The organism is Paenibacillus sp. FSL H3-0457 (assembly GCF_037981725.1).
Classification (GTDB): Bacteria; Bacillota; Bacilli; order Paenibacillales; family Paenibacillaceae; genus Paenibacillus; species Paenibacillus amylolyticus.
Genome location: NZ_CP150283.1, coordinates 4,152,350 through 4,613,722 on the forward strand (window position 1 = coordinate 4,152,350; position 461,373 = coordinate 4,613,722).

Annotated in this window: 427 protein-coding genes, 1 pseudogene, 1 riboswitch and 2 other annotated features (1 of these 431 running past the window's edge); of the genes and pseudogenes, 78 read left to right on the top strand and 350 right to left on the bottom strand. The window is 45.9% G+C overall.

Annotation, left to right across the window (positions count from 1 at the left end):
- Positions 1 to 77: 77 nt before the first annotated feature.
- The 7 genes from MHH25_RS18295 to MHH25_RS18325 all read right to left on the bottom strand — a co-directional run bounded on the left by MHH25_RS18295 (position 78) and on the right by MHH25_RS18325 (position 8,216).
- Positions 78 to 2,093 (bottom strand): chemotaxis protein CheA, encoded by a 2,016-nt coding sequence (locus tag MHH25_RS18295; RefSeq protein WP_340017739.1) that lies wholly within the window; start codon positions 2,091 to 2,093, stop codon positions 78 to 80.
- Between the two features lie 14 nt (positions 2,094 to 2,107).
- Entirely contained in the window at positions 2,108 to 2,533 is a 426-nt protein-coding gene (locus MHH25_RS18300) for a chemotaxis protein CheW (RefSeq protein WP_017687852.1), read from the bottom strand.
- A 24-nt stretch (positions 2,534 to 2,557) separates the two neighbouring features.
- Positions 2,558 to 4,147 carry a methyl-accepting chemotaxis protein gene (locus MHH25_RS18305; protein ID WP_076250086.1) on the bottom strand — a complete coding sequence of 530 codons (1,590 nt, stop codon included), beginning with the start codon at positions 4,145 to 4,147 and terminating at the stop codon, positions 2,558 to 2,560.
- A 548-nt stretch (positions 4,148 to 4,695) separates the two neighbouring features.
- The gene (locus MHH25_RS18310) at positions 4,696 to 5,376 is read right to left on the bottom strand and encodes a hypothetical protein (protein WP_340017740.1); all 681 of its coding nucleotides are present in this window, start codon (positions 5,374 to 5,376) and stop codon (positions 4,696 to 4,698) included.
- A gap of 206 nt (positions 5,377 to 5,582) precedes the next feature.
- The gene (locus tag MHH25_RS18315) at positions 5,583 to 6,179 is read right to left on the bottom strand and encodes a cupin domain-containing protein (RefSeq protein ID WP_036613444.1); all 597 of its coding nucleotides are present in this window, start codon (positions 6,177 to 6,179) and stop codon (positions 5,583 to 5,585) included.
- A gap of 138 nt (positions 6,180 to 6,317) precedes the next feature.
- Positions 6,318 to 7,274, bottom strand: coding sequence for an aldo/keto reductase (locus MHH25_RS18320; RefSeq protein ID WP_340017741.1), 957 nt, complete (start codon positions 7,272 to 7,274; stop codon positions 6,318 to 6,320).
- A gap of 135 nt (positions 7,275 to 7,409) precedes the next feature.
- Entirely contained in the window at positions 7,410 to 8,216 is an 807-nt protein-coding gene (locus MHH25_RS18325; RefSeq protein ID WP_340017742.1) for a helix-turn-helix transcriptional regulator, read from the bottom strand.
- A gap of 162 nt (positions 8,217 to 8,378) precedes the next feature.
- On the opposite strand from MHH25_RS18325, the gene MHH25_RS18330 reads away from it, so the two are divergent.
- Positions 8,379 to 9,917, top strand: a complete 1,539-nt coding sequence (locus MHH25_RS18330; RefSeq protein WP_100527314.1) for a hypothetical protein — start codon at positions 8,379 to 8,381, stop codon at positions 9,915 to 9,917.
- A 120-nt stretch (positions 9,918 to 10,037) separates the two neighbouring features.
- On the opposite strand, the gene MHH25_RS18335 is transcribed toward MHH25_RS18330, so the two are convergent.
- Positions 10,038 to 11,600 (bottom strand): FAD-dependent monooxygenase, encoded by a 1,563-nt coding sequence (locus MHH25_RS18335; protein ID WP_340017743.1) that lies wholly within the window; start codon positions 11,598 to 11,600, stop codon positions 10,038 to 10,040.
- A 126-nt stretch (positions 11,601 to 11,726) separates the two neighbouring features.
- On the opposite strand from MHH25_RS18335, the gene MHH25_RS18340 reads away from it, so the two are divergent.
- A complete protein-coding gene (locus MHH25_RS18340) occupies positions 11,727 to 12,365 on the top strand; it encodes a TetR/AcrR family transcriptional regulator (protein WP_340017744.1) in 639 nt (212 codons plus the stop codon).
- 184 nt (positions 12,366 to 12,549) lie between these two features.
- On the opposite strand, the gene MHH25_RS18345 is transcribed toward MHH25_RS18340, so the two are convergent.
- The 11 genes from MHH25_RS18345 to MHH25_RS18395 all read right to left on the bottom strand — a co-directional run bounded on the left by MHH25_RS18345 (position 12,550) and on the right by MHH25_RS18395 (position 21,526).
- A complete protein-coding gene (locus MHH25_RS18345) occupies positions 12,550 to 13,902 on the bottom strand; it encodes a glucoamylase family protein (protein WP_340017745.1) in 1,353 nt (450 codons plus the stop codon).
- Between the two features lie 291 nt (positions 13,903 to 14,193).
- Positions 14,194 to 14,685 (bottom strand): hypothetical protein, encoded by a 492-nt coding sequence (locus MHH25_RS18350; RefSeq protein ID WP_340017746.1) that lies wholly within the window; start codon positions 14,683 to 14,685, stop codon positions 14,194 to 14,196.
- 20 nt (positions 14,686 to 14,705) lie between these two features.
- A complete protein-coding gene (locus MHH25_RS18355; protein ID WP_074095557.1) occupies positions 14,706 to 15,077 on the bottom strand; it encodes a DUF3784 domain-containing protein in 372 nt (123 codons plus the stop codon).
- An 87-nt stretch (positions 15,078 to 15,164) separates the two neighbouring features.
- Entirely contained in the window at positions 15,165 to 15,545 is a 381-nt protein-coding gene (locus MHH25_RS18360; protein WP_340017747.1) for a hypothetical protein, read from the bottom strand.
- Positions 15,546 to 15,563: 18 nt separating this feature from the next.
- A complete protein-coding gene (locus MHH25_RS18365; RefSeq protein ID WP_340017748.1) occupies positions 15,564 to 16,307 on the bottom strand; it encodes a hypothetical protein in 744 nt (247 codons plus the stop codon).
- Positions 16,307 to 17,614, bottom strand: coding sequence for an SPFH domain-containing protein (locus MHH25_RS18370; protein WP_340017749.1), 1,308 nt, complete (start codon positions 17,612 to 17,614; stop codon positions 16,307 to 16,309). The genes MHH25_RS18365 and MHH25_RS18370 overlap by 1 nt, the downstream gene beginning before the upstream one ends.
- 274 nt (positions 17,615 to 17,888) lie before the next feature.
- Positions 17,889 to 18,161: a hypothetical protein gene (locus MHH25_RS18375; RefSeq protein WP_340017750.1), complete on the bottom strand. Its 273-nt coding sequence runs from the start codon at positions 18,159 to 18,161 to the stop codon at positions 17,889 to 17,891.
- 70 nt (positions 18,162 to 18,231) lie between these two features.
- Positions 18,232 to 19,311, bottom strand: coding sequence for an RES family NAD+ phosphorylase (locus MHH25_RS18380; RefSeq protein WP_340017751.1), 1,080 nt, complete (start codon positions 19,309 to 19,311; stop codon positions 18,232 to 18,234).
- A complete protein-coding gene (locus MHH25_RS18385; protein ID WP_340017752.1) occupies positions 19,308 to 20,249 on the bottom strand; it encodes a sce7725 family protein in 942 nt (313 codons plus the stop codon). Before MHH25_RS18385 ends, MHH25_RS18380 begins: the two co-directional genes overlap by 4 nt.
- A gap of 5 nt (positions 20,250 to 20,254) precedes the next feature.
- Entirely contained in the window at positions 20,255 to 21,097 is an 843-nt protein-coding gene (locus MHH25_RS18390) for a sce7726 family protein (RefSeq protein ID WP_340017753.1), read from the bottom strand.
- Between the two features lie 159 nt (positions 21,098 to 21,256).
- Positions 21,257 to 21,526 (bottom strand): DUF6809 family protein, encoded by a 270-nt coding sequence (locus MHH25_RS18395; protein ID WP_340017754.1) that lies wholly within the window; start codon positions 21,524 to 21,526, stop codon positions 21,257 to 21,259.
- 129 nt (positions 21,527 to 21,655) lie between these two features.
- Here MHH25_RS18395 and MHH25_RS18400 point away from each other — a divergent pair, with 129 nt between their 5' ends.
- Positions 21,656 to 21,865: a helix-turn-helix transcriptional regulator gene (locus MHH25_RS18400; RefSeq protein WP_105599306.1), complete on the top strand. Its 210-nt coding sequence runs from the start codon at positions 21,656 to 21,658 to the stop codon at positions 21,863 to 21,865.
- A gap of 81 nt (positions 21,866 to 21,946) precedes the next feature.
- Positions 21,947 to 22,927 (top strand): serine hydrolase, encoded by a 981-nt coding sequence (locus MHH25_RS18405; RefSeq protein WP_340017755.1) that lies wholly within the window; start codon positions 21,947 to 21,949, stop codon positions 22,925 to 22,927.
- Between the two features lie 83 nt (positions 22,928 to 23,010).
- Here the strand turns inward: MHH25_RS18405 and MHH25_RS18410 are convergent, their stop codons facing one another.
- From MHH25_RS18410 to MHH25_RS18420, 3 genes are all read right to left on the bottom strand, one after another.
- A complete protein-coding gene (locus tag MHH25_RS18410; RefSeq protein ID WP_340017756.1) occupies positions 23,011 to 24,033 on the bottom strand; it encodes a serine hydrolase in 1,023 nt (340 codons plus the stop codon).
- A gap of 239 nt (positions 24,034 to 24,272) precedes the next feature.
- On the bottom strand, positions 24,273 to 25,001 hold the full coding sequence (locus tag MHH25_RS18415) for a DUF1361 domain-containing protein (protein WP_340017757.1): 729 nt from the start codon (positions 24,999 to 25,001) through the stop codon (positions 24,273 to 24,275).
- Between the two features lie 29 nt (positions 25,002 to 25,030).
- A complete protein-coding gene (locus MHH25_RS18420) occupies positions 25,031 to 25,567 on the bottom strand; it encodes a hypothetical protein (RefSeq protein WP_340017758.1) in 537 nt (178 codons plus the stop codon).
- A gap of 420 nt (positions 25,568 to 25,987) precedes the next feature.
- On the opposite strand from MHH25_RS18420, the gene MHH25_RS18425 reads away from it, so the two are divergent.
- Positions 25,988 to 26,590 (top strand): spore coat protein, encoded by a 603-nt coding sequence (locus MHH25_RS18425; RefSeq protein ID WP_340020523.1) that lies wholly within the window; start codon positions 25,988 to 25,990, stop codon positions 26,588 to 26,590.
- A gap of 240 nt (positions 26,591 to 26,830) precedes the next feature.
- Positions 26,831 to 27,784 carry a hypothetical protein gene (locus tag MHH25_RS18430; protein ID WP_340017759.1) on the top strand — a complete coding sequence of 318 codons (954 nt, stop codon included), beginning with the start codon at positions 26,831 to 26,833 and terminating at the stop codon, positions 27,782 to 27,784.
- A 108-nt stretch (positions 27,785 to 27,892) separates the two neighbouring features.
- Here MHH25_RS18430 and MHH25_RS18435 read toward each other — a convergent pair whose 3' ends face one another.
- Together MHH25_RS18435 and MHH25_RS18440 are read right to left on the bottom strand one after the other, a co-directional pair.
- Positions 27,893 to 28,819: a sigma-70 family RNA polymerase sigma factor gene (locus tag MHH25_RS18435; RefSeq protein ID WP_339186829.1), complete on the bottom strand. Its 927-nt coding sequence runs from the start codon at positions 28,817 to 28,819 to the stop codon at positions 27,893 to 27,895.
- Positions 28,820 to 28,852: 33 nt separating this feature from the next.
- Entirely contained in the window at positions 28,853 to 29,299 is a 447-nt protein-coding gene (locus MHH25_RS18440) for a carboxymuconolactone decarboxylase family protein (protein WP_036672879.1), read from the bottom strand.
- 407 nt (positions 29,300 to 29,706) lie between these two features.
- Between MHH25_RS18440 and MHH25_RS18445 the strand changes: the two genes are divergently transcribed.
- On the top strand, positions 29,707 to 30,753 hold the full coding sequence (locus MHH25_RS18445) for an aromatic ring-hydroxylating dioxygenase subunit alpha (RefSeq protein WP_340017760.1): 1,047 nt from the start codon (positions 29,707 to 29,709) through the stop codon (positions 30,751 to 30,753).
- Positions 30,754 to 31,219: 466 nt separating this feature from the next.
- Here the strand turns inward: MHH25_RS18445 and MHH25_RS18450 are convergent, their stop codons facing one another.
- Both MHH25_RS18450 and MHH25_RS18455 read right to left on the bottom strand, forming a co-directional pair.
- Complete coding sequence (locus MHH25_RS18450) at positions 31,220 to 32,053, bottom strand: cupin domain-containing protein (protein ID WP_340017761.1); 834 nt, start codon at positions 32,051 to 32,053, stop codon at positions 31,220 to 31,222.
- A gap of 151 nt (positions 32,054 to 32,204) precedes the next feature.
- Positions 32,205 to 33,257: a leucine-rich repeat domain-containing protein gene (locus MHH25_RS18455; RefSeq protein WP_340017762.1), complete on the bottom strand. Its 1,053-nt coding sequence runs from the start codon at positions 33,255 to 33,257 to the stop codon at positions 32,205 to 32,207.
- 108 nt (positions 33,258 to 33,365) lie between these two features.
- On the opposite strand from MHH25_RS18455, the gene MHH25_RS18460 reads away from it, so the two are divergent.
- Positions 33,366 to 33,689, top strand: coding sequence for a hypothetical protein (locus tag MHH25_RS18460; protein WP_253501211.1), 324 nt, complete (start codon positions 33,366 to 33,368; stop codon positions 33,687 to 33,689).
- 91 nt (positions 33,690 to 33,780) lie between these two features.
- Here the strand turns inward: MHH25_RS18460 and MHH25_RS18465 are convergent, their stop codons facing one another.
- From MHH25_RS18465 to MHH25_RS18495, 7 genes are read right to left on the bottom strand one after another with little or no spacing between them, the layout of a single operon-like run.
- Positions 33,781 to 34,386 carry an SMI1/KNR4 family protein gene (locus tag MHH25_RS18465; protein ID WP_340017763.1) on the bottom strand — a complete coding sequence of 202 codons (606 nt, stop codon included), beginning with the start codon at positions 34,384 to 34,386 and terminating at the stop codon, positions 33,781 to 33,783.
- Positions 34,387 to 34,407: 21 nt separating this feature from the next.
- Positions 34,408 to 34,830, bottom strand: coding sequence for a hypothetical protein (locus tag MHH25_RS18470; protein ID WP_036672886.1), 423 nt, complete (start codon positions 34,828 to 34,830; stop codon positions 34,408 to 34,410).
- 32 nt (positions 34,831 to 34,862) lie between these two features.
- Positions 34,863 to 36,164, bottom strand: coding sequence for a hypothetical protein (locus tag MHH25_RS18475; protein ID WP_340017764.1), 1,302 nt, complete (start codon positions 36,162 to 36,164; stop codon positions 34,863 to 34,865).
- Positions 36,165 to 36,185: 21 nt separating this feature from the next.
- On the bottom strand, positions 36,186 to 36,920 hold the full coding sequence (locus MHH25_RS18480) for an SMI1/KNR4 family protein (protein WP_036672888.1): 735 nt from the start codon (positions 36,918 to 36,920) through the stop codon (positions 36,186 to 36,188).
- Positions 36,921 to 36,965: 45 nt separating this feature from the next.
- Positions 36,966 to 37,526 carry a hypothetical protein gene (locus tag MHH25_RS18485; RefSeq protein WP_340017765.1) on the bottom strand — a complete coding sequence of 187 codons (561 nt, stop codon included), beginning with the start codon at positions 37,524 to 37,526 and terminating at the stop codon, positions 36,966 to 36,968.
- Complete coding sequence (locus MHH25_RS18490; protein WP_036672890.1) at positions 37,523 to 38,173, bottom strand: hypothetical protein; 651 nt, start codon at positions 38,171 to 38,173, stop codon at positions 37,523 to 37,525. The genes MHH25_RS18485 and MHH25_RS18490 overlap by 4 nt, the downstream gene beginning before the upstream one ends.
- A gap of 39 nt (positions 38,174 to 38,212) precedes the next feature.
- On the bottom strand, positions 38,213 to 38,821 hold the full coding sequence (locus MHH25_RS18495; RefSeq protein WP_340017766.1) for a hypothetical protein: 609 nt from the start codon (positions 38,819 to 38,821) through the stop codon (positions 38,213 to 38,215).
- Positions 38,822 to 39,100: 279 nt separating this feature from the next.
- Here MHH25_RS18495 and MHH25_RS18500 point away from each other — a divergent pair, with 279 nt between their 5' ends.
- Complete coding sequence (locus tag MHH25_RS18500; protein WP_340017767.1) at positions 39,101 to 40,099, top strand: multicopper oxidase domain-containing protein; 999 nt, start codon at positions 39,101 to 39,103, stop codon at positions 40,097 to 40,099.
- Positions 40,100 to 40,155: 56 nt separating this feature from the next.
- A complete protein-coding gene (locus MHH25_RS18505; protein ID WP_340017768.1) occupies positions 40,156 to 40,857 on the top strand; it encodes a Crp/Fnr family transcriptional regulator in 702 nt (233 codons plus the stop codon).
- A 129-nt stretch (positions 40,858 to 40,986) separates the two neighbouring features.
- Here MHH25_RS18505 and MHH25_RS18510 read toward each other — a convergent pair whose 3' ends face one another.
- The gene (locus tag MHH25_RS18510) at positions 40,987 to 41,709 is read right to left on the bottom strand and encodes a ZIP family metal transporter (RefSeq protein ID WP_340017769.1); all 723 of its coding nucleotides are present in this window, start codon (positions 41,707 to 41,709) and stop codon (positions 40,987 to 40,989) included.
- A gap of 177 nt (positions 41,710 to 41,886) precedes the next feature.
- Here MHH25_RS18510 and MHH25_RS18515 point away from each other — a divergent pair, with 177 nt between their 5' ends.
- From MHH25_RS18515 to MHH25_RS18540, 6 genes are all read left to right on the top strand, one after another.
- Positions 41,887 to 42,588, top strand: a complete 702-nt coding sequence (locus MHH25_RS18515; protein WP_340017770.1) for a Crp/Fnr family transcriptional regulator — start codon at positions 41,887 to 41,889, stop codon at positions 42,586 to 42,588.
- A 301-nt stretch (positions 42,589 to 42,889) separates the two neighbouring features.
- Entirely contained in the window at positions 42,890 to 43,123 is a 234-nt protein-coding gene (locus MHH25_RS18520; RefSeq protein WP_036613358.1) for a DUF2249 domain-containing protein, read from the top strand.
- A 17-nt stretch (positions 43,124 to 43,140) separates the two neighbouring features.
- Complete coding sequence (locus MHH25_RS18525; RefSeq protein ID WP_051447303.1) at positions 43,141 to 43,515, top strand: hypothetical protein; 375 nt, start codon at positions 43,141 to 43,143, stop codon at positions 43,513 to 43,515.
- Positions 43,502 to 44,107, top strand: coding sequence for a DUF2249 domain-containing protein (locus MHH25_RS18530; RefSeq protein WP_036613355.1), 606 nt, complete (start codon positions 43,502 to 43,504; stop codon positions 44,105 to 44,107). The genes MHH25_RS18525 and MHH25_RS18530 overlap by 14 nt, the downstream gene beginning before the upstream one ends.
- Before the next feature lie 13 nt (positions 44,108 to 44,120).
- Entirely contained in the window at positions 44,121 to 45,353 is a 1,233-nt protein-coding gene (locus MHH25_RS18535) for a hypothetical protein (RefSeq protein WP_340017771.1), read from the top strand.
- Between the two features lie 28 nt (positions 45,354 to 45,381).
- Positions 45,382 to 45,684 carry a metal-sulfur cluster assembly factor gene (locus MHH25_RS18540; RefSeq protein WP_197997654.1) on the top strand — a complete coding sequence of 101 codons (303 nt, stop codon included), beginning with the start codon at positions 45,382 to 45,384 and terminating at the stop codon, positions 45,682 to 45,684.
- A 236-nt stretch (positions 45,685 to 45,920) separates the two neighbouring features.
- Here the strand turns inward: MHH25_RS18540 and MHH25_RS18545 are convergent, their stop codons facing one another.
- The 9 genes from MHH25_RS18545 to MHH25_RS18585 form a co-directional block, all read right to left on the bottom strand.
- A complete protein-coding gene (locus tag MHH25_RS18545) occupies positions 45,921 to 46,265 on the bottom strand; it encodes a cupin domain-containing protein (RefSeq protein WP_340017772.1) in 345 nt (114 codons plus the stop codon).
- Positions 46,266 to 46,406: 141 nt separating this feature from the next.
- On the bottom strand, positions 46,407 to 48,365 hold the full coding sequence (locus tag MHH25_RS18550; RefSeq protein WP_340017773.1) for an ABC transporter permease: 1,959 nt from the start codon (positions 48,363 to 48,365) through the stop codon (positions 46,407 to 46,409).
- Positions 48,340 to 49,110: an ABC transporter ATP-binding protein gene (locus MHH25_RS18555; protein WP_017687815.1), complete on the bottom strand. Its 771-nt coding sequence runs from the start codon at positions 49,108 to 49,110 to the stop codon at positions 48,340 to 48,342. The genes MHH25_RS18550 and MHH25_RS18555 overlap by 26 nt, the downstream gene beginning before the upstream one ends.
- 189 nt (positions 49,111 to 49,299) lie before the next feature.
- Complete coding sequence (locus tag MHH25_RS18560) at positions 49,300 to 50,298, bottom strand: sensor histidine kinase (RefSeq protein WP_340017774.1); 999 nt, start codon at positions 50,296 to 50,298, stop codon at positions 49,300 to 49,302.
- Positions 50,295 to 51,008 (bottom strand): response regulator transcription factor, encoded by a 714-nt coding sequence (locus MHH25_RS18565; RefSeq protein ID WP_340017775.1) that lies wholly within the window; start codon positions 51,006 to 51,008, stop codon positions 50,295 to 50,297. Before MHH25_RS18565 ends, MHH25_RS18560 begins: the two co-directional genes overlap by 4 nt.
- A gap of 83 nt (positions 51,009 to 51,091) precedes the next feature.
- Positions 51,092 to 52,066, bottom strand: a complete 975-nt coding sequence (locus MHH25_RS18570; protein ID WP_315371914.1) for a sugar kinase — start codon at positions 52,064 to 52,066, stop codon at positions 51,092 to 51,094.
- Between the two features lie 71 nt (positions 52,067 to 52,137).
- A complete protein-coding gene (locus MHH25_RS18575) occupies positions 52,138 to 53,181 on the bottom strand; it encodes an SPFH domain-containing protein (RefSeq protein ID WP_100527281.1) in 1,044 nt (347 codons plus the stop codon).
- A gap of 269 nt (positions 53,182 to 53,450) precedes the next feature.
- Positions 53,451 to 57,809 carry a glycosyl hydrolase 53 family protein gene (locus MHH25_RS18580; protein WP_340017776.1) on the bottom strand — a complete coding sequence of 1,453 codons (4,359 nt, stop codon included), beginning with the start codon at positions 57,807 to 57,809 and terminating at the stop codon, positions 53,451 to 53,453.
- 254 nt (positions 57,810 to 58,063) lie between these two features.
- Positions 58,064 to 58,780: a YceI family protein gene (locus MHH25_RS18585; RefSeq protein WP_076250049.1), complete on the bottom strand. Its 717-nt coding sequence runs from the start codon at positions 58,778 to 58,780 to the stop codon at positions 58,064 to 58,066.
- A 192-nt stretch (positions 58,781 to 58,972) separates the two neighbouring features.
- Between MHH25_RS18585 and MHH25_RS18590 the strand changes: the two genes are divergently transcribed.
- Together MHH25_RS18590 and MHH25_RS18595 are read left to right on the top strand one after the other, a co-directional pair.
- Complete coding sequence (locus tag MHH25_RS18590) at positions 58,973 to 59,659, top strand: response regulator transcription factor (RefSeq protein ID WP_036672909.1); 687 nt, start codon at positions 58,973 to 58,975, stop codon at positions 59,657 to 59,659.
- Positions 59,644 to 61,110, top strand: coding sequence for a HAMP domain-containing sensor histidine kinase (locus MHH25_RS18595; protein ID WP_340017777.1), 1,467 nt, complete (start codon positions 59,644 to 59,646; stop codon positions 61,108 to 61,110). The genes MHH25_RS18590 and MHH25_RS18595 overlap by 16 nt, the downstream gene beginning before the upstream one ends.
- A 95-nt stretch (positions 61,111 to 61,205) precedes the next feature.
- Here the strand turns inward: MHH25_RS18595 and MHH25_RS18600 are convergent, their stop codons facing one another.
- Positions 61,206 to 62,018, bottom strand: a complete 813-nt coding sequence (locus tag MHH25_RS18600; RefSeq protein ID WP_340017778.1) for an ATP-binding protein — start codon at positions 62,016 to 62,018, stop codon at positions 61,206 to 61,208.
- Between the two features lie 345 nt (positions 62,019 to 62,363).
- Between MHH25_RS18600 and MHH25_RS18605 the strand changes: the two genes are divergently transcribed.
- Together MHH25_RS18605 and MHH25_RS18610 are read left to right on the top strand one after the other, a co-directional pair.
- Positions 62,364 to 62,516 (top strand): DUF1540 domain-containing protein, encoded by a 153-nt coding sequence (locus MHH25_RS18605; protein WP_074095586.1) that lies wholly within the window; start codon positions 62,364 to 62,366, stop codon positions 62,514 to 62,516.
- A 202-nt stretch (positions 62,517 to 62,718) separates the two neighbouring features.
- Positions 62,719 to 64,176 carry a 4-hydroxyphenylacetate 3-hydroxylase N-terminal domain-containing protein gene (locus MHH25_RS18610; protein ID WP_340017779.1) on the top strand — a complete coding sequence of 486 codons (1,458 nt, stop codon included), beginning with the start codon at positions 62,719 to 62,721 and terminating at the stop codon, positions 64,174 to 64,176.
- 21 nt (positions 64,177 to 64,197) lie between these two features.
- On the opposite strand, the gene MHH25_RS18615 is transcribed toward MHH25_RS18610, so the two are convergent.
- Genes MHH25_RS18615 through MHH25_RS18625 form a run of 3 tightly spaced genes read right to left on the bottom strand, consistent with a single transcriptional unit; the run spans position 64,198 to position 66,081 of the window.
- Positions 64,198 to 64,764 (bottom strand): nitroreductase family protein, encoded by a 567-nt coding sequence (locus MHH25_RS18615; RefSeq protein WP_076317523.1) that lies wholly within the window; start codon positions 64,762 to 64,764, stop codon positions 64,198 to 64,200.
- Positions 64,765 to 64,816: 52 nt separating this feature from the next.
- Positions 64,817 to 65,623, bottom strand: a complete 807-nt coding sequence (locus MHH25_RS18620; protein WP_340017780.1) for a hypothetical protein — start codon at positions 65,621 to 65,623, stop codon at positions 64,817 to 64,819.
- 5 nt (positions 65,624 to 65,628) lie between these two features.
- Entirely contained in the window at positions 65,629 to 66,081 is a 453-nt protein-coding gene (locus tag MHH25_RS18625) for a flavodoxin (RefSeq protein WP_017687802.1), read from the bottom strand.
- Positions 66,082 to 66,308: 227 nt separating this feature from the next.
- On the opposite strand from MHH25_RS18625, the gene MHH25_RS18630 reads away from it, so the two are divergent.
- The 3 genes from MHH25_RS18630 to MHH25_RS18640 all read left to right on the top strand — a co-directional run bounded on the left by MHH25_RS18630 (position 66,309) and on the right by MHH25_RS18640 (position 68,443).
- Positions 66,309 to 67,172, top strand: a complete 864-nt coding sequence (locus tag MHH25_RS18630; protein WP_017687801.1) for a class I SAM-dependent methyltransferase — start codon at positions 66,309 to 66,311, stop codon at positions 67,170 to 67,172.
- Positions 67,173 to 67,174: 2 nt separating this feature from the next.
- On the top strand, positions 67,175 to 67,906 hold the full coding sequence (locus MHH25_RS18635) for an RNA pseudouridine synthase (protein WP_340017781.1): 732 nt from the start codon (positions 67,175 to 67,177) through the stop codon (positions 67,904 to 67,906).
- Between the two features lie 192 nt (positions 67,907 to 68,098).
- On the top strand, positions 68,099 to 68,443 hold the full coding sequence (locus tag MHH25_RS18640; RefSeq protein WP_036613313.1) for an MGMT family protein: 345 nt from the start codon (positions 68,099 to 68,101) through the stop codon (positions 68,441 to 68,443).
- 106 nt (positions 68,444 to 68,549) lie between these two features.
- Here MHH25_RS18640 and MHH25_RS18645 read toward each other — a convergent pair whose 3' ends face one another.
- From MHH25_RS18645 to MHH25_RS18760, 24 genes are all read right to left on the bottom strand, one after another.
- Positions 68,550 to 70,061, bottom strand: a complete 1,512-nt coding sequence (locus MHH25_RS18645) for a DHA2 family efflux MFS transporter permease subunit (protein WP_340017782.1) — start codon at positions 70,059 to 70,061, stop codon at positions 68,550 to 68,552.
- Positions 70,058 to 70,504 (bottom strand): MarR family transcriptional regulator, encoded by a 447-nt coding sequence (locus MHH25_RS18650; protein ID WP_036613308.1) that lies wholly within the window; start codon positions 70,502 to 70,504, stop codon positions 70,058 to 70,060. The genes MHH25_RS18645 and MHH25_RS18650 overlap by 4 nt, the downstream gene beginning before the upstream one ends.
- Before the next feature lie 275 nt (positions 70,505 to 70,779).
- Positions 70,780 to 71,220 carry a MarR family transcriptional regulator gene (locus MHH25_RS18655; protein ID WP_315371381.1) on the bottom strand — a complete coding sequence of 147 codons (441 nt, stop codon included), beginning with the start codon at positions 71,218 to 71,220 and terminating at the stop codon, positions 70,780 to 70,782.
- A 228-nt stretch (positions 71,221 to 71,448) separates the two neighbouring features.
- The gene (gene gyrA, locus MHH25_RS18660) at positions 71,449 to 73,911 is read right to left on the bottom strand and encodes a DNA gyrase subunit A (protein ID WP_047843513.1); all 2,463 of its coding nucleotides are present in this window, start codon (positions 73,909 to 73,911) and stop codon (positions 71,449 to 71,451) included.
- A 12-nt stretch (positions 73,912 to 73,923) separates the two neighbouring features.
- Positions 73,924 to 75,903, bottom strand: a complete 1,980-nt coding sequence (gene parE / locus MHH25_RS18665; RefSeq protein WP_036613300.1) for a DNA topoisomerase IV subunit B — start codon at positions 75,901 to 75,903, stop codon at positions 73,924 to 73,926.
- 76 nt (positions 75,904 to 75,979) lie between these two features.
- Positions 75,980 to 76,969 carry an ABC transporter permease gene (locus MHH25_RS18670; RefSeq protein WP_036613298.1) on the bottom strand — a complete coding sequence of 330 codons (990 nt, stop codon included), beginning with the start codon at positions 76,967 to 76,969 and terminating at the stop codon, positions 75,980 to 75,982.
- Positions 76,962 to 77,927, bottom strand: coding sequence for an ABC transporter ATP-binding protein (locus tag MHH25_RS18675; RefSeq protein ID WP_036672918.1), 966 nt, complete (start codon positions 77,925 to 77,927; stop codon positions 76,962 to 76,964). The genes MHH25_RS18670 and MHH25_RS18675 overlap by 8 nt, the downstream gene beginning before the upstream one ends.
- A complete protein-coding gene (locus MHH25_RS18680) occupies positions 77,928 to 78,800 on the bottom strand; it encodes a GDSL-type esterase/lipase family protein (RefSeq protein WP_305955651.1) in 873 nt (290 codons plus the stop codon). It lies immediately after the preceding gene.
- Positions 78,801 to 79,092: 292 nt separating this feature from the next.
- Positions 79,093 to 79,887, bottom strand: a complete 795-nt coding sequence (locus MHH25_RS18685; protein WP_340017783.1) for a CAP domain-containing protein — start codon at positions 79,885 to 79,887, stop codon at positions 79,093 to 79,095.
- Positions 79,888 to 80,203: 316 nt separating this feature from the next.
- Positions 80,204 to 80,662, bottom strand: a complete 459-nt coding sequence (locus MHH25_RS18690) for a GNAT family N-acetyltransferase (protein ID WP_036613284.1) — start codon at positions 80,660 to 80,662, stop codon at positions 80,204 to 80,206.
- The gene (gene purT, locus MHH25_RS18695; protein ID WP_036672920.1) at positions 80,652 to 81,839 is read right to left on the bottom strand and encodes a formate-dependent phosphoribosylglycinamide formyltransferase; all 1,188 of its coding nucleotides are present in this window, start codon (positions 81,837 to 81,839) and stop codon (positions 80,652 to 80,654) included. The genes MHH25_RS18690 and purT overlap by 11 nt, the downstream gene beginning before the upstream one ends.
- Positions 81,840 to 82,091: 252 nt before the next feature.
- The gene (locus MHH25_RS18700; RefSeq protein ID WP_340017784.1) at positions 82,092 to 83,114 is read right to left on the bottom strand and encodes an NAD(P)/FAD-dependent oxidoreductase; all 1,023 of its coding nucleotides are present in this window, start codon (positions 83,112 to 83,114) and stop codon (positions 82,092 to 82,094) included.
- A gap of 62 nt (positions 83,115 to 83,176) precedes the next feature.
- Positions 83,177 to 84,166 carry an ABC transporter substrate-binding protein gene (locus MHH25_RS18705; protein ID WP_340017785.1) on the bottom strand — a complete coding sequence of 330 codons (990 nt, stop codon included), beginning with the start codon at positions 84,164 to 84,166 and terminating at the stop codon, positions 83,177 to 83,179.
- 131 nt (positions 84,167 to 84,297) lie between these two features.
- Positions 84,298 to 85,938 (bottom strand): AraC family transcriptional regulator, encoded by a 1,641-nt coding sequence (locus tag MHH25_RS18710; RefSeq protein WP_340017786.1) that lies wholly within the window; start codon positions 85,936 to 85,938, stop codon positions 84,298 to 84,300.
- Between the two features lie 210 nt (positions 85,939 to 86,148).
- Entirely contained in the window at positions 86,149 to 87,999 is a 1,851-nt protein-coding gene (locus MHH25_RS18715) for an ABC transporter ATP-binding protein (protein ID WP_340017787.1), read from the bottom strand.
- On the bottom strand, positions 87,996 to 89,768 hold the full coding sequence (locus MHH25_RS18720; RefSeq protein WP_036613268.1) for an ABC transporter ATP-binding protein: 1,773 nt from the start codon (positions 89,766 to 89,768) through the stop codon (positions 87,996 to 87,998). The genes MHH25_RS18715 and MHH25_RS18720 overlap by 4 nt, the downstream gene beginning before the upstream one ends.
- 324 nt (positions 89,769 to 90,092) lie before the next feature.
- Positions 90,093 to 92,087 carry a dynamin family protein gene (locus MHH25_RS18725; RefSeq protein WP_340017788.1) on the bottom strand — a complete coding sequence of 665 codons (1,995 nt, stop codon included), beginning with the start codon at positions 92,085 to 92,087 and terminating at the stop codon, positions 90,093 to 90,095.
- Between the two features lie 51 nt (positions 92,088 to 92,138).
- On the bottom strand, positions 92,139 to 93,779 hold the full coding sequence (locus MHH25_RS18730; RefSeq protein WP_340017789.1) for a dynamin family protein: 1,641 nt from the start codon (positions 93,777 to 93,779) through the stop codon (positions 92,139 to 92,141).
- A 308-nt stretch (positions 93,780 to 94,087) separates the two neighbouring features.
- Positions 94,088 to 94,360, bottom strand: coding sequence for a hypothetical protein (locus tag MHH25_RS18735; RefSeq protein WP_017687779.1), 273 nt, complete (start codon positions 94,358 to 94,360; stop codon positions 94,088 to 94,090).
- 23 nt (positions 94,361 to 94,383) lie between these two features.
- Positions 94,384 to 95,079 (bottom strand): endonuclease III, encoded by a 696-nt coding sequence (gene nth / locus MHH25_RS18740; protein WP_340017790.1) that lies wholly within the window; start codon positions 95,077 to 95,079, stop codon positions 94,384 to 94,386.
- Positions 95,080 to 95,242: 163 nt separating this feature from the next.
- Positions 95,243 to 97,981 (bottom strand): S-layer homology domain-containing protein, encoded by a 2,739-nt coding sequence (locus tag MHH25_RS18745; RefSeq protein WP_340017791.1) that lies wholly within the window; start codon positions 97,979 to 97,981, stop codon positions 95,243 to 95,245.
- A gap of 72 nt (positions 97,982 to 98,053) precedes the next feature.
- Positions 98,054 to 98,731, bottom strand: a complete 678-nt coding sequence (locus MHH25_RS18750) for a GerMN domain-containing protein (protein WP_074095599.1) — start codon at positions 98,729 to 98,731, stop codon at positions 98,054 to 98,056.
- 35 nt (positions 98,732 to 98,766) lie between these two features.
- On the bottom strand, positions 98,767 to 100,176 hold the full coding sequence (locus tag MHH25_RS18755) for an N-acetylmuramoyl-L-alanine amidase family protein (RefSeq protein ID WP_076250034.1): 1,410 nt from the start codon (positions 100,174 to 100,176) through the stop codon (positions 98,767 to 98,769).
- 258 nt (positions 100,177 to 100,434) lie between these two features.
- Positions 100,435 to 101,841 carry an N-acetylmuramoyl-L-alanine amidase family protein gene (locus MHH25_RS18760; protein ID WP_340017792.1) on the bottom strand — a complete coding sequence of 469 codons (1,407 nt, stop codon included), beginning with the start codon at positions 101,839 to 101,841 and terminating at the stop codon, positions 100,435 to 100,437.
- 276 nt (positions 101,842 to 102,117) lie between these two features.
- Here MHH25_RS18760 and MHH25_RS18765 point away from each other — a divergent pair, with 276 nt between their 5' ends.
- Genes MHH25_RS18765 through MHH25_RS18775 form a run of 3 tightly spaced genes read left to right on the top strand, consistent with a single transcriptional unit; the run spans position 102,118 to position 105,398 of the window.
- Positions 102,118 to 102,792, top strand: coding sequence for a response regulator transcription factor (locus tag MHH25_RS18765; protein ID WP_036607568.1), 675 nt, complete (start codon positions 102,118 to 102,120; stop codon positions 102,790 to 102,792).
- A complete protein-coding gene (locus MHH25_RS18770) occupies positions 102,777 to 103,874 on the top strand; it encodes a HAMP domain-containing sensor histidine kinase (RefSeq protein ID WP_340017794.1) in 1,098 nt (365 codons plus the stop codon). Before MHH25_RS18765 ends, MHH25_RS18770 begins: the two co-directional genes overlap by 16 nt.
- Before the next feature lie 51 nt (positions 103,875 to 103,925).
- Positions 103,926 to 105,398 carry a serine hydrolase domain-containing protein gene (locus tag MHH25_RS18775; RefSeq protein ID WP_340017795.1) on the top strand — a complete coding sequence of 491 codons (1,473 nt, stop codon included), beginning with the start codon at positions 103,926 to 103,928 and terminating at the stop codon, positions 105,396 to 105,398.
- A 197-nt stretch (positions 105,399 to 105,595) separates the two neighbouring features.
- Here MHH25_RS18775 and leuD read toward each other — a convergent pair whose 3' ends face one another.
- The 5 genes from leuD to MHH25_RS18800 all read right to left on the bottom strand — a co-directional run bounded on the left by leuD (position 105,596) and on the right by MHH25_RS18800 (position 112,297).
- The gene (gene leuD / locus MHH25_RS18780) at positions 105,596 to 106,198 is read right to left on the bottom strand and encodes a 3-isopropylmalate dehydratase small subunit (RefSeq protein ID WP_036607574.1); all 603 of its coding nucleotides are present in this window, start codon (positions 106,196 to 106,198) and stop codon (positions 105,596 to 105,598) included.
- Between the two features lie 31 nt (positions 106,199 to 106,229).
- Complete coding sequence (gene leuC / locus MHH25_RS18785) at positions 106,230 to 107,651, bottom strand: 3-isopropylmalate dehydratase large subunit (RefSeq protein WP_074095602.1); 1,422 nt, start codon at positions 107,649 to 107,651, stop codon at positions 106,230 to 106,232.
- 369 nt (positions 107,652 to 108,020) lie between these two features.
- Positions 108,021 to 109,478 (bottom strand): glycoside hydrolase family 1 protein, encoded by a 1,458-nt coding sequence (locus MHH25_RS18790; protein WP_340017796.1) that lies wholly within the window; start codon positions 109,476 to 109,478, stop codon positions 108,021 to 108,023.
- Between the two features lie 45 nt (positions 109,479 to 109,523).
- Positions 109,524 to 110,363 (bottom strand): PRD domain-containing protein, encoded by an 840-nt coding sequence (locus MHH25_RS18795; protein WP_340017797.1) that lies wholly within the window; start codon positions 110,361 to 110,363, stop codon positions 109,524 to 109,526.
- 35 nt (positions 110,364 to 110,398) lie between these two features.
- Positions 110,399 to 112,297: a beta-glucoside-specific PTS transporter subunit IIABC gene (locus MHH25_RS18800; RefSeq protein ID WP_340017798.1), complete on the bottom strand. Its 1,899-nt coding sequence runs from the start codon at positions 112,295 to 112,297 to the stop codon at positions 110,399 to 110,401.
- 361 nt (positions 112,298 to 112,658) lie between these two features.
- Between MHH25_RS18800 and MHH25_RS18805 the strand changes: the two genes are divergently transcribed.
- The gene (locus MHH25_RS18805; RefSeq protein WP_036607891.1) at positions 112,659 to 113,579 is read left to right on the top strand and encodes a LysR family transcriptional regulator; all 921 of its coding nucleotides are present in this window, start codon (positions 112,659 to 112,661) and stop codon (positions 113,577 to 113,579) included.
- 274 nt (positions 113,580 to 113,853) lie between these two features.
- On the opposite strand, the gene MHH25_RS18810 is transcribed toward MHH25_RS18805, so the two are convergent.
- The 4 genes from MHH25_RS18810 to MHH25_RS18825 form a co-directional block, all read right to left on the bottom strand.
- Positions 113,854 to 114,039 (bottom strand): hypothetical protein, encoded by a 186-nt coding sequence (locus tag MHH25_RS18810; RefSeq protein WP_340017799.1) that lies wholly within the window; start codon positions 114,037 to 114,039, stop codon positions 113,854 to 113,856.
- A gap of 91 nt (positions 114,040 to 114,130) precedes the next feature.
- A complete protein-coding gene (locus MHH25_RS18815) occupies positions 114,131 to 114,952 on the bottom strand; it encodes a carbon-nitrogen family hydrolase (RefSeq protein ID WP_340017800.1) in 822 nt (273 codons plus the stop codon).
- A gap of 73 nt (positions 114,953 to 115,025) precedes the next feature.
- Entirely contained in the window at positions 115,026 to 116,648 is a 1,623-nt protein-coding gene (locus MHH25_RS18820; protein WP_340017801.1) for an AraC family transcriptional regulator, read from the bottom strand.
- Positions 116,649 to 116,849: 201 nt separating this feature from the next.
- Positions 116,850 to 117,845 carry an ABC transporter substrate-binding protein gene (locus tag MHH25_RS18825; RefSeq protein ID WP_340017802.1) on the bottom strand — a complete coding sequence of 332 codons (996 nt, stop codon included), beginning with the start codon at positions 117,843 to 117,845 and terminating at the stop codon, positions 116,850 to 116,852.
- Positions 117,846 to 118,105: 260 nt separating this feature from the next.
- On the opposite strand from MHH25_RS18825, the gene MHH25_RS18830 reads away from it, so the two are divergent.
- The 7 genes from MHH25_RS18830 to MHH25_RS18860 all read left to right on the top strand — a co-directional run bounded on the left by MHH25_RS18830 (position 118,106) and on the right by MHH25_RS18860 (position 125,534).
- Positions 118,106 to 119,314: a pyridoxal phosphate-dependent aminotransferase gene (locus MHH25_RS18830; protein ID WP_340017803.1), complete on the top strand. Its 1,209-nt coding sequence runs from the start codon at positions 118,106 to 118,108 to the stop codon at positions 119,312 to 119,314.
- 64 nt (positions 119,315 to 119,378) lie between these two features.
- Positions 119,379 to 119,593 (top strand) — a binding site (T-box leader).
- A gap of 82 nt (positions 119,594 to 119,675) precedes the next feature.
- On the top strand, positions 119,676 to 120,779 hold the full coding sequence (gene proB / locus MHH25_RS18835) for a glutamate 5-kinase (protein WP_076317457.1): 1,104 nt from the start codon (positions 119,676 to 119,678) through the stop codon (positions 120,777 to 120,779).
- A gap of 59 nt (positions 120,780 to 120,838) precedes the next feature.
- Complete coding sequence (locus MHH25_RS18840; RefSeq protein ID WP_036671975.1) at positions 120,839 to 122,086, top strand: glutamate-5-semialdehyde dehydrogenase; 1,248 nt, start codon at positions 120,839 to 120,841, stop codon at positions 122,084 to 122,086.
- 36 nt (positions 122,087 to 122,122) lie between these two features.
- Entirely contained in the window at positions 122,123 to 122,983 is an 861-nt protein-coding gene (proC, locus tag MHH25_RS18845) for a pyrroline-5-carboxylate reductase (RefSeq protein WP_036671976.1), read from the top strand.
- Positions 122,980 to 124,203, top strand: a complete 1,224-nt coding sequence (locus tag MHH25_RS18850; protein ID WP_340017804.1) for a 2,3-diketo-5-methylthiopentyl-1-phosphate enolase — start codon at positions 122,980 to 122,982, stop codon at positions 124,201 to 124,203. Before proC ends, MHH25_RS18850 begins: the two co-directional genes overlap by 4 nt.
- Positions 124,200 to 124,877 (top strand): 2-hydroxy-3-keto-5-methylthiopentenyl-1-phosphate phosphatase, encoded by a 678-nt coding sequence (locus MHH25_RS18855; RefSeq protein ID WP_340017805.1) that lies wholly within the window; start codon positions 124,200 to 124,202, stop codon positions 124,875 to 124,877. Before MHH25_RS18850 ends, MHH25_RS18855 begins: the two co-directional genes overlap by 4 nt.
- Positions 124,878 to 124,880: 3 nt before the next feature.
- Positions 124,881 to 125,534 carry a methylthioribulose 1-phosphate dehydratase gene (locus tag MHH25_RS18860; protein WP_036607600.1) on the top strand — a complete coding sequence of 218 codons (654 nt, stop codon included), beginning with the start codon at positions 124,881 to 124,883 and terminating at the stop codon, positions 125,532 to 125,534.
- Positions 125,535 to 125,697: 163 nt separating this feature from the next.
- Here the strand turns inward: MHH25_RS18860 and MHH25_RS18865 are convergent, their stop codons facing one another.
- The 25 genes from MHH25_RS18865 to MHH25_RS18985 all read right to left on the bottom strand — a co-directional run bounded on the left by MHH25_RS18865 (position 125,698) and on the right by MHH25_RS18985 (position 150,365).
- Positions 125,698 to 126,990: a multi-tm2 domain protein gene (locus MHH25_RS18865; RefSeq protein ID WP_340017806.1), complete on the bottom strand. Its 1,293-nt coding sequence runs from the start codon at positions 126,988 to 126,990 to the stop codon at positions 125,698 to 125,700.
- 37 nt (positions 126,991 to 127,027) lie between these two features.
- The gene (locus MHH25_RS18870; RefSeq protein WP_340017807.1) at positions 127,028 to 127,480 is read right to left on the bottom strand and encodes a hypothetical protein; all 453 of its coding nucleotides are present in this window, start codon (positions 127,478 to 127,480) and stop codon (positions 127,028 to 127,030) included.
- On the bottom strand, positions 127,473 to 127,973 hold the full coding sequence (locus MHH25_RS18875; RefSeq protein ID WP_235193861.1) for an RNA polymerase sigma factor: 501 nt from the start codon (positions 127,971 to 127,973) through the stop codon (positions 127,473 to 127,475). Before MHH25_RS18875 ends, MHH25_RS18870 begins: the two co-directional genes overlap by 8 nt.
- Before the next feature lie 246 nt (positions 127,974 to 128,219).
- Positions 128,220 to 128,924 carry a DnaD domain-containing protein gene (locus MHH25_RS18880; protein ID WP_127549601.1) on the bottom strand — a complete coding sequence of 235 codons (705 nt, stop codon included), beginning with the start codon at positions 128,922 to 128,924 and terminating at the stop codon, positions 128,220 to 128,222.
- A gap of 20 nt (positions 128,925 to 128,944) precedes the next feature.
- Positions 128,945 to 130,240: an asparagine--tRNA ligase gene (gene asnS / locus MHH25_RS18885; RefSeq protein ID WP_017687752.1), complete on the bottom strand. Its 1,296-nt coding sequence runs from the start codon at positions 130,238 to 130,240 to the stop codon at positions 128,945 to 128,947.
- Between the two features lie 101 nt (positions 130,241 to 130,341).
- Positions 130,342 to 131,547, bottom strand: a complete 1,206-nt coding sequence (locus MHH25_RS18890) for an acetate kinase (protein ID WP_036671987.1) — start codon at positions 131,545 to 131,547, stop codon at positions 130,342 to 130,344.
- Positions 131,544 to 132,416 (bottom strand): 3-hydroxyacyl-CoA dehydrogenase NAD-binding domain-containing protein, encoded by an 873-nt coding sequence (locus MHH25_RS18895; protein WP_017687750.1) that lies wholly within the window; start codon positions 132,414 to 132,416, stop codon positions 131,544 to 131,546. The genes MHH25_RS18890 and MHH25_RS18895 overlap by 4 nt, the downstream gene beginning before the upstream one ends.
- A gap of 133 nt (positions 132,417 to 132,549) precedes the next feature.
- Positions 132,550 to 134,052 (bottom strand): AAA family ATPase, encoded by a 1,503-nt coding sequence (locus MHH25_RS18900; protein WP_047843540.1) that lies wholly within the window; start codon positions 134,050 to 134,052, stop codon positions 132,550 to 132,552.
- Positions 134,045 to 134,572 (bottom strand): hypothetical protein, encoded by a 528-nt coding sequence (locus MHH25_RS18905; RefSeq protein WP_076209942.1) that lies wholly within the window; start codon positions 134,570 to 134,572, stop codon positions 134,045 to 134,047. Before MHH25_RS18905 ends, MHH25_RS18900 begins: the two co-directional genes overlap by 8 nt.
- Before the next feature lie 301 nt (positions 134,573 to 134,873).
- Positions 134,874 to 135,404: a DUF5590 domain-containing protein gene (locus tag MHH25_RS18910; protein WP_047843541.1), complete on the bottom strand. Its 531-nt coding sequence runs from the start codon at positions 135,402 to 135,404 to the stop codon at positions 134,874 to 134,876.
- 37 nt (positions 135,405 to 135,441) lie between these two features.
- Positions 135,442 to 136,749, bottom strand: a complete 1,308-nt coding sequence (locus MHH25_RS18915) for an amidohydrolase (RefSeq protein WP_036671995.1) — start codon at positions 136,747 to 136,749, stop codon at positions 135,442 to 135,444.
- On the bottom strand, positions 136,736 to 137,389 hold the full coding sequence (locus MHH25_RS18920; RefSeq protein WP_076317448.1) for a redox-sensing transcriptional repressor Rex: 654 nt from the start codon (positions 137,387 to 137,389) through the stop codon (positions 136,736 to 136,738). Before MHH25_RS18920 ends, MHH25_RS18915 begins: the two co-directional genes overlap by 14 nt.
- A gap of 219 nt (positions 137,390 to 137,608) precedes the next feature.
- On the bottom strand, positions 137,609 to 140,470 hold the full coding sequence (gene dinG, locus MHH25_RS18925) for an ATP-dependent DNA helicase DinG (RefSeq protein ID WP_339283234.1): 2,862 nt from the start codon (positions 140,468 to 140,470) through the stop codon (positions 137,609 to 137,611).
- 142 nt (positions 140,471 to 140,612) lie between these two features.
- Positions 140,613 to 141,260 carry a tetratricopeptide repeat protein gene (locus tag MHH25_RS18930; RefSeq protein WP_340017808.1) on the bottom strand — a complete coding sequence of 216 codons (648 nt, stop codon included), beginning with the start codon at positions 141,258 to 141,260 and terminating at the stop codon, positions 140,613 to 140,615.
- Between the two features lie 93 nt (positions 141,261 to 141,353).
- A complete protein-coding gene (panD, locus tag MHH25_RS18935) occupies positions 141,354 to 141,737 on the bottom strand; it encodes an aspartate 1-decarboxylase (protein WP_017687742.1) in 384 nt (127 codons plus the stop codon).
- Entirely contained in the window at positions 141,730 to 142,626 is an 897-nt protein-coding gene (gene panC, locus MHH25_RS18940) for a pantoate--beta-alanine ligase (protein ID WP_340017809.1), read from the bottom strand. Before panC ends, panD begins: the two co-directional genes overlap by 8 nt.
- Positions 142,623 to 143,501 carry a 3-methyl-2-oxobutanoate hydroxymethyltransferase gene (panB, locus tag MHH25_RS18945; protein ID WP_036672039.1) on the bottom strand — a complete coding sequence of 293 codons (879 nt, stop codon included), beginning with the start codon at positions 143,499 to 143,501 and terminating at the stop codon, positions 142,623 to 142,625. The genes panC and panB overlap by 4 nt, the downstream gene beginning before the upstream one ends.
- A 343-nt stretch (positions 143,502 to 143,844) precedes the next feature.
- Positions 143,845 to 144,822, bottom strand: a complete 978-nt coding sequence (locus MHH25_RS18950) for a biotin--[acetyl-CoA-carboxylase] ligase (RefSeq protein WP_340017810.1) — start codon at positions 144,820 to 144,822, stop codon at positions 143,845 to 143,847.
- Positions 144,809 to 146,107, bottom strand: a complete 1,299-nt coding sequence (locus MHH25_RS18955) for a CCA tRNA nucleotidyltransferase (protein ID WP_036672006.1) — start codon at positions 146,105 to 146,107, stop codon at positions 144,809 to 144,811. The genes MHH25_RS18950 and MHH25_RS18955 overlap by 14 nt, the downstream gene beginning before the upstream one ends.
- A gap of 62 nt (positions 146,108 to 146,169) precedes the next feature.
- Positions 146,170 to 147,330: an N-acetyl-alpha-D-glucosaminyl L-malate synthase BshA gene (bshA, locus tag MHH25_RS18960; RefSeq protein ID WP_036672009.1), complete on the bottom strand. Its 1,161-nt coding sequence runs from the start codon at positions 147,328 to 147,330 to the stop codon at positions 146,170 to 146,172.
- Positions 147,331 to 147,429: 99 nt separating this feature from the next.
- Positions 147,430 to 148,128 carry a bacillithiol biosynthesis deacetylase BshB1 gene (bshB1, locus tag MHH25_RS18965; RefSeq protein ID WP_036672011.1) on the bottom strand — a complete coding sequence of 233 codons (699 nt, stop codon included), beginning with the start codon at positions 148,126 to 148,128 and terminating at the stop codon, positions 147,430 to 147,432.
- Positions 148,125 to 148,565 carry a methylglyoxal synthase gene (mgsA, locus tag MHH25_RS18970; RefSeq protein WP_017687735.1) on the bottom strand — a complete coding sequence of 147 codons (441 nt, stop codon included), beginning with the start codon at positions 148,563 to 148,565 and terminating at the stop codon, positions 148,125 to 148,127. Before mgsA ends, bshB1 begins: the two co-directional genes overlap by 4 nt.
- Before the next feature lie 11 nt (positions 148,566 to 148,576).
- Positions 148,577 to 149,380: a 4-hydroxy-tetrahydrodipicolinate reductase gene (gene dapB / locus MHH25_RS18975; protein WP_036607633.1), complete on the bottom strand. Its 804-nt coding sequence runs from the start codon at positions 149,378 to 149,380 to the stop codon at positions 148,577 to 148,579.
- Between the two features lie 80 nt (positions 149,381 to 149,460).
- Positions 149,461 to 149,985, bottom strand: coding sequence for a tetratricopeptide repeat protein (locus tag MHH25_RS18980; RefSeq protein ID WP_340017811.1), 525 nt, complete (start codon positions 149,983 to 149,985; stop codon positions 149,461 to 149,463).
- Between the two features lie 50 nt (positions 149,986 to 150,035).
- Positions 150,036 to 150,365, bottom strand: coding sequence for a nucleotide pyrophosphohydrolase (locus MHH25_RS18985; RefSeq protein ID WP_017687732.1), 330 nt, complete (start codon positions 150,363 to 150,365; stop codon positions 150,036 to 150,038).
- Positions 150,366 to 150,536: 171 nt separating this feature from the next.
- On the opposite strand from MHH25_RS18985, the gene MHH25_RS18990 reads away from it, so the two are divergent.
- Positions 150,537 to 151,406 (top strand): YitT family protein, encoded by an 870-nt coding sequence (locus tag MHH25_RS18990; RefSeq protein ID WP_340017812.1) that lies wholly within the window; start codon positions 150,537 to 150,539, stop codon positions 151,404 to 151,406.
- 120 nt (positions 151,407 to 151,526) lie between these two features.
- Here the strand turns inward: MHH25_RS18990 and MHH25_RS18995 are convergent, their stop codons facing one another.
- The 55 genes from MHH25_RS18995 to MHH25_RS19265 all read right to left on the bottom strand — a co-directional run bounded on the left by MHH25_RS18995 (position 151,527) and on the right by MHH25_RS19265 (position 199,491).
- Positions 151,527 to 152,396, bottom strand: coding sequence for a sporulation protein YpjB (locus MHH25_RS18995; RefSeq protein WP_282320923.1), 870 nt, complete (start codon positions 152,394 to 152,396; stop codon positions 151,527 to 151,529).
- A gap of 66 nt (positions 152,397 to 152,462) precedes the next feature.
- On the bottom strand, positions 152,463 to 153,089 hold the full coding sequence (locus tag MHH25_RS19000) for a DUF1405 domain-containing protein (protein WP_091018277.1): 627 nt from the start codon (positions 153,087 to 153,089) through the stop codon (positions 152,463 to 152,465).
- 112 nt (positions 153,090 to 153,201) lie between these two features.
- Positions 153,202 to 154,086 carry a c-type cytochrome gene (locus MHH25_RS19005; RefSeq protein WP_340017813.1) on the bottom strand — a complete coding sequence of 295 codons (885 nt, stop codon included), beginning with the start codon at positions 154,084 to 154,086 and terminating at the stop codon, positions 153,202 to 153,204.
- Between the two features lie 21 nt (positions 154,087 to 154,107).
- Positions 154,108 to 154,779, bottom strand: a complete 672-nt coding sequence (locus tag MHH25_RS19010; RefSeq protein WP_017687726.1) for a cytochrome b6 — start codon at positions 154,777 to 154,779, stop codon at positions 154,108 to 154,110.
- Between the two features lie 15 nt (positions 154,780 to 154,794).
- Positions 154,795 to 155,334: a ubiquinol-cytochrome c reductase iron-sulfur subunit gene (locus tag MHH25_RS19015; protein WP_036607648.1), complete on the bottom strand. Its 540-nt coding sequence runs from the start codon at positions 155,332 to 155,334 to the stop codon at positions 154,795 to 154,797.
- Between the two features lie 192 nt (positions 155,335 to 155,526).
- The gene (locus MHH25_RS19020; protein ID WP_340017814.1) at positions 155,527 to 155,949 is read right to left on the bottom strand and encodes a DUF2487 family protein; all 423 of its coding nucleotides are present in this window, start codon (positions 155,947 to 155,949) and stop codon (positions 155,527 to 155,529) included.
- Positions 155,950 to 156,102: 153 nt separating this feature from the next.
- Positions 156,103 to 156,282, bottom strand: coding sequence for an IDEAL domain-containing protein (locus MHH25_RS19025; RefSeq protein ID WP_017687723.1), 180 nt, complete (start codon positions 156,280 to 156,282; stop codon positions 156,103 to 156,105).
- A 23-nt stretch (positions 156,283 to 156,305) separates the two neighbouring features.
- Positions 156,306 to 156,812: a gamma carbonic anhydrase family protein gene (locus tag MHH25_RS19030; protein WP_340017816.1), complete on the bottom strand. Its 507-nt coding sequence runs from the start codon at positions 156,810 to 156,812 to the stop codon at positions 156,306 to 156,308.
- A gap of 44 nt (positions 156,813 to 156,856) precedes the next feature.
- On the bottom strand, positions 156,857 to 157,975 hold the full coding sequence (locus MHH25_RS19035; RefSeq protein WP_340017817.1) for a hypothetical protein: 1,119 nt from the start codon (positions 157,973 to 157,975) through the stop codon (positions 156,857 to 156,859).
- A 234-nt stretch (positions 157,976 to 158,209) separates the two neighbouring features.
- Positions 158,210 to 158,809, bottom strand: a complete 600-nt coding sequence (locus tag MHH25_RS19040) for a histidine phosphatase family protein (protein WP_076328398.1) — start codon at positions 158,807 to 158,809, stop codon at positions 158,210 to 158,212.
- Between the two features lie 43 nt (positions 158,810 to 158,852).
- Positions 158,853 to 159,488, bottom strand: coding sequence for a zf-HC2 domain-containing protein (locus MHH25_RS19045; RefSeq protein ID WP_036607660.1), 636 nt, complete (start codon positions 159,486 to 159,488; stop codon positions 158,853 to 158,855).
- The gene (locus MHH25_RS19050) at positions 159,485 to 160,078 is read right to left on the bottom strand and encodes a sigma-70 family RNA polymerase sigma factor (protein ID WP_076317436.1); all 594 of its coding nucleotides are present in this window, start codon (positions 160,076 to 160,078) and stop codon (positions 159,485 to 159,487) included. The genes MHH25_RS19045 and MHH25_RS19050 overlap by 4 nt, the downstream gene beginning before the upstream one ends.
- 726 nt (positions 160,079 to 160,804) lie before the next feature.
- Entirely contained in the window at positions 160,805 to 161,899 is a 1,095-nt protein-coding gene (locus MHH25_RS19055; RefSeq protein ID WP_076250006.1) for a prephenate dehydrogenase, read from the bottom strand.
- A 26-nt stretch (positions 161,900 to 161,925) separates the two neighbouring features.
- On the bottom strand, positions 161,926 to 163,026 hold the full coding sequence (hisC, locus tag MHH25_RS19060; RefSeq protein WP_237174708.1) for a histidinol-phosphate transaminase: 1,101 nt from the start codon (positions 163,024 to 163,026) through the stop codon (positions 161,926 to 161,928).
- An 86-nt stretch (positions 163,027 to 163,112) separates the two neighbouring features.
- Complete coding sequence (gene trpA / locus MHH25_RS19065; RefSeq protein WP_076250004.1) at positions 163,113 to 163,919, bottom strand: tryptophan synthase subunit alpha; 807 nt, start codon at positions 163,917 to 163,919, stop codon at positions 163,113 to 163,115.
- Positions 163,916 to 165,115: a tryptophan synthase subunit beta gene (gene trpB, locus MHH25_RS19070; RefSeq protein WP_047843556.1), complete on the bottom strand. Its 1,200-nt coding sequence runs from the start codon at positions 165,113 to 165,115 to the stop codon at positions 163,916 to 163,918. Before trpB ends, trpA begins: the two co-directional genes overlap by 4 nt.
- Positions 165,112 to 165,813 carry a phosphoribosylanthranilate isomerase gene (locus MHH25_RS19075; protein ID WP_340020524.1) on the bottom strand — a complete coding sequence of 234 codons (702 nt, stop codon included), beginning with the start codon at positions 165,811 to 165,813 and terminating at the stop codon, positions 165,112 to 165,114. The genes trpB and MHH25_RS19075 overlap by 4 nt, the downstream gene beginning before the upstream one ends.
- 35 nt (positions 165,814 to 165,848) lie before the next feature.
- A complete protein-coding gene (trpC, locus tag MHH25_RS19080; RefSeq protein WP_340017819.1) occupies positions 165,849 to 166,637 on the bottom strand; it encodes an indole-3-glycerol phosphate synthase TrpC in 789 nt (262 codons plus the stop codon).
- Entirely contained in the window at positions 166,627 to 167,667 is a 1,041-nt protein-coding gene (gene trpD, locus MHH25_RS19085) for an anthranilate phosphoribosyltransferase (RefSeq protein ID WP_091034830.1), read from the bottom strand. The genes trpC and trpD overlap by 11 nt, the downstream gene beginning before the upstream one ends.
- 68 nt (positions 167,668 to 167,735) lie before the next feature.
- On the bottom strand, positions 167,736 to 169,304 hold the full coding sequence (gene trpE, locus MHH25_RS19090) for an anthranilate synthase component I (protein WP_036607674.1): 1,569 nt from the start codon (positions 169,302 to 169,304) through the stop codon (positions 167,736 to 167,738).
- Positions 169,305 to 170,034: 730 nt separating this feature from the next.
- Entirely contained in the window at positions 170,035 to 170,412 is a 378-nt protein-coding gene (aroH, locus tag MHH25_RS19095) for a chorismate mutase (protein ID WP_340017820.1), read from the bottom strand.
- A 5-nt stretch (positions 170,413 to 170,417) separates the two neighbouring features.
- On the bottom strand, positions 170,418 to 171,512 hold the full coding sequence (gene aroB, locus MHH25_RS19100; protein WP_036607679.1) for a 3-dehydroquinate synthase: 1,095 nt from the start codon (positions 171,510 to 171,512) through the stop codon (positions 170,418 to 170,420).
- A gap of 1 nt (position 171,513) precedes the next feature.
- On the bottom strand, positions 171,514 to 172,683 hold the full coding sequence (gene aroC / locus MHH25_RS19105) for a chorismate synthase (protein ID WP_017687707.1): 1,170 nt from the start codon (positions 172,681 to 172,683) through the stop codon (positions 171,514 to 171,516).
- 178 nt (positions 172,684 to 172,861) lie between these two features.
- Positions 172,862 to 173,656, bottom strand: coding sequence for a protein-glutamate O-methyltransferase CheR (locus tag MHH25_RS19110; RefSeq protein ID WP_047843560.1), 795 nt, complete (start codon positions 173,654 to 173,656; stop codon positions 172,862 to 172,864).
- A 25-nt stretch (positions 173,657 to 173,681) separates the two neighbouring features.
- Positions 173,682 to 174,125 carry a nucleoside-diphosphate kinase gene (ndk, locus tag MHH25_RS19115; protein ID WP_017687704.1) on the bottom strand — a complete coding sequence of 148 codons (444 nt, stop codon included), beginning with the start codon at positions 174,123 to 174,125 and terminating at the stop codon, positions 173,682 to 173,684.
- Positions 174,126 to 174,279: 154 nt separating this feature from the next.
- On the bottom strand, positions 174,280 to 175,254 hold the full coding sequence (locus MHH25_RS19120; protein WP_017687703.1) for a polyprenyl synthetase family protein: 975 nt from the start codon (positions 175,252 to 175,254) through the stop codon (positions 174,280 to 174,282).
- Positions 175,255 to 175,597: 343 nt separating this feature from the next.
- Complete coding sequence (locus MHH25_RS19125) at positions 175,598 to 176,218, bottom strand: flavin prenyltransferase UbiX (RefSeq protein WP_076328306.1); 621 nt, start codon at positions 176,216 to 176,218, stop codon at positions 175,598 to 175,600.
- A complete protein-coding gene (locus MHH25_RS19130; protein ID WP_100527226.1) occupies positions 176,219 to 177,085 on the bottom strand; it encodes a UbiA-like polyprenyltransferase in 867 nt (288 codons plus the stop codon).
- Complete coding sequence (locus MHH25_RS19135; protein ID WP_340017821.1) at positions 177,078 to 177,806, bottom strand: demethylmenaquinone methyltransferase; 729 nt, start codon at positions 177,804 to 177,806, stop codon at positions 177,078 to 177,080. The genes MHH25_RS19130 and MHH25_RS19135 overlap by 8 nt, the downstream gene beginning before the upstream one ends.
- Before the next feature lie 15 nt (positions 177,807 to 177,821).
- Positions 177,822 to 178,685 carry a heptaprenyl diphosphate synthase component 1 gene (locus MHH25_RS19140; protein WP_339194345.1) on the bottom strand — a complete coding sequence of 288 codons (864 nt, stop codon included), beginning with the start codon at positions 178,683 to 178,685 and terminating at the stop codon, positions 177,822 to 177,824.
- Between the two features lie 101 nt (positions 178,686 to 178,786).
- Complete coding sequence (locus MHH25_RS19145) at positions 178,787 to 179,338, bottom strand: hypothetical protein (protein ID WP_017687698.1); 552 nt, start codon at positions 179,336 to 179,338, stop codon at positions 178,787 to 178,789.
- 121 nt (positions 179,339 to 179,459) lie between these two features.
- Entirely contained in the window at positions 179,460 to 179,681 is a 222-nt protein-coding gene (gene mtrB, locus MHH25_RS19150) for a trp RNA-binding attenuation protein MtrB (protein ID WP_017687697.1), read from the bottom strand.
- A 169-nt stretch (positions 179,682 to 179,850) separates the two neighbouring features.
- Positions 179,851 to 180,123 carry an HU family DNA-binding protein gene (locus MHH25_RS19155; protein ID WP_024630670.1) on the bottom strand — a complete coding sequence of 91 codons (273 nt, stop codon included), beginning with the start codon at positions 180,121 to 180,123 and terminating at the stop codon, positions 179,851 to 179,853.
- A 217-nt stretch (positions 180,124 to 180,340) separates the two neighbouring features.
- Positions 180,341 to 181,327, bottom strand: coding sequence for an ABC transporter permease (locus MHH25_RS19160; protein ID WP_017687695.1), 987 nt, complete (start codon positions 181,325 to 181,327; stop codon positions 180,341 to 180,343).
- Positions 181,324 to 182,841: a sugar ABC transporter ATP-binding protein gene (locus MHH25_RS19165; protein WP_340017822.1), complete on the bottom strand. Its 1,518-nt coding sequence runs from the start codon at positions 182,839 to 182,841 to the stop codon at positions 181,324 to 181,326. The genes MHH25_RS19160 and MHH25_RS19165 overlap by 4 nt, the downstream gene beginning before the upstream one ends.
- Before the next feature lie 112 nt (positions 182,842 to 182,953).
- Positions 182,954 to 184,051 carry a sugar ABC transporter substrate-binding protein gene (locus tag MHH25_RS19170; RefSeq protein WP_340017823.1) on the bottom strand — a complete coding sequence of 366 codons (1,098 nt, stop codon included), beginning with the start codon at positions 184,049 to 184,051 and terminating at the stop codon, positions 182,954 to 182,956.
- A 217-nt stretch (positions 184,052 to 184,268) separates the two neighbouring features.
- A complete protein-coding gene (spoIVA, locus tag MHH25_RS19175) occupies positions 184,269 to 185,747 on the bottom strand; it encodes a stage IV sporulation protein A (protein ID WP_017687692.1) in 1,479 nt (492 codons plus the stop codon).
- 454 nt (positions 185,748 to 186,201) lie between these two features.
- A complete protein-coding gene (locus tag MHH25_RS19180; protein WP_076317430.1) occupies positions 186,202 to 186,981 on the bottom strand; it encodes a hypothetical protein in 780 nt (259 codons plus the stop codon).
- Between the two features lie 46 nt (positions 186,982 to 187,027).
- Positions 187,028 to 187,378, bottom strand: coding sequence for a 2Fe-2S iron-sulfur cluster-binding protein (locus MHH25_RS19185; protein WP_036607701.1), 351 nt, complete (start codon positions 187,376 to 187,378; stop codon positions 187,028 to 187,030).
- A gap of 17 nt (positions 187,379 to 187,395) precedes the next feature.
- Positions 187,396 to 188,013 (bottom strand): hypothetical protein, encoded by a 618-nt coding sequence (locus tag MHH25_RS19190; RefSeq protein WP_076249997.1) that lies wholly within the window; start codon positions 188,011 to 188,013, stop codon positions 187,396 to 187,398.
- An 83-nt stretch (positions 188,014 to 188,096) separates the two neighbouring features.
- Positions 188,097 to 188,276: a DUF2768 family protein gene (locus MHH25_RS19195; protein ID WP_017687688.1), complete on the bottom strand. Its 180-nt coding sequence runs from the start codon at positions 188,274 to 188,276 to the stop codon at positions 188,097 to 188,099.
- A gap of 173 nt (positions 188,277 to 188,449) precedes the next feature.
- A complete protein-coding gene (locus tag MHH25_RS19200) occupies positions 188,450 to 188,725 on the bottom strand; it encodes a stage VI sporulation protein F (RefSeq protein WP_076317428.1) in 276 nt (91 codons plus the stop codon).
- Positions 188,726 to 188,828: 103 nt separating this feature from the next.
- The gene (locus MHH25_RS19205) at positions 188,829 to 189,869 is read right to left on the bottom strand and encodes an NAD(P)H-dependent glycerol-3-phosphate dehydrogenase (protein WP_036607707.1); all 1,041 of its coding nucleotides are present in this window, start codon (positions 189,867 to 189,869) and stop codon (positions 188,829 to 188,831) included.
- Positions 189,862 to 190,485 (bottom strand): glycerol-3-phosphate 1-O-acyltransferase PlsY, encoded by a 624-nt coding sequence (gene plsY / locus MHH25_RS19210; protein ID WP_074095653.1) that lies wholly within the window; start codon positions 190,483 to 190,485, stop codon positions 189,862 to 189,864. Before plsY ends, MHH25_RS19205 begins: the two co-directional genes overlap by 8 nt.
- An 11-nt stretch (positions 190,486 to 190,496) precedes the next feature.
- A complete protein-coding gene (gene der, locus MHH25_RS19215) occupies positions 190,497 to 191,819 on the bottom strand; it encodes a ribosome biogenesis GTPase Der (protein WP_017687684.1) in 1,323 nt (440 codons plus the stop codon).
- A gap of 185 nt (positions 191,820 to 192,004) precedes the next feature.
- Entirely contained in the window at positions 192,005 to 193,219 is a 1,215-nt protein-coding gene (rpsA, locus tag MHH25_RS19220) for a 30S ribosomal protein S1 (RefSeq protein ID WP_036607712.1), read from the bottom strand.
- A 142-nt stretch (positions 193,220 to 193,361) separates the two neighbouring features.
- Positions 193,362 to 193,949, bottom strand: a complete 588-nt coding sequence (locus MHH25_RS19225; protein ID WP_340017824.1) for a lysophospholipid acyltransferase family protein — start codon at positions 193,947 to 193,949, stop codon at positions 193,362 to 193,364.
- Positions 193,946 to 194,650, bottom strand: a complete 705-nt coding sequence (cmk, locus tag MHH25_RS19230) for a (d)CMP kinase (protein WP_036607714.1) — start codon at positions 194,648 to 194,650, stop codon at positions 193,946 to 193,948. Before cmk ends, MHH25_RS19225 begins: the two co-directional genes overlap by 4 nt.
- Positions 194,651 to 194,753: 103 nt before the next feature.
- Complete coding sequence (locus MHH25_RS19235) at positions 194,754 to 194,978, bottom strand: hypothetical protein (RefSeq protein ID WP_253501408.1); 225 nt, start codon at positions 194,976 to 194,978, stop codon at positions 194,754 to 194,756.
- A 63-nt stretch (positions 194,979 to 195,041) separates the two neighbouring features.
- A complete protein-coding gene (locus tag MHH25_RS19240; protein ID WP_315372454.1) occupies positions 195,042 to 195,695 on the bottom strand; it encodes a flagellar brake domain-containing protein in 654 nt (217 codons plus the stop codon).
- Between the two features lie 148 nt (positions 195,696 to 195,843).
- Positions 195,844 to 197,190 carry a germination protein YpeB gene (ypeB, locus tag MHH25_RS19245; protein ID WP_036607717.1) on the bottom strand — a complete coding sequence of 449 codons (1,347 nt, stop codon included), beginning with the start codon at positions 197,188 to 197,190 and terminating at the stop codon, positions 195,844 to 195,846.
- A 121-nt stretch (positions 197,191 to 197,311) separates the two neighbouring features.
- Complete coding sequence (locus tag MHH25_RS19250; RefSeq protein ID WP_164783335.1) at positions 197,312 to 197,482, bottom strand: hypothetical protein; 171 nt, start codon at positions 197,480 to 197,482, stop codon at positions 197,312 to 197,314.
- 114 nt (positions 197,483 to 197,596) lie between these two features.
- Positions 197,597 to 198,292: a glutamic-type intramembrane protease PrsW gene (prsW, locus tag MHH25_RS19255; RefSeq protein WP_017687676.1), complete on the bottom strand. Its 696-nt coding sequence runs from the start codon at positions 198,290 to 198,292 to the stop codon at positions 197,597 to 197,599.
- A gap of 43 nt (positions 198,293 to 198,335) precedes the next feature.
- Positions 198,336 to 198,950 (bottom strand): genetic competence negative regulator, encoded by a 615-nt coding sequence (locus MHH25_RS19260; RefSeq protein ID WP_017687675.1) that lies wholly within the window; start codon positions 198,948 to 198,950, stop codon positions 198,336 to 198,338.
- A 187-nt stretch (positions 198,951 to 199,137) separates the two neighbouring features.
- On the bottom strand, positions 199,138 to 199,491 hold the full coding sequence (locus tag MHH25_RS19265; protein ID WP_047843572.1) for a hypothetical protein: 354 nt from the start codon (positions 199,489 to 199,491) through the stop codon (positions 199,138 to 199,140).
- Positions 199,492 to 199,585: 94 nt separating this feature from the next.
- On the opposite strand from MHH25_RS19265, the gene MHH25_RS19270 reads away from it, so the two are divergent.
- Positions 199,586 to 200,482 carry a polysaccharide deacetylase family protein gene (locus MHH25_RS19270; RefSeq protein ID WP_340017825.1) on the top strand — a complete coding sequence of 299 codons (897 nt, stop codon included), beginning with the start codon at positions 199,586 to 199,588 and terminating at the stop codon, positions 200,480 to 200,482.
- 45 nt (positions 200,483 to 200,527) lie between these two features.
- On the opposite strand, the gene MHH25_RS19275 is transcribed toward MHH25_RS19270, so the two are convergent.
- From MHH25_RS19275 to MHH25_RS19285, 3 genes are read right to left on the bottom strand one after another with little or no spacing between them, the layout of a single operon-like run.
- Positions 200,528 to 201,325 carry a metallophosphoesterase gene (locus tag MHH25_RS19275; RefSeq protein WP_076317423.1) on the bottom strand — a complete coding sequence of 266 codons (798 nt, stop codon included), beginning with the start codon at positions 201,323 to 201,325 and terminating at the stop codon, positions 200,528 to 200,530.
- 29 nt (positions 201,326 to 201,354) lie between these two features.
- Positions 201,355 to 201,807, bottom strand: a complete 453-nt coding sequence (locus MHH25_RS19280) for a hypothetical protein (protein ID WP_017687671.1) — start codon at positions 201,805 to 201,807, stop codon at positions 201,355 to 201,357.
- A complete protein-coding gene (locus MHH25_RS19285) occupies positions 201,804 to 202,397 on the bottom strand; it encodes a type II CAAX endopeptidase family protein (RefSeq protein ID WP_036607728.1) in 594 nt (197 codons plus the stop codon). The genes MHH25_RS19280 and MHH25_RS19285 overlap by 4 nt, the downstream gene beginning before the upstream one ends.
- A gap of 334 nt (positions 202,398 to 202,731) precedes the next feature.
- Positions 202,732 to 202,962 (top strand) — a binding site (T-box leader).
- Between the two features lie 199 nt (positions 202,963 to 203,161).
- Between MHH25_RS19285 and serA the strand changes: the two genes are divergently transcribed.
- The gene (gene serA / locus MHH25_RS19290; protein ID WP_017687669.1) at positions 203,162 to 204,757 is read left to right on the top strand and encodes a phosphoglycerate dehydrogenase; all 1,596 of its coding nucleotides are present in this window, start codon (positions 203,162 to 203,164) and stop codon (positions 204,755 to 204,757) included.
- Between the two features lie 199 nt (positions 204,758 to 204,956).
- On the opposite strand, the gene MHH25_RS19295 is transcribed toward serA, so the two are convergent.
- The 36 genes from MHH25_RS19295 to MHH25_RS19470 all read right to left on the bottom strand — a co-directional run bounded on the left by MHH25_RS19295 (position 204,957) and on the right by MHH25_RS19470 (position 242,695).
- Positions 204,957 to 209,231, bottom strand: a complete 4,275-nt coding sequence (locus MHH25_RS19295; protein WP_340017826.1) for a collagen-like repeat preface domain-containing protein — start codon at positions 209,229 to 209,231, stop codon at positions 204,957 to 204,959.
- A gap of 194 nt (positions 209,232 to 209,425) precedes the next feature.
- Positions 209,426 to 210,910, bottom strand: coding sequence for an ATP-binding protein (locus MHH25_RS19300; RefSeq protein WP_280523078.1), 1,485 nt, complete (start codon positions 210,908 to 210,910; stop codon positions 209,426 to 209,428).
- Entirely contained in the window at positions 210,879 to 211,595 is a 717-nt protein-coding gene (locus tag MHH25_RS19305; RefSeq protein WP_036607918.1) for a response regulator transcription factor, read from the bottom strand. The genes MHH25_RS19300 and MHH25_RS19305 overlap by 32 nt, the downstream gene beginning before the upstream one ends.
- A 139-nt stretch (positions 211,596 to 211,734) precedes the next feature.
- Positions 211,735 to 212,997 (bottom strand): cytochrome c biogenesis protein CcsA, encoded by a 1,263-nt coding sequence (gene ccsA / locus MHH25_RS19310; RefSeq protein WP_017687663.1) that lies wholly within the window; start codon positions 212,995 to 212,997, stop codon positions 211,735 to 211,737.
- Positions 212,994 to 214,667, bottom strand: coding sequence for a cytochrome c biogenesis protein ResB (locus MHH25_RS19315; protein ID WP_340017827.1), 1,674 nt, complete (start codon positions 214,665 to 214,667; stop codon positions 212,994 to 212,996). Before MHH25_RS19315 ends, ccsA begins: the two co-directional genes overlap by 4 nt.
- 14 nt (positions 214,668 to 214,681) lie before the next feature.
- Entirely contained in the window at positions 214,682 to 215,209 is a 528-nt protein-coding gene (locus MHH25_RS19320) for a redoxin domain-containing protein (RefSeq protein ID WP_340017828.1), read from the bottom strand.
- A 134-nt stretch (positions 215,210 to 215,343) separates the two neighbouring features.
- Positions 215,344 to 216,093 (bottom strand): pseudouridine synthase, encoded by a 750-nt coding sequence (locus MHH25_RS19325; RefSeq protein ID WP_036607741.1) that lies wholly within the window; start codon positions 216,091 to 216,093, stop codon positions 215,344 to 215,346.
- A gap of 198 nt (positions 216,094 to 216,291) precedes the next feature.
- Complete coding sequence (locus tag MHH25_RS19330) at positions 216,292 to 217,110, bottom strand: serine protease (protein ID WP_340017829.1); 819 nt, start codon at positions 217,108 to 217,110, stop codon at positions 216,292 to 216,294.
- A gap of 63 nt (positions 217,111 to 217,173) precedes the next feature.
- Positions 217,174 to 217,707 (bottom strand): spore maturation protein, encoded by a 534-nt coding sequence (locus MHH25_RS19335; protein ID WP_017687658.1) that lies wholly within the window; start codon positions 217,705 to 217,707, stop codon positions 217,174 to 217,176.
- A 6-nt stretch (positions 217,708 to 217,713) separates the two neighbouring features.
- Positions 217,714 to 218,340, bottom strand: coding sequence for a nucleoside recognition domain-containing protein (locus MHH25_RS19340; RefSeq protein WP_036607746.1), 627 nt, complete (start codon positions 218,338 to 218,340; stop codon positions 217,714 to 217,716).
- Positions 218,341 to 218,371: 31 nt separating this feature from the next.
- Positions 218,372 to 219,559, bottom strand: coding sequence for a D-alanyl-D-alanine carboxypeptidase family protein (locus tag MHH25_RS19345; protein WP_315371739.1), 1,188 nt, complete (start codon positions 219,557 to 219,559; stop codon positions 218,372 to 218,374).
- A gap of 130 nt (positions 219,560 to 219,689) precedes the next feature.
- Positions 219,690 to 220,172: a GerW family sporulation protein gene (ytfJ, locus tag MHH25_RS19350; RefSeq protein ID WP_036607830.1), complete on the bottom strand. Its 483-nt coding sequence runs from the start codon at positions 220,170 to 220,172 to the stop codon at positions 219,690 to 219,692.
- A gap of 147 nt (positions 220,173 to 220,319) precedes the next feature.
- The gene (locus MHH25_RS19355) at positions 220,320 to 221,051 is read right to left on the bottom strand and encodes a DUF2953 domain-containing protein (protein WP_036672305.1); all 732 of its coding nucleotides are present in this window, start codon (positions 221,049 to 221,051) and stop codon (positions 220,320 to 220,322) included.
- A gap of 189 nt (positions 221,052 to 221,240) precedes the next feature.
- On the bottom strand, positions 221,241 to 221,897 hold the full coding sequence (scpB, locus tag MHH25_RS19360) for an SMC-Scp complex subunit ScpB (protein ID WP_340017830.1): 657 nt from the start codon (positions 221,895 to 221,897) through the stop codon (positions 221,241 to 221,243).
- Entirely contained in the window at positions 221,866 to 222,666 is an 801-nt protein-coding gene (locus tag MHH25_RS19365; protein ID WP_340017831.1) for a segregation/condensation protein A, read from the bottom strand. Before MHH25_RS19365 ends, scpB begins: the two co-directional genes overlap by 32 nt.
- A gap of 104 nt (positions 222,667 to 222,770) precedes the next feature.
- Positions 222,771 to 223,238, bottom strand: a complete 468-nt coding sequence (gene ribE, locus MHH25_RS19370; protein WP_017687651.1) for a 6,7-dimethyl-8-ribityllumazine synthase — start codon at positions 223,236 to 223,238, stop codon at positions 222,771 to 222,773.
- A gap of 101 nt (positions 223,239 to 223,339) precedes the next feature.
- On the bottom strand, positions 223,340 to 224,572 hold the full coding sequence (locus MHH25_RS19375; protein WP_076318983.1) for a bifunctional 3,4-dihydroxy-2-butanone-4-phosphate synthase/GTP cyclohydrolase II: 1,233 nt from the start codon (positions 224,570 to 224,572) through the stop codon (positions 223,340 to 223,342).
- 32 nt (positions 224,573 to 224,604) lie between these two features.
- Positions 224,605 to 225,273 carry a riboflavin synthase gene (ribE, locus tag MHH25_RS19380; RefSeq protein ID WP_340017832.1) on the bottom strand — a complete coding sequence of 223 codons (669 nt, stop codon included), beginning with the start codon at positions 225,271 to 225,273 and terminating at the stop codon, positions 224,605 to 224,607.
- Positions 225,274 to 225,334: 61 nt separating this feature from the next.
- Positions 225,335 to 226,438, bottom strand: coding sequence for a bifunctional diaminohydroxyphosphoribosylaminopyrimidine deaminase/5-amino-6-(5-phosphoribosylamino)uracil reductase RibD (gene ribD / locus MHH25_RS19385; protein ID WP_036672313.1), 1,104 nt, complete (start codon positions 226,436 to 226,438; stop codon positions 225,335 to 225,337).
- Between the two features lie 323 nt (positions 226,439 to 226,761).
- A riboswitch (FMN riboswitch) is annotated at positions 226,762 to 226,930 on the bottom strand.
- Positions 226,931 to 227,097: 167 nt separating this feature from the next.
- On the bottom strand, positions 227,098 to 228,405 hold the full coding sequence (locus MHH25_RS19390; RefSeq protein WP_340020525.1) for a hypothetical protein: 1,308 nt from the start codon (positions 228,403 to 228,405) through the stop codon (positions 227,098 to 227,100).
- Positions 228,406 to 228,517: 112 nt separating this feature from the next.
- Positions 228,518 to 228,949: a peptidylprolyl isomerase gene (locus MHH25_RS19395; RefSeq protein ID WP_017687646.1), complete on the bottom strand. Its 432-nt coding sequence runs from the start codon at positions 228,947 to 228,949 to the stop codon at positions 228,518 to 228,520.
- Between the two features lie 206 nt (positions 228,950 to 229,155).
- Positions 229,156 to 230,487: a diaminopimelate decarboxylase gene (lysA, locus tag MHH25_RS19400; RefSeq protein ID WP_340017833.1), complete on the bottom strand. Its 1,332-nt coding sequence runs from the start codon at positions 230,485 to 230,487 to the stop codon at positions 229,156 to 229,158.
- 103 nt (positions 230,488 to 230,590) lie between these two features.
- A complete protein-coding gene (locus MHH25_RS19405) occupies positions 230,591 to 232,258 on the bottom strand; it encodes a spore germination protein (RefSeq protein ID WP_340017834.1) in 1,668 nt (555 codons plus the stop codon).
- Between the two features lie 24 nt (positions 232,259 to 232,282).
- Entirely contained in the window at positions 232,283 to 232,711 is a 429-nt protein-coding gene (locus MHH25_RS19410; protein WP_026080996.1) for a stage V sporulation protein AB, read from the bottom strand.
- A complete protein-coding gene (locus tag MHH25_RS19415; RefSeq protein WP_017687642.1) occupies positions 232,692 to 233,348 on the bottom strand; it encodes a stage V sporulation protein AA in 657 nt (218 codons plus the stop codon). Before MHH25_RS19415 ends, MHH25_RS19410 begins: the two co-directional genes overlap by 20 nt.
- Before the next feature lie 698 nt (positions 233,349 to 234,046).
- Positions 234,047 to 234,802, bottom strand: a complete 756-nt coding sequence (gene sigF, locus MHH25_RS19420; protein ID WP_036607856.1) for an RNA polymerase sporulation sigma factor SigF — start codon at positions 234,800 to 234,802, stop codon at positions 234,047 to 234,049.
- A gap of 14 nt (positions 234,803 to 234,816) precedes the next feature.
- The gene (gene spoIIAB, locus MHH25_RS19425) at positions 234,817 to 235,272 is read right to left on the bottom strand and encodes an anti-sigma F factor (protein WP_036672324.1); all 456 of its coding nucleotides are present in this window, start codon (positions 235,270 to 235,272) and stop codon (positions 234,817 to 234,819) included.
- Complete coding sequence (gene spoIIAA, locus MHH25_RS19430) at positions 235,269 to 235,622, bottom strand: anti-sigma F factor antagonist (RefSeq protein WP_017687636.1); 354 nt, start codon at positions 235,620 to 235,622, stop codon at positions 235,269 to 235,271. Before spoIIAA ends, spoIIAB begins: the two co-directional genes overlap by 4 nt.
- A 144-nt stretch (positions 235,623 to 235,766) precedes the next feature.
- Positions 235,767 to 236,888 carry a D-alanyl-D-alanine carboxypeptidase family protein gene (locus tag MHH25_RS19435; RefSeq protein ID WP_339200027.1) on the bottom strand — a complete coding sequence of 374 codons (1,122 nt, stop codon included), beginning with the start codon at positions 236,886 to 236,888 and terminating at the stop codon, positions 235,767 to 235,769.
- A 303-nt stretch (positions 236,889 to 237,191) separates the two neighbouring features.
- Complete coding sequence (locus tag MHH25_RS19440; protein ID WP_036607861.1) at positions 237,192 to 238,016, bottom strand: purine-nucleoside phosphorylase; 825 nt, start codon at positions 238,014 to 238,016, stop codon at positions 237,192 to 237,194.
- A 129-nt stretch (positions 238,017 to 238,145) separates the two neighbouring features.
- On the bottom strand, positions 238,146 to 239,036 hold the full coding sequence (locus MHH25_RS19445) for a tyrosine recombinase (RefSeq protein ID WP_105599514.1): 891 nt from the start codon (positions 239,034 to 239,036) through the stop codon (positions 238,146 to 238,148).
- 75 nt (positions 239,037 to 239,111) lie between these two features.
- Positions 239,112 to 239,354: a DUF4227 family protein gene (locus tag MHH25_RS19450; protein ID WP_017687632.1), complete on the bottom strand. Its 243-nt coding sequence runs from the start codon at positions 239,352 to 239,354 to the stop codon at positions 239,112 to 239,114.
- 159 nt (positions 239,355 to 239,513) lie between these two features.
- On the bottom strand, positions 239,514 to 239,981 hold the full coding sequence (locus tag MHH25_RS19455; RefSeq protein ID WP_036607866.1) for a Fur family transcriptional regulator: 468 nt from the start codon (positions 239,979 to 239,981) through the stop codon (positions 239,514 to 239,516).
- Positions 239,982 to 240,088: 107 nt separating this feature from the next.
- A complete protein-coding gene (gene spoIIM, locus MHH25_RS19460) occupies positions 240,089 to 240,718 on the bottom strand; it encodes a stage II sporulation protein M (protein ID WP_017687629.1) in 630 nt (209 codons plus the stop codon).
- Between the two features lie 160 nt (positions 240,719 to 240,878).
- On the bottom strand, positions 240,879 to 242,099 hold the full coding sequence (locus tag MHH25_RS19465) for an endonuclease Q family protein (RefSeq protein WP_340017835.1): 1,221 nt from the start codon (positions 242,097 to 242,099) through the stop codon (positions 240,879 to 240,881).
- Between the two features lie 2 nt (positions 242,100 to 242,101).
- Positions 242,102 to 242,695 (bottom strand): NUDIX hydrolase, encoded by a 594-nt coding sequence (locus MHH25_RS19470; protein WP_340017836.1) that lies wholly within the window; start codon positions 242,693 to 242,695, stop codon positions 242,102 to 242,104.
- A gap of 349 nt (positions 242,696 to 243,044) precedes the next feature.
- Between MHH25_RS19470 and MHH25_RS19475 the strand changes: the two genes are divergently transcribed.
- The gene (locus MHH25_RS19475) at positions 243,045 to 243,179 is read left to right on the top strand and encodes a Z-ring formation inhibitor MciZ (RefSeq protein ID WP_100527202.1); all 135 of its coding nucleotides are present in this window, start codon (positions 243,045 to 243,047) and stop codon (positions 243,177 to 243,179) included.
- A 112-nt stretch (positions 243,180 to 243,291) separates the two neighbouring features.
- Here MHH25_RS19475 and MHH25_RS19480 read toward each other — a convergent pair whose 3' ends face one another.
- On the bottom strand, positions 243,292 to 244,425 hold the full coding sequence (locus MHH25_RS19480) for a M20/M25/M40 family metallo-hydrolase (protein WP_340017837.1): 1,134 nt from the start codon (positions 244,423 to 244,425) through the stop codon (positions 243,292 to 243,294).
- Between the two features lie 266 nt (positions 244,426 to 244,691).
- Here MHH25_RS19480 and prli42 point away from each other — a divergent pair, with 266 nt between their 5' ends.
- The gene (gene prli42, locus MHH25_RS19485) at positions 244,692 to 244,793 is read left to right on the top strand and encodes a stressosome-associated protein Prli42 (RefSeq protein WP_017687624.1); all 102 of its coding nucleotides are present in this window, start codon (positions 244,692 to 244,694) and stop codon (positions 244,791 to 244,793) included.
- 26 nt (positions 244,794 to 244,819) lie between these two features.
- On the opposite strand, the gene lipB is transcribed toward prli42, so the two are convergent.
- The 5 genes from lipB to lpdA all read right to left on the bottom strand — a co-directional run bounded on the left by lipB (position 244,820) and on the right by lpdA (position 250,713).
- Positions 244,820 to 245,527 (bottom strand): lipoyl(octanoyl) transferase LipB, encoded by a 708-nt coding sequence (gene lipB, locus MHH25_RS19490; RefSeq protein WP_339782945.1) that lies wholly within the window; start codon positions 245,525 to 245,527, stop codon positions 244,820 to 244,822.
- 111 nt (positions 245,528 to 245,638) lie between these two features.
- Positions 245,639 to 247,084: a dihydrolipoamide acetyltransferase family protein gene (locus tag MHH25_RS19495; protein ID WP_340017839.1), complete on the bottom strand. Its 1,446-nt coding sequence runs from the start codon at positions 247,082 to 247,084 to the stop codon at positions 245,639 to 245,641.
- A 47-nt stretch (positions 247,085 to 247,131) separates the two neighbouring features.
- Positions 247,132 to 248,118, bottom strand: a complete 987-nt coding sequence (locus MHH25_RS19500) for an alpha-ketoacid dehydrogenase subunit beta (RefSeq protein WP_017687621.1) — start codon at positions 248,116 to 248,118, stop codon at positions 247,132 to 247,134.
- 2 nt (positions 248,119 to 248,120) lie between these two features.
- The gene (locus MHH25_RS19505; RefSeq protein ID WP_036607878.1) at positions 248,121 to 249,149 is read right to left on the bottom strand and encodes a thiamine pyrophosphate-dependent dehydrogenase E1 component subunit alpha; all 1,029 of its coding nucleotides are present in this window, start codon (positions 249,147 to 249,149) and stop codon (positions 248,121 to 248,123) included.
- 139 nt (positions 249,150 to 249,288) lie between these two features.
- A complete protein-coding gene (gene lpdA / locus MHH25_RS19510) occupies positions 249,289 to 250,713 on the bottom strand; it encodes a dihydrolipoyl dehydrogenase (RefSeq protein ID WP_340017840.1) in 1,425 nt (474 codons plus the stop codon).
- 230 nt (positions 250,714 to 250,943) lie between these two features.
- Here lpdA and MHH25_RS19515 point away from each other — a divergent pair, with 230 nt between their 5' ends.
- Together MHH25_RS19515 and MHH25_RS19520 are read left to right on the top strand one after the other, a co-directional pair.
- Positions 250,944 to 251,255 carry a DUF2627 domain-containing protein gene (locus MHH25_RS19515; protein WP_036607881.1) on the top strand — a complete coding sequence of 104 codons (312 nt, stop codon included), beginning with the start codon at positions 250,944 to 250,946 and terminating at the stop codon, positions 251,253 to 251,255.
- Positions 251,256 to 251,318: 63 nt separating this feature from the next.
- The gene (locus MHH25_RS19520; RefSeq protein WP_192133999.1) at positions 251,319 to 251,666 is read left to right on the top strand and encodes a potassium channel family protein; all 348 of its coding nucleotides are present in this window, start codon (positions 251,319 to 251,321) and stop codon (positions 251,664 to 251,666) included.
- An 8-nt stretch (positions 251,667 to 251,674) separates the two neighbouring features.
- On the opposite strand, the gene MHH25_RS19525 is transcribed toward MHH25_RS19520, so the two are convergent.
- Positions 251,675 to 251,887, bottom strand: a complete 213-nt coding sequence (locus MHH25_RS19525; protein ID WP_340017841.1) for a hypothetical protein — start codon at positions 251,885 to 251,887, stop codon at positions 251,675 to 251,677.
- Between the two features lie 176 nt (positions 251,888 to 252,063).
- Here MHH25_RS19525 and MHH25_RS19530 point away from each other — a divergent pair, with 176 nt between their 5' ends.
- Entirely contained in the window at positions 252,064 to 252,663 is a 600-nt protein-coding gene (locus tag MHH25_RS19530; RefSeq protein WP_017687615.1) for a thymidine kinase, read from the top strand.
- 121 nt (positions 252,664 to 252,784) lie between these two features.
- On the opposite strand, the gene MHH25_RS19535 is transcribed toward MHH25_RS19530, so the two are convergent.
- The 5 genes from MHH25_RS19535 to MHH25_RS19555 all read right to left on the bottom strand — a co-directional run bounded on the left by MHH25_RS19535 (position 252,785) and on the right by MHH25_RS19555 (position 259,883).
- Positions 252,785 to 253,261 (bottom strand): hypothetical protein, encoded by a 477-nt coding sequence (locus tag MHH25_RS19535; RefSeq protein WP_017687614.1) that lies wholly within the window; start codon positions 253,259 to 253,261, stop codon positions 252,785 to 252,787.
- A 534-nt stretch (positions 253,262 to 253,795) separates the two neighbouring features.
- Positions 253,796 to 254,446 (bottom strand): hypothetical protein, encoded by a 651-nt coding sequence (locus MHH25_RS19540; protein ID WP_340017842.1) that lies wholly within the window; start codon positions 254,444 to 254,446, stop codon positions 253,796 to 253,798.
- 204 nt (positions 254,447 to 254,650) lie between these two features.
- On the bottom strand, positions 254,651 to 255,688 hold the full coding sequence (locus MHH25_RS19545) for an NAD(P)/FAD-dependent oxidoreductase (RefSeq protein WP_017687612.1): 1,038 nt from the start codon (positions 255,686 to 255,688) through the stop codon (positions 254,651 to 254,653).
- A 159-nt stretch (positions 255,689 to 255,847) separates the two neighbouring features.
- A complete protein-coding gene (locus MHH25_RS19550) occupies positions 255,848 to 257,821 on the bottom strand; it encodes an AraC family transcriptional regulator (RefSeq protein ID WP_340017843.1) in 1,974 nt (657 codons plus the stop codon).
- Positions 257,822 to 257,996: 175 nt separating this feature from the next.
- Positions 257,997 to 259,883: an AraC family transcriptional regulator gene (locus MHH25_RS19555; RefSeq protein ID WP_340017844.1), complete on the bottom strand. Its 1,887-nt coding sequence runs from the start codon at positions 259,881 to 259,883 to the stop codon at positions 257,997 to 257,999.
- 293 nt (positions 259,884 to 260,176) lie between these two features.
- Here MHH25_RS19555 and MHH25_RS19560 point away from each other — a divergent pair, with 293 nt between their 5' ends.
- Positions 260,177 to 260,980 carry a hypothetical protein gene (locus MHH25_RS19560; RefSeq protein WP_340017845.1) on the top strand — a complete coding sequence of 268 codons (804 nt, stop codon included), beginning with the start codon at positions 260,177 to 260,179 and terminating at the stop codon, positions 260,978 to 260,980.
- 265 nt (positions 260,981 to 261,245) lie between these two features.
- Here MHH25_RS19560 and MHH25_RS19565 read toward each other — a convergent pair whose 3' ends face one another.
- From MHH25_RS19565 to spoIIIAA, 26 genes are all read right to left on the bottom strand, one after another.
- The gene (locus tag MHH25_RS19565; RefSeq protein ID WP_340017846.1) at positions 261,246 to 262,202 is read right to left on the bottom strand and encodes a GGDEF domain-containing protein; all 957 of its coding nucleotides are present in this window, start codon (positions 262,200 to 262,202) and stop codon (positions 261,246 to 261,248) included.
- Positions 262,203 to 262,627: 425 nt separating this feature from the next.
- Entirely contained in the window at positions 262,628 to 263,437 is an 810-nt protein-coding gene (gene spo0A, locus MHH25_RS19570; protein WP_036614349.1) for a sporulation transcription factor Spo0A, read from the bottom strand.
- A 195-nt stretch (positions 263,438 to 263,632) separates the two neighbouring features.
- Positions 263,633 to 264,961: a SpoIVB peptidase gene (spoIVB, locus tag MHH25_RS19575; RefSeq protein ID WP_340017847.1), complete on the bottom strand. Its 1,329-nt coding sequence runs from the start codon at positions 264,959 to 264,961 to the stop codon at positions 263,633 to 263,635.
- Between the two features lie 120 nt (positions 264,962 to 265,081).
- A complete protein-coding gene (recN, locus tag MHH25_RS19580; RefSeq protein ID WP_340017848.1) occupies positions 265,082 to 266,800 on the bottom strand; it encodes a DNA repair protein RecN in 1,719 nt (572 codons plus the stop codon).
- A gap of 277 nt (positions 266,801 to 267,077) precedes the next feature.
- Positions 267,078 to 267,527 carry a transcriptional regulator ArgR gene (gene argR / locus MHH25_RS19585; protein ID WP_017687604.1) on the bottom strand — a complete coding sequence of 150 codons (450 nt, stop codon included), beginning with the start codon at positions 267,525 to 267,527 and terminating at the stop codon, positions 267,078 to 267,080.
- A gap of 84 nt (positions 267,528 to 267,611) precedes the next feature.
- On the bottom strand, positions 267,612 to 268,097 hold the full coding sequence (locus tag MHH25_RS19590) for a hypothetical protein (protein WP_100527188.1): 486 nt from the start codon (positions 268,095 to 268,097) through the stop codon (positions 267,612 to 267,614).
- Positions 268,098 to 268,181: 84 nt separating this feature from the next.
- A complete protein-coding gene (locus tag MHH25_RS19595; protein ID WP_076251028.1) occupies positions 268,182 to 269,027 on the bottom strand; it encodes a TlyA family RNA methyltransferase in 846 nt (281 codons plus the stop codon).
- Between the two features lie 22 nt (positions 269,028 to 269,049).
- Positions 269,050 to 270,957, bottom strand: a complete 1,908-nt coding sequence (gene dxs, locus MHH25_RS19600; protein ID WP_036614362.1) for a 1-deoxy-D-xylulose-5-phosphate synthase — start codon at positions 270,955 to 270,957, stop codon at positions 269,050 to 269,052.
- A gap of 283 nt (positions 270,958 to 271,240) precedes the next feature.
- On the bottom strand, positions 271,241 to 272,164 hold the full coding sequence (locus MHH25_RS19605) for a polyprenyl synthetase family protein (protein WP_340017849.1): 924 nt from the start codon (positions 272,162 to 272,164) through the stop codon (positions 271,241 to 271,243).
- On the bottom strand, positions 272,139 to 272,396 hold the full coding sequence (gene xseB / locus MHH25_RS19610) for an exodeoxyribonuclease VII small subunit (protein ID WP_017687599.1): 258 nt from the start codon (positions 272,394 to 272,396) through the stop codon (positions 272,139 to 272,141). Before xseB ends, MHH25_RS19605 begins: the two co-directional genes overlap by 26 nt.
- Complete coding sequence (gene xseA, locus MHH25_RS19615; RefSeq protein ID WP_340017850.1) at positions 272,386 to 273,750, bottom strand: exodeoxyribonuclease VII large subunit; 1,365 nt, start codon at positions 273,748 to 273,750, stop codon at positions 272,386 to 272,388. The genes xseB and xseA overlap by 11 nt, the downstream gene beginning before the upstream one ends.
- A 10-nt stretch (positions 273,751 to 273,760) precedes the next feature.
- On the bottom strand, positions 273,761 to 274,618 hold the full coding sequence (folD, locus tag MHH25_RS19620; RefSeq protein ID WP_076215789.1) for a bifunctional methylenetetrahydrofolate dehydrogenase/methenyltetrahydrofolate cyclohydrolase FolD: 858 nt from the start codon (positions 274,616 to 274,618) through the stop codon (positions 273,761 to 273,763).
- A gap of 117 nt (positions 274,619 to 274,735) precedes the next feature.
- Positions 274,736 to 275,188: a transcription antitermination factor NusB gene (gene nusB / locus MHH25_RS19625; protein ID WP_340017851.1), complete on the bottom strand. Its 453-nt coding sequence runs from the start codon at positions 275,186 to 275,188 to the stop codon at positions 274,736 to 274,738.
- 222 nt (positions 275,189 to 275,410) lie between these two features.
- Positions 275,411 to 275,644, bottom strand: coding sequence for a DUF2273 domain-containing protein (locus MHH25_RS19630; RefSeq protein WP_017687595.1), 234 nt, complete (start codon positions 275,642 to 275,644; stop codon positions 275,411 to 275,413).
- A 14-nt stretch (positions 275,645 to 275,658) separates the two neighbouring features.
- Positions 275,659 to 276,198: an alkaline shock response membrane anchor protein AmaP gene (gene amaP / locus MHH25_RS19635; protein ID WP_017687594.1), complete on the bottom strand. Its 540-nt coding sequence runs from the start codon at positions 276,196 to 276,198 to the stop codon at positions 275,659 to 275,661.
- A gap of 146 nt (positions 276,199 to 276,344) precedes the next feature.
- Positions 276,345 to 276,755, bottom strand: a complete 411-nt coding sequence (locus tag MHH25_RS19640) for an Asp23/Gls24 family envelope stress response protein (protein WP_017687593.1) — start codon at positions 276,753 to 276,755, stop codon at positions 276,345 to 276,347.
- Between the two features lie 217 nt (positions 276,756 to 276,972).
- Positions 276,973 to 278,316 (bottom strand): acetyl-CoA carboxylase biotin carboxylase subunit, encoded by a 1,344-nt coding sequence (gene accC / locus MHH25_RS19645; RefSeq protein WP_036614375.1) that lies wholly within the window; start codon positions 278,314 to 278,316, stop codon positions 276,973 to 276,975.
- 55 nt (positions 278,317 to 278,371) lie between these two features.
- Positions 278,372 to 278,836, bottom strand: coding sequence for an acetyl-CoA carboxylase biotin carboxyl carrier protein (gene accB, locus MHH25_RS19650; protein WP_036614903.1), 465 nt, complete (start codon positions 278,834 to 278,836; stop codon positions 278,372 to 278,374).
- A gap of 139 nt (positions 278,837 to 278,975) precedes the next feature.
- Entirely contained in the window at positions 278,976 to 279,806 is an 831-nt protein-coding gene (locus MHH25_RS19655; protein WP_036674997.1) for a SpoIIIAH-like family protein, read from the bottom strand.
- A gap of 66 nt (positions 279,807 to 279,872) precedes the next feature.
- Positions 279,873 to 280,511 carry a stage III sporulation protein AG gene (gene spoIIIAG, locus MHH25_RS19660; RefSeq protein WP_036614381.1) on the bottom strand — a complete coding sequence of 213 codons (639 nt, stop codon included), beginning with the start codon at positions 280,509 to 280,511 and terminating at the stop codon, positions 279,873 to 279,875.
- 15 nt (positions 280,512 to 280,526) lie between these two features.
- Complete coding sequence (gene spoIIIAF / locus MHH25_RS19665; protein ID WP_340017853.1) at positions 280,527 to 281,357, bottom strand: stage III sporulation protein AF; 831 nt, start codon at positions 281,355 to 281,357, stop codon at positions 280,527 to 280,529.
- A gap of 31 nt (positions 281,358 to 281,388) precedes the next feature.
- Positions 281,389 to 282,579 carry a stage III sporulation protein AE gene (gene spoIIIAE, locus MHH25_RS19670; protein WP_101313620.1) on the bottom strand — a complete coding sequence of 397 codons (1,191 nt, stop codon included), beginning with the start codon at positions 282,577 to 282,579 and terminating at the stop codon, positions 281,389 to 281,391.
- A 20-nt stretch (positions 282,580 to 282,599) separates the two neighbouring features.
- A complete protein-coding gene (gene spoIIIAD / locus MHH25_RS19675; protein ID WP_017687586.1) occupies positions 282,600 to 282,989 on the bottom strand; it encodes a stage III sporulation protein AD in 390 nt (129 codons plus the stop codon).
- Between the two features lie 32 nt (positions 282,990 to 283,021).
- Complete coding sequence (spoIIIAC, locus tag MHH25_RS19680) at positions 283,022 to 283,225, bottom strand: stage III sporulation protein AC (RefSeq protein ID WP_017687585.1); 204 nt, start codon at positions 283,223 to 283,225, stop codon at positions 283,022 to 283,024.
- A 29-nt stretch (positions 283,226 to 283,254) separates the two neighbouring features.
- Positions 283,255 to 283,773, bottom strand: coding sequence for a stage III sporulation protein SpoIIIAB (spoIIIAB, locus tag MHH25_RS19685; RefSeq protein WP_036614389.1), 519 nt, complete (start codon positions 283,771 to 283,773; stop codon positions 283,255 to 283,257).
- Entirely contained in the window at positions 283,766 to 284,770 is a 1,005-nt protein-coding gene (gene spoIIIAA / locus MHH25_RS19690; RefSeq protein WP_036614390.1) for a stage III sporulation protein AA, read from the bottom strand. Before spoIIIAA ends, spoIIIAB begins: the two co-directional genes overlap by 8 nt.
- A 263-nt stretch (positions 284,771 to 285,033) precedes the next feature.
- On the opposite strand from spoIIIAA, the gene MHH25_RS19695 reads away from it, so the two are divergent.
- The gene (locus MHH25_RS19695; protein ID WP_051447358.1) at positions 285,034 to 285,783 is read left to right on the top strand and encodes a 2-phosphosulfolactate phosphatase; all 750 of its coding nucleotides are present in this window, start codon (positions 285,034 to 285,036) and stop codon (positions 285,781 to 285,783) included.
- An 86-nt stretch (positions 285,784 to 285,869) separates the two neighbouring features.
- Here MHH25_RS19695 and MHH25_RS19700 read toward each other — a convergent pair whose 3' ends face one another.
- The 5 genes from MHH25_RS19700 to MHH25_RS19720 form a co-directional block, all read right to left on the bottom strand.
- Positions 285,870 to 287,123: an aspartate kinase gene (locus MHH25_RS19700; protein ID WP_036614392.1), complete on the bottom strand. Its 1,254-nt coding sequence runs from the start codon at positions 287,121 to 287,123 to the stop codon at positions 285,870 to 285,872.
- Positions 287,124 to 287,313: 190 nt separating this feature from the next.
- On the bottom strand, positions 287,314 to 287,871 hold the full coding sequence (efp, locus tag MHH25_RS19705; RefSeq protein WP_017687580.1) for an elongation factor P: 558 nt from the start codon (positions 287,869 to 287,871) through the stop codon (positions 287,314 to 287,316).
- Positions 287,872 to 288,161: 290 nt separating this feature from the next.
- On the bottom strand, positions 288,162 to 289,235 hold the full coding sequence (locus MHH25_RS19710; protein ID WP_340017854.1) for a Xaa-Pro peptidase family protein: 1,074 nt from the start codon (positions 289,233 to 289,235) through the stop codon (positions 288,162 to 288,164).
- Positions 289,236 to 289,274: 39 nt separating this feature from the next.
- Positions 289,275 to 289,718, bottom strand: coding sequence for a type II 3-dehydroquinate dehydratase (gene aroQ, locus MHH25_RS19715; protein WP_036614400.1), 444 nt, complete (start codon positions 289,716 to 289,718; stop codon positions 289,275 to 289,277).
- A gap of 76 nt (positions 289,719 to 289,794) precedes the next feature.
- On the bottom strand, positions 289,795 to 290,373 hold the full coding sequence (locus tag MHH25_RS19720) for a YqhR family membrane protein (protein WP_340017855.1): 579 nt from the start codon (positions 290,371 to 290,373) through the stop codon (positions 289,795 to 289,797).
- 213 nt (positions 290,374 to 290,586) lie between these two features.
- Here MHH25_RS19720 and MHH25_RS19725 point away from each other — a divergent pair, with 213 nt between their 5' ends.
- Together MHH25_RS19725 and MHH25_RS19730 are read left to right on the top strand one after the other, a co-directional pair.
- Positions 290,587 to 291,579, top strand: coding sequence for a DUF1385 domain-containing protein (locus MHH25_RS19725; protein ID WP_047843628.1), 993 nt, complete (start codon positions 290,587 to 290,589; stop codon positions 291,577 to 291,579).
- Between the two features lie 5 nt (positions 291,580 to 291,584).
- The gene (locus MHH25_RS19730) at positions 291,585 to 291,917 is read left to right on the top strand and encodes a hypothetical protein (RefSeq protein WP_036614407.1); all 333 of its coding nucleotides are present in this window, start codon (positions 291,585 to 291,587) and stop codon (positions 291,915 to 291,917) included.
- Between the two features lie 61 nt (positions 291,918 to 291,978).
- Here MHH25_RS19730 and MHH25_RS19735 read toward each other — a convergent pair whose 3' ends face one another.
- From MHH25_RS19735 to mntR, 3 genes are all read right to left on the bottom strand, one after another.
- Complete coding sequence (locus MHH25_RS19735) at positions 291,979 to 292,980, bottom strand: patatin-like phospholipase family protein (protein WP_340017856.1); 1,002 nt, start codon at positions 292,978 to 292,980, stop codon at positions 291,979 to 291,981.
- Positions 292,981 to 293,071: 91 nt separating this feature from the next.
- The gene (locus tag MHH25_RS19740; RefSeq protein WP_315371684.1) at positions 293,072 to 294,682 is read right to left on the bottom strand and encodes a family 10 glycosylhydrolase; all 1,611 of its coding nucleotides are present in this window, start codon (positions 294,680 to 294,682) and stop codon (positions 293,072 to 293,074) included.
- A 210-nt stretch (positions 294,683 to 294,892) separates the two neighbouring features.
- Positions 294,893 to 295,321, bottom strand: coding sequence for a transcriptional regulator MntR (mntR, locus tag MHH25_RS19745; protein WP_036614415.1), 429 nt, complete (start codon positions 295,319 to 295,321; stop codon positions 294,893 to 294,895).
- A 192-nt stretch (positions 295,322 to 295,513) separates the two neighbouring features.
- On the opposite strand from mntR, the gene splB reads away from it, so the two are divergent.
- Complete coding sequence (splB, locus tag MHH25_RS19750) at positions 295,514 to 296,584, top strand: spore photoproduct lyase (RefSeq protein ID WP_076327968.1); 1,071 nt, start codon at positions 295,514 to 295,516, stop codon at positions 296,582 to 296,584.
- Positions 296,585 to 296,730: 146 nt separating this feature from the next.
- On the opposite strand, the gene MHH25_RS19755 is transcribed toward splB, so the two are convergent.
- The 17 genes from MHH25_RS19755 to adhE all read right to left on the bottom strand — a co-directional run bounded on the left by MHH25_RS19755 (position 296,731) and on the right by adhE (position 321,752).
- Positions 296,731 to 297,444, bottom strand: a complete 714-nt coding sequence (locus MHH25_RS19755) for a cytochrome c biogenesis protein CcdA (RefSeq protein WP_036614418.1) — start codon at positions 297,442 to 297,444, stop codon at positions 296,731 to 296,733.
- Positions 297,445 to 297,493: 49 nt separating this feature from the next.
- Positions 297,494 to 298,297 (bottom strand): metal ABC transporter permease, encoded by an 804-nt coding sequence (locus tag MHH25_RS19760; protein ID WP_017687569.1) that lies wholly within the window; start codon positions 298,295 to 298,297, stop codon positions 297,494 to 297,496.
- Between the two features lie 52 nt (positions 298,298 to 298,349).
- Positions 298,350 to 299,108, bottom strand: coding sequence for a metal ABC transporter ATP-binding protein (locus MHH25_RS19765; RefSeq protein WP_091018152.1), 759 nt, complete (start codon positions 299,106 to 299,108; stop codon positions 298,350 to 298,352).
- A gap of 99 nt (positions 299,109 to 299,207) precedes the next feature.
- A complete protein-coding gene (locus tag MHH25_RS19770; protein WP_340020526.1) occupies positions 299,208 to 300,197 on the bottom strand; it encodes a zinc ABC transporter substrate-binding protein in 990 nt (329 codons plus the stop codon).
- 313 nt (positions 300,198 to 300,510) lie between these two features.
- Positions 300,511 to 302,571, bottom strand: coding sequence for a methionine--tRNA ligase (gene metG / locus MHH25_RS19775; protein ID WP_340017857.1), 2,061 nt, complete (start codon positions 302,569 to 302,571; stop codon positions 300,511 to 300,513).
- 466 nt (positions 302,572 to 303,037) lie between these two features.
- Entirely contained in the window at positions 303,038 to 303,289 is a 252-nt protein-coding gene (yidD, locus tag MHH25_RS19780; protein WP_017687565.1) for a membrane protein insertion efficiency factor YidD, read from the bottom strand.
- A 2-nt stretch (positions 303,290 to 303,291) separates the two neighbouring features.
- Positions 303,292 to 303,756, bottom strand: a complete 465-nt coding sequence (locus MHH25_RS19785; protein ID WP_339297357.1) for a Fur family transcriptional regulator — start codon at positions 303,754 to 303,756, stop codon at positions 303,292 to 303,294.
- A gap of 338 nt (positions 303,757 to 304,094) precedes the next feature.
- Entirely contained in the window at positions 304,095 to 306,347 is a 2,253-nt protein-coding gene (locus tag MHH25_RS19790) for a stalk domain-containing protein (RefSeq protein WP_340017859.1), read from the bottom strand.
- A gap of 275 nt (positions 306,348 to 306,622) precedes the next feature.
- Positions 306,623 to 308,251 (bottom strand): beta-N-acetylhexosaminidase, encoded by a 1,629-nt coding sequence (nagZ, locus tag MHH25_RS19795; protein WP_340017860.1) that lies wholly within the window; start codon positions 308,249 to 308,251, stop codon positions 306,623 to 306,625.
- 28 nt (positions 308,252 to 308,279) lie between these two features.
- Positions 308,280 to 309,911, bottom strand: coding sequence for a response regulator (locus tag MHH25_RS19800; protein WP_340017861.1), 1,632 nt, complete (start codon positions 309,909 to 309,911; stop codon positions 308,280 to 308,282).
- Positions 309,908 to 311,743, bottom strand: a complete 1,836-nt coding sequence (locus tag MHH25_RS19805) for a sensor histidine kinase (RefSeq protein ID WP_340017862.1) — start codon at positions 311,741 to 311,743, stop codon at positions 309,908 to 309,910. The genes MHH25_RS19800 and MHH25_RS19805 overlap by 4 nt, the downstream gene beginning before the upstream one ends.
- Positions 311,744 to 311,775: 32 nt before the next feature.
- The gene (locus MHH25_RS19810; protein WP_036674968.1) at positions 311,776 to 312,606 is read right to left on the bottom strand and encodes a carbohydrate ABC transporter permease; all 831 of its coding nucleotides are present in this window, start codon (positions 312,604 to 312,606) and stop codon (positions 311,776 to 311,778) included.
- Complete coding sequence (locus MHH25_RS19815) at positions 312,606 to 313,490, bottom strand: sugar ABC transporter permease (RefSeq protein ID WP_340017863.1); 885 nt, start codon at positions 313,488 to 313,490, stop codon at positions 312,606 to 312,608. The genes MHH25_RS19810 and MHH25_RS19815 overlap by 1 nt, the downstream gene beginning before the upstream one ends.
- 51 nt (positions 313,491 to 313,541) lie before the next feature.
- The gene (locus tag MHH25_RS19820) at positions 313,542 to 314,909 is read right to left on the bottom strand and encodes an extracellular solute-binding protein (RefSeq protein WP_036674965.1); all 1,368 of its coding nucleotides are present in this window, start codon (positions 314,907 to 314,909) and stop codon (positions 313,542 to 313,544) included.
- A gap of 189 nt (positions 314,910 to 315,098) precedes the next feature.
- Entirely contained in the window at positions 315,099 to 315,851 is a 753-nt protein-coding gene (pflA, locus tag MHH25_RS19825; protein ID WP_036614436.1) for a pyruvate formate-lyase-activating protein, read from the bottom strand.
- Positions 315,852 to 315,940: 89 nt separating this feature from the next.
- The gene (pflB, locus tag MHH25_RS19830; RefSeq protein ID WP_076327975.1) at positions 315,941 to 318,199 is read right to left on the bottom strand and encodes a formate C-acetyltransferase; all 2,259 of its coding nucleotides are present in this window, start codon (positions 318,197 to 318,199) and stop codon (positions 315,941 to 315,943) included.
- 940 nt (positions 318,200 to 319,139) lie between these two features.
- Complete coding sequence (adhE, locus tag MHH25_RS19835; RefSeq protein ID WP_339782901.1) at positions 319,140 to 321,752, bottom strand: bifunctional acetaldehyde-CoA/alcohol dehydrogenase; 2,613 nt, start codon at positions 321,750 to 321,752, stop codon at positions 319,140 to 319,142.
- Between the two features lie 430 nt (positions 321,753 to 322,182).
- Here adhE and MHH25_RS19840 point away from each other — a divergent pair, with 430 nt between their 5' ends.
- Positions 322,183 to 322,899 (top strand): Crp/Fnr family transcriptional regulator, encoded by a 717-nt coding sequence (locus MHH25_RS19840; protein WP_036614443.1) that lies wholly within the window; start codon positions 322,183 to 322,185, stop codon positions 322,897 to 322,899.
- An 89-nt stretch (positions 322,900 to 322,988) separates the two neighbouring features.
- Here MHH25_RS19840 and MHH25_RS19845 read toward each other — a convergent pair whose 3' ends face one another.
- The 6 genes from MHH25_RS19845 to MHH25_RS19870 form a co-directional block, all read right to left on the bottom strand.
- Complete coding sequence (locus MHH25_RS19845; protein WP_017687552.1) at positions 322,989 to 323,702, bottom strand: hypothetical protein; 714 nt, start codon at positions 323,700 to 323,702, stop codon at positions 322,989 to 322,991.
- A gap of 197 nt (positions 323,703 to 323,899) precedes the next feature.
- Entirely contained in the window at positions 323,900 to 324,631 is a 732-nt protein-coding gene (locus tag MHH25_RS19850; protein ID WP_340017864.1) for a hypothetical protein, read from the bottom strand.
- 194 nt (positions 324,632 to 324,825) lie between these two features.
- Positions 324,826 to 325,122, bottom strand: a complete 297-nt coding sequence (locus MHH25_RS19855; protein ID WP_074096966.1) for a helix-turn-helix domain-containing protein — start codon at positions 325,120 to 325,122, stop codon at positions 324,826 to 324,828.
- 331 nt (positions 325,123 to 325,453) lie between these two features.
- Positions 325,454 to 326,182 carry a trehalose utilization protein ThuA gene (locus tag MHH25_RS19860; RefSeq protein WP_017687549.1) on the bottom strand — a complete coding sequence of 243 codons (729 nt, stop codon included), beginning with the start codon at positions 326,180 to 326,182 and terminating at the stop codon, positions 325,454 to 325,456.
- 24 nt (positions 326,183 to 326,206) lie between these two features.
- On the bottom strand, positions 326,207 to 327,175 hold the full coding sequence (locus MHH25_RS19865; RefSeq protein ID WP_036674961.1) for a sugar phosphate isomerase/epimerase: 969 nt from the start codon (positions 327,173 to 327,175) through the stop codon (positions 326,207 to 326,209).
- A 201-nt stretch (positions 327,176 to 327,376) separates the two neighbouring features.
- A complete protein-coding gene (locus MHH25_RS19870) occupies positions 327,377 to 328,489 on the bottom strand; it encodes a Gfo/Idh/MocA family oxidoreductase (protein WP_036614448.1) in 1,113 nt (370 codons plus the stop codon).
- Between the two features lie 190 nt (positions 328,490 to 328,679).
- Between MHH25_RS19870 and MHH25_RS19875 the strand changes: the two genes are divergently transcribed.
- The gene (locus MHH25_RS19875) at positions 328,680 to 329,498 is read left to right on the top strand and encodes an AraC family transcriptional regulator (RefSeq protein ID WP_017687546.1); all 819 of its coding nucleotides are present in this window, start codon (positions 328,680 to 328,682) and stop codon (positions 329,496 to 329,498) included.
- A gap of 25 nt (positions 329,499 to 329,523) precedes the next feature.
- Here the strand turns inward: MHH25_RS19875 and MHH25_RS19880 are convergent, their stop codons facing one another.
- Both MHH25_RS19880 and MHH25_RS19885 read right to left on the bottom strand, forming a co-directional pair.
- The gene (locus tag MHH25_RS19880) at positions 329,524 to 329,838 is read right to left on the bottom strand and encodes a hypothetical protein (protein WP_036614451.1); all 315 of its coding nucleotides are present in this window, start codon (positions 329,836 to 329,838) and stop codon (positions 329,524 to 329,526) included.
- A gap of 32 nt (positions 329,839 to 329,870) precedes the next feature.
- The gene (locus tag MHH25_RS19885) at positions 329,871 to 330,809 is read right to left on the bottom strand and encodes a Gfo/Idh/MocA family oxidoreductase (protein ID WP_340017866.1); all 939 of its coding nucleotides are present in this window, start codon (positions 330,807 to 330,809) and stop codon (positions 329,871 to 329,873) included.
- 199 nt (positions 330,810 to 331,008) lie between these two features.
- Between MHH25_RS19885 and MHH25_RS19890 the strand changes: the two genes are divergently transcribed.
- Positions 331,009 to 331,620 (top strand): VTT domain-containing protein, encoded by a 612-nt coding sequence (locus tag MHH25_RS19890; RefSeq protein ID WP_036614914.1) that lies wholly within the window; start codon positions 331,009 to 331,011, stop codon positions 331,618 to 331,620.
- 181 nt (positions 331,621 to 331,801) lie between these two features.
- The gene (msrA, locus tag MHH25_RS19895) at positions 331,802 to 332,764 is read left to right on the top strand and encodes a peptide-methionine (S)-S-oxide reductase MsrA (RefSeq protein WP_076327979.1); all 963 of its coding nucleotides are present in this window, start codon (positions 331,802 to 331,804) and stop codon (positions 332,762 to 332,764) included.
- Positions 332,765 to 332,867: 103 nt separating this feature from the next.
- On the opposite strand, the gene MHH25_RS19900 is transcribed toward msrA, so the two are convergent.
- From MHH25_RS19900 to MHH25_RS19910, 3 genes are all read right to left on the bottom strand, one after another.
- Positions 332,868 to 334,103, bottom strand: coding sequence for an MFS transporter (locus MHH25_RS19900; protein WP_340017867.1), 1,236 nt, complete (start codon positions 334,101 to 334,103; stop codon positions 332,868 to 332,870).
- An 81-nt stretch (positions 334,104 to 334,184) separates the two neighbouring features.
- Complete coding sequence (locus MHH25_RS19905) at positions 334,185 to 334,793, bottom strand: TetR family transcriptional regulator C-terminal domain-containing protein (protein WP_340017868.1); 609 nt, start codon at positions 334,791 to 334,793, stop codon at positions 334,185 to 334,187.
- 137 nt (positions 334,794 to 334,930) lie between these two features.
- The gene (locus MHH25_RS19910; RefSeq protein WP_340017869.1) at positions 334,931 to 335,731 is read right to left on the bottom strand and encodes a lipid II flippase Amj family protein; all 801 of its coding nucleotides are present in this window, start codon (positions 335,729 to 335,731) and stop codon (positions 334,931 to 334,933) included.
- Between the two features lie 391 nt (positions 335,732 to 336,122).
- Here MHH25_RS19910 and MHH25_RS19915 point away from each other — a divergent pair, with 391 nt between their 5' ends.
- On the top strand, positions 336,123 to 336,593 hold the full coding sequence (locus tag MHH25_RS19915) for a DUF2188 domain-containing protein (protein ID WP_340017870.1): 471 nt from the start codon (positions 336,123 to 336,125) through the stop codon (positions 336,591 to 336,593).
- Positions 336,594 to 336,715: 122 nt separating this feature from the next.
- Here MHH25_RS19915 and MHH25_RS19920 read toward each other — a convergent pair whose 3' ends face one another.
- Positions 336,716 to 337,450 (bottom strand): YitT family protein, encoded by a 735-nt coding sequence (locus MHH25_RS19920; RefSeq protein ID WP_036614465.1) that lies wholly within the window; start codon positions 337,448 to 337,450, stop codon positions 336,716 to 336,718.
- Between the two features lie 950 nt (positions 337,451 to 338,400).
- Between MHH25_RS19920 and MHH25_RS19925 the strand changes: the two genes are divergently transcribed.
- The 5 genes from MHH25_RS19925 (at position 338,401) to MHH25_RS19945 (ending at position 342,988) form a co-directional block, all read left to right on the top strand.
- Positions 338,401 to 339,438 carry a nucleotide-binding protein gene (locus MHH25_RS19925; RefSeq protein ID WP_051447360.1) on the top strand — a complete coding sequence of 346 codons (1,038 nt, stop codon included), beginning with the start codon at positions 338,401 to 338,403 and terminating at the stop codon, positions 339,436 to 339,438.
- Positions 339,435 to 339,668: a hypothetical protein gene (locus MHH25_RS19930; protein WP_091018200.1), complete on the top strand. Its 234-nt coding sequence runs from the start codon at positions 339,435 to 339,437 to the stop codon at positions 339,666 to 339,668. The genes MHH25_RS19925 and MHH25_RS19930 overlap by 4 nt, the downstream gene beginning before the upstream one ends.
- A 479-nt stretch (positions 339,669 to 340,147) precedes the next feature.
- A complete protein-coding gene (locus MHH25_RS19935; RefSeq protein ID WP_340017871.1) occupies positions 340,148 to 340,531 on the top strand; it encodes a hypothetical protein in 384 nt (127 codons plus the stop codon).
- A 162-nt stretch (positions 340,532 to 340,693) separates the two neighbouring features.
- A complete protein-coding gene (gene cysK, locus MHH25_RS19940) occupies positions 340,694 to 341,650 on the top strand; it encodes a cysteine synthase A (protein ID WP_340017872.1) in 957 nt (318 codons plus the stop codon).
- A 219-nt stretch (positions 341,651 to 341,869) separates the two neighbouring features.
- On the top strand, positions 341,870 to 342,988 hold the full coding sequence (locus tag MHH25_RS19945) for an IS110 family transposase (protein ID WP_339187772.1): 1,119 nt from the start codon (positions 341,870 to 341,872) through the stop codon (positions 342,986 to 342,988).
- 688 nt (positions 342,989 to 343,676) lie between these two features.
- On the opposite strand, the gene MHH25_RS19950 is transcribed toward MHH25_RS19945, so the two are convergent.
- A complete protein-coding gene (locus tag MHH25_RS19950; protein ID WP_340017873.1) occupies positions 343,677 to 345,641 on the bottom strand; it encodes an ATP-dependent DNA helicase in 1,965 nt (654 codons plus the stop codon).
- 206 nt (positions 345,642 to 345,847) lie between these two features.
- Here MHH25_RS19950 and MHH25_RS19955 point away from each other — a divergent pair.
- Positions 345,848 to 347,338, top strand: a pseudogene (locus MHH25_RS19955) (catalase); the annotation flags it as partial.
- 655 nt (positions 347,339 to 347,993) lie between these two features.
- Positions 347,994 to 349,370 (top strand): right-handed parallel beta-helix repeat-containing protein, encoded by a 1,377-nt coding sequence (locus tag MHH25_RS19960; RefSeq protein ID WP_340017875.1) that lies wholly within the window; start codon positions 347,994 to 347,996, stop codon positions 349,368 to 349,370.
- Positions 349,371 to 349,507: 137 nt separating this feature from the next.
- Here MHH25_RS19960 and MHH25_RS19965 read toward each other — a convergent pair whose 3' ends face one another.
- The 4 genes from MHH25_RS19965 to MHH25_RS19980 all read right to left on the bottom strand — a co-directional run bounded on the left by MHH25_RS19965 (position 349,508) and on the right by MHH25_RS19980 (position 351,751).
- Entirely contained in the window at positions 349,508 to 349,789 is a 282-nt protein-coding gene (locus tag MHH25_RS19965; protein WP_340017876.1) for a DUF6809 family protein, read from the bottom strand.
- A gap of 1,096 nt (positions 349,790 to 350,885) precedes the next feature.
- A complete protein-coding gene (locus MHH25_RS19970; protein WP_340017877.1) occupies positions 350,886 to 351,080 on the bottom strand; it encodes a hypothetical protein in 195 nt (64 codons plus the stop codon).
- A 16-nt stretch (positions 351,081 to 351,096) separates the two neighbouring features.
- Positions 351,097 to 351,465, bottom strand: coding sequence for a hypothetical protein (locus tag MHH25_RS19975; RefSeq protein ID WP_340017878.1), 369 nt, complete (start codon positions 351,463 to 351,465; stop codon positions 351,097 to 351,099).
- 163 nt (positions 351,466 to 351,628) lie between these two features.
- On the bottom strand, positions 351,629 to 351,751 hold the full coding sequence (locus tag MHH25_RS19980) for a hypothetical protein (RefSeq protein ID WP_340017880.1): 123 nt from the start codon (positions 351,749 to 351,751) through the stop codon (positions 351,629 to 351,631).
- Between the two features lie 99 nt (positions 351,752 to 351,850).
- Between MHH25_RS19980 and MHH25_RS19985 the strand changes: the two genes are divergently transcribed.
- Positions 351,851 to 352,441, top strand: coding sequence for a hypothetical protein (locus MHH25_RS19985; protein ID WP_340017882.1), 591 nt, complete (start codon positions 351,851 to 351,853; stop codon positions 352,439 to 352,441).
- On the opposite strand, the gene MHH25_RS19990 is transcribed toward MHH25_RS19985, so the two are convergent.
- The 7 genes from MHH25_RS19990 to MHH25_RS20020 form a co-directional block, all read right to left on the bottom strand.
- A complete protein-coding gene (locus MHH25_RS19990; protein WP_340017884.1) occupies positions 352,436 to 352,648 on the bottom strand; it encodes a hypothetical protein in 213 nt (70 codons plus the stop codon). The two genes, MHH25_RS19985 and MHH25_RS19990, sit on opposite strands and share 6 nt — an antisense overlap.
- Before the next feature lie 132 nt (positions 352,649 to 352,780).
- Positions 352,781 to 353,386 carry a protein Mom gene (locus tag MHH25_RS19995; RefSeq protein ID WP_340017885.1) on the bottom strand — a complete coding sequence of 202 codons (606 nt, stop codon included), beginning with the start codon at positions 353,384 to 353,386 and terminating at the stop codon, positions 352,781 to 352,783.
- Positions 353,379 to 353,894: a ParB N-terminal domain-containing protein gene (locus MHH25_RS20000; RefSeq protein ID WP_340017886.1), complete on the bottom strand. Its 516-nt coding sequence runs from the start codon at positions 353,892 to 353,894 to the stop codon at positions 353,379 to 353,381. Before MHH25_RS20000 ends, MHH25_RS19995 begins: the two co-directional genes overlap by 8 nt.
- Positions 353,895 to 354,487: 593 nt before the next feature.
- Positions 354,488 to 354,700 carry a hypothetical protein gene (locus tag MHH25_RS20005; protein ID WP_340017887.1) on the bottom strand — a complete coding sequence of 71 codons (213 nt, stop codon included), beginning with the start codon at positions 354,698 to 354,700 and terminating at the stop codon, positions 354,488 to 354,490.
- Between the two features lie 178 nt (positions 354,701 to 354,878).
- On the bottom strand, positions 354,879 to 355,166 hold the full coding sequence (locus MHH25_RS20010) for a hypothetical protein (RefSeq protein WP_340017888.1): 288 nt from the start codon (positions 355,164 to 355,166) through the stop codon (positions 354,879 to 354,881).
- 359 nt (positions 355,167 to 355,525) lie between these two features.
- On the bottom strand, positions 355,526 to 356,317 hold the full coding sequence (locus MHH25_RS20015; protein ID WP_340017889.1) for a hypothetical protein: 792 nt from the start codon (positions 356,315 to 356,317) through the stop codon (positions 355,526 to 355,528).
- A gap of 247 nt (positions 356,318 to 356,564) precedes the next feature.
- Positions 356,565 to 357,554, bottom strand: a complete 990-nt coding sequence (locus tag MHH25_RS20020; RefSeq protein WP_340017890.1) for an ATP-binding protein — start codon at positions 357,552 to 357,554, stop codon at positions 356,565 to 356,567.
- A gap of 1,043 nt (positions 357,555 to 358,597) precedes the next feature.
- Between MHH25_RS20020 and MHH25_RS20025 the strand changes: the two genes are divergently transcribed.
- Both MHH25_RS20025 and MHH25_RS20030 read left to right on the top strand, forming a co-directional pair.
- Entirely contained in the window at positions 358,598 to 359,116 is a 519-nt protein-coding gene (locus MHH25_RS20025) for a GNAT family protein (protein ID WP_340017891.1), read from the top strand.
- A gap of 521 nt (positions 359,117 to 359,637) precedes the next feature.
- Positions 359,638 to 360,201 (top strand): DUF4879 domain-containing protein, encoded by a 564-nt coding sequence (locus tag MHH25_RS20030; protein WP_338706519.1) that lies wholly within the window; start codon positions 359,638 to 359,640, stop codon positions 360,199 to 360,201.
- A gap of 206 nt (positions 360,202 to 360,407) precedes the next feature.
- On the opposite strand, the gene yaaA is transcribed toward MHH25_RS20030, so the two are convergent.
- The 3 genes from yaaA to MHH25_RS20045 form a co-directional block, all read right to left on the bottom strand.
- Positions 360,408 to 361,160, bottom strand: coding sequence for a peroxide stress protein YaaA (gene yaaA / locus MHH25_RS20035; RefSeq protein WP_340017893.1), 753 nt, complete (start codon positions 361,158 to 361,160; stop codon positions 360,408 to 360,410).
- A 214-nt stretch (positions 361,161 to 361,374) separates the two neighbouring features.
- Positions 361,375 to 362,253 (bottom strand): prohibitin family protein, encoded by an 879-nt coding sequence (locus MHH25_RS20040; protein ID WP_081746030.1) that lies wholly within the window; start codon positions 362,251 to 362,253, stop codon positions 361,375 to 361,377.
- A gap of 714 nt (positions 362,254 to 362,967) precedes the next feature.
- Entirely contained in the window at positions 362,968 to 363,330 is a 363-nt protein-coding gene (locus MHH25_RS20045; protein ID WP_340017894.1) for a hypothetical protein, read from the bottom strand.
- A 94-nt stretch (positions 363,331 to 363,424) separates the two neighbouring features.
- On the opposite strand from MHH25_RS20045, the gene MHH25_RS20050 reads away from it, so the two are divergent.
- The gene (locus tag MHH25_RS20050; protein ID WP_340017895.1) at positions 363,425 to 364,147 is read left to right on the top strand and encodes a hypothetical protein; all 723 of its coding nucleotides are present in this window, start codon (positions 363,425 to 363,427) and stop codon (positions 364,145 to 364,147) included.
- 275 nt (positions 364,148 to 364,422) lie between these two features.
- On the opposite strand, the gene MHH25_RS20055 is transcribed toward MHH25_RS20050, so the two are convergent.
- The 6 genes from MHH25_RS20055 to MHH25_RS20080 all read right to left on the bottom strand — a co-directional run bounded on the left by MHH25_RS20055 (position 364,423) and on the right by MHH25_RS20080 (position 371,371).
- A complete protein-coding gene (locus MHH25_RS20055; protein ID WP_340017896.1) occupies positions 364,423 to 365,310 on the bottom strand; it encodes a cell wall hydrolase in 888 nt (295 codons plus the stop codon).
- Between the two features lie 277 nt (positions 365,311 to 365,587).
- Positions 365,588 to 366,805 (bottom strand): MFS transporter, encoded by a 1,218-nt coding sequence (locus MHH25_RS20060; RefSeq protein WP_036614537.1) that lies wholly within the window; start codon positions 366,803 to 366,805, stop codon positions 365,588 to 365,590.
- Positions 366,806 to 366,918: 113 nt separating this feature from the next.
- On the bottom strand, positions 366,919 to 367,734 hold the full coding sequence (locus tag MHH25_RS20065; protein ID WP_036674932.1) for a carbohydrate ABC transporter permease: 816 nt from the start codon (positions 367,732 to 367,734) through the stop codon (positions 366,919 to 366,921).
- A 49-nt stretch (positions 367,735 to 367,783) separates the two neighbouring features.
- Entirely contained in the window at positions 367,784 to 368,656 is an 873-nt protein-coding gene (locus MHH25_RS20070; protein WP_017687487.1) for a sugar ABC transporter permease, read from the bottom strand.
- A gap of 3 nt (positions 368,657 to 368,659) precedes the next feature.
- Positions 368,660 to 369,934 carry an extracellular solute-binding protein gene (locus MHH25_RS20075; protein WP_340017897.1) on the bottom strand — a complete coding sequence of 425 codons (1,275 nt, stop codon included), beginning with the start codon at positions 369,932 to 369,934 and terminating at the stop codon, positions 368,660 to 368,662.
- Positions 369,935 to 370,186: 252 nt separating this feature from the next.
- The gene (locus MHH25_RS20080; RefSeq protein WP_340020527.1) at positions 370,187 to 371,371 is read right to left on the bottom strand and encodes an LLM class flavin-dependent oxidoreductase; all 1,185 of its coding nucleotides are present in this window, start codon (positions 371,369 to 371,371) and stop codon (positions 370,187 to 370,189) included.
- Positions 371,372 to 372,103: 732 nt separating this feature from the next.
- Between MHH25_RS20080 and MHH25_RS20085 the strand changes: the two genes are divergently transcribed.
- Both MHH25_RS20085 and MHH25_RS20090 read left to right on the top strand, forming a co-directional pair.
- On the top strand, positions 372,104 to 372,976 hold the full coding sequence (locus tag MHH25_RS20085) for an AraC family transcriptional regulator (RefSeq protein WP_340017898.1): 873 nt from the start codon (positions 372,104 to 372,106) through the stop codon (positions 372,974 to 372,976).
- 318 nt (positions 372,977 to 373,294) lie between these two features.
- Positions 373,295 to 373,696 carry a hypothetical protein gene (locus MHH25_RS20090; protein ID WP_340017900.1) on the top strand — a complete coding sequence of 134 codons (402 nt, stop codon included), beginning with the start codon at positions 373,295 to 373,297 and terminating at the stop codon, positions 373,694 to 373,696.
- Here the strand turns inward: MHH25_RS20090 and MHH25_RS20095 are convergent.
- The 7 genes from MHH25_RS20095 to MHH25_RS20125 form a co-directional block, all read right to left on the bottom strand.
- Complete coding sequence (locus MHH25_RS20095) at positions 373,679 to 374,773, bottom strand: hypothetical protein (protein WP_340017901.1); 1,095 nt, start codon at positions 374,771 to 374,773, stop codon at positions 373,679 to 373,681. The genes MHH25_RS20090 and MHH25_RS20095 overlap by 18 nt on opposite strands.
- 1,026 nt (positions 374,774 to 375,799) lie before the next feature.
- The gene (locus MHH25_RS20100) at positions 375,800 to 376,699 is read right to left on the bottom strand and encodes a hypothetical protein (protein ID WP_340017902.1); all 900 of its coding nucleotides are present in this window, start codon (positions 376,697 to 376,699) and stop codon (positions 375,800 to 375,802) included.
- A gap of 29 nt (positions 376,700 to 376,728) precedes the next feature.
- Complete coding sequence (locus MHH25_RS20105; RefSeq protein ID WP_036674926.1) at positions 376,729 to 378,096, bottom strand: nucleotide sugar dehydrogenase; 1,368 nt, start codon at positions 378,094 to 378,096, stop codon at positions 376,729 to 376,731.
- A gap of 154 nt (positions 378,097 to 378,250) precedes the next feature.
- Complete coding sequence (locus tag MHH25_RS20110; protein WP_340017903.1) at positions 378,251 to 379,054, bottom strand: response regulator; 804 nt, start codon at positions 379,052 to 379,054, stop codon at positions 378,251 to 378,253.
- Positions 379,055 to 379,291: 237 nt separating this feature from the next.
- Positions 379,292 to 380,692 (bottom strand): glycosyltransferase, encoded by a 1,401-nt coding sequence (locus tag MHH25_RS20115; protein ID WP_340017904.1) that lies wholly within the window; start codon positions 380,690 to 380,692, stop codon positions 379,292 to 379,294.
- Between the two features lie 22 nt (positions 380,693 to 380,714).
- On the bottom strand, positions 380,715 to 381,923 hold the full coding sequence (locus MHH25_RS20120) for a HEAT repeat domain-containing protein (RefSeq protein WP_091018251.1): 1,209 nt from the start codon (positions 381,921 to 381,923) through the stop codon (positions 380,715 to 380,717).
- 26 nt (positions 381,924 to 381,949) lie between these two features.
- Positions 381,950 to 384,175, bottom strand: a complete 2,226-nt coding sequence (locus MHH25_RS20125) for a hypothetical protein (protein WP_340017905.1) — start codon at positions 384,173 to 384,175, stop codon at positions 381,950 to 381,952.
- Positions 384,176 to 385,032: 857 nt separating this feature from the next.
- On the opposite strand from MHH25_RS20125, the gene MHH25_RS20130 reads away from it, so the two are divergent.
- Together MHH25_RS20130 and MHH25_RS20135 are read left to right on the top strand one after the other, a co-directional pair.
- Positions 385,033 to 386,277 (top strand): DNA polymerase IV, encoded by a 1,245-nt coding sequence (locus MHH25_RS20130; RefSeq protein ID WP_340017906.1) that lies wholly within the window; start codon positions 385,033 to 385,035, stop codon positions 386,275 to 386,277.
- A complete protein-coding gene (locus tag MHH25_RS20135; RefSeq protein WP_076318922.1) occupies positions 386,274 to 386,615 on the top strand; it encodes a YolD-like family protein in 342 nt (113 codons plus the stop codon). Before MHH25_RS20130 ends, MHH25_RS20135 begins: the two co-directional genes overlap by 4 nt.
- Positions 386,616 to 386,831: 216 nt before the next feature.
- Here MHH25_RS20135 and glsA read toward each other — a convergent pair whose 3' ends face one another.
- From glsA to MHH25_RS20180, 9 genes are all read right to left on the bottom strand, one after another.
- Positions 386,832 to 387,773, bottom strand: coding sequence for a glutaminase A (gene glsA / locus MHH25_RS20140; RefSeq protein ID WP_076318921.1), 942 nt, complete (start codon positions 387,771 to 387,773; stop codon positions 386,832 to 386,834).
- A gap of 143 nt (positions 387,774 to 387,916) precedes the next feature.
- Positions 387,917 to 388,399, bottom strand: coding sequence for a GNAT family N-acetyltransferase (locus MHH25_RS20145; protein WP_340017907.1), 483 nt, complete (start codon positions 388,397 to 388,399; stop codon positions 387,917 to 387,919).
- A gap of 250 nt (positions 388,400 to 388,649) precedes the next feature.
- Complete coding sequence (locus MHH25_RS20150; protein WP_076319010.1) at positions 388,650 to 389,885, bottom strand: OFA family MFS transporter; 1,236 nt, start codon at positions 389,883 to 389,885, stop codon at positions 388,650 to 388,652.
- A 180-nt stretch (positions 389,886 to 390,065) separates the two neighbouring features.
- Positions 390,066 to 390,866 (bottom strand): LytTR family DNA-binding domain-containing protein, encoded by an 801-nt coding sequence (locus MHH25_RS20155; protein ID WP_036674916.1) that lies wholly within the window; start codon positions 390,864 to 390,866, stop codon positions 390,066 to 390,068.
- 10 nt (positions 390,867 to 390,876) lie between these two features.
- Entirely contained in the window at positions 390,877 to 392,538 is a 1,662-nt protein-coding gene (locus MHH25_RS20160) for a sensor histidine kinase (RefSeq protein WP_235193990.1), read from the bottom strand.
- Between the two features lie 536 nt (positions 392,539 to 393,074).
- Positions 393,075 to 394,628, bottom strand: a complete 1,554-nt coding sequence (locus MHH25_RS20165; RefSeq protein ID WP_340017908.1) for a sugar hydrolase — start codon at positions 394,626 to 394,628, stop codon at positions 393,075 to 393,077.
- A 13-nt stretch (positions 394,629 to 394,641) separates the two neighbouring features.
- The gene (locus tag MHH25_RS20170; RefSeq protein WP_076328020.1) at positions 394,642 to 395,478 is read right to left on the bottom strand and encodes a carbohydrate ABC transporter permease; all 837 of its coding nucleotides are present in this window, start codon (positions 395,476 to 395,478) and stop codon (positions 394,642 to 394,644) included.
- Positions 395,475 to 396,353 carry a sugar ABC transporter permease gene (locus MHH25_RS20175; RefSeq protein ID WP_036614579.1) on the bottom strand — a complete coding sequence of 293 codons (879 nt, stop codon included), beginning with the start codon at positions 396,351 to 396,353 and terminating at the stop codon, positions 395,475 to 395,477. Before MHH25_RS20175 ends, MHH25_RS20170 begins: the two co-directional genes overlap by 4 nt.
- Before the next feature lie 84 nt (positions 396,354 to 396,437).
- Positions 396,438 to 397,769 carry an extracellular solute-binding protein gene (locus tag MHH25_RS20180; protein ID WP_036614581.1) on the bottom strand — a complete coding sequence of 444 codons (1,332 nt, stop codon included), beginning with the start codon at positions 397,767 to 397,769 and terminating at the stop codon, positions 396,438 to 396,440.
- A gap of 131 nt (positions 397,770 to 397,900) precedes the next feature.
- Here MHH25_RS20180 and MHH25_RS20185 point away from each other — a divergent pair, with 131 nt between their 5' ends.
- Both MHH25_RS20185 and MHH25_RS20190 read left to right on the top strand, forming a co-directional pair.
- Positions 397,901 to 399,709 (top strand): sensor histidine kinase, encoded by a 1,809-nt coding sequence (locus MHH25_RS20185; RefSeq protein ID WP_076318916.1) that lies wholly within the window; start codon positions 397,901 to 397,903, stop codon positions 399,707 to 399,709.
- Positions 399,710 to 399,716: 7 nt separating this feature from the next.
- Entirely contained in the window at positions 399,717 to 401,297 is a 1,581-nt protein-coding gene (locus MHH25_RS20190) for a response regulator (protein ID WP_340017909.1), read from the top strand.
- Positions 401,298 to 401,330: 33 nt separating this feature from the next.
- Here the strand turns inward: MHH25_RS20190 and MHH25_RS20195 are convergent, their stop codons facing one another.
- The 5 genes from MHH25_RS20195 to MHH25_RS20215 form a co-directional block, all read right to left on the bottom strand.
- Entirely contained in the window at positions 401,331 to 405,788 is a 4,458-nt protein-coding gene (locus tag MHH25_RS20195) for a glycoside hydrolase family 3 C-terminal domain-containing protein (protein ID WP_340017910.1), read from the bottom strand.
- A 615-nt stretch (positions 405,789 to 406,403) separates the two neighbouring features.
- Positions 406,404 to 406,691, bottom strand: coding sequence for a stage VI sporulation protein F (locus MHH25_RS20200; protein WP_036614589.1), 288 nt, complete (start codon positions 406,689 to 406,691; stop codon positions 406,404 to 406,406).
- A 115-nt stretch (positions 406,692 to 406,806) separates the two neighbouring features.
- The gene (gene recG / locus MHH25_RS20205; protein ID WP_340017911.1) at positions 406,807 to 408,852 is read right to left on the bottom strand and encodes an ATP-dependent DNA helicase RecG; all 2,046 of its coding nucleotides are present in this window, start codon (positions 408,850 to 408,852) and stop codon (positions 406,807 to 406,809) included.
- 10 nt (positions 408,853 to 408,862) lie between these two features.
- Complete coding sequence (locus tag MHH25_RS20210; protein ID WP_340017912.1) at positions 408,863 to 409,726, bottom strand: DegV family protein; 864 nt, start codon at positions 409,724 to 409,726, stop codon at positions 408,863 to 408,865.
- 28 nt (positions 409,727 to 409,754) lie between these two features.
- A complete protein-coding gene (locus MHH25_RS20215; RefSeq protein ID WP_340017913.1) occupies positions 409,755 to 411,563 on the bottom strand; it encodes a DAK2 domain-containing protein in 1,809 nt (602 codons plus the stop codon).
- A 637-nt stretch (positions 411,564 to 412,200) separates the two neighbouring features.
- Between MHH25_RS20215 and rpmB the strand changes: the two genes are divergently transcribed.
- Entirely contained in the window at positions 412,201 to 412,389 is a 189-nt protein-coding gene (gene rpmB, locus MHH25_RS20220; protein ID WP_017687459.1) for a 50S ribosomal protein L28, read from the top strand.
- Between the two features lie 193 nt (positions 412,390 to 412,582).
- Here the strand turns inward: rpmB and spoVM are convergent, their stop codons facing one another.
- From spoVM to MHH25_RS20315, 19 genes are all read right to left on the bottom strand, one after another.
- Entirely contained in the window at positions 412,583 to 412,663 is an 81-nt protein-coding gene (gene spoVM, locus MHH25_RS20225; RefSeq protein ID WP_019424875.1) for a stage V sporulation protein SpoVM, read from the bottom strand.
- A 167-nt stretch (positions 412,664 to 412,830) separates the two neighbouring features.
- A complete protein-coding gene (locus tag MHH25_RS20230) occupies positions 412,831 to 413,082 on the bottom strand; it encodes a hypothetical protein (protein WP_091014322.1) in 252 nt (83 codons plus the stop codon).
- Positions 413,083 to 413,085: 3 nt separating this feature from the next.
- Positions 413,086 to 413,745, bottom strand: a complete 660-nt coding sequence (gene rpe, locus MHH25_RS20235; protein ID WP_338587857.1) for a ribulose-phosphate 3-epimerase — start codon at positions 413,743 to 413,745, stop codon at positions 413,086 to 413,088.
- 1 nt (position 413,746) lies between these two features.
- Positions 413,747 to 414,655, bottom strand: coding sequence for a ribosome small subunit-dependent GTPase A (gene rsgA, locus MHH25_RS20240; protein WP_076328024.1), 909 nt, complete (start codon positions 414,653 to 414,655; stop codon positions 413,747 to 413,749).
- Positions 414,656 to 414,716: 61 nt separating this feature from the next.
- Positions 414,717 to 416,927 carry a Stk1 family PASTA domain-containing Ser/Thr kinase gene (gene pknB / locus MHH25_RS20245; RefSeq protein WP_340017914.1) on the bottom strand — a complete coding sequence of 737 codons (2,211 nt, stop codon included), beginning with the start codon at positions 416,925 to 416,927 and terminating at the stop codon, positions 414,717 to 414,719.
- Entirely contained in the window at positions 416,924 to 417,700 is a 777-nt protein-coding gene (locus tag MHH25_RS20250) for a Stp1/IreP family PP2C-type Ser/Thr phosphatase (RefSeq protein WP_036614606.1), read from the bottom strand. Before MHH25_RS20250 ends, pknB begins: the two co-directional genes overlap by 4 nt.
- Positions 417,701 to 417,707: 7 nt before the next feature.
- The gene (gene rlmN, locus MHH25_RS20255) at positions 417,708 to 418,748 is read right to left on the bottom strand and encodes a 23S rRNA (adenine(2503)-C(2))-methyltransferase RlmN (RefSeq protein WP_017687452.1); all 1,041 of its coding nucleotides are present in this window, start codon (positions 418,746 to 418,748) and stop codon (positions 417,708 to 417,710) included.
- A gap of 252 nt (positions 418,749 to 419,000) precedes the next feature.
- On the bottom strand, positions 419,001 to 420,479 hold the full coding sequence (gene rsmB / locus MHH25_RS20260) for a 16S rRNA (cytosine(967)-C(5))-methyltransferase RsmB (RefSeq protein WP_340017916.1): 1,479 nt from the start codon (positions 420,477 to 420,479) through the stop codon (positions 419,001 to 419,003).
- Positions 420,476 to 421,429, bottom strand: coding sequence for a methionyl-tRNA formyltransferase (gene fmt, locus MHH25_RS20265; RefSeq protein WP_340017917.1), 954 nt, complete (start codon positions 421,427 to 421,429; stop codon positions 420,476 to 420,478). Before fmt ends, rsmB begins: the two co-directional genes overlap by 4 nt.
- A gap of 12 nt (positions 421,430 to 421,441) precedes the next feature.
- Complete coding sequence (gene def / locus MHH25_RS20270; RefSeq protein WP_017687449.1) at positions 421,442 to 421,930, bottom strand: peptide deformylase; 489 nt, start codon at positions 421,928 to 421,930, stop codon at positions 421,442 to 421,444.
- Positions 421,931 to 422,046: 116 nt separating this feature from the next.
- Positions 422,047 to 424,596, bottom strand: coding sequence for a primosomal protein N' (priA, locus tag MHH25_RS20275; protein ID WP_340017918.1), 2,550 nt, complete (start codon positions 424,594 to 424,596; stop codon positions 422,047 to 422,049).
- A gap of 3 nt (positions 424,597 to 424,599) precedes the next feature.
- Positions 424,600 to 425,835, bottom strand: coding sequence for a bifunctional phosphopantothenoylcysteine decarboxylase/phosphopantothenate--cysteine ligase CoaBC (gene coaBC, locus MHH25_RS20280; protein ID WP_340017919.1), 1,236 nt, complete (start codon positions 425,833 to 425,835; stop codon positions 424,600 to 424,602).
- A gap of 260 nt (positions 425,836 to 426,095) precedes the next feature.
- Complete coding sequence (gene rpoZ, locus MHH25_RS20285) at positions 426,096 to 426,308, bottom strand: DNA-directed RNA polymerase subunit omega (protein ID WP_036614619.1); 213 nt, start codon at positions 426,306 to 426,308, stop codon at positions 426,096 to 426,098.
- A 157-nt stretch (positions 426,309 to 426,465) separates the two neighbouring features.
- Positions 426,466 to 427,038: a guanylate kinase gene (gene gmk, locus MHH25_RS20290; protein ID WP_017687445.1), complete on the bottom strand. Its 573-nt coding sequence runs from the start codon at positions 427,036 to 427,038 to the stop codon at positions 426,466 to 426,468.
- A gap of 13 nt (positions 427,039 to 427,051) precedes the next feature.
- A complete protein-coding gene (locus MHH25_RS20295) occupies positions 427,052 to 427,312 on the bottom strand; it encodes a DUF370 domain-containing protein (protein WP_006209218.1) in 261 nt (86 codons plus the stop codon).
- A gap of 51 nt (positions 427,313 to 427,363) precedes the next feature.
- Positions 427,364 to 428,263, bottom strand: coding sequence for a YicC/YloC family endoribonuclease (locus MHH25_RS20300; protein WP_076250875.1), 900 nt, complete (start codon positions 428,261 to 428,263; stop codon positions 427,364 to 427,366).
- A 19-nt stretch (positions 428,264 to 428,282) separates the two neighbouring features.
- Positions 428,283 to 430,172, bottom strand: coding sequence for a bifunctional homocysteine S-methyltransferase/methylenetetrahydrofolate reductase (locus MHH25_RS20305; protein ID WP_340017920.1), 1,890 nt, complete (start codon positions 430,170 to 430,172; stop codon positions 428,283 to 428,285).
- Positions 430,173 to 430,386: 214 nt separating this feature from the next.
- A complete protein-coding gene (gene dapF / locus MHH25_RS20310) occupies positions 430,387 to 431,220 on the bottom strand; it encodes a diaminopimelate epimerase (protein WP_340017921.1) in 834 nt (277 codons plus the stop codon).
- Between the two features lie 182 nt (positions 431,221 to 431,402).
- The gene (locus tag MHH25_RS20315; RefSeq protein ID WP_076250871.1) at positions 431,403 to 434,261 is read right to left on the bottom strand and encodes a calcium-translocating P-type ATPase, SERCA-type; all 2,859 of its coding nucleotides are present in this window, start codon (positions 434,259 to 434,261) and stop codon (positions 431,403 to 431,405) included.
- Positions 434,262 to 434,617: 356 nt separating this feature from the next.
- Here MHH25_RS20315 and MHH25_RS20320 point away from each other — a divergent pair, with 356 nt between their 5' ends.
- Together MHH25_RS20320 and MHH25_RS20325 are read left to right on the top strand one after the other, a co-directional pair.
- Positions 434,618 to 436,390, top strand: coding sequence for an NFACT RNA binding domain-containing protein (locus tag MHH25_RS20320; protein WP_340017923.1), 1,773 nt, complete (start codon positions 434,618 to 434,620; stop codon positions 436,388 to 436,390).
- Between the two features lie 206 nt (positions 436,391 to 436,596).
- Positions 436,597 to 437,043: a GNAT family N-acetyltransferase gene (locus tag MHH25_RS20325; RefSeq protein ID WP_340017924.1), complete on the top strand. Its 447-nt coding sequence runs from the start codon at positions 436,597 to 436,599 to the stop codon at positions 437,041 to 437,043.
- 143 nt (positions 437,044 to 437,186) lie between these two features.
- Here the strand turns inward: MHH25_RS20325 and MHH25_RS20330 are convergent, their stop codons facing one another.
- The 8 genes from MHH25_RS20330 to MHH25_RS20365 all read right to left on the bottom strand — a co-directional run bounded on the left by MHH25_RS20330 (position 437,187) and on the right by MHH25_RS20365 (position 445,477).
- Entirely contained in the window at positions 437,187 to 438,056 is an 870-nt protein-coding gene (locus MHH25_RS20330; protein WP_036614639.1) for a PHP domain-containing protein, read from the bottom strand.
- Between the two features lie 67 nt (positions 438,057 to 438,123).
- Positions 438,124 to 439,047 carry a selenium metabolism-associated LysR family transcriptional regulator gene (locus MHH25_RS20335; RefSeq protein ID WP_340017925.1) on the bottom strand — a complete coding sequence of 308 codons (924 nt, stop codon included), beginning with the start codon at positions 439,045 to 439,047 and terminating at the stop codon, positions 438,124 to 438,126.
- A gap of 132 nt (positions 439,048 to 439,179) precedes the next feature.
- Positions 439,180 to 439,617, bottom strand: a complete 438-nt coding sequence (locus tag MHH25_RS20340) for a hypothetical protein (RefSeq protein ID WP_017687436.1) — start codon at positions 439,615 to 439,617, stop codon at positions 439,180 to 439,182.
- 165 nt (positions 439,618 to 439,782) lie between these two features.
- The gene (locus MHH25_RS20345; protein ID WP_026080981.1) at positions 439,783 to 440,046 is read right to left on the bottom strand and encodes a YlbG family protein; all 264 of its coding nucleotides are present in this window, start codon (positions 440,044 to 440,046) and stop codon (positions 439,783 to 439,785) included.
- A 30-nt stretch (positions 440,047 to 440,076) separates the two neighbouring features.
- Positions 440,077 to 440,514 (bottom strand): YlbF family regulator, encoded by a 438-nt coding sequence (locus MHH25_RS20350; RefSeq protein WP_340017926.1) that lies wholly within the window; start codon positions 440,512 to 440,514, stop codon positions 440,077 to 440,079.
- Positions 440,515 to 440,666: 152 nt separating this feature from the next.
- Positions 440,667 to 442,385: a helicase-associated domain-containing protein gene (locus tag MHH25_RS20355; RefSeq protein WP_340017927.1), complete on the bottom strand. Its 1,719-nt coding sequence runs from the start codon at positions 442,383 to 442,385 to the stop codon at positions 440,667 to 440,669.
- Positions 442,386 to 442,421: 36 nt separating this feature from the next.
- Positions 442,422 to 444,116, bottom strand: a complete 1,695-nt coding sequence (locus MHH25_RS20360) for a DNA repair helicase XPB (RefSeq protein WP_340017929.1) — start codon at positions 444,114 to 444,116, stop codon at positions 442,422 to 442,424.
- Positions 444,117 to 444,307: 191 nt separating this feature from the next.
- On the bottom strand, positions 444,308 to 445,477 hold the full coding sequence (locus tag MHH25_RS20365; protein WP_036614645.1) for a M20 family metallopeptidase: 1,170 nt from the start codon (positions 445,475 to 445,477) through the stop codon (positions 444,308 to 444,310).
- 210 nt (positions 445,478 to 445,687) lie between these two features.
- Between MHH25_RS20365 and MHH25_RS20370 the strand changes: the two genes are divergently transcribed.
- Together MHH25_RS20370 and ftsW are read left to right on the top strand one after the other, a co-directional pair.
- Positions 445,688 to 446,035 (top strand): YugN family protein, encoded by a 348-nt coding sequence (locus MHH25_RS20370; RefSeq protein ID WP_036614650.1) that lies wholly within the window; start codon positions 445,688 to 445,690, stop codon positions 446,033 to 446,035.
- A 13-nt stretch (positions 446,036 to 446,048) separates the two neighbouring features.
- On the top strand, positions 446,049 to 447,341 hold the full coding sequence (gene ftsW, locus MHH25_RS20375) for a putative lipid II flippase FtsW (RefSeq protein WP_211084814.1): 1,293 nt from the start codon (positions 446,049 to 446,051) through the stop codon (positions 447,339 to 447,341).
- A 129-nt stretch (positions 447,342 to 447,470) separates the two neighbouring features.
- On the opposite strand, the gene MHH25_RS20380 is transcribed toward ftsW, so the two are convergent.
- Entirely contained in the window at positions 447,471 to 447,833 is a 363-nt protein-coding gene (locus tag MHH25_RS20380; RefSeq protein WP_017687428.1) for an Asp23/Gls24 family envelope stress response protein, read from the bottom strand.
- Between the two features lie 184 nt (positions 447,834 to 448,017).
- Here MHH25_RS20380 and cax point away from each other — a divergent pair, with 184 nt between their 5' ends.
- Positions 448,018 to 449,088, top strand: coding sequence for a calcium/proton exchanger (gene cax, locus MHH25_RS20385; RefSeq protein WP_036674882.1), 1,071 nt, complete (start codon positions 448,018 to 448,020; stop codon positions 449,086 to 449,088).
- Positions 449,089 to 449,274: 186 nt separating this feature from the next.
- On the opposite strand, the gene MHH25_RS20390 is transcribed toward cax, so the two are convergent.
- From MHH25_RS20390 to MHH25_RS20410, 5 genes are all read right to left on the bottom strand, one after another.
- Positions 449,275 to 449,568: a YlaN family protein gene (locus tag MHH25_RS20390; protein ID WP_036614657.1), complete on the bottom strand. Its 294-nt coding sequence runs from the start codon at positions 449,566 to 449,568 to the stop codon at positions 449,275 to 449,277.
- A gap of 225 nt (positions 449,569 to 449,793) precedes the next feature.
- Positions 449,794 to 450,039 (bottom strand): HPr family phosphocarrier protein, encoded by a 246-nt coding sequence (locus tag MHH25_RS20395; protein WP_036614658.1) that lies wholly within the window; start codon positions 450,037 to 450,039, stop codon positions 449,794 to 449,796.
- A gap of 96 nt (positions 450,040 to 450,135) precedes the next feature.
- Positions 450,136 to 451,251: an aminopeptidase gene (locus MHH25_RS20400; protein ID WP_076328038.1), complete on the bottom strand. Its 1,116-nt coding sequence runs from the start codon at positions 451,249 to 451,251 to the stop codon at positions 450,136 to 450,138.
- Between the two features lie 111 nt (positions 451,252 to 451,362).
- Positions 451,363 to 452,253 (bottom strand): hypothetical protein, encoded by an 891-nt coding sequence (locus MHH25_RS20405; RefSeq protein WP_076250858.1) that lies wholly within the window; start codon positions 452,251 to 452,253, stop codon positions 451,363 to 451,365.
- Between the two features lie 101 nt (positions 452,254 to 452,354).
- Positions 452,355 to 454,346, bottom strand: a complete 1,992-nt coding sequence (locus MHH25_RS20410) for a sensor domain-containing diguanylate cyclase (protein ID WP_340017933.1) — start codon at positions 454,344 to 454,346, stop codon at positions 452,355 to 452,357.
- 465 nt (positions 454,347 to 454,811) lie between these two features.
- On the opposite strand from MHH25_RS20410, the gene rpsD reads away from it, so the two are divergent.
- The 3 genes from rpsD to MHH25_RS20425 all read left to right on the top strand — a co-directional run bounded on the left by rpsD (position 454,812) and on the right by MHH25_RS20425 (position 461,030).
- Entirely contained in the window at positions 454,812 to 455,411 is a 600-nt protein-coding gene (gene rpsD, locus MHH25_RS20415; RefSeq protein WP_017687421.1) for a 30S ribosomal protein S4, read from the top strand.
- Between the two features lie 188 nt (positions 455,412 to 455,599).
- Positions 455,600 to 457,705 carry a methyl-accepting chemotaxis protein gene (locus MHH25_RS20420; protein ID WP_340017934.1) on the top strand — a complete coding sequence of 702 codons (2,106 nt, stop codon included), beginning with the start codon at positions 455,600 to 455,602 and terminating at the stop codon, positions 457,703 to 457,705.
- Positions 457,706 to 457,934: 229 nt separating this feature from the next.
- Positions 457,935 to 461,030: a transglycosylase domain-containing protein gene (locus MHH25_RS20425; protein ID WP_340017935.1), complete on the top strand. Its 3,096-nt coding sequence runs from the start codon at positions 457,935 to 457,937 to the stop codon at positions 461,028 to 461,030.
- A gap of 238 nt (positions 461,031 to 461,268) precedes the next feature.
- Here the strand turns inward: MHH25_RS20425 and acsA are convergent, their stop codons facing one another.
- A protein-coding gene (gene acsA, locus MHH25_RS20430; RefSeq protein WP_340017936.1) for an acetate--CoA ligase crosses the window boundary here: on the bottom strand, positions 461,269 to 461,373 show its 3' portion. Its footprint extends 1,620 nt past the window's final position; only the last 105 of its 1,725 coding nucleotides appear in the window; its start codon lies off the right edge, out of view; the stop codon is at positions 461,269 to 461,271.

The window sequence follows — 461,373 nt, forward strand, 5'->3', positions numbered from 1 at the left end:
TCAACAAATAGCCCCACCGTCCAGTTATGGATGATGAGGCTTTTTGGCCTGCATAAAAATTTGTGTTTATCTAACGATTAAACACTCACCAGATAGGACGCGTCCAATATAAGGGCAACCTTACCATTACCGAGGATCGTTGCTCCAGATAGATGGTTCATCGCTCCCAGATACGTACCGAGTGTCTTAATAACGACTTCCTGATTTCCTATAATCTCGTCTACTGCGTAAGCTGCAATTTTATCAACGGAACGCACGATCACCAGTGGAATGGTCTTGGATTTGCGGTCTGTTCGTAGATAGTTGAGCCTGTCGCACAGTCGGTGAAAAGGTACAATTCGTCCATGATTCAGGATCGCTTGTTGCCCCTGGATCATCTGAATATCTTCAGGTGAAATTCGAACAATCTCAGCAACATTATACATCGGCAAGATCAGCACACGACCCGATACTTTGACTAACAGACCTTTAATAATCGCCAGTGTGAGCGGTAGACGAATCGTAAACGTGGTACCCACACCAACCTCCGTATCAATATCAATGATGCCGTTGAGTCGCCCGATCTGACTACGCACGATGTCCATTCCAACACCGCGTCCTGATACTTCACTGACAGAAGAAGCCGTCGAGAAGCCAGGTTCAAATATGAGGTGGACAGCTTCCTGTGTTGTTAGGCGTGTAGCCTGTTCCTCACTAATGATGCCCTTGCCCAAGGCGGAAGCTTTAATCTTCTCACCATCGATACCTTTGCCATCATCCGAATAACGAATGACAACATGATTTTCTTCATGAAACGAAGTTAATGTAATACGTCCTTTGGACGGCTTACCGTTCTCCGCCCGAATCTCTGCACTTTCAATGCCATGATCTGCACTGTTGCGGATGAGATGGATCAGCGGGTCACTCAGTTCTTCAATAATCATCCGGTCAAGCTCAGTCTCTCCACCTTGAATAACCAGTTCCAGATCCTTACCCAGCTTCTGTGATAGGTCACGAACCAATCTCGGGAAGCGACTGAATAGTTGATCAATGGGTAACATCCGTGTCTTCATTACACCTTCTTGGAGTTCCTTGATTACCCTGCCCATATGATCGGATACACCACTAATACTCCGGATGAGTGTTGAAGACTCCTTTCGCGCACCCGATCCACTCAGATCTGCAAGGGATGTCTGATCAATTAACAGTTCACCGACCAAATTCATCAAATGGTCCAGACGTTCAACACTCACACGAACTGTAGGTTGAGCAGCTTTCACTTTCTCATCCGGCCCAGTTGTATTCACGGTAGGAAAGCTTTGTTTCGTTTGCTCTGTTTCAGAGATTAATTCAAGTGGTGCAGACGTCGCTGCAACCTCATTGGATTCCAGCAGATATGGATCAATCTCCAGCATATGAATATCCGAGTCTGAAGACAGCTCTGCCTTAAGCTGCTGTTGGTCATTCGACGTTGCTACGATGATGATGAACTGACCATAATGATCATCTTCATTCTGCGCGCCCGGTTGACTCTCCATGAGCGAAGTAGCGACAACCGTACCACAGATGTCCTCAATGCGTTGTCGTAAAATATGATATCTGGCCGCTTTCATCATGCACTTCTGCTCCAGCACAACATGAATGGACAATAACTGCTTCCCTGACACAATAGCTACCTGTGCCATAATCGATTCTGCTGGTTGCAATTGAGGTATTATAAGTTTTCCGACTACTGCCGGAGTCTGAATTAAATCCTTTATTTCTCTTACTACTGCTCGAAAATCTGCATAGGCTTCCCCACGAATGTACTGATCCCGAAGTACCTTCATGGCGTCCAAAGAGCGGAACAACGTATCAATTAGCTCCGAAGTCATCTCCGGTTTTTTCTCCCGGACCCATTCAAGAGCATACTCCACTTCATGCGTGAGGTCGCTTAATTCACGGAAATCCATTGTGGATGCCGATCCCTTGATAGTATGGGCTGCCCGAAACAGCGTCTGAACCAGTTCTACAGATGGCGAAAGCTCCAATGCCAATAAAGACTGATCCATACGTTCCAGTTGATCATTCAGTTCTTCGATAAAGATGTCACGGTAGGCAGACAAATCCATCATTCGTATATACCTCCCTAACCGCCCAATATTTCGTCCAGTTTCAAAATGCCCACAAGCTTGTCTTCCTGTTGACCCACACCATGGAATAAACCTTCACGGTTACGACCATATCCGCCGGTTGGCGGATGAATTTCGGAATATGTGGTTACCTTGTTCACCCGATCCACGATCAAGCCAATATATTCTTCCTGATGTCGAACTACGATAATACGCGTTGCTCTGGTGTCCGGTTCATCCGGCATACCCAGCAGGTTCCGCAGACTCATCACACATACAACCTTGCCACGCAGATTAACTACCCCTTTGATCTCTGGGCGGCTAAATGGAATATCTGTAATGCTAAGCATTTTAATAATTTCGTGAATTTCTTCGATTCGAATGGCGCAAGTCTCTGCACCTACAGACAGTTCAATATATTGTTCCTTCTGAAGTGAAGACATCGATTCACCCTCAATTCAATTTTATTAATTTGTTTTGAAGGCAGCTGCAGAATTCGCCAGTTCTTCCGCCAGACGTGCCAGAGATTGGCATGTTGCCGCTGTCTCTTCAGACGCTGCAGCGGATTCCTCACTGGAAGCCGAGATGGATTCAACAGAGCTCATCACCTCTGCGGCTTGGGCTGCTTCTTCTTCACATGCAGCAGCAATTTCGTTTACTTTCTGTGAAGAGTTATTGACCATATCAATGATCTGATCAAACGCCTGTCCAGTCATGGAAGACTGCTCAACACTGGCTACTACAGCCTGTACACTTTGTCTCGTATTTTCCTGCATTGCTTTGATGATGGCTGTAATTTCTTTGGTCGCCTCGCCACTTCGTTCGGCAAGCTTCCGGACTTCATCTGCTACTACGGCGAATCCTCGTCCTTGTTCTCCGGCACGTGCCGCTTCAATTGCAGCATTCAGCGCTAGCAGATTGGTCTGCTCAGCAATATCGTCAATCACTTCAATGATGTCACCGATTTTACGAGAATCATCTTCAAGCTTGGTCATTTTTGTATTAACAGCTTGCATACCTTCCAATGAAGTCTGTACAACAAGTCCACCTTCACGAGCAGTCTTCACCGTATCGTTGGACAGTTCAGCCGCTTCTTCCGCACTTGCAGCGACGGAGTTAATGGCAAGTGAAAGCTCCTTGAACAATTCGGAGATATTTCCCGCCTCACTGGATTGGCTTGTGCTGGTGCTCGCAATTTCCTGTGTGCTGGCTGAGATCTGTTCCGAAGAAGCAGCAACACTTTGGGAGTTCATCACGATATTGTTAATTAACTCTTTCAGATTATCGACCATCCGATTCAGTGCCGCGGCTAGTTGACCCACTTCATCTTTGCTGGATATGTCTGACTTAAGGGTGAGATTTCCGTTGGCAACTTCCGTAGCTAGACCCAGCATAGCCATGAGCGGCTTCGAAATGGAGCGAGAGATGATATATCCAATGAGAATACTGAAGAGTACGGACAGAACCACAAGAATTATCGTTACTTTAAATGCTTGTGAATAGGCAGCCTGAGATTGTATATTCGCCTGTTCAGCCATACTTTCATTAAGGTCGATCAAATTGGTAAGGAGTTCTACAATCCTGTCTCCTTGTGGTTTAAGCTCAGATTTAAGGAAGGTATTAAAGGCACTTTGATCATCTGCGACAGCCAGATTAGTTGCTCGTTCAAACATTGTTAAATATCCTGGATATTCCGCATCAAAATTACGGAGTAACTCTATTTCTTCAGGGGTTGTTGCAAGCGGACGATAGATGGTCAGGCGATCATTCACACTCTGACGGATCGAAGCGATGTTCTCCGTGATCCGAGTTTTTTCGGTTTCAACGGTTTCGAAGCTCAAATCACGCACGTTCACACGCATTCTTTGATAATCAATCTGAGCAGATGATAATTCTTTGACAGAGATTAGATTGTTGTTATACATCTCTTGCATTCGTTCATTCGTACTTCTCAATGTTACTACAGAGTAGACGCCAAGCGCCGCAAGGATTATCGACACAACTAAAAACGCTGAGATAATCTTTGTTGCTGTTTTCAAATTTCCAAACCACTTCATGTAATCTCCTCCTAGGCATCGTAGTGTCCAGTTATGTATATAACGCTTGGTAAACCCTTCTCTAGGTCGCGCTCCAGACAACTTACGATCTATTTCGACATAAATATATTAAAACTGAATAGGAGATTTTTATTTCTATAAATTTGCACTATTATGAATTTTTATTTCAGATATAAAGACTCTTCTTTTTAATATAATTTATACTTTTTACCTATTAAATTGTTATTTTTTCTTACATATATACGTATATTCAGCATTCTGCATTGACTTTCACATACATCTCTATACAAAATTTCATGTGACATGATCTTCTTTTATTTATACAAGAATTTATATAGTTCTTACGCCTAACAAATATCATTGTCCACACAAAAAATTATGTATTTTTGCTGTACACACTCAACATTTCAAGACCTTAGTCTAATAAATGATTACTTATACTGAGTCCATTTTCCCATAAAAAAAACCAAACCCGAATCAACAAAGTTTGGTTTTGAAGCGAAAAAATACACTTTAAATTAACATTAAACCCGTTTAAAACTAATTACTTATGTGTTATATAGCTGCTCCAGTTCCATTAAGCGGTCCTTAATCCTGTGCGGAATAATTCCAAACAGATTATCCCACGTCATGAACATCTCCGGTTTTAGTAAATATTCTTCGAACTCCATGGTAGGTACAAACGCTTTGGTCTGTAGATAACGCTCCACCTGAGCATCGATCTGTTCATTTGTTTCAAAATAATCTTGAAACAACTCATTCACAAGTAGCCCATCACATCCAGCTTCGGCACCTGCTGCACTATACAGATTTGGCAATAACTCAAATACAACCGGAAGTGGTGAGAAAGCATGTTTGCCAGGCTGTGAGTACAGACATACATGATGTCCAACCACATTGACCCGTTCCTTCAATAATCCGCGCAGCACCTTCCCATGAAAACTGGCTTCACAGTCTACTACGTCTCCGTCATGACCCACATAAACCCATACATGCTCCATTTCATACAGATGTCCAATCTCATAATCCCACCAGATTGCATATTCAATTACATATTGTACTACCTCGGTCGGAAACTTAATGTCCCTTCTGAACGATGGTGAAGGCCCAGATTGATGCAACACAGAAATGCCAACAAAATCAGGATAAAAGGGTTCGGCTCTGTCAAACATCAAAATAGGTGCATAACTCATTGCAGTTTCAAGCGTTTTCATTTCTGACATGTTCATTCGTGAGTCCTCCGTTTTGGTTGGATGTTCATACTATACTAACAGAGAACGTAACCCACTGACTCAGGCATTTTGAATTTTTTCTAATAGAATACCAGCCCCTCTATGGACTTCATACGATTATTACATCGACACATCAAAAAGCCTGCAACTGATATTCTCCAGTTACAGGCTGTGTACTTTGATCATGAATACGGAATATTGAATTAAGATTTCAGCTTATTGGATGGTGACACGGACGTCTTGGAAGGTGAGGTCGATTGATCAGAAACCTGTGTATCACACCCTATTGGAGGGCCCAGAATCGCATCATTTTTAATGGAAGCAACAGCTCTCGCATATGCCTCTTCATCCAAACAGTACGCGCGGTGAGCCACCTCCGGCGGTGTAGCTGCCAAGAAATCCGCTCCAAATACAATATCGGGCGTTGGTTGATCAAAGATTGTTAAGACATATACATCATCTGTCTCAGCGACAAACCAGTGAAACCAGCCTTTCGGAAATACCACAACCTGACCTGGTTTCAGACGATATGTCAATCGTTCACGCGTAAACGGATTGAAGACTGACGCTGTAATTTCACCGGTGATGACCACAACCATCTCCGTGACATTGGTGTGCCAGTGCGGCTGCACAATGATTCCTTTGCTTAAGTATACGTTGAAGAACCCATTCGCAATGGTCGGCAGCTGTTCTCCAAACAACTGGGTTACATAGTTGCGTGAATCCCTCTGATAATTGACAACCGCATTGGAATCGGCTGCCAGCGGAACATTCGGGGCTTGTAAAATCGGATTCATCATACGATCATTTCTCCTCCTTGGGCATACATCTCATTGTTGTACTGTATGCCGGAGAATAGAAAGATAATACCGTTGACACATGTTATATATTGTTTTTAATCCTGAACTTTAGGTTTCTTAGAATCTTGTATAAACAAACTAGACTTGACCAGGGAATCTGCCTCCGGCTGCAATGCCTTGGGGTGATATGTGATCTATCTGGTTCATCTCATCATCCGTAAGCGACACCTGCAGCGCTCCTAAGTTCTCGTGAACTCTTTCCAGATTGCGAGTCCCCGGGATCGGAACGATATGTTCTCCCTTTCCAAGCAACCAAGCCAGAGCAAGTTGAGAGACCGTACATTCTTTTTGCTTAGCCATCTCTTGGATCAATCCAACAACCTCCAGATTTTTCTGAAAGTTCTCACCTTGGAAACGCGGATAGTGACGACGATAATCATCTTCCGGCAGATCGTCTATAGAACGGATCTGACCTGTCAGGAAGCCCCGCCCCAAAGGGCTGTATGGAACCAAGCCAATGTTCAATTCATGCAGGACAGGCATAATCTCATCCTCAAGCTCTCGACTCCATAATGAATATTCGGTCTGCAACGCTGTAATCAGATGAACAGCATGTGCACGCCGAATGATCTCTACTGGCGCTTCGGACAAACCAATATATCGAATCTTCCCCTGTTGAACCAGATCGGCAAGTGTGCCTACCGTCTCTTCAATGGGTGTATTCGGATCAGGACGATGTTGATAATACAGATCGATATAGTCCATTCCCAGGTTGTAGAGACTCGCATCTACTGATTTTTTGATGTAGGCTGGATCTCCCTTTGGGCCCTGCGTGTGTGTTATACCAAATTTGGTGGCAACGATTGCCTTGGATCTTCGACCTTGAAGCGCGCGTCCAAGCAATTTTTCATTCCCTCCAAATCGCTGTTTTTCATACTCTCCGTACAGATCCGCCGTATCAAACATGGTAACTCCTGCATCCAGCGCACCCTGAATGGTATGTACCGATTCGTCATTATCCGGCATCATCATCACACCCAGGCCGAGCGCAGATATTCGTAATTTATCATTTCCCAGTGTTCTTGTTTTGAGCATGAGGCTCCCTCTTTTCATCTTGAAATAGAAACGTTAACTAGATACGTATGAACTTGAGTTCATTCTATTTCACTTCCGAGACCCCAACCACACTCTGTTTATGCTAGTAAAGAAATTACCAGTTTGATTAACTTTCTATATGGCAGCAGGAACGTAAATACAACAATGAATGCCTGATTGGCTGTTCAGATTATTCATGGAAAAGATATCATATGCATGCACAACGCCATCTTCCCGATCCGTCGTTTCAAGCAGGACACGATTGACTTGTTTTAATTCAACCTGGTGCAGGTTCCAAATCGTTCGGAAATCTACACTTTCTTCACTCAATTGTTTCACGATTCTGCTAAATTCGGGGTCACTCGGATACTTGTCATAATACGTACGGAATACGGCTACCGAGTGCCGCGCGAATTCCTCCCAGTTGTGCATACGCTCCCTGAGCGCTGTATCCAGAAATAAAATCCGCATCATTAAACGATCATTCACATTCATCGACGAGAAGTTGAAAAGATTCGTATCTGCAGCTTCATTCCAGGCAAGTACCTCAGAGCGTTCATTGGTAATAAAGGAAGGATGAGTCAGCTGGCCAATAATGCTCTGCCACCCTGGCTCCAGTTGCGAATACGAAGCAAGGAATTCATGTTCCGTATTAGGGTCCCATAAGTCAAACAGATGACTCTTCTCTTCAAGGTTTAAACGGAGCGCATTCGCTATACTCTGCATCACTTCTCGTGAAGCCGCCAACTCTCTACCCTGTTCGAGCCACGTGTAATACGTTGCACTGACACCAGCCAATACCGCCACTTCTTCCCGCCGTAGACCGGGTGTTCTTCGCTGTCCATAAGATCCTGCCAATCCAACTTGTTCCGGTTGAATGCGGCTTCTCCGTGATTTCAAAAACTCACCCAGTTTTTTGTTACGGCTCATACTTGTATCCATAGACATCGTTCCTTTTTATAAAAGTATTCAAGCCTATTCGACCCTATCCCAAAATGGTAGTCTCTGAATGACTTTGATATAATTCATCTATTATTAGTTCTGCAGAATACGTGGTTTACAAGTAGCTTAGCATCGATTGGTGCAGAACGAAAGGAGCATAACATGATCCCCAATGTTGGAGATGTATACTGCGTGTATGTCGAAAAATTACAACAATATACAGCCTGTCAGGTAACTGGACTGAAAGAAACGGAGGGTAAAACTTCTGACACGATTGCCTCTGTCCTTCAGTTGGATTGGACTGGTGATCAACTGCCTAATGAAATGCATCTTCATCAGATGAAACCGCTGATCTGTAATTTCTATTTCTGGAATGACCGACTTGCCCATAGTTTCGTGAGTGCTAATGTTCCTTCACAGTATGTGCTTGCAGGCAACATCCCTCCTCTCTACACCGAGGAAACAAATACGTATGGCGGAGGCTGGCCGATCGGAGAAAGTCTCTATCTCCAGCGTGAATGGGAAGGTATCGATTCGATCCGAAGAGCGCAGTTCAAACAAGCTGCGGATGATGACGAAGAAGTGATGATTGGCGATCGTGTAATGCGGCGCAGTACGAGTACACTCCGCGATTTCAGCCCTACATCTTCTGAAGATGTAGCCGAACTCGCAAAGCTACCTTGTCTGACACATATTGAAATGGATGGATATACGGAATCAATCTTTCCATTTATAGAGGACAACCCGTTCATTAATGAACTTCATATCATACATCATGGTCAAACGATGCTCAATATCAGCAAGAGCCACCTGACCAGACTTATTGTGGATGTCAGTGGGTTGAAGGAGTTGATTTTGAACACAAAGATGAAAAGTCTGAATTTCACAGGAGAGTTGTCTCCTGATCTGCGTATCGCGGCTTATGAAGACGGTAAATGCATCACTCTCAATGTTCCATCGGGCATGCCACAGGTTACGGGTATCTCACGACTTGAAGGTCTGTATATCAGAGATATCACGGAACTCCATCTGGAGCCACTTGTGCAGTATTATCCTGAGCTTTCAGAGTTACGATTGTGGGGTAAACCCGGCAATGTATCCCATATAGAATCGATTCAGCATTTGGCAAATTTGCAGACCTTCACTACATATGACCTGTTCGGCTTCAATGGTGAAGAATTCCCTGATCCAGAGCAACTTCCAAAATTGGCTACGCTGTGGCTAACCAGCCTGCCTGCCGATGCAGCCAGATCGATCAAAACAAGATATAAAAAATCCGTTGCTGCCGGACTTGATATGGAAATCACCAAAGCACGCAAACCGGAATGGCTTGAAGAGAACCTGAACAATCCATTTCGGGATTGGGATGGACGGGACCACATCAAGGCAGCACACGCCAAAAAAGCAGCTCAATTGTACAAGCAGTGCTTGAAGGAAATCCGGCAATTAAGTCAAGATTTGAACAATCAGGAAGCTATACACAAACAGCTCGTCTCCATGGTTGAGAACTACACACAGGCCTTCAACAAGATGGATGCCAAGACCGGCTTTATTGAAACTGTTGAGCGGGAAGAGATTTATGTTGTTCTAACGGAGTTGCTGGAGCAATTACAGCAGCATTTGGAACTGCGTCAAGATGATTTGGTTAAGGTCAATCACGAGGATTTATATGAGGTATTTGATCGTTTGAGGGATTTTTAGTTTACTCAAAAAGGGTCCTGTTATGAAAATGGCAGGACCCTCTTTTGCATGAATAGAATTTCTTGCACTCTATTTTCAATAAGACGACGTGACTTGGGTAGAGCCTTGGGTCGCTCGATCCTATGATAAGCCACACAAATTCAAGTAATTCAGGATCGATGCGGTATCATCAATGGAGGTGCGCAAGGCGATGTAACCGTCAGGACGAATCAATACAAGTTCTTTACTTGCGACATCGTAAACTCGATAGGCATTCCCTGCAGTGTCTATTATGCCTTCCGCCCCCTCCACCTTCGATGGCAGAATATAATGCAAATGGAGTGCATCGTTCGTGAAGTTCTTCAGAGAAGGATCAATGTAGTTTGCAAAAGCCAAAAGCGTCCAGTGTGAGCCGCGCAAGAGGTCAAAGACACTTCCCGCAAACCTGGCGCCTTGTAGTCCCGTAGCATTAGGAGCACGATCCCCAGGAAGTAAAAGGGTAGCATTTGTTCGAGCAGACGGACGGGTAAGCGAACTTGAACGATAGGAAATGAGAAGCCCGCTCGTCAGATCGTCGGATATGGTGCTCAAGGATTGGGACAACCCTCCGCCTTCTGTCGCCGTTCCTATGACGCCTCCCATCTTCTTTGTGCTGTCTTTGAGCACGGCTTGAGCCACTGGGCGGCGCTCTTCATCGTACGTGTCAAGTAAGGCGGTGTCCGCTCCGCGTATGACAGCCGCCAGCTTCCAGCCAAGGTTGTATGCGTCCTGTATTCCCGTATTCATGCCTTGACCACCGGCCGGCGAATGAACATGAGCCGCATCACCGGCAAGGAAAACCCGGTTGTTTCGGTAACATTCAACCATACGAACGTTGACCCGGTAGATGGACAACCAAGAAGCATCCGTAAGCCGAACACGTCCGGACCCGGCACGACGGTCAAACATGGCTTGATACACCTCTAGCGACGGCTGCTCTGGTTCATCGATGGCTGCCGGAATTGTAGCCTGCAGTTGCCAAATATCGGATTTTGGCAGCGGCGTCACCCCGATCATCCCCTCCGAAGAAGTCCAGATATGGATATGGTCACGATCTAACCCTTCCAATCGTACATCGCCAAGATACCATCGCTCATGATCATGTGTTTCCCCAACCAACGGTAAGTGTATAAATTTGCGTATATTGCTTTTGCCCCCGTCAGCGCCGACTACATAACGAGCACGAATTTGCTCTTCTCCTTGTGGTGTATTCACCGTTACCGATACACCATCCACATCCTGAACAAGCCCTACAGCTTCCATGCCCAACTCAACTTGACCGCCAAATACTGCATATCGGTCGCGCAACGCTTTTTCCACATCAAATTGAGCAATCCAGACCGGATCACGATAGGGTGTCTCAAGTTCGTCGCTCGCTGCAACGGTAATAGTCGGCTTGTCCACACTTCTGCCATCTGCGGTATAATAACGAACAGGCAAGTCCACAACACCTGTATCAACAATGTAGTGAACGGCTTCCAAATCATCGATGACTTCAAGCGAGCGAGGCTGGATTCCTTTGGCGCGAGATGCAACGTTATACACGGTGCTTCGTTCAATAATACGATGGTTGACGTTTCGACGGGCAAGGTCGCAGGCAAGTGTAAGCCCTGTGGGTCCGGCCCCGACGATGAGAACATCAACAACAGACGGTATGGTATTCATGGACAAAAACCTCCTTGAGCATTGATTTGATACGCTACATTTGTTACACTACACCGTACAGTGTAGTTTGTAAAGCAGGACTCTAATCAATTTCTTAAATATACATATAAGGGGGAAAACGTAAGAATGGATCATACAGAAAACAGGAAAATCCGCAAAGGCTCTTCAGACAAACGAGCTAAAATTATTGCAGCGGCACGAGAGCTGTTTCTTTCAGACGGGTTTGATCGTTCCAGCGTCGATGCGGTCGCAACTAAAGCCGGAGTTTCCAAACGGACAGTTTATGATTATTATGGCGACAAACAGAACCTACTACTTGCCGTTGTGGAAGAATCCAGTTCGGCGGTTCTGGTCATGATTGAGCAAGGGATTTCAGACCACCTCTTGAAATTCGAAGATCTTGAGCAGGCGCTCATTTTATTTTGTGAGCAAATCGTAGCTTCTGCAAACGGTTCGGCAGATTACAAGGCTTTGATCCGTCTGGTTATGGTGGAAGCTGCCAACCTGCCAGACTCGTTTTTTGAAAGGCTGGATAACGCAACTGAAGAGGGGATTATCAGGAGGTTTACAGAGTTTGGACAAAACGGACTGCTCCATGTGATTGATCCTAAAATGGCTGCAAAGCACTTCGCTGCATTAACGTTTTTATTGGTATTCAATCAACCGGGAAAAATCGGGACATTAGATGAGGAACAAACTAAACATATCATCACTGAAGGCGTACGCGTCTTTCTTTGCGCTTATGCCCCACAACGCAAGTCTTAAAATCGCCATTGTAAATGCCTTTTCTTTTTCCGGATAAATTCCATAATCTAATCGATCTGCGACTTCATTATCAATATTAAACGCAAAAACGGAACGAAGCATGCTGATACCCTGCTTCGTTCCGCCCATCTTTTTATCTTCGTCCCGTTTTGTTAGTGATCTTGCTCTAATCTAAAGCAGCCCTTCATTGAATGGAAAACACTTCTTTTTTCAATAATTCTTCTGGCGTCTGCCCTATCACATCACTGTGAAAATAATCGCGGATAACGCCATCTTGAAGATAGTTGGCGATCGACACCATAATCATCCCTTGATCCAGTGCCAGATAAGCTTTTGCAAGTTCTCCCGTTTCAACATTGACTGAGTCATAGAACCCATATTTGCCAAACATTTTGAAGTTCTTTAAAGCTTTAATGTTCTTTCGAACTGCTTCAGGGGCATAATCCAGAGCAAGGAATGTTGCGTGTGCTGTTACCGTTGCTCCATCTTTGTAACCTGAGGTACCTAACGGCGTTGCTGCAAACTCAGTGTAACCTGTCGGAGTGGCAGAAGGTGAGAAGCCCCATGCGGCATACCCTTTTTCTTTGGCATATTCGATTTGCAATTCGACATGACGCTGGTTGTTCAATCCCAAAGCTTGAGTACCCAGGTCTTTTTCCTTTATGACTATACCGGGCATAAGAGCTTCAAACATACTGCCTCCCCAGCTTGGCACGAACTTTTTATCCTTGTATACATAACTTCCTTCAAACACATCCACTCCATCGTACTTAACGGATTTGCCTTGAGGAATCTGAGCTTGCCAATCCCATTCTTGAGGTAATGTGCGATACATCTTCCACCAATGATCTTGAGGAACGTCACCTTTCCCAATAGCAATATAGCTGCCTACACGTGGTTCCGTATAAAACATCCCATAATGGTGGTCCGTCAGCGCGCCTTTAGCCACATCATAACCGCCGCGGAATTGGCCGACTTCAGGATCATATAGCGGAGTATAATTCATATTTGTAACCAACTTGCTTGTTTCCCCATGAAGTTCTTCATAGGCTTGCCCAACAACAATTAAACCAGCGGATAACCAGCCATTATCGACTTGGGAAATAAATTGGCCCCAATCTTTCTTCACCGAACCGTCATCCGTGTTATACCAGTTATAAAATAGGCCGTTCCACTTTTCTAACTTTTCGAGGGAATTTATAGTTGTTTGCAGGCGATGTACAGCTTCTTTCTTTGAAATAATGCCCAATTGTTGCGCTGAAACGGTACTCATCATATACATTGCGATGTTTGTGGGCGAGGTACGTTTAGCTTCTTCTATCCCGTTTTCAGTGTGCCGTACTTCATCGTAAGTCAAGCCAGTATTCTGATCCGTATAGTCCTCAAAAAACGTATAGGTTTTATATGCAATCGCTTTCAATTCTGTTCGAAATCCAATTAAATTGCTTGAGTCACCTGCTGAAGCCATAGGAGTTAAAGCTAGATTAGCTAACAGACAAAAAGTTAAAATGAAGCTGAATTGTTTTACTTTTTTCATGATTTTCTCCCTTCAAATGGATTCGAAACGTTTCGTGTATATGTTATCATAATTTTCCCATTTTCGTAAACAAGAAAATAGAACGCTTACAAATACTGAATATAATGTGGCTTAATTATAAATGTGAAATTCGAAACGTTTCATTAAAGGGACTACATTAAGGCAACTCACGTGGAATTATATGACGACTTGATCGTTTGAGGGTCTTTTAGAGATTCTAAATTGAGGAGATTAAAAGCCTGACTCCATAGGAATCAGGCTTAACCCTTCACGTATCCATTCTGAACCGTTCTAATTTGCTACAACTGTTGTTCCGCAATACTCGCAGTCCGTTGATTGCTTAGGAAGTACTTTTGCCTTCGCCCCACATCCCGGGCAACTCACTGAAACAGGCCTTTGTGGCTCTTCAACTTTTTCTTCGGCTTTCTCTTCAGCGTTTTCCTTGTCTGAAAAATTGATCTCTGTATAGTTAATAGTATTATGACTACTGTAACTCACGGTGTTGCTATTGTAGCTTGAATAAGTACGTGGATTCGCATTTTCGCGATCAAGATGACCTCCATAGTCTCCTCCATAAAACTTTCGTTCCGGGACACGTTTTTTCTTAACACGTTTTTTCCTAAGCAATTTAATACCAAAAAACAAAAATAAAAATTCAACGATAATAATTTCAACTACAAGAACTATATTCAATTGATCTACGATATTCTCTTCCATAAGTAATCGTATGGGTATAGCAATGGCATAAAACATGAAAAAGAGTCCAAATAACTTCCTTAACAACACGATTCCTCCTATGCAGTTTACGAGATCCTCATCGTTGTCCCGCAATACTCACAATCCGCAGACAAAGTAGGATATACCTTTACCTTGGCTCCACACCCTGAACAATTCACGGCTACAGATTCTTGAGGTGTCTCGTCATATTTCTCATGATGCTGATCTTCCTGATCTTGCTTATCATTAGAATCATAATGCTGGTATGGATTAGTGTTAGAATGAGATTTAGGTCTACCACACATTTTAATGCCTGTAACAAGTACGATAACCCCAGGGATAAAAAGAATAATTGTACTGATAATGGCCGTTTCTGTTCCTTCGGATATTAATATTAAAGATAACAGGATCGTCACAGACGAAAGGATAATGAATAAAATGCCAAAAAATTTCTTCACCGCGTTTCCTCCTTAAAACATCACACTCTACCTAGCAGTGTATATTACAAGTATCCGTAAAAGAAGTCATTTAGTCCGCTACACGGTTTACGAAATCCTCATTGTCGTTCCGCAATACTCACAATCCGCAGACGAAGTAGGATATACCTTTACTCTAGCTCCACACCCTGAACATATTAAGGATAAAGGTTCTTGAGATTCCTCGACTTCTTCATACTCCTCGTGATAGTTACCTCCGTCATATTGCACATTACTACTAGAATCGTCATCATAATGTTGATCGGCTTTAAGTTGAAATTTAGGTCGACCACACATTTTAATTCCTATAACAAGCAGAACAATTCCACTTACAAAAAGTACAAATGCATTGATAATTGCCACATCAGTTCCCTCGGATAGTTCGAATAAAGAGAACAGAGTTGTTATACATGAAATTATAATGAATATAATCCCAATTTTCTTTTTCAAAGTTTCTCCTCCTGCAATTTATGATTTGCTTGTCATGATCTGTTGATTGCGCTCTTTCAAACGGAACTTTAACTGGGATAGTTGCGAAGCAAAACGTTCACTATTTACCAATTCCCCTGCTTCGTACTGATTTGCAAGCTCACTGTTCATCAATTCAATGTCCAGCAAGATCTGGCGGTCATTTTTCTCAAGTGAATCCGGAGTGATTGGGTCACTATACTTTACAAGTTCAATTAATGACTGAACGGTTTTACGCTCCTCTTCCACAGTTAGGACGGGTTGTTGCACCATGGTATGAAGCAATTGCTGTAAAGCTTTTTCGATTAATTGTAAGTTTACGATTTTTGTATGTTCATCTGCTTCATGACGGCGCGCACTCTGAATATAGATCATAATGATTCCGCACAAAATAATTGCGATCGCAATCGTTACCGTGTGTAACAATACGAACCAACGAAGCGCATGATCTGCTGAACCTGTTAACAACGTGTAGATCATCACACAAATCAGATAAATAACCAATACTACTCCTAACGCTGTGTAACCTGGAACAAACCGTTTAAACCGATCCATATTTTGCATGATGAACCGTGCGTAGATCCAAATAGCCGTAATCGCTACATAAGAAGCAACGAGATTCATCCAAAAAGAAAACGATAGAAGCGCATGATTAAACAGCGTAAAAGAAACGATTGATGATACTAACATGCATATTAAATAGACGACATCCAAAATCAAGAGATTGCTCCGTTTTACCATCACTATGCCTGTCCTCCTTCTTGCAGATTGTTTCCGCAATCGAGACAGAACTTCTGGCCGGGTTTTACTTCATGTTGGCACCGACTACATTTCAAGCTTAAACTTGTGCCACAGTTGCCACAGAATTTTGTATGACCGGAATTCATATGGTTACAATTTGGGCATGGGCTAGGCATCGGTTGATGACATTGGATACATTCCAATGCGTTCTCCGCATTATCCGCCCCACATGAAGGACATGCATGGTATTTGTCACCACAGTTAGGACAGAATTTGGTTCCCTTTGGCATGGCATGTCCACAATTGTTGCAATCTGTTGTTGCTACCGATTTTTCGGCTAATGAATTGCCACATTTGCTGCAAAAAGAGCTGTTCTCCTGATTCGGATGATGGCACTGCTTACATATACTTACTGCAGGCGTTTCCTTCGTAGACATCACTTTAGACATCTGGGACATCTCGCCACTGAAAGAACCACCCAGACCAACCCCCATGCCCATACCAAGCCCTGCGCCCATGATGTCTGACTGCATGCTTCCTTCATTCTTCGCTGCACCTTCAAGCGTATCAAACGAACGTTCTTGCTGATATGTGTAGCCAATGATATCCATCTCAGCTTTGCGTGCCAACGCTTCTCTTAATCGAATGACGGAAGGGTCTTCTTCGGGCAGATTGACATTGTGAATATACAGGTTGATTAACTCAATACCAAATTCTTCAAAAGTAGAAGCTACCGTATCTGCAAAATGTCGTGATATCTCGGCGATATATGCATTGATCTCCAAAACACTTACTTTTCTATGTATTAGATATGATGACAACATGGAGTTAATATTCATGATAATCAACCCACGGAAGTAATTAATCATATTAGCTTGGTTAAACTCAGGCAGTGTTCCCACAAGCTTGACCAAAAATTTTCGTGAATCCGAAATTTTAATTCCCATTTGTCCAAATGTTCTTACGGGAACAATAATATTATACTTGGGATCCTGGATCTGAATCGGATTCGCCGTTCCCCACTTAACATCCAATGCGCTTACTTGATTGACATACCATACTTCTGCTGCAAAAGGTGACTTCCCTCCGAAGGGAAGGTTAACGAGACGGTTCAAGATTGGGATATTTGCAGTACTCAGCGTATGCCTTCCGGGTCCAAACATATCAAGTGCTCTTCCATCCTTGAAAAGAATTGCTTGTTGAGATTGATTCACAATTAACTGAGTCCATGTTCCCAGTTCAGTCTCGGGATGTTTCCAAGCAAATACATCAGGTGAGCCATCATACTTAATTACGTCAATAATCGCCATGTTTAATTCCTCAATTCAGTATTAGATTACTATAATTTACTATAAAGTTTTTTTGCTAAAACACTCATTCTACACTATTTCCTATATTTAATTATCTTTCATCTACTTGTTCATGTTTAGGCATTGATATTTTACCATTTCTAACCTTAATACGCACTAACATAGTTCATTTTTCATATGATATTTTTCCTATATTGGCATGTTCATAATGGTAAAAACCTCTTCCATATGTTAAATAGGAAAGAGGTTAATAAAAAGTTTGTATACAATCCATCTATTTCAAAAAATGCTCTACAGCTGAAACAGGATCTGCCAAGAACTCTTCAAATACTGCCTTCAGGATAGACGGATTATTTTTGGCATTCAGATTAACTCCATGCTCCACCAACAACTTAACCACTTCTGGTTGATTGCAGATTAAGGCAAGATCGAGTGGCGTCAATGCTATGTATTTACTGAGCGTAATCTCTTCTTCCAGATCCATTTCTTTTACTGCACCGGCTATCTCCCTCATATATTGCCCTAGAATAATCAGGAAACGTTTCAAACTATCCTTCATTTCCGATATTGAACAAGACAGTTCCCCCTACATGCAAAATAACAATATGATTTTATTATTATCTTACTTGAGGCACATGACTGTAATTTACTTCTTTAATTTTGACTACTGAAACCTCTGTGCATTCTAACAATTCTTGATTAAATATTGCCATATTTCTCCCTCCTTCGTGCAACGTACTTGTATATTCAATCCCTTGAAAACCTCTGCTTTTAATAAAATCACTTATATACTGTGTAGGAAGATAATCCAATGCACTATCCTGTCTTCTAAGAGGTTTAGCTATTTCTCTACCTATCTTTTCTAAATGCTTTCTGTTAACCGCATGCTGAGAAAAATCAATAATATCAATTGTTTTAAAGGGACTTATTTGATGTAAATTCATCAAATCAACTATAGTAATATCCTCCAATAACTTAAACTTTCCTATAGTAACGTAATCATGTGCTCCCGCCCTGATTTCTCGTATAGTTGTTTCTCTATCATCAGATACGTATAAACAACTAATACCTGATGCATTGACCCTCCCGTCTGAAGCAAGATGCATAGGAGGAGCGCCCATTTTATCTAAAGTTAATCCATCTGAGTTAGAAATTCTTGCTCTGAAAAAAGTTTCATTTTTCGAATATGATTTTTGAGAAAATTTTAGAAAAAGTTCAAAAACATCCAGATTAAAGTAGTCAGTGTGAAATCTATTATGATGTTTTATTCCTTTCACAAAATCCTCCCACGTATTATTTTTTAATATTGAGTTTTTTATGTAGTCGTCCTTGTGCAGTGAAATAATTCCAACAGGTTCATCAAAGAGATCTGGATCTTCTAGATATTTCTGAAAACATATATTTTTCATTAATGGGCCTATCTTTTCTTTATCAATATTGAAAATATTCCATCTTTCATACAAATCATTGCGCAGAAAATCACGCTCTTCTTTAGGAAAACCTTCTGGAAGCAGGCTCGTAGACCTATAAACTTCAAGAAGCCCTTCAAATAATTGAATTAAATCCTTATTGGGCTCTGTAGTGTCATAGACAAAAGTGTTTCTTTTATCACAAACTTCGCAATCACCTGTATTATGCAATGACTTAATGACATCTTTTATCTCAGGGTCTTTGAAACAAAATGAACAACAAATCATTGTTTCACCTCATCCAAATAACGACTAATTAATTCAAAATGATGCATTACAGAAAGTTTTTTCACTGTTCCTAATCCCGGATAAGTCCCGTTATCATAATGATATCGAAATTGGTTAAGTCCGTAAGTATTAATGGAGGAAAGTTCATTACACTCTACTAATTTTTTTAGCGCTTCTCCAAATTTTCCAGCTGGGTCTCTGGTATCTTTGTTAGAGTCTGATACAAAATGCTTGATTCTTAAATTCTTGTTGACGTCAAAATAAACAATATGAATTGCTACAGCATAAGGAGCAAATCCAGCTTCGCTATACTCTGCTCCAATAATTGAATAATCAGCAAATCCCTCATAACCTTCATCCATAAAGTACAAATGATCATCTGAATAAAATTCGTCTTCTATTTTAGTATAATCCGTGTTTCTTGATTGCTTGATAAACTTATCTCTAAACAGTATCCTATTTTTTTTAACCGTTCTTCTATAAATACTTTCATCAGGGACAAGATTATACTTAGGATGAACTACTGAAAAATCTAAGGAATAGTCATTTAAATATTCTCTTGAATCATGAATAAGAATAATTTCATCGTTATTAAGATTTTCTAATGATAACTGCTGATTTAATTCTGATTTGAAATTTTCGTTTGTTACATAACAATTAACAAGATATGGACTACGCATAATTTCTTTGTATGCTTCAGAAAATCTATTCTCATTTCCCTCATCGAAATTATCCAAAAAATTTCCAACTTTTGGATTTTGTACAATCCCTAGTAGTCGATTTTCTCTAGTGTAATGCTCCATCGTTTTTATCAATGTTGGAGAGAGTTTCAAAGGTTCTATAATAGGAAAGATATTCTCTCCAATTAATTTGTTCTCCAACAACTCTCTTAATGCTATTAATTCAAATTGCTTGGCTCTTAGGTATGGAAAATACATATTTTTTACCCCCTATATTCACTATCTAAAAATGCACTAAGTTCAACATAATCTTTCTTTTTGTAATCTGAGAAATAAACTAGACTTTTAAGAGGTAATGGGACACTCTTAAACCACTCCACCTCCTTAACATTCCGTAACTTTAGCTCTTCTAATACGAATTTATAAGCAAGATGGATATCAATGCTCATAAATAGATTATAGCAGTTTTTGTAATGATCAAATTGGTTAGATTGGGGAATTCCACCAAATACTTTTTTTATAATTCTTTCATATTCGCTTTTCCTTAATAACTTAAAAATAGCCTGATGACTAAGCATTGTGTTGTTTTCAATAGGTTTTTTTCGAATACTAAGAGTATCTTTTTTTGTTAAAACATAAATTCCTACGGGAGTATCATTCAATAAATTATTTAGTTTATTATAGTTTGATTCACACGTTACAACACATACATGATTAAATGCACTATAGTAATCATTAATCTGACTTTTCAATCTATCAAAAGAATCCAGTTCTGTTTTTATTTCATAAACTACTGCTTTACCATTTATCAGAATAAAATCCGCTTTAGATTTCTCAATAGGAATTTCGCTTAATGCTACAGTAGTTTTCAAACTATGTTTACCAAGTAATAACTTATTAAGAAGTGTGTTTTTATAATAATATTCATTACGATATCTCGTTTTCAAAAAATTATAAAGCTCTTCAACAACAAAAATGTTATTAATACTTCCAATATTATTTAAGTACTTATTCATACAAGCAGAGTAGTTCTCATTTTCTCTTCCATTTAACAAATCCTTAAAAGTCCTCTGTGTAAAAACTTTACCTAAAATTGTGTTATTCAATTAAATTCACCTTACCTTTGAAATCAATATAACTCATTACAAAATCAATTCGTATAACCTTTTGTTTCTCAAGCATAATGCATAGAATTTATCGTTTCCACTACTTAGCTAAAAAATATCTCAATACTTACACAAATTATCTATTTTTTGTTGAACGTATCAACTTGTGAAACGACTCTCGATCATAATCAACGTCCCAATTTTGAAACCACTCGCAAAAGCCTCTTTTGAATGCATAGAGTGAACTTGATCCGTCATATCTAATAGTTCCTCCAACTGTTTAAAGTCATCCTCCGAAAGCTTTTTCTGAAATTTCTCGATATTAGTTGTAATCTCCTTATTAATAGATCGATACTCCGAATCTTTAGGAACAATATTCTCCTCTGGTCTCAGATTACCATAATAGATTTCTTCTAATATGCTTTTCATTTCAATCCCTCCCTAATAATCTTTTCACAGTAAAAACTCATTAATTAGCTCGGTTTAATTTTATGCGAAAATTGCATAAAAATCAATATGCAGTTTCCGCATAGAGTAAGCTGATCAAGGGTGATATTTATGTATATAAGAATTCGTGATCTAAGAGAAGATAAAGATCTGACTCAACAACAAATGGCTAAGATGCTGAAAATTTCTCAAACAACATATTCTCGTTATGAAACTGGCGCTTTAGATATTCCAAGCTTTGTACTTATCAAGCTGTCAGAATTCCATAATGTGAGTGTAGACTATATACTGGGACAAACTAACAATCCCAAACGATGTTAAGTCTACATCCTTCAAATGCTTTAGAGCGATAACGGGCTATCACAAAATCCTATAACAAATCAACCGCACAGAAAGGACACTATGAATCCTTCATCATTGTCATCCAAATTACAACAGATCGTTCCACAACTGGATCTGCGAAGCTGCCTCGTCAGCGTACGCGGTGAGATTATGTACGAACACTACCGCAACCAAGAGGCTGCGACTGATATTGCAAAAATCAATTCATGTACCAAGAGTGTGCTATCCGCCCTCATCTGTATAGCGATGGATAAAGGCTTCTTGCCTGAGGCATCAGCCCCAATCTCCACCTTTTTTCCACAGTTGACATCCGATCCTGACCCGCGCAAACCAGCGATCACACTGGAACAACTGCTTACCATGACAGCCGGATTCAACTGGGACGAGTTCGGCGGGCAGAATTCATTTCCTCGCATGACCCGCACCGATCATTGGGTGGATTTTGCGTTGGAACAACGCTTAAGTCATGAACCGGGTACATACATGGAATACAATTCAGGAGTATCACAGATCCTATCCGCCATCCTGATGCAAAATGCAGGTATGGACGTAGCCGAGTTCGCAGAACGTTATCTTTTTGGCCCGCTGGGAATTAAGGATTATGAATGGGAAAGCGACCCTCAAGGTGTACATACTGGCGGATTCGGTCTTAAAATGTTACCCGTAGATCTGCTGAAATTTGGTCAGCTGTTTCTACAGCAAGGGATGTGGGAGGGTAAGTCTCTCATTTCAAGTGATCTCGTTTCCCGTTCGACACAGCCTTTCATTACAGTCACTCCACCCAATCACGGCAGTTATGCTTGGCATTGGTGGGTGGATGTCTATCCGAACGGAAGGTCTGACTCCGAAAATATTGCTGCTGAAGACGACCAACCCAATCTCCATTATTATTACGCGCGAGGATTTGGTGGTCAGTATGTATATATTGTCCCAGAGCTCGAACTTGTTACGGTGTTAACCAATGACAAACGAAAGAAAGAGAAACCTCCGCTGGATGTTTTCCCTCGATTAATTGCCCCTGAGCTACGGAAAATGTTATAAACGCAGGCAGTCCTTCTTTCCTGTTCGATCAATTAACCCCCAACCTTGTGGCCATAACCTGACCATAGGTTGAGGGTTATTCGTCATGCCAAAGCTTCTTCGATAGCAATTGTTATTGGATACGGACCAGACTCTTGATTAGAGAGCACAACCAGTTGTAGGTCATAGTCCGGATACACGGAAGACATGAAAGACACCCCTGGATCAAACCCCATGACATGAAATTTGAAAATCGCTTCTCCCTTGCGGTCAATCCAGATACCCTGCCCATAATACTCTTCATCCTCTTGATGAGCATGTGGAGTTAATAACTGCTGTGTCGACTCTTCATTCAACAATTGGTGACCCAGCAAAGCATCCCAAAACCGAATCATATCCGGTGCCGTAACATAGGCTCCACCATCTGATCCACCTTTGACAGGAATAGAGAACATATTGGTGTTCCAAGAGCCATCTTCATGATCGATATACCCTAAAGCTGTGTTACGCGGGAGCTGATCTGTTACGTAATAACCGGAGTCCTTCATGCCACACCTTTTGAAAATGTGCTCTTCCACATAATCTGTAAACGCCAGTCCTGAATGTTGTTCCACGACAAGCCCCAGCACAATAAAACCCGCATTATTATAATGAAAACGTTCACCCGAAGCAGACTTCATTGGCAGATGCTGAAACATGGGCAGAAAGTCACTTAAACGCCGCATCGCGTAGACGGGTCTGTCTTTCCACAATTCTGAAAAGTCATCCATCACTTCTTCATCGAAATAATCCGGAATGCCTGACATGTGTGTTAACAACTGCTGGATGGTGATCCCTTTGTCCCACAGTGGAAACTCCACATCCAACACATCCGTAAGCTTGGAATCCGCAGACAACTTGCCTGCTTCAACCAGTTGGCATACACTCACTGCCGTGAAGATCTTACATCCTGATGCAATTCCAAAGCGTGTGTCCACCTGATTGGCAAGCTCTTCACTGCGATTCGCATAACCACGTTTCATATTCAAAAGGGTTTTCCCGGCTTGCTGGAGTAATACAACACCCGAAAAATTCACGCGTTCCATGACTTCTTCTACTTTTGTTGTCAGCTCTACTGGATTCAACATTTTGTTGTTCACCTACTTGTCTATGTATTCATTACATTCTCATTCTTAATTCTTCCTCATATCCTGCATACCTGCCAAATTTTCATAAAAAGAAGGATTACTCCCTTATAAAAGGAAATAACCCTTCTTCAGACAACGTAAGATTAAGTTTGACAAAGCATGCACAAATGCTGTTCAATCACTTGTTCCACTCGTTTTACCGTAAGTCTATCTGGCTCCATGCCTCAAAACAACATAGGTTAGCGTAACGCTTGCAGGTCCGATTCGGGACTTCCTGCACTCTTCTTCTTTTCACGGGGAGCCCTCGTATTGATCAGATAATACAATGTGGCATAGATTGTAGTGATAAACGTGCCAAAAAACAGGCAAAACGCCAGAGACGGACGGCTTACACTTTCGTGCATCAGCTCAATCAGCGTCTCGCGATTCGTCAGTGCATCCCAGCTATTCAGTCGATATACACGTCCAAGCAATACTCCGTAACTTCCCAAAGCACAACCTACCAGTACAAAGATCCAGGATGCCCAGCGTCCAATTCGGTGATAGATCACTTCCTGAAGCTGATACATCGACAGGAATCCAAGCAGGAGTCCAGTCCAGACAAACATTAATACAACACTTAAGTCGTACCAATACGTGTAGTCCACCCCGTTCCCACCATAATACCGGGAACTTCTCGCTGTCAGATGAACCAGATCCGTAACAATGTAAGAAGAGTTCGGGAAAAATAACAACCACAGCAGACCACTTGCGACTGCAAGCCATGCGGCACCTTTCCATTTCACATCACTTAGAAGATAGGCTGCATAAGAGAACACAAAAGGAATCCAGCCCAAGAACAGATTCCAGATCAGGAAGCGGAAATAACGCTGATCCAGCCAATCTGCGGCTACATAGTACAACCCAAGTGTTACTATTGTGACCACACTAAGGAAAATAAATATGCGAATATAATTCAGTTTTCTCAATGATTCTGACCTCACTTGATAAAATTCAATTAGTTTCGAAAATATCGGATGATTTCTTCTTTATTCTTTTCCACACGCAAATTCAATCCTCGTTTATCCTTTAATCCATACTGCTGTAATTCATGGCCTAGATCAAGCACCAACGGTTTAGTCGCCACGTCAACCAGCAAATCCATCGTCAGTTGATAGGTCTCTCGTAACTTGTCCATTGGCAGAGAGGATTCATACCGTTTGATCAGCTCAATCAGACGTTCAGCATACACGAGACGAACCATACTGTCCGCACTCTTCAATTGTCTTGAAGCAAATGCTGTAATGGCCTTAATTATACTTGGTTCTGTCCGATGTTTGGCAATCAACGCAAGTTCATCCACCGCATCCCAATTCATGATAGACAGCTCGGAACTTAATTGTTGAATTCGCTCTCCTATCCATTGTTCCTCTAACTCTTGGGGTACGTCCCATCGCTTATAGTCGGCATACACGCCTTCTCGATGCATCTGTATAGCGCTCCCGTAATGTTTGACGAACAAATCCTTTGCTACACCCCAATCGGTCTCTTCCATCTTAACCACCACCATGCCTATTCCTATTTGTGCGTATACTGCTAACATTACATAAATTTACTACTCTCCAAGCATACTATAGAAGTTGAACTATACATTTGCACGAGAACGCAGAGGACAGAAACAAACTACAGAAGCTAAGCGTTCGCTAAAAGCTTTTCTACAAGAAAGCTACTTCGGAAGCATAAGCTTATCACCGGATTTTCACCTTTGTAAAATCGAATTAAAAATCTGGGGATAACAGCGATCGGAAGGTTGTTCTGTCATCGGAGTGACAAGTGTATATATTCTTTCGTTCAACTTATATAGAATCATACCATTTACCAAAGGAGAATCAAATTTACAATGAATCCAAATTCGATGCACCCTCAAAATTTAGTACAACCCACATTGAATGCTAATCCAAATGTCACCCCTAACATGAATCATGGCGGCCATGAGATGAATCATGGCGGCCATGAGATGTTTGATGTGCATGAGATTCTGTCCTCCACCATTAACGTCCTGGATCAATACATGATCTTTCGTACATTTGTGCAGAGCCAGGAACTGATTGGCATTCTCGACCGGCAGTACAACTTCATATTATCCCAGTACAATCTGACAGCAGAGTGTTTTGCATCCGGACAGAAGCCTCATCAGGAGACAGCAACCTACATGATCCCCAACATCGTACCACCGGTATATGGCCTTAAGCCATCAGCACCAAAAAAACCAAACCAGAGCTTGGCCGATATAAAGGATGCCGGGATTAGCGGTCATATGCTGGGACTGATCAAGTCACATGCGAGTCTGCTCGGTATGTCCTGTAGCGAGATCACAAATGGAACGGTTCGCCGAGTCATCGCTTCTCAGATCCAGCATTTTATCGAGATGGCCTATGAAATTTTCATGTTCCAGAATAAAAACGCCTATTACCAAGTACCTCAACTCACCCCAAGTGATACACAACAGATGCTTCAGGCATACATTCCAGCAACCGGAGCACCTCAGATGCCTATTAACAATAAACCACTTCATTAATTAGAAAATAAAGTCCGATTCCCCAGAACAGTCTCTTCAACCCATGCGGGTTTTAGGGGCTGTTCTTTGGTTATTTATAATCATATCCTGCTTAAGACTCTTGATTTGGTTACCAGAAACTGGTTTAATCAAAGACAAACCCGTACATATTCAACTTACGGATCATACATATAAAATAGGGTGAAATGCCGTTATACGAGAATTCAAATGGCTTTTTCTTCATTATGGGGAGGTATACAAATGAGATGGAAGCAACCTGCTAAACTTGGTTTACTGGCTATGGCTCTCGGCTGTACTGCCATTGGCACAACACTCACACCTTCAACAACACTAGCTGCACCTTTCCCCGCTTCCAAAGCGGTGTATCATCAGTTCCAAACCTATCGAACAGAAGCAGTGAAGTCCACAGAAAGTCTGGTTAAAGCGCGTAAATACCTGATGAATCATATCGATAAAGTCGACCCTTGGCAGGCCACACTAATGACGCTGCAACTGGAGAACATGCAGAACGTGAAATTGGCTAATATGGACTACCAAATGTATACGGAACAATTTCAACAGGCCATATCTCAAGCCCATGAACAACTTGGTTACGAACAAAAGCTTACATATAGTCGTCTGCTCAAAGAAATTAAAGATCCGACCGTGAAGAAGCTTCTGCAGGAAGCATCAGATCTCGGGTTCAAACTTGAAACCAGTGAAGGCTTGTATTACCCCATCATCAATTATGAGATATATCAAAAGTTCAAACCTTTTGTTAAGGCTGATATTGCTGCATACATTAATATTATGGCTACCGAGTCCAACCAAATGACGACTTCAGATGGGGGCATTATCATCTCTTGGAACGAATTAATCCAGCGTGCATTGGAGAAAGAAGCCTTTTTGAACAACTTCCCGAATTCCAATCGCACATCAGCAGTGAAGCAAGGGTTATTTGTGGATTATCTGTTTTACGGAAGTGACAACACGCCTGCTTATGATTGGTACACGGATGAAGAAATTCGCACCATGGACCCTGTGGTGAAACAGGCTTACGAGAAAGCTTTGGCTTACCGGGAGCCCGATACGCAGAGTGTTCTTCTGGACACTATGGAAAAGATTTTACTGGTTCTCAATCAGAATAATGATGAGCTTACACCTGAAGTCAGAGCAATCATTGAACCTGTTCAACAACAATTTGCCCGTGAATAATCGGATGCTGAATCGCAAAATGTGAATGCCAAAAAAGCGGCAATCCTCGTGACAGAGGTTGTCGCTTTTAAGTTTACATATCAAGTCCTTACGTTTGGATCAAAGAGTTTAAGTCACTATTGATGTAAGTTTGTTCGGATTGACGACGAGATACACACCCTCAATCCGCTCTACGGAAGCGTCCAACTCCAAACAGAGTACCTCGGACAACTGCCCTTCTTTCATCAACGCGAGTTGAAGTTCGCCATTGATCCACATCGGTACCCATTCCCTTTCACGCAATCGCGTAAGGACTCGCCGTGAGGTCAGGAGTGCAAGCACACCTTTGTGCACATTCATTGTTCTCATAACCGTATGCACAACGCCACCGCCATCTGCTGTAAATACAGGCTGATCTGCCAATAACTCCAGCATGGCAGAGACGTCATAACGAAGGAAAGCCGTTGTAAAACGGCTCAGCAATTCACCTTTGGCTATCATATCCGCATCACTCTGCTCGATCGGCGGAAGTTTTTCGGGCAGATTTCGTCTGGCACGGCTAAAGATTTGACGGCAGTTACTCTCCGTTTTGCCCAGCCAATCCGCTATTTCGGAATAATCATATCGGAACGCTTCACGAAGGACAAAAACAGCCCGTTCCATGGGCGATAGACGCTCCAACATGACCAGATAGGCGTAGGAGATCAGCTCTTTTTTCTCCATCGTTTCCTCTGGCATGTTCGCCTCTTCACTGTCACCCATCGGCTCTGGCAGCCACTCACCAACATAACTTTCCCGCTGATTACGGGCGGAATTTAGCAGATTCAAACTTCGATTCACCACCAATCTGGCGATGTAGGATTTGGGATTACGAATATCCTGAGCAGACGTGCTCTGAATCCCCGCAAAACAATCCTGCACAATATCTTCAGCTTCTGCCACACTGCCCAACATGCGATAAGCTATTGAAAATGCATATTTTTTATAACGAATATACAACTCACCAACATCCAGAGAAGACACTTCTGGCTCATTGGCGTGGAGATTGGAATTCATAAGAATGGCCCCCTCTGGCATGGTGCGTGTATTTTAGTTAAAGCAACCCGGATACATCCCAGTTGTGATCGCAATGCGGTTCCAGTTATTAATCGTGTTAATGGCCAGGATCAGATCCACCAGTTCGGATTCACTGAAATGTTCACGGACCTTATCGTACAACGCAAGGGGTACACCGTGTTCCGAGATTCGGGTCACCGCTTCAGCCAGCTCCAGCATAACACGTTCTTGATCCGTGAAGAAAGGCACTTCACGCCACACACTCAGCAATAAAATATGATCCGCATAATCTCCCAGTTTCATCAGATCTTTGGCATGCATATCGAGACAAAAGGCGCAGCCATTAATCTGGGACACGCGGATTTTCAACAACTCGTATAACACTTTATTCTCAAATTGCCCGGATATATATTGCTCCATCGCCATCATCGCTTTAAATGCGCCTGGACTCGCTACTCTGTAGTTCGTTCTTAAATTCATTTCTCATTCGCCTCCGTCATTTGGTTTACATACTGTAGACAAATGACAGCCGGGATCTGTGACATTCTTTGCGAAAATCTTTTTATGCCCACAAGAATGGTTGCTCAACTAACGAATATTCACACTTAGATTCTGATGACAGGACAACCTCCATGGAGTTAATAATCAGTAATGGAAAAACATACTGGAAAGGTTGTTCTCTTTTTACAATTAACATCTAATGTAAGAAAAATCCGCGTTTTTCCGTATTCATGTACGGTTTTTGCTGTAGCGTTTGTGATTTCAACCAAAAGTAGGTTGGATATATTGATATTTTGACCAAAAGAGTAGTAACATACGGCTAATTAAGTTAACTTTTCTAACATAAAAAGAGAATCGTTTATCCATATCAGCAAGGAGTGTTTCCTATGATAACTTCCAATGCAAACCGTAATGTGACGTCCGAATTGCCTAGAGGCTGTACGTTCACCGCCGAAGACTGGCATGTATTATCCCAATATTGGTACCCGGTAGCCCAAGCAACCGAAGTAACAGACAAACCCTTGGCTGCTCAATTACTCGATGTGAAGCTTGTTCTCTACCGCAGTAATGATCAGATTGTGGTAGCCAAGGATCTTTGTTTTCACCGCGGGGCCCCACTTAGTAAAGGCTGGGTAGAAAATGGCGAGATTGTCTGCCCTTATCATGGTTTCCGTTATAATTGTGAAGGAAAATGTACCGCCGTACCTGCGCACCCAAGCTCCAAGATCTCGCCTAAGCTCAAACTTATCGTGTACCCGGCAGTCGAACGTTATGGCTTAATATGGACTACACTGGCAGGAGCAGAAGAACAGATCCCCTCCTTCCCTGGATGGGATGATCCGGATTATATCAATATTTTGCCACCCAACTTTGACATTGCTGGTTCCTCTGGACGACAAATGGAGGGTTTCCTGGATGTATCCCATTTTGCCTATGTGCATACCGAAACGTTTGGTGACCGAAACAACACCGAAGTCCCCCAATACAAAGTGAAACGCGAAGGTAATGAGTTACTGGCCGAGTATTGGAGTACGGTGAGTAACTATGGCAAAGGGCAGGATCTTGTTGCACCTGAAGGTTTCCAATGGCTGCGCGAGTTTCGAGTGTTCCCACCTTTTGCGGCTTCTCTTACGGTACATTTCCCAGGAGACGACAAGCTGAATATTCTGAATTGTGCTTCGCCGATCTCTGCCCGTTATACACGTCTATTCTGTCCAATCACACGCAACTTTGACAAAGACGCTCCGATTGAAGACACAATCAAGTTCAACTTGCAGGTATTTGAAGAAGACCGCGAGATGGTCGAGTCACAGAAACCGGAGGATCTGCCCCTAGATCTGCATGCCGAGGCCCATATTCCCGCAGACCGTACTTCGATTGCTTATCGTCAATTATTAACGGAGCTTGGCTTAGGACGAAATTACACATCGTAAATTAAATAGCTGTTCTTCTTTAACCTCAGGCAAGCTATCGATGATGGATGTCAGCGCCTAAAAAGTCTGGAAGCACCATCCTGCGGACTCTGGGGAAGGGTAGACCATTTTCTAAGGAACACAGGACGTCTTATTAGGCCGTCAGGTTCTCTTTTTAAATTGTAAGGAAACTCAGACTCGTTATTTCCCAAAATCCCCCGCTAAAAACACTTCATACGGCTGTTTATTCTGATATAACATGTCTCAGATTCTTTAGATTTTTGGGCACGCCTTAAATCCTTGATTAAGACGCCTACGATTCGATAGCACTCCATGCTCTGGACACGTTCAGGTATGCATCGGCTTTCAGCAGGTTTGAAGACACCTTTAATCAACAAAAGAAGCGTTCCTTTGCGGACGCTTCTTTTGCTATACCTAATTTAACTGAAATACTTATGTGTATTAGATAAACCTCGCCTCATGACCGTCATCTTTCCTCTTGATTATTCGTATTCATAGGAAGCTCTCTATAATACGGACAGCCCGGCTCATGAATAATACGTGGATCAACCCAAGTGCCCCAGTACGGAAGACGGTTCACGTAAGGTTGCATGTTTGGTTGGTTGTTTGGCTGTGTATTGGGCTGCATGTTTGGTTGTACATTGGGTTGTGTGTTTGGTTGCATGTTTGGTTGCATGTTTGGCTGTACATTGGGTTGTACATTAGGCATTACGTAAGGCTGATGATTCACATTTGGAGCACTGTTAGAGGCAGGAGCAATTGAAGGCTGGCAATCTGCCGGCGGGCCAATAATCACTGTTTTTTGAATGGGAGCAAGTGCTTCTTGAACTTTTTTCTCATCCAGACAGTACGTATAAGCCAAAAGTTTTGCAGGTGTAAGACGTAAGGTGTCTGAGCCAAATATCGCTTCAGGAACCGGAGCATCAAAGATTGCGAGTAAGTGCGTGTGATCTGCAGTGGCCACTTCATAGTGCCACCAGCCTTGAGGAACGTTAGCCACCTGCCCCGGAGTAATCGGGAAATGAAGAAGCTCGTTGGTAAATGGATTAATGAGGGAAACAACTGCCGCACCGCTGATGCAGTATACCAACTCCGTTGCATTCTGATGCGTATGTGGTTCAACCACATTGCCCGTGTTGAGGAAAATATCCAGTAAAGAAACATTGCCCAGTGTGTTTAACTGCTTGATGGAAAGAGCGTTAATATAGTTGTTCTCATCCTTCTTGAATAACGGGTTATTGCTCAAATCGTAAGTAAATTCGGTGGTTGGTAAAGTGTAATCCATGTATGAGGTTGCCAAAATAAAACGCCTGCCCTTCGCTCTCGGTTTAGGTCATAACCTATATGCCAGCTTATGCCCAGCGCCCAGATACGTGAGCCCATTTCCGCCAAGTTCTCCTCGCATAACAAATATCCCTTACTCGGACATCCCGAGAGCAGGGCTCTATTTGTTACATGTTCTTTTTCATTTCCCAGACTTCTTCCCAATGGGTTCCAAATGGAATATTCATTAAGTCTACATACTTCAGCCAATGCATTCTTGTGACAACATCCGGAGTTCCCTCAATCAGTGCATTTGTCACCAGTAAAGCACGCAGATTCTTCAGTCTTTCCAACTCCGGGGGGAGTTCACGTATACCAGAATATACGATCTCCAAATACTTCAGCTCACTTAATTCACCAATCTCAGGCGGGATACAATTTAATCCCAACTCAGTTTGTGGTTTGGGCCTCCAACCAGGTGCAGATTCAAAAGGGCTGCCACAATAAATTCTTAACTCTTGAAGTTGCTTCAATTTCCCGATTTCTGCCGGAATACACTCCAGATCCAACGTTTTAATGACCAATCTTTCCAATGAAGTAAGTTCAAACAGACTTGCAGGGAGTGAGTACAGATTCTGCTCAAAAATCGTCAACTCCTTCAAGTGCTTCAACTCCCGAATTCGTTCGGGAAGCTCACTTAAACCATGTAAGCTGATATCCAGCTTATCGGTCTGATGTCTGATCGCATCGTCCAGGAGATGATCAATTTCTTTATGACGGTCCAATTCAAAGAACAACCCTGGAATCCGCTCCATAAGTTCACTCGCTTCTTTGTATGTAATCCTCATACCGTACATATGCTCATGGGCCACAGAGAAAAAATAATCATTTCCGTCTTCTGTCATAAAGCAAAGATCGTCCGGCAATGACGGATAACACCAATCATGAAAACGATTGGCTTCTTCTTTGAGCACGTGACCCGATTCCGGCGTACAGCGATATGTATAATAGGTGCCTTCGGAATAATAGGCTCCGCTTTTTAGCATCATTTCTTCCATCGTAGCACGTTCCACAAGATAGGGCTTCAATCTCTCTAACACACGAACTACTTCCGGTATCTCGTTCTCTTCGTACCTTTGTCTATCAACCAGCATAAACCGGTCTGTCTTCTCGATCAATTCGTCAATCAACAGTTCATAGGCCGTTCCTCTTGGATCAGTGTGAAAAGCTACGGCTACCATATGTTCCCCCTCATTACTCATTATTCATCAATCTTCAATCTGCTGTATCATCTGAAACCACTGTGGCATAGGCTGATATCATCAATCCAGTCATTGGAGGCTTATTACATGGCATACGGCCCTGGTTCAGTTTCATCCCCGCAATCTGCGGGTTATCCTTACCCTTATTATCCGTCACCCCCACCGTATCCTTACCCTTATCCCTATCCCTATCCATACCCGCCCATCGTTCCTGTTCCACTACCATATCCGATCGGTGGTCCTTGGTGGCATGGTGGATATCCCGGCGGTGGTTACCCCGGTGGACACCCTGGTCATTTCCCAGGAGGTGGCTATCCAGGCGGACCTCATGGAGGCGGGCCGGGTGGTCCAGGTGGACACGGAGGACCTCCAGGTGGAGGATTTCATGGACATCGTTTCTTCCAGTGGTAATCATTAGACTCATTCAAAGTACTTGTTCAGATAAAGGAGTTGCTTCGGCAGCTTCTTTATTATTGGAGGAATTGTCTACTCGTGCAGGATTTTAATAGGTGATCTCATCCATCATCTTCAGATTACGGTTCGACATGCTGAGGAGATCCGTGAAGGTAGGTGTAAGGTAATAAACAAAGCCCGGATCGTGCACGTACATAATAACCTGCCCATACGTGCCTTCCGCCGTTGGATCAAAATCGAGCATCAGATACAGTGAACCACCTGCAATTGTTGCAAAAGGAATCCATGGTTTATGGAAAAGGTATGGTTTGATCTCCGGGTCCAGCTGGCTGATCTCTTCGGCAGAATAATACTCTTCAAGCTTCTCATCCACTTCACAGAAGTATTGTTTGGTCTCTCGAATCTCTTCCAATGACATCAGATAAAAGGGTGTACATCTGCCCGTCTCGGCATCACCCGGGTACAGCACATGCAACCCGTAGCCACTGCCGTCTTTCCTTTGGTAAAAGGCACGAAAATCGCCAGGCAGCCGGACGCCATACTCCTTTTCGAATAGATCCAGACTTTCCTCGGATGCACTTTCCCGCTGTTGATATTCTTCAAACAATTGTCGAATCTCTTGATCCTGTATTTTCTCATCTAACAAGTGATTCAGCTCGTCCATTAGCACGTTTAATGATACATTCGGCTCCAATCTCACCACACCTCCCCTAACTCAGTTCTTCTCTTCTTGTAGATACTGATGATATTCCCAGAACGCTTCTTCCTCTCCGCCGCCTTCAATTAGAATCATGACTGCGTAAGATAACAAATTAAGCCATTGTTCCATCAATGTCACCTGTTCGTCGGAAATGAGGTTGTTGCTGCGAAGCATGCCTTCGGGTTCAACGGCCCAAGCACGGGCCATATGAGTAATTCCCCATAGACATGCCATGACTTCCCGATCCAGTGAAGGCCGTGCAAGTTCGGACGCCAGAACACGCAGTATCTCCATCAACTCATGAAAATTCTCCTTAATCAAATGTCCACGGAAAGGCCGCAGACTGCCAATAAAACCGTTCTCCATCTTGGGATGACTCAGATCATCATAAGAAAAGGAGTGACATTTTAATAACGTTACAGCCTCTTCACGTTCCATCCCTTCACCCCTTTGCAGGTTGTAATACGACCTTACCAGCGAAGAGGTTCTTCTCCACGCCACAACACATACCGCTCCAACTCCCGAAGAGTGCCTGTACCGATCCCGTACTCGTCCATTTCTGTGGAACAAAGATCAAGCACATGCAGCATGCCACCATATGTACCAACTGCCAGCTTGGACTGCTCTGGTGATACAGCGAGAGAATAGATCGTACTACCTACAAAATGGCGCCATACTTCCTTTCCCTTGTTATTCACACAATACAGATAACCGTATGCATCTCCAAGCACCATACCCGCCTCTATTTCCACTGCTGCATACACACGTGCATTCTCATCCATCACTGGCCAATCTTCCTTCGTTTCGTTGCCTGCAATTGATTCCAGCGGGACCTGTATCGTGACCCCGTTATAGAAATGACATGCGTTAAACCAGACGGTCTGGTTATCACTGGTGAATGCTGCATAATGAGGGTAGCTCGATTCTGGATAGAGAGAGTATGTCTTGCTCAGCCGACGGTCCATCACCATATGATTGCTTCCTTGGCTGCCATAGGCAATCCATCTACCATCCCTTGATACAGCTGCATGTCCCATATCTATCTGTGTATCCTCTAGCTCATACTCTTCGATCTCTGCCAGATCGGGATGAAGCAAGGTTACCTGGGCTTGTGTGACGAGATATATCCCGTATCTTGAATGTATGAGTAGTGCTTTGCCTTCATCTATAGGTATAAGTCCTTCAAGTGTCCGTTCGGGATGCTCACAGTCCGCAAGTGATTCAATCCGAGGTAATGCCGACTGTATCCGGGCTTGAATATCTTCCCATTGATATGTCGCTATCTCCTGTCCTTCCAACTTGCGATCTGGCTGACGAATGATACGAATCCCATCCGGTCCTGCAAGCGCAAAGTCAAGTCCATCCGATGAGCAACCTGCAAAAGTATATGGAGAGATCAACTGCCATCCGTGCTGATCCATCGTATATATCTGACTATTCTCCGTGAAAATCCCCGTATTACATACAATCGTTTCCTCGTTCAGATAACCTACAACTTTGACCGCTTGCATGGAAGCCTGAAACGCCTCGTTCAATGGCCACGTCGCTGCGGGTAGCTCATGTCGAAGCACCTCCACATCACCATGGAGATTGGCCTGTCTCACCATATGGAATACTTCAGTACTCATTCCGCTTCTGGAGTCTACCTCCAACTCGGATTCATCCGGTTGCTCTCCCTGCATACTTCTCCGGACAAATGCATTGACATCCCTTGCATAACGCTTGCCTTCATTGCGCCATTGTTCCGCAATGTCTTCCTTTAACCAACTCATAGGTGTCCCTCCACTCTGCCTCTATTCATATGCCGTACAATGATGTGCCTGCAAGAACATACTGATTTCGTTATCCGTCGCCTCCTCCGCACCATTCTTTTCTTCATAGAACAGGGCAACTTCTCTCCCAGCTGCATAGTTAAATCGTAAATATCCTCCCATCGACACCATGAACATCTTGCACATGTACTCATTCTCCAACACAGCATCCCACTTAAATTCTGTTTTGCATGTATCGGCGAGTTCCTTCATGGAGCTTCCCTGTTCCGTCCCTGAAAAATGGTAAAACGTATGTTTCCGCAGCTCATTCCACGGCTCAAAGTAAAGTGGCGTTATTGGTTTATCCTGATGGTAATACCCACAATAGATCCGGTCCAGCGTTTCGCCAAATTCAGTCTCCGAGCATGTCCATAAGGTGATATTTTCATCATGACGCGGTAGCCACAACAGCCCCTCAACTTCCGGATGAACAGCAAGGAAATCTCCATCTACAGAACTGCCGATGGAGATGCACTGCTCAAGTTGATGCTGACTTATAGGCGAATCATCCGTATGTATCCAAAAATCATATTCAACAAAAGGCTTCAACACTTCTGGGTCCGGTCTCTGCACATTCATCCACCCCGTATATGTACCTTCCCCGTAGTGCTCAATCCAGGTGCGGTATGATAAAGGTAGCGAGATGCCGTGCTGTTGTTCAAAGTGATCCAGTTCCTCTGTTGGAACCGGCTTAAGCACACGGGATACAATATACATTTGTCGACATCTCCCATCTCAGTTTGGTTCATTCGTTTTCAGGATCTAAGCCAGTTCTTCCTGTACAATTTCAGTCCATACTCCTTTACGATTCAGAATGCGAACGGCAAAGGCATCATATCCATCACGCTTGACCTGATCAAAATGCATGCTCTCTCCCGTAATCAGTTCATATGCACCATTTTCATCTACATCTTCGCCAAACTCTTCATCCCAAGGCACATTGTAGTAAGCCGTCAACTCTACTTCAAATATGTCCTCACCTTCAACATCCAGGTAAGGACGAAGGGGTCTGTCATGTAGTGCGTCTTCCGAATAGGTCTCACATAACATAGCATCATAGCCGTGCTTGGCGGTATCAATGAGCAGATAGCGCTCACCCGTGACCGTATGCTCCGCATATACAAGAAGAGGTGTCGAATCATGCCAGGTAATCAGATCATCTTCAGTCAAGTCACCATAATAAAAAATATGGAATTTATCATGACCATCACTCATTTGAAGTTTGCCTTTCCACTCCACTTCATCGGACTTTATGTTCTCTTCCTTCCTAATTAATCCTTCCAGATAAGCAGGTCCCTGTTGTACACCATACTCATTCATCATCTCGCCTCCGATTTGTTCATTCGAATGGTAACCACTTTGTGTTCCTCATCCACCGTCAGTTTCACATCGATGTTCAGCTTGTCACGGAATAACGCCGTAATATTGATATACGGATCGCGGGCAGCTTCGCTACTACCGCCACTATTACGGCTCATTCCCTGATGAATGATGGATTCTACCAGCTGTTTATCTCCCTTGCCGGTGTTATTGTAGGTGTAGATCACCTGCCCATCCTGATCATACAGATTCAAAACCGTTGTGAAATCATTGGCGTTCTCATACTGTCTCTCGGTCTGTACATAGTTGTGATCTGTACGTTGATAGTTTACAGTACCAGCCAGATACGGATTGTCCCCGCCTGGCTTCACATCATACTCCTTATAAGCCAGATTAAACAGGTATTGGATATGATTCATATCAATCCGGTAATAAAACTGACGGTTATCTTCCTCTTTGTCCATCGCTGCAAAACTGTTAATCAGCGGCCAGGCCCCATAGGACTTCCCATTAACATCAACGGCGAGAGCATAGTCAGATAATACTGTCTCTTTTTGAAATACACCAAATGTCTGTAAAATAAAATAAGCCGGAATCATCAACATACCCAGAATGACTGCAAAAATAGTAAGTTTAACTCGTAGTTTCATTTCTTCTCTCCTTGCGGCTTTAACTCTTCAATTTCAGTCTCATCCAGTCTTGTGCTGAAGCTTCGACAGTGTACGAACAACCACATCCCTGTTCTTCGCATCCTTGATATAAGCCGGAATACTATGTGAAGCCGTTCGTATAGGCATATTTCCGTATTTTACACGCAGATCTGCGGAGACATAAGCGATGAGATAATTCAGATGCTCCCGATTCACAGCCCATATTATTTTTCCTCTGAAATTATCCAGGAAGTATAATTCCAGCCCGAACACAGGATCTTTCCCTGCACAAATCTCGGAAAAACACCTTTGGTATGTCGGCTTGGCGTGTAATTCAACCTGATTAACAGAACTACAATGCGGACATTCCACATGCGTCGATCGGTGAGACGTCTTCTTCTCGTCTGCGACTTCCACGTTAAACCAACGTTCACATACAGCACAATTCCCCTTGGCTTTATATTGATATACTGGTTCTTCAAAAGCTTGAGCGTAACATTCGTAACACTTCCATCCCAGTTGACCATTCCGTTGATCAATCGAAGCGTGCCCACCGCATTTGGGACATTTCACATCAATCCGCTCTCCCCGTCGAAGGACCGAATAGAAACTATACTTATACGCACCTTCATCTTCGAAACGTTTCATCCTGTATCCACCTTTCTTCTAAAACTACGACATACACAGCGTCAAAATACTCAACATTTACCAATCCATCTCTCTAAAATTATATGAAACTCCGTTGCTCAGCACAACAATTGAAGACAGATTGTTGGAAATGCCTCTAATACGACATACCCAAGTGTGTGCCTCATCACACCCGTCTCCACCTCAATAACGTAATCTATAACTAAATAACTACTGAAATGAAAGAAAACCTGCTTTTTAGATTGTGAAAAACATCACTTGAGTAAAGGTTGTGCAACTATGTTCTCCTTACTGAATGTATACAAATGGTCACTCGTATTTGCTATATTCACAGCAACTCTCTCTCACTGTAGTTCAACCGACACGGTTAAACCTGTTCACCACGATGAAGTCTCCTCCTCCTCCTCCTCTGCGATCAGTCAACCCCCGGTGGACCCGATCATTCGCAGAGAAGGTACTACGGTATATATTGAAATGACGGCCCAGGTTACAGATGTCGAAATCTCCAAAGGAGTGATATACAACGCTTGGACATTTAATGGTACCGTCCCCGGACCCGTCCTACGAGTGACCGAGGGAGATACCTTGGTGTTCACGTTGAAAAATAAAGATTCCAGCCTGCCTCACTCCATGGATTTTCACGCTGTACATGCTGCTCCCAGCAGCAAATTTATTGATGTTATGCCAGGCAAGGAAGGTACGTTCACCTATCCAACCTCCTCACCCGGTGTATTCATGTATCACTGTGGAACTAAACCGGTTCTTGCCCATATCGCAAACGGGATGTACGGCATGATTATTGTTGATCCCAAAGCAGGATACCCTTCCGATCACTTGGTAGACCGTGAGTATACCCTTGTTCAGAGTGAATGGTACAAAGAACATGATTATGAAGCTTTTTTGAACGGGGAACCGGATTATGTCGTATTTAACGGCAATGATTATGGATTAATAAAACATCCCCTGTTAGCCAAAGTAGGGGATACGGTGCGGATCTATGTCAGTAATGCCGGACCCAATGAAGTCTCATCCTTCCACGTTGTGGGTACCATTATGGACCGTGTGTATACCGATGGGAATCCACGCAACATCCAGTATGGAATACAGACGGTTATGCTTCCCGCAAGTGGTGGAGCTGTCGTAGAGTTCACCGTGACCGAAGAAGGTGATTATGCGATTGTAACCCATCAGTTCAACCATGTAGCCAAAGGAGCTGCCGCTGTTCTGCGTGTGACCAAGGATGGAACTGATCATGGTGGACCCGCGATGTCTCACTGAGACATGACAATAGATAATGGCTATACCTATCCTGAACCATTCGAGGTGATTAAACGATGATCTGTACACACGAAGCGAAGGATGCCTGTTTCTCCAAAGTATCTCTGTTCCAGCATCTTGATCCATCCGAAGTTGCCTTGTTGATCTCCCTTCTGCATACCCGCAAATATAACAAAGGCGAAGTTGTTGTCCAGGAGGGAGAACGCTCCGATACGCTTTATGTGGTTCATCAGGGATGTGTGAAGTTATCCAAATACAATGAAAATGGCAAGGAACATATTATCCGGTTTCTGTTTCCCGGAGATTTCTTCGGACAAGATTCCCTGTTACACCAAAAACCACATGCCGCGAACGCCGAAGTTCTGGAGCCTTCAGCCATCTGCTCTATCAGCAAGCATGACTTTGACCAATTACTTGAACATGATCCGAAGCTTGCTTATCATTTCCTGCTTGCCATTACCAAGCTGCTCCGTGAAACAGATGAATGGAACAGCTCGCTCAGTGCGATGACAACCGAACAGAAGATTGCCAAGTTGCTTTTGTATTTTCATACCCGCAATCATGCAAAACATGAGATCCGCTTGCCTGTTTTCAAAAAAGATATGGCTCTGCTGCTCGGGATTACACCCGAAACACTAAGTCGCAAACTTACTATGATGCAATCTCAGGGACTGCTTCAGGTTACAGGAAACTGCATCCTTATTCTTCAACTGGAGCAGCTTAGGGAAAGAATTGAACCGCCTGCCCGAAACCAATGAATTAGGTAGAAAACTTGCGAATGCGGAGGAAGCTGTTTTGGCAAAAAAAAGTATCCGATCAGAAACCACTCTGTTCGGATACTCTTTTTATATAAATTCAACCCATAGATCGGAAGCTTATTCTGTCATCTACAGATCCAGCAACAGCGACACAAGCAATCCCATGGATGCAATCAAACCCACAATTGGCCCACCCTCTTCAAAGGCTTCCGGCATCATCGTCGAGCAGATCATGGCAATGATTCCGCCACCTGCAAATGCACCAATCGCTGCACCCATCTCCTCTGGAAGCTGCTTCAGAAACAGATATCCACCCAGTGCTGCAATCGCGGAGATCAATAGTACACTAAGCCACATTAATATGATTTTGCCACGACTGTATTTGCCCTGTAGTCCAACCGTACTGGACAGACCTTCAGGAATGTTGCTGACAAAGATCGATACTACCAGGACCACACTGACACCGTTGCCAGCCAGTAAGCTGGCTCCAAGCATGATGGATTCCGGGATAGCATCCATTACAGTTCCTGCAAAGATCCCGAGCCCGCTTTGGTTCGAGTCTCCCGACTTTGCCGAACGTTTACGCCCCGCCCCTCCCTTTGCAGAAACGAGCAGGTCAAACAGCGTGTACACGACGGCACCCGCCGTAAATCCAATGGCGGTAGGTATTATTCCTCCATCATTCAGCGCATCTCCGAGAAGTTCAAAGGTCGCTGCACCAATTAATGTTCCTGTCCCAAACGCCATGATCCAGCCAATAACTCGTTTGGGAATCTTCAGAAACAAGGCTGCGAGTGCACCAATGACAACCGCTGAGGCAGAGATGCCGCCCCACATGAATGCAGTCCACATCCGGGCCGACCCCTCTCTTGTTCAATCATATTCTATCATTCCATTAACCCAGGTTGAGTAATCAAAAACAGTGATGTGGCTTTACGGTGATCTATATCACCTGATGTGTTCAAAAATCACGCTATGATGAAATGATGTCGTCGTTCAGAACTATGAACACAGAGAGGAGAGATTCTCATGAGTAGGGTAAACAAAGATACAACAGCGGAGTTTCTACAACAGTTCCCCATCTTCCAGGACCTCAGCCCCGAGGAATTAAAGCAAGTCGAAGATATCGCCATTTCCAGAAACATTCAGAAGAAATCGGTTATTTTCAGCGAAGGAAGCGAAAAAGAAGCTGTCTTTTTCATCCGTACCGGCATTGTAAAGGCCTATAAAACCGATGAGAACGGGCATGAACAGATTGTCTCTTTCCTCAAAACAGGAGATATGTTCCCACACACCGGCTTTTTTAATGCGCACCCTTACCCGGCTACGGCAGAAGCAATTACCCCTACCGAACTACTAGCCATACCTGTCCGACTTTTCGAACGATTAATGCTGAGCACACCTTCAATTGCGATCAAAATTATGCGTGTGCTCGGTGATAAAATAAGAGAATTACAGGATAAATTGCAGGTGCTCTCTGGTCAGGATGTACGCAATCGTGTACTTTCCTTCCTTCTCATGCTTGCAGATCAGCACGGACAAATGCATGGAGACCAGATTATCATCAACCTGCCCATGACACATCAGGAGTTTGCCAATTCTATTGGTACAACAAGGGAAACAGCGAATCGGCTTTTAAACCAGCTTACAAAAGAGAATTTACTCGAAGTGGATCGCAGCCGGATCATCATTCATGATTTGCAAGCATTGAAGGAACAAAGGGATACGTGACCACCCTGCACCCAGACACACTGTTTTCTCCTACGCTATTACATTACACTGTGTGTGCACAAAGAGACCTTAACGACCGTAATCGATGTTAAGGTCTCTTTCGCATGCACAATTAGCAATATACGTATCAGGATATTGTTAGCTTGGGCTTGCCCATGGCAATATTTCCATACAGGATTCTGACTCAAATAAGGCGAGACTATGACATTAAAAAATGTGTGAGCAGGCTCACACAGCCCCCTCCTCACGTTTTCTATAATCAAATTGCAACGCCACACTATCCCATTTGGAGGAATGACACATGAACACATACGCAGCAACCATTAATGCCACGGAGTATCCACCGCATTTGAAACATAAAGTTATTTTCGAAACGTTTGATCAGTTGCAACCACAGGAATCCATGTTGCTCATTAACGATCACGATCCTAAGCCCCTACGATTCCAGTTCCAGTCCACACATCCCGATGGCTTCAACTGGGAGTATATTGAGCAGGGTCCTACAACCTTCCAGGTCAAAATCAGCAAATTATAGATTGGAGCTGAACCGCTATGGCGCACGTTGAAATCATTGACGATACTACACTCCGCATCACGCTGCGGCTGGAAGACGCTACAACCATGGTTCAAATGGCACAGCGTGAGCAAGCGGAATATGCGCAAGAGATTATCACCATTTACGAAATAATGCCTGTGTTCGAATATACTCATTTCTGTTTTTACGCCTATGACAGTGCAAGACTTTTTGAGCGTGTGCTCGGCATGGACCCCAAAGCCTACCTGTCCTTCTCCCTCGATGCGCCGGAGTCATTCTTCTATGCGCTGTACGGTGGAATGGCCGCCCTGTATGAATCAGCGCTACAGTTGGTACAGCAGGCGGATGCAGCTAGTGCAGGATCGGATGTGAACGCACATGTCTCCATCTGATGTCCATATTGTTGAATTGGATGTGCGTCCTCATCTGAGTAAAAAGTTAGAGCCGTTTCAACTGATCATGGACACGGTCAAAGGCCTTCAGCATGAAGATGTCTTTGTACTTCATGCTCCATTCAAACCAACGCCTCTGCTCGGTATTCTCAAGATGAAAGGGTACTCCAGCACATCGGAACGAAAGGGTTCAGATCACTGGGTCACCACGTTTGTGCACAAAAAAAACAAAACCGGTGCCAAAGCATTATCTGCAATGGTTTTATCTGGATCGGAAGTCGATTCTAAGCCCGGTTCAGACGAAGAATCAGCTTCATGCAATGGCCATCCAGAGGAGCAAGCTGTTGCGATTGAAAACTTTGAATCCCTACAGGCGCCCACCGTTATACTGGACAATCGCGGATTGGAACCGCCACAACCCATGATGCGAACACTTGCCGCACTGGAACGTTGCAAACCTGGGGAAGTCGTACTGATTCATAATGACCGTGTGCCAGTCTTCTTGATTGAAGAGTTAAACAATCTCGGTTGTTCCTACACCGTTGAGGATCAAGCCGATGGTACGGCCAAAGTGAGAATTGAAAAAGGGTAAGGAGGCAAAGGCCATGTCCAGGTTGCCGTTTCTTTTTATCATCACGGGCATCTTTGGATTTGTAATGTATCACGCATTCTCCCTGCTCTCGCTGACAGGCTGGCTTGGTGATGAACTCAGAGGACCCGAAGGCTGGTTTCATGCCCATCTGTTTGTGCTAGGGTGGGCAACCATGCTGGCTATGGGTGCCGTTTATCAGTTGATACATGTTATTTTGCAATCCAATATTTACAGTCTGTTTCTTGGTTATTGTCATTATTTCTTGTTCAGTATCGGAATCGTGGGCATGTTATACGGCTTCATCCGTGCAGATGTCATCTGGATTGCGGGTTCTGCTACACTCGCTCTCTCTGGCATTCTGTTGTTCGGATGGAATATGGCCGTTACCCTCATCCGTGCCTCACAGTGGAATCCGGTAACGATCAGTGCAGCTTGTTCCTGTCTTTATCTGGTTCTAACCGGGCTTTCCGGTATGCTGATGGGTCTGAATTTTGCCTTTGGTGATTGGAATGGTCTGCATGAACGATTATTCGGTGCACATATCTGGATGGGAACACTTGGCTGGTTTGGCATGTTAATTACCGGCTTCAGTTACAAAATGCTTCCGATGTTCTACCTGTCCCACGATTATTCCATTCGACTGCAAAAAGTGGTCCTGGTTCTGTGGAATGCAGCTGTAGTTACAGGTGTTGTCGCATTTCTGACAGGTATTAAGGGAGGATTGCTCTGGCTTGCGCTCTTACTTCTAACAGCAGCCCTTCTCTTCTATGTGTATCACTTGGAGCAAATTCAGGAGAAACGGCACAAAAGTAACCCAGGTCCGGGCATTCGCTGGTCTGTCTATGTAAGTCGTGCGTTTGCTGTATATGCTGTGGCCCTACTGATCCATTCCTCGCAAGGGACTGAACTGCTGCTCCATCCAAGGGTTGTTCTGCTGTCTGGATGGGTATATCTCGGGGGCTGGGTGTCCCTCACCATACTCGGATATGCCTCCAAAATCGTTCCTTTTCTGTGGTGGACCCATAAATATGGCAAGCAGGCAGGCAGACCTGGGACACCGTTAATGGCTGGTATGCTGAGTGAACGGAACGTCAATTGGGGGATGATCGCCATGGTGGCTGGAAGCCTTCTGCTAGTCAGTGGAATTCTGATTAATCTGGCTGAGGTCATGATGGTTGGAGGAACGATACTGTCTCTTGTCTCCATCGTTTATATAACAAATATTGCTTTGGTATTCAGACGTTAACATTAATAAGGTGGACTGGAGAGTGAACATGATGGAACAAACCACGCATTTGCTGGAATGTCTCAAGGAAGTGTATGACCCTGAATTAGGTGTCAATATCGTTGACCTGGGTCTGGTGTATGAAGTAAGGGAAGAGCCTGAACGGGTACATGTACGAATGACGCTGACTACACCAGGTTGCCCGCTGCATGATACAATTGTTGGTGCGGTGAAATGGGTTTTGCAGGAAAATACAAATAAGACCGATATTGATGTTCAAGTCGTGTGGGAGCCACAATGGTCTCCACAGCTGATGTCGAATGAAGCCAAGGAAATGCTGGGATACTTCTAGGCAGAATGAACAGTGACCGGATGAATGAACAAATTGCTGCCGGAATACGAAAAAGCGTACTTAAGATCTGATACTCTCAGACCCAGGTATGCTTTTTGTTTGCTATGAGAACCACACTTGGTCAAGGCATTCTTGAATAAAAAATATAAATAAGGAAACTCCAGAATAGAGTTTCCCTTATATTAGTACCGATCAGTGAATCATTCTATCGATTCCTTGATATTAGATGTTAGATGTTAGATGTCCTTGGCATAGGATGCTGCTGGCACTTTGTTTAAAACCACGAACAAACGAACTTCCTGATCTCCTGTATTATGAAATGTGAACTCGACCTCACCGCCGCAATGGATCACATCCTCTTGTTTCACCACTTGTTCTTTTCCATCCAGAATAAGTGTACCTGTGCCTTCGACCACCAGCAAAATAACGTCTGTGCCCGGATGTTTATGAACGGGAAGTTGCTGACCTGGCAGAAAATGAAGGACAAAGGTCACTCCACCACCCTGTTGGAATAAAACTCGTTTCGTAAACCGGTCCTCACTAAATGTTTTAACTTCTTGCAATGACGTGATACTCATCATAATCGTCCTCCTCGATAATGTAATCTGTGAATACATTCATCTTATCGCAAGAAAGCCCGCATTTCTTTGATCTGAATCAAGAAAATGCGGGCAATGAACAAATCATGGGTCGGTCCTCATGACCGTTTGTTTCTAAGATGGTTACACCATCATTTTGCGCAGAGAAGCGATATATCTCGAACGTATAATGATAAAATAAAACGTCTGTGCAAGTACAAAGGCACCAAATACAGTCAACACGGGCATCGTATAATTGGTAATACCGAATTCAGTCAGGAATGGCTTAACCACCACCAAAGTTTCAATGATAGCTACTCCGATCGGTAAAAAGAACAGGATAGCAATCTGAACGGTGGATGATCGTTTCATCTCCTGGAAACTGAGACCCATTTTCGAAAGAGAATGCACCATCCTTCCATCCGCTTCAAGATCGGTATGCAGTCTGAAATACAAAAAGCTTGCAGAAGAGATCGAGAAGATTAATCCGATAAATATGCCCAGGAAGGTAAAGAGTGCTGTACCCTGTCTGAATCTTTCAAAATCACCGTACCGCGTACTCAGATATCCAGACTGGTTATCCGTTGAAGCGTTGCTGCTTCGGATGGAATCCGCGGAGGATAGAAGCTGATCGCTAACCATGGCTTCCGAAGAGTGGCGATCAGGTACAGCATGACCCCATGCAGGGATCTGATACAGATATTTACCAGATATCATATTATCTTTGATCTGTTGGGCAATCTCTTCATACTTCTCATCCGGTAGGACAACTATACCTGTAGCATAGAGTAGGGTTCCAAACTGTGGATCGATATCTGTATCCGTAACCCTAACTTCCAGCGGACTAGCATTCAGACTCAACGTCAACTTGTCTCCCTTCGCATAATTACGAAATCTGTTGCGCTTTATCTGATCCTGACCCTTCTCATTGCGGGTATCCACAAATACAGCGGACCCGGTATCCAATTCGAACATCTTTCTCCCTTGTGTCAGATTGTATTGGTTGTATTGACTAAGCGGCATAACCGAGACTGCACTCTGATCTGCATTAGACCAGAAATATTCAATATAGACTTGCTGATAATCCAAGCCTGCGGCTTCAAGTTTCGAATCAATAGCGCTCATATCCAATTGCTCTGTTGGTCTGAATACGTTGTATTGAATTGCAAAATCGTTGTTTGTAAACTGTTCCCGGTTCTCCTGATCCAGTGACAAAATTACAACTGCACTCATTGAAGCAATCGCAATCACCACGGTCACCATAAAGAGCATGCGGGCATTATCCTTCATTTTATAACTCATCTCTGAGATCCACAACAGACGTGTACCATGCCATACCGTTTTACGATTACGCTTCAATAAACGGATGATGAGCACGGAAAGTTGTGAATAGAAAAAATACGTCCCGGCTATCCCTGTTACTGCTGCAAGCATGATTGTTCCGCCATTTAACCCGTTGCGGAGTACCACAAAACCTACTGTAAGTAATGCAAAACCCAGAAGTGAGAAGAACCATGAAGCTTTGGGCTCTTTTTTAGGTTTGTTGGTTCCCGTTAGAAGTTCTAACGTCCGTTTGTTTCCGATAAAAACCAATGTAAAAAGTGAAATGCAGAAAAATAATAACAGAAAGGCCCCGATCGTAATCAGAATCGCTTTCACGGGAAAATAAAAGGGCAGATCATCCATCCCGATAAAACGAGTAGTTAACATCAGGAACAACTTGGACAACAACATACCTCCGCCGATACCGGCAATAATGGACAGGCAGCCGATCAACATGTTTTCCAAAATGACCAATCTCCGAATCTGTGCGGGTTCTGCACCAAGTATGGTCAGAATGCCAAACTCTTTATTCCTTGATTTGAGAAAAGCACTGATGGAATACATAACAAAGAAAAATGCAAACACATACACAATAACCGAAGCGATCTGCATCCCCGTAGCGGTTGTGTCACCCATTGGCAACTCTGCCACATATGGATGATAGATAAATACCGCATACGCGAAGAAAATCATGACCATAAACACACTGCTAAGAAAAAAAGCAATATACGCTCGCCCATTCCGGCGAATATTGTTAAACGCGAACTGAGGAAAGCTCATGTGAATTCCCTCCCCAGAAGGATAAAGTATCAATGATCCGCTGGAAAAACGTCTGTCGATTATCTCCGCGGTGTACCTCGGCTGCCAGTTTTCCATCCTTGATGAACACGATACGGTTACAATAACTTGCCGCAAGCGGGTCATGTGTGACCAACATAATGGTCGTTTTCTCCTGCTGGTTAATCTGTTCAAGTGATTCCATGACCGCTTGGGATGACGTAGAATCCAGGGCACCGGTGGGTTCATCCGCCAAAACAATCGAAGGCATATTGATCATGGATCTCGCAATGGCTGTCCGTTGTCGCTGTCCGCCCGAAATTTCGTAGACTCGTTTATCCAGAATATGATCAATCCCAAGCTTCGCTGTAATGCGATGTAGTCTGCTCTCCATCTCCTTTAGTTTGACCTTGTCCAGTGTCAATGGAAGTACAATATTCTCAGCAACAGTCAGAGTGTCCAACAGATTGAAATCCTGAAAGACAAATCCGAGTTCTCGACGTCGGAACATGGCAAGTTCTTTCTTTTTCATATCAAACGGGTTCATGCCATTAATCAGCACCTTGCCTGAGCTGGGTTCATCAATGGTGGAGACCATGTTTAACAATGTGGTTTTGCCACTGCCCGACGGGCCCATAATACCCACAAACTCACCTTGCTTGATTGTCAGATGAATATCACTAAGGGCTTGAGTCTGCACTTTGCCCTGATATACTTTGTTCAGTCCAGATACCTGTAACATTTCCATACGTATTTCCCTCCTGATCCATCTATTCTTTATACGTTAATTCTATTCTTATCCTAACCGACCTCCCCTAACGGTGCTATCGAATTACCTTAAACTTCTCTTACAGCCCGTTTAAGGTTTTGTTCCCCTGCCTCCTCCATCACAATTCTGTGCATTAAAAAAGCACCTCGCCCATGGGCAAAGCGCTCTTTACTTCGGATACTTCGTATGAACCCAGCTGAATCTGACCAACGTTCCCTCATTTGGCTCCGAAAACAACTCGACACGGTTATCCAGGCGGGCACTGATCTGACGAACCAGATATAATCCCATTCCCGTAGATTCATGGTATTGTCTGCCCCGTTCACCTGTAAAATAGGGATTGAATACGCGATGAATATCCTCGGACGAGATGCCAATCCCCTCATCCTGAATGTCCAGGATTGTACGCTCTTCCTGTTTATAGCCTGTAATAATCACTTTTTTGCCTGATTTGCTATCAGAATAGTTAACGGCATTGGTCAAAATTTGGGTGAACATGAACCGCAGCCACTTGGAGTCACTATATATCTGAAGGTCGCCCTCCATCCGGATATCCGGCGTAATGCCTCTGCGAATAAACAAACGTCGGTTCTCTGCAATGCTACTCCGAAGCACTTCATGCAGAGACAGCAGCTCTACACGAAAATCCCCTTCAAACTGTTCAAGCCTTGATGAATGCAAGACCATTTCAAGTCCTTTGCGCAGCTTATCCAGCTCATCCTGAATACTGCCCGCCGTCTCATCTTCTACATCTTCCAAGGTCAGTTGGATAATGGACAACGGGGTCTTCATCTGATGAACCCAGCGATTCATGAATACCACCTGCTGATCCTTGCTAGTACGTAACTGACCCATCTCGTTCTGCCGATTACGCTCCAGTTCATGTAACAATTCCTGGATGGCTTCCGCCACGACCGAATTTCCAAGCGTTTGAAAAGGCTCGTTTACCAGTTTGCGTGGTTGTTGAAGTAGACGGTAATATGCTCGCAACTGGAAGTAACGAGTGACCAGATAAACCATCAATACCACGATACTGATCAACATGCCATAAAGGACAATCTTCATCGGACGGCCCTCACCAGAGAGCCAGTAGACACACGGAACGAGCAGCATCTGTAACACATAAAATCCGACTAACATCAGGTGGTCTTTCAGGAAAAGTCTCATTTCCCTTTCCCCTGTGCGGATGAATCCAGATCCAACACACGATAACCCGCTCCGCGAACCGTCTCCAAAATCTCTTCTGCACCCAGCTCCTTCAACTTCCGGCGAACACGTGTAATATAGACATTCAACGTATTATCATCAATAAAATGCTGATCTTCCCACATCTGTTCTAACAATTTTTCTCGGCTGACAACTCGCCCTGCCTTCGCCATCAGCGCTTCCACCAGTATCGCTTCCTTCTGTGTCAGCTCGGTAGAACGCTCATCATATTCCAATACAAATCGCTCAGGATAAAGGATCATGGGACCGTTCTTCACCTTCACTTCCTGTTGAACAGAAGCGTAAGAACCATAGGCTCTGCGTAGCTGACTACGTACTTTGGCAAGAACGACTTCATATTGAAAAGGTTTTGTAATATAATCATCCGCCCCATGTTCCAATGCCATAATCTGATCCATACCACTATCACGAGCCGATATGAATAAAATGGGACATATGGAATGTGTGCGTATCTGCCTGCACCAGTAGTATCCATCATATTGAGGCAAATTCACATCCATCAGCACAAGGTCCGGCTTCACTTCCACAAATTCATCCAGTACATGACGAAAATCATCGGTGACCTGTACCTGGAATCCATTTCGGGTCAGATAAGCCGCCAGCAATCCTGCTAACTTGGCATCATCTTCAACCAACAATATCGACTGCATCGTTAACCCTCTTTCCGTTTCCTGACGTCAGTGTATCACATCTAGTTACCCATTTTAGTCGGAAACGGCTTGAAAATAAAGCTTTAGACCACGAGACGCCCTCTCTTCTCTGCCAACCCAATGATGGCTTCCACCCCTGAGTTAAACTCAAGAAAGTCCTGCTCGACCCCATCGCTGAAAATAACACCATCCTCCGGCATCTGGGATACAATGTGCAGTGGTTGTTTTGAATGGATCTGCCCAAATACGAGATTGGCCGCAGTCGTTCGGCTCGGAAAAGGTTCACGTACTGAAAAATATAAGTACGGCGCATCCCAGTTAAAATGATTCAGCTCCTGCCTGCTTCCATGAATGGATGCCGATGCTGTAGCAACCTCTGCTTCGGAATTCATGTTCTGCCATGCAGCCGACCCTACAATTCCGGTGGCGCCGGCCAGCACACTTTTAAACCAGCCTGTCGATCCCATGCCTGTGGATACAATAATACCACTAGAGGATTGTTGTTCTGTGGATGAACCCAAACGCACTTCATAACGAGCCGATACATGTGTCTTCCGACCAATGAACAGATCATTCACACCATATAGATACTGTCCATCATTGAGTTCCACTTTGGCGAGAGTGACTTCTTTCAAGGTTCGTTGCTTTCGAATGACATCAGGAACAATGAAGCTCAGATCCTCCACGGTAAAAGGTAATAACACGCCATCCCAACGCATCGGGTCCGGATTCACACCGATGAGCGGCTGCTCGGTTACATACTTGAGGGTGTTGGCTACAAGCCCATCCTGTCCAACCACGACCACGATATCCTGATCTCCAAAGATAAAATTGGGCACATGTTCCCGATCAATCGTCTGAACCCGTCCCAATTGACCCAGTTGCTGCTGGGCCTGCTGCACAGATAGCCGATAACGACGGTCTTCCTCCATATAATCACTGAAGTCTGCGCCCAGACGTTCAATATAGAACTGAGCTTGCTGCACCGTGTTATATCGAACCACCAGCTCTTCCAGTCGGGTCCGGCGTTTCACCAGAATCAGCTTGTGTTCACTCATCCGATCATCTGCCGTGGCCTGCTGACGTACTGATTTCCCTGCCTGCTCTGCTTGCTCTCTTCTTCCTAATCTCATCTCGCTCGACCTCCCTGATCTCTGCCTGGCGCAGGAGACATTAATCCCTGTAACAGATCCGGCGAGATATTTAGTTGCCCAATCTTGCCTGCATTTTCAGCCAGTTCCTGGAACGCGAGTGCGATCAGCTTATCAGAATTCATGCCCATATTCGCCATTGCTTGCAGTACATTCGGCTGTACATTTTGCAATGAGTTCATCACGGCAGCAATCTCATACGCTTTGGCATCTGCCTCGGCATTGTGATTAGCAATAGTTAACTCAATCAGTTGCTGCTTACGTTCCTCCATCGCTGTATTGAACTGAAGCTGCTCCTGCTCCATCTCGTTTTGTTTCTGTTTCACCGAGCGTTCTGTCTGCAATTGGGTCTCACGAATTTGCTGTTTCTTCGTCTCTACGGCAATTTCGGTGTTCAGTTCGTTCTCTTTCACTCGTCTTTCCTGTTCAATCGATGCATTCCGACGTACATAGAGCGCTTCATCTGCCTGACGCAAAATCTCTTCCCGCGCCTGTGCTTCCAATGCACGCATCGTCTCTTTATTAGGCAGAATGGCCAGAATCGATAGACTCATCAACTCAACGCCCAATTTCTCCAACTCTTCACTTTGCACAACCTCGCGTTTCATGCTGCTTGCCAGCCGTTCACTGGATTGAATAGCTTCTTTCAGCGGCATTTGTTCCAGATGTTTCTTGGTCAGTACTTTGGCTGTAGTGATCACCCGTTGATCCAACTTGCCGGGGTCGTCAGAGATATACCGATTCTTGCGCAAATTGTACGTGTAATTCAGGCTCTGGGTTATTTTCAGGTAATCCACAATGCGATAGCTTAGCTGCCCTTGCACAGTAACCGTCTGATAGTCCGCTGTAATCTCTTCGAACATGAACGGTACATCCACCGAGGATACGGGTAGAACCACTACCGATGTGGTCGGCTCATAATAATAGAAAGACAATCCTACACCTTGACGTTGTACCTCACCATTTTTTACTTTCATGACATATTCACTGGGCTGAAATTTCGCAAATCGGAATCCAAACATAGCTCATTCCCCATTTCTTTAATATTGTCGTTTTGATATTATCGAAATGATAACAAATGAATTCGATATTGTCAATACGACATTAACAAAATGTTTATATGCCTATTTAGAGAAAGGGATGAAGTCTGAACCTCATTTTTTCCTCGAAAAATAAAGAGACCGAATCATATGATCCGATCTCTTTACCTGCTTTGTTATTTTCTATTCATGCGTGTTAATGATGCCATTAGGCACCTTTCGTAATCAAAAGCGGACTTTTCTAAATATCTCTAATACAGTTGTTCCATCATTCTGGCGACTGCAACAGCCCCTTGTGCACGGTTTGCTGTTTCTTTCGGAGCAAACGTGCCATCAGGCATGCCATTTAGCAGCCCAAGTTGTTGCATCGAGGCTACAGCTTCTTTGGCGTATGCTGCGATCTCGGCGTTGTCTACAAACACCATATTTCCTTGTACAGAATGGGTCGCACCCTCACGCTGCACAACCTTCAGTGCTCTGTTCAGCATGACGGCCATTTCTTCTCGTGAAATACGTTCATTCGCTCCAAAGCTTCCATCTGCTCGGCCTTGAATTATTTCCATTTCCATTCCAAGTCGTACTGAATCGGCATACCACTGCCCTTCCTTCACATCCGTTAGGACTGAAATAGATGGATCCGGCTGGCGTGTATCACCAATACCTTTAATAATCATTTGCAAAAATTGTGCTCTGGTCAGTTCACCTTGCGGGGCAAAACGAGTTGCGCTCATCCCCGAAATAATCCCTTTACCGTAGAGGTTCTGTACCTCTTGGATTGCCCAATTGTGATTTTGCAAATCATGTAATGGCACTTCAACTTCTTCAATGACATAACTGCCGGATTCCAGCGGTTTGAACGCCATCGTTTTGGTCTTATCATCGTACTTGGAATACATAACAGGTTTCATTTCTCCACTTGGAGATATGGAATGTACAACCATCACTACATCATTCTTCTTAGGTTGCTCCACATTGGATAGAGCAACTTCAACTGCTCTGTTTGTCCATTCCAATGGCTTATTGTTCATTAACAAATTCACATCAACAATTGCATGATTACCGATCGTTGCTTTTTGAGATGTGGACAATGTATCTGTCGATCCTTTTGCCACTACGATGTCAAACGTTCCCTCAGTCTCCGCAATAGTTAGCGGGAGTGATCTCAGAGGAACACGAACGGTAGTCTGTCCTACAACTACATCCAGGGATTTCACTTCCTCGGAACGAATCCATGCCGCCAGTTGACTTGCAGCCAACTGGAATGTGACTGTCTTGGCTGTGTCGGGTACATCTGCAAGCAGTTTCAACGTACGATTTCCTGCATCCATGGATTGCAGTGCCTGGGTTAATTGAGATACATCTGGACGAATCGAATACTTGTCATTCCCGGTTGCTGTTCCTTTTACCGTTATTAGACCCTTAACTGGCGGATTACCAGGTTCAACCGGTAGTGTTACAGCCGGATTCCCCGTTGAAGGAGCTGTTCCCGGGTTGGAAGGTTGTGATGGCTGGCCAGGGCCAGGTGTTACATCTTGACGTACAAGCTTACTCACAGCATCTTGTAAAGCACGATCCGCATTGCTTACATCTTGCGTTGAAGATTCAACATCCAGAATGAATGCCTTCGCTTCAGAAAGTGCCTTACTGAATACATTCCAGCTTGATGTCGTGTATTCGGTTTGTTTTAATTTCTCAGCGGTATCTACAGTAGTTTGCAGTGCAGATTTGTCCGCTGGGAACGTACCGTATGCTTCAAATTCCATGAATCCTACCCATGTGGGACCTGTTTTAATCGTTACCCGAATGTAACGTCCCTCCGTGCCTTCTGGAAGTACATGGCTAGGTGCGGTTGATACAACAACATCACTTGTGGTGTCCACTACTTTCACAAAATTTTTGTTATCGTTGGACACTTCGATCGTATATTTGATGCCGCCACTCCACATCGACATTTCGATTTTACGGAGGTTAGCAACCTGACCCAAATCCACTTGCCACCAGCTATCCTTACTCTCGTCTGTTCCCCATGAAGTGTTCGAATTGTTGTCAATTGCACCTTCAGGAGAGTTGGCTTGATTGCCTCCTGTCCCTGCACTACTTGAAGCCGTTGCTGTTTTTCCCGTTGTTAAAGCCTCCAGAGAGACTAGATTAGTAAAGGCTTGTTTCAACGTACTCAGTGCTGAATTCACCTCAGACTGGACAACAGCATTGTTATCTCGGACCTGAATCGCTGCCTGCAAAGACTGTTCCAATACAGACCAGCTCCGGCGTGTATAGGAAGATTTAGTCTGCTGCTGCATTTGTTGAATGTACTGGTGCAGTTGTGTTTTGTCCACATTGGATAGACCTTGAATGGCATCATGCAAACGTTTAACCGCTGTATTCGCATCCGTCTGTGTTGCTCTTGGATCATTCAAGATCTGATCAGCGCCTTCCAGCGCTTTGGTCAATACCGCCCAAGTGGCCGCAGACCAGTCAGCCTGCTGATACGTACGCGCTTCCGCTATTTTGGCTCTGAGCTCGTCAAGTTGCGGGGTGATAACCTGCATCTGCTGCATCACACGTTCCAATGCTGTTGTCGCTGCATCTGTATCTGCTTGAGTCACCCCGCCCGGCGTGTATGCCTGTTCGTATACATCATTCGCTGTCGAGATTGCCGGAGCCAGAGTCACCCAGCTTTCCGGAGTAAAATCAGTCTGTACCAATGATTCGGCTCGTGTAAGTGCCGCATCAAGTTGCTGGCGGTCTGCGGGCAGAAGACTTAATCCACGTTTGTACACATCAAGTGACCATAACGCTCTGCCTTCATACGAATGCCCGCCGTTGGCCGGAAATTCATCATAGTCAAACATCGCTTGGTTCTCCCATGCATTACCTTCGGATGCAATCCAGCCTACACCCGCCGGAATCCACGCTGGCTCCCAGTAGAAGAAACCTGCGCCATGATTATCTGGCACGTTCGCAATCATGTCCATAATGCCGGCAATAGCATCATATTGACCTTGAACGGTTGCGGGGAAGTCTGCTCCCCCAACATGAAGCGCTTCATCTGATCCAATGATGTTACCGTGTGCATCCCCGTTTTTGTAGGAAAACGGATAGGACGTTTCAGCGATAATGACATCTTTGCCAAACTCGACTGACACTTCATTCATCGTTTTCTGTACATCCGCAAATGTCCCATGCCAGAACGGGTAATACGATAGTCCGATAATGTCATAGTCCAATTTGCCTTTACGTAACTCTTCAAAGTACCATTTAAACGTATCCACCTTGCCACCTTCAGCCAAATGGATCATAATCTTCACCTTATCCGCGTTATCGGTGATCTCCCCTTCTACTGCACGTACAGCATCAACTCCGCTTTTTAGCAATGCAACATTTTGCTCGAAATCCACGTCACTGCTCAAGCCGTTCAGAACACCACTGTTGATCTCATTACCGATCTGCACCATATCAGGCATAGCGTCTGCGGCCTTCATCTCACTTACAACTTCATACGTGTAGTTGTATACGGCCTGCTTCAGCTCTTCGGGCGAAAGACCTTCCCAAGCTTTGGGACGAAGCTGCTGGCCCGGGTGCGCCCACTCATCCGAGTAGTGGAAATCCAACAGGATCTTCATACCTTTTTTCTTCACCCGCTCGGCCAAACGAATGACATCGTCCTTGTCGTTGTATCCCCCTGATTTCTGTGGATCATTCCACAGACGAAGACGCACATAATTGACACCGCGATCCTTGAGAATATCGAGCAAATCACGCTCTGTACCGTTGCTGTCCACGTATTTGCCGCCTTTGTCCTCAATGGCAGTCAACGTGGAAATATCAACACCTCTAACATAGTCTGCACGATATCCCTCAACGATCACCTTAGCTTTAAGCTGAGGTTCTGGAGGAGCACCATATACAACTCCTGTTACCGTAAATTCGCCTGCAGAGGCGTATTGCATAGGGTCGATATGATCCCAAGTCACAGGTACCATTCCCGATTTTTCATTCTGAAACTGTGCCTTTACCTCGTTGGGCAGAATTGGCGCACTTCTGGTCACCGTTCTCACTTCGATCTCATCATATCCTTTAATATTGGCTGGTTCAGTTCCTTCTGCTTCTCCCCACACTTTGAACTCCAATATTTCCGGCCAAACTCCCTCACCCTTGTAAAAGGAGATGTTCAGTCTGATGTATCGTACATCATTCTGCTGAAACGTCAGATCAGCGATCTGTTTGGGATGGGCATTTTCATTTTGATCAACAACTTTGGTCCATGCCTGCTGGTCAGCAGACGTTTCTACCATATATTTCACAACCGTGTTTTCTCTCCACGTTATTTCCGCTCCGGACAGATTGTAGTCTTCACCCAGATCAATCATTGCCCACTGTGGTTGTTCGGATGTAACTCCCGCCTTAGCAGTCCAATGCGTGTCACTTTTACCATCAACCAAGTGCTCCTTTTTACTCTCCCACTCCAAATATTCTGTGCTTACCGTAACCACCTTGTTAAATGCCACGTTCACTTTTGCATCTTCTGCAGCCGCTGGACGAACCATCAACCCCAGATCACAGAACAGCATCAGCAATACCAGACACCCGCTTATGTACCTCTTGTTCACTCTTGATCTCCCCCTTTTTGTGTTTGATTGTGCATGGATCAATGAATGTTATGAATCCTCCTCATTGTAAGCGCTTAATAGTGATGGGTAACACGGTATTATCCAAAGGAAACAGCAGTTATTTTAACAATATGCTCCTGTAAAAGTTACATTTGAGCGATAAGAATCACACTATTTGTAAAAAACAAAAAAATCTGTCCGTCCACCGTAAGGCAGAACAGAACAGATTTCTATCTAGATGATCGTTGCTACACTTATTTGGAGAGTTTCAATTCAAGTTGTACCTGGATATCATTTTCAGTCGAGAGCACAACGGAGTGTGGATTTTCCATTCCGAAATCTTCGAACGTTACCATCGATGTCGCCGACAACAAGACTGCATTATTCTCATAAGCAGCTTTGGCATCAAAAGTTACTTCTTTTTCAATACCTTTAACCGTAATGGTACCATTCATTTTGATATCAACCGTTTGACCGACAGGCCATTCCGCAGGTACCCCTTCAAATGAAGTCGCTGTAAATGTAGCTTGTGGATATGTAGCAACATCGAAGAAATCGGCTTGCTTCACGTGACCATCACGCTGTCCATTCCCGGAATCAATTCCGTCCATCTCGATCTGTCCTTCTGCCTTCATCTGAGCAGCATCGTCTACATTAATTGTCCAATTCCCTGTTACCTGCTCGTCCACAAAGTTAACGGTCTCCTGCGATGTAGTTACAGAGAAATATACTTTGGAACCTTCGCTGATGCTCCAGTCTCCGTTCAGTTGCTCTGCTCCAGCAGTTTCATTGGCTACAACCGTTCCTGTGCTATCTACAGCTGTGGTGGAAGTCGCTGTGCTCGCAGGAAGCACCTGCTCAATCTCCACGTTATTCCCCAAGTAACTGTTTGTGATATAGTAACCACCGCCACCGATTACGGCAACCGCCGCTACACCTGTAATAAGCCATGCTTTTGCTTTCTTGTTCATCTCTATGTTTCCTCCAGTACATGATTGTTTAGGTTGCTTCTTGGAGTGAATCATATCAATTGAATGTGTCAGGAAGAAGTCAAGATAAGACAAGTCCCATATTTTTTTGAAATCCGTAATACAGGATTGGCTTTACGCTCTGGCTCATGTAAAATCAGTACAAGTTTACAAAGCGAAAGGAGAACGCTTTTCTTGAAATCCATACTTATCGTCGAGGATGAGCAAGCTATTGCACGAGTATTGGCTGCTTATCTGAGAAAAGCAGAATTTGAAGTTCATCATGCAGCAGATGGACCGACTGCACTTACCCTTTTTGATACCGTAACGCCTTCCCTTGTATTACTTGATGTGATGCTGCCAGGAATGGACGGATGGGATCTGCTGCGGATTATTCGTGAAAAAAGTGCTTGTCCCGTGATCATGCTAACTGCACTGGATGACATTTCAGACCGTCTCAACGGACTAAATGCCGGTGCTGACGATTATATGAGCAAACCTTTTGTACCGGAAGAAGTGGTCGCCAGAGTTAATGCGGTGTTGCGCCGTAATCCACATTGGACCTCAGGTGGCAAAGAGAAGCGTTCCTTTGGAAATCTCGTCATTGATCTTGCTGCCAAGCAAGTGCTGCTGAACGGTGCAGAGGTTGCACTCACACCTCGTGACCTGTCGTTACTGTTCTTCCTGTCCGATTATCCGAATCGTACATTTACCAGAGATCATCTTATTGAACAGGTATGGGGGATGGACTATGATGGCAGTGACCGTGCTGTGGATCTATCGATTAAACGACTACGTCAAGCCCTCTCCCACTGGTCGCCAGAGACGGGAGAAATTCGGACGTTGCGAGGAATGGGGTATCAATTTTGGATCGCCAACTGAAACAGAAGAAACCCAAACGAACGATATCCATTCTGTCACACTGGACACTGCGATATTTTCTCATTTTGTGCATTGGTTTCACGATTATTGCGGCAGGGGCACTCTACTGGATTCGAACAACTTCCATTGAGAAAAGCCTCAAAACCGCAGAACTGCTTGGTCTGGAGATTGCCGATCGAGTGACCAGTGAGAATAATATGCTTCGAGTTCCACCCGATCTGGACAGACTGGTAACCAAGCGAGAGAAACTATTCAACACAGATCATTATTTTTGTGTCATGATCTTGGACAATAACAATCAATTGATCTTTTCCCAGCCTAAAATGGAGCAAAAAGATGTGCATTATCGACTGTCAGACGACTATCTTGAACCGCGAAACAACAAATATGCAGGTGTAACGGTCAACATATCTGAGGGCGATCAAACCTTGGGTAAAGTGTGGGTCATGCAGTCCAAACAATCCATTACATTTGGTCCAGAGACGATATGGCTCGTGGCTCTAATCCTCGGAGGACTAATCCTCTGTGGATGGTTTACAATCTATCTCCTGTCCAAAAAGTTATCCAGACCGATTCGTCAGGTCGCCTATGCCGCTGAACAGATTCGAGGTGGCAATTATGATGTGAGTCTTGACTTGAATACACGAGAACGTGAGATCAATGAACTTGTAAATTCATTTCGCGATATGGCTACTCGTCTCCAACAACTTGAAGAATGGCGTACACTTTCGCTGGCAGGGGTAAGTCATGAACTCAAGACACCGGTAACTTCCATCAAGGGGCTGGTTATGGCAGTACGTGACGATGTTGTGAGTCCACAGGAAGGAAAAGAATTTTTGGATATCGCTTTGAAGGAATCTGAACGCATGGAGCGAATGGTCGCAGATTTGCTTGACTATAATGCCATGGCTGCAGGAAGTGTTGCCGTTCGCAAGGAACGGACGGATCTGAAACTGTTGGTCGGTGAGATCATCTATCAGTGGAAGATTGCGTATGAGGACAAAATGCCAGAGGTTCAGCTGCACGCACCTCCAATTAACTTTTTTACCATGGGGGATGCTCTCCGCATTCAGCAGATCATTGTCAATTTGCTTAATAACGCACTTCATGCCACAGCTCCTGAACAGAAGGCTGTCTTCGATATTTATCTAAGTACAGAAGAACAGATGCTGTACGTTGATGTTAAGGACCACGGCACAGGCATCGCAGCCGAAGAACAACCCAAAATCTTCGAACGGTTCTATCGTGGAGAACTCAAAAAACGTCGTAACCGCGGTCTGGGTCTAGGATTAACATATAGCCGGCTACTCGCTCAGGAACAGGGCGGTGAATTGACACTTGTCTCCAGCAGCCCGGGAGGCAGCATGTTCAGATTAAGCCTGCCACGCTGGACTGCAACACAAGAAGCTATGAATACAGAAACAGCATACGGAGCAGCCGTTAAAGTATAACGCAGCTCGCTAACATGACCACTAGCCCAGAACTCCATTCAGGAGACTGGGCTACTTCAACATGTTCCTTGTTGCTCTAGCCAGAATGGAAGCAATCAACACTCTAATACACGTGGTCTGTATTCATCGTAAGCATCCGAGATCAGTTGCTTATGAAGTGCACTACTGGCAATGATTGCTTTCCGTTTTGCTTTCAGAACGATCTGCTCTATATCCGCATAACTGCACCCAGTCAAGCGTTCACATATGTAATCTTCCAGCCGAGTCTCCTGTTCAAATGCCCCTACCAACTTGCTGATATACAATCTGCGACTTGCATCATCTGGCATACCGTAGGTCATCTTCGTATCAAACCGCCGCCAGATGGCGTGATCCAGTTGGGTTTCCAGATTCGTTGCAGCTACCAGAATGCTGTCCCCATCGAATTCGTCCAGACATTGCAATAACGTATTGACGACACGAGCCATCTCTTTCACTTCATCATTGCTCTCACGTGTCCGGCCTATGGCATCAAATTCATCCAGAAATAACACACAGGGATTCATTCGTGCATATTCGAATAACTTACGTACGTTACTCCCCGTCTCCCCAAGATGGCTATGAATGATCGCATCTAATCTCACAAGAACCAATGGCAGATCAAGGCGCTCCGCCAGATGTGATGCCGTTAATGTTTTTCCCGTACCGGGTGGCCCGAACATGACCATTTTGTTGGGGATTGATACATCATGCTCTCTGAACTTCTCTTTCATGCCCAGAATGGTGACAAATTCATTAATGATGCGTTCATTTTCAGCGGAAAATACAATATGCTGGGCTTTGCGCCTACACTCTTTTGGCGTGTAAAAAGCAGCCATATCGATCCCTTTCGCACGGGGAATCCGATTCATGTGATTTATTTTGCTCATGTACACACATGCTCCTTCATTTATAGTTTAGTGTAAATGTTTAGTTCAATTTATATAGAATCAATTAGGATTTTAATCGTAATTATTACTATTAAATAATAACATACTACTGCCTTTTTGCAAACATAACCACAGCACGTCCACTATTTTGCCACAGATGGGGGCATTTGGTTGCAAGCATCAATAAAATTTGCTATTCTAAGTATGCATCGTTGTGTATAACGCAAAAAAGCCCTCTGAATTTCGTGAGAGCAACAAAATTTTCCAGATTCGCAAGCGGCAACTTGTTATATCCGGATTCTTTATACCAACGACTGTAATCCAATTAAAGTGAGGTTAACAATCATGGCAAAAGACGTATTGTGTGAAGTTAATTCCTGTCGTCACTGGGCTCAAGAGAACAAATGTAACGCTTCTTCGATCTACATTGTGAGTCACAGTTCCAAAGAAGCAAGTCAGTCTGCTGAAACAGACTGCAAGACTTTTGAAGTAAAATAAGTAATTTCAATTGATCCACTTAAAGGAGCCCTTACCGGTTCCTTTTTTCTTTGTCTATTGTAACAAGAATGATAATTATTATCAAGCCCTATTCTGTAAAAATTCTTCTCACCTCTTAAATGCACATTGGACAGATGACCTACGTACACTACGTAAGAAGTCAGTATGCCCATGAACGATTAGAACCAAGAGGTGAATAACAATGCCTGTTAAAAGTGGCACACAGTATCGCGAACGAATTGATGCACAGTCCGTCCCCTGCTGGTACAAAGGTAAACTTATTACTGGAAAACGCTCTGAACATGTAGCATTTGCTGGTTTGATGGAGACTCAGATGTACATGTATGATCTGCAATCTGATCCTAAATTTGCAGAAACGATGACGTATGCCTCCCCGGCAGACGGCAAACCTGTAGGCATATCCTTCCTGCCTCCAACCAGTGCCGACGACCTCCGTAAACGACGGGAAGGGATGAATATCTGGGCAAATGTGCATCATGGCTTTCTTGGTCGCTCACCCGATTACATGAATACAGCCATAATGTCCTTTTACACAGGTGCCGATCTCCTGAAAGAACTATCTCCCCAGTATGCAGAAAATCTCAAAAATTATTATGCGTACTGCCGTGATCATGATATCACACTATCCCATGCCTTCATTCAGCCATATGCCAGCAAAATCTCAGGGCAACTGGATGCTACTGAAGATGCTATTGCCGCAAAGGTCGTAGATCGCACCGAGGAAGGTCTCATTATTAGCGGCGCATTCATGATGGCTACACAAGCTGCCACTTCGGATGAGATTTTTGTCTATCCGTCACCTTCTCCCGCCCCATTTGATGACGAAAATCCATTTGCATTCTCTTTTGCTGTCCCCAATGATCTTCCGGGAATCAGTCTGGTATGCAGGGATACCTACGCAGCCGATTCTCACACCAACTATCCCCTGAGTTCCAGATATGAAGAAATGGATAATATCGTCATCTTTGACCGGGTGCTCGTTCCGCATGAACGGATATTTTTTGCAGGAAGTGAGGAAATGTCCTCGCGTCTCTTCAGTGGTAGCAACTTTCATATTCACGCAGGTCATCAGGTATTGTGTCGTTATATTGCCAAGACGGAATTTGTTCTCGGTACAATCCAGCTTCTCACGGATACGCTGGATCTGAATACGGAAGCACATGTTATAGAGAAATCTGCACGTGTGTTCGCAGGTCTTGAATCGTTAAAAGCATTGGCATTGGCCGCGGAGGCAGGTGCCATACCAGATGGAAGAGGATTTGTATTACCTGCACCCAAACCATTGATGGCAGCCAATCTCCTTTTTCCGAAACTTTATCCTGAGATGATTGAAATTCTGCAGCTCTTGGGTTCGAGCGGGGTGATTATGATCCCTCAGGAAGAAGAGTTTCAATCCGATATCGCTCCTTCACTGAATATATATCTGAAAGGGAACGATATGGCTTCTCACGAACGCAACGCTCTGTTCCGCCTGATCTGGGAGCTTGGGTCTGGTTCATTCGGGGGCAGACAGACCCAATTCGAACGATTCTTTTTTGGCAATGTCCTTACGGTATCCAATCGGCTGTTCTCCGTCTACAACAAAGATCAGGCGAATCGTCAGCTCGTTCGTGATTTTCTATTCAACACCAGCAAATAAGAGAACTAATGAATTATTTTTTTATACCAGATGGTCATAGACCGTCATCAGTTCAGAGGCTGGTCTGCTTGCATCCATATCCCGCAATGCAGGCTGGTCTCCGTAACCGATATGGAATACCCCCAGTACCTTTTCTTCACTTGTCAAACCCATCAAATTCATAAACACAGGATGTTGTTGATAATCATTAATCTTCCAGACAGCATTCAATCCCTGTTCCGCAGCCAGAATACTAAAGCGTTTGCTCCAGGCTTTGGCCGGCAGAAGATCATCCTCACGGGCATTTCTAGGCGCCACGACAACCAGATGGGTTGGAATTGCTTCCGTGTATTGATATGTAGCCCAATCGCCGTAGCGATCAGCCAGATGGGGTGGATAGCTCTGTCTGACCGCTTCCAGATAAAGCTGTCGTCCTTCGCCTGCAAACAACATAAACCTCCAAGGTTCTGAACTCATTACATATAATGAAGGATCAGCTTCATCAAGCAACTTTCGTATAACCGACTGGGGTACTGGCAACGGACTGAATTCGCAAGTTCCTGCACGTCTCTTGCCGCTGCTTATATCTTGACTTAGACCGGTAGACATGGTAACTTCCCCTCCTCTATCTGCATGATATATCGTTATCCTTCAACTGTCTTCACATTAACCATGTTTTCTTCGGTTCAATGGCTTCCGTTCTCCAACGATCTACCTCTTCGTGGATGCGCGCTTTATCACGCGTCGTAAACTGTTCTGACTCCACCACTTCTGCTTGCGGCATGCTGTCACGTATCAAGCGAATGTAGTCCATGGAACGGATCAGAGACTGGCGTCCAGGGATGTACCTAATTTTGCGTCCTTCCAACAAGCAATATATCTCGATCATACCCGGTAATTTTCCGAAGGCTTCCCAGCAGAATGCACTGACCATATGCTGAAACGCCTCAACTACGTTTGGATCATGGACAACCATATATTTCTGAATAAGCAGCGAATCCCAGCCTTCGGGTTGCCAGGCCGCCTGAAATATCATCGATAAATGCATGGATAATGAAGGTAACTCCGTTCTCCACTGTTCAAAAAGAATGGCTGGATGCTTCAGATCATCGTTCATTGCAATGGCGAGTGACAATTCATCCGTAATCTTGTTCTTCACATCCCAGTAATGGGGAACAGATTCGAAACCATCCGTCTTTCTGGGCCACCACTTTTCAAGTAAATACTGTACGGGTACCTCTTTGCGAACATCGGGGTCGAGACTGTAAAAGGCATTGACCGCATGGCTCACCGCATATTGTACACGGTGCCTCCATTGCAGTGGAAGACGCTGCTCAGACACTGGTTCAGGGCGGATGAATCGATGTGGGCTGCGCAGCATTTCTTCCAATCTGTAATCTTCAAGCAGACGTCCAGGAAGGTCATTCCTTCCGACTGGCATCGCTGCCTGAACATTATGTCTTAACATGATCTTTAGGATACCTGTAATCCGGCAGCAGCGAAGCGTTTGCCAAAGTCACGGCATGTTTCTTTCTCCTGCTCAAGCGGACTATATTCAATTTTCAACATCTCTGGAGATACCTCCGCCCCACGCTCTTGCAGCTTGGCAGCCGCGAGATCAACTGCACCGCAGAACTGCTCATACGAGGTGTCACCACTACCAAACACCGCAGCCCTCTTACCACTCAGGTCAAGCTCATCCAGCTCCTCATAGAAATCAAGGAATTCATCCGGCAACTCTCCATCTCCCCAGGTGTACACACCGATCATGAATCCGTCATAGTCCAATACATCAGATGCATTACAATCCGTTACGGATTTCAGGTCTGCCTCGTGGCCTCCCTGTGTAATTCCTTCCACAATCAGTTCTGCAATTTCTTCTGTATTTCCTGTCATGCTCGCATAAGCCACTAACAATTTAGCCATCTATTTTTCCCTCACTTTAATTTGATCATGTTATATTCTCTCTATGAAGAAAGAATGAATTTTGGATTAACAAAATCATATGTGATAATGATTATCATTGTCAAATTAAATTTTTGGTTATCTTTGTTTTTCAGTATATGGCGCACTCCCGTCCCCCAACTGGCGTACAAGCCCTTTTTTGTTGTACAATAGTATCCAAATGACTTTTGAAGGATGGATAAATCATTATGTACGTAGCTAAGAATTGGAAGGACTATGAAGTAATCGACACAGGAGGCGGCGAGAAACTGGAGCGTTGGGGAGATGTGATTTTACGCAGACCCGATCCACAGATTATCTGGCCCCTTGAGCAAGAAACCAATGAATGGCGTCAGGTGCATGGTCACTATCATCGCAGTTCTTCCGGTGGCGGTAACTGGGATATGAAAAAACCCATTCCCGAGCGCTGGACGATCGGATACGAAAACCTGAAATTCCACATTAAACCTACCAGCTTTAAGCACACTGGTCTGTTCCCTGAACAAGCCGCCAACTGGAGCTGGATGATGGATAAAATCTCCAATGCAGGACGCCCTATTTCTGTCTTGAACCTGTTTGCCTATACAGGCGGAGCAACGGTAGCTGCTGCTTATGCAGGCGCATCTGTTGTACATGTGGATGCAGCTAAAGGCATGGTTCAATGGGCCAAGGAAAATGTTCAATTATCCGGACTGGCTGATCGCCCTGTTCGTTTTATTACAGATGATGTATTCAAATTTGTACAACGGGAACAACGTCGCGGAAATCGTTACGACGCCATTATTATGGACCCTCCTTCATATGGCCGTGGCCCTAATGGAGAGACATGGAAACTGGAAGAGAACCTATATCCTTTCCTGAAGTCATGTATGACGATCTTGTCGGATAATCCATTATTCATGCTGGTTAACTCCTACACTACAGGGATTTCCTCTACGGTTCTGCGCAACATGTTGACCATGACGATGTCTGCTCAGTACGGTGGTGACATTACTGCAGGTGAAATTGGTCTGCCAATTACACGTAGTGGTCTTGATCTGCCTTGTGGTATTCTGGGCCGTTGGGAGTCTTAATCATGTCAGAACACCGGCATGATCACGATGCAATTCCGATTCTGTTCGAAGACAACCATCTGTTAGGCATTACGAAGCCGGTCAATGTACCTACCCAGGAAGATTCATCAGGTGATCCGGATTTGCTTACATTGCTGAAGCAGGATCTGAAAGAACGATACAACAAACCTGGCAATGTTTATCTCGGGTTAGTACACCGACTTGATCGTCCTGTTGGAGGGGCAATGATTTTTGCCAAGACTTCTAAAGCAGCTTCGAGATTGTCCGAGACTGTGCGGGGACGTCATTTTCGCAAAATATATGCGGCTGTTGTACATGGCAAGTTGCCTACACAGCAGGGAACGTTAAAACACACGCTCCTGAAAGATGCACGTACAAATACCGTTACTGTTGTACCTAAAGGTACGGCTGGCGGTAAGGATGCCGTTCTGGATTACCGTGTTATCGGTGAAACAGACCGTTACAGCCTCGTCCATATCGAACTGCACACCGGCAGATCTCATCAGATTCGGGTGCAAATGAAAGAAATCGGCTGTCCTCTGTACGGGGATCAGAAGTACGGCGCAAGCGTGAATAAACCCGGGCAACAGATTGCCCTATGGTCTGCGATTGCTGCTTTTCCTCATCCAGTTACTAAGGAAGAAGTTATTCTGCAATCTTTGCCTGCAAGAGAATTCCCCTGGGCAGAATGGCCAGACGCTGTGTACCAAAAAGCTTTTGGACAATCTCAATAAATACGTGTTCAAAAAGACTGGTTTTCAATACCGATAAGATGGGATCAAAAGCGTTTTATCGAACAACCTCTATAAGTGCACAGGATCAGGTTACATCTGTCCATACAACGTGTCGTTCAGATTCTGTATCTGAACGACACGTTTTCTTATATTTTCAGCTGTATACCTAAAATACAGAGAGGAGACATCATGATGACCCCGTTTACCAAACAAGTCGTTGCGATCATCGCGGCGATTCCCGAAGGTAAAGTGATGACTTACGGTCAGATTGCAGCCCATGCCGGGAGTCCAAGAGCCGCGAGACAAGTCGTACGTATTCTGCACTCGATGAGCCGCAAGGAACGTCTGCCCTGGCACCGTGTCGTCAATGCAAAAGGAGAAATCTCCATACCGGACGAACACTCGCGCATGATGCAGGAAACAGAACTGATTAGCGAAGGTGTGGAGTTTCAACTAAACGGAACCATTAATCTCAAACAGTTCGGTCATGAGCCCGATCCTGTATTTCTTATCGATCCAACGATCCAGCCCGAATAATAAAAGTACTCTCCTCCTATCGCGCACACCAAAAAAAGAGAACTCAGGCAGTTAGGGTTACCCCTTCGACTGCTAGAGTTCTCTTTTTGGTTTTATCTGATATTCGTTATGCTGTAGCCGTTGCTTTTTCCTGTTCTACAGTAACAGGCTCAACAGCTGGTTTTGTTTTCCGAATAAAGAACGCCATGATCAAAGCAACCACGGTCATTCCAGTAGCCACGATGAATGCATAGTTAACACCGTAAATCGTTGCATCTGCTGTAGCTGCTAACATCGCTGTCTTATTATTAGGGTCAACTTGGCCAGCAGCCACTGCATCCGCCAGATGTGTTTTGAGCTTACTACTCATGATAGTAACCAGAATGGCTGTACCGATCGCCCCGGCAACTGTACGCAATGTATTGGACATCGCAGTACCATGCGCGTTCAGACGTTGAGGCAGTTGATTCAGACCTGCTGTCTGGATTGGCATCATCAGCATCGACATACCGAACATACGAGCCGTGTAGATAAACATCATGTAGCCGTAGGTAGTATCGATTGCCAGACGACTCAGTCCAAAAGTTGTAATTGCCGTAATCGCAAGACCTGCAACCGAAAGCCAGCGTGCGCCCACTTTATCAAATATGCGACCTGTAATTGGGGACATAATCCCCATCAATATCGCACCGGGCATCATCAGAAGTCCTGATTCAATCGGTGAGAAATTACGAATATTTTGCAGGAAGATAGGAAGCAGGATCATACCTGCAAACATCGCCATGGTCACGAGCATGTTAATAATCGTTGTTAATGTATACATGTTGTATTTAAAAATACGGAACTCAAGGAGCGGATGATCTGTTGTCAGTTGACGAATAACGAACAGAATCAGGGATATCGCACCTACGACGAGACATCCAATGACAATTGCACTGCCCCATCCATCGGTACCCGCATCACTGAATCCGTAGAGCAAACTACCAAAACCAAGTGTAGATAAAATAACGCCTGGATAATCCAGTTTAGGTCTGGACTGACGTGTTACGTTTTTGACAAAAGCAATACCAATTGCCGTTGCAATAATAGAGAATGGCAAGATGATGTAGAACAACAATCTCCAGGAATAATGCTCAACCACATAACCTGAAAGTGTAGGCCCAATCGCAGGAGCCAGAATCATCGCAATCCCCATGGTTCCCATGGCCTGACCGCGTTTCTCAATCGGGAAGATGGTCAGGAATACAACGGTCATGAGAGGCATCAGGATACCTGCGCCTGCCGCTTGAATAACACGACCTACCATCAGAATAGTGAAGGTTGGACTAAGACCACAGACTAACGTTCCTATGGTAAATAGAGTCATGGCTGTAATGAAAATTTGACGCGTTGAAAATTTGGCAATCAGATATGCCGTAATTGGAATCAGCACACCGTTCACAAGCATATAACCCGTAGTTAACCATTGGGCTTTGTTTGGCCCGATGCCGAGGTCATCCATGATTTTAGGAAGCGCTACGTTCATCAGGGTTTGGTTCAGGAATGCCACAAAGGCACCAATTAACAATGCCGCTACAATAGGGCCTTTCTTGATGTTGTCCATCGCTGAGGATGGAGCTGCAGCAGTAGTCGTACTCATATGTTGTTCATCTCTCTTCCTTCTAACTTTTCAATCATTTGACTATGAATTCTAAGTAGGTGCTCAAGGTCTTCCTTCGATATATCCAGAATGGGTGACACTCTTTCCATCCACAAATGGTGCGTTTCCTGTTGGGCCTGTTCCCCTTTATCCGTAATCTGAAGCTTAACGGATCGGCGGTCAGCATCCGAACGTGTCCGAACGATATACTCGCCTTTGACGAGCCGCTCCACAACAGCGCTCATGGAACTGCTGCCCATATGGCATAGCTCTGCCACTTCGTTGATGCCAATGGAAGGACGCTCCCTCAGGATGGATAACACCATAAACTGGATCGAAGTCAGCTCGATCTCCTTGTTTTCATTCCAAAATGCTCGAAAAAGCATTTGATTCACTTGGCGGAACGAATTAATAATATAGAATACTTCATACGTATCAGTCATTGTTTCACCCTTTTACTTTTGGAATATAATATTTCGTACACGAAATATCAGGGGAACAATTATTTATTATAACAAAAATATTTACATAGTCAACTCTTTACATATGAATTTACAAAAATAATATTAGGACATACTAACTGTGTTACATCCATGCCTTTACTCAACTAACCTGGACACAGTGTGTAGCATATGTAATTTGTAAATAAAATAACCATAGGGCTCCTGCATGAAACGAGCAGGCACTCCTATGGTTATTCATAAGAATCAGCATGGTATCATACCGAAGTAGATAAGGCAGGCTCTTTGGTCTTGGGTGTTGTCATTTTGCCTAACAGATATACCAGCAATTGTTGATTGTGCATCGAAATGTTACTGAGAACAGAGTTCATGAATTCATTACGGATGGTGATTCCCCGCGCTGTCTCCATTCTTCCTTTCTCTGATAGAGATACCCACACAATGCGTCGATCCTGATTATCCCGATTCCTGCGAATCAGATCATTTTTCTCCATTCGATCGAGCAGCATGGTTACAGCAGCTGGCGTAGTTGACAGATAAGGAATCAGATCCGAAGGTTTCATCTTCTGATGGTCTTCAAGTACCTCCAGAACAGCCAGCTGAGCCTCCGTTAATGAGGGTGCCAGCTCTTGATCCATATGCAATTTATAATCTTTGGTCAACCTGGACCAGCACTTGGCAAAATCGGAATTATACATCTTCCATCGCTCCTCTCTGCAACCGGTTATCACTTCACCTGCTTAAGTTTTCGCGCTCCAAAGCCGCATTCCTGCTGCCTTTTTTCAATTTCCTAGCGATCGACCGTAATCGACGAAGGTTGTTAAACTTCGCATGAATGCCCTCTTCTAATCCGCCTTTGAACAACAAAAAAAGACTCCTCGCATGACAGGATTAGCTGTTCTGCGAAAAGTCTCGTTTGTTTGTTTTTATGAAGATGATGCTGGTTGATTCTCATTGAAGTCCCTTAGAAGTTCAACGATCTCGTCCTGTTTGTCCACATGAACGATCAGCTTGCCAATATGTTTGCGCTCTGTAATCGGAACACCTTCCGAAGAGATCGGGAACACTTGGCCTTCTTTGGTCATTACAGTGATCTTACGTTGCTCTTTGCAATAAAACGCTCCAACAATACGGCTACCATTCGGTTTCACACGTTTGCCTTCTTTGAACTCGAATGTGGCAAGCCCCTTGCCTCCACGGCTCTGTATAGCGTAATCCAGAAGTAATGATCGTTTACCATATCCCAGATCGGACAACACGGCAACTTCACCTTCATCTCCTTCTACCCATAGAGCCGATACAACTTCATCTGTATCTCTTAACTGAATACCACGAACACCACCGGATACACGTCCCATTGGATTAACCTCATCCTCTCGGAAACGAATCGCCATGGCTTCTTTTGTAATCAACATAATATCTTGACCACCTGTACTTAAATGTACAGATAACACTTCATCGTCCTTGCCCACTTTACAAGCCGCAACTGCACCGGAACGCTTGGTAACGTAATCCTTCAGCTCCGTTCGTTTCACCTGTCCTCTTCGCGTAACGAAGACCAGACTGTGATTTGGCTCTTCAAAGGATTTCACAGCAAGCACACTTGCAATACGGTCATCTTTCGCAAGGGGAATGACATTCACAATGGCTGTGCCTGGATCTTTCCACTTGAATTCAGGTACCTGGTGAACAGGTAACAGGAAGTACTGACCTTTCCTCGTAAAGACAAGCAAGTTCTCAAGCGTATTTACTTCCAGAACCTGAGCGATATAATCGCCGTCTTTCACACCACTTCCGCTCCGTTCACCACCAGAACGTGTAAAGGACTGCATGCCTGTACGTTTCACATATCCCTCTTTGGATAACGTAACAAATACATCTTCCGCATTCACAAGTACTTCAAGATTAACCTTAAGTTCTTCCACTTCACCCTGGATCGCAGAACGACGGTCTATGCCGTATTTCTCACGAATCTCCATCAATTCCTTGCGGATGACTCCGATGAGCTTGCGGTCACTATCCAGAATGGATTGTAATTGTGCAATCTTTTTCATCAGTTCACCGAGTTCCTTCTCCAGAGAATTGATCTCCAGATTCGTCAAACGGTACAATTGCAACGTAAGGATGGAATCCGCTTGGCGTTCCGTGAATCCAAACATCCACATCAGGTTGTTTTGAGCATCTTGACGGTTCTTCGACGCTTTGATAGCCGCAATGACCTCGTCAAGGATGTTAAGTGCTTTTACCAAGCCCTCGAGCACATGCGCACGGTCTTGCGCCTTCTCCAGCTCAAACCGGGTACGGAAGGTTACAACCTCCCGCTGATGGGCAATGTAAGCCTCGAGGATCGATTTCAATCCTAATTGATGAGGTGCTTTATTCACAATCGCAACCATATTGAAATTATAGGTGACCTGCAGGTCGGTTTTCTTCAGCAAATAAGCCAAAATACCTTGTGCGTCCGCTTCTTTTTTCAACTCAACCACGATTCGCAGACCTTCACGTCCGCTCTCATCACGCACTTCGGCAATACCTTCAACCTTCTTCTCAAGTCGGATGTTCTCCATCGCTGTAACCAGACGAGATTTCACGACCTGATACGGAATTTCGGTAATAACGATCTGCTGTTTACCACCGCGCATGTTTTCAATCTCGGTTTTGGACCGGATATAGATCCGTCCCTTACCTGTGCGATAGGCATCCAGAATGCCGTCACCGCCCATAATCAATCCGCCTGTTGGAAAGTCAGGACCCTTCATAAACATCATGATTTCGTCCAGCTCAATCGACGGTTTCTCCATCACAGCGATCGAAGCATCAATGACTTCACGTAAATTGTGTGGAGGAATCTCCGTTGCAAATCCGGAGGAAATACCGCTGACACCATTAACCAGCAAGTTCGGATAACGGGATGGCAATACAACCGGTTCTTTGGCCGTATTATCAAAATTATCCTTAAACAGAACCGTCCGTTTCTCGATATCGCGAAGCATCTCCATCGCGATGGGCGACAAACGGGCCTCCGTATACCGCATCGCCGCTGCCGGGTCATCATCCTGTGATCCCCAGTTACCATGACCGTCCACGAGCATATGGCCCATTTTCCATGGCTGAGCCATCCGCACCATGCCCTCATAGATGGATGAGTCACCATGTGGATGATAATTACCCATTACGTCCCCAACGGTTTTGGCAGACTTGCGGTAAGTCTTGTCAGGCGTATTACCTGAATCGTACATGGCGTATAGAATACGCCGTTGTACTGGCTTCAACCCATCCCGGACATCCGGAATGGCTCGATCCTGAATAATATATTTGGAGTAGCGACCGAAACGGTCCCCAACGACCTCTTCGAGAAAGGCCGGCATAAATTGTTCTGATGGACTCATTCCAAGCACCTTCTATTCTTCGTACTCTGTAAAGTCGACGTTCTCTACGATCCAGCGTTTCCGCGGATCAACCTTATCACCCATGAGCGTAGATACACGACGTTCTGCTTTTGCTGCATCAACAATCTGTACCTTCAGCATCGCACGAGTTTCCGGATTCATTGTTGTCTCCCACAGTTGATCCGGATTCATCTCACCAAGACCTTTATAACGTTGAAGCTCAACATTATTACCGAATTCCTTCATATAATTGGCCAGTTCTTCATCCGTCCATGCATATCGAACACTCGCAAGCTTACCAGACTTACGAGTAAGTTTGTACAATGGCGGCTGAGCAATATATACTTTGCCTGCATCAATTAAAGGCTTCATATAACGATAAAAGAAGGTCAACAGCAGCACCTGAATATGTGCGCCGTCCGTATCCGCATCGGTCATAATGATAATTTTGGAATAATTGCTGTCTTCAACTGCAAATTCGGTTCCTATGCCCGCCCCGATCGCCGCTGTAATGGCGCGGTATTCTTCATTTTTGAGAATGTCGGCCAGCTTTGATTTTTCCGGATTGAGCGGTTTTCCCTTGAGCGGCAGAATAGCCTGAATCTTCGAGTCACGTCCCTGTTTGGCAGAACCACCTGCGGAATCCCCTTCGACAATAAATAACTCATTTCGGGTAAAATCCTTTGATTGCGCCGGCGTTAGTTTGCCGTTCAGGTTGGAACTTTCGCTACGTTTCTTGCCTGTGCGCATATCATCACGTGCTTTGCGGGCTGCTTCTCTGGCTCTGGAGGCTTGGACCGCTTTGCGAATTAACGTTTGCGCTACCTGCGGGTTTTCTTCCAGAAACCGTTGAATATTCTCGGACACGACCGAATCCACTGCACTTCGAGCGGAAGCGCTGCCGAGCTGATCCTTGGTCTGACCTACGAACTCAACCTCTGACATCTTGACACTGATGACGGCCATCATACCTTCACGCAAATCATTGCCTTCAAGGTTTTTATCTTTTTCCTTAATCATGCTGGTACGGCGCGCGTAGTCATTCATTACACGAGTATACGCAGCCCTGAATCCGGTCTCATGTGTACCGCCACCCCGAGTAGAGATCGAGTTCACGAACGAAGCCAGCGTTTCGGTATAACCCGCGTTATACTGGATTGCCACTTCGACTTCAATGTCATCCTTCTCCGCATAGAAGTGAATAACATCATGCAGCACATCTTTATTTTCGTTAAGAAAAGCAACAAACTGGCTTGCTCCACCTTCATACATGTATTCATCCTGATTGCCCGAACGTTCATCCTTGAGCACAATTCTCAGACCCGAATTCAGAAAAGCAATCTCCTGAAGACGTTCTGCCAATGTATCATAATTAAATTGAATACCGCTCTGGAACACCCGAATATCCGGTTTAAATGTAACTTTTGTACCTGTCCGATTGGTATTGCCCAACACTTCGAGACCGGAGACCGGTTCACCGACATGTTCAATCCCTTTTTTGTCCTTCCAATACTCGAATCGCTGACGATGAATCTTGCCATCACGGAAAATCTCGACTTCAAGCCACTCGGACAATGCGTTAGTAACTGACGCACCTACACCGTGCAAACCGCCTGATTTTTTGTATCCTGATCCACCGAACTTTCCGCCTGCGTGCAAAATCGTAAACACGACCTGGGGAGTAGGAATCCCTGTTTTATGTATACCTGTCGGAATTCCCCTTCCGTTATCCTGAACCGTAATAGAACCGTCCTTATGCAGCGTGATATCGATTTTGGAGCAGAATTTGGCGAGATGTTCGTCGACAGCGTTGTCGACAATTTCCCATACCAAATGATGTAAACCTGAAGTGCTGGTGCTACCGATGTACATCCCCGGCCGTTTCCGTACCGCTACCAACCCTTCAAGTACTTGAATGTCGTCCGCGTCGTAGCCTGAAGACCCCTGTCCTCCGCCTGTCGAACCTGCCGACATATCGATTTGCTCGACCATTCATGCTCCCCCTTCTTAACTTGCAACTAAAAAAATGCCTAAAATGCAAACAGATGTTTTCTTATCCTTGTCCATTTTAATTCAAGATATCCCGTTTCGTAAAGACAAGGAATGACACAATGAGTGAAGCAATGCCCCAAACACTAAGCACAATAAGGGAAAAACCTAAATTCATACCCTCGATTGGAGGTAACCCGCCAGACAAATAATTCGGAAGTTCGAGGTTAACCATGAACAAATACTTCGCGGTCTGCCAGGACGCTGCCATACTGGTCAAGATTGTTCCTGCAATCAAAGCGGCCATCATGATAACGATACTTGCAGCAGTACTGCGCACAAGCACAGATACCATAAATGCAAGCATAGCCACAATTACACTCACAAACCAGATCAGTCCTGCCTGCATTAGCATATACAGCCACTGGTCTACAGCATGCACTGCCGACATATCGACATCTGTTCCCACAACTTTGAATCCTGTGAAGATTGGCATGTTGAAGCCTTTATAACCAAAGACCGCACCCGATATGACATAACATATAATGTAGGCTGATACCACTATGATCGAAACAAACATAATCAGCGTAATTAATTTACTCAAAAGCACTTTCCAGCGTCTAACCGGACGCGTTAAAAGCATTTTAATCGTACCTGTCGTACGTTCACCAGAAACAAGATCTGAAGCAATAGCCATGATTAACAGTGGAATAAACAATCCAACCGCGTTGTTCATGAACTCCCGCGTAAAGGTGACACCGCCCGGTTCTTTGGGATTAATGTCATTCTCAAGATAATACTGCATCTGCTGGATATATACTGTTCTATATTTTTTGTACTCTTCAGGTACCCGATCGCTACCGAGCGAATTTTGATTGTCTGTGATGGCCTGTTGCAGTTCAAGACGCCAATCGCCGCCAAACTTGTCGCGATTATTCTCCGCAGATTTCATCTGGGCATACGTAAACATCGGTACGAGGACCGCAAGTACAATAAATATAATATAAAGCCGTTTTTTCTTCACCATCTTAATCGTTTCATTGCGGATCAGCGGCATGATATTACTCAATGGATTCACCTTCTGTCATTTTTAAGAATAGTTGTTCAAGCGTAGGCTGGATCCGCTGTACCCCTTCAACCTGTACACCAGCTTGAACCATCTGTTGCACCATATCAGGAATTCGATCTTCGTGCATCTCGGCAACCACAGCGTTGGGACCAAGGCCCGCAACAATGGTATCATCCATCACATCCGCAGGTCGACCTACCAGAGCAATGCCTGCATCCTGCAACATTTTTTTGCCTTGCTCCAGTGGTGAAACATGCCATATAGCCAACTTCGAATGATCTTCAATCAGTTCGCTTACACCTCCAACAGCAAGCACACGCCCAGCACTGATAATGGCTACTCTGTCACAGAGAAGCTGGATCTCACTTAACAAGTGACTGCTGACAAATACAGCCATACCTTCGCTGGCAAGTTGCTTAATAAAGACACGAAGTTCCTTAATGCCTTTTGGATCAAGACCATTTGTCGGTTCATCCAGAATAAGCAGACGCGGTCGCCCAAGCAGCGCTTGTGCAATACCGAGCCGTTGACGCATACCCAATGAGTACGTTCTGACTTTATCGTGAATCCGCTGATCCAGACGCACAATATCTACAACTTCCTGAATTCGTTCATTGTCCACACCTGGTTGCATGCGAGCGAAATGCTCCAGGTTCTCCCACCCTGTCAGATATGTATATACCTCCGGATTTTCAACAATGGAGCCTACATACTTCAAAGCACGCTCAGGGTCCCGATTCACATCATAACCACAAACTTTAATTTTTCCTTCTGTTGGTTTGATCAGATCGACCAGCATCCGTATCGTAGTTGTTTTGCCGGCACCGTTGGGACCGAGAAATCCGAAGATTTCACCAGGTTTTACGTCAAATGTAACGTCCTTAATGATCCATTTGCGTCCGATCCGCTTTTTCAGATTCTGTACGGATAGGACGGAATCATACAGTTGCTCTGCCATTTAATTTCCGCTCCCTTCTGCCGGTGTATCTGCCTGGAATTCCTGTGCAATCCGAACTGCAATTTGCTCATAACCTTGTCCGTTGGGATGGAAATGATCTGACGAGAGATACTCCCCCAGATGATTTTCAAACAAATCGAATGTAGGGACCAGTGTCATCTTGTCCTCATTGTTCAAAATAGCCAGTGCAGCATCGTTCCATGCAGCTACCACTGCATTACCTGGCTTCTCCAGTTCCTTCACATCGCCAAATGGATTGTACAACCCTATGTACGCAATCTGCGCATCGGGATTAATTTCTTTTACTTTCTTCAATATCTCTTGAAGGCGCTTCGACGTTTCCGGCAAAGCCGCTGCCAGCTGCTCTGCTGTTGGCGGATCTTCCCCCTGTAGAACTTGTCCTCCCTGGAACAAATCATTTGCGCCGATCGAGAGCAAGATAAAATTGGATTGTTGTAAGACGTAACGTACGCCTTGCTCATCGAGTTTTTCCAATAAAGCATCTGTTCTCAAACCGTTTACACCCAGATTATTAAGAACCTGAACGTCATATCCTTTATCTTTAAGCAGATTCCCTGCACGTCTCACAAAACCGAGTCCTTCATCATCGCCCGTGCCTCTTGCCAGAGAATCACCGATGACGGCCATCCGAATCTTGCCATCTTCCACGACAGCCGGTTCCCCCTCGATATCCTTAGATGGAGCAGTTGCCTCCTGGCCTGTAGTTAATGCGGAATCTCCCTCGGGGAAAATCACGTCTTTTATGGCGTAACCAAATCCAAATAACAACAACAAAGTTGCCAAGATGGATACTGTACTGACAGTTCTCCAGATCCATGGTGCTGAATCCAGGCTTTTTTTCTTTTTCATCATCACATCTCCACTCATGTACACCAGTCCGGGTGCTTTATAATTTATAATGACTTTACATTAAGGCGTGTCTGAAAATCCGCTTACTTCGGAGTTTTCAGACACGCCTTAATGATGCTATTCCTAAATAACATAAATGTTCTGTCGTTAATTTGCAAACTTTGGCGCTGCATTCGCAGAATTCATTTTTTATATGTCATTTTACGGAAAAAAGGTTATGCCATACACAGATTTGAACTGTGTACTGGCATAACCTTGTGGAAAAGAAAATCATACTTTCTTCATTATAAATCGATTACTTACCGATAAACTCTTGTGCCCAGTATCCGTTGTAGAAACCTACTCCGATATGCGTAAAGTTTTTGCTCAGAATATTGGCACGGTGACCTTCACTATTCATCCAAGCTGTAACAACTTCCTGTGGTGTTTTTTGTCCTTGGGCAATGTTCTCACCTGCATAGCTGTAAGTTACTCCGAATTGTTTCATCATATCAAACGGAGAACCATACGTAGGTGACTGGTGATCAAAATAGTTATTGTTACTCATATCTTTTACTTTAGCAACAGCTACTTTGTCCAGAAGTGCATCTGAAGTCAGAGCGTTCAGACCTGCTTTAGCACGCTCAGCGTTCACAAGTTTTACAACTTGAGTAGCAAAGTCGGATTGTGTGCTTTCGCTACCATTATTACTTGTATTGTTACCTGTGTTACCTGTGTTACCTGTGTTACCCGTGTTTGAAGGATCTTTAGCCGGTGTAGTTTCCGGTTTTTCTTCTTGAACTGGTTGTGTTGGTTTAGTCGGTTGCTCAGGCTTAGTTGTAGGCTCAGCAGGTTTTGTTGTTGGTTGAGTTGGTTTTGTTGTCGGCTCAGCAGGTTTCTCTACAATTTGCCCCTCGGATACGGTGTATCCATTTTGTTTGAGCCATTTCTCAATATAAGCTTTCAAGCTGTCTGTACTTGTAATTTTGTACGTTGTGATAGTCTTATATGTTGAATCTGCAGCAGACGCGGAAGCAGGAAGCATTACCCCTACGGCCAGTACGGCTGTCAGACTACTCGTTACGACAGTTTTCATCCATTTCTTTTTCAAATTCATTCATCTCCTCAAGATTAGTTATTACAACTTTGTAATTAATACTCTAGCAGTATATCAATTCGACAGGAGATTGTGAACCTATAAAATATGGAAAAGTAACTTTTTTGTCATTTTTTAGAGTGTTACAGATTTGTCTGAGGGCTTATCCTGTAAGGCTCTACTCCCGTTGACAAAATCATAAAAAAAAGACATTCGGACTAAAAATGCTAGTCGAATGTCGCTTCACCATCTATTTATCATTCACCACACAAGAATGTGCAGATCAGGATATCATGAGAATTTCCATGCAATAGAAGAAACTTTATTTGTACTATAGAAGAACTTTACTGAACCGATACCCTCTCTTCTGAAAACCAATGTGCTCATAAAAAGAGTACGTTGTTGAAGTCACTTCACGGTTTGCACCCGTGACAAACAGTTGTTTACCACCTTGCTGTCTGCCCCAATCTTCGGCACGAGCCATCAGACGACGGGCAATCCCACCACCACGATGTTCTTGACCTACAATCAGGGAAGTAATTTGTGCGGCAGGTTCTGGATAGGCATGACTTTGCACACATTGCAAGCCAATCACACCAATAATTTGTTCATCCACTTCGGCAACAAGCATGCATGCGTTTGGATTGGTTTCCAAACATTCAATACGTTCTTTCATGACATTGGTTGTTGTCGGATAGCTGACCTCTCGCATCAGTCCCGTTACCGCTTCAGCATCTCGTAGTTCACACTCTCGGATCATCAGTACAGGGGCCTCAACATTATTGGACATGATTTACCTCCACTTTCAGCATATTAGCGGCTTGCACCGCTGTTTTACGAGCTTCTTCCACATCTTGACCAGCACTTAAGGCTACAGCCATTCGGCGTCCTACTTTGGTCTCAGGTTTGCCAAATACACGAATCTGAGTACGAGGAAGAGCCAGTGCTTCTTCAATCCCGCCTACAGTAAAGTCAGATGTTTCATCATTAGCCTTCAGCGTTGCTGAAGCTCCCGGTGTCAACAGATGTACACCTGTGACCGGAAAACCAAGAATTGCACGTACATGCAGCGCAAACTCGGAACTGTCTTGCGTCACCATTGTAACCATACCTGTGTCATGTGGACGAGGAGATACCTCGCTGAACACAACACCATCCGGGGTCAGGAACAACTCCACTCCAAACAGTCCATACCCGCCAAGTTCATCCGTGACGGATTTGGCAATATGACAAGCTTGCTGCCATTGCTCAGGAGTCATTGCATGAGGCTGCCAGGATTCGACATAATCCCCATCCTTCTGAATATGACCAATCGGAGGACAAAATACGGTGCCTGATACAGACCTAACGGTAAGTAATGTAATCTCACTGTCAAATTGCACAAAGCTCTCCACAATAACACGAACGGATTTGCCACGAGCCCCCGAAAGAGCAATGTTCCAGCAATCCTCCACGTCGCCCGGTGTTCGGCATACACTCTGCCCTTTGCCGGAAGAACTCATTAATGGTTTAATGACACAAGGTGTGCCAAGCTCACGTACGGCTTCCTGAAGTTGTTCCAGGTTGTCCGCAAAAAGGTAATCAGCTGTCGGAAGTTTCAATTGTTCGGCTGCAAGCCGACGGATGCCTTCGCGATCCATCGTTAGACGTGCAGCTCGGGCAGTAGGTACTACACAAAATCCCTCTTCCTCAAGCTCCAGTAAAGCTTCTGTTGCAATAGCTTCAATCTCAGGTACGATGTAATGAGGTTTTTCTTTACGGATCAATTGTTTCAAAGCTTCGGCATCCAGCATGTCGATGCAGTATGACCGGTGCGCGACCTGCATTGCAGGTGCGTTCTCATAACGATCAACAGCGATCGTCTCTACTCCCAGTCGTTGGGCCTCAATAACGACCTCTTTTCCCAATTCTCCACTGCCTAGTAGCAGCATTTTTTTGGCTTGAGCCGTAAAAGGAGCACCCCACATGTTCTTTCCAATCCTCCCAAAGAGAAATCTTCTATATCTGTCTCTCTATTTTCGGGGTTTTGGTTAAAGATTGCAAGAGTGCTCCCTATTTTTCTTGTGAATTTTACAAGATTTTTTGTGTTTTTTCGATCAAATTTTACAATTACTGCTCACAGATTCGATACTCCTTCCATTCCTCCCAAAATTAAGGAAATGTCAAAAGAGTAGATTTTAATATTCCAGTGATCATAAATTAGCAAACAAACCCCAAGTTTAGAACCTTGGGATTTGTTTGTTTTTTTCTCTGAAAATTTCATTATGGGAGGAGACGTACGCCATCATGGGAGCATCTGGAGTCAAGTATTTTTTCGCACTATTTACAGCTAAAATCGCATCGTTGAAGGCTCCGGCAATAAGTCTGACTTTGCTATCGTGAGTTGCACAATCCCCTGCAGCAAAAACACCCGGCAGACTCGTCTGTGCATGGTGACTCATTAGAACCATTCCATCGTCCATTTCTAAGCCACAACTGGCAAGATCACTTAAATTGCTTTTATATCCATGACTAACTACGACTTCATCCACATCTAACAATACATTTTCCTGACTCTCCATATGCGTAATTACAACCTGATGGATACGTTCACCATGATTATGAAGCCGTGTGATGCTATATGGTGTTCTGACATCCGTTACATTGTTCATCTCGCTAACATTGCGTTCCATTGCACGAAACTCATTTTTTCGGTGGACGACCACTAGGCTCCGTGCAAGTTGAGCAAGTTCAATTGCCCAATCTACTGCACTGTTGCCTCCTCCTGAAATGAGCACACGCTTCCCGGAAAAATGTTCTGGATTTTGCACGGTGTAATGAAGATTTTCATACTCACATTGAATCGGCTCCTGAAGCTCCAATTTCTGAATTTCTGCGATACCGCGGCCTACTGCGACAATAATTGTACGCGTATAGTGTATGTCGCCTTCAGCAGTATACAGAGCCAAAATCTCGTTGTCCAGTCGAGCGAACCGATCTACTTTGCAATTCAATTCAACCGTTGGATTAAAGGTATTCGCCTGCTGAACCAGATACTCAATCAACTTTGAACACTTCATTGGTGGCAGGCCACCCACATCCCAAATAGTTTTTTCAGAATAGGTATGCAGAAAACCACCAAGTTGGTCTTTGCCGTCAATGATCTTAACTCTCATATCACGCATCCCGGCATAAAAGGCCGCATATAATCCCGCCGGTCCGCCTCCGACGATGGTTACATCATAGATATCTTCTTCATTCATTTTAAACACACCTTGTTAATTTAGTTATGAATTCGAGATACATGTAACTTTACCCGTTTGCTTTATTTGTTTTTTGCTTCAAAAGCAGCAACAATATCATCAATGACATATTCATCGGCAAGTGGGGACATTCCCAGATTGAACCATTCCTTGCCACCCACCATATAGACGTGGTCCTGCTTGACTGCTTTCAGATTTTTCCATAACGATGAAGATAACATATCTTCAAATTTCTTTTTAATTTCCGGATTAGTCTCATCATCCAGCTGAACGATCAGATGATCTGCGTCGTATTCAGGCAGTACTTCCAAGGATACGGACATGGCAGTTTGATCTTTCGGGAAATTAGGAAGTGGATTCATTCCCAATCGTTTATGGACAAAGTTTCCTCGGTCAAGGTTCTCCCCATGAAGTACGATTTCTTTTTCCATCACTCTAATGTAGAGAACAGTCTCCTCACCAATCAGCTTATCCAATTTGGCAGCAGCTACCTTCTCCTTATCCACCAAATCCTGAATCACCTTTTCTGCCTGTTCTTCTTTGTCCAAAATTTTGGCCATATCCCGCAGTTCATCGCGCCAATCATCACGCTGTGGGAAAAGTACGGTAGGTGCAATCAGAGTAAGCTGATCATAGTCCTTTTTGGACCACCAGTCAGGGGCGATAATCAAATCCGGAGCTGCCTCCATGAGGGCTTCAAAGTTAGGCGTTCTTCCTATTCCCATTTTCATCGTGTTTGCGAATGGCTCTTGCAAGTAAGAAGGAAAATCCTCATGGTAGTTCTGTACAGCGATGGGTACGATGCCAAGTGAATATAAAAATTCTGGATATACAACGGACAAACCAACTATTTTTTGTGGGTTCACCGGAATTTCAACTTCTCCCATTTCCGTGTTCACTTTTTTCACCTGACTTGTTTCTGTTGTTGAAGAATTGGCGGTACCCGCTTCTTGTCCCTCGCTTGAGGATGCTTCATTGCCTGCTGCCCCACAAGCCGAAATAACAAGCATCAACATCATTGTGCATATTACGGTTAACCATCTGAATCTCATTCTCTATGTACCCCCTATATGGCATTTAGTTATGACAACGTCTAATTAATAATAATTATCATTATCATTTGATATAGGAGTAAGTATATTAAAATATGTTCAGGTATGATATTGACTATTCAGACTTTTTGCTATGGACGATCTTGCCATAACTTTAATATTTCATCCAACATAAGCTCATGGGTAAACGCAGTGTAGTCCAGCAGGACGCTCGACAAAAGCATATCCATTCTGCCATTCTGTACCGCTAACAACGCAAGCCATTCTTCAGACTTACGCACAGCAGACCATGTCTGCCTGGATGTCTCATCATCACCCACAATCAATAATATTCTTTCCACGTTGAGAACAGATAACTCCTTAATGGTTACTGTGCCCCGTTCCCAATAAGTCTCAACTCCTTCGGGACCCTCCATTTGCATATCAACGTAAAAAACGGAAGCAATGCTCCTTGGGCCTAACATCTGCAACGCTTCACCATGAACTTTGAGTACAACTAATCTGTCTTTTCGTATGAAATCCTCAAGCTGGTCCTTTATGGTCGTTGCCTTCTCTTCATATCTTTGAAGCCATACCTCTGCAATATCAGACCTGTCCAAAAAGCTTGCAACATATCTCAAATGCTCTCTCCAATCTCCTTTTTCCCACGGGAGGTCACACACAGGAGCAGTGGAATGAAGCTGTCTTTGCAAATCCTCAGACTCCGTCCCAACAGTAATAATATAATCAGGTTTAACTAATCGAAGCTGTTCCAGCCAGGTGGTCTCACTCTCTGCGAGTGGCATAACTTTGTCCGTTTCATATTTACGTCGGTAATAGTATGTCCACGGATGACTTGCCGGCGCGGCACAGGGAATGATCTGCAATGCAAGCAGTATACCAATGCTCACAGAATGAACTGCAGCAATTTTTTGTTTGCTATTACGTATAAACGCTGCTGGTGGAATGCCAGAGATTTGCTTGAATTTACGCCGGAAATACGTCTCATCCTGATAACCCACGTACGATGCCACATCCTTGAGTCGATAACTGTGATCATTTCTCATTAAGATCTGGGCTTGTTTAATTCGGTATAGCGTTAGATAGTCCACTGGACTGTAACCATACCTTTTCTTGAATAAACGCATGAAATGTCGAGGGCTGATTCGTGCCACATTTGCTAATTCCTCAATGGTTAATCTCTTCGAATAATTCTGCTCCATGTAGCCTTTGACATGTTCAATTGGTGAAGCCAGGTCCGTCTTTTCGGTAAAGGCCACGTCGTAAAACATGGTATACAACAGTTCCTGAAAACGAATCTGACCATAGTACCTTTGCAAACCATCCTTCTTCAACGTGTGGTGGTATATCATCTGACAGATCACACCAACAGCAACGGGTGAAGATGAGCTGACCTCGCCATTCACTTCATTACGTAAAAGTTGCTTCATCATTTCAAGGGCTGTTCCACCCTCCTGCTCCAGTGCGTACATGACATCAAAACTCATGTGATACACACCTCGTTCATCCAACGAATGTACATTTGCCTCAACCAGTTGCCCCGGGAAGCCTACATACAGTCCGCCCGCCTTTAATTCAATGAAACTGCCATCTATCTTTAACCACCCTTGCCCACTGGCTACAAATAATAACATGTATGTTTCAATGAAGTGTTTCCTCAGAAACCACTCCGTCGCAGGATCACTTGTATAATTCACGTGAAGGAGCCTAAAATTCATATGATCCAGGTGATCCAAATGCTTTGAATTTATTTCGTTGTTGTCCATCTGCATTGATCTCCCTCCAGCCATGAACGATTGTATTGATTTCATTCTTCAAAAATATAACATACCACACTAACGAATAAAAAAAACACTCCGGCTATCCTCTAAGCTGTCTTCAATGAATAAGATGCACTTATTATTGAAGGATCAGGCTAAAAAACACCAGAGTGTTATAAGTTCATATGTGTTCAGACGCTTAACGGGCGTCCGAAGGTTTCATCACAAAAATCTGTATTGAGCTTCAATTAAACCATTATACACGCCTTGTTTTTGGATCAGCTGCTCATGGTTGCCCTCTTCTTTAATTTCACCATGATCCAGGACGATAATGTTATCTGCATTCCGGATGGTTGAGAGACGGTGAGCGACCATAAAGGACGTTCTTCCCTGCAACAGCACCTTCAACGCTTCCTGGATTTTAAGCTCTGTCTCCGTATCAATACTGGCTGTAGCTTCATCCAGAATCAGTATGCGTGGATCAGCAAGCAACGCACGGGCAAAGGATAACAGTTGTCGCTGTCCCATGGATAATACGTTCCCGCGTTCCTCTACTTCGGTATCGTATCCGCCAGGCAGCTTCATGATGAACTCATGTGCATTGACTGCTTTGGCTGCATCCTCCACCTCTTCATTCGTTGCATCCAGTCGTCCAAATCGAATATTGTCACGAATCGTACCCGAGAAGATGAAGGTATCCTGTAATACAATGCTGATCTGGCTGCGTAAACTCTCTACTGTTACATCCCGCACATCCTGTCCGTCAATGGTGAGACGTCCGCCGGATATATCATAGAAACGACTGATCAGATTGATGATCGTACTTTTACCCGAGCCCGTATGACCAACAAGTGCAATCGATTGTCCCGCAGCCGCTGAGAAGCTGATTCCTTTCAGCGCCTGTCTGCCCTTCTCGTATTCGAACACCACATTTTCGAATGCGATATCTCCTTTAATAAAAGGAAGTGGCTTGGCACCTGGTTTATCCGCAATACTTGGTTTTTCATCCATGAATTCGAAGATACGCTCCGATGACGCCATTGCAACCAGCAACTGATTGTACATCTGTCCCAGACGGTTGATTGGGTCCCAGAAGTTGCCGACATAGTTGGCAAAGGCAACAAGTAATCCCACGGTTAACTGGTCATGTTGAATCAGGTAAGCACCAAACCAGAAAAGGATTAATGTACCGAATCCACCGGTAATCTCAATCAGCGGTCCAAAGCCCTGGTTCATCGCTGATGCTCTATCCCATGACTTTTTGCTAGACAGATTCATGTTGTCAAAGTATTTCATGTTCTCTTTTTCCTGTGTGTAAGCCTGAGTCACTCGAATCCCTTGAATGGATTCATTCAAGTGGGAGTTAATCCGAGAGTTCTTCATGCGCACATCCTGCCAAGCCCGACGGATCAGCACCCGCAGTTTGGTCGAGATGATAAACATGATTGGCACCGTAATGATCACGGCAAGACCCAGTTTCCAGTTAATCAACAGCAAGATCACAATGATCCCGAGCAACTGTACGCAGTCGATCATGACGTTAACTGCACCATTCGTGAATAGATCCTGAAGGGAGTTAATATCATTCGTAACACGTACCAGTACGGAACCTGCCGGTCTTTTGTCAAAAAAGTTAAAGGACAGCTTCTGGATATGCTTGAACAGATCCGAGCGAAGGTCATAAATAACACGCTGTCCAATAATGTTTGTCAATTTGATCCGGTACGTATTGGCAGCCCACTGGATGAGATACAACACAAATATGGAGCCTGCGATAAGATAAAGCATGGTCATGCTTGGCAACCCCGTTGCCGGTGCGATGGCCCGGTCAATTGCCAGACTGATCAGAAAAGGTACGGACAATTTTGTAATGGTGCCCAAAATCATCATTAGAATAACGAGTGGTAACAGTTGTTTCGCATAAGGTTTCATGTATGCAAATAAACGTCCGAACTCTTTCCAGTTAAACGGTTTTTCAATAATTTCATCATCCTGATACACAAATCGTTCATTCAGTTTCTTCTCAGAGGCCACTTTTGCCTCGCGCCTGTCTGCTATCGTTTCGGCACTCATGAATTCACCTGCTCCCCAGCCTCCCGCTTACCGCGGGCAATATAATCTGCATATTGAATTTTATAAACATCCTGGTATGGTCCAGGCACTTCAATGAGTTCGGTATGTTTGCCACGTTGTACCACGCGACCTTCATCGAGCACCAGAATCTCATCTGCATGTCGTAGTGAAGATATCCGGTGTGCAATAATAAATGTCGTTCTGCCGCGCATAACTTCCTGGAAACCGGACTGAATCTCGTGTTCTGTCTCCATGTCCACGGCGCTGGTTGCATCATCAAGTACCAGAATTTTTGGATTTTTCAGCAAAGCCCTTGCAATCGCAATCCGCTGTTTCTGTCCACCCGATAAACCCATACCGCGCTCACCAACCACCGTGTCATATCCGTCCGGGAACTCCATAATGAAGTCATGAGCCTTGGCCAGCTTGGCTGCACGGATGATCTCATCCATGGTGACGTTCTTAAGCCCGTAGGAAATATTATTACGAATGCTGGATGAGAACAGGAATGTTTCCTGGAAAACAGAAGCGATCTGACTCCGCAAACTGCGGATGCCTATGTCTTTAATGTTTTTGCCATCCAGCTTGATCGTTCCTGAGTTCACGTTATAGGCACGCATCAGAAGCTGAATGATGGTCGATTTACCTGACCCTGTTCCCCCGAGGAAACCGATTACAGAACCGGGTGCAGCGTCAAAATTAATATCGGTTACTGCTGGCATTTTGTTGCCGTAGGCAAAGGTAACGGATTCAAATGTCACATGGCCGTTCACCTGGTCTGCCTCAACAATGACTGGATCTTGCGTTTCTTCCACATCCACTGGCGTATTCAGCAGCTCGAGCACCCGTTCACCTGAAGCTTTGGATTGCGTATAGTTGTTGATATGGAACCCAAGGTTCCACATTGGACCGATTATGTACCAGATCAAACTGAAAAAGGCAACGAGTTCACCGAGTGTCAGCGTCTTCTGTATAACCATTCTTCCACCGATCACCAGCAACAGCACGATACTCACCGAAGCAAGAATCTCCATGATCGGAAAATAGCGACTCCACAATGTTGCGGCATGAATCTGATTTGTTTTGTAACGCTCATTACGTATGGAGAATTTCTCCACTTCATAAGGCTCACGTGCAAAGGATTTTACCGTACGTACGCCAGTAATATTCTCCTGTACCGCTGTTGTCAGTGAACTGAGCGCCAGCCGCATCTCCTGAAACGCAGGGTGAATTTTGGATTCGAATCTCAGCGCAACGAAGGCAAGTAATGGGATGCATATGAGCGTGAACAGCGTAAGCTGCCAACTCATGGTCATCATCATGATTGCGCCAAATACGACCATGAAAACCATGTTAAGAATCTGGGCGAAACCAAATCCGATAAAGTTACGGATGGCTTCCAAATCTCCCGTGAGGCGGGACATCAGATCACCTGTCTTGGCCGTATCATAATAACGGAAGGATAAAAATTGAAGCTTTTCGTAACATGCATTACGAAGTCTGTACGCCAGGAAGTTACCCAAGCGTCCTCCAAAAAAGCCATGTAAAAACTGCATTCCCGCTTTCAAAATAACTACACCTAACACAGTCAAGGCAATTATGGGAACGTCTTCAAAAGTTCGCGGAACAATGATGTCATCAATCAGTATCCTCAGCATGTACGGATACACCAACCCAAGTGCGGTCGCTAAGGCGAGGAACAAGATTGATACAAATAAATACGTTCGCTTTTCCCAAAAAAAGGTTTGCAGTTGCCTAAGAACATCCATGTTTCTCCTCCTCTTATGTCGTTCAAAAATACTATGAACATTTATGAAGTTTATCACCGTACCCCATTCGCGGCAAAGCGAATAACAGACCATATTCTGCCTGCTTTCAGCTTATTGACGCATTAACGAAGGTAAATACCCACCTTTCAATCAAATGTTTGAATATTCTCTTTATTTCAGGTTGTTCGTACCAAAAAAAGGCTCCCTATATGCCTTTTCGGCAGGGGCCCTTTTGGGTTGATTTTCGCAACATTTTCAATGTGTTGCTGTATCATTCATTTTGTTTTACAAAGACTTCCAGAGAATACGCGTTATGCCGTGATTTTAACTGCGTTCAATCTGTTCCAGTTGGTTAGACAAGCTGGTCCATTGCTCCGCCGGAATTCCGCTCTCCAGTGTATCTTGAATTCCACTTACCGCCTCGTCCAGACGTTCTTCCAACTGACGGGATTGGTGTTGCAAGGATTGACAAATCTGGTTGTCATAAAACTGAATCAGTTTGTCTTGCGCAGCAGGAAGAACTTCAATGATCATCTGTTTGAGGACAGGATCAAGTGCCTCCTGTAATCGCTGACGTCCATCTCCTTCGAAGAACTGTTTCGGATTGCGGAAATAATTCAAATAGCTTTTCCATCCAGACGGTTCTTCCAGACGAACTTCTTCAAGCACAGGTGTACTCCAGCGTTCGTTCAGTGGCAGTGACACATCCACGCCCCCTGATAACTGCCTCACCTCATCTATACATTCCGTAACTTGCTTCATCAGCCAGGTCTGACCCGCCTGTTCAAGTCTGAGGGTGGTAGCAAGCAGTTCCTGCTCCAGTTCAATGGCAATCATGCGTAACAGTTCACGTCCACAGGCTGCAAAAGCCATCTTCAGATTGCCCCGATCCTCCCGAAGTACGGATGGATGGAATGCTTCTGCCATGAATAAACCAAGGCGATAGGCAAGCCGCTGCCGCACATGGAAGAGTAATTCTGCTGTTTCCTGTGACAGTTCTTCCTTCATGGATCTTGCTGCAAGTTGCTGTATGCGCTGACGTGACTGTCCCTGAATAGTCCCTAGTTCATCCCGCCGCTGCTGCAATACTTCTTCACCCTGAGCCGCATCCTCTGCACGATTCTTCAGCCGCTGAATCACACGTGCCATCTCTTCGGAAGCTCCACCTACAGCAAGATCGGCTAATTCTCTGCCTGCAAATTGGTTGAACTCTTCCTCAAAACGGTTAAAACCAGATTGCTCAAGCAGCTTCGAATCCCCTTCCATCTTGCCTTCCATCGCCAGTATGCTGGATACCGGGAAGAGTCGTGGTGCCCGAATTCCATTACTGCGCAGTTGGGTACTCACATGATCGAGAACCTGCTCCAGTTCTTCCTCAGAGGAAGACAAGTCACTGGCATTCACAACAAAGAACATCTGATCCATGGCAGAACTATCTTTAACACGTCCCAACTGATTTAGGAACTGTCGATCTCCTTGTGAGAAAGCATGGTTGTAATACGTTACAAAAATGAGTGCATCCGCATTCTTCATATAATTGAAGGTTACACCCGTATGACGAGCATTCACGGAGTCCGCTCCTGGTGTGTCTACCAGTACAATGCCTTGTTCAGTCACATCGCAACTGTAATAGAGATCGATACTGTCTACAAAACAGGACTTCTTCTCGTTTGCGACAAAGTTACGATAACCGTCCAGATCCACCAGCACATCCTGACCTAACTGGTCCGCTGTTTCTTCCCAGCCGGCTGCCGCTGCCTGCAAAAAGCTGTAATGCGGGCGCCCCGCCGGATGCACATCCTGTGGCGAGAGGGAACGTACTCGCTTCTGCCACTCCGCTCCAGGCTCACCCAGTCCGAGCAATCGGAAGGAATAGCCGAGGTCTTCCTGGAAGGCTTCCCGGGTCTTCATCCGGACCCGGGCTGTTCCATGCTCCGCGCCCCCGGCAGGAGCCATGATTCGGTTAATCGCCGCTGTTGTTGGATGCGGCGAGACGGGTAGTACAGCTTCACCCAGCAACGCGTTGGCGAAGGAGGATTTGCCGGCGCTGAATGCTCCGAACAGCGCCAAAGTGAACGTGCCGCCCGCAAGCGAAGCCGCGCGTGCACGCAGATCCCGTACCGCCGACCCCATGGCGGGGTACGGCTCCACCAGCGCAGCAGCGGCTTCGAGTCGTGCCGCTGCTGCGTCCAGGCGTCGGCGGCGTTCAGCGCCAGCCGCCGCCGATGGCCCAGGCACCGCCGCTGCGACTGCGCGCTGCGCCGCATGGTGCCTCTGACGTCTGTGGCTGCGCAGCCACAGACGTTGACGTGCCCGCATGCGAACCGGGAGCTTCGCCCGGTTCAGGCACCGCGGGCACGTGCGGGCCCTTCACCTCCGGCAATAGCCCGGAGGGGAGGGGGCCCGCATGGGGTAGCAGGCTGCGCAGCCCTGCTGCCTCTGCGGCGGCGCTGCGCTGGAGCGCCGTGCGCGCGCCGCCGCCGCGGATTGCGCCAGCAGCGCTGCGCGGCTGGCGTCCAGCGCCTGGAGCGCGGCTTCGCCTCGCGCTGCCAGCGCTTCCAGCATGCGGTCGGCCAGCATCATGGCCGACCTGCGATAGCGAGCCTCAATCTCGCCCCGCACATCTTTACTAAACTGAATCACATACTCTGGAGATACCTCTGCACTGGCACTGCGTTTCATCTCCAATAGTGCTTCATCTACAGCAGGCAGCTCCGTATTAAGCGACTGCTCCCAATCCGCTCCCCATAGCTGATGGGATTCACCCAGCTGTCTAAGCATTGTACGAATATGTACCTCAACTTGTCCGGAAGCCTGATCCTGCAACAACCGCACCAGTTCAGAAGCACGACGTTGTTTCTCCTGCTCGGTTTTGCCACCTGAGAACAATAAGCCTACCCTGAAACCTGGTTTGCGGCTCTCCAAATAGGCAGCAGCAGACGCACGAATATCCGCAGGAGTAAGATTTGCATTTGCCAGAAGAGGTTCAAGCTCTGCCCGGAATTTCTCACGCACTCGCGAAGGCCCGGTACGAATGTCTGTTGCTTGTTGATCAAGAAGCTCCAGCTCTCGTTCCAAGCGTTCAATTCCTTCCTTGCCACCAATCTCATCCAGCAGGGAATTCTCTTCGTCTTCACGTTTCTCGGCTTCTCTCGTCAAGTGTTGCTCCGTTACATGACTGGCCGAACTTGCCAAACTGTGCGTAATTAACGCTTCCTTCTCTTGCATCATGTGTCCAATGAGTTCCGGAAGCACATCCCACTGGTTGTAGCGATGCTGCTTGTCGCGGAGGGAAGTAAACAACAGTCCGTCATATCTGACTTCCCAGGCCGCAAATATAGCTTCGACACCTTCGGTATATTGGTCAAAAGAGAGCTCACGCTCCCGATGCTTGTCGATCTGGTTCACGATCAAAAACAACGGTTTGCCCCAATCCGACAGACTCTTGGCAAATGAAAGGTTGGTCTCGGACTGGACATGGTTATAGTCCATGACATAGAACACCACATCCGCCAGATGGAGCGCTGAATGGGTTGCGAGACTATGTCCGCGATCTGTTGAATCCACACCTGGTGTATCCAGCAGGACAGCATCATCTTTCAGCAGAGGAATATCATCCCATACCTCAATTGAGCTATAAGCTCCACCATTTTTGCAATACGCCTCCAATTCCTCTGGAGAAACTTCAAGTGTTCCTGTTCCATTGTCAGCGCTTACGTTTGGAGTAGTATAAATAAGCGCTCTTGGCTTACCATTACGTATGGATACCACATTTGCACTTGTTGGCACGGGACTTGAAGGCAGCACCCGCTTACCGCATAAACTGTTGATGAGACTCGATTTGCCTGCAGAGAAATGACCACAGAACGCAATCGTCAGATGTTTCATTTCCGCCTTGCTGATTAAATCCGTTATAGCCTGTACAGCCGTATGGTCCCCTGTCTGCTCCATCGCTTCACGCAGCGGAAGCAGAGGTTTGGCCATTTCTTTTGGGTAATCTGTTCTGGACATGACTGGCCTTCCCCCTGGCTCCTCTAATTTGACATCCGTTTCGACGTCTATCTCTTTTACAACATTTATTTTAACATTATCAAGTTTGAATTTGAACGGTTGGAATTGAATATACATAAATGGACGTATAAGTTCTATAATCTAAAAAAAATAAAACCGAACAAGTCGGTTTTATCTGTAATACGTTTTATACTCGGTATTTAGCAAATGCTTACGCCAAGTGTCTGTTGCATGAATGCGATGCGATCATCTTAACCACAACGATCATCATGACATTAATACAACAGAACCAATAGTGTAATCACTTCTTATGAAACTGCGTTCTCCATGGAAGGCAGCAAGATTTCAAATACTTGTCCATGTTGCAGAATTGTAATGTCTCTGCCTTTGTCTCTCATAACAACAACTTCGGGTTTAACGGACATACGCTCCAGATAATGTTCAGGCACGTCGCCAGAGTGGCTTACTGTGATACCTTCTACTTCTTTTTCTTCATTTTCAGCCATTTCCTGTTCAACGATTTGTTCAAAGATATCGGAGAATGCCTCAAAATTGTCAGTGTACACGGAAATGCATTTCATGATTATTCATCCTTTTCTGCTCATTAATTTATTTTTCGTTTTCGGGTGGTGACACGTTCCTTATCTTTCCTGATTTGGGACGTTTTCATACGTTTTTTCCCTTCCCTGCATATGTCCAGCAATGGACAGATATGACACGCAGGGTTCTGTGCCTTGCAATGGTAGCGTCCAAAAAATATAAACCGGTGGTGAGTTAAAGTCCACTCGTCCCGGGGTACGCGCTTCATTAGTTTCTTTTCGACTTCAAGTACGGAGTCATCCCAACCTGCAAGCGCCAGCCGCTTGGATACACGTTCAACATGAGTATCTACCGCAATTGCCGGTACTCCAAACGCATTGGAAACAACTACATTCGCGGTTTTCCGCCCGACACCTGGTAGCGTCACAAGCTGATCATGTTCCTGCGGTACATCACCGCCATACTGCTCTATTAAAATTCGGCACATGTTCTGAATATGCTTGGCCTTGTTCCGGTACAAACCGATTCGCCGAATATCCTGTTCCAACTCTTCGAGAGAAACTGTCAGATAATCTGCTGGGCTTCTGTACTTCTGAAACAGATCTGCGGTTACCTTGTTCACCGTTTCATCGGTGCACTGGGCAGACAAAAGGACAGCTACCGTCAATTCAAATGCATTGCTGTGATTTAATTCGCAATGTGCATCAGGAAACATTGCTTCCATAGTTTCGAGTATATGTCTAACCGTCGCTGCATTCATGAAGAGCTACCTCCCACAAAATGACTCCACTCTGCGGAGCCTTACTTCGAAGCTTCATCCGAGTACATTGCGGGGACCTCAAAAAGCTTGCAAAAAAAACGTCTTGATGCGGGAAAGATCCCGTATCAAGACGGTCATTCTTTTGATCCTCGAAAAGAAACGATTACTGTTTTTGAATCTCCAGAATAACATTGTTCAGGAGATACAATACAATATTATCATTATCTCTGAGAGATTGCACGCTTAAAGTATTGTCACCCTGGTGAACAAATACACTTGATCCGAGTGCAAAACGATAGTTTGTGTCTGCTGTCGTTTCCCGTTTAACCAAAATCTGGTTACCAACGCCATCATAAGACCAGAATTGTTTGCTCATGACAGTTAGTACTCTGAAGCGTGTGGAATTATCCGTATCTTTTGTCATTTCCACACGATCTCCGACCGTAAGACTAGTCAGTGAAGTTAATGTGGAGCCAGATTTTACGACTTTAACCGAACCGCTAACAGGCACGGTTTCAGTCTGGCCGTTAAACTGTTTGAGCGTTACAGATGAAGCATCCACCGCTGTAACTTCAGCCAGCGTACGCTTCACGACTTGAACCGCTTTTGGCGCAGCTCCTTCAAACGTTACATTAATCAGGTTGCCTGCTGTCAGTTGTGAAGGCGTGATCGTCTGACCACTCTCTCCTGTCAGTACGGCTTGATCCACGTAGAACTGACTTGTCAACAGATCGGATTTTACTCGAATACGACTATTTGCTTCCAAGGCAACCACTTCGAATTGAGCCACAGTGTTCAGTGAAACCTTCTGCACTACATCCTGATTTGCTCCAAGCGTTACGGTCACTTTGTCACCAATCTTCAAATCTCCCAGACTTGCGCCCGATTTGTTATAGATCTCAACCGTAGGTAAGGTAGTATAAGGCACTGTAATCGTCTGATTACCAGACAACACACTGATTTTTCTGCCCGTTGTGTCAATGTTGCTGATCGTACCTTCATACTTGTAAATCACTTTAACGGACAACGCACGTGTTCCCACATAGGTCAGATCCAATTTGCGACCATCATTTAAAATCGACTCCAGACCAGCGAGTGTAGGTTTGGTCGTATTGTAGTCCAGTTTGGTTTTTTCGTCCAATGTAAATACAAACGGTTTTTTGTTGTTGTCCAGTACGGTAAGTACCTTTGTTTTGCTGTTGTAAGATACAACCGTTACTCCGTTCATAGGTTCCATTTGACGTCCAATCACCTGAATACGTGTTACCTGATCGTCAGAGTTCAATGACAACTCCACCTGATCCCCGTTCGTTGCATCCGTGATGAGATCATTTAGCGTCGCATCCTGAATACCATTAATAATAACTTCCGGCTTTTCAGTCAGCAGTTTCGCCTCAAGGGAACCCCCTTCACGTTTGAACGTTAACGTGGACTGGTTGCCACCGATCTCAACCAATGTTCCGCGCACAGATTGCTCCACACCTTGAGACAATGTGATAGTTTGCAAAACACTGTCCTTTACAGTGTATTTTACGGCACTGCCGGCTTTGAGATCAGCCACTGACATGATACGGTTTTGATATGTGATAAGCAGATTGTCATTGTATGCAAACTGCTCTGTAGCACCCGCTGCATTGACAAGTTTGATCGTTTTGCCAGAAGTGGATACTTCAGCAATTACGCCATTATCACTCTTGTTAACAATGCCGGATTTCACACGAATAGCAACTGTTTTTTTGTCAGTCGAGAACGTCTCACGCTGTACTTCGATGATGCTATCTGCCGTAATATCGGACAGTTTGATTGCATTACCATTCTGATCGATGAATGCAGTTGCCTCATCATAACTGTACGTTTCGTAATTCTCGCCCACAAAGATACCAATTTTATTACCAGACAATGAACGTGCAAATGTACCTTCAACACTTTCCACCTGCGGTGTAGCATCAACAACTTCCACATAGGAAGCCCCACCTGCAGAACCTACAACCATAACTTTTGTATACAGCTTCACATCTGTGGCGGAAGCACGAGTTTCACTGTCTTTCGTAAAGTAAGGCGTACTGCTGTTCACTGCGAAGTTAACGGCTTTGCCGTCCACAACCAGCGTGATCTGCCCATCTTTCAATCCTGTCACATAACCCGTGGATGTGTTCGGGTACGTTGTATCCGTTAACGATTCACCACGACTGAAGAAGGTAGCCAGTTGAGCACGGGTTACGGAACCAGTTGGATTGAATTTGTTGCCTTCAACACCTTTGGCCAGATCCAGGCTAACAGCCAGATTGACATAACCTTTACCACTTTCGGAAATACTTGCATTATCAGCAAATCCGGTAGATTGATTATTTTGTGCCTTCGCTTCAGCATCCTTGTCCAATGAACGGATTAACAATTTGGTAATCCATTCCCGTGAAGCCGGTTTTTGACCCCAGGAGGTCTTGGATACATCCACCGTTGATTCTTCCGTTTTGTCAATCAGTCCCAGTTGAAGTGCCAGCGCGACATATGGCTTGAAATAATTTCCCACTTCCATGTTTGTCGGTAATGCCGCAGCCGTGTCGGTATTCAACTGGCCCTCTTGATTCATAAAACGGATTGCCATCGTTACAGCTTCTTGCTGTGTTACCGCGTCTCCTGGACGGAACAGGCCGTTGTTACCGAGAAGAATACCTTGATATGCCAGTTTGTACACATGTTTCTCAGCCCAGTATCCGACCTTGATGTCACTGAACAAACCAGTTGGTGCAGCCGTATTTGTTATTGCAGCAGTCTGACCCTGCCCCGTTTCTGTTGATTCTGCTGCCATGGCAGCTCCGCCGGCGCCAAGGGCCATCATGCCTGCAAGCACGGCTGATACTACTTTTTTAGAGTGTGATGTATGGTTATATTTAAAAGTCACCTATGATTCCCCTCTCTCATGTAAAACGACCCATATTCCGTGGATTCACGGTACAACAGTATGCTGTACAGCCTATTCGGATCTTGTCATTGGATGTTCAAGATCCACATGGCCCATCAGACTCTCTGTCTGCTGACCATCCACCAGTAAATCAAGTGATTTTACTTCATCAAACTGGAAGAACGTTTGTTTTAGAGCATCCAGCGCATAAGACTCTCCACCTGCTCCAAGACGAGCCGTATCTGGCATATGAATATCCAGCGTAAGAGCTCCATCCTTGAACTGAACAGACTTCAATTCAATTTCTTTAGACCACAGCGGAACCAGTTTAGCGTCTTTGCTCTGTTGCAGTGATTCAAAGGCAGCTTTATATTTGGCATCATCCGATGCGTATGAAATCTCTGCCGAAGCTTTGTGTAACTCCAGTTCTTCTTCATCCGTATAGAATACAGTGATTGTTTTCTTTTCATTACTTTCGGAAGTTGCCGGCTTCTCCGTAGACGTTTCGCTTGGCGGAGTAGTTGTAGTCGCTTCCTCCGAACTGCCTTCCGTCGATTCTGTAGGCGTTGTATTCTCTTCAGGCTCAGCAGTTACCGGTTCAGTAATTGTTTCGCCTTCAACCTCGGTTACATTGTTTTCAGTTCCTGCGCCTTGCGTCTGATTCGGAGCAGCTGTTGGCTTGCTTCCACATCCAGCAGCAACTGCCATAACCGTGACCAGCAAGGCTGCAATCCATATTTTCTTGTTCATTCTAACTCCGCCTCCTCAACATAAGGGCTTGTCCCTTATTTAATTCCCAGATACTCCTTGATTCCTGCAACAATCCCTTTGGCAACGCTGTTCTGGAAACTCTCAGTGAACAGGGCTGCTTCGTCGCTCTTATTGCTAAGGAATCCACCTTCCAGCAGAACTGCTGGCATTGTCGTTTCACGGGTCACATGGAGACTTGCCGTTTTCACTCCACGATCTTTCAGTCCGGAAGACTGTAAAAGATACTTGTGCATCACTGTAGCAAGTGCTTTGCTGTTGGAGCGTGTATAGAATGTCTCTACACCGTTCGCAGCAGTAGGGCCACTGTTAGCATGAATGGAGATGAAAATATCCGCTTTTATGTCTTGTGCAATCTTCACACGTTCTTTCAATGCCAAAAATGTATCATCGCTGCGCGTTAACACAACGTCAATTTTGGATTCTTTTTTCAACAAGGCTTCCACTTTCAGAGCCATTGCCAGATTGAAGTCTTTTTCACGTTTACCAGTTACACCGATTGCCCCAGGATCCTGATCTCCGTGACCTGCATCGATAACGACAACTTTTTTGCCATTATTACCAACTGGAGGAGCAGGTGTACCACTTTGATTGTCGAGGTTAATCATGACCAGTCCAGAATCATTTTGCACACTGTACCCTTTTGAACTGGACAGATCGATTACAAAACGAATTGTAGATGGACTGTTGCTGTATAACGAGTAACGAATCTTAGACACGTCCGGATAGCCGCTAACGACGAGTTGTCCATTCTGGTTGCTGTCTAAAGCCTGTCCTTCACTGAACGAATCAGCAAATGCGGTATTCGGCAAGTCTATAACGATTCGATCTGGTCCTGTCATCGTGAAGACGTTCGGCTTCGTACTTCCGCTTGTTGCAATCATGAAGCGGTTGTCGCTGAAGCTGATGCCGTTCACCAGTACAAGACCTTCTTGATCCGATCCTCCGCCTTCATTGCCAGAGTTCGGGGGTGTGGTTGTCCCGTTTCCGGAACCTGAATTCTGGGTAACTAATGTTACCGTCTTCGTGGTATTGTTCCAACCCACCTTAAGACCCATTTCCTCACCAATAAATCGGAGAGGTACGAGCGTAGTACCATTTTTCACGAGTGGCGGGGCATCCAAGTTTACGTTACTGCCGTTCACCGTTGCCGTCTTCTGTCCAACAATCATCTGCATGGCAGTGTTGTCTTTGCTAATAGTCACTGTTTGCGTTTGCTGCTTCCACTCCACGCTATATCCAAGATTTTCGGACACAACCCGGATCGGAACCATCACCTTGCTGTTGATAATTTCCGCTTTTGTATCCGATGGCTGTACGATTTCTTTTCCGTCTAGGATAATTTTCGTGTCTGTTGCTGCGTGACTATAGCCCGGGAATACGAGCCCAAAGACAAATAACAGTACCAAAAAACCGAACTTCTTCATCCTTCACCCCTACCATTCTCATATTTTTTTGCCGCATGTTGTCATTTTCCAACTCCGACTGACCGCTTGGGCATTACCAGACACCTATTAGACGCCCCTCGCTCTCAAAAGTTGCGAATATATTCCAACATAACAGAAAAAAAACGTTGTCAGATCAAGCTTTTTTTACATTTTAATGTCTTCTTTTTTCCTTATTTATCAAATATACATCTCTAAACAACGTAATACCCTAACCTTCATATTTGCGCACAATTCAATTTACAGTCCCAAAAATTCAACAATTCCGTCCACAATCGCCTGTGCACATTTGTCCTGGTATTCTTCCGTGAGCATGACTGCTTCATCTGTAGGGTTACTTAAAAAACCAAGTTCAAGTAACACAGCAGGCATGGTTGTTTCACGCGTCACATGCAGACTAGCCGTTTTAACCCCACGATCCTTGAGTCCTGTTACCGGTAACACATATTTGTGAAGAGTGTCAGCCAAAGTTTTGCTTTCTTTACGACTGTAGAGCGTTTCAATGCCGTTTGGTACCGGTGTAGTGAATTTGTTTCCATGAATGGATACAAAAACATCTGCCTGATTCAATTCAGCAATATCCACACGCTGTTTGAGCGAAAGTTCTGTATCATCCTGGCGTGTAATGACCGTTTGAATATTTGGGTATTTTTGAAGGGTTTCCTGTACCTTCAGTCCTACAGCCAGATTGAAATCCTTCTCATAAGCTCCTGACAAACTCACTGCACCCGATTGACGACCACCATGTCCCGGATCAATGACCACAATCGTTTTGCCATCATTGGTAGGTAATGCCGGTTGGCTTGTCGGTTCTCCACTCGTGGCTGTCAGGTCAACGAGCAAGACATTGTTATCTCCAACAGACCATTTGGCTGTAGCCGTCTGATTCATATCCAGAACGACACGCACGGTAGAAGGCGATTTACTGAACATGGCATACCGAACTTTGGAAACTATGGATGAATCCGTAACGAGAATCTGTCCACTCCCATCCGGGTTAGAGGCTTGTCCCTGAATGAATTCCTCAGAAAATGTCGCTGAAGGCAGATCAACAATAATTCGGTCTGGCCCACCAATACTGGATACTTTGGGGCTAATATTACCGTTTGTTGCTACAATCAAGCGATCTCCGCTGAAGCTGATGCCTTGAAGCTCTGTCAAACCATCCGGGACAGGTGCCTCGACGGGGTCACTGTCACCTTCCGTTTCAACTACGGGAGGAATACTAAATAGGCTTACTGTCTTGGTTCCATTGTCCCAGCCAACACGCAGACCCATGCCTTCCCCAACAAAGCGTAACGGAACAAGCGTAGTTCCCTGTTTGATCAGTGGGGGCGAATCCAAGTTCACCACGTTTCCATTCACTGTAGCTGCATCTTTGCCAGCCGTCATTTGAATCATGCTGTTTCCTTTTTGAACCTGGACTGACTGAGTTTCCTTCTCCCACTTCACCTTATAGCCCAGGTTCTCGGAAACAATTCGAATTGGAACCATGACCGTTTTCCCGATATTCTCTGCAGGTGCACCCGTCTGCTGGTTAATGGTTACACCGTCGAGTACAATCGAGGGAGTGGTGTCTGCATGGGCCATGACTGGGAATAAACATAGGAACAGAAGAAAAACGACTGCTGCCGACCATTTTTTCATACCTCATCCACCATTCTTTTTGTCTTTTGAACATCCGACCTGATTCTCTGCAGCGTAACATCAATGACAATATGTAACCTTCCATAATCTACTAATCAGTTTATCAGATATTGTCTGATCATCCGGTTACAACGTTGTCATATTTAGTCGGAAACTGAGTGGCAAAAAGGTTACTTTCTCCATTCGTCCAGTTCCCAAAATCATATGGAAATTACATTTCTCATCCATTTTTGCTATGCTGAGTTCAAATACTTGAATACAGGAGACTGAGCCTTGATGCCTAAAATACTGATCGTGGACGATGAAGCAGATCTTCGAAAGCTACTGACTGATTATTTTGAAATTAACGGTTATTCCGTGATGACAGCCAAGGACAGCCGGGAAGCGCTGCGGAAAGTGGAAAAACAACCCGATCTTGTTTTGTTAGATATCAACATGCCTGAACAGAACGGCCTTCAATTATGTGAAAAAATTCGCGACTTTGTCTCTTGCCCGATCTTATTCTTAACGGCTCGAATCGAAGATGCTGATAAAATAGCAGGATTTCGTGCCGGAGGCGATGACTATATCCTGAAACCTTTCAGCATTCGCGAGTTGGGCGCCAGGGTCGAAGCACATATACGCAGGGAACAACGAATCCAAACTAAATCTTCGGTAAGGTTTAACAATGAATTGGTCATTGATTATACGGCCAGGGAGCTTTACTACCTGGATAAGCGAATTTCACTGCCCAAAAAAGAGTTTGATATTGTCGAATTGCTGTCCACGCATCCTGATATGGTGTTTGGAAAGGAACGCATATACGAAAAGATTTGGGGCATGGACGAGCAAGGTGACAGTAACGTCATCGCAGAGCATATCCGGCGAATTCGCTACAAATTAAAGGAATACGGCTGTGATAATCAAATCGAGACCGTTTGGGGAGTAGGGTACAAATGGCCAAGTTCATGACTAGACTCCTGTTTTTAAAGCGATTGTCCTTGCTACAATCTTTTATGCTGTTGTGTGTGGTCACACTCATTGCCGTGCTTGCCGTTATAACTTTGGAGTTTGCTTGGGCGGAGAACCTGCGGCTGCGTTTCGGAGAAACGGATTGGGTGATGCCCTCCCTCGTCACGGCGGTTCTGCTCACCGTAGCGACTGGTATTGTCACCATGGCCGTTCTATTTTACAGATGGAAGCTAAAACGTCCGCTGGAGCTATTAAAACGAGCATCCAAGAACATTTCGGCCAACGATCTAGACTTCAGCATTTCCTATGACAGCCAGGATGAGATGGGCGAGCTGATCGCGCTATTTGAAAACATGCGCTCACAATTGGAAAAAAACCTTAAGACACTTTGGCGTTCGGTTGAAGAGCGCAAGCAGATCAATGCTATTTTTGCCCATGATCTGAGAACACCCCTGTCCGTGTTAAAAGGAAACGCCGAGCTTCTCTCCACCTATCTTCCTGAGAAGAAGTTGTCGGAAGAAAAGGTGCTGGACTTGATCCATACTATGAACCTTCACATCTTGCGTCTGGAGAGTTATGCAGAGGCCATGAACTCCATTCAGAGGCTGGAGGATGTGCCGTTGAACTTCCAATCGATGGATACGATCTCATTGACGGCTTTGCTGGATGGCAGCGCTGAACAAATCGCGAAACAGTTCGGTATTCGTTTCGTCTCATCCGTGGAATATGATAATGCCTCAGTACATGTAGATCCCTATCTCGTCATGCAGATTTTCGAGAATATAGTGGCTAATGGGGCGAGATACGCAGCCAGTCAAGTGAACGTTCACTATGACGTTCAGGGAGGCATTATGAAGATTACCGTCTCAGAGGACGGTTCTGGTTTCTCTGAGGAAGCCCTGAGTAAGGCTATGCTCCCTTTTTACCGAGGCGAAGTATGGGATGCAAGCGAACATCGCGGGCTGGGCCTTTACGTTTGCAAGGTATTTTGCGAAAAACATGAAGGTAGTCTTCGGATTGCAAACGGTCCTAACGGAGGTGGAAGCGTCACGGCAAGTATTGGGACCCGAGTTGATAAATAGTTGAAAATGATCTGATAACATCTCCTTATCTTGAATTCAAGGAGTGTTATCATGCTAAAACTGAAAAAAAGAATGTATATCACATTTAGCTGCTTGTTGTTATGTACCGCGTGGGCGTCCCCCTTATCCGCCAATGAAGCCAGAGACAGGACAGAAGTGCTGCAGGAGATCGACGAATATATGAATCGGAGCATGAAGGCCAATTACATTAAGGCTGCTTCACTGGCGATTGCCAATAACGATGAGGTCTTTTACGCAAAAGGCTACGGGACATTGGCGGACGGCCAGAAGGTTACGGGCAACACCCCTTTTCCCATTGCTTCACTTAGCAAGTCCTTTACTGCATTGGCTGTTCTGCAGCTAGTGGACAAGAGTCAGATCGACTTGGATGCGACTTACGCTTCCTATTTTCCAGAGCTTTCTCCACAGGACCCCCACGTTCTTGATATCACGGTCCGTCATTTACTGAATCAGACAAGTGGTCTCAATGACAAGATTAATCCCGATATGACAAAGACTCCGCAATTCCAATCACTGGCTGAAGCGAACCAATTATTAAACACGGTTCAACTTGCCCATATCCCCGGAACAGCCTACAGCTATCATAATCCCAATTACGTGCTGCTGGCGAACCTCGTGGAAAATGTTAGTGGAGAGCGCTTTTCGGATTATCTGAAAAAACATATTTTTGAACCGTTAGGAATGAATCATACCTTCAGTGTCAATACAACGCAGCAATTCTATGAGAATAATACTATCCCTCTAGGACATTACCTGAGCTTGGGACGCGCTATAAGTCAATCCGAACCGCTTTGGTTCATTGAGGGCCCCGCCGGCATCGTTTCAACCGCAGAGGACATGTCCCTATGGATGCTTTCCCAATATAATGGCCGCCTCGTTTCCCCTGTGCTGATGAAACAATATCATGCCTCAGGAGCGATCGGTCCGTACGGCATGGGCTGGCTTGCAAACCAAGATGCGTCTAACGGCCAAACGATCTCCCACAGCGGCATTTTCTGGACCTACAAGTCCGAAGAACAGGTTTATTTGAACGAGCAAATGGGCATTGCCGTAATGTTTAATTCTGGTATAAACGCTTATGTGAATTACTCGGCATTTATTGATGGAATAGCGGATATTATGAGGGGGCAGGAACCCCAAACCTCTTTTGTAAACGGTCGGAATATGGAAATGATTATGATTGCGCTGATCATCGCTACGCTTGCATGGGGCATCTACGGCTATTTCCGCATACGTCGGAGCAACCAACGCCTAACGATCAGCAAATTGATTATGATCACGGTCGGTAGACTGATCCCGGTTCTAATTCTCTTATCTCTGTCCCCCTTGGTTACGTTTATCGGCGGAGGACGTGTGCTGCCTTGGTTTGGCATCTGGACTACGCTATCAACTCCAATCATATGGCTTATGGTATGGTCACTTGTGAATTTCGTGCATTTGGCTTGTTATATCTATGTCTATTTTCTGAATACAAAAAACGACCCATTGGAGCTACCTCAGTAATCGATTTTTAGGTTCTCTATTTAGTCGGCTGTTATTGTATCTGTTGAAGTATTCGGTCAAGAAAAATCAGGAGTTCTATGTATAGCTGACTTATTAAGCTAATTTACTTCTGAAACTACAAAAAGCTTCTGTCTCACCGATGGGAACAAGGTCCCTTGGGCGAGGCAGAAGCTTTTTGCTATGCGATACTTTAACGATTAACCGAACAGTTTTGCCGCGTGGCGTTGTTCATAAGCAGCGATTTCATCATCATGTTGAAGAGTCAGACCGATATCATCCAATCCTTGCAACAGGAATTGACGACGGTGCTCATCCAGATCAAAATCGATATGCAGTCCGTATGCATCAGTAATCGTTTTGTTTTCCAGATTTACATTCATCTCATAGCCTTCATGTGTCGCTGTACGTTGGAACAAGTCTTCAACTTGCTCTTCTGACAACTTGATTGGCAAGATTCCGTTCTTAAAGCAGTTATTATAGAAGATGTCTGCATAAGATGGAGCGATGACACAACGGAATCCATAGTCCAAAATCGCCCATGGCGCATGCTCACGGGATGATCCACAGCCAAAATTGGCGCGTGAGATCAGGATGGATGCCCCTTCATAACGAGGTTTGTTCATTTCGAAGGAAGCATTATTGTTGCCCTCTTCATCAAAACGCCATTCATAGAACAAAAATTGTCCAAATCCGGTACGTTCAATCCGTTTCAGGAACTGTTTCGGAATGATTGCGTCTGTATCTACATTGACCCGGTCTACCGGTGCAACGATGCCTTGTAATGTTTTGAATTCTTCCATATTAAACGTTCTCCCTTCTGTCTGTTATAGATTAGATCGCTGCTTCTGTTTTGAAATTCCAGTCCCGTACGTCCACAAAGTGGCCCTTAACCGCTGCTGCTGCTGCCATTGCCGGAGATACCAGATGCGTACGTCCTCCGCGTCCTTGGCGTCCTTCAAAGTTACGGTTGGACGTCGAAGCACAACGTTGACCTGGCTTCAATACATCCGGGTTCATTGCCAGACACATACTGCATCCCGCATCACGCCATTCAAATCCAGCTTCCGTAAAGATTTTATCCAAACCTTCTTGTTCAGCCTGAATTTTAACACGTCCTGAGCCTGGTACAACAATTGCTGTAACCTGACTGGATACCGTGTGACCTTTAGCCACTTGTGCTGCTGCACGCAGATCTTCGATCCGTCCATTGGTGCAAGAACCGATAAATACATAATCAATTGGAATCTCGGCGATTGGTGTTCCCGGTTCAAGTCCCATATATTCAAGCGCTTTTTCAGCCGCTTTACGTTCGTTTTCTGTAGGCAGTTCAGCCGGAACAGGAACTTTCGAAGAAATGTCGGTTCCCATGCCAGGGCTTGTTCCCCAAGTTACTTGCGGAATCAATGTCTCCACATCGATTTCAACCATATGGTCGAACTCGGCACCTTCATCGGTTACAAGCTGTTTCCAACCTGCTACAGCTTCGTCGAATTTGGCATCCGCTGGTACGTATTCACGTCCACGCAGATATTCAAATGTTGTTTCATCCGGAGCGATCAATCCTGCTCTTGCTCCACCTTCGATGGACATGTTGCAGACCGTCATACGCTCTTCCATGCTCAACTCACGGATGGATTCGCCTGTGTACTCAATAACATAACCTGTTGCAAAGTCTGTACCGTATTTGGCGATGACTGCGAGGATCATATCTTTCGCGGTTACACCCGGGTTACGTTTGCCGACAAAACGAACTTCCATCGTTTTGGCTTTTGCTTGTTGCAAACATTGAGTTGCCATAACATGCTCAACTTCACTTGTTCCGATTCCGAATGCCAGTGCGCCAAACGCACCGTGTGTGGACGTGTGACTGTCACCACATACAATCGTTTTACCCGGGTGAGTCAGACCCAGTTCAGGTCCCATAACGTGTACAACGCCTTGATCAATCGTGTCCAGATCATACAATTTCACGCCGAAATCACGGCAGTTTTGCGAAAGTGTATCAATTTGTTGTTTGGAGATAGGATCTGTAATGTTGAAACGGTCTTTCGTTGGAACGTTGTGGTCCATTGTTGCAAATGTCAGTTCAGGGCGACGAACTTTACGTCCGCTGAGACGAAGACCTTCAAATGCCTGTGGAGAAGTTACTTCGTGCACCAGATGCAGATCGATATACAGAATGCTTGGTTTGCCTTCTTCTTGATGAATTACGTGGTTTTCCCAAATTTTCTCAAACATCGTTTTTTTACTCATCATTTTCACCTCATTATAAGTTCGGTCCTTGGAAGAGCCTCTGTTTTCTTTAAAAAGTGAAGCTCTTGAATGACATAAATATATCACCCTGTCCTTCATTGTTCCAAGATATAATATCTATAGATGTAATAGGTTTAACCTATAATGAGAGAAAGACAAATAAACCACTGCTCGTCGCAGAGGTTTCAATTGATAACAATTATCATTATCAGATAAGTCTTATACTACGTTTCCGATGCTTCGCTGTCAATGCTTTTTATCTAGAACATAAAAAACAGCCCTGAATCCAGAGCTGCTTTGCTAGTTTCTGTTATGAAATGAAAATTATCATATCAACGCCTTTTATAGAGTACTTGTCCGACTACTGTATTACAAACCGTTATTCGCAATCACATCTTTGTACCAATAGAAACTCTTCTTGCGTTTTCTCTCCAGTGTTCCATTGCCGTCATTATCCTGATCTACATAAATAAAGCCATATCGTTTCTCCATCTCTGAAGAAGAATAACTAATCAGATCAATCACTCCCCAACTGGTATAGCCCAGCAGTTCAACACCGTCCAGAATCGCCTCATGCATCTGTTCAATGTGAGATCGGAAATAATCAATACGATAATCATCCTGAATGCTACCATCCGCTTCAATCGTGTCTACCGCCCCAATTCCATTTTCAACGATAAACAAAGGCACCTCGTAACGACTATACAGTTCATTCAGTGATATGCGCAGACCTACCGGGTCAATCTGCCAGCCCCAATCATTCGTTTGCAGATACGGGTTCTTCACCCCTCCAGTTGTATTGCCACTCACCTGCTCCAATCGGTCGCCATCCACACTTGATACCAGGGACATATAATAACTGAATGAGATAAAGTCCACAGTGTGTACTTTCAGAATCTCTTCATCCCCCTCAAGCATATCCAGGTTAATCCCTTTTTCGGCAAAAAATCTCTTCGTAAAGTACGGATACGCTCCACGCACCTGTACGTCCGTAAACATAAGATTGAATTGATTATCCCGGGAAGCAACGAGTACGTCTTCGGGATTACATGTATGAGCGTATGTTGTCAGTTTGGTAAGCATACATCCAATCTGGGAACCGGGAATGATCTCATGACAGTATTTCACTGCGAGCGCACTCGCTACAAATTGATGGTGCAACCCCTGATATACGGCCTGCTCCACATTTTCGAAACGCTCCGGCACAATACCACCACTCGTAAACGGATGACGAACAATGCTGTCAATTTCATTAAATGTAATCCAATACTTCACTTTGTCCTTATAACGGGTGAACACGGTTTTGCAAAAGTGAACAAAATACTCGACGACTTTCCGATCCGTCCATCCACCATGGTGATTCACCAGATACATCGGCATCTCATAATGCGACAACGTAATCAATGGTTCAATCCCTTGTTTCAGCATGCCATCAATAACGCGGTCATAGAACTGTAAACCGGCTTCATTCGGCTCTGTTTCGTTGCCATTCGGGAAAATTCGGGTCCAAGCAATAGATAAGCGCAACGTTTTGAGACCCATCTCCCCAAACAGGGCCAGATCCTCCTCATAGCGGTGGTAAAAATCAATGCCTCTGCGTTTCGGATATTCTCTGTCCGAGCTAGACTCCATCGCAGTTTTGATCTGTTCTTCATTGATCGCATTATGCTTTTTATACTCACTCTTGGCTACACCTTTTCGATAGATAGCAATGTCGGCTGTAGACAGACCTTTGCCATCCACATTCCACGCTCCTTCTGCCTGATTGGCAGCAATCGCTCCTCCCCATAGAAAATCTTCTGGAAACGTTCTTGTTGTATTGGTCATTGTGTATTCCTCCTTGGATTATCTCTGTAACTCTTTGATTCTTGCTCAATTGCGACTCATGACCCGATTGATATGAATAATCAAATACATCATCTCTTCAGTGGAGATCGTATGTTCAAACCGAGCTTCAATATAATCCTTGATTAGCAATACGCAGGCTTCCTCCTGCGGATATTTATTCGCGATCTGCTCAAAGAGCTCATGATCCTGCGTGTTTAACGTTTTATATTCAAAAAGCCGTTGAATGAAAAACTGCAAATGGGTCAAAAAGCGTGAATAGTTGATGCTGTGTGTATCCAGCTCCACTTGGTAGTGAATTTTGATAATATTGAGTACATCCTTGACAGTATTGGTCATCATCATGACCTGATTCATATTGTCATCATTCTGCTGCGCATTAACGAGATGAAAGGCAATATTCGCCGCTTCCTCTTCAGGCAGGGAGAGTCCAAGCTGTTTTTGAATGAGAGACAGGCCATGCAACCCGATACTGAACTCCTGCGGATAGAACTTTTTCACTTCCCACAACATTCGGTTCTGGATCGTCATATTGTCCTTGAATCGCTTCATGGCCATATACAGGTGATCTGTTAATGAGACATAGAGATGATCACTCAGATGGCGGGACAATGTATGTTTCGCGTGGGAGATGATTTCATCAGCCAGAATCAAGTATTCTTTTGGCGTTTCCTTCATCAGGGCAGTGAGATCTGAAGAGATCGTTTCATTTTCAAGGACATAGATCTTCTCGATCTCATCCTCCCCCACGACATCTCCCGGTTTGCTCCTGTAGCCGATGCCCTTTCCCATCACAATAATTTCCTTGTCATCCTCACCACGTCTGGCAAGAACAATGCTCGAATTTAGTATTTTTATGACTTTCATATCAGGCTGCCGCCTTTCATTCATATTTCAGCGAGTTATAACACCGTAATTAATGGTTTCTCCGGTCCTGTTGTCGCCGCAGTTTCATTGCCCAGTATCTCCAGATAATCCGATGAATTGGTCACAATTACAGGAGTCGTAGTGTCATAACCTGCGGCTTGTATAGCTTCAAGATCAAATTCAATCAGGAGTTGACCATGAGAGATCTGTTCTCCTTCATTCACTTTTACATCAAAATGCTGGCCTTTCAGTTTCACCGTATCCAATCCGACATGAATCAGAATTTCTACACCTTCTACCGATCTCAGACCGATGGAATGTTTGGTACGGAACACCGTCTCAACGGTACCATCAAACGGGGCAAACACCTTGCCAACACTTGGCTGAATGGCCATACCTTGTCCCATAGCTTCTTGCGAGAAGGCCTCGTCCTTCACCTCTCTTAATGGCAGAACTTTACCTTCCAATGGAGCAAAAACGATCTTTTTCGATTTGATCCCTTTGGATGGCTGGATTTCAGATTCGCCTCTCGCTTTGTTTGTAGGACTGCCTGCTATCGACACTGCTGTTGGAACAACATCCTGAAATCCAATGACATATACAGCGACAAACGCGACAATGGCAGAGATCAGCATGGTAATGATCGCATAGATAATATTCATATGATCTTCACTGATAAACATAGGCATAGATGCAATCCCCGGACCCACGGCAGCATATGCCTTGAGATTCACAATACCTGCGAACAACCCAGCGACTCCGGCGCCGATCATGCAGGCAAACAGCGTTTTCTTGAGCCTTAAATGTACACCGTACAGAGCAGGCTCCGTGATACCGAATACACCTGAAATTCCTGCAGACAAAGCGACTTGTTTCAGCTTGATGTCTTTGGTTTTGAATGACACCGCCAGTGCGCCTGCTCCCTGCGCCATATTGGATGCCAGCATCGCGACCAGCACCAGTGTTTCATATCCAGGTGAAGCCAAGGCTGCGAAAATAATGGGATAAAATACTTTATGCATACCGAACATGACAATCAGAGGCATCAGTATAGCCATAATGACAACGGTCAACCATCCAATCTTATCCTGAATCCAATAGATCAGGTTGGACATTCCCGTTCCGAGATACATCCCCAGAGGCCCAAGTACAATCAGGGCAACTGGAGCAACAATGAGAATAATAATCAAAGGTTTAAGGAAAATTTTGACCGGTCCTGGTGAGATCTTGTCCGCGAACTTTTCAATGTAAGACATGAACCAGACCGTTAAAATAATCGGTACCACGGATGTCGCATATTGAACGGATGCAACAGGTATGCCAATAAAGGACACCGGATCTTCACCGCCAAGTAGACCAATCATATTCGGGTGTAACATGATTCCACCAAACAGAACGGCAACAAAGGGGTTGGTTTTAAATCTATTTGCACTGGAATAAGCCAGTAGAATCGGAAGAAAGTAAAAGGCAGCATCAGACATGACACTCAAAACGGTATACGTCTGGCTCTCTTTAGACATCAGGCCGGTCACGGTCGCCAGTAGCAAAAGTGCCTTAAGCATGCCCGAGGCAGCAATGGCTGGGATAATAGGTTGGAAAATGCCTGCAATGACACTGGCAAAAGTATTAAACAGTCCTTTGGGGCTATAATCCGCTTTTTGTTTCTCCTGAATTTCGTTTGATTGCCGAGTATCCATCATCTTGGCAAGTTCATTGTAGACGTACGCGACGTCATTACCGATAATAACCTGATATTGTCCGCCGCTATTCACTGCGCCAATAACACCATCAAGGCTCTTAATTTCTTGGGTCTTCGCCATATCCGGATTCTTCAGGGTAAGTCTGAGCCTGGTAGAGCAATGAATTAACGTGTTGATATTATCATTGCCACCGACCAGCTCCATAATCGATTGGGCTAATTGTTTGTAATTCATGGTGCACCTCCGTTTCTTGATGGGAACAAAAAAAGACCTAAAAAGGGTAGGAAAAGAGAAACTCTTCCCACCCAATCTAGGTCTTGCCTGCCGAACAGTAACACGCCATCGTTGGATGAATGTTATTCAATTATATGAACGAAAAAGAATATGAACATTTGAAATGGTTCTGTGCTAACACTTGAAACTGGTACACATGAAAACGTTGATTTTGTTTTACCCGGGTAAGTGGTTCTTATTAAGCGTTTTCAAAATCAGTATAACAACTCTTCTGATGGAGCGCAAGCGGTTAAGCGAAATTAATGATTTCTTCATCTGTAATGATATAATGGTGGCATAACGAAAGGAATGACCAATGACGATGGAATTCAGACAACTTCAATATACGTTGCAAATTGCGGCCGAACGCAATTTCTCCCGGGCAGCAGAGAAGCTGCATATTGCTCAACCTTCATTAAGCCAGCAATTATCCAAATTGGAAAAAGAATTGGGAGTACTACTTTTTCAGCGTAATACGAGTACCGTGGAGTTAACCCATGCGGGTGTTACGTTTGTCGAGCAAGCCCAGAAGATCGTAGATGCCGTGGAGCTATTGCGTCAGGAAATGTCCGATATCTCCCAGCTTCGCAAAGGTAAAGTCGTTGTAGGCAGCATGCCGATCACGGGATCACACCTGCTCCCACACGTGCTTCCTGCGTTTCAACAAGCTTATCCCGAGATTGAGGTTACCTTATTGGAAGACTCCGGGCTTACGCTTGAGAAATTGACAGCAAGCGGCAAAGCAGATCTCAGTCTGTTATCTCTTCCTTTACAAGAGCCAAGTCTCGCCTACGTTGCCATTGGAGAGGAAAAGATTGATCTGGCAGTTCCCCCGAATCACCCTTTGGCACGCAGGGCAGATCCGGAACATCCGCTTCCTGTGCGAATTGAAGAGCTTCGGGATGAACCTTTTGTTGTGTTGAAAAAAGGGCAGGGCTTCCGCAAACTTACATTCGATCTCTGTGAGCAGGCTGGTTTTGATCCCCAAGTTGTGTTTGAGAGCACCAATATTGAAACCGTTCAGTCGCTGGTCGCCACAGGTATGGGTATTACCCTGGTTCCACGCTTTATCGCCCGTGCGCCGCGCAGTGAGTTCGTGCCTGTGTATGTGCCACTTGCTGAGCCTACTCCTAGCAGAACACTTGTTGTGGCTTATCGTCAAGGCAGAGTGCTGTCGAAGGCAGCCGAAGCATTCATCCATACGTTTCAACAAACCGTGGCCGAACTGTCAAAGGGAGACTAAGAAATTGCTCTATGGTATAGGTACATTTCTTTAGGTACATTTCTTTAGGTACATTTCTTTAGGTACATTTCATACTGAACCAAAACAAAGGCTTGACCCTTATGGGCCAAGCCTTTGTCATATACTCGTTTCCCGCATCCGCAGGATAGAGTTCTTACATTGCAATCACAGTAACTGGTTACAGTACAATGTTGCTTGTTAAGTTGTTTAGCTACAATGCTAATTTATAATGTTAACGTAGAAACGTACATAAGAAAACTTCATGTCTGGCGGTTTATTTACGCAAATTACGATCGCTTGTCAGCCTGTTTTGCTGATTCATTACACGGCCTTCGTCCTGAACAGTTGAATCAGGGGGTGATAGCCCTCCTGCTCCATTCTGTAAGAATGCCCTTAAGTGATCTTCCCTTGTGTTATCCTGTTCCAGTCTCCTGAGCGTATCTTTCACATGGTTGTCCATTGATTGATCATCCTCCTTGGTGACGGGATAGTTATCATTACCCGCGTCCTGGAAGAATAAACACTTTTTCTGAAGAATTTCATTTCAGTTTTTATTTTCCGCCAAAATAAACGCCAGGTCGACGGTCTTCAAATACGGGAATCCGTCCGCGAACCTCATCTACCAGAGATGGACGAATAATTCCGGTCACGATCTCTTCCCCTTCGCCACCTTCAGCCACAATCTCACCCCAAGGATCAATGATGAGGGAATGTCCGAAAAATTCGGTCTCTCCCCCTTTACCTACACGGTTACATGCGATCACATACATCTGATTCTCAATCGCTCGTGCGGTAAGCAACGTACGCCAGTGGTGCAGACGAGGTTTCGGCCATTCGGCGGGTACAATCAATGCCTTGGCACCATTCAAAGCAAGGGTGCGGGCAAGTTCCGGAAACCGGATGTCATAACAGATCGAAGCACCCGCTGTAAGACCGTTCTGCAATTCAAAAATTTCAGGTTCCGCACCTGGCTGTAAATATTTCTCTTCGTCCATCAGACGGAACAAATGTAATTTATCGTATCGTGTTACCTGTTTTCCTTCACGATCATAAGCGTACATTGTATTGTATATTTGACCATCCCGTTTCTCAGCAATTGAACCGCCAACGATGGAAATTTGATGTTTTTGAGCAAAAGCAGACAGCCATTCCCGAGATTTCTGGCCATCCAGGTCAGCGAGTTCATGAATTTGAGTCAAAGCGTATCCGGTATTCCACATCTCAGGTAACACGGCCAGCCCCAGATCCGGATATTGTTCTACCGCACGCTCAAGCAACGTCTGCATATGTTTATGATTGGCCTCAGGGTCTCCGAGTTGAATATCGCCCTGAATCAGGGCTACACGCATTTCTCCCTGTTGTTTTTCTGTCATGACAAGCACTCCTCTGAACCGTAATACCTGCTATCATAGCTTGATCCTCCTGAGGACTGCAAGTCTGTTTTTGTTATGAACTTGCACACAACAACTCAGGGAGCAGGGTCAACAATCGATCACTCGTGAGCGCATCACCCACATTCCAAGTTGACTCCTCCACAGGGTATACCCGTCCATTCTGCACAGCCGGAAGGGCCTGCCAACTGGGACTTTTCATCAGCATCTCTGTAGCCTGTCTTGCCACAACTTCCTCAGGCAGCATAACAAACACATGATCTCCCGCGTACTGACGTACCGCTTCAGCCGAGATTTCCTTATAGGCTCTGCCTGCCACAAGTGCTTCCTTCACTTTGGTAACTGGCCTGAATCCCATTGGATGATATAACATAGGCGCCAGACCGATATTGCCCATAACAAATAATCGTGCACCCCGATGGTATGTAAATACGGATGCCGTTTCCCCCTCTTCAATCACAGTATGGATCTTCGCCCACATCTGCTCGGTACGCTCCGCATAGGAGGTTAGCCATTGTTCAACCTGCGGTTGTCTGCCAAACCAGCTGCCCAATCTGCGCATTCGTTCTTCCAAAGTGGCATGTGAATTGTAAGCAAGCGTCGGTGCAATCCGGTAAAGTTGTTCATACTGCTGTTCATTGCTGCTATCAAAAATAATCAAATCCGGCTTCATGATAACAGCGGCTTCCACATTAACCGGAGCGACCGCGTCATATGTCTGATCTTCCAGTAACTGAATGCCCAACATCAGCAGATCCCCAGCGGAATCTCCGTAATACATAATTCGGTCCGGATTTACTGGAATATTCACATCATGACCCAACCAATCCTGTACCAATCTCTGCTGCTGAATCGATCTGTCATATTGACGAGGAGATAATCCCGTCATTTGGCGAAAACGCCTGCTGAAATAATACTCATCCTTAAACCCAACGCGACTCGCAATATCCCGAAGTGGTTCATCTGATTTGCGAAGCCAGTCCTTGGCATGTTTGATGCGAACATGATTCACATAATCGAGCGGCTTGTGACCCGTGAGTTGTCTGAAAAGGGTCGTATATTGTACAGGTCTGATCTCCGCAAGTCGTGCCAGTTTCTGTACAGTGATTTCTTCAGTATAATGGTCATCCACATACTGAATCGTGCTGTGTAGTCTTGCTTCCATACTCTGTTCCGTCTTTGGAGAAGTGTATCGGGTAATGATCATATCCATCCATTTTTGGAACTGTGCATTCAAATGACTGTATTCGGCATCTGTTTTATAATTCCGAATGACATACATCTGCTCCAGCAGCCCACTTAACGGAGCATAGGGATAACCATTCAATTGGTTTCTGTGCTCAAATACAGCGCGGGTAAAGAGTTCGGGATCACCCGTCAACACATGAATAACATCAAAAGCCATTATGATATATTTCAATTCCGAGTTATTACGATGTTCAATCTGGTACCCCTCTCCCGGAGAAAGCGGATAAACACATCCCGTAGTAAACGGAAACTGTTCATGCCCTATATATAAACGCCCATCCCCTTCTTCGCAGATCAGGAAGGCATGTTTCTCGCAAGCAACTTCCAGCATCACCTGTTCAGGTGGTTCAATTCGACGTACCAGATGATCCAGCCGAAACATGAATGCTGAAAAGAACAACGCTCCCCCATCGGCATCCAAAGCCTGCATGTCGGTTCACCTCGTTTTTCTAAAATGAGAATAATTATCAATCATTCTGTATGGTCTGATTATAAGCGAGCAATTGTTAATAATCCAGATATGAGTTTAATCAGCAAAAAAGAGCGTTCAACGAAATGTTGAAGGCCCCTTTCACTTTTTTATAACTGCATTACTCAAAGGTGTTACTCCTGCCTCACTAGCTCGTCACCATTATTGAATCATCTGTTTTGGCAGCTCTTGTAACAGCCACTCCCTCGAAAGAGCATCACTAGAAGCTTTTACGATATTAAAACGATATACTTTTCCATCTTTCACCGCAGGCAGGTTCTTCCAGATTGTACTATCCAGCAATTCCTTGGTGGATTGTTTCGCATCGTCGGTCACAGGATCCAGAATAAATATCCGATCACCGGCAAATTCAGATAATTTTTCAGTTGAAATCTCTACAAATCCCATGTCTTCATCCAATACTTTCTGGATTTCCGCGGTTGGCTTCAGCCCGTCTTTTCCGTATAACAACTGTGGCAATCCTGCACCCGCCATGACAAACAGACGATTCCCGGGATACATGGTGAATACCGAAGCAGTCTCCCCTTCTTTTAATCCGTTCTCATGAAGTTGCGTCCACATCTCTTCCGTCGCTTTTTGATGAGCCGTAACCCATTCCTCCGCTTCTTGCTTCTTATTCAACAAATCGCCAAGGATACGCATGCGATCTTCTATTAAACCAAACGAATCAAATGTAACCGTGGGTGCAACCTTTGCGATCTGATCATATTGAGCCTCGTCACTGTTGGAGAAAATAATCAGATCGGGATTCAGGTCTAACGCCTTTTCCACACTGATCGGAAATCCTACATCTTCTGACTGAGCAACCTGATCATCAAATACGGTTCCCTCTTGACGAAGTATGCCGACAGGAACTACACCAAGCGCGAGCAGATCCCCTGTAACTTCTCCATGATAGATAACTCGCTTCGGATTTACAGGAATCTCAACTTCATGGCCAGTCCAGTCTTTGAATATCCGGGTCTCGCCCTCGTTCGTCTCTTTCGTTGCAGTTTGGGTCTCTGTGGTTTCTGTGGCTGCTTTGGAATCATCTGCGCCAGCAGCAGGTGTTGCAGCCTGATTTCCACAAGCCAGTAGCAGGATGGATAACCATGTGATCGTTAATAATACTCCCGTATTTCGTATGCCCTTTTTCATTTCTATCTCTCCCCCTATATCATGTGCGTTGTGCCAGAAATTAATGATATTGATTATCATTATCGGATATTATCATAAAACATGGCTTCTCTCAGCTCAATGGACAAAACTAAATGAGCACTTTCAGTTTTGTACAATACTCCGCTCTTTGCTCCTATGTACTGTATATTCAAGCGGATTTCCCTCTATACAGCTCGGGATTGACGTGATAAATTAATGAGAACTATTTGCCATTATTAATAACCGGAGTGATGAATATAATGACCCAATCAGACCATACATCTGCTCGTTCAGCTTTTAAGATACCGACTTCTGATGTGATGACACAGCTACCAACGCAATTTTTTGCTACCCTTGTTCAAAATGTAAATCGTGAAATCGCAAGTGGACATGACGTGATCAATCTGGGTCAGGGGAACCCGGATACACCTACACCACCTCATATTGTGAAAACACTGCAAGAGTCGGCTGAGAATCCCCTCTACCACAAATACTCCCCTTTTAGAGGGTACTCTTTCCTGAAGGAAGCTGTCGCCAAACGTTATAAGGAAGATTACAACGTTGATCTGGACCCCGAGACTGAAGTAGCCATTCTGTTCGGAGGCAAAACCGGATTGGTTCAGTTACCTCAGGTCCTGCTAAACCCCGGCGACACCGTTCTCGTTCCAGATCCGGGCTACCCGGATTACTGGTCTGGTGTTGCACTCGCCAAAGCAAACATGTCATTTATGCCTTTGCTGGAGTCCAACGCATTCCTGCCGGATTATGAGGCTGTTACAGCCGAAGATCGGGAGAAAGCCAAGCTGATGTTCCTGAACTATCCCAACAATCCAACGTCAGCAACGGCACCCCTTTCGTTCTACGAAGATACGGTTGAATTTGCCATTCAAAATCAAATCGTCATTGCCAGCGACTTTGCTTACGGTGCAATTGGATTTGACGGACATCGTCCCGTAAGTTTCCTGCAAGCCCCTGGTGCCAAAGAAGTGGGCATTGAATTCTATACGTTATCCAAAACGTACAATATGGCTGGATGGCGTGTTGGATTCGCGCTTGGTAATGCAGAGATTGTTTCTAAAATCAATCTGCTTCAGGATCATATCTATGTCAGTCTCTTCGGTGGAATTCAGGCTGCGGCAACGGAAGCACTTACTGGCTCACAGGAATGTGTTGCCTCACTGGTTTCACGCTACGAATCGCGTCGCAATACGTTTTATGACGCTCTTTCCTCGATTGGCTGGCAAGCTTCGAAACCCGCAGGTTCATTCTTCAGCTGGTTGCCTGTACCTGCCGGTTATACCTCCGCTTCATTTGCAGACTTGTTACTGCGAGAAGCCAAGGTAGCCGTAGCCCCAGGTATTGGTTTTGGTTCGCATGGCGAAGGCTATGTGCGCGCGGGACTGTTAAGTGATGAAAACCGATTACGCGAAGCTGCCCAGCGGATTGGCAAGCTGAATTTATTCAAGTAATTTACAGGACCATAACCCCTTTGCATATGCCAAGTTTCCATGGTATGTTATAAGAAATATTGAACGAAACGTGATGACGGGACCAGTAAGAGAATATCAGTCGCGCCCAGAGAGTAAATTCCACCCTGCTGAAAGAATTTACCGCGGCTCTTCTCTGAAACCTACCCCTGAGCGGCCTGTTACGTGCAGGACAGTGCCTTCTGTTACAGGGCATGAAGCCGGATGATCTAATCATCAATAAAGGTGGTACCGCGGAAGTAACGAACTTTCGTCCTTTTTAACTAAAGGGCGGGAGTTTTTTTTGTACCCGCTAAAGCCTGCTCCAGAAGCACTTATTAATCATGTTTAAGGAAGTGAAACCATGACTTCACGTATTGTAGTTAAGATTGGAAGCAGCTCGCTTACAACGGAAGAAGGCGGTCTGGATCGCAGTTCGATCACTTTTTTTGCCGGAGAAATTGCAGCATTGGCTGATCAGGGTCATGAAGTACTTCTGGTCACCTCAGGAGCGGTAGCGGCCGGATTCCGGGAGATCGGTTACCCTCAGCGCCCCAAACTGCTACATGAGAAACAAGCCGCAGCGGCCGTTGGGCAGGCATTACTGATGCAGGCATATCAACAGGCTTTTGCAGCGCACCGCGTTACTACGGCGCAAATTTTGTTAACTCGTACAGACTTTCACAGTCGTAAACGCATGGGTAACGCAGGTATGACCGTAGAAGAGTTGCTTAAACAGCGAGTGATTCCGATTTTTAATGAAAATGATACGGTGTCGGTAGACGAATTGAAGTTTGGTGATAACGATCTGTTGTCCGCATTGGTTGCAAACCTGGTGAAGGCTCAGCATCTGATCATTCTTACCGATACCAACGGCCTGTACACCGCAGATCCGCGCAAAGATCCTTCTGCCGTGCGTTACGACCGTATTCCCGAAATCACGGCTGAGATCTATGCTTTTGCCGGCGGTTCAGGTTCGGCGGTTGGCACAGGCGGAATGCGATCCAAAGTTGATGCAGCCAAGGTTGCTACACGTGGAGGCGTACCTGTATTCGTGGGAAGTGTGAAAGAACCCGGAGATATGCAGAAGGCGGTTGATGGCACGGGCAAAGGAACTTACTTTGAGACACGACTCGCTTCGCTATCCCGTAAAAAGCAGTGGCTTGGCTTCATGTCTACTCCGCTGGGAACCGTCGTTGTGGATGATGGTGCTGAAGAAGCACTTGTCCATGGGGGCCACAGTCTTCTACCTGTAGGGGTCAAGCGGGTACTGGGAACATTCCATGCAGGAGACGTCGTAGAGGTCATTGGTATGGATGAAACCTTGCTCGGTCGCGGTATTGTCAATTATGATGATGACCAGCTTCGACTCATTGCCGGACTTCCCAGTGGGGAAGTGATGAAACAACTCGCTAGCATCCATAGACTTGAGGTTATTCATAGAGACGAATGGATTACGTTAAAATAACTATGAAGCTATATAGTGGTTAAAATTTTAACTTTATATATATATGAGGAGGAATTACGATGAGTGAAGTCAGAGAAAAAGCCAGCAAAGCCCAAGCAGCGGTTCCACAGCTGAACCGATTGAATACAGAACAGAAAAATACGGCCCTGCGTGTCATGGCAGATGCTTTGATTAAGGAGACGGATTCCATCATTACGGCAAACGCCGAAGATCTGGCACGAGGCAGAGAACAAGGCACGCCGGAATCCATGCTGGATCGACTCGCACTTAATCCAGAGCGGATCGCAGGCATTGCTGAAGGGTTACGTCAGATTGCAGATCTGCCTGATCCAGTCGGCGAAGTGTTAGAGACATTTACCCGTCCAAACGGATTACATGTTGAAAAATTAAGAGTGCCGATTGGCCTGATTGGCATCATCTACGAAGCTCGTCCTAATGTAACTGTAGACGCAGCCGGATTATGTCTCAAAACAGGTAATGCAGTGCTTCTGCGCGGCGGCTCCTCTGCCCTGTCCTCCAATCGTAAAATTGTGGAGGTGCTGCATCAGGCACTCACAACGACAGACATGCCTGCTGATGCTTTGCAATTGGTTGAAGATGCAGATCGTGCTTCCGTAGATGAGATGCTCAAGTTGAACGGACTGCTGGACGTTATCATTCCACGCGGAGGAGCTTCCCTCATTCGTAATGTGGTTGCCAACGCAACGGTACCTGTCATCGAAACTGGAGCGGGCATCTGCCATACCTATGTGGATGAATCAGCCGATCCAGTTATGGCAGCTGAAATTGCCATCAATGCCAAGGCACAACGTCCATCCGTATGTAACTCCATGGAAACGTTGCTGCTGCATGCCGCATACGCGGAAGAGCATCTGCCTGCACTTGCCGAGCAATTCCGTGAGGCCAATGTGGTCTTGAAAGGTTGCGACACGGTGCGCCGTCTTGTCCCTTCCGCTCTTGAGGCAACCGAGGAAGACTATGCGACCGAGTACAACGACTATATTTTAAATATCCGGGTGGTCGAGAACCTGGACGAAGCGATGCAGCACATCGCACATTACGGAACCAAACATTCCGAGTGTATCGTAACCCGGGATACAGCCCATGCAGAGCGCTTCATGCATGATGTGGATGCAGCAGCCGTCTATCACAATGCGTCCACACGTTTCACCGATGGATTTGAATTTGGCTATGGAGCCGAAATCGGAATCAGTACCCAGAAACTGCATGCACGTGGACCGATGGGACTTCCAGCACTCACGTCGACCAAATATCGGATTACAGGCAATGGACAGATTCGTCAATAATATCCCAGCACCAGTTATATAGGAGGAACGATAAATATGAGTCAAGAGCAACAGACGTTACTACAACAGAAGATTACTTTCCACGGAGCAGGCGCGATGGCTGAAGCCATCGTGCGCGGACTGATCTCCCGCCTAGTCGTTCGTCCTCAGGATATTACGATGCTGAACCGCAGCAACCAGAAACGTCAGGAGGAGCTCAGCACCCGTTATGCTGTACATACCGGAACTGCCTCGCAATCCTTGGATCACCTTGCCTCCACTCCGGTCATTGTACTCTGTATGAAACCCAAAGATGCTGCCGCAGCGCTGCGCGAACTTGGGCCACTGTTATCACCGGATCAACTGATCGTATCTGTCATTGCCGGATTATCAATCCGCACGATGCAGTCCTTGCTTGGTCGTAAACAACCGATCGCGAGAACCATGCCGAACACATCCAGTACCATTGGACTCGGTGCAACCGGGCTTGCCTTCTCTGCGGAGATTACGGATGAACAGCGCAGTACGGTGATGACCATGTTTGAAGCGGTTGGTATCGTGACCATCGTACCTGAAGATAAACTCGAAGTTCTCACTGGGATTTCCGGAAGCGGCCCTGCTTATGTATACTATTTAATGGAGGCCATGATTGCGGCAGGTATTCGTGGTGGTTTATCCAGCCAGCAATCTCGTGATCTCACTGTTCAGACGGTGCTGGGCGCGTCACGTATGGTACAACAAACCGGTTTGGAACCGATGAAGCTTCGTAGTGATGTGACATCCCCAGGAGGGGCAACGCAAGCAGCACTGAAAACGCTGGACGAAGGAGATTTCTTTGAAAATGTAATCGCAGCCGTCAACCGCTGTGCAGAGCGCTCACGGGAGATGGGAGCTGCTTTGGAAGGGGATTTAAAATGAATAACATGTGCACAGCCACATATCGTCTGCATGATGATCATGCAGACTTTCGCAAGAAAGCTCAGTCCATCGCGATTGGCATGACCGTGGGTAGCTGGACTGAGTTGCCGCAAGCACAACGTGAAGCGATGCAGAAGCATCTGGGCGAAGTAATCAGCGTAGAAGTCCATGAAGCTGATGGCATGGCTGCGGGTGAGCGTTACGCTGATATTACTATCGGATATCCTGATGTTAACTTCAGCCGTGATATCCCTGCCCTGCTCGTGACGGTCTTTGGCAAAATCTCAATGGATGGCCGGATCAAACTTACAAAGCTTGGTTTCTCGGATGGCTTCCTCAGTGCATTCCCGGGACCCAAGTTTGGACTGAATGGTGTTCGTGATCTGCTTGGTGTACACGACCGACCACTGTTAATGAGTATCTTCAAGTCAGTTATTGGGCTAAATGCAGATGAACTACGTGAACAATTTATTCGTCAGGCTCTTGGTGGCGTTGATCTGATCAAGGACGATGAGATTCTGTTCGAGAATAAATTGACACCCATCGAAAAAAGAGTCGAGGTCTGCATGAAAGCTGCCGAACAGGCACGCAAGGAGACCGGCAAGAAACTTCTGTATGCAACCAATCTTACAGGACCTACATCTCGTCTGAAGCAACAAGCTGAACGCGCTATTGGTGCAGGAGCAAATGCCTTGTTGTTCAACGTATTGTCCTACGGGTATGATGTGCTGCATGAACTCAGCAGTGATCCAGATATCAATGTGCCAATTATGGCTCACCCTGCTCTTGCAGGAGCACTGTATCCTTCACCACATTATGGCATGTCGGCTTCGGTTGTACTTGGTCAGTTGATGCGTCTTGCAGGTGCCGATCTGGTGCTCTTCCCTTCTCCTTATGGTTCGGTTACGATGCCGAAGGAAGAAAATATGGCGATCACGGAGCAATTACTGACAGCTGATCTGCCAGTACGAACCAGTATGCCAGTGCCTTCAGCAGGTATCCATCCAGGCCTTGTACCGCTCATTTTGCGTGACTTTGGCACAGATGTCATCGTTAATGCTGGTGGCGGTATTCATGGGCATCCTATGGGCACTGAGGCAGGCGGACGTGCATTCCTGCAAGCCATTGAGGCAGCTCAGCGTTCCATTCCACTCGCGCAATATGCAACCGAGCATCCGGAGCTGAAAAGTGCATTGGATCTGTGGGGTGGCGAACGATGAGAAGTGATAAAAAAACAGTCATTTTCTGTGACTTTGACGGTACGATTACGCTCTCGGACAATATTGTAGCGATCATGAAACATTTCAAACCTGATGGCATTGAAGCGATTATGAAAGATACGATTGAGCAAAAAATCTCGCTTCGTGAAGGTGTTGGAGCCATGTTTGCTCTGTTGCCTGCATCGCAGAAAGATGAAATAGTGGAATTTGTGCTTGGACAAGCGGGAATCCGTGAAGGATTCAGCGAGTTTCTTGACTACGTTCGCAGCGAAGGTATCGAATTCAATGTGACCAGCGGTGGCATGGACTTTTTCATTGAACCGTTACTCGCACCATTTCATATCCCGCAGGATCATGTCTATTGCAACGGAGCTGACTTCTCGGGTGAAACCATTAAGATTGAATGGCCGAATCCCTGCCAGCCTCCTTGTGAGAATGGCTGCGGCATGTGCAAAACAACAGTCATTCGTACCTTCCCGGAAGAACAATACAATCGAATCCTCATTGGAGACAGTCTGACGGATTTTGAAGGTGCCAAAATTGCCGATCTCGTCTACTCCCGCTCCATTTTAACGGACAAATGTATTGAGCTGGGTGTGGACCATGTGCCATTCGCTACCTTTTACGATATCATCGAAGATATGAAACAGAAGCAAACACAAGGAGTGCTGTAAACGATGGGCTTTGAAAAGATTACATTGGAACACAAACGTCAGGTCCTTGAAGAACTGGCTGATATTAAAGCGTTGTTTGCCAGTCGTAACTGGTTCCCTGGAACAAGCGGCAATCTGTCGATGCGTGTAGGAGACTTTGACCCGGAGCAATTTTATTTTGCGGTTACCGCCTCAGGCAAAGACAAATCCCTTCGCACACCGGAAGACTTTCTTTTTGTGGACAAACACGGCAAAGCGATTGAGACAACAACGTTGAAACCAAGTGCCGAAACATTGATTCACTGTGAAATCTATCGTTTGACTGGTTGTGGCGCTGTATTCCACGTGCATACCGTGTTTAACAACCTGATCAGTGAATTCTTTGGAGCAGATGGGCACGTACCGATTCAAGGAATTGAATTGATCAAGGCTTTCAACATCTGGGAAGAAAATGCGGAGATTCGTGTACCCGTCCTGCCTAACTTTGCAGATATTCCATCTATCGCTGAATTGGTGCCAGGTGTACTTGATGCCAACGTACCAGGAATTTTGCTGCGTAACCACGGCATATATGCGTGGGGCAAGGATGCTTTTGAAGCGAAACGTCATCTGGAAGCGTTCGAATTCCTGTTCGAAGTGATGTACCGTCAACTTCTGCTGAAGGGTGCTACGAAATAGCAATCATTTATTCTAAATCAAAGCTGGATAACAAAAAACACGCCAGAGGCTGATATACATAGCCCTTGGCGTGTTTTTTTGTTGTTGGATAAAAGAGATTAGAAGGTTGCTCTGTCATCGTAGTGTCAGTGTAAATAATCTTTAATTCAACTTGGATCGTAAATTACAGTCGATCATCCCGATCCTTGAATAAAAAGAGACTGTCTGCTCCCTCATCATTTCGATGAGCAGCACTTTGGATACCCGTCCCCCGTTGCTTGCCAAACAGCAGTTTCAAGCCGCCAAAAATGAGCAGCAAGGATACGATGACGGTATTTAAATAGGAACGGATCTCATACGTCATAAATGCATTAGGGAAGAGCTCATTCAGCTGTGGAATGACAAGACGGATCGTCAGGTAGTATAGACCCAGCGCGGCAATCCCGAATCCAATCAGACGCTGATGGCGGGCCCAGTCCTTGAAGATCGGTTGATCAACCAATGGTTCGCGTCCATATCGACTGGAGCACTGGAGCCCGTCAAAGAAGCTGTAGAACCAGATCAACGGAATCATGAACAGAAACACCGATAAGTGAAGCAGGTCCAGAACATAGATGCTGCCCAGGAACAGGAACATCAATTGCATGCCTCTTTTCTGCAATCCCAGATAGAGATGACCTGCACCTGGAAAAGCGGATAGCAGCGTTGCAAGCACTTTGCTACGTCGTCCGGCTACTCTGCCCATCTCCAATTCCTCAAATAATGTCCGATCCTGCAACACCTCACCAGCCTGCTTACGGTGGACATGTTGCACCGCATCAAACATGCAGTATACCCATATTACAGGCAGTATGAGTAGGAACATCAAAAATACGGATTCATTGGTGATCGAAGCTACAAAAACCATCATGGCAAATGAACCAAAGAACGCCATCAAGAACGACAAACCGCGATGCAACAATCCCAGATGAAGGTGGCCCAATCCCGGAACAAATGAGAGCAAAATGGTGAAGAATCGTTCACCCTCACTGCCTTTTCGGTACATGGGTTGACCATAGGGGCCCTCAGGATGGCCATATTCACCACCTGGATGTTGATGCAGCTCATCTTCATTCATCTGCTCCATAGGCCCTTGCTGACCCATGTATGCTCCCTGGTAGGCTGCCCCTTGGTGTGGAGGCGCTCCATAAGCCGCACCGTATCCCCTATAATGTGCTTCTCGGGCAGAAGGTGTACGGAGCAGAACAATAACCATATCCAGCATGCTGATCCCCCAGAAGAAAGCAGCAAAAAGTGCACCGAAAATCAATAAATCTTGTTCATTAGTGACCATGGCTAACATGAATGAGCCAACAGCTGTTCCGAAGAAAAGCAATGGATAGATCACAGCCCTTGCAGCCCGTCCCCAATACATGAAACCGAGACCTGGTATCAGGTTTAATAGAAATGCGAGTAATTTGTTACGATCTGAGTGCACAGTCGTCATCCTTTCTTTTCAGGCAATGCGAAACTATTTATGGTTTAGGCTTGAGGTTATCCAGCCATGAAGTGGCTGCCTCCGTCCATTGCTCGGTAAATGACCCTCTGTGGTCGCCATCCTGGAACTTGTGATATGGTGCTACCTTGTCAAAAAGTCCAGACGAGAGGAAGATCAATGTCAAACAGGCTGCTACCGCGTAATGGAACACTTTATGATCAAGCCAGCGCCGGTTTCGCCCAGCACGGGATCTGCGTTGTACCTTGGGTGATTGAATGCCCTCAATCCGATGCATGACTGAATCCGCAAACCCTGTTGGGTCATGTAGCGGAGGCAGTTCTCCATGGATACCAAGCGCTTCCAGATAGATGTCCATCGCATCCGGATCTTCCATCAGAAGCTGTTCCATTTGGTTCGCTTGAGTTTCACTCATATGGCCTTCAATATAATCAGTCCATTGCGCAGCGGTATACTTCTCCTGTTTACTCACGCCATTCATCCTCCTTCCAATTTTTTCGAATCCACTGCCGAGCACGATACAAGCGGGATTCCACAGTCTTCACAGCCACCTGTGCATCACTGGCAATCTGCTCATAATTTTTTTCGCTTAGATAATACGCAGTGATAATGTCACGATGCTGAGCAGGCAACTGATTAATTCGTTCGCGAAGTTTATCCTGACGTTCTTCACGAACGAGACGGGTAAGAACGTCTTCATCCCGTCCGGGCATATTGATTATTTTTTCTTCTCCACCCAGATCCTCAGCAGTTCGTCTGCCCAGCTTGCGTTTGGCATCAATCGCTTTGTGAAAGGCAATTCGGGTTAACCACGTTTTGAAACCTTCAGAACGGTAGTCGGGGAGAGACTTATACATCTGTATGAACGCCTCCTGAGCTGCATCCTGTGCTTCCTGATCGTTCCTGAGTACGGAATAGGCCACATGGTATACATGCTGGCTATATTTATCAATCAGAGTACGCATCTGGGATGTATCTCCTTGACGGATTTGTTCGATTACGCGCGCTTCATCAATAACTCTCCCCTCCTCTCCAATACAATAGACGACAGCTTGTGCGTTAACCCCTGCGTGATCTATCAAATTTTTGTAAAACAAAATGAAATCATTGCCTGAAAGGTTGATGTTGCTGATCACTCATCCAATCTTTAATCCAAAAAAACAGGCACAGAATGACTTCTGGCCTGTTTCTTGTCCCTGCCTACGCTGGAATTAACGTCCACCATTACGAAACCGCTGTGTGTACGCCTTCGCGTCTTGAACGGTCTTGACACGATTGCGACTCCACTCAAGTAGTATTCGATCGATATACCGGAAATGTACTTTGCCTGCAAAAACCGCTTCCTTCAGAGCCATTAGAATCAATTCCTCTTGATAACGGTCCTGATCCAACCAGCCGGATATCGTCTCGCACTCCATTGGAGAGAGCGGACGTCCAAATTCTTTTTCAAAGATGGAGAACATGTTCCGTTCTTCCTCTTCTTTTTGAACACTGTTCGAATCTTGACGTGCTGTATTGATACTCTGCTGTTCCGCACGGAATGCGGCTACTTCTTCAGCAGTGCACGCTGCAAGCTTGGCATATAATCCATGTAAGTCATATCGCTCGTACTGGATGTCCCGTTCTTCGTCACGGTGCTCGTCAATTGCAATATACCCATCCCTCATCAGACGTTGCAACATTCTGGCAATCCCTTCAGGTGCAAGTCCCATGCGTGCCGCAAGCTCTTCAAGCGTGGGAAACTCATTGAACTCTGCCTGACGGAACCCTAGCAGTTGAATCAGAAGAAGCACTTCTGCATCTGATAGTCCAAGCTGGTGATAAAAACGTAATAAGGCATACGGCAGATGGGCTGTACCCGAAGTCATGCCATAAGCTGCTCCATCCAACCAAGCTTTGGATGTGGTGTCTTCCATAGACGCTCCTCGGTTAAACATTAAGGGTACAGACGATAGAGCATACGTGGGAATGCGATTGTTTCACGTACATGATCCAATCCACAGATCCATGCTACCGTCCGCTCCAATCCCAGACCGAAACCGGAGTGAGGAACCGATCCGTATTTACGCAAATCCAGATACCATTGGTAAGCTTCATCCGAGAGATTGTGCTCCTCAAAACGTTGTTGCATCAATTCCGGATCATCGATACGCTGCGAACCGCCAATAATCTCTCCGTAGCCTTCTGGTGCAATCATATCAGCACAGAGAACAACTTCTGGACGATTCGGATCTGGTTTCATATAGAATGCCTTGATTCCAGCAGGGTAATGCGTAATAAAGACCGGTGTATTGTACTTCTCAGCAATTGCTGTTTCGTGCGGTGCACCAAAGTCTTCTCCCCAAGGAATATCAAAGCCTTGTCCATGCAGGAATTCAATCGCTTCATCATACGTAATACGCGGGAATGGAGCTACGATGCCTTCAAGTTTGGATACGTCACGACCGATAGATTCCAGTTCTGCACGGCAGTTTTTCACCACGGACTGAACGACATGAGCGATAAATTTCTCTTGCACGCGCAGACTTTCCTCGTGATCTACAAACGCCATTTCCGGCTCAATCATCCAGAACTCAATCAAGTGACGACGTGTTTTGGACTTCTCTGCGCGGAATGTTGGACCAAATGAATATACTTTGCCCAGAGCCATGGCTGCGGCTTCCATATACAATTGACCACTTTGTGTCAGATAAGCATCTTCATCAAAGTATTTGATGTGGAACAGGTTCGTTGTACCTTCCGCAGACGATGGTGTCAAAATCGGAGGATCAACTTGTGTGAATCCGTTACCATCAAAGAACTGCTGAACAGCGCGAATAATCTCTGCACGAATCACCATAACAGCACGTTGCTTCGTAGAACGAAGCCACAGATGACGATGGTCCATCAAGAAATCAACACCATGCTCTTTAGGCGTAATTGGATAGTTTTCAGTCAGGTGAATGATCTCAACCCCTGTAACAGTCATCTCGTAACCGGACGCACTGCGAGGTTCTTCACGAATAATACCTGTAACATACAAAGAGCTTTCTTGTGTCAGGCTCTTGGCATTGTTCCAGATCTCTTCACTAACTTCACTTTTCACAACAACCCCTTGGATATATCCGGTTCCATCACGCAGCTGCAAAAACTGAATTTTACCGCTGGAACGTTTGTTGTTAATCCAGGCACCGATTGTTACGGTTTCGCCCACATGCTCGTTCACATTACGAATTACACAATTCGTATTCATGCCCATATCTCCCCTTGGTTCCTGAATTTGAAAATGCAGCGGGCAGGCTTATGCCTGTCCTCTGCACTTCCTTGTCATTCTATATTTACTTTACAGTTAGATTACTGAGAATTCAATACGATTCGGTGTGTATCGCGTGCAATTACCAATTCTTCGTTAGTTGGCACAACGAGAACTTCCACTTTGGAATTCGCTGTTGTGATCCGACGTGGTTCGCCGGAACGAATGGCATTCAGCGCTTCATCCAGTTCAACACCCAGATAAGTGAGCTGCTCACATACTTTTTGGCGAAGTACAACGGAGTTCTCACCTACACCAGCCGTAAAGACGATCACGTCTACACCGTTCATTGCAGCTGCATATGAGCCGATGTATTTACGCAGACGGTACTCGTACATTTCAAAAGCAAGCGTGGAGTTGGCATCGCCATTCTCCATACCTTCCGTAATCTCACGCATGTCACTGCTGATTCCGGAGATCGCAAGCAATCCACTGTGTTTGTTCAACATGGAGTTCACTTCGCTTACGCTCAGTTCTTCCTTGTTCATTACATAAGGTACGATGGCTGGGTCAAGGTCACCAGAACGCGTTCCCATCATCAGTCCTTCAAGCGGAGTCATACCCATCGAAGTATCCACGGATACGCCACCTTTAACTGCTGTTACACTACCGCCGTTACCGACGTGACAAGTGATAATTTTCAGATCTTCCACTGGACGATCCAGATATTCAGCAGCTGCCTTGCTTACGAAATCATGGGAAGTACCATGTGCGCCGTAGCGACGTACTTTATATTTTTTGTAAAGTACACGCGGAATAGCATACAGATATGCTTTTTCCGGCATCGTCTGATGGAACGCCGTATCGAAGACCATTACCTGTGGCACACCAGGCATATTTAATTCAGCCGCACGAATACCCATCATTGCTGCAGGGTTATGAAGTGGAGCCAAGTCGAACAAACGACGAATTTCAGCTTTGGCAGCATCATCTACCAATGCAGATTCTTTAAATGCTTCACCACCGTGAACAACACGGTGTCCAACAGCTTGAATTTCACTTACAGAATCCAGTACACCATTTTCTTTGTGAGTCAAAATATCAATGACTTTACGGATCGCTGTTGTATGCTCCAGAATCTCACTAACTTCTGTAACATCCTCACGGCCTGTCGGTTTGTGTGTCAGGATGGAGGAATCCATTCCGATCCGTTCTACCAAACCTTTAGCCAGTACAGATTCGTCAGTCATATTATACAGTTGATATTTGAGCGAGGAACTCCCCGCATTAATTACGAGTACTTTCACAGTCGGTCACCATCCTTGTCGTACTTGAAGAATCCTTCGCCTGTTTTGGCACCCAGGTGTCCTGCACGCACCATTTTCTTCAGGACTGTAGAAGGACGATATTTCAATTCTCCGAATTCACGGAACATTCTTTCGAGTGCAGCTTCAACAGAATCCAATCCGAAACGGTCAGCCATTTCGAGTGGTCCATGTTGGAAGTTGTATCCGATACGCATTGCATCATCGATATCTTCAGCAGATGCAACACCTTCTTGCAATACATGCAACGCTTCGTTAATCAGCAGGCAGATCAGACGGGAAGTTACGAATCCAGGGGATTCATAAATCATAACTCCTTTTTTGTCCGCTACTTCTTCAACAAAACGTCTGGTCTCTTCGAATGTTGTATCCGAAGTTTTCAGTCCACGAATAATCTCTACAAGATCAACCCGGGATACCGGGTGAATAAAGTGCATACCAATAACACGCTCTGGGTATTTGGTCGAGCTTGCAAGCTCGGTCAAACTCAGCGTGGATGTATTACTTGCCAGAATGACATTGCTTGGACAAACTTGGTCCAGTTGGCTGAATACTGCTTTTTTCGCATCCAGATCTTCTGAAATTGTCTCAATGACCATGTCGCAAGTTCCAAGTTCAGCTAAATGAGCTACCTTGGTAATGCGGGAAAGAATTAATTTCTTCTCCGCTTTTGTAATCGCCCATTTCTCTAGTTGTTTATCCAGATTGGTTTCGATCATGTCATATGCATGATCCAGCTTTTGTGTTGTATGCTCCACGAGAAGCACATCAAGTCCTTTGGCTGCGAGCATCTGGGAAATACCTTGCCCCATCGTACCGCCGCCGACAACTCCTATTTTTTTGAAAAACATGGTTCTGCTCCATCCTTTCGGTTCTCTATTTCTCTATTGTACCCTGTTCGCCGAAAATTACAAATTTCGACCCAACATATAATAATATCTTAGCACGAGTGAAATGTAAAAAAAAATAACCAGCATAAATAAATTATGCTGGTAGAAGGGCACTGTCACGAAATTGACAACGAAATTGCTCGCCAGACAAAACTTCCTCACGAATCAAGATGTCGAGTGAATTGTCGAAAATTGTCCGTTGTTCTTCAAGTAACCGCTTTGTCTGTTCCATCAGTTCTTGCAGAATTAATTTATTCTCTCGCATCAGTTCCTCGGTTGTGACCATATCCATGTTCACAATACCAAGTGAAGTCAACCCCGAAGCCATCATCGTCTGTACAACATTGGTGGCCTGATCAAAGTCATTGCGTGAACCTGTGGAACGACCACCGTAGTACATTTCCTCCGCAGCTGCTCCTCCGAGTGCAATCATGATCTGCTCTTCCAGAAAGCGCTTCGTATAGAGGAACTGTTCCTGTTGCGGGTTATGACGTACATATCCCAGCGCCTGACCACGCGGACTAAGTGCCACCTGGCTAACACTGCCTGGACGAACGAGTTCAGCCATAATGGCATGTCCCAACTCATGAATGGCGACCCTTTTCTTCTCTTCCACGCTCGACTCACGGTCTGTCTTCTCACCCATCATGACTTTATCAATAGCCAGGGATAAATGCCGCTGTTCGATGTTTAACAGCCCGTCTCTCATGGCGTATATTGCTGCTTCGTTCATCACACTTTCGAGCTGTGCACCGGAGAAACCATATGATTCTTCCGCTGTTTTCTCCAGATTAACTTCCTTCAACAGAGGTTTGTTCACCGCATGCAGTTCCAGAATATGCTTTCTGCCCTTTTTGTCAGGCAAGTCCACTTGAATGTGGCGGTCAAAACGTCCCGGTCGCGTCAGGGCGCTATCCAGCATCTCTTTACGGTTCGTTGCAGCGATAACCAGAATTCTTGGCGTATCAGAAGAATAGATTCCATCCATTTCCGTCAGGAGCTGATTCAGGGTCTGATCGTATTCACGCTGTTGACCACCCTCACGTTTCCCCCCGATGACATCGATTTCATCGATAAAGATAATAGCGTTTTCCTTATTTTCCTTGGTGGCACGGGTTCTCGCGTCCTTGAACAAATCCCGAATTCTGCTGGCACCCACACCAACATACATTTCCACGAACTCACTACCCGATGCTGCTACAAAAATAGAATCGGTGTAATGGGCAGCAGCCTTGGCCATCAACGTTTTCCCTGTCCCTGGAGGGCCCGTCAGCAAGATCCCTTTTAACGGGCGAATCCCGAACTTCCGGATTTCTTCATGTTTGATCAGAAAGTCAAGCGCTTCACGCAATTCCTGCTTAGCACTGTCTTGTCCGCCAATTTCTTCAAAAGTAAGCTTGGAAGGTCCTTTTTTCTTCCGTTTACGTTCCTGTGCAGCGCCTACTGTAATCCCGCCACGCATTTGCATCATGAACAGCAAAGCTCCGACAAGCACTGCTGCAATCAGGATCGGAACAATATTAACACCAGTAAAAGCAAGGAAAATAATCAATACGGGAAAAAATCCGATGGCAACTTCTTTTGTCCACTTAGGCATTAGGCCACACTCCTATCTGACCGGGCACACGCGGCAGAATAATAAACTTGCTGGCATCTCCGTCTCTGAGACTGACATATACATTGTTGTCATCCATCGCTGTATTTACCTTCATTCCATTCGTCGCCATCTTGGACAACGTTGGTGTAATCTCGGTGTATTGCTTGTTCTCCATCGCCTGAGCTACGGTGAACATCGCATCCCCCCACCAACTTTCCAGTGCTTCACTGGAATGATCCACAACATCCAACTTTAGTGAGCGTGTTCCAATCAGGGTCTGTCCTTCTTTGTGAATATATTGTACCAGTCTGCCCAAATCAACATCAGGTTGCAGATCCAGTTTCAATTGTACGTCATTGCGGTTAATAGTTAATTGAACGTCATTGACTCCATCGTACTGGGTTACCATTTTTTCAATCGGATTCTGCACAGCCACCTGACGATATACAAACCAACCTCCAAACAACACAACGGCTGAAATGACGGCAGTTAAAGCAATAGGCAATACTTTTAGCTTCAAGTGAATTACCCCTCCCAGAATTTGGCCCAACCTACTGGCTTATTGGTATATACGAATATGTGCACATTGACTCCTGCGATAATTTTGACAGGTTTATTTGTTTTGAATGTAACTTTGAGTACATATCTGAGTATATCACATCGTATATACAATTTCGAAGGCGAAAATATGAATAAATTATTAATTTTAACTATTTAAATCAAATATGTTTACAGACAACACAAAGAACCGGTTCAGTCGGATATCCGTCTGCCGGTTCTTTCATTTCTTTAATTCTCTAGTTATCTCACTCTATCTTGTTCTAGCTGTTCGGGAGTGTGTAGACCAGGTCCACCTGTTCTCCGTTGCTAAAACGATAAAAGCGATAGTGGTTATGCGTACCGTCTTTATAATACACTTGCCACACATATATTCCATTCACAACTCCGGGCATGATTCGTTTAATCTCACCGGCAGGAACTTCAGAACTGAAGCGATTGCGTATCTGCGCTTCGGACATGCCATTCTGCAGCAGCTCACTGTGTACAGCGTTTGCACCCTTAACCGGTTGATTGTTTGCATCGAATTTAACCCAGACCATAACATCCTGGTTATCCTTGTTTTTGCCGATCAGGGTCCAGTAGATGTTGTCAGAGCCTTCTTTGTCTCCCCAGATGTACTTGCGCAATTCATCATAGGATGTAATGCCCAGTTGCTCCTGTGCTGCTTGTATGGCGAGCGCTTCTTCCTTGCGTTGGTCCTGCGTGACATGGACGTAATAACGCTGAAGTCCAAACAGAATCAGAACCAGTGCAAGCAGCGAAATCCATATCCACTTCTTTTTTTTCTTCAAAAGCCGAACTTCCTTTCCCTATGATGCTGTCCTGCAATTAACGAGCAAGCAGACCATCAAATGCCAATTGAGACTCACGCAAAATGCGTTCTTCATCCAACGTCAGACATTCGCCATGTTTCACCACTTGTTTTCCATCCACCCATACGTGCTCAACATCTTTAGCAGAAGCCGAGTAGATTGTATGTGAGATCAGGTCTGTATGTGGATAGAAATGTGCCTGTTCAATGTCCAAGGCGATAAAGTCAGCCTTCATGCCAACCTGGAGTGCTCCGGTATTGTTCAAGAAGATAGATTTGGCACCGTATGACGTTCCGAGTAATAACGCTTCGCCTGCTGGCACTGCCGTCGGGTCACCAGATACACCTTTGTGGATCAATGCAGCCAGTCTCATTTCCTCGAACATATCCAGGTTGTTGTTGCTTGCCGGTCCGTCTGTTCCGAGTGACACGGTAACTCCAGCTTTCAGCAACGCAGGTACCCGCGCAACACCGGAAGCGAGTTTCAGATTACTTCCCGGGTTATGGGATACAGCCACATCATGGCGGGCCAGAATCTCAATCTCTTCGTCATTCAGATGCACCGCATGTGCAACCAGGGATGGACGAGAGAAAAAGCCCAGTTTCTCCAGATGTGCCACAGGACGCAGTCCATAATCAGCCACGTTCTGCTCGACTTCACGAAGCGTTTCCGACATATGTGTATGAAGGGGAAGGTTTAGGTCGTTCGCGACCTGCACAAGCTTCTCTATGTAGTCAGGAGGGCATGTATATGGGGCGTGTGGCGAGATTACGGTTGTAATGCGACCATCTGCCTGTCCATTCCACTCACGTGCAAACGCTGCCGACTCCTCCAGCTTCCGCAATTGTTCTTCTTCCGAGCACAGCCCGATTACACCACGTGCCAGTGCTGCTCTAACGCCGGATTGCTCCACAACTTTGGCAACTTGATCCATGTGATCGTACATGTCCAGGAAAGCTGTAGTTCCGCCTTTCAACATTTCAAGCACTGATAGCGAAGTTCCCCAATATACATCTTCTGAAGTCATTTTCGCTTCCATCGGCCACATTTTTTCCTGCAACCATACTTGCAATGCAAGATCGTCTCCGTGCCCTCTGAGCAACGACATCGCTGCATGACCATGCGTATTGATCAGACCCGGCAGGAAGAACAGTCCTTTTCCATCCACTTTGGTACAATTTTTGTCTTCATCCGGCAATGTCTCACCAATATGCACAATCTTGTCATTCTCAACAACCATGTATCCGTGGACCACGTTCCATGTTGTGCCGCCTTCATTAACGGCAAATTTGCCGTTGTGAATTACCCATCTATTTGTTGTCATCTTCCTCGTCGTCCTTTCCAGTCTCCAAGTAATAGGCCAAACTAAGCAGATCCGTTGTAAAGTCAGCATGGTGAATGCGGATATGCGGCGGTGTTTTTAGAATGGTTGGTGCAAAATTAAGGATCGCTTCAATTCCTGATTCAATAAGCTGATCGGCTACATTTTGGGCTTCCGTATCCGGAACCGTGATAATTCCGATGCGAATGTTTTCCATTTTAACCGCTTCCGTCAATTCATCCATTGGTTTTACCGTCAAACTGTTGATTTGACTACCTATCTTCGGTCCATATGCATCAAATACAGCAACAATCTTCATGTTGTCTTTCAGATATGCGTTGTAGTTGGACAAGGCTTGACCGAGGTTACCCGCTCCTACCAGAGCTACATTAATTTGCTGATCGATTTTGAGAATGTGACGAATTTTTTCGATCAGATAGGATACATCATACCCGATCCCTTTACGACCAAAATCACCGAAGTAAGCCAGGTCTTTACGAATTTGGGCCGGATTCAGATCCAGCCTCTGTCCAAGCTCTTGAGAAGAAACAGTAGCCACCTCACGCTGATGCAACTCGTTCAAATAACGCAAGTATACAGGCAGACGTCGTACCACCGCTTCCGAAATTTTATCCGATTTCATTCTTGCTCCCCCTTACCAAGGCCACGATAAAATAATAGATGAAAAGATGAGCATTCTGTATAAAACTCAAAGATAAACGTGACATTTTATACGGAATGCTCCTTGTAATTTAGGTTATAAGTTCTTACGTGCAACTGCTTTAATCGGATACGGAAATATCTAATAAAGTTTAACGCCAAACGATAGTGTCATGCAATGATATAACGAACAAAACAACCATTATTTTTGTTCATTAGCAGGTTTTTCCAACCACTCGGTAATTCGTGGAACCATTTGCTCCGTGAGCATATGCTCCATTTTGGGACCAGGTAATGAGTACAAAAAGAATTTACCATAATACGCTTCAATCACCCGTGTATCATAAACAATGACAATTCCTCTGTCCTTCGCTGTACGCACCAACCGGCCAAATCCCTGCTTGAAACGAATGACCGCTTGCGGCACGGACAGTTTCATGAACGGATTTTTCTTCTGTTCCTGAAGCAACTCACTCTTGGCTTCCACCAACGGATGATTCGGTGGCTGGAACGGCAGTCGCACAATAGCGAGACAGGTTAGCGCCTCTCCCGGGATATCTACACCCTCCCAGAAGCTGCTTGTGCCCAGAAGTACCGTAGCTTTGGCATCTTGGAACCTGCGAGTCAATTTGGAACGACTTCCACTGTCAACGCCTTGACCAAGCAACGAGATGTCGTTGCCAGACAGTGCCTCCTTCAGCGGATCATAGACCTGTCGCAACATCTTGTATGAAGTAAACAGAACCATCATGCGTCCACGCGTAGCAATTGCCGTCTCTGCGAGTGATTGCACCAGCATATTAACAAAGTGCGCATCACCCACACTTCCCTTCACACTTGGGAAATCACGCGGAATCACCAGAAGTGCCTGATCGCGATAGTTGAAAGGTGATGGCAACATCGACGTTAATAGCCGATTGTTCTCGGCGGCTTCCTGCAAGCCAAGCTGTTCAATCATGAACTGGAATGACTTATCTACCGAAAGCGTAGCCGATGTAAGCACAACACTTTTCTTTTTATCAAAAAATAAATCCTTAAGTTGTGCACTCACATCTACAGGTACGGCATACAGCTGGAGAGATTTGCTGCGGAATTGGCCGCTGGCTTCCATCCAGTACACCGTTTTGGCGTCATCCATACGCATGAAGAAACGTAGATTCTCCTTCAATGTGGTCAGATCTTTCAGCAGTCCTGTAATGTCCGTGATCAGACTATCCGATTGATAATCATCCTGATCCTCTTTCACTTCAAGCAGCAATTTGTCCCCTTTGCGAACCAAATCGCCCAGAGTCACATAGATCTGGTTCTCCAGATCCTGCAACTCCTGCCATTTTGCAGGTTTCTGAGATGCTTTCAGACGCAGTGAAAATTGCCCCGTCTCTCCCGGTGAAGCATCACTTCGTTCAGGCAAGAGACCAAACAAGGCATCGCTCATACGATCCCACAGCTCCTTAACTTCAAGAGCGAGCGGGAACATCTGATCCACCATGGAGCCCCATTGCACCGAATTTTCATGCCCGGAAAACTGCGAACGAAGCATAGGTAGCTGACCATTACGACTGTCTTTAAATAGGCGGGTCAGTGTATGAACCAAGGTGAAATATTTCATATGCATTCCAAGATGTTTACCAGCGACATCCTCCAGATGATGTGCCTCATCGATCACAAGACTCTCATAGGCTGGCAGCAGCTGATGCGCGGCTTTCACATCCGTAAATAATTTGGAGTGATTGGTGATTACGATATCAGACAACCCTGCTTCATGTTTGGCACGATGGTAGAAGCATTTACGGAACCATGGACAGGATCTTCCCAGACATGATTCGGATTCACTCTGTACGGTCTCCCAGAAGTCCCCTCCGCGTCCGCTAAGGTTAAGTTCCTCATCATCTCCGGTTTCGGTCTGCGTAAGCCAGACGATCATCTGAGCAGCTGTGAAATAATCCTCTTTCGGTGTGGCGAATTCACGTTTATTGATTTTGTGTTCAAATTTGCGCAGGCACAGGTAATGTCCACGTCCTTTGAATACTGCAGCCTTAAACGGGAACGGAACCACTTGAGTAAGCATCGGAATGTCCCGCTCTCTCAATTGCTCCTGCAGATTGATCGTATGCGTGCTAACCATAACTTTCTGTTCTTGCTTCACACTTTCGTAAATAGCAGGCAACAGATACCCTAGAGATTTACCGGTACCCGTTCCAGCTTCGATCAAGAGATGTTTCTCTTCATCCAAGGCTTGCCTTACACTGCTGAACATCTGAGTCTGCGCTTCACGCTCTTCGTAATGATCCAGTGTATCCTTCAGATTCTCCCGAACCTGGTCCATAAACTGTTCGAAGCTTACACCATCGAGGGGGTTAGCCTCCCGCTCATCGCGTGGTGCACCAATATCGGTCCAATCACTTACATTAAGAGCAAGCTGACGATAATAGGTATGTCCGTCCAGGTCCTGAATCGGCTCTGCTTCCTTCTCACTGCGCATTCCGTCCAAAAACCAACCCAAGTCACTGTCTTCTGGTGCAAACAGGTCACTGAGGCGCTGAATCGTTATGAGCGGTAATTCCTTTAACTCATCCAGACACTTGAGTAGCACATAGGCTGTCGCCAGTGCATCACTGTCTGCCTGGTGAGGGCGATCATGTTGAAATCCAAATTCGGAAGACACATAACCGAGTTGATAAGAACCCAGTGATGGGAATGTGATCTTCAGAAAATCAATCGTGTCCAGAATGCGGCCAGTGAACGGCAAATAACCGCAACGGTCAAGAGCATTCTGCAAAAAGTGAAAATCAAAAGCGACGTTGTGTCCAACAAGCACCACATCATTAAGCAGCGGAACCATCTCCATCATCATCTCTTCGAGTGAAGGAGCGTCCGCCACATCTGCATCGGTAATACCCGTCAACCCCGAAATAAACGGGGGAATCGGTACACCAGGGTTCACATAAGAACTATATATTTGAGTTATGCTGTAGTCATGATCTATGATGGCAAGTCCGGCCTGTATAATCTCACCGTCGGACTGCGTGCCGGTTGTTTCGAAATCCAATACGGCAAATTTCATTGCAATGTACGGTCCCTTCCATTCCAGTCTATGTTACAGCATAGCAAAAAAAAGGGGATTTGAAAATTAACTGACAAAAAAGCGGTGTCCCCGCCGCTATGCCAAAGGAGGGAACACCGTTTTTTTGTCGCCGAATTCCCGCTTAATGAAGGGTGGTCAGCTGATTAGCATATTGCAATTTTCCCCTGTTCAACCTGCATGCTTCCATGTTGTACAGTGGTTCGGTCAATGTCGGGTCATACTGAAGGGCCTGTGTAAAGAGTGAACATGCAGCTTCGGGATTCGCAAGCTTGACTTGAATACAGCCCAGGGCGTTACACACAAGCCCTTTCAAGCGAGGTGAACCTTTAAGGTACATGATCTGCTGTAAATGTGTTCCGGCTTCCGCCATTTGTTCCAGATTCAGATACGCCAGCGCCAGGTAAAAACGAGTTAATGCACTCTCCGGATGGTCGGTCACAACCTGGGAGAATTGCATGATCGCCTGCGGATACATCTGTAATTTGAAATAACCCTGACCTCGACTGAAACATTCCAGATGGAGTTCAGGCAGAGCGGTAACAGCTTCCTGTTCCGGTTCAAGGGAAGCAGGCTTATCCATCTCTCGCTCCCTCACCTGGCTCATCTTTTCTTCAAACATCAGCCATTCATCCAGCATTCCGTCACTCATCCGCTTAAGCAAGTTCCACTTTTGCAGCAATTCTTGTTTGTTCAGGCCTTCAGCGGAAGGATAGCTCTTGATAATTTCATCTAACATGTCGTTCATTTCTGCGAAAACATGCTGGAACATCGATGCATCCCCACCCTTGAAAAAATGGATTAGTGCAGTGACCTGTACTCATTTTTTGCTTCAAGGGCCGATTTCATTCTCCTTACCAGTCGATTACATAATTGTTGCGTGGACTTCCTGTTTCATCGTTTGTACAGGTTTATTCTGTCCATCAACAAATACAACGGTTGGTTTGTGAGTATTTGCCTCTTCTTGCGACATCATGGCGTAAGAAATGATAATGACGTTATCTCCAGGCTGTACCAGACGTGCAGCTGCGCCGTTAAGACATATGACCCCGCTTCCGCGTGGTCCTGGAATCACATATGTTTCCAGACGTGCACCATTGTTGTTGTTCACAATTTGCACTTTCTCGTTTTCCATCAAGTCGGATGTTTCCATCAAGTCTTCATCTATGGTAATACTACCCACATAGTTCAAGTTGGCTTCCGTTACCGTAGCCCGGTGAATTTTGGATTTCATCAGTGTTCTAAACATGGGACAGTACCTCCGATTTTTGCAACCTTATATTGTCAATCAATCTTGTTTTTCCGAATTTTACCGCAAGTGCAATGAGCAGATCGTCACGGCCTTGAACTTCCTCCTGATCTGCGAGAGGCTCCAGACTTGGAAAAGCCTGAATCTCGGCGTAGTCGATAACGGCAAGCGGTGAGGTTGCAATCTGCTCGCGCAGAATACGACGGATATCTGCGGCTGTAGTAGCTACACCTGTATCTGCGGCTTCCTGAGCTGCACGCAGTGCCTTCGACAGAACCAACGCCTGTGTACGCTGTTCTGGGTTAAGGTAGACGTTACGTGAACTGAGGGCAAGCCCATCCTCTTCGCGAACAATCGGACAGGGTACAATTTCTACAGGCATATTCAAATCATTCACCATCTGTTGAATGACCGCAACCTGCTGAGCGTCTTTCATTCCAAAAAATGCACGCTGTGGCTGTACGATGTTAAACAGTTTGGAGACTACGGTCGTTACCCCGTCAAAATGCCCCGGACGGGAAGCGCCACATAAGCGCTCCGTCAGTTTTGAGACAGATACCGTCGTTTGCGTTGCCTGTGGATACATCTCTTCAACAGAGGGAATAAATACGATATCCACTCCTTGTGAGCGTGCTGTTTCCACATCTTTGGCTTCATCCCGCGGATAGCTGTCAAAATCTTCATTAGGGCCAAATTGAATTGGATTAACAAATATGCTTAATACCACGATATCGCTCTGTTGTCTGGCTGCCTGCATCAAGCTTGCATGACCTTGATGAAGATAACCCATTGTTGGTACAAGACCTACAACAGACGCACTGGACCGAATCGCTTGACGCTTCAGGCTTAGTTCCTGTCTTAACTCTGCGATTGTCCGTAATACTTTCATGAGTTACTCCCCACCTTTTCCTTGCGTTGTCCGCCGTACAGTTGATCCAGAACACCATCCGCCGCATTGAATACATGCTCTTCGGCAGGGAACGAACGATCTTTCACTTCTTTCACGTAAGCTTCGATGCTGGTTCTGATTAATGTACCCACATCTCCATAGGTTTTGACAAATCGTTTGGGCGTATACGGAGAGGCATATTGAACCACATCGTGGAATACCAGTACCTGACCATCACAGCCTCGTCCTGCTCCAATTCCGATGGTAGGGATGGACAGTTCCTCCGAGATCGCCCGTGCAACTTCTTCCGTAACCAGTTCAAGCACAATGCCAAACGCACCTGCAGCTTCCAAGGCTTTGGCTTCGTCCATCAAACGTTTCGCATCCGCTGCATCCTTGCCCTGAATGCGGTAACCACCAATCTGATTAACCGATTGAGGTGTCAGTCCGATATGTCCAAGAACAGGCACGCCTGCTTGCACAACTGCTCTGACGGTGTCCGCTATCTCGACTCCGCCTTCCATTTTAACCGCATGGGCATGCCCCTCTTGCATCAGTCGACGGACACCCTTAAGCGTCTCATCCACGCTGCCATGATACGTCATAAAAGGCATATCAGCCACAATAAATGTCTTCTCAGCACCGCGCACTACGGAACGTGTGTGGTATACCATGTCGTCGATGGTCACCGGAAGCGTCGAATTATAACCCAGTACTACATTGCCGAGTGAATCACCAACCAGGATCAGATCAATACCTGCTTCCTCTGCTAGGAGCGCTGTTGGATAATCGTAAGCCGTGATCATGGTAAGCGGCACGCCATCCTGCTTATATTTTTTCATTTTCACAATATTCAACGCTTGTTTGTTCGCCATTTTTTTCATGGCTCCTTTCTTCTTTTCAAATAAACGCAACAAAAAAACCTTTTAGTTTTCCACTAAAAAGTCCCGAAAAGTCAAAAAAGAGTCACTTGCGATCGTCCCTTCTGTCTCGGTCCTCTTCGGCTCAGAGCAGAATCCAACAACTCACTTAAACGTATTTCATTCTTGCACTGCGGTCTGCTTATATAAAACACATCAAAGCAGAACAAAGGTTACTGTTACGGGAGTGCAATTCGGTCTGCATTAGCCGATATCGCCTCACGAACACAGTATACCAAAGTTCTGCTCAAACTTCACGTCTTATGTTCATTTTACCAGTGAAAATTCGACAAATTGTTTATGATTTCCAGGAAATCTCACCAGAGATGATTAGCGTATGTTCTCCATCGTGCTTCTCCACGATAAGTGCACCAGAAGGGTCAAGACCAATTGCCTTCCCTTCAATGACACCATGAGGATTCGTCACTGTAATCTCTCGATTCATCGATACGGACAGGGCCTCCCATAGAGCTGAGATCACGCCAAATCCTTCTTTTTGATACAAAAAATACAACTGTTCAAGCTCCGTCAAAATGGCAGCCGTTAGTTTGGTGCGATCAACGGATTGACCCGTCTCCATCTTGAGCGAAGTAGCGATTGTGGTCAGATCTTCCGGATAATCCTCGGGATCAAAGTTCACGTCAACGCCTATACCTGCGATACAGTATCTGACTTCATGATCTTCTACCGTAGATTCAAGCAATATGCCACATACCTTGCGTCCGTTAATCAACACATCATTTGGCCATTTGATGCCCGCATCAGCTCCTGAACAAGCTCGAACGGCACGACATACAGCCACTCCTGTTAATAAAGTTAGCTGCGGCGTATGCTGAAGTGGTAGATCAGGGCGTAACAGGACACTCATCCAGATTCCTTTACCCGGAGGAGAGAACCACTGTCGACCGAAACGTCCTCTTCCTCCTGTTTGTTCTTCCGCAATGACCACAGCGCCTTCTGCCTGCCCTTGCTCAGCTAGCTTGAGAACATCCCCTTGCGTAGACAGGGTCGAAGCCAACAAAACAGCCTTACGGCCAAATACGGTTGTATCCAGGGCCAATTGGAGGCCAGTAGCGTCAATGCTATCCGGCTTCGTTACCAGACGGTATCCTTTGCGGGATACCGCTTCAAACTCATAACCCATGTCTCGCAACTTGTTCACATGTTTCCACACAGCGGTCCGACTGATGGACAGATTACGGCTGATCTCTTCACCCGATACGAATCGTCCTTCTGCATTTAATAACATATGTAACAGATCTTCATGTTTGGTCATCTTGAACCACCCGCTTCACTTCTGCACTCAGTGCTTCATGCTGATTCGCTATCGTTCCAATCGCCGTTTCTCGTAACAAATGTTTCATTAGTTGCCCCAGCCAAGGTCCGCCTTTGCGCTGCACCATTTGTAACACTTGTTCCCCTGTAATATCCAACTCTTTCAAGTCATGCACAGGGATCGATTGACTCCATTCGGCTGCAAGCTCTTGTACTAATACAACCTGCATTTCTGCCGGTTCGGACTGATTCCGCCATTCTGCTGGCAGTGCAGACTGTATTCGAAGCCAATCATCCGCCGCCTGAACGCCACAAGCCAGAACAGTAACGATCCAATCGGAACGGAGACTGACCGTATCCTTCGGCTCCTGCACGGAAGTATGAATCAACTGTTCCACCTGGAGGACCCCTGTTATACGAGAACGATGTTCATTGGAAAATGTCCACTGACGTAATAATACATCTGCTTCATCCTTGCTATAACCGCCAGCAATCAGGATGAGTGACCAACGAAGCAACACATGCTGACCTGACAATTGTTCCAAATTGGATAACAACATCTTGTTAAATCGGGTCGAGCTTACCGGCGCTTTGATATGCGCAAGGGAATCACTTCTGTATAACAGCTCCAACCCTCTTAAAGGATGCGGTCCAGACATCATTTTTACCATCTCGGTACGTACCCGTTCCATTGCTATATGTTGAAGCAGGTCTTTCTGCCTTACAAGACCCTTCCACGTGTTATGGGCAATTTTGAAATCAAATACGGAAGCAAACCGGACACAGCGGAGCATCCGCAGTGCATCTTCACCAAATCGTTCCATCGCAGAACCCACACATCTGACTCGCTCTTCCTTGATATCTGCCTGTCCACCGAACGGGTCAACGATTGTCCCAGTGACGTCCATAGCAAGAGCGTTCATCGTGAAGTCACGCCGCTGTAAGTCTTCCTTGATATCCTGAACAAATTGAACCGCAGCAGGTCTGCGATTATCCTGATATTCGGATTCTGTTCGAAATGTGGTCACTTCAAAGTAATAACCGCCTGAACGAACGGTAACCGTACCGTGTTGCAAACCTGTAGGAATACAATCGTCAAACAGTTCCATGACTTGCTCAGGAGAAGCAGATGTCGTGATATCCATATCGTCCACAACACGTTCCAGCAATTCGTCACGAACGCAACCACCTACCCAATATGCCTTGTAGCCATGTTTGTTTAATGTTGTGAGTACATTCTCACTTTGCATTGCCATTTCACGATCTACCTGTGTCCATTGAACCACCACATATCACCTCTTCTCTTGCCTGTTGTGGTATGCACAGTATGATTTCGTCTAAGAAATGATTAACCGCAAACCGGCTTCAGATTCGGAACTTCCCTTCCCAACACCCGGTAATATATCTGTTCATATTCATGCCGAATAGCATCATTGCAAAAGTCGTGATGCGCGCGCTGAAGACATGCTTCCCTGAACTCAGCAGCCAAACGATCGTCCGTCAACAAACGAATGGTGTTCTCGGCCATGGATTGTGTATCCCCAATCGCGGATAAGTAACCCGTCTTACCATGTAAGACCAGTTCCGGAATTCCTCCGGCCTGTGAACCGATCGTGGGTACGCCACAAGCCATTGCTTCGAGCGCCACAAGTCCGAAACTTTCCTTCTCCGATGGAAGCATCAACACGTCCGCCATGGAGATGACCTGAGCAATGTCATCCTGTTTGCCAAGGAAATGAACTTTATCATTCAAGCCGAGATCATTAATTTTCCATTGCATCTTCGGCAAATCAGGTCCTTCACCAACAAATAACAGTTTGGCAGGAACCTGCTCCTGTACCTGACGGAAGACCTCTACCACATCCTGAGTTCTTTTCACCGGTCGGAAATTGGAGATGTGCATTAATATTTTTTCGTCAGGCGTAGCAAAGTCTCTTCGCAGACTGGCAGCATCCCGCGGATAATATATTCGTTTGTCAATAAAATTATAGGTTAGATCGATTGGACGCTGAATATCCAGCAATTCGACCGTTTCTCGAATCAAATCTTGTGATACGGCAGTAACCGCGTCACTTTCATTAATGGCTAGACGGATCAGATCCTTCAGAGATTCATCCTGAGCCAGAACCGTAATATCCGTTCCATGTAACGTGGTAACCACTTTAAGGCCGTCCCCTACCATTTGTTTCGCCAGAAAGGCACATACTGCGTGTGGCACGGCATAATGAACATGCAGCAGATCTAGCTGCTGTGACTTAGCCACCTGAGCCATCTTTGTTGCCAGTGACAGGTCATACGGAGGGTAACGGAAAACATAATAATCATTTACTTCAACTTCGTGATAAAAAATATTTTTCTGGAACGTACCCAGTCTGAACGGGATACTGTTGGCAATAAAATGAACCTGATGCCCCTGTTCGGCAAGTAATTTGCCCAGTTCCGTTGCGACAACGCCAGACCCGCCGAGGGACGGATAACAGGTGATGCCGATTTTTAGCTTTTTATCCATCCTGTGGACGCTCCTTTGATCTCCCGCTTCATGCAGGTTGATATAATGCAATGGAATAATGAAACCCTTCGTTTCATTAAACGTAAAATGTGAAATCGCTTATTGGGCACCCGAGCCAAATTGATGAACCACGTAAGGTGTAATTGTAGCAAAACCTTCTGCAAACGGGATGAGACTGCGTTGTCCGAGCAAGGAATCGCGGGCTCTTACACGATCAATATACCCTTGATTCAATGGCGTTGAGACCGCTCCGTCTCCCAGTTCGAATTGGGAACGATAAGAGAGTAGTGATGCTTCTTTTTGCTCATAGTGTTCCGTAATATCAACAATCAAATCCGTAGGTCCGATGTCATTAATAAAGTAAAAATAAAGTTCCTTCACCTGCAAGGCAGGCATGTCAGGCATATAGTTGCGAAGCTTAGCGTTAAATACAGCCTCCTGCACAAGCTTACTGCAATTGACATGATCCGGATGACGATCTTCCCAATACGGAGCAAACACCATCCGAGGGGCATGACGTCGTATCTCAGCCGTCACCGCCTGTACATGTTCAGGCGTAAGATACAAGCCACGATCAGGAAGCCCCAGATTCGTTCGACACGAAAGACCGAGGACGCGGGAGGCTTGCTCCGCTTCCTCGGTTCTGCGCTCTACTGTTCCGTTGGAAGACATCTCAGCACGAGTCAGATCACACACGCCTACTTTCAAGCCGGCAGCGGTATGTTTGGCAATCGTTCCACCCATACCAATCTCCGCGTCGTCTGCATGTGCTCCAAAGATGAGAATATCCAGACTCATTCGGAATCACCTGAATTCAATCCAGCCTCCGGCTTGTACTTATGTACCAGCTCTCTCCAGGCAAAATCGCCACGATCCAGAGCCTTAACCAGAATCTCAGCGGTTGCGATATTGGTGGCAAGTGGAATTCCCTGCACATCACAAAGACGTAGCAACGCATTAATATCCGGCTCGTGAGGTTGTGCCATCAATGGATCGCGCAAGAAAATAATCAGATCCATCTCATTTTGCGCAACCAAAGCTCCAATCTGCTGATCTCCGCCCAATGGGCCTGATTCGAATCGATGAATCTTCAGAGACGTTCCTTCCATAATACGAAGGCCTGTTGTTCCTGTAGAATATAATTGATGGTCCGTAAAAACAGGCTCATATGCCGTCACGAAGTTAACCATCTCTTCTTTTTTACGATCATGGGCGATAAATGCTATTTTCAACATGACAATCTCCTTTAGTCGATAAAGTGGTCAAATCCGTAGATCATTCCTGTATACTCCATAACCTTTTGCACACCAATCTTAACACCAGGCATATAACCTGCGCGCTCGTAGGAGTCATGCCGAATTTTGAGTGACTGTCCATAATCTCCGAAAACAACTTCCTGCTGCGCGAACACACCAGGCAATCGTACACTGTGAATTCGGAAACCATTGTAATACCCGCCTCGTGATCCTTCAATCGTTTCTTCTTCATTCGGATTACCTTGACGAAGTTCTTCCCGATTGGCAGCAATCAGTTCCGCTGTTTTGATCGCAGTTCCTGAAGGAGCATCCAGCTTCTGATCTCCGTGATATTCGATGATCTCCACATTTGGCATATGTTTGGCAGCCTGTGCTGCGAATCGCATCATCAAAATGGCACCAATCGAGAAGTTAGGGGCAATAAGCCCTCCAATTCCTTTGTCCTGGCACTGCTTGTCCAACTGTTCGATCTGCTCCGGCGTGAAGCCAGTAACACCCATGACAGGTCTGACTCCATGACGGATCGCGATCTCAGTATGTGCAAACGCAAATTGTGGTACTGTAAAATCAACCATAACCTGAGGTTTTGTTTCGGCAAAAGCCATTTCGATATCATCAGTCACCAGCACCCCACACTCTGGCAAACCAACAAGGGTTCCTGCATCCGTGCCTGCTCCGGAGCGGTTGACAGCCGCTGCAAGCTCCAATTCCGGGTCCTGAAGTACCAATTTCACAACTTCACGGCCCATACGGCCTGCCGCTCCGATCACGGCAACTCTGATTACTTCACTCATATTGACTGCATCTCCTCACTATGTTGGATCATATCGTAGAATCCATTTCAACTCGAAAGAAATCTTTGCAAAATGAATTCTTATTGAATGGATTTCATACGTTGCTTGATTTCCTGTAACAACTGATGCAGTTGCCCATTCTGCGGATCCAGCAAAATTGCCTCACGCAGCGCCTGAATTGCATAGTTAAATTCATTCAAATCACTGTAAGCCAGCGCAAGCATAACATGAGCTTCCACTGAGAGCGGATCAAGTTTGACCGCTTCTTGCAGAAGCGTAGACGCTTCCACATAGCGCTCCTGTGTTGCAATACCCGCCTGCTCCAACAGCAACTTCGCTCTGGAGGTCAATTGTTTTGCTTCCAACGTCTGCAGATGCAAAATATACTCTTCTGTTCCTGGCGACAATTCAACCGACTTGCGCGCATATTCAAGCGCTGGAACCAGATGTTTGCTGCGGGCGTGTGTAATGGAACAGCGATAATATAACTCCGCATGTTTTGGATGAGCGTGAATGGCTGACTCGAACCAACGAATCGCCTGCTCAAAATCATTTTGCAATATACAGCGGTAAGCCTGCTGCATATATTCTTCCGGTTTCATCATTAAGCTGACCCTCCCCGATCGGGTGATGGTACAGCATATGTAATCTACGCCTAATCGGTGTTTTTGGGAGTCCACCGATTGGCATCGCGGGTGTTAAATTTATGCATGACTTTATCGTGCGCCTCAGCCAGATCAATTCCCAGTGAGTTCGCAAAACAAATCGTGATAAATAAAATATCTCCAAGCTCAAGTTCAATGGAATTGGCTGCTTCGGAAGATTTCTTCGGCTTCTCGCCGAATTCATGATTCACTTCCCTGGCGAGCTCCCCAACCTCTTCAGACATCCGGGCCAACATGGCCAGAGGACTGAAATACCCCTCCTTGAACTGGGAGATATACTGATCAACCTCACGTTGCATTTCTGCGATGCTTTTCTCCATGAGAACGGATTCTCCTTTGAAATGATGTCGTATTTGTTCCTAATAATATCAGTTATTTAGATTCACTTCCACCATCATCAGCGACAAATCATTTTTAAAGAATCAATAAACAGGTATACTAGATGGGAATGATTGCTTCTTCATTCTAATTTATCTACAGCGAGGGATCTTATGAGCACTGCCAAAACCTGGATACAAGTTAAACTGGTTCTTCCCATCGTACTGGGTACAGCCTTATATGCCTTTGGGCTCCTCTATTTCATTATCCCCAACCAGCTTATGGAAGGTGGCCTCACCGGGGTTACGGTGCTGATCAATTACGCTTTTGGCATCTCACCTTCACTTACAACCTTGATTCTGAATGTTCCCCTCTTTCTGATTGGGCTCAAAATTTTGGGCGGCAGACAGATGGTCTATACGGGTATCGGAATCGGGGCACTGACCGTTTTTCTATGGTTGTTTGAGAAGTTGATTCATCTGGGCTGGATTGAACCATTACATACCGAGAATGACCTCCTGCTCGCAGCCCTATATGCAGGTGTCACCCTTGGAGCCGGCCTTGGCATTGTATTCCGTTGGGGCGGAACGACGGGCGGTTCAGACATCATTGCCCGTATTCTCAACCGCAAGTATGGATGGAGCATGGGCCGAGTATTACTGGGCATCGACTTTGTCATTATCGGGCTCTCTCTTATCTACATCCCCAAAGAAAAAATTCTGTATACGCTTGTAGCTGTATTCATCGCCTCTAAAGTCATCGACTTTATTCAGGAAGGTGCATATTCTGCCCGGGCATTTATGATCATTAGTGACCATGCACCTGAGATTGCGGACCAGATCACACGGGATATGGATCGTGGCGTTACTCTCATTCCAGCCATTGGCGCGTACTCTAAACAGGCCAAACACATGGCCTACTGCGTGATCTCCAGGCAAGAGTTCAGGCGACTGCAGACCATTGTACGTTCCATTGACCCGAGAGCTTTTGTCATCATCAGCGATGTTCACGATGTACATGGCGAAGGTTTCAAAGAAAGCTGATATATCACAGAAACTACAAGAAAACCTCTTTTTACATGAAGAGCCGTTAGCGTGGCTACTCATGCGGAAAGAGGTCTTTTTTTATATACCACTATACACCACGATCAAGTTCATGTTCTATTAACGCCGAAAAGGAAAAATCCCCTGCTGCTGCGCACGATATTTACGATATCCGGCGTAACTTAACGTCGCCACAATGACCGAACTAATGAGTAGCCCGGCTGCCCTGCGATCGGGACCCTGTACAAACGGTACAAAGGCACTCTCGTCCTTCTCGCGACCAAACAACTGGTTAACCAGTTCCTCCCCATGGCCAACCATGCTCTTTAACTGAGCCAGATCTGGCTGCTTTGCATTGGTAAGCCCTTTGGTATGAGATAACCAAGCGTCCATCTGAGCAATTTCATACGGTTCACGGCGAATCAGTGCGGCAGGACGAATCGTCTCATAATGCTCCTCCAGAACGGTGTAGCGGTTTGCCAGTACGGCCGCAGTTTGCCCTTGATTTGTAGCAGCGGATAAAGCGTCCAGATCGTTTTTCACGATTTTATAATACTGAAGCCATAAAGGCTTGGTTGGATTCGCGAGACTATCTGCTGCAAGTCTGAGCTTGGCTGAGGACTGCTGAAGAGAAGCATCGTCATTTTTCACCTTCACAACGGCTTGTTTCACTTCAACTATGGTTTCGGACAAGGCGTGTATGCCCTCGACTGTTGTTTGTCCCTCAAAGGAGATATGCTCCAGACTTTTACTGATACGCAGAATGCTTCCTCGCACTTCTTCAATATTATTCTCGAGCGCCTGCCGATACAATATGGCTGCTTCCTCGTTCAGTTGTGCAATTGAATTGCTTGTGGACACTTGCTGATCTGAATTCGAATTTAATGCTTCACTTTGCGCGGATACACGATATGCTAAGTTCGTCCACAGCATTATAGCTATAAACGATACCACCAATAAGCCAGTTTTGATCCCAAACGTTCTCTTCATGGACATCCCTCCCACCACCAATGTATGGCGGGGGACAGTTCATTAGAACAAGCTCAAGATCGGATATCAGGTTCGTTTCGCCTGTCTTAAGGCCAGCCACGCGCACAGAATGCTTACCAGTGTCAGTCCGAATGTGAAATTACGCACACCATCTACATGATCATAGAGGGAAGCGGGTAACCAAGGGTAAATATCATATGTATAATCCATCGTATCGTTCAACAGCGTCCAAAGACCTGCAACGACAAGGGAAGCCCAGCGGAAGCCGAAAAAGCGTACATAAATAAGAGCTTCAATGGCCATCGCACTATGCGAAGCAATCAACATCCAGTCTTGCCAGTGCTGTGTACCGCCTTGCATCCAGCCAGCGAAAATAATGGACACGGCCCACACGCCATATTTCACAGATGTAACCACGGCAAGCGCCTGAATCACATGTCCGATCCGTTTGATAATGATCGACCGTGGTGGGTACAAGACCCATAACAACGCTAAAGTAAAAAACAAACTCGCTGTTGGGCTATCTGGCACAAATACGATCTGCCACACCGGCTGCTCAGCCAGCGTCAATTTCATTTGCTCTCCGTACCAGATGTATCCGTATACCGTTCCTACCGCATTACACCAAAATAATAGCCACAGGAAATAACGATTGGTTAGAAATTCCCTACTCCAGAAATACGATAAAGCCACAATCCCTGCCCCTTCCTTCATCATATATTGTGCACGATACAGTGCTGTCCAAAAAAAACACTTCAAAAAACCTGACCGCATAAACGATCAGGTTTCATTGGTTATTTTGATTTTACTGTTCTGCTTTCTGTTTCGCAAGCCATTCGGTCAGATGAGTAATCTCTTCATCCGTGACGCCTTGAGCAATCGCTTGATTGTACATCGCAGGCATCTCGTTATAACCACCTTTAATAATGGTCAGAATCTCTTCTTGGCTATGCTTGTCACCCACACCCCGAAGTGAAGGTCCACTTGCGCCCTTCATATCAGCCGCATGGCAGCCAATACATCCAGCCTTTTTGTACGTTTCCATTGCAGGATCATCCTGTTCCACGATCGCAACTTCTTCTTGCTGTCCAGGTGCATTGGAAACGGGTGGGAGCCCCTGTTCACGCCTCTCAAGCGCTTCTTCTTCACGTTGAATATGTTCAGGTTTCTGTCCACTTGCTTCCAACTCATGCTCGTAGTGCGTCCACGCTACATTTGTCAGGTAAAATACAGAAATGACCGACAAAATCATCAGTGATGAAGCAATTGGGCGTTTATAGAAACGCCGCTCCTTGCCTGTATCCAGGAATGGTGCCAGCAGCAAAGCTCCAAAAGCGACTCCGCTGACCCCCAGTACCCCGAGCAGAACGTAATCGCCCGATGCGTAAGGATACTTCAAGTACTGATACAGAAAAAGGAAGTACCAGTCCGGCATAGGAATTACGGATGCGCTCGGATTGGCCGGATAGCCCAAAGGTGCAGGTTCTGAGATCGTGAGAACCAGAATTCCCACCAATACAACGACACCAACCATCCATTCTTTCAGCAGGAAGTTGGGGATAAAGGCTTCTGATTTGCCGGGATACGCCGTGTAATCAGGAGGGGTAATAAATCCCGCCCCTTTACGGACCCGTGAATCACCGACAAAGATAACCTTTTCCTCATCATCCTTCTTATGTCCGTGAGCCATTGCGATTCCTCCCTTCTCAGTTTATAGTGGTCCCGAAATGCCCTGTCTGCGGATCATGATAAAGTGTCCGACCAGAAGCACCAGAAGCACAGCGGGGAGGAAGAATACGTGCAGGGCAAAGAATCGGGTTAGTGTCTGTGCACCAACAATCGTACCGCCTTGCAGGAATTCTTTAATAATCGGTCCCAGCCAAGGAACCGTATTGGCAATCTCCAGTGTTACTTTTGTTGCAAAATAGGCTTTGTTATCCCATGGCAACAAGTACCCTGTCAGCCCCAGGCCCAACATGACGAAAAAGATCAGCATGCCAACAACCCAGTTCATTTCACGCGGTGCCTTGTAAGAGCCTGTAAAGAACACACGCATCGTATGTAAGAACATCATTACGATAACCAGACTGGCTCCCCAGTGGTGCATGCCGCGAACAATTTGGCCGAAGGCTACTTTGGTCTGCAGGTACTCCACACTAGCGTAGGCATTGATAATATCAGGTACATAATACATGGTCAGGAACATGCCTGACAGAATCTGAATAACAGTAATAAAGAACGTCAATCCACCAAAGCAGTACACGAATGCGGAAAAGTGATGAGCCGGATTTACATGCTCTGGAACTTCATGATCCGCAACGTCCCGCCAGATTGGCGTGATGTCAAGACGCTCGTCAATCCAGTCATAGACATTTTTAAACATCTGCGTTCACGCCTCCTAATTCACTCGGGTGTTCGGAACAATGTCGCCCAGATATACCCAACCCTGCTCTTCCTTGACTACGTACTCATCCAGCGGTTTGGGGGCTACGGCAAGATTCTTCCCTTCCTTGTCATAGTGCGCGCCATGGCAGGGGCAATGATACTCGTCAGGGTACTGCTTGTCACTATTCCAGCCTACTGTACATCCCAGATGTTTACAGATAGGTGAGAGTGCATAAATTTTACCCTGCTCGTCTTTGCGAATCCACGCCACTAACGATGCATTACTCAGATACCAACCATCTTGTTGTTTAAGTTCAAAGGTGAATTCTTGAGGCTCATTCGTAATTTTGCTGATTTCAGCTACTTTGACAGAGGTGCCTTCTCCCTTATGTTGCAAAATCGGGTCCACCGCAAAACGGACCATAGGAAGGATTGCACCGGCGGCCATGTAGGCTGTAGCTCCACCAAGCGTGTACGTCAAAAACTGCCTGCGTGACATCTCCATGCGGCTTGGCAATTTCAATGAAGCTTCGTGGTCATGCTCACTGCTCATACTGTCTCCAACCCCCTTTTTCAGCCAACTCTCTCAAACGTTTTCATTTTCATAAATTCCACGACTTACTAGAACATACATAATCATATAGTAGCCCTAGAACACCGTCAAGAATTTGTCACACATTTTTAAGGTTCAATTGTAAGCGTTATTAAAAAATTGTTGTAAAATTGTCACATTTGTCGCTAAAAACTATTTTTTCCACAACTCTCGTATCTTTTCCCCTACAAATCTCGCAATCCCTTCTTCTCCGACCTCATGAGTTAAGACGGACCGACTCAAAACCAGATCAGCAGCTGGAATTTCCATGTCATCCAAATGACCATCCGATGACATAATAACCACATATTTGAATCCTGAGGATTTAAGCTGTTCGGACAAGGAATTTAATGTCATTGACAATTCCGAATTAGCATAATGAAAGGCTGGATAAGTCATGATTCTCCCTTTGAAAGGAATTTCGACCAGATCCAAAAAATCTCTCAGCCGCTCCAACGCCTCGGTAGCTTCAACTGGCGACTGCTCACCGCTAAGAGCTGTGTATGGAATAAGGCATGTATCCAGATAGAGTTGCAGTTCAGCCCAGCTGTCTTGAGTCATCTCACTGAATTTCAATTCCCTATATCCCCTCTCTATCCATTTTATTCCCATATTATATATGACTATATCTTATAAATCCAGACATTCATTTTGGAATTACACATATCAAAAAAAGGAAACACGCATCTGCGCATTCCCTTTTATCTCAGAAAGGAACTATTTTGCTAATCAGTTTATGGTCCTCAGTTCATCCGTCAGACTCCGGAAAGCTACTTCGTCTCCGGTAGCTAACGCTTTATCGATTTCCAAATAGAGCTTCTCGCTGCGCTGTTTGCGAAGCGCTTCGTCCCAAACCATCTCAGCTGCCAGCCCCAACATGACTTCATACGTAACTTTCATTTTATCCAATAGGATGCACCTCCAAAACGGATTTAAGAGCTCCTATATTCTTTTCCTTTGGTAACATAACCCAGTGAAGTTCTGGACATCCGCTCCAGATCGGCATCAGTCAGCTCACGTATCACTTTGGCAGGTGTCCCCAAAGCAAGAGTATAGGGCGGAATTTTACTATTCTCAGTAACAACAGAACCGGCTCCAATCAGCGTATATTCGCCAATATCGGCTCCATTCAGCAGAATGGCTCCCATGCCGATTAATGATCCTCTTCCAATACAACAACCATGAATGATCGCTGTATGTCCTACTGAGACATCATCTCCTACAATCAAAGGTTGATCAGTATTGACATGCCCGACAACGTTATCTTGAATATTACAGCGCTTTCCAATGATAATAGGAGCCAAATCAGCCCGAAGGACTGCATTGAACCAAACGGAAGACTCTTCTCCCATTCTCAAATCACCGATCAGTTTTGCACCTTCAGCCATATATACCGAAGGGTGTAACTGAGGTTGTAGACCTTTGTATGGAATTATCATTATTATCACTCCTTAATTTGGGAGTGATTTTAGCAACTTGTCCTTCACTTGTCAAACATAATAGGCGTAATGTCTCCTGAGATGGAGCGACAGGATGCAGCAAGACGTGTGCCCCAGGCTGTCATTTGTATAGTCCTGCCTTCCTCATGTTCCCCAATACGGACCATGCCAAGATGCAACATCATTTTAACAATTCTGTTATCATAAATGGCCTCGGCCGTATCATAGTAAAACGGCTGGATGAACGGACCGATCTGACGAAACAGCGACTCGGCGGTTGACCATTCTTGGGCACATTCGCCTGTCCAATACACAATAGAGGACAGATTGGGAATAGCACCTTTATACAATCTTAACCAAAACCTAAATAGCTGTATCATTTCGGCTGTTTTCTCAGCTCCCAGCTTGTCTTCTCCAGCTGGTGATAACTTCAGCGTGCCTTGCTCCTCACGAACTAGCCGATGGTGAAATGCATAGTCGTAGAGAAGTGCGAAACGATCCGGGTAATCCTTGAAGGAACGGCCATATCCGAATCTCCATCCACCTTTGCCCACCAATTCCTCACTAATGTGCAGATGCTCCATAATCTGCTGTTGAGAGCGACGGTACATCATGCCTTCAGCGTTAAGGGCAATTTCGTGCTGCTGGACAAACTGCAGGAACAACTTGAGATCATCCGCTAAGAGATGATACTCATCCCGATACATGGGTGGTTCCGTTGTTTTGGTAATCCCTGCTCGCAGATGTGCGGATAACACATCCCTGAATCTTAATTTCAGATCCTGGGGTACCTGATACAAATACCTGGTCTGCTGCGTTGTCCCATTGAACAACCATCCACTCTTATTGAAGCGAACGATGAGATCACGTGGACTCGCGCCAGCCTCACTCTCCTTTTTGTCCATCGATTGACGGGCTATGGCAATGAGTTCTTCCATACCATAATACTGGCGAGGATCAAACAACAAGTTGTTCAAAAAGCGCTGATCTGCTTGATTCAGTTGACGTACCTGCTGCTCAAAAAAGGGTCTGCTGCCCAATGTAGTGAGAATACTCTGGATGAGTTCATGTTTGGAATTGGGCTTGCATTCACATTGGTAATAGTCTGCTATTCGATTAAGCTGGCCAATATCGGCAAAAGTAAGCATATCCGCTAGATTCATGGGTCCATCGCCTCGCCCGTTAACTACTTCGACTGCTGATTCGGAGCCTGAAATAGTTTGGTTTTGTAAACATCGTTGACGGAATTCCCATAATCTAAACCTCTTTTTGGAAATCTTTTATGTTTTAAACCATACTATGCCCCGAGTTGGTCAATCAGAAGAAAAATGAGAGGTTTGAAATCATATAAAGTCTTTATTTCCCCATAAAACGCAAAAAAAACAACCCAAGTTGGATTACTCAGGTTGTTTCGCTGTGTCCAAAGACAGATGTCGTGTGCAATTATATAACAGTGGACTCCAGTCATCACGTTCCTTTTCCAGGATCGTCAGTGACAGGTTTCCAATCCGTTCTGTATACCGATCTTTAAACAAAGCTGTTAACAGATTGGCTAAGAAAGCTCCGTGAGTGACAATGAGTACGTTTTGGTCAGAATAGGCCGACCATAGATCTTCCAGAAACGCCAGTGCACGAATCTGGATATCCGCTATCTGCTCCTGTCCCAAGTCCAATGTCTCCCAGGCTTGGCCCCAACGGGCAACCCGTTCTTCTGAAGTCAGACCTTCAATCTGACCAAAAGCCCTTTCTTTCAACCGTGCGTCTGGCTTGAGCAAAGGTACATTCAACAGCTTGGAGATAATCTCCCCTGTTTCCTGTGCCCGCGATAATCCACTTGTGATGATATAGTCCCATTGGTATTCTTCCGTCAGCAGACGTCTTCCCAGGCGCTCTGCCTGTTCACGACCTTCTCCATTCAGAGGAATATCCGTCTGACCCTGTATACGGCCCGCCGCATTCCAGTCTGTAAGACCGTGACGAATAAGCCCGATTCGCACTTACATCCCTCATTTCTCCACACGGCGAACGAAAGGTTATTACCTATGCACTCGCACCTTGTTTGCGTTTATTCGTTGTTCGATGCATACGTCCAAGAGAAAATAACGCCATTCCTATTGCAAGTAAAGAGAGGGCCATCCAATACTGCGGATATGCAGGTCCCATGCTCACAACAAAAGGTTCTATGATACTTCCTCTGTCCGCTCCAGTCATGTTGTACTGATACATGCCAGAGGACGATGGTCCGCTTCCGGCAACCCCTGTCTCCAGGATACCAGTAGTAACAACTTTGGTTTGCTCAGCTTCTGATACGTCTGGCTTAAACATTGCCATATACAGAAAGCTGCATAAAAAAATAGCCAGGAACGCGGCAATCCACAAAGACATATGCTTGCGGATCACAGCAGAGAAACGATTAACCTTTACCTCTTCTGGCAGTAACCATGGAGACTCCGCGTAGATCCGGTCCATAACGTTACGGTTCACTCTCTCTGCTTGTTGTTCTGTCACTGGAACCGGAATGCTGTGCAGCAAGATCTGAGCTTCTTCCCAGACCTCAAACTGCTCGGAGCACTCTTCACAACCAGCGAGATGAGCATGAAATGCAATCCGCTGAGGATGAGTTTCCGGCAAGTCCCAGACCAGTGCAAACAGTTCCTGGGCTTCATTGCAATTCATCGGTTCTTCATCCCTTCATATGGCTCGTACACCGGTTCGAAGAAATAAGGTTCCAATTGAGTTTTTACGCTTGATCTTGCTCTGAATAATAGCGATTTCACAGAACTGACGCTCTGCCCAAGAATATTCGCAATCTCTTGGTAGTCTAGTTGATCATACTCACGGAGTATAATCGCAGAACGCTGCTTCTCCGGCAAATTGTTAATCGCATCCCTAACCAGCATCACCCGCTCGCTGCGTAGTACAGCATACTCCGGTGTATTCTCCGAAGGAGCAACGGGAACAATCCCGCTCTCTTCAAGTGGGACATTTCCGCTACGCTGTTTGCGAAGCTCACTCAGTACCGTATTTCTCGCAATGGTATATAACCATGTTGAGAATGAGGCATCCACCTCACGGAAAGAGTGCAGACTGCGGAACGCCTTATAGAAAGTCTCAGAACAGAGATCTTCCGCAAGCAGCTCCATATTGGAACTTTTCAACATATGATATACGAAAGCCAGTATTTTACGCTGATAACGAGTCATCAGCTCGGAATATAACTCCAGGTTACCTTCCTTGATCTCTCGAATCAACTGGGAATCCGTCATTTGAGTGCGACCCCTCCTCGCCCATCCATGTGCTTCTCCCCGTTCGACTCTATCCATGTATTACCGAACAGGCACAAAAAAGTTGCGGTTCTCACCGCATATAAAAAGCGTTCAGCGCCATAACTGGCCTTCCCGCCAAATTCCCCTATGTAATGGCAATTTCCCCAACGTTTCTACATTAACAGTATTTATTGTACAACGGTCTGCATCATCCTGGCAAATCCATTGGCATCCACAAAACCCGACCTGTCATTCATATGCGGTCATTTTCACGTTCATGACTTCATTTTGAGCCTTTTTGGTAACACTTGCTTATATAGACGGACGATATACTGAAAAGGTTACAAAAATGTGATATTTATTGGATCTAAGGTATCCTAACAGATTAGGGAGGGAGATGTAAATAGAGGATGTAAGTTCAAATGTAACTATTAACATATCAATGCCTTTCCCATAACTTTTTAAGACAAAAAAAAGACCGCTTACATAAGCGGCCATTGCTCACGTGGAGCAATACAGTTATTGGATAGGAGTGGAGAGAAACCATACTGTACCCTTATTATATGTATACGTTTTCATTTTGTCAACACTTTCAGTAAAATTGTTTGAATTAATTATATCTTTCGGTAAATCAGGATAATACATCCTTTTTTTCTGTGACTGAAAATCACATAACAACTCCAATATAACCTCACAAAAAAGAGGGCTTTCGCCCTCTTTCTCGTCTTATATCCACACTTGATAGCCTAAGGAATCCAATAACGTCTTGGCTCGTTCCATATCTTCTTCCTGACGGAAAGACAGACGCATAATGCCCGGCACATCCACCCGGTTTTCGATAATCTCCAAGTTGCTCAAGTTGATGTCATTCGCCCCAAGCTCAGTTGCGATCTTACCGATCATACCCGGTGCATCCTGGACATCAGTATATAGATCAAATAACGGCGAAATCATGCCTTTGCGTCGTTCTGGTAATATACTGCGGAACTCGCGGGCCTGACGGAATGCCTCCTCTATGCCTTCACCGTTCTTATGCTCCAGCATATCCGTAAAGGCCGTCATCTGGCTATTCCAGTCCTTAAGCAAGCCCAGCAGTACATCACGGTTGCTAAGCAAGATATCTCTCCACACAATCGCGTCACTAGACGCAATCCGGGTAATATCCCGGAAACCACCTGCAGCCAGCATTTTATACAGTGGATTCGACTCATTATATTCACGCACCTGATTCACCAACGCAACAGCAATAACATGGGGCAGATGACTAATCGCCCCCACGATGTCATCGTGCAGCAGAGGCTCCACACGCACGATCTGAGCCCGCGTATACGCAAGCAGCTCAGACAACCTGCTGTAGGCTTCCTCAGGTACATGTTCTGAAGGGGTTAAGACATAGTATGCATTCTCAAATAACACGGCTGAGGCCGCATCTACGCCTGCACGCTCCGACCCCGCCATAGGGTGACCACCAATGAAATAAGCGTCAGTCAACCGCACATGCTCGGCACAAGCGGCAATGGAAGCTTTAGTGCTTCCTACGTCCGTGATGATACATCCTTTTTTCAATGGCAGCTTGGAGAGCTTTTCGAAATAGGATTCTAGCAAACCTACGGGAACGCACAAAAAAATAAAGTCGGCATCCTCTACCGCTTCTTCCAGAGAGAGCGTAGCATCATCCACTACACCGCTCGCTATGTACTTGTCCTTCAGTTCATCCAAGTGGGCGTAGCCCATCACGGTTACACCTGGCTTGCCTTTGAAGCAGAGCGACAGTGAACCGCCGATGAGTCCTACACCAATCATTGCAATTTTTAGTTTCATGGGTCCTCACTCTTTCATCGCCAGTATTAAGGGCGTGCTACCGCCTTCTCAGCCAGCGTGTTCTCCAGTGCCGTGACAAATGCACGGTTCTGTTCTGATGTTCCGACGGACACACGAATGTAAGTTGGGTATACGTGGAATCCTGAGCGAACGATAATGCCTTGTTTGAGCAAGGATTGGAACGCATTTGCCGAAGGCATATTCAGGTCAACCATAATGAAATTACCCTGTGAAGGGAAATACGACAATCCGAGCCGTGTAAATTCATTTTGCAGGTAATCCCGATCCGTTGCATTCCGCTTCGAGCACTCTTGAACAAAATCCTGATCCAGTAGTGCAGCTTTTGCCGCAACCTGTCCAAAACGGGAAGTGTTAAACGGTTCACGTACACGGTTAATCAAATCAATAATTTCGGGACGTGCAATACCATATCCGATCCGAAGCGAAGCCAAACCGTAAATTTTGGAGAATGTCCGCAGGATGACCAAGTTCGGATACCGTTCGATCAATGGTATACTTTGCGGGTATGCTTCATCGGTTACGAATTCATAATAAGCTTCGTCCAGTATGACCATCACATGAGCAGGCACACGGTCCATAAAGGCTGTAAGTTCCTGCTCGGAGATAATCGTACCTGTCGGATTATTTGGATTACACACCCATACTGCTTTGGTTTTGTCGTTAATTTGCGCGAGCATCGCGCTCAGATCATGCGTGCCATCTTTGAGAGGCACTTCGATGGACACGGCACCCTCAATATCTGCATTGCTTTTATATACAGAAAATGTCTGATCTGCCATGATGGTCTCGTCACCCGGCAAGAAGAAAGCTCTCGTGATCAAAGCAATAATCTCATCGGAACCACAACCAAATATTAAGTTGTTCCGTTCAACGCCAAGATGCTTGGCAAGAACTCCCGTCAGCTCAACCGAGCTACCATCTGGGTATATGCTTATATTCGTCATTTCTCTCGTAATGGCTTCCAGAGCGGCAGGAGAACTGCCGTACGGGTTTTCGTTGGAGGCCAGCTTGATGACTTGTTCAAGCCCCAGTTCACGTTTCACTTCTTCAATCGGTTTGCCCGGTTGGTACACAGGCAGATTGACAATCTGGGATTTCGGTTTCAACCCGACCGCCTCCTGTTATTGAAATAATGTTAGACACGAATCAGCGTGCACCTTACGTGTCCAAAAGATGTCCTTTCAGGACATCTCTATCCCTTTAATTGTGCCACAAAGTTGCGAATTTGCAACAGTCCCGCTGCACGCGTATCCGGATTTTCAAGCAGAGGAATCGCATCTTCCACCTGACGAACAATGGCACTACCTACAACAACGCCATCGCAGATGCGGGAGAAATGTGCTACCTGCTCATGACTGGAGATACCAAAACCTACAGCTACAGGGAGGTCTGTCAGACTTTTCACCGTCTCAATAAAGCTCTCTACGCCATCAAAGAAAGAAGCTCTCTCTCCGGTTACCCCAAGGGATGATACACAATAGATAAAGCCCCTCGCGCCCGTTACAATCCGCTCAATCCGGGCATTAGATGTAGGTGCAACAAGCGGCACCAGATGCACACCAGCACGATTTGCGCGTTCTCGCATCTCTTCCGCTTCCTCGATCGGCAGGTCCGGAATGATCATGCCACTAATATCGTGTTTGACCAATTCATCAAAGAATACATCCAGGCCTGTCTGCAATACCGGATTATAATAGGTGAACAGTACAAACGGCAGTTTCACACCTGCCTTACGAGCTTTTGCAGCGGTTTCCATCACAGTACGAATAGTAATCTGGCTTTTCAGCGCACGTTCGGAAGCGCGCTGAATGACTGGGCCATCTGCAAGCGGATCGGAATAGGGAACACCCAGTTCCAAAATATCCGCTCCAGCCTGTTCAAGCTCCTTGATGATATCAATCGTTGTGTCCACATCCGGGTCTCCCACGGTTAAGAATGGAATAAGTGCCGTACGATTCTGTTCCTTCAATTGCTGGAAGGTCTGGTCCATCAGATTCATCCCAAGTCACCTCCCGTGTATTTCATGATGGATTCAACATCCTTGTCTCCACGTCCCGACAGACAAATGACTACAATATCATTTGCTGTAAGTTCAGGCGCCAGTTTGACAACTTGGGCTACCGCATGTGCAGACTCCAGAGCAGGAATGATTCCCTCCGTCCGACATAGGAGTTGCAGGGCATCCAGTGCTTCCTGATCCGTGATCGGTACATATTTTGCCCGTTCAATATCCTTGAGATAGGAATGCTCCGGACCAACACCCGGATAATCAAGTCCGGCCGAGATGGAATGCGCTGGCTGAACCTGTCCATACTCATCCTGCAACAGGTAACTCATAGATCCCTGGAATACACCATGCGTACCTTTGGTCATCGTTGCAGCGTGATACTCGGTTTCGACCCCTTTGCCTGCGGCTTCAACACCAACAAGCTTCACATCCTGATCACCGATAAATGGATAGAACATACCAATCGCATTACTTCCTCCACCAACAGCGGCTACAATTACATCCGGCAAACGCCCTTCGATCTCCTGAATCTGACGACGGGTCTCATCACCAATCACACGTTGGAAATTCCGCACCATCATCGGATATGGATGAGGACCAACCACTGATCCGAGCACATAGAACGTATCCTCCACATTGCTGACCCAGTAGCGAAGTGCTTCATTACCAGCATCCTTCAGTGTCCGTGTTCCGGACGTCACCGGAATTACTTCTGCTCCGAGCAGCTTCATCCGAAATACGTTTAACTGCTGACGCTCTGTATCTTCTTCGCCCATAAATACTTTGCATTCCAGTCCAAGCAATGCGGCTACGGTTGCGGTCGCAACGCCATGTTGACCTGCACCCGTTTCGGCAATAACTTTCTTTTTGCCCATCCGTTTGGCAAGCAAACCTTGTCCAATAGCGTTATTAATTTTGTGCGCGCCTGTATGATTGAGATCTTCACGTTTCAGATAAATTTTCGGTCCGCCCAATCGGCGTGACAATTGCTCTGCATGATACAATGGCGTTTCACGTCCAGAATACTCGCTTAGCAGATAGTTCAGTTCCTTGTTAAATTCCTCATCTTCAGAGAAGTGGCTGTATGCCTCCTCCAACTCAATAAGTGCGTTCATTAGTGTCTCAGGTACAAAGCGGCCTCCGAAGTGACCGAAACGCCCGTGTTGATCCGGCAATTGATGTGTCATGCCTGCTTCACCCTTTCTACGAATGCTGTAATTTTGGCAATATCCTTCACACCTTCAGTCTCCACGCCGCTGGATACATCGACGCCGAAAGGTGCATATGTCTGTATTAGTTGTTGTACATTGTCCGGCTGCAAACCTCCTGCAACGAACAGATCAATTTCGCGACTTTTTGCCCATTCAGCATAGGCAGGGATTCGCTCCCAGGCAAACGTTTTCCCGGAGCCCCCTCCATATAGAGGATCATGGGTATCAAGCAATATCGCATCCACGTATTTATCATAAGTATCAAGAGCCCTTATGGCTGCATCATCAGCTTCCGGTCCCGTTTCATCTTTGGGAAGAGAAAAAACTTTGAACACTGCGGCATTCCACCGCTGCTTCACCTGCTGGCAAAATTCCGCAGTCTCCTGTCCATGCAGTTGAATAACATCCAGCTGAGCAATGTCCATAATGTGTTCCAGTTCTTTGAGCGTAGGATTCACAAATACACCCGCAAGCTTCGGCCGATCATAGGTAGACCATTCGAACAACACCGTTCTTAATGCAGCAGCCTGCTCGGGTTCGATTCGGCGGCGTGATTTGGCAAAAACAACACCAATGTAATCCACAGGCAAGTTTATCATCGATTTTAGCACTTCAACGTCCTGAAGTCCACATATTTTTACGGCCGCTGGCAGCGGGTTTCTCAGTTCTGACATACTGTCGCCTGTGCCATCGTGTAAGGAAGTATTCATCATTTGGGTCCCATCAGATCATATACAGCCGCCTCGACATCATCCTTGCGCATGAGATGCTCACCTACGAGAATACCATGAACACCGGCCTGAATCAGAGGGACTGTTGATTCTGGTCCGTCAATACCACTTTCGCTAATCAAGGTAACGCCGTTTGGAATCAATTCCATCAAATCCAGTGTCGTGTTCAGACTGGTTTCGAATGTTTTCAAATTACGATTGTTGATGCCCACTAGTGTTGCCTGCGGAATCTCCAATACCTGCTCCAGTTCTGTTCGATCATGAACTTCAATCAAAGCGTCCAGCCCCAAACTTTTGGCAAATTCCAGATATTGACGAATCTGTTCAGGTGTCAGAATACTGGCAATCAGCAATACCGCGTCCGCACCCAGCAATCTTGCCTCGGCAATCTGTCGTTCATCTATAATAAAATCCTTGCGCAATAGCGGAATGTTCACCGCTTGATGAATCGCCTGCAAGTACTCATTGCTCCCTTGAAAATACGACACATCTGTTAATACGGAGATGCAGTCTGCACCCGCTCGCTCATAAGCAGCAGCAATCTCTACCGGATGAAAATCCGGACGAATTAACCCTTTGGATGGCGAAGCCTTCTTCACTTCAGCAATAAGGCCGAGTTTGCGATTGCGTCCGCTCGATAGTGCTTGTTCAAACCCCCGGGTTGCGGGTAGTTGTTCGATTTTTTGGATAGCTTCATCCATGCGAAATGTCTGTGCAAGAACTTCAACTTCTTTATGTTTGGTTGCAACGATTCGATCAAGATACATGACTGTACGCCTCCGTTGTATGAATTAACTGTTCAAGCTTCCCGGCAGCTTTGCCCGAATCTACCGCTTCTGCGGCAAGTGTCACCCCTTCAGCAATGCTATCTGCAAGACCGGATACATAGATGCACGCTCCGGCGTTCAACAGAACGACATCACGATAGGCACTCTGCTCACCCTGGAAGATCCTCTTAATAATTTCGGCATTCTGTGCCGCATCTCCTCCAAGTACCGCTTCAAGCGGATGTAGAGACAAACCCATATCACGTGGATCAATATCATAGGTGTGCACTTCACCATTGCGAAGTTCAGATACCTGAGTCGGTGCCGAGATACTGATTTCATCCAGACCATCATGGCTGGCCACGACCAACGCTCTTTTGAGACCAAGACGATTCAGTACTTCAGCAATCATCGGCGTCCGGGAACGATCATACAGGCCAAGCAATTGGCGATCTGCTCCCGCAGGATTGGTTAATGGTCCGAGCATATTGAAAATGGTACGAACACCCAGCTCTTTTCTTGGTCCTGCCGCATGTCGCATGGAAGGGTGATATACCTGGGCAAAACAGAAGCAGATTCCGATATCATCCAGACATTGTCTGGCCTGCTCACCGTTCAGATGGATATTTACACCGAGTGCCTCTAATACATCTGCACTACCCGCTTTGCCTGAAGCTGAACGGTTGCCATGTTTGGCGACCCGAACCGAGACGGCCGAAGCAATGATCGCGGATGCTGTGGAAATGTTGAATTTGTGAATACCCGATCCACCTGTTCCACAAGTGTCCAGCAAGCCGCTGCCATCCGTTAGAATTCGTCCGCCCTGACCACGCATGGCTTCAGCAAAACCGGTGATCTCATCTACCGTTTCACCCTTCATCCGTAGCGCCATCAGCAAACCTCCGATTTGAGCCGGCGTTGCCTCACCTCTCATGATCGAGTACATCAAATCTCTTGCTTCGGCTTGCTCCAGATGGCTGCCCTCTAGAATCTTCGCCAGGCCATTTTTCATGCCTTCCTCACGAGTAATCTCAGCAATAGGGGTTACAGGGTTCTCATTCATTATTGGGTTTATGTTCATCTCCGGTCTCTCCTCTCTCAGTTCTTAGCGGCCGCTGGTGTGACAAAGTAGTCTGCATTCGCCAGTCTCAACGTGCTGTCCTTTTCTTTGGCGGGAAACATTGCTTCTGCTGTTCGAATCGCCTTGAGCAATGCTTTAGCTTTGTTAACCGTTTCCTCATATTCATTCTCAGGCACAGAATCCCATACGATTCCCGCTCCGGCCTGTACATATGCTTTTCCTTTTTTAAAAATAATCGTACGAATCGTAATACATGAGTCCATGTTACCCGAGAAACCAAGGTATCCGATTGCTCCTGCATAAGCTCCACGTGCCTCTTTCTCCAGTTCCGCGATAATCTCCATTGCACGCAGTTTCGGTGCTCCGGATACAGTACCCGCTGGCAAGCATGAGAGAAACGCATCGAAGAAATCCTTGTCTTCTCTAAGCTCGCCCGTAACGTTGGATACCATGTGCATAACGTGAGAATACCGTTCAATCTCCATGAACATGTCACACTTCACACTGCCGAAGCTGGATACCCGGCCCAGATCGTTACGACCCAGATCAACCAGCATCAGATGCTCCGCGCGTTCCTTCTCATCCTGGAGCAGATCAGCAGCGAGTGCACGATCTTCCGCTTCTGTTGCCCCCCTTGGACGTGTACCTGCAATCGGTCGTGTCTCCACACGATTCCCGTCCACCTTGACCAGCGCTTCTGGCGAAGTACCCACGATAATCTCATCATCCATTTTGAGGTAGTACATATAAGGTGATGGATTCAGGGTCCGAAGCACACGATACACGTGAAGCGGAGAAACTTCCGTATCAATGTGGAAACGCTGGGATAATACCACTTGAAAAATATCACCTGCGCGAATGTAATCTTTGGCTTGCTCTACATTACCGATAAATTGCTCCTTCGTGAGGTTGGAGCGAATATCCCCCAGTTCCACATCTCCCGGAATGGAACGCGGATTCAGGTTCTCTCCTGGTCCTTGCTGCTGCAAACGTTCTGCGGCCTGCTCCAGCTTCTCCGAAGTCACTGCATACGCTTGACGTATCTCGTCATCCGTTGCACCGTCCTTGACGTGTACATTACCAACGAGCAGCATCTGCTGCTTCACATGGTCAAACACGATAATCTGGTCACAGAACATAAAGCGAATGTCATCCATATTCAGGTCATCCAGCGCGTGAGCTGGAAGTTTCTCATAATAGGACAGCAGATCATATCCGAAGAAACCAATTGCCCCACCTGTGAATGGTGGCAGTTCATCATCTTTTGGACTGCGATACTTACGCAGCAGTGCTTTCAGTTCTTCGATCGGTTTGCCTGGCAATTCACGAGTCTTCCCTGCTTCTTCTACAACAATCCGGCCTTTCTTGGCCGAAATCATCAGGAACGGATCTGTACCGATGAACGAGTATCTCGCCCATTGGATACCCCCCTCTACACTTTCCAACAGGAATGCCCGGTCGTTGTCAGCATAACGGCGGAATATTCGAATCGGAGTCTCCATATCTGCCAGAATCCGTTTGACTACCGGAATCAGATTATACTCATTCGACATTTTCAGTACTTGATTAACGTTTGGCGTTATCATCAGATCACGTCCTTTCAGATTTAGGTAAGTTCAACTAAAGAGGTTTACACTGAGCACTCCGATGACAGAACAACCTTCCGATCGCTGTTATCCCCAGATTTTTTTGATTCCCTTTCTAAGGGGAAAATCCGGTGATAGCGTATGCTTCCGATGTAGCTTTCTTTCAGAAAGCTTTTAGGCGAACGCTCCGCTTCTTCACGTTATTTCTGTCCTCTTCGTTTTTGTGTAAAAGTTTAGTTGAACTTATAGGGGGAGAAGAAACAATTCAATGTACAAAAAAACCTCTACCATCAGGTAGAGGTTTGGTTATAAGCTGTATTTAACAGGGTGATGCTTCATAAATAACAAGTCCCTATACTTCGCTGTCGGATTATTCACAGGTCGCTGAATTGATGCATCTCACATCATCCAAATCGGGAAAATAAATTAGTTATAACACTTCAACTACTCATTCCAATATTACGTAAAATATAGGAGAGTGCATTGATTGTGTTTGTACCAAAATATATCAAAACAAAAGATGTCCTATGACACGTTTGTTTTCCCTGTTCCTGTTACCTATTCCGTAGCACGACGTACCGTGAATCAGTTGACCGGTTTCTGTTGCCCCGGTTACCACCCACTGGACTCTGCTATATACTCCACTAGCTCAGCTGCTCTCAGCTCAATCTCTACTCTACTCAACTGGTTCTCACTATACATCATTATGATCGGTTTGACAACCCACTACTTAAGAATCAGAAGGTGTTGCCAAATCCGGACGTAATGCCTGTGCACCGTTCAGATACACATGGTTGATTTCATTCTGATCTTTGTTTGTATTGACATGCACCATGAAACGAATGCACTGCGCCAAGGCACCGTTAACAGGAACCTCCAGTGCACACATTAGTGGTACGAGTTCCCAGCCATCCAGTTGGCGAATAGCTTTTGCCGGGAAAGCAGCATCCAGATCCCCAGTTAACGTAATCCACACACTGCAGATATCTTCCGGTTGGATCTCATTGCGATCCACGATCTCCTGCAACAATACTGCCGTTTCCTTCAAAATCTGTTCTTCGTTGTTCTGCGTGACTGTTGTAGCCCCGCGAATTCCCCGTGTGACCATCGCTGTTATTCTCCCTTCCTGAGCATTTCAATGACGTCCCGAACTGCCGACACAGGTACGTCCTTCACAATTCTTGCAGCCCCAATCCGATCAGGAATGATAAACACCATATGACCTTCACGGAACTTTTTGTCATGCATCATCGCTTCCATTAATGCATCCGTGTCGAGATGCGCAGGCATCGTTGTTGGAAGGCGAAGTGAACGCAACATGCGGACCGTATCTTCATAGAGCCCTGCTGGCGCACCAAGCTTCTCACCAAGCAATGCTGATCCAGCCATACCGATCGAGATCGCTTCTCCGTGCAGAAATTCTCCATAACCGGCGATCGCTTCAATGGCATGACCAATCGTATGTCCCAGGTTCAACAACGCACGTTCTCCATTTTCACGTTCGTCTCTGGATACAATCTCCGCCTTAATGCCACATCCACGTTCCAAGCCGTATCCAAGTGCTTCCGGATTAAGCGCAAGCAGTTCTTCCGCATGTTCCTCACACCAATGTGCAAAAGCCTCATCACGGATCAGCCCGTGCTTCAGCATCTCTGACAACCCTGCCGATACATCTCGTGGCGGCAAGGATTGAAGTGTGTCCACATCATAGAGCACTAGCTCGGGCTGGTGGAATGCACCAATCATATTTTTGGCCAGCGGATGATTGACAGCCACCTTGCCACCTACACTGCTGTCATGCGCCAAAATCGTTGTAGGTACTTGAACAAACTTGATTCCACGCATATATGTAGCGGCAACAAAACCAGCCAGATCACCTACGACACCACCACCTAAGGCCAGAATCGCAGAACTCCGATCCAGTTTGCCTTCGATCGCAACGGTCATCATATCCTGGTACACCGAAAGGGATTTCGATGTTTCACCAGAGGGTACAACCGCCGATACGACTGTATAACCAGCCGTACGCAGCGTTTGCTCCAAACCTGACAAGTATTTGGGAGCCACATTTTCATCTGTAATGATGAGTAACGGACTTTTTTTGGTCAACCCATATTGCTCAAAATATTGAGGGGCTTGTGCCAATAGACCGCTGCCAATCAGAATCGGATATGAGCGTTCCTCCAACTGTACCGTCAGCTGACGCATATTAGTAATTCTCCAGTTGAGCGTTATAACTAGCAACATTAGCACGGATCTCTTCCATGGAATCCCCGCCGAATTTCTCCAGGAATGCTTTGGCAATTTCCCACGCTACAACATGTTCCATAACCACACTCGCTGCTGGTACAGCACAAGCGTCCGAGCGCTCAACCTGAGCCGTAAATGCTTCTTTTGTATCGATATCGACACTTTGCAGTGGCTTATACAACGTTGGGATCGGCTTCATCACACCACGTACAACGACTGGCATACCGTTTGTCATACCACCTTCGAATCCACCCAGACGGTTGGTTGCCCGGTGGTAGCCGCGTTCATCCGTATGCATGATTTCATCATGCACCTGTGATCCTCGAATGACTCCGGCTTCGAATCCGATACCAATCTCTACACCTTTGAATGCATTAATGGACATTACGCCTTGAGCGATTCGTGCATCCAGTTTGCGATCGTATTGAACATAACTACCAAGACCAATAGGTACACCTTCAACGATACATTCCACTATTCCTCCGATGGAATCGCCTTCTTGTTTAATCTGGTCAATGTAGGCTTCCATCTTCTTCTCTGTCTCAGCATCCGTAACACGTACAGAGGAAGCTTCTGTCACTGCGATCAGTTCATCAATCGGAAGGTCCTGATATGGAGCTTCGATCTCTCCAATGCGAAGTACACGTCCAGCTACCTTGATTCCGAATTCAGCCAGGAATTGACGTGCAATGGCACCGCATGCCACACGTACCGTTGTCTCACGTGCACTGGAGCGCTCCAGTACGTTACGCAAGTCTTTGAGATTATACTTGAGTCCACCGTTCAGATCAGCGTGTCCGGGACGTGGACGATGAACGCGACGTTTCTCTTCGTCACTGCCTTCAATCGGCTCAATATTCATAATATTCTGCCAATGTTTCCAGTCGTTATTTTGAACAACCAGCGCTACCGGAGCACCTGTTGTATATCCGTGACGGATACCACCAACGAAATTCGCCTGATCCTTCTCAATCTGCATCCGGCGTCCACGGCCATATCCCTTTTGGCGGCGGTGAAGCTGGAAATTCAGCTCTTCAAAATCAATCGTCAAATTACTTGGCAATCCTTCAATAATAGCGGTCAATTGGGGTCCGTGCGTCTCCCCTGCGGTTAAATAGCGTAAACTCATAATACGTTCCCCCTTTAAACTGTTAAACTTCACATTGCTAAAATCCCATAATTTCTTTGCTTATTATAGTATAGCTGACCGGCTTTGACAAGAAAGTCGGCTCTTTCTTGTACTTGGTATACAAATAACCGCCTGAACACATGTACATGTGCTTCAGACGGCTGAACAACCATTATCATTATTTTTTCCGATAGAAGAATGTCTCTGCTGTCTCCAGACCATATTGTCCCGGGGAGAAGATCTGCTCCGTACTGCCCACAAACAAAATACCGCCTGGACGCAAACTTGCTGCAAATTTGTGATACAACAGGTTTTTGGCTTCCTCGGTAAAATAGATCATGACATTTCGGCACACAATCAGATCGTACCCATCGTCAAAACGGTCCACCAGCAAATTTTGTTTCATGAACTTGATCGAATTTTTGAGTTGCTCATCAATACGGTATACCAAGCCATCCTGCTTGAAGTAACGGTTCGCCGTTTCCTTTGGCACATCCTTAAGCGAGCGTTCCATATAACGCCCTTCCTTGGCTTTGGCCAATGCACCTTCATCCAGATCACTTGCCGTAATGGAGCTGTCCTTCAAAATGCCCATCGTGTCCAGAATCATGGCAAGTGTATAAGGTTCTTCACCTGTTGAACAGGCCGCACTCCAAACTTTAGCACGACGCTTGGACCCCAGCAGCTCAGGCAGGATCTCGTCCCGCAGCACTTCCCAACGATTGGGATTACGCCAGAATTCCGACACGTTAATCGTCATACGATCAAGGAATTCGTAAAACAATGATTTATCTTTCTGCATAGCTTCAAAAAAGTTAGAAAATGTATGAAACCCGTTTTTGTTGCGAAGTGTGGTCAGCCTTCTTTTCATCTGGCCTTCCTTGTATTGAGCAAGATCAATGCCTGTGCTCTCTTTGATTTTACGAATGAATCCGGTGTAATCCGGGTCTAGTAGTTGTTCTTGCTCCAGCATCGTGTATCACCCTTTTGGCTAATAATTACAACCAGGCTGCGATGCTCTTGTCGTATACCACCAGTTCATCTGAAGCAAAGAAATTTGCTGCTTCACGGGAAGCACTTTCCGGTGAATCTGCCCCATGAATCAGATTATGTGGTGTGTGGCTGGCGAAGTCTCCGCGAATGGTACCCGGAGCTGCTTCCTTCACATTGGTTTTTCCGATGACGATGCGCGCAAGCGCCACAATATCGTCGCCTTCCCACACCATGGCAAATACAGGCCCAGATGTGATAAAACGAACCAGATCATCGAAAAATGGTTTACCCTCATGTTCAGCATAATGGCGTTTTGCCTGATCCTCAGACATCTGCACCAATTTGCCTGCCACCAACTTAAATCCTTTGTCTTCCAGACGGCTAATAATTCGACCGATCAATCCACGCTGCACACCATCCGGCTTCACCATCAAAAATGTACGATCCATCAGCTCACTCCTCACTCACGGTTCAAAGTTAATCACTATGTAAACGCAATCCCTCTGATTGTAACATACATGTCCAAATCCTCCCAATGAGGAATCTCACAGTTCTGTTCAACTTTGGGTATGAGTAATCTGAGAGTCGAAGGTCTTACATTGTTTAATGCGTACGTTTAACCACAAAATGAGCGATATCACGCAGGTTTTTGGTCGTCTTGATGTTAGGTAGCTGATCGAGAGCATCGAGCGCTTTCTTCATATATCGGTCAGCAAGGGCTTCTGCTTTAGCAATTCCTTGACTTTGGCGAATCATTCCAATTGCATCCGATGCACTTGCCCGTCCTTCTTCATGCTGGACACGGGAAATCTCCTTAAGCAAAGGTTCCCGCAGATCGGATTCTTCCAAGGCATAAAGTACAGGAAGAGTGATATTTCCTTGCTTCATGTCACTGCCAGGTGGCTTGCCAAGTTGTTTCTCAGTACCTACCAGATCAAGCACATCATCTTGAATCTGGAAAGCCATCCCCACATTGTATCCGTACGTATACAGCAGGGAAGATACATGCTCAGGCGCACGTGTAGCCAATGCTCCTAACTGACAGCTAACCGCAATCAGAAGTGCTGTTTTGCGGCGAATCCGCAGCAGATAGTTACGAACACTTTGTCCCGTATTGAAAAAGTCGCGAATTTGCTCCATCTCACCAATGGACATCTGTACCATAGCTTTGGCAAGGATACGATGAATCGCTGGATCGGATAATCCGGCAGTCATTTCAAGTGCCTTACCATAGATATAGTCTCCAGTGTACATGGCAATCCGATTATCCCATTTTGACTTCACCGTAGGTTTGCCTCGGCGTGTCTCCGCATTATCAATGACATCATCATGAACGAGGGATGCCGAATGAATGAGTTCCAGCGGAACCGCAACCAGCTTCAGACGTTCAATGTCGTATGTACCAAATTTCCCACCAAGTAACACAAAAACGGGCCGCAACCGTTTTCCTCCTGCTTTGAGCAAATGAAGTGACGTTTCACTCAGCAGCTTCTGTTCTCCTCGAACACTGCGATACAATTCTTTCTCAATGTAATCCATGTCCTTTTTTAACAACCCGAAAATATCCAATAGTTTCATTCGTTCACCCGTATCAGCGTATTGTCAGTCCATAAATTCATGCTTACCTTCCCCTCCAGCAAGTCGGGCCTGCAGGCATTACGAAAAACCCGGCTTACCGTTCTTGCTTGTGTTGTTCTATAAGGTAATCTAACGTGTTTTTCTTCTCCGAATGTCATAGCCGACACCCGAAAATTAAACTCTGCGACTTGTTCTGAAACAAAATACAGAAGTTGCCGGAGCATGGGTCAAGACTGTGGTTCATGAAGACTCACCATCAGTGCTCACCAATACCCCGGGATTCGGGGGACAAATAAACCGAGCAACACTTTGGCAAAAAACAGCCTTGTATCGAACTCAGTCGTTATCCCCGTTCATCCGGTTCTCCCCATCTTGTAAACAGTTGATGTGGGATGCGCAAGCTATCCAGCACTTTCCCCACCAAAAACAGAATCAACTCATCCATAGTCTGAGGTTTGTAATAAAAAGCAGGCATAGCCGGTATCATTCGTACACCAAGACGAGAAAGCTTCAGCATGTTCTCCAGATGGATTGCATGAAGAGGCGTCTCACGTGGTACGAGGATCAATGTTCTTCCCTCTTTCATCATAACATCGGCTGCGCGAGACATCAGATTATCCGACGATCCCTGCGCGATGGACGAAAGAGTTCCCATCGAACATGGCATGATAATCATGCCGTCGGCCAGATAAGAACCACTTGCAATGGAGGCCCCTATATCACTCACAGGATGATAGATCAGAGAACCGGCACGGTTGCCGAATTTTTCTTCCAGCATCGCGTCCCGATTCGTCACATCCCAGTCCAATTCTTCTTTCAGTACACGCCACCCTGCATTGGATATGACCAGATGAACGTTATATTCCAAATCAAGCAGCGTTTCAATTAATCGAATGCCATATATGCTGCCACTCGCTCCGGTAATTCCGACAACCAGTCGTTTATTGTCCGGCTGCTGCACCATTTATTTCACCGCCAGATCAATCAGAGTGAACGTAAATACAATTAAACTAAGCAAACTGTTCATGGTAAAAAACGCCGTTTGAACACGGCTCATATCATTAGGCGATACAATATAGTGTTGATAGAATAGAATTCCATACGTCACCAACATGCCTGCGCCATACCACCAGCTCAGATCTGTCATCAACAATAACGCAAGAAAACCAATTGCAGTAATCACATGGAAGAACTTGGCGATCTGCAAGGATTTAACCAGGCCAAAACGAGAAGGTATGGAGTGAAGACCCTCACCCTGATCAAATTCCAGATCCTGACATGCATAGATAATATCAAAGCCCGCTGTCCAGAACACAATCGTAACGTACAGCACAATCGCTGTCCAATCCATCGTTCCTGTTACAGCTACCCAGCCACCAAGTGGTGCCAAACCAATCGTCATTCCGAGAACAACGTGACATAACCATGTGAATCGTTTGGTGTACGAATACAGTACCAACATAAACACAGCAATAGGTAACAGCTGCATCGATAATACATTAAGATTGGATGAGGCCCAGAATAACAATATAAATGAGATAATGACAAATATAACAACTTCCCCATTTTTCAACAGTCCTGCCGGGATGGCTCTCATCGCGGTACGCGGGTTTTTGCTATCAATCGCTTGGTCAATAATTCGGTTCAAACCAAAAGCCGCACTACGTGCACCGATCATAGCAAGCAATACCCACATGATCTGCATCCAGCTTGGGAAGGTATCATTCACTACCATGGAGCCGAGGATCGCCCCCATAAATGCAAAAGGTAAAGCAAAAAGCGTGTGTTCAATCTTGATCATTTCTAAAAAGATGCGAATTTTCCTAAACATGCTGATTCTCCTTGGTTCCAATATGCAGTGCCGCGATACCTCCGGTCAGAGGGTAGGCCTGCACTTGTTGTAATCCAGTTTCTGCAAAAATGTCTGCCAGTTCCTGCCTTCCCGGGAAAATGGCCAGTGAGTCCGGCAGCCATTTGTACTGCTCAAAACTTTTAGCAAACACTTTGGCAAGATTCGGTAAAACCTTCTCAAAATAAAAATAATAAATGCCTTTGAACGGCTGCCATGTTGGCTTGGACAATTCCAGGCACACAACCATACCGCCCGGTTTGACCACACGTTTCATTTCAGACAACACTTGTCTGAGATCAGGTACATTACGCAACCCAAACCCGATCGTCACATAATCAAACGAGTTGTCTTCAAAAGGAAGTAACATGGCATTTCCCTGTGTCAGGGTAATCTGTTTTTGACGTTGCACCGCATTGATCTTTGTCTGGCCGACCTCCAGCATGTTGCTACTGAAATCAAGTCCGTGCATGTGCCCCGTTTCACTTGCCTCTGCCATAGCAAGCGTCCAGTCACATGTGCCGCAGCACAAATCAAGACCGGTATCGCCTTTGGACATATTCATCTTTTTCATGGTGAATTTACGCCAAGCCTTATGCCTCCGGAAACTTAGGATATCATTCATGACATCATATTTTCCGGCTATACTCTGAAAAACCGAATGGACATATTCTTCTTTCGGTTTGGTCTCTCCGCTCCCCATTCGTCTGTCTCCCCCTCAATCTTCCCTTACTGCCGCATGTGAAGGCTGCAAATATGCCAAGTAAGGCTCTAGAATTGCATGTATCTCATGCAAGCCCATCCGCCCTTCCTCATCTTGCAACAACAGTTGAATGCGGTGTGTACACTCGCGAAGCTTGTCCAGCAAAACCTCGCCAACCCTATGCTTCAGCACCATAGCGTTCCATGCACGTGCATCCAATTCAGACTGACGCAACACATTGCGCTCATCGTCATTACCATGCTCGTATATGTGCCAATATGCATAGCTGTGAAGATATCGTTTTGCGTCATTCATCCGCTTCAGTTCTTCCACGATCGTTTCGCAGGAGCTGAATTCGGTCAACAGGCTGTTCCATAAAGACTCTTCGTTATGTTGAATCATGCCTGTAAATGAAAGAAACAGCTGCATTCTCAGCTGTACCGTTTCACGCAAGTATTCGTCAGCCGAAACGAGAAGCTTCTTCATCCGTTCATACAGCGTCATCTTGCGTGCGTTCACTCCGGATACAGCACCACTGAGTTTGCCAATCATTTCAATTCTGCCCGCTTGGGCAAGCAATTGATAAAAACGGCTACTTAAATAATCCCCGGCGAGTACATTCAACTGACGTGAACGCATCTCTTGCTCTTTCCGCTCACCGGAAATGGTATCGATTCGATCATGCGTATCCATGGCCAACTGAACGAGCGAAGTTGCAAGAGCATATAACTCTTGATGCACCTTTTCGTCTGTGCGGCCCACAAATACCTGCAACAGACGTGCTCGGCTATCCGGAAATGATGGGATTTCCGTATGTTGTCGAATCATGTCGTAATCCGTATATTTCTTTGCTAGTTGGGGTACGCGATATGAATTCATTCTCAGCCTCCGAGCCTTAACATTGTTAAACCTTTTCTGCACTACAATCTTATATATTATAGCATATGTTGAACGGGCACGCACTGAATCCTGCTATTCTATTACCCCTGACTTGTCATTTCGAATTGCTTCTTCCACAGTTCGGTCTCCATCAAATGAAACCAGTCCTTCAATTCATCTGAAAAGGCCGCACTTTTCCAGTTCCGTAATGTTTCAATCGCATACAGAGGCCACTCTCCACGCCGAATATCAGCAGCAAGTAACAGATGTCGTTTATGCATCCATTCATCTTCTGCCATCACACGCAGCAGCACCTGATCCACGTTATCCAGACTCCGAAAGCCAAGATCCGCCACCGCTGCCATGTTCTCATAGATTTCAGTGTAACTTGTACCCGTTCCTTTAACTTTGAGGTCCAGTCTCAAAATGGACTGCTTCCATTCCACTCTTGCAATGGGAGTTGATAGTTGCATGGAGCTTAGCACATCAACCAGATTGTCATTCGTTAGCTGAACTGGATGATGTGATGCAGAGGCAGGCTGTACGTTGTCCCCGCCCCATGTACGCATATGTAAGGTTTGTATCGCAACAAGCAGAAAGACCGCCGCAACCGTTGCCAGCATTGAAGCAGTAACAATCATCCGCGGTTTCATATACGCCTCCCTGCCTTTACCTGTTAGTGTAGTCTGTCCGGTAAAGGCTCATACCTCATTGTACAATGAAAAAAAGCAGGCTATGCCTGCAATCTTCATTTGAATGTATTCAATCTGTCCATTACTCCGATTCAATCTGTCCATGCTTGGTAATCAGCGTGGCTTTGCCCCGGATTTTAATAGCTGAAGTATGGGTGGTAAATTGGGCAAACATCACTTCACCCTTGTCCAATTTCTCGGTGTGGTGAAAACGTGTATCCTGACCTCGGGTTAATCCGATCACCTGGACACCATTTTCCTCTGCCTTAATTACAATATAATCATTGCCGGTTGGATGATCCATCACGCATGTCCCCTTCTTTAGTTCGATAGCGTTAATGATGATTAAGATTGTTTCATTTGTCAACCTGCGCCTTATACGAATGAACCGTAAGAATCATCGTTAAAGGGCAAAAGAAAAGGCCGTGAACAAGTCACGGTCTTTTTGTCGACATATGGAATATGTAGAAATCTTATTTAATTCCGTCTTTGAGCGCTTTACCTGGTTTGAATGCAGGAATTTTGCTCGCAGGAATTTCGATTTCTTCACCTGTTTGCGGGTTGCGTCCTTTACGTGCAGAGCGCTCGCGAACTTCGAAGTTCCCAAAACCAACCAATTGTACTTTATCTCCGCTTTGAAGAGCCTCAGAGATTGCTTCGAATACGGCATCAACCGCTTTCGTTACATCTTTCTTGGACAATTCAGTCGCTTCAGATACGTGTGTAATCAAGTCTGATTTGTTCATTTGTTTTTCACCTCCTGTATCAATGTCCTGAATGTTATACTGTGTTTCCGTTTTATAGCGAAATATACGTTCATACGCAAAAAATCTACGTACATCTTGAGCGCTGAACACAAATCTCCGCCTGCGGTCAACAGTCATTTTCGGCAGAATGTCGTCTGAAACCACGGGCATTTCAGACGCCGAACAAATTTCATACTAATACAGACAGCCCACAATTTCAAGTCCGGTTGCGGTTTAAGACGTAAAATGTAACCGCCAGGGCAAGCACGAGAACCCCACCTTTTACAATATCATGTGTGAAATACTGTACGTTCATCATTGTTAAACCGTTCACAAGTACACCAATCAGAACCGAACCAATGAAGGTTCCGATGACATTTGGTTTACCCGCACCAAACACAGAGAAACCGACAAATACTGCAGCTACGGATTCCATTAACAACGGTGATCCCGCATCAATTTGCCCGGATCCTACTTTGGAGGCATAGATGATACCCCCGATTGCTGCAAACACTCCAGCGGCTACATAGGCGAGTGTACGCACCTTTTTCACCTTGATTCCAGACAACCGTGCAGCTTCCTCATTACCACCTGTAATGTACATCTGGCGCCCATATTTCGTATACGTCAAAAAGATATGCACACCTATTACCGCAATAAGTAGCATGATAACCGATATCGGCATACCAAGCCATTTACCCTGCCCTATTAGCAGGAATGTCGGGTCCATCTCTCCCGCAGCTTTGCTTCCATCAGGGAACTGCATGTGATTGTAAATGGTATATCCCTGTGCATACGTTTTGTGAATACCTCCGATAATGTACATCGTGGCAAGGGTTGCGAGCAAATCCGGAATACGCAATTTTACAATGAGCAAAGCGTTAAGTAAACCAATAACAGCGCCAATGATTAGTGGCACAATAATTACAATTGCCAGTGGTTGTTGATACCAAATCATTAACGAAGCAGTAACGACGGTAGTTAATGAGACAGTCGCCCCAACCGAGAGATCAAATCCATCAACAATGAGAGATAACGTAACACCGATCGCTACAAAAGTAACGATAGAGATCGAGCCCAAAATATCGGTCAAGTTACTGTACGTAAAGAAATAAGGCAATTTAATGCCGAAAAATGCGATAACACCTATTATGACTATAATCGCCCCGTAACGGAACGCAAAATCCAGTGATTTATCCTTCATGATTGCACCTCTTGTCCACCGCTTGCATAGTATAGCAGCTGTTCTTGGTTAGTCTCGCCTCGTTTGAACTCTTTTACGATAACACCTTCGCACATGACAGCGATTCGGTCACCAATTCCCATGCCTTCATCCAGTTCACAGGTGAAATAGATTACACCCTTGCCCGCCAAAGCCAGTTCATTAATGATGCGGAAAATGTCACTTTTTGCCCCAATATCTACGCCTTTGGTTGGCTCATCAAATATAAATACATCCGCATCCGCATTAAGCCATTTACCAATGGCTACCTTTTGCTGGTTACCACCGCTTAGATATTTCACTTCCTGTTTCACGGACGATGTTTTAATTCCAAGCTGTTTCACCAATGACTCTGCGTTCAGACGTTCCCGCTTGCGGCTTACGAAACCTAATGTACTAAGACGGCTTAGCAAAGGCAGACTTAAATTCCGTTCCACGTTCTCCTGAATCAGGATTCCTTGTTTACGTCGCTCCTCCGGTACAGAAACAATCCCCAGAGCCGCCGCATCCGCAGGCTGAGACAGGCGGAGATTACGGTTGTTAAGCCGGATCTCGCCTCCCTCCAGCCGATCTGCACCAATCAGCAAACGAGAGCTTTCCGTTTTACCCGCGCCTACCAGACCCACCACAGCGAGGACTTCACCTCGTCGTACAGAGAGGTTAACACCTTTTACCTTCACTCCACGACGAAGCCCACGTGCCTCCAATAACAGCTCCCCCACGGGTGCTTCCGTCTTCGGAAACTCTTCTTCGAATGGTTTGCCCAGCATCTGTGTAACCAAATCATTGATCGTCAGTCCCTTTGCATCACCGGTAAATACATGTTGTCCATCTCTCATGACCGTAACGCGATCACAGTGATCCGTCACTTCCGCAAGACGATGGGTAATGAAAATACAGGCAACGCCCCGATCCTTCAGGAGATGAACAATCCGGAAAAATGCATCCGTTTCTTCCTGGCTCAGCGGTGCAGTCGGTTCATCAAAAATGATGACTTTGGCATCCTGGATCAAAATCCGTGCCAGCAAAATCATCTGTTTTTCTGCAAGCGTCAGATCGGCCACTTTTTGGTGAACGGATATGTCCGCCCCTAATTGCTTTAACGCCTCAACAGCACGCTGTTTCAGCTTCCGTGGACTTTTCCACCAACCTCCAGCAGATGAAGCCAACTGATCCAGCATGATGTTCTCCGCAGCCGTCAGCTGTGGCACCAGTGCCGCATCCACTTCCTGATAGACACAGTGAATCCCACTTGCCTTTGCGTCTCCCGGAGAACTTAAATGAAGCGCTTGTCCACTCAATTGAATCGTCCCCTGATCCAATGGATAGGCACCAGACAAAATTTTCATTAACGTGCTTTTACCGGCACCATTGGCACCCAGCAGCGCATGAATCTCCCCACCTTTTACAGAGAAATCCACATCCTTCAGTGCAGGAATACCTGAAAACTGCTTGTGGATATGTTCCATTTGAAGCAGTATCGGTGCAGTGCTCATGATGTTAACCTCCAATCGTTCCCATACGGGAGTATCCCATTTCTCATCCAGACTCGCTCATCTTCATTATGGTAGAAAAAGCGCGCCTTGCGGCGCGCTTCCCATACGCTGCTTATTTAGCAGTAATTCCGTATTCACTCATCCAGTCCTTGATTCCTTGTGTGCTACCACCCCAACCTTCAACGAACTCTGACAGTTCCGAAGTGGAGATTTGTTTATCTGGCAAAGCTTCACGTTGAACATAGACCGGGTTAAGGACAACTGCATCTTCCGTCTCGTCCCCGTTCAGTTTCTGATAAGCATAACGTACCTGGACGCGACCAATATCCGTTGGATCAACAGCAGCTGAAGCTACCCAAGGATTTTTCGGATCCTGAATCATTTGCAGGTCCTCATCACTCATATCAATACCATACACTTTGATCTCATCACGTCCAGCTTGTTGAATCGCACGCGCTGCACCTTTGGCGAACTCGTCCCATGCAGTCCATACAGCTGTAATCTCACCTTTTGGATACTGCTTGAGAATAGCTTCCATTTTGGCTTGAGTATCCAGCGCAGGGTTCTGTGCAGAACCGAATGTAGCTATTTCCTTGATGTCCGGATTTGTTTTCATGAATTCACCGTATGCAATCTGACGGCGTTCCATCGGTGCGAAACCAGCTACCCATACTTTGACAATATTGCCTTGTCCATTGATATCTTTTTTCATTTGCTCCAGCGTCAGCTCAGCCATCTTCTGGTCATCCTGCGACAGGACTGTGGCTCCTGGAACACTGATAGCTGCGTCAAACACAACCACTGGAATATTCTGTTCTACTGCCTTCTTCACGCCTGGCTCTAATAGGGAATCCCCATGATCCGTGAGAATGGCATCAAATTTCTGGTTAATAGCGCTATCAAGCAAGGATACCATTTTTGCTTTGTCATTATCGGCAACAAACGTTGTCAGTTCTCCACCGAATTTTTCGATTTCTTCTTTTACACCCTGTACATATTGCTGCGAGAAAGTACCTGTATTAAACTCCATAATAAGTGCGATCCGTTTGCCGCTTAGAGGGCCTGTAACTGCTTCCGTTTTTGGTGTATCATCTGATGCGCCCGAAGCCGGAGTGGCTGCCGGTTCTTTTTTGATTCCGCAAGCGGACAGCGCCAATGTAAATACTAATAACACACTCAACCATACCCATTTAGTCTCTTTTCTTTTCATCTCTGTATCCCCCTGTCCACTCTCTGTGATCTCGATCACAATAGTTGAATATTAATATAACGGCTAATCCCTAGTATGTAAATGGGTTTTAGCAATTTAAAGCTAAAACTCGCTAAGTTTTTTCGAAAGTACTATTCTTCCTATCCATTTCATCCAAAATAAAGAAACCACGTAAAAAAGACCGCGAGGGGATGCCCCCTTACGGTCTTTTGATGTCTTACAGAATGATAGCGATCAAGCCGCCCGAACCTTCGTTAATGATTCTTCCCAGCGTCTCTTGCAATTTGTATCTTGCATTATCCGGCATCATGGCAATCTTGCCCTGGATCCCTTCTCGCACGATGGAATGCAGCGAACGACCAAACATGTCTGAATCCCATACCTTGATCGGATCGTTCTCGAAGTCCTGCATCAGGTATCTCACCAGTTCCTCACTTTGTTTCTCCGTACCGATGATTGGAGCGAACTCTGATTCCACATCAACCCGGATCATATGAATGGACGGTGCCGTTGCTTTCAGACGTACGCCAAATTTGGTGCCCTGACGAATGAGCTCAGGTTCATCCAGAGCCATCTCGGCAAGAGATGGAGCAGCAATGCCGTATCCGGTCGTTTTGACCATCTCCAGCGCTTCTGCGAAGCGGTCGTATTCTCTCTTCGCATGCGAGAATTCCTGCATTAATTGCAGCAGATGATCCTTACCGCGAATCTCGATTCCAACCACTTCCACGAGAATTTGATCATACAGTTCATCCGGCGCGTACAGGTCAATCTCGGCTACACCCTGCCCCATATTCATGCCACTCAGGCCTGCGCGATCAATGAATTCATATTCCATGAACTGAGCGACAACCCGATCCACGTCACGAAGTCTGCGAATGTCCTTAACGGTATCCCGTACGGAATTTTCGTAGTTGCTACGCAGCCAGTGAGTCTCATTGAGTACCATAACCCAGCTCGGCAAGTTTACATTCACTTCATGCACAGGGAACTCATAGAGCACTTCACGAAGTACACCCGTCACATCATCTTCCGTCATCGTCGCTGCACTGAGTGTCATCACCGGAATGTCGTATTTGGCAGCAAGCTCACTGCGCAATTGCAGGGCTTCTTCACTGCGAGGACGAGTAGAGTTGATGACCAGGACAAACGGTTTACCCACTTCTTTTAATTCTGCAATGACCCGTTCTTCGGATTCCACATAGGAACTGCGGGCAATTTCGGCGATTGTGCCGTCTGTTGTTACCACAACACCCAGTGTGGAATGCTCCTGAATGACTTTGCGAGTACCAATCTCGGCAGCTTCCTGGAACGGAATTGGTTCCTCGAACCAAGGCGTGGAGATCATGCGTGGACCATTCTCATCCTCGTATCCCTTGGCTCCTTCCACCGCGTAACCTACACAATCCACAAGGCGCACATTGACATCGAGTCCTTCTGCCACCTTAATCTGGACTGCGTTATTTGGTACGAATTTTGGTTCGGTAGTCATGATGGTTTTACCTGCTGCACTCTGTGGAAGTTCATCCACTGCACGGGCACGATCAGCCTCGCTTGCGATGTTAGGCAATACGATCGTTTCCATGAATCGTTTAATAAATGTTGATTTTCCCGTCCGGACTGCGCCGACAACCCCGAGATAAATATCCCCTCCGGTCCGCTCAGCTATGTCCTTAAAAATGTCCACTTTCTCCAATGAAATCCCCTCCCTAAATTACTCCGAAGGAAAAATGCTAAAGAGCATCCGCTTCGTTTTTTCAATCAGAAGACTGAAATCCCTGCAACGGTAGAGCCGCCTTTGTGAGTGCCCGGAAGTCGTCCGCCGCCGAACGTTGCATTCTGATGAAACCGGCGAGAGCGGCGTTAACTCGTACATGCAATTGGACTAGTATCATCTTATGTATCCGTATGCGGCAATATGACGCGTATTTTTGTTTTTTTATCTTAAGGTGATGACATTAGGAGAATCCCCCGATCTCGGACTGCGCGTCTTTATTTCAATCTACTTTATGTGATCCGCGAAGCTTTTATGACGGTTATTGCTCATATTGACAAAAGAAAAAAGAGATATCCCTTATTTGGAATATCTCTTTTTGAACCATTAGAGCCATGGTGGTCATACAGCTAAATCATTTGAATTGCAACCATGCTTATTTTATGGGCTGGGCAACCGGCGCATTATTTTTCCAAGCGTAGAAAACCGATTTTACAGGTACGAAGTAGGAGTGTTCCACCAGCAAATCCCGAACATCTTCAGTCTCTGCTGGAGACACGTCAGACTTTTCCACTGCCTGCATAATATCAAAAGCATAATCTACATAGACCTTGCCTTCGTCATCCATCATAAACGGTAACGCCTGACCTGAATATACACTATTCAGCGTAATGGAAGGAGTACCTGCCTGAGCAGCCTGCTCCATATTCACAACATATAACCCCGGATACAGTTCTTCCCCGCTTGGCAGCTTATTGTTATGTACGGACTTATATTGATTAACCATTCGTTGCACATCGTTTACTTTCTGTACGGTCAGAAGATCCATCACTTTAATGGTCGGATTCACTTCTTCGTCCTGAATAAGGAAGTAAGCGCTCCCACCACTTTCAAAAGCAGTCCCCGGTATTTCATCCAGATACCCCAGTTGTTTCAACTTGGGCAGATCCACTCTGAACTTTTCATATTTTGGCGTTTCCATATCTGCATTAATGATTGGCAAAATCCCCTCATCTTGCTGAAATGCCTCGACCGCACTCTGGATGCGGCTCACGCTTTCCCGATAGGCTATCTTAGGGTCTGAATTGCTCTGGGATGGATACATACAACCACTTGCTGTAAAAGCAAACAACAGGAATAACAGCAGACCGCCCGTCTGATGTTTCAGACGCTGCCATCCGCTTCCTTCCACACATTTTGGCTTGTTCCTAATCATTCGTGTCCTCCTTGAATAACTCATTAGAGAATCAATGTTATAACACTCAGAACCAGTCGTCTTCCTGTTGTTGACGTTCCAGTTGTTTCCGAATGGCTGCCTTCAGCGGGTCCTCTGGAACATGAACCGATAGAGATCCACACACCTTGGCCTGACAGGACAGTCGTGTACCTGCTTCCAACAGTGAACCCAGCTTGCGCTTTTCTGCATCTGTTGGTGGATACAGTTCCGTCCGATGTTCTTCATCCACGTTCACTTTGCACATCAGGCAAGCCGCTTTGCCATCACATCGGGTCGTAATCTTGACTCCAGCACGTCGTGCTGCATGCAGAAGTGTTGCCCCTGGTTTGAGCGCTATCGATTTGTTCATAGGTAAAAAAGTAACTTTATAGTCCATCATTTTCCTCCCTCAACCTACTGGGGCCATGTAAAGCCAACAAGCTCTTCCACTTCGGCTCTGAAGCGGCTTGTCCAGACATTCTGTTGACTTAACAGCATCATTATAGGTTGATGTGCATCTGGCTGCTCGCGCATCTGTTTCGCAATGGGGACATAACGATCTTCACGACCTCGTAGCAGATTAAACAAAAGCTCATGCGCAAGCGGCATCAGTCGCAGGCTATATGAACCCACTTGTGCTACTGGTGCATGCGGAGCAAGTACATGTTCAATCTCAATACGGTACCAACTTTTGCGAGCCCATATTTCGAAACCACCAACCAGTTCCAGCGCACATTCACCCACCTGATAGTGGCTCAGCAGAGAAGCATACGGTCCTGTCTTATCCACTGTAGGCTCGTCAAGCATTCCCCCCGGAGCGCTACGGTGAAGTTCTTTAGCAGCAGCAACATCCGCATAGATATCAATATCTCTCGGAGCCTGTTGCAACTCCACCCCTTGAAGCAGCAACCCACAACTTCCTCCAAGTAACCATGTCTGTGGCTGTGTGTTCCAGGCTTTGGCCGTTTCCAGCAAAGCCGCGTGTAATTCCGGATAACGCTCTGTCCGACCCTCCGTATCATGCGGCCCCATAGGCTCACACTCCCCTCATCCGTGTTCATTGTGTCAGTTCTTATGATGTGCTTATGCGGATGTTATCTTTCAGGCATGGGAAATCAGGTCAGAGAAGCGATTCCACCGAAAAAGCCAATCAGCATAATCAAAAATGCAATCAGAGAAAGAATCCCCCGTACAATACCTTTTGTTTTGGCACGAGCAAACGTAATCAGGAATACAGATAGTCCCATAATGAGGATGGCCACCAATGACAGCCACATCTTGTCCATTGCGCTCATAATCCAGCAGTCTCCCCTTCAGTCCATTATTCATCACTGACACTGTGACAATTGCAACCATTATAACACGAAATTCAGCTCAACTTTCCAAAAAAAAGACAAAAAAGCAAGCCGGCAGAAGCCGACTCGTCTTTTTGTCTTACTGGATCACCTGCACAAGCAGGTGTGATCTATTATTTTTTCATCATCATTTTCATTAACGATTCCATACTGCTCGGATTCAATCCGCTTTTCTTGACCGCACTCACAATATCCTTAACCGTATCCTCAGATACCGGAACTTTCGCCATGGCGGATACTTGTTTGATCAATTGGCGCAACTGAACTTCATTCTGAATCGTCGTTGGTTTCACCGTGCTTGCCAATTTCTTAACGGCACCTTCCGTTATCGTTTTACCCGTTTTCTTGTTGATTGCATTCAGTGCATCTTTGGAAATGTTGTTACCCATTCGTCTCCCCTCCTCCGGCAATACTCATGTGTATAGTATGAGTTTGCTACAGAAAAGGTGAATAAGCTTCTTATTTCACAAGGTACGTTTAGGCTGATTACAATCAGGAATGCCATTGCTCCCAGGTTTCAAGTTTCATGACTTCCATTTCAGTCTTCGGGTCACGTCCCATCAAGGCTTCAACCGCATCACGCGGCTGTCTCTCCTGGAATAAAACGTGATATAACTGATCCGCAATTGGCATTTGCACTCCGTATTTTTGTGAGATGAAATAGGCAGCTTGCGTAGTTCGAATGCCTTCTACCACCATGCCCATGGACTTCAGAACATCATCCAGCTTCTGTCCCTGGCCCAACATGGAACCTGCTCTCCAGTTCCGACTGTGCTGACTTGTAGCCGTTACAACCAGATCCCCGATTCCGGCAAGTCCCGAAAACGTTAGCGGATTTGCTCCCATCTCAACACCAATACGTGTGATCTCTGCCAGACCACGTGTTAGCAAAGCGGCTTTGGCATTATCACCAAATTGAAGACCATCCGACATACCTGCACCAAGAGCAATGATATTTTTGAATGCACCCGCCAACTCAACACCGATCATATCCCGATTCGTGTAAACCCGGAAATAAGCATTCATAAACAAAGCTTGGGCAGACTCGGCAGATGCCTTATCCAGTGAAGCTACAACCACTGTCGTTGGACAACGCTTCACCACTTCTTCCGCATGGCTTGGGCCAGAAAGAACAACCACACGTCCTTCTTCACATTCAAGCTCTTCTGAAATGACTGTGGACATCCGTTTGAGGCTTTCTGTCTCAAAACCTTTGGTTGCATGAATAACTAACATCTCAGGCTTGTAATAAGCCTTAAGCTGGTTCGTAACTGCACGCATGGCTGATGAAGGCGCAACAATTAACACAGCTATAGCACCTTCCACCGCAGCTTCCATATCAGTTGTTGCTTGAATCCGTGGTGAAAGCTCCGCATCCGGAAGATAGCGAGTATTAGTGTGCTTGTTATTGATTTCGTTAGCCTGGTCTTCACCACGTGTCCACATCATCACATCCAACTGATTGGCGGCGAGTACACTGGCCAGAGCTGTTCCCCAGCTCCCAGCGACTAGAACAGCAACTTTTTTAGACAACTCGTTTACCCCCTCCAGGGTTTTTCGATCCCAATTTATTTTCCTGTCCTTTGGCGAGCTTCGCAATATTGGTACGATGTCTCCAGAACGCAAACAGACAAATAATCAGACTCCCCCAGAAGATATTCATTGAATATCCGGGTAATACCATGATAAAGATGGGTGTAAATGCTACAAAAATCAGAGACCCCAATGAAACATAGCGTGTCAATACAATAGACAGAATGGCGATCACCCCAGCACATAACGCAGGCAGGAAAGCAAGACTCACCAGAACACCAATGGCTGTGGCAACGCCTTTTCCTCCACGAAAATGGAAGTAAAGCGGCCAGTTATGTCCTGCAATGGCTGCTATACCACTGAGTGCAGGAATCCAGGCAGAACCGTCGCTCAGCCAGATTCCAATCCATACAGCTGCAACACCCTTAAGTACATCAAGTAACAGAACAGCAATTGCCGGTCCTTTACCCAAAATACGCAATGTATTGGTAGCTCCCGCGTTTCCACTTCCGTGCTGACGAATATCGATCCCCCGTATCGCTTTGGCAAGGAGGACACTAAAGCTGATCGAACCGAGCAGATAACTCAGTACAATCGCTGCGATTTGTAAAATCACACACTTCTCCCCTAACTTTCGTCGGACTTCTTCCGAGTAAATATGCGAATTGGTGTTCCTTCGAAGTCAAACGCTGCACGGATTTTATTCTCCAGGTAGCGCTCATATGAGAAGTGCATCAATTCCGGATCGTTCACAAAAACAACCATGGTCGGTGGCTTAACGGCAACCTGAGTCACATAGTTAATTCTCATTCTCCGTCCTTTATCCGTTGGCGGAGGGTTAATTGCAACCGCATCAGACACCACATCGTTAAGTAGATGTGTTTGTACACGTAACGAGTGTTGATCTGCTACCCTTTTCACAACCGGTAACAATTTTTGTAAGCGTTGTTTTGTGAGGGCTGACAAGAATACGACTGGAGCATAAGTCATAAACAGGAAGTGATCCCGAATTTTTCTCTCAAACTCTTTCATCGTTTTGTCATGCTTCTCTACCACGTCCCATTTGTTCACAACAAACAATGACGCTTTACCAGCTTCGAATGCATATCCTGCAATATGCTTGTCCTGTTCAATAATGCCTTCTTCACCATTAATGACAATCAGAACAACATCTGCACGCTCAATCGCACGCATCGCACGCATTACACTGTATTTCTCAGTTGTTTCATATACTTTACCACGCTTACGCATACCTGCTGTATCAATCAGCACGTAACGTTGGCCGTCTTTTTCAAAAGGTGTATCAATCGCATCCCGGGTCGTTCCAGCCACGTCACTTACAATGACACGCTCTTCACCCAGAATAGCGTTCACCAGTGAAGATTTACCCACATTAGGACGTCCGATCAGAGCTACACGAATGACATCTTCATCGTAAGTCTCTTCCTCAAGTTCTGGCAACTTCTCCACTATTGCATCAAGCAAATCACCTACACCTGTACCGTGACTTCCGGATACGCCAATAGGATCACCGAAACCAAATCCATAAAACTCATAAATGAGCTCACTTCGTCCGATATTATCCACTTTGTTAACGGCTACAACAATAGGCTTGCCTGAGCGGTAGAGCATCTCTGCTACCTCTTCATCCGATTGCGTAATACCTGCTTTTGCATCACACATGAATACAATAACATCCGCTTCTTCAATAGCGAGCTCTGCTTGCATCCGAATCGATTTTAAGATTACATCTTCACCATCAATTTCGATACCACCTGTATCAATGATACTAAATGGTTTACCGTTCCATTCACCGATTCCATATATACGGTCACGGGTAATGCCCGGCTTGTCTTCCACAATGGCCAGTCTGTCGCCGATGATCCGATTGAAAATGGTGGATTTACCCACGTTCGGTCGTCCGACAATTGCCACAACGGGTCTTGCCATACATTCCACTCCTCCTGTCCATACTTACGATACTCATCATAGCAAAAAAGATATATCTTGGCTAACGTTTCATGCCAAATTACTCGCAATAAAAACAATCGGCGAACCCGCCTTGGGCTCGCCGATCTTGCTTTTGTTATTCAGCAAAATATGCAGTATATAACTTAGAACCATGCATTGTTAACTTATTTGAATTTGCTGAGTTTGTCTCCAAACAGTTCGCCAAGCGTAGTGCTCATACCTTGATTGTTCAAGGAAACGTTTGGATTGTTGATTTCTTCACGCGGAGCGTTGTTTCTTGAAGGTCTTTCTGATTTTTGTGGTTGAGCTGGAGCTTCTTCTGTTTCTTTGATGCTCAAGCTTACACGTTGCTCAGAAGGGTTCATGTCCAAGATTTTAACTTGAACTTCTTGTCCTTCTTTCAGCACTTCATGAGGAGTGCCGATGTGTTTGTGGGAGATTTGAGAGATATGCACAAGTCCCTCAACACCAGGAGCGATTTCAACAAATGCACCGAAGTCTACCAGACGTTTTACAACACCTGTTACGATATCGCTGGAATTGAATTTTTCGCTTGCTGTTTCCCAAGGACCTGGTTGAACAGCTTTCATGCTCAGGCTGATTTTGCCTTTTTCAGGGTCAACTTTCAGCACTTTCACACTAACTTTATCACCTTCAGACAGTACATCGGATGGTTTTTCAACGTGTGTCCAAGCCAGCTCGGATACGTGAACCAAACCGTCAACTCCGCCCACATCAACAAATGCACCGAATTGAGTCAAACGTTGTACTGTACCTTCGATCACTTGACCTTCTTGCAAACCAGCCATTACTGTAGCTTTGTTTGCTTCGAATTCTTGCTCCAGTACGTCTTTTTGGGAAAGGATCACTTTGTTGTTCTCACGGTCGATCTCTTTCACTTTAACACGCAGTGTGCGTCCTTTGTAGTCGCTGAAGTCTTCAACGAAATGGCGTTCAACCATGGAAGCCGGGATAAATCCACGTACGCCCACGTCTGCTACCAGACCGCCTTTAACAACATCACCTACAACAACTTCGAATACGTCTTGGTCTTCAAAATGCTTTTGCAATTGATCCCATGCGTTTTCGCTGTCGATTGCACGTTTGGACAGAACGAGTTTTTCTTTCTCGTCGTCGATGCTAAGAACTTTAGCTTCAACTTCTTGTCCAACTTCTACTGCGTCAGACGCGCTGTCAACATGTAATGAAGACAGTTCACGAATTGGAATGACACCGTCATATTTATATCCAATGCTCACATAGGCTTGGTTATCTTCCAATTTGACGATGGTTCCTTTTACGGTATCTCCTTTTTTCAAGGAAACGAATTGATCCAACTCATCTTGGGTTGCTTCTTGATTTTTCATTTCTTCCGACATGTCAAATACCCTCCTCAATTCAAAAACCCCATTATATTCAAACCTGCCTGTAGCAGAGTTCAAAACACTTTCATCACTGAGTGCTCAAACTTTAGTCTCCCTCAAAAATATGGAAACATGCACTCAGCTACCGACGAAGCCATTACTTGCTTGGCACGCCCGTTTGCACCATCTCGTTAATCTTGGACATAATCTTTTCAGTCGCCTTCTCCAGAGCTTCTCCAGATGGGTCTTCCTTGAACTCGTCCAAACTTACTGGTGCTCCATATACAACTTTCATCTTACGAAAAACTCTGTAGTTACCGATAATAGCAGTAGGAATAACTGTAGCGCCACTGCGGAGAGCAAAACTCGCTGCCCCTTTTTTGCCGATACCTCCATCATTGTGACGGCTTCCCGAGGGGAAGATTCCAAGCACTTGACCATCACGCAAAATATTGAGTGAGGTTTTGATGGATTCCTTGCTGACACCTCCACGTTTAACGGGGAAAGCGCCCACGGCTTTAATAATTCGGCCGAGTACCGGAATTTCAAACAATTCGCTTTTGGCCATGAAACGCACCTGACGGCGAAGTTTGATACCAACGGTTGGAGGATCGAAGTTACTAATATGATTGGAACATAAAAGTACGCCGCCTTCTTTCGGAATATTCTCCCGTCCAACGGCCTCCAAGCGGAAAAGAATGGTATAAATGATCCGCAGTAATGTGCTGCAAAATGTGTAAATCATAGACCGATCTCTCCTCTGACCATTGTGCAATAAGATACGATTTTGTCAACCACTTCATGAATGTTCATCTCCGTTGTATCAAGGACGATAGCATCCTCAGCACAACGCAATGGGGAAATTTCCCGATTTTCATCCAATCTGTCACGGGTGGCAATGTCTCGCTCCAGCTGTTGCAACGTCAGTCCTTCAGAGGGGTCCAGTTCTTTGAAGCGGCGAAGCGCACGCTCTTCCACACTGGCAGTCATGAAGATTTTCACTTCCGCATCGGGCAATACTGTCGTTCCGATATCGCGTCCATCCATGACGACGCCCTTGCGCAAAGCCATTTGCCGCTGAGTATCCACTAATTGCGTACGCAGCCCCTCGATTTGCGCATATCGGGACACGATTCCCGTCACTTCACGGGAGCGGATTTCCGAGGTTACTTCTTCCCCATTACAGAACACTTTCTGTCCGTCGGGATCCGGTTGTAAATCAATGACCAGCTTTTGGGCTTCCTGAAGTACCTGTGTCACATCTTCCGGTGTAATACCTTTCCGAAGCATATGCAAGGTTACCGCACGGTACATTGCGCCTGTGTCGACGTATACATACGCGAGCGCCTCTGCAACCAATCGGGCCACCGTGCTTTTCCCGGCACCGGCAGGTCCGTCAATTGCAACGTTCATTTTCCCGTTCTCTGATGTGTTCTGGCTTGCCAACGGGGCATTCCTCCTCAAACGATAAACCTCAATAAAAAAACAGGCATTGCCTGCATCGTGAAAATTATACCACACTCTACACATGGATGCAAAAACAGACAAATCAATGACGTTTGTAATCATTCATCGTTTGCACTTCAATTGGCGTTCCTTCCAGGCGGTCAATAGTGGTCAAATTCTTTTTGAAGCCTGGTACCAACAGCAGCAATTGATATATCACAAGCAAGATTAGAAGGACTGTAATCAGAATCGTAACCTTTCGTTCCATTCGCCTGGAGAAAACATAATAAAGTCGTTCATATCTGCGGGTTGCATGACGACGATTCAAAGCAATACCTCCGTTTTTTTCATTACGGTACCCGCAGTTCCCTCTCTTTATGCCACAACATTCCTATTTCGTGCGATAGTCAAGTTGCCGTTCAAAACAAAACTTGATAATTTTCTGGCGCTCCGAATCTGAAATCTGCACAAATTTGAGCATACATAGCTGTCTGCCGGTTTCTAGGGTTTTGATCCGCACAACTTCAGCTTCAAAATTCACATGTTCAATGGTTGAATTCCGGTAGGGAACCAGCAACCAGCATTTCAATTTTTGACCTTCAGCTATTGAAAAACCCGTTTCGCCGTAGATGGACAATCCACCGCCACCAATATCTTCAGTCAATCCGACGGCACGGGTCAGATCTTCACTCTGGATGGCCAATTCGAGGTTTGCATGAACACGAAGAAAGCTGCGCCGTTGTATTTTGGATATATCGCTCGGAAGCGGTTTGCGGATACGGACAAGACGGACCACATCTTCCTCAAATCCCGTGATATAGGTATTAAAATAATGCCGGACCCCATCCTCCGTAATATATGAAATGGACAATTCATCTCCGAAAAAGAGCCTTTTCAGACGGCTGCTTCCTTGTTGCATTGGGACCTCAATCAGAAAACTGCTGTCATCCATATCTGCAATGCGTGATTTGTACTCTTTGTGTTCCTCTTTTTCATCTGCAGAAGCAATCTGGATGTATAAAATTTCATTTATTTTCGGAAACAAGCTGTTCACCGCCACTTTATGTATTTATCTTCGTATGTACAAGGACTATTATACCATGACCTTTCTCACATTGAACAAGAAAAAAACAGACCACATCGTGGTCTGCCGCAGTTATTCGCTCAACTTCAAATTCAAATTATCCATCTTTTTATGAGGTTGCATTGACCGGTTTGATCTCTTCAACCGCTTCTTCTATTCCTGTATTCGCATTAATGTATATCCGGTAACGAGAACCGTTAATTTTCCCTCCGAATTCATAACACAATACTTCTTTGCTGTAATCATTCTCAATCAGGGATTTGCGAACATAATTTTCTTCGAACTCCGAATTAAGCTTTTTCCGCGCCTGTTGCTCCGTAAGAGTTGCTTTCGGAATTTTGCGCATGTCATTATGTTCGTAAACAAAGTCACTCGCCTGGAAGCCGGTTACTTCGCCTGTATCCAAACCTACACGAACTGACATTTTCTCGGGATAAATCAAGGTGTCCCCTTGCTTACGCACATAAGTAAGGTTACCCAGATTACCATATTCATCGTAGTTTACAGCCTTCATATCCTTATAGCCTTTGTTCATTAGAAATTGATCTGCTTTAGCCATGGCATTCTGACGAGACACTTTTTTGGTTCCGATTGGACGCGTATCACTGTAAGAGATCAGCATTCCGCCATTACGGGTGAAATCCATCATCAGTTTGCCATTGTTGGCATGATCAATCGTGGCAGTGTAGGACTCCCAGTCTGTTCCTTTGCCGTTCTCCTGCACTTGGATTTTGCTACGATCCGCATCAGAGAATTTTGCAGCCTTGCTCTGAATCTGTTCTTTGGTCACCGGCAAGCCGTCCAGTTTCTTGACTGATCGTTTTGCATAGATGTTGGATACGGAAGGACCCCAATCAAGCTCCGGGTATTCCTGTACCTTTTTGTTTACAGTACGAAAACCATCAACGATCGTGTTGTCCATGGTTTGCTCTTGTGTTGCCATGGCAGTCTCTGCATCCATCCAGCGCAATCGGTCCGTCAGGACTTTCTGCTGCACATCCTGCAGATTCTTGGTAATCTCGGATGAATTCTGATACAGCTTTTTCAGATTGCCCATTTCCTTCTCACTTAGCGGTTCGTTCGTCAAGTCACGCATCGACGCCCGATAGGCAAAGTTGGAAATACGCGAGAGAAACTCCTCTGTCTCGTTAAATGGCAGCATGGTGAGTGGCAGTTGGTTGATCTCATTCTGCGCTTCACTGGTGAGTCGCCATACATTCATCAAACCTTTGCGATGCATCCCCTGTGATGTAGAGTGAACCGCCAAGGTGTTGCCAATCTCCGAATGCAATTTGTCCATATGAAAAGATAAATCGTGAAATGCACGCTGATATTGATTCTCTGCCTTGATCAGAATTGCATTCTTCTCCTGATTCTCCTGATAGCCCCACACGAGCGCACCGACCAGCAGAACTGCAAATATCGGAAACATAACTGAACTTAATCGTTTATACATCGGTAGAGTCTCCTTTCTTCTAAACCACTACCTCTATTGTGGATCGAAGAAAGATCTCTTATGCATGCGATTTCCAGTCCTTACACAAGCAGTCTGCTAAAGTAGCGTTTGGGTCCTCCTTTTAATTCAGCTGAATCCCAGTTGCCATGCCCTCTTCTTCAATTTCGAACTGGTCTCTGTTATCACATAGGCACTGCTTAAATCCCGTCTCAATCCGGCCCCGATCTTTCTTGCCTCGTAATGTAAATCGTTCACCGCATTGTTTGCATCTGATTTTAATTTTAATTCTCATCACAACGATCTCCGTTTCTGTCGGTCATTCCCCGGGAGTTTATCTGTAAAAATAAAAACACACCGGAGTCATAGGCGCAATATGCGCTTTATGTCCACCAGTGTGTCCGTATTTTTATAATTTAACCTCTTCCTCCCGCTTCACAAAACGAAAAGGAGAACGGTTATTAGCTCGTGTGATTTTACCCATTGCCCCATACCACAGGCCCGCCATTAGCGGCGCTATAAACCACAACCAATGATTCACCATGGTGTTCATGATGACATCGTACAATGCATGCCAGAAAAAAGGTAACACCAGAGAAAGAACCAGATACCACCGCTTTTTCTTACCACCGATAAACTTGGCTTTACCCATATAATAACCCATGATTACCGCAAACATAGCGTGCCCTGAAACAGGGAGCAGTGCCCGAAGGAACATGGCTGAGACGGATGCATTCCCCGCAAAGGCATACAACACATTCTCAACAGTGGCAAATCCAAGTGAAACAGCGACTGCATATAATATCCCGTCATACGGCTCATCAAATTCGGTGTGATTATAGATGATATGATAAAGTACGAACCATTTAACGAATTCCTCCACACCACCTGAGATCATAATGGCCTCAAGATAAGGATTATCCCCGAGCCACATCATCATGCCACGCTGAATAATCATCACAGGCAGTACCATCAGAATCCCCATGAGGAAAACCCGCAATACCATATGAAGTGGCTCATAATCATAACGGTCTTTCAGGTAAAAGTATGTTAACAAGGCGAGACCCGGAGCAACTGCTGCCGCTAAGACCGAAAACAAAAGCACCGAAATTCCCTCCTCTGACTAAAGACGCGATTACAACTAGAGATTAATCCTGGCGTTTGAAGTGGGTGCAGATAACATCAATCGCTTGTGCAGGAATAACAACCTTACCATACTCTTCCATGACTGCTGGAGTAACTGAGGAGCCTTCGCCAAATTCAGCAAGCAAGGCAATCAATGCCGCATGTTTGGTGGAATCTACCTCATCTGGCTCCAAATGCAAGAACCACTTGTCTTTATAGGAATAAAGTCTCCCAGCATCCGTAACATGCTGACGCAACATATGTGCAGCTTCAATGAGCACTTCAAAGTCCTTGAATGCATAAACAATGGAATCGCTTTGCTCGAGTGTAACTTCCATTTCATATACTTCTTCAGGAAGATCATCTTCATGACCTAAACCATATTGTTGCGGATCATATTTTCCACGTGTGACAATGACAACCATCCCTTGAGCGGGAAGTGCGAATACTTCGACAGCGAGTGGACCTGTGGCATCAAATCCAAGTTCGGAATAGGCCTGATCCATCATTTCAGTGAACAGTTCATGAACCTTAGGTATTTCCTGCCACATATCTTCTTTTTGTATTCCGCGCTCGCTCAGATCGTCAAAGGTCAGGAAAATCCGTATCTTATCGTGACTTAGTCGTTCTATTTTCATACAGGATCTCCCCTTTATAAGCAAGTCTTATAACAGATTATGAAGCACAAAACAATATGTGCTGAAAATAAATCTATGTAGTTATGTTATCATTTTATACCTCTAAATGCACGAAGTAAAATCGACAAAAAAAGAATCATTCCACAGCAAATCAAGACTGTGGATGATTCTAATTGGAGGTTTTGGTTTATAAACCCGGTACTGTTGTGTTTGTTTGGCTTAAAATTTGCTCAACTTCATGCTTCACATCCGGATTGGTGCGAATAAAATCTTTGAGCATACTCATATTCGCTTCTTTTTCCTGCGGTGTGATCGCTCTTGCGGTCTTTGCTGCCGGATTTTTGTGGGATTCACCATGTTGATTTTGCTTGCTTGTGAACCCGTCCATACCCGGGAAAGTCATTTCCATCATCTTATGTTTTGCCTGATCCATCATATTTCTTGATGAACCCGATGACATCATGGGCAATTTGCCTTTGGACAGCCATGAACTGGCTGCAACACCAATGACAATGCCCCAAAAAAAGGATGACGTCTTCATTACACCAACCTCCTTCAAGTGTTAAAATCATATTTAGTGTTTGCGGTAGTGAGCGATCTCATTCCGTATAAATACAGGAAAGCGAGTTGAAATCATGTTCAGACATACCGCCGCATTGATCATTGCTGCAAGTTTGCTGCTGTCAGCTTGTGGGACAGCAGAAGAAAAAACATCTGATAATTCCGCACCAGCAGGCGAATCAACTACCACGGTTCAAGAAGAGCAAGGTAACTCTAACCCAACTGAAACAGGAGAACCCGGAACTGGTGTGCCCGAGTCTTCAACGAAAGATTCAACTGCGACAGAAGAAGAACCTGAATCTTCGGAGAAGGTTTCTACAGAAGAGAAAGTGGAAAAGACGTATCATATGAATGAAAATTATTATATTAAACCAAACGATGAAGCGAGCCCAAGCAAAGTGGTCTTGTTAACTTTTGATGATGGACCCAAAGAAGAAAAAATGATTACTTCACTGATCGACACTTTAGATAAACATAACGCTAAAGCGATATTTTTCGTCAATGGATATCGGGTGAAAAGCCATCCGGAATTACTCAAACTCATACATGATCGGGGTCAGATTGTAGGCAATCATGCCTGGGATCATGAGGATCTCAAAAAAATGTCCAACGCTGAGGCGGCAAAACAGGTTACAGATGTCCAAAAAATAGTGAAGGATACCATTGGTGAGGAACCGCAATTCTTCCGTCCACCTTTTGGTTCGGGAAATGATGCACTGAAGGCTGCTGTGAAGAAAAATGGCATGTTATATATGACTTGGTCTAATGGTTCGCTCGATTGGGATAAAAGCACCAAAGACAAACCGGAAAAAGTCATTCAAAATGTACTGGACCAGTTAAATCCCGGAAGCAATATTTTGATGCATGAGTTGCCATGGACGGTTGAAGCATTGGATGAGTTGCTGACCAAGCTCGAAAAGAAAGGTTATTCCTTTGTTGATCCGCGTGCAATTGAATTGGAAGCTCGTTAAATTGTAATTTTGCGCATTAAAATAAAACAGCCTTGACCCAATGGATCAAGGCTGTTTCTCTGTGAGTGCTTTTTCCGCGGGCACTCTTAACGTGATGATATGCATCTCCGCAGGACAACCTAGTCGGAGAGGAAGATGATTTGTACCGTATCCTCTGCTAACAAGCATTTTGCCTTCTTGGTGAACGTCCTCCGGACTTCGCTTCAGGGAGTACCACCCGTTCGATACGGGACGATACGCTTTTCTAAGGAACACAGGTCCGAAAAATGGCAAAACCAATTGTCCGCCATGTGTATGACCGCTTAGAATAAGATCTGCATTTTCTTCCAAGCGAAGGGCCTGCAAAGGATCATGGACGATAGCAATTTTGCATAAACGGTTACCGATCTGCTGCAGTAATACATCGCCCTGTTTGGAACGATAGTCTATGCCGATCAGGCTCAATCTGTCGTTGCCCCTTTGCAGATATTCTACATTATCCTGCAGGAGCTTAACGTCCGATTCCCGAAGGATTCGCGCAAGTTGAGCGGTACCAGCCCTCTTGTCATGGTTGCCATACACCGTAAATGAAGGAGCAATGTTCGATAAAATTTTCATGTTATGTCTAACTAAAGACCATGAGATTCCTTTTTCCGCAACATCCCCGCCGATGAGAACCCAGTCCACCTTGTTTTTAACGTTTGCCAGATCATTCTGCTTCAACTTGCGCTTGTGCGTGTCGGATACATACAAAATCATAGCCCCGTCAAAGGATGTTGGCAGATGAGGCACTTCAACCTCTTCTTCAATCATTTGATGAATATGGGCTTCACGCCACATATGAAAAAGTAGTAAAACTCCCATCAAAATGATTAAACCTGCGAGTAAAAGTATTACCACGGCAAGGGAAGGAACGTATTCAGAGCGGGTGCCCCTTCAACCCCCCACCAAACCAGACTAATCGTTAACATGACAAAAATAAAAATGAGTGAATTGACAAACCTCTTGCTCAATTTTAACCGACGTGAAGGATGTAATTCTGTCCGTGTAGGAAGCGAACCCGCTTCGGGGATCGATTCTTCCGTTGAATTTGGCGTTTTTTTGGAGCGTGATGGTGCCCTTTGAGGAAGTACTGGACTTTCCAGTTTTTCTGTATAGGGCTTGCGCTGTGATCTAGGTAAAGAAACGGAAGTAATTGGTGTGATTCCGCCAACCTCAGCAGCTGCTGCCGTTTCAGCAACGATGCTTACTTGAGAAGCCACCTGACGCTCGGATTTCTCTTTTTTATCCGATTGACGATGGCGCTGACTGCCATATGTCTTCATTCTACTTAATGGCTGATTCATGATCCCCTCCGAAAACGTATCGCTAATCCGGACACCAAATCAATAATAAAGTGACATAATATAGGCGCCCATAATGTGCCGGACTGCAAGTAAATCCAACCCAATCCATAACTTGAGACAAACACCCAGCCTGTTGGAATCCAGTGGCGCAAATAACGAATATGGATAACTGCAAATAAAATACTTGTCCAGTAAGGACCGATGGCATGTTGGATGGCTCCACGGAATAATAATTCCTCACACACAGCAACAATGGCTGCTATACATACAATGTGCCAGATCGGACGCCCACGGAACAACATCTCGTTAATTCCACCGTCATCCATGCTTTCCTGAGGTATAACATACGACAGTACCAAGTCCATAACAAGCATTATTCCTGCAAGACCCAGACCCCACCATATAAATTGGTAATTGTCAGGCCATGCGAGTACATCTAACAAGTTTCGTTTCTGCAATAAGATCCACACAACTCCGATAATCAGTGTCAGACCTTGTGTAAAGTATAGATTGATTAAAAGCAAACGCTCGGTAAGCTGCTGTGGCTCAGCCTTCTGAATCTTGAACTTGGGAAACTTGAATTTTTTCATCGGATGCGTCTGTCCTCTTGAGTTAAATTTGATGGATAACAATTACGTTGTCCAATCGGATAGTATACTAAATGATAGCCAAAAAACCAATTAGGTTCAAGGCCTGCCCCAAGTCCTGGTTATATGTCCGTGCCATTACTTCATTAAAGCAGTAAAATTCAGTTCACCAAACAGCTTACTTTCCATCTTCTTGTGATAGGTATATTAACTATTGTATTACTTATGGTGACTCTGTTTATGTGTGAATCTAAAGACATCTGCAAAACATTTTAAAACATTTAAGCCTATTGACATGCTCATGTCAGCCATGATACATTATGAAAAATTAGTCACGTTAAACACGATGATGGAAAAAAGACGTTGCTTCGTCTTACAGAGAGCCGATGGTAGGTGTGAATCGGTGGCAGGCAAATGGTCTTGAGCGCTCCTGAGTTATTGCATTGAAATTGGAGTAGGTGCAATCGGTTTAGACCCGTTATCCTCTTCGGTCTTCATTGACCGCTAAGACTGTCGTTGCGAAACGGCGGTGAATTAGGGTGGTACCACGACAACTCTCGTCCCTTATTGCGCAAGCAGTATGTGGATTGAGAGTTTTTTGATTTATTTTAAAGGATATCTGTGGGATCACTCTATTTGCTTCACCTTCCCCCTCTGCTGCGACACCGCGTTGTTGGGCGGAAGAATCAATCTGGTTTTAAGGAATACCTCTTCGCTGAGGTCAGACCTTGACGATATAGATACACATACCTAAGGAGGAAGAAACCATGTACAAAGTGTTAGTGTCGGACCCAATCAGTGATCTGGGGATCCAGCAACTGGTGGATGCAAATGATGTTGTTGTTGAGAAGAAAACCGGTCTTAGTGAAGATGAACTTGTTGCCATTATTGGTGAATATGATGCCCTCTTGGTTCGCAGCCAGACTCGTGTTACAGATCGTATTATGACGGCTGGTACCAACCTTAAGGTAATCGGACGTGCAGGTGTTGGTGTAGATAACATTGATCTGGAAGCTGCTACACAGCGCGGTATCATCGTTATTAATGCACCTGATGGCAATACCATCACAACCTGTGAGCACACGTTTGCCATGATGATGGCATTGGCACGACACATTCCTCAGGCATATGCCAAGACTATTCAGGGTACGTGGGATCGTAAAACCTTCCTGGGTGTGGAATTAAGAAATAAAACGCTCGGTGTACTGGGTATGGGACGGATCGGTAGTGAAGTTGCCAAGCGCGCCAAAGCATTTGGAATGGACATTCTTGCTTACGACCCGTTCCTCACGGAGGAGCGTGCCGAGAAGCTGCAAGTGAAGCTGGCTAGTGTAGATGATATCATTCGCAATGCGGACTTCATGACCGTTCACACACCATTAACACCGGAAACACGGCATATGATTTCACGTCCACAATTCGAAGTGATGAAAAAAGGCATGCGTATCATCAACTGTGCTCGTGGTGGTGTAGTTGACGAGATGGCACTTGTCGAAGCCATTGATCAAGGTATTGTTGCTGGTGCAGCATTTGACGTATTCGAAAGCGAGCCGCCAGCCGCTGATCACCCGTTCCTGAATCACCCAAGCATTATCGTTACGCCTCACCTTGGTGCGTCCACAGTAGAAGCGCAAGAGAACGTGGCTATCGATGTGTCGGAACAGGTGCTTCACATTTTGCGCAATGAACCGTTTAAAAACGCAGTTAACATGCCGGCTGTTGCACCAACTGTGATGAACAAATTGCAGCCGTATTTCAAACTGGGTGAAACGTTGGGTAGTTTTGCAGCACAGATTACACAAAATGCAGTGCAGGAGATTCGGATCGACTATGCTGGTGAACTTTCTGAAGTAGATACTTCTCCTCTCACACGTTACATTGTGAAAGGGATTCTCGCCAGACATTTGGGTGGGGAAGCCAACATCGTCAACTCCATGCATCTGGCCAAAATCCGTGATCTGAATGTGGTTGTAAGCCAAACCTCAACAACTAAAGGATTTACTAACCTGATTACCGTAACATTGGTTACAACTCAAGATGCTGAGGAACGTCGTGTAGCAGGTACATTGCTTGCAGGTTATGGAGAACGTATTGTTCGTCTGGACAAATTCCCGGTAGATATCGCTCCGGAAAGTCATCAAATTTTGATCTCCCACAACGATAAACCAGGTATTATCGGACGTGTAGGAACGCTGCTTGGACAAAACGATGTCAACATCGCATCCATGCAGGTTGGACGTAAAATTATTGGTGGTGCAGCGATCATGATTCTGACCGTAGATAAAGCTGTTCCAAAAGATGTGCTTGTGCAGCTTGCTGCGCTGCCTGAAATCAATACTGCTGTTGAGATTGTTCTGGAATAATCAAATATATTTCTATATGTAAAAGGAAAGACGGGACCCTAGTGGTTCCCGTCTTTTTTTCGTGTACCCGCTGAAATATCGGTGATGAAGCTTGCAAACAAAAAATATTTGTGGAATTGGAAAAGGGGTGCCCCTCACCCCTATATGAAATCCGCTTTTTTTGCCCACTGGGAAATAGTCTTAATACGAAATCGAACTATTAACTTAACTGAATAATGTTTAGTGTAGACCCCGGAGGAGAAAGGACGGCTGCGCCAACAAGCCCGAATAATTGTAACTGTATTGTTGAACCAGCGGTAACGGTAACCATAAAGTCAGACTGCAGCTGACTGAGAGAAAGTACTGGAGATACTACACTCGCTGGAATTGCTGCACCGTTAAGTAAAACCCTAGATTGGATAGCAAGTGCAGCTGTCAGATTTATTTTGTATGAGATATAGTAACGACCTGCATTGGTCAGTGTGAAGGTGTCATTTGTCCCATTGACGGTTATACCTGTGCCAATATTTTGGTTATTCGGTAATGGAACGAGCGTACCACCCAATATTACAACAATCGTACCATTAGTGTTCTCAGCAAAAGCCGAGTTAGATGTTACAGATGTTCCGGTTGCACCGGTTGCTCCAGTAACTCCTGTACTTCCGGTACTTCCGGTTACACCGACTCCCGTTGCTCCCGTTATACCTGTGGCTCCGGTGCTCCCCGTTACGCCGATTCCGGTTGCTCCCGTTATACCTGTCGCTCCAGTTTCCCCCGTAACACCAGTTGCTCCGGTACTTCCCGTTACACCAACTCCCGTGGCTCCTGTTACACCAACTCCCGTGGCTCCTGTTACACCTGTGACTCCGGTTTCACCAGTAACTCCGGTGCTTCCTGTTATGCCGACTCCCGTGGCTCCTGTTATACCTGTGGCTCCGGTTTCACCAGTCGCACCAGTAACTCCAGTACTTCCCGTTATGCCGACTCCGGTTGCCCCGGTTATACCTGTGGCACCTGTTCCTCCAGTGATACCAGTTGCTCCAGTACTTCCTGTTATGCCCACTCCCGTTACACCTGTCGCTCCTGTTCCCCCAGTCGCACCAGTAACTCCAGTACTTCCCGTTAAACCGACTCCCGTGGCTCCTGTTACACCTGTGACTCCGGTTTCACCAGTCGCACCAGTTACTCCAGTACTTCCTGTTATGCCGACTCCCGTGGCTCCTGTTATACCTGTGGCTCCTGTTCCTCCAGTCGCACCAGTTGCTCCAGTTGCCCCGGTGCTCCCCGTTACCCCGACTCCCGTTGCACCGGTTATACCTGTGACTCCGGTCTCCCCCGTGACACCAGTTGCTCCGGTACTTCCCGTTACGCCTACTCCCGTGGCGCCCGTTATACCTGTTGCTCCGGTTTCACCAGTCGCACCAGTAACTCCAGTACTTCCCGTTACACCTGCTCCCGTTGCTCCTGTGATCCCCGTCGCCCCAGTCAACCCTGCAACACCAGTCGCTCCTGTTTCACCAGTTGCCCCGGTTCCTCCAGTTACTCCTGTTGATCCTGTTACGCTTAGTCCCGTGGCTCCTGTAATTCCCGTCGCCCCAGTCAACCCTGCAACACCGGTCGCTCCTGTTTCACCAGTTACTCCGGTTGATCCCGTTACACTTAATCCCGTGGCTCCTGTAATTCCCGTCGCCCCGGTTAACCCTGTAAGACCTGTCGCTCCTGTTTCACCAGTTGCCCCGGTTCCTCCAGTTACTCCTGTTGATCCCGTTGCGCTTAGTCCCGTCGCTCCTGTAATTCCCGTCGCCCCGGTTAACCCTGCAACACCGGTCGCTCCTGTTTCACCAGTTGCCCCGGTTCCTCCAGTTACTCCTGTTGATCCCGTTACGCTTAGTCCCGTCGCTCCTGTAATTCCCGTCGCCCCGGTTAACCCTGTAAGACCAGTCGTTCCTGTTTCACCAGTACTTCCCGTTACTCCAACTCCAGTTGCACCCGTCACACCTGTCGCTCCTGCGCCCGCAAGCAATGTGTAATCCGGTGAAGTCCCCGGCGTTCCAGTTGGCGATGCCACATTTGCAATATACGTATTACCGTTAAACGTTACAACTTGACCCGCTGGATACGTTGGGGCTACAGCTGGATCAAATGGTACAATGCCACTTAAACCTACACCTGTCGCTCCCGTGACCCCTGATGCCCCTGTCACTCCGGTACTTCCCGTTACTCCAACGCCAGTTGCACCGGTCACACCCGTTGCTCCAGCGCCAGCAAGCAACGTGTAATCCGGCGATGTGCCCGGCGTTCCCGTTGGTGAGGCCACATTCGCAATATACGTACTACTGTTGAACGTTACAACCTGACCCGCTGGATACGTTGGGGCTACGGCTGGATCAAATGGTACAATGCCACTCAAACCTACGCCTGTCGCTCCTGTTGATCCCGTTACGCTTAATCCCGTCGCTCCTGTAATTCCCGTCGCCCCAGTCAACCCTGTAAGACCAGTCGCTCCTGTCACTCCGGTACTTCCCGTTGCTCCTGCGCCAGCAAGCAGCGTGTAATCTGGTGATGTGCCCGGCGTTCCGGTTGGCGAGGCCACATTCGCAATATACGTACTGCCATTTAACGTTACAACCTGACCCGCTGGATACGTCGGGGCTACGGCTGGATCGAATGGTACAATACCACTTAAACCTACACCTGTCGCTCCTGTTACGCCCGATGCTCCTGTCACTCCGGTACTTCCTGTTACTCCAACACCAGTTGCACCCGTCACACCTGTTGCTCCAGCGCCAGCAAGCAACGTGTAATCTGGCGATGTGCCCGGCGTTCCGGTTGGCGATGCCACATTTGCAATATACGTATTGCCGTTGAACGTTACAACCTGACCGGCTGGATACGTCGGGGCTACCGCTGGATCGAATGGCACGATACCACTTAAACCTACGCCTGTCGCTCCCGTTACTCCTGATGCCCCTGTGACTCCGGTACTTCCAGTTACTCCAACGCCAGTTGCACCGGTCACACCAGTCGCTCCTGTTACGCCCGATGCTCCTGTAGCTCCGGTACTTCCCGTTCCACCAATGCCGGTTGCTCCTGTCACTCCCGTTGCTCCTGCGCCCGCAAGCAATGTGTAATCCGGTGAAGTCCCCGGCGTTCCGGTTGGTGACGCGACATTAGTTATATACGTACTGCCGTTAAACGTTACAACCTGACCCACTGGATACGTTGGGGCTACGGCTGGATCGAATGGCACGATACCACTTAAACCTACGCCTGTCGCTCCAGTTACTCCTGATGCTCCTGTGACTCCTGTAGGTCCTGCACCTGCAAGCAATGTATAATCTGGAGAACTTCCTGGCGTACCCGTTGGCGAAGCGACATTTGTAATATAAGTACTGCCACCAAACGTGACGATCTGTCCAGCTGGATATGTTGGTGCTAATGCGGGATCGAATGGCACGATGCCACTTAATCCTGCACCTGTGGCTCCAGTTGCACCAGTCGCCCCCGCAGCAGCGATTAATGTGTAATCCGATGAAGATCCTGGTGTTCCTAGAGGACCAGCTACACTCGTAATGTAAGTACTACCGTTATACGTAATTACTTGACCTGCTGGATAACCCGGGGCGAGCGCTGGATTAAATGCCACGGCTCCTGTCAAACCAGCTCCGGTTGCTCCCGTTACTCCAGTCGTTCCTCCCGACAGCAAAAGAGTGTAGTCTGGAGAACTTCCGGGTGTACCCAAGGGACCGTTTACATTGGCAACATAAAGACTACCCTCGTAGCTCACTACTTGACCTTGAGCATATGTCGGCCCAAGCGCAGGGTCAAAAGCCGTAATATTGTTCAAGCCCACACCAGGTGCTCCTGCCGGACCCTGTGCTCCCTGGGGACCAATTGGGCCAACCGGTCCTACTGGTCCAATTCCTCCCGGTGTTCCAGTAGCCCCTTTCACCCCAGGGACTCCTGGGACACCTGGTACCCCCGGGACTCCTGGCACTCCCTGTGGCCCGGCTGGTCCGGTAATTCCTCCAGTTCCAAGAGTTGTCGTCGCCCGGCTTAACGATATGGAGATCGATCGAATTAATCCCACTAGTTTATCTTTTTCTGCAGGTGGTACTTCAAGAAGCAGCGTCACACTTAACAAGTCATCCAGTAAGTTTTGCAAGTTACCTGCGAGATTAATAAGAGGAACAGGAACAACCTCTGAACCTGCAATCGTTAATTCCAATACGGCTTGTAATTCTGCCTTTACTCCGGCACGAAATCCGGATTGATTTACAAAAGTAAGTAACTGGCGTAATCCATTCTGTAATGACAGTATATTGGCTGAAGTCGGCTGACTGATTGCAGCAGGAATAGCCACAGCCAAAGAACGCAGTATAGATTCAAACTGCTCCAGTTCGCTTGTGGTTATTGGAATAAACGGAGAGCCTGCTCTAAAAGATCTGCCTTCCAGGAAAGCTTTAATATTGACCCTTTTTCGATCATCGGACATGCTTAACTCAATCCTCCTCTATCTTGCCTGCTTTTCAAGCTTATGTTACATAGGAAGGAAAATTATCTTGGACACTCTTTTTAGTCAAAAAAAGACCATTCTTGTTCCACGTTGAACAAGATTAAACGGTAGTCTTCAACAAAAAAACACCCTCCATAAGAGGGTGTTTCCGCACTTTTTGTATGAAATTCAGGCTATTTCGATGAATCCAAAGGAAATTGCAAAATAAACTCTGTTCCTTCGCCAAGCACACTATTGACGGTAATCATGCCTTGATGCGCATCAACAATATTTTTCACAATCGCTAAACCAAGCCCCGTACCTGCACTTTCTCCCCGAACACGAGCCTTGTCAGCTTTGTAGAATCGTTCGAAAATAAATGGCAAGTCAGATGAAGGGATACCTACACCCTGATCCTTCACAGAAACTCTGACAAATGGAGCACGAAGATAAGTGACCCGCTCTGCTGAGATCATTACATTTTTGCCAGTAGGTGTATGTCTGAACGCATTATCCAGCAAATTCGTAAATACTTGCTCAAGTCGATCCTCATCTGCCTGTTGAAGTTCAATTGTTGGCTGTTCGAACTCAAAGTGCAGTTGAATTCCCTGTTCTTTTGAACGCACCGAGAACTTCCGATATACACGTTCGAGTAGTTCTCCGAGGTCAACTTCCTTCATCACCATGTCCGTGTGTCCAGCTTCCATCCGCGCAAGATCAAGCAAGTCTTTAACCAGTCTGCCCATCCGTAGAGACTCATCATGAATGACTTGGATCAGTTCTTCGCTCTCTTCCGGTGAGGTTGCCATACCGTCCAAAAGGGCTTCACTGTAGCCTTGCATCATGGATAGCGGAGTTCGTATCTCATGAGATACGTTAGCCACGAAATCACGCCGCATTTTCTCCAGACGCACTTCTTCTGTTACATCTCTTAAAACAGCCACAGCCCCTCTGACAACACTGTCAGCGTACAACGGTGCCATCTGAACAGACCAGACACCTTGCTGTACGTGAACATTGGAGTTCTGGTCCCCGCCTTGCTCCATCACCATTCTGAACAAAGGAAGAAGGGGCTCAGGTACATCCCGCGAAGTCTTGTCAGACTGCTCGGATTCTTGTCCTTCGTCCATTTTTGCCCAATCGAGATCATACCATGCCTGCATGATCTTCTCTCCAGGCGGATTCGTCAGAATAACTTTGCCTTCACCATCAAATGTAACAACAGCATCAGTCATGCTGCGAAGCACACTCGCCAAATGTTCCTTCTCATGGTTAAGGTTTCGAATATTATCTTCCAGTTGGGCAGCCATATGATTAAATGTGTTGGCAAGTTCACCAATCTCATCACTCGTTACCAGGGAGAGACGTGTTCCGTAGTTCCCTTTGCGAATCGCATTGGCTGCCTGAATCAATTGCTGCATAGGCTGCGTTATTTTGGTGAATAGAAACAATGCAAAAAACGTGGTTAAACTGAATCCGATAATACAGATATAGGTGAACAACCGCTTAATATCTCTGGATTCGGATTCTGCAAAGTTCGTATCAATGTAGGGCAGCAAAAAGAGACCCAGCGCTATAAGTACACAACCCACAAGGCAGATAATAGTGATCCATAACTTCCCGACCAGTGATCTCCAGAAACTAAAACTACTTCGGTACTTCCAGTTTATAACCCACACCCCACACCGTCGTAATCATGGCCGCCGATTCAGGCGATACCTTGTTAAGTTTCTCGCGAAGACGCTTCACGTGCGTATCCACGGTACGAAGATCGCCAAAGAATTCGTAATTCCATACATCTTTGAGCAATTCTTCTCTGGAGAAAACTTTGTCGGGAGATGTTGCCAGGTAGTGCAGCAATTCATATTCTTTTGGTGTAAGACTAATCTCTTCGCCACCAGCGGTTACCCGGTGGGCATCATGCTCAATAACCAGATGCGGGAACACGATGTTGTTACTCGAATTGCTCTCCTTGGAGAGATAAGCTGTCGCGGAAGCTCGACGCAAAATCGCTTTGACGCGATAAATCACTTCACGCGGGCTGAATGGTTTTACAACATAATCATCAGCGCCAACTTCGAAGCCTTGAACCCGGTTAATCTCTTCACCTTTTGCAGTGAGCATCAAAACCGGCGTTGATTTCACCTGACGAAGACGGGTACACACTTCAACTCCATCCATACCCGGCAACATCACATCAAGCAAAATCAGCCCGTAGTCCCCTGCTGTTGCTTTACGCAGTGCAGTTTCCCCATCCTCAGCTTCATCGATTTCATAACCTTCTTTTTCAAGATACATTTTCAAAAGCCTGCGGATTCTCTCTTCGTCATCCACGACCAGTATTCGATTCTCATGTTCAGCCATGCCTCTCCAGCCCCTTTGCAATAACTCCTCATCACTTCTATTATGTTCGATCTGGCGAACAATATTTGAATACCCTTCAATAAAAAGGTACATTTGTGTTTCCCGCTTCTAAACTCAACCTTTGCAATACGAGTCTGTCCTAGTCAGCTCCAGCATAAGAATGTAATCCGGCAATGATCAGATTCACTCCAACCAGCGTAAACATGACCACCAGGAAGCCAAGAACTGCAAGCCATGCAGACTTCTGACCTTGCCAACCTCTGGATAAACGCAAATGCAGATACACACTATAATATAGCCATGTAATCAATGCCCACACCTCTTTGGGGTCCCAACCCCAAAAGCGACTCCAGGCAATCTGAGCCCAGATCATGGCAAAAATTAATGCTCCCAGCGTAAATATCGGAAAACCAATGGCAATCGCGCGATAACTTATCTCATCCAGATCATCGGCATCGATTCCATCCATCATTGGCTGTAACGCTTGTCCAAGTGGTCTGCGCACAAGAAGTCGTACAATTCCATACAGGATCAGACCTACAATAAGTGACCAAACCACCGTATTCAGCTTGCGCCCGGCATTTACCCCGTTCATCCAGGAAGGCGTCTCAAGTAAAGGTTTTTTCATGCCAAGAAACGGTGTCATGCTCTCCACTTCGCTATTATATGGTGCAAAAATCGGAGGCATGCGATAAATCACTTTCTCTATTGTACTATTTTCCTGTACCTCTGTGTCAATGCTGACCGTTTTCTGTACAAAAACCGCCTCGTAACCAGCTGTACGAAAGGCAAATACCGTTCCGATGAATCCGATGACTACAACGATCGTAACCAGGGTGAATTCAACCCATCCTCGTTGACGTCTTGAAGATTTATCTTTACCGCTGAAATCAACGGTACGGAGCAAATACATGAACCCAGCGGCAAAACCTACGGCGAAGAATGCTTCACCAAGCGCGGCCAACGTCACGTGAATTTTCAGCCAGATGGACTGAAGCGCCGGGATTAATGGCTGTACCTCCTGAGGAAATACAGCGGCATACGCCATAATAATAATGGTAAGTGGTAACGCAAACAAACCCAGTAATGACTTGCGGTATATGGCATATACAACAATAAATGCAACCATAATCATCATGGACAGAAAAGACATGAACTCATACATGTTACTAACCGGGATATGACCTGCCCCAGCCCATCGGGTTACAAAAAATACGATATGTGCCGCCAAGGCGACAGTCGAAGCGATAAAAGCTCTTTTACCCCAGCGATTCATATGGTCCAGAGGATCACGATTACTCCATTTTTTGCCCATGACCGCGACAGCATATAACAAGAATGCAGCACAATAGAGAAAGAAAGATACGATAAATGCGTCGCTGCTGAAATCCAATAATCTCATGCCTGATTCCCCCCGTTATCCAACGACTTTTCTTCCACTTCCAGATTCATCTGTTTCAAGACGGCCGCAACTTCACGCCTGAAGCCAAACCAGTTTTTGTTGGTATGTCCACCCAAGGTGAGCTGTTTATCATCAAAACGAATCCAGATGCGGCGATGATGCCAATAAAAACCCATGACCAGACCCAACATAACAATACCGGCTCCTACCCAGACAAAAGGCATTGCCTTATCCACTCTTATATTGAGATAACTTACGGACTGAATAATATCGACCTTGTCCATGCTGTCTACTTCCAGCTGTAAAGGAATCTCAGCTCCAATCAGCTGTTGGTTAATTGCATCTTGTTGAAACCGTTGTTTATCAATCTGCTTCGCAAAGTACAGATATTGTATCCCCTCTTCGGGCAGATCCGGTCCCTTGATGAGAAAGAGAAAAGCAGGTGCATTAGGTGAAGGCGATTTTGATTTGGGCTGACCATTCTCATCTAATCCAAAGTCCATAAACTTTTCTTTTACCGTGAGCTTATAAGGACCAGCTTCAAATGTTCTTTGGGTATCTACCATATCGATCTTAATTGGCCCATATACTTCACCCGTCTTTGTATTGACCAGATCAGGCGTTACGGACCGAATGGTGGGTGTTAGATCATAATCAAACTGATATGCTTTCAGACCGTTATAATTCAATGGATGATTCACGCGTACATCATGTCTGGCTACCTCAGCTAACTGAGGTTTCTTCGAGAGATCCGAACAATCTGCTGTACATTCATACAAAACAACTTTTGTTTCAAACAGTTTTGGAACGGTCTTATTCAGGTTACGGAATTGCTCGGGTACTTCGTCCTCACTGTAGAATTCAACATTAAACTGTTCATTTTGCAGATACATCGATGTATTCGGGATCTTTTTGATCTCCCCTTCAGGAAAAGCAACGTGCTCGTCCAGATTCAGACCAGGAAGTCCTCGTGCGAGTACCGCCAGCAAAAATATAATGAGTCCAATATGGATGACATATGGGCCCCATCGACTGAATCGTTGTTTCTCGGCGAGTAATGCATCCCCCTGGGTGTGCACACGGTATCCTTTCTTTTTCAACGGCGTAACCGCTTTCTTAATCCAGTCTTCTTGTGCCTCTTCGATGGTACCTTGGTACACGAGACGCTGTCTTGTCAAAAATTGCGTATGCTTACGTATTCTCTGTTTATTCAGTGCTTTGTAGAGCGGTAGGACGCGATCCAGACTGCATATCACCAATGATGCCCCAATCAGCACCAGCAGTAGAATAAACCACCAGGATTCGTATGTATGGGATAAACCCAACAGATAATAGATATGACCCAACTGACCGTATGTTTCTTTGTAGTACACGGAGGGATCGATATTCAGAAATGTACTTTCTTGCGGATAGATCGTGCCAAGCATAGAACCTACAAGCGTAAAAACAATCATATAGACGGCAATTTTAACGGAAGAAAAAAAGTTCCATATGCGGTCAATGATGTTGGGATTACTGCGCTGTGAGCGGCGCGCCATGCCATCATAACGCATTTCCAACACTTCATCCGATTTAGCTTCAGACTCCAGCAGCGGTTTCCCACATGCTTCACATAGTACAGTGCCTACCGGATTCTGGTGTCCGCACTCACATTTGGTATTTTGGAACACGAATAGACCTCCTGTCAGGGCTGCTTCGCCAGTTGCGAAATTTGAGCGTCAAGTGTGTCCAAATCAAGTTGCCCGATATGAATGGTAGAGATTTTGCCCGTGTCGGATACAAAAAATGTCGTTGGCATCGGAGAGATCCCAAAATCACGAACCGAGTTTTTCTCACGGTCAAGCATGATTGGAAACGTAACGCCAACCTGCCGTATAAAATTATCCACGGTCATCTGGTCTTCTCCAACATTAATCCCGACAAATTGTACTCCCTGGTCCTTCCATTTGTCAGCTTGTGCCTGAAGTGCAGGCATTTCTTTAACACAAGGTTCACACCAGGTGCCCCAGAAATTGATCACCATCGCTTTTCCTTTATACTCATCAGACCTATGAACTTGACCATCCAGGCCCAGCAGTTCAAAAGAAGGAGACTTGTCCCCTTCCTTTGGCTTGCCATTCGAGCCGGATACCGATGTGGTAATCGCATATCCGCCCAACACCAGGATCAATAACAAAATGACGATTTGCACCGTTCTTCTTGATTTCCCCATGTGCTGCTCCCCTTTTAAGTGACTGTAGCATTCGCATCTTATTGGTCTAAGACAACTGTGAACATCCTATGAACAATTATAGCGAATTTCGTCACAAAACTGCGGCGGTTTTATGAAAATTATGTGTCCTCACATTACCTTTTTTTCATTTTTTTGGCTGGTTCTGATTGTGCGAGGGTAATCAGGTTGTTGACTTCCTCTTTGGTCAGATGACGTGTCAGACCACGTTTCAGGTTTTGTAGCAAAATACCACCAAACGAAATCCGTTTCAGGCGGGTTACTGGATGGTTGATTGCCTCGAACATACGTCTAACCTGACGGTTACGTCCTTCATAGATCGTAATGGAAATGACCGACTCATTAGCCGCTGTATCCACATCTTTGTACTCTACCTCTGCAGGAGCAGTCATGCCGTCATCCAGCATAATGCCTGTCTTTAATTTCTCCAAAGCTGTACCATGTGGCACACCTTTAACCGTTGCATGATACGTTTTGGGTACGTGATGCTTAGGATGCGTCAGCAAATGTGCAAACTCACCATCATTGGTAAGGATCAATAAGCCCTCTGTGTCATAATCCAGACGACCTACAGGATATACGCGTTCCTTGACACCTTTCAGGTAGTCGGATACAATTTTCCGACCTTCCGGGTCAGATGCACTTGTGATTACGCCTTTTGGCTTGTTCAACATCAAGTACACTTTTTTCTCACTGCGGATCGGTTTTCCATTAACCGTAATCATATCCTCTTCGGGGTTCGCTTTTGTACCCAGTTCGGTTACGACCTCCCCGTTAACTTCTACTTTGCCGGACAGGATTAGTTCCTCGCTCTTGCGGCGGGATGCAATGCCTGCCTGTGCGATAATTTTTTGTAATCTTTCCATGTTTGTCATGTCACCTCACACTAATGATACCCATCACGCAAGGAAATCACAAGGATAATCCATGGATTTTGTAAACTGGAGACACGAATATCCATTTCTGGCTACCTTCCTCCCCCAGATTTGCCGCAAAAAAAAGCCTGCCTTTACACGACCTGTTGAACACAGATGGCGTAAAGATAAGCCTTTTCCTCAAATCATTTAATTGGAAACTTTGCCGGCAACTGCAACCTGTTTTTTGGCAGGTGTGGTACTCTCTTTAATGAAAGTCTGCAATGTCTTGGAAGTAATATAATAGGTACGTCCACCGTACACAAATGTCATCATACCAATGACCCGGTTGTTCTGATCCAGAACAGGGCCACCTGAATTACCTTGGGCCATGGATTTCACAATACTGCCGATTCCCTTTTTACCTGGAACGTCCAAAGCTTGGGAACTAAACACTCTGCTTTTGGCTATCGTATTGAAGGTTGAAGGAAAATCTTCATCCAGGATGACAAGATCACCAGCAGGATTTTTGGGAAATCCAATCGTATAGACAACCTGGTTATCCCTTGCATTTGCAAATGCGACCGGTTGGGCCTCTATTTCCTTGTCCAGCTTCAGCAGTGCCATATCTGTCACCGGGTCTGTCTTAATAATCTTTGCCTTTACAGGCTTGCTAAGGGAACCCGGACTTGCAACAGTCAGTGTACCTTCATCACCATCAGACAGTTCAGCAAAACTCTGAACGACATGATAATTCGTGAGCACTTCATCCTTTGAGATCAATATTGAGGTACCAACATCATAATATACCATATCGGGTTCATCCTGCTTGACCAAACGTACATTCACGACTGGAAAAGAATCCGCTGTGACTGCCATTTGTGCACGCAGCTGTTTGTCGAAGTAACCTGTAAAATGTATCGTCTGAACGGCTTGAGCTGCCGCCAGCCCCGTTGACCCTGCGAGCATTGCAATAGCAAGCACGCCTGACATTCCGACACGGAGCATTCGTTTCCAACTCTTCTGCATGTCTCACTCTCCTCCGCTATTATTCTAGCATATCTAATATATCGGAAGGAAAGGAGATATCTTTTAACCAAAAACGAGCAAACAAATGGCGAGGGCAGCAATAAAACCAACGACATCGGAAAACAACCCTACTTTGAGTGCATATCGACCGTTACGTATGCCTACAGCCCCAAAATAAACAGTCAGCACATATAACGTGGTGTCTGTACTCCCCTGAATCGTAGATGCCATACGTCCAATCATGGAGTCAGGGCCATGGGTTTTGATCAGATCGGTTGTAAACGCCAGAGAGCCTGTCCCCGTTAAAGGACGCAGTATTCCGAGTGGTAACACTTCGCCCGGAACACCCATCCAGGACACCAGCGGAGCAAACAGACTAATCACAAAATCCAGTGCACCCGAGGCACGAAATACGCTGATTGCGACCATCATGCCCACTAGATGTGGAATAATACTGATTGCAGTGGAGAAACCATCCTTGGCCCCATCAACAAAGGATTCGTAAACCGGGACCTTTTTGGTAAACGCATATAATGGAACAAACGCGATAATAACCGGGATGGCCCAGACGGAAATCCAGTTGATGAAGGTTAACAAAGGTGCTCATCCTTTCATGCCGGGATTGCCACTTTTCTGTATGCGCGGCGGTTTGTGTAAAGCCCTGTTTCGATACCAGCGATCGGCGATTATAGCAGCAAGTGTAGCGATAATGGTAGCCATCAATGTTGTTCCCACAATCTCTGTTGCATTGGCGGAATGATAGTTTAAGCGGATGGCGATCAGCGTTGTCGGAATAATGGTAATGCTAGCCGTATTCAGAGCCAGTAAGGTGCACATCGCAGGAGAAGCGGTTTGTTTGTCCGGATTAAGCTCCTGCAGCTGTTGCATGGCTTTGATTCCCATCGGTGTAGCCGCATTTCCTAGTCCCAGCAAATTGGCACTCATATTGGAGAGAATATAACCCATCGCCGGATGATTTTTGGGCACATCGGGGAACAGGAAACCAACAACCGGACCGAGCAGCTTGGCAATCCGAGCCAGGAGACCCGCATCTTCAGCCATTTTCATCATGCCCATCCAGAACACAAGCACACTAATCAGTCCAAAACAGACCGTGACTCCCGTTGCCGCCCCATCAAAAGCGGCTTGCGTGACCACTTCGATATTGCCGTTGACGGCTGCAAAAACAAATCCGATTAAAATCATGAGCAGCCAAATTAGATTAATCATGGATTATATCCTCCCTTCAATGGCGATTTAGCTAAGGAGACAACAGGTGGCTTAACACGGCACGCCATGCAGTTGCCCAGGAAGAGACATCACCGATTCCACCCAGCGTTGCATCTTCTGTCTTCGGTTCAGGAGGAATATAACTGCCTTTGCGATACACGGGAATTGAGCCCACAAGTTTGCCGTCAAGTTGCATATCAATGCGCCCTGCCAATCCAAACGAAGGATCTGTCGATTGTTCCTTGCCTTCCGTTTCCGACTGTCCTCTATTTTCGTGTAGTATCAATTTCTTGGTCAATGAGCCTTCTTCACTTTTAGCCAGTGGGTACCAGAATCCCCGGCCCGTAACGACATCTGTATTTTGCACAGGCTGTTCTTGCTTGGCGACCTCTACTAACGGGAAGTACTCAAAACCGAAATCTAACATCCGAGCATGATCGTTCCAATCGTTTCCGTCGTTCAGCGTTACTGCGGCGAGCTGCTGTCCGTTACGTGTAGCGGAACTGACCAAACATCTGAAAGCTTTTTTTGTGTAGCCGGTTTTCACTCCATCCGCACCTTCATACATCCGCAACATTTTATTTTTATTGTGCCAAGAGTATTCCCAGCTTTCATTGGGGTTCGGTGCGGATTTGTCCTCCGTGGCTACGATGCGTTTGAACACCGGATTGTGCAATGCATATGCCGTTAATCGTGCCAAGTCGTTAGCTGTTGAATAGTGACCTTCTGCATCCAGTCCATGAGGGTTCATAAAATGAGAATGCGTCAGACCGATTTGCTCCGCCTTTTTGTTCATTAACAGGACAAAGCCTTCTTCCGATCCACCGACATGTTCTGCGATCGCAGAGGCCGCGTCATTGCCTGAACGGAGCATGAGCCCGTACAACATGTTTTCAAGCGTCATCTCTTCACCTAACTTGAGATAGAGAGAAGATCCTTCTTTGGCAAAAGCCGTGGGAGACACTTTCACTTTATCATCCAGCTTGCTGTGTTCGATCGCTACGATCGCTGTCATGATTTTGGTCAAGCTGGCAATTCGCAGTTCTTTATCCCCATCCTTGCTGTATAAGATCCTGCCTGATGTGACATCAATGAGAGCAGCGCTTTGCGCATGTGTAGACGGACCTTGAATCGTTGCCTGGGCTTGAGTTGCCCCTAATGAAGACAGCAAGAAGACAGGGATAAGCATGCATGCAATGACTTTCGTTATTTTTCGCATCAATTCATTCCTCCGGGTCACTTGGAATCTTGTACTATCTTATGTTCGGACAACTTGGAGTATGTCCCATAGGGCAAAAACAGCAAAAATCCCTCACGCTTGGATGCGGGAGGGATCATAACGAAATGATTCAGCTGTACGTTGATGGATCTGGTGTAACCGGTACACCTGTAGTATTCGTTGGTGTTGTATTCCGTTGGAACATGCCTTGAATACGGTCCAGAACATAAGGGGTGGAGTCAATGAGTTTCTCAAACAGATGTGTGGAGTTATCAAGTGGTACAATGTGTACCCCCTGTTTACCTACCACCAGGAACGCAATAGGACGTATGGATACACCGCCCCCACTACCGCCACCAAACGGAGAAGCAACTTTAGCTGAACTCGCATGTTCAGCAGAGGTACCCGTAGCACCACTTTTGCCACTACTTTCTCCATTAACGTGAAAATCACTACCACCGGCAGCAAAACCGAATCCCACCTTACTGATTGGCAGAATCACGGTACCATCTGGTGTTTCGACTGCATCGCCAACAATTGTATTGACATCCACCATGGCCTTGATATTTTCCATTGCGGTTTCCATTAAGCCTTGAATTGGATGATCTGACATTTAAATTCCCTCCAGTTTCAATGTAAGCTAGGTTTGATCTAACCATATCATCCCCAAACTTGAAGGGACTTATGTAATAAGCATTTTAAATACACTCACCAAATCCCAACCTTACATTCCCAAAAACAGACCGACTATGATGGGTTTTTATACTGTTGTCCCACTAAGTTTCTTCTTTTGCTTCTCCTTATGCCTGCGGCGCTGTTCCTGAAGAAGCTTGAACCACATCCGCCATCCGCCTTCGACTTGAAGCACACGGGTGAGTAGTGTAACTCCAGCGATCAGAACGGCTGTAATCCGAATTTTCACTCTGAAATCAAGTTCCGTTCTAAATTCCATTTCATCGGACCATACTGGCATAACCTGAAGCACAGGTGTTTCATCAAAGCGGATCTGATAGGTGAGAAAACCAATAATAATGGACTTGATACTCCACACCCAGCCCGTCAGCACCGCTGTATATGCTGCATCACCAACGCCGATGTGGGTAGCCCAGGACAGTTGGGTCATATGTACGCGTGTAAGTGTTTGCTTCAGCCACAGCTTGAGCGCGTCCGTTGCCCTAAGCATAATTTTCACATCTTTAGCCCACTTCTTGACTTTGCGTTTGTTGACCCGCTCGCTTCCCTGGGCCTCGCCTCTCGAATGATTCATGGATTGTTCGGTCTTGACCAGAAAACCTTCCTTCATATTGCGAAAAACAATACTCGGGATCTCATAGTTAATCCGCACAATTCCATAGAGAAGACGAACATTAATATTGGCGTAATCATCACTTTTATGTTTACTGAATGTAAAATGTACATGAACATTTGAGATGAGGACTGCGGCAATCAGCAATGCGAACAACAATCCGATTCCTCCAAGCCAAATCCACACAGGCCTTACCTCCAAGCCCTCAATTCTTTTCTCGTCTAGTATGGCACTCTGAATAGGAAAAAATTCACGTCTGACCTAAAAATCCCATTTCATATTTGTTTGGAAACTGTTTTATTCACCATTTATCTAAAAATAATGCACAAAAAAACCGACTCCACTGATGGGTGTCGGTTAGTATGAGCTTGCAAATTAGAGTGAAGAGTCCGTATTATCGTCTTCGTTGTCAAATTGACTTAGATCATCCACCGGATCAGCACTTTCCGGTTCCAGTTGTTGCAAATCCAGTTTGTTGAATAATAGTTGTGTCTCTTCCTCCAGGTTTTCGGAATCTTCGAACAAACCTGGTTCCGGAAGGTCTTTAATTGTTGCCAATCCGAAATAATCCAGGAATGACTTGGTCGTTCCGTACAGAATTGGTCGTCCGATCGCCTCGGCTCGTCCCACTTCAATAATTAGATCCTTATTCACAAGCGTATGGATGGCCCGCTCCGATTTTACACCGCGGATTTCCTCAATCTCTACCCGTGTAATGGGCTGCCGGTACGCTACAATAGCCAGTGTCTCCAGAGCCGCTTGGGATAAGGACGTACGCGCGGGAGAGTATGCCAGTTTCTCGAAATATACAGCGTGGTCAGGCAAGGTGCCCAACTGAACTACACCAGCGATCTTGAGAATCTGTACACCTCGTCCCTGCTGTGAAAATTCATGAATCATCTCCTCAATCGCATCCGTTACAAGCTCCACTCGCTGGTCAACGATCTCGGCGATTTGTTTGATACTCAGACCTTCTTCTCCGGACAAAAACAGCAGGCCTTCAATAATCGATTTCAATTTCGGAAAATCCATGATTCTTTGTTTCCCCTCTCCACTCCATAACGATATCCTCAAACATCCGTTCCTGATAACAGACAATCTGCTTCATCTTCATCAGTTCAAGCACCGCCAGAAAAGTGACAACAATCTCATGGCGATAGATATGTTCATCCATCAACTTGGAGAATAACAGCCTGCCTCCCGGCCCCATACTTTCCAAAGCGCCGATGACATCCCGTATCCGGTCCTTAACCGAAATCTCATCTCGTTTGATTCGGGTTACGGTTGTACGCTTCTCAGCCTTACGTAGCGCCTTCTGAAAGGCTGCAATCAGGTCAGAGGTGTGTAAACCCTCAACCGGGTTCGATTGTGCTTCTACGGGCATATAGGGGCGCAGATCCTCGGGCTCTTTGGAAAATATAAGGCTGCGTTCCCACTCCCGTTCATGAAGATGACGCGCAATTCCCTTGTATTTGCGATATTCTATCAGACGTGCAATCAGCTCTGCACGTGGATCATAATCTTCTTCTTCCATATAATCATAATCCTCGAAGTCCTCAATGACCGGTGGTTTGGGCAATAAAAGTTTGCTCTTGATCGCCAGCAATGTTGCTGCCATGACCAGAAATTCACTCGTAATATCCAGTTCCAGTTCCTGCATCGAATGCAGATACGCCATGTATTGATCGGTAATATCGCTGATGGGAATATCCTGGATATGAATTTCAGCCTTATCAATCAGATGAAGCAACAGATCCAAAGGCCCTTCAAAAGTCTCCAGTTTGTATGTAACTACCGTCACTAGACGAATCCTCCCGCCAGAAAAATACAAAACCCTGCTAAGCCGTCCGAATCCGGTTTCCCGTGTTCGTCTGCGCAAAGCAGGGCACTACTATTAAATAAGCACTATTTTAGCTGTTTCGTCAAGTTTGCCATCTCAATTGCCGCCGTAGCTGCATCCCAACCTTTGTTACCCGCCTTGGTTCCGGCACGTTCAATCGCTTGTTCAATATTTTCTGTTGTAACCAGTCCAAAGATCGTAGGCACGCCAGTTTTCAGGTTAATTGCGGCTACCCCTTTAGCCATCTCGTTGCACACATAATCGTAATGCGTAGTTGATCCACGAATAACGGTTCCCAGGGTAATCACCGCATCATACTTGCCGCTCTCCGCCATTTTCTGCGCAATCAAAGGGATTTCGAACGCACCTGGAACCCAGGCTACATCCACTTCATCATCCTGAACGCCGTGACGTTTGAATGCATCGAGTGCTGCGCTAAGCAATTTACTGGTAATGAATTCGTTAAAACGTCCAACAACAACTCCATATCTGGATCCTTCTGATACTAAATGTCCTTCAAAAAATTGTGGCATTCAAGTCATCTCCCTAACGGTATAATGTAATGTAAGTAACGGAAATCTTAATTAATCTCTTCCATAAATTACATGGTGAACGTTATTCATCTAAAATATATTTACTGTTCGTTTTGCTCGATATCATCAAACTTGAGCATATGCCCCAGCTTGGCTTGCTTGGTATGAAGATAGACCGTATTGTCCTCGTTCTCCTCCATCTGGATCGCGACACGCTCTACGACTTCAAGTCCATACCCTTCAAGGCCTTTAATTTTACGAGGATTGTTAGTTAGCAGTCTGATCTGACGAACCCCAAGGTCTTTCAGAATTTGAGCGCCAATTCCGTAATCACGCAAGTCAGCAGCAAAACCCAAACTCAGATTTGCATCAACAGTATCCATACCTTCCTCTTGCAGCTTATAGGCTTTGAGTTTGTTGATTAGCCCAATACCCCGACCTTCCTGTCTCATATAGAGCAGTACGCCATTGCCTTCCTCATGGATCTGTTTGAGTGCCGCATCAAACTGCGGACCACAGTCACAACGATGCGAATGGAATACATCACCTGTCAAACATTCAGAGTGTACACGTACAAGCACAGGTTTCGAACCATCAATTTCTCCTTTGACCAGAGCCACATGTTCCTTATTGTCCACAGCATTTGTATAAGCCACCGCTTGAAACTCACCAAAGTCCGTTGGCATACGCACAGCTACTTCACGTTGAACCAGCTGCTCTTTTTCGTTACGGTAACGAATCATGTCCTGAATACTGATCAGCTTCAGATCATGTTTGCGAGCAATCTCCTGCAGATCCGGAAGTCTGGCCATCGTGCCATCTTCCTTAATTACTTCACAGATAACGCCAGCAGGGTAGGAACCACACATGATAGCGAGATCTACAGCCGCTTCCGTATGTCCGGCACGACGAAGTACACCGCCGTCTTTTGCAATCAGCGGGAACATGTGACCAGGCTTACGGAAGTCCCCGGCTTTCGCCTCAGGATCGATTAGACCTTTCACGGTAATAGAGCGTTCATGTGCCGAGATACCTGTTGTTGTATCTTTGTGATCCACAGAGACGGTGAAGGCTGTTCCATGGAAATCCGTATTTTGTTGAACCATCGGTTTCAGGTTAAGTTCGTCCGCACGTTGTTGTGTAATCGGAACACAGACCAGACCTCTACCTTCAGTAATCATGAAATTAATGACTTCAGGCGTCGCCTTTTCGGCCAAAGCGATAAAATCGCCTTCATTCTCCCGATCTTCATCATCCACAACAATGACGGGTTTACCACGCATGAGATCATATATGGCTTCTTCTATTGTGTCCAGAATGGATTGTTCTGACATTGGTCCACCTCCAGTTAATTTCTGTTCTCTATTTATGCAAATCCGTGATTGGAGAGAAAATCTTCACTGATACTGCGCGGCTTGCCAGCACCCGTCTCCCGATGTCCTCTCCCATACTGGAGCAGATGATCCACATATTTGCCCAAAATATCGCATTCGATATTAATGGTATCCCCTGTCTTTTTCACATTTAGTACAGTTTCACCAATGGTATGCGGGATAATGGAAACCGTGAATTCGGTATCCGATGTATGGACAACGGTCAAGCTAATGCCATCCAATGTAACCGATCCTTTGGGGATCAGATATTTGAACAACTGGTGATCATCAGGCTTGATCTCAAACACAATTGCATTCTGATCACGTGTTATACTGCCAATCACTCCAGTACCATCAACATGGCCCTGAACGATATGGCCGCCAAAACGACCGCCTGATTGCATGGCCCGCTCCAGATTAACTTTACTGCCAGATTGCAGCTGACTGAGATTGGTATGGCGATAGGTTTCAGGCATTACATCGGCGGTAAAACCTCCACCTTCGAGCGTTGTCGCAGTTAAGCACACGCCGTTCACTGCTACACTATCACCAATCTTCAGATCGTCCATGATGGCGGAAGCTCCGATATTCAGGACCATCGCTTCGCCTTTCCGACCAATACGCCGGATCTGACCGACTTCTTCCACCAAACCGGTAAACATGCTGCCGCCTCCCTTTTTCAAGTTATAAAGAACCTAACTTTCTACTTTCAAATCCATTTATTTATTCAGGCCACACCGGAATACCGCCAATGCTGATATTATCTCCAACTTGTTCGATCTCCAACTGATTCAATTGAATCGCCTGATTCATACGTTCCACACCCTCGAAGCGGAAGCTTCCAGGTGTATCATAACCGCCTACAATCTTCGGAGCGATAAACATGAGCAGTCGATCGACCAACCTTGCCTCCAGCATGGCTCCATTCAAGGTGCCTCCACCTTCAAGCAAAATTGAACCAATGTCACGCTCACCCAACTTGCTAAGACCGTTTAACAGATCCACACGTGGTCCAGGACCACAGCGTATAATCTCGACGCCGTAGGCTTCCAAACGTTCAGCAACTTCAGGACTGGCTTCGTCTGTTGTCAGCACCCATGTTGGAGCAAGACCATCCTTAACCATTTTGGCACCTACGGGGAGACGTAACTTGGAATCCACTACAATGCGCACTGGACTAATGCCTTCGACTTGCAAACGGGTTGTTAGTTCCGGATTATCGGCGATTACCGTGTCGACGCCAACCATAATTCCCTGGTGCCGATGACGAAGGGCATGCACAATCTCACGAGCGGGCTCGTTAGAGATCCACTTGCTGTCTCCGCTGCGAGTAGCAATTTTGCCATCCAAAGTAGTAGCCGTTTTCAGTGTCACAAAAGGTAGACCCGTTGTAATAAACTTAATGAATTTTTCATTCATGCGTCTTCCTCGCTCACGCAGTACGCCAACTTCAACTTCAATGCCTTGTTGACGAAGCATGCTTATACCCCTGCCGGATACTTGCGGATTTGGATCTTCACAACATACCACAACACGTTTCACCTTTTCATGAATCAGGCGTTCACTACAAGGTGGCGTCTTGCCATAATGACTACAAGGCTCAAGTGTAACGTATACCGTACTTCCTTCTGCATCACTGCCTGCCATGTTAAGTGCATGCACCTCTGCATGACCGGTTCCACGTTTCAGATGGCTTCCCAGGCCTACAATACGACCCTCTTTCACAACTACACACCCAACGACCGGATTAATCCCCGTCTGTCCCTGTGCTCGTTCCGCCATATCCAATGCCAGTGCCATATAAAATTCATCATTGATCATTTCCAAATCCGTTCACCCCGCGGTTTAAAGTCTTGTTTATTAAAAAATCCCCGTCGAACAATCAGTTCGATGGGGATGATGAGAGACAAATGTCACCAGCAGGAGTGAAATGGATACAGCACGCCAACACTTTGCCCAAAACTTCATTTCGGGCAAGTGAAAATAGACACATACCTTAATGAACATCAATTACAGGTAAAGAGCTTTTATAGTGCGGCATATGTATGGAACTGTCCGGCGTAACCGGATCTTCCCTGCACAGTGCATGACATCACAAATCGTGACTGTGCAGCAATACTCCTGCTGAATGCAAACCTGTTAGGTCTGCACCTCTCCTTCTCCCATCCAGACTATACTGTCGGTTCTGGAATTACACCAGATCAGCCATCTGCCAATGGCAGACAGGTCACGGACTTTGCATCAAGTGCTGGACACATAGGTCCTTACACTTCCTGCATCACCGCCGGTAGGGAATTGCACCCTGCCCTGAAGGATTGCTTTCGTTATTACTTGGATGTTAGCACTTTAATGCCAAAAAATCAATTGTTTTTTGTTCCTTTTTGTCACATACTAACTTTTAATAAGCTAAGAAACAACAAAAACCGCTTCCTCTCAAGGAGGCACGGTTTTTGCTTGGAGGCCCATTTCACACCCATCGTATCATTCTACATATCAGGAAAACACCAGCTAGCCATATGCTTTAATTCTTTGGCATTATGGAATGGAGTGCGATCAGGTTCTTGCAGGGGCGAAGTCGGAAGCGGGAACTCTCTTGCCACCCTTCTGACCCAACTTGTGGAATCAATCGCAATAGCCGAGCATTTCCAGCGTCCATTCGCTCTCGGTCGAAACGTCCCATGCAAATCTGCTTTTCCCGGCATCTCTGGGAAGACTCCATCCAGATATTCGACAATGACGCGCTTGTCTCTGACTTCATGACAATATACAGTCACCCATACACCTTCCCGGACCCGAACAGCATACACATCGCCAGACTGTACCTCCCCGGTACCTGCATCAGGAGATGCCTTTGGTACTTTTCCGCGAACACTTCTCTTCTTCTCCAATGCCCCTAAGATCGTGTCCTTTACAGCTGGACTCTCATCAGGCTTATCCGCAAGTGATATGTTATTCAGATCAAAATTATGAAATATCTTGTTCAGGTTGTTCTCATTAATTCCGACAGATGAGTCCCACCACGCCAGAGGGGCCTGCACTTCAACCCGCACATTGGGGCGTGCGTCACGCTGCATGTAAGAGGTGAATTCCGTGATCATTCCAGGATGTTCCGGCGTATCCAATATGCCAATCAGAGCTAACGTCTCAAGTAAATCACGGTAGGCATATTCCTTCTGTGTAGGCAAAAGACGTTCCTTCTTGAGCGCTACTGCTGCCTTGCTGTAACGTGTTTTGGGAGGTAATTCGCGCAACACCGTTAACACCGCACGGAATGTCCAGCGGTCGTACTCATTGGGTATTGGAAGCTCCTGCGCGGCAGCCAGCTCTCGAAGTGCCAACACATATCCAAAAGGATCACCGTCCAACGGTGTTCCATTGGTCATCCGCCAATACCATTGCAGCGTTGTGTCGGTTGCTTGATCTACACTTAATCCGCAGATCTTACAAGTGTTCGAAGATGGATATGGCGTATGTTCATGGCTTGGCATACTGCTCGCAATAAGCTTGCCCGTAAGCAACGAACGCCAGATCATGGGTGCTGACCACAAAGAGGATACAAAGGCCTGCGCTGCATCATTGATCGTCCATTGATTCGCAACTTTTTTCAGCTCAGTAATCGTTTCATCATGTTGCGGACGTACAAAGCGATTCGGTTCATGCCCGGCTGCCTCAAGCGCTTCTCGATCCTTTACCGATAGACTATCCGGAACGACATGGCGCGATGCCTGCAGTTCTTCATCCCACAACGTGCGCTCACTATAAATTTGTTTTAACAAGCTTAGCTGAGTAACCATATCCAAGGTTATATTCATCCTTTCTAATTATCGATTTGAAGTATGTAAAAAATAAAAAAAGTGCTTCTATAAAAGAAGCACTTCATGTTTGGATCCAGTTAAGGTGAAGGTATTAAGCTTCTACAACTTCAACAGTTTCCATTTTGTCTTTACCTTCTAAAGCGTCCACGAACTCCATACCTTTAGTTACTTTACCAAATACAGTATGTTGTCCATCCAAATGTGGTTGTGGTTGGTAGCAGATGTAGAACTGGCTTCCACCTGTGTTACGGCCAGCATGTGCCATAGCAAGTGTTCCGCGCTCATGTTTGTTCGGGTTAATTTCACAGTTGATTGTGTAACCTGGGCCACCTGCACCGCTACCGTTAGGGCATCCGCCTTGAGCTACAAAGCCCGGGATAACGCGGTGGAATGTAAGACCATTGTAGAAACCGGAATTAGCCAGTTTCTCAAAGTTTGCTACTGTGTTTGGAGCTTCTTGATCGAACAGATCGATCAGAACTTCTCCGCCGTTTGCCAATTTAATTTTCGCTTGTTTCGCCATATGTAAATGACTCCTTTCGTATTGACCATCGTTAATGGTGCCAGAACGCATGACCCTGGGCCAAGCATTACAGCACTTTTCTTAGTGTACACCGAAAATGTCTGGATCGCAAAAAAAACGGCAACTTTTTTCATGAATCAGCTTAAATACGCAAAAAGCAGACGAAAAAGGAAGTTCCCTTTTCATCTGCTTCAACTGTAAACGAACTAGCGAGTTACTGGCTGTTTGCCAATGCGCGCTGGTACCAGGTCATTCTGGATGATATCTTGATACGTCTCACGGCGTACCACGACATCTCCTTGACCGTCTTTGACAAATACAACGGCCGGACGACGAATCCGGTTGTAGTTGCTCGCCATGGAGTAGTTATACGCGCCTGTGCAAGCTACAGCGAGTAGGTCGCCGCTTTCCACTTTTGGCAGGTCCAGATCCCAGATCAACATATCGCCACTCTCGCAGCATTTACCCGCAACGGATACCGTTTCCTGAGCAGCCTCATTCGCACGGTTAGCAAGCACAGCTTCGTACTTGGATTCATACAAAGCAGGACGTGGGTTATCGGTCATACCACCATCCACGGCAACGTATTTACGCACGCCTGGAATGTCTTTGCTTGTTCCAACGGTATACAGCGTTGTTCCCGCTTCACCCACGATGCTGCGGCCTGGTTCAACCCAGATCTCAGGTACGGCATAGCCGATTTGAGCAAAATGATTTTTAACGGCATCTGTAATAGCCTTCACATATTGCGCAACTTCAAGTGGCGTATCTCCATCGATATAACGGATTCCGAATCCACCACCCAGGTTAACCACTTTGAAAGCAACGTTAAGACGCTCATATACACTTGCTGCAAATTCAGCAACACGTTGAACCGCCATCTGGAAGCCTTCAACTTCGAAGATCTGGGAACCGATGTGGGAATGCACACCGAGCAATACCAGGTTAGACTGCTTGGAAGCCAAGTCAATCGCTTTAAATGCTGTACCATTACCGATATCGAATCCAAATTTCGAATCCGTTTGACCTGTGGAAATATATTCATGCGTATGTGCCTCAACACCAGGCGTCACACGAAGCAAAATGTTTACTTTACGATTTTTGTCCGCTGCTACAGCCTGCAACAGATGCAATTCATTGAAGTTATCAACAACAAAACATCCAATCTCTGCATCAAGAGCCATTTCGATCTCTTCCAGCGTTTTGTTGTTACCGTGGAAGTGAATGCGCTCAGCCGGGAAGCCTGCTTGCAGTGCAGTAAACAGTTCACCATCAGATACGACATCCAAGGAAAGTCCTTCTTCAGCTGCAAGGGCACACATCGCCATTACACAGAATGCTTTACTTGCGTAAGCAACCTGGAAGCCCAGTCCGGAAGCACGGAATGCTTCCATGTACTCTCTGCAACGCTCACGAACCAATTGCTCGTCCACAACGTACAGGGGAGTTCCAAATTGTTCTTTCAGATCTGTTGTATCAACTCCGCCAATCTCCAGATGCCCTTGCGCATTTATTTTACTTGTACCATGTAAATACATAATCTGCATTCCTCACTTTTTATATACTGGAACAATTGATATTCCAATGATTTTACACCAGTATATCAAATTAGGCAGCGAGATGAATGGATTTTTCGGAAGATCATTTGTGTTTTTTACTTTTTTGCAGTTCCCCGTCCGGATCATCGGACATTTTGGTGTTGTCACGGGTTTTATTGAATGATGGACGTTTTTTATTTTCCAGCAGCGGAAGCCGGAATAAAAAGTTGCCCAAGGCCTTTGCATTAAACGGTATAAAAGGCCAGAGATACGAAGAATTGTACGACCGGTGAACGGTGAGTGCCAATATGAGTAATGTACAGCCCACGACCAACCCCGGAACCTTAAATATCGCTACTGCAATGAGCAGAAACAACCTGACTAGCCTGTTGGCGAGCCCCAGCTCGTAACTCGGCGTGGCAAACATTCCGATGGCTGCGATGGCCATATAGAGCACAACCTCATTAACAAAGTATCCTGTTTTCACCGCGATATCCCCGACTAGAATGGCCGCGATTAAGCCCATGGCCGATGCCAGAGGTGTAGGCGTATGAACCGCTGCCATCCGTAATAAATCGACGCCAAGTTCGATCAGGAGAAACTGTAGAATTAGCGGTAGCTTTACATTTTCCTGTGGACCAATGAAGTCCAGTCCCATCGGTTTAATCGAAGGATCAATAACCATGAGCAACCACAGCGGTAATAAAAACAGCGATATGAGAATCCCTGCAAAACGCACCCATCGTAAATACGTTCCCATCAAGGCCGTCTGTCTGTTCTCCTCCGCATGCTCACACAGGTCGAAGAAGGTTGTAGGCAAGATCATCACACTGGGGGAAGTGTCTACGAAAATGACAACTCGTCCTTCCAGCAAATGGGAAGCTGTAACATCCGGTCGTTCTGAATAACGAACGAGTGGGAACGGATTCCAACCCTTGTTGATAATCGCTTCCTCCAACTGCTTGTCGGCTGCGGGAATACCATCGATATCCACTCGCTGAATTTTTTCACGGACCGAATCCACCTGCACTTTATCCACAATATCATCAATGTACACCACGCAGACATCCGTTTGGGTTCTCCGCCCCACCTGCATGATCTCAAACTTCAGCCCAGGGTCGCGTATTCTGCGACGCACTAATGTTACGTTGGTCAGGAGCGTTTCGGTAAAGCCGTCTCTGGAACCGCGGACCACCCTTTCCAATGAAGGTTCTTCTGGTGAACGAACCGGGTAACTCCGGGTATCCATAATTAAGACCGAGCGATCTCCTTCAACGAACATTGCGCTCATACCGGTAAGGACCTTGTTGATGACAGCACTCATCTTCTCGACTTTTTCCACCTGAATGTGGGGAATGTAACATTCAAAATAGGATTTGAGTGCATGTCCTGAGACGTCATCCGGCGTGAGATAGGTTAATCTTTTCAAGACTTCAAGCAAAATCTCATCCTTGGCGAAGCCGGTGATCATCAGCAATCCAACGTGCTTACCACCCAGGACCATTTCCCTCATATTCACGTCGAACGATTCTCCAAGCCCCAGCACCTGTTGCAGTGTATATCTGTTCTCACTCATGCGTGGGGAGATATCATCGTTTTCCTGCCAATATTGTACGGATTCCTCAATGCTGTCGGACATCTCATTTTGTTTTTTCTTATTGTACGCTTTCTCCTCTTCTTCCTTATGAATCTCATAAGCAGACTTGTGTAACATCTCTTCCGTTATACCTTCACTATTTTCCTGGCCTGTGTGCTCCGTTCGTTCATCCATCTTCCATCCTCCTATGGCCACGAGTTACCGCTGATATATAAAAAAATCAAACAGGGAACCTGTCATTTTGCCCAAAATCATGGCGAGCAGTAATCCAAACAAATAAGGTTTCATGCCCAATCGTTTGGCTAATACGGGCAGTACATTGAGTACCTCAGTGAGCGCCGCGGCGAGCAGACCGATGAACACGCCACAGAACAAACCAACGATCGGGCTGAGCAGTAGCACCCCATGCATTTTCCAATGCCAGAAGTCCGCCACCGTCCCGAGCAGTGAACCACCAATTAGCGCCCCTTCGTACCAGTGAGTTTTGTCATACGATTGCGTAAGTTGAGCCAACCTGGGAATCATATCGAGCACCAGAATGAGCGCAATTACGCCACTCCCTACGGCAATCCCCCCTGCAATACCCAATACAATGCTGATTGCTCCATTAAGAACGCTCATCCGCATTCATCTCCCTGCGTTCCTGCTCGTGCATCCGTTCGCTTTCTTCAATCACCACATATTTATCTACATTTTGCTGGTATAGGAACATCTCCACTTCCAGCGGAGTAGGCTCCTCATTCCACTTTTTCTTGAACAAATGATTAAAAAATACTGCCATTCCAAATCCAATGCCAATGGAATACGCCACTTGGAACAGATAGGGATGTTCGTCCCGATGCCCAGTAAGCATCTCCACAATACGAATCTGTACTTCCTGCATGTTCACATCGGCATGAAAATTCATAATGGTTAAGGCCGATCCGAAGAACAGCAGCAGCCAAACCAATATGAACAGAGACTTGGAAGGTTGACCATTTCCCGCAATGACTTCAACCAACGTATGGCCTGATCCTATCAGTTCCACACTTACCTCCGGCAAGATGTGCCGAATTTGGGGAATAATCTGCAATATATCAATGAGGATCAGATTGCCATCCTCTGGTCCAGGGCTTAGCAGTTCAAGCTCCAATAGCCTGCCCTCTTGGTCTTCTGAAGAGGTCAGTACATGTGCAATGTCTCCAAGCTTGACTGCTCTGCCCCTCTGGATGCGAATACGGCTGCGCAGACGAATATAGACCATTGGAGTGGGTGTCTGGGACATCCATAGCACTCCTTTACTGCGTAATTTAGGTTAGTATTTGAAGAATGTGCAAATTTATTACAGTCTGGTTGGAAAAAGATCGTGAGGTGGGTGGACGCTGCGGGATGGATCGGTCATTGGTCGCTGTTATCCCCGGATTTCTTAAACTCTCCTTTTCAAGGAGGAAATCCAGTGCTAAAGGCGAACGCTTCGCTCCTTTTGACCGATTCCATCCCTCCGCTACCCATCGTCCTCCCGTTTCCAAAGGTTTGTAATAAATATGCTGTGGAGTGGGCAGGAAGGGATTAAAAGAGGGTTGTTTGGGTATTTGGGGTTATTTTGCTCAAAATTTCATGAATCTTGAAATGTTCTTCTGGATACCGACTTAGATTACAACTATGTAGAATTTGGAGACAAAGGCGGATGCTTCTCTTCTTCAGGTCTAATCTGCCGCCTGTGTTGCTTATATATCCCCTTAGATGAACCCTCACGCTTCGCTCATTTTTACCGATTCCATCCCTCCGTTACCAATTGTCCTCCCGTTTCCTAACGTTTGTAATAAATATGCTGGGTGGTGGCAGGGAGGAATTTAAAAGAGAGGGGAGGTTATTTGTTTATCTAACAACAAATAACCTCCCTCGCCATAATGCGCGATAGAAGGTTGTTAGTTGTCGTATAATGGTGTATATGCACCAATATTGTTGTTGCAACCCACGAAATCACTGCGCGATCTGGTCGCGGATGGATTGCAGTATTTTTTTCTCCAGACGTGATACCTGTACCTGAGATATACCCAACCTGCTAGCTACCTCGGACTGGGTCTGATCCCGGTAATACCTAAGATAAACGATTAACCGCTCCCGCTCGCTGAGACCACCGATGGCTTCGTTCAGGGCCAGCTTGTCAAACCAACGTTCCTGAGACTCGTCGGCAATCTGATCCATTAATGTAATGGGATCGCCGTCATTTTCAAATACGGTCTCATGGATGGAGGTCGGTGGTTTGTTCGCTTCCTGGGCAAATACAACTTCCTCCGGGGTTACCCCCAGCTCTGCGGCAACTTCCTTAATCGTTGGTAAACGATCCAGATGTTTGGACAGTTCGTCCCTTTTTTTGCGGACTTTATTCGCCATCTCTTTCAGTGAACGACTGACCTTCAGGGTACCGTCATCCCGCAGGAATCGCTGGATTTCTCCGATGATCATCGGTACCGCGTAGGTTGAGAACTTCACGTCATAACTGAGATCGAATTTGTCCACTGACTTGAGCAGACCGATACAACCAATCTGGAACAGATCTTCCGGATCATATCCCCTGTTCATAAAACGCTGTACGACGGACCAGACGAGTCTGATGTTGCAGTTCACCAGCGTATCCCGTGAGACATGGTCACCCGACTGACTGAGCGCAATCAGCCGTTTGACCTCGGCATCGTCCAAATAGGTCTGTGAAGATGGTTTCACTTCAGCATCCATAAGAACACCAACCCCTAATTATACAATGCTTTCTTGGATTCAATCCTTTTTTTCATCTTGATGGAGGTGCCTCTGCCGGGCTCACTGCTGACTTCGAATTCATCCATAAAGTTTTCCATAATGGTGAAGCCCATGCCCGACCGCTCAAGTTCGGGTTTGGACGTATATAGCGGCTGCTTGGCCAGTTCAAGATCTTCGATTCCTTCACCGCGGTCTTCCACGATGATAGTGATCATGTCTTCCCGAATCTCCGCCTGGATGGACACCACACCCTCGGAGTTGTTGTTGTATCCGTGGATGATGCTGTTGGTCACGGCTTCCGAAATGACCGTCTTCAGGTCACTGAGCTCGTCCATCGTTGGATCAAGCTGGGAGATAAACGCAGCAACGGTTACCCGTGCAAACGACTCATTCTCTGACTTGGCCGCGAATTGCAGATTCATGAAATTTGTCCCTGTTCCTTCATTCATGAGACGACCTCCAGACCTGAGAGAGCAGTTCCCTCATTTTCGTATATCGGCATAATCTTAAACAGCCCCGACATTTCCAGCAAACGGTACACTGGCGAATTGACGTCACAGACCACCATCTTGCCACCTTTATTCTTAATGAGCTTGTATCTTCCCAAAATGACACCTAGACCCGAACTGTCCATAAATTGCAGATCTTTCAGGCTGAGTACGAGATGCTCGCTTTGTCTCCGCTGGATGGCTTCATCCATTTGCATCCGTACCATGTCAGCTGTATGGTGATCCAGCTCCCCGGATAATCGTACAATCAGAATCCCGCGATGGTGTTCCATTTCCACATGCAAGTTCACGTTTGCTCACTCTCCTCCCTGTCTTAGAACAAGGATTTCTACGCTTCCGAAGGCTTTTCCTGCCCCCCGACAAAACTAGAAGAAAACCCCTATTTAACTACAAAATATGTTCGAAGGATACGTGCAACTCGCAGAAATCGCCGTTTAGTCAAACAGATTGGACGTTGTCCGCTTAAACAGCTTCCACCAGCCCGCCTTATTCACATCCTGCGGAGCCTGAATGTCGAACTCCTTAATGACGTCATTACCCTGATAAACCACCAGTTTACCTATACTTTGCCCGGCTTTGATCGGAGCTTTCAATTCTTTGGCGACCAGCAATTCATGCCGGATGTCGTTGGATTTGGCTCCTTTGCGCATCAGCACACTATAATTTTGCGTGGCATTCAGAGGCAATTCGGCAACTTCACCTTTTTCGATATTCAGACTTCCCAGCAGATCCCCTGCCTTGTAGAGCGCCTTCATCGTATATTGACTAAACGCATAGTCAAACATCGAAGACACTTCACTGTTCCGTGTTTTGGTATTTGGTTCACCGAGTACCACGGAAACGACACGTAGTCCGTCCTTGGACGCTGTTGCGGAGAGACAGAACTTCGCTTCGGATGTGTAACCTGTTTTCAAACCATCTGCCCCTTCATAAAAACGAACCAGCTTGTTTGTATTCACCAGCCAGAAGGGCTTTTCCGTATCTTTGCGAAGGTAATCCTGATATGCACCGGTGTACTTCGTAATCCCGGAATGCTTCAGCAGTTCACGGCTCATGACGGCAATGTCATGGGCGGAAGAATAGTGATTATCGACCGGGAGGCCGTTACAGTTGGCAAAATGAGTATCCTTCATGCCCAGCTCCTTCGCCCGCTCATTCATCAGCTGTACAAAGGCTTCTTCCGAGCCAGCGATCTTCTCAGCCATCGCTACCGAGGCATCATTGCCCGAAGCCATCGCGATCCCTTTTAACATATCGTCGACCGTCATTTCTTCCCCAGGCTCCAGAAAGATCTGCGAACCGCCCATGGAAGCTGCGTATTCGCTTGTTCTTACTTTGTCGGTCAGCTTCAGCTTGCCTGAGTCGATCGCTTCGATCGTAAGTAGCATGGTCATAATCTTTGTAATGCTCGCTGGAGGCAGCTGATCATGACTGTTTTTCTCATAAATAACCGTTCCCGTATCTGCATCCATTAAGATCGCAGAGCGCGCCGACGGGGCCAGATCAGTTCCTCCCGCTGCCTTCGGTGTTTCTTCAGCCAATGCTGTTGATGCCATAAGGGACAGCAGGATACAAAGGGTCATGAACGATGCCATTATTCTTTTCTTCACAAGGTTACCTCCTCAAATGACTTGCTTACTGCATGTTCCATGCATGTACTGCTAATCATTGTCGGCCCGTTTCCAGTAAATTATTCCATGTAAAGCATGATTTCCCGAACTTTTATTGAAAAATGTGGTCAAAGCAAAAAAACGTACTGCACTCAATGAATGAGTAACCGTACGTTTAACACAACAAAAAAAGGTTACCCCCCGATGATTTCTCATCCAAAGAGGTAATTTTCTCTACTCAAATCTTGCTTACATTTGCGGAATAACCGCCACTACCAGCGCCAGGAACGACTCACGAACACGTTCCGTCGTTTCCATCACCTCATCATGTGACAGCGGCTGGTCCAGAATTCCGGCAGCCATGTTGCTGATACAGGAAATACCGAGTACTTCCAGGCCTGCGTGGCGTGCCACGATCACTTCAGATACAGTGGACATACCCACTGCGTCTGCGCCCAATGTACGCAGCATTCTGATCTCTGCCGGTGTCTCATAGTTCGGACCGAGCATACCTGCGTATACCCCTTCACGTACGTTAAAACCTTGTGATGCGGCCGTATCCTTCGCCAGCGCACGCAAACGGCGGCTATATGCTTCGGACAGATCAGGGAAACGCACGCCCAGTGCAGCGTCATTTGGTCCGATCAGTGGATTTTTGCCTGTAAGATTTAAGTGATCAGAGATCAGCATCAAGTCTCCAGCTTCATACGACGTATTCACACCACCCGCAGCATTGGTTACAAGCAAGCTGCTTACACCCAGTTCTTTCATAACCCGTACCGGGAAAGCTGTCAATTCCGGACCATATCCTTCGTACATGTGGAAACGGCCTTTCATCATTACGACTGGACGACCTTTGATGGTTCCGACCAATAGTTCACCTTCATGTCCTTCTACTGTGGACACCGGAAAATGTGGAATATCCTGATAAGCGATGCTTACACCATCTTCAATCAGTTCTGCCAGTACGCCAAGACCCGAACCCAAAATCAAACCGACTTCCGGCTTGATGGAGCTTTTGCTTTGAATGTAAGATGCTGCTTCCGAAATCATTTGTTGGTTTAATGCTGTCATACGATGTATGTTCCTCCTTGAATTGAAACGATCCGTCTTATGTATAACGGCGTTTGGATGTATTCAATTTATTTTATCCTAAATCGGCCCAATGTTCCGCATTTATTTGTGAATGCCCTGCGTCAAAATCTATCTTGCCCTCGGATGATGGGTTTCATAGATTTCTTTCATGGTTTTGCGACCATGATTGCCGTATTGTTGTCCAGGCTGCTCCACGTGACCCAGCATGTCCTGAACCGCACGTGTATCCGCCCCATTGGCAATCAGGTGCGCCGCAAACGAATGACGCAGCGTATGCGGCGTAATTTCTTCCGAGATTCCCGCGTCCACCGCTGCTTTTTTGAGCAGCTTCCAGAAGCCCTGCCGGGTCAAACGTCTGCCGGATACATTCACGAATAGTGCCTGCTCGTCCGAATCGGTTTTGAGCAACTTGTTGCGGAATTCCTCCACATATACACTTGCCCAATGTGCTGCTGGTGCACCGATGGGAAGGATACGTTCCTTGCCCGCCCCACCGCATCGGATAAAGCGCATGCCTGGTTGAACATCTCGAATGTCAAGGGCAATCAGTTCCGAGACCCGAATACCCGTAGCATATAACAGTTCAAGCATCGCTCGATCTCTCACACCCTGCGGTGAACGAATATCAGGCGCTGTCAGCAGTTGTTCGATCTCCTGGATACTTAACACCTGTGGTGGCGTCTTGTCCGCCTTGGGAGCTTCCACATCAAACGTAGGGTCCTGTATAATATCACCCCGCCGCATCAAAAAATGAAAGTAGGAGCGCAGAGATACGATGCTGCGGGCAATGGTTGCATTGGCACGTCCTGCCTGTTTGAGTTGACCTGCAAACAGGACGACATGTGTGCGTCTGACCTGATCGGCTTCGCGTATGCCATATTCCTTATCTGCAAATTCAATGAACTTGTCCACGTCTCGGAGATACGATTCAAGCGTGCTGCTCGACATCCCTTTATCATCTTCCAAGTATAAGGCATAGGCGTGTATCGTCTGTTTCATGTACAACGCTCCTCAACTGACAGACCTGCCGTTCTGGCAGACTGCTCCCGTATTTGCATCCCTGGCTGTTTGAAGCTACTCCCCGTACCAATAGAACAAACGGAGACGCTCTGCCATCGTAGGACGTCCTTCTCCATTACCCGGCCAATCCGTTTCCTGAAATACTTTGATTGCATTGCCAGTCGGCATCTGATATTGATCCACAGGTGAGATCCAGCCATTAAACAGATCCAGAACATGATAGAACAGATAAACTAATGCAGCAAAAAATATAATAAATCGAATAAAACGGAGCCCTCTCCGCACTGATATAATCATAGGCGCGTCCCCCTCCTGATTCGAATCCGGTATTGTCCTTGAATCAGGGTATGTCCATAAACACAGGTTTATGCCATCCGGGGGAAACTCCAGATCATGTCCGGTGCCAAAAAAGCTCTCCCGTCAAAACCGCCGGTGAGAGCTTGAAGATATGCTATGTTATTCTTCATCTTTGGGTTTCTGTTCATTTTTAGCTTTGCAACGATAACAAATTCCATGAAAGTCCAGTCGGTGATCTACTACCGAGAAGTTGAATTCCCGCTCCAAACGCTCTTCAAGCGGTCCAAGCCAGTCTTCACGTATTTCATCCATACTTCCGCATTGAACACAGATTAAGTGATGATGGTGATGCTTGGATGTATCTCCGCGCAGATCATAACGCGCTACACCGTCGCCGAAGTTGATTTTCTCTACAACATGCAGCTCACTCAGCAGTTCGAGGGTACGGTACACGGTTGCCAGACCGATTTCGGGAGCCTTTTCTTTAACGAGCATGAATACGTCTTCTGCACTCAGATGATCTTCTTCATTCTCAAGAAGTACTCTTAAGGTGGCTTCCCGCTGGGGCGTTAATTTATATCCTTGGGACTGTAGTTGCTGCTTAATTTTATCAATCCGTGCTTCCATTTTCTCCCTCCCCCTAGGAAATCACTGCACACTGCAACTTAACCCACTCTTTTCATTATAGGGGGAGTGCGTAATTAAAGTCAACATTTTACACTATACGGTGCACGTTAGGCCGGTAGTAACATTGGCGTGACCCAGCGCATCATCGCAGGTGTAACCCATGTTTCAAAAGACGCCACGCCGAGCAGCAATGCAGCCATAACCAAAGTTAACACTATATATGAAGCAAAAGGCCTTTGTCGACCAGGTGTTCGCTGCATCAAAACACGATTGCGAATGATGTATAACGAGAACGTCATCGCCGCCACACTGCAGATCAGAAGGATCGGAATGACAAATAGATTATGCGGTGCCACGGACACCAGTGCAAACAGCAGCCCTTTCCAGGAATACTGCCCAACAAGGTACCCCACTGTGAATCCAATGAGCACACCTTTTAGAAAATCCAGAACCAGTATACCAGGTAGTCCAACGACGGATAAACCCAGAATAAAGATCAGACCCACCCATTTCAGATGGAGCATGGCAATGTCCCAATATGCCCCGGTCTCAGTCACCTGTGCACTGTGCTGCACGGTCATGAAGAAATTGCCGAGATAACCCTCCAGATCCTGACGTTGCTCAAGAGACAATGCGTTCACCATGAGCGCACCAAAAATGACGCCGACCAGAAACAAGACAGCCACAAATACATATAACGAAGTCTGACCTTTAAATGTAAAGTAGGAAGAGCGCATACAGGTACGAGTCCCCTTTCCGGTATCATGCTGCAAGGATTCTCAGTTACATCCTCATAGTCATTCTTATGAACCGGAACGCACCTGTATGACTTCTTGTCCAGATTGGCTCTACGTGAAGTGAAGCTTTATCAGTTGAACCTAGGAGTATTTACACGGGTCACTCCGAAGCTTTTTCCTGAACAGCAACTTTACCGTACGTGCCGCCACCTCCGGAGGACAGCTCCAGTTGTCCGTTCCGTGCAGCCACAATCAGGCCTGCCAGCACAGGTCCAACAACCGCAGCAAGCTCTTCCTCACGCGTGCGATGAAGTACGTTCATTTCTGTACCAAAATGGTCCAGTAGCTGGCGCAGTTTGGCTTTGCCAAGTCCCGGGATGAACTCCAGTGGCACCTGATAATGATAGGCTGGTCTGTTTGCAGGAACATGAGGATTCTCTCGATCAGAGATCGCCAGGATGCGATCCAGCACCCCCTGCACCAGCTTCAGACTACCACAGTGCGGACAACGCTCTGCTGACATCGCTTGCTCGTCCATAATGCTGCCACATGCTGCACAGTAAGTACGGTGATATTTGCCTAGCCTTGGATTCAGTCCATAATTGGCAGCTATGCTCCTGCCGGCTTCTCCTTGAAGTGCCATACGGAATTCATCAAAAGAAGGTGCAGCCACTTGCAGTTCATTATACTCCCGTCCAATCTTACCGAGAGAGTGGGCATCCGAATTGGTCAGGAACGGAACATGATCCAGCTCCCGAATATAACTTGCCATGGATGAGTCCGAGCTTAACCCCAGCTCTACCGCATCCACTAGACTAGTATCCAGCACATCGCCCATACGGGACGCAGTACTGCCATAAATGCCTTTATGCGGTGTAAACACATGTGCAGGCACAATAAGTCCACCACGGGCCTTAATCTCCGCCTGCATCTCAAGTGCGGGCACGTAGACCCGCTGAGAACTGAGATTCACATTTTTCATATAACGTTTCATCCAGTCCGTGAAGGACTTCATCGTTTTCAAATCACGGAAGTACGCCAGCATATGGAACTCACGCATTCCAGGCTCGCGCAACTCAATCTCTGTACCCAGCAGAATGGTCGTGTCCTGGTAGGCAATACCGCCGCCCTCAATCTCGGACATGGTGCCACTCTCCAGCAATTGCTCAATATCCATCTGTACAACCGGAGAATGACAATCAATAACACCAAGTAAATGAATTCCTTTGCGATCCGATGCTTCCCGGGCAATATTCTCAAATGTCAGATCACGACTGCCGCTGATTTTCACGGCCTCCCCACGTGAGGTTCGTCCGATGTGGATATGCAGGTCTGTATAACAGGGCTCCCACATCGTGGACGTTTCCAGTTGATCTTGCATCCTTAGAACCGTCCTGTCGTTCTGTAAAGGTCCCACGCGTACACGGCCATCATCGTTTTGGCATCGCTAATCCGGTTCTCGTCCATAAGCGCATAAGCTTCCTCCAGAGTTATTTCGGCAACTTCAAGGAATTCATCTTCGTCCAGCGCCATGTCCCCTGCTTCCAACTCTTCAGCGATGTAAAGATGAATGATCTCATCTGCGAACCCCGGTGACGTGTAAAACGAACGCAAATGACGCAGCGACTTGGCTACATATCCCGTCTCTTCTCGCAATTCACGTGCTGCGGCAACTTCCGGCTCTTCTCCCGGGTCCAGTTTTCCCGCAGGAATCTCCACTTCGGTGCGTCCCATTGCCTGACGATACTGATCCACAACAAGCATGCGATCCCCATTCAGAGCGAGTACAGCTACCGCTCCAGGGTGCCGGATTATTTCACGTGTAGCCGTCTGGCCATTCGGTAGTTTAACGGTATCGACTTGAAGCGAAATCACTTTGCCCTCGAAGATTGGCTTAGTGGATACGGTCACTTCATCTAGTTTTGGATTGGCAGGTTGCGCCTCGTGGATGGATTGGGCAGATTGATTTGGTTTCATTGGTTCTTCAACTCCATATCGTAGGATTATATATAAATGGACTAAAAATATTTACACTAACCACTCCGATGACAGAACAACCCTTCGATCGCTGTTATCCCCAGATTTTTTTTGATTTGTTTCTCTAATAGATAAAATTTGGTGATAGCTTATGCTTACGATGCAGCTTTCTTTCAGAAAGCTTTTAGGCGAACGCTCCGCTTCTCTTGGTTATTTCTGTCCTCTCCGTTCTTGTGTAAAGGATTAGCTCAATTTATACATTCGATTAATGTATAAATCTCTGATTTTGGGCATATGGTGAGCGTATAGGATTCTCACAGCAAATATAAACGAATCAGGGGGACTTTCAATGAACAGTTATATGACGCCTCAATCCTTACACGTGGTAGGACAAGCCCGGCAAGTACAGCTCATACTCAAACAATGGTTGCGCGAGTGGGGCCCGGATGCCAAGTTAATCGATCTCCTCGCTGGACGCAAATAAACGAGTTTCTCCCATGAAATATAACATGAATTCACAAAAAGTCCGAATCCGATACAGATAGACCGGGTTCGGACTTTTGTCTAACAACATGTGAGGTAACATGTGCTCTATATTATTTCTTGTCAGCTGCCGTTTCCTGAATAATAGCTACGACTACCTGGGATAACTTCACAATGTCTTCGGCACGAATACGTTCTTTGGTTGTATGAATATCTTCATACCCTACCGCCAGATTCACTGTCGGAAGGTCGAATCCGTTAAAGATATTGGCATCACTGCCACCACCGGAAGCAAACGTACTTGTCTCCAGGCCAATACTGCGGATGGCACGTTGTGCAAGTTGTACAACTTCGTGTTCATCATGGAAGCCAAATGCAGGGTAAAGGATCTCACTTCTGAATTCAGCTGTTGCACCGTATTTGCGACATGTCGTTTCCAACGCGTCACGCATCTGTGCAACCTGCAATTCAACTTTCTCCTGAACAATACTGCGAGCTTCCGCTTCAAGCTGTACAAAGTCACATACCACGTTGAGTGCTGATCCACCTTGGAATTTACCGATGTTCGCTGTCGTCTCATCATCAATTCTGCCCAGTGTCATCGCTGCAATCGCTTTGGCTGCAACTTGAATGGCGCTGATCCCGTCTTCCGGGTTCACGCCCGCATGTGCGGACTTACCATAGATGCTCATTTGAATTTCAGCTCTCGCTGGAGCAGCAACACAGATCGTCCCTACAGCTCCATTAGAATCCAGCGCATAACCGAACTCGGCATCGATATCCTTCGGATTCATCGCACGTGCGCCCACCAGGCCAGACTCTTCGCCAACTGTAATGACCAATTGAATTTTACCATGAGGAATCTTGTTTTCCTGGATCACACGAATCGCTTCGAACAATGCCGCAATTCCTGCTTTATCATCTGCTCCCAGGATCGTTGTTCCATCACTGCGAATCCAGCCATCTTCACCCAGTTCAGGCTTGATTCCCTGTCCCGGCGTTACGGTGTCCATATGACATGTGAAAAAGATCGGTGCAACCCCTTCTGTTCCTTCGGCTTCCCAGGTAATGACGAGATTTCCGGCGCCATGTCCGGTTTGCTCCATGGTGTCGTCCTCATAGACATGAAGACCAAGCTCTGCAAACTGTTCTTTTAACACCTTCGAGATGTTCTGTTCATTTTTCGTTTCACTATCAATCTGCACCAGTTCCATGAACTGATCGATAACACGTTGTTGTTTAATCATAGGACTTTCCTCCCTCTCGTGGATACGGTACAATACAATTACTATGGCTTGTTTATTTTATGAGGTTGTTCAAAAAGTCTGCTTTTGATTACGAAGGATGCCTGGCGGCATCATCAGCATCGAATATGGAATTCAGCCGAAATGTCCGTTGCTCACGTAGTTTTCCCTACGCTCCGCTACTCCATTTCTAGCTTCATCCCATCTTCTTGGTACTGAAAACCAGTCTTTTTGAACATACACTTTATGTTGAAAGGAGTTCTCTCATCATGCAAAAAAAGAAATGGTTCAAAATCATCATCTATCTCATGCTGATCGCCATGATCGGGTCCACCCTTTTCATCGCTCTCGAACCGTTGCTGTTCGGATAGCAACCTAAAGCCTTTCGACGAACTGTTTACAGACGTTGAAGGGCTTCTTTTTCCGTGACCCAATTAATCTTATACGGAAAGATACGATTAAAGTACGGAACAATCTCCTGCGCTACCTGCTCCACCGCATAGGACTTGCCCGTTATATCCTCCAGTGAGGTAACGCCATACTGCTCAATCCCACAAGGAACAATCCCCTGAAAACCTGCATGTTGAATGCCTGAGCTGATGTTAAAAGCAAACCCGTGACTGGTCACAAAACCGCGGCGATGTTTGCAACGATTAAACTTGATGCCGATTGCAGCAATCTTCATATCGCCAATCCACACACCCGTGTAACCCTCTTTGCGTCCGGCTTCAATGCCCTGGTCTGCGAGATAATCCATAAGTACCTGCTCAAGTTTCCGTAAATAGCCGTGCAGATCCAAGTCTTCATCCCGACCAAGAATCAATAACGGGTAACCTACCAACTGGCCCGGGCCATGATAAGTAATATCACCGCCGCGGTCAATTTGAAACAAAGAAATCCCTTGCTCACGCAACTCTTCCGGACTGAGAAGCAGATGCTCCGGATGATTTTGTGAGCCGATCGTATACGTTGGCGGGTGCTGTAAAAGCAGCATCTGCTCCGCTCCCTCGCCCTCGTCCAATCGCTGCACAATCGCTTTCTGGCGGTTCCAAGCCTCTTCATAATCAAGCATTGGTATGTATGCAACATCCAGCGGCTTGCTCATGATTCCCCACACCCTTCTGCTTCAGGTTCAGTCTACAATTGAGCACCTGCCCGTAGACAGCAGGAAAAGTGCACGGCCTCCGGCACATACACTTTCCCGACAACTATTTACTTAATACACTTTGGTCTCCATGGTATATCCTTCAAGGTTTTCTTTGACACGTTGCAAGAAACGTCCGCTGATTACGCCATCCAGGATTCGGTGATCCAGCGACAGACACAGGTTAGCCATCGAGCGAACAGCGATCATATCATTAATAACCACTGGTTTCTTGACAATCGACTCAAATGTAAGAATCGCTGCCTGTGGATAGTTAATGATCGGCTGGGACAGGATCGAACCAAATGAACCGGTGTTGTTCACCGTGAACGTACCACCTTGCATATGGTCCAGCTTCAACGTTCCTTCACGTGTTTTGCGAGCCAGTTCATCCACTTCACGGGCCAGACCTGCAATATTTCGCTGATCGGCATGTTTGATTACGGGTGTAAGTACGGAATCTTCGGTTCCTACCGCCATGGACAGGTTAATGTCCCGTTTGACGATAATTTTGTCTACTGCCCATACCGAGTTCATGATCGGGTAGTCTTTAATCGCGTTAACGACTCCCTTCATCATGAAGGACAGATATGTCAGATTGATGCCTTCCTTACGCTTGAACTCATCCTTGAGTTTATTACGCAGCATCACAAGATTTGTTACATCCACTTCGATCATCGTCCATGCATGCGGGATTTCCGATACGCTTTGACGCATGTTCCGGGCAATGGCATTACGCACAGGGGTAACATCAATGAAATACTCCGATCTTCCCTGGCCGCCACCTTCCACTTCGATCTGTGGAATTTTCGGGCTTTCGGTTAGATGAATGCCTGAATGTCTCACAGGAACACCTGCATCAGACGCTGAGATCGCTTCTCCAGCGGTTAAACCCATTTCTCCATTTCCACGATTCACTCCGCTGAATGGAGAAGCAGACGGCACACCAGAAGGTGTATGCTGCGCTGCAGGAGATGATGCTTGTGCAGACGATCCAGCCGCGTTACCTCCCTGTGCAACAAATGCCAGCACATCTTTGCGGGTAATACGACCACCGGCTCCAGTGCCTTGGATGCTTTGCAAGTTCAAACCATGCTCTGCTGCCAAGGATTGCACTGCCGGGGAATACCGATTGCGCATCGGCTGGTTGGGATCATGTGCTGCTGTATTTGACGCGGCAACAGGAGTAGGGTTCGCATGTTGCTGCACTTGCTCCTGTTGCTGCGATACTTGTGTTACTTGCTCAGCCGCTTCTTCGTCAGAAGCTGCGACCTGCATGCGGCAGATTGCTTCACCAACAGCAATCGTTGTGCCCTCTTCCACCAAAAGGTCACCCATAATTCCATCCACAGTGGATGGAATCTCGGCATTAACTTTATCAGTGATTACTTCACAGATCGGCTCGTACTGTTCCACACGGTCGCCCGGTTTTTTCAACCATTTGCCTATGGTAGCCGAGACCAGCGATTCCGCCAATTGCGGCATAATGACCTCGATCCATTTCATACGTTCAGCCATTTGATTATCACTCCAAACTTTACTTTTAAACGATCCAAATAACGAAATTAAAACTCGGCAAGTGTACGCATTGCTGCTTTGGCTTTGTCCTTGCTCAGCATGTAGAATTTCTCCAATGTTGGGCTAATTGGCATGGCCGGCACATCAGGTCCGCAGAGACGCTGAATCGGTGCATCCAGTTCAAATAGACATTCCTCACTAATAATTGCAGCAACTTCGGCACCTACACCACCCGTTTTGTTATCTTCGTGTACAATCAGCACTTTGCCTGTCAGACGAGCGGAAGCAATAATCGCTTCACGATCCAACGGTTGCAATGTGCGCAGATCCAGGACGTGTGCTGTAATGCCTTCTTCACGCTCCAGCTCCTCAGCCGCCTGCATTACAAAATGTAGCGGCTGACTGTAACCGATCACCGTAATATCCGCACCCTCACGAAGTACGTTGGCTTTACCAATCGGAACGATGTAATCATCTTCAGGCACATCTTCCTTGATAAGCTTGTAGCATTTTTTATTTTCAAAAAAGAGTACCGGGTCCGGGTCGCGAATAGCGGCCTTGAGCAGTCCCTTGGCATCGTATGCCGAGTAGGGAGCTATAATTTTCAGACCAGGTGTACCAAAGAAAATCGATTCCGGACATTGGGAGTGATACAACCCACCGAAGATCCCGCCACCAATCGGCGCACGGATAACAATCGGACAACTCCAGTCATTGTTGGAACGATAGCGGATCTTCGCCGCTTCACTAATGATCTGGTTGGTTGCCGGCAACATGAAGTCCGAATATTGCATTTCGGCAATCGGCTTCATGCCATACATCGCTGCACCAATGGCAACACCTGCAATAGCGGATTCAGATAAAGGTGTGTCCATCACTCGCATTTCGCCAAACTGATCTTGCAGTCCTTTAGTTGTGGTAAACACACCACCTTTAAGACCTACGTCTTCACCAAGGATAAAAACATTCTCATCCCGTTCCATCTCTTCTTTCATCGCGAGACGGATTGCATCAATATATTCCATCACTGCCATACTTACCGTCCCCCTTCTTCGCTGTCCGCATAAACGTGCGTCAGAGTGTCCTCAGGTTTAGGATATGGCGCGTTGTCTGCATATTCAGTTGCTTCTTTCATTTCCATCGCAAGCTGCGAAGCCAGATCCGCATCCCGGGCTTCGTCCCAGATGCCGCAATCGATCAAGTAGTTCTTCATGCGAGGAACGCCATCTTTCTTCCAGTTCTCCTCAACTTCCTCTTTGGTCCGATAAGCCAGATCATTATCGGAGGTGGAATGAGGTGACAACCGATACATCATCGCTTCAATCAGTGTTGGGCCTTCTCCGGCTATAGCACGGCGACGTGCTTCCTTCACTGCAGCGTATACTTCTAATGCATCGTTTCCATCTACACGCAGTCCAGGGAACCCGTATCCTTGTGCTCGATCGGATATTTTGCCGCTCAACTGTTTGTGAATCGGTACCGAAATTGCATATTGATTGTTCTCACACATAATAATGACAGGCAATTTATGCACACCTGCAAAGTTGGCTCCCTCGTGGAAGTCACCCTGATTGCTTGATCCTTCGCCAAACGTAACAAAAGAAACAAATTCCTGCTTCTTCATTTTGGCAGCCAGCGCAAATCCAACAGCGTGCGGAACCTGTGTTGTAACCGGGCTGGAACCCGTCACAATCCGTAGCTTTTTGTGACCGAAGTGACCCGGCATTTGCCGACCGCCACTATTCGGATCTTCCGCTTTTGCAAAAGCAGACAGCATCAACTCACGCGGAGTCATGCCTACCGCCAGTACAAAGCCGTAATCGCGGTAATAAGGTAAATAATAATCGTGATCCCGATCCAGACCAAAAGCAGCGCCTACTTGCGCAGCTTCCTGTCCTACACCGGATACGTGAAAGTTAATTTTGCCAGCCCGTTGCAAGAGCAAGCAACGCTCGTCAAACTTGCGTGCGAGCAGCATGTATTTGTACATATCCAATACTTCACCATCGCTAAGTCCCAGCTGTTGATGCCGGTGGACCGCGTCTGCAGTACCTTGTGAACTCATATGAGGTACCTCCTTTTAATCAGAGCCTGTGCCACTCTTACTACCCGATCTTATAACCTGGTACTAAGACTTGGCTTAACCTTATTATAATCCCTTTTACCCAAAAAAGGAAAGGACCTTTCTCATAAGCTTGTTTGGCTTACATCCCAATGGCCTTTCCATCGACCGCCAACATGGCTTCACCCATAATTTCTGACAGAGAAGGGTGCGGATGAATGGTTTGTCCGACTTCCCAAGGTGTGGCATCCAGCATCTGAGCCAGAGAGGCCTCAGCGATTAATTCCGTCACATGGGTGCCAATCATATGTACCCCCAATATATCATTCGTCTTGGCATCTGCGATCACCTTCACGAATCCATCCCGACTTCCGTGAATGAGTGATTTGCCAATAGCCGAAAATGGGAACTTCCCTGTTTTGAGTTCATAGCCACGTTCTTTGGCTTCACGCTCGGTGAATCCGATGCTGGCTGCTTCCGGACGTGTATACACACAGCGCGGGATACGGTGGGATTCTACGGCATGTACCGTTTCGTCCGCCAGATGATCGACAGCGAGAATGCCTTCATGACTTGCGGCATGTGCAAGCTGCAAACCGCCGATGCAGTCACCAATGGCGTAGATGTGACCTTCACCGGTCTGTAACTGTTTGTTCACAGCGATGAACCCACGCTCCAGTTTGATATCTGTATTTTCGAGTCCGATATTTTCGACATTAGCCTGACGTCCAACCGACACGAGCATTTTCTCCGCTCTCAGCGTTTCCTGCTTATCGTTACCAAGCTGCACATCAATCTGGATGCCCTCTTGATCCGTGTTATATGTTTCCGTTAGAACAGTGGCGCCCGTCAGGAAACGAACACCCCGTTTGCCAAGCAATCGCTGCATTTCTCTGGCAACATCCTCATCCTCGGCAGGCAACACGTGAGCAGCTGCTTCTACTACTGTGATGTCTACGCCAAAGTCATTCAGCATGGATGCCCACTCCAGTCCAATCACACCCCCACCGACAATGATGAGTGATGCAGGAAGTTCATCCATACGCAGGGCTTCGTCGCTGCTCATTATGAATTTGCCGTCCGGTTCCAGGCCCGGCAGCACACGAGGACGCGAACCAGTGGCAATGATGAGATTGGTTGGTACAACCGTATCCATCTCGCCATCTTCAAACTCCACAGCGACTGCTCCGCTCTGCGGTGAGAAGATGGATGGTCCGATGACGCGACCTTTCGCGTGTACAACCTGGATTTTATTTTTTTTCATCAAATACTGAACGCCCTGATGGAGCTGTTCGACAATTGCATCCTTGCGTGCCTGTACTTTGGGAAATACAAGTGTAGCTCCAGCTGTCTCGATACCATACGTCTCGCTCTCCTGGATCTCGGCGTATACTTCCGCGCTTTTCAGCAAAGCCTTACTCGGAATACAGCCACGATGCAGACAGGTTCCACCAAGCTTGTCCTTCTCAATAATAACGACTTGTTTCCCCAGCTGTGCAGCCCGGATTGCGGCTACATATCCACCGGTTCCTCCTCCAAGAATTGCAACATCACATGTAATTGGCATCTCTCATGCTCTCCTCTATGAATCAAATTTCAATATCATTTATGATGGCTTAAATCATGGTTTAGCTTATACCCTCTATATGCCATTGTACTCTCCTTGAGCGGTCAACTCAAAGTTTAAAGCAATCACACATGGACAGCCTATGCATTCCAAGCTATGATGGAATCAGGTATGATCTGTAAGCGTAACCTTTATTTAATGTCGACTTTGGCAGAAAGGGTATAATGCTCATGAATACAAGATTGGTCTTTGCGCGATTTTTGGCAATTGTTGTTCTGGTCATCCCCGGGTTAATGGCAATGAAGGGTTTTCTGATGATGAAAGATGCCCTGTTCCTATATTATGCCGAGCACGGGAACGAACTAATTTCACCAGGATTCCAGTGGCTTTCCTTTGGCGGTGGACTTGTCCTTTTTGCCGCAGGTATGAGTTTTCTGGGAGGCTGGATCCTGTTCCGTGACCGCAAGCGTAATTATGTAGGTCCCCGTTTCCGGTCCAAAAGTGTACCCGAAAAAGCAGAGACGCCCGGAAGGACTCCATGAGTCCGGGCTTTTTGTGTGTTTATACAACACACCGCCTACTTTACATAGACAGGATGGATCATCATGGTATCATTTCTAATCACGTTACAACGATTGCTCAAAGGCATTTTCCATGCGTTCAAAGACCCTAAGTTTCTGGCTCTGTTCGCGTTAACGGCAGCAACGTTGCTGTCAGGCACTTTATTTTACACTCGTGTTGAAGGTCTGCACTGGATCGATGCGTTATACTTCTGTGCGGTTACCCTGACTACGGTGGGACATCCTGAGTTTGTACCATCCACCGGATTCAGCAAAGCCTTTACCGTAATCTACATGTTTGCAGGCATTGGTCTCACCTTTGCCATGATTGCCAGAATTACAGCAGGTATTCTATTCCCTCGCAAATTAAAGACAGAAGAGGACCCGGAGTAATCTCCGGGTCATTCGTATAAGGCATCCCGCAGTTTGGTAGACATACGCGATTCTTTGGAAGAAGACTTCAAGATCGTTCTACGCAAGGTAAGGTTACTTGCCTGCAGTCTCTCCGCTTCTGCGAACAGTTCTGCAAATAACGCCTGCGTCTCTTCATCTAGAGATCCCTGTTCTTTCAGGCTTTCATATCGCTCTTGAAGGGATGTTAATGCTTCACTCATACTAAACACCTCTTTTCACAACTCCTGTTAACTAGCTGCCGTAACCAATACCTTAACAATCCATATAGTAACACAAAGCTGTGCAGATTAGTTCTGGCTCTTTCCAAAGATTTTGTGGTACTCTGTAAAGGTCGCTTTTTTTGTTGAATCCCGTATGTGAGAGGAGTAGCAGCACCGTGCAAACAGGACGTATTACCGTAATTACTGGACCCATGTTCAGTGAAAAATCCGGTGAACTCATTCGCCGTTGTCAGAAATTAATACAATTTGGCCGTAAAAAGGTTGTGGCCTACAAACCAGCCGAGGATAATCGGTTTGCCCAGGACGAGATCGTAAGCCGAATTGGTTATCGACTCCCTGCCCATTCCATTCCCCGGCAATTAACCCCGGAATCCGTAGAAATGATCTTGAACCAAACCATAGATGCTGATGTTGTTGCATTTGATGAAGTACAATTTTTCAGCAGTGCCATTATGGAACTTGTCTCGGAGTTAGCGTATTGTGGCAAACATGTCATTGTGGACGGACTTAATATGGATTACCGTGGTAAGGAATTCGGATATGTCGGTGGTTTGCTTGCCATGGCAGACGACATTGAGAAACTCTCGGCTTTCTGTGCGGTATGTGGTAGCCCAGATGCAGCCTTTACGCAACGTATCGTCAATGGGGAGCCTGTTACCTTGGGTCCGGTTGTCATGATTGGCGATTCAGAAGCTTACGAGCCACGCTGTCGTTGCTGCTTCATTCCTCCTCACAAAGTTGAATGCTCATCATAATTCCTAAAAGATCGATCTTAGATATCTTCCAAAAAGGCCCCTTGGGGCTTTTTTTGTTATAGAGCAAACATTCGCACAAAAAAGCACCGCTTCGCAGCGATGCTTTCAGAGTCACTTCCCGCTAGTCACGGGAAACAAAATATTTGTTGGTCATGTAGTAAGCGTCACCACGCGACGTTTCCACCATTCCTTTTTTGGCATCCAAAAATACAATCTCTTTACACTTTGTGCAGTACCATTTTGTGCGCTTGTATGGGGATTCCGTCACATAAGCCGTGCCACATTTACAATCAATCTTCATTAATAACTCGGTTGATTTATAAGCACTGGACAAGCGTTCCAGGTTATCCTGCTGCTGTGTAGGCATAATGGTCTGCTGATAATCCGATAAATGATTTTGAACCTTGAAGTCTGCTACCAATCCTGCATTCAATCCAAAAAACTCCTTGCCGATTTCGGTCACGAAGCGCTTCTCATTTCTGTAGCAATCCAGCCACTCAATAATCTGCTTATTAGACAGTGGAACCGTACCCTTGATACCGCTGTTTAAGGTGTAGGTCATGATGTATAAAGTATCGTCTTGTCTACCTGAGTACATTAGAATCCTCCTTCGAATACATTTGCTAATGTACTACAAAAACGCGCATAAATCAAAAAAATCTTATTTCCTGAGCGCATCTCTTCTTATTAAATGGGAAACATTCCACGTTCATCCGCCAAAGACTTACAAGAACTGCATACACCTGAAACATTTCCCTGTGGCGCCGCATAATGCACGACCGATTTAACGTTTTTCTTGCATATGGAACAGTAGTGCCTCCTTTCCTTTTTTGGGATATAGTCCGATAGCTGAACCACGTTTTTGTTCGGTCGGAATCGTTGTAAGAAACCCGGCCATTTCATCTCGCTTCACTCTTTCTTGTTCGTCTACTTCGTAGTCATTTTTTTACTCTGGGCTAATAATCATCTCGTCTTTTTTTATGTATACGATTCCAAGTTGTGCGTGCCTATCTCATAATCTATTCGACGTTTTGGGCGTTTTTCCTGTTTTTAATCTCTACACATATAAAAAAAACCGACAGAACCTGCTCTCCTTTTTTTCGGAAGAACAGTATTTTAGTCGGTTCCAGCCTTATTTATAAAAAGTTCCCAGAACGTCCAGCTCTGATGAGCGCTCAATTCGAAATGGATAGATATACCCCTGATTCATTCGGGTAAATTTGCGGCTCCACAGATCCAGTCCCGATGTGAACTGATAGGCCTGATATATAAACTTGGAGCAGTAATTGCGCTCAATACTGCGCAGATTGGTCTGCAAACGGTAGAATTTTACCTGCTTGTAATGGTCATGTACCCACCCGGCTGCTTTCATTCCTGCCTCATTCAATCTGGAACGGAATACAATGAAGCGATCTCCTTCATAAAACCTCGTGAGATACCACTCTAATGAATCAGCAAATACAGGCCCATAAGGGTGCACATGATACACCTTGCCGTCGAGACCGATAATGCCCATATGCCCGGCGTAATACGTCGATTCCGAGCTTGGCGTGTACACAATATCCCCTGGCTCTAGCTTCATTTCGCCCAACACGTTAATAGGCAAGTCCTGGTGCAGCCGTTTGGCTGCTGAGCGTTCACGCCGACCTTCAACCAACAAGCGATGAAGCGCGCCAGCCAGTGCGAGATACATTTCAGACCATTTGATCTTTTTTTTATCAGATCGTTTGAACCACCGCTGGATGAAGGCGAAACCTCGTTGTGGCTGTGATCCCTTTTTCATACGCTGCACTCCACTCTGATCAAGTTATTGTATCTTGATGTTATTCCACAGTTTCTCAGGCTTATTATAGACATTTGGTGGTTCATGTTCAATTCGAAGCCTGTTCTATCTTGTGCCATTATGCCTTCTTATTACCCATTTTATGCAAAAAAGACGACTTCGGAATGAACCCGAAGTCATCATAATATAACCGATCGCAAACCTTTATTCTTCTACAACGCCAAGGGCTTTATTTTTCTCCTTGAAGCGACTGTTATGGGAAGAAACATAAGCCACTTTCTCCGCTTCAGGATCCATGTAAAGCTTCGCACTGTTTACCGCTAGGGCTGCATCCGTAAAAGTACCTGCAATCAGATACAGTTTGCTACCATAATCTACAAAATCACCTGCGGCAAAAACACCAGGAATATTGGTTTGTAATCTCTCCGTTGTAGTGACATGCCATTCGCCAAGATCAAGTCCCCAATCCCGGATTGGACCAAAGTCACTTTTCATGCCATGGTTTACAATGACAGCATCGACTTCAAGCAGTTCAGTTTCACCTGTATCCACGTGTGAGATGGTCACCTGTTCAATCACATCACCACTCATACTATGCAGTGTCTCTACAGCATATGGTGTACGGACATCTACAGAGGATTCTCTCATACGCAGTACATTACGCTCCAACCCGCCAAAGCGGTCACGACGATGCACAACCGTAACTTGCTCTGCCAGAGCTTCCAGTTCATTCGCCCAGTCCACAGCAGAGTCGCCTCCACCCGAGATCAACACGCGTTTACCACGGAATGGCTCCAGTTCCTGCACAGTATAGTGCAGATTGCTAACCTCGTAACGGTCTGCACCTTCAAGCTCTAGCTTGGCCATTTTATATATACCATATCCGATTGCCATAATGACGGTACGTGTCCAGTGTTGTTCACCTGTTGCAGAAGTTAACAGAATTGTGCCATCAGGTTGACGCTCGAATCCTTCGATCTGTTGTTCAAATACGAGGGTTGGCTCAAAAGTTCTTGCCTGTTCTTCCAATTGTTTGATCAGATCTTCACACAGAATTGGCGTCACACCCCCGACATCCCAGATCATTTTCTCCGGATAAAAGAGCATGCGACCTCCCAATCTGTCACGTGCCTCAATCAACTTGGTCTTCATATCCCGCATGCCGCTATAAAAGGCAGAGTACATGCCCGCAGGGCCACCGCCGATAATGGTTACATCATAAAGTTCCAACTGCTGATTCATATTAAAAATACCTCCGTTAATTCGATCCAGAACATCGAGTATTTGATATCGATTCTCATTATCACTTAAATCCTAGTGTAATGGTAATCTTATCAAAATACAATGGCTAAAAAACAAACATTTCTTGTACAAAAATTCTACGAACACATCTGCTCTTTATTATTGCGCTCTTGGAGCCGCCAACAGCTTTTCAACGACAAAATCAAGTTGTTTATTAATTGAATAGATATCCGAATAATAGAAGAAATCGAAATCAATCTCAATCAGACGACCTTCCTTGATCGCTGGGATACTGCTCCATATTGGATTATCTGTCAAGTTATCTGCCCCTTCATATACCGAGCGAAACACATAGTCTCCAATATATTCAGGAAGGACTTCCATGGAGATCGTGGAGCCTGCCGCGTCCGAAACCACGTCGATTTTTTTCTGTACGACTTCAGGTGCTTTCATTCCCAAGTACTCATATACCGCCTGAGATCCACGGCCAAATTGTTTGCTCTCTACAATAACCATACCTTTCAAACCACCCTCCACAATGGAGATTGTTTTGTCCAGTATGCCTGCATCTGCAAGAGTTTTCTTACTTTCTTCGACTTTGTTGTTGAGATTGGTGATTAACGTCTCGGCTTCCTGCTCTTTGCCAAAGATACTTGCTATATCATGAAGTCTCTCTTCTGTAGTCAATTTCTCATACGGAATATATACCGTAGGTGCAATATCTTTTAATAACGTATAGGTCTCTTCTGAAGGAACAATGATCAGATCCGGATCAAGATCAATGACAGCTTCAGGATTCGGTTCAAACCAGGTACCCAATGCGTTTACACCTTCTAGCTCACCCTTGTATGCAGCCCCGTCATATACATCTGAGGTAGCGATTGGCTTAACTCCAAGTGCGACAACATCCCCCTGGAGATACAATACAACAACCCGTTTTGGATTCGCTGGAACAACTACGTCACCCTTAACCGTTGAGACCGTGCGTGTTTCATTGTCTTTGTTCGTCTGGCTTCCTGTGTCGGATGATACTGCCGTACTGCTGTTATTGGAACTGGCACCCGTTCCTTCGCCAGCTGCTGGTGTTGTTGCTGTACCTGAAGAGCAGGCTGCGAGGAGCATCGTTATGCTCAATAATGCAACCATAATCATACTGGAACTTGTTTTTCTTCTTTTCATCGGTGTAGACCCTCCGTCTATATATTGATAATGATTCTCATAATCAATATATCCCGACTTCCATCTTCGGCCAATGGACGATTCAGAGATTACCAATGGACGATCCTCTGTTCTCGCTTCTTCTCTTATCTTTCGTTGATACTGAATCGGAGAGATTCCCACATGTTTTTTGAAGATACGACTAAAATAATACACATCCGAATAACCCACTTCTGCTGCAATTTCACTCAGCGTTGCATCAGATCGTACAAGCAGATTCCGAGCCTTGGCGATTCGGGTCTGAATTAAATAATCAATGGGACTGTGACCCGTCTGTCGTTTGAATTGCATGGATAAATGTCGGGAGCTGTAGTTGAACTGTTCAGCCAGGAAATCAAGCGTGACCTGTTCCCTATAATGATTCTGGATATAACGAAGTGTTTGTTTCACCGGGTCAGCAAGCTCTGTTTTGATCTCCTGCTCTGCCAATTGAACCATTATTTCATGAATGAACTGGTAAAATAAACTTTTTGTATGAAGCAGATCCAGACTGCCAGATTGAATCCATGCACCCTCAAGCTCATCAAGGTAACGTAACAACCCCAGCGGACTACTTGGCGTAAATCCATATTGCAAAGAGAACGGTGCAACTTCCGGCTGTACCAATAACCACTTTTTGCGATAACTAGGAAAGGCAAGGAATGCTCTGTAATAGAGCAGAATATATTCGAAATCTTCGTTGGTTTGGATATCCAGTGAAGATCCTTTGGCTCCATGAAGCATGTAGAACCGCTCTGCCTTGTATGTTTGCCCATCCAACTGAAGCACAGCCGATCCTCGAATCGTATATATAAAACCATTTGCCGGAAGTGTGTAGGAACTCAGTTGTGTCCCTGCCTCCATAACGATTCGGCGTATATCCAGAACCTTAACAGCGGCATGATTCCAGCATTTCATCTGTTCATCTAATTGCATTGAATACTCTCCAATCCCAGCCTCACCCGGAACAAAGGCCTTACAAGGTCATCATTCTGCCACACATCCGATAACATATGCGTAGCAGAGGTTCACTAATGTACCTTTATTATAGATGATAATAATTTTCATTATCAACTGAAATTTAGAGTGGAATTGGATTTCATCTCATCCATCACTTGTTACGCTTATTTTTTTCAGAGATCTTCGTAAACCACGCGGCCAATTCCTCTGTTTGATCCAATGTTGCAATCGGGTCAAAGTACCATGAACGATCCGGGCTCCAGATAAACACACGATCATTTTTAACCGCATCCAGTGAACTCCAGACCGGTTTCGATTTCAACTCTTCCAGGGTCAGATTATCTGCTGTTAGAATGATGTAGTCTCCGGCGAACTCAGGAATCGCTTCCGATGAAACTTCAACCAGTTGATCCTTCATTAAAATCTCTTTTTTATCTGCAGGAGGATTCAAACCAAGCGCGCTGTAGACTGCCTGACCTCCCCGACCAAAATTATCACCAAAGGCCAACGGTGCTTTATCATAGAACTGCATGACCGACACCTCGGCCTGCGGATCAATTGCCTCACCAACACGTTTCTTGGCATCTGCAATTCTTGCGTCATAATCGGTTAACCATGCCTCAGATTCTTTTTCTTTATTCAGGACTTCACCGAAATAGGCAATTTCTTCGTGGGTGTTTTTCAGTTCGCCATAAGGTACCACCAAGGTAGGTGCAATTTTGCTAAAGGAATCAAATAAATCAGGATTACCTGTCACAATGAGATCCGGTTCAAGCTCCAACACCTTTTCGAGAGAGATGGTTTCATATTCACCAATATTCTGCACACCCTCAAGTGATTTGATAAAATAAGGATTTTTCAGGTTCATCTCGGGTGTACCCACAGGTTTAATCCCCAGGGCGATCAGACTTCCCAGATACAAGTCAACCACAATCCGTTTAGGTTCAGCCGGGATTGTAATATCTCCCTTCACCGTTGAGATTATACGTGGTTCAGATGACTTGCTTTGATTCTCCGCCGTTACTGTCTTCGTGGAACTTGACGTGCTATTGCTTCCGGATGCATCCCCGCTCGAATTACTGGCAACACCTGTTGAGCAGGCACTTAGCAGTAACGTAAGACTTAGTATAATGCTAAGCAACATTCCCGTTCTTGTCTGTCTGTTCATATTTATTGACCCTCCATGCTTATATTGATAATGATTATCACCATCAGTATAAACATACCTTCCACTTCCACCTCTGAAAATGTCATTTCGCGCCACACCTGATGTCAGATCAGGCCAATTTAGAGCTGCTGAGGTCTTTTCTTTAAATTGCAGAGGAGAAAGACCTGTATGTTTTTTGAACATACGCCCCAAATAATATCCATCCGGATAACCGATTCCTACAGCGATCTCATCCAACGTGGCGTCCGTTTGCAGCAACATCTCTTTGGCTTTGAACAAACGAAACTGAATCAGATAATCGATGGGACTGGTTCCAGTCGACTGCTTGAACTTGCGTGACAAACTTCTTGGGCTGGTGCCAATCATTTCTGCCAAAACATGAAGTGTAAGTGGCTGGGTGTACGAAGACTCTACAATTTCAATGACTTTGCTGACCTGATCCATAATACTTGGATAACGATTGGATATACGAGGAATCTGTGATGAGATCTGCTCCACAAATGCATAGAACAAACTCTTGGCCTGAAAGTGCTGAATAGGGTTCTTTTGATCCCACAAAAAGTGCATCTGTTTCAATTGCTCATATAAAATGGTTGGCATATCGGGGGTAAAGCCATAGTTCATTTGGAACGGATTGATACGCTCCATTAACCTTCCCAGATCGTTTCTCCCTCCACTAGGCAGGTTTGCTTTGTACATCAAGTAATATAGGCGCAATCCGGATTCGCCTGCTTGAATCACCAACTTACTCCCTTTTCCCCCATGGATAATATAAAAGCGACTCACTTCATATGTTTGATTGTCAATCGTCACTCCAGCATCACCTTGAATGGTGAGTACAAAGGTACTTGTCGGAAATTTGTATTTCATCTTTTCATACGCCTCTAATTCCATATAACGGATATCTGTTATACTCACCGCAGCATAGTTCCAGAGGATATAATAATCATTCCACATTTTGCTAACCCATCTCCGTCTACATAGATTGTGTCTGAACTTCCACTCACTTATTGATAACCATTATCAATTATTATGATGAAGTACGCAATACAACCGATCTCAATGAATCCATTCAGAAGAAAAAAGAGCTATTCAAATCCTTCTCTTAACATCCGATATATGTAAATAGAACCATGATAAAGCGGAGAAGGAGAACAGAGGATATGAATTCAATCTCATCTGCAACCAAAAGCAGTTTCACTCCCGGGAATCAAGTCTCCAATCGGGATAAAGAAATTCAGGGACTCATGCAGCAGAAGATCCGGCTCAATGAAGAAATGCAAGGTGTAAAAACCAATGACGAGTTGGATACTAAAACCAAAGCTCAGCGAATCAAATCCCTAACAAGCTCCATTTCCCAGATCGACAGCCAGATTGCCCAAATTAAAGCTGAAGAATTGCAAGAAAAGAACAAATTAAGACAGCCGGAAAAGACTCAACAGCAACAACCCAAACCAACCGACGAGGCACAAGCCCCTTCACTCGATCACCTGATCAAGCATAGTCAGACTTATGATCAATTGGGTAAGCTGGTCGGTTTGCGTGATCGCATGCAGGGCTCCATTCAGACCACCGAAGGAGAAACCCGCTTCGACCGACTTGTTCTGGAGATCAATGCAGACAAAGATATAGGCAAATCAATGATGCTGGAAAATTCAGAACGCACCGTCTTTCAGGCAAAGCGAGAGACCGTCCAGGACATCAACTCCCAGTTAAACAAGGTTAATCAGAAGATTGGGGAACTGGTGGAAGAGATTCATCAGCCCGCACCTAAAAATGGAGTACAACCACCTATCTCTGCAACATCTGGAGAAGATGATCAGGAAGTAAACGAAGGAAAGAAAACGGGAAGTAAGGAGCACCCATCAGATGGCGGAACCACAGATCAGGAATCAGGAAATGGTCCGCAAACTACGGCTTCTACATCTCCTGCTGCTTCATATCCATCCGTTGATATTCGAATCTGAGTACGCATTGATCAAACATACTTATATGTATACATAATGGGTTTAAAGATTAAAGTGGCTCGTTTGCTACACAACCTTTGACTCGCATCCAATGATAGAACCGCTATTACAGGTGACTAACTCCTGATAAGTAGCGGTTTTTCTGTATTTTAACGTTATGGGTATAGAGGCGAAGCCTCAGCTTCCGAAGAAGCTTTCTTACAGAAAGCTTTTAGACAAACATCTTCAGGTCCTCTCTGTCCTCTACGTTCTCGAAATTTTATTTCTAGCACGGAGTAGTGGCGGTATCATTTGCACAGATGATACTTCCAGCAATCGCTTTACAACCTTTTTTGATGCGTGTGGCCTCATCAATGATCTGATCTATGTTTTCATATTTTCGCTTGCTATTGGTTACAACGGCGATGGATACCGACACAAGAGGAATGGGCCGATTTAGCCCGGAACGTCCTTCCCCCAGAACATATTGATGATGCCAATCATGTTCGTTGTAAAACGTCCTTTTCATTTCCTCAAAACCTGAGATGACTTCCTCACTAATATATTTGTAATCATGGTGATTCAGGATTGTAATAAAATCATCACCACCGATATGTCCAAGAAAGGCTTCAGGGGGAACAAATAGCTTGCGAAGCAAGTTAGCTGTCGCCTGAATAAGCTGATCCCCCATTTTGAAGCCGTAGCTATCATTGTAGGATTTGAATTGATCGAGATCAACGTACAGTACGCTAAATTGGTCCATCTGAAGAGCCTGAGACAGCCTTTCATCTATAATATGATTACCAGGAAGACCAGTCAGCGGGTTCATAAAAATCGCCATTTCAGCCCGTACATCAGCAACAGCGAGTAGCAAACGCCGAATACTCACAGCGCCAAAGAAACTTTCTCCTGACGTGACCAACACAAGATCATATATTTCCCCTTCATCTCGGTCCATGGCAAGAACACTGACATCTGTAATCTGTTCCGAATAATCCACAACTAGTGCCTGCGTGTTCATCACCAGTTCTACAGGACGTCCCATGTACAGATTATAGCCATACTGGGTACCAATCTGCTGAAAGAATCGGGGCCGCATCATTAATGACACACCCTTCTCCCCCATAACAGCTATACCTTCCAGACTAGGATTGGACTTGAAAAGATGATAGACGATATCACATTTTGTATCAGATTGTACTACAGGAATTGGTTCAGCAATCTCGCCTATTTGCGTAAACATACTATTCTACTCCTCTGTTCGTAGCATCTTATCCGAACTTTTCAAATATATATGTAGGTCTTTGTCAATGGTCACATCGTACCACTTTCTACTTGAAAAAGCGTTAACTGAGGGTAAAAGTTTATGAAATATTTCCTTTTCTAAACTTTGCTATAGTGAGCTTATTTTAATGCTTGATCTCAAAATTCTGAAGCAATCATGCAACACTAAATTTCATCATCATGTTCTGTGTTATTTCGTTATGCAAAAATACCGTCATTTACTGGATATCTTTAATCCAATAAATGACGGTATTCGTTGGCATATATTACAAAAGTTTATCGGCATGAAATGAACGAATTCAGATATAGGCCGCCAAAAATCCATTTGTCTAGAATCAAATTCGAATCCAAACTATACTTGCCAGCTCACTACTCCTGACCCTTTCAGCTTACCTTATGCTCAATTCTCAGCTTGTCAGCAACCATCGCGATGAACTCGCTATTTGTTGGTTTCGACTTGCTGATGTTGATTGTATAACCAAACAAGTGGCTGATGCTGTCGATGTTACCGCGAGTCCATGCCACTTCAATGGCATGACGGATGGCACGTTCGACGCGGGACGGCGTGGTTTTGAATTTTTCGGCAATCGCCGGATACAGTGTTTTGGTGATGGCTCCCAAAATTTCGATATTGTTATACACCATCGTAATCGCTTCGCGCAAATACTGATATCCTTTAATATGCGCAGGAACGCCGATTTCATGTATGATGGACGTAATATTTGCATCCAGATTTTTGTGTTTGCCCATTGGCACAACATTGGATGATTTCATGAACATGGATGATCCGCTGCTTGTGGACATCGCCGTCTGTGTTCCCACCAGTTGACGCACACGATTCGCAAGCACTTCCATGTCAAACGGCTTAAGAATATAATAAGAAGCTCCGAGTTGCACGGCACGCTGTGTGATATTCTCTTGTCCGAATGCCGTAAGCATAATGACTTTAGGCTGTGGAGACAGGTTCAGGTCGCGCAAGCGCTCAAGCACACCCAGTCCGTCCAGGTGAGGCATGATAATATCCAGAATCAATACATCCGGCACATCCCGAGTTTGCTCCAGCAATTGCAGTACTTCTTCTCCATTGTATGCAATACCGGTTACTTCCATATCTTCCTGCTCAGATATATATTCGGCAAGCAAATTCGTAAATTCACGATTATCATCGGCCAGCAATACCTCAATTTTTTGCAAAACGGTATCCTCCTTTAAATTAAACATCGTTTCGTACATTTCCTTACACGTTTAATTTTCGACACAGCCAGTTAAATTCCTCCTGTCGAAAATTATTTTTCTTTATTTTTTTTTCTTGATCCTATATAATAAATAATTTATTTCATTATCCGATATATTATGTTTGCTTTCGACAAAAAAGAACCTCAGGGCTGTTTAGCCAGCCTTGAGGTTCTTTTCGTTTTCCTTTTTCATCATAACGCCAGCATCTTGTAACATCCATTCAATGAAGCAACCGTAACCCGATTTTGGATCATTCACGAATACATGAGTAACTGCACCGATCAATTTACCATTTTGTACAATGGGGCTGCCACTCATCCCTTGAACGATACCTCCGGTCTTATCCAGCAGTTTCGGGTCCGTGATTCGAAGCACCAGACCTTTTGTTGCTGGTTCGGTTTGATCTGCCACATGAACAATGTCAATGGAGAAGCGTTCAACTTGTTGACCGTCAACCACGGTAAGTATTTCGGCCGGTCCTTCCTTTACTTCATGAGAAAAAGCGACGGGAATGCCTTTCGAATACAAACTGTGCTCAGGATTTCCGGACATTTTACCAAAGATACCAAAAGCCGTATTACGTTCAATATTGCCCAAAATTTTGCTTTCCTTGAGGAAATGAGCACGTTTTTCACCCGGATCACCGGTCTCACTTTTAGAAATGGACGTCACATTGGATTGAACGATCTGACCACTACCCACAACAATAGATGTTTGTGTGTTCATATCTGTAATGACATGGCCCAGTGCGCCATATACGCCCTGATCGGGTGCATAGAAGGTAAGTGTGCCAACACCGGCTGCAGAATCACGAATGTACAATCCAAGCCTCCACGCTTGATCCTCGGAGTCATACGCCGGAGTTAATCGTGTCTTCACCGTTTCCTTGCCCCGTTTTAACACAACATCAATACCTTTTTTACTTTTCCCTGCAAGTTCAACGGCTTCAGAGACACCTGCTACGCCATCCAGACGTTTTCCATCCATATGCGTAATCAGATCTCCGAGCTTAATGCCCGCTGTTTCTCCGGGCGATACACGCTCATCCTGACCCGAACGGACCAGATGATGTCCAACCACCAGAATGCCTGCCGATTTAACCTTGACGCCAATCGTTTGTCCCCCGGGTACAACACGCAAATCCGGTATCACATTCACATGGACTGTTTTGACCGGAATTTTACCCCACAACTTCAACGTTAATTTGGCATGTCCCGTCTGTTGAGGGTGAAGATGCAAAGGTTGTTGCCTGGTAACATGCATCGCTGCCTGATCATCCAAACCAACGATATCAGGACGATCTACAACGGCGCTTGAAACAGCAGGTACAGCGAGCCGGACATCCGCTTGCCTGCCAGCAAACACCTGCAATTCATCCGGCAGTGAAGCATAACTTTGCACAGGCTGAATGGCCTGGCTAATCACACAAAGAAAGAAGGCAAATAAAAGACCTAGCAATTTCTTCCTGAGGGGGGAATTCAATGGCTGTCACACTCCCTTTGCTTCTTTCGCTTGACGAAAGGTGGTCGCCAATTGCGTACCTATAAGATAACCTCGCCCCCAGGCTTTTATTACTGTCAATCATTACGCCAGCCGTCCGTTTCACCCTTTTTTGGCTTCCGCCAAATTCAGCATTTCCTGTGCGTGATGCAGCGTTTTTTCTGTAATTTCCACGCCGCCCAGCATACGTGCCAATTCCTTCACTCTGCCTTCGTCTGACAGCGATTCCACCTGCGTCATCGTCCGTCCATCGTAGACATGCTTCTCAATGAGATACTGATGATCTGCCATACAAGCCACTTGTGGTAAGTGAGTTATTGAGAAAACCTGACAAGTCGAAGACAAGCGGAACAGTTTTTCCGCAATGGATTGAGCTGCTCTACCGCTAACTCCGGTATCAACTTCATCAAAAATCAACACAGGTATCCGGTCATGTCGCGCAAAGATACTCTTCATCGCCAGCATCATTCTGGACAACTCACCACCTGAAGCAATTTTGCCAAGTGGTCGTAATGGCTCACCCGGGTTTGGTGAGATCAGGAATTCCGCATTGTCCGCACCATGACGATTCAGACGAATACGGCGTCCATTCCATTCAATACCCTTCGGATCTTCAAAAGGAGTAATCTGAACACGCAGTGTAGTCCGCTCCATTTGCAGATCCTTGAGCTCGCTTTCCACCTGTGCAGCTAGTTCCTCGGCGCATTGTTTACGAACCTTGCTGAGCTCTTCAGCAGACTCCATCACAAGGTTAAGCATTTTGTCACGTTCAGCTCGCAATTTCTCCAGCCGTTCGTCCTTGTTCTCCAGTTGGTCGGTTTCATGGCTAATCTGATCATAATAACTCAGAATAAGTTCAACACTGTCCCCGTATTTCCGTCTGAGGCCAGAAATCAGATTCAGCCTTTGCTCCACTTCTTCCAGCCTTGCCGGATTAAATTCAATCTTCTCCCGGTAATCCCTTAACTGAAATGTTGCATCTTCCAATTGATAAAATGCGGATTGCAGCTGTTCTACGATTGGTTGCAGTCCTTTGCTATCATATCCAGAAATATCTTCAATTCTTGAAAGAGCAATGCTCACAGCTTCAAGTCCGCGTTGACCACTGAGGAGATCATATGCACCAGCAACACTGTCCATCATTTTCTCACTATGGGATAGTTTGACCCGTTCTTCCCCGAGTAATTCATCCTCGCCTTGTGTAAGGCTTGCTGCTGCGATCTCCTCAAGCTGAAAGCGATACATGTCCAAGAGTTGATATGCACGCTGACTGGACTCCTGAAGCGCACGCAGTTCTTTTTCCGCCGTGATAAACTTGCTGTAACGCTCTTGATACGTCGCTTTGACAGGTCCGATGACTTCCGAGCCATAAGTATCGAGAAGCCCCAGATGGCTCTCTGCACGCAGCAAACTCTGATGTTCATGTTGTCCATGAATATTGATCAGCTTCTCGCCTACTTCCCGCAGCATGGTGAGATTGACCAATTGACCATTAATGCGGGATGTACTCTTCCCCTGTGTGTTCAGTTCACGTCGAATGACCAGATGCTCTTCAGGCTCACAATGGATACCCAGCTTCTCTAATGTCTGCCATACCGGATGACTCTGCTCCATCTCGAACAAGGCTTCCATCTCTGCCTTCTCACATCCGTACCGGATCAGATCAGCTGAACTGCGTCCACCGGCAATTAAGCCAAGTGCATCTATAATAATCGACTTACCTGCACCCGTTTCCCCTGAAAGTACATGGAATCCCGGGTGGAATACAACATCCACTTCTTCCACCACAGCCAGATTACGAATCGATAACGTAACTAACATCTGCAAAAACACCTCCGGATGACTAACTCAGATATTATGTTTTTGAACCATTGATTCAAGAGGTTGTTCAAAAAGTCCGCTTTTGATTACGAAGGATGCCTGGTGGCATCATCAGCATCGAATATGGAATTCAGCCGAAATAAGTGGGATGCTTACGAAGTATGTTTCCTTCGGAAACATTGCAGTTGCTCACGTAGTTTCCCTACGCTCCGCTACTCCATTTCTAGCTTCATCCCATCTTCTCGGTACTGAAAACCGATCTTTTTGAACACGCACTTTAAGCAATATAACCCATGATTCGCTCAATAACGGTCACACTGTTACCTTCAGTCCGGCAGATAATCAGAATGGTGTCATCTCCACAGATCGTGCCCATGACTTCATTCCACTCAATATTATCAAGCAGAGCTGCAATGGAGTTGGCTGTTCCTGGCAAACATTTCATCACAACCAGATTGTTTGTGTGATCAATGTGCAAGAAGTTGTCAACAAGTGCACGCTTCAACTTTTGAATCGGATTATATCGTTGATCTGTCGGTAAAGAGTACTTGTATCTTCCGTCATCCATCGGAATCTTGATTAACAGAAGTTCCTTGATATCCCGGGATACCGTCGCCTGAGTCACCTGAAAACCTGATTTGCGTAGTGCTTCAACCAGATCATCCTGGGTCTCAATTTCATTTTGACTAATGATTTCACGAATCTTGATGTGCCTTTGTCCTTTCATATATGCCTCCAGTTAGATGTATTGCAATAAAGCAGCATTTGTAATTCGCCGCAGACTTTGCCCTGCAATGTTCATTCTTTTATATTAGTCCAGATCATCCCCATCATACACATCTTCCTGATAGTCCATGAGCCTGATTAACTTAATATCGGAATCCTCCACGTCAACATACAGCAATCCTTCACAGCCAGGATATAACAACAGATAATTGAGGAAGCGATCCCTTAGCGCAGGACCGGTCATATCGATTGGCTGTCTGCGACGAGACGTTTTCACGAGGTATCTGAGATCCTCACGTTCTGCAACATAATCAATGAATAATCTGCTGTAATAAACGGATTCATTGGCCTCAAAAGCCAGAGGGACTTTCATTTTCCCACCGATGACTTCGTAGCCCTGTGCTTCAAGCAAATCCAAGGCCGGGGAATCTTGAATCTTCACGTTCAGTTTCATTCCAGACAAGCTTACCGGCGTCGGTCGGTTCACCCAATTACGCAAGCCAAAGAACAGCCACAAGATCAAACAGACAGCAAGTACACCTATAAAGATTGTGTCATATTGACCATCCATTATCGCTCACCTCGAAGACATATTCGAGGTTCAGTAATGATTTCCCTTTACGTCAATCACCTTTCCAGCGAAAAGAAACCCATCTTATGATGAGTTTCCCGTAAATGTATGAGCTGCTTCCTTTGCAACTTGCTCCGCAAGTGCGTCAAGTGAAGCTGGATCGATCTCTGGTTGTGTTGCCTCTGGTGCTTCCAGACGCCAATGTGCGAGAAATTCTATATTACCTTCTCCACCCGTTATCGGTGAAAAAGTTAAACTCTGCAGATGTAAACCAAGTTGACTGGAAAAATGAAGCATTGTCTGCAATACATCCTTGTGTACCTTCGTATCACGTACCACACCGGACTTGCCTACTTTTTCACGCCCTGCCTCAAATTGAGGTTTAATCAATGCAACGATATCTGCAGGTTGTTTCAAAAGAGCCAGAAGTGGCGGCAATATGATTCGCAGTGAAATGAACGACACATCAATGCTCGCAAAGTTCGGCACGGGTCCCGTCAGATCTTCAGGAGTCACATAGCGGAAATTAGTTCGTTCCATAACAGTAACCCGCTCATCATTACGCAAAGACCAATCGAGCTGATTATAGCCCACATCAATAGCGTAGACGTGAGATGCGCCATGCTGAAGTGCACAATCCGTAAATCCACCGGTGGATGAACCAATGTCGAGCATGACAAGTCCATTCATATCAAGGCCAAAATGACGGATCGCTTTTTCGAGCTTCAATCCGCCTCTACCGACATAGGGATGTACCGAGCCTTTAACTTTCAGCTCGGCTTCCCTTGGAATTTTCATGCCCGCCTTTTCGATCGGCTCATTATTGGCATATACCAGTCCAGCCATGATTGCAGCTTTTGCCTTCTCACGACTTTCATAATAGCCCTGCTCAACCAGCAGAACATCAATTCGTTCTTTCGGGAGTGACATGTCTGTCTCCTATCATGTAAATTTACGAAGGAAAACGTGTTTTGGGTATGCCGTAAGATGATTGAACAGCCATCTTGCGCAGTTCAGCACATACATTTTCAACGGTAAGACCCACTTCCTCACGTTGTTCCTTAATACTGCCATGCTCGATGAAGCGATCCGGAATCCCCATCAATTGTACATGAACATCATGTAGTCCCTGTTCTGCATAAAACTCCAGAACTGCACTACCCATGCTGCCTGCTTGGGATGTTTCTTCAAGTACAATCAATTTGGTGCCTCGAACAGCTAAATCACGCAACATTTGCTCGTCAAGAGGTTTCAAGAAGCGAGCGTTGATTACGCCTGCTGTGATACCTTCCCGCTTCACCATCTCTGCTGCTTCTTCTGCAAGCTGCACCATCGAACCTGAAGCGATGACAGCATATCCCTCGGATGGACGCAGTTGCTCCCATGATCCGATTGGAATCGGAACAAGTACATCATCCAAAGGTACACCGACCACATTGTTTCGTGGATAACGGTAAGCAATTGGACCTTCATTATAATCAAGCGCCGTTTTCATCATATGACGCAATTCATTTTCGTCTTTTGGCATCATCAGAACGATATTTGGAATATGGCGCATAAATGCCACATCGTATACCCCTTGATGTGTTTCCCCATCCGGACCAACAAACCCGGCACGGTCAATGGCAAACATCACGTTGGCGTTATGACGGCAAATATCATGTACAATCTGATCATAAGCACGTTGCATAAACGTAGAATACACGGCAAAGACCGGCTTCAAACCTTCCATAGCCAGTGCAGCACACATGGTCGCCGCGTGCTGTTCTGCAATACCTACGTCAATCATGCGATCGGGAAATTCCTTACTGAACGGAATAAGACCTGATCCTGTAGGCATTGCTGGCGTTACCGCTACGACCCGCTTATCCTGCTTCGCAAGATCAATTAACGTTTGACCGAACACTTCCGTGTACATCGGTTTTCCGACTGCCTTCAGCACTTGACCGGATTCAATTTTGTACGGAGAAATCCCGTGCCACTTGTGCGAATCGGCTTCTGCTGGCTGATAACCTTTGCCTTTGGTCGTGAGCACGTGAACGAGCACAGGGCCATCAACGTTATCTGCCTGTTTGAAGGTTTCGATCAATTTGGGAATATCATGCCCATCAATCGGTCCCAAATACGTGAAGCCCAGTTCTTCGAAAAGAACACCTGGTACCATCATATATTTGACACTATCTTTGATCCAGCTTGCCGATTTGGCCAAACGGTCTCCAATAGCAGGAATTTTTTTAAGCATCCCCTCAACATCATCTTTTGCTTTCAGATAATGACGATCCGAACGAATCTTGCTCAAATATTTATGCATGGCCCCAACGTTTGGAGCAATGGACATTTCATTATCATTCAGAATAACCATCAGTTTTCTCTGCTCATGACCGATATGATTGAGGGCTTCAAAAGCCATGCCACCAGTAAGCGCTCCATCACCAATCATCGCGATGACTTGGTTGTCCTCACCCTTCAGATCACGTGCAAGGGCCATCCCCATCGCAGCGGACAATGAAGTACTGCTGTGTCCAGCTTCCCATACATCATGTTCACTTTCGTTGCGTTTGACAAACCCGCACAGGCCGTTATGTTGACGCAATGTATCAAAGCGATCCATACGCCCTGTCAGGACTTTATGCACATAAGCCTGATGCCCTACATCAAAAATCATTTTGTCTGCTGGACTGTTATAGCAGTAATGCAGGGCTACCGTGAGCTCAACCACGCCTAAGTTGGGTGCGAGATGCCCACCTGTAACAGACAGTTTCTCAATCAGAAACTGCCGGATCTCTGCCGACAAAAGGGCAAGATCATCCTGAGACATCGACTTTAGATCACTGGGTTGTTTAATTTGTGGAAGCAGCACGAGAATCTCCCCGCTTTCCTAGATTGTTTAGTTATTGTTGTAAATCGATATATACATTATGAATCAAATGACATTAAATCATTATAACATAAAAGAACAAGAATCATAATTTACTGCACTATACTCCCGATAACGAGCATTCTCGCCAGCAAGTTATTTAAAATTCTTCTCCATATGTATTCCCGCATCCACTCGGGACAGACTTTTTCCATCCACTCGGAAAAAGGACATTACATTCATTACACGGTTACATAGTTTTTGAAACAGATCGCTCCGTCAGATTCTAATGGTCACGACTCATCAGGTAATCTGCAATTTCCAGCAATCTGGATGCATCAGGTAACTCGGCTCTTTCAAGTGCATCTTTTGCAGATTGGGTAAGGGATTTCACTTCATCTACAGAAGCCTCCATGCCAATAAAATAAGGATACGTTACCTTCTGTTGATTCACATCGCTCTGTGTTTTCTTGCCCATCTTTTGCTCGTCACCCGTCAGGTCGAGAATATCATCCTGAATCTGGAACGCCAGCCCCAGATCACGGCCAAACACACGTAAGGCTTCCAATTGTCCTTCCGTTGCTCCACCAATTCGTGCTCCAGCAATGAGGGAGAAAACAATCAGATCACCCGTTTTGTGCAAATGAATATATTGGAGCTGTGAAAGATCGGTCATGCCTTGCTCGCCTTCCATATCCGCAACTTGGCCGCCGACCATACCTCTTGCTCCAGCAAGTTCGGACATGTCCTCTACGATGGACAGCAATGCCTCTGCCGTCACACCGCTGCGACGACCCGCTTGAACAATGCTATAAAAAGCATGAGTTAGCAACGCATCGCCCGCCAATATGGCTGTTGCTTCACCATATACCTTATGATTCGTTAATTTTCCCCTGCGGTAATCATCATTATCCATAGCAGGCAGGTCGTCGTGGATCAGTGAATACGTATGAACCATCTCCACGGCGCAGGCTACCGGCATTGCAGCTGTACGCTGTGCGCCGAAGGCTTCCGCCGCAGCAACGACCAGAAGAGGACGAAGGCGTTTGCCTCCGGCCATTAGTGAGTACTGCATCGCATCCGTCAACGATTGGGGTACATCCCAGTGATCGGGAAGCGTGTGTTTCAACGCTTCTGTCACCTCAGCTGTGACCTCTTCGAGATATGCTTGAAACGAAGGACGATTACTCATGGACTTCACCGCTCTCATCGTCAGCAGTTCCGAAAGGCTTCTTGCGAAGCTCTCCATCTTCTTCTACGATCATCTCGATCTTACGTTCCACTTGTTCCAGCTTCAGACCGCAAAGTTGCGAAAGCTTCATCCCGCGTTGAAACAGATCGATGGCCTGTTCCAACGGAACATCACCATGTTCCAGCTGACCTACGATGTCTTCCAATGCCGCCATTGCCTCTTCAAAATTCAATTCCGGTTCATTCGCCATGGGTATTGTCGTCCTCCTTCATTCCCCAAACCTGACAGTCCAGCTGTCCGTCTGTTAATTTAATCTTAATTGAATCTCCAGGCTGTACATCCTTCGTTGACTTGATCAATCGCTGTTCTTGCTCATCATAGACAAGGCTGTATCCCCGTGACATGACTTTAAGCGGGCTAAGCGCATCCAGATGCCGCACAGATGATTTCCACTGTTGTTGCTTCGATCTGGTTATAGACCTGATCGCAAGTTCAAGTTGTCTGCGTGCTGCCGCATTCTCACGGCGTGCTGCATTGACCTGCTCACGAGGATTGAATCGTTGCAGTGCTGCCCGCAAACGCTCCTGCTTCTCTCCTGTCCATTTCATACGTGTATCCACTGTTCTCAAAAGCCGTTGGTGCATCATATCCAGTCGTTCCGTATGCTGCATCAAGGTACGTCTTGGATGCACCAGCACTGGCGAACGCTGTAATCTTGCAAGCCGTTCACGATTATGTACAGCACGCTGACGTAAGCTGTGCTGTAACTGGCGCTGACGTTGTCCGATCTGATCAAGCAACTCAGCTCGATTAGGTACAGCTAATTCAGCAGCTGCTGTAGGTGTAGCAGCACGCAAATCAGCTGCAAAATCAGCAATAGTGAAGTCCGTTTCGTGCCCAACCGCAGAAATGACAGGAATATCCGAAGCGACTATTGCTCTTGCCACAATCTCCTCATTAAAGGCCCACAACTCCTCCAGTGAACCGCCTCCGCGTCCAACGATAAGTACATCGGCTTCTCCCATCCGGTTCAGGTTGCCAATCGCTTTAACAATGGAAGGCGCTGCACCCTTGCCTTGAACCAGAACAGGATATAAAACAACTTTGGCAGAAGGGTATCTGCGCTGGAGTGTGATCATGATATCCCGCACTGCCGCTCCCGTCGGTGAAGTTACAACCCCGATGGTCTGTGGATAACGAGGGATCTGTCTTTTTCGCGAAGGTGAAAATAACCCTTCATCCTCAAGCTTTTTCTTCAGCTGTTCGTAAGCCAGATACAGACTTCCAATTCCATCCGGTTGCATATGGGTAGCATAGAATTGATACTGCCCATCCCGTTCATACACCGAGACATTACCACGGGCAATAACCCTTGCACCCTCCTTCGGTACAAAGGGTAATCGCTGGTTATGGGACGCAAACATAATTGACTTAATCCGGCTGTCCTTGTCCTTCAATGTAAAATACATATGGCCGCTGGAGTGATGTGTGAAATTCGAAATCTCCCCGCGCAGCCAGACGTCCGACAGGACCTGATCCGATTCCAGTTTCATCCGGATGTATCGGTTCAGGTCTTTGATGGAGTAGACCTTTTGATCTGCCACAGACAAAACCCTAGGCCAATCCGTGAGCGCGCTTGGCAGCGATCAATGTATTTTGCATCAGCATTGTGATTGTCATCGGACCAACACCGCCAGGAACGGGTGTAATTGGACCAGAAACTTGTTTCACGCTCTCGAAATCAACGTCTCCTGCCAGTTTGCCATTCTCCAAACGGTTCATGCCGACATCGATAACAACAGCACCTGGTTTCACAAAATCAGCATCCACAAAATTAGCACGGCCGATGGCTACAACTAGAATGTCCGCCTGGCGTGTAATTTCTTTCATGTTGGCTGTACGGGAATGACACATGGTTACCGTTGCATTCTCACGTTGCAGCAACAGCGATACCGGTTTGCCAACGATGTTGCTTCTTCCGATGACTACTGCATGTTTACCGGACATTTCCAATCCAGTACGTTTGATCAGTTCAATTACACCCGCTGGGGTACATGGAAGCAGACTATCGTCCCCAATAACAAGATTACCAACATTGACTGGATGGAACCCGTCTACGTCTTTATCCACGGCAATTGCATCAATAACCGCTTTCTCTTCGATATGTTTCGGTAGTGGGAGTTGAACTAAAATTCCGTTAATGGATTGTTGATTGTTCAGCTTGTCCACCAGCGCAAGCAGATCTTCTTGGGACGTATCTGCATCCAAGCGATGCACTTCGGAGTAGAAACCGAGGTCGTGACAAGCTTTTTCTTTATTACGCACATAGACTTGGGATGCCGGATCTTCCCCGACGAGCACAACAGCCAGACCAGGTACTACCCCCTGTTCGCTAAGCTGTTTTACTTCTGTTGTCATGCTTGCGCGGATCTCTTGGGATACTTCTTTACCGTTAATAATAGATGCTGTCATTGTACTCTCTCTCCCTTATGTGAATATAAATTTAGAGGTTGTTCAAAAAGCCCGCTTTTGATTACGAAGGATACTGAAAACCGGTCTTTTTGAACACACACTATAATTAATCTTAACTTAAGATAATTTTGCTTTAATCGCGTCAACTTCCTGAATCATGCGTCCAAGTACACCATTGACGAACTTACCGGATTCTTCTGTACCAAAATATTTGGACAGTTCAATCGCTTCATTGACCGATACCTTTGCCGGGATGTCCTCACGGAATACCATTTCATACGTGGACAGTCGTAGAATCTGGCGATCTACACGTGACAGACGGCTGATCTGCCAACCTTTCAAATAATCCACAAGCAAACCGTCAATGGCTTCCTTATTGTTCCATGCTCCTTGTACAATCTCAGTAACATAAGTGCGCATTACATCTGCATCGCGGATAACTACTTCGGTTTCATTATCTTCAGCAGCTTCATTGATCAACATGTTTACAGCTTCTGCTGCACCCACCTCATTCATTTCCATCTGATACAGACTTTGTACTGCAATTTCCCTTGCCAAACGTCTTTTCATGTCCTGCCTCCTGCAGCGCTCCGTCTGGAGCGTCATCATGCTTATTTTATAATCCATGCATCCATCTCATCAAATCCTGTATCGGTTAGATCAATGGCTTACACGGTATTGTTATTGTTATCCCTTTTCACAAAAAAACCTGCAATACGTTTCCTCCAAAAAACGGGCAACCTAAACTACAGCTCTATTTTCGGAAGAAACATATTGCAGGGTTCAGGTAGGTCACTTAAACGGACGCCAGCGATCGCCCAGCCATTGTCCCCACTCCCTCCAGGGAATGGACGAACCCAGCTTCGAATCGCTTCGTCTGCCTAACGTATAACCGATGAACACCAAGAGTGCAAAGAACAACATATCCCAAAAACCGATCCATACATAAAGAAATCCAAAAAAGATGCCGCCGATAATTCCGGTAATTCGGCCTCTGTGACTATCCCAAATCTCTTTCCACAGCATCAGTGAAACTCACCTCATTCCACTCGACTCTTGTAGTTAGGCGACTGGGTTACATTAGCGATATACACCGTGACAAAAGAAACCGGGATGCCCGTAATCTCTTGCACATGATCATGTATCGCCTTTTGCAGATCAGAAGTCAGCGCAGGAATAGGTGTCTCACCATCCACTACTGCACGGATCATAATCTCCAGTCCTGACTCAACCACACGTATGCGTGCCTTGACATCACGTACTCCCCGGAAACGGGAAGTTGCCTTCAAACAGAGATTCTCAATCGTCTCCATCGAAATCTGTACATCACCAAACTCAGTACGTTGATCTACAGACGGCAACGATGCACGCTCACGCCGAACCGAGATGTAGAAAAATCGCAAACTCAGGATAAACAAAATCGCTGCTGCAATAACCGACGCAACAATAACGTTCTGTTCCTGCTGGTAATTCAATTCGTAAGGCAGCACACCGCTAATCAGAAGAATGACGGCTGCCGATATTGCTCCAACGCTTATGCTGTATATAAACAACAGAAGCCGATCCAGTATTTTAGCCACGAACTGCACAGCCTCCCTTGCTCACTAACATTACTTAACCTGTTCACTAGCAAAAAATCAGATCCTCATCTAGCTTTCGCTATAATGAAGACCTGTCCAAGACGGGATAACCCCCGGCAGATGATGCCGGGGGAATCTGTCTTCTTTTATTTTACGCGCTGACTGTTCAGGTCGATCTCTTCCACTTTCTCGGTGCTCTTGAACTGAACGTCATGAATGTGCACATTCACTTCATTCACATTCAATCCTGTCATGTTCTCGATGGAACGTTTCACGTTCTGTTGAATCTCCGTAGCTACTTGTGGCAGACGGTATCCGTACTCGATAATTACGGAAACATCAACTGCAGCTTCACGTTGGCCCACTTCAACTTTAACGCCTTTGGAAAGGTTTTTGCGACCAAGCAATTCAGCAAATCCGCCAGCGAATCCGCCACTCATGCCTGCAACACCTTTCACTTCAAGGGTCGCCAATCCAGCAATCACTTCAATAACTTCAGGTGCGATCTGGATTTCACCGATATCCGTTCGTTCAAATTCAGTCGGTAGTGTACTCATAACTGTTCAACACACCTTTCGCGAGATAAGTTTGCGGCCATCCGTCAGGGCGCTGGACTCAGGTTAATCAACCTTCAGAACCCTTCCGGTCCGGCTTTACCGGAACTCCTGCAAACATCCGCGAGGTGCGGGCTTATCCTTTGCAGGAGACATGCGCTCTTATTATTCATACTATATCATTTGGGCTACATTATGACAAACAAGCCCAATATACCTTTTAAATCTCGTTTTCCTCAAGAAATTTGATATCAAAGTCACCACGAATGAACGTTGGGTGCTCCAGCAATTTCTGATGGAAAGGAATAGTTGTAGATATGCCTTCAATCGCAAATTCCCCAAGCGCACGTTTCATCTTGGCAATCGCCTCTTCACGATTCGCTCCCCACACAATCAATTTTGCGATCATGGAGTCATAGAAAGGTGAAATGGTATAACCCGGATAAGCAGCACTATCTACACGAACGCCAGGTCCTCCCGGTGCAAGGTAGAATCCGATTTTGCCTGGTGATGGCATAAAGTTACGGTCCGGATCTTCTGCATTGATACGACATTCAATGGACCAGCCATTGATAACCACGTCTTCCTGACGGAATGAGAGTGGGTTGCCTTCAGCTACCGAGATCATCTCACGGATCAGATCCACGCCAGTAACCATCTCAGTCACCGGGTGCTCTACCTGAATACGCGTATTCATCTCCATGAAATAGAACTCGCCATTCGGGCTGAGCAGGAACTCCAATGTACCCGCTCCCGAGTAATCCACAGCAAGGGCAGCCCGTACCGCAGCTTCACCCATCAGTGTGCGCACATCTTCGGAGAGAATCGGACACGGAGCTTCTTCTACCAATTTCTGGCGACGACGCTGAACCGAGCAATCACGCTCTCCCAAATGTGCTGCATTTCCGTGTTTATCAGCAATGATCTGAATTTCCACGTGTTTCATACCTGTCAGGAATTTCTCCAGATATACTCCTGCATTGCCAAATGCCTTTTGTGCTTCCTGCTGAGCAGCGGTAATCTGCTTAATCAGCGTTTCTTCATCTTCGGCAATACGAATTCCCTTACCTCCGCCACCAGCAGTAGCTTTGATAATGATAGGATATCCGATATCTCTAGCAATCATGATGGCTTCATCCATATTTTCAACAAGGCCGTCTGATCCAGGAATAACAGGTACTCCTGCATCTTTCATCGTCTGTTTGGCAACAGCCTTGTCTCCCATTTTGGTAATGGCTTCGGGTGAAGGCCCGATGAATGTAATATTGCAAGACTCACAAATTTCCGCAAAATCAGCATTCTCCGCCAAAAAACCGTATCCAGGGTGGATTGCATCACATTCCGTCAGCGTAGCTACACTCATCAGGTTTGTGAAGTTGAGGTAACTGTCCTTAGACAGTGTCGGTCCGATACAATAAGCCTCATCTGCAAGACGAACATGCAGAGAATCCTTGTCCGCTTCCGAGTAGACGGCTACCGTTGAGATACCGATTTCACGGCAGGCACGAATAATACGTACCGCAATCTCTCCACGGTTCGCAATCAGTATTTTTTGAAATTTCATTTCGTTTTGTCCTCCTTCGAAGCTCATGCGGTTAGCTGTTAACCAGCTATAACGGTTATTCCGGTTTCACCAGGAAAAGGGGCTGCCCATACTCGACCAGCTGTCCGTTCTCAACCAGCACTTCAACGATTTCTCCCTTGATGTCCGCATCAAGCTCGTTCATCAGCTTCATAGCTTCGATGATACATACCGTTGTTTTCTCAACAACTTTATCACCAGCGCTCACAAAAGGACCCGCTTCCGGCGAGGAAGCTCTGTAAAAAGTACCTACCATCGGAGATACAATTTTATGTAAATGACTTGTAGTATCGACCTGCGGTGCAGCTTCACTTACCACTGCTGCCGGCTGTACTTGCGGAGCAGCAATCATTTGCGGTTGCACAGCAGCTGCTTGAACATACTCCGTTTTGCCCGGTTTGCGGATTGATAACCGTGATCCTTCATTTTCAATTTCCAACTCTTGAACGGAACTTTCATCTACCAGTTTAATCAGTTCTTTGATTTCACTCAATTTAAACATTTCCATTATTCACTCCTTCGGCATCATGCCAGTCTCACTAGGACGGTCATATGGCTTTATGTATTATATCATAATCATTAAAAATGGAAAGAGCCCGAGAGTACAACCAGCTCCCGGGACTGCATTTCCATGATTTGGATTACTGTTCTGTGACGTATTGCACGCTGATTTTGTTCTGTGAAACCGCCAATTCTTTCATGACCAGATCTACAATGGATACCGCCTGTTTTACATCCAGTTTGTCACTGAGGACCACAACTTTATACTTGTCGGCATCTTCTTGAACGATCGCATTAGCGAACTGTTGAGAGAGCGTCTCCTCAATGCCAGTGATTTTAGCTTCTTTTTCTTCCAGTGTACGGAGTTGCTCGGTTGCTTTGGCATTCTCCTCTGGCGTTTTGCTCAGATCACCTGCCACGGTCATCAGTTCCTCATACTTACGATTGTTGCTTTCCTCACGTTGCCACTGGTAGTTCTGGAACTGGCTGCTCGCAGATGCTGTCGTATTCTGCTCTTCCATTTCCTTGAGGACTTCCTCATCTGTCTTGGTTGCAGTGCCGCCTGCCTGACCGTCTGTCTCCGGTGTAGTTGTTGCGCCTTTGTCGGTCTCTTTGTTGGTTTCTTTGCCTGTCTCACCCTTATTTTCGCCTGGTTCGACAGCAGGTGTTTTCTCTGTATTTCCAGCTTCTTTACCTTCCGTAGCCGATGGTTCCTCCACAGCGCCAGCCGCACTTGGATCACTTTCAACTTCGCCGCTATTCACCACTTCATTTACAACCAAACCTTCTGTAGGATCAAGAATGCCTGCCGTCTCCTTTGCTTCCCCCTGCTTGATTCCATCCACTTGCTGACTGTCAGCCACCGGCGCGTTGACTGGACCGGAATCCTCAGTGAACAGATAATATGCGGACAAAATGACCATCAGACTCAGCATGGAAACGAGCCATACCGTTTGACGTTTGTTATTCATTAGAACTTCCTCCTCAAATTGGCTTCAATCTTATGAGAATTGAATCTTGTGATTCAACACATCAGATTAGTCTTGTTTGCGCGGTACAACCGAGATCCGGTAGGCTGCCACATTCAGTCCTTTTTCCACAGCATCGGTTATCAGGTCCTTCACAACCTTGTTCTCTGCACCCCTCGCAACCACAAGCACCCCACGGATCTGCGGTTTGAGCTTTTTGGTCACTATAGGTGTCTGATCCCCTGCTATTTCGTAAGTAATAATCTCGCCATCACGGGTATATTGCGTCATATGCCGTTTGCCCCCGCTAGCATCGGTTTCTTCGGTAAGTTGCTGAGAATCCTTCACGTTCCGCTGAACGACCAATTCTTCTGTGGAATCCACGGTAACCATCACATCAACCGTTCCCACACCAACAATGTTTTCCAGCACACCTTTGATTTTGTCTTCAAATGCAATTTCGATCGCCTGAAAAGGATTCTGTTCCGACGGATCACTCTGTATGGATGCCATGGATGTTGCCGGGTCCGGTGGTTCCCGACCGATATTTTCGGAATCAATTTTTTTGACATTGACGAAGGAATTGAACAGCATGATTCCCACCCCGATCAAACCCAGGATAATCAGCCAGCGGAAGGTTTGACTTCGCCTTGCCCCACCCTCTCCGCCACCCATCCAGGTTTCCATCTTTTTGAACCATTGTTTCATCGGACACCCTCCTTCTCAGAGCACTTCAGCACTTTTTGGTTCTGTCACTTGAACGTTGTTTGCATCAACATCCCACTTTTCAGTCAACAATGTAATAATCTGCACCGCATGGTCGGACCTTGTGGATGTCTCACCTTGCTGCTTCGTCTCATCTGCTTGATCACGTATAACAGGCTCCGAAGACGCTTCATTTCCATCACGTTGCCCTCTACTCACATCAATCTGAACATCAGGCACTTCAATCTGACCGATCTGGATGGGCTGCTGTATTTGATGTGATTTATCCTTCTCGACTTCTGTGTCTGTTCCAAATATGGGTTGTGTGTTAGCAGCGACTTCTTGCTGCCCTGCCTTCACTTCTCCTTCTACACCCTCTCCGGCCATCTCGACCAACACACGCTGGATCACAGGCAGTTCGACTGATGAGGCAGCTTCCATCTCCGTTTCATATTTACTCATGGTCAGCTGTACCTCTACGGACCGCACCTTGGCTCCTGTTGTTTCTTCAATCTGACCTTTCATGACATTAGCCAGTTCTTTGGCTGTCCATTGTAAGGATTGTTCCTGTTCATTGGATTGTAGCCGTTTGCCCTGAGCTAATATCTGTTCGAGTGTCGCATTCCCATTCGATGGAGCATCCATTGCAGACATTGCCCGTTTCAGTTCGCCAACCGGATCACTTTTGAGCAGCTTGGTTATGGGTGATAAAAGGGTCAGCAGGATGAGAAGGCTCAGCACAAGCTTGACATAACGTTCCATGGATCGATTGGGCAACAACATATCCACAAAAGTCGCCAGCAGAACGATCATAATCAATTCCTGGAGCCAGTTGCTCAGCCACCCCATCCTTTCCACCCCCTTTCTTGCCAACATACATTCAGCGCATCATGACAGTCAGATTGCCCGCGGTCAGCAAGATGGTAATGGCCAGGAAAAACATCAGCCCGACGGCTGCGAGCGCCGCAAATACGTAAATCATGCTCTTGCCGATGGCCTGGAGGCATCCTACAATCGGGGTGTCTCCTAGTGGTTGCATAATGGCACCAGTTACGTTGTATATCAAGGCAAGAGCCAGAATCTTGAGTGCCGGAAAGGCACATAGAAACAAAATGATGATCACTCCGGTGAGTCCAATTGCATTTTTGACAAGTAAAGAAGCTGTAATTACCGTATCCGTTGCATCCGCAAATGTTCTGCCCACGACAGGGACAAAGTTGCCTGCGATGTATTTGGCGGCCTTTAGGCTGACTCCATCCGCTACCGATCCCGATGCTCCCTGAACTGAGATTACACCCAAAAACATCGTCAGCAGGATACCCAGCAGTGCCACACTAATATTGCGCAGAAGGTCTGCGAGCTGTGTCAGCTTGTACTTGTCAGACAATGAACTGACGAGATGCAGAACAGCTGAGAAGAAGAGTAACGGGAATACCAGCAAGTGAATCAACGTACTCACCAGATGAATCATGAAAATGATGAGTGGATGGGTCACGGAGACGGTGATGACGTTACCCATGGACGCGAGCAGTGTGAATAACAACGGAACCATGGCCATCATGAAGTTGATCATGCCGGTTATGGCATCCTTGGCGTATCCAATCGCCACACTGAAGCTGTTGATTGCAATAATGATGATGACCATATAACAGATGGAATAGGCGATTTTGCTAATATTATTTTTCTCAAATGCGGTCTGAAGCGTCTCCAGAATCATGCTGAGTACGCTTAACATCACAATCGTGACCAGAAGTTTGCCATTATATAAAATTTCATGCAGCATGAAGGTTCCGATCGCTACAAACACCGATTTCAGGCTGAACCCTTCATTGCCGGGGATTAACATATCCATGAAGGAAGGGGTCTTCCCATCCGGGAAGAAACCACCGTATTGTTGCATCAGTTGATCCCAGTATTTCTCCACCTGATCCTTGGGAAGCTGATCGGCCTGCTGCTCCATCCACTCACCGGAAGGCGAGGTTGCAGTAACCTGTCCCAGGATACCAAACAGAAAACAGAACATCAGCACAACCGTAAGGCGCCACTGCGGCTTAAGATGCATTGATTTCATATGAAGTCCGCACGCCCTTTCTACACCGGCATCAGCTTCATGACGGTTTCGATAATAATGCTGATGATCGGTATAGCAAGTACAAGGATCAGTACCTTACCAGCCAATTCGATCTTGGACGCAATGCTTTCTTGACCTGCATCCCTGACAATCTGTGCGCCAAATTCAGCGATGTACGCTATTCCAATAATTTTCAGCACCGTTTTCAGATAAATACTTTCCATGCCTGAATTCTCGGCAAGCCGCTTCAACACTTCGATGACTGCTCCGATTTTGCCAATCAACAACATGAAGATGACAATGCCGGTTGCGGCAGCAATCAGAAAGGCAAACATCGGTTTCTGTTCCTTAATGACCAGAATGAGCACTGTTGCGATGAGCGCCAAACCTACAACTTGGATAATTTCCACAGGTCACCACCATCCGGCTTCATGACCGTTTTTCATTGAAAAAGAAATATCGATTTGATCTCTTGTAGCAGGCTGTCCAGCATACGGACCACCATGAACAATACAACGACAAATCCGATTACGGTCACCCAGTGAGCCATATCTTCCTTTCCCATTTGTTTCAGTACCGTGTGAATCATGGCGATGATGATTCCGATACCCGCAATTTGAAAGATTGCGTTCACTTCTAGATTCATGACCTTGGCACCTCACTATCCCGGCTATTTCAGAAGATCAGAATGACGATTAACGCTCCGACAAGCATCCCGAGGCTTCGGCTCATTCGTTCATATTTCATTTGATCGGCCTGGGCGCGGGATTCCTCATGCATTAGTTGTTGAATGGCTAACGATATATGTTTGGTCTGATCCTGACGGTCACTTGTGCCAAGGCTGAAGCTTAATTGCAGCATCACTTCCTTCTCGTCAGCCTTCATGGCCGATCTTCCCCACGCCAGATCCACGCCTGACTGCAGACTTTCCCGGGCAGTGAGTCCATGAGGAGGTTCCATTTGTGTAGCTGCATGAAGAAACAACGTCTTTACAGGTTCTTTGGTCTGTGCTCCCATCTTGCCCATGGCATCGGGAAGTGGAGTGAGCCCATAGTTAATCTCCGTCATTAGTCGCTGGAGGGCTGCAATGAGTTCTCGCAACTGTCTCGGTCTTAATGCATACTGTCTGGCCTTGTAAAATCCGGCGAGGGTGCTGGCTAACAGAATAATTACCGCACCAAACATGTTAACCAAAGGCTTCACCTCCTGCCCCGGTCAGCTGCAACCCACGCATTTTGCCATCAGCCAGCCGAAAGGTCATGCCCCGGCTCGTCCGTTGCAGCTGGACATAACGTTGAAACATCTGCTCCGTAATTAAGGTTCTGAGGGCGGGTCTGGCCGACAGCTCCGATAGGTCACGGCCATGCGCAGTCGCAATCACTGAGACTCCTGCATGCAGGGCTTCCATCACCGCCTCGGCATCCTCCGGACGACCGATCTCGTCCACAATCAGGACATCGGGCGACATGGAGCGAAGCATCATCATCATGCCCTCAGCCTTCGGACAACCGTCCATCACATCTGTTCGGGGTCCTACGTCGAAGCCAGGTACTCCTTTGTAGCTACCAGCGATTTCGGACCTTTCATCCACAATGCCCACTTTCAGACGCGGACGTATTCCCTGAACCAGTTCAGTTCCCCCTGTAAGCTTTGTACCACTGCTAATTTGTCTCGCCAGATCTCGCAGCAACGTCGTTTTCCCTTGTTGTGGTGGTGATAGGATCAACGTGTGCAGGACCTGTCCGCTCTTCATATCGAGAAGATAAGGAAGAATACGATCAGCCACTCCATGTACCTCACGGGCTACCCGAACGTTAAACCCGTTGATGTCACGCAGGTATTCGACACGCCCACCGCTTAGTACCGTTCGTCCAGCAAGCCCGATTCGATGTCCCCCAGGTATGGTGATGAACCCTTTGCGCAGTTCCTCTTCCAATGTATAAAGTGAATGGTTACTGATCAGGTCCAGCAACCTGTGCGTCACTTCTTTCTGAGGAACATACGCTTCTTCAGGATTCCCGGTCGGACAACCTTGAGGTGTCAGGAAGTGGTATGTGTTGCCTGCATTAATCTCCAGGGGTCTGCCTTCTCGAATACGTACTTCCTCCACTTGTTCCAATAGAGCGGGTGGCATTCTTCCGAGAATGGTTCGGATCGGTTCCGGAAAAAGTTCCCTCCAGTTCACCTTCATGAGTAGGCTCCTCCAACCTTGAGATCATTTGGTTCACACTTCTGGCGCTTGTTCATATCTCAAGTTTATGCCTGTACATTTAATTTATGACGCTGAAATCTATCAATTCTTCAGAATACGGTTGAGAGTTGAAACTATAGATCCACCTTCTGTTCTAGGCACCCGTCTAGATGTGCTTGCATATAGTAATTGCAGATAGGTAAGTTCCATTCCGGTTCAAAACAGAACTACCGATCCCCAGATACAGAAAGGAGTTGTGGGGAGTGCGAGTTGATGTCGTTGGCAATGTGAATGAAGTACGTACCATTGATATTGCAGGGCGAAGTGCAGTTGTCATTGATGTATTATGTACGACCAGTACGATTGTTACGGCTCTGGCGTATGACGCTTCGGCTGTGATTGCCGTAGAGACCGTTCCACAAGCCAAACAAATGGAAGTGAAAGATTGCATTCGAGGCGGGGAGCGTTTTGACAAAAAAATCACCGGATTCGAAGTGGGGAATTCCCCCTATGAATATATGACTGCAGGCATTGCAGATAAAACAATCATTCTAACCACAACCGATGGAACCCGAGCTTTGATCAAGGCTTCCAAGGGGAAACATGTATTTGCTGGTTCATTTCTCAATGTGCAGGCTGTTGCAGCAGCTCTATGTGAACTTCAACGAGATGTATTGCTGTTATGTGCGGGGAACCAGGATGAATTTGCTCTGGAGGACGGCTTGTGTGCTGGATGTATCATCGATGAACTGCACCGTCAATCCTGTTCTCCCCTTCAACTTAACGATCTCGGCATAGTACTTCATCAGGCGGTATCCCAATGTAAGGAGAGCATCCCGGAGTTGGTGCAGGGGTCTGTTAGCGGGCGGAGGCTTGAAAAGTTAGGCAGAGTTCATGATATTTCGTATTGTTCTCAATTAAACCTGCTGGATTGTGTTCCCGAGATGGGGGAGGGGAACCGCATGCAGCCTTATAGAGGCATACGCGGGGGAAAGATGTTCAAGTTGATGTGAGAATTGCCATGAGAAAAACAAAAAAAGGTGTACTGCTGCCCGTTGGCAACAGTACACCTTTGCTAATTTACATACATTGAAGATACTTATCTGCGATCTTGAGGTCCACCGATAACGGCTTGCTCGGCAGTGTCGAGATCATATGCTGTATGCAATGCCTTAATGACGTCATGCAGCTTATCTCCGTCAATAACACAAGATACTTTGATCTCGGAAGTGCTCACCATCTTGATACTCACGCCTTCAGCGGAAATGACTTTGAACATCTTCGCAGCTACACCAGGATGACTGACCATGCCTGCGCCAACAATGGAGATTTTAACGAGGTTCTCCTCAGATGTAACTTCACGGTAAGGCAAGCGGCTGTGAAGGCCTTCAATGACACGTAATGCGTTCTCACGATCAGACAGCGCCACAGAGAACGAGAAGTCCGCTTTGCCATCCATCACTCCGCTCTGAACGATAATGTCCACATCCAGCTGATTGGATGCAAGCGCACCAAATACTTCGGCCAGAACTCCTGGTACATCCGGCACACCCAGAATACTGATGCGAGCCACGTTTTTGTCATAGGCAATACCACTAACCACTACGCCTTGTTCCATTGCTGCTTCCTCCTTCACAACCGTTCCTTCATTATGGTTAAAGCTGGATCTTACGATTAAAGGTACACCGGAATGCTTCGCGTACTCTACTGCACGCGGATGCAGCACCGCTGCTCCCAAATTAGCGAGTTCCAGCATTTCGTCATACGATATTTCTTTCAGCTTACGCGCAACCTTAACGATCCGCGGGTCCGTAGAATAGATTCCGTCTACATCCGTATAGATCTCACACGCATCAGCCTTAATGGCCGCGGCCAGCGCTACAGCTGTTGTATCCGAACCACCACGACCCAGCGTTGTGATCTCGCCGTCTTCCGTCATGCCCTGGAAGCCTGCAACAATAACAATGTTGCCCTCAGCAAGTGCTGCATTCACACGGTCAGGTTGAATATCATGAATACGTGCTTTTCCGTGAACCGGCTCTGTGCGGAATCCCGCTTGCCAGCCCGTAAACGATACTGCCTTACGTCCAAGCGCTTGAATAGCCATCGATAACAAAGAGATCGAAATCTGTTCTCCTGTCGTTAAGAGCATATCCATCTCACGAGCAGGCAGTTCACTATTCAGTTGTTTTGCCTGATCAATCAAATCATCTGTTGTATCCCCCATGGCCGAAACCACAACTACACACCGATGTCCTTCATCAGCTTTTTCTACAACACGTCCGGCCACACGCTTCATGCGTTCTGTATCTCCGACCGAGCTGCCCCCAAATTTCATGACGTACAATGACAACGCAAATCCACTCCCTACCTTGTGCAGTATGCATAATTAATGTCCATCGTCATTATTCTCTACGAGAAATGACTTTAACCCAGTATATTACGAAAGCGCCTGATAGGCTAATCTTTTTTCGAAAAAACCCTCTGCCAAAGGAATGGCAAAGGGTTGTTAATAACCTTTTTTAGCTTACAAGCCGTGAAAGTTACGCACGGGAAGAGTATTTACCTTCACGTGTGTCAATCAGGAGAACGTCACCTTCGTTAATGAACAAAGGAACCTGTACGTTCAAGCCTGTTTCCACTTTTGCATTTTTGGTAGCGCCTTGTGCAGTGTTACCTTTAACACTTGGCTCAGTCTCGATGACTTTCAACTCAACGCTTGTTGGCAAGTCAATTCCGAGGATTTCTCCTTGGTAGCTAACAATCTTAACGACCATGTTTTCTTTCAGGAAGTTCAATTCCCATTCCAGTTGATCACTAGTCAATGTGAACTGATCATATGTTTCGTTATCCATGAACGTGTGCTCTGTACCGCTTGCATACAGGTAGGATACGCCACGGTTTTCGATGATGGCACGACCAATCGTTTCGCCTGCACGGAATGTTTTTTCAACGGTGTTACCGTTACGCAGGTTTTTCAATTTGGAACGTACAAAGGCAGCGCCTTTACCTGGTTTAACGTGTTGGAAATCAAGCACGGTATAGATATCGTTATCTACTTGCACGGTCAAGCCTGTTTTAAAATCGTTTACTGAAATCACAAAAAATCCCTCCTGATATGGTTAAAAAGTAGGTGATATAAGACGATGGGTTAATGTTATATGTAAAATGAGCCCAAGAATGGCCACCTCGTTCACTTCGATTGCAGTACCATCCTCCGATCGCTGTTATCCCCAGATTTTTTTGATCCCATTATCAATGGGAAAATCCGGTGATAAAGGCGAACGCTTCGCTTCTTCAGATTGGTTCTGCACTCTCTGTTATGGTGAAATTTCTTAATTTCAATTTAAATAACACATTAAAAATCGTCTTATATCCCTGTGGCTGTAATTTAGCCGATTACGGTGAACTTCTTGTCCGACTTCGTGAGAATATGAATACCCGTCTCGGTAATCACTACGTCATCCTCGATACGCACGCCGCCAAGCCCATCAATATATATACCCGGTTCAACGGTAACAACCATACCCGGTTTCAATACATCGTCGCTAAGCTTGGACAAACGCGGAGCTTCGTGAACTTCCATACCCAGACCGTGGCCTGTGCTGTGTCCGAATTGATCTCCATATCCGTGACCTGCAATGATATCACGAGCCAATGCATCTGCTTCCCTTCCGGTCATGCCCGGTTTCAGGTTCTCCAGCGTATGTAACTGAGCTTCCAGTACAATGTCATAAATTTTGCGCAGTTCAGGTACAGGTGTACCTGTTGCAATGGTACGTGTCAGATCTGAACAGTATCCGTCCAAAAGTGCACCAAAGTCAAATGTAATTAACTCATTCTGTCCGATGACCTTGCTGCTCGCTACACCGTGAGGCATAGCAGAACGTTCACCCGATGCTACAATGGTGTCAAACGAAGAGGACGTTGCCCCATGCTTGCGCATGAAAAACTCCATCTCCAGATCCACTTCACGCTCCGTCATACCTGGTTTTGCAAACTGCAAAACGTGGCTGAACGTGGCATCCGCCAGATCTGCTGCTCTCTGCATGACCGCAATCTCATCTTCATCCTTGAACATACGAAGTTGTTCCACGATCCCGGATACAGCTTTCAGTTCAATAGACTGCAGTGCTTCTGCATAAGCGGAATGCGTGCCAAATGTGACACTATCCTGCTCGAAGCCCACTTCTTTGATATTCGCGGATGTCAGCAATTCGCGCACCGTATCCATCGGCTTAGCTCCATGCTCCACAACGTTGAATCCTTTGGCTTGTTGAGGCGCTTGTGACATATAACGGAAATCAGTCAGCAGATATGCATCCTGTTCCGTGATCAGCACATATCCCGCCGAGCCTGTAAAGCCCGTCATATAACGACGGTTAATCGGGTTTGTAATCAGCATTGCAGTGAGTTCATGCTCACGCATGGCTTCACGCAACTTATTTACTCGTTTGTTTTCCATCGGTAACCCTTCTTTCTCTCACATTCCCGGGTTCCCGGCTCAGGTTTGTTTGTCCAGATGACGCACAAGAGCCAGCAATCCCAGTTCATAGCTTACTTCGCCAAATCCGGCAATCTGCCCGATTGTTTCCGCTGCAATCACTGAATGATGTCTGAACGCTTCGCGTGCATGAATGTTGGATAGATGTACTTCCACTGTAGGGACTTTTACAGCATTGATTGCATCACGTATAGCATAGCTATAATGGGTAAATGCTCCGGCATTCAGTATTATTCCGTCTGCCTCACCCATCGCTGCATGAATGCGGTCAATGATGTCCCCTTCATGGTTCGATTGATAAAAAGCGATGGAGACGCCAATTTCATCAGCCTGTCTGCGAATTTTGTCCTCAATATCCTTCAGACTAAGCGTTCCATAGATGCCCGGTTCACGTACACCAAGCATGTTCAGGTTCGGACCATTGATCACAATAATTCGTTTCATCGCTGCTCCACCCTCTCTGCAAATAACCATCTGCTATTTTAACACAGGCATTGCCGGATTGAGAAGCTTTTTTGCGCTATGCCCCCGCTTGCTCCGGCTCGCGTTTGCGTTCGTCCGTGTACTCCATGGCTACCGTGTAACCAATGAACAGCCCCCATAACAAAAAGAAACAGAGTTCCGTGATGATTGAATCCCACGTTAAACCGTTCAAAGGTTTCATCATCCCCAGTTTTGGTCCGACCAGTATAAAGAGAATCAGCCACCAAACGATTCCATATACCATGCCGGGTAACGGCCCTTTCAGTTTTCTAATCGTGAATGTGTAGAGTAAGGATGCCAAGATGGAAAAGACGATAAAAAACAGCCAGCCTGTCAAATGTCCTGCTGCGGTATATATATATTCATGTTTGAAAAAAGGCTCGGCCAGAAATCCGACAGGTACAATCGTAAAATGCAACAGATAGAATAGCCAATGCAGCCCACCCCAGATAAAACCGGCAAAAAAGCCAAGCTCTAATGCAAAGGAAAATGGCTTCGTGTAGTAGTGTGCTTGACCTTGCCTCTGGGTAGGGCGCCTGCCCTTGTCTTTTTGCTGCCGTTCTTTCGGACGTTGACCTTCATCTTGTGATGTATTTTCATGCTTACGTTCTGTCATCGATATTCTCCTTCATTCAGTTGATAATCCCGCATTATGCCTCGAATTTCCGCTCCGATTCTACGAGGTAGTATGTTCAAAACAGGACAATCTTAACAACATCCTTCAAGGTTTGACTCACAAACTAGAAATTGGTCTCAAAATTCGATACAATAGGGTTATTAAACTGCCTTTGATCGCGAAGGCCTAGAACAGAATAGGAAGGTGAATAATTTGCCTCAACAATCCAAGCCTGTCAGCTATGGGGGGCAAGCTGTCATTGAAGGCGTAATGTTCGGTGGAAAACATGTCAACGTTACAGCTGTTCGTAGAAAAGACGGCGAAATTACGTATCTGGAAGTTCCCAAGCAAGACAAGTCCTGGGTCATGAAATTGCGGCGGATTCCTTTATTACGCGGAATTGTCAGCATTATAGATTCAAGTGTCAAAGGTAGCAGACATCTCAATTATTCTGCTGACGCCTATGCTGATGATGAACTGGAACCGGAAGAGAAAGCCAAGCAAAAAGAGAAAGAAGGTTCGGGCTGGAGCCTAAGCATGATCATTGGTGTGACCGCCGTCGCCATCCTTTCATTCCTTTTTGGTAAAGTTGTGCTCACATTGCTTCCTGTTGTTATCGAGAATTTTCTATTCAAAAATGCATTCGACAATCAGTTTTTGCATAATTTACTGGAAGGCGGCATTAAGCTGATCCTGTTACTCGCCTATCTGTGGTTAATCTCACAGACGCCGATGATTAAACGTCTCTTCCAGTATCATGGAGCGGAACACAAAGTAATCAGTGCACATGAAGCTGGTGAAGAACTGACACCGGAGAACGTGCAAAAGTACAGCCGACTGCACTACCGCTGCGGAAGCAGTTTCATTATGTTGACTGTCATCATTGGAGTGTTTCTATACTCTCTCTTCACGTACGATAACCTCTGGGAACGGATGGGTCAGCGTCTGTTGTTATTGCCAGTTGTGCTAGGCATTTCTTTTGAACTGTTAAAGCTCACGAATTCAGTACGTGATATTCCTGTACTGCGTTATCTCGGATACCCGGGATTGTGGCTGCAATTGCTGACAACAAAAGAGCCGACCAACGAACAGGTAGAAGTATCCATTGCTTCGTTTAACCGTATGCGTGAGTTGGATGCCAAGCTTGCCAATGTCTCTGCTACGTCAGAAGTACCTGTTGCAACACTCGATCCTGTGAAAGGGTGAATGATATGAACAAGCAGGCAATCTTATTTTGGACGTTCATCGCACTAGCTGCTGTTGGAGTCTTGACTTGGCTGGGGAACGCTAGTCCATCCAGGATCATTATTCCTCTGGTCGTGTTCGGAGCCGTATTCCTGCTGTACAAATATCCGCCTCGTCGCTGGGCAAGCAAAACCAAATCACCTAAGATTAAGCCATCTGCACGAACCATGGCAAAAGTTAATGCACAGTCCAGTGCCAGAAAGAGCAGCGGCTCTTCAAAGAAACGCAAGGATTATCCTTTCCAAGTGATCCAGGGACAAAAAGGTAAAAGCGATGAAGATATTCCGAAATTTCACTAAAAGCTACTGAACAACCAAAAAAGCAGTTCTCCCAACATGCGGAGAATTGCTTTTTTCACGTTTATACAGGAATCAGAGGTGGAGCTTCTGCTTGTTTCTTGCGCAATTCTTTTCGTTGTTTGTCCAACTGTTCACCATACATTTTCGTATTCCATCCGTTGAAAAATTCGCTCCCTGCGGTAGCGCCTGATCGATATAAGGCTGTGCTGTCCTGTAACGATAAATGAAATTGCGTCGGTTTAATGCCAAGCGTTGGTATCTTCACTGTACGAAACCGGTTAATCTGTTCGATGTAGCGTTCATCATGTGCTGTGAGCATCGTCTCCACAAGGGCCTGAAGCATGCTTAGCGGTCCTTTAATCCGGGCAGGTTCCACTTCCGTCTTCCCCACCATTTTGAATCCAACAACCGGAATAACATCTCCTCCTCGTGCCGAGCGATCACCATCGAAGAGCCACAACGGAAAATTGCTAAGCAATCCACCATCCACGACATACACAAACTGATCTTGAAAAGGAAGTCCTTTGGAGAATACTGGTGATTTGCGTATGACTACCGGATCGAAAAAATACGGGATACTGCAACTCATACGTACCGCCTTTGCAACATCCAGCTTCGCAGGGTCAATGCCGAACCGCCGAATATCGTCTGGCAACACCAGAATGGTCCCATTGGATATATCGGATGCGGTAATAAGCAACTTACCTTGTGGCAAGTCAGCGAATGTGCGAATCCCTTTCTGCTCCAGCATCTTGCGAATCCATGATTCCAGTGCCTCCCCCGAATACAGTCCTTTCTTCAAGAACAGCCTTGCTGCCGGTCCGATCCATCGGGTATTAAATATGGGGGAACGACGAAGCAATGAAACAAAGGGGGTATTCTCAATAATGACTTTCATCTCCTCGGCCCTGTAACCAGCCGCTAGCAGAGCAGCTACAATGGAACCGGATGATGTGCCTGCCACTCGATTAAACTGAATACCGCAGTCTTGAGCACCCTGCACAGCACCTGCAAGCGAGATCCCTTTGACGCCTCCACCTTCAAACACCGCGTTAATTAACATAACAAAAAACCCCCGTTCTCCAGGCAGCCACGTTTCTACTGCCACTCTATGAGAACAAGGGTTTGTCTTATCACTGTATTGTTAAAATGTTTTATAGACCATAGTAGGCTTTTAATTTGGCAATCAAGCCGAGAGGGTTCTTCGTCAGGTACTGTGAACTGAAGAATATATCCCCTTTAACCGAAGAATACTTCTTGTTGTAATTCAGCTGATCGATGATCTCCTGTGAAGTCTGCCAGCCAATTTCCGGCGTACCTAACTTATAAGGCGAGTGGCCGATATACAATTTTACATTTGTGTTAGCCACTTCATTCGCCCACCAGTCCACGACTTTGTCGTATCGGGCTACGTTCAATGTCATACTCCAATATACCTGAGGGGCAACATAGTCAATCCACTCCTGATTAATCCATGTCCGCACATCTGCATTCATGCTGTCATACGCGGTTACTCCTGCTTTGGTATCAGAGCCTGTCAGATCAACGGATTTATTACGCCATACACCAAATGGACTAATTCCATATTCAACGTTAGCTTTCACGCTATGAATGCTCTGCCCGAGCTGCTTAACGAACTGATTGATATTGTCCCGACGCCATTCAGCACGGTCTTTAGTATTTAATGTGTTGTAAGTTTTGAAAGCTGCATCATCATTAAAAGTCACATTGGATGGATAGAAATAATCATCCAGATGTACACCATCAATATCATACTGATTGACCACTTCCATGATCGTATCGATAATATGCTGTCTGGCTTCCGGGATACCCGGGTTAATGTACATTTTGCCGGATGCATTCACAATCCAGTCGGGATGAAGCTTCGAGATGTGGTTTGCAGCCAAGTTTGATGTACTTGCTGAGTTCGTTGCTCTAAACGGATTAAACCAGGCGTGGAACTCCAGGCCCCGTTTGTGTGCTTCCTCAACCATAAACGCGAGGGGATCATAACCTGGATCTTTACCTTGTGTTCCTGTCAATACGCTGTTCCAAGGTACCAGACCTGAAGGATAGATGGCATCCCCATTGGCTCTCACTTGGACAAATACGGCATTAATGCCCATACCTTGCAACGTATCTAGCTGTTTCGTATACTCCTGTTTTTGCTTCTCTACATTTCCCTTGGCACCGGATGTAGGCCAGTCTCCATTCACAGTGGAAATCCAGGCTCCCCGCATCTCTTCAGAAGCTGGTACAGTGCCCGTGCCTCCAGGCTCCGCTGGGGTTACCGGGGTTGGTTCAGGAGTTGGGACTGATTCGTCTCCTGTGTACAGATCAATGGTCTGGGCAGCCTGATTCCAGTTCACTCGAATGCCCAGGTTCTCACTGACGAATCGAATGGGTACCATGACCCGACCCTGTTTCAATTCGACCGATGCATCCAGACCAACTACAGCGTTATCCACCGTCGCCTGCTGGCGTCCGCTCGTCATAGAGATGACCGAATCGGATTTCTTAATGGTCACGGTACGAGTAGCTTGAGACCATAAAACAGACGCACCCAGTCCTTCGCTAATAACACGCAGAGGCACCATCGTTACATTTACTTTGGGCAAGATGTAGGGTGATACATCCGATTCCAAACGGTTGCCGTCTAGAAAAATAGCGATTTCCTTCTGCCCGGCCGCTTGTGCCGTCATACCTGCTGTCTGTAATCCAAGTACAAAAATGAGCAGCAGCATCAATCCTTTACGAACGTTCATTAGTGCAGTCCTCCAAAATCATTATAAATTTGCGGTAAATTCTACTAGTTTAATAGACGCTCCTACCATTCGTTTAGTTGCGAAAATCACCAAATTATGGTGTGATTGCACACAAAAAAATGCTTCCTGCCATTGAAACGGCAAGAAGCATCCTTTGAATCACGGGATACGATTCGTTGTATATCACCATGTGTATTCCACTGCTGAAACTTAAGATTCTGTATTACTCATGACATCCTGAAGGTTTTTGAGGTCACGCAACCGGCTCTCATCCTGACGGAAGTATTCAACCAAGGACTCGATGCATGTAATGGAGTCCCAGCTCAGATGATGTTCAATGCCTTCAACATCATTGTAGATATTTTGTTCCTGAACACCAATCGTTGTCAAAAATTGTTCAAGCAGATGATGGCGCTCCATCAAACGTTTGCCCATCTTTTTGCCTTTTGGCGTAAGCACCAGTCCGCGGTACTTTTCATAGATCAGATACTCGTCTTTGTCCAGCTTTTGGATCATCTTCGTCACCGATGAAGGATGTACTTCCAGTCCTTCAGCTATATCAGACACACGAGCATAGCCCTTTTCATCAATTAATTTGTATATACGCTCCAAATAATCTTCCATACTGGGCGTTGGCATCTGCTTCCCTCTTTTCTCTCTGACCGGCCCCTATTCGTGCCTGGTCCCTATCTTATAATGATACATGTTATCAATACGCATTGGCAAGTCCTGTACAGTTCGGAGCGCGCTGTTACACAAGTAATTGGCAGGCGTGACTTCTCCCCAAATGAGGCAAACTAAGCAAAGTTCCGCATCGAAAGGAGTGATTTCGTGAGTACAAGTGTAGCCTCACCGCCAGTTCGTAAAGCAAAAGGTACTAAACCCTTTATTCCCGATTTGGTGTATTTTGAACCCGGTGCGTTGGAATATGATAAGGGCAAACGGATTATGGAATGGGTGACATCCAAAAACATACCTTATCAGATGACCACATCCCATAACCGAATCACAAACTTGCCGGGTGAAACCGAACAAGAAAAATATCGGATGGCAAAACGTACTCTGGTCGTTGGTGTGCGCAAAACACTCAAGTTTGACCAGTCGAAACCTTCAGCGGAATATGCCATTCCCATCTCTACAGGCTGTATGGGGCACTGCCATTATTGTTATCTTCAAACTACACTTGGTGCGAAACCTTATGTCCGTGTCTATGTCAATACCGAAGAGATCATTCAGGCTGCCAAAGGATACATTGAAGAACGCGCGCCTGAAATTACACGATTTGAAGCTGCCTGTACGTCTGATCCCGTAGGACTCGAGCATATCACGGAGAATTTAAGTGACCTGATTCGTTTTATGGCGGAAGAAGAATATGGGCGCTTGCGATTTGTAACCAAATATCATCACGTTGATCCGTTGCTGAACCTTAAACATAACGGCCACACCCGTATCCGGTTTAGTGTCAATTCGGATTATGTCATCAAAAACTTTGAACCGGCTACCTCCAGATTTGAGGAACGCATTGAAGCTGCTGGTAAAATTGCACACGCCGGTTACCCCCTGGGCTTCATTATCGCTCCGATCATGTGGTATGAAGGCTGGGAAGAAGGATACTCGGATCTTTTGCAGAAGCTGGCAGATACGCTTCCAGAAGAAGCAACCAAGGATCTTACCTTTGAGATGATCCAGCACCGTTTTACCAAAACGGCCAAAGCAACCATCGAGAAACGTTATCCTAAAACCAAGTTGGAGATGGATATTGAGAAACGTAAGATGAAATGGGGCCGCTGGGGTCAGTACAAGTATGTGTATAAGGATGACCAGCAAGATGCGCTGCGCGAATTCATTACGGAACGGATCTTTGAACATTTCCCACTAGCCAATATTGATTACTTCACCTAAACGAACAACAGGATTGCCCAAAATCATATGCAGTTAAAAACATTCCTAACAAACGATTAAAAAGCAGGTTACATGACCCAGATTGACTCTGGTAACATGTAGCCTGCTTTGTCGTGCATTTTTAAATTCAAATTCAGTTCATCCGTTTAAATGATCATCCAGTCTGGTGTAATCTGCTGCAACCAGATCGTAATCTTTGTCATCTGATCTGTAAAAAGCAATACCCCAAGGAACAACATTAATGCTCCCCCAACTTTCATCATGACATTGGAATACCGTAAGATCCAACGTGTCGAACCAATGAAAAAGGCCAAAATGAAGAACGGGATTGCAAACCCTGCCGTATAACCTGTAATCAGCGCCAGCCAGGTTGTGGGCTCACTTGCAGCCATAGCAATGATTGCTGTTAGAATAGGGCCAATACACGGCGACCAGCCTGCTGAGAAACCGATACCAAATATAAAAGAGCCCAGATAGCCTGCTGGTTTCCATTTCATATCCAGCTTGCGTTCCTTCATCAGAAACTGTGGCTTGAACACACCAAGCAAAAATAACCCCATAAGCATAATCAGAATCGCAGACAATTGCCGAATCAGTTCACGGTTATCATTGAAAAATTGGCCAAACAGTCCGGCACCCAGGCCAAGCGAATAAAATACAGCCGAGAAGCCTAAAATAAACGCCAGCGTATGCGTCATCGTCTTAAAGCGGACTTCGCGCTGATTGCGGTCATCCTTCAATTGTTGCACCGTCATACCTGTAATGTAGGAGAGGTATGATGGATACAGCGGAAGACAACATGGTGATATAAATGAGACTAAACCTGCTACAAAAGCCATCCATACATTAACATCAGGCATGAAGCGGATGTCTCCCTTCCCCGGGCTCACGTGCTTTCTCGTTCAGTCGTCAGGCTCGGAACCCTTTTTTTCCAATCATCGTCAGAATCAGCATCATGATAAGCAATAATACAATGGTTGCTCCAGGTGCGAGGTTCCAGATGCCTGCTACAACCAGTCCAAGGACTACGGCAATTTCGCCAATCACCACGGACAAAATAATGGCGGATTTGAAACTTCGGGCCATCAACAGGCTGACCGCTACCGGAATGGTCAATAGCGCTGACACCAGGAGCGCACCGACAATCTTGATCGCCGTGCTTATGACAAGTGCTGTCATCACAGTGATTAACATGTTCAGAATTCTCACAGGCAACCCTGTAACCGCTGCCGCATCTTCCTCAAAGCTGAGCAGGAAAAATTCCTTATGTAACAATGCCACTACAATTACCACGATCAGCGTAACCACACCTACAAGCTTCAGATCCGTAGCGTCTAATGTATATATACTGCCGAACAAATAACTCATGACATCTGCATTATATCCTTTGCCCAGCGTGAAGAACAAGGAAGCAAGGGCCACGCCACCGGACATGATAATGGCAATTGATAATTCGGCGTAACTCTTGTACGCTTTGCGCAATTTCTCTATTGCAAATGAAGCAAGCACCGCAAATATCAAGCCCACTGCAATGGGATACACTTCAATCAGGAATCCAAGTGCAACACCGGCAATGGTCACATGAGACAAGGTGTCTCCAATCATGGATAACCGCCGTAAGACCAGGAACAGTCCGATTAACGGAGCGGTAATGCCAATTAACAACCCACCCGCCAGGGCACGCTGAAAAAAATCACTCATTAATATTTCCAAAACAAACACGACTCCTTCGGCCTTACTCTAATCTAATGGGCCATAAATACGGCTAGCGTACCTGTGCAGTGGTATGTTGCAGATTGGTCTCAGCACAATCCTGTACCTCATGCGAATGACGGACATGAAAATTAATTTTGCCATTCGTTACCGCAGCTTCAGAACCCAGATAACTCTCCATCCGATCCATATCATGAGACACCATTAGAAAAGTCATTCGGTGATGTTCATGCATATGGGTAATCAGTTCAAAGAAACTGGCCTGTGATTCAGCATCAATACCTACGGTAGGTTCATCCAGAATCAACAGATCCGGGTGATTGATAAGCGCTCGTGCCAAAAATACACGCTGCTGCTGTCCGCCGGACAATTGACCAATACGTTTGTTCGCCAGATCCTCGATCCGCATGACCTGCATCGCATCCGTGCACTGTTGCTGGCATTTGCGAGACATACGACGGAACATGTTTTTGTTATTATACAAGCCTGACATGACCACTTCACGAACGGTCGCAGGGAACAACGGGTTAAATGCATTCTTTTGAGGCACATACCCGATTCGGTCCCAGTCCTTGAATCTGCGGATTGACTGTCCAAATAGTTTGATATCTCCCTGCGCAGGAGGAAGAAGTCCTACCAGCATGCGCAGCAATGTCGTTTTACCCGCCCCATTGGAACCGATAATCCCGACAAAGTCCCGTTCCTGGGCCATAAAATCGAGATTCTCAATCACTCGCTGGTCCCCATAGGAAAATGATAGTTTCTCGATCTCTATAATTGGATCATGACATAGTGGCATGATTTGCTGCATGGCAAAGCCGCCCTTCATTATATATAAGAATCCCATAGCGTCCTAAGAGCCTTCACCGTGAACGGTAAAGACTCTTCGATCTGAATTCTTCATTATATCTTATTTTAATGCGATCAGCAGATTTTGCAAATTTTTCTCCATGAGGGTGAAATAATCATCCCCGTTTGTTGCCTGCTCCTTGGTCAATCCCTCAACCGGATTAAGGACCATGGTCTCCACTCCTGCTTCACTTGCCAATGTTTTCGCCAATTTGTCAGATACCAGCTCTTCGAAGAAAATGTATTTAATGCCTTCATCTTTAACGAGTTTCGCAAGCTTCACAATATCCTGTCCTGTCGGTTCAGCATCCGGGGAAAGTCCCATAATGGCATGCTGGGTTAATCCATAATCACGTGCAAGGTAGCCAAATGCTTGGTGCGAGACAACAATTTCGTTGTTTGGTACGTTAGCCAATTCATCTGTAAAACGCTGATCCAGCGTCTCAAGCTTGGTACGAAGCTCTTCATAACGTTGTTCGTAACCTGCTTTGTGATCAGGATCTGCCTCGACCAGACTATTTTTGATGTTTTCAGCCATGATCATGGCTGATTTCGGACTAACCCACGTATGTGGATCAATATGATGATCAGCGACATCTTCACTTGCAGCCTCATCTGTGTGTTCATCCGCATGCTCGTCTTCGTGCTCTTCGCCGTGACCGTGCCCATCATCACCCTCAGCCGTTAACAGCTTAACACCTTCACTGACGGCAACAGACTTCACCTGTGTATCACTATTCAGCGACTTCAGGAAATTCGGCACCCATCCTTCCAGTCCAGCTCCATTATAGAGAAACAGCTGTGCCTTGGACGTATTAACAATATCCTGACTCTTCGGAGTCCAGTCATGTGGCTCTACTCCCGTTGGCAGCAGGTTAATAACATTGGCATCCTCACCACCGATTGCAGTCGTAAAAGCATATACAGGATAAAATGTCGTCACAACGTTTACCTTGCCTTCCACAATCTTCGCACTATTGGAACTATCCTGCCCACAAGCTGACAATACCAGCAAAGTGAGAATAAGCAAACCCGTCCACAGTAACTTCATGTTGCCTCTTTTGCTCGTCTTCCCTATCCGGTTATCCTGAGCTTGATGTTGCACTTTATAAAATGTCATTATGATTCACTCCGCATCTCTTAATCGTAAACATTACTGAAAGAATTATAGGTAACCTGAACCTACTTGTCAAGCTATCCCGTCCTATTCATTCTTTCCTGAAGTACGGAGTTCATAACAGTATATGCTTGTTCTCTTCCCGTCAGATACGAATTATATCAACAAAAAAAAGGGACCCGAATTATATCGGGCCACCTTGTGTCATTTTTATGACAGAATTTGAATCAATTTCATAACTCAATTCTTATTTCACTTGTGCGCCATTAGGCATGTTGTCTGGTACTGTAGCAAGTGTAAGCTGGTCGCCATGCGATGCTGCAAGGATCATTCCCTGAGACAGTTCACCACGAAGTTTCACCGGTTTGAGGTTGGTCACACAGATGACTTTGCGTCCAACCATCTCTTCTGGCGAATAGAACTTCGCAATTCCAGATACAACCTGGCGCTGCTCATAACCCAGATCGAGCTGCAATTTCAGCAACTTATCCGCTTTTTTGACCGGTTCACAGGCAATGACTTGCGCGACACGCAGTTCAACTTTGGCAAAATCGTCAATACCGATCTCTTCCGTACCTTCAGGTGCGGTTACCGGTTCAACAGGTGCTGAAGCTCCAGCATCTGCTTGACTTGCTTCAGGCTGTGCTGCTTTTTGGCCACCAGTCATTGCTTCGGAAATATAAGCAATTTCCTGTTCGGAATCCAAACGTGGGAAGATTGGATCACCTTTTTGCAATGCGTTTCCAGTTGGAACCAGACCCCATTGCTTGGCTGTATCCCAAGCCGTAAGTTCACCTTCCTGAATGCCGAGCTGTGCCCAGATTTTATGAGGAGCACGTGTCAGGAACGGTTGCAACAAGATGGAAGCAATTCGCAAGCTTTCGATCAGGTGAGCCATAACGGATGCCAATTCATCACGTTTTGCTTCATCACGAGCCAGCGCCCATGGCTGCGTCTCATCAATATATTTGTTGGTGCGGCTGACAAACTGGCTGATCGCTGTCAGTGCTACGGAAAACTGCAGGTTTTCCATCGCCTGTTCCACTTTTTCCACCGTAGCATGGCCTGCTTCTTCCAGCGAAGCATCAAATTCCGTTACATTCGATGCAAACGCAGGGGCTTTGCCTTCAAAATATTTGTCTACCATGGCAACGGTACGGTTCAACAGGTTACCCAGATCGTTCGCGAGGTCGGAGTTAACACGCTCTACGAAGCTCTCCGGTGTAAACGTACCATCGGAACCAAACGGTACTTCACGCAGCAGGTAATAACGCAGTGCATCGAGACCGTAACGGTCAATCAGAGTCACTGGATCAACGACATTACCTTTGGATTTGGACATTTTGCCGTCCTTCATCAACAACCAGCCATGTGCAAACACTTTCTTCGGCAAAGGCAAGTCCAGCGCCATCAACATAATTGGCCAGTAGATCGTATGGAAACGAACAATTTCTTTCCCTACCAGATGAACATCCGCAGGCCAGAACTTGTTATACAGGGATGCATCGGATGAACCGTAGCCCAGTGCTGTAATATAGTTGGACAACGCATCAATCCACACATAAACCACGTGTTTTGGATCGCCTTTAACTTTGACGCCCCATTCAAATGTAGTCCGCGATACGGCCAAATCTTCAAGACCTGGCTTGATGAAGTTGTTGATCATCTCGTTCTTACGGGATTCCGGCTGAATAAAGCCAGGGTTCTCTTCATAATATTTCAACAAACGATCTGCATATTTGCTCATACGGAAGAAGTAAGATTCTTCTTTGACCAATTCAACCGGGTGTCCGCTATCCGGGCTCTTGGCCGAGATAATCTCACCCTTCTCATTTTTCTCTACATCCACCAGTTGAGTCTCTGTGTAATACGTCTCATCCGGAATGCTGTACCAGCCTTCGTACTCACCTTTGTAGATATCTCCCTGTTTCAGCAAACGGTCAAAGATATCCTGAACAATGGTTTTGTGACGCTCTTCGGTTGTACGGATAAAGTCGTCATTGGAAATGTCCAACTTGTTCCACAGTTCCTTGATCCCCACAACGATATCGTCGATAAAAGCTTGCGGTGTCTGTCCTTTCTCTTGTGCCTTGCGCTCAATCTTCTGGCCATGTTCATCGGTTCCTGTCAGATAATGAGCATCATAACCGCGTAGACGCTTGTAACGAACCATCGCATCTCCCGCCACAGTTGTATACGCATGCCCAATATGCAATTTGTCACTCGGATAATAAATCGGGGTTGTCAGATAAAATGTTTTTTGGTCAGCCATGAATGACTTCTCCTCCTTCAAATGTTCCTGCTTCATGTGATCCCTTCGTCCAAAACAACTAAAAAAGAACACAAAAAACTCCCGCCCCTATGGGACGAGAGTTGCTCTCACGTGTTACCACCCAAATTCCCCATGTTTTTCGCAAAACACAGGCTCTGTCGGTCCTTCGACCGCCCATTAACGCTGGATCACGCCTCAGCCTTACGACAGCAGCTCTGAAATCACTGTCTGCACGCTCGAAAGAGGTTCCTCCGGGACCATATTCCATCCTCCTCCCAGACCGGTTCTCAGCTCATCCGGCTCTCTGCACTGGGGGTGTGTCTGTACTTATCCCTTCACTGGAAATCATATAGAAGTTGTTCAAAAAGTTAAAACTAGACTTTTTGAACTCGCATATATAGGAAAAATATACTGAAATGCGGACCCCTTTGTCAAGTGGACAGCATACTCAAGTTCAATCCTGGCCTGCTTCCAGGCCACCCGAATACTTCAGGCAACATCGTTACTCTGATACCATCATAGACTTTTCCGCCTTTGGTGGCACCAGATCTACACCGCCTGGATGAAACGGGTGGCATTTGGCAATACGTTTCGCTGTTAACAACGAACCTTTGAGCGCACCGTGCACTTCAATCGCCTCCATGGCGTAAGCCGAACAGCTCGGATAGAACCGACATGTTGGCGGCGTCAATGGAGAGATATAGTTGCGGTACACCCTAATAGGTGCCTGAGCTATTCTACGCGATAACTTCATGGTCAGTGCTTCCCATGAGCGTGTTGATGTCCAGACGCCGTTTTGGCCGGCGCATGCTCAGCACAGTCCTTGCAATATCCAAATACCTCGAACTTGTGATCCACAACCTGAAATTGCTCAGGCGCATCCGCAAGCTGCATCGGGCAAAAAATAATAGGATATGTCTTCTGACACTTCAGACAGATCATATGATGGTGATGATGATCTTCACTACAGTGCGCTTTGAATTTAACGCCATCTTCGAAGATGACCTGTTCCAGTACACCCAGTTCCTGCATCACCCGCAAATTACGATATACTGTGTCAAAACTCAGTCCGCTGTAAGTCTTACCCATATATTCATAGACGTCCTTGGGTGTAAGATACCCGGGAGACTCGGCAAATAACCGGGCCAGTGTTTTCCGCTGATCGGTAATGCGAAGCCCCTGTGAGGACATGGTTGAAATAATCTGTTCTGTCGACAGCATGATCTAAAGCACCTCCTGTCATACGAGCATTTTGCATCATTCATAGAGCGACAGTTTATTCGGCAAAAGCGAAAACTTTTGCTTTCTTGTATACCTCTAATAATGCATCAAATTACGATTAGAGTCAACGAAGACACCGGGTTAGGTCATTCCAACATCACATAAAAAGGACTCCATGCACATGCATTGCCATTAGTCTAGCTTGAGCTAATGACATTACATTTTGATGGAGTCCCTTCCTGACGGTTCAGATGATCAATCGTTCGGGCGACTTTTGGGGTGAACGGGTATATATGATATAAGCTTTCACTCCAAACCGTCCGTGCATGTTCATGATATTACTTTTCAGCCGGAAGCGGCGTGAACAGCAGGTTAACAGGCAAGTTACTTCCTGGTGCCGCCGAGAAGAGAATGGTTACACTCTCGCCGTACGAACCTGTGCGATACATTACGCTTTGCTCATTAGGTGCAGTTACAGATTTACCTGTGGAAATCTGAACGACCTGTCCATTCACGAGTGCCACACCTGAATATCTGCCTCCACGAGGGTTGAATGAAATCAACGTGCGCGGAGCAACATTATTCAATGTAATTTTGTACAATACACCGAAGTTACCTGCGTTGGACGCTTCAGTGAAAGCCATAGGGTCCGTTCCTACAAGGTTTGGATCACTTGCATTGTCTCCAAGTGGAAGACGTGCAGGTTTCGACCCTACTTCTTGATCATACGTAATGATCCGTGTTGCATTTGGATAGGTACCACGGTTGTGAACTCCATCACGATCCAGAACCGGCAGGCTCGACAACACTTCCATCGGGTCCTTGTTTTCTTCAATCATGATAATGTTGTAATCCAATTCATAGTCACTGAATACATCCGAATACAAGGAAATGACTTGTCCCTGTTTCATCGGAAGAACGCTCAGATCATTAAGAATCAGCTTGCTTTCTCCTGGCTGGATGTACACTTTCTTTTGTCCGGTACCATTCTGCATGGACTGGAACCAACGGTCAATGGACAACTTTCCAGCTACCGTTGCAAAAGGAGACGGTCCTGCAAAACCCATGTTTTGCTGGTCAATGGACGCCGTGTATGCATTGTTATTTGTCGCTACAACATACATTTTCACGTTTTTGCCCGTGTTGTTCACATGGTGAATCATGAAGCGTGTCTGTCCAAAGGAAGATTCCTTGTACACAATACCTTCCGTATTCACGGTTTCCGGGCTGTTACTGCGGATCAGCAGACTTGGTTCATCATAATAAGTGAAAGGTACTTTCTCCAATGCCGGTACTCCACCACCGTCAAAAGTGAACTTCTCACCGACTGGTGTGAACAATTGATTGAAGTCAGTCACACTATAAAGTGTTTCTCCCGTAATATTGATCATCTTGGTATAGCTATCGCTAGCACCATGTTTATCGGTAACTGTAATCGTTACGGTCTTCGGTCCTGGAACAAAGAATGCAAGTGCATTGTTATCCCATTCGGTTTTAACAATTGCGTTCTCATCATCTGTGCTTTGATCAATATAAGTGATTTTCTCACCCATTTTGTATTCTTCTTTATCTGTCGTAAACATCGCGACAGGAGGCAGATTCGGTCTTTCAACCTTAATCGTAACCGAATACGGATCGCTCCATTGACCACTTGAATCCTGGACCGCATAGGTTACTGTGTATACACCTGGTTGGTCGAATGAATCCTGACGGCCTGTCCAACGCTCATCTACAATGCTGAGTCCCTTGGGAGAGCTGGATCTGGTTGTGTAGGTTACCTGGTCTCCGGCAAAAACCTCTTTTTGTACCGTGAAGCTTGCCACCGGTTTGGTACTCAGATTCAATACAACCGTTTTGGCAGATTGATTTACTCTATACGTAATGTCCAGAGCCTGTGTAATTGAAGTCAACGGCACCATGAACGTATTTTTTTGTTGATAAGCCGCGCCCTTCATCGTTCTGGACACACCATTAACGGTATAGATCTTGCTGTTTGTTTTGAAACGCAACTCATCTTCACCACTAATAATGATCGTTTCTTTAGTTGTGTTATCATATTTGACATCATAGCCAACCCGATCAACGAGAGCACGGATCGCTACATAGGATACACCATTTTTTACAGCCATCGGCTGTCCAGCAAGATACGTTTTGCCATCTTGCATCATTTTATTACTGTTCATATAAAGAGTGAGGTCTCCACCCCTGCCTCCAGCAACAGATGAACCACCTGTAGATGGTTGCTCCACTTCTACTGGTGCAGGTGCTGGTGTTTCCTCAGCTGTACCTTCTTCGTCCGTCGGTTCAATTACCGGCTCAACAGGAGTCGCGTCTGTTCCTGTAGGAACATCTGTCTCAGGGTTCACTTCTTCAGTTGTTTCATTATTTGATGTTGGAGTGTTTGTTCCGGATTTCACTTCGGATTCCGCGATGGTCTGTTCTTTCTTCACAACCTCCACGGATTTAACTTTGGCTGTATTCACTGATGTAGTATCGCTCTGATCTGCTGATTGTGCATTGGCAGGAATCACTGCAAACGCCTGAAACACAGCAAAAGCGGTAAGTATGGACAATTTCTTCTTCAAATTCATTCTTTGTCTTTGGCTCCTTCTGCTCCCATTTTATAAATATCCCCCTCAAAAAGTCATATTATTAGACGCTTGGAACCGGGAAAAGTTGCTAAAAAGTTAAGAGGAGAATTGTAAACTTTTAATAGAAGGAAAATACTATGAAAATAGTTATCTATCAATTATCTTTTTGGCATCCATATCCCAAAATTAACCAATAGAAAATTCCAACAAAAAAATCTCTCCAGGAGATGGTCAATCAGCACCATATCGCAGAGAGATGTAAGGATTGAATAGGTCTAGCGCAAACGGACAGGCAGACTTCCTGTTGGTTGCAGTCCACCGGTTAACACATGGGACAGTACCCGAACAACTGCAGGTGTATTCTCATATGTACATACATAACTACCCGGCCTTGAGATCTCCAGCAGATCATATGGATTGCGTAGAGCAATTACAATCAGCGAATGATTTTTACTAAGCTTTTCAACCAAAAACTGTTGCCCTTTCGGAAGATGACCTGCCGATGTGTACGTACATACGATAACTTGTTCACTATCTGACACATCAGCCAATATCCGATCTGTTTCATCATAAGTGGGCTGCGTTGTAATTTTGTGCTCACGAACTCTGCCTCGCAGCTGCGATAACGCCATACCCAACGATTCTGTATGGGACCATGGTTCATCCACCTCTGTCCGTTGCACAACCTCAGGCCAGATGACATATACGCCCTTCTCTGGGTCCAACGGCAACAGCCCATCATTATGAACGATGGTAATACTGCTTGAAGCAATCTTGAACAACGTCAATTCGTTGGGCTCAGTGGGTTTAGTGCAATCAACAGGTTCAACATCGGTTGCTTCGACCGTTTCACTCGCTTTCGGCGAAACAAGATGATCATTCTGCTGCCCACAGCGCTTTCTTTTCCATGTCATAATGCGTTTAACCGCCTGATGAATAACCTCTTCCGAAATGCGCCCCGTTCGAACTGCTTCGTATATGCCTTCCAGCGCAGCAACCTGATCTTGCAAGGTATGACTCACCAGAATCAGATCTGCTCCTGCTTCCACAGCACGAACAGCAGCTTCAGCTACCCCATATGGCTTGGATATCGCATGCATTTCAAGACAGTCTGTAATAATAATGCCTTCAAAACCCATTTCCTCACGTAGCAGACCCGTTAACACCTTATGCGACAACGTTGCCGGAATGGGCTCGGGCTCAATCGAAGGGAACATCACATGAGCTGTCATAATAGCATCAACTCCGGCCTCAATCGCCTTGCGGAACGGTAACAACTCCATCTGTTCCAGCCTGTTTCGATCATGAGGTACCGTAACCATACCAAGATGAGAATCTACAGCGGTATCTCCGTGTCCCGGAAAATGTTTGGCAGTAGCAGCTATGCCCTGTGATTGATATCCGGTGATGGCTGCTATGCCATGAGCGGCCACACTTTCAGCATGTTCACCATACGAACGCACACCGATAACCGGGTTAAGCGGGTTGTTATTCACGTCGACCACTGGCGCAAGGTTCATATCAATACCGATGCTTTTTAACTCATGACCCAGAATTCGAGCACACTCCAGTGTATATTCCGGATTTCCTGTCGCACCAAGTGCCATATTACCCGGCACTTGGGTCATTCCCTCTTGGTCAATCCGTGCAACCATGCCACCTTCCTGGTCCACCGAAATCATGAGTGGTAGGGCTCCCGCTTCAGCAGCCATATCTTGCAGTTCGGCGGACAGCCGTGTCAATTGATCTACACTTTCGACATTACGCCGGAAATAAATGACGCCGCCGACGTGATAGTCACGGATTAAGCGAGTAATCTGTTCATCTGCGTGCTGACTGTGAAATCCACACATCAACAATTGTCCTACCTTTTGCTCCAATGTCAGATCATTCAAGGGTTTCATTCGACCTCTCCTCCCGTTTCCCTTGCTACTACAAACCCAATTGTTTACTCTGCCTGTACTCGGAGGGTTTCATGTGGAAGTGTTTATGAAACACCTTGGAGAAGTACCGGCGCTCCTTGAAACCTGTGGCTTCCCCAATCGCTGTAATGCTCCATTCGGTTGTACTCAACAATAAAGCGGCACTTTCCATCCGTTTCTGCGTCATATATTCCACAAAAGTAACACCCATTTGGGTTTTAAATAGCTGGCAAAAGTATCCCGGGCTGATTCCAAGCCAATCTGAGACTTCATCTATTCCCAAGTCCTGTTGCAGCCGTGCGTCCATATACTCACATGCAGAGAGGATCAGTTCCGATACAGAAGGACGTGGTTGCGTTTGTTTGCCCTGAGAGGCATGGGCAACAACCTCTGCAAGTTCAAGGAGTTCCCTCATGGATACAGCCCCTTGCAGTGCATTCCAAAAGTTCACTTCGTGTTCTTCAGCGAGGGCCTGTACCTCACGCAGTTCCCGAAGCATGTGTACAAGCATAAACCGAAGATTGGTTTCATCTATCCTGTTGAAGGATTGTCCTGAATTCCCCATTTGCTGTTTAAGCCGCTCCAATACATCACGTAACCCCTGCTTGTTCCCTTGACGAATCCACCGAGTAACAAACTCCAGATCTTCTCTTGTAATCCATGAGTTAGCCCCTTTGGTGGCCGTATGATCATACGATAAGGTGGTTTCGGGACAACCTGCCTTCAGCACCTTGTCTTCACTCTCCGAATGGGACATCAGTATTTTTTGACAATGCCGGTATCGCTCCAGAATTTTACTTTCCAGGTTCACGGGCACAGCATCCTGAACAATCCTAACCTTCACACTTGAATCCAGAGACAATATCACATTTAATTCGAGACACAGTTGATGGGCCAGTTCCTCTGAGCGACGTTTCCACTCACCTGATGCCTCCAGCAGGATGCACCACTCCCCTTTGCGGGTCGAAAGAATCTGACAGTCCTCCGTAATTCGATCTGCCACTTCCCTAAGTCTGGAAATTACGGTCTCATGCCATCGTTGATGCTGAAGCTCGGACCAGCCGATCGAATGGCGAAAATAACCGACTGCATCCACCAGCAGCAACGTATACGGTGCAGTAGTTGTTATGAATTCAGGAACAGAGGAAGGATAGGCAACCTTCAATGGTGCTTCTCCTCGCAACAGGTCAATCAACTGTTTGTGTCTGATCCAGCTTTCCATCTCTTGGCTGCGATAACGTTGCGATTCGTTTTCCAGACGTCTCTTCTGGATCTGCCCGGCAAGCTCACGCAGTTTATGTTCCAGATTCAAATAATCAATTGGCTTACATATGTATTCATGTACGTTATACTTGATAGCGGTTCGAGCATATTCAAACTGCTGATACCCGGTCAGTAAAATAATCTCACACGTTTCACCCTGCTCTCGCAGTAAACGAATAAGTTCCAATCCATCCATAGACGGCATTCGAATATCACACAAGAGAATGTCCGGATGACTTTCTGTTACTTTCCCCAGCGCTTCTACACCACTTCTCGCTGTACCTGTGATTTCAATCCCCATCTCTTCCCAGGGTAAAATGTAGTTCAGATTCTCCAGAATCGGCAGCTCATCGTCGACCAGCATTGCAGTCAGATTCATCCGGCTTCCTCCTGCTCATATAATGGAATGATGCATCGAATAACTGTGCCATACCCCGGTGCTGAACATATAAATATGCCATACCCGGCCCCGTATTGAATACGAATTCGATCTGCCACACTTCGTAATCCCAATCCCCTGCGTTCCGTTATGGACGATAATGATTCCGCCCCTTCCGCGAGCATATCTTCCGGTGGATCTTCTGCCATATACTCAAATCGTGCGAGCATTTCCTGGGGAATACCGATCCCATTATCCTCAACACATAACACCAGATGACCCCGTTCTGCATATGCGCTTATCCGCAGTACACCTGGATAGGTGATCCCCTCAAACCCATGTTGAATGCTATTTTCCACCAGAGGCTGAAGGGTAAGCTTAAGCAGAATTGAGCTGTATAGATGGGGTGGAATGTCAATCTCATAGGTGAACAAATCACTGAACCTGTACTGTTGAATCTCCAGATAACTCTGCAAATGTCTTATTTCCTCACCCAGCGGAATCTCCTCCTGATCCTGAATGCTGATACGAAGCATATTGCCAAGTCTGGTCACCATCTCGCTTACTTTGCGGCCCTCCCCTCGCAGCGCTAATCCATTAATGGATTCCAATGTGTTAAACAGAAAATGAGGTTTGATCTGGGCCTGTAGTACACGCAGTTCCGCTTGGGCCTTCTGCTCTTGCTCTGCCCGAACGCGACGGAATAATCCCCCGATCCGATCCAATAGTTCATTGAACCCTTGCGCAAGCAGCTGCATTTCATCGAATCCTTTTCCTTCCACCCTCGCATTAAAGTCACCATCATCCACACGACGCATAAACCTTACAAGTACAGCAATGTTACCCGTAATGCGATTCATGAAAAAAAGATTAAAGATCATCGCTGCGAGCAGGCATGACAGAATAATGATGACAGACCAACCGGCAAAGGCATTGGTTTCCGCAGATAGGGCTTCCCATGAAGTCACACTGACGAGGCTCCAGTTATAGTTCTTCAGATGATATTGCGAAATGATGCTCTCCTTGCCGTCAAAGACCGTTCTGACACTGCTAAAACCGGGACCGTACCTGCCAGATTCAACACCAAGGTTTTGCATGTTCTCACCGTTATAAATCCCTGCAGGATCATAGACAATCAGCCCTTCTTCGTTAATTAACAGGAACGACGTATCCTGTGCCGAATCGCTGATTTGTAGGTGACGGAAGATCCGGTCGATCTCTCCTTTTTTGATCTGAACAACAAGCACGCCGATATTTTGAAAATAACTGAGTTCTTTGACCAGTCTGATCTGGGTGAAGACAGGCTCTACCCCGGTTAATTCGGGATATTCCAGAGGTGCGAGCCATTTAGGCACGCCATTAAGTTGCTGAATTTCGTTGAATAAGGGATGCACTTTGAATTGCTGAAAAGGAAGGGCTTGAAAGTTTTCTTTGGTGAAAATGGAGACAATCTGGTTATTCTCGGAAGAACGCAAATCATATAAAAAGGCATAACTAATGAACGGATAATTATATAGAAGGGAACGGAAATTGCGCTGGCTGGCATTCAGGGATAACTGATTACCGGTTCCCAGATCCTGCTTGGTCGGATCTTTGGCATTCAACGCCATTTGAAAAACCGATGTCGCTATCCCGTTGTCGGTCACATTGTTAATCTGCTGAAATACATTCTCGATATTGTAGCTGATGGCCTGAAGCGCATATTCGGCCTGTTGATTGTATTTTTTCTCAATCGTATGTGATGTGACCAGAAACATGCCAATGCCTAGTGCACACATCGGTACAATAATCAGCAGCAGAAATGCCAAGGCCAGCTTCATTCGCAAGTTCATATCCCGTTCTCCCTATTAACTGGTTCATGGTATTAACCTTTGACACCACCTGCAGTTACTCCTTCTATAATTTTCTCCTGGAGTATAGCGTAGATCACAAGTACAGGTACAACACTGTATACAATACCTGCCGACATCTGGGCATAGTTCATCTGATATTGATCCCGAAACTGGACCATGCCCACTGGCAGCGTACGCAATTTATCGGTGGATAAAAAATAGTTGGCAAGTAAAAATTCGTTCCAGTTGCCGAGGAAATTAACGATAAAAACCGTAACAATAGCCGGAACGGTAAGAGGTATCACTATTTTAGCAAAGATACCCGGGGCCCTCAAGCCGTCCATGACCGCCGCTTCCTCAATTTCGCCAGGCAGAGAACGCATGAAAGCCGCCAGGATAATAATGGTAAACGGGATCGCATTGGCCACATAGGGCACGATTAATGCCAGATGTGTATCCAATATGCCCATTTTGCGAACAAGCAGATAGATCGGCAGCATAAGTGCATTGTTGGGAATAAGCATGCCCGCCAGAATCAGGCTGTACAGAAACAGGCTCCATCTCCGGTGTCTCATCCGGGTTACGGCAAAAGCAAACATGGCGCCGAGGACAATCGTACACGCCGACGATAAAACCGAAATGTACAGGCTGTTCCAGAAATACGTGCCAATCTTGGCATTCACCCAAGCCTCCACGTAATTGTTAAACTCCCATGTTGTAGGCAAACCGAATGGATTCAGGGCGATTTCATTGTTATCCTGCTTGAAGGAAGAGAAAATTACAAATAAAAAGGGAAACAAAATCGCGATCAAATACAACATTAACAACACATGAGGTATACTGCTTTTTATGCTTTTCGCCATCAATATTCCACCTTCTCGCCCCGCCTCGCCACCAGCAGTTGATACACCGCAGTGAGCACAAGCGTCAGAGCAAAGATCAACACTGCAATGGTATTGCCATAACCATATTTGAAGTTGGTAATCGCATATTTGATCATGTATGTCGCCAGAACCTCGGTGGACCCAGCGGGCCCACCTTTGGTCATGACAATCACGATGTCGGCTGCTTTCATGGCACCTGCGATGGACAACATGATCACCACCGAAATGATCGGTCGGATCAGCGGCAACGTAATTCGCATTGCACGTTGTACTGCCGTTGCCCCATCAATTGCAGCCGCTTCATCCAGATCACGGGGAATCGCCAGTATGGCCGCCAGCACCATGACAATGTAAAATCCCTTCCACTGCCAGGCATTGGTCACCAAGATGGACAACATGGCAAATCGGTTATCCGATAACCAGTAGATTGGATCGATGCCCAGCACATGAAGCATATTGTTTAATAGCCCGATATTGGGTTCATAGATGAAGCCCCATAAAATACCGATAACGGCTGTTGACATGATGGATGGTAAAAAAACAGCGGTTTTATACAGACCTTTCAGCCTTTTCACATTGGCAATTAGAAGCGAAAACAGGACGATTAGGGGTACCTGAATCAGTACCGAAAATCCGATGAAAAAGCCGTTATTCCGTGTGGAAATCCAAAAACGTTCATCGGCCAGTGCCTTCACATAATTGGATAAACCCACAAAACGTGGCTCAGCCGATACCCCATTCCAACTCGTCAGACTGTAATACAGGGAGCTACCAATAGGGTATAGAAAGAACATTACAAACAGAATTAGGGCTGGCATTACAAATAACGTATAGATTAACGGGCTGCGGAGTGAAGTATTCATGGTCAGCCTCCTTCAGTCACTTCAACGATCGCAGTTTCGACTTGAATTGGTTTATTCCACTGAGGCGTTTGCTTCCTCTTGCACCTTTTGCAACTCTTCTGCCATTTTCTCTGGCGTCGTCTGCCCACCAATCAACTTCTGAATCTGCAGATTACTGATCTCTGTCGTCACATCGGCCTGAACGAGTGCATCAAATGCCGGGAACGACGTCTTGGACGCATTAAGCACAGCCACAATTTCTTTCATCAGATCATCGGTAATGCTATCGGTCAGCACTTTCTCGTCCAGCTTCATGGCAGGCAACACACCGTCTTCCACAAGGCCGCGGATCTGCATATCTTCATTGTAGAAATTTTTGATAAAAGCTTTCACTGCGTCCAGCTTCTGCGGGTCATCCGCCACTGCTGCCGAGAATCCGTATCCATTGTTCACATCACGCATCAAAGACGTCTGATCTCCTGCTCCGTTCTCTACCGGAGGCATATTGAAGAATCCAACCTTGCCAATAAGTGATTCACCGCTCTGACCTTCCTTGAATACAGATGACTTCCATGTTCCGTCATACATCAATACCACTTCGCCACTTGTAAATTGCGTGGTATATTCTGCATACTCGAAGCCCAGCTCACCTTTTTTGAAATAACCCTTATCAACCCATTCCTTATGTTTGGCAAAACCTTGCACAACACCCGGATCGGTCCACTTCGCTTCACCTGTTGCAAACTTTGCGGTAATCTCCGGCCCGGCATACCGGGACCACAGATGATTGGTTAACATAAGCGGCACCCAGCCCGCCTTGGATGCGGAAGCAAGCGGCACTTTGCCATCAGCCTTGATCTCAGCCAGTATATTGTCCAGTTCAGCCATGGTAGTTGGGGCTTTCCATCCTTTTTGTTCGAAGTACTCTTTATTATAGAAAAAACCTTCGCCCGAACCGCCAATCGGCAGTCCATATACTTTGCCTTCATACGTAAACGGTTCAAGGGATGTAAACTGGTCCTGAATGCCCAGCTCTTGCAGGATTGGGGTCAGATCAAGCAGCATACCTTCCTTGGCGTAAACTTTGGAATCCGGGCTACCGAACAGTTCAAATATATCCGGCGGGTTACCGGCGGCCATCTCTCCGCGAAGCTTTTCCTTACGATTCACATCGGATTCGACACCATCCAGCGTAAAGGTCAGATTGGGTATCTCTCCCTCCACTTTGTCTACAACATCCTGCAGAATGGCCAGTCTTTTCTGTTTGTCGGCTCCCACCTGTGTGTGGCGGAGAAGCATTTCAACCGGTTCCTTACTTGTTTCCTCCACAGGTGTATTGCCTGCGCCTTGCTGTGGCTCGTTACTTGAGCTTGCACATCCCGCCAAAGTCCATGAAGTGATAAGCAATAATGAAAGCAGTAATGTCATTCTTTTTTTCATCTGGTTGACCCTCCTCAAGATATTGAGCGTTTGGCTTTACACTCTGATTATAAAAAGCCGGAGCTTACATCGTAAGGATGACAATTCATCAATGGAGGGATAAAATCCTTCACTGGACAAAAAACAGCCCCTGCGAAACATGTTCGCAAGGACTGCTTGGTTGATTGTTTTTATTATATAAAGGTCAGATTACTTACCTGAACAAGCCATGCCAGCCGTTTCCTGGCGACCTTGTTCGATCAGGCGATACGCCCGCTCCACTTCTTCTTCACTTGGTGAAGGAACTCCATCCAGTGGATATACTTTACCGAGCGCCTCCCATTTGTAGATCCCCATCTGATGGTATGGAAGAATTTCGAACTTCTCAACGCCATTTAATGTTCCAATAAACCGTCCGAGGTTAAGCAGATCCTCTTCCTCGTTATGAATGCCAGGCACATACACGTGCCGAATCCACATTTTCCGACCTTGCTCCGATAACCACTTGGCCGTTTTCAACGTTCTCTCGTTGGATTTGCCTGTCAACTTGATATGTTTCTCATCATCAATATGTTTGAGGTCCAGCAGAACCAGGTCTGTGTGATCCAACAGATCGTGAATCCGTTCCGGTTCGTTAAACCCGTTGCTATCCAGTGTCGTATGCAATCCCCAGCGCCGCTTCACTTCCTTGAAGATCTCAGCTACAAAGTGGGCCTGTAACGTTGGTTCTCCGCCAGATATCGTGAGCCCGCCTCCGGAGCTGCGGTAGTAGGATAGATACGGCTCAATTTCAGCCAATACCTCCTCAAGCGTCATTTCTTTTCCGCCATCCAACGCCCAAGTATCAGGGTTGTGGCAATACTGACATTTGAGTAGACATCCTTGCATAAAAAGCACAAAGCGGATGCCTGGGCCGTCAACCGTCCCGAAAGTTTCGAGTGAATGAATATGTCCGTTAACCATGCTGCCTCTTCCTTTCTGTATCCGCATCCGCTGTGCGTTTAATATGATTTGGAATACCTTGCTCTAGCGGTCTTCTACTAGCAAATTACTTACATCGAGCCATGGAACGTACGGTTGATGACATCCAACTGTTGTTCACGAGTCAATTTAATGAAGTTAACGGCATATCCGGATACCCGTATAGTCAGTTGTGGATAGCTTTCCGGGTGATCCATCGCATCAATCAATTGCTGACGATCAAATACGTTAACGTTCAGGTGATGAGCGTTTTGACCGAAGTAACCATCCATCATCGCAGTCAGATTGGATTTACGTGTAGTCTCCTCTTTACCCAATGCTTTTGGCACGATGGAGAAGGTATTGGAAATCCCGTCAAGACTGTGTTCATAAGGCAATTTGGCTACCGAGCCAAGGGATGCCAGTGCACCTTTTTTGTCACGACCATGCATTGGGTTTGCACCTGGAGCAAATGGTTCACCTGCTTTACGACCATCCGGTGTAGTCCCTGTTTTCTTACCATATACCACGTTGGAAGTGATCGTCAGAACGGATTGTGTTGGAACTGCGTTACGGTAAGCTTTGTGCTTGCGAATCATGCCCATGAAGTTCTCGACCAGTTCAACAGCAATGCTGTCTACGCTGTCTTCATTGTTACCGTAACAAGGGAAGTCTCCTTCGATTTCGAAATCAACAGCGATGCCTTGTTCGTTACGAATTGGTTTTACTTTGGCATATTTGATCGCACTCAGTGAATCTGCTGTAACCGACAGACCAGCGATACCGCAAGCCATCGTACGTACAATATCACGGTCATGTAATGCCATTTCGATCCGCTCATAGCTGTATTTATCGTGCATGTAGTGAATGACGTTGAGGGTGTTCATATACAGCTTCGCGAGCCACTCCATCATTGGTTTGAAGCGTTTCATAACCTCATTGTAATCCAGCACTTCGCTTGTAATAGCAGGATACTCAGGTCCAACTTGTGCTCCGGATTTCTCGTCACGACCACCGTTGATCGCATACAGGAGAGCTTTTGCCAGGTTGGCACGAGCGCCGAAGAATTGCATTTGTTTCCCGATCTTCATCGCCGACACACAGCAAGCAATACCGTAATCGTCACCGTAGATCGGACGCATCAGATCATCATTTTCATACTGGATTGAGCTGGTTTCGATGGATACTTTACTGCAATAATCTTTGAAAGCTTCTGGAAGTTTCGTTGACCAGAGAACAGTCAAGTTTGGTTCTGGTGCAGGACCCAGGTTGTGCAGCGTATGCAGGAAACGGAAGCTGTTTTTGGTTACACGTGTTTCACCATTCACGGACATACCACCGATGGACTCTGTCACCCATGTTGGATCTCCACTGAACAGTTCGTTGTAATCCGGTGTACGCAGGAATTTGACAATCCGCAGTTTCATTACAAAATGGTCAACCAATTCCTGAGCCTGTTCTTCGGACAGAATCCCTTCTTGCAGGTCACGTTCAATGTAGATATCCAGGAAAGAAGATACACGTCCCAGTGACATCGCAGCACCGTTCTGTTCTTTGATCGCAGCGAGATAACCGAAGTACAACCATTGGAACGCTTCTTTTGCTGTTGTCGCTGGCAAGGAAATATCGAACCCGTGCATATCGCCCAATTGTTTCAATTCTTGCAATGCACGAATCTGTTCAGACAATTCTTCCCGCAGACGAATGACATCTTCATCAATAACATCAACTTCGAGTGCATTCAGTTCGCCTTTTTTGTTACGAATCAGGAAGTCTACTCCGTACAAAGCTACACGACGATAGTCACCGATGATCCGGCCACGGCCGTAAGCATCTGGCAGACCTGTAATAATTCCTGCTTTACGCGCTGCACGCATGTCGGAAGTATAAGCATCGAATACACCCTGGTTGTGTGTTTTGCGAATGTTTGTAAATATATCAATGACGCCCTGTGGCATTTCAAAGCCATATGCCTCACATGCGTCAATCATCATGCGAATTCCGCCTGTTGGTTGAATGGAACGTTTGAACGGAGCATCGGTCTGAACGCCGACAATCTGCTCTTTGGATTGATCCAGATAACCGGGTTGGTGAGAAATAATAGTACCTGGTGTGTTCACATCAACGTCAAGGACACCGCCGTTATCCCGTTCTTTTTTGGTCAGATCAGATACGATCTCCCACAATTCTTTGGTATTCTGGGTTGCACCTGCGAGAAATGCTTCGTCACCGTAATACGGAGACAAGTTGTGTGCCAGAAAATCATTCACATCTACGGATTTGGTCCATGTTCCTTTGGTAAAGTTTCTCCAGCCTGTTTGTTGTTTGACATCTTTTTCAATCACCGACATCGTAATCCCTCCACTAATTTGGATTTCTGGACACATAACATCTTGCTTCATTCGTAGCATTGTGTGCCCAGAGCCGCGATTAATGTGAATTGTTTCACATAAACCGGAACATGTTCTCTCTACTTGGGAACCGGAACCGCGGGATGAATGTTTTTCTTACATTTTCAGTATACGACTTGGGGCTTTCATCATCTGTGATTTTTGTCACAAAGCCAGTGAACTAACTCACTCCACCTGCGCTGTGTCCCATTGACCCCTGTAAATTCACACTTAGCCACTGCGCGGGCAGAACAACTTCCGATCGCTGTTATCCCCGGATTTTTTCAATTTTATATTTCAAAGGGGAAAATCCGGGGATAAAGGCGAACGCTCCGCTTCTTCAGTTTTTTCTGCCCACTCCGTTATTGTGTGAACATCTGGCTCAAACAGCCACGTCACGGATTCCGTGTAACCTCTATAGAACCCGTTGCTCCTCTATGCTCGGAGCAAACCAAATCTTAGAATAAATCCTGAAAAACAGATGCTCGCTCTTCTGTTTTTCTGCCCACTCCGTTATTGTGTGAACATCTGGCTCAAACAGCCACATCACGGATTACGTGTAACCTCTCTAGAACCCGTTGCTCCTCTATGCTCGGAGCAAATCAAATCTTAGAATAAACCCTGAAAAACATACGCTTCGCTCTTCTGTTTTTCTGCCCTCTTCAGCATGGTGTGAACATCTGGCTCAAACGGTCACATCACGGATTACGTGTAACCTCTATAGAACCCGTTGCTCCTCTATGCTCGGAGCAAATCAAATCTTAGATTAAATCCTGAAAAACAGGTGCTTCGCTCTTCTGTTTTTCTGCCCTCTCGTTATTGTGTGAAAGACGGCAATCGGGGCTCCCCTCTCGGGGAACCCTGATCTTCTTGCCGTAAGGCACGCTTCGTTCTAAGTTTATTATTCAAACTTTCCGTAGAAAGCGTTGCGGTAAACATCAGCCAGTTCAGTTACCAGCGGCAACTTCGGATTGGCGGTTGTACATTGGTCTTCGAAGGCACGGTCAGCCAGATAATCGACATGTGCTTCAAAGTCTTTGGCATCAAATCCGATTTCCTGGAACGATTCTTCAATGCCCAATGTTTTGTTCAGTTTGCGAATCGCATTGATGAGACTGGTTACGCCTTCTTCTGTTGTACGAGCAGGCAATCCCAAGATGCGGGCGATTTCGGCATACCGCTCATCCGCTACAAAGTGCGAATATTTCGGGAACGATGCAAATTTGGTCGGTTTTTTCGCGTTGTAACGAATGACGTGTGGCATCAGAATGGCATTGGTGCGTCCGTGTGCGGTGTGATACTGACCGCCCCATTTGTGCGCCAAGCTGTGGTTAATGCCCAGGAATGCGTTGGCAAACGCCATACCTGCAATCGTGGAAGCATTATGCATTTTCTCACGTGCCAGTTTGTCGCCTTGCAGTGCCGATTGCTCCAGGTATTGGAATACCAGTTGAATGGCTTTGATCGCAAGTCCATCCGTATAATCATTTGCCATAACAGATACATAAGCTTCAATCGCATGCGTCAGTACGTCCATACCTGTATCGGCTACAGCCGTTTTAGGCAGGGAGTATACAAACTCCGGATCGACAATCGCTACGTCTGGTGTCAGCTCATAGTCGGCCAATGGATATTTGGTGTTACCTTGATTTTTATCTGTGATAACCGCGAATGATGTCACTTCAGAACCTGTACCCGATGTGGTTGGGATCGCTACAAATTTCGCTTTTACGCCGAGACGTGGATATTTGTAGATCCGTTTGCGGATATCCATGAATTTCTGTTTCAGATCGTTAAAGTCCGTGTCTGGATACTCATAGAACAACCACATGGCTTTGGCAGCATCCATCGGTGATCCACCGCCGAGTGCGATAATGCAGTCTGGTTGGAAGCGGCGCATCATTTCGGTTCCGCGGTCTACCGTTGTTGTGGATGGATCTGGCTCAACATCGGAGAACACTTCGATTGCTACTGGCATTTGGCGTTGACGCAGATAGTGTTCTACCTTTTCAACATATCCAAGCTTCACCATCATGGCATCCGTAATAATGGCCACACGTGTGATGTCAGGCATTTTGGCAAGATACTGTGTTGCCCCTTTTTCGAAGTAGACTTTGTTCGGCACTTTGAACCATTGCATATTCACGGTACGACGAGCCACCCTTTTCACATTGATTAAGTTCACAGCGGTTACGTTGGAAGAAGTCGAGTTACGTCCGTATGATCCGCATCCCAGTGTCAATGACGGCATGTTTGTGTTGTAGATATCCCCGATGGCACCGTGTGTGGATGGTGAGTTCACAATAATCCGTCCGGTTTGCAGACGATCTGCGAATTTGCCAATCACTTCTTCATTTGTGGAGTGGATAACCGAGGAGTGACCCATGCCGCCAAAAGCAACCACTTCTGCTGCACGTTCAATTCCCTCTGCTGCCGTTTTAACTTTGTAACAAGCCAGTACCGGGCTTAATTTCTCAGCCGACAATGGGAATTTGGTACCTACCCCTTCAATCTCGGCCACGAGAATTTTGGTGCCTGCTGGAACTTCAATACCGCACAATTTCGCAATGCTTACCGCAGATTGACCAACAATCGCCGGATTCACCGCACATTTCTCGGCATTAATCGCACCTGCTGTCAATTTTGCTGCTTCATCTTTGTTAACAAAGTAACAGCCATTTGCGATCATTTTTTTCTTCACTTGATCAAAGATGGGTTCTTCAATAATGACCGCTTGCTCGGAAGCACAGATCATGCCGTTGTCGAAAGACTTGGACAGAATCAAATCCGTTACTGCCTGATTAATATCCGCGCTTTTCTCGATAAAGCAAGGTACGTTACCCGGTCCTACGCCCAGTGCAGGTTTACCACAGCTGTACGCTGCACGTACCATGCCTGATCCGCCTGTTGCCAGAATGAGAGCCACATCATTGTGATTCATCAGTTCGTTTGTACGATCCATGGAAGGATCATCAATCCACTGAATACAATCCGCTGGTGCACCATGTTTCACAGCCGCTTCCAGCAGGATTTTGGCAGCTTCCCGGCTACAATTCTGTGCAGATGGGTGGAAACCAAAGATGATCGGGTTACGCGTCTTGATGGAAATCAATGCTTTAAACATCGTCGTTGATGTTGGGTTCGTGACGGGTGTAATACCCATGATGATGCCGACCGGCTCCGCAATTTTCTGGAAGCTTTCATACTCGTTATCTTCAATCACACCTACGGTTTTATCATACTTGATGCTGTGGTACACATATTCTGTTGCAAATATATTTTTGGTGATTTTATCCTCATACACTCCGCGGCCTGTTTCTTCTACGGCCATCTTGGCGAGCATCATGTGTTTATCCAGACCCGCAAGCGCCATCGCTTGCACAATCCGGTCAATCTGCTTCTGGTCCATCTTCATGAATGCGGCGTGTGCTTTATTCGCTTTGTCGATTAACGTTTGAATATACTGACCTGCTGTCGGTTCTTTTGCTGGGGCGACTTCGTTCTTTACAGCCATCTCCCTCATCCTCCTAAAGGTTCGTATTAGTTTGTCTCTCTCGTTTACATTCACATCGTAACATGACATTAAACTTAATTATGTGATTTTTTTCACAAAGTATAACAAATTTAATTTAAGTTTTGTAGTGTCCTTCATACGACCATTTTCACTTCCTATTTAAAATATAGAGCTGTAAAATTCATCCTCTCCATCAAAAGTGAATTTTATCACAATGTTTGAAATTTCGTCATTTTTGCCGCCTTTCCTTCCCCCTCAAACGGTAAGATTAGGTATATACTGAACTTAAAAATTGAACCACCGCAATTTGTACCGTCCTTCCTCCCGGCCGAGATGACCCTGATCAGGACGGCAACGGTTTGCGGCGAACCTCGGAGGCTACTGCTTACTACAGAAGGTCGTCCGATGGACATAAAGGGGAGATAGACTTATGAGAGAACTAACAACTGTACTGGAAAAGCGCGGTAATACTAACTGTTTCTCGGAAGCAAATTTCAACCATCTGCTGGTTACCATGAAAGATAGAACCTATCCGGAAGGTACACATCTGTACTGGGAAGGCGACATCTCTGACAAACTTTATTATATGAAACGGGGCCGTGCCCAGATCACCAAATCCACGGATGAAGGCAAGGAACTGATCATGTACATGTATCAATCTGGTGATATGATTGGGCAGGCTGATCCCTTCTTTGGCTCTAAACACAGCTTCTCAGCGGAAGTATTGGAGGACAGTGAGATCGGTGTACTGGAACATAAAGACCTGGAAATGTTAATCTGCCAGCATTGTGACTTCGCGATCGATTTTATGAAATGGATGGGCATCCACCACCGGTTAACACAGACCAAATTCCGGGATCTCATGTTATATGGCAAACCGGGTGCACTCTGCTCCACCCTCATTCGGTTGTCGAATTCGTATGGTGAGCCTCATGGAGAGCATGTCATTATTCACAAAAAAATTACCCACACGGATCTATCCAATATGATTGGAGCCACTCGTGAAAGTGTAAACCGCATGTTAAGCGACCTGCGTAAGAAAGATGGGATTGAATATGACAATGGCATGATTGTCATCAAAGATCTGAAGATGCTGCAAGGGATCTGTCACTGTGAGCTTTGCCCGAACGAGATCTGTCGTATTTAATATTTGACTATGCTAATCGGATATTGCTTATATATATTTAATGAAAAAAAGCCCAGTTCTCTAAAAAGAGATTGGGCTTCTTGGTATACTTAGGATGCATTGGTCAATTCAAGCTTTACCGCATCACGTGGATTCAATTTCATGTCCAGACCATTTTCCATTAATTCTTTGTCATTCACCATAATGACCCATCGCTCATTCATACGAGGCGTGACATTCTCGACCGAAACGACAAATTTGTTATTCTCCGACATTCTTACAATGCCGCTGGACTTCAACACATCACGAACTGTGCACTCCTGAACGTAGACGCCGGCATATTGACGATTAAGGGTTGGCATAATGTTTCCACCGCTAACCTTGAGTAACGTTGTCTGATATGCAACGCCATCCCCCCCACTGTCAGCGGCTTTTACGTAAATGATCACTTCATCTTTGGCATGAAGCTCCATGTCCCAATCTTCCTGTTCTATATCCTTGCCATTTAATTTGACAGCCCAGCTCAGCGAAGAATCCAGAGAAACTTCACCCACGGATTGAATCCGTTTGCCATCTGCCGTAAAATCAACCAGTCCGCTATTGAGTAATGCTTTTTTGAGTGTCAAACCCTCACTAAAATCTCGCTTAATGGACTTTGTTGCATCAGGCAAAAACGTACTGCCATCTACAGCCACTGTGATTGTATTCGCTGTTTCTGTCTCTTTGACAATTGGCTGCTCAGAAGGCTGTGTCTCACTACAACCAGCCAAGATCGCCAGTAGGAGCAAACATACACCTATGTAACCGGGGATTTTCTTCATCATGTAGGTAACACCACCCTGCGTAAAATCATTCACCCTGTTGTCCATAACCTCTATTATGGCACAACCTTCGGCAAAAAAAAGTGTCAAAGCCGTTACTTTTATAGGGTACCGCCTGCAAATAAGGCTTGTACAAGAAAGAGAGCCTGCACACAGGCTCTCCAATCTAAATTATTTTTACGTTATCATTGGTTACGTTATCATTGGACACAAGCCTGCATGTATGTCCGTCCTCCATCTCCATCTTTCAGATATGGATTAAGCCCGAAGAACTGCTCCTCAGACACATAGACCCCTGTCAGCAATCGCCCTTCAAGTAATCCACCATCCACCTGTACGCAGCATGAAGGTGCGTCTACATACTCCTGATACAACGGAATCTGCCCATATTGTTGATGGACTTTAAATACCTTCCCTTGCTCATGCAAAGGACGTTCCGAGAAATAGGTAGGCACAATGTAACGGGCAATGACATCCAGCTCCTGCACGCTATAAAAGGGTTCATCACCAAGCCATGGTGCAAACATTCGAATCTTCTCATATTGATACCAGACAACCGCCTGAATCAGCATTTCTGCCTGAACCAACCGACCTTCTCCCACATCTAAAGCCAATTGCTTACCACGGATAGTTTCTTCCATCTGAGACATCGTTGAATCAGGTTGTCCCAGCTCACATCCGATACACTTCCAGCCCCTGGACGTTTGAATCCATTTTTGCAGCACCGCCGGAGCTAATTTCGGACCATCGCTGTTCACAGAATGCGTATTCACTTCGGCAAGATCATCCTTAACCAAACGGGAATATGCTGTGCGCTTAAACAACTCTGCAGCTTTTTTGTAAATTAGATGGACCTGAATGGATGCGCTCTCAAGTTCTGCAATATCTTTTTTGCCGTAGCGTACTTCACGGGATAAGCTTTCTTCTCTCATGACAAGTGGGCCTCCTTCGCTCCGGCCGTCTGTGGCCATTTTCTATAGATTATACTACAACTCATGACAACATGTGCATAGCCCAAGAGAAAAACGCCGATCAACATAGTACTTAAGACAAAAACCCCTGATTTCCACAGAAATCAGGAGTCTATGTCATTCATGCAACAAAAGTGGGTGATATTGCTTATGCGTTAGTCAACCCACTGCTCAGCCCAGTCTTGAATTTGATTCATGACAGGCTGGAGCGCTCTACCTTTATCCGTCAGTTCATATTCAATACGAACTGGCGTCTCGGGATAGACGTGACGAACCAGAATACCTTCACTCTCCAGATCTTTCATCCGTTCGGATAACATCTTATCACTCATGGATGGAATCAGATTGGAGATATCCTTGAATCGCTTCGAACCACTCATCAATGTTTGAATAATTAAACCATTCCAGCGCTTGCCCAAAAAAGAAAACGCCGTCTCAAAACGCGGACACATCCGCAAGTCTTGACCTTCCACATTAATCACCTCTTTAGAGATCACTCAAATCAACTTACATTTTGTTAGTATATTTCATAATAACATATTTAAGCTTCAAAGAAAACGCCTGCAACTAAAAAGTTTAAATTTTAGAAGCATATCATCCAAAATGGATCATACATCCCAGTATACATTACACGCTACGTCGTCACCATGGGAAATATCGTATAACTTCCCCATAGTACTATCTTACCCAAAAAGAACCCAGCTGCCACAGTCATCAATGACTCGGAGAAGGGTTCTTTTTGAATAAAACTTATAATTTCCATTACACGATTGAGTTAGCGAATTAGACCAGCACGCCCCCAAATGGTCTTACAGGTTCGCTCTTGCCAAATTCCGGCTTAAAGCTGCGGGCAGGATATGCCCATTTCACAGCATTGCTGATCACTCTTAATATTTCCGGTTTGTAATAGGTCGGATACGTCTCATGACCTGGTCGGAAATAAAAGATTTTACCTTCACCACGCCGGAACGTACATCCGCTCCGGAATACTTCCCCACCCTGGAAGTTGCTCACAAACACCAGTTCATCCGGTACTGGAATATCGAAGAATTCACCGTACATTTCTTCTTTTTCCAATACAATCTTGCCTTCGATGCCATCCGCAATCGGATGAGATGGGTTAACACACCATACAATTTCCTGCTCGTCAGCTACACGCCACTTCAGATCGCAGCTTGTTCCCATCAGCGCTTTGAATGGTTTGGAGAAATGACCTGAATGGAGCACAATCATTCCCATCCCGTTCAGCACTCGCTGCGCAACCTTCTGTGAGATCTCATCGCTTACGCGATCATGTGCCATATGTCCCCACCATATGAGCACATCTGTGGAATTCAGCACTTCATCACTTAATCCATGTTCAGGCTGATCCAGTGTAGCTGTACGAATAGCAAAGCCTTCGCCGCCAAGTCCGTCAGCCAGTGCTCGATGCAGACCATCCGGGTAGACTTCCCTTACTTCATCGTGAATTTTCTCATGGACAAATTCATTCCAAATGGTGACGTTGATCATATTCAATTTCCCCCTAGTGTAGCTCTAAACCCACCACATGTCTCCCAGCGGTTCTTCGATCAATACTTGCTGGAGATTTTGCACGGCTTTAGAGAATCCTTCTTCAACCGACATCAGACCGTCTTCGTGCTCAATACTTACTACATAATCATATCCGACCAGACGCAAGGCACTCATAATATCTGCCCAAGTCTTGTTATCATGTCCATAACCAACCGAGCGGAACTGCCAAGCCCGATCCAGCATATTGGTATAGTCCTGCATATCCGTTACACCGTGTTTGTTCACGTTTACCGGATCAATCGTTGTATCTTTTGCATGGAAGTGATGGATAGCTCCTTCACGTCCCAAGATGTGAATTGCCTGAACCGGATCAATACCTTGCCACCACATGTGGCTTGGGTCAAGATTGGCTCCGATCACTTCACCTGCTGCTTCACGCAGTCTCAGCAGGGTTGCTGGAGTATGAACGGAGAATCCACCGTGCAGCTCCAATCCAACTTTTACGTTACGATCTGCTGCAAATTTACCCCACTCTGTCCAGTAAGGGATCACTTTGTTCTCCCACTGCCACTTCAGGATCTCCTGGAAGTCATTTGGCCATGGTGCAACAGGCCAGTTCGGATATTTGGCATCCTCATGGTCTCCCGGACAACCGGAGAATGTATTCACTACAGGTACTTCCAGCTTCTCAGCCAGTTCTACCGTTTTAACAAAATCATCGTGAAATCCTTTGGCAATATCCTTTTGCGGATGTAGCGGGTTACCGTGACAGCTGAGTGCACTGATTGTCAAACCACGTGATTCCACTGCATTTTTGAAGTTTTTCAATGCTGTAGGATTGCTTAACAACTCATCTGGCTTACAATGTGCATTGCCTGGATGTCCACCTGTTCCGATCTCTACTGCTTTTAATCCCTTGGATGCTACATAATCAAGAGCATCCTCCAATTTACGTCCTCCGAATAGTACCAAAAATACGCCGAGTTTCAAGTGCGATTCCTCCCTGGATTAGATATCGTATGATTGCTGAATTCATGAATATTGAACTGTATTCAATTACCGTTCAGATCACATGCCTGTTTGATTAGTGTGGAAAATCGAGAGTGTTTCTATCCTGAAATTGAACGTAAGAATACTGGTTATTCTGCTTCACTCGTAAGAGCATCAAGCTTCGAACACTTATTACTCAGACTAGTGGGATTCCACGGTTTCAATCTCAGTTTGAACTGTGCGAGTTACTGCAAAAGAATCATAGCTGCTCTCCAGATGTATGTGCTTGCCTTCAAGTGAAGAACGCTGGAATGAATGCATGGCTTCCAGTACGTGATAAGCTAGCTTGCCACTGGCTTTGTGTTCCCTTCCGGCACGAATGGATTCAACCATTTCCGTTACGCCGATGCCTCGTTCGTTTTGTCCACTTTCGAAGACTGGTTTGACTGTCTCCCAAGTGTCTTGACCGTATCTGCGAACCTTCACTTCCCCGTTAAAATAATTGGGGTCCGGTACACTAAGCGTACCTTCTGTACCATAGATTTCAATACGTGGCAGATCCGAAGCTCCGCGAATATCGAAACTGGTAATCATGGTTGCAATGGCACCTTCTGCAAAATCAATGGTTCCTGCCAAGTGAGTAGGCGTCTCTACTTGAAGCGCTGTGCCTTCCTTTGGCCCAGAGCCAATCTTGCGATCTGCAATCTGTATGCCTGCCGAGGCGCTGATTCTGCGTATCGGTCCAAGCAGCGTAATCAGAGCAGTCAGGTAGTAAGGTCCCATATCAAACATCGGTCCGCCACCTGCGACATAAAAGAACTCCGGATTAGGATGCCAAGCCTCTGGTCCTCCACCCATGAAGAATGAAGTCGCTGCAACCGGCTTACCAATCAGCCCATCCTCAATGGCTTTACGAGCTGTCTGTATGCCTGAACCAAGGAAGGTATCCGGTGCAGAACCAACATACAATCCCTTTTCCTCAGCCAACTCAACAACTTTGCGACCATCCTCAAGAGAAATTGCCAGCGGCTTCTCGGCATACACATGTTTGCCTGCTTCGAGTGCAGCCAGATCGGTCATGGCATGACTGCCAGGAACCGTAAGGTTCAACACAAGTTCAATTTCGTTATTTTGCAGCAACTCATCTACATTGTAAACGTTTGCGATATTAAATTCATCTGCCCGTTCCTGAGCGCGTTCACGAATCAAATCCGCAACAGCCACGACTTCAATGACCGGGTTGTTTTTGAGATTTTCCAAGTAGATGGCGCTGATGTTACCACACCCGATGATGCCTGCTTTCATTTTCTCCACTGTGACGTTCATCTCCTTACGCATGGTGAAAATCTGCGTTTGAATGGTTGAGATACATATGTTTTGTTGGATGTTTCCTGTTCCTTAAATCTAATACTATGGTATTCCGTTTCAGCTTCAATTAAAATGAATAATATGATTGAAACATGAACTATCTGGTCATAATTTTCAAATTGCAAGGAGTATGCCCATGCCGACAGATCAATCCTGCCAAGTTCTTACAGCAGGCTTTTCATTTCATCGTAAACCCTACGCTATGGTGCAGCCTGAAGGGGTGAAGAACTACCTGTTAAGACTGCAAACAGACGGACGTTGCCGTGCACGCATAGACGGGGACATGTCCCTGGTGGATGCGGGCGATCTGCTTCTTTTTGATCCTGACGAACCCTATGAGCTGAGAATAGACAATGAAACCAATCCGATGGGAGAACGACTGGTGGAGAGTGGTGACTATCACATCTTCTTTAATGGTTCCTGGGTGGATGAGTGGTGGAAACGGCACAAACGGCCGACCCGGATCAAAGTCGAACTGACGGAAAGTCTTTTGGTCCTGTTTCGACAGCTCGTACTGGAACAGCGCCGCATCTCCAATCCTTATCCGGAAATTTCAAGTTATTATATGCGAATTTTATGTCTCGAAGTGGATCGTCTGCTCGCGGAGCATCCAACGATAACCAACACCAATTATGTGGCTTATGAGATCAAAAACTACATTGAAGAAAACGCTTCCTCTTTATTCAAGCTCGATGATGTGGCAACACATATTGGCATTAGTGTCTCACGGGGTGTACATCTCTTCAAAGAAGCGTTTGGCAAAAGCATCATGCAATACACGCTTGACGTACGGCTGAACATGGCCAGGGAACGAATTATTTTCAGTCCAATGACCCTGGAGCAAGTGTCTGAGTCTTCCGGCTTTAACAACTATACCTATTTTCATCGGGTATTCCGTTCCCGGTTCGGCATGTCGCCGAAGGAATTTCGCGTCATTCACCGGGAACAGATGTAATCATACCAGTATACGTAAGTTGAACTTATTTGCGCGCGGCTATGGCCTCGGATACAACCATCGCCAGATCTTCATTGCCAAACATGGACAACACGCCAAGTACCGTATCATCCGGGATTTCACCGGCTTCCTCCTTGGATACAATCAGCTTCTGCACCTGCTGCAAACGCTCGTTGCTCTGCTGATTCGGGTAGGCTTGCCGGTACATCTCTTCCGGGTCCAAACCATTATTGACACACCACTGGGCAAATACGAGGATCATCATCTCTTCTTCCTGTTTATAGGTTTCTACAACAGCTTCCTCGATCTGTTTATTACGTTCCTTTTCATATTCATCCATAACTTGTATTCCTCCGTATGTGTATTCTGCAATTATTTGCGAATCAATTGTTCCGCCAGTTCATGACTGTCCATGACATGACTTGCACTGATCAGGCAATCATCAGGTGAGTCCAGACAAGCCAGGAAATTATCAACTGCTCCGCTAAAACCTTTGCGTGTTAACACGGTGTCCCAGCTCCCGAACGTTTCTTTGGTTTCCAGACTCCCCTGTTCCATGCAGCTGATCGTGTCCATGTTCACCACCTCAACAGATCGTCCACCACCATGCAATTCGATCTTCTCCAGATCTGCCCCAGCTTCACGCACCATATCGAATCGACCGTAGGCTGTTCTGCCCAGCTTGGCCGTTCCGGTTGCATGCAGCAGTCTGTCCAGATCATTCTTCCGAATCCATTGATGAAGCAACTCCACATTATGATCCGAGTACCACAACATCAGATCCAGTATATGGATGAGATCATCATAGATGGTTTCTGCCGCAGGACGATCCTGAATGCCTGTACGATGTTTGGTCACTGTCAAGGATTCAAAACCTTTTCCACCCTGCATCCATTCTTTCGCTTTTTGGTACATCGGTGCGAATCTACGGTTGAAGCCTACTGCGAGTAGTAGCCCTTGTGCCTCGGCAAAAGCAGTCATCTCTTCCGACTCCCGAATCGTATAGGATAAAGGTTTGTCTACGTACACGGCTAATCCCTGTTCCAGACATTGCATGACAATGTCAAAGTGCGCTTCCGTTGCTGTATGTACAAACACCGCATCCAAGTCCCAGGACAACAGTTCTTTCAGATCCGTTGTTCCCCGTTCTAATCGATACGCCTCCTGAACGGCTTTGACCGGCTCCGGAGATCGGTTCATAATGCCTACAATCTCCACGTTCGGATGAGCTGTTAACAGCGGCAAATATACTTTACGTGCAATATCGCCGAGGCCGATAATTGCAACTCGTTTACGTTGGGTTGTTTCCATGATGATCATTCCACCTTCAGTTCGGTTCTATATTTCCACGTCCTATAGTGTAACCCTTCGGACAGCAACTTGCCAGTGATTGCAGCAGACTTCGCACGAATTGTTCAGACAATGGGCGAACGTGGTAAACTTAGGAGGAACAGCAGTACAGATCGGGACACGACCAGACCTGCCTGATCTGAAAGGAGCGTTTGGGATTTTGCGAAAATGGTTATGGCTTCTGTTATATGTTTTACTTGCAGGAGTCACGTTTATTTACAGATATGAACTGCTGGCCTGGACCGATCTTCATCAGTCCATTCCGCTGTTACTCGCCATGGCAACATTGTTTGCTCTTGTGCCTGTAATTCCTTATAAGTTTGTTATTATCGCCTTTGGTTACAGTTACGGTACCACCACAGCAGCCTGGATATGCTGGCTTGGCACCACACTTGCAGCCATGCTCGTTTACGGCGGAGCAAGAACCATCTTCAGACATCAGGCGAGATCGTACCTCGAACGTATTCGGGGTCTGAACCGTTTTACCACATGGATGGAAGCACATCCGTTCATGGGTGTCATGTCGATGCGACTGTTGCCGATCGTGCCTCAGATGGCCGTTAATATCTACGCAGGTATAACGTACACGCCATTCTGGGTCTTCATGCTTGCCACGGCCATTGGGAAAATGCCAGCGATTTTTGTATTTGCCTATGCAGGTGCACAAGCTGAAACCTCAATCTGGCTGAGCTTGGCCATCCTTGCCGGATATCTGGTGTTCATGGCCATTGTATTGCTCTTATTTCGCTTTCGGTCACGCAACAAAGCCTGAATTCAGAATTCGCAAACCGTTCAGATTCAGCTTGTTTTCATTCCGGCTTGGTTGGCTTGCCAATTCAGGATATAATAGAAGAGCAAGCCTAATGCTTGTGTAACAAGTTTTAATAAAACGGTAGATTGCTGGAGCTCGAACACGAGCGCTAAATCTTCATCAGAAATGGAGTGACTATAGCATGGAACAACATTCAAGTGAGTTAGCAACTTTTGCAGGCGGATGCTTCTGGTGTATGGTATCCCCCTTTGAAGAACTGCCCGGTATTCATAAAATCGTATCGGGTTATACAGGAGGACATACCGAGAATCCAACATATGAAGAGGTCTGCTCGGAGACAACAGGACATGTAGAGGCTGTGCAAATTACGTTTGACCCTGCCATCTTCCCTTATAAGAAACTGGTTGAACTGTTCTGGCAGCAGATTGATCCTACGGATACAGGCGGGCAATTCCATGACCGTGGATCTTCCTATCAGACGGCCATCTTCTATCACAGCGAAGAACAGCGCCAGATTGCGGAAGCTTCCAAAGCGGAGCTGGGACAAAGCGGACGTTTTGATAAACCAATCTTCACTCCGATTTTGCCAGCCAAACCGTTCTATGAAGCGGAAGAACATCACCAAAATTATCACCGGAAGAACCCTGCCCATTACAAACGCTACAGCAAAGGTTCTGGACGTGTAGATTTCATCGAACGCAACTGGACCGGTAACGTGGATAAAGACGGGCTGAAAGAGCGTTTGACGCCGATTCAATATGAAGTTACGCAGAACAGCGCGACCGAGCCTGCATTCCATAACGAATTCTGGGATCACCACGGTGATGGTATCTATGTGGACATCGTATCTGGCGAGCCATTGTTCAGTTCTACCGACAAATACGACTCCGGCTGCGGCTGGCCGAGCTTCACACGTCCATTGCGTGACCACAACGTGAAGGAAAAAACTGATCTCAGCCACTTCATGATTCGTACCGAAGTGAGAAGTCGTGAGGGCGATTCCCATCTGGGTCACCTGTTCAACGATGGTCCTGCCGAAGCAGGTGGAATGCGTTATTGCATCAACTCTGCGGCACTTCGTTTTGTACCCAAAGAAGACTTGCAAAAAGAAGGATACGGTGAGTACGCCGTCCTTTTCCAATAAGTTATAATGCAAATACAAAAAGAGCAGTGGGATGATCCCGCTGCTTTTTTGTTGTACATTCTTTTTTTCATAGACGAACTATTGTTGCATGAGAATGCATTGATTAGGTTTGGCTCGAAGAGATTTCCGAATTTAATTGGCTGGCAGAAGCCCTCTGATCATTACGAAATTGAATTCGCATCGCTGGAACAATACCCAGGATCATCACGGTAAACGAGATTGCGTAGACGATAAAAATGGATGTGCTGTTCATCAGTACACCTGCCATGGAAGATCCAAGAAGCATACTTCCTATGAATAAAGGTGTAATGGTGCCGTTCACTCTCCCGATCAAATGCTCATCGATCCGAGTGACCAAGTATGTGGAGATGATGACGTTGATGAATGCCATACTGATTGAGCTTAAGAAGCTGATCAAAAGGGTCAACCAGAACCAACTGGATAACACTTCCCCCATCGTGGCTACAGCCAGACACAGCACACCTACAAGCAGAGTTAAGGTCTGGTTCAGCTTGGCACTTACAGCAGCCGCAATACCTCCTCCAATCAATAAACCTATTCCGGACGCTCCAGAGAGAAACTGTAACGACGTTGCTTCAAGTCCCAGACGTTCGGTGATCAGAAATATTCCAAGTGGGCTGATGAGACCCGCAGAAAGCCCTATACAGATGAATACCAAACTAAGCATTTTTAACGAGCGAGATCGAGCAACATATTGCCACCCCTCTTTGATATCCGCTAATAATGAGGTGTTTGTTTCCCGCTGGGTGGCGTCTTTAGGCAGAAATGTGAGTAGAAGCGCAGAGATGAGGAATAAAGTGAGTAATGCGTACATGGATGCCTGAATGCCCATTGCAGTGTATATAAACGTTCCGACGATTGGTCCGAGAATTAAAAACAACGATTGACCACTCTGGGTGATAGCAATTGCAGACTGCAAATGTTCTCCCTTTACATTTCGCCTCACAATCTTTAGAGAGGATGGTTGAGAAAACTGGCTAACGATAGAGGATACAAACGTGGCTACGTATAGAATCTGCCAATACCCAGAAGATAAAACGCCAATAATCATGACAATAGACAACGCACTCAGAATATCCCCCAGTATCATCGTACGTTTGGGATTCCAGCGATCAGCAAGTGCACCGCCTATGATGGAGAAAACAAAAATCGGGGCATATTCAAGTACGGTAATCAGCGAGACAGCTATTGGACTTCCTTGAGTTCGATCCATTACATAATAGAGGATTGCCATATTCCGGATCCATATCGCCAGATTTTGCAGCAGATCAGACCCTGTCACGATTAAAAAAGCTTTGTTTCTGAACAATGTATTCATTTTCCATCTCCTCTTTTAAACCGACTGTCCGGTTTATTAATATTTAAAAAGAAAAACTGATGTTACATCAGCTTTTCATGGTTAACGTTGTTGAATGCCTGCCAGCAGACCGGCCATGCCTTTGTGGTAAATACGACGAATCTCCGTCAGGTCCTTCTCATAATAGAGTGTAGTCAATCCGCTAAACAGACCGTAGATGATGTGCATTACATCCTGTGGGTCATCCGGTTTTAACTCCCCATCTTCCATTCCTTTAGTAATAATGGACTCATATGTCGCATACGGAATACGGATCAGGGAAAGCATCTCATCAAGCATCTCCTGACTGACGACCTGACCTGAGACAAACTCGTTAATGGCGTGATTCAGCGGGTTAGCCAAATCATCCACGTAATGATCAGCAAGTCCGTACAATTTGTCTATGGCAGTCTTATACCCGGATTCTTTGTCCAGCCAAGCATCCATCCAATCTTCATTGTTAAGCTTGATTAGATACATGAATAACTCTTCTTTGCTTTTGAAATGATAATAGATGCTGCCTTTACTCCGATTGTTAATCGTACATATGTCTTCCATGGAAGTTGCACTATATCCCTTTTGGGCAAACAGTTCCTTGGTATTACGTGCAATGTCTTTCTTTATCTGGGTAACATCTTTTCTTCGTTTAACTTCGATTGGAAAAACCCCCATAAATTAAACCGACTATTCGGTCTAATAGTATCACAGCACAAATACCCCGTCAATTCAATTTGCTCAGGCACCCTCTCATTTGCTGTTTCAAAAGGATGTACAAGAGAGTGCCTGGCTACAATTCAGGAAAGAAGTCGTCACATCATACTTACAATCCAACCGATCCAATACGCAAATGGAATTAATAACAACTGTGCCAACAGTGTACCGAATAGACGGGACACGAGCATGCAACCATAAATCTGATTCATGCGATCCAAACGGATCTCGCCACGTAATGATTTGTCACTGAGCAGGGAAATCCGTGGATCAATCAGGATGGTTAGCAAAATAGTCGCTATTCCGTTAATTAACCCGGTCGATTGGGATGCAGCTACAGCCTGCGCTGGATAAAGGTACGCTGCGTATAAGCTGGACAGGACACCTGTGGTATAGATTGCGGTTACCGCTACATTCAGCAGCATTAACCGTCTTGGCATCCCATGTTGTACCAATCGTTTGGCCATCTTCCAGGATGGCGGGGTGATGTAATACGTTGCATTTCTAATCTTGCTTCGCTTCAGCATACCGCGAACCATCGCAGGGATGGAACCGGCTGCTTCAAAATGTACAACCATTCTTGATGAGAGCTTCACCATGGTTGGAAAACACAATATGGCTAATGCCGTTCCAATTGTTGCCGCACCCATTAACCAGTGCAGCTGCGCCGCAAAGTGTGGATTGGCTCCACGTGTTGCAGTATCCACCAGATTACCTACCATTGGGCCCTGCGCCATATTCGAGGTTCTAGAAACCAGCAGCAAGATACCTGCCAAAGAAATGGCCAGAGCGATTCTGCGGGTGCGTAGTCCACCGAGGCGGAGCGCGTATGACAAGCTGTCTGCGGCATGAATCAGCATGGTGAACAGCATAGGGATTGCCAAGCTAAGACTAAACATATGTATGTACTCCTTTATATTCCTGTTATTGAACTTATTTCTTTCATGGACAGCATTATACTCCTCTGGCTTGCAAAAGTATAGGAACGAGATCCTTTTATATAAGTTGAAATAAAGAATGTTTACACTGGGACACTCCGATGACAGAACAACCTTCCGATCGCTGTTATCCCCAGATTTTTTGATTCCTCTTAGAAAGGGGTAAATCCGGGGATAAAGGCGAACACTTCGTTTCTTCAGGTTTTTTCTGTCCTCTCCGTTTCGTGTAAATGTTTATTTCAATTTATATAGATCATCGGTAAATGCACTTACGACCTCTGCTGTTCATCGTTTATCCCTCCCCTCACAGGGTAATATACAACTAATCCATCATTGTATAGGAGGGGTTTATATGCCTTGGAACAAACACGACTATCCGGTATCCATGAAGAACCTGGAACCACGTGTCAGAAACAAAGCAATTGAAATCGCGAATGCTCTGCTTGATGACGGGTATGAGGAAGGGCGCTCGATTGCCATAGCGACAGCTAAGGCAGAAGAATGGGATGAGAACCATCCCGCACCGGAAAGTTCGAAATCGGACTCCACATCTTCTTCCGATAACTCCAACTCTAAAAAGTCGTCTTCCACAGATCGTCGTCATTCCGAGCCCGTCTCTTCGTCCAAAAGTCATGACAACATCCATGTCGTGCCTACTGACTCCGGCTGGGCGATCAAAGAAGAAGGAAAGTCTACCTATCTGTCCACATTTGATACTAAGGCAGAAGCTGTAGATAAGGCCAAAGAACTGAGTAGCAAACAAAATATTCGAGCGATTATCCATAATCAGGATGGTCAGATTGCTTCTTCGATCAAGTCTTGAATGAATCGGAAAACAACAAAATCCCTTTTGCTACTGAAGAGCAGTCAAAAGGGATTTTGTATGAACTTTAACTATCAAGACCTGAATGTGCATACAGGTTATGGTTGTTCTGAAACGTATGGTTAATTGGATACACCTCTAGCCACCGTAGTCCGTTGTGAAATAGCAGCAGCGTTAACTGCCTTGGCTGCAGCCGATGGCATCGGCAATTTCACAGCCGAAGTTGTAACCACGGTTCCGCGAGCCGGAACACTAACGACGTACGTGATGACTTTGCTGGCAATCCATACGGCCAGAATCGTATATAAAGTTTCTTTTACCGGAAGAAAGAAAAGCGACAATCCCAATACAAAAGCATCACTGACAAAGAAAACTGTTCCCAGCTTCCATCCCTTCCAGCGGCTAACCAGCACGGCGAGAATATCGTCTCCGCCTGTCGCTCCACCGAATCGAAGCACGATCCCAGCGCCTACCCCTGTCAATATACCGGATAGAACTGCCGGAATCCACAGATTTCCGTTAAACGACAATACCAGTGTGGAGTATCGTTCAAAGCCGTCATAGAATAGGGAAAATGCACCGACGCCAAGCAATGCCTGAATCATGAATTTCCAGCCTTTGAGGAACCAAGCCAGGATCATGACCGGAATGTCCAGTAACAACATACCGATAGCAGGTGATAAGCCTGTTGCGTATTTTCCGAGCAGGGCCAGACCAACAAATCCGCCCTCCGATAAATGATTCTGAAAGTTAATGTGATAATAAGCAAAAGCTAAAATAAATGTACCGAGTAGCATAATGGCGAATTTGATCGCCTCTGTTTTAACGTGTTGTAAGGTTAACGATGTTCTCTTCATTCAGGTTCCCTCGCAGTTTGTAGGTTGGTTTTTTAGACCGACCGTACCCTGCAAAAGGTAAGCCTGGAAGAAATCATCGTGTACGTCCTTCGAATATTCATTCCAATCCCCTCTTTCGCAGAGTCAGCCGTTTTTTTGAAACCGGTTGGTGTACTCTACAAGGGGCGCTATGTGTATGAGAGATCGTAACGTTTCCAGATCGTCCTTGGGGAGATTGTCCTTCGGGAACTCATGGTATCCTGATCCTTTCTGTTCTGTTGTGGTTAGCTGTGCTCAGTTAAACTGAAAAATAACTACAATGCATAAGCTTGAACATTTAATTGTACACTTACACTTGGATTACAGTACCCTCTTTTGATCGCGGTTATCCCCGGATTTTTGGAATTCCATTTTCCCTCTGGGGAAAATCCGGTGATCGCTTATGCTTCCGAAGCTGCTTTCATTCAAAAAGCTTTCAGGCGAACGCTTCGCTTCTACAGATGGGTTCTGCACTCTTCGTTCCTGTGTAAATTGTAAATCCAACTTACAGCAGTTGCAAGTTCATTCAGTTTAAACACCAAAGCTAACTTGCTTGTTCTTCTATTATATAACACCAACGTGACCGGGTCTAAACAGTAGACCCCTCAAAAACAGGCATAAAGCAGCCTTTGGACTGCTCCAGCAGTCATACGGCAACACCAGGATAAGCAATGCTTGCTAATGGTGCAACCTGCTCCTTTATTCTATGACCAAAGCTTCCAAAAATAACTGTCAGTCACCCAACTGTGACAAATTGGGGCCTTTTTTTATTTTCTTGCGCTTTTTAAAGGAATCATTTTCCTTCCACACATACACTATAGCAAACGTAATCGGCTTATTCTTTGTCCAGTTCAGACGTTTCCAGACTTACTCTGCTGTTTATGGTATAATATAACAATTGAATCCCACTACCGTTTAAGCGAGGCGGATTGATGAAAACGTTAAAGCCAAGAGTCTTTATTGGCTGCTCGCTGGAAGCGAAGCCGATTGCAGCCGCAGTACACGAAAACTTGCGTTTTTCAGCCGAAGTTACCCCTTGGTATTCTGGGGTTTTTAATCCAAGCAGCTATACCATGGACGATCTGGAAGTAGAGGTCCGTACGACTGACTTTGCCATTTTTATTTTTCATCCGGATGATATATCCAAAATTCGCGGGAAGTACTACGCGTCGGTCCGGGATAATACAATGCTTGAAATGGGTCTGTTTATGGGGCGTCTGGGACGAAAACGTATCTTTTTCATTCTTCCTGAGGATATTACAGACATCAAGGACACAACCAAGGTCGAAGGATTGCGTATGCCCACAGATCTGCTGGGATTAAATCCACTCGTATATGAAATCCGTTCTGACGGAAAGTGGGCACCAGCTGTATCCGTGGCATGTTCCAAAATCGCAGACAGTATTGAGGAACAAGGACGCTGGAGTGATCCAGAATTGGAGAACATCATTGAGAAGCATAAACGCACTGAGGGAGAAGCAAGGTTACAACTGCTTAAGTTGCTGCGGTTCTTTAGGGAATTGCTGCGTACACGCAAAGCAGATGCCAAGATGCTGGAGCGAATGAGCGATGCCCTGCGTACTGCCTTTGTCTCTCATCCTCCATTCGCTGTACGTGGCACAGCCATATACCGTACAGATGACAGTGGTTATATTGAGCAATTATGTGGTAATGTTGGAGAACCGGGGAGAAAGTATGACTTGTCCGCTAACGACGACAAACAACCGGATGATCCCAAGCGCATTCTGGTGATTGATTCTTACCGGGAGAATAAAATCAAGATTAATCTGTATGATGATTACCTTGAGAAAGAGTATCTGCTATGCTATCCTGTAGCCAAGAGGTATGTAATCACCGTTCACATTATTGGACATATTGAAGCGGATGAGGCGGTATTTCAGCAGATTGACCTACAGAATCGTCAACTGTTCAACGCCATCAACGATTTGTTAGGAGGCGAACCGGAATGAAACCGGAAACGAAAAAAATAAGCAAGCGCTGGGGCAACGAAAAAAAGGTACGCCTCAGTTCTGCGCCCGAATCATCACGACCGGTTCCGGAACCCAAGGAAGAAGATCGTTTCCACAAGCCGGCCGTACCGCTAACTACCATTGGGCCCTCCCTGAAGGGCAAGGAAAGACCTTATAAGGTCATCCTTGAAAAAGAGGCGTTCTACGAAAAGCCTCAATATCTTGCATAATTCCTGAACACATCATCAAACCTGCCGCTGAATCGGCAGTATTCCATAGGCCCCGCCGCCCAAGGCAGGGGCTTTTTTGTTGCTCATTTTCGCTAAAATAAAACTGCTTCTACTCGTTGACCTGGTGCCATCGTGTTGCGGCAAGACATCCTTAAATCATGATCATAATCGTAATAGCAATTCATTGCAGTAATTCATTGCTTGTAATTACTTCTGTAGCAGACTGCATTGCATAAGGCTTATTTGGTTTATGGCCTTAGGTTTCCTGCAAAACCCATAAATTATACCTTATTTTGGAGCAGGCTTGTCCCTAAATCCCTAGCCTCACTCACTATCTGTACCTTTAGGAAAATGCGATAATGTGTGCTTCCAATATTTCTCGGTTGTATTGTGTATCTCCATTACATATATTGATTATAATATAGGAACACATGTTCTGTAAATATAAAATTCCAATTAAAGGTTAAGGAAGTGAACATATGACATCCTCAACTTCCGCCCCGTCCCCTGCGGATGAAGACCATCGTCTGATTAAAGGTCTGGTTGTGCGTACGCTTTTGCTGGATGTACTTGAACGAGATATTCACACACTGGATACGTTACTGCTGAAGATGCCCGAAGTCTACATTCTGTCGCTGACCCGCATTCAGAACAATGTGCTCAAGGAGATGTTGGCCCTTCGTAAACTGATGAGAACACGCGGTGTCAAAGTACTGGAAGAGAAACGGGAAGCCGAGGGAATCGAAACTCTGTATATGTGCAGAGGATATTGGCAACGGTTCTATATGCTGTGGACATTCGCACGCAATGAAGTCAAAAAAGAACTCAGTCGGCATCTGCAGATGGACTTGGCGCAGACTTGATACAACTCTAACAATATTGAACCCATCCCCAGCAAAACAAGTTGACCAAGGAAGGTTACGTTCATTAAGATGGAGAAGAGATATCCAACCATTCCAATAAGGCATGAATTGATTTCAACCGGATATACTCTCAACGTCTTATCAATCAAGGAGTTGTACTTCATGGATTTGAATACCCATTCGATTAAACAAACACCCGCACATACAGGCATTGCCGCAGATGTAACAGAACTGATCGGCCATACACCTGCTGTTAAACTAAACCGACTCACAGGCAGCGACTCCGCTGACGTATATGTGAAGCTGGAATACTTCAACCCAAGTGGCAGCGTCAAAGACCGTGCCGCCTACAACCTGATCGTTCAAGCTGAACTTGCGGGACACTTGCTCCCTGGTGCTACCATTATTGAACCGACGAGCGGCAATACCGGTATTGGTCTTGCGATGAATGCCGCCGCCAAAGGATATAAAGCCATTCTGATCATGCCGGACAATATGTCCAAGGAGCGCATCAACATTCTGAAAGCCTACGGCGCAGATGTGGTGCTCACTCCCGCTGCGGAGCGGATGCCTGGTGCAATTCGCAAAGCGAAAGAACTTCAGGCAGACATTCCAGGAAGTTTCATTCCGCAGCAATTCGAGAATCAGGCGAACCCGGACATTCACCGGATCACGACGGCTCCCGAGATTATGCAGCAGATGGAAGGCAGGCTGGACGCCTTCATCGCTACGGCGGGAACCGGCGGAACCATTACCGGGACGGGAGAAGAACTGCGCAAGCAGTTACCCGATATCCGCATCTATGCGGTGGAGCCCAAAGGTTCTCCGGTGTTGTCCGGTGGCGAGCCTGGACCACACAAGCTCGTTGGTACAAGTCCGGGGTTCATTCCGGACATCCTGAATACCGACGTGTGGGATGCCATCATCCAGGTGTCCGATGAGGACGCACTGGATACGATGCGGCAGCTTGCTGCCCGGGAAGGGCTGTTGCTCGGCCCTTCCTCTGGCGCTTCGGTGTGGGCCTCCCTTCGCATTGCGAAGGAACTGGGGCCGGGACACCGGGTGCTCTGCATTGCGCCGGATACCGGGGAACGGTATCTGAGCATGGGTATTTTTTAACACAGCATAAATCTGTACACATCAAAAAGGGGCTTCCATCTCCCATAAGTCATGAGCATGACAGAGGCCCTCCCTTATTAGCGCTCATTGGTCATTGGTTCTAGCTATGATGAACGTAACCGCAAAAAATAGCCCTCCATATTGCTGCACATCGTAGGTTAAAATGGACAGTAAGAAGACCACCATTTCAGAGCTACACAGCAAAGGAGAGCTATCCCTATGAAGTCTACCACAAAATTCATTGGTTTAGATGTATCCAAAGAAAAAATTTCTGTCGCTATTGCTGACGAGGGTAAAGACAAGCCGCGGTATTACGGTACCATTGCTCATGCGCCTGCTGCCTTACGCAAACTCATCAAAGAGTTGGGTCCGGCAAGCTCCCTCTCGTTTTGTTATGAGGCCGGTCCTACAGGATACGAAACCTACCGCTGGATCGAATCCATGGGGGCCCATTGTGTCGTCATTGCCCCTTCACTCATCCCCAAACGCTCCGGCGATCACGTGAAAACCGATCGACGGGATGCCGAGCAACTGGCACGTCTGTTCCGTGCAGGCGAGCTTACGCCGATTTACGTTCCAGCACGTGAAGATGAGGCGCTTCGTGAATTGGTTCGGGCACGCGAATCGGCAAAAGAAGATGCTCACCGGGCTCGTCAACGCGTGCTCAAATTTTTATTGCGTCACCAGATCCATCCGCCTGAACAAATCAAACGTCGCTGGACGAAAAAATATCGCGTATGGCTTGGACAACTGACCTTCCCGAATGCGCCTATGCAGATTGCGTTTACGGAGTACCTTCATGCCATGGACGAGATCGAGCAACGCATCGGTCGACTGGAAAAAGCCTTGATTGAAGAGGCAGCGACCAGTTCCAAAGCCGATTTGATTCAGATTTTACAGTCTCTGCGTGGCATTGGATTTCTCACGGCCGTCACGCTTGCTGCGGAGATCGGTTCCTTTGCCCGGTTCCGTTCTCCTGCTCAGCTCATGGCTTACTTGGGCCTGGTTCCGCGTGAGCATTCGTCTGGAGTCCGTACCCAACGAGGCTCGCTCACCAAAGCGGGAAATGGACGATTGCGTCGCACCTTGATTGAATCGGCATGGAGTTACCGCCATCGGCCTGCGATTAAAGGGGACTTGGCCCGCCGTTTGGAAGGTCTGCCTGCGGACATACAGCTCATTTCATGGAAAGCCCAGGAACGGCTGCACCGAAAATTCCGCCGTTTAGTTTATGGATTAAACAAACACAAAAATGTCGCGGTCACCGCGGTGGCCAGGGAACTGACCGGGTTCATTTGGGCGGTCGCCCGAACGTTGGAGCTACCGAACGCTCAGTAATCTGTTATTCATCTTGAAGAGACGGATGGTTTAAAAGGAAAAAGGGGAAAACTCCGGAGCCTTAGGCCCGGGAGTTCATGGAAGGTTCAGGAGAGAATGTACGAGGTTCGTTTGCACTAGGCTTTTAATGGGCTGAACGTGCGTGGCTAGCTTGTAAAAGCTCTCCTTGACGAAGGCATACCATGTGGTAACCAACCCACGGATAGCAGCGTGCCAACCGTCGCTCGCATATGGACTCCCGCGCTTAGGGCTTCGGGGAAAAGCAGCTTTTTGTGATGGACTTGACAAAAACGTTCATAGCAATGAACCTGACACACGCTATTCGCTCCTATTTGCGCAGGTCTGACGTGTAACGAATCACAGCGACGTTATTTCTCCAAATTCGGTCGATTTACAGGCTTAAAAGCTATTTTCGGCGGGATAACGTTACTGAGATTCGTTAGAATTTACATCTCTTCATTATCACTCTAATAAGGTGCGGTAGGTTCGTTAGAATGTTGGAGCGATTGGTAGCGAGGAGCGAGGGAAAACCCCTCGAAAAAAAGGGAAGAGAAGTACATTGAAGGAACCATCAAAACAAAAAAAGCCCTTGCTCACTTACGGATGGTTAATCCGCAGAGAACAAGAACTTATTTTGGTAAGAAACTTTATCATCGAAAATAAAACAAGAATATTTAACGTAAGCTGGTTAGTGTGTCAGGGTTGTCCATTCCACACCTTCAGGAAGCAGAGCCGCAATGCGGTCTTTGGCTTCCTTTTTGGTATACAGCGATTCATCGAGAATGACCGCAGAACCGGAATCCGTGCTTGTCCGAATCAGACGTCCGAGACCTTGCTTCACACGTAAGAGCATATACGGAAGATCGATCTCTTCGTATGGTGCTGCCGACGCACTGCGTTTTGCATTGAAGACAGGGTCCTGTGGTGGATACGGAAGCGACCAGATCATGACATTGGATAATGACGGACCTGGAACGTCCAGTCCTTCCCACAGATTAACGGAGCACAACACACTCTCCTCATCCTGCTGGAATGCCGCGATCAGATCACTGATCTCCCGGTCGCCCTCATACATAAAGCGCAAACCTTCTGCTTCAGGTACATGAACGATGTCCTGCTTGAACGCACGTAGCTCTTCCATCGTTCGGAACAGAACCAGCGCACGTCCTCCACTCTCCTGAAGTAACGACACCGCATCACGCATGCGATTTTCGTTCTCCGGGTGACCCGGTATAGCTTCATCGGTAATTTTCATCTTCATTTTGTCCGCATAATCATACGGGGAAGCCACCGAGAATGATACAAAATCATCAATGCCCAGGCTGTCCGCCACATAACGGAATGAACTGTCCACAGATAACGTCGCGGAGGAGAATACGATTGGAATACCTGTGTTGAACACACGCTCGTTCAGCATTTCCTTCACGGTGCGCGGCATGATCGATAAGGTCGTCTCATCCTCGCTCTCTTCCGCCCAACAGATGTAACCATCTTCCTTGCGGAACAAGGCAAGCGCAGACTGAATCATATCGAGATGTTCTTCCACGACACGCATCTGATAACCATCCAGCGAGAACAATCCGCTCTCAAATACCAGTTCCTCACCGATCGCATCCAGCACACTCGTCAGACGTTCAATCTCACGCAGAAGCGGTGCTTCTACCCGAACTTCTTTCCGTTCCGAACCAGGGATCGCCACCGTATACGTATCCAGCAATGCAAACAGTCGCTCACTGCTCTCAATCGCTTCATCTACACACTCGGCGAGGGATTCACGAATCTCTCCTTCAAGCAGGCGAGTGACGAGTTCCTCAAAGATACGGTGTTTCAGCTTGTAGCTCAGTGCGTTCAGGGCTGCTTCTTCCAACAAATGTCCTTCATCAAATACAACCGAGCTGTGATCAGGCAGGAGTGGCAGTTGCCCCTCGCGTTTGCGCGCATCATAGGTCCACACATGCTCCATGTAATAATCATGGGAACAGATGATGATGTCTTTGGAACGTCGGTAATGGTCACGCGACAGCGTCAGGCCGCAGCGTTGTCTTTTAGGACAAACAAAACAATCCTGGAACGGGTCCCAGTTGATTTTGTTCCACTGACGATCATTCAGATGTGGATACTGTTTGCGGTCACCATACGGATGGAAGGCCTGAAGTGTACCCGGCGTGTTCACAAAATCCGGCAGACTCTCATGCACTTCTTCAATAACAGGCGCATCTTCATCCGCAAATCGCATCGCACTTAGTTTGTTCAGACAGACGTATTGATCCGGTGACTTGCCCAGACGTGCGTCCACTTCCAAGTCCAGATGTGCAGCCAGCTTCGCAATATCTCCGCCGGGCTTCACAAGCTGTTCAATTAAGGACTCATCGGCACAGGCGATCACTGCCGGTTTGCCCGTATAACGTGCATAACAGACCGCGTAGAGCAGATAGACTAACGTCTTGCCTGTTCCGACACCGGCCTCCGCCATAATGGTCTTTTTATCTCCATAGGCCCGTTCGAGCTGGTACGCCATAAAAATCTGTTCATCCCGTACCTCGAAGCCGGACTCTGGCAAAATATCGTAAAAAACATCGGCAACCCATTCCCCGAGACGGGATACAAAAGGTTCAGCCGGATCATATGCAAAAGGATAACGTTGTGTAGACAATCCTAGGTCAGCCTCCATTCTTAGACGCGGTCCTCTTTCATTTTTCCGTTCAAAAAAGGCCGCAGGGCAAAAGTTAATTATCTCACGCGATGAAGCGGGTGACAAGCTTTTTTTACGAGATTATTTGCGAGGTTTAATGTATAGAACCAATTTTCAGGGAAAATATATACAGGAATCCACTTTAAGGAAAGGCGGTGCTCCACTCCATGAATCATCAGTCTTCACAACCAGAGCATTCCTCAGACAAATCAGCTGAGACATTAACGGATCGACAAGGGCATCCCATTACGGACAATCAGAATGTACGAACCGTTGGCAGCAGGGGACCGACTACGCTGGAGAACTATCATTTTCTCGAAAAGATTACTCACTTCGACCGCGAACGTATTCCGGAACGTGTGGTCCATGCCCGCGGTGCTGGCGCTCATGGCATATTTGAAGCGTATGGAACAGCCGGGAGTGAACCAGTATCGAAGTACACACGTGCACGTCTGTTTCAGGAAAAAGGCAAACAAACGCCCGTTTTCGTTCGCTTCTCTACCGTTATACATGGCGGACATTCACCGGAGACACTGCGGGACCCGCGCGGATTTGCTGTAAAATTCTATACCGAAGATGGCAACTGGGATCTGGTGGGTAACAATCTGAAAATCTTTTTCATTCGCGACCCACTCAAATTCCCGGATATGGTACATGCCTTCAAGCCAGACCCGTTGACCAATGCACAGGATATGGAGCGGTTTTTCGACTTTGTATCGCTAAGTCCTGAAGCTACCCATATGGTGACATTCCTCTTCTCTCCATGGGGCATTCCAGCGAATTATCGGCAGATGCACGGGTCGGGTGTTAATACATACAAATGGATCAATCAGGAAGGCACGGGCGTACTCATCAAATACCACTGGGAACCGCTCAATCAAGGGATACGCAACCTGCTGCAAAAAGACGCGAGCGAGATTCAAGGACAGAACTTCAATCATGCGACATTGGACCTGTATCACGCTATTGAAAAAGGGGAGTATCCCGAATGGGAGCTGTGCGTTCAAGTGATGGAGGACGGCGAGCATCCGGAGTTGGATTTCGACCCGCTGGACCCGACCAAGTTGTGGCCGCAGGAGCAGTTTCCTTTTCTACCTGTTGGCAAAATGACGCTGAATCGTAATCCCGAGGATTATTTCAATGAAGTGGAGCAAGCAGCGTTTGGCACAGGTGTATTGGTAGACGGGCTGGATTTCTCAGATGACAAGTTGCTGCAGGGACGCACCTTCTCTTATTCAGATACCCAGCGTCACCGGGTGGGTGCGAATTATCTGCAACTGCCTGTGAATGCGCCGAAAAACCGGGTGGCAACCAATCAGAGCGGCGGGCAGATGCAGTATCAGGTCGATCGGGCACCGGGTCAGAATCCACATGTGAACTATGAACCTTCCTCGCTCGGTGGACTAAAGGAAGCGGCGCCACGTGGTAAAGAGCATGAACCACTGGTGGAAGGCCGACTTGTTCGTGAGAAGATTGAGCGTACAAATGACTTTGGTCAGGCAGGAGATACGTACCGGGCATTCGAGGATTGGGAGAGGGATGAGCTAATCAGCAACATGGTCGGCGCGTTGGCACAATGCAAACCGGATATTCGGGAGCGCATGATCTCTCATTTTACCCAAGCCGATGCCGATTATGGTCGTCGTGTGGCTGAAGGGCTGGCCTCTGTTCCAACCGATGATAGTACAACGGTCCAACCGAAACATGAACCAAGTGTCGAGCAAGCAGAGAAACGCAGTCGTGAGACGGACGGATATTAAGGTGGATGGACAGCGTTTGGATCGCTGAGTCTGACACTGTTGGTACATTTGGGTATTTTGAGTAAGGAGATTACGTTCTGGATTAAACATAGCCCTGATCGTCAAGTTGCCAATTGCAGCTGCTATCAGGGCTTTTTCATGACTAGTTTGAGTATAATCTTCACTTCAGGATGTAGGCTTCTATTTATTTTAGGTTGAATGAAGTTCATAGGAGTGGATCATAAGTAAAACTGGTACTCTGAGGATGGAAAAGCGTACTTCTCTACGTTCATTTCAGATGATTCTTCGTTAAATGAGAGCTATCACCTAATGGAAAGATTACATAATTCACGTGATATTACAGGCATTGGAAGCTTGCAGGCCTGACCTGCCTGCATGTACCTCCATCTGATCAGATGATTATTGATGATAACGCTTACAACATTTACCATAAAGCTGTGTCCTAGAGATTACATCTAACCAGCCGGCATGATCTATCTCATAGGTAACGTCTGGTACACGGCTACCACATGCTCTTCATTCTATTCCCAAATTAACCAAGGAGGTCTACGTAATGAAATTATTCCCATCCACATCTACTCATGTATCTGCACGATCTGCACGTTCTCTGAAAGAACGCTCCCTCAAATCCAAAATGGCCCATATCTGTCTGAGCGCCGCGTTCCCTCTATTATTAATTGGTGGTGGATCGGTTGGTGCAGCAGAACTGATCGAGAGCAGCTTGCAAAATCCCTCTGAATCGGTGGCGACTTCTAATATCGCACTTGCTGCGGGTGATCTGTATGTGTCTCCTAACGGCTCAGCCAGCAATCCGGGTACGATCAACAGTCCAACGTCACTGGCTAACGCATTGACCCAGATCGCACCGGGCAAAACGATCTATCTACGCGGCGGTAACTATAACTTCTCCCAGACCATTACCATTGAACGTGGCAACAGCGGTACATCGAGCCAACGTAAAAACCTGGTGGCGTATGGATCGGAAAAACCGGTCTTTGATTTCTCAGCCCAAGCCTTCGCTTCCACCAATCGTGGACTGCAAATGTTCGGAGACTACTGGTTCGTCAAAGGGCTTGAGGTGAAAGGTGCGGGCGACAACGGCATCTTCATCGGAGGTAGTTACAACCGTCTGGAGCAGATTGAAGCTCATCACAACCGGGATACGGGTATTCAAATGGGACGTTATGCTTCAACAGCCGCCAAGAGTGAATGGCCAGCATATAATGAAGTGATTCGTTCATACTCCCACAACAACTATGACCCGGATGACGGCGAGGATGCAGACGGTTTTGCGGCCAAACTGACCGTAGGCCCGGGCAACGTCTTCGACGGTTGTATTGCCGCCTATAACGTGGACGATGGCTGGGATCTGTATAGTAAAACAGATACAGGCGCCATCGGCGCGGTTACGATCCGCAACAGCATCGCCTACGCCAATGGCGCAACCGCAGACGGCACTTCTACCTCCAACAGTGATGGCAACGGCTTCAAGCTCGGCGGTGAGAAGATTGCGGTAAATCATATCGTCGAGAACAACATTGCATTTAATAATAAAAAGCACGGCTTCACCTACAACAGCAATCCCGGTTCGATCCAGATGAAAAATAACACCTCCTGGAACAATGGGCAAAGCAACTTTGCCTTTGATGTAGGCACCCACATCTTCACCAACAACCTGTCCTTCCAAGGCGGCGCCAGTGACAAAACAAGCGGAACCGACGTCAGCAGCACTAACGTCTGGTGGAAGAACAAAAAAAGCGAGAACGCCAAAGGCCTGCTCGCCAGCGCAGCCGACTTTGTCTCCCTCGTGCCTTCGGTAACACGTAGCGCGGACGGCACGCCTGTCTTGGGCAATTTCCTCAAGCTTGCGGGTGGCAGTGATCTGATCGGCTCGGGTACACCAACGGGTACGAATATTGGAGCACGGTAAGTAGTAGTTATTGAGATAAAGGAATAATTTAAAAGCAAAATCCCCTCTCCCATGCCAGCCTGCTCGGTGGTAATGGATGAGGGGATTTTTGAATTGTTGTGTATTGTCTGCCGCTGGCTTATGAAGTAGGTAAATACTCACGGTTTAGCTAAAACCTCAATTATCAGTCTGCCGCCTGTGCGAAAACCTTGCTCAAATGCCGCTTCCACATACATCGACGTGGATTGTCCGATCAAGTCGATCAGTTGTTCCAAGGCATCGTATTCGTTCTCGGTAAGCTGTGTTTTGTAGGCCTGCATCAGGTCCGATATCTGGCGATTGATCTCCTGATACTCTTCTTGCTCAGGATGAATCGACTCGTCCAACCGCAGGTTCCCGTAAAACAAATCTTCGATCAGGTTTGACATGTTATCCTTCATGGTAAGGTCACCTCAGGAAGATTGTACATCAAGGGATGAGGTGAGATAGGAATTTAGCGGGAAATCCGCTAGTTTTTTATTGAGTCGAAATTAAAGTTATACCATGCCTCAAACACCAAATGAAGCTTATCTAGCTATAGTCGCATATATAGCAACTATGAATGAGGCGAGTGGGACATTCCAACGGATATATTGATTAAGTTGGCTGACTATCATCAGACCAGTACAGATTATCTTTTAAATCGGACAGATGTAAGAATGTCTTATCCATCAAAGTGATTCGGCTTGAGTTTTAGTACCCGAGGCCATGTCCTTTCATACTGGAAGAAAAGCCAAAAATAGTACCTTATTAATGAATTCATCTTTCAAATTTTTTATAGGTGTTCGTCCGTAATGATCATTAGCCATAAGATCGAACTCTTATAAATGATTGTCGGCGTATCGATCTTCTTATTCTAGCCAAACTATTTTCGCCAGCAAATGTATTGCCAAGGGACAAGCCGATTTGTTCCCTCTTCTCTCCTGAACCAAATTGTCGCAGGGATAACAGGTACGATATCAATCACTTCATTACAACAGCACTCGTTTAGAACTACTTAACCAGCACAAGTCCCACGTACCATGATCATCATCCACTGAATCGTATCAAGCTTGTCTAGCGGCCTTCCATGCTGATAACCAGGTGAAGGAAGTGGATAATCTAATAAGTTTTTGATTACATCCAAAGACCTCTACCCAATCTCATCGTCACTACCACTTGCTTCTTTGCTGTAAATGTAAGCGGCGTGTCACCCATGCGCAGAAAGTTTTAGAGCGCACGCGAAATATCGTGATGAACAGATACAAGAATCTCCAGCAATTCTTCTGCTGTATGATTCTGTAGTTTTGTCAGATCAGTATTATGAGCACTCTGGTACTTTTTCGGGAGTCAATTGAATATATCCCATCCGTTTGATGATCTTGGAGAGGTCATCCTGCCAAAACCCATCATCTGTCGCTTTACAGCAGCCGGAAGAACCGAATTCGCAAATGAATATATTGCTTTATGATACCATTTCAAGTTTTCACCGCCTCTCCTAACTCGACATGATTCATACTATTTACTCTCTTCAATCTTTGCCTGAACGCAAGCAAATGCATCTACGTAACATATCGCTATGAGACATTCGGCAGGAAGGCTATCAAATTCACCTTTTGCGTATACTTCCTCAAGGTTGAGATTATGAGTGCAGAATGCCTTATCTCTTTTCTCCCTCCATTGTTCAATGGTGAATTGAACAAATTCGTTCATGGTTCTCCAATCCTCCCTAGAACTTATTCAATGTTCCATTCAATGCAATTGCCCAATTTTTAGACCTGATAAAGAGCTTATTGATAATCTCCTGATCAGGATTTACCTTCGTCATCTCAACGCCAATCATGTGAAGACTCACATCAAGATCATGAGCCATCTGCGGAACTGTCGGCACAACCGGCTTGATGCGTTCCTTATTGCCTTCATTGACGGTATTCAACTTCTCTCCACAGAAAGGGCAGTATGAAACGAATAGTGTACATGTCCCATCATGAATGAAGCCAAGATCAAGTTCCCAACTCCGATGTGAACGCGGGTCATAAGTCATTTCATTTACAGGGTGACCGTATTCCTTCATTTTCTGGCATTCGTGTTTAAGCATTCATTATCCTACCTCCAGACATAAAAATAGAAGGCAGGAAAAGTTTCCTGACCTCCTAAAGTTCTTCATACTTCTATGGATTTATAATATCATCGAGTTACTACGGATTTAATCAGCAATCCTCATACATTCATCACCATTCCCAACAGGTACTTGCAATGGATCAAAAAACAATAGAAATTGGCACCTCAACAAATGCGAAGATCTCATCTGTATGTGTCGAGCTGTTACCCTCGAACTGAATGGCCGTAGCCGGAATGATCTTCTGATAGCTTTTAACGGACATATCATCCCTCCATCGTTATTATATCCTCGATATTACTCGAAATTAATAATTATCTAAATACTTCCGATATATCTTAAAACAGAATTTGGAGGTAGTTAGATGAATTCATTTCTTATAATAGGGGTTTTGATTTTACTGATTGTTATTACTATTCTAGTTGAAATTCAAAGATTTAAAGTTTTAAAATTAAATATTGAGAAAAATTTACCAAATGGGGCCTTGAAATCCAACGTTGTTTCACAAGAAGATATTAAATTGTTACTAAGAGCTTATAGAACACTACAAACTAATGATAGTCAGAAGTTAAAAGTAGCGCGCATTCATCTGAAGATTCTAAAAGAAAAACAATCTGATAATAGCCCCTTTGAGGATATTATTAAACTAATCACCATCTTTATAACGCTTGTTGGATTAATGATCACAACAACTCTGAAAATCCCCAAAGAAACTATTGAACTGTTATCTATTATAAAACCTATATCCGAAATAGTACTTTTGTTGATGCTCATCGTTAGTAGTGTGATATTTATTTCTTACATATTCAAATTTTCTACAAATCGATCTACAGAGTTAATCAACATTCATATTGTAGCTTCTGACGAAATAACATCAGATTCAGAGTTAGTTATAAATGATATTACTCCTGAAAATCTTAATCAAGACAACGCAGGAATCGCATCATCATCATAACAACTCGTCCTGCTGAAGCTTGATATCCAATTCGATGAGACGTTCCAGATCCTGAACGGTCTGCATCTTTATATTTCCAGCCTGCTGGTCTTTCACCCACTGGGCAATTGATGCCTTGACGATCTTCCTGTATTGCTCTTTACTCTCAAGGATACCTTCCATTACAGCGAGTTCATGTTGCAATAAATCTTCATCTGGTGTTCTCATGCGTACCCCTCAGCTTTCCGTTATGATGGAATGCGAGATAGCGGATGTCTGCAAAATGCCACGCGTGGCGGGCCGCTATCTCAGCCGGGGGATACCCTGGGAGAATGGGGAGACGTTACCGCGTCTTCCCTTTTATTTTGGATATGGTTTGTGCAACAGCAGAATCTTACGCCGCATCTTCTTGTTCAAAGGCATCAGGTACTTGTGCTTACCCTCTGTCCGGTACAATTCGGCATTGGCATCCAAGTTGTTCCTGATCCAATCGATGCGTTGACTGCCGGTACCGTACTTGCTGTGAATCGATTTGGGATGTGTCTTCTTCCCTTTAATGATGAAATAATGCTCCCCGTCCGTCTTCCCCTCATAGATCCAGTTCGTAGCCTGATAGATCCCGCCGTGATGCTTTTGCTCAACGTCGGCATAACTGACGATCAACTCCACATTGGGGGATTGCTCCTTCAAGAACCGGATCGCTTTGGCAAGGATCTCCGACACAAATGATTGATGCTTTGTTAAGGCAACCCGTGTCAACTCACAGCATTCACGCTGCGTCAGGTATGGAGAACCGATATTCTGAGTCGCTCCTCGGCTGAATATAACAACACCGATAAACTGGCCATCCTCCCATGCCCCCACTTTGACCGACTTTCCTGCGGGCAAGCTGCGACTATAGTGGAAGTTCTCACAGGAAAACTTCGCTGCTGCATGTGTCGCCCAATCCACTTTTAAATCAATCATGTTCGAATTCCTCTTTGCAGTGCGGACAAGTCACCAGTTTTGAACTCAATACCCCCAAATCGCCTTGATCCTCGGAAGTACCCGCATCGAAGTTCGGGATCTCAATCTCACCAAGCATCTGTTTCAGGTCCACATCGTCGAACCCGGACAAGGAAATATCTACGCCTTCCTGTTGCAGCTCAGCAAGCAACTGCGATAGGGCATCTTCATTCCAATCACCTGATACCTTGTTCAAAGCAATATTTAGTAGCCGTTCCTGCTGATCGTCCAGATCCACCAAGGATACCTGCAACTCAGTGTGTCCCATCTCGTTGACCATGATCTTATACCGTTGATGGCCGCCGACCATGTTCCCAGTGCGTTCGTTCCAGACAATCGGCTCCACATAACCGAATTTCTCTATGCTGCGGCGTAGCTTCTCGTATTCCAAATCTCCCGGTTGAAGGTCAACACGGGGATTGTAGGCTGCTGCATTAATCTGATCGATCGGCACGATTCTGATGTTCATGTTTATACCTCCATTTTTTTGAAATCTCGAAACCTTTCCTATTACTCGGCGTATGAACATGTATCCTCGAAAGAGGGGAGAAAGGAGTGTGGTCTTCTTGTCCACATTTTTGAGCTCCCCATGTTCCGAAAGCTAGGGATTTTTCCTTGGAAGCCACGGGCTATAGGGGTAAAAGATTAGCAGGTTCACGTCTGCTAAAGCCGTGGCAAGCCTCAAGAAATTAGCTAGGCACTAATGTCTGGACAATCTCTGTACTTGAAGTTGCAGATAACTTGCCGTCTGGAATAATGGCGGTTAAAATCAACGCGCTACATTTAGAGACCCAGAGCTGCAAGGTGATTTCGGTAAAAAAGCGTGAAGTAGAACCCAAAGGACATGCCTAGTCCTGCGGGTTCTATTTTTATTTATTTGTGTTGAGTTGGTTTCAACGTTTGGGTGACCATCGTATGCATGCGTAGGCTCATTCAGACGCTGTTCTCCGCTCTTCAATGGACTGATCCCTGCAAACGGACGTTCTCATGCTTAAAAGCTCAGAACGGCTCACATTCTGTCATATGAATGCAAAAGAAAAAGCACCACGATGGGTGCTTCGTTTATCCTTCGTATTCGTTTAAAGCTCTAAGGATACCAATCATAGTGTTATAATGACTCACGCCATTACCTGCTGCGTCTTTACTAGCTTCAATGAACTTCTTGGTCAGGGTATCGTTAGGATAAGTTCTCTCCATAAACAAAATCCCCTTTGCAATCCAAGTCTCATAATCTTCACCAGTTAAAAATTCCCCATCATACCTTGCTTGGCGCAAGTAATTCGAACTTCGTTCCCTTCAACAATAAGTTTTTCCAACATATTCTCCACCTCCCCTAACACTTAAATAGAGTGCTAGAGATGATATACGCACTTGGAACATATTAGTTGCAAAAATACTATTATTCGTTAGAGGACAAAAGAAAACGCACCACAACGATGCTTTTTTATATTTCCTATTCGCTATCTTTCACGGTTATTAAGTTGTAAAAATTTTTTCTATCCTGAAGAACCTTAAGAATTGTTTTTCGTGTAGATTCAGGATTTTTATGACGATCTCTAAATGATATTTTCAGTAGGTGTTCATTAAAATCGCCTATAAATTCTTTGTTTAATAAATCAATAGATGTTTTAACCCAATTCTCAAATTCATGACTTAAGGTATCAGTATTAACTGTAAACCCTGTAGTCTCGACTTGTAGATCCACGCCTTCATTAATAAGTTTTTTAAGCTTTTCAAACATGTCAACACCTCCTCTAACACTACCAAAACGTGCTAGGTATATTTTACCTCTTTTGGGCATTTTGGTCTACTACAGAACTGCTTCACTCCATCCCATCTCCCCCATACACAACCTTTGCATTTCTCAGGCTGCTTGTTGGGGCGAAATCGTATCTTCTTTCGTCTTCTACTGATCACTTCAATTCCTCCAATAAAAAAAGCCGATCCAGTGAAGGAACGACTTTAATGTGTTATGTGTTATGTATGATGTTGTTGTTACGTCCTAAAAGCATGCGCCCGAAACGGTCGCCGCAAAAACGCTGCGCTCTTTGCTTTAAATGCATACGTTCTATGTAACTATAGAGGAAGAACAAGACCATTTTACTGAGTTAGTATTGGATACGTCAAACAAATCAACACTGATTTTTTAGAATTAATCAGTGTCTCTCTCCTCATTCCTAACATTATCAAAAGAATCTCGTTGCTTTCTTTTGATAGTGAAAGTGCCAGCTTTGCCCATGCTTCTTCTCTTAAAGGATCGTTGAAAATTTTTGAGATTAAAAAGTTACTAAAATGGAGGTGATGAGTTGCTACCAATCTCTCATGAAAAGTACTGAGAGACTTAACAGTTTCGGAATACATTTTAAGAAAAATAACACCAATGAAATTCGTAAGAACACCCGCTACTCCACCAGTGACTGAAATTACTACTTCATTATTATTACTGTTGAAGAGGAATACTAATGTAGTTATGATTATTACCATACCAGCGAGTATACATATAAGCCCTACCAAAAAAATCCATCTGCTCTGATTAAGAGATAGATCATAGTATCTTTTTAAATCGGTTTGATGAATTCTGAATTGTTTCTCTGCCCTTTTTTCTAATGACTCAGCACCGACCTTCTGTAGGTCTATTTCATTTTCAAGCTCTACAATCTGATCATAAACCTTATTCTTGTTAAACATAAAAGACATAATCAAAAATACAATTAAATAAAGGGCAACTGTTCCTATGAGAATTGATATATGTTTAATTTGATTTCCCATGTTAATAAAAAGATATCCAGCTAGTAGAATAAGCATTGCATTACCAACGATGTAAGATCGCTTAAACAGTAAACTGTCCTTCTCAATTTTATCCCTTCGTGCTATTAATTCCTCCCTTTTCACTCAATAGAATATCATTCATTTCAATTTTCGGATCATTTAAACTCATTTAAATCTCCTCCTTCTTTTTTTATCGGAGGGTTTCCCACAAAGTTTAGAAAAAGCGAGAAGAGGAACGCCCCAGTCATATGTTGCATGTGCAGCTATGCGTTTCATTCTCGCTCGATCTCCACAATACAAATATATCACGTTAAAAATCCAGCAGACTCTCACAATCCTGTCATTTTACGATCAATTATCCGTCACTTTTTTATAGCTCCAAAAAATCTATAATTTGTTCAGCGGTAAATTCCCCCTTCCCAATTAACGGCATGCATCCCTCTGCAAATATTTCATATTCGAAGGATAGACTGATACCCTTATCATCTTTGTTAAATAAGGTGTCTTTTTGAAACCAATCTGTTGTAGGATGTAAACTTACTGCATCAATGCTGATATAAGGATGTATAGTGTCATTTATGCCTCCTGCAAAGAGATAGCCTGTACTCAAACTTTTATCGTTCGATTGCGGGATAGAATTCAAATTATAGTTTCCTCTTTTTAAAGCAAGAGGAACAAATTCTCTTCCCGTCTTAATCCTTATAGCAGGATAAGTAGCTAAATACTTCCCTATATTTTCAATACCAATTAATATACTAAAAGTTCGATCCTCCCCTACGCTCGGACCCTCTTTAAGTTCATAATTTATTTTCAATTTTGGTTTTTGTCTCCTACCGAATGCGTCCTCAAGCATGTGATGCTCCATTTTTATGAAACTATCTCCAGCTCTAGTGTAGTATTGGTTGTCACCAAACAAAGCTCTATGAGGAGAAATACCTGACTCAGGTACATAAGCAATGAGAAAACCTTCATCAGTTGTTTCATCATCATTTAAATAAATTACTGAATTGATTATGCCTGTATTCAATGGAATGATTGCTTCATTAACTAAGGAGTTCAAGTCAGTTAAAAATTTTTTTAAGTTCTTTATTGGTTTTTCCTCAGTTGCAATATCTGGAGAGTCATTTGTTGTTTTCCTAGCTTCACCCCCCCAAATTATGACTCCACCTGAGGAGTTAGAAAAACCGGATAAAGCCTTCCCATAAATTTTTCTATCCTCTTTTTGAGCGCCAGGTATATTTACATTTAGTTTCTCTTTGAAATCTATAAATAGATTTTCTTCTTGTGTCCCAATCATCTTTCTTAAACCAAAATAACCACCAAGTAAAATTTGGTTAAAAATGGAGTATCCATTATTCATAATTCCACCCATCCTCAATAGAAATTTGTGTAATGCAAATCATTTTTAGATATTTGGGTAATTTCGTCTTTTTCAACTCATTTTTATTACAACATTATAACAGTAAGATTGATTTTTATATTACATGAATTTCATCTAACTCCTATAATTATACTATCTCGTAAATATACCTCTAATCCAAGAGCTGTATCCATTAATTCCATGGCTCCTGATCTTATCCTTCTATAAGTACTGTTGCTAGTCCTCATCTCACCACAACTGATAATTCACCCTCGTTGTCCAAATAACTCCGTTGAATTACTTCCCTTTGAACAGAAGAAAGTCTCTCCATTGCCAAAATAAGTAATCTATTCTTCTCCTTCAGTTCAGCTTCTTTATCCACATTATTTATAGCTATAGTCACTGTCTGTTTGCTGATCGAATCGGCGAACTGAAGTTCACTATATACATACGCGTGCGTGACTGCTGCCTCACCTAACTTTACATAAAAGAAAGAAATCTCATTTCATCTTTTTACTGCTAAACTTCCTATTGACGGAAGCATTATAGCCTGAGGTGTTCCCAACAAATATTCGCCAAAAGTCAGAACATATGCGTCAGCCCTATCCGGTGGCTTTAGACCACGTTTTTTCATATCCTTCTTGCTTTCAAGAAGTATCTTACCCTTGCTGGTCATTGACCATTTCCTTGCGGTCAATTGAGAAGTCAACGTATCATAATTAGGTAATTATAGTAACGCAGATCCATTGTTCATATAATTGCTCATGTGTTCAAAAAGCCCCATAATATACGCCCACATCTTCGAGCCTAGGTTTCCATAATGTTCATCCAAAGATTGCTCAAATTTACTAGGGATTTGAATATCCATTAATCGCCCATAATGTTGAATAACGCAATAGGATGTTATACTTGATGTACAAAAACTTAATTGCAATTAATTCAATATTTATTTAACATAACCAAAAACTATCACAGTACAAATTATAGTTTATAGAAGCAGATTCGTAGTATTTAGCATTCAAGTTGATTGGAGGAAAGGGTTCATGAATATAATAATTGAGAAGTTAAAAGATACAGATATTGAAGACTTGTATGAATTCGAAATTGAAAACAGAATTTTTTTCGAGGAAATGGTACCGTCTCGAGGAGATGATTATTACATACCTGAGGTTTTTAAAGTAAGGAATGAATCCCTGCTTGATGAACAAGTCGAAGGACTCTCCTTTTTTTATTTAATAAAAGACGAAAATAACTCTATTCTTGGAAGAATAAATTTAGTTGATATTGATTCCGATAAAATAGGATTTCTCGGCTATAGAGTGGGACAAATCCACACTGGAAAAGGTGTTGCTAAAAAAGCATTAAAATTATTACTCGATACGATAGTTGATTTAGATATAAAAGAAGTTAAGGCAAAAACAACCACCAATAATTTAGCATCTCAAAAAGTTTTAGAGCAAAACGGATTCGAGCATACAGAAACTAGCGATAAACAATTTGAAATGAATGGGCAAATGTTAAAATTCATTACTTATAAATGGATAAATAAATCATTATTCTAATCACTAATCGGACACTGCTGTTTAAGCTGAAGATCATAAGCCAAATTCCTCGTTCATGATACTGAGGGGTTAGGCTTTTTTCGTCTTTTTAGATACATTTTTAACAATTAATAGAATTAAAGAATGAACTTGACTCGTGCGGATGATTAGGTGTACTATATGTTTGTATAAATGGAATATATTACAATTTAAATATTTATTTTGGAATCTTATATTTTCAAGGTGGGTATCAGAGCCTATCATAGCTAATATATCAATGCGTATAAATGAGTTTTACATTTTGTCTGCAACACATAATCATTGGCAGGCATTCATTTTACATATACATTCCTACTTCATAGAGTTTTCTAGCCTGTAGAGTTCTACCTCCTTAATTTCTGTTTCAGTAAAGAAAAAAGGGGAAGAACCATCTTTAAAAGAGAGGAGGGCAAGAGGCTTTAATCTGCAAGCAGGTCTATTTGTCGTAACCGCATGTTTTTTGTAAAAGAATCCCCATAACAAGAAAGGTGGAATTTATTGCTATGAGAAAATTGATTAGTTTAGCTCTTATTCTTGTTCTAGTGCTTTCGTTTAATGTAGCTGCCTATGCAGACGGTGATGTGACTCAAGCCAAACCTATGACAAAGGAAGAAATTATTAATTCCAAAGAATTCCGTGAAGCTGTGAAAGCGGCTAAGGCTGAATTTGAATCGCAGAAGGCAGATAATGCGGGTGGTCCAGTTCTGTTTGCGCCTGCTCCGAAAGTATCTCACATTAATGTATACGGTGTCGTATCTCCTAATGGCGGCCAAGAAATTTACGGCTTCAATAACAACCCACTCTCCACAACCAATGATCATGGTGGGGCTTGGATTCAGTGTATTACTTTCCAGATCGGTTATGACAGCAGTCACTACGGCACACTCGCCGGCAATACAATGACTAACAACTGGTCTGAAGCTATTGATCTGGACGGTGATCGTGTCGTAGACGCTTGGGCCTATTCTTGGGTTTATGAAGCGCCTACTACAGGGGGACAATTTGTAGGTACAGTCTATTCCATTAATATTCCAACACAGTGGACCGCTTGGATTAATGTTCGTTAATAGGAAGGATGTAATATGAATATTGGCGGAATTGGCTATCCTGGTTCTATCATGAGGAATACGGGAAGTAAGCCCAAAAGCTCATCAGCTTTAGACACGGATTTAATAATTCTTGATCAGGCGCAGGGATATACATCCCCTGCGTCTTTTCTCATTGTGACCTTAAAGGGCCGACTTTGTATAGGAACCCACCGTTGCACAGCAGGCTACTTGCCCTCTGCTTGTATGAATACATAAGTACTCTCATCGGATCTTTCTTCTGAAAAAGCGAAGTTCAACCGATCAAAGTTTCTTACATCTTCCACATCTGTAATCTTACGCTCTGCCAGGTACCGTACCATCTCACCTCTGGCCATCTTGGCCCAGGTTGCCTTTTCAACAAGCTTCCCATTGACCATTTGTCCGAATACACATGTAATGAACCGGGTTTCCTCACTCAGAAAAGGCAAAATATTTTTGCTATACTCTTTGGAAGCCAGATTTAGGATGTAGTTGCTTTCTGATTGAAGCTGATCTGCGAGTTTGCTACCCCAGAATTGATAGAGCGATTTGAAGCCTGGACCTTGCAGCTTGCCCTGCATCTCCAACCGATAAGGTGTAACCCCATCCAAAGGCCGTAACATGCCATAAAAACCGGATAAAATACGTAAATGCTGTTGAAGATACGCCAGTTCCTCATCTTGAAAAACACCCGGAGCCATATATTGATACTGAATGCCCTCATAGGCATAGATGGCTGGTGTCAGATTTGCTTTAATATTCATATTCCGAATCCGCTCCACGTTCTGTTCGGCGATTGCATCGTTACACTTCCACATCGCTTTGAGTTCGTCATAGGATAACTCTTGAAGCAGACTCAATAGCTGTTCTGACTCGTTTATAAACTGCGGCATCTGCGCGATAGCCATAAGATCGGTATCAATCTTCATCTTTTTAGCTGGTGATATGATAATTCTCATCGTGCTAATCCATCCTTAATCTACCGTTGTTTTTGTCGTTATCCATTGTACAGGATTGGACAGGTGAATCCAATGCCATGGCTTAACTAAATCCCTCATAGTACCTTTGAAAAGACTCAAAATGAACAAGTCAGCCCACGATTGGACCAGCTTGTTCATTAGAATTCAACACATTCAATTGGTGAGAAAACAAGGCGTGCAACTCAAACCGCGATTAGGGAGATACGCTCCCCGCGCCGCTATTTTGCTCTGTTTTTGTAGTTGGCAATTGAATCATTGGCGTATTTGACCCACTTACATATGGAAGGGCTCCATCCCATTTCTTGATAGTTTCATATTCAACGAGTTGACTCGATAATGATTGTTGAAGTTCTTTATTTGCTTTTGCTTGACCTTCTGCTTCGATCAATAGTTTGTCTGCATTACCTTGCGCTTCCACGCGCTTACGATCTGCTTCTTTCTTGGCGATCTCAAGTTCAGTCGTTTTACGTTCCAGTTCTTGAGAAGCTTCGACACGCTTATCGATTGCTTCCTGAGTCTTGGCGTCAGGTTGAGGAACACCTACAGTAACGTTGGATACAATAAAGCCTAACTCTTTAACGTCATCAGAAAAACGTTGTTGCACGTCTACTCCTGCTTCGGATGACTTTTCACCATACACATCAATGACTGTAAACTTGGAAATCCCCTTACGAGCTGCGTCACGGAAACGTGTTTTGAGATATGTATCCTCAATTTCTTGAATGCTAATTGGCCCAAATGTATTGAATATAGAAGATACTTTACTTGGTTCTACTTGGTAGTTGTAAGCAAAATCAATTGTGATGTTTTTCCCGTCAGAAGTAGCAATCTGAATATCTCTGTATTCAACTGTTTGAATTCGGATCGGATATTTCGTCACTTTATCAAACGCTCCAACGAGTTTCCACCCTTGACTCAGTGTGCTATCTTTTACGCCTCCATTTGGTGAATAAACGACCCCAACATATCCATTAGGAATTCGTGTTAAAAAGAAGGTCACCATTAGCACTCCCACTATAATAACTAATGCAACCGCAATTGCCCCTACCCTAAACGTCTTTGAATTTTTCATCACCATTCTCCTCTTGTTTGAATTTATTGTATTTCTTCAAAATTCTACTACCTATTTTATTGAATAGCGGGAACATTAATGACCATAGAATAAATGCTAGGATAAAAATTAAAATGATTCCCCCAATAAATGGCATATCCGTCCTCCCCTCTATGGATGTAACCGAGTACAAATTTATAAATGGTAACTAATTATATCCTCCTTTATATATACTTTGTAAATTAGTATTAGGTTTCAATGATATCCACCCACTTTGTGAAGGCTCAAAATTCTACATTGAAGAGATGCAAATATTGAACCTCCTCAAACATCTTAGTTATTGCTGCTGACGGAGGAATTATTGTTACTTCTGTATTAATTCTATACTCTGCATATAACACACTATTTGTTCGGACACATAATGCTTTTGAGTTCATCATAGGCTAAATTTTTAAGCAGGCACATTAGCCTTCTGAACTCTTTATGGATTGCGGGATCTATACAATAGCCATATGATCATAGGACTCAAAGAGAACAGGCCAGCTCGCATTGAGCTGGCCTAGATAAAATAACAGTTCGAACTAAATCATAAAAATATCAATCAATTTATAAAAGCTGGATCAGACAATTACTGCACCAATCTCTCAGCTATACCTACAGATATATTACTGCTTGCATCCAATTTCCCTAAAATACATTAAAAATAATTTCTGTAATAATCATAAAATTTCAAAATCATTTCTTAGTAACAATCACTTTTTCTGTATTCCCATCCCAATCAATCTGAACTATAAATTCCTCCTCATCCAAAAATGGAGATAATCCTTCAGCTTTCCCTCTAATTACTGAATTAAAAGGAACCTCTCCTTTAGCATGAATATTTTTACTCATAAATTTATAATTAACTTTTTCAATTGAGGCAGCATTATCCCCTAAGTATTTAATTTCGTAATCATAACTTGCTGTAGAATTATTACTTTGTACTGTCGATGAAACACTCCAATTTTCACTCTCCCCTGTGTAAGAAGACACATTATTTGAGCAAGCCGATACAGTTAACAGTACAAGAAGAAACAAGATACACATTATTTTTTTCACAATAAATTCCCCTTTATAGTTGAAATTTGGTAAATACTAGTTTATCATATAATAGATCCAAAAAAAATACATCTTAGGAAAATGGAGGAATATTATGAATTTCAAGAAAATCATCACCCCACTTATCGCAGTCGCTCTCATCTTTTCAAGTGGAAATTCTGTTTTGGCAGCACAGGAGAACCCAGACTATGACACAAGCAAATATACTATTGTAAAAAAATATGATGACACTAATTTAGACACTTTCGGCATCCAATCAGTTAACGAAACTCTTCCTAAAGTCGATTTAGAAGTTTCCGATGATTCAGAAAATTTCAACTATAAACTTTTAGAGAACACCACTCGTCCTTTGTACGATCTTCAAAACAAAGAAACAGGTGAAATTGTCACTCAATATGCTACAGATGTATCACTTCAAGCAACAAATGGTCAACTTTCTAGCAACAATACATTCAAAGAATTTAACATGAAAGTATATGGAACTGTATATTATATCTTCACAGGGAAGAATGGTAATTACGTCACTATAGATAAAGTGTCTTTTAGATGGGAAAACAATGGTCGTACACCAGGTACTAAGGATCATAGTATTTCAGTGCAACAATTTGGAGCTTCAGAAAATATTGCAAAAGTTAATCAGAATAAATCAGTAAACTTTAAATTGGTGAGCCATGGCACAGTACTTGTAAGAGAATGGAACTGGACACCAGTGTTTGCCAGCTACGACGGATCATCAGTAGCCGTAGATTTTAAGGCTGTTGCAGTTGATGCCATTGGTGGAACAACTCCAATTAACTGGGTTTTAAGAGTATACTAAACTGCTAAATAAGTATAGACCTCTTTTGAAAAGAGGTCTTTTTTACTACTTATAAAGAATGAAAAAATGCTCATTATATTTTTAACTAATTTCTTTTCATCAAAAACCGCAATAATTCCTTAACAACATTCAACAACCCGTATGCTCTATATTTTTTTCCAATCTTATGATGCAATTCAATTTAAAATAAACTCATGTTATCATTTTTTACTTAATTAATCATCAAATCATAGATATAGATTTGAAATCGCTTATTATGATTTTACTTTAATACATCATCTCGTAAAATCATGCTGCCCAATGGTCAGCAGCGTCGGCCTGCTCTTACTCCACACCGAAGTGGCAATCTTCGGATTGTAATAATAGAGCGCTCCGTTTGTTGGATCAGCGCCATTTAAAGCTTTACGAGCGGCTCTGTAAGAGGTCTGAGTCGGCTTCGTATTGAACTGTCCATCGTCTACAGCCGTGAACTGACCTTTCTGAAAAATGACCTTGGAGATCGATGATGGGAATGCACTCGAATGCACCCGGTTTAGAACAACCGCACCAACAGCGACTTGCCCTTCAAAAGACTCTCCGCGCGCTTCACCATGGATTAGCTTCGCCAACTGGCGCAGCGTCTCGCCTTCGGCTTTGGCCTTTTTGTTCAGCCTGTTCAGCGTCGCTGGACCTGCAACGCCATCTGCACTTAGTCCCTGCGCCTGCTGGAACTCACGGACAGCACGTTTGGTAATCGAACCATAATATCCAGTCATTCCGGCGTCGAAGTACCCCAGATCGCTTAATTGCTCCTGCAATTGCAGCACATGCTCGCTACGAACACCTTGTTCCAGCTTCTGTGCTCCCGCTGAAGGAGCTGCCACGGTTAATCCCAGAGTCAATGCGCAGGCACCGAGAAGCATGCTGACCCGCCCTGCTCTTTTGCCAGCCGTGTTCCCCTTCCCATGAGTGAATTTCCGACTGACAGTGATAGGTTCCATGTTGTCAGCAAACGTTAATTGATCCAGCCCCTCATTTGTGCTATCAACTGTAGTCCGTTCATTACTGATCATATGGCTTCCCACCTTCATCTCTTTCATCTCACTCACGCTATCTAATTCACTTATCATATTCTTTTCATTGATTTCATTCGCTTGATCCATTTCGATGTTGTTCTTCATCATTCCATTAACCTCCACTTTTCTGAATCCAGATCCCACTTCTTTCCCCTGAATCCTCACGGTTGGACATCCCGAGTGTCATTATAGGATATAGAAAAAACGAAGTCTATCGGACCGATGACGCAGTGAAAAAACGACACTGAACATAACAAAAAGAGGCATGAGCCCATGGTCACACCATGGTCATGCCCCTTCTTGTATCAACCATATACCGCTTGTCCAACCCGTTTTTCCGTAGGCAGGCAGACCTGTACAAAAGTTGCGTTGTATTTATTGACAATTACTCAGCAAGTTCCTGACCCTTCGTTTCCCGGCCCCAGAACAGTACAGCTGCTGCGCCAATGAGGATTGTCACGAAGAAAATCGTGAAAATTAGGCTGATTGCCACTTCGCGTTGAACCAGCATACCGACCATTAATGGAGCCAGTACGCCACCGATTCGGCCAACCGATGTGGCAAGGCCAACACCTGTCGAACGAACGGAAGTCGGATACAATTCTGGGCTGTAGGCGTACAGACCACCCCAGGCTCCCAGATTGAAGAAGGAAAGACAGATTCCTGCGGTCAGGATCGTAGCTTCCGTTGTAGCCAATCCAAACGCAATCGCACTGAATGCAGTCAAGGTAAGATACACAACCAGTACGAACTTGCGACCGTAACGTTCAATAAAGTACGCAGCGGTGAAGTAACCTGGCAACTGTGCAATCGTCATGATCAGCACGTATTGGAAGCTTTTAACCAACGTGAATCCTTTTGCCATCACAACCGAAGGTAGCCACAGAAACATTCCATAATAAGAGAAAATGACGGTAAACCACAAAATCCAGAGCATCAACGTTGTACGGCGATGTGGTGCTGACCAGACGGTAGCCACTTTCTCGCGGAACGTGATTTTATGAAGCTTGGTATGATTCTTGTACCGCGGCGGGTCCTGAATGGCACGACGCAGATACAGTGCATAGAACGCCGGAAGCGCACCAATGGCAAAAGCAATTCTCCATCCGTACTCCGGAATGACAAAGTTGGCAATGAGCGCCGATACAATCCAGCCTCCTGCCCAGAAACTTTCCAATAATACAACGGCACGTCCCCGTTCGGCTGTAGGCATCGACTCCGATACCAGTGTGGATGCCACGGGCAGCTCTCCACCAAGTCCAATACCCGCAACCAGACGCAGTGCACACAATACCGCAAATCCAGTCGCCAATGCAGACAGACCGCTTGCAATCGTAAAGATTAACAAGGTCCACATCAGTATGGCCTTCCGTCCAAAACGGTCCGCAAGTGCACCTGCAAGCAAAGCACCGAGCGCCATACCGATCGAGTTAATACTCGTAAGCACGCCGACTTGTCCGGGACTGAGACTCCATTCCTTGGCGAGTGCAGCCACGATAAAGGAGATCATACCAACTTCCATCGCATCAAACAGCCAGCTCATGCCGGCACTGAACAGCAGCTTGCGCTGCTTGGGATTCCGCAATACTTCCAGTTTGCTCATCACTTATAGCTCCCTTGATCTCTATGTAGTCATTCTGACACTAAATCATTATTATGCAGAATGCTCCAGAAATCAATGCAAAATAAGCTTTTCCTTCCGATTTCTGCGATACCTCACCCCTTGAGTGAACCCGCTGTCAGACCTGCTACAAAGTAACGCTGGAGTAGAAGGAACAACGCGATCATCGGAATGGCCGTTACCAGCACACCTGTAAGCATCATCGGATAGTTCGTCACGTATTCTCCGCGGAACTGCATAAGTGCGAGCGGTAAAGTGAGCTTGGACTTACTGCTGAGCATCAGCATCGGAATAAGCAAGTCATTCCAGACCATGACGAGCAGGAACGTAGCCGTTGCCGCCAGCGAAGGTGCAGCCAGTGGCAGTGCAATCCGCGTATAGAGTCTCCATTCGCTGGCCCCATCCATACTGCCCGCTTCCAGAATCTCCGAATTGAGCATGCGCATGAAACCTGTCAGCATAAATACTGAGACAGGCATCAGCATAGCCGCGGATACGACAATCAGGCCCGTGAGACTGTCCGACCAGCCGAGGGTACGCGTAAGGGAATAGATCGGCAGCATACTCACCTGGGATGGAACGATCAACCCTGCTACGAACAGAGCAAACACGATTTTTCCTACACTGCCGCCCCAGCGGACAATGGCGTAAGCAATCATGCTACTCAGCAATAACTCAATGGCAACCGTACCAAGCGTCACGACCAGACTGTTTCCGAAATATTGCCACATCGGCTGATTGCGAAACATGCCAGTGATGTTATCCCACGTAAACGGGTCCGGCCAGCTGAATGGACTGGTGAAGAAGTTGCTGCTTGTTTTGAACGAGGATACAAATACAAAGTACAGCGGCACGAGGATAAGTAGCGCGTACACCAATAGGATCAGGCGATTGAACCATTTTAAAAACATGTGAACTCCCTTCTGCCTCGATTGCAGGATGAATGCTCCAACATCAACCTCAATAGCTTACCCGGTCGGCACGCAGTGCCTTGAACTGCAACAGCGTCAAGAGCGCGAGCAACACCAGGAAGATCATGGAACCGGCAGAAGCCAGACCAAATGAATAGCTGCCAAAGGCGGTATGATAGATATATGTTGTCAAAATTTCAGTTGCGTAGTTCGGTCCTCCGTCCGTCATTGTGAAAATGAGGTCAAATGCCTTGAACGACTGAATGGTCGTATAGGCCACAACAATCGTTGCCGAAGGTGCCAGCAGTGGCCAAGTCACGGTACGGAATACCTGCCATTTGCTGCCGCCGTCCATACGAGCCGCTTCATACAGTTCTGCCGGAATACCTTGCAGACCCGCGATAAATACAATCATCATCTGTCCAGCATGGGCCCATACCTGTACCGCAGCGATGGAATAGATGGCGATTTTGGGATCTCCAATCCAGTTACGAGCAATGCTGCTCATCCCAGCTTCATTAAGTCCATAGTTGATTAGTCCGATAGATGGATCATACATAAATGCCCAGATCAGTCCAACCGATACGGAGGACAGAATCGCAGGCAGGAAATACAATGCCCGAAGCACGATGCGTGTCTTGGTATTACGTACCAAGAGTAGAGCCAGGACAAGTGATATAAAGGTTTGTGCAATAACAACCGTTAACATGAACTCCACGTTGTTGCCAAAGGCTTTGCGGAATACGATGCTGCTGAGACTGTCCTTGTAATTATCCAGCCCTACAAATGCATACGACGGGGATACCCCATCCCAATCCGTAAAGGAGTAGAACAGCCCCGTCAATGTAGGAAATACGAACAATCCAACGTACAGCAGCAACCCAGGGATCAGAAATAGGGATAGCTGAAGACGGTTTTTCATCGTTTATTTCCCGATATGCTGATCAATGATCGCTTGTGCCTGCTGTGCTGCTTCTTCTGGAGAAGTGCCGCTCAGTACAGACTGGATAGAGTTGGTTACTGCTTTTTGATTATCTCCGTTCAGGATGGTGAACCGTGGCTGGAACACGGTCTTTTTGGTTGCCCATTCTCCGGCTACCTGAAGCTCAGGCGTATCGTACTTCACATCATTCACTGTTACATTTTGTCCCGTTTGGTTGGCATAGTTACTCGCTACATCGGGATTGCTAAGGAATTCGAGGAACTTCTTCGCTTCTTCCGGATGTTTAGACTTGCTGTTCACGGCGAGCATGAATGTGGTCGTATGCACCCCTTCATACTTCGCTTGATCGGCACTTACTGTAATCGGTGCAAGCAGTTTTTGCTTCAGGTTCGGATTCTGCTGCTTGTTCTGTGCCAATTGATATGATCCACTCGCCAGCATCGCTGCTTTCTCTTGAATAAACAGTGCGCCCGCCGCAGGGTCTTTTGTACCCAGTGCATCCTGCTGGAAGTAACCTTTATCGTTCAGTTCCTTGATTTGAGTCAACGTTTTCACCCAAAACTCATCCGTCAGTTTGGCTTCGCCAGCTTCTACTTTGGTAAAAATGTCGTCACTCGGTGCATTGTTCATCACCATCGTATTCATGAATTGCCCTGGGCCAATGTCCGCTCCGGCAAAGGCAATCGGAATGATACCATTGTCTTTCAGCTTCTGGCAAAGTGCCAGGAAGCCTTCCCAATCGGTTGGTGGCGTCAAGCCGTATTGTTCAAACAGTTTTACGTTATAGATTGGATCGTTATATACGAGTTGATACGGAATCGCATATTGCTTGCCATCGTGCTGTCCTGATTCAATCAGCTTTGAATTGTAGGCCGACAGAAACGATGATCCGGTCAGGTCCGTGAACAAGCCGGCTTTGGTGAAAGCTTCGAACTGTGCACCCGGGAAGGAGGCAAATACATCTCCTACCGAACCGTCACTGATTTTGGATTGTACGGTGGACTGATATTGATCGGAAGGCAGCGTCTGCATCTCCACTTTAATGTTCGGATTTTCTTTTTCAAATGCGTCAATAGTCTTGTTGAGTGCTTCGGAATCTTCTCCACGCCAGTGCATGAAGCTGATCGTAACTTTACCTGAACCCGAGGAGCCGTTCTCTCCAGATGACGCGTTATCCCCACCGCCGCAAGCTGACAGCAGGATGGACATCACCAGCATACTGACAAGCGGCAGGATTAATTTTTTGTTTTTTTTCATGAAAGACGACCTCCTGAGGATGCTTGATATTTTAACTAAAGAATGTTTATACTGACCACTCCGATGACAGAATAACCTTCCGATCGCCTTTATCCCCAGATTTATTTGATTCCTTTTTATAAAAGGAAAAATCCGGGGATAAAGGCAAGATGATGCTTACGAAGTAGCTTTCTTTCAGAAAGCTTTTAGCTTCGCTTCTTCACGTTATTTCTGTCCTCTCCGTTTTCGTATAAAAAGATTAGTTAAACTTACTTAGTTAGTAGTAACTTGATGCTGCTTCTGTCTTGTTTTCCATTTCTCGCGAATGATAGGCATCACGGTCCGGCCGAAGATTTCGGCCTCTTCCAGATGCGGGTAACCGGACAGAATGAAAGTCGTAACGCCGAGATCTCCATACTCCATCAAACGTTCTGCGACCTGTTCGGCTGTACCTACAATGAGGATCGCACCGCCGGAACGAACAACGGACAAGCCTGTCCACAGGTTGGGACCTACGACAAACTGTTGCTTCTCGGACAGCTCCCGTAGCTCGTTCTGTCTGCGTTGGTTGGTTGCATCCGTCTCTGCAAAAGCGGATTTGGCTTTCTCAATCGCTTCTGGTGGTACTTTGCTAATAATCTCCCAAGCTGCTGCCCATGCTTCTTCTTCGGTATCCCGAATGAGTACCTGAGCACGCATGCCGTAACGGAGCTGACGATCTTGTCCCGTTTCCTCTTTCACCTGCTGACGGATGACCTCAATCTCTTCGATCTGCTCCTGAATCCAGTCATGAGGCTCGCCCCACATAAGGAACGTATCCGCATGTTCAACAGCGACCTTCTTGGCAATCGGAGAACTTCCTCCCAGATAGAATGGTGGATGCGGATTTTGCACCGTCTCCGGCATGCCTACCGGTCCTTTGAAATTATAATACTGGCCGTTGAATTCAGGATTGGGATTGCTGGGTGCATCTGCGCCAGATTTTGAACCACTTCCTGCAAACTCCGTCAGATTCAGTCCCGCCGATTGGGTCCATGAACGCTTCATCACTTCCATATACTCGCTCGCCCGCACATACCGTTCATCATGCGCATGTGCCAGTGGATCGCCGAGTTCCTCCAGATCTCGAACAGAACTGCCTGTCACCACATTGATCATGGCGCGACCACCAGAGAGCTGATCCAGTGCCGCTCCCATTCGTGCAGCGAGTACGGGTGTAACCAATCCCGGGCGAATGGCGACAAGGGGACGCAATGTCTTTGTGTGACTCATCACAGCCGAGCCAACCACCCACGCGTCCAGACAGGCTCCCCCTGTCGGAATCAGTACAAATTCGAATCCTGCCTTCTCCGCCGTCTGTGCCACATCAATCAGATAATCCAGACTCGGCTCCCGCTCCGGGGCAACCCCTACATACTTACCATCCCCTGCTGTAGGCAAAAACCATCCAAACTTCATTTCTTCCTGTTCGCTCACAAAAGTCAATCCCTTCTATGAATAAATAAAGTCCCATGTTAAAAAAAGTTACCGTTAAAGCCTCCTTGAGTTCCGGGTACGAATCGTTCTTCCGATCACTGTTATCTCCAGATTTTTTTGATTCCCTTTTCTAAGGGAAAATCCGGAGATGAAGGTGAACACTACGTTTCTTCAGAATCGATTTCGTCCCCTCCACTACGTTTGCACTCGTTTAAAACTTATTTTTAAAGTGTGCCTAATTTCTAACTCATTTTCAAAGTAGGTATCCAAATGCCGATTATTTAACTTGGTTTAATAGGTATGGACATCATAACAATTGATTTGTCTATGATCAATGTCATTTCGCGGCAATTTTATTTTGTCATTTTGTGGTCTTTTCTCAGATTTAGGTCTTCCTGATCTTGAATATATATAAAACCCACCTGTATAATAGGTTTAAATACATGTTCAAAAAGTCTGGTTTTTAGTACCAAGAAGATGGAATGAAGCTAGAAATGGAGTAGCGGAGCGTAGGAAAACTACGTGAGCAACCACAATGTTTCCAAAGGAAACATACTTCGTAAGCCTCCCGCTTATTTCGGCTGAATTTCAGCTTCGATGTTGATAATGCCACTTGGCATGATTCGTAATCAGAAGTGGACTTTTTGAACTACATCTATAAGTGAAACTTTTAGAATGTACAAACGATACTTATACAATAAAGAGGTGTTCCTGATGACCGAGAGCATGAAGGAGGACCACCATGAGTTTTTGGATATTATTTTCTTCACTCCATCTGAATTCGAGAAAGCTGGTGGCGCCTGGCCGATTCGCATCGGACGAAATATAGCCAAGACCAACTATCATATTGGCCCGCGTACTACGCCTTATTATTATTTGCTGTTTGTACTGGAGGGGGAAGGTACATTCATACAGAACGGACAGCGTCACGCCCTTCGTGCCAGGGATGCGTTCTGTCTGTTTCCACATGTTACCCATGAGTACTGGACAGACCCCGAGGATACGTTGCAGAAAATATTTATTGCTTTTGACGGTGCACATGCAGCCGAGTTACTGTCTCGAATTGGACTTACACCCGACTCACCGTACCGTTCAGGTGTACTTACCCCGGAGACTGCAAGTGCCATGCGCTCGTTCATGGAGGATGTTCGCAAACCGCAGGATGGAGCGAGTGATCTGGGACGACTCACCCGATTTCTAAACCTCTTCGACCGGATCGCCCGGTCTCCCGCAACCAAAGGATTGCAACCGGATTCAGCCACGCCTTGGCTTCAGAAAGGCAAGGAATACATGGACATTCATTTTGCAGGCGGTATCTCCGTGGAAGGTGTGTCCGCTCATGCGGGTGTGGATCGAACCCATTTTGCCAAACAGTTCCGCAAAGCCTATGGTCTGTCCCCTGTGCAATATATCCAACAATTGAAAATGAATCAGGCCAAACGCCTGCTAGTGCAGACCCCGCTAAGCTTAACTGAAGTGGCTCATTCCGTAGGTTACCCGGACTTGTTCTCCTTCTCCAAAGCGTTCAAAAAGCAAGTCGGTCTGCCGCCCAATCGCTATCGCACAACCGAAAATAGCAAAAGCTGAGGAGCTCCCTTTCACTCCCCCGCCCCTTCGTACCTTGAGCACCGAGCACTGAGCACTGAGCACTGTGCACTATGCACTGTGCACTGTGCGCTGTGCCAAGTTTAACGGATTGCGATGGACTCCTGTATATTAGCGTTCTGCAAAATCCCCCACCAAAAAAGGCAAGCCCCTTCAACCCGGGACTTGCCTTTTTTCTATCTATAAATGAGCAAATTCGCTTCCAATAAACTGTAAAATACAAAAAAAATAGAGACAAAGTGCTCTCCTTGTGTTAAAAAGTAGTCACCATAACAAACTTTTTCACGAGGAGCGATCACTATGTCTCATACTCACATCGTACCCGAACATGCCGCCATTCGCAACTTTTTATCAGAGCATCGCCTGCCCCTCTATTTTTCCAAACCGGTCATGAAGCATATCGAGTCGTACATGGTCGCTTCCACAGCCAAGGGGTTCCGAGGAAAAGTGGTCGATGTAGCCGAATATAGTGATCGCCATCGAACGTCGATTGGTCATTTTCTGGTGGAAGGTAAATGGGATGAAAGCGTGCTGCAAAATCGGATTAAGGCGGAAGCTTTGGCTCAGATCACCGAAATCTCCAAGCAGACAACCGAGCCGCTATTTGTCATTCATGACGATACGATTGTGGAGAAAACCAAGCCTCTTGTTTGGACGACCATGATTATTTCACGGATTCAGGAGTTACTTAATTGGAGATAGTAGAGACCATTTCCGTGAAATATTATTTGAATTTCCTAAAATAGAAATTTCATCACTATTTTTATATTTAAAGTAAATTTGTTCTAAAAGTTCATTCAATATATTTGTTTCTGTATTGATAAAAGATAGTATTCCTTTTGCAACATTTTCCAATTTCGAGTTATTTTTAGTTACAATCGCCTTTATGATTATATTTCTATATATTAGGGCGACCCGTTCTAGATCTTTATACATATCTAACACTGGTGATTGCAAAGCGATACCAATACTTTGTAATAATTCAATTCTAGCAACCATACATTTCTTATGTTCCCAAACAACATGGAGAAGTCTGTGATCTAAGTGTGAGTGATTTTCATAACATGTCATTATGTAATCATGTATTTTATTATAAGTATTGATTCCTAAAACTATATTGTTTGCCCAATTCACACTTCGATTATCTCGATTACGGGTATCTCTTGACTCTAAAAAGTCAATAAATGAATCTGATATTTTAAGAGGATCTATTACTATACTCTGATCAGGAGTTGGCTTATATAGCATTACTTTTTCGTAATAGTCCAAATTAAAGCAAGAGGTATTGCGGTATGAATTTAAGAATTCTTCAAATGAACAGGTTTTATATTCATACTTCCCCCCAAAATTGTCAGCAACATTTAGTGTTTTATTGTTTAGATCGTATCCGTATACTAATAATTCATGAGCCATATCTTTCTGTTTATACCATGTAGCATTTGAGAAGGAAAGATACTTATGATTGACTTTCATCTGTATATAATACCCCTTATTTATTGAGTAAATAAGGGTATCAATTATATTACGATCTGCTTCATATATTTCTTTGCTAATAAATTGCACATCAAGGTGAGGACAGCTATATGGCGCCCAAGTAATCCATTCCTGAAAAAAATCAACTTTCAAAATTTTGTTCTCTGGGTGACAAGATAGTTGAATAAAATTGTTTAACATCCAAGGTATGTATTCATTTCCTGTAGCAGCTAAGATTGTTAAAGGATTGGCATAATATGGATAGGATGATATGAATGGGAAACGCACTGGAAGGATTTTATTCATTTAAAATACTCCTTTTATAAGTTCCGCATCTCGCGAAAATTTTTGATTTATTACTATAGCGGGGCTTTATGGTTTATTTTGTAGTTTTCAAACAAAATTATAAACCAATTACAAAAAAAGATCCATAAATCTTTTATTCGAAATTGAGTTGTGTACACTAAAAAGAATTCCATAGGGGAAAAATGGTCCGATTTGGTATTATCCCCTCAAGGTAGACAGTGAAAAAAAGAGATCATGTTAAAATGAACTCAGCACTATAAAAATGAGGAAATTTTTGTTTTAATAGAAAATAAATGTAAAAATTTTTATCGATATAGCGAAGAAATCAAAAAAAAGAAGCGATTCGCCTCGAATGGAAGAAGGTTGGACGTACAGCCGCATCATGGAGAAGTTTGGCATCAAGAGCGAAAGCCAAATCATAACGTGGATACGTAAGCACCAAAACGGGGAAAGTTTCGAGGATTGCCGAGAACACTGGCCCAAGAAGCATTTTATTACTTTGACAATAAGTTCATTCCACCAATACGATATCAGTTCATCTTATTTTCCAGGTAACACTTCACTGCAAATTCCTTTTACTGTCCAAAAATAGCACCAACTTACGTCCATCCTTCATATTGACAATCTATCACCTTAACAACCATCCCAGTTCATTTCATTTTGGGATGGTTGTGTGTTTATATAACCATAGACCCAATCGCTTTTCGTATGCAATGCTGCTACGTCCAAACGGTTACTTCTCTTTATTTTAGATGTTTTGATGATGAATTGCTCTTCAAATCAAGGGCTATAGTTCTACATTATTCATGTGTGATATTATGATTGTTCAATTCAAAGCTGATCTGTGATTAATTTCGGTGCAATATGATCTCCTGTACTGATAAATTCAGCCATGATATTCGTTTTGTCCATATATGCTCCCCATCTCTTAGAATCTCTTAGGAAATAGATTTCCAACATGTCGAAAGAAACTATATGATTATTTAGAATTATTAGATTAATTCTCAATGGCTTCAATGCCTACTACTACTTCTCCTCGCTCTTGCGCGCAAGCGGAATACCGTTCTCCTTCGCATACCATGCTTCATAATGATGCACAGCCACACCTGCAAATGAAGAATGAGAGGAACCCAGATCAAACACCTTTGCCATCTCTTCATTCATATTGCTAACCGGTTTACGGAAAAAGGTCAGGTGATCCCCCTCGTGTGTATCCGCGAGTTCCGCTCCAATCCAGACTTTCTTGCCGAGATCATCCGCTTCGTCCAGTTCTTCCTTGGACAGATCATACATCTGCTGTCCACTATCCCGGTAAGCCATAATAGCTACCGCATCGAAGTGGGAAATGACCCAGCGACTGAATGTACCATCACTTTCAGCCGACTGACGGGCATCAAGCCAGAACGGAATGGCAGCGCTCATGTACAGTCCGGCATCCTCGCCGGCTTTTGTCCATGCCTTCATGTTGTTCTGCCACTCTGCAATGACGCTGCTCTCCTCGTTCTCCCAGCGCTTCAGCTGATACGGCTCCACATCCAGTTGAATGCCTTCGAAACGTTCATTCTTCGCAGAAGCTGCATTGTATGCTCGTACTCGCTCGATAAAAGCAAGTCCTTCATCCCGCTTCTCCTCATAGGCCCAGTCTGCATGACCGTTAAGTCCATGCACTTCAATCTCAGCCTGTCGGGCAGCCGCAATGAATTTGCGGTATGTTGCGTCAGGCAACTCATCCTGGATTTGCAGGAAGATGGTATCCACGCCCTGTTCTTTGGAGAAAGCAATAATCTCAGGTGTCTGCTCTGCAATAATGGACGCGTCCCACAGCCAGGTCGCTTTGTGTTCCTCTGCCGAGAACCATTTGAACATCCAGGACAGAAGCAGCAGGCACAACACCACAGCCAGAATGGCCCATTTCGCCATACCCATCAGTTTGCCCCGTTGCCTCATATATTTCCTCAGACGAGCAACGCTTCACTTGGCTCAAGCACAGGATGCTGTACCGAGTGACCAATCTTGTAGATATGCGGATGTGTGTATGAACGGAACGCATTACGTGTATCCAGAATCGGTACACCCATCTCGGCAATATCAAAGTAAGGCAAATCGCTGTGGTTGGTGATCAGCACGATGCAATCGTACTTCTTGAACTGTTCCAGATTGAACGCTTCGCTGTGTACGGTCTCGCCATGTTTGTCCTGGAAGGAATCCGCATGTGGATCGTAGTAGCTAACGTTAGCTCCACTTTCCTTGAACAGTTCATATACTTCCAGTCCTGGTGATTCACGCAGGTCTGCAATATTTGGTTTATACGACATACCGAGGAGCAGAATATTGGATTTACGTACGGATTTAGCGTATTCGTTCAGAATCGTTGACGTTTTGTTTAGCACATAATATGGCATGTTGTCATTGGTGGATTGCGCCAGCTCAATGAATTTGCTATAGAAACGGAAGCCTTTGGCCTTCCATGACAGGTACATCGGATCAAGTGGAATGCAGTGTCCACCGATGCCTGGGCCTGGATAGAATGGCATGAAACCAAATGGTTTCGTCGCCGCCGCGTCAATAACTTCCCAGATATCGATGCCCATGCGGTCACACATCATCGCCATTTCATTTACAAAGGCAATGTTCACACTGCGGAATGTGTTTTCCAGCAGTTTGGACATCTCAGCCACTTTTGGTGAGGATACCGGTACTACGGTTTCTACATATTTTCCATATAGCGCTGTTCCGAGCTTCAAGCAAGCTTCAGTTGTGCCCCCGATTACTTTCGGCGTATTAAATGTTGTGAAACGTCCGTTCGACGGGTCCACACGCTCAGGCGAGAAGCAGAGGAAATAGTCTTTACCTGCTTCTTGTCCGATCTTGTCCAGCTGCTGCTGGATCAGTTCTTCGGTTGTACCTGGATAAGTGGTGCTCTCCAGCGTAATCAGCATGCCTGGTTTCATGTGCAGTTTGATCTGATCCACAACAGTCTCGATGTAAGACGTATCCGGGTCCTGATTCTCACTAAGAGGTGTCGGTACGCAGATACTGAGGGCGTCGATCACACGCAGCATGCTGTAATCTGTCGTTGGCTGGAAACGACCGCTTTGCATTACTTTTTTCAACTCATCAGACGAAATATCGTGAATATAGGAATCTCCTTGATAGATACTTTCTACTTTGGACGCATCCAGATCAATTCCGATTACCGTGAAACCTTGATTGACCATTTCCACGGCAAGTGGAAGTCCTACGTAACCGAGCCCGACAACGCCGAGTACAGCTTCTTTATTTTCAATCGCATTCAGTAATGTGTGGAATTGTTGATTCTCCATGATATTCCCTCCGGGCAGTGTATTTGGTAGTGCTTAAAATCCATATAAATAGATGAGTGTCTGTGCTCTAAATGTTGCTCTAATCTATCTGATTCATAGTGTCAAAAAAGCTCTTTCTTTGCACTTCACACAATCAGTTGTTCCAAGCTGTCTTCTAGTGCAGGCAGCGTCTGATTCGGGCATCCAGCTCTACGGGTGAGAACGGTTTGGTCATGTAATCATCCACGCCGCTGCGGAAGCATTGACTGATCGTCTGCTCGACACGTTGTTCGGTCAACACAACAATTTTGGGTGGCTGCTCCATCTCCAGGTTCTGAATATGATGGATGAACGGCAGACCATCGATGCCATACAGATTCAGCTCGGTGAGCACCAGGTCTGGTGTAACCTTCTCGATTAACTCCAGTGCAGCCAGTCCATCGACAGCTTCATAGGTTTCGTACCCCTGCATCTTCAACCGCAATTGCAGGAATTCGCGTACCGTAGGATCGTTGTCCACAATCAAAATTCGTTCTGGCTCGTCCGCCGTATTGTCCAGCGTGTAGATATGAATCTCCGACGAATCTACGAGCTTCGAGGATTCAGCCATATGCTGAATGGTTGCCTTCGAAGGGCGCTCCCCTTCCGGGAAACTGGCCAGTGTAATCTGTGGATCGGCACCGGGTACGGTCTCTTGCAACTCATGTTTGATCCGAAGTCCTTCATAATGAACTTCATCCAGTGACAACCCTGGCAGCAGGACGGCTATCGCCTGAGTGGCCCCATCCTTCCACACCTGGAAGGATGTCCCGCTTGTCTGTTCCAGATGTGTCCTGACCTTCTGCTCAGGTTGAGAGTTTCCTGCACAATGGATGAACATTAAGCCGCATGTTTCGGCACCCGTTTCCTTCAATCCCTGTTCTACACTTCGGTACACATTAACGGCAGCCTCACGCTGCAATGTCGCCGTATTTGGCATGTTCTTTTCCACCCTTCTCCTCGATTATCTATATAAGTCCAAAAAATATTATTTACACTGACACTCCGATGACAGAACAGCCTTTCGATCACTGTTATCCCCAGATTTTTTGATTCCTTTATACAAGGGGAAATCCGGGAATAAAGGCGAACGCTTCGCTTCTACAGGCTTTTTCTGCCCTCTCCGTTATCGTGTAAATGTCTAGTTGGACATATAATTGCTTTGATTATTCTTTAATCAAGCAGCTTCGCTTGTTTTCTTCTCATCCTCGGACCAGCTTTGGCGTGTCATAGTACCCCATGAGTTGTTGTTTTGCATGAACTGCACATGTCCCTGCAATCTCCACAGTACGCCCAGCTGATGGTAACCCACGAATTTCAGCGCGGAGTAGACGAGCATTTTGACCAGATCGGAGAGTTTGTTGTAACGCTTGAAAGCAATCTCCTCCAGAACAAGTGCGCCTACACTCAGCAGATAACCACTCACAAAGTTCAGCAGTCCGAACAGAACCAGAATCGGCCATTGCGTCATATCCAGAAGCACATATCCAGCGAGAGCCAGAAGTCCGGTAATCCGGAAATACGGGTTGAGCGCTTCAAAAAGGACGTTATATGGCATGGTCACCATACCCATAACCTTATATTTCGGATTGAACAGCATGCCCCGATTCTCCAGCATGTTCTTCAGGTTCCCACGGCCCCAGCGCTTGCGCTGACTGGACAAGATCCGGTAGGAATCCGGTGCCTGTGTCCAACATACGGCCTCAGGGCAGAAGGCAACGCGGTATTTCAATTTGTTCTCCAGCATATAACGGTGGAGTTTGATGATGATGTTCATGTCTTCCCCAGGATAACCATCCCGGTATCCGCCTACGGCGATTACTGCGTCCTTGCGGAACATGCCGAAGGCACCAGAGACAATGATCAGACCGTTCATGTGACTCCAGCCAATCCGTCCACCCAGGAAGGCTTTGAGATATTCAATCGACTGGAACATGGGCCAGATCTTGCGTGGCAGTGATACATCTTGCACTGCCCCGTTTTCAATTTTGCAGCCATTGGCGATCCGTACATCTCCACCGATGGCTACCGTCTCTTCCGGATTCTCCATATACATGCGTGCCATGCGGATCAGGGCATCCTTCTCCAGCAAAGAATCGGCATCGATGGAAGAGATCAACGGATAATGGGACAGGTTGATCCCCGCATTGAGGGAATCGGCCTTACCGCCGTTTTCCTTGTCAATGACATACAGATCAGGGAACTCTGGATTGTGGTAGATTCCACGAATTTTCTGACAGGCGATCTTGCCCCGAATCTTCGTATTGGGTACTGGCTTCAGACGATATTCTTTCAACAGGATATTCAGTGTCGCATCACTGGAGCCATCATTTACCACAATGACTTCATATGTTGGATAATTCAGCGTCATCAGACAGTTCACATTTTCAATAATCGTCAGTTCCTCGTTGTACGCCGGTACCAGCAGAGAGACCGAAGGCACCAGTTCCGAGCCTGACAATGTATTGTATTTGGAATAATGCGACCGTCGGAAGATCGTCCAGATATTACGGAACGATAAAGCCAGAATGGAAAAATAGAGCGTATTTACAAAAACAACATAGTAGATTGCGACCATGCCGTAGATTAATAATAGATCCCTAAGCAGTGTAATCCCCTCCTACCGTAGCGACACCTGTGCGTTTCTTGCTGGTTCTGTTCTCTCGGACAGGGCCAAAATAACGATCGTATAGCAGTCTTTTTTTGTTATGTGCAATCATCTGCTCTACAGCTCTGTCATCGGTTCTCGTATGCTGCATGGTGCTCTCAATCTGCTGCATCGCAATCTCGCGCTCAGCAACTGTACCTTGCACCGCAGCCTGACACAGTGCTTCGAATCCCGGTTCACCGAGCTTGCTCAGACTCTCCGCACTGTTATATCGAACTCTCCAGTCCTCATCCCGCAGCGCTTTGCGCAGCAATGGAATACTGCCAGATGCATGCTTCGAACCAAGCGCTTGTACCACTTCGGCGCGAACTTCCGGATCGGGGTCCTGGATCAGCTTCAGAATGGTCTCATCCCGGAGTGCCGGACTTGCGCTAAGATACAGCTTCACCGCCTCGGCACGTACATCCTGATGCTCTGCGCCTACCAGTCTGTCCAGTGCAGGCATCACTTCAGGTACAGCCTGTCCCCACATGGCAACCAGTCCGACTTTGACAAAATCAGGATTCCGGTCTTCCAGCAATTCAATTAGAATTCTGCTCGTATCCAGACTCGTTTCGAGCAGAATATCGGCTGCCAGATGGTGAATGGACTTGCCTTTGGTTAACAGCAATGCCAGCATGTCTTTCAGTTCACCTTGCCGAGTCGTACATCTGGAGATGGATCGACCAATCATAATGGCCATCGGGCCCGGTTTCTCATCCTTCAGCAATTCCATCAAACCCGGAACAGCTTCGGGACAACGCATGCCACCCAAGCGATAAGCTGCATCAATCTGGCGACCATAACGCAGACGGCCCAGTTCCTTCAGATCATGCTCTACGAATCCTGCTTCACGGCACAGTGCGATTAATTTGTCGCGATACTCACCCTTGAACTGGTCGATCCATTCAATCAGCCTGTCCTGAATGACTCTGCGTTCCAGCGGAGCCAGCTTGCCTGGCGGCAATTTGAGTGGACTATTCTCGGTCAAGGCTGTTTGCAGATAGGTGAAGTAGTCACGCTGCTTCAATTCATAAAACGCCGTCTTGCGTCGTTTGCCATTGTGGGACATTTTCATGGCAAACAATACGATGACGCCTACAACAACAAGTGCGATACAGATGTACAAAAACAGATAGGCCAAAGCCAAACTTGGAAACATGTGAAAAGGTCCTCCTTTATACTCATTTATTCGATCTGAAAACTAGGAATTTTTTCATAGCTCTTCTTCATTTTTTCGTAGCTTATCTTCAGACGTTCACTATACTGCACCTGCTCCCAAGGCTGCCAGCTGTATACCGGCAAAGTCTTCAGGTCCAGGGTCGTCTGTTCACCCCCAGGCCAGGATACTTTCTTCGTGGCGCGGTCCGTTAACCACGGAATGAGCGTAACGCCTTCCACAGCAACTGTGGAGAACTCACGTCCATTCTTGAGCGGTCCATAGTCGATCACTTGCAGCGAACTCGGATCACCGAACCCGAGCAGCATCCAGGGAATTCGCATCTCCACCTGATAGCCGTTATACTGCCATGCCGTTAATGAATCCGTATCGGACTGGCCGGGAGCTGTCGTTCCCCGTTTCAATGTTCCGACCTTTTCATTCATGAACGGTTGAGCAGATCGGGTATCCGGCGGTGTCATCCTCAGGCTGACTGCCAGATTCCATGGGTGGAACGGATCTGCGGAATCGGACTGCTGATCTGGCAGCATGTCGTATCCTTCTTTGCCGTACAGACGCTGATTAAAGTCATAATCCTTAGCAATCTCCACCTGTGATTCTTCATCCTGCCCCAGTGTAATCACCGTCTCAAGACCATCACTGAGCGTCCGGCCCGGGAGTAACTTGTCAGGCTGACTGCCTCCAGCAAGTGTATCGGTCCCAATTCGCAGCACTGTCTTAGCCGGTTCAAACGGTTGATCCAAGGTCAGCCCAATATACAGATAGGCTTCATCATGGGTCATCTTCATTTCCTGAATGCCGTCCACTTGGCCCTGCCAGGTCGTGACCTCTTCATCCTTCAGATCATCCCAGTCATCCAGTGATCCGTCGATGGTCAACTGTTCCTGTTTACCGGGGTCCATGGCAAGCAGACCAAACATCTTCTCGTTTGTCAGTACGTTCAGCCAATATGCACGGCGATCAGCCGGGATTTCCAGTGGCATCGTGTTCCATGTTTTTTTGAACCATTCATCCTGCCACATGAACACAATTGCTCCCGAGTATCCTTCATCATAGATATCCTGCGTCAGTGACGCGTCAATATCTCCCTGCTCTACTTCGTTATGTCCACCCTGATTCCGTCCTCCCATACCCAGATGGGAAATACCAAGAGAAGAGGGTACGCCATACTCTGTAATCATTACAGGCATATCGGAAAACTCGGCTTTCAGCTTGCGCAGATAACTTTTGTACGTGTTGTACTCACCGTTCTCATCCTTGATGGTTTGGAGTGTTTTATCGATATGGAACAGATCCGGGTAATACGGGTACACATGGTAGGCTGCAAAATAACCTCCCTGCCACGCCTCCGGCTGAATATGTCGGGCATCCACACTGACGAGATCCTCTTCATACAGCGGCTCGCCGGGATGATCCAGCACATCGGTCGTTACCCAGTTGGTGAAGGTCATCGGATGTTCCCACCCATACTTCTTCTCCAGGACCGCCGTATGATCCAGCAGCTCTGCCAGCCAGTTCTCGAACGGTGACGCTTCTGGACTCGCCGAGAAATGAACTCCCTTGTACTGCGGCACGTCCGCATGTTTTGCGTTTGTGTTGTCTACCATTGCCGGGTCCCATTCCGTCCCCACATGCCAGGCCATCAGGTATTTTCCTGCATTCGTTTTGTATTTGCCGCTGGACTCTCCCTGCTTGGCAGGAATGTCCGCATCGCCATAGACAGCAGATACGGCCTTTTCAATCTCCTGCTTGAACGTCTGCTCAATATGCGCCGCATAGGCATCCTGCTTCTCAATTAACTCTTCTTCAGGTGACCATATGCCCTGTATAAAATATAACGGTTGCTCCCGGCCGCGGTTATATTCGACCAATGCGGAGTAGAAAATCGGTTCGTGAACCGTGTATACCCGGATTACATTGGCTCCCAGATCCTCGATCTGCTGGAACCACCGCAAGTAATCCTCTTTGGTCAGCGGGAATTCTCCCGGGTAATGCCCCGGTGAAGTTGCGCCCAGGTTGACACCTTTGACGAACATCTCCCTCCACGTTCCATCTGGCCCGTATTCCATGAACCGGTCTCCATCGGTCTTGAATTTCATCTCCGTGCCGTTCTCCGCTGTGTACGTAACGAGCTTGGGTAGCATATAGTGCCATCCGGCAAATATCCCACCGGTCACCACCACTGCTCCTGTCAACACCGTTAATAGCCAGCGTCTTCGTCTTTGTCTGCTCATGTCTTTAGATTGCTCACCTCTCTAATATGCATCCTGCTTCAACATCGAATGGTCCAACATGAAGTTTACGAATCTTTCCGCTTCGGATGTCCGCTTGGTAGAGATGTCAGCGGTGTAGTTCTCACTATAGCGCTAAGACTCTGCATTTGTAACTAGGCTGATGGAAGCAAACATGAAATGGAACATTCTGCCCATAATTCGTAAAAAGAGCCATCAACTAGCACCGGGAAGCCTCTGAGATACGTCTGATTCCCGAACACTAATATCTGCTGGAATCGCATGGTATTGGTGCCCTGCTGATCTTGCAATTCTGGAACCTATATTGTTATGTGCAACGCGGGTACAGGCAACGTTTGCCGTTGGAACACATACCCCATTAAACGCGAGTCATTATTTAAAGTTGCGGACCTTTTTACAGTATTAACCATAAAGATTACAAAATTGATACTATAGTCCGATAACGCATCAGCGATATTCCGCGTCACATCAAGGTTTTCTGAAAAATGCAGAAAATCAAAAAAGGACGTCAGTCCCCCTCTATAGGACTGTGCCCATTTATAACCCTTTTACAAAAACCCAAATGAACGCCCGGTCATCAACCGTAGGTCATGGATCTCTCACATTAAATGTAAAAAAGCACATCTTATTTCCTAATTTCTGCCTCTAATATGGCTAACCCATAATTGTGTCCAATTTGCAAAATAATTCCGGTTGCCGCATTTCGAATTGTCAGATATGCTTATAAAACAAGAACACTTGTTCCATACTGTAAATAAACTGTTAATTATCGATGTTCAAATAAAAATAATTGCTTCTTAACATAAGAGCTTAGCATCACGAATAAGGAGAGAAGTCTTATGCCCCGCCAAGACAGACGTGTCATCATGCTGGCAGACTGCCAGTCATTCTATGCCAGTGTGGAGAAGTCTGCACATCCCGAATACAAGGACCGCCCCCTCGTAGTCGCGGGAGATCCGGCGCGCCGTTCGGGTATTATTCTTGCGGCCTGTCCACTCGCCAAGTCCTATGGAATTACGACAGCAGAACGACTGGGCGAAGCGCTCGCCAAATGTCCAGATGTTGTTGTTGTTCGCCCCCGGATGGCCGAGTACATTCGGGTATCCCTTCATATTACGCGTATCCTTCAGTCTTACACCGATCTGGTGGAACCCTATAGTATTGATGAACAGTTTCTCGATGTCACCGGAAGCCTGGATCTGTTCGGCAGTCCCGAGACGATTGCACGCAGCATTCAATCGAGGGTGATGGATGAGACGGGTGTGTATATTCGAATCGGTATCAGCGATACCAAGGTCGTTAGCAAGATGGCCTGTGATCTGTATGCCAAAAAAGTCCCGGGAGGCATCTGCACGCTGCCTCGCAAAGATCTGCCTTCAACCATCTGGGAAAAGCCTGTTCGAGACATGTTCATGGTTGGTTCCCGCATGGCGCAGCATCTCTACAAGATGGGCATTCATACCATTGGTGATCTGGCCCAGACCCCACTGTCCCGACTAAGAGAACGTTGGGGGGTGAATGGCGAGGTACTGTGGCGTATCGCTCGCGGTATTGACGATTCCCCGGTCAAACCCGGGACCTATGCTCATCAGCAACAGGGGATCGGACATCAAATGACGCTGCCCCAGGACTATGACTCCTGGGAAGATATCAAAGTGGTACTGCTTGAACTGGCAGAGCTCGTCAGTCGACGTTCCCGGGACAAATCACTCATGGGCCATGTGGTCTCGGTTGGATGTCGCGGACAGGATTATGATCGGCCAACTGGTTTCTCCCGCCAGATGAAGGTGAATGAACCCACCAACATTACGGATGAAGTATACGATGCGGCAGCAGCTCTGTTCCTGCGCCATTGGGACGGATTACCCATCCGCCGCATCAGCGTGTCATTGACCGGACTTATACCCGATTCTGAAGTGCAGCTGTCCTGGTTCGATGATCGTGAACGTAAAAGAGAACTGGAACGTGCCACGGATGATATCAAGAGCAGGTACGGAGAAACCGCCATCATGCGGGCATCCTCCCTCTGCTCTTCCGCGCAAGCCCATGAACGTTCTCATAAAATTGGAGGTCATTATAAATGAGTAAAAAATTGCAGCACAACGGTATCTTCGAGTCCTCACGCATGATGCTCCCCGAACACCGGGAAGCCTACATTCTTCATCAGGAACAACTTGCTCCTCGTACCCGCCCATCCCTGGATGCCCAGGCCGCGGAAGAAATGTCCCGTTTGCTCAGCAACTCGATGATGCTTGGAGATATCGTTACCATTACGTTGTTTCACGAACATGACGATATCCGTTACACGGGGCAGGTGCTTCGGCTGGACCGTCCTGCCCGGACCCTCAGACTACTGATGGAAGATGGGTCCCGGGATATTCAGATGAACCTCATTACAGATGTGGCCCTAGCCGATGACTGAAGGGGGATATACCCACCCCGATGTTGTGGATATTCCATGATAGATGCAGCATACCCGTTGCCATGCAGGACTGTCTTCCTACACTTCCAGGTGAATACCAAAAGTAGCCGACGAGACATATCCAGACCATTCACTTCGTTCTAAAGAAGCAAAATATCAGATATGTGATTCATCGGCTACATATAAGGGTAATGCTTCTTTTTTCTGAAAAACTTCTTAGAAAAAGCTCCAGTCGAATTCCTTGGACAGACGCTCCAGCAGATGCACGCCGGCAATACTGTTGCCTTTGCGATTCAGAGCCGGGCCAACAAGACCTATGCCGAATTGTCCCGGTACAAGGGTCAATATCCCTCCGGATACTCCACTTTTGGCGGGCAAGCCAACCTCGATGGCAAATTCGCCTGATGCATTATACATACCACAGGTGGTCATGAAGGTTTTGGCAATCTGAACATAGCGACGAGGGATGAGTTCTTCTCCCGTAATTGGATCTGTTCCATTATAGGCCAGAACGAGTGACATTCGAGACAGATCTGCACACGTCACTTCAATGGAGCAATGACGGAAATACACGGCAAGCACGTCTTCAACGTCATCCTTAATGACTCCGTTGTGCTTCAAAAAGTAGCCAAGTGAACGATTCATATGACCACTCTCCGATTCGGACTGAAACACCTCTTCGTTATAGCCCAGCTGATCATTATTCGCCAGTTTGCGGAAAAACTCCAGAATACGGCGTGATTTTTCTTCCTTACAGTCTCCTCCAACAAGCGAGGACACCGTAATCGCACCCGCATTGATTAATGGATTAAATGGGATTCCGGGTTCAACCAATTCAAGCTTGATCATCGAATCGTAATCGTCGCCTGTCGGTTCTTTTCCTACATTAAAGAAAACCGCTTCTTCCCCATGATCCATCAGGGCCAGAATAAGGGTAAATACTTTGGAGATACTTTGCATCGTAAATGGAACACCGCAATCCCCTGCCGACACATGGTTCCCTTCGGCGTCCATGATATGTATACCAAGCTCATCCTGAGAGGCTTTGACAAGCTCCGGGATATAAGAAGCCACCTTACCTTGCCCGGTGTGCAAACGACTGGTCTCCAGCCACTCCGGCAGTAATGCATTCAGACGTCCCATGGTTGAATTGCTCATATGTCATCTCCTCCACATCTCTATATAAGCAAGCATCTTGCATGAAATGTACATGGGTGAACCCATGCACCATGATGATAATGAGTTCCAGCCATCTCATGCAAGATGTCCTGTATTATCTGATTACCCTCAGAACAGTTCCTTTACCGCTTCGTTTGAAGATTTAACTCCAAAATCTCACCAGGAAGACCATCGTAATCGCCTGTCCAAGTGGATATAAAGTTCTGTCTGGTCAAGATCCGGCGAGAAGCAGCGTTACCCGGATCGATAACTGCATAGAGTGATCCAATCCCTGCGGCTTGTGCCTGAATAATCAACCGTGACGCTATGGATGTGCCTTGACCTTTGCCCCAATGTTCAGGTAGGATCATGTAACCTATCTCAGCCTTGATCGGGTCCTCCTGATCCGGAATCAATTTGGCATACGCCACACCGGCACCATCTTCACTATATACTCGGTAATGTCCGCAAGTGGAACGCTCATTAAACTCCAGCATAGACTCAAATTGCGTTCTCGCCTCTTGCTCAGGTATTGCACGTTCTGTAATCTGTTTCATTACTTCCATATTGGAAACCAATGCATAATAATCATCAAAATCAGGTTGTGTGTATTTAATGAACTTCATGATGTGCCTCCTCTAGGGTACATAACTTATCTTGGTCTTGTTGAATTCACCTAGAGTATAACAGATGCGAATGATGGAATGCACACAAGGCACCACGCTTGCAGGCAGCCAGATGATCCGATAGGCCAACAAGTCAGCAATCTGACAACTGTAGATACCAAAAAGCGGCCTCATCTGGAGACCGCTTTGTTTTTAATTTGCTTTTTAAGATGAAGAAATATCCTCAGTTCCGTACTTCCAGTGCATGTTGTTAGCTTGCCCGTGATGAAGGGTTAAGGTTCATCTGTTTTTCACGTTGACGAGCACGACGACCTTCACCTGGAGGGGTGATGATCAGTGCGAGCAACAGCGAGACAGCACAGAGTACAGCAATCACGATGAAGGTCAGATGGAATCCGCCCAGCAGGGCGCTGATGAATGATCCAGCCAAAGCACCAAATCCAAATCCCTGATAGATGACACCATAGTTTTTGCTCTGATTTTTCAATCCGAAGTAATCGGCCACAATCGCCGGGAATACCGTAATGTTACCACCGAAGCAGAATGCAACGGCCGCCACACAGGCGAAGAAGATCCCGAAGGTCAGTGGAACCAGACTAAGTGTCATGACAGCTACGGCTGTAACCAGCAGCGCACCAGCGATGACTTTCATTCGTCCTACTTTATCCGACAGCGCACCGAGAATAATACGTCCTGCCGTGTTAAAGATTGCAACCATGGCCACTGCGTTTGCAGCGGTAGCTACATCAAGACCTGCAAGCTGTACACCGATATCTTTAACAATACCGATCAGGTACAGACCGCTCATACACGCCGTGAAGAAAATAACAAACAGCATGTACGCTTCTTTTGTACGCAGCATCTCTTTCACCGTGTAATCATGACGTGCTACGACTTGTTTGGATCCTTCCTTGCTTGCCAGAGCCTGTTCACGAACAACCGCTTCACGGATCAGGAATGATCCCGCAACGACCAGAACCAGAACGATAATGCCCCAGTACATAAATGCCTGAGCAGGACCAACGGCACCAATCAATGCCGTGTTCACATATTTGAACAATAAACTACCGGTACCAAAGGCTCCGACCGAGATCCCCGAGATCAGACCTTTACGCTCCGGGAACCATTTGATCAGATTAGACAGCGACGTAATATACGCCGTACCATCTGCAAAACCAACAACAAATCCAGCCAAAATGTACAGCAGTGTTAACGAGGTGACTTGAGAACTCAGAATAAGACCCAGCCCAAGCACAACCCCGGCTACACGGATCAGACGCTGAAGACCCCAACGTTCCTGCAATCGTCCTGCAAACAATGTGGCAAAAGCCAAAGCAAAACTGGTAATTGAAAAAGTTATCGCGACCGAGCTGACGTCCCATCCGAAATGATCAGACAACGGTTGATTAAATAAACTCCAAGTATAGATGGTTCCAAGACCCATTTGTACAATGATGGTCCCCAATACAATAAGCCAGCGGTTCATTTTTGTAGGTGCAGAAGTTGATTCAGGTGTTGATGAAACGGATGAAATTGTTGCTTTCATCGTGATCTCCCCTTTGCCGATGTCATATACATGAATGCGTTCACAAGCTAATCATACATGAAAGGGGATTCATCACACCGTTTTGAGCATGAGTTGCATCAGATGCGGAATGAAATGCTTCTAGATGCGCATGAGTTGCCTGAATTCTTTGACCTTCCCACGACTCACGGGCACTTCAGCTTCCAAATCGCGCAGACGGAGCAGATACGTATTGTTGAACCAAGGTACAATTTCACGGATTTGCGACAGATTTACGACGTACGAACGGTGGCAGCGAAAGAACGTATCCTGTGGCAGACGGCTGTGAAAATCCGATATGCTCACTGGCATGGTGAACTCCCCATTTTTGGTATATACCTTCGTCACTTTCTCTTGTGCTTCCGCATAGTAGATATCTGCCGTATCCGTAACAATAATATTGTCATTCCGCAGCAAATTAATTCTTCTATCTGTATGGGAATTCGTATCTCGTTCTCGTACCAGTTCACCATGCGCAGCAGATCCGTCCGCCGTAGGGGCTGGTCCATCCTCAACATGTTGCTTCACCGGCGCATGATCACGTTTGAATGCGAGCTCCAGCTTATGGAGCATTGCAGCAATTCGTTTCTCGTCATACGGCTTCAGAATATAATCAAATGCCTCCAACTCAAAGGCTTCCGCTGCATGTTCCTTATACGCCGTCGTAAATACAATGTAGGGTTTCGTTGCAAACTTCCCAATATGATGGGCCAGCATCATACCGTCCAGCGAGGGAATATTGATATCAAGGAAAATGACATCTACTTCTTGTTCCTGCAAAAATTTCAGTACATCCAGCCCGTCTTCAAGGCGGTCCACAACTTCAATCTGACTATGTTCCTGGATTAAATAATTCAATTCCTCACTTGCCAGAATCTCGTCTTCCACAATAAGAGCTCTCATTGATCCATCATCACCTTGTTACGACATCTCCTTTGGGCACATCAAATAAAATATCGGTTCCTTGTTCCAGCCTTGTAATGGTTACACCTTGTCCGTAGATAAGCTTGACCCGGCGATGCACATTATATAGCCCGATCTGGTTACCAGGCATACGGTCGTGGTAGACCCGTTCAATAATATCTGCACTGATGCCTGCACCTGTATCACTGACACTAATTCGCACAAACTCCGGATAATCTTGTACCCGAATTCGAACAGTCCCGGGTCCTTTGACCTTGAGAATGCCATGAATAATTGCATTTTCGACGAGCGGCTGGATAACGAGACTCGGAATATGCACCGCGACCTCATCAATGTCATAGATCACGTTAAGTCGGCTACCAAAGCGAGCTTTCTCAATCTCTACATAATTACGGACCTGCTCCAGTTCCTTATGAATATCAATTAACTCATCCGACAGCTCCAGATTGTAGCGCATGTACCCGGATAGGTTCACAATCAGCTCGCGCGCTCGATCCGGTTTGGTTCGGATGGACGATGCAATCGCATTTAATGCATTAAACAGAAAATGAGGATGAATGGTTGTCTGTAACGCACGTAGCTCTGCTTTGTTGGCAGCAGCCTTGATCTCTTCTACCCGCGAAACCTCCATCTGGGTCGAGATGATCTGCGATAGACCTACAGCCATCGTTTGTAATGGATACGTAATTTTGTACGCTTTGCGATAATAGATTTTGAGCGCACCTGTAATGTCTCCTCGTTCTTTGAGCGGAATGATTAACAGTGAGTGGATATCGGGTGTTTTTTCATCAATCACATCATTACTGATCGTAATCTCCCCGCTAGATATCGTCTTCTTGGTCATCTCACTTATAATTTCATTACCGATATGATATCGTTCCTCGCCAAATCCTACATAAGCCAGTACATTCCGGGTATCCGTAATTGCAACCGCGTCAGCCTGAATATCCTCCTGAATAATCCGGCAAATTTTGCGCAGAGAATCCTCATCAATCGAACGGAAATACGGCAAGGTTTTGTTTGCAATCTCCAGCGCGAGCTTCGCCTGACGAGCCGCAATCATTTCCTTTTCCCCTTCAACACTCTGCACCAAGAGCACAATCAGCCCAATGTTGACTTCACCCAGAATCATAGGCAGCGCAATCTTCGATACAATATCGGCACCCAGTGGATCGGGATAGGAAAATAGCAGGATTAATAACATCGTGAGCGCTTCACAGATCATTCCGGCACCAATACCGATAATCCATCGCTTAGGCTTAGGCGTGTACTTATGTATATATCCGGAGACCAGACCTGCCAAGATACTCGTGATTAGACACGGTATAGCTGTGACTCCATCCATATCGATCAAATACCGATGCACCCCGGAGACAATCCCCGTAATAATACCCACAGGCGCTCCGAACAAAATACCACCCGATAACACGGCGATGATCCGCACATTCACCAGTGAACCTTCAACATTAATGCCCGTATATGTCCCGAAAATGGCAAAAGCACAGAATAACAAGGTAACCGCAATAGACTCCTGCCACCTTAATTTCCCCTTTTGCAGAATCTGCCTAAACCTTGGCACCCTCGACAGAAAGAATAAAAATATAATCAACAGCGCCGCCCGTTCAAATAAACCCAGCAGCATCGTAAACATTTCCAATCGTACTTCCTCCACATCTGTTTGAAACATAAAATGCATACCGACACAGCCACGCCTTTTTGACTTAAAATCCAGGACATTAATCCATAGGCTCGTATGCAACAGTTTACCGCTCCCCCCAGTGGAAAGCAAAGTCCATCTTGTGAAAATGCATCAACAAGACTGCACCAAGCACACCATAGTTCGTCCCTTAACTTCTATGAAAATGTCCGACTCCAGAAAAACCTATGTTATAATCAGTTGTCATGTTATTCCAATTATTCCCGATCGCTCATCGGCGATTGTCCTGCGAATAATCTTAAGCATCTCAACTCTGACACTCATCGTTCAAGTCTACAACCTTAAAGGAAACCCATATAACTTTATTTTAATATTCGTATTTATCGCTTCATTAATAACCACTCGTTCTTTTAACGTTACGAACAAAAACAGATAAAAATAAAAACAATAGGCCATGGCAGGCTCTATACGATCTGAAACTAATCCAAAAAGGCCAACCAGACGTACCTGGTTGACCTCAAGTCCAAAATTCATGAAAAATTTCGCCTGATAAAATAACTTGGTGTGCAGCTCCAAGCATGGCAATAACTGTTGACCAAATTGCTACCATAAGGAGAATACGTTTTGTCGTCCGGGTCGTAGAGCTCCCAGAAAGTGTCCGCTCCATCCTTCAGCATACCGCCCCAATACCTTCGGATCTGCTCCAGTGCCTTCTCCTCTTCCCCGCACATTATTAATGCATCAACATAATGATGAACCATGTACGGCGTGGTCATGCCAATAGCTTCTTCGTTACTCATTAACCGATCAAGTAATTGCCGGGAAGCTGGAGCATCCATGATCTCAGCCAGTACCATCCATACTTGCGATGCCCAGGATAACTGTCTTTTTTCACCACTGACGAAAAAGCCCTTTTCACCATCCCACAGATATGTGTGGGCTGCTTGCTCAGCGTCTTTGATGTGTGCGTTAATCCATTGCTCAGACTCCGGCAACTCTAGTTCTTTGGCAATCGACCTTCCCCTTTTCATACTATAGATGAGAACTGCCTGAGCACCGGCCTGTTTATTTAGTTCTTCATGCCAGTCCAGAAAACAATACCATGTATCGTCATCCCTTACGATGCCCCGCTCATCAAGTCGTTTAAGCCCAATCTCAATCTGTTCTCTAGCCACCGGCCAAAGTTCTTCCAACGTTTCCCTGTCCTTGGTAGCTTCAAAATAGTCCCATAATGTCGCAATAAAGAACAACGCATAGTCATATAGGTAAATGTCGTCCACGTACGGTTCCGGTTGTTCGTACAAACAGGCTCCTACCTGGCCTCCCTCTAATCTCGTTCCGGCAAAGAGATAGAGACAGCGCTTGACGAGATCATTACAGCCGAATGTTTCATAATTGACGAGGGCCTGAAGGCGAAGATCTCCGATCCATAAACGTCGATCGCGCTTCGGTCCATCTTCGAATACCATCTGCATGCAATCCCGGAGTGTCTTCACGGACACGCGATCTATTTCCAGCAGCTCCGTGTCGATATCTTCAGGCAATTGAGGTACTGCCCCTATGTCTGCTGAGGTCACCGTCATGCAATATATATCGTTAATTCGAATATCGTAACGTATCGACGTTTCTACCACCTCGATTTTCAGATACCGAAAGGCATACCGACGGTCCAGTGTTAGCGTGCCAGGTAACACATCCATATTCACGATCTCGTCCTGAAGCCATGAACGGCTAAGCCAACCCGAATATTCTGCAAAATCCTCACCGACCTCACAGGGCATTTCTCCAAATGTGAGCTTCAACCTGAGAGGTGCATCTGCATTGCTACGTTCGTTAAGAAGCGACAAGGTCAGATAACCGACGAGATGCTCCCCGAAATCCAGCGTAACACTGTCTCCCTTGCACAACACTTGATCAGATAGTTGTTCTGCTAAGCCGAGTGGTTCGATACGCCATCCCTGAAAAGCCGACGTATCCGGAACTGCGCTCACGATACGTTCCGGATAGACCTTTTGCTGGCGAAGCTCCGGCATCAGACCCTGCGCTTTTTCCAGCCAGGCTGTGTTTATCACTTTTTCACTCATTGCAGTGTCCTCCTTATCCTTTGACCGCCCCAACGGTCATACCACCGATAAAATATTTTTGCAGGAACAAGAACGCCAGCAGCAACGGTAGTGCGCACAGAAAGCACGCTGCAAACAGGACATTCCACTGCGTGGGATTTTGCTGATCGCCCAAAAATCCGAGCATGGCCAGTGGTAACGGTGAATCTCCTGCGCTGGAAATAAAGATCATATTGAAGAAATAATCGTTCCAGATCCAGACACCTTGTGTAATAATGACCGAAACCGTTACCGGAATGAGTAGGGGGAACACGACGGTCCAGAACCGTTGGAATAATCCCGCCCCGTCGATGTGCGCCGCTTCTTCTACCTCCTCAGGCACACCGCTTCTAATGAAACCCGTGTACAGGAAAGTTGAAAACGGCAGACTGCACGTAATGAACATGAAAATAGGCGTATATTGATTCGTTGGGATATGCAGCGCATTGATCATTTGCACGATCGGTATCAATACCATTTGCGCAGGTACCACGAGTCCGGACAAAAAAAACAAATACATGAACTTACTTAGCTTTGTCTTCAAACGGGCCATCGGGTAGGACGCCATCGCCGCAAACAGGACAACGAACACGACCGATACACCGGTTAACACCACACTGTTCCATAGCGCTTCCGGAAAGTGCATGCGGTCGAAGGCAGCCTTGTAACTTGCAAAGGACATCTCCCGGAACAGGATCAGCGGATTTGTGTTGTTGCTTGGATCTCGGAGTGATGTCGAAAAGGCAATAATTAACGGAATCAGGTTTAACGCCATCACCAACAACACAACGACCTGAACGGACCCTTTCCCCAAAACTTTACGAAGCATCATGCCGACACCTCCCGTTTGTTCATTTTCAGGACAAAAACAGCGGTAATGACGATAATCACGGCAAAGGAAATGACACCAAGAGCCGAAGCTTTACCAAAGAGTTGTTCGGTAAATGCCATCTTGTAGATGGTATAAATCAGCGTGTTGGTAGCCGTGCCGGGACCGCCATTCGTCATGATAAACGGGAAGTCGAACGCTTTGAGTCCATTGATCAAACTTAACGTCACGTTGATTGTAATTGCTGTTGCCAGTAATGGAATCTTCACATGTCGCAGCAATCTCCATGAGCCGCAGCCATCAATCCGTCCGGCTTCCAACAGGTCGCTCGGAACAGTTTGTAGTCCTGCAAGGAAGATAATCATTGTCGTTCCGATCGTCTTCCAGATTTCCACGAAGATAATAGAATACAGTGCGGTCGAGTAATCACCCAGGAAATTCAGTTCATTTGCGATACCCAGTTTATCGAGAAAGGAAGAAATCAGCCCGTAATCCGGCATATAGACGTAACTCCACAAAAAGCCGACGACAATCGCACTGAACAAAGTGGGAATATACGCCAGGGAACGGTAAATCCCGGTTCCTCTTATTTTCATGTTTAACAGTAATGCCATTGCCAAACCGATGATATTGCCAGCTATGACGGTGACAAACGTATAGATCAGTGTATTTTTTAAAGAAATGCCTAGGATGTCGCTCCGGAACAATTCCTTATAGTTGTCGAAACCGATATAGTTATAGGCTTGGGCGTACCCGTTATAGTCCGTTATACTGTACTGGAACAACCGCAGGATCGGGAAGATCCAGAAGGTCAGGTAGAAGATCAATGCCGGCAAAGCAAACCAGTACATGGACTTTTTCATTACAGTAGAGCTCATCCTGCTCCATCCTTTCCAAGGGGCCTGCGGCAAGGGAAGAAGGACAATCATTCTCCCCTTTACAGCAGACAGCATCGTTTGGTTCTAGTTTTTCCATAGCTCTCTAAACTTGGTTTCCATGGCGTTTGCCACATCTTCTGGTGTTGTTTTCTGTCCAGCAATAATTTCGGCAAACTTAGCCTGCATGACGTCCGATACTCCGGCTGGCCACATCTGGTTGCTAAAGTAGATGGAATTTCCAGTTTGTTGATAGTTGTCATTCACTTCCTTAAACAATTCATTTTCAAGTTCTACGTCCTTATAGACGCTGATGGAACTGTTGGCTTCCACAAATGCTTTGAACAGATCGGATTCACCATCAAACAGGTAGTTCAGTACTTCCTTGGCTGCATCCAGGTTTGCCGATTTGGCGTTCAAAGCGTATCCGGCAGATGTTGCAGCAGATACAAACACCGGCTGTTCCGGCTCGTTACCTGGTAATGAAGCGAATCCGCGAGTAAATTCGGCAGCGCCTTTGGACGTCATGGAGGCATAATCCCATGTTCCCGTAAAGGTCATTGCTGCTTTCCCGTCGATAAACAACTGCGCAGATTGGGCACTACCAATGCCAAGTGAGTTTTTGACGACGTAGTTGTTATCATAGAGCTCTTTGTATTTGGATATGGTTTGAATCCACTTTGGATCAGTCAGCGATTTTTCACCGTTCTGCAATTTGACATCAAAATCCAGCTCATTCGGATACACGACATTCGCTGCAATCGGATACATTCCGAATTGGATCATCCAAGGGTCCTTGTCTCCCATCGCAATTGGCGTTACGCCCGCTGCCTGCAACTTTTGACACAAATCCAGAAACGAAGGCCAATCCTTCGGAAACTCGGAATATCCCGCTTGTTGTAACAACTCCTTATTGTAGTAAACGCCCAAGAAGTCCAACCCTTCGGCCACGCCGTAAGGTTTACCCTCATAGGACATATCTTCCTTCGCTCCTTGGCTGATGTTGTCCCAGAACTTTAGATCTGACAGATCCGCAGCGAAGCCTGCCTTTGCAAAATCAATGACACCGCCAGCCGCATTTTTCGGGAAAATCCAGAAAATGTCCGGTCCCTGTCCAGCCGCAAGCTTGGTTCGAACAGATGTATTGTATTGATCATCAGGCAACTTTTGTACTTCCAAGTTAATGTTCGGGAACTTCTCTTTGACTAGGCGCGGCAAGGTCTCCAGCTCGAAATCCTCTCCCTCGGATGCCTTGTTTCCCGAAAGCATCATCGTCAACGTAATTGGCTTTCCTGACTCATCTGTACTCCCGTTATTGGTATCCGTACCGCCCCCCTCCTCGCTACTGGAGCTGCATGCGCTCAGAAACATCAAGAGCAGTACCAAAGTTAGGGACCACAGTCGTTTTCTTTTTTTCATCTTGTCATTCCCCCAATTCATGTTTATTCTTGCTTTGTGCACATTCTCATCATACGGTGGGCAAAAGTGCATTTGCTTTGGCTCGTATGGTGCACTATTTTTAGAATTGACAAATGGCGGGAGGAGCACGTATGATTCTGTTCAACATCAAAACTAAACTTTTTCTGGTCCTCGTCCTCGTATCAATCGTGCCAATTATCGTTGTTTCTGTCAGTTCCTATCGCAGTTACACGAAGCTGGTGAATGAGCAGACCTCTCTCGTGACGTCGACAACTATAGGCAATTCGGTCAAGAGCATGGAGGAAATTTTGCAGAACATCGACCGGATCTCTGTCACACTCCTTCAGCAGTCTTCCAATGCAACCGCTTACAGCACTGTGAGTGATGAACTAATCAAGTTGAACGGTACCAACGATCAATATGAAATCTTCATGATTCGCAGCAAATTGAAATTGATCTTTGAAAACATTCTGCTTGGTTACAATTACATCAATGGTTTGTACCTTTTCACACCTGATGGCAAATGGATAAGCTATGGCAGTAGCGGCACAGACCTACGCCTCGATTATGTCGCACTTCGCGATGAATGGTATCTGGATACGATCCAGCGCAAAGGCGATTTGTATATTGGTGAAGTTGGCGTCAAACCTTACATCATTAACGCCAAGGAATCCATTGGCTTCTCCAGAGCCCTCTACGATCCCAACAACAACGAGTTCCTAGGCGTGTTTATGCTGGATTGCAGTATGAACATTTTTGACGGTCTAAAACGTAATCCGGCACCAAGCTTGTCCAATCTATATCTGGCGAACGACGCTGGCGAGATCCTGTACTCCAGCGACGGAAGTAGAGTTGGCACTCCTCTCTCCGATACTCTGGCTGCGGCAACGCATCAAGTCGGAAACAGTTCACAGTACAAATCAATCCAAGATAACATGATGACGGTAATCCAGAAAGTTCCCGGCCGCAATTGGAACGTGATTGCCAACATCTCTATGGATCGGTTGTATGAGGAGTACAACATCTCACAAAAGTTGCTGTTATACGTGGCCGTAAGCTGTGCCGTCATTTTCCTTCTACTTTCCTTTTTCTTGTCCAACCTGATCACCAAACCCATCATCGAATTGACCAAACTGATGCGCAAAACCAAATCTCATCGTTTTGTGACCATCAAGCCTCAAGTAACAAGGCAAGTCGATGAAATAGGCATCCTTTACCACGAGTTCAACAAAATGATGAAAGATATCGATACACATATCCGAGAGAGTTACCAGAATAAAATCCTCATGCTGGACTCCCAGATGAAGGCATTGGAAGCACAGATCAACTCCCATTTCCTCTACAATACGCTGGAGTCGATTAATAGCATTGCCGAGATCGAAGAAGTCGAGAGTATTGTTGTGATGACCAAGTCACTCGGGGACATGTTCCGCTACAGCATCAAAACGGACAGCGAGCTGGTCGCGGTCAGCGAAGAACTTCAACATGTAGAAAACTACATGGCCATCCAGCAGATTCGGTATGGTGACAAGTTCGCGTTCAACCTGAATGTAGACCCGGAAATTCGGAGTCGTCGCATGCTGAAACTTCTGTTGCAACCACTCGTGGAAAATGCCATCTATCACGGGTTGGAGAACAAACGTGGGAAGGGTTCCGTTACCATTACCGGTTTGTTTCAGGGGGACAGCATCGTGTTCGAGATCTGGGACGATGGCGTGGGCATGTCCTCAACACAAGCGGAGGAACTTCGACAATTGCTCCAGCAGCCACCTGAATTCGTCACCGTTGGTCAAAGGCATAAACAAAGCATCGGCATCAAAAACGTGCATTCACGAATTGCTTTGTATTACGGAGAGGGTTACGGCCTTTCGTTTCATACCGATTTGAATACAGGAACTCGAATTACACTCGAAATTCCGGCCAATTGGGAAAAGAGGTGACCAAGAGATGTACACGTATATCGTTGTGGACGATGAACCCTTGATCCGCAAAGGTTTGTTGAAAAAAATCGGGACTTTTGAGCACTCGCTTGAACTCTTAGGCGAAGCAGATAACGGGGCAGATGCCTTGGCTTTGATTGAATCGTTCAAGCCGGACATTATCTTTACGGACATGCGCATGCCTGAGGTCGACGGCAAGCTGTTGATCAGGACAGTATGCCAGCAATATCCGCGTATCAAGTTAATTGTCATTAGCGGGCATACCGATTTTGATTATATGCAGGAGGCCATCTCTGCGAAAGTTGTAAATTACCTGCTGAAGCCTTTTAGCCGGGATGAGATCCACGGTACGCTTCACCAAGCCATCCAAGCCATCGAACAGGAGCGCTCTCTTCAGCGGGAAGTCGTTCTAAGAGAAGTAGAAACGGAGCAGATGAAAAGGGATGCAGACATGCAAGCCTTCCTGAATTATGTGCTGGCTCCCCATTTATCCATCAAAACACCTGTGTTCCGCTCTGCGGAATTTGCCGCCATCATGGCATCTGACCAGTTCATTTTATTGACGATTTATGGTCCTCAACCGCTTACAGCACAGCAACTACCTACCTTTTCGAATGGCCTGTACATTCCTCATCCACAAACGGATCAAGTACTGTTTTTCCTGATGCATGATCTGGATTGCTCAGGCCAGCTTGATTTGCAGAAAATGGCGGAACAAACTGCGAGTATCATTTTGACCAAATCCGAAACTACGGATTGTTGTGTGGGGATCAGCTTGCCTCATACAGGCATTGGTGGGGTCCGAGAAGCTCATCATCAAACGATCCTTGCGTTGGACGAACGAGCCATTACCGATTTTGGCAAATGTTACGTATTTTCACGGGAGCAATTTCCTTTACATCAACTGAAGTGGGCTCGAACATATGAACTGTTATTTTTTATAGAGAGCGGGAATGTGCCGAAGGTGGAAGAGCTCATCACCGATTTCTTTGCTTTCTACATACGCCAGCCTGACGCTTTGCTTGCCCACCTGAAAGAGCAGTGCAGAGACATTATCACGGAAACCAAACGGCTGCTGAGTAACTATATCCAGAACGGAGGTAACAGTAGCGCCTCTTCCAGCTTGGAGGCCGTCCTGAACGTCTCGTTCGATATGGAGTGCATTAGGCATTACATGGTAAAGGTGCTGACGGGAACAGCTCTTCTGCTTAAGGAAGACAACCCCTACGCATCAGATCAAGTGATCGACAACGTCAGGACATATATCGATAATCACTATACCAAGGATTTAACGCTGGAATGGGTATCGTCCCTGTTCTACCTGAATCCGAGTTACCTCAGTCATTTATTTAAAGAAAAGACATCCGAGAACTTCACTGATTACGTAAACAGACTACGGATCAGGCAAGCCAAGCAGCTCTTAACGAGCACAGACGATAAAATCTACCGGGTTGCCAAACAGTTGGGTTACGACAATCCAAAATATTTTTTTCGGGTGTTTAAAAAATTGACCGGTTGGACCCCAGAGGAATACCGAAAGCAACACAAATCCTTCACCGCAAATAACAAGGAACCAGGCCATGCATGATGGCCCAGTTCCTTGTTTTCATTGTTGTGGTTCTTAGCGATTCAGGCCTTCTATTATCCGGTCATGCACACGGACAATGACTGTTGCAAGTTGTGCCCGTGTCAGGGTGCTCTGTGGTTGTAGCAGTTGATCCGGCGTACCTTGAAATATACCAAGCTTAATGGCCGTTGCCATCACTGCCCGGTTATTTGGTGTCAGCTGGGCCTGATCCTTAAAATCTTCCAGCCATGATTCAACCTCTGCTTCCGGCAGTTTCGTATCCACTCCAGACAAGTTCAGCGCACGAACGAGCACCATTGCCATGTCCTCACGTGACATTGGGGCATTTGGCAGGTACTGCCCTTCTTCCATCAGGCCATATTCCTTGGAGGCTCGCAAAATCGGATCAAACCATTTCTCGTTTGCTGCCGCTCCCATCGGTTCAATTCCTATCGCATTCAATGCAGCCATCAACGTTTGGGCTGATGTTGTCGTTCCTTGGGGTTGCATGCTGCGTTCCGATACGCCATTGATCAACAGCAAGCTGTTGGCTTTAGCTATATCTTTGGCATACCAGGCTGAAGGCTTAACATCAACAAATTCGCGGAGCGAGTGAATTGCAACGTACGTTCCCCCTTGGTTTAGCAGTACTTTCCATACCTTGTTTCCGTTTGTGTCTTTGGTCAACACGCCAGGCACCGGCGTAAGTTGGCCTCCTGCTCCAACATATGCGATTGCTGTGGAGTTTGCAGCTACGACATCGTTAACAGGCAGCGCTGCAATGACATACGTGTTCTGCTTATCTTTGATGGATACGTTCCATGGATCACCGATGACCCGGATGCCAGATGAGCGGATACTTGCTGCCTTAGCTTGATCAGCAAAATCCCCCGTTTGCACGGTCACGACAGTAGAAACATTGCCCTCCGAATCCGTTTCGCCTTCAGTCTCGGACCCGGATGCTGGTGGCTTAACAGGAGTTCCAACACTACCTGATCCAGGCGTGCTTGGCGAATCAGGATTCGTTCCTGGATTTGTGCCTGGATTTCCTGGATTTGTTCCCGGCTCTTTCAACGTAAATGACAAACTGTCAATCCGAAGATCCGGTTCATGAAACACCAGATACAGATCATGTACGCCGCTCACAGCAGCAGAAATATCCGCATCTACGTCAATGTACCCTAATTCCTTGACCGTTACGTTAGCATTACTAATCTTGTAGGAGACAGGTTCTGTCATCGGTACGTTCCAAACAGCAAGCGGGGCGGTATCGAGCGCATCCGCATGCAACGAGATCGTGCCACCTTGCACATTAGATGCGACAGTTGCCTTCACCTTCTGTGCACCTGTGAGGTCAGCCTTAGGCAACGCGATCCACGATCCATTTTGTTTGGACCGAACTGCGTAATAACCTCCAACAATCGCTTTGGCTTTTAATTGGGCTGCCGTGCGTTCCTTGGATACTTCGTGGTAAATGACTTCGTTCGAAGCAAACGCATGATCAAATACATTTATGGGTTGGGTAAGGGGTAAGGTTGCAATCGACTTCCCACCAATGCTTAATGCCTTCGATACTTGCACGTCTGCATCCGCTGCCGAGGTCCCAATCATGAATTTATAACTGCCCTGTTCAACGATCCATTCACTCCGATTCACATCCCATAATGCCAACGTTTGTGGATCGACCTGCAACAGGACTTCTTTTGTTTCACCAGGAGTGAGATGGATCTTCTCAAATGAAACCAGCTTCTTTTTAGGCGCATGTGCGCCGTATGCAGAGTTGCTGTTACGGGTGTACAGCTGCACAACCTCGGAAGTGGCTACGTCTCCTGTATTGGTTACGCGGACCGACACCGTGAATGTTTCATCTCCCGTTACAGAAGACGGTACGTTCAGGGAATCGTACGTAAAATCAGCATATGATAACCCGTAACCAAACGGATAGGTCACCGTGGCATCTGTATACATATAAGTCAACTCAGATTCAATGGGGTCTGCATTCGTCATATCAATTGTAAATCGCGGGTCAATGTCTTCAAGGCCAGTAATGTTACCTTCTGGTATTACATATGGACTAATGGAAGGGAATGCATCCATGCCTGCATACCATGTGGACGTCAGGCGACCTGTGGGTGCGTAATCTCCGAACAAGACCTGGGCCAGAGCATACGAATCGTATTGACCTCCATATGGCTGGTAAACGATCGCCGAGACGTTAGGGTTGTTCTGAATTCGCTCCATGTTTACAGGGAAGCTCGATTTAACCACGACAACGGTTTTCTTACCCTGGGTTGCAAAGGCAGCAGATACTTTGTCAACCAGTTCATAATCAGCCTCGCCCATATCAAGGGTAGACCGGTCGTTACCTTCTCCTGCGCTATGTCGTGGAATTGCGCCGACAAAGACGATGGCATAATCGTCTTCTGTGGCTCTTGCTACTGCCTCTTCGCCCACGTTCTTCACCACGGTCTTCTCAAACTTCACCTCGTCCGGGCGATTCGCAGCGTTGACCTTGCTTCCTAGTGGAGATGATGTTGTCACGATCTTACCAGCATCATCTACCTTGATAAAGCGTCCGTTGGCATAATACCAATTTGTAAAGTCACCAGAGAATCCTGTACGGTACCCATTGGTAACAATAGACATTGAGCCATCCTCGTTCGTTTCCATTCGTAATGTTGGGGGTATGGCACTCGTATCACCCATCATCTCTGGAAGGCTCCAATCATTGTTCGTCAGATTGAGGCTGGTACGATCCGTATTGCCAACTGCTGCATGATTTGTCGCAGGGGAAGTCACCCAACGCTGGTTATACAGCGACAATAAACTTGAACCCGCCTGACCCCAATCGTATACTCGGAACAAGTGGGAGAAACTGGAATCATCTTGGGCATCCGAAGTTGTGATGAGCTGCGCTCCCTCCGTGCCTGCATTTGGACTATAAACGTCCGCTGTGACCGTTTGTTGATTCGCTTTAGAGGTTAGTGCAATGACTTCATTTCCTGGGGCATAGTTTACGTTACTGCTGCCATTCATTTTAATGATTGAGAGCAGTGGAGATTCACCGGAGTTTTCCAGCGCAGGTGTCGCGCCAACTGAATACGTCGTCTTGAAGCGTGCGTCGGCATACACCCCAGAAACAGCAGCATCATTTCCTTTTTCCAGCGGAAGTGTGCCGTCATTTTTCAACAAAACAACGCTCTCCTGTGCCGCTTGAAGTGCTATTTCCTGATGGTTCACTTGGTTATAATCGGAAGGCGGAGACGTCCTGACATCCCTTGCTTCCTGGGCAAAAGGATAGTTTTTCGGTATGCCCTGCTCATCAGTTTCATTAAAAATCCCCAAGCGCACCAGCTGGTTTACATGTGGTCTGGCTGCTTCTATAAGTTCTTCCTCGGTAATTCCATATTCCCCTTGCTCTACGAGCGCCACGAGATCGGTCACATCCGCAGGTGTCGTCCCTGATGGCCGACCCGCATTCGCCTGAGCAAGCGCCATGAGAACGGTTGCATGACCGCGGTCCACGGCATAGCGGTCGTCATATCCATTTCCGAGTTGGTTCGCGTTGGATACAATTGCATCTCCATTGAAATCGGGCGAGCTGTATACGCCATATTTGGCGTCCAAATTGGCTAATAATTGTAGCGGGGAAAGGATGTTTGGAATGCCGTTAGTCCGGCCATAAGATGTCATTGTGCCCGCCAGCGCACCTGATTCAAATCCAGGGAGCGCGGCTCTGGTTTGGTACTCAAACAATGAACGCGCGCTTGCGCTGTTATTCGCTGTCTGCCTGAACCACTGTGCGTTATATACGGAATAATGCTTTGTCCCCACCGCGGCCCTCATCCAGAATCCATCTTCGCTGGTGGACTGATCAATTCCGCTAAGACCCGAAGCCATCTTGTCGATCAAGACTCCAGCCATATTTGGATCTTCAGAGAACCCTTCATCGAAGCGACCGCTAAGCGGATTGATACGCATATCACTGACCACACTGAACGCCACGCTGAGGGAAGGATCGTTGCCCCCATGAATGTTGGATTCGCCCTGCTTGACCTTTAATTTGCTGATTTTCTCGTTCCCCATCACTTCACCGATATCGGACAAAAGTTCTTTGTTCCAGCTCTGTCCCATGCCAATCAGAGCAGGAAAATCGGTCGAGACACCCTGAACATTATCTGCAGCAGATAACGCACCGGGAATGACCTTGCCCGCATGTTTCCCCTGCTTCAATGTGTAATGGTTTCGCGAACCCGTCACATAAACGGCTGGACCTTCGAGGCCAGTGTATTCGAAATAGGTGTCTACGTATGCATCCAGATGCGCTGGCACGCCATCAAATAATGGCATCCCATCAAAGACACCTCCCTGCTGAGTTTGGAACTTTACAGTACTTGTCGTAGATGCTGATAGTGGCGTGGCTCCCCAGGACCCCCATGTCAGACTAACCACGGTGATCACCGCAATCACTTTGCCGCTAATTTTCTGCTTGAAACCTCTAGTCAAAGTCAATGTTACCCCTCCTTTATTTGTAATCGCTTACAATTTGGTACTCACTCATTATAGTTGGAGGAATGGTACATTTTGTTTATGGGTTGAGGTACAGTATTTTTAGATATTACGGTTATGTATCATTAAAGGATAAATTTGGATTCATATTAAATATAAGCCTCATACTCCACCCATCACTGTACTAAGATGCTCGATTTAACCAACAAAACTACTCAATGAAAACTTCGTTTTCGTGGTAACACAAGCCAGGTCATGGGTCATTTCGATAAATACAACGAATATTCAACCAAGTAATCCCACAAGGCTTGTCTCTAGTTATAACAATCAAAAGGGCGTTCCATAAGTCATCTTCCTGACTTTTGGAACGCCCCACCCACTAAAATTACTTCATAAACATTCGATGTAATTTGGTTTTGTAAAATAAATCAATTTACACAACAACGGAGAGGACAGAAATAACCTAAAGAAGCGAAGCGTGCGCCTTTATCACCGGATTTTACCCTTGGAAAGGGTCAATCAGAAAATCCGGGGATAACAGCGCTCGGAAGGTTATTCTGTCATCGTAGTGCCCTCGTGTAAACGAATGTTTTTTTCCACCCACATTACATCGAATCCCTACCTAAACATCCCCCACAGCTTAATCAAATGAAACGTATTGTTCGGATCAATCTTCTGCGCGAGTACAAACGCAACAAACTGCTCCTCCTGCGCCGGAGAGAAATTCTCATTCATAATGACTGCCGAAGACTTGACCAACCTTCTGACCTTGGCCTTATCTTGCAAATCAGACTTGGTCACGCCATCAATCAACTTTTTGATACGCTCTTTGACAGCGGGATTTTTCATCTTTAATTTGATCCGCTCCACCAGCTGCGGACTAATTCCATATTGTTGATAACCCAAAACACATAGCACCTCCCAAAAGAATGAACTCACTTCTTATTCATATGTCGGGAGGGCTTGTACACTTGTCTTTTTTTACAAAGGTAATACGAAAAACCAGCTATCATGGCAAGCTTTAGTCAATCAGATCACCCTTGAATACTTGCTGTTGCTGTAGGAAATCACGCAGAGGTGCATAGTCCATAGAGGTCCAGAAGGTCGCATCCTCAATTAAGTGGGTCACGTCATCTCTGGCCTGTTCCAGCACAGCAAAATCGGCAACCATATCTGCAAGACGGAACTCGGGTAACCCGCTCTGCTTCGTACCAAAGAAATCACCTGGACCCCGGAGATCGAGGTCCCGCCGGGATACCTCGAATCCATCCTCCGTTTCCGTCATGACCTTCATGCGTTCCTGTCCAACCTCCGTCTTTGGATCAGCAATGAGTACACAATAGGAAGCATGCGCACCACGACCGACCCGACCACGAAGCTGATGCAGCTGGGAGAGACCGAAGCGGTCCGCGTCCATAATGACCATCAACGTGGCATTTGGCACATCGACCCCAACCTCGACAACGGTGGTGGAGACAAGCAACTGAATATCATTGCTGTAGAAGTCCCGCATCATCTCTTCTTTCTCCGCAGCCGTCATCCGGCCATGCAGCAGACCTACACGATATTTCGGAAAGTTCTGCTGCATCTGCACATGCAGATCAATAGCATTCTGCACATCCAGTTTCTCCGACTCTTCAATGAGCGGACAGATTAGATAGGCCTGACGGCCCTGATCCACTTCTCTGGAAATAAAACCGAGCACCCGCTCCATCATATCGTGTTTGACCCAATACGTGGAGATGGGAATCCGTCCCTTCGGACGTTCCGAGATCGTGGATACTTCAATATCCCCAAAAGCCGTAATCGCAAGTGTCCGTGGAATTGGCGTAGCCGTCATCGTTAACACATCCGGATTATATCCTTTGCGTCGTAAAACGCTTCGCTGATTCACCCCGAAGCGATGCTGCTCGTCCGTCACCACAAGACCCAGATCACGGAAGAAAACATCTTCCTGAATCAGGGCGTGTGTACCCACCACGATATCAATCATGCCCATTTGCAATGAGGCGATCAGATCTTTGCGTTTGCGTCCATTTACACTGCCCGTTAACAGCCCTACGGTTACCCCAAACGGTTCAAACAGCTTTTGCAGTGAGCGCATATGCTGCTCCGCCAGAATCTCTGTAGGCACCATCAGAGCCCCTTGGAACCCAGATCGAACAGTCGTGTATAGTGCAATTGCCGCAATAACCGTTTTACCCGACCCTACATCACCCTGCAATAACCGATTCATTGCATAGGGCGAACGCATATCATGCAGAATTTCAAGCTCCACCTTTTTCTGAGCATCTGTCAGTTCAAAAGGTAAACTGCGTACAAACTCACGAATCGTCGTATTGTCCGTGGTATGCACTACACCATCCATGCGATTTCGGTTGAGCGCGCGATACGCCTGCATTTTCAACTGGAACAGAAACAGCTCTTCATACACCATCCGCTGTCTGGCCTGCTGACCTTCCCGGTTGTCCTGTGGACGATGAATTCCCGCAATCGCTTGTTTACGAGGCATCAAGCTGTATTTCCTCATCAAGGACTGAGGCAGAATCTCAGGAATCATATCTCCGAATTGAATTAATCCCTGATTGATCGTTTTCCGCATCCATTGTTGTGTCAGTTTGCCGGTTACCGAATATACAGGTTGCAATGTACCTGAACGCCCATCGCCTTTATCAGGGAACTCCGAGTCAGTCACGGTCATCTGCATGCGTTTTTGTTCCCATTTTCCCGTAATCACAATCTCCCGATTGGGGGTAAGTTGTTCTTTGAGGAAATGGCGGTTGAACCAGGTGGCTGTAATCATCCACTCTTCCGTCATGATCTTACAGGTAAGACGGGACTTTTTACCGTATCGTTGTAATACAGGAATACCCATTACCTGCCCCTGGACCGTAATCTTGTCCCCATCCTTCACTTCACTAAGTGAACGCAGACGATAATCCTCGTAACGGAACGGATAATATTCAAGCAGATCTTTAACAGTAGAGATGCCAAAGGCGTGAAGCTCTCCCTCTTTGAGAGCACTCACGCCGTTAATTTGCTTAACTGATATTTCTTCCAATTTCATGTCTAATCCCTCATTCCGGAACAGGCCACATAAAGATCGCAATGACACCAGGTCCAACATGACTGCCTATTACGGCTCCAATATTGGTATAGATCACTTCATTCAGTGTAAAATGACCCCGCAGCTGCTCTGCACAAGCGATCGCTGATCCCGGGTCAGCGGTATGACCTACCGCCAGGTTCACCCGTTTGCCTGCAAGATCCTTCTGAAACAGCTCAATAATGCGTGCCATTGCTTTTTTATGACCTCTGACTTTCTCAACTGCGTAGATAACGCCTTCTTCATCAATAGACAGGATCGGCTTAATGTTAAGCAACGTTCCCAAGATGGCTGAAGCTTTGCCAATCCGACCGCCCTTTTGCAGATACTCCAAAGTATCTACAAGAAAGAACAACTTGCGAGATTGTTGCATCCCTTCAATAGCAGCAGCGATTTCGACTGCTGACTTGCCCTGTTCGGCAAGTTCAGCAGCCTGTACCACCATTAGACCATATCCATAAGATGCTGACTTCGAATCCAGCACGGTGATGTCACCCTCACGCTCCAGCAAAGACTTGCCAAGCATGGCCGATTGATAGGTACCACTCATGCCGGATGACAGGTGGATCGATACAATCGGACGTTCCGGGTTCTCATCAAGCAATGCTTGGTACACATTCATGAAATCGGTTGGAGATGGCTGTGAAGTTGTAGGCAACACAGATACCTTCTTCAACTTTTCGTAGAACTGTTCCGAAGTCAGATCAACGCCATCTGCATAGGTCTCTTCACCGAACAGAACACGTAGCGGAACAATATGAATCCCGTATTTGCGAATGAGTTCTTCGGGAATATCTGCCGTACTGTCTGTTACTATCGTAACCTTGTGGCTCATGACTCTCCTCCTCTTCGCTAGAGTGCTTTTAGGACTCTACGGAGAACAAATAATAATACACTGGCTGTCCTCCAAGATGTACCTCTACCTCAGCATCAGGATACTGTACTTCAAGCCATGCAGCGAGGGCAGCAGTAACCTCAGGGTCAGCTTCTTCCCCTTCAAGGATCGTCACCACTTCATCTCCACTCTCCATCATCTGTTTGAGCAGACCTTCACATGCTTGAAGCATGGTTTCATCCGTCGCTACAATTTTGGAGTTATGAATACCGATATAGTGCCCCGCCTTAATATCCAATTCATCATATTGCGTATCACGAACCGCATGAGTCACTTGACCGGACTGTACCCGGCTGATGGCCTCCAACATTTGATCACGGTTTGTTTCCGCAGACTCATCTTCCTGAAAAGCAAAAGCAGCAGCCATTCCCTGTGGAATGGTCTTGCTTGGAATAACCGTAATCCGGCGCTCATCTTCAAGCAATTCACGAGCCTGCTCCGCAGCCAGTACAATATTCGAGTTATTCGGGAGTATAAATACCTGCTCCGCAGCAATGGAACGAACGGCTTTTACAAAATCCTCAGTACTCGGATTCATCGTCTGTCCACCGGACAGAACAACATCAACGCCAAGACTTTGGAAAATCTCTGCAATACCGTCACCGGAGGATACCGCAATAAAACCATACGGTGCCATCTCATCTGCAGGAAGCACAGCCTCTTCCATACTGCGCGCTGCCTCAGGTGGAATCTCTGCAAACAATTCAGGTGATGGAGCAATATCCATGCCTGCTGTCAGGAGATCCCGATGCTGTTCACGCATATTGAGAATATGAATCTGTGTAATCTCACCATAATGCAGCGCCAAGTTTAATACATCGCCTGGTGTCTTGGAATGGACATGAACTTTGATGACTTCATCGTCGGCAATGATGATGATCGAATCCCCATTAACTGACAACGCTTTCCGGAATGCTTCATCATCAAATGCCACTCCTGCGTTCTCTCCAAGCTCACGATTAATGAAGAATTCCATATCATACAGGAATTCAATATCTTCCGTTTCCAGTCTCGCCTGAGCAGACAATGGCATCTCCGGTGCAATCACCTGCTGTGCAGGCTTCTTGATATCCACTGCTGTCGGTGCAGCCGGTTTCAAAGCAGATGCTGCCACGGGTGGGGTTACTTCTTTGTTCAGCGAAGTACGACTCCCTCCGTCACTTTGCAGCAATACTTCCATAAAGCCCTCGTAGATATATACAAGCCCCTGACCACCTGAATCCACAACACCAACCTGTTTCAGTACAGGCAGTAATTCCGGAGTCATTGCCAGTGCTTCTTTTGCTTTTAACAAAACTTCATTCATTAATTCAGTAATATCATTCGTCCGTCTTGCATAGTAGTTGGCATGTTTCGCCGCTTCCTTGGCTACGGTAAGAATGGTCCCTTCAACGGGCTTTACGACTGCTTTGTAAGCTGCGTCAACACCGTTCTGCAGGGCTGCTGCAAATTGGAGCGTATTCAGTTCCTCATAGGGAGCAGCTGAACGACTAAAACCACGGAACAATTGCGACAGAATAACTCCTGAATTCCCCCGCGCGCCCATAAGCAGGCCTTTCGATAGAATACCGGCAGCTTCGCCGATGGAGGCAGAACTTTTTCTTTTAATCTCTGCGACTCCTGCACTCATTGTCAAATTCATGTTCGTTCCCGTGTCACCATCCGGCACAGGGAAAACATTCAGGGAATTGACGTGCTCTGCATGCTGTCCAAGTTGTTCCGCTCCGGCAAGTACCATTGCGGTGAAATCTGTTCCATTTAAAGAACGTATACTCAAGTGAGAATTCCCCTTCCTAGCTTGATACACGAACACCTTGCACCAAGATGTGTCTGGTCTGTTCATGCGCTAACGCGGACTGCGTTATTCTTCGTCCATACCTTGTCCGGCACAGGCATACAATACAACATGTCAGCCGGATTAACGGTCTGGGCGGCCGGGCTACCAATATCCTGCACTCTCTGCACCCCTAACTTCGGGGCATACGGATATGCACCGGTATCAAGAGCCGGCATGAATGCCGCATGGAGACTGGTGCCAATGATGGAATGCCGCAGCTCACAGCGTTGCCAAAAAGCAGACCACCGACCTCTAAGTACGGTTTATTCTCCGACTTCCTCGCGGCAACAGCCTGTTCACCACTGTATTATGGACTACTCAACATTGTACTATATTAGACAGGAGAAATAAATAAAGTTTTTGGATCAGTTGACGAAGCTTTTTTAATTATGATATTATATTCAAGTATTGTTTTATGCAGGTTAAGTAATGGAAATGATCCGGTTCATGCCGGCTTAAACAACGCCATTAGCTACTGAAGCCTGATCTTTATGATCAGGAAGAACAATTTAGTCCTTATGGAATGACTTTTCGTTTCTGAAGGCAACTGGTTATTTTAGGATAGGAGGTGTAATCTATGTCTCGCAAATGTTATGTGACAGGTAAGAAACCGGGCACCGGTAACCACGTATCCCACGCTAACAACCGTAACCGTCGTACTTGGGGCGTAAACGTTCAGAAGGTCCGCATTCTCGTTGACGGCAAACCAAAACGTGTATACGTAAGCACCCGTGCACTGAAAGCCGGTAAAGTGACTCGCGTATAATCACGCAAAGCTACTATAAATCGGGTAAGCAAAAAGCACCTTGTTCCTTGCAGGTGCTTTTTTGGTATTCAAAAAAGGACTCTTGAATACGCTCATTAACATGTGAATGGCCGCCGCATGGCGCTTCGCAGGTACGAATTCCAGATAAGACTGAGCCAAAGCGGCGGTATTCCCTGTTACCTTATCAATCGGATCAGTTCTTTTGAAACGTATTAAGAATCGCCTTTACAAACCCTCCCAAAAACTTCGGCAGTTTGAATGTGTAAAATTTCATAATTCACCCTCCCCATCATGCTCATGCGTCCGCCGTATCCTATGCTTCAGGCCTTCTTTACCTCAAACACGACAAAAAAGGCTACATGAGAAACCTGCTCATGTAACCATATTTATGCGGAACCTTCGATCCCTATTCCACAATGACAAGCCCGAAGATCAGGTCATTTACGTTTGGGCAGGAATATATTGATAGACAGCGATCATGAAAACACTCAGTACATAATACAGTATGCTGAATATAACAAAAGTAACCCGATGTCCGGTACGATCAAATTTGCGGAAATACATAATAACAACGCCCACCCCGATTAATGACGTAATGGCATTAAACGGGGATTGAATAACCGCAAACAAAGCAAGCACAAGTCCCGTCACGAGACTCGCAGCCATCGTCCACAGTGTCTCCTTGAGGGTCATAGATCAGCCTCCGTAGCTACGGCGAATTTCAGTAATCGCGGCAGCACGATCCTCACGGCCAAATACGGCACTCCCAGCAACGAGCACATCTGCTCCAGCTTCCACTACAAGTGGAGCTGTATCGGCTGCAATCCCGCCATCTACTTCGATATGTACATCATGGCGTCCCTTTTCGTTCAACCAGGTACGAATCTGCTTGATTTTGTTCATGGTACCCGAGATAAATGCCTGTCCGCCAAAGCCAGGATTGACCGTCATAACAAGAACCATGTCCACATCATCCAGCACTTCGAGAATGGCAGACGCTGGCGTTCCCGGATTAAGGGCAACTCCTGCCTTCACTCCCTGCTCCTTGATCAGATGAATAACCCGGTGCAGATGTACACAAGCCTCAGCATGAACGGTAATTACCGCTGCACCCGCTTTGGCAAATTCCTCAACATAACGCTCCGGATTCTCAATCATCAAATGCACATCGAGCGGCAAGCTTGTATGTGGAGCGATTGCCTTCACAATCGCAGGTCCAAGCGTAATATTAGGGACGAAATGACCGTCCATAACGTCAACATGAATCCAGTCTCCTCCTGCAGCTTGAGCTTCTGCAACTTCCGAACCAAGGCGGGCAAAATCAGCTGATAATATCGATGGGGCAATTTTAATCATGTTAATACCTCCGCTTCTTATCTTTCATTTCGTTCAGGAACAGCACATAGTGCTGATATCGGCTTTCGGAGATCAGACCTTCCTCCTTGGCCGCAAGCACACGACAGCCTGGCTCATGTGTATGGGTACAACCTCGGAATTTGCACTGATCTGCAAACTGGGCGAATTCCCGGAAACAAGTGGAGAGTTCCTCCACACCGATCTCCAGAAAGTCCAGTTGGCTGAATCCTGGCGTATCCGCAACAAATCCACCATTATCCAACGGAATAAGCTCCACGTGCCTGGTGGTGTGTTTCCCTCGTCCTAGACGCATGCTGATCGCATTTGTCTCCAGCGTCAGGCCCGGCATCAATGCATTTAACATCGAAGACTTGCCTACACCGGATTGTCCGGAGAATACGCTGATCTTACCAGCCAGACGGTCTCTGAGCAATTCACTGCCTTCACCGGTACGTGAACTTGTGGAGATCACTTCATAACCAACCTGTTCATACAATGCTTTCACTTCAGCAACAGTGTCTTTGGCTGGATCAGCCAAATCCAGTTTGGTCAACACAATGAGTGCATCCAACCCCGCCTGCTCGATGTGAACAAGGAACTTGTCCAACAGGTTCAGGTTCATATCCGGTTCCTTCACAGAGAACACGAGAACAGCCAAACTTACATTGGCTACAGGAGGACGGATAAGTTCCGTCTCACGCTTCCGAATTTCATCAACCGTTCCTTCTCCGTTCTCAGTCAACATGTAGCTGACGCGATCACCTACAAGCGGTGATGTTCCCCGCTTTCTGAAGATACCTCTGGCTCGACATTGAACGGCGGAACCTTCAACCGAAGGAACCCCGTTGTCTTCCACTGGCATGACATAATAGTAACCGCTTAGCGCTTTAACGATGATACCTTCTGGCATAGCTCCGACGCCCTCCTTTAGATGGTGGTACATTTACTCCAGACGCCAGCATAAGCCGCCCTTATGGACGGCTTGATGCGTTAATGACTTCCTTTTTCTTCTCTTTTTCCTTGCCGTGCCCCTTACCATTATTCAGGGCAGAAGTGTCCTCATCTACGCTCTCACCCTCACCGTCTGCCGGTGTGGACTCAGGTTCACCTTCCTGATTGGAATCAACACTTCCCTCATCAACGCTACCTTCACCTGGATCAGGCTCATTTTCTGGCGGCGTCTCAGTGCTTTGTTCCGGGTCAATGGAAGGTACGTTTACTGTTCCGTTTTTGGCTTCACTGTAGGAGACAAGATACGTATCCAGGAACTGTCCATCACGATAGACGGACACAGCCCCATTTTCATTTGGAGCAAGTACAAGTGGAATGGTCAAGATCTGGGTTGAGTTCACGGTGCGAGTTCCCCATTCCTGATTCTTGCCACGTGCATCTTCATATGTGATACGGATTTTACTGTTTTTGCCCTCTTCTTTGGGTGATACATTGATATCAAAAGGATATTGCAGCGCTTCAGGTGGATACCCTGTGCTGATAAAGATCGTAATCTTATCGCCAGGACTCACATCTGCGCCCGCTTCCACAGGCCATTGCTGCGTCACTTTGCCCTTTTCTACCGTATAACTTTGTTCTTCCTGTACCTGAGCAAGCTCAAGTCCAGCAGATTTAAGTTTTTCTTCGGCTTCACTGCGGGTAAGATTTTTCAGATCAGGCATTTTGACCGTTTCCGTACCTTTACTTACGGTTAACTCAATCTGAACTGTCTCTGGATCAAATTCCTCATTGACACCCGGTGTCTGGGAAATAACAGAACCTGAAGCCACATCATTGGAGAAGTCATCTTTCCGCTGAATCTGATCTTCCTTAATGCCAAGCGCAGTCAACTTCTTGACAGCCTCATCATAAGTTTCTTGTTTGACATCAATCATCTTCACCAGTTCTTTTTCTGCACCAACACTGATCTGGACTTCGGAGCCTTCTTTGACAACATCGCCTTCTTTTCTGCTCTGGTCAAACACAATACCGGGTTCGACACCTTCCTGGTACAGACGGATGACCTCATCACTGACGACGAGTCCTTTCTCCTCAAGCATTTCCCGAGCCTTTTCTTCCGTCTGGGTAATCACGTTAGGTACGGTTACTTCAGGTACAACGAGCATACCCTTGACATACCATACAACGCCCACCATGGCGATTAGAATAAGAACGGTTAATGAAATGAGTAGAGCTGGCTTCTTCCAGCTCTTCGATTTCGCTTTACCCTTGCCAGTTTCTTCGTCAGACTCCATCACAGGCACCGCACCCGTCGATGTAACTCCACGCGGTTCAGGCTTGATCGCTGGCATTACGCGAGTCTGGTCTATATCATCCTCATCCGGAAAATCAATCTTCGTTTCATTTCGTCTCTCCGGCATCAGGCAAGTTTCCAGATCGGTCTGCATTTCTTTGGCCGACTGATAACGTTCCTGCGGATTTTTACGCATGGATTTTAAGATGACATTTTCCACACTTTGCGGAATCAATGGATTGAATTTGCGTGGTTCATCGAACTCTTCCTGCAAATGCTTCAATGCCACACTGATTGGACTTTCACCCAGAAACGGAAGTTGCCCAGTAAGCATTTGGTAAAGTACGATCCCAAGAGAATATAAGTCCGATTTTTCACCAGTAACGATGCCTTTGGCATGCTCTGGTGAGAAGTAATGTACAGAACCAACTACGGAACCGGTCTGCGTAATCGTTGTAGATGTAACCGCACGGGCAATCCCGAAATCCGTTACTTTCACACGGCCATTCCGGCCAATTAATATATTGTGGGGTTTGATATCCCGATGAATGATTTGATTATGATGTGCATGATCAAGAGCATCTGCAATCTGGGAAGCGATTCGCACCGATTCGTCCACCTGCAGAGGGGCGCGTTCTTTAATAATTTCATTCAGGTTTTTGCCTTCCACATACTCCATGACAATATAATGAACGTCATCTTCCTGCCCCACGTCATAAATGCTGACTACATTCGGATGAGACAGCGATGCTGCCGACTGTGCTTCCCTGCGGAAACGGCGAATAAACTCTTCGTCATGCACAAACTGTTGTCTAAGAACTTTGATCGCTACATTCCGGTTCAACAGAAGATCCTGGGCTTTGTACACAAGAGCCATGCCGCCACCACCGACACGCTCAATCACTTCATAGCGTCCGCCTAGCTGGTGCCCAATCATGACTCACACCCCGTTTCCGTATCCACGGAACCTTCCCTCTGCAACTCGAACAAAGCAACCGTGATGTTGTCGTCTCCCCCAGCAAGTAAAGCCAACTGAAGCAGTCGGTCTGCACGATCTTCCAATGCCAGTTCCAGATTGCCGGCAACCTGAATAATCTGCTCATTGCTGACCAGGTTACTGAGACCATCACTGCACAGGAGAAGAACTTCGCCTTCCTCCAGCTTGACGGTATCCAGATCTACCTTCACCTCGGCATCTGTTCCAAGCGCACGAGTTAGTACGTTGCGACGTGGATGATGGGACACATCCTCTTTGCTAATCTGACCATTTTTGAACAATTCATTCACCAGTGTATGGTCCTCGGTTAGCTGGATCACAGCTTTGTTCGCAATTTTGTAGGCTCTGCTATCACCGATGTGTCCAATAACACCTTCCGTATCGTTCAATAAAGCCGCAACTACCGTTGTTCCCATGTTGTGATACTTGTCATCTGTTGATGCAGTGCGGAAGATAACTTCGTTGGCATGCAAAATAGCATCGCTGAGAGCCGCAGACAGAGACGCATGTGACAGACCTGGTTCCAGTGTTCCCAGATCTTTCACCAACGTCTCTACTGCCAAGCGGCTTGCCGTATCCCCTGCAAGATGTCCACCCATGCCATCGGCAACAATACCCAGAATATATCCTGTATCGAGATTACGAATCCAGGCTGAATCTTCATTCACCGAACGCACTCGTCCGATATGGCTCACATGAACTGTTTTGATCAAAACGTTCTCACCTCAACTCCATATGCTTTGCACGAAGCTGACCGCAAGCGGCAGCAATATCATGTCCCTGTTCACGACGAATGGTTACATTAACACCCTGTTCCGAGAGAATCTTCTGAAAATTGAAAATGTCGCTTCTCGATGTTCTCACGTATTTGCGTTCAGGTACATGGTTAACCGGAATCAGATTCACGTGGCACAACATGTTCTTAAGCACACTTGCCAGTTCTGCTGCATGCTCTGGCTGATCGTTTACCCCACCAATAAGTGCATACTCGAACGTAATTCTCCGACCTGTTTTGGCCAGATAATAACGAAGGGACTCCATCACGTCTTCAAAAGGAAAACGACGGTTAACCGGCATCAATTTCGAACGCAGTGCATCATTTGGTGCATGGATCGAAATGGCGAGGTTAATCTGTGTATCTTCATCTGCAAACTTGTAGATGTTCGGAACGATTCCGCTCGTGGATACCGTGATGTGACGCTGACCGATGTTCAGCCCTTTTTCATGAATCATAATGCGCAGGAAAGTCATCGTAGCTTCATAGTTTTCAAAAGGTTCACCCGAACCCATGATCACGATGCTGCTGACACGCTCGTTGCGTTCATCCAGAATTTTCTGAGCCTGCACAACCTGTGCAACAATCTCCCCAGCCGTAAGGTTACGCTTGAGTCCACCCAATGTGGATGCACAGAACGTACAACCAATACGACAACCAACCTGTGTGGTTACACAGATGCTGTTCCCGTAGTTATGCTTCATGATTACTGTCTCAATGGCATGATCATCATGAAGACCAAAGAGGAATTTAACCGTTCCATCTTTGGATTCAAACTTGGTAATTTCCTTAAGCGTTACAAATTCAAATTGCTCTGTCAGTTTTTCACGCAATGGCTTGGACAGATTGGTCATTTCACTGAAATCATTCACGCGTTTTACATAAATCCAGTCAAAGATTTGGCCACCGCGAAACGCCGGCTCCCCATTCTCCACAGCCCATTGCTGCAGTTGTTCCAGAGAATAATCATATATAAAAGGTTTCATTTTGTTGTCAACACCTATTCCTTCTTTTCTTTTCGTTGGCTTCCTTCTTTTCGTTCCATTCGTCCTATTCTATCACAAAGACCACGTTACATCCATGTATACCCTTGATATCTGTACTTCATGCATTATAACATCTCAATGCCGCCATCGCACCCTGTCATCACATTCTCTGACAATTATATCGAAGTCCCATCACAAAGAAATCCGCCGAAGTTCCCCTCGGCGGTCATGCTTCCGTGCTCTATTAAACTGTTATTTCGCTGTTTTTGTCAACCGTGCGATGAAAAATCCGTCGCTGTGAGCGTATTGCGGCAAAATCTGAATACCACCGTTCACAACCTTCAAGTTTCCTGTCTCCGATTCAGACCAGACGGATGTTTCTGCTGGACTATATTCTGGATGTCGATTCAAGAAGTCTGCAACCATATCCTCATTCTCAGCAGGCTCAATCGTACACGTGCTATACACCAGAATACCCCCTGGTTTTAACAACGGCGCAACCTGATCAAGCAATTCACGTTGCAAGCCTGCGATATCTTCGATATCTTTTACTTTTTTGGTCCATTTCACATCAGGCTTGCGGCGAATAACACCCAGACCTGAACATGGTGCATCCAGCAAAATGCGGTCAAACGACGCTTCCGGATACCGCTCGTTCAGATCAAGAGCATTTCCAGTAACAGCATCGATGCAACTCAGACCGAGACGCTCCGCCTGATCCAATATCAGCTGACGCTTGTGAGCATGTACATCATTCGCGACAATACGACCGCGATCCTGCATTTTCTCCGCCATGTGAGCTGTTTTACCACCTGGAGCTGCGCAGCAATCCAATACAAGTTGGTCTTCTTCCGGCGCAACGGCTTCAGCAACAAGCATGGAACTTTCGTCCTGTACAGAGAACAAACCATCACGATACCAGGACGTTAGAGCCATATTTCCGCCACTACGTACAAGAATACCATCGGAACTCAGGCGAGAAGCTTCAACGACTGCACCTGTGCTGGCCATCTCATGCATCAGTTTCTCCCGTGTGGTCATTGTGGTGTTGACCCGGACACTCACCGCTGGCGGCTCATTATTCGCACGACAGATCGCTTCCGCTGTCTCTTCGCCGTACTGGGCAATCCAGCGTTCAACCATCCATAACGGGTGGGAATGCTCCAGTGAAATACGTTCAGCAACGGGTAGATGTTCTGGAATACGAAGTTCATCCCGATTACGGATCATATTGCGGAGCACTCCATTCACCATGCCCGAGATTCCCTGATGGCCCAGTTTCTTCGCCAGATTAACCGCTTCGCTCACCACGGCATGCTCCGGAATACGATCAAGGTATATCATCTGGTATACGCTGATTCGCAGCAGGCTACGAACCCATGGTTGCAGTTTGGACACTCCTTTGGCGACGTAACGTTCCAGAAAATAATCAAGTGTATTCAATCTGGCGATTGTTCCGTACACTAATTCGGTAGCTAGTCCAGCATCCGCAGTGCTTAAATCCGCCTCTTTCAGACGACGGTTCAACTCCATATTACTGTATGCTCCATCTTGCTCAACAGCACTCAGAACTTTGACTGCCAATGCACGAGCAGATGTTTTCGGTGTCTGGGAGCGAGATGCACCATCCGATTTACCCGAATTCGGGCGACGGTTTCCTTCACGCCCGGATGAATATCCAGTAGCCTTCTGGCCTTTTCCTGACGAACGACCTGGTATGTTACCGCTCATCGCAGCACCGTTCCAGGTTTCAGTGTACCACCGCGAGCAAAGTCAGCGGCCTGCATCACCTTTTTGCCTGCAGGTTGCACCTCAGTCAACCATAGAGAACCATTGCCTGTGCGAACTTCAATCCCTGCCTTGTTCAATTGCAGTACTGTTCCCGGCTCTGCTTGTCCAGCATCCGAAGAAGTTTCCAGATCCACCTGATGGGGGTTAGTCGCAGCCCAGACTTTAAAGACCTGATCATCCCACATCGTAAATGCACCGGAGAACGGCACAAGACCACGAATCTGATTGAACAGTTCGCGTGAAGTACGACTCCAGTCCATTTTCTCGTCATCCCGAGTCAGATTGCGAGCATACGAAGCCTCGGCATCATCCTGAGGTACCGCAATTGTCTCGCCTGCAATCAATCGTGGCATTTCTGCCTGAAGCAGTTTGGAACCAGCCTCACTTAATTTATCAAACATCGATCCTGATGTATCTTCATCCGTAATTGGCAGTTCCACACGCGAGATCATATCTCCCGTGTCCAGGCCTTCAGCCATATACATCAATGTGACTCCTGTCACGGATTCCCCGTTAATAATGGAACGTTGAATCGGCGCCCCTCCGCGATATTTCGGCAAAAGAGAGCCATGCACGTTCACACAACCGCGAACAGGCATATCCAGCACGGCTTTGGGCAGAATCTGTCCAAAGGCCGCGGTCACGATCAGATCCGGCTTCCATTCAGCCAAGCGGGCTACGGCTTCCGGATCACGCAGTTTAACAGGTTGAAACACCGGCAGACCGTGGCGTTCTGCCGCGGCCTTAACCGGTGTTGGCGTAAGTACTTTTTTGCGTCCCTGTGGTTTATCAGGCTGAGTCACCACACCCACCACATTGTATCCCTCTGCCATCAGCATATCGAGAGAAGGAACTGCAAATTCAGGTGTTCCCATAAAAACAATATTCAAATCGATCACTCCTTAATTACGACGCGGTCCCGTTTGATCGGCTGCAATTTCGTACACTTTCTCGGCGACATCCGTAAAGAGTACGCCATCCAGATGATCAATCTCATGCTGGAATGCACGGGACAGCAAGCCACTACCCGTAATAATCAGCTCTTTGCCTTCACGATCCAGACCTTTAACCGTAACGGTCTCGAAACGACGAACATCACCATTAATTCCAGGGATACTCAGACAACCTTCCGGTCCAAATTGTTCTCCCTCACTTGCAATGATCTCCGGGTTAATCATCTTGATCAGCCCTTGCTCATCACCGGCGTCAATAACAATCAGACGTTTCAAAATTCCAACCTGCGGCGCAGCAAGACCTACACCTTCCGCATCGTACATGGTATCAGCCATATCATCCAGCAATTTTTGTACGTTCGGTGTAATTTTAGTTACTTCTTTGGCTCTCTTGTGGAGCACCTCATCTGGTTCTTGCACGATAATGCGAATCGACATGTTGTAAGCACCTTCCTAATCCTCATCATAATTTCAGGACGATATCTGTATTTTTGGGGTATTCATTTTAATCTATGTTTATACCGCTTGTTTACATCCGCATTGCTGCAAAATGCTTACATTAGCATTTGCGGGTCTACATCCAGACTAATAAGCAATTTCTGCGCCTGAACATCATCGTCCATGCGCCGGGCCGTAGCCAGAGCTAGTCCTATGGCGTCTACATCCCCCCGCCATTTTATCATACATTGGAATCTGTATCTATTCTTGATCCGAGGAATCGGGGATGCTACCGGCCCCAGTACATCAAAGGCATCATTGCTGAATCGATCCAGACTGCCGAGCCATCCGGCTGCATTAGCCTTCTCTTTCAGTATTCGCGTGTAGTTCTCGGCAAGACGAATCAATACCGGAAGTTGCTCATGCGAAAAGGTCACCAGAATCAGGCGACAGTAAGGCGGATATTGCAAATTGCGACGGTGCAGCAATTCCTCACGTACAAATGACACGTAGTCATGCTGACTCGCATGGCCAATGGAGTAGTGCTCCGGCGTATAGGACTGAACAAACACCTCACCAGGCAATTGGTGTCGACCAGCTCGGCCAGCTACCTGTGTTAGTAACTGAAACGTTTTTTCGGCAGCACGAAAATCAGGCAAATTCAATGCTGAATCCGCTGTTATCACGCCAACCAGAGTCACATCCGGGAAATCAAGTCCCTTCGCAACCATCTGGGTACCCAGCAATACGTCAGCCTTTTTCTCACGAAACTGTTTTAGCAGCTTCTCGTGAGCCCCTTTTTCCGTTGTTGTATCCACATCCATCCGTATGACCCGAATACCCGGAAATAGCTTCGCAAGCTCTTCCTCAACCCGTTGTGTACCTGTACCAAAGTATCGAATATGCTCACTTCCACAATCCGGGCACACTTCCGGAGCGGCTTCCGCATACCCGCAGTAATGACAACGGAGATTATTCGAGCGCTGATGGTACGTCAGTGAAATATCACACTCGGGACAACCTGCCACATATCCACAACTTCGGCACATGACAAAGGTCGAATATCCACGGCGATTCAGCAGAAGCACCGTCTGTTCACCACGCTCCAAGCGCTCCTCCAGCCCTTTGTGCAAAGCCCTGCTGAACATGGAACGGTTGCCATCCTTCAACTCTTCACGCATATCAACGATCCGCACTTCAGGCAGCTTGTTCCCCAGTGCTCGTGTTGGCATCTCCAGCAAGAGTGGTGCAAAATCATCATTACTTTGCGAGCGTGCCGCATAATAACTTTCCAGCGAAGGTGTCGCTGAACCCAGAACAACCACGGCCTGATGCTGCTGTGCTCTTTTTACCGCTACATCACGAGCATGATATTTCGGCGTTTCCTCCTGTTTGTAGGAAGTCTCGTGTTCTTCATCCATAATGATCAACCCAAGCCGACTGAATGGAGCAAATACGGCTGAACGCGCCCCAATCGCAACCTTCACCTGACCCTCACGAATCTTGCGCCATTCATCATAACGTTCACCGCCAGACAGACGACTGTGCATAACAGCAACTTGATCCCCAAATCGCCCTTTAAAACGTTCTACCATCTGTGGTGTGAGTGCAATCTCGGGCACCAGTACGATAGCCTGCCGATCCTGTTCGATGCATTGTTGAATGGTTTGAAGATAGACTTCCGTCTTGCCACTTCCCGTAACACCATGTAGCAAAAACACCCCATGGCGTTGTTCCTGCAATCGGCCATTGATATTGTCGTAGACAAGTTTTTGCTCATCGGTCAGAATCAGCGGTTCAGTCGTTTTGAACGTCCTGCCCTGATAAGGGTCACGGAAGACCTCAACGTCCTCGGTGACAATCAGTCCCTTTTCCTCAAGCCCCTTAATCGTCGCGGCCGATACCTGTAGTGTAGATAACACTTCTTTCATCGGCATGGGCAGCAGTTCTTTCATTTCCAGCAAAAAAGCCAGAATCTCCTTCTGTCGCTGTGCTTTCGCCGGGAATGAAGCAAGTGCTTCCTCAGCAGCAGCAATATCTACAGCCAGATCAACGGACTTCATCGTTTTTTTATTTAACTTGTCCTTGATGGCCTGACTCTCCAGCAGTACACCACCAAGCAATAAATTCTTGATTAGTGCAGCATGATTGGGATATTTTCGACTCAGTTGTTGCAACGGTACCTGACCCCGACTTTTGACAAAACGGATGATATCCTGCTGTACTTTCTCGGTCGTAGACTCTTCTCCCCAAACAAATAACACCTCATCATCCGGTTGTGCACCCGCCATCTGTCCATCAAGTGCATCTCCCAGCGAGATGTATCGCTCTGCTTTCCCTTTCAATGCCGTCGGCACCATGACCTGCAATGACAAAATCCGGTTACTGGCGTAACGTCCACTCATCCATTCGGCCAACTCAACCAAATCCTTTGACAACGGGGGAACAATGTCCAGCAACTCCTGAATCTTCTTAAGCTTGAATGATTCCTCTCCGGTACGCGGCACAAGATCAATCACGAATCCCTGCACCGTCCGATGCCCAAAAGGTACACCCACCCGGCTGCCAATCTCGATCCATTCCTTCATCGATTCAGGTACCAGGTAATCAAACGGCCGGTCTGTTTCCTTCACGGGAACATCAACTATGACCTTGGCAATCTCCATATCCTAATTCCTCCCGGCAATGCGCTCCGCCGCAATCCGGAGCAACCGATGAGCCACATCGTCCTTGGCCAACACTGGAAGCTCCTCCACCAAACCTTCCCGGTCATAGATATGTACCGCGTTGGTGTCTGTTCCAAATCCTGCACCCGTGCGGGTTACATCATTGGCTACGATCAGATCACAGTTTTTCCGTTCCAATTTCTCACGTGCATACATCTCAACCGACTGAGTCTCCGCAGCAAAACCAATCAAAAACTGATGGGTCTTCTGTTTGCCCAGCGTTTCAAGAATATCTATATTTTTAACAAGTTCGAGCGACAATGTGTCGCCTTTCTTCTTGATCTTCTCGGTATAAACTTCCTTTGGACGATAATCGGCAACTGCCGCCGCCTTAACTACGATATCAGCATCGTCCCACTCGCGTGTTACCGCTTCATACATATCCTGTGCAGACTGTACAGGGATCAACTCAACGTTCTCCGGTGGCTTGGCTTGGGTACTGCCCATAACCAATTTCACATCTGCCCCCAGATCACGCGCAGCTGCGGCTATGGCAAATCCCATTTTGCCAGATGAATCGTTCGTAATGTATCGTACTGGATCAATGCGCTCAATCGTACCTCCAGCCGTAACGACAACCTTCTTGCCTTGTAACAGTGAAGCTTGTCCTTGCTGGGCACGGTCTGCAGACTCGCGCTGTTCGAAGAAACGTTCCACCACATCCACAATGCTATCCGGTTCTTCCAGACGTCCCTTGCCCACATATCCACACGCAAGCAGACCTTCACCCGGTTCAATCATCATGGCGCCCCGTTCAACAAGCAGGTTCATATTATGCTTTACAGCTGGATGATCATACATATGTACATTCATCGCTGGAGCAATCATGACAGGGGCTGTCGTGGCTAGAAGAGTTGTTGAGAGCATATCATCTGCCATGCCATGCGCCATCTTGGCAATTACATTGGCTGTAGCCGGAGCAACTAGAACAAGATCAGCCAGATCGGCCAGATGAATATGAGATACGACTGCTGGCTCACGCTCATCAAATGTATCGGTATATACGGTGTTTCGGGTCAACGTTTGCAGCGTTAATTCGGTAATAAACTGTGTAGCGGAAGCTGTCATGATCACATGAACATCCGCTCCCTTTTGCACCAGTCTGCTGCATAATGTTGCCGCTTTGTAAGCAGCTATGCCGCCAGTCACACCAAGTACGATTTTTTTACCGTTCAACATGTTTATTTCCCCCGATATTTATACGACGTCTAAGTAAGATTCCGTTAAAATATGCTTATTGGAATCAATATCATAATACCTTTAGTTGCTTCAATCAAGGCTAGATATAGATCAAAACGATTCAATTTGTCTATATTTAGTTTCAAAAACGATGATTTAATGAGTTATGAAATTGATTCATTCGTAAAAAAATAACAACCTCGCGGTTGTCAATTAATCCGGCTTGCGCCGTATGCAGTTGAAGAGCAGCCGCAGGCGGCTTACTCTTCTTCTTCGTCCTGTCCTTTGATGACAACGAGCAGGTCTCCATAGATTTCTTCCAGTGCAACGCCAACTTGTTTATGGGATCTCGCACCTCTTAAATCCGTTTTTTCACCTTCACGTAGCTGTCTAGCCCGGCGGGAAGCAGCAACAACAAGGGAATACTTGCTGTCGACTTTGTTCATCATTTCATCAATAGAAGGATACAGCATATTAACAAACACCTCTTCGCATTAGTATAATCACAAGTTGCCGCCTGACAGAACTGATGTGGCATGTCTTAACATCCGGGCATTCCTAGAAGGAGTGCTTCAGTATATGATATGACAACTGCCCCACTTATATCGCATTCTGCAGCGGCAAAAGGGATTATTTATTGATCTTACAATGTTCGGCGATTATGATGCTTTCTATTCTCTTGCACGCCAAATCAATTTCATCATTAACAACAGCGTAATCATACTGCTCCAGCAGACTGATCTCATCAACCGCCACGGACATCCGGTGATCAATGGTCGCTTGGCTTTCGGTACCACGGCCCTGAATGCGATCTTTCAGCTCGTCCAATGAAGGAGGAAGCAGGAAAACAAAGATCCCTTCCGGGAATTTCTCTTTCACTTTTAACGCGCCTTGAACCTCAATCTCCAGAATGATGTCGCGGCCTTCGTTAATCGTTTTCTCTACAAAATCACGCGGTGTTCCGTAATAATTACCAACATACTCCGCATGTTCCAACAATTGATCTTCAGCAATCATGTTCTGGAACTCTTCATGACTTCTGAAGAAATAGTTCACACCATGTTCTTCACCAAGACGAGGCTGACGGGTTGTTGCCGATACAGAATAGATCAATTCCGGCACCCGTTTGCGCAAAGCGCTGCATACAGTACCCTTCCCGACCCCAGATGGGCCGGACAACACTACCAGTAATCCCTTAGACATATTACACTCCATTTTATTCGTCGTTATCATCATCTTTCGAAGAAAGACGATGGGCGACCGTCTCAGGCTGAACTGCAGACAAAATGACATGATCGCTATCCGTAATAATTACGGCACGAGTACGTCTTCCGTACGTTGCATCAATCAGCATGTGACGATCTCTTGCCTCTTGTATAATTCTCTTGATCGGCGCCGATTCCGGACTCACGATGGATATAATCCGGTTCGCCGATACGATGTTACCGAATCCAATGTTAATGAGTTTGATTGCCATAATCAGGTTCTTCCCCCTATACATGCGACTCTTTTGCCGAAATGTGGCCGTTCATTCGATATTCGCAGCTTGCTCACGAATCTTCTCCAGTTCCGCCTTCATCTCGACAACACGATTCACCAGAGCCAAATGGTTGGCTTTTGATCCAATCGTATTGACTTCCCGATTCATCTCTTGAATTAGAAAGTCCAACTTACGACCCACGGGCTCATCACTCTTCAGCAGTTCCCTGCTCTGTCCAAAGTGACTCTGTAGACGCGTAAGCTCCTCTTCTATGTTAGAACGATCGGCAAACATTGCAATTTCCATACCCAATTTATGCTCATCAAAAGGGAAAGAGCCTTCTTCCTGCATTTCCGTAAGCCTTTGTCTTAGCTTGTTGCGATAATCACTTACCACAGTCGGTGCAAGATCAAGCATTTCGGTATGCAGTGACTCCAGACGGGTAATCCGCCGTTCCAGATCATTGGCCAGATGAAGACCCTCGCGAGCGCGCATCTGTTCAAGGCTGGACAGAGCCTCTTTCAATCCTTCCTGCAGAACTCGCTCCCATTCGTCCTTCTGCTCTTCGGGAATGGAACTTGTCCCATCCGAATGAACCATGACGTCCGGCAGCCCAAGCATATCCACAATACTTGGTTTGCCCTGCAATCCATATTGGGTCTCCAGTTGCTCTGCAGCCTGCAGATAGGCCCTGACCGTCTGTTCATTCAGAACAGCGGGAAGAGCCTGGTCTTCCTCTTTTTCTTTCATTACATAAACATCAATCCGCCCACGTTTCAAACGACTCTGTACGATCTTCCTCAAACCGTCTTCATAATACGTCCACTCTCTTGGCAGACGCATCATCACTTCGCAATAACGATGATTAACAGATTTGATCTCTAATTGTACTTTATAGCCGCCAAAATGAAAGGCGGATTGACCGTATCCGGTCATACTGAATGACATCGGCATCACATCCGTTTTACTATTGTAATTGATTATTAGGGTTGAAACAAGTAGGACATTGGTGCTCCGACTTCTCCCATACGTATTGAGTCAGTTCGGCCGTCATGCCGTAGAACATAAACGGTGTCATGAGATAGATGCCTTTGAAATGTGCTGCTGCTACATCCAGCAGTTCTTTGGCAATTTTTACTCCCATCGCACGGCCTTCTTCGCCCTCCAGACCTGCCATACGGGAACGCACTTCATCCGAAAGCTGGATTCCGGGAACTTCGTTGTGCAGATACTCTGCATTCCGTCCACTCGCTAGCGGCATTACACCTACAAAAATGGGCACATCCAGATGTTTGGTCGCTTCGTGCATCGCTACAATCAACTCAGGATCATAGATCGGTTGTGTCATGATGTAATCAGCGCCAGAGGCAATTTTCTTCTCCAGACGTTGTACAGCTTTCTCCAAATATTTCACATTGGGATTAAATGCCGCTCCAATTACAAAACCAGCTCTTTGCTTCAGCGGTTTACCTGAGAAAGCCACTCCATCGTTCAACTGTTTGATCATGCGTATGATTTCAAAAGAAGTCAGATCGTATACCGAGCTTGAACCCGGCAGATCACCAAATCTTGCAGGATCTCCTGTAACAGCCAATACATGATTAATGCCCAGAGCATCAAAACCCATCATGTGGGACTGTGTTCCAATTAGGTTCCGGTCACGGCAGGCAATGTGCACCAGTGGACGAAGGCCCGTGCGATCCTGAACGAGGTGACCCAGCGCCATGTTGCTCATCCGTGTAACCGCGAGTGAGTTATCGGCCAGTGTCAAGGCATCGGCTCCTGCTGCTTTTAATGTCTCGGCACCTTTCATGAACTTGGCAATGTCCAAGTCTCGTGGCGGGTCAAGTTCAACAATGACCGTGTGACGCTGCTTGACCAGATCAACGATCGTAGGCTGTCCGCCACGTCCGGAACGCTCATCCACATTTTCATGCAACACGATACGTGGTTTGGATTCTGACGGATCAGGCTCCAGAATAGGCGAAGGCACATAGTCAGCAAGCGCCTCTTTCATAGCGGTGATATGATCAGGTGTCGTACCACAGCAACCACCGATAATACGAGCACCCAGTTCAGCAAATTGCACTGCCGTCTGACCAAAGTACTCCGGAGTCGCACCATAACGGAACTGACCATCCACATAATCTGCGGCACCCGCGTTCGGGTAGACGGACATTGGAATACCAATTCGTCCGGAGACGGTTTCCATGGCACGCATAATCCCGTTTGGACCTGAGCGACAGTTAAAACCAATGACATCCGCGCCCTGCTCCCGCATAATCCGGAAAGCTTCAGGCATCGTATATCCGTCCAGTGTGTGTCCTACATCCTCTACCGCGAACTGTCCAATCACGGGCAGATCACTTAGCTTGCGCGCTTGCAAAAGGGCAATATCCATTTCCTCGATATCATAGAAGGTCTCAAGCAAAATGCCATCCACGCCTTCATCAAGCAGTGCAGAGATCTGTTGTTGATAAAAGCGTTTCAGTTCACTCGTTGACACGTTTGTCCGCTTGCCACCTCGAATGGAACCAACTGCACCAAGCACATAACCGGTATCTCCAGCTACCTCTTTGGCGATGCGTACGCCGGCACGGTTCACGTCCTCCACCTTGGACTCCAGACCGAACTTGGACAACTTGTCGTAATTGGCAGAATACGTATTTGTTTCAAATATTTCTGTACCTGCATCCCGATAACGGCGATGTACATCCGCCACTACTTCAGGTGAAATCAAGTTTAATTCTTCATATGAAATCCCCACCGGGAACCCCATTTGGTACAGAAATGTTCCCATGGCCCCATCTCCAACGAGAACCCGTTCCTGCATAACTTTGCGCAAATCCGCCTTCATCCCATTTCCCCCCGCCTAGCTGTGATCATTTACATACTAATGTAACACAAAAAACGCTAAAAAACGAAGAAAAACACAGGTTTTTGATGAGTATCCAGCTCATATGGACTTTCTTGCCATACAGCCCCCAATATGTCTCTGTACAGGAGACACGACTTATCCTTTTTGACAAAAAAAGAGGCCCGCAGGCCCCTTTGGTTAAACCTTTCACTTTTTATGAAGTGATTCCTTTAAAAACAACTTCAGCAGGTCCAGTCATGTACACATGATTGTCAGCTTCATTCCACTCAATGTGGAGATCCCCACCCTTGAGGCTGATGACTGCTGTACGATCTGTATGTCCATTCAGGACAGAGGATACCAGTGTCGCACAAGCTCCAGTTCCACAAGCTAGTGTTGGACCCGCTCCGCGTTCCCATACACGCATGTCCACATATCCACGGTCACGAACTGTGGCGAATTCCACATTGATTTTTTTTGGAAACATCGGGTGCACTTCAAGAAGTGGTCCCCAAGTCGTGAGGTCAAAATTCACAGCGTCATCTACATAGATAACCGCATGCGGGTTACCCATGGATACGGCAGTGAATTTGAACGCATGTCCATTTGCTTCAATGTAGTGGTCAACCACTGGGTTGGCATCCACCGTTGTAGGCACTTGAAGACCGTTCAGGATCGGCTCACCCATGTCGACACGTACCGTTTCCACTTTACCATCATGAATGTTGAGACTCACAGGTTGTACCCCTGCACCAATCGTTTCAATGGTGATCTGCTCCTGGCTCACGTGACCATGATCGTATACGTATTTGGATACACAGCGAATGGCATTACCGCACTGTTCTGCTTCCGAACCGTCCGAATTCATGATACGCATCTGAAAGTCCGCCTTCTCCGAAGGCAGTATATAAACCAGGCCGTCCGCACCGATGCCAAAGAAACGGTTGCACCATTTCACAGCCAACTCTGCCGCATCTGCCGGAAGCTCCTTTTCACCAAATACAACGATAAAATCGTTACCAAGTCCATGCATTTTCGTAAATTCCATAATCTTGCCCACTCCTTTTGGCAGTCTACTGCCAAAGCTATATTCTTGCTCTTCTACAGGATTACCATAGAAATTCATATTCAGCATTTACACAAAAAAGCTATCCTGCAAAATGCCAAAGCTTCCGCTTTGAATCATTTTGAGGATAGCATACCGAAATAGGTAAGGAAAAGGTATTGATTTTATGCTGAAAACTTTGTACTTTTCGGTACGAAGCGGCCAGTACCACCCATACGGCGGCGGTTACGACGACCACCCCAGACGCTGCCTGCGCCCATAAGGAACGTTGGAATGCCTGCAGCAACGATACAGAGCGCCCATTCACGCAATCCCAGAGGTACGGTTTTGAAGATCGGCTGCAATGGTTCAACGTACATGACAACCAGCATCAGTACAACCGATGAAATCACCGCAAGAACCAGATATTTGTTCTGTAAAGGATTCCGGTGGAAGATGGACCGCGAACTACGGCAATCAAAGACATGAATAAGCTGCGCCAAAACGAGTGTAGCAAAAGCAACAGACTGTGCCTTGATCAGTTGACCCGGATTATCCGGCGCAGCCTGAAGGGTAAGCCAGAACGCTCCGAGTGTGCATAACCCAATCAACACACCCCGGCTGACGATTTTCCAACCCAGTCTGCGGGCAAAAATGTTTTCCTTGGCGCCACGGGGTTTGTGTTCCATCAGATCTTTCTCAGGCTGATCTACCCCCAGTGCCATTGCAGGCAAACCATCCGTAACGAGGTTAACCCACAGAATCTGAATAGGCACGAGTGGCAGCGGCAGGCCCATCATCATTGCAAAGAACATTGTCAATATTTCGCCCACGTTTGATGCCAGCAAATAACGGATAAACTTGCGAATGTTCTCATAAATATTACGGCCTTCTTCAATGGCAGCCACAATGGTTGAGAAGTTATCATCACTCAGAATCAGCGCCGAAGCTTCCTTCGTGACATCTGTACCCGTAATGCCCATCGCGATCCCGATGTCTGCCGCTTTAATAGCTGGAGCATCATTGACTCCATCACCCGTCATGGCGACGACATGCCCTTTGCGCTGTAACGATTTTACGATCCGAAGCTTGTGTTCAGGACTTACCCTTGAGAAAACATATATGCCCTCTACCTGTTTATCCAGTTGATCGTCTGTCATGCCTGCCAGCTGCTGACCACTTAAGGAGGCACCTCCACGAGGAAGAATCCCGAGTTGATGAGCAATGGCTTCTGCCGTTGTTCCATGATCACCTGTGATCATGACAGTTCGTATCCCCGCCTTGCGGCATGTGGCAATCGCATCTCGCACTTCACGACGCGGCGGATCAATCATACCTGCAAGTCCTACGAAAACTAGCTGACTTTCGGCGGCGTGTTCGTCAGCCACTTTTTCTTCCGGCCGCACTTCACGGTAGGCCATTCCGAGGACACGTAGTGCTGCTCCGGCCATGCTCTCATTTGCTGCCATTACTTTCTGTCGCAGTGTTCCAGTGAAAGGTACAACCTTGCCTTCCCACAAAATATAACTACAGTGTCCGATCAACACATCCGGTGCACCTTTGGTATAGATCATTCGGCCCCCCTGATGATGAACCAGGACCGACATGCGTTTTCGCTCGGAATCAAACGGGAATTCCTGCTGGCGGGCATACAACTCTTTGAGTCCGGCAGGAGTAAGCCCCATTTTGGAGGCCAGTGTGACGAGTGCCCCTTCCGTCGGATCACCTTTCAGCTCCCAGAATACATTATCTCGTTGAACGGTTTCTTCTTGGAGGTCACCTTTTTTCGTGTTTTTCTTGCTTTCCTTTTTGGTATCCTTGCCCTTTTTCTTGCTCCCCACCTCGCTTGCAGCACTTTCCACAATACTCGCATTGTTGCAAAGCGCGCTGATCTGAAGCATTCTGCGCAGGGACTGGTCGCTCTTCAGTTCCACCGTACGACCGTTCTCCAGCATCTGCCCTTCAGGTGCATAACCATCCCCGGTAACCTTGATGTTACGTCCCTCCAACCACACATCCGTTACCGTCATCTTGTTCTGGGTGAGCGTGCCAGTCTTATCCGAACAGATTACGGATGCACAGCCCAGAGTTTCGACAGAAGGCAGTTTGCGTACAATGGCTTTACGTTTGATCATACGCTGCACGCCTAGTGCGAGTGCAATGGTTACAATGGCCGGCAGGCCCTCCGGTATGGCAGCCACCGCGAGGCTGACCCCTGCCAGAAACATGCCAACGGCTGGTTGTCCGTGCAATATACCTGCGACGACAACCATAATGGTTAATCCCAATGCGACAAAAATCAGAATTTTGCCCAATTGCTCCAGCCTGTGCTGTAACGGTGTTTCTTGCTCCTCCGTATTTTGGATCAGATCGGCGATTTTGCCCATCTCCGTCTCCATCCCAGTACGAATGACTACACCTTTAGCTGTGCCACGAGTGACCATGGTACCCATAAAACCAATATTCTTCTGATCACCCAGCGGAACGTCCTCGTCCGCAATCGGAAGGCAATGTTTGCTTACAGGAACCGATTCCCCGGTAAGTGCCGATTCCTCGACATCCAGACTGTTCGTTTGCAGCCAGCGCACATCAGCGGGTATGCGGTCCCCACTCTCCACCATGATAATATCCCCGGGGACAAGTTGTTTGGCGGCAAGGTGTACTTCCTGGCCTGAACGAAGCACTTTGGCAAGAGGTGCAGACAACTGTTTCAATGCACGAAGAGATCGTTCAGCCCGGAATTCCTGTACAAACCCCAGAATTGCATTCAGTACGATAATAGCCACAATCGTTACCGCATCCAGATACTCACCCAGTAATCCGGATACCAACGTTGCTCCCATCAACACCAGCACCATAAAATCCTTGAACTGATTCAAGAGCAATGTAATTGGAGAAATGCGTTTCCCCTCGCTCAGCTCATTCGAACCGACCACTTTCCTCTTCTCTGCTACAGCTTCATCCGTCAATCCTTCCTGCGGGCTGACGCCAAGAGTATTACGAAGCTCTTCATCACTAAGTTGATGCCACTTGGTATGTTCCATGCTTCAAGTTTCCCTCCCAGTCTGTATTTCATCTGCAAAATAAGCTCACATGACTCACCGGCGCGCTGGTCGACAGGCTGTACACTATGCCGGACAAACTACCTGCTCTATATGTATTCGGACAGGTCTGTGATTAGCACCCGGAAGGTGAATCCTTTCCCTGATGGACAGAATAGGCTAAAATAAAAGTCTGCGATGTTCTGCGCAGTACCAATTCCAGCGTTCAACAGGCAAGCAACGAAGAATCTGCAGCCAGTCCTTGTTTTTTTACATACCTGGTTGCACGTTTCAGTTATATAGATGAAGCATTTGGCATGATAAATGTAGATGCTCGATAGAGAGAGGAAGTGGAAAAAATGGCATTGGACGGCATTGTAACACGAGCCATTGTTCATGAACTGCAAGGCTGCATTGGTGGACGTATCAGCAAAATCCATCAGCCGAATGGCCATGACGTAGTTCTCACCCTGCGTGCTCAGCGCGGAAATAGTAAATTGCTTGTTTCGGCAAGCCCGACATATCCTCGTGTGCATTATACGGAAAAGACATTTCTTAACCCTACGGAAGCACCCATGTTCTGCATGTTGCTCCGTAAACACTGTGAGGGTGCAATCATTGAGGAGATCCGTCAGATTGGCATGGAGCGTATTATCCACATCAATGTGCGCCAGCGCGACGAACTGGGGGATGTTTCAGTTAAACGGATCATCATTGAATTGATGGGGCGTCACAGTAATATTATTTTGCTTGATCCTGTAACTGGAACGATTCTGGATGGCATTCATCATGTGACTCCTTCCATCAGTAGCTACCGGGTAATCATGCCTGGATTCGCATATACTGCCCCACCCGAGCAACATAAAAGTAATCCGCTCGAAGTGAGTCGTACAGCATTCGAGGACAGCTATCATGCCGCTGAAGAAGAGGCATCACGCTGGCTTGTGAACTCCTTTAGCGGTCTTAGCCCGTTAATTGCGGGAGAGATTGCTACCCGTGGGATTGCTGCTGAAGGCACCGTGAGCACTCAGACTGTGGTGGAGGGTGAGAGCCGAGTTGAGGCTGGTGCACTCTGGAACGCTTTTGAAGCCGTGATGGGACCTGTCAGAGATCATATCTACACACCTGTAACCGGAATGAACGCCAAAGGAAAAATGATTTTCTCGGCCGTTCATCTTGAGAGCATTCAGGAGTTGGAGAAAACCTATGACACGATGAGCAAGTGCATGGAAGATTATTACGGAGATAAGGCTGAACGAGACACGGTTAAACAGAGAGTAAGTGATCTGCTCCGTTTTCTGCAGAATGAGCGAAGCAAAAACATCAAAAAGCTGGACAACCTGAACAAGGATCTGCTGGAAGCGGACGATGCGGACAAGTTCAGACTATGGGGTGAGTTGCTGTTTGCCTCCCTGCATCTGGTTCACAAAGGGGACAAGAGCGTGGAGCTTGTGAACTTCTACGATGAAGACCAAGCCAACATTACCATTCAGCTTGATCCACTGCTTACACCATCTGACAACGCACAACGTTATTTCAAGCGGTATAACAAATACAAGAACAGTCTGGCTGTCATTCATGAGCAGCTTGGCAAAACCAAAGACGAGATTGACTACCTCGATAACCTGTTACAGCAGCTCTCCATTGCATCGATGAACGATATTGAGGAAATACGGGACGAGCTTGTACAGCAAGGATACCTTCGTGACCGTAATAAAAAGGGTAAAAAGAAGAAGAAAAGTGACCGTCCAACCGTACACCAGTTCACCTCCTCGGAGGGAATTGATATTCTTGTGGGCAAAAACAACCTGCAGAATGAGTACGTGACCAACCGTCTCGCTTCTTCCAACGACACCTGGTTGCATACCAAAGACATTCCAGGTTCACATGTCGTTATTCGCAGTACGGACTTTGGTGAAGCTACATTGGAAGAAGCAGCACAGCTTGCTGCCTATTTCAGCCAGGCCAAGGAGTCCAGCAGTGTGCCTGTGGATTACACGTTTATCCGTCATGTACGCAAACCAAGTGGTGCGAAGCCTGGTTTTGTGATCTATGATCATCAGAAGACGTTGTTTGTCACGCCAAATGATGAATTGATCAAGAGTCTGCCATCCACCATTAAAAATGGATAGTATGCTTAGCTCATAAGGTGCGATGTAACAGTAACAATAGAAAAATCCCCTGACCATTAACGGTTCAGGGGATTTTTGTTATTGCATTACTTGTTTGAATGATATGTGAAGCTCAGCTTATTTAGCTTTCTCATTGAATATTGATTCATTTATATGTATAATAATTCGATTGTGATGAATAAATTTATAGTTGAAGGAAGTGTACCATGACCATACATATCAGAGAAACTCAACCTGATGATCTGAAACCCCTGATGGCATTACTGCATGACTATGTGGTGGGATTCTACAACAACCCCTGGCCTGGTGATCAATCCATCCAGCTTTTGATCAACAACCTGCTTAATCAGCAGATCGGTGCTCAATTCGTGGCAGAAGAGGACGGGAAGCTTATCGGATTTTCTACCCTGTTCTTTACATACAGCACGATGAAAGCAGAGCGTGTCGCCATCATGAATGACCTATTTGTTACGGAAACATTCAGAGAAGGCGAAGCAGAAGCCAAATTATTTGCACACTGTCAGCAATATACGCGTGACCATGGATGTGCATATATGTCTTGGATCACAGCAGTGACCAATGAGCGGGCACAGCAATTATTCGAACGTCTCGGGGCTACACGTGGCGCTTGGGTAAACTATTCCATTACATAGACTATTTTCAGAACAAAAAAAGGGACATGCAAACATGAACGTTCAGCCCTATCATGGTTGCATGTCTCTTACTCCTTCGATCTTAAAATGTATCCAGTAATACAGAATTTATTATAGTCAGATAGAGCGTTGCAACGTCTCGCTTACTCTCCCCTTTGCTGTGAAGCAGCTGCCTTCAGCCTTTCCAACACATCAACCGTTACGGTCTTGCTACCAAGATCCCCGTGGAAAACAACACCTTGCCGTTTACCATGATAATCAGATCCACCTGTTTCAATGAGGTCGTATTCCTTGGCCAGCTTACCATACCTGCGTTCCTCTTCTGGGCCATGGTCCGAATGAAACACCTCAATGCCATCTGGACGAGAGTCTTCGATGATACGTCGCACCAATTCATCATCGTTATAGAGACCCGGATGGGCAATCACAGCGGCTCCACCTGCGGCTCTGATCCACTCACACGCATCCTCTGGTGCAACGCGGGGTACAGATACAAAGCCTGGCTTGCCTTCAGCAAGATACTGATCAAATGCATCCCGCATGTCAACAGCGTAGCCTTTTTTCACCAGCACATCGGCCATATGAGGTCTGCCAATACTCTCATCCGGCTCTAACGGTCGTCCCAGCTCATCCAGTACCTCCTGCCAGCTTATATCAAGCCCGAGTTCTTGCAGCTTGGCGATAATCAGATGATTCCGCTCATCTCGCGCTTCTCGTAATCCGGCCAACCGTTGCAGGAATATCTCATCCTCCGTATTAACGTAATAGCCCAGTACATGAATATCTTTGCCGCCAGCCCGGGTGCTGATCTCCACTCCGGCAACAACATCAATATCGTACTCTTTTCCCGCTTGCTGTGCTTCCGCTACACCGGCTACTGTATCATGGTCTGTTAGGGCAACTGCAGATAGCCCTTTTTGTTTGGCAAGCTTCACATTATCAGCAGGTGGCTGCATTCCATCGGAAGCCTGACTATGCGTATGAAGATCACAGCGTCCTTGGCGCTGATCCATGATCAACAGCTCCTTTGTTTAAAATTGATTATGATTCAATCTTATCTACCATTGATGTTGCCAACGATTATGCCTTCCCCGTCTTATGTACCGACTGAGGCTGCTCCTGCTGACGCAGATAATTCAGGAAAGCGACTGCTGACAGGGGCAACAAGGACGATTTCAGATGGATGGCATAGAACTGCCTTTTGAATTCGAGTCCGCGGATATCCACAATATGAACAAGTCCCAGAGCCAGTTCATGCTGCACCGAAGAAGGAGATAACATCGTAATACCCACCCCTGCCTCCACGGCCGATTTTACCGCTCCTGTACTGCCAAGTTCCATCACTACATTCATATCTTGTGGATCAATCTTTTTCTTTTGCAATTGGTCTTCCATCACCTGACGAGTACCCGAGCCCTTCTCACGCAGCACAAAGGGATAATTCATTACATCCTCAAGATTCACTTTGCTACGCTTAGCCAGATCATGCCCGGCAGGTACGATCAGTTTCAGCTCGTCCTGCATGACAGGCTCCACAATCATGTCCGGGTGGTGCACTGGCGCTTCAATCAGACCAAAATTAAGCTGGTGCTTCAATATATCATCCATAATTTGCGTTGTATTCATTACTTTCATGACAATTGAAATATCGGGATACTGAAGTGCAAATGGTCCGAGCATGCGTGGAAGCACATATTCCCCGATCGTTAAGCTGGCTCCCAGCTGGAGTCGGCCCTGTAACATCTGGGTAAACGCCGACATCGCTTCGTCCGTCTGTCTGACCAGCTCTACACTCCGTTTCGCATGAGGTAATAAAGTTCGGCCAGCCTCGGATAATTCTATTTTTTTGGTGGAACGATGCAATAACTTGGTGCCAAAATAGTCCTCCAATGATTGAATCTGCATCGTTACTGCCGGTTGAGTCATATGTAATGCTTGTGCAGCAGCCGAGAAACTCCCCTTCTCTGCTACCGTATAAAAAATATGCAATTGGTGAAAATTCATATCTTCGCCCCTCTTCGATTACACTCTCTACATTGTAGCCGATTTCCCGCTTGGCAACAAAAAAAGCATGCAGCTTGTCTGCATGCAATAATCCTTGAATCTATGATTTCAACATATTGAATCTACTCAGGCTTACTTATGCTTGCGGCTATTTTTGACCAACGTCATTCTTCTTGAATGTCTTAACCATGAATAATATGATTTCAGGTCCCTCAACTCAATGGTCTCCGACATACGTCCCAGAAACGTAACTACAATCATTTTGTGCAGCGGGTTGCCCGCAATATCATATTCTCCTTCAAGTTCGGAAAATTCGGCGACCACCACCAGATCCTCATCAATCAGGTAGACGTCCTGTTCATTACGGTAGTATGGTGTTATACGGTCCTGCTTCAGACACTCCCATAACCACGCCGCAATATGGTCATCATCACTACGTGCAGGCTCAATACGGTCTGCATACCGCATCTTGGCATGATGGGTAATGACGATGTCGGCCACTTTCTTGTCTCCAAGAGCCACGAAAAACGGCTCGTAGGTGCTCCAACGTTGCATCACCTTATCACGCATGGGAATCACTCTCCACCAGATAGGACTTTCTATCTATTTATTACCAAATATATTACAACATTAGTCCCGCAACCTCAAGGCGTAAGTTTAACTTTTTTTCACAATAGCCAATTTGTGTATAATTCAAGAAAAGAGCGACCCCAAAGGGTCCCTCCAGTTTCTCTTCTATATTCCGTAAAAGCTCGTTTTGTCCATCGTTTTGCTGGCATACTCGGTTTTGATCTCATTACGATACGAGCGTTCGATCTTGCGCACATAGGAAAGTCGCTTCACATTTTTCATCGTATCATCTGCCCGTTCTGCATTAACATACATGACTACATAATGCATACGGCGGGAGATATAATGCACGGTGCCATATTTTTCGAGATTACGGGCAGCCTTCAAATCACTGACCCAAATAATGAATCCTGTCCTTTCCGCAAACATCATCGTTCCCCGCCCTTCTATAATGATTACTTAACTGCAACCACACTTGCCGCCACTACCGCAGCCGCCCTTCGGATTCGGGTCATTGCTCGGTACCTTAATGGTCGTTGACACTGCAAATGCAATGGTCTCTGACATCTGGAATAACATGTCATCCAGGGACTTCTCTGCCTGTTTGAAGCGGATTACCGCCTCGTAATTTTCCAACTCCTGTTCCAGAGCCTTCACCTGGTCTTTTGCTGCATGATAATCCGGGTGAAAATGACCGAAACGCTGTGTTTCTTCAAACAATTCCTTCTTGGCATTCAGCTTCCGAATCCCCATCTGAATCTCAGGGGTAGTCTCGACTTGCTGCTTCCAATATAAATAATCCGATACTTCGGCAGATTGGTTAATCATGTCGCCCAGTTCATATGCGCCCGTTAACACTTGGGCCATATCGACCGTGTTCATTTCCGCTACGCTCATGAAATATTCATCCTATCTATATATAAAGTTCTACTTAACGTAGACTACCTCATCATAGCATATCCATGAATAGTTAAGAAGAGTTTTTCCTGCAATTAGAAATAGGGGGAACTCGAAAATTCGCCTTTCAACCTGATATTCACGTGAAATAGTCAGGTTATGACATCATCTGGCAGGATAAGACGCATTGTATCCCACTCTGACGGGGAGAATGTACGCCATTCCGTCTCTGATGTATTTTCACTTGAATCCAACATGCACCAACCGCTTAAAGTCCATTGTTCATGACCCTCTACCTGATGTGGAATGAGGTATTGCGTTTGATTTTCCTGTTGTATCCCCAGCTTGGTCTGCCACTCAATGGCTTTGGCAGCAATCTGTCGGGCGGTTGAACTATGATATCGACGCCACTCCTTGTACCAGGTCTCCGGTATCTCCTCAAATCCCAACAGAGAGAACTTCTTCTCAATGACAGAATGATCACGCTCCAACCCATGCAGAGAAGCAGGGACATCAACCAGACCTAGATTATCGGGAGTGTAGAAAGAAGAATATACACCGCTCAACACATCTTTTTCTAATAACTTCGGATCATCTGCGGAGCCTGTACTTGCCTCCATTACCTTCATACTCCGATTTACAGTCAACGGTGCAGCATCCGTCTCCTTGCCCCAATCTGCTAACGCAATACGTACATTCTCTGGTATGCCTGTCAGCGCATATTGATCCAGACACTCTATCACTTCATGTAATTCATACCCTCTGGCTAAGGCCGAAATGAATCGCTCTCTTGTCATACGGTAGATGGACATTCGATCACGCGTCACCCGTTCTGCGCATTGCTCCAGCATCCAGATCACATCAGGCCCTGCTTCGGGCGGCACCAACATTTCGAAATCAGGCTGCATGTAAAATCCACACGGCTCCGCCTCACTTACCATCTCTTGTTCTCGATATAACAGGCTATGCGGTTCGATCAGCCAACGGAATGCCAGCGCTCCCGACTGATCTTCTCCTACTTCACCATAACCCCAGCCAGCCAGTGCGTATAGCCAGCCCCTGATCCGTGGTTTCAATTCCAAATTCTCTATATGGCACCATATGTTTTTTTCTGGAGCCAACACTGCCAATTGATAATGGAAATGCTGCAACGCGGGTTCAGCTTCTCCGTATCTTTCCATACACGCTTGATATATTTCCCGATGCATCTGTCTCCACGAGAGCTGCAACCATTTTTGTAATCGATGATCTACAATCTGAATTTGGCCATCTGACTTCTGAACGAGATTCAGACTGAGCAGTAGATCGAGAAGGATAGCTACGTGGGTCGGATACAAATCCGAATGATCATATCGGATGCCCAGACCTTCAAAGTCTGTTGAAGATAACACCGTGATCACACTTAATTTTTGAACACTTTTCTTATGTATAGTGCCCTTCCCTGTCAAAGGAAGTCCTTCTCTTTCAATCCACGCGATCAGATGAAGAAGTTCCGCAGCAGTATCCGGCTTTCCTTCCTGTAATACATGAGCATGCTGTGCCATCTGTTTAACGGTTATGCCCACTTTTTGTGCGTAAGCAATCGTCAATGTCTCCATCAGCGAAGCAGGAATATAGAATAATCGCTCTCCCCAACTCTTATATACAGATTCAATCCATCTTTGCTGCCTAAGGCTGGCGAATGAAGAATTGGCTTCTGCGACACTTAGTCCTTCGATGGCCCACTGTTCTCGTGGCAGGAGGGAGGAAAAAGGCTTACCGGCATGTTTGTGAAAAATTGCACCAAGCACTTTTTGTTCCACCAAAGCAAGCTTTGACCATGAATCAAGGTTCAGTACCACAGGCTCATCTATTGCTTCAAATGAAGACATATCCCAATCCCTCCTCTTTTCGCGAGTATAAATGGACTATTCGTTCTCATGAACGATGGCATATTCATATCCCTGCTCGACCAAGAACATCTGACGGTTTAATGCAAACTCCTGTTCCTTACTATCCTCTGATACCAACGCATAGAAATATGCTTTGTTTTCTCCAGCTTTTGGTCTCAGAATTCTTCCCAAACGCTGTGCCTCTTCCTGCCTTGACCCGAAACTTCCGGATATCTCAAGCGCAACAGCAGCATCAGGCAAATCCACAGCAAAATTGGCAACCTTGGATACCACAATTGTTTTAATCTCTCCACGTCGAAAAGCGGCAAACCACTTGATTCGCTCTTGCTGTGACATGTTACCCGAGATCAAAGGTGCTTCAATTTCCCGGGCAATCAACTCGAGTTGATCCAGATATTGTCCAATCACTAGCGCAGGCATATCCCGATGACGTTCCAGCAAACGCTTAACTACATGTACCTTCGCCGGATTCTCGGCAGCCAATCGAAATTGATGTTTAACCTCGGCTTGCAGATAATTTGATCTTAGTTCCGGGGAAAACGGAATACGTATCTCTTGACATTGTACATCAGCAATCCACCCTTGCTGCTCCAGTTGTTTCCACGGCATATCATAGAGCTTTGGACCAATCAACGAAAACACATCCTGTTCACAGCCATCCTCTCGAACCAATGTGGCCGTTAATCCCAGCCTTCGCGTAGCTTGAATATCCGCAGTTGCACGAAACACTGGTGCTGGCAGCAAATGTACTTCATCATATATGATCAGCCCCCATTGCCGCTCACTGAGCAGTTTGATGTGGGTAAAATCAGCATCCTTTGATTTCCGGTGTGTAAGAATCTGATATGTAGCTACAGTCACAGGTTTCACCTGTTTTTTCTGACCGGAATACTCACCAATCTGTTCGCTGGTAATCGTGGTTTTGTCTTGAATTTCCTGAATCCACTGTCGCACAGACGTTGTATTGGACGTCAAAATAAGGCATTCACATTGAAGCCGCTCCAGCACGGCCATGCCAATGACCGTTTTTCCTGCCCCGCAAGGAAGTACGAGTAAACCGCTTCCTCCCATGCCCTCACTGCCTTCGAATGCATCCACAGCCTCTCTCTGGTAAGAACGCAACGCAAACCGCTCAGAGTGGTCCCCTGGATCATTAGACCGCCAATCAAATGAAAGCTGGGTTCCCTCCCGATACCCCACGTAATCAAGTACGGGGTAACCCAATCGTGTTAATTCCCTTTTCAATAACCCTCGCTGTTCTCCTGGGAGCAGAAGTTCATGAGCGTCCTTGCGTTCCATGCGAAAGGCAGCTATCGATTTCAATCCACTTAATTCATCCAGCAACCGCTCATCCTCACTGTAAAGGCGCATTCTAGTGTGATCTGCTTCGGAATGCAGCTTTAATTTGCCATACTGATCCATGATTCTCCGAACATCCTGTATGAGTGCAGCAGGCACGTTCCAGCGGGATACCAGCTCCAGACTTGCGATAACCTGATCTGCATTCCATCCCAGCGCAGCCGCATTCCAGAGGGATAACGGAGTGATTCGGTAGGTATGAAACGCTGCTGGTGTCTTAACAAGTTCTGAATACATCCCAAGCTGCTCTCTTGCTCTTTCGAATCCGGGGTGACCAACTTCCAGCAAAACTGTAAAATCTCGCTGAACGATACAAGCATCTGTCCTTACCGTATGTTCTGTTCCTTCCATTTGGAGCCTTCCTCCTATCACAAAAAAGTCCAGTTCCGGCAGCTTCCGAAAATGAACCACTTTAAGTGCACGTTCAAAAAGTCTAGTTTTCAGTACCGAGAAGTGGACTTTTTGAACAACATCTATAAAATCCACAAAAAAACATCCTGCCCATACCTCGGTATGAACAGGATGCCCAACTAGCTATAAAGTCATTCGGCTGTGTAACCCTTGGCCATAGCTATGAACAATCTAACGGCCGTCTGCATTGCGTCTTCATCAAAATCAAACATCGGATGATGATGCGGATAGATCGCATTTTTATCCGGATTGCCTGCTCCAACAAACATAAAGCACCCTGGAACCTTCTGCAGATAATACGCAAAATCTTCCGCTGGCATCAGCATTGGGGAAGCTTGCACTCGTTCTGCCCCAAATAATTCTGTAGCTTCTCTGAAGAAACGTGCTGTCTCCTGTTCATCGTTCACCACAGGCGGATATCCCATAATATATTTCACTTGCGTCTCTGCCCCATAAGCTGCCCCTGTCTGGGCTACCATGGTAAGCACGCGCTCTTTCATCCCGTTTCGGGTCTCTTCATCAAACGTTCTTACCGTACCGCTCATTTTGCATTGCTCTGCAATTACATTCTGAGCCGAGCCCGCCTGTATTGTACCAATGGTCAGCACCGCGGGTTGCAATGGATCCACCGAACGACTGACAACGGTCTGAAGCTGCATCACAAGCGCAGAACCCGCGATAAGACTATCTATCGTGGATTGTGGCATCCCGCCATGTCCACCTTTGCCTTTGATCTCAATGTAAAAATCGTCCGCCGCCGCCATCATCGGTCCTGCTTTACTGGCAACAACACCTATAGGCAACGGGGTCCACAGATGAATGCCATATATGACATCCACGCCTTCAAGCGCACCATCCGCAATGACCTGAACTGCACCACCCGGAAGCAGTTCTTCTGCTGGCTGGAACAAAAAGCGAATCTCTCCTTGGACCTCCTGCTTGTGACGGCTAAAATACAACGCCGTACCGAGCAAGATCGAGATATGACCATCGTGGCCGCATGCATGCATCGCTCCTGCTTGTTGTGACGCATACTCGATATTCTTCTCATCCTGAATTGGCAGTGCGTCCATATCAGCTCGCAGCATGACGACAGGACCCGGCTTGTCCCCACGAATGGTACCGATGACCCCGTGGCCACCAACATGACGCCTCACTTCAACGCCAAAACTCTCCAACATATCCGCTACAAAAGAGGATGTCTTCTCCTCATGAAAGGAAACCTCTGGATTGCGATGAAGGTGACGCCGCCATTCCACCATGTGGATCTGCAGATCTTCCCACCATATATTATTAGTCATGTCTCTCCACCCTTTCAATCTTGAACGGGACTTGGATCAAGCCCGAACCTGCCTCTTCAAACCTATTGCTGTATATTGTAGCAGAATTGGAAGAAAACCGATACGAAACGCCTTTGGAAAGCTTGCACGGGAAGGGGAAACATACTATCATGAACTAGAGAAATACTCGAGAAATTATACTCGGAAGCTTATGAGGAGGATCAAACGCTTATGATTTTTGAGAATACAGGCTTGGATGGCTTGAAGAGCGACTTGGCATACCTGGATGAGAGCGCCGAGAAAGTCGGATTTGTCCGGTGGCAATGGGAATATTACCGTGCTACATATGACTACAAAATTGAAGATGAACTAACCAACTCAGAATACTTTGTACGCATTAATACCCGCGCTGTGGAAGGCAAATTGGAAAAACCGGATACCGTTCTTGCTGTTGAAGCAGTATACCTTGGCAAAGCCACTTTCCCTCACGGCCTGGATTATGACTCTTCCGTTCCGCAACCAGTCGTGAAGCTGGCAGCCCAAAAATTACAGCAGCTTAAAGAACTGCTGGAAGCATAGGCTGGGCCAAACGATGAAACAACAAACGGCCCAAACGAAAACGAAGAGAGGCACGCCGGATTTTCAACTGCTAATCCTCACTTTATTGTTGGTGGGCTTTGGACTGGTGATGGTATTCAGCTCCAGTTCCAGCATTGCAATCGCAAGCGATAAATTTAACAATGATGCCCTTTACTTCACGAAAAAACAACTTATGTGGGCGATTATCGGTCTATTTGGCATGTTTTTTGCCATGAATATCCGCTTCAACAAGTACAAAAAGCTCTATGCACCCTTTTTCCTGCTCACTACGGTCATGCTGGTGATTGTTTTGATCTCAGGTGCAGTATTGAACGGTGCACGAAGCTGGATTCACATTTTTGGTTTCAGTCTTCAGCCTGCAGAGTTCGCGAAAATTGCTATCATTCTCTATCTCTCTGCTCTTATTACCAAAAAAGGTGAGAAATTCAGGGTTTTCAAGACAGGGTACGTTCCCGTCTTGTTCATCGTTGGATTCATCGCAGGGCTGATTATGCTGCAACCAGACTTCGGTACCACCTTCATTCTGGTGTCCACCTGTGGTCTCTTGATCTATGCCGGTGGAGCCAGTATGAAACATATCCTGGGTTCGATTCTCCTGGTTGTACTCGGTGGGGCACTGGCGTTTGGAGCGAATTCCCTGTTTTCTTCCATGTCTCCTTCAGATAGCTCAAGTTCAACTGTCTCTGTTACAGAAGTCAAGCAGAACTATAAAATCGGACGAATTCAAGCTTTTTTGGACCCTTTATCAGATCCCACGGACGGAAGTCTTAACCTTTACCGTTCCCTTGTTGCCATTGGTGATGGCGGCATAACAGGTTCCGGGATTGGACAAGGTACGATGAAGTTGCATTATTTGCCAAACGCGTATAATGACTTTATTTTCTCCGTAATTGGGGAAGAACTCGGATTCATCGGAAGTGCATTATTCCTGCTTGTTTACCTGTACTTCATCTGGCGCGGAATTATTGTCTCTCTCCGCTGTCCCGATCCATTCGGAACATTGGTCGGCATAGGTATCATGGGACTGATCGCGATTCAGGCATTTATCAACATCGGTGGTGTGACTCAGACCATTCCGGTGACGGGGGTTACGCTTCCGTTTATCAGTTATGGGGGCACCTCACTCTTTGTGATGATGGTTGCCATGGGCATTCTGCTCAGTATCTCACGTACTAACAATCTGGACGTGATCAAGGAAGAGAAAACCAAGTCCGTGACTGTACAGACACAGACTCGTACCTCTCCTGCTCTTCGTTCACGGGAGTCCATCCGTCGGATTCGATAAAAAAGAAACTCAAAAAAGGCTGTGCACCCAATGGATGCACAGCCTTTTTATGTGTACTCGTTACAATTCTGTCTATCAAGATGAAGAACAGGTCAATATGACTCTGTCCTCCATTGCGGATTGCGATTTCTACAGATCGTCGCCTTTGAAAGATACGCCTTCTACCTTTACATTGACTTCAACCACGCGTAATCCGGTCATGGTCTCTACCGCTTCTCTTACATTCTGCTGAAGCATACGGGAAACTTCATGAATCGGGGTTTCGTACAGGACGATGATGCGCAGGTCAATGGCTGCTTCCAGCTGGCCGACCTCAACGCTCACGCCTTTCTGTACGTTTTTACCGCTGAGTCGCTTCGCCCAGCCCTCTGACAATCCTCCAGACATTGCGGCAATTCCGGGTGTTTCCATTGCAGCCATTCCGGCAATTTTTGCAACCACGTCATCGGCAATCCGGATGTTTCCGCTCTCCAGTTGAAGTTGTTCTGCCATGCCACATCCTCCTTCACTTCGTTACTCGTATTTTAAATCCTTTCCACCCCAAAAAGCAAATTAAACTCAAAAAGATGCGTTTACAACCTACCACCATTTGGTTATATTGAAATATGAAAATAATCTCATAAGCGATTTACAGTGTAATTCAAAAACAAAATAATTTATAACCGAGGTGTTTGTTGTGAGAAACCGGATTTCATCCATTTTGCTGATTGCGTTCTTTGCACTCAGTGCCATCGCCCACTACTTGAAATGGGATTCGATTCTACAGTTCGTGATATCAGCCATTTCGGTTATTTTTGTGGCCGGTTTTTTAGGCAAAGCCACCGAAAATGTAGCCCACTACGCCGGACAGCGGCTAGGTGGATTCTTGAATGCCACCTTCGGCAATGCTGCCGAATTGATCATCGCCATTTTCCTCGTCAAAGAGGGACTCTTCGACATGGTCAAAGCTAGTCTGACAGGTTCCATCATCGGAAATCTGCTGTTAGTGCTCGGGTTAAGTATTTTTGCCGGAGGACTCAAGTTCAAAATTCAGAATTATAATGTTTCCCTTGCAGGTCTGAATGGTTCCCTGATGATTGTTGCCATCATTGCCCTGTTTATTCCGGCAGTCTTTCTCAATACACATTCCATTACACAGAAAGACACCAATACACTTAGTCTCATCGTGGCCGGATTGCTCATCCTCGCGTATATTGCGTGGTTGCTATTCTCCATGGTGACACATAAGAACTACCTTGCAGACGTCACTGAGGATCGCGACGAAGAGCTACCTCATGAGCATGCTCCGGCGTGGTCCAAGAAAAAATCTATTCTCTACCTGGTGCTCGCAACAGTCATGGTTGCCTTCGTCAGTGAATGGCTGGTGGGCACGCTTGAAGTCTTCACTTCGGAATTTGGACTTAGCGAACTGTTTGTCGGTGCATTCCTTGTGGCCATCATTGGTAATGCCGCCGAACACAGTGCAGCCATCATGCTTGCCATGAAAAATAAAATTGGAGCCGCCGTGGAAATTGCGGTTGGCAGCAGCTTGCAGATCGCACTCTTCGTTGCTCCTGTACTGATTTTTGTGAGCTACTTCACAGGCAGAACCATGGATATCGTATTCACAACGATTGAACTGGTCGCCATCGGCGTATCCGTATTTATTGCGAAGTCCATTACCCAAGATGGTTCAACGAATTGGTACGAAGGTTTACTCCTGCTCGTCGTATATATCATACTCGGTGTATCCTTCTTCCTGGTGTAACCAGGCCCTCACGTAGCCATGATTAAAATAAACAAGCCACAAGAGGCAGCCCCAATATACATTTGGAGCTGTCTCTTTATTTGTATACGCCTTCCGGCTGGCTTTCATCCCAGTCCCGTTCAGGCGCACAAAAAAAGCATGCATAAACGCCTGCATGCCTTCTATTCTGACCCGCGCATTTGCAGGCTATTGCTCATTCTTCTTGTTCAAGGCTTCATATAAAATTGCCAAATTCCGCTCAAGCGCGCTAACCAGCTGCTTACCTGCACCTTCTGGAAGGAGCCCTGCACGAACAGCAAAATCAACTTCTTTGGAGAACCCATACATCTGTGTATCCAATACTTCCTCATAGAGAGGGCAGTAGCGGGTAGCCAGATTCTCCATCTGTACTTCAATAAGCTTCTGTATTTTATCTGCATCTTCTTGAAGAAGACTGATCGCTTTCAAACTCAGCTGGTCCTGCAGATCAGATGAAGTCATGCATTTTTCCCCCCTATGTCCCAAAAATCGCGTAAAGACGTTCTACCTCTAATATTAGACGAAATGAAGAGCTAATACAAGAACCTGACCAAAATAAGCCCGCAAAGTTAAGCCTTTTGTTGAAGCTTAATCCACCTGTTCCAGTCACGTCCAGACGAGTATTCAGATCATTCCATGCCAAAAAACACCCCTGCCAAAAAAGGCAAAGGTGCTTCTTGAGAGCTATTACTCAGATGCGATGCTTACATTCAGTCCATGCTTGGCAAATACTTCTGACATGGCTGCTTTCGCTTCAACTGCATCTGGACCATGAACATGCAGTTCATAGCTGTGCGTGCTGATCAGCGTTGTAAACAATCCGAGAATACTTTTTACATCGATATACTTGTTCTCCGAATGAAGCACGATTGAAGAAGTAAACTTGCCTGCTGTTTGAGCAATTTCTACTACAGCCGCGTTATTACTCGACATAGGAATCCCTCCGTCTTTTTACTATTGGTATCATCTATTAATTACCACTACATGATACCGTGAATCCGCTTTCCTAGCAACAGCAAAATCCTGTTCCTACTTCAAACGGTCCGGATTCAAGCATTCCAGCTCAGGAATGACAAAAATACCGTCTTTACGAATCAGCACATCGTCAAAATAAATCTCCCCGCCGCCATAATCCGGACGCTGGATTAATACGAGATCCCAGTGGATAGACGAGCGGTTGCCATTGTCGGTTTCTTCATACGCCTGACCTGGCGTAAAGTGTAAGCTGCCTGCGATTTTCTCATCAAACAGGATGTCTTTCATCGGATGAAGAATATGCGGGTTAAATCCAATTGCAAATTCACCGATATGACGAGCACCCTCATCCGAATTCAGGATTTCATTCAAACGCTCTGTATCGTTACTTGTCGCTTCAACAATTTTGCCATCCTTGAACGTGAACTTGATATTTTCAAAAGTCACTCCATTGTACAGGGTTGGCGAGTTATAACTAATCGTTCCGTTCACGGAATTGCGCACAGGGGCACTGTACACTTCGCCATCCGGGATATTTTTTTGGCCAGAACATTTCTCTGCACCGATATCTTTAATGGAGAAGCTCAGCTCTGTTCCTGGTCCGGTGATACGAACTTTATCCGTCCGCTTCATCAGGTTAGCAAGCGAGTCCTGCGCTTTGTCCATTTTGGCGTAATCCAGGTTACATACGTCGAAGTAGAAATCTTCGAACGCTTCTGTACTTGTATTGGCGAGTTGCGCCATACTTGCGTTAGGGTAACGCAGTACAACCCATTTCGTATGTTTGACACGTTGTTCACTATGTACCGGGTGGGAGTACAATGAATTGTACATTTTCATTTTTTCTTCCGGCACATCGGACAGATCATTCACATTTTCTCCCGCACGAATACCGATATAACAATCCATCTGTTTCATACGGTTCAGATCAATCTCTGCCCATGTTTTCATCATTTCTTCTGTGGCATTTTTCAGCATCGCACGCTGTACGGTTTTATCAGTCAACTGTACAAAGACGTTACCACCTTTTTTTCCTACCTCTTCAATAATGGCGTTAATCAGATCACGTTCCGATCCAATCATCTCAACCAATACATTTTCACCAGGCTGTACATCTACTGAATAGCCCACCAGGTTTGCTGCAAGCTTTTGAATTCTTGGGTCTTTCATCTTGGTAAAATCCTCCTGTCATCTGCCATACTTGAATTGAACAACGGTAAATTACGATACTATTGTAGCACGCGAACAGTCCTCCCGTCAGCAGGCAGTCCCTCACTTCGTTTATTGATATGACTTGAAGTTAACATCGGTGACAAGGGCTTCTTTGTTACTTTTACGGTTGTTGTCCGTGTAACTCATCTGACTTTCAGAGGATAAGCGAAGAGGCAGACTGCTCTTCCGATCTACCGTGAGATGATATACCGTCTGCACGCTCGCTTGTTTCATCATCTGTTGCATCGTTGTTTCACCCTGTTTCCAAACTTTCTCCAGATCCTTCTCAAGCTTCTCCTTACGCGCCCCTTTCACCGTAGCTGCCTTATGCATATATTCTGCCCGAATGGCGTTCATCTCGTCGTTTAGCTGGGTTACAGCCCATGATTTGGCGTCTTCCGGTGCAAGTTCAATCCGTAATGTTCTGGTTCGACGACCAGCACCATACTCGGATTGAATGGTTTTGTGCATCCCATCGATCTTCTCCAATTGGGCAATTGGATTAAATCGAGAAAGAGACCCACGCAGCGGCTCATGCTGCGCTGACAATGCCATCCATTGCCCTTGTTTCCGCTCGAAAGAGGCGCTAAACCCACTGGGCTGTCCATTATTTTTTACGGCAGTTGTTTGAATGCCTGTCCCCACAGCAGTTACTTCTCCAGGTAATCGGGTCTGAAGGGTCAAACGATCATGATTCTCCAGCTTGCCTTCGAATTTGAACTGATTCTCAAACAGCCCACTGTTTTCCCGTCGAAGTCCTGCCTCTCCTTCAAAACTCAACGTTTCTTTTCCCGCTATCCCCGATAAAGCCAAGGAAAAGACCTCTTCAGGCGTTTGATCTCGCTGGATTAATCCACAACCCGGAACACCAATAATCACGATGCTCACAAATAACCATAATGTACGTACCGAATGGCGGTTAAACATGTCTATCTTCACCCTTCCATGAACTTTCTCCATAGATTGCCCCGCCCGTATACGCTTATACTTCCTTCTATACACATCTTGATTCTCCCATGCACAAAAAAAGAGAACGACTCCGCAATTGGAATTGTTCTCTCTTAACGTGTTACTTCCTGTTCCTCTACAACGATTCTGTTCCGACCACCATTCTTGGCGCTGTACAAAGCCATATCAGCCCGATAAAACAAGGACTCTACACTGACCTTTTCATCCATCCAACTCCACTCTGCGATGCCACTGGATACCGTAACGGGCGGTCTGGTCTCTTCTGCGACTCTCTTTCGAATCACTTCCGCATAATCTAACGCCTGCCTTACACTCACCTGTGGCATATAGATCGCCAGTTCTTCTCCACCCCATCTGGCGCAGACATCCTCCGAGCGAACAGAGCTGGTGACGATCTCACTCACTTGCTTCAATACTTGATCCCCCGTCTGGTGTCCGAATGTGTCATTCACCTGTTTGAACTGATCAATATCCACCACAATGAGGGAGCCACAGAATTCATGAGCCTGTCGCTCGTGAATCACACTGTCCAGATAATGCCTCACGTACAGGCCTGTCAACATATCCAGATTAGCCAAGCGCCGAACCTCGGCATGCAGTGTGGCATTTGACAGGGCAAGCCCGATATGAATAGATAACATCTGCAAGAGCCTATAGTTATCATATGAAAAGTAGTGCTCTCTACTGTGTCCCAGCAAAATGGCACCCTTCACTTCACCATTGACTCTGATCGGTGATGCAATCAGTGACATGGATCCCGTATCTTCCATGAAAAAGGAGGACACTTTATCAAATTGCGCATAATTGGCTATAATAAGCGGTTCCTCTGTTCGATAGACCAAACCTGCGATACCGTAGTCTACAGAAAAGGATCGGTGAAAAACATCTTTCACGTTAGATGACATGACTTCGAAGTCATTGGTACTGTCATTGAGTTGAAGAATGCAACACGTTTCAGCCTGGAATATTTCCTTTAACTCTTGTTCGGATAATTGATAAATCTCTGAAAGATGCAGACTCTTGTTCAACCGCTGTGTAAGATCATTAATTAAACGAAGTTCCTGAATTAACATATTGGATTGTTCATGCAACTTGGCGTTCTCAAAGGCCGTTCCTGCAGTGTCTACCATCATCGTAATCAATTGCAAGTCCGATTCTTCCATAATCTCTTCATTCATTTCGATATGGAACACACCGTATATGCCTTGTTTGCCTTTCAGCGGAATCCCTACATCTACAATGCGGTTCTCTGCATCATGTGAGCGAGCAACGATCAGCTTACCTTCCATAAATGAACGCACACAAATATCTTCTCCTCGCTCGTGGACAAGCAACGGTTTAATCCGTGGATCAGAGTTGCTCTGATCCTGAGACATATACAATTTGATATAAGTGGCCGGGTACAAGTAATCCATACTGTCAAATACCTCATCCAATATGGCCTCGACATCCATTTTGTCATGCATTCGCTGAACAATCTGAAAGAGGATGGACCTCCGGTGTTCCTCACGAGCTGTTTGTTCATGAGCATGTAACAGGTCCGTCATAAATATGTATTCGAATCTTCGGTAAAAGCAGGTGTGATAATGCAATGCCTCAGATTGAACCACAGCTTCAGACGTTTCATATCCATTGGATTCATAGATCACAGCAGTGAATACGGCAAACATATCCTTGTTAGTTCTGGAGAATAAGGGATGTGTTATTATAAGATATTCTCCGTGTTCGCTTGTCCCTTTAAGGGACAGGGCCTGTCTCTTATCCAAACATTCCAATACCAGCCTGCGTGCATTTACGCCCGGATCAGTTTCATGATCGCTATCGTATCCTATGCAATCACCTTCCGTGTTCCACACGCTGTAAAAGGTTGATGGTCTGGCCAGCCTTGAACCCACTCTGGAGTTCCAGTCACTGTATGCCTGCTCTAGCAAGCTGCCCAAATATGAAAAATCAAAAGGTGTGATATCCATTTTTTGCATCCACAACACATGCTCTTCATGAGAACGAGGAGCGGCAAAAGATGCGGAATCGCCCGAACTTCGTGAATTCAAGCTGGCAGGTAAACTTCTTAGATGTTCTAACATGTCAGGCGCTCCTTTGCACCGTTTTTGCATCCACCAGGATGCATTAATCTGCAGACGTTATCGCAAACCTGCAAATTCGTTGCGATAACCTTGTTACATAAAGATGATTTAAAGTTAAGATACAATCTATTTTACTCTGTTTAAACCATTTTTGCATCCATATTTCAGAAAATTGTCCCATTATTTTAGGCCCAATGACCTATCGACAAATTTAGACGTTTTTTTGCTTTTATTCTGCGCTTGACTTTGTTTCTCTTAAACTGTAATATAAATTGTTGATGAAGACTACTAATGGGTCTTTAAATTTGGGCATTACCGGTTGTGTCACCCTCATTCTTTTTGTTGCTTTCAGGACAGCGGCTGAACTTTCCTGATCGTTCTATGCGTGGCCAAGCCCGCATCAACAAATTGGAGCGCAAACAGAGCCCTAATATGAACTTTAACTAAAAAGGAGCTACTTTAAACATGGCACGTTACACTGGTCCTAAATTTAAATTGAGCCGTCGCCTCGGCATTTCCCTTAGCGGAACAGGCAAAGAATTGAAACGTCCTTTCCCTCCAGGTCAGCACGGAGCTAACCAACGCAGAAAAATCAGCAACTACGGTATGCAATTGCAAGAAAAACAAAAATTGCGCCACATGTACGGTTTGGGCGAGAAGCAATTCCGCACACTGTTCTCTAAAGCTCAAAAAATGCAAGGTATTGCCGGTGAGAACTTCATGTTCTTGCTTGAGTGCCGCCTTGACAACCTCGTTTACCGCCTTGGGTTTGCTAACTCCCGCGCTGGAGCGCGTCAGTTGGTAGCACACGGTCACGTAACTGTAAACGGTAAAAAAGTCGATATCGCTTCTTACCAAGTAAGCACTGGCGATGTAATCGGCTTGCGTGAGAAGAGCCGCGCTCTTTCTTCCATTAAAGAAGCTTTGGAAGGCCGTTCGCATCTTCCAGCATACGTTGAATACAACGAAGCAGCTGTAGAAGGTAAATTCATCCGCTTGCCTGAGCGTGCTGAATTGTCCCAAGACATCGATGAAAAACAAATCGTCGAGTTCTACAACCGTTAATCGTTGCAATCACATTAAAGTTTCAACCCAAACAGCTGTCGAGATTTTCTCGACAGCTGTTTTTCTATGCTTTTTTTTAATTATCTTCATTATAGGAACGTAAATAACGATATAAAATATAGACTCCCTTCAGGAGAAGCACACATCCATATATACATCACAAGAATGACATCGAGGGGGATTAAAACATGCATTTTTTTCGCAATCGCAAGCTTGCTGTTAAGCTTGGACTTTTACTCGGGATCGTATTACTCTGTTGTATTGGAGCCCTGATTGCATTTAATACCAAATCCATTTACGACAAAAGCCTCCAGTACGGCGAAACCGTTGCTGGACAGGCAGCAAACCGGGCTACGAATGAGTTTATGACTGACATTAATCAGGTGAAAAACACGTTGGACACCATGAGTACCACGTTATTGGATGCAGCTCAGAACGGATCACTCAACCGTGAAGAAGTCGTCAGACTCCTTGAACAATATCTGAAGAAGGACGAGAAAGTTTTTGGCTTTTATACGGGCTGGGAACCAAATGCCTTCGATGGAAACGATGCGGAGCACATCAACAAAAAAGAATATGATGATGCTACGGGTCGATTCGTTCCATACGTTATACGTGATGGCAACTCCCTGCATTTTGAGCCTATGCCTACTTATGAGGGAAGCGGTGAAACTAGTACTTACTATCAGCATCCAAAGAAAACCAAATCCATCTATTGGTCCGAACCTGTTACCTACACGGTTGGCGGAAAAGAAACACTGCTCGTTTCGATTGTCCTCCCTCTATTAGATGAAAACAAAAATTTTCTAGGCATTGTTGGGGCCGACTTTACCATTGATCGTTTTCAACAAAATATAGCATCACTTAATCCGGATCGGGGTTATGCCATGCTTATTACTAGCGAAGGACAGATTGCTGCACACGGCTCCAAACCGGAGCTGGCTCATGAAGGAGCCGTAATTCCATCTGAAATGAAGACAGTCATTCAGCGTATACAGTCTGGCGAGTCTCAGTTTTACGCTACAGACCCTGAAGTAGGTGAAGAACTATTTATTGCCGAGCCTGCCAGGTTACAAGGAACAGATTCAAACTGGTACCTTGTATCGGCGCTGCCAAAGAGCCATATCCTTCAACCCTTCTATGACAGCTTGAACTGGTCCATACTGATTGCCGCACTGGCAGTACTTCTGCTTGCAGGTGTGGTTACCTACACCATCATCTCCATTGTTAGACAGTTGAATCAAGTTAATATCGTCGCTGGACAGCTGGCTGGCGGAGATTTGACACAAAAGTTACCTGTACGATCCAAAGATGAATTTGGCATCATGGCGGGTCATATGAATCAGATGATGGATACCCTGCGTCATACCATATCGGTTATATCCGAACATGCTTTATCTGTCGGCTCCACCTCTCAACAGTTGACCGCAGGTGCCGAAGAAACAGGTAAAGCCGCCGAACTGATTGCATTAACAGGAGTCGAACTTGCAGATAAAGCAGGTAAACAGGTGCAGGAGCTGCAAGAGTCCTCCCGTTCCATGAATGAAATATCTGCAGGGATCGGAAGAATTGCAAAGGCCGCCTCCGATGTATCCGATTCATCGCGAACTGTGGCCGAACGAACAACCATCGGAACTGATAAGATTCAGTCCGCTATGCGTATGGTCGATAGTGCCACTTCTTCTGTGCAGACGTCGATGACCGCACTGGAGAATTTCCGCCAACGTTCGGAAGAGATTGGCCATATTACAGGCATGATCACGGAAGTTAGCCGTCAAACCAACCTACTTGCACTTAATGCTTCCATTGAAGCATCGCGAGCAGGTGAACACGGGCGCGGGTTCGGTGTTGTTGCTTCCGAGATTCGTAATCTGGCTGAACAATCCAGAGTATCAGCAGCGCAGATTGCAGCGTTAATTCATAGCGTTCAGCAAGAGGTCCTTTCTCTCGTTGAAAATATGGAACATGGGAATGCCGAGGTGAGCCATATAGCGGAAGTGATTAATGAGAGTGGTGAACTATTCCTCTCGATTTCATCACAGATTTCAGATGTTAATGAGCAGATTGAGCATGTCTCAGCCATTGCGCAGCAGATGTCAGCTGGATCCCAACAGGTTGATGCCACGTTAGTGCAACTCAAAACCATTGGTCATGAGACAGCAGATCACGCAACTCGTGTCGCCTCTGCCTCTGAAGAACAACTCGCATCCATGGAAGAGATTACGGCGGCATCTGCCTCACTGGCTAATCTTACCCAGGAACTATTAGAGCTGATTCAACGATTCAAAACCTAATGTAGAAGACCTCCATTACGACACATCATTCAGGCCACCCTATGCACCTCAGCATGGAGGTGGCTTGCTTATTATGGCTTACAACTCATGAAATGTGCTTCAATATCGCATGATATATAGCATAATGCATGGCAGAATGGCAAATTTCGACCATTACTTGTATTTCTCAGGCATGCAAACCCGCCTTTTTATGCTATAATAAGTGCTGTTAAAAGGAGGAAGACACTGAATGGTTGATGTTAATAAGAAAAAGCCCGATGAACAGCCTGTACGCAAGCGTAGCTTTGCCCGCAGACTGGGAAGTTTCGTCAAATGGATGGTTGTCCTTGGCTTTATGGGGGCACTATTTGTAGGCGGTGCTTTGATGGGATACGTCAGTTCCATTGTGAAAGACGAGCCTGTCCGTTCAAGGGCCCTGATTGAACAAAAAGTCAGCGAAAACTCCATCACAGGCTTTGCTTACTTTGCCGACGGCAGTCCGATCGGTCAATTACGTACGGAAGAAGACAGGCGTCCGGTCACTACGGACCAGATCCCACAGAAGGTTATTGATGCTGTCATTTCGATTGAAGACAATCATTTTTACGAACATAAAGGTGTAGACATGAGCGGAACACTGCGTGCCGTGAAACAGAAAGTGCTGAAAGAATCAGTACAAACCGGCGGTAGTACACTGACTCAGCAATTGGCACGTCGTGTGTTTTTGAATCTGGATCGCACGGAAGATCGGAAAGTGAAAGAAATTTTGCTCTCACTCCGACTCGAACGTTTCCTGACCAAAGACGAGATCATGACAGCCTATCTGAACAAAGTTCCTTTTGGTAATGGTTCCAGCGGATACAACGTTTACGGAATCAAAGCGGCAGCCAAAGGATTGTTCAATATTAACGATCTGGAAAAAATCAACATCGCTCAAGCTGCTTATCTTGCTGGATTGCCACAACTCCCCTCCTCTTACTCCGCTTTTAACGGTAAAGGTGATTTTGTAGAGGAGAATTTTGACCGCGCAATCAACCGTCAGCATCTGGTACTACGCCGTATGCTTGAACTGGGCAAAATCAATCAGACCGAGTATGACAAAGCTCTTGCTTTTGATATCAAAAGCTCTCTCGCTCCGAAGACCATCAAGGCTTACAACACTTATCCATATCTTATGATGGAAACAGAACGACAAGCTGCACAGATTTTGATGAAACAGTTGAATTCCGACACAGCTGAATCTACAGACAAAGCTACGGATGCAGACACACCTCAGAAGGAAAGCAGTGCATTATTAGAGGAAGCTCAGACGCAACTGCGGACAGGTGGATATCGTATATACACGACCATCAACAAAAGTATCTACAAAACGATGCGTACCATTGCGGAAGATGACAGCAATTTCTCAGCAGATGATCCTGTCAAAGGAAAAGAACAAACTGCTGCTATGCTGATTAATCACAAAACCGGTGCAATTCTAGGGATGATTGAGGGACGGGATTTCCAGGATGAACAGATGAACTACGCAACGCAGATGATACGCCAGCCAGGTTCAACGATGAAACCTATAGCCGCTTATCTTCCTGCGCTAGATGAAGGTCTTGTTCAGCCAGCTTCAATTATTGATGACTCACCGATCATTCTCAAAAATGGTCCGAGCGGATACCACATTGCCAAGAATGCCAACAACCGGTATCAGGGACTAGTCACTGCCCGCAGAGCACTGAATTATTCTCTCAATATACCAGCTCTGAAGTTGTTTAATGAAGAAGTGGGGATCGAGAAGGCTTGGACCTTCGCCAAGAAACTGGGGATTACCACCATTCAGAAGGAAGACTATCAGGCTCAGACTGGTGTTCTCGGAGGTCTCCAATACGGTGTAACCGTTGAAGAATTAACCAGTGCCTATGGTGCTATCGCCAATAAGGGTGTATATAACGATTCTTACATGATTAGCAAAATTGTAGACTCCAAAGGAAACATCGTTTATAAACACGATACTGAACCTGTCCAAGCCTTCTCGGAGCAGACAGCATACCTGATGACCGATATGCTGCGGACCGTTATTACAGAAGGAACGGCAGATAAAGTACGTGAAAATTACAAATATTCCAAGAGTGTGCCAATCGTAGGTAAAACGGGTTCCACTCAAAACTACGCAGATGTGTGGTTTGAAGGTTATACACCAGATGTCACACTTGGTGTGTGGGTTGGATACAAACAGCCCGTGAATACGCTGGAAAGTAAATCACAAAGAAAACGTGCGCAGCAACTATGGTCGAAAATCCTGAACGAAGTGATCGATACGCAAAAAGATCTGTTCGTTACGGATTCGTTCAAAAAACCGTCTGGCATCGAAACGCGCACGGTGTCTGCATACAGTGGCAAGTTGCCAACATCCATGACTGATAAATTTGTTACGGATATTTTCAACAGCAAGTTTGTTCCGAAGGATAGCGATGACGGTGTAGCCAAAGCCAAGTACATTACTTACAATGGTGTAAACTATATTCCGCGTGACGGAACACCTTCGGACATGTTGAAGGAAAAAACAGTAATCAAGCGTAAAAAACCAATCTCGGATCTCATCAAAGAATTGCAAAATGCATTCTCACGTATGAGTCGACATGAGTCACTTGCTTATTATCTTCCTGAAGATGCTGGTGCAGACATGCCAACACAGATTGATCCAAGGACAGATAACGGAAAAGCTCCTGATGCACCAAGCAACGTACGCATCTCAACCTCAGGTGACAGAGCTGTCATTACATTTAATGCCACACCTGAAAATGATGTCGTGGGTTATCGTCTGTACCGTTCTGTAAACGGTGGAGGATTCCAGAACCAGGGTCAGGTTGTCCTGACTGGTGAATCCAGATCATTCTCTGCATATGCAGCGCAAGGCGGTAACTTCGCCTTCTATGTAACGGCAGTGGATGTTGCCGGCAGAGAATCTGCTCCTAGCGCTACAGTAAATAGTGCTGGTGTAGCTCCTCCTGTGGAAGAAGAGATTGATGAACCGATTGAAGTTCCAGGTACAGTCGTTACGCCGGGAGAAACGCAGACCGATAATACAACAACGACAGCCCCAGGCACACCTGGTCAAGTCAGCGTATCTGCCCTCACGCAAGGACTGCGTATTCAATGGGCGTCCAGTCCAAACGCAGATAGTTATACTGTATATTACAGTGAAACAGGCTCGGCTCCTTACACCAAAATTGGAACAACAGCGGGAAATACCATGGATTATGGAGTACCCGCATCGACCAGTGGATGGTTCAAGGTATCTGCCAGCAACAGTGCGGGTGAATCCGAGCCTTCTGCAGCCCTACATTTTCAACCCTGATTCAGGCATAGCGTTCCAAAACAAGCCGCATCCTCAGACTGTATCTGAGTGTGCGGCTTTTTATTTGTATTTACAGCAGCCAAAAAGCCTGCTTCATGCCATTGGCATAAAGCAGGCTTTTACAATCCATTTTAATGGGTAGAGTCACTGTATTTGGCTTCGTAGAGTATTAACTTCTCCCCACTACTCAATGTATCGGTATCGATAGCACCACATTGATGATCCTAGCATTATCGCGTTAGTCTTCAATGGTGGATAGATCTCCTGTTGGCAGATCAAGCTCCCAGGCCTTCAGCACACGGCGCATGATCTTGCCGGAACGTGTCTTGGGCAGTTTATCCTT

Excerpts from the sequence above, each read along its gene's own strand:
- MHH25_RS18480 (WP_036672888.1), bottom strand. The coding sequence starts at position 36,920 with ATGTATATTGTATCCCGTGTGCTTAAGCCGGTTCCAACAGAGGAACTG.
- MHH25_RS18330 (WP_100527314.1), top strand. The coding sequence starts at position 8,379 with ATGATCCCCAATGTTGGAGATGTATACTGCGTGTATGTCGAAAAATTA.
- MHH25_RS20060 (WP_036614537.1), bottom strand. The coding sequence starts at position 366,805 with ATGAGCAAACTGGAAGTATTGCGGAATCCCAAGCAGCGCAAGCTGCTG.
- MHH25_RS18485 (WP_340017765.1), bottom strand. The coding sequence starts at position 37,526 with ATGATGAATGAGTATGGTGTACAACAGGGACCTGCTTATCTGGAAGGA.
- MHH25_RS18300 (WP_017687852.1), bottom strand. The coding sequence starts at position 2,533 with ATGTCTTCACTTCAGAAGGAACAATATATTGAACTGTCTGTAGGTGCA.
- spoIIIAF (WP_340017853.1), bottom strand. The coding sequence starts at position 281,357 with ATGGGGTGGCTGAGCAACTGGCTCCAGGAATTGATTATGATCGTTCTG.
- MHH25_RS18555 (WP_017687815.1), bottom strand. The coding sequence starts at position 49,110 with ATGGAAATGTTACAGGTATCTGGACTGAACAAAGTATATCAGGGCAAA.
- metG (WP_340017857.1), bottom strand. The coding sequence starts at position 302,571 with ATGAAGCAGGAACATTTGAAGGAGGAGAAGTCATTCATGGCTGACCAA.
- MHH25_RS19845 (WP_017687552.1), bottom strand. The coding sequence starts at position 323,702 with ATGATGAAGAAAATCCCCGGTTACATAGGTGTATGTTTGCTCCTACTG.
- MHH25_RS19135 (WP_340017821.1), bottom strand. The coding sequence starts at position 177,806 with ATGGGGAGCGGAGAGACCAAACCGAAAGAAGAATATGTCCATTCGGTT.
- MHH25_RS18775 (WP_340017795.1), top strand. The coding sequence starts at position 103,926 with ATGCTAAAACTGAAAAAAAGAATGTATATCACATTTAGCTGCTTGTTG.
- MHH25_RS19540 (WP_340017842.1), bottom strand. The coding sequence starts at position 254,446 with ATGAAAAAGGGATCACAGCCACAACGAGGTTTCGCCTTCATCCAGCGG.
- MHH25_RS19710 (WP_340017854.1), bottom strand. The coding sequence starts at position 289,235 with ATGGAAAACAAACGAGTAAATAAGTTGCGTGAAGCCATGCGTGAGCAT.
- dapB (WP_036607633.1), bottom strand. The coding sequence starts at position 149,380 with ATGAGTGAAGTAATCAGAGTTGCCGTGATCGGAGCGGCAGGCCGTATG.
- MHH25_RS18840 (WP_036671975.1), top strand. The coding sequence starts at position 120,839 with ATGAGTGAAGTCAGAGAAAAAGCCAGCAAAGCCCAAGCAGCGGTTCCA.
- MHH25_RS18705 (WP_340017785.1), bottom strand. The coding sequence starts at position 84,166 with ATGAGATTCAGATGGTTAACCGTAATATGCACAATGATGTTGATGCTT.
- MHH25_RS20295 (WP_006209218.1), bottom strand. The coding sequence starts at position 427,312 with ATGGCAATCAAACTCATTAACATTGGATTCGGTAACATCGTATCGGCG.
- MHH25_RS18310 (WP_340017740.1), bottom strand. The coding sequence starts at position 5,376 with ATGAACATGTCAGAAATGAAAACGCTTGAAACTGCAATGAGTTATGCA.
- MHH25_RS19590 (WP_100527188.1), bottom strand. The coding sequence starts at position 268,097 with ATGGATGGTCAATATGACACAATCTTTATAGGTGTACTTGCTGTCTGT.
- recG (WP_340017911.1), bottom strand. The coding sequence starts at position 408,852 with ATGAAATTGGAAGAAATATCAGTTAAGCAAATTAACGGCGTGAGTGCT.
- MHH25_RS18490 (WP_036672890.1), bottom strand. The coding sequence starts at position 38,173 with ATGAAACTACGAGTTAAACTTACTATTTTTGCAGTCATTCTGGGTATG.
- MHH25_RS19900 (WP_340017867.1), bottom strand. The coding sequence starts at position 334,103 with ATGAATACATTGTTCAGAAACAAAGCTTTTTTAATCGTGACAGGGTCT.
- MHH25_RS20330 (WP_036614639.1), bottom strand. The coding sequence starts at position 438,056 with ATGGATCAGCGCCAAGGACGCTGTGATCTTCATACGCATAGTCAGGCT.
- MHH25_RS20130 (WP_340017906.1), top strand. The coding sequence starts at position 385,033 with ATGCCCCGCCAAGACAGACGTGTCATCATGCTGGCAGACTGCCAGTCA.
- MHH25_RS18405 (WP_340017755.1), top strand. The coding sequence starts at position 21,947 with ATGAATCCTTCATCATTGTCATCCAAATTACAACAGATCGTTCCACAA.
- MHH25_RS18675 (WP_036672918.1), bottom strand. The coding sequence starts at position 77,927 with ATGGCAGAGCAACTGTATGATTCCGTCCTATCCGTACAGAATCTGAAA.
- spoVM (WP_019424875.1), bottom strand. The coding sequence starts at position 412,663 with ATGAAATTTTACACATTCAAACTGCCGAAGTTTTTGGGAGGGTTTGTA.
- MHH25_RS19655 (WP_036674997.1), bottom strand. The coding sequence starts at position 279,806 with ATGAATAACAAACGTCAAACGGTATGGCTCGTTTCCATGCTGAGTCTG.
- MHH25_RS19820 (WP_036674965.1), bottom strand. The coding sequence starts at position 314,909 with ATGAAAAAAAGAATGACATTACTGCTTTCATTATTGCTTATCACTTCA.
- MHH25_RS20380 (WP_017687428.1), bottom strand. The coding sequence starts at position 447,833 with ATGGCAGAACAACTTCAACTGGAGAGCGGAAACATCCGGATTGCCGAT.
- MHH25_RS20065 (WP_036674932.1), bottom strand. The coding sequence starts at position 367,734 with ATGTTTTTAAAATGGTTCAATCGCCTGATCCTATTGGTGTACGCGCTA.
- MHH25_RS20110 (WP_340017903.1), bottom strand. The coding sequence starts at position 379,054 with ATGCCAAATACGGCGACATTGCAGCGTGAGGCTGCCGTTAATGTGTAC.
- MHH25_RS19295 (WP_340017826.1), bottom strand. The coding sequence starts at position 209,231 with ATGTCCGATGATCGAAAAAGGGTCAATATTAAAGCTTTCCTGGAAGGC.
- MHH25_RS20390 (WP_036614657.1), bottom strand. The coding sequence starts at position 449,568 with ATGACTTCATCTGATCTGCAGGACCAGCTGAGTTTGAAAGCGATCAGT.
- MHH25_RS19050 (WP_076317436.1), bottom strand. The coding sequence starts at position 160,078 with ATGACGGATTCCCAGTTGATTCGAGAGATCAAGGAAGGTAACCTGGAG.
- MHH25_RS19045 (WP_036607660.1), bottom strand. The coding sequence starts at position 159,488 with ATGAATTGCAATGAAGCCCAGGAACTGTTTGCACTGGTCTGGGACTTG.
- MHH25_RS19770 (WP_340020526.1), bottom strand. The coding sequence starts at position 300,197 with ATGAAGTTACTGTGGACGGGTTTGCTTATTCTCACTTTGCTGGTATTG.
- MHH25_RS19275 (WP_076317423.1), bottom strand. The coding sequence starts at position 201,325 with ATGGGAGTTTTACTACTTTTTCATATGTGGCGTGAAGCCCATATTCAT.
- aroQ (WP_036614400.1), bottom strand. The coding sequence starts at position 289,718 with ATGAAACGAATTATTGTGATCAATGGTCCGAACCTGAACATGCTTGGT.
- MHH25_RS18505 (WP_340017768.1), top strand. The coding sequence starts at position 40,156 with ATGATCTGTACACACGAAGCGAAGGATGCCTGTTTCTCCAAAGTATCT.
- MHH25_RS18510 (WP_340017769.1), bottom strand. The coding sequence starts at position 41,709 with ATGTGGACTGCATTCATGTGGGGCGGCATCTCTGCCTCAGCGGTTGTC.
- MHH25_RS18720 (WP_036613268.1), bottom strand. The coding sequence starts at position 89,768 with ATGGATGTTCTTAGGCAACTGCAAACCTTTTTTTGGGAAAAGCGAACG.
- MHH25_RS20400 (WP_076328038.1), bottom strand. The coding sequence starts at position 451,251 with ATGAAAGACCCAAGAATTCAAAAGCTTGCAGCAAACCTGGTGGGCTAT.
- MHH25_RS19015 (WP_036607648.1), bottom strand. The coding sequence starts at position 155,334 with ATGAGCAGTGAGCATGACCACGAAGCTTCATTGAAATTGCCAAGCCGC.
- MHH25_RS18530 (WP_036613355.1), top strand. The coding sequence starts at position 43,502 with ATGTCTCCATCTGATGTCCATATTGTTGAATTGGATGTGCGTCCTCAT.
- aroC (WP_017687707.1), bottom strand. The coding sequence starts at position 172,683 with ATGAGTTTACGCTATTTAACCGCAGGGGAGACGCACGGACCCCAATTG.
- nagZ (WP_340017860.1), bottom strand. The coding sequence starts at position 308,251 with ATGAAACCCTTGAATGATCTGACATTGGAGCAAAAGGTAGGACAATTG.
- MHH25_RS20040 (WP_081746030.1), bottom strand. The coding sequence starts at position 362,253 with ATGAAAAATTCAAAGACGTTTAGGGTAGGGGCAATTGCGGTTGCATTA.
- MHH25_RS19905 (WP_340017868.1), bottom strand. The coding sequence starts at position 334,793 with ATGGGGGTTTTTCCAATCGAAGTTAAACGAAGAAAAGATGTTACCCAG.
- MHH25_RS19765 (WP_091018152.1), bottom strand. The coding sequence starts at position 299,108 with ATGCAGCAAATCATGCCACTATGTCATGATCCAATTATAGAGATCGAG.
- spoIIIAE (WP_101313620.1), bottom strand. The coding sequence starts at position 282,579 with ATGAAATCAATGCATCTTAAGCCGCAGTGGCGCCTTACGGTTGTGCTG.
- gyrA (WP_047843513.1), bottom strand. The coding sequence starts at position 73,911 with ATGAGTCCATCAGAACAATTTATGCCGGCCTTTCTCGAAGAGGTCGTT.
- MHH25_RS19505 (WP_036607878.1), bottom strand. The coding sequence starts at position 249,149 with ATGAGTTCACAAGGTACTGCAGACGCGGTCCACCGGCATCAACAGCTG.
- spoIIIAG (WP_036614381.1), bottom strand. The coding sequence starts at position 280,511 with ATGAAACAATGGTTCAAAAAGATGGAAACCTGGATGGGTGGCGGAGAG.
- MHH25_RS19945 (WP_339187772.1), top strand. The coding sequence starts at position 341,870 with ATGAAGTCTACCACAAAATTCATTGGTTTAGATGTATCCAAAGAAAAA.
- MHH25_RS18930 (WP_340017808.1), bottom strand. The coding sequence starts at position 141,260 with ATGTTCCAGCATGTTTTCGCAGAAATGAACGACATGTTAGATGAAATT.
- MHH25_RS20030 (WP_338706519.1), top strand. The coding sequence starts at position 359,638 with ATGAGAAAATTGATTAGTTTAGCTCTTATTCTTGTTCTAGTGCTTTCG.
- MHH25_RS19735 (WP_340017856.1), bottom strand. The coding sequence starts at position 292,980 with ATGTTAATTAACGCGGTGTTTGAAGGTGGAGGCGTCAAAGGGATCTCG.
- MHH25_RS20355 (WP_340017927.1), bottom strand. The coding sequence starts at position 442,385 with ATGTCTTCATTTGAAGCAATAGATGAGCCTGTGGTACTGAACCTTGAT.
- MHH25_RS18395 (WP_340017754.1), bottom strand. The coding sequence starts at position 21,526 with ATGAAAAGCATATTAGAAGAAATCTATTATGGTAATCTGAGACCAGAG.
- MHH25_RS19305 (WP_036607918.1), bottom strand. The coding sequence starts at position 211,595 with ATGGCTGAACATGAGAATCGAATACTGGTCGTGGATGACGAAGAGAGA.
- MHH25_RS19875 (WP_017687546.1), top strand. The coding sequence starts at position 328,680 with ATGCCGACAGATCAATCCTGCCAAGTTCTTACAGCAGGCTTTTCATTT.
- proB (WP_076317457.1), top strand. The coding sequence starts at position 119,676 with ATGACTTCACGTATTGTAGTTAAGATTGGAAGCAGCTCGCTTACAACG.
- MHH25_RS19345 (WP_315371739.1), bottom strand. The coding sequence starts at position 219,559 with ATGCGAAAAATAACGAAAGTCATTGCATGCATGCTTATCCCTGTCTTC.
- MHH25_RS19410 (WP_026080996.1), bottom strand. The coding sequence starts at position 232,711 with ATGCGGATGAGCGTTCTTAATGGAGCAATCAGCATTGTATTGGGTATT.
- MHH25_RS18585 (WP_076250049.1), bottom strand. The coding sequence starts at position 58,780 with ATGAACAAGAAAGCAAAAGCATGGCTTATTACAGGTGTAGCGGCGGTT.
- MHH25_RS19435 (WP_339200027.1), bottom strand. The coding sequence starts at position 236,888 with ATGGCATCAACAGCATTGGCTGAAGAAACACCGAAGGCAGCGGGAGGA.
- MHH25_RS18950 (WP_340017810.1), bottom strand. The coding sequence starts at position 144,822 with ATGACCAAACATGAAGATCTGTTACATATGTTATTAAATGCAGAAGGA.
- MHH25_RS19110 (WP_047843560.1), bottom strand. The coding sequence starts at position 173,656 with ATGCTGGAGCAAGAACAACTACTAGACCCGGATTACACCGGATTCATT.
- MHH25_RS20410 (WP_340017933.1), bottom strand. The coding sequence starts at position 454,346 with ATGTTAGAACATCTAAGAAGTTTACCTGCCAGCTTGAATTCACGAAGT.
- MHH25_RS18420 (WP_340017758.1), bottom strand. The coding sequence starts at position 25,567 with ATGGAAGAGACCGATTGGGGTGTAGCAAAGGATTTGTTCGTCAAACAT.
- MHH25_RS19850 (WP_340017864.1), bottom strand. The coding sequence starts at position 324,631 with ATGAGAGAAGAAAGCTTATCCCGTGAAGTACGCTACGGCAAAAAAGAT.
- ribE (WP_340017832.1), bottom strand. The coding sequence starts at position 225,273 with ATGTTTACCGGTTTGGTGGAAGAAGTCGGTCAGATCCGGCGTATTGGT.
- ftsW (WP_211084814.1), top strand. The coding sequence starts at position 446,049 with ATGAAACAACAAACGGCCCAAACGAAAACGAAGAGAGGCACGCCGGAT.
- MHH25_RS18540 (WP_197997654.1), top strand. The coding sequence starts at position 45,382 with ATGATGGAACAAACCACGCATTTGCTGGAATGTCTCAAGGAAGTGTAT.
- MHH25_RS18430 (WP_340017759.1), top strand. The coding sequence starts at position 26,831 with ATGAGATGGAAGCAACCTGCTAAACTTGGTTTACTGGCTATGGCTCTC.
- MHH25_RS18615 (WP_076317523.1), bottom strand. The coding sequence starts at position 64,764 with ATGTCTACCGGTCTAAGTCAAGATATAAGCAGCGGCAAGAGACGTGCA.
- MHH25_RS19790 (WP_340017859.1), bottom strand. The coding sequence starts at position 306,347 with ATGAATTTGAAGAAGAAATTGTCCATACTTACCGCTTTTGCTGTGTTT.
- MHH25_RS18770 (WP_340017794.1), top strand. The coding sequence starts at position 102,777 with ATGGCCAAGTTCATGACTAGACTCCTGTTTTTAAAGCGATTGTCCTTG.
- MHH25_RS20055 (WP_340017896.1), bottom strand. The coding sequence starts at position 365,310 with ATGATGAAGAACAACATCGAAATGGATCAAGCGAATGAAATCAATGAA.
- argR (WP_017687604.1), bottom strand. The coding sequence starts at position 267,527 with ATGAAAGGACAAAGGCACATCAAGATTCGTGAAATCATTAGTCAAAAT.
- MHH25_RS18790 (WP_340017796.1), bottom strand. The coding sequence starts at position 109,478 with ATGACCAATACAACAAGAACGTTTCCAGAAGATTTTCTATGGGGAGGA.
- yidD (WP_017687565.1), bottom strand. The coding sequence starts at position 303,289 with ATGAAGTTATCGCGTAGAATAGCTCAGGCACCTATTAGGGTGTACCGC.
- MHH25_RS19180 (WP_076317430.1), bottom strand. The coding sequence starts at position 186,981 with ATGATTAGGAACAAGCCAAAATGTGTGGAAGGAAGCGGATGGCAGCGT.
- MHH25_RS20160 (WP_235193990.1), bottom strand. The coding sequence starts at position 392,538 with ATGTTTACGATGCTGCTGGGTTTATTTGAACGGGCGGCGCTGTTGATT.
- panB (WP_036672039.1), bottom strand. The coding sequence starts at position 143,501 with ATGGCGAACAAACAAGCGTTGAATATTGTGAAAATGAAAAAATATAAG.
- MHH25_RS18810 (WP_340017799.1), bottom strand. The coding sequence starts at position 114,039 with ATGGACAACCATGTGAAAGATACGCTCAGGAGACTGGAACAGGATAAC.
- MHH25_RS20320 (WP_340017923.1), top strand. The coding sequence starts at position 434,618 with ATGGCATTGGACGGCATTGTAACACGAGCCATTGTTCATGAACTGCAA.
- rpe (WP_338587857.1), bottom strand. The coding sequence starts at position 413,745 with ATGATTAAAATTGCCCCATCGATATTATCAGCTGATTTTGCCCGCCTT.
- MHH25_RS18815 (WP_340017800.1), bottom strand. The coding sequence starts at position 114,952 with ATGACAGAAAAACAACAGGGAGAAATGCGTGTAGCCCTGATTCAGGGC.
- MHH25_RS20115 (WP_340017904.1), bottom strand. The coding sequence starts at position 380,692 with ATGGTCGCAATCTACTATGTTGTTTTTGTAAATACGCTCTATTTTTCC.
- MHH25_RS18760 (WP_340017792.1), bottom strand. The coding sequence starts at position 101,841 with ATGAAAAAATGGTCGGCAGCAGTCGTTTTTCTTCTGTTCCTATGTTTA.
- MHH25_RS19340 (WP_036607746.1), bottom strand. The coding sequence starts at position 218,340 with ATGATTAATCTAATTTGGCTGCTCATGATTTTAATCGGATTTGTTTTT.
- accB (WP_036614903.1), bottom strand. The coding sequence starts at position 278,836 with ATGTTTAAATTGAGTGAAATCAAAGAACTGATTAAACTGGTAGATGAA.
- MHH25_RS19720 (WP_340017855.1), bottom strand. The coding sequence starts at position 290,373 with ATGACAGAACGTAAGCATGAAAATACATCACAAGATGAAGGTCAACGT.
- MHH25_RS19415 (WP_017687642.1), bottom strand. The coding sequence starts at position 233,348 with ATGTCCCAGACACCCACTCCAATGGTCTATATTCGTCTGCGCAGCCGT.
- MHH25_RS18445 (WP_340017760.1), top strand. The coding sequence starts at position 29,707 with ATGATAACTTCCAATGCAAACCGTAATGTGACGTCCGAATTGCCTAGA.
- recN (WP_340017848.1), bottom strand. The coding sequence starts at position 266,800 with ATGTTAGTTACGTTATCGATTCGTAATCTGGCTGTGGTGGAAGAAGTG.
- MHH25_RS19500 (WP_017687621.1), bottom strand. The coding sequence starts at position 248,118 with ATGGCAGTGATGGAATATATTGATGCAATCCGTCTCGCGATGAAAGAA.
- MHH25_RS19970 (WP_340017877.1), bottom strand. The coding sequence starts at position 351,080 with ATGAACGAATTTGTTCAATTCACCATTGAACAATGGAGGGAGAAAAGA.
- MHH25_RS20370 (WP_036614650.1), top strand. The coding sequence starts at position 445,688 with ATGATTTTTGAGAATACAGGCTTGGATGGCTTGAAGAGCGACTTGGCA.
- MHH25_RS18605 (WP_074095586.1), top strand. The coding sequence starts at position 62,364 with ATGGCAAAAGACGTATTGTGTGAAGTTAATTCCTGTCGTCACTGGGCT.
- MHH25_RS20425 (WP_340017935.1), top strand. The coding sequence starts at position 457,935 with ATGGTTGATGTTAATAAGAAAAAGCCCGATGAACAGCCTGTACGCAAG.
- MHH25_RS18340 (WP_340017744.1), top strand. The coding sequence starts at position 11,727 with ATGGATCATACAGAAAACAGGAAAATCCGCAAAGGCTCTTCAGACAAA.
- MHH25_RS20025 (WP_340017891.1), top strand. The coding sequence starts at position 358,598 with ATGAATATAATAATTGAGAAGTTAAAAGATACAGATATTGAAGACTTG.
- rpsA (WP_036607712.1), bottom strand. The coding sequence starts at position 193,219 with ATGTCGGAAGAAATGAAAAATCAAGAAGCAACCCAAGATGAGTTGGAT.
- MHH25_RS19855 (WP_074096966.1), bottom strand. The coding sequence starts at position 325,122 with ATGTGTCCGCGTTTTGAGACGGCGTTTTCTTTTTTGGGCAAGCGCTGG.
- adhE (WP_339782901.1), bottom strand. The coding sequence starts at position 321,752 with ATGGCTGTAAAGAACGAAGTCGCCCCAGCAAAAGAACCGACAGCAGGT.
- MHH25_RS19395 (WP_017687646.1), bottom strand. The coding sequence starts at position 228,949 with ATGGCGAAACAAGCGAAAATTAAATTGGCAAACGGCGGAGAAGTTCTG.
- MHH25_RS19165 (WP_340017822.1), bottom strand. The coding sequence starts at position 182,841 with ATGAGCACTGCACCGATACTGCTTCAAATGGAACATATCCACAAGCAG.
- MHH25_RS20185 (WP_076318916.1), top strand. The coding sequence starts at position 397,901 with ATGATTCTGTTCAACATCAAAACTAAACTTTTTCTGGTCCTCGTCCTC.
- MHH25_RS18650 (WP_036613308.1), bottom strand. The coding sequence starts at position 70,504 with ATGACTGATACGTATGAAGTATTCTATATTATTAATTCGTTCCGCCAA.
- lpdA (WP_340017840.1), bottom strand. The coding sequence starts at position 250,713 with ATGCCAATTACATGTGATGTTGCAATTCTTGGAGGAGGAACCGGTGGA.
- MHH25_RS19515 (WP_036607881.1), top strand. The coding sequence starts at position 250,944 with ATGAATACAAGATTGGTCTTTGCGCGATTTTTGGCAATTGTTGTTCTG.
- MHH25_RS20175 (WP_036614579.1), bottom strand. The coding sequence starts at position 396,353 with ATGAGCTCTACTGTAATGAAAAAGTCCATGTACTGGTTTGCTTTGCCG.
- rpmB (WP_017687459.1), top strand. The coding sequence starts at position 412,201 with ATGTCTCGCAAATGTTATGTGACAGGTAAGAAACCGGGCACCGGTAAC.
- MHH25_RS18320 (WP_340017741.1), bottom strand. The coding sequence starts at position 7,274 with ATGCTCAAAACAAGAACACTGGGAAATGATAAATTACGAATATCTGCG.
- gmk (WP_017687445.1), bottom strand. The coding sequence starts at position 427,038 with ATGTCTAAGGGATTACTGGTAGTGTTGTCCGGCCCATCTGGGGTCGGG.
- MHH25_RS18440 (WP_036672879.1), bottom strand. The coding sequence starts at position 29,299 with ATGAATTTAAGAACGAACTACAGAGTAGCGAGTCCAGGCGCATTTAAA.
- MHH25_RS19285 (WP_036607728.1), bottom strand. The coding sequence starts at position 202,397 with ATGAAAAAATTCAAGTTTCCCAAGTTCAAGATTCAGAAGGCTGAGCCA.
- MHH25_RS20155 (WP_036674916.1), bottom strand. The coding sequence starts at position 390,866 with ATGAGAGCTCTTATTGTGGAAGACGAGATTCTGGCAAGTGAGGAATTG.
- rsgA (WP_076328024.1), bottom strand. The coding sequence starts at position 414,655 with ATGCCAGAAGGTATCATCGTTAAAGCGCTAAGCGGTTACTATTATGTC.
- MHH25_RS18410 (WP_340017756.1), bottom strand. The coding sequence starts at position 24,033 with ATGTTGAATCCAGTAGAGCTGACAACAAAAGTAGAAGAAGTCATGGAA.
- MHH25_RS18830 (WP_340017803.1), top strand. The coding sequence starts at position 118,106 with ATGACCCAATCAGACCATACATCTGCTCGTTCAGCTTTTAAGATACCG.
- MHH25_RS19520 (WP_192133999.1), top strand. The coding sequence starts at position 251,319 with ATGGTATCATTTCTAATCACGTTACAACGATTGCTCAAAGGCATTTTC.
- ccsA (WP_017687663.1), bottom strand. The coding sequence starts at position 212,997 with ATGAGATTATTGGATTTCAGCAGCGACGCATTTATCGTATCTTTCTTT.
- MHH25_RS18550 (WP_340017773.1), bottom strand. The coding sequence starts at position 48,365 with ATGAGCTTTCCTCAGTTCGCGTTTAACAATATTCGCCGGAATGGGCGA.
- MHH25_RS20100 (WP_340017902.1), bottom strand. The coding sequence starts at position 376,699 with ATGGGTATGGCGAAATGGGCCATTCTGGCTGTGGTGTTGTGCCTGCTG.
- MHH25_RS19190 (WP_076249997.1), bottom strand. The coding sequence starts at position 188,013 with ATGGGGCCGCATGATACGGAGGGTCGGACAGAGCGTTATCCGGAATTA.
- MHH25_RS18725 (WP_340017788.1), bottom strand. The coding sequence starts at position 92,087 with ATGCGGGCACGTCAACGTCTGTGGCTGCGCAGCCACAGACGTCAGAGG.
- MHH25_RS20395 (WP_036614658.1), bottom strand. The coding sequence starts at position 450,039 with ATGTCGAGTAATAACGCGGCTGTAGTAGAAATTGCTCAAACAGCAGGC.
- MHH25_RS19225 (WP_340017824.1), bottom strand. The coding sequence starts at position 193,949 with ATGATTTACACATTTTGCAGCACATTACTGCGGATCATTTATACCATT.
- rlmN (WP_017687452.1), bottom strand. The coding sequence starts at position 418,748 with ATGAAACCTTTTATATATGATTATTCTCTGGAACAACTGCAGCAATGG.
- MHH25_RS20230 (WP_091014322.1), bottom strand. The coding sequence starts at position 413,082 with ATGACCCTCAAGGAGACACTGTGGACGATGGCTGCGAGTCTCGTGACG.
- MHH25_RS18500 (WP_340017767.1), top strand. The coding sequence starts at position 39,101 with ATGTTCTCCTTACTGAATGTATACAAATGGTCACTCGTATTTGCTATA.
- MHH25_RS18645 (WP_340017782.1), bottom strand. The coding sequence starts at position 70,061 with ATGAGTACGACTACTGCTGCAGCTCCATCCTCAGCGATGGACAACATC.
- MHH25_RS19535 (WP_017687614.1), bottom strand. The coding sequence starts at position 253,261 with ATGTACTCAGGTAGACAAGACGATACTTTATACATCATGACCTACACC.
- pknB (WP_340017914.1), bottom strand. The coding sequence starts at position 416,927 with ATGATTGGGCACCAGCTAGGCGGACGCTATGAAGTGATTGAGCGTGTC.
- MHH25_RS19565 (WP_340017846.1), bottom strand. The coding sequence starts at position 262,202 with ATGTTTACGCAAATAGGCGAGATTGCTGAACCAATTCCTGTAGTACAA.
- MHH25_RS19405 (WP_340017834.1), bottom strand. The coding sequence starts at position 232,258 with ATGGATGAACGAACGGAGCACACAGGCCAGGAAAATAGTGAAGGTATA.
- spoIIIAC (WP_017687585.1), bottom strand. The coding sequence starts at position 283,225 with ATGAATCTAGAAGTGAACGCAATCTTTCAAATTGCGGGTATCGGAATC.
- MHH25_RS20090 (WP_340017900.1), top strand. The coding sequence starts at position 373,295 with ATGTCTCATACTCACATCGTACCCGAACATGCCGCCATTCGCAACTTT.
- MHH25_RS19630 (WP_017687595.1), bottom strand. The coding sequence starts at position 275,644 with ATGCTGTGGAAAGAGATTTGGGATAGTCACAGAGGCCGAATTACCGGA.
- MHH25_RS18700 (WP_340017784.1), bottom strand. The coding sequence starts at position 83,114 with ATGAATGAAGAAGATATCTATGATGTAACCATCGTCGGAGGCGGACCG.
- MHH25_RS18535 (WP_340017771.1), top strand. The coding sequence starts at position 44,121 with ATGTCCAGGTTGCCGTTTCTTTTTATCATCACGGGCATCTTTGGATTT.
- msrA (WP_076327979.1), top strand. The coding sequence starts at position 331,802 with ATGGAACAACATTCAAGTGAGTTAGCAACTTTTGCAGGCGGATGCTTC.
- proC (WP_036671976.1), top strand. The coding sequence starts at position 122,123 with ATGAGTCAAGAGCAACAGACGTTACTACAACAGAAGATTACTTTCCAC.
- MHH25_RS18620 (WP_340017780.1), bottom strand. The coding sequence starts at position 65,623 with ATGTTAAGACATAATGTTCAGGCAGCGATGCCAGTCGGAAGGAATGAC.
- MHH25_RS20420 (WP_340017934.1), top strand. The coding sequence starts at position 455,600 with ATGCATTTTTTTCGCAATCGCAAGCTTGCTGTTAAGCTTGGACTTTTA.
- scpB (WP_340017830.1), bottom strand. The coding sequence starts at position 221,897 with ATGGATTTTCCGAAATTGAAATCGATTATTGAAGGCCTGCTGTTTTTG.
- MHH25_RS19965 (WP_340017876.1), bottom strand. The coding sequence starts at position 349,789 with ATGAAGGATAACATGTCAAACCTGATCGAAGATTTGTTTTACGGGAAC.
- priA (WP_340017918.1), bottom strand. The coding sequence starts at position 424,596 with ATGGAGATTGCCAAGGTCATAGTTGATGTTCCCGTGAAGGAAACAGAC.
- prli42 (WP_017687624.1), top strand. The coding sequence starts at position 244,692 with ATGCAAAAAAAGAAATGGTTCAAAATCATCATCTATCTCATGCTGATC.
- MHH25_RS20020 (WP_340017890.1), bottom strand. The coding sequence starts at position 357,554 with ATGAATAATGGATACTCCATTTTTAACCAAATTTTACTTGGTGGTTAT.
- MHH25_RS20145 (WP_340017907.1), bottom strand. The coding sequence starts at position 388,399 with ATGAAGTTCATTAAATACACACAACCTGATTTTGATGATTATTATGCA.
- MHH25_RS19495 (WP_340017839.1), bottom strand. The coding sequence starts at position 247,084 with ATGGCTGAACGTATGAAATGGATCGAGGTCATTATGCCGCAATTGGCG.
- mgsA (WP_017687735.1), bottom strand. The coding sequence starts at position 148,565 with ATGTTGAAAATAGCATTTATCGCCCATGATCGTAAAAAAGAAGAGATG.
- MHH25_RS18990 (WP_340017812.1), top strand. The coding sequence starts at position 150,537 with ATGAGCACTGCCAAAACCTGGATACAAGTTAAACTGGTTCTTCCCATC.
- MHH25_RS18460 (WP_253501211.1), top strand. The coding sequence starts at position 33,366 with ATGGCATACGGCCCTGGTTCAGTTTCATCCCCGCAATCTGCGGGTTAT.
- MHH25_RS19155 (WP_024630670.1), bottom strand. The coding sequence starts at position 180,123 with ATGAACAAATCAGACTTGATTACACACGTATCTGAAGCGACTGAATTG.
- MHH25_RS18600 (WP_340017778.1), bottom strand. The coding sequence starts at position 62,018 with ATGAGCAAAATAAATCACATGAATCGGATTCCCCGTGCGAAAGGGATC.
- MHH25_RS18525 (WP_051447303.1), top strand. The coding sequence starts at position 43,141 with ATGGCGCACGTTGAAATCATTGACGATACTACACTCCGCATCACGCTG.
- MHH25_RS19010 (WP_017687726.1), bottom strand. The coding sequence starts at position 154,779 with ATGTTTAAAAATGTCTATGACTGGATTGACGAGCGTCTTGACATCACG.
- ypeB (WP_036607717.1), bottom strand. The coding sequence starts at position 197,190 with ATGTATAAACGATTAAGTTCAGTTATGTTTCCGATATTTGCAGTTCTG.
- der (WP_017687684.1), bottom strand. The coding sequence starts at position 191,819 with ATGGCAAGACCCGTTGTGGCAATTGTCGGACGACCGAACGTGGGTAAA.
- MHH25_RS20010 (WP_340017888.1), bottom strand. The coding sequence starts at position 355,166 with ATGTTTGAAAAGCTTAAAAAACTTATTAATGAAGGCGTGGATCTACAA.
- MHH25_RS18895 (WP_017687750.1), bottom strand. The coding sequence starts at position 132,416 with ATGTTTTTCAAAAAAATAGGAGTTGTCGGCGGCGGTACGATGGGGCAA.
- MHH25_RS19920 (WP_036614465.1), bottom strand. The coding sequence starts at position 337,450 with ATGAAGAGAACATCGTTAACCTTACAACACGTTAAAACAGAGGCGATC.
- MHH25_RS18715 (WP_340017787.1), bottom strand. The coding sequence starts at position 87,999 with ATGAGTGCCGAAACGATAGCAGACAGGCGCGAGGCAAAAGTGGCCTCT.
- MHH25_RS19810 (WP_036674968.1), bottom strand. The coding sequence starts at position 312,606 with ATGGCGAAAAGCATAAAAAGCAGTATACCTCATGTGTTGTTAATGTTG.
- MHH25_RS20335 (WP_340017925.1), bottom strand. The coding sequence starts at position 439,047 with ATGAATTTTCACCAATTGCATATTTTTTATACGGTAGCAGAGAAGGGG.
- MHH25_RS20300 (WP_076250875.1), bottom strand. The coding sequence starts at position 428,263 with ATGTCATTCAGTATGACCGGATACGGTCAATCCGCCTTTCATTTTGGC.
- MHH25_RS19730 (WP_036614407.1), top strand. The coding sequence starts at position 291,585 with ATGAACAAGCAGGCAATCTTATTTTGGACGTTCATCGCACTAGCTGCT.
- MHH25_RS18295 (WP_340017739.1), bottom strand. The coding sequence starts at position 2,093 with ATGATGGATTTGTCTGCCTACCGTGACATCTTTATCGAAGAACTGAAT.
- MHH25_RS19840 (WP_036614443.1), top strand. The coding sequence starts at position 322,183 with ATGAGAGAACTAACAACTGTACTGGAAAAGCGCGGTAATACTAACTGT.
- MHH25_RS19280 (WP_017687671.1), bottom strand. The coding sequence starts at position 201,807 with ATGAATCAGCCATTAAGTAGAATGAAGACATATGGCAGTCAGCGCCAT.
- MHH25_RS19550 (WP_340017843.1), bottom strand. The coding sequence starts at position 257,821 with ATGCAATTAGATGAACAGATGAAATGCTGGAATCATGCCGCTGTTAAG.
- MHH25_RS18655 (WP_315371381.1), bottom strand. The coding sequence starts at position 71,220 with ATGTATAATTCCGATTTTGCCAAGTGCTGGTCCAGGTTGACCAAAGAT.
- MHH25_RS18995 (WP_282320923.1), bottom strand. The coding sequence starts at position 152,396 with ATGAAGAGAACGTTTGGGATCAAAACTGGCTTATTGGTGGTATCGTTT.
- aroH (WP_340017820.1), bottom strand. The coding sequence starts at position 170,412 with ATGGTCACACGGGGAATTCGCGGGGCTACAACAGTCACGCAGAACAAC.
- MHH25_RS18520 (WP_036613358.1), top strand. The coding sequence starts at position 42,890 with ATGAACACATACGCAGCAACCATTAATGCCACGGAGTATCCACCGCAT.
- MHH25_RS19640 (WP_017687593.1), bottom strand. The coding sequence starts at position 276,755 with ATGAGTACACTACCGACTGAATTTGAACGAACGGATATCGGTGAAATC.
- accC (WP_036614375.1), bottom strand. The coding sequence starts at position 278,316 with ATGAAATTTCAAAAAATACTGATTGCGAACCGTGGAGAGATTGCGGTA.
- leuC (WP_074095602.1), bottom strand. The coding sequence starts at position 107,651 with ATGAGTAAAAAAACGATGTTTGAGAAAATTTGGGAAAACCACGTAATT.
- def (WP_017687449.1), bottom strand. The coding sequence starts at position 421,930 with ATGTCGATTCGCATTATCGTGCAAGAACCAGATGAGGTGCTCCACAAG.
- MHH25_RS18570 (WP_315371914.1), bottom strand. The coding sequence starts at position 52,066 with ATGAGTGAACACAAGCTGATTCTGGTGAAACGCCGGACCCGACTGGAA.
- coaBC (WP_340017919.1), bottom strand. The coding sequence starts at position 425,835 with ATGTTGAACGGTAAAAAAATCGTACTTGGTGTGACTGGCGGCATAGCT.
- MHH25_RS20345 (WP_026080981.1), bottom strand. The coding sequence starts at position 440,046 with ATGTTTGCGGAAAGGACAGGATTCATTATTTGGGTCAGTGATTTGAAG.
- MHH25_RS18370 (WP_340017749.1), bottom strand. The coding sequence starts at position 17,614 with ATGGCGATTATTGACGTAATTAAGTATGATGGCTCACCTGATGTATTT.
- MHH25_RS20365 (WP_036614645.1), bottom strand. The coding sequence starts at position 445,477 with ATGACTAATAATATATGGTGGGAAGATCTGCAGATCCACATGGTGGAA.
- pflB (WP_076327975.1), bottom strand. The coding sequence starts at position 318,199 with ATGTCGGTGATTGAAAAAGATGTCAAACAACAAACAGGCTGGAGAAAC.
- MHH25_RS18565 (WP_340017775.1), bottom strand. The coding sequence starts at position 51,008 with ATGCAGTCGATATTGTTGGTTGAAGATGATGCCAAGTTAGCAGGATTG.
- MHH25_RS18880 (WP_127549601.1), bottom strand. The coding sequence starts at position 128,924 with ATGGAAGACACCACATCCAAAGCTTGGTTGGATGGAGCAGCTTATGGC.
- MHH25_RS19815 (WP_340017863.1), bottom strand. The coding sequence starts at position 313,490 with ATGAATACTTCACTCCGCAGCCCGTTAATCTATACGTTATTTGTAATG.
- MHH25_RS18850 (WP_340017804.1), top strand. The coding sequence starts at position 122,980 with ATGAATAACATGTGCACAGCCACATATCGTCTGCATGATGATCATGCA.
- MHH25_RS19195 (WP_017687688.1), bottom strand. The coding sequence starts at position 188,276 with ATGAGCGCAATGGACAAGATGTGGCTGTCATTGGTGGCCATCCTCATT.
- MHH25_RS20105 (WP_036674926.1), bottom strand. The coding sequence starts at position 378,096 with ATGGAGAATCAACAATTCCACACATTACTGAATGCGATTGAAAATAAA.
- MHH25_RS18325 (WP_340017742.1), bottom strand. The coding sequence starts at position 8,216 with ATGGATACAAGTATGAGCCGTAACAAAAAACTGGGTGAGTTTTTGAAA.
- MHH25_RS18385 (WP_340017752.1), bottom strand. The coding sequence starts at position 20,249 with ATGTATTTTCCATACCTAAGAGCCAAGCAATTTGAATTAATAGCATTA.
- MHH25_RS20180 (WP_036614581.1), bottom strand. The coding sequence starts at position 397,769 with ATGAAAAAAAGAAAACGACTGTGGTCCCTAACTTTGGTACTGCTCTTG.
- MHH25_RS18795 (WP_340017797.1), bottom strand. The coding sequence starts at position 110,363 with ATGAAAGTCATAAAAATACTAAATTCGAGCATTGTTCTTGCCAGACGT.
- nusB (WP_340017851.1), bottom strand. The coding sequence starts at position 275,188 with ATGAAAAGACGTTTGGCAAGGGAAATTGCAGTACAAAGTCTGTATCAG.
- MHH25_RS20165 (WP_340017908.1), bottom strand. The coding sequence starts at position 394,628 with ATGAGTGAAAAAGTGATAAACACAGCCTGGCTGGAAAAAGCGCAGGGT.
- MHH25_RS19185 (WP_036607701.1), bottom strand. The coding sequence starts at position 187,378 with ATGGACTATAAAGTTACTTTTTTACCTATGAACAAATCGATAGCGCTC.
- pflA (WP_036614436.1), bottom strand. The coding sequence starts at position 315,851 with ATGGTTAACGGACATATTCATTCACTCGAAACTTTCGGGACGGTTGAC.
- MHH25_RS20070 (WP_017687487.1), bottom strand. The coding sequence starts at position 368,656 with ATGAAAAACCGTCTTCAGCTATCCCTATTTCTGATCCCTGGGTTGCTG.
- mntR (WP_036614415.1), bottom strand. The coding sequence starts at position 295,321 with ATGCCAACGCCCAGTATGGAAGATTATTTGGAGCGTATATACAAATTA.
- trpB (WP_047843556.1), bottom strand. The coding sequence starts at position 165,115 with ATGACACATCAATTGCCGGATCAACACGGGCGTTTCGGTCACTTCGGA.
- MHH25_RS19260 (WP_017687675.1), bottom strand. The coding sequence starts at position 198,950 with ATGAAAATAGAACGACTAAGTCACGATAAGATACGGATTTTCCTGACC.
- asnS (WP_017687752.1), bottom strand. The coding sequence starts at position 130,240 with ATGAATACGAATTGTGTAATTCGTAATGTGAACGAGCATGTGGGCGAA.
- MHH25_RS19925 (WP_051447360.1), top strand. The coding sequence starts at position 338,401 with ATGAAAACGTTAAAGCCAAGAGTCTTTATTGGCTGCTCGCTGGAAGCG.
- MHH25_RS18545 (WP_340017772.1), bottom strand. The coding sequence starts at position 46,265 with ATGATGAGTATCACGTCATTGCAAGAAGTTAAAACATTTAGTGAGGAC.
- MHH25_RS18855 (WP_340017805.1), top strand. The coding sequence starts at position 124,200 with ATGAGAAGTGATAAAAAAACAGTCATTTTCTGTGACTTTGACGGTACG.
- MHH25_RS19985 (WP_340017882.1), top strand. The coding sequence starts at position 351,851 with ATGAATTCATTTCTTATAATAGGGGTTTTGATTTTACTGATTGTTATT.
- MHH25_RS18680 (WP_305955651.1), bottom strand. The coding sequence starts at position 78,800 with ATGATGAAAAAGAAAAAAAGCCTGGATTCAGCACCATGGATCTGGAGA.
- MHH25_RS20315 (WP_076250871.1), bottom strand. The coding sequence starts at position 434,261 with ATGGAACATACCAAGTGGCATCAACTTAGTGATGAAGAGCTTCGTAAT.
- MHH25_RS20000 (WP_340017886.1), bottom strand. The coding sequence starts at position 353,894 with ATGAACATCAGAATCGTGCCGATCGATCAGATTAATGCAGCAGCCTAC.
- MHH25_RS19330 (WP_340017829.1), bottom strand. The coding sequence starts at position 217,110 with ATGCAGAAGAGTTGGAAACGAATGCTCCGTGTCGGAATGTCAGGCGTG.
- aroB (WP_036607679.1), bottom strand. The coding sequence starts at position 171,512 with ATGCGTCAGCTGACGGTACAGTTGGAGGAACGCTCATATCCGATTCTG.
- MHH25_RS19465 (WP_340017835.1), bottom strand. The coding sequence starts at position 242,099 with ATGCAAGATCAACTGGAAACGTCCACGATGTGGGAGCCCTGTTATACA.
- MHH25_RS20120 (WP_091018251.1), bottom strand. The coding sequence starts at position 381,923 with ATGTTTCCAAGTTTGGCTTTGGCCTATCTGTTTTTGTACATCTGTATC.
- MHH25_RS19860 (WP_017687549.1), bottom strand. The coding sequence starts at position 326,182 with ATGATCAACGTCACCATTTGGAATGAATTTGTCCATGAGAAAATTCAC.
- MHH25_RS19445 (WP_105599514.1), bottom strand. The coding sequence starts at position 239,036 with ATGAAACAGACGATACACGCCTATGCCTTATACTTGGAAGATGATAAA.
- MHH25_RS18800 (WP_340017798.1), bottom strand. The coding sequence starts at position 112,297 with ATGAATTACAAACAATTAGCCCAATCGATTATGGAGCTGGTCGGTGGC.
- MHH25_RS19595 (WP_076251028.1), bottom strand. The coding sequence starts at position 269,027 with ATGTCACTCCCGAAAGAACGAATTGATGTTCTGCTGGTTGAGCAGGGC.
- MHH25_RS19125 (WP_076328306.1), bottom strand. The coding sequence starts at position 176,218 with ATGGTGCAGCAGCCGGACAATAAACGACTGGTTGTCGGAATTACCGGA.
- MHH25_RS18980 (WP_340017811.1), bottom strand. The coding sequence starts at position 149,985 with ATGATGAAACCGGAAGAATATATGCAGCAGGCTTACCGCTGTATATTG.
- MHH25_RS18985 (WP_017687732.1), bottom strand. The coding sequence starts at position 150,365 with ATGGAGAAAAGCATCGCAGAAATGCAACGTGAGGTTGATCAGTATATC.
- MHH25_RS18805 (WP_036607891.1), top strand. The coding sequence starts at position 112,659 with ATGGAATTCAGACAACTTCAATATACGTTGCAAATTGCGGCCGAACGC.
- MHH25_RS18710 (WP_340017786.1), bottom strand. The coding sequence starts at position 85,938 with ATGCAGATGGACAACAACGAAATAAATTCAAAGCATTTGGATCACCTG.
- MHH25_RS19995 (WP_340017885.1), bottom strand. The coding sequence starts at position 353,386 with ATGATTGATTTAAAAGTGGATTGGGCGACACATGCAGCAGCGAAGTTT.
- lipB (WP_339782945.1), bottom strand. The coding sequence starts at position 245,527 with ATGAGCAAGCCGCTGGATGTTGCATACATACCAATGCTTGATTATGAA.
- MHH25_RS19440 (WP_036607861.1), bottom strand. The coding sequence starts at position 238,016 with ATGACAGCATTAAACCAACAAATGATTTCGGAAGCAGCATCTTACATT.
- MHH25_RS19885 (WP_340017866.1), bottom strand. The coding sequence starts at position 330,809 with ATGGAAACAACCCAACGTAAACGAGTTGCAATTATCGGCCTCGGCGAT.
- MHH25_RS19035 (WP_340017817.1), bottom strand. The coding sequence starts at position 157,975 with ATGAATCTAGCGGATATGCTTACTTTTGCCGATATTGGCCAGCTTAAT.
- MHH25_RS19755 (WP_036614418.1), bottom strand. The coding sequence starts at position 297,444 with ATGCCTGATGTTAATGTATGGATGGCTTTTGTAGCAGGTTTAGTCTCA.
- MHH25_RS19480 (WP_340017837.1), bottom strand. The coding sequence starts at position 244,425 with ATGATTAAACAACAACGTGTTATCGATCAGTTCATGGAACTGGTGCAG.
- MHH25_RS18380 (WP_340017751.1), bottom strand. The coding sequence starts at position 19,311 with ATGATTTGTTGTTCATTTTGTTTCAAAGACCCTGAGATAAAAGATGTC.
- rsmB (WP_340017916.1), bottom strand. The coding sequence starts at position 420,479 with ATGAGCGGTAACATACCAGGTCGTTCGTCAGGAAAAGGCCAGAAGGCT.
- trpC (WP_340017819.1), bottom strand. The coding sequence starts at position 166,637 with ATGTATCTTGATCGAATCGTTGCAACCAAACATAAAGAAGTTGAAGTT.
- MHH25_RS18640 (WP_036613313.1), top strand. The coding sequence starts at position 68,099 with ATGACCCCGTTTACCAAACAAGTCGTTGCGATCATCGCGGCGATTCCC.
- MHH25_RS18470 (WP_036672886.1), bottom strand. The coding sequence starts at position 34,830 with ATGGAACGTGAAGAGGCTGTAACGTTATTAAAATGTCACTCCTTTTCT.
- MHH25_RS18875 (WP_235193861.1), bottom strand. The coding sequence starts at position 127,973 with ATGCGTACTCTGATTGATAAATATAGCCAGCATGTATACCATGTGGCC.
- MHH25_RS19375 (WP_076318983.1), bottom strand. The coding sequence starts at position 224,572 with ATGTCAGAACAATCCATTCTGGACACAATAGAAGAAGCCATATATGAT.
- MHH25_RS20405 (WP_076250858.1), bottom strand. The coding sequence starts at position 452,253 with ATGGAGAAAGTTCATGGAAGGGTGAAGATAGACATGTTTAACCGCCAT.
- MHH25_RS19910 (WP_340017869.1), bottom strand. The coding sequence starts at position 335,731 with ATGTTTAGTCTTAGCTTGGCAATCCCTATGCTGTTCACCATGCTGATT.
- MHH25_RS20050 (WP_340017895.1), top strand. The coding sequence starts at position 363,425 with ATGAATTTCAAGAAAATCATCACCCCACTTATCGCAGTCGCTCTCATC.
- MHH25_RS20340 (WP_017687436.1), bottom strand. The coding sequence starts at position 439,617 with ATGCGTGATAAGGTGATGCAACGTTGGAGCACCTACGAGCCGTTTTTC.
- MHH25_RS19265 (WP_047843572.1), bottom strand. The coding sequence starts at position 199,491 with ATGAAGACGTCATCCTTTTTTTGGGGCATTGTCATTGGTGTTGCAGCC.
- MHH25_RS20360 (WP_340017929.1), bottom strand. The coding sequence starts at position 444,116 with ATGGAAGGAACAGAACATACGGTAAGGACAGATGCTTGTATCGTTCAG.
- MHH25_RS18730 (WP_340017789.1), bottom strand. The coding sequence starts at position 93,779 with ATGTCCAGAACAGATTACCCAAAAGAAATGGCCAAACCTCTGCTTCCG.
- MHH25_RS20075 (WP_340017897.1), bottom strand. The coding sequence starts at position 369,934 with ATGAAAAAAAACAAAAAATTAATCCTGCCGCTTGTCAGTATGCTGGTG.
- MHH25_RS19200 (WP_076317428.1), bottom strand. The coding sequence starts at position 188,725 with ATGGGTAACAACATTTCCAAAGATGCACTGAATGCAATCAACAAGAAA.
- MHH25_RS18690 (WP_036613284.1), bottom strand. The coding sequence starts at position 80,662 with ATGTCCAATAATGTTGAGGCCCCTGTACTGATGATCCGAGAGTGTGAA.
- MHH25_RS19140 (WP_339194345.1), bottom strand. The coding sequence starts at position 178,685 with ATGAATTCATATCGCGTACCCCAACTAGCAAAGAAATATACGGATTAC.
- MHH25_RS19785 (WP_339297357.1), bottom strand. The coding sequence starts at position 303,756 with ATGCTGTCGACAGAACAGATTATTTCAACCATGTCCTCACAGGGGCTT.
- bshB1 (WP_036672011.1), bottom strand. The coding sequence starts at position 148,128 with ATGAGTCTGGATATTCTCATCTTTGGAGCACATGCAGACGACGCGGAG.
- panC (WP_340017809.1), bottom strand. The coding sequence starts at position 142,626 with ATGAAAGTATTACGGACAATCGCAGAGTTAAGACAGGAACTAAGCCTG.
- serA (WP_017687669.1), top strand. The coding sequence starts at position 203,162 with ATGTACAAAGTGTTAGTGTCGGACCCAATCAGTGATCTGGGGATCCAG.
- MHH25_RS19980 (WP_340017880.1), bottom strand. The coding sequence starts at position 351,751 with ATGTCCGTTAAAAGCTATCAGAAGATCATTCCGGCTACGGCCATTCAG.
- MHH25_RS19960 (WP_340017875.1), top strand. The coding sequence starts at position 347,994 with ATGAAATTATTCCCATCCACATCTACTCATGTATCTGCACGATCTGCA.
- MHH25_RS19270 (WP_340017825.1), top strand. The coding sequence starts at position 199,586 with ATGTTCAGACATACCGCCGCATTGATCATTGCTGCAAGTTTGCTGCTG.
- MHH25_RS19605 (WP_340017849.1), bottom strand. The coding sequence starts at position 272,164 with ATGAGAGCGGTGAAGTCCATGAGTAATCGTCCTTCGTTTCAAGCATAT.
- MHH25_RS18860 (WP_036607600.1), top strand. The coding sequence starts at position 124,881 with ATGGGCTTTGAAAAGATTACATTGGAACACAAACGTCAGGTCCTTGAA.
- MHH25_RS19390 (WP_340020525.1), bottom strand. The coding sequence starts at position 228,405 with ATGGTTACTCAGCTAAGCTTGTTAAAACAAATTTATAGTGAGCGCACG.
- MHH25_RS18625 (WP_017687802.1), bottom strand. The coding sequence starts at position 66,081 with ATGGCTAAATTGTTAGTGGCTTATGCGAGCATGACAGGAAATACAGAA.
- MHH25_RS19915 (WP_340017870.1), top strand. The coding sequence starts at position 336,123 with ATGCCTTGGAACAAACACGACTATCCGGTATCCATGAAGAACCTGGAA.
- trpE (WP_036607674.1), bottom strand. The coding sequence starts at position 169,304 with ATGATAACGCCAAACGTTAATCAAGTACTGAAAATGTCGAATGAGTAT.
- MHH25_RS18900 (WP_047843540.1), bottom strand. The coding sequence starts at position 134,052 with ATGCCTAAGTGGACAAAAGAAGTTGCCATCGGATTTTTTCCCGTATTG.
- sigF (WP_036607856.1), bottom strand. The coding sequence starts at position 234,802 with ATGGATGCTGAAGTGAAACCATCTTCACAGACCTATTTGGACGATGCC.
- MHH25_RS19250 (WP_164783335.1), bottom strand. The coding sequence starts at position 197,482 with ATGAGAATTAAAATTAAAATCAGATGCAAACAATGCGGTGAACGATTT.
- folD (WP_076215789.1), bottom strand. The coding sequence starts at position 274,618 with ATGACAGCATCTATTATTAACGGTAAAGAAGTATCCCAAGAGATCCGC.
- MHH25_RS19740 (WP_315371684.1), bottom strand. The coding sequence starts at position 294,682 with ATGAACGTTCGTAAAGGATTGATGCTGCTGCTCATTTTTGTACTTGGA.
- MHH25_RS18820 (WP_340017801.1), bottom strand. The coding sequence starts at position 116,648 with ATGCAGGCTTTGGATGCCGATGGGGGAGCGTTGTTCTTTTCAGCATTC.
- mtrB (WP_017687697.1), bottom strand. The coding sequence starts at position 179,681 with ATGGATCATCCAACCGGCAATGATTATATTGTAATTAAGGCAGAGGAA.
- MHH25_RS19990 (WP_340017884.1), bottom strand. The coding sequence starts at position 352,648 with ATGAGAACACCAGATGAAGATTTATTGCAACATGAACTCGCTGTAATG.
- MHH25_RS18515 (WP_340017770.1), top strand. The coding sequence starts at position 41,887 with ATGAGTAGGGTAAACAAAGATACAACAGCGGAGTTTCTACAACAGTTC.
- MHH25_RS18305 (WP_076250086.1), bottom strand. The coding sequence starts at position 4,147 with ATGAAGTGGTTTGGAAATTTGAAAACAGCAACAAAGATTATCTCAGCG.
- MHH25_RS19475 (WP_100527202.1), top strand. The coding sequence starts at position 243,045 with ATGAACAGTTATATGACGCCTCAATCCTTACACGTGGTAGGACAAGCC.
- ndk (WP_017687704.1), bottom strand. The coding sequence starts at position 174,125 with ATGGATCGTACATTTTTGATGGTGAAGCCGGATGGTGTGCAGCGTGGA.
- MHH25_RS19935 (WP_340017871.1), top strand. The coding sequence starts at position 340,148 with ATGACATCCTCAACTTCCGCCCCGTCCCCTGCGGATGAAGACCATCGT.
- nth (WP_340017790.1), bottom strand. The coding sequence starts at position 95,079 with ATGAATGCAGCGACGGTTAGACATATACTCGAAACTATGGAAGCAATG.
- MHH25_RS19450 (WP_017687632.1), bottom strand. The coding sequence starts at position 239,354 with ATGATTATATCAGTGCGGAGAGGGCTCCGTTTTATTCGATTTATTATA.
- yaaA (WP_340017893.1), bottom strand. The coding sequence starts at position 361,160 with ATGAGAATTATCATATCACCAGCTAAAAAGATGAAGATTGATACCGAT.
- MHH25_RS20170 (WP_076328020.1), bottom strand. The coding sequence starts at position 395,478 with ATGATGCTTCGTAAAGTTTTGGGGAAAGGGTCCGTTCAGGTCGTTGTG.
- dapF (WP_340017921.1), bottom strand. The coding sequence starts at position 431,220 with ATGGAATTTACGAAAATGCATGGACTTGGTAACGATTTTATCGTTGTA.
- panD (WP_017687742.1), bottom strand. The coding sequence starts at position 141,737 with ATGTTTAGAACACTGATGAAATCCAAAATTCACCGGGCTACGGTAACG.
- MHH25_RS18315 (WP_036613444.1), bottom strand. The coding sequence starts at position 6,179 with ATGATGAATCCGATTTTACAAGCCCCGAATGTTCCGCTGGCAGCCGAT.
- spoIIM (WP_017687629.1), bottom strand. The coding sequence starts at position 240,718 with ATGCGCTCTTCCTACTTTACATTTAAAGGTCAGACTTCGTTATATGTA.
- MHH25_RS20190 (WP_340017909.1), top strand. The coding sequence starts at position 399,717 with ATGTACACGTATATCGTTGTGGACGATGAACCCTTGATCCGCAAAGGT.
- MHH25_RS18635 (WP_340017781.1), top strand. The coding sequence starts at position 67,175 with ATGTCAGAACACCGGCATGATCACGATGCAATTCCGATTCTGTTCGAA.
- rpsD (WP_017687421.1), top strand. The coding sequence starts at position 454,812 with ATGGCACGTTACACTGGTCCTAAATTTAAATTGAGCCGTCGCCTCGGC.
- MHH25_RS19325 (WP_036607741.1), bottom strand. The coding sequence starts at position 216,093 with ATGGAAAGATTACAAAAAATTATCGCACAGGCAGGCATTGCATCCCGC.
- MHH25_RS19545 (WP_017687612.1), bottom strand. The coding sequence starts at position 255,688 with ATGAATCAGCAGTTGGAACTTTATGATGTAACCATTATCGGCGGTGGC.
- MHH25_RS19455 (WP_036607866.1), bottom strand. The coding sequence starts at position 239,981 with ATGGAAGCACGGATTGATAAAATTAAGCAGCAACTACAGTCCCAAGGA.
- xseB (WP_017687599.1), bottom strand. The coding sequence starts at position 272,396 with ATGGCGAATGAACCGGAATTGAATTTTGAAGAGGCAATGGCGGCATTG.
- MHH25_RS18755 (WP_076250034.1), bottom strand. The coding sequence starts at position 100,176 with ATGAAGAAGTTCGGTTTTTTGGTACTGTTATTTGTCTTTGGGCTCGTA.
- MHH25_RS18560 (WP_340017774.1), bottom strand. The coding sequence starts at position 50,298 with ATGAGACTTTTCCTGAAAGACCACCTGATGTTAGTCGGATTTTATGTG.
- MHH25_RS19880 (WP_036614451.1), bottom strand. The coding sequence starts at position 329,838 with ATGGATGAATATGAAAAGGAACGTAATAAACAGATCGAGGAAGCTGTT.
- ytfJ (WP_036607830.1), bottom strand. The coding sequence starts at position 220,172 with ATGTCAGATCATCCAATTCAAGGCTTAATGGAAACCGCAATGGAAAAT.
- MHH25_RS18435 (WP_339186829.1), bottom strand. The coding sequence starts at position 28,819 with ATGAATTCCAATCTCCACGCCAATGAGCCAGAAGTGTCTTCTCTGGAT.
- MHH25_RS19560 (WP_340017845.1), top strand. The coding sequence starts at position 260,177 with ATGAATTCAATCTCATCTGCAACCAAAAGCAGTTTCACTCCCGGGAAT.
- glsA (WP_076318921.1), bottom strand. The coding sequence starts at position 387,773 with ATGAGCAATTCAACCATGGGACGTCTGAATGCATTACTGCCGGAGTGG.
- MHH25_RS19170 (WP_340017823.1), bottom strand. The coding sequence starts at position 184,051 with ATGAAAAGAAAAGAGACTAAATGGGTATGGTTGAGTGTGTTATTAGTA.
- parE (WP_036613300.1), bottom strand. The coding sequence starts at position 75,903 with ATGGTCGAGCAAATCGATATGTCGGCAGGTTCGACAGGCGGAGGACAG.
- MHH25_RS20135 (WP_076318922.1), top strand. The coding sequence starts at position 386,274 with ATGAGTAAAAAATTGCAGCACAACGGTATCTTCGAGTCCTCACGCATG.
- leuD (WP_036607574.1), bottom strand. The coding sequence starts at position 106,198 with ATGGAAGAATTCAAAACATTACAAGGCATCGTTGCACCGGTAGACCGG.
- MHH25_RS20080 (WP_340020527.1), bottom strand. The coding sequence starts at position 371,371 with ATGAAGTTTGGATGGTTTTTGCCTACAGCAGGGGATGGTAAGTATGTA.
- trpA (WP_076250004.1), bottom strand. The coding sequence starts at position 163,919 with ATGAATCTGATGGACCAGACCTTCCAGCAATTGAAGGAACAGAATCGT.
- MHH25_RS19975 (WP_340017878.1), bottom strand. The coding sequence starts at position 351,465 with ATGCTTAAACACGAATGCCAGAAAATGAAGGAATACGGTCACCCTGTA.
- MHH25_RS18920 (WP_076317448.1), bottom strand. The coding sequence starts at position 137,389 with ATGAAATCGGATAAAATTTCGGAAGCGGTGGTACGACGTCTGCCTGTA.
- MHH25_RS18345 (WP_340017745.1), bottom strand. The coding sequence starts at position 13,902 with ATGAAAAAAGTAAAACAATTCAGCTTCATTTTAACTTTTTGTCTGTTA.
- MHH25_RS20150 (WP_076319010.1), bottom strand. The coding sequence starts at position 389,885 with ATGAACCGCTGGCTTATTGTATTGGGGACCATCATTGTACAAATGGGT.
- MHH25_RS19930 (WP_091018200.1), top strand. The coding sequence starts at position 339,435 with ATGAAACCGGAAACGAAAAAAATAAGCAAGCGCTGGGGCAACGAAAAA.
- rpoZ (WP_036614619.1), bottom strand. The coding sequence starts at position 426,308 with ATGCTGTATCCTTCTATTGATGAAATGATGAACAAAGTCGACAGCAAG.
- spoIIIAA (WP_036614390.1), bottom strand. The coding sequence starts at position 284,770 with ATGAAGGTGAACTGGAGGGAACTTTTTCCGGAACCGATCCGAACCATT.
- MHH25_RS20085 (WP_340017898.1), top strand. The coding sequence starts at position 372,104 with ATGACCGAGAGCATGAAGGAGGACCACCATGAGTTTTTGGATATTATT.
- lysA (WP_340017833.1), bottom strand. The coding sequence starts at position 230,487 with ATGTATTTACATGGTACAAGTAAAATAAATGCGCAAGGGCATCTGGAG.
- MHH25_RS19120 (WP_017687703.1), bottom strand. The coding sequence starts at position 175,254 with ATGAAACTATTGGATATTTTCGGGTTGTTAAAAAAGGACATGGATTAC.
- MHH25_RS20350 (WP_340017926.1), bottom strand. The coding sequence starts at position 440,514 with ATGAGCGTAGCGGAAATGAACACGGTCGATATGGCCCAAGTGTTAACG.
- MHH25_RS18475 (WP_340017764.1), bottom strand. The coding sequence starts at position 36,164 with ATGAGTTGGTTAAAGGAAGACATTGCGGAACAATGGCGCAATGAAGGC.
- MHH25_RS18335 (WP_340017743.1), bottom strand. The coding sequence starts at position 11,600 with ATGAATACCATACCGTCTGTTGTTGATGTTCTCATCGTCGGGGCCGGA.
- MHH25_RS18915 (WP_036671995.1), bottom strand. The coding sequence starts at position 136,749 with ATGACAACAAATAGATGGGTAATTCACAACGGCAAATTTGCCGTTAAT.
- MHH25_RS18495 (WP_340017766.1), bottom strand. The coding sequence starts at position 38,821 with ATGAAACGTTTCGAAGATGAAGGTGCGTATAAGTATAGTTTCTATTCG.
- MHH25_RS19805 (WP_340017862.1), bottom strand. The coding sequence starts at position 311,743 with ATGAACTTGCGAATGAAGCTGGCCTTGGCATTTCTGCTGCTGATTATT.
- MHH25_RS19320 (WP_340017828.1), bottom strand. The coding sequence starts at position 215,209 with ATGGGGAAATCAAGAAGAACGGTGCAAATCGTCATTTTGTTATTGATC.
- MHH25_RS19470 (WP_340017836.1), bottom strand. The coding sequence starts at position 242,695 with ATGAAACCAAATCAATCTGCCCAATCCATCCACGAGGCGCAACCTGCC.
- dinG (WP_339283234.1), bottom strand. The coding sequence starts at position 140,470 with ATGAAATTTGCCGTATTGGATTTCGAAACAACCGGCACGCAGTCCGAC.
- MHH25_RS19055 (WP_076250006.1), bottom strand. The coding sequence starts at position 161,899 with ATGAAACTAAAAATTGCAATGATTGGTGTAGGACTCATCGGCGGTTCA.
- MHH25_RS20210 (WP_340017912.1), bottom strand. The coding sequence starts at position 409,726 with ATGAGCCACAAGGTTACGATAGTAACAGACAGTACGGCAGATATTCCC.
- MHH25_RS18825 (WP_340017802.1), bottom strand. The coding sequence starts at position 117,845 with ATGAAAAAGGGCATACGAAATACGGGAGTATTATTAACGATCACATGG.
- MHH25_RS20325 (WP_340017924.1), top strand. The coding sequence starts at position 436,597 with ATGACCATACATATCAGAGAAACTCAACCTGATGATCTGAAACCCCTG.
- MHH25_RS18750 (WP_074095599.1), bottom strand. The coding sequence starts at position 98,731 with ATGAACAAGAAAATATGGATTGCAGCCTTGCTGGTCACGGTTATGGCA.
- MHH25_RS18425 (WP_340020523.1), top strand. The coding sequence starts at position 25,988 with ATGAATCATGGCGGCCATGAGATGAATCATGGCGGCCATGAGATGTTT.
- cysK (WP_340017872.1), top strand. The coding sequence starts at position 340,694 with ATGGATTTGAATACCCATTCGATTAAACAAACACCCGCACATACAGGC.
- MHH25_RS18610 (WP_340017779.1), top strand. The coding sequence starts at position 62,719 with ATGCCTGTTAAAAGTGGCACACAGTATCGCGAACGAATTGATGCACAG.
- MHH25_RS19160 (WP_017687695.1), bottom strand. The coding sequence starts at position 181,327 with ATGAAGGATAAATCACTGGATTTTGCGTTCCGTTACGGGGCGATTATA.
- MHH25_RS19130 (WP_100527226.1), bottom strand. The coding sequence starts at position 177,085 with ATGTTTAGGAAAATTCGCATCTTTTTAGAAATGATCAAGATTGAACAC.
- ribE (WP_017687651.1), bottom strand. The coding sequence starts at position 223,238 with ATGCCACAATTTTTTGAAGGACATTTAGTATCAGAAGGATCCAGATAT.
- MHH25_RS19075 (WP_340020524.1), bottom strand. The coding sequence starts at position 165,813 with ATGTCAGAACTGAGAAACCCGCTGCCAGCGGCCGTAAAAATATGTGGA.
- bshA (WP_036672009.1), bottom strand. The coding sequence starts at position 147,330 with ATGGATAAAAAGCTAAAAATCGGCATCACCTGTTATCCGTCCCTCGGC.
- MHH25_RS18735 (WP_017687779.1), bottom strand. The coding sequence starts at position 94,360 with ATGAAATGCATTTCCGTGTACACTGACAATTTTGAGGCATTCTCCGAT.
- MHH25_RS19005 (WP_340017813.1), bottom strand. The coding sequence starts at position 154,086 with ATGGCTCACGGACATAAGAAGGATGATGAGGAAAAGGTTATCTTTGTC.
- MHH25_RS20305 (WP_340017920.1), bottom strand. The coding sequence starts at position 430,172 with ATGAAGGCGGATTTGCGCAAAGTTATGCAGGAACGGGTTCTCGTTGGA.
- MHH25_RS18400 (WP_105599306.1), top strand. The coding sequence starts at position 21,656 with ATGTATATAAGAATTCGTGATCTAAGAGAAGATAAAGATCTGACTCAA.
- MHH25_RS19800 (WP_340017861.1), bottom strand. The coding sequence starts at position 309,911 with ATGAATCTGACTGCAATGCTGGTCGACGATGAGCTGCCGATTCTGGAG.
- MHH25_RS20125 (WP_340017905.1), bottom strand. The coding sequence starts at position 384,175 with ATGAGCAGACAAAGACGAAGACGCTGGCTATTAACGGTGTTGACAGGA.
- MHH25_RS19525 (WP_340017841.1), bottom strand. The coding sequence starts at position 251,887 with ATGAGTGAAGCATTAACATCCCTTCAAGAGCGATATGAAAGCCTGAAA.
- MHH25_RS19145 (WP_017687698.1), bottom strand. The coding sequence starts at position 179,338 with ATGAAACCGCGGATGATTGTTACTGCTTCAATGCTGGCAACGGTTGCG.
- spoIIAB (WP_036672324.1), bottom strand. The coding sequence starts at position 235,272 with ATGAATGAAGGAACAGGGACAAATTTCATGAATCTGCAATTCGCGGCC.
- MHH25_RS18575 (WP_100527281.1), bottom strand. The coding sequence starts at position 53,181 with ATGTTTGGATTCCGATTTGCGAAATTTCAGCCCAGTGAATATGTCATG.
- purT (WP_036672920.1), bottom strand. The coding sequence starts at position 81,839 with ATGTGGGGTGCTCCTTTTACGGCTCAAGCCAAAAAAATGCTGCTACTA.
- MHH25_RS19030 (WP_340017816.1), bottom strand. The coding sequence starts at position 156,812 with ATGATAATTCCATACAAAGGTCTACAACCTCAGTTACACCCTTCGGTA.
- MHH25_RS19555 (WP_340017844.1), bottom strand. The coding sequence starts at position 259,883 with ATGAAATACAAATTTCCGACAAGTACCTTTGTACTCACCATTCAAGGT.
- MHH25_RS18765 (WP_036607568.1), top strand. The coding sequence starts at position 102,118 with ATGCCTAAAATACTGATCGTGGACGATGAAGCAGATCTTCGAAAGCTA.
- MHH25_RS18630 (WP_017687801.1), top strand. The coding sequence starts at position 66,309 with ATGTACGTAGCTAAGAATTGGAAGGACTATGAAGTAATCGACACAGGA.
- MHH25_RS20095 (WP_340017901.1), bottom strand. The coding sequence starts at position 374,773 with ATGAATAAAATCCTTCCAGTGCGTTTCCCATTCATATCATCCTATCCA.
- MHH25_RS18455 (WP_340017762.1), bottom strand. The coding sequence starts at position 33,257 with ATGGTAGCCGTAGCTTTTCACACTGATCCAAGAGGAACGGCCTATGAA.